This is a genomic window from Roseobacter denitrificans OCh 114 (assembly GCF_000014045.1).
GTDB lineage: Bacteria > Pseudomonadota > Alphaproteobacteria > Rhodobacterales > Rhodobacteraceae > Roseobacter > Roseobacter denitrificans.
Genome location: NC_008209.1, coordinates 2,652,918 through 3,113,009, shown reverse-complemented (window position 1 = coordinate 3,113,009; position 460,092 = coordinate 2,652,918). Strand labels below are relative to the sequence as shown.

The 460,092-nt window shown below is 59.7% G+C and carries 418 protein-coding genes, 6 tRNA genes and 4 pseudogenes (2 of these 428 running past the window's edge); 230 read left to right on the top strand and 198 right to left on the bottom strand.

Annotated features, from left to right (window positions below):
* The 9 genes from radA to pyrC all read right to left on the bottom strand — a co-directional run.
* Positions 1-309, bottom strand: the 5' portion of a protein-coding gene (gene radA / locus RD1_RS14895; protein WP_011569362.1) for a DNA repair protein RadA. The gene continues 1,053 nt to the left of window position 1, outside the view; only the first 309 of its 1,362 coding nucleotides appear in the window; its start codon is at positions 307-309; the stop codon falls past the left edge of the window.
* A gap of 152 nt (positions 310-461) precedes the next feature.
* Positions 462-1,115, bottom strand: coding sequence for a VPLPA-CTERM sorting domain-containing protein (locus RD1_RS14890; RefSeq protein WP_011569361.1), 654 nt, complete (start codon positions 1,113-1,115; stop codon positions 462-464).
* A 180-nt stretch (positions 1,116-1,295) separates the two neighbouring features.
* Complete coding sequence (locus tag RD1_RS14885; protein WP_011569360.1) at positions 1,296-2,042, bottom strand: ABC transporter ATP-binding protein; 747 nt, start codon at positions 2,040-2,042, stop codon at positions 1,296-1,298.
* Positions 2,039-2,812: an MlaE family ABC transporter permease gene (locus RD1_RS14880; RefSeq protein ID WP_011569359.1), complete on the bottom strand. Its 774-nt coding sequence runs from the start codon at positions 2,810-2,812 to the stop codon at positions 2,039-2,041. The genes RD1_RS14885 and RD1_RS14880 overlap by 4 nt, the downstream gene beginning before the upstream one ends.
* On the bottom strand, positions 2,809-3,843 hold the full coding sequence (gene alr / locus RD1_RS14875; RefSeq protein ID WP_011569358.1) for an alanine racemase: 1,035 nt from the start codon (positions 3,841-3,843) through the stop codon (positions 2,809-2,811). The genes RD1_RS14880 and alr overlap by 4 nt, the downstream gene beginning before the upstream one ends.
* A 234-nt stretch (positions 3,844-4,077) precedes the next feature.
* Positions 4,078-4,605 carry a hypothetical protein gene (locus tag RD1_RS14870; RefSeq protein ID WP_105880264.1) on the bottom strand — a complete coding sequence of 176 codons (528 nt, stop codon included), beginning with the start codon at positions 4,603-4,605 and terminating at the stop codon, positions 4,078-4,080.
* A 323-nt stretch (positions 4,606-4,928) separates the two neighbouring features.
* A complete protein-coding gene (locus tag RD1_RS14865) occupies positions 4,929-6,422 on the bottom strand; it encodes a replicative DNA helicase (protein WP_011569355.1) in 1,494 nt (497 codons plus the stop codon).
* A gap of 235 nt (positions 6,423-6,657) precedes the next feature.
* Positions 6,658-7,335 carry an orotate phosphoribosyltransferase gene (locus tag RD1_RS14860; RefSeq protein ID WP_011569354.1) on the bottom strand — a complete coding sequence of 226 codons (678 nt, stop codon included), beginning with the start codon at positions 7,333-7,335 and terminating at the stop codon, positions 6,658-6,660.
* Between the two features lie 52 nt (positions 7,336-7,387).
* A complete protein-coding gene (pyrC, locus tag RD1_RS14855) occupies positions 7,388-8,422 on the bottom strand; it encodes a dihydroorotase (RefSeq protein WP_011569353.1) in 1,035 nt (344 codons plus the stop codon).
* A gap of 238 nt (positions 8,423-8,660) precedes the next feature.
* On the opposite strand from pyrC, the gene RD1_RS14850 reads away from it, so the two are divergent.
* Together RD1_RS14850 and RD1_RS14845 are read left to right on the top strand one after the other, a co-directional pair.
* Complete coding sequence (locus tag RD1_RS14850; protein ID WP_011569352.1) at positions 8,661-9,569, top strand: AAA family ATPase; 909 nt, start codon at positions 8,661-8,663, stop codon at positions 9,567-9,569.
* Between the two features lie 48 nt (positions 9,570-9,617).
* The gene (locus RD1_RS14845; RefSeq protein WP_011569351.1) at positions 9,618-10,883 is read left to right on the top strand and encodes a vWA domain-containing protein; all 1,266 of its coding nucleotides are present in this window, start codon (positions 9,618-9,620) and stop codon (positions 10,881-10,883) included.
* An 83-nt stretch (positions 10,884-10,966) separates the two neighbouring features.
* Here the strand turns inward: RD1_RS14845 and purL are convergent, their stop codons facing one another.
* Both purL and RD1_RS14835 read right to left on the bottom strand, forming a co-directional pair.
* Positions 10,967-13,126 carry a phosphoribosylformylglycinamidine synthase subunit PurL gene (purL, locus tag RD1_RS14840; protein WP_011569350.1) on the bottom strand — a complete coding sequence of 720 codons (2,160 nt, stop codon included), beginning with the start codon at positions 13,124-13,126 and terminating at the stop codon, positions 10,967-10,969.
* 284 nt (positions 13,127-13,410) lie between these two features.
* Positions 13,411-14,316: a LysR family transcriptional regulator gene (locus tag RD1_RS14835; protein WP_011569349.1), complete on the bottom strand. Its 906-nt coding sequence runs from the start codon at positions 14,314-14,316 to the stop codon at positions 13,411-13,413.
* Positions 14,317-14,484: 168 nt separating this feature from the next.
* Here RD1_RS14835 and RD1_RS14830 point away from each other — a divergent pair, with 168 nt between their 5' ends.
* The 10 genes and pseudogenes from RD1_RS14830 to RD1_RS14785 all read left to right on the top strand — a co-directional run bounded on the left by RD1_RS14830 (position 14,485) and on the right by RD1_RS14785 (position 25,787).
* Entirely contained in the window at positions 14,485-17,883 is a 3,399-nt protein-coding gene (locus tag RD1_RS14830) for an indolepyruvate ferredoxin oxidoreductase family protein (RefSeq protein ID WP_011569348.1), read from the top strand.
* Positions 17,884-17,955: 72 nt separating this feature from the next.
* Positions 17,956-18,840, top strand: a complete 885-nt coding sequence (locus RD1_RS14825) for a lysophospholipid acyltransferase family protein (protein WP_011569347.1) — start codon at positions 17,956-17,958, stop codon at positions 18,838-18,840.
* A gap of 24 nt (positions 18,841-18,864) precedes the next feature.
* Complete coding sequence (locus tag RD1_RS14820; protein ID WP_011569346.1) at positions 18,865-19,674, top strand: glutamate racemase; 810 nt, start codon at positions 18,865-18,867, stop codon at positions 19,672-19,674.
* A 30-nt stretch (positions 19,675-19,704) separates the two neighbouring features.
* A complete protein-coding gene (argC, locus tag RD1_RS14815) occupies positions 19,705-20,733 on the top strand; it encodes an N-acetyl-gamma-glutamyl-phosphate reductase (protein ID WP_011569345.1) in 1,029 nt (342 codons plus the stop codon).
* Between the two features lie 7 nt (positions 20,734-20,740).
* Positions 20,741-21,184 carry a cytochrome c maturation protein CcmE gene (gene ccmE, locus RD1_RS14810; protein WP_011569344.1) on the top strand — a complete coding sequence of 148 codons (444 nt, stop codon included), beginning with the start codon at positions 20,741-20,743 and terminating at the stop codon, positions 21,182-21,184.
* 78 nt (positions 21,185-21,262) lie between these two features.
* Positions 21,263-21,875 (top strand): annotated as a pseudogene (locus tag RD1_RS14805) (holin-associated N-acetylmuramidase).
* On the top strand, positions 21,866-22,456 hold the full coding sequence (locus RD1_RS14800; protein WP_011569342.1) for a holin family protein: 591 nt from the start codon (positions 21,866-21,868) through the stop codon (positions 22,454-22,456). The pseudogene RD1_RS14805 and the gene RD1_RS14800 overlap by 10 nt, the downstream one beginning before the upstream one ends.
* Before the next feature lie 58 nt (positions 22,457-22,514).
* The gene (locus tag RD1_RS14795) at positions 22,515-24,488 is read left to right on the top strand and encodes a heme lyase CcmF/NrfE family subunit (RefSeq protein WP_011569341.1); all 1,974 of its coding nucleotides are present in this window, start codon (positions 22,515-22,517) and stop codon (positions 24,486-24,488) included.
* On the top strand, positions 24,485-24,940 hold the full coding sequence (locus RD1_RS14790; RefSeq protein WP_011569340.1) for a cytochrome c-type biogenesis protein: 456 nt from the start codon (positions 24,485-24,487) through the stop codon (positions 24,938-24,940). Before RD1_RS14795 ends, RD1_RS14790 begins: the two co-directional genes overlap by 4 nt.
* Before the next feature lie 70 nt (positions 24,941-25,010).
* Positions 25,011-25,787, top strand: a complete 777-nt coding sequence (locus RD1_RS14785) for an enoyl-CoA hydratase-related protein (protein WP_011569339.1) — start codon at positions 25,011-25,013, stop codon at positions 25,785-25,787.
* Positions 25,788-25,792: 5 nt separating this feature from the next.
* On the opposite strand, the gene RD1_RS14780 is transcribed toward RD1_RS14785, so the two are convergent.
* The 3 genes from RD1_RS14780 to gltX all read right to left on the bottom strand — a co-directional run bounded on the left by RD1_RS14780 (position 25,793) and on the right by gltX (position 29,200).
* Complete coding sequence (locus tag RD1_RS14780; protein ID WP_050759141.1) at positions 25,793-26,110, bottom strand: hypothetical protein; 318 nt, start codon at positions 26,108-26,110, stop codon at positions 25,793-25,795.
* 287 nt (positions 26,111-26,397) lie between these two features.
* Complete coding sequence (gene gltA / locus RD1_RS14775) at positions 26,398-27,693, bottom strand: citrate synthase (RefSeq protein ID WP_011569337.1); 1,296 nt, start codon at positions 27,691-27,693, stop codon at positions 26,398-26,400.
* Positions 27,694-27,799: 106 nt separating this feature from the next.
* Positions 27,800-29,200 carry a glutamate--tRNA ligase gene (gene gltX / locus RD1_RS14770; RefSeq protein WP_011569336.1) on the bottom strand — a complete coding sequence of 467 codons (1,401 nt, stop codon included), beginning with the start codon at positions 29,198-29,200 and terminating at the stop codon, positions 27,800-27,802.
* A gap of 24 nt (positions 29,201-29,224) precedes the next feature.
* Between gltX and RD1_RS14765 the strand changes: the two genes are divergently transcribed.
* Complete coding sequence (locus RD1_RS14765; protein ID WP_011569335.1) at positions 29,225-31,336, top strand: ComEC/Rec2 family competence protein; 2,112 nt, start codon at positions 29,225-29,227, stop codon at positions 31,334-31,336.
* Here the strand turns inward: RD1_RS14765 and lexA are convergent.
* The 7 genes from lexA to RD1_RS14730 form a co-directional block, all read right to left on the bottom strand.
* Positions 31,330-32,031, bottom strand: coding sequence for a transcriptional repressor LexA (lexA, locus tag RD1_RS14760; RefSeq protein ID WP_011569334.1), 702 nt, complete (start codon positions 32,029-32,031; stop codon positions 31,330-31,332). The genes RD1_RS14765 and lexA overlap by 7 nt on opposite strands.
* Positions 32,032-32,100: 69 nt before the next feature.
* On the bottom strand, positions 32,101-33,273 hold the full coding sequence (gene glp, locus RD1_RS14755; protein ID WP_011569333.1) for a molybdopterin molybdotransferase MoeA: 1,173 nt from the start codon (positions 33,271-33,273) through the stop codon (positions 32,101-32,103).
* Positions 33,270-33,749: a cyclic pyranopterin monophosphate synthase MoaC gene (moaC, locus tag RD1_RS14750; RefSeq protein ID WP_011569332.1), complete on the bottom strand. Its 480-nt coding sequence runs from the start codon at positions 33,747-33,749 to the stop codon at positions 33,270-33,272. Before moaC ends, glp begins: the two co-directional genes overlap by 4 nt.
* A 1-nt stretch (position 33,750) precedes the next feature.
* Positions 33,751-34,563 (bottom strand): indole-3-glycerol phosphate synthase TrpC, encoded by an 813-nt coding sequence (gene trpC / locus RD1_RS14745; protein WP_011569331.1) that lies wholly within the window; start codon positions 34,561-34,563, stop codon positions 33,751-33,753.
* On the bottom strand, positions 34,560-35,216 hold the full coding sequence (locus tag RD1_RS14740; protein ID WP_011569330.1) for a uracil-DNA glycosylase: 657 nt from the start codon (positions 35,214-35,216) through the stop codon (positions 34,560-34,562). Before RD1_RS14740 ends, trpC begins: the two co-directional genes overlap by 4 nt.
* A 2-nt stretch (positions 35,217-35,218) precedes the next feature.
* Entirely contained in the window at positions 35,219-36,238 is a 1,020-nt protein-coding gene (gene trpD / locus RD1_RS14735; RefSeq protein ID WP_044033177.1) for an anthranilate phosphoribosyltransferase, read from the bottom strand.
* Entirely contained in the window at positions 36,235-36,816 is a 582-nt protein-coding gene (locus RD1_RS14730; protein WP_011569328.1) for an anthranilate synthase component II, read from the bottom strand. The genes trpD and RD1_RS14730 overlap by 4 nt, the downstream gene beginning before the upstream one ends.
* Before the next feature lie 182 nt (positions 36,817-36,998).
* On the opposite strand from RD1_RS14730, the gene RD1_RS14725 reads away from it, so the two are divergent.
* A complete protein-coding gene (locus RD1_RS14725) occupies positions 36,999-38,897 on the top strand; it encodes a divergent polysaccharide deacetylase family protein (protein ID WP_044033176.1) in 1,899 nt (632 codons plus the stop codon).
* A 15-nt stretch (positions 38,898-38,912) separates the two neighbouring features.
* Here the strand turns inward: RD1_RS14725 and RD1_RS14720 are convergent, their stop codons facing one another.
* From RD1_RS14720 to fabI, 8 genes are all read right to left on the bottom strand, one after another.
* The gene (locus RD1_RS14720; RefSeq protein WP_105880263.1) at positions 38,913-40,979 is read right to left on the bottom strand and encodes a putative bifunctional diguanylate cyclase/phosphodiesterase; all 2,067 of its coding nucleotides are present in this window, start codon (positions 40,977-40,979) and stop codon (positions 38,913-38,915) included.
* A 213-nt stretch (positions 40,980-41,192) separates the two neighbouring features.
* Complete coding sequence (locus tag RD1_RS14715) at positions 41,193-42,230, bottom strand: succinylglutamate desuccinylase/aspartoacylase family protein (protein ID WP_011569325.1); 1,038 nt, start codon at positions 42,228-42,230, stop codon at positions 41,193-41,195.
* Positions 42,231-42,233: 3 nt separating this feature from the next.
* The gene (gene trpE / locus RD1_RS14710) at positions 42,234-43,745 is read right to left on the bottom strand and encodes an anthranilate synthase component I (RefSeq protein ID WP_011569324.1); all 1,512 of its coding nucleotides are present in this window, start codon (positions 43,743-43,745) and stop codon (positions 42,234-42,236) included.
* A gap of 6 nt (positions 43,746-43,751) precedes the next feature.
* Positions 43,752-45,590, bottom strand: coding sequence for a SurA N-terminal domain-containing protein (locus RD1_RS14705; RefSeq protein WP_011569323.1), 1,839 nt, complete (start codon positions 45,588-45,590; stop codon positions 43,752-43,754).
* 83 nt (positions 45,591-45,673) lie between these two features.
* Positions 45,674-46,849: an aminotransferase gene (locus tag RD1_RS14700; protein ID WP_011569322.1), complete on the bottom strand. Its 1,176-nt coding sequence runs from the start codon at positions 46,847-46,849 to the stop codon at positions 45,674-45,676.
* An 18-nt stretch (positions 46,850-46,867) separates the two neighbouring features.
* Entirely contained in the window at positions 46,868-47,398 is a 531-nt protein-coding gene (gpt, locus tag RD1_RS14695) for a xanthine phosphoribosyltransferase (RefSeq protein WP_011569321.1), read from the bottom strand.
* Positions 47,399-47,403: 5 nt separating this feature from the next.
* Positions 47,404-48,018 (bottom strand): LysE family translocator, encoded by a 615-nt coding sequence (locus tag RD1_RS14690; protein ID WP_011569320.1) that lies wholly within the window; start codon positions 48,016-48,018, stop codon positions 47,404-47,406.
* 4 nt (positions 48,019-48,022) lie between these two features.
* Positions 48,023-48,829, bottom strand: a complete 807-nt coding sequence (gene fabI / locus RD1_RS14685; protein ID WP_044033175.1) for an enoyl-ACP reductase FabI — start codon at positions 48,827-48,829, stop codon at positions 48,023-48,025.
* A 165-nt stretch (positions 48,830-48,994) separates the two neighbouring features.
* Here fabI and pdxH point away from each other — a divergent pair, with 165 nt between their 5' ends.
* From pdxH to RD1_RS14645, 7 genes are all read left to right on the top strand, one after another.
* A complete protein-coding gene (pdxH, locus tag RD1_RS14680) occupies positions 48,995-49,600 on the top strand; it encodes a pyridoxamine 5'-phosphate oxidase (protein ID WP_011569318.1) in 606 nt (201 codons plus the stop codon).
* Positions 49,601-49,881: 281 nt separating this feature from the next.
* Positions 49,882-50,418 carry a cold-shock protein gene (locus RD1_RS14675; RefSeq protein WP_011569317.1) on the top strand — a complete coding sequence of 179 codons (537 nt, stop codon included), beginning with the start codon at positions 49,882-49,884 and terminating at the stop codon, positions 50,416-50,418.
* Complete coding sequence (locus tag RD1_RS14670) at positions 50,415-50,876, top strand: DUF192 domain-containing protein (protein ID WP_044033174.1); 462 nt, start codon at positions 50,415-50,417, stop codon at positions 50,874-50,876. The genes RD1_RS14675 and RD1_RS14670 overlap by 4 nt, the downstream gene beginning before the upstream one ends.
* A gap of 42 nt (positions 50,877-50,918) precedes the next feature.
* Positions 50,919-50,995, top strand: a tRNA-Pro gene (locus RD1_RS14665).
* 746 nt (positions 50,996-51,741) lie between these two features.
* Positions 51,742-55,386 carry a vitamin B12-dependent ribonucleotide reductase gene (locus RD1_RS14660; RefSeq protein ID WP_011569314.1) on the top strand — a complete coding sequence of 1,215 codons (3,645 nt, stop codon included), beginning with the start codon at positions 51,742-51,744 and terminating at the stop codon, positions 55,384-55,386.
* 422 nt (positions 55,387-55,808) lie between these two features.
* Positions 55,809-56,267: a GNAT family N-acetyltransferase gene (locus RD1_RS14655; protein WP_011569313.1), complete on the top strand. Its 459-nt coding sequence runs from the start codon at positions 55,809-55,811 to the stop codon at positions 56,265-56,267.
* Between the two features lie 261 nt (positions 56,268-56,528).
* Positions 56,529-56,762: a hypothetical protein gene (locus tag RD1_RS14645; protein ID WP_011569311.1), complete on the top strand. Its 234-nt coding sequence runs from the start codon at positions 56,529-56,531 to the stop codon at positions 56,760-56,762.
* A 276-nt stretch (positions 56,763-57,038) separates the two neighbouring features.
* Here RD1_RS14645 and RD1_RS14640 read toward each other — a convergent pair whose 3' ends face one another.
* The gene (locus RD1_RS14640; protein ID WP_011569309.1) at positions 57,039-58,577 is read right to left on the bottom strand and encodes a trimethylamine methyltransferase family protein; all 1,539 of its coding nucleotides are present in this window, start codon (positions 58,575-58,577) and stop codon (positions 57,039-57,041) included.
* A 324-nt stretch (positions 58,578-58,901) separates the two neighbouring features.
* Positions 58,902-60,092 (bottom strand): pyridoxal phosphate-dependent aminotransferase, encoded by a 1,191-nt coding sequence (locus RD1_RS14635; RefSeq protein ID WP_011569307.1) that lies wholly within the window; start codon positions 60,090-60,092, stop codon positions 58,902-58,904.
* 221 nt (positions 60,093-60,313) lie between these two features.
* Between RD1_RS14635 and cysS the strand changes: the two genes are divergently transcribed.
* The 4 genes from cysS to RD1_RS14620 all read left to right on the top strand — a co-directional run bounded on the left by cysS (position 60,314) and on the right by RD1_RS14620 (position 64,548).
* Positions 60,314-61,735, top strand: coding sequence for a cysteine--tRNA ligase (gene cysS / locus RD1_RS14630; protein WP_011569305.1), 1,422 nt, complete (start codon positions 60,314-60,316; stop codon positions 61,733-61,735).
* Positions 61,736-61,997: 262 nt separating this feature from the next.
* Positions 61,998-63,617 (top strand): citramalate synthase, encoded by a 1,620-nt coding sequence (cimA, locus tag RD1_RS14625; RefSeq protein WP_011569304.1) that lies wholly within the window; start codon positions 61,998-62,000, stop codon positions 63,615-63,617.
* Complete coding sequence (locus tag RD1_RS21335) at positions 63,614-63,772, top strand: hypothetical protein (protein WP_011569303.1); 159 nt, start codon at positions 63,614-63,616, stop codon at positions 63,770-63,772. The genes cimA and RD1_RS21335 overlap by 4 nt, the downstream gene beginning before the upstream one ends.
* Entirely contained in the window at positions 63,769-64,548 is a 780-nt protein-coding gene (locus tag RD1_RS14620) for a squalene/phytoene synthase family protein (RefSeq protein WP_011569302.1), read from the top strand. The genes RD1_RS21335 and RD1_RS14620 overlap by 4 nt, the downstream gene beginning before the upstream one ends.
* 17 nt (positions 64,549-64,565) lie before the next feature.
* On the opposite strand, the gene RD1_RS14615 is transcribed toward RD1_RS14620, so the two are convergent.
* On the bottom strand, positions 64,566-65,777 hold the full coding sequence (locus RD1_RS14615; protein WP_011569301.1) for an MFS transporter: 1,212 nt from the start codon (positions 65,775-65,777) through the stop codon (positions 64,566-64,568).
* A gap of 76 nt (positions 65,778-65,853) precedes the next feature.
* Here RD1_RS14615 and RD1_RS14610 point away from each other — a divergent pair, with 76 nt between their 5' ends.
* The 3 genes from RD1_RS14610 to RD1_RS14600 are packed head-to-tail and all read left to right on the top strand — an operon-like array spanning position 65,854 to position 67,888.
* The gene (locus RD1_RS14610) at positions 65,854-66,600 is read left to right on the top strand and encodes a precorrin-6A/cobalt-precorrin-6A reductase (protein WP_011569300.1); all 747 of its coding nucleotides are present in this window, start codon (positions 65,854-65,856) and stop codon (positions 66,598-66,600) included.
* A complete protein-coding gene (locus RD1_RS14605; protein WP_011569299.1) occupies positions 66,597-67,226 on the top strand; it encodes a DNA-3-methyladenine glycosylase family protein in 630 nt (209 codons plus the stop codon). Before RD1_RS14610 ends, RD1_RS14605 begins: the two co-directional genes overlap by 4 nt.
* Positions 67,223-67,888 (top strand): alpha/beta hydrolase, encoded by a 666-nt coding sequence (locus RD1_RS14600; RefSeq protein ID WP_011569298.1) that lies wholly within the window; start codon positions 67,223-67,225, stop codon positions 67,886-67,888. Before RD1_RS14605 ends, RD1_RS14600 begins: the two co-directional genes overlap by 4 nt.
* Here the strand turns inward: RD1_RS14600 and RD1_RS14595 are convergent, their stop codons facing one another.
* Complete coding sequence (locus tag RD1_RS14595; protein ID WP_011569297.1) at positions 67,889-68,233, bottom strand: glyoxalase; 345 nt, start codon at positions 68,231-68,233, stop codon at positions 67,889-67,891.
* 263 nt (positions 68,234-68,496) lie between these two features.
* Between RD1_RS14595 and RD1_RS14590 the strand changes: the two genes are divergently transcribed.
* Both RD1_RS14590 and RD1_RS14585 read left to right on the top strand, forming a co-directional pair.
* Positions 68,497-69,081, top strand: a complete 585-nt coding sequence (locus tag RD1_RS14590) for an HNH endonuclease (protein WP_011569296.1) — start codon at positions 68,497-68,499, stop codon at positions 69,079-69,081.
* Between the two features lie 134 nt (positions 69,082-69,215).
* Positions 69,216-69,944 carry a DUF533 domain-containing protein gene (locus tag RD1_RS14585; protein WP_044033172.1) on the top strand — a complete coding sequence of 243 codons (729 nt, stop codon included), beginning with the start codon at positions 69,216-69,218 and terminating at the stop codon, positions 69,942-69,944.
* On the opposite strand, the gene xth is transcribed toward RD1_RS14585, so the two are convergent.
* A complete protein-coding gene (xth, locus tag RD1_RS14580) occupies positions 69,945-70,727 on the bottom strand; it encodes an exodeoxyribonuclease III (RefSeq protein WP_011569294.1) in 783 nt (260 codons plus the stop codon).
* 344 nt (positions 70,728-71,071) lie between these two features.
* Between xth and RD1_RS14575 the strand changes: the two genes are divergently transcribed.
* Positions 71,072-71,365: a DUF6749 family protein gene (locus RD1_RS14575; protein ID WP_044033485.1), complete on the top strand. Its 294-nt coding sequence runs from the start codon at positions 71,072-71,074 to the stop codon at positions 71,363-71,365.
* 76 nt (positions 71,366-71,441) lie between these two features.
* Positions 71,442-72,491, top strand: coding sequence for a DUF6902 family protein (locus RD1_RS14570; protein WP_011569292.1), 1,050 nt, complete (start codon positions 71,442-71,444; stop codon positions 72,489-72,491).
* Between the two features lie 36 nt (positions 72,492-72,527).
* On the opposite strand, the gene RD1_RS14565 is transcribed toward RD1_RS14570, so the two are convergent.
* The gene (locus RD1_RS14565; protein ID WP_011569291.1) at positions 72,528-72,851 is read right to left on the bottom strand and encodes a HesB/IscA family protein; all 324 of its coding nucleotides are present in this window, start codon (positions 72,849-72,851) and stop codon (positions 72,528-72,530) included.
* Positions 72,852-72,932: 81 nt separating this feature from the next.
* Here RD1_RS14565 and RD1_RS14560 point away from each other — a divergent pair, with 81 nt between their 5' ends.
* The 6 genes from RD1_RS14560 (at position 72,933) to scpB (ending at position 79,658) form a co-directional block, all read left to right on the top strand.
* The gene (locus RD1_RS14560; protein WP_011569290.1) at positions 72,933-74,096 is read left to right on the top strand and encodes a deoxyguanosinetriphosphate triphosphohydrolase; all 1,164 of its coding nucleotides are present in this window, start codon (positions 72,933-72,935) and stop codon (positions 74,094-74,096) included.
* 292 nt (positions 74,097-74,388) lie between these two features.
* On the top strand, positions 74,389-76,131 hold the full coding sequence (argS, locus tag RD1_RS14555; protein WP_011569288.1) for an arginine--tRNA ligase: 1,743 nt from the start codon (positions 74,389-74,391) through the stop codon (positions 76,129-76,131).
* Between the two features lie 81 nt (positions 76,132-76,212).
* On the top strand, positions 76,213-77,181 hold the full coding sequence (locus RD1_RS14550; RefSeq protein ID WP_011569287.1) for an SPOR domain-containing protein: 969 nt from the start codon (positions 76,213-76,215) through the stop codon (positions 77,179-77,181).
* 3 nt (positions 77,182-77,184) lie between these two features.
* On the top strand, positions 77,185-78,183 hold the full coding sequence (gene nagZ / locus RD1_RS14545; protein ID WP_011569286.1) for a beta-N-acetylhexosaminidase: 999 nt from the start codon (positions 77,185-77,187) through the stop codon (positions 78,181-78,183).
* A gap of 15 nt (positions 78,184-78,198) precedes the next feature.
* A complete protein-coding gene (locus RD1_RS14540) occupies positions 78,199-78,990 on the top strand; it encodes a segregation and condensation protein A (RefSeq protein ID WP_011569285.1) in 792 nt (263 codons plus the stop codon).
* Positions 78,987-79,658, top strand: coding sequence for an SMC-Scp complex subunit ScpB (scpB, locus tag RD1_RS14535; protein ID WP_044033171.1), 672 nt, complete (start codon positions 78,987-78,989; stop codon positions 79,656-79,658). The genes RD1_RS14540 and scpB overlap by 4 nt, the downstream gene beginning before the upstream one ends.
* 51 nt (positions 79,659-79,709) lie before the next feature.
* On the opposite strand, the gene RD1_RS14530 is transcribed toward scpB, so the two are convergent.
* The 8 genes from RD1_RS14530 to RD1_RS14495 form a co-directional block, all read right to left on the bottom strand.
* On the bottom strand, positions 79,710-80,786 hold the full coding sequence (locus RD1_RS14530; protein ID WP_011569283.1) for a 2'-deoxycytidine 5'-triphosphate deaminase: 1,077 nt from the start codon (positions 80,784-80,786) through the stop codon (positions 79,710-79,712).
* Between the two features lie 67 nt (positions 80,787-80,853).
* Positions 80,854-80,930: transfer RNA gene (locus RD1_RS14525), tRNA-Pro, on the bottom strand.
* A 56-nt stretch (positions 80,931-80,986) separates the two neighbouring features.
* Positions 80,987-82,204: a MerR family transcriptional regulator gene (locus tag RD1_RS14520; RefSeq protein ID WP_011569282.1), complete on the bottom strand. Its 1,218-nt coding sequence runs from the start codon at positions 82,202-82,204 to the stop codon at positions 80,987-80,989.
* Positions 82,205-82,208: 4 nt separating this feature from the next.
* Positions 82,209-82,511 carry an integration host factor subunit alpha gene (gene ihfA / locus RD1_RS14515; protein ID WP_044033484.1) on the bottom strand — a complete coding sequence of 101 codons (303 nt, stop codon included), beginning with the start codon at positions 82,509-82,511 and terminating at the stop codon, positions 82,209-82,211.
* A gap of 97 nt (positions 82,512-82,608) precedes the next feature.
* Complete coding sequence (locus tag RD1_RS14510; RefSeq protein WP_011569280.1) at positions 82,609-83,580, bottom strand: beta-ketoacyl-ACP synthase III; 972 nt, start codon at positions 83,578-83,580, stop codon at positions 82,609-82,611.
* Entirely contained in the window at positions 83,577-84,650 is a 1,074-nt protein-coding gene (gene plsX / locus RD1_RS14505) for a phosphate acyltransferase PlsX (RefSeq protein ID WP_011569279.1), read from the bottom strand. Before plsX ends, RD1_RS14510 begins: the two co-directional genes overlap by 4 nt.
* A gap of 49 nt (positions 84,651-84,699) precedes the next feature.
* Positions 84,700-84,906 carry a 50S ribosomal protein L32 gene (gene rpmF / locus RD1_RS14500; RefSeq protein ID WP_011569278.1) on the bottom strand — a complete coding sequence of 69 codons (207 nt, stop codon included), beginning with the start codon at positions 84,904-84,906 and terminating at the stop codon, positions 84,700-84,702.
* A 230-nt stretch (positions 84,907-85,136) separates the two neighbouring features.
* A complete protein-coding gene (locus RD1_RS14495; RefSeq protein WP_011569277.1) occupies positions 85,137-85,682 on the bottom strand; it encodes a YceD family protein in 546 nt (181 codons plus the stop codon).
* 87 nt (positions 85,683-85,769) lie between these two features.
* Between RD1_RS14495 and RD1_RS14490 the strand changes: the two genes are divergently transcribed.
* The 3 genes from RD1_RS14490 (at position 85,770) to RD1_RS14480 (ending at position 88,869) form a co-directional block, all read left to right on the top strand.
* Positions 85,770-86,246 (top strand): outer membrane protein assembly factor BamE, encoded by a 477-nt coding sequence (locus RD1_RS14490; RefSeq protein WP_011569275.1) that lies wholly within the window; start codon positions 85,770-85,772, stop codon positions 86,244-86,246.
* Positions 86,247-86,268: 22 nt separating this feature from the next.
* Positions 86,269-86,994 carry a GNAT family N-acetyltransferase gene (locus tag RD1_RS14485; protein ID WP_011569274.1) on the top strand — a complete coding sequence of 242 codons (726 nt, stop codon included), beginning with the start codon at positions 86,269-86,271 and terminating at the stop codon, positions 86,992-86,994.
* A gap of 66 nt (positions 86,995-87,060) precedes the next feature.
* Positions 87,061-88,869 carry an ABC-F family ATP-binding cassette domain-containing protein gene (locus tag RD1_RS14480; RefSeq protein WP_011569273.1) on the top strand — a complete coding sequence of 603 codons (1,809 nt, stop codon included), beginning with the start codon at positions 87,061-87,063 and terminating at the stop codon, positions 88,867-88,869.
* Here RD1_RS14480 and RD1_RS14475 read toward each other — a convergent pair.
* Genes RD1_RS14475 through tyrS form a run of 3 tightly spaced genes read right to left on the bottom strand, consistent with a single transcriptional unit; the run spans position 88,866 to position 91,490 of the window.
* Entirely contained in the window at positions 88,866-89,465 is a 600-nt protein-coding gene (locus tag RD1_RS14475; protein ID WP_011569272.1) for a hypothetical protein, read from the bottom strand. The two genes, RD1_RS14480 and RD1_RS14475, sit on opposite strands and share 4 nt — an antisense overlap.
* On the bottom strand, positions 89,465-90,220 hold the full coding sequence (locus RD1_RS14470; protein WP_011569271.1) for an SDR family NAD(P)-dependent oxidoreductase: 756 nt from the start codon (positions 90,218-90,220) through the stop codon (positions 89,465-89,467). The genes RD1_RS14475 and RD1_RS14470 overlap by 1 nt, the downstream gene beginning before the upstream one ends.
* Positions 90,221-90,239: 19 nt before the next feature.
* Positions 90,240-91,490 carry a tyrosine--tRNA ligase gene (gene tyrS, locus RD1_RS14465; RefSeq protein WP_011569270.1) on the bottom strand — a complete coding sequence of 417 codons (1,251 nt, stop codon included), beginning with the start codon at positions 91,488-91,490 and terminating at the stop codon, positions 90,240-90,242.
* A 64-nt stretch (positions 91,491-91,554) separates the two neighbouring features.
* Here tyrS and RD1_RS14460 point away from each other — a divergent pair, with 64 nt between their 5' ends.
* Both RD1_RS14460 and RD1_RS14455 read left to right on the top strand, forming a co-directional pair.
* On the top strand, positions 91,555-92,688 hold the full coding sequence (locus RD1_RS14460; protein WP_011569269.1) for an anhydro-N-acetylmuramic acid kinase: 1,134 nt from the start codon (positions 91,555-91,557) through the stop codon (positions 92,686-92,688).
* Positions 92,689-92,795: 107 nt separating this feature from the next.
* Positions 92,796-93,872 (top strand): NAD(P)/FAD-dependent oxidoreductase, encoded by a 1,077-nt coding sequence (locus RD1_RS14455; protein WP_011569268.1) that lies wholly within the window; start codon positions 92,796-92,798, stop codon positions 93,870-93,872.
* Here the strand turns inward: RD1_RS14455 and RD1_RS14450 are convergent.
* The 4 genes from RD1_RS14450 to RD1_RS14435 form a co-directional block, all read right to left on the bottom strand.
* A complete protein-coding gene (locus RD1_RS14450) occupies positions 93,862-94,377 on the bottom strand; it encodes a GNAT family N-acetyltransferase (RefSeq protein WP_011569267.1) in 516 nt (171 codons plus the stop codon). The two genes, RD1_RS14455 and RD1_RS14450, sit on opposite strands and share 11 nt — an antisense overlap.
* Positions 94,374-95,648, bottom strand: a complete 1,275-nt coding sequence (gene eno / locus RD1_RS14445) for a phosphopyruvate hydratase (protein WP_011569266.1) — start codon at positions 95,646-95,648, stop codon at positions 94,374-94,376. Before eno ends, RD1_RS14450 begins: the two co-directional genes overlap by 4 nt.
* Positions 95,649-95,712: 64 nt before the next feature.
* The gene (locus tag RD1_RS14440) at positions 95,713-96,585 is read right to left on the bottom strand and encodes a DMT family transporter (protein ID WP_011569265.1); all 873 of its coding nucleotides are present in this window, start codon (positions 96,583-96,585) and stop codon (positions 95,713-95,715) included.
* A 75-nt stretch (positions 96,586-96,660) separates the two neighbouring features.
* Positions 96,661-97,074 carry a Fur family transcriptional regulator gene (locus tag RD1_RS14435; RefSeq protein WP_011569264.1) on the bottom strand — a complete coding sequence of 138 codons (414 nt, stop codon included), beginning with the start codon at positions 97,072-97,074 and terminating at the stop codon, positions 96,661-96,663.
* A gap of 337 nt (positions 97,075-97,411) precedes the next feature.
* Here RD1_RS14435 and RD1_RS14430 point away from each other — a divergent pair, with 337 nt between their 5' ends.
* Entirely contained in the window at positions 97,412-98,713 is a 1,302-nt protein-coding gene (locus RD1_RS14430; protein ID WP_011569262.1) for a DEAD/DEAH box helicase, read from the top strand.
* A gap of 63 nt (positions 98,714-98,776) precedes the next feature.
* Positions 98,777-99,664 carry a DMT family transporter gene (locus RD1_RS14425; RefSeq protein WP_011569261.1) on the top strand — a complete coding sequence of 296 codons (888 nt, stop codon included), beginning with the start codon at positions 98,777-98,779 and terminating at the stop codon, positions 99,662-99,664.
* On the opposite strand, the gene RD1_RS14420 is transcribed toward RD1_RS14425, so the two are convergent.
* From RD1_RS14420 to mazG, 4 genes are all read right to left on the bottom strand, one after another.
* The gene (locus RD1_RS14420) at positions 99,661-101,073 is read right to left on the bottom strand and encodes a protein adenylyltransferase SelO (protein WP_011569260.1); all 1,413 of its coding nucleotides are present in this window, start codon (positions 101,071-101,073) and stop codon (positions 99,661-99,663) included. The genes RD1_RS14425 and RD1_RS14420 overlap by 4 nt on opposite strands.
* A gap of 44 nt (positions 101,074-101,117) precedes the next feature.
* Positions 101,118-101,567, bottom strand: a complete 450-nt coding sequence (locus RD1_RS14415; protein WP_011569259.1) for a GNAT family N-acetyltransferase — start codon at positions 101,565-101,567, stop codon at positions 101,118-101,120.
* Complete coding sequence (locus RD1_RS14410) at positions 101,564-102,505, bottom strand: nucleoside hydrolase (protein WP_011569258.1); 942 nt, start codon at positions 102,503-102,505, stop codon at positions 101,564-101,566. Before RD1_RS14410 ends, RD1_RS14415 begins: the two co-directional genes overlap by 4 nt.
* Positions 102,506-102,683: 178 nt before the next feature.
* Positions 102,684-103,499, bottom strand: coding sequence for a nucleoside triphosphate pyrophosphohydrolase (gene mazG / locus RD1_RS14405; RefSeq protein ID WP_011569257.1), 816 nt, complete (start codon positions 103,497-103,499; stop codon positions 102,684-102,686).
* Positions 103,500-103,562: 63 nt separating this feature from the next.
* On the opposite strand from mazG, the gene RD1_RS14400 reads away from it, so the two are divergent.
* Genes RD1_RS14400 through RD1_RS14385 form a run of 4 tightly spaced genes read left to right on the top strand, consistent with a single transcriptional unit; the run spans position 103,563 to position 107,095 of the window.
* A complete protein-coding gene (locus RD1_RS14400) occupies positions 103,563-104,732 on the top strand; it encodes a M20 aminoacylase family protein (RefSeq protein ID WP_011569256.1) in 1,170 nt (389 codons plus the stop codon).
* A 3-nt stretch (positions 104,733-104,735) separates the two neighbouring features.
* On the top strand, positions 104,736-105,704 hold the full coding sequence (gene speB, locus RD1_RS14395) for an agmatinase (RefSeq protein ID WP_011569255.1): 969 nt from the start codon (positions 104,736-104,738) through the stop codon (positions 105,702-105,704).
* Complete coding sequence (speB, locus tag RD1_RS14390) at positions 105,704-106,654, top strand: agmatinase (protein WP_011569254.1); 951 nt, start codon at positions 105,704-105,706, stop codon at positions 106,652-106,654. The genes speB (RD1_RS14395) and speB (RD1_RS14390) overlap by 1 nt, the downstream gene beginning before the upstream one ends.
* Positions 106,655-106,699: 45 nt before the next feature.
* Entirely contained in the window at positions 106,700-107,095 is a 396-nt protein-coding gene (locus RD1_RS14385; protein ID WP_245897297.1) for a DUF1499 domain-containing protein, read from the top strand.
* On the opposite strand, the gene RD1_RS14380 is transcribed toward RD1_RS14385, so the two are convergent.
* Complete coding sequence (locus RD1_RS14380; protein WP_011569252.1) at positions 107,039-107,326, bottom strand: hypothetical protein; 288 nt, start codon at positions 107,324-107,326, stop codon at positions 107,039-107,041. The two genes, RD1_RS14385 and RD1_RS14380, sit on opposite strands and share 57 nt — an antisense overlap.
* Positions 107,327-107,388: 62 nt before the next feature.
* Here RD1_RS14380 and prfA point away from each other — a divergent pair, with 62 nt between their 5' ends.
* The 3 genes from prfA (at position 107,389) to RD1_RS14365 (ending at position 110,061) form a co-directional block, all read left to right on the top strand.
* Positions 107,389-108,444: a peptide chain release factor 1 gene (prfA, locus tag RD1_RS14375; protein ID WP_011569251.1), complete on the top strand. Its 1,056-nt coding sequence runs from the start codon at positions 107,389-107,391 to the stop codon at positions 108,442-108,444.
* Complete coding sequence (prmC, locus tag RD1_RS14370) at positions 108,441-109,274, top strand: peptide chain release factor N(5)-glutamine methyltransferase (RefSeq protein ID WP_044033168.1); 834 nt, start codon at positions 108,441-108,443, stop codon at positions 109,272-109,274. The genes prfA and prmC overlap by 4 nt, the downstream gene beginning before the upstream one ends.
* A 223-nt stretch (positions 109,275-109,497) precedes the next feature.
* Complete coding sequence (locus tag RD1_RS14365) at positions 109,498-110,061, top strand: DUF4167 domain-containing protein (protein ID WP_011569249.1); 564 nt, start codon at positions 109,498-109,500, stop codon at positions 110,059-110,061.
* Between the two features lie 28 nt (positions 110,062-110,089).
* Here the strand turns inward: RD1_RS14365 and rsmA are convergent, their stop codons facing one another.
* Genes rsmA through lptF form a run of 6 tightly spaced genes read right to left on the bottom strand, consistent with a single transcriptional unit; the run spans position 110,090 to position 117,506 of the window.
* Positions 110,090-110,932 carry a 16S rRNA (adenine(1518)-N(6)/adenine(1519)-N(6))-dimethyltransferase RsmA gene (gene rsmA, locus RD1_RS14360; protein ID WP_011569248.1) on the bottom strand — a complete coding sequence of 281 codons (843 nt, stop codon included), beginning with the start codon at positions 110,930-110,932 and terminating at the stop codon, positions 110,090-110,092.
* A gap of 27 nt (positions 110,933-110,959) precedes the next feature.
* Positions 110,960-111,940: a 4-hydroxythreonine-4-phosphate dehydrogenase PdxA gene (gene pdxA / locus RD1_RS14355; protein ID WP_011569247.1), complete on the bottom strand. Its 981-nt coding sequence runs from the start codon at positions 111,938-111,940 to the stop codon at positions 110,960-110,962.
* Entirely contained in the window at positions 111,937-113,157 is a 1,221-nt protein-coding gene (locus RD1_RS14350; RefSeq protein ID WP_011569246.1) for a peptidylprolyl isomerase, read from the bottom strand. The genes pdxA and RD1_RS14350 overlap by 4 nt, the downstream gene beginning before the upstream one ends.
* Positions 113,158-113,164: 7 nt before the next feature.
* Positions 113,165-115,288, bottom strand: coding sequence for an LPS-assembly protein LptD (lptD, locus tag RD1_RS14345; RefSeq protein WP_011569245.1), 2,124 nt, complete (start codon positions 115,286-115,288; stop codon positions 113,165-113,167).
* The gene (gene lptG, locus RD1_RS14340) at positions 115,285-116,382 is read right to left on the bottom strand and encodes an LPS export ABC transporter permease LptG (protein WP_011569244.1); all 1,098 of its coding nucleotides are present in this window, start codon (positions 116,380-116,382) and stop codon (positions 115,285-115,287) included. The genes lptD and lptG overlap by 4 nt, the downstream gene beginning before the upstream one ends.
* The gene (gene lptF, locus RD1_RS14335) at positions 116,379-117,506 is read right to left on the bottom strand and encodes an LPS export ABC transporter permease LptF (protein ID WP_011569243.1); all 1,128 of its coding nucleotides are present in this window, start codon (positions 117,504-117,506) and stop codon (positions 116,379-116,381) included. Before lptF ends, lptG begins: the two co-directional genes overlap by 4 nt.
* A gap of 138 nt (positions 117,507-117,644) precedes the next feature.
* On the opposite strand from lptF, the gene RD1_RS14330 reads away from it, so the two are divergent.
* The gene (locus tag RD1_RS14330) at positions 117,645-119,117 is read left to right on the top strand and encodes a leucyl aminopeptidase (protein WP_044033481.1); all 1,473 of its coding nucleotides are present in this window, start codon (positions 117,645-117,647) and stop codon (positions 119,115-119,117) included.
* A 5-nt stretch (positions 119,118-119,122) separates the two neighbouring features.
* Entirely contained in the window at positions 119,123-119,590 is a 468-nt protein-coding gene (locus RD1_RS14325; protein WP_011569241.1) for a DNA polymerase III subunit chi, read from the top strand.
* On the opposite strand, the gene RD1_RS14320 is transcribed toward RD1_RS14325, so the two are convergent.
* Both RD1_RS14320 and RD1_RS14315 read right to left on the bottom strand, forming a co-directional pair.
* Positions 119,587-120,168: a retropepsin-like aspartic protease family protein gene (locus tag RD1_RS14320; RefSeq protein WP_011569240.1), complete on the bottom strand. Its 582-nt coding sequence runs from the start codon at positions 120,166-120,168 to the stop codon at positions 119,587-119,589. The two genes, RD1_RS14325 and RD1_RS14320, sit on opposite strands and share 4 nt — an antisense overlap.
* Positions 120,169-120,219: 51 nt before the next feature.
* Positions 120,220-120,849: a MarC family protein gene (locus RD1_RS14315; protein WP_044033480.1), complete on the bottom strand. Its 630-nt coding sequence runs from the start codon at positions 120,847-120,849 to the stop codon at positions 120,220-120,222.
* 237 nt (positions 120,850-121,086) lie between these two features.
* On the opposite strand from RD1_RS14315, the gene bchJ reads away from it, so the two are divergent.
* A complete protein-coding gene (gene bchJ, locus RD1_RS14310; RefSeq protein ID WP_011569238.1) occupies positions 121,087-121,728 on the top strand; it encodes a bacteriochlorophyll 4-vinyl reductase in 642 nt (213 codons plus the stop codon).
* Here bchJ and RD1_RS14305 read toward each other — a convergent pair.
* A complete protein-coding gene (locus RD1_RS14305; protein WP_011569237.1) occupies positions 121,725-123,587 on the bottom strand; it encodes an ABC-F family ATP-binding cassette domain-containing protein in 1,863 nt (620 codons plus the stop codon). The genes bchJ and RD1_RS14305 overlap by 4 nt on opposite strands.
* 140 nt (positions 123,588-123,727) lie before the next feature.
* Here RD1_RS14305 and ndk point away from each other — a divergent pair, with 140 nt between their 5' ends.
* A complete protein-coding gene (gene ndk / locus RD1_RS14300) occupies positions 123,728-124,150 on the top strand; it encodes a nucleoside-diphosphate kinase (RefSeq protein ID WP_011569236.1) in 423 nt (140 codons plus the stop codon).
* Between the two features lie 27 nt (positions 124,151-124,177).
* Here ndk and RD1_RS14295 read toward each other — a convergent pair whose 3' ends face one another.
* The 3 genes from RD1_RS14295 to RD1_RS14285 form a co-directional block, all read right to left on the bottom strand.
* Positions 124,178-124,528, bottom strand: a complete 351-nt coding sequence (locus RD1_RS14295; protein ID WP_011569235.1) for a TfoX/Sxy family DNA transformation protein — start codon at positions 124,526-124,528, stop codon at positions 124,178-124,180.
* Between the two features lie 231 nt (positions 124,529-124,759).
* Positions 124,760-125,728, bottom strand: coding sequence for an aldose epimerase family protein (locus tag RD1_RS14290; protein WP_011569234.1), 969 nt, complete (start codon positions 125,726-125,728; stop codon positions 124,760-124,762).
* Positions 125,729-125,806: 78 nt separating this feature from the next.
* Positions 125,807-126,412, bottom strand: coding sequence for a hypothetical protein (locus RD1_RS14285; RefSeq protein ID WP_245897296.1), 606 nt, complete (start codon positions 126,410-126,412; stop codon positions 125,807-125,809).
* A 311-nt stretch (positions 126,413-126,723) separates the two neighbouring features.
* On the opposite strand from RD1_RS14285, the gene RD1_RS14280 reads away from it, so the two are divergent.
* From RD1_RS14280 to preA, 3 genes are all read left to right on the top strand, one after another.
* On the top strand, positions 126,724-129,978 hold the full coding sequence (locus RD1_RS14280) for a chemotaxis protein CheB (RefSeq protein WP_011569232.1): 3,255 nt from the start codon (positions 126,724-126,726) through the stop codon (positions 129,976-129,978).
* 405 nt (positions 129,979-130,383) lie between these two features.
* Positions 130,384-131,718 carry an NAD(P)-dependent oxidoreductase gene (locus tag RD1_RS14270; protein ID WP_011569230.1) on the top strand — a complete coding sequence of 445 codons (1,335 nt, stop codon included), beginning with the start codon at positions 130,384-130,386 and terminating at the stop codon, positions 131,716-131,718.
* Complete coding sequence (gene preA / locus RD1_RS14265) at positions 131,718-133,022, top strand: NAD-dependent dihydropyrimidine dehydrogenase subunit PreA (RefSeq protein ID WP_011569229.1); 1,305 nt, start codon at positions 131,718-131,720, stop codon at positions 133,020-133,022. Before RD1_RS14270 ends, preA begins: the two co-directional genes overlap by 1 nt.
* Before the next feature lie 57 nt (positions 133,023-133,079).
* Here preA and RD1_RS14260 read toward each other — a convergent pair whose 3' ends face one another.
* On the bottom strand, positions 133,080-133,688 hold the full coding sequence (locus RD1_RS14260) for a TetR family transcriptional regulator C-terminal domain-containing protein (RefSeq protein ID WP_011569228.1): 609 nt from the start codon (positions 133,686-133,688) through the stop codon (positions 133,080-133,082).
* Between the two features lie 188 nt (positions 133,689-133,876).
* Here RD1_RS14260 and RD1_RS14255 point away from each other — a divergent pair, with 188 nt between their 5' ends.
* The 9 genes from RD1_RS14255 (at position 133,877) to RD1_RS14215 (ending at position 145,921) form a co-directional block, all read left to right on the top strand.
* On the top strand, positions 133,877-135,127 hold the full coding sequence (locus tag RD1_RS14255) for a Zn-dependent hydrolase (protein WP_011569227.1): 1,251 nt from the start codon (positions 133,877-133,879) through the stop codon (positions 135,125-135,127).
* A 25-nt stretch (positions 135,128-135,152) separates the two neighbouring features.
* Positions 135,153-136,607, top strand: coding sequence for a dihydropyrimidinase (hydA, locus tag RD1_RS14250; protein ID WP_011569226.1), 1,455 nt, complete (start codon positions 135,153-135,155; stop codon positions 136,605-136,607).
* 23 nt (positions 136,608-136,630) lie between these two features.
* Complete coding sequence (locus tag RD1_RS14245) at positions 136,631-137,413, top strand: ABC transporter ATP-binding protein (protein WP_011569225.1); 783 nt, start codon at positions 136,631-136,633, stop codon at positions 137,411-137,413.
* Position 137,414: 1 nt separating this feature from the next.
* Entirely contained in the window at positions 137,415-138,335 is a 921-nt protein-coding gene (locus tag RD1_RS14240) for an ABC transporter permease (protein WP_085978966.1), read from the top strand.
* The gene (locus RD1_RS14235) at positions 138,332-139,174 is read left to right on the top strand and encodes an ABC transporter permease (protein ID WP_044033164.1); all 843 of its coding nucleotides are present in this window, start codon (positions 138,332-138,334) and stop codon (positions 139,172-139,174) included. Before RD1_RS14240 ends, RD1_RS14235 begins: the two co-directional genes overlap by 4 nt.
* A 46-nt stretch (positions 139,175-139,220) precedes the next feature.
* Positions 139,221-140,210: an ABC transporter substrate-binding protein gene (locus tag RD1_RS14230; RefSeq protein ID WP_011569222.1), complete on the top strand. Its 990-nt coding sequence runs from the start codon at positions 139,221-139,223 to the stop codon at positions 140,208-140,210.
* Between the two features lie 353 nt (positions 140,211-140,563).
* The gene (locus RD1_RS14225; RefSeq protein ID WP_050759092.1) at positions 140,564-142,054 is read left to right on the top strand and encodes an alpha/beta hydrolase; all 1,491 of its coding nucleotides are present in this window, start codon (positions 140,564-140,566) and stop codon (positions 142,052-142,054) included.
* Between the two features lie 48 nt (positions 142,055-142,102).
* The gene (locus tag RD1_RS14220) at positions 142,103-143,392 is read left to right on the top strand and encodes a DUF2254 domain-containing protein (RefSeq protein ID WP_044033163.1); all 1,290 of its coding nucleotides are present in this window, start codon (positions 142,103-142,105) and stop codon (positions 143,390-143,392) included.
* A 105-nt stretch (positions 143,393-143,497) separates the two neighbouring features.
* Positions 143,498-145,921: a GcvT family protein gene (locus RD1_RS14215; protein ID WP_011569219.1), complete on the top strand. Its 2,424-nt coding sequence runs from the start codon at positions 143,498-143,500 to the stop codon at positions 145,919-145,921.
* Between the two features lie 47 nt (positions 145,922-145,968).
* Here the strand turns inward: RD1_RS14215 and RD1_RS14210 are convergent, their stop codons facing one another.
* The 4 genes from RD1_RS14210 to RD1_RS21170 form a co-directional block, all read right to left on the bottom strand.
* Complete coding sequence (locus tag RD1_RS14210) at positions 145,969-147,276, bottom strand: HlyC/CorC family transporter (protein WP_011569218.1); 1,308 nt, start codon at positions 147,274-147,276, stop codon at positions 145,969-145,971.
* Between the two features lie 158 nt (positions 147,277-147,434).
* Positions 147,435-148,406 (bottom strand): site-specific tyrosine recombinase XerD, encoded by a 972-nt coding sequence (locus tag RD1_RS14205; RefSeq protein WP_011569217.1) that lies wholly within the window; start codon positions 148,404-148,406, stop codon positions 147,435-147,437.
* Complete coding sequence (locus tag RD1_RS14200) at positions 148,406-149,944, bottom strand: hypothetical protein (RefSeq protein WP_011569216.1); 1,539 nt, start codon at positions 149,942-149,944, stop codon at positions 148,406-148,408. The genes RD1_RS14205 and RD1_RS14200 overlap by 1 nt, the downstream gene beginning before the upstream one ends.
* Entirely contained in the window at positions 149,934-150,083 is a 150-nt protein-coding gene (locus RD1_RS21170; protein WP_011569215.1) for a hypothetical protein, read from the bottom strand. The genes RD1_RS14200 and RD1_RS21170 overlap by 11 nt, the downstream gene beginning before the upstream one ends.
* 76 nt (positions 150,084-150,159) lie before the next feature.
* Between RD1_RS21170 and RD1_RS14195 the strand changes: the two genes are divergently transcribed.
* Together RD1_RS14195 and aroB are read left to right on the top strand one after the other, a co-directional pair.
* Complete coding sequence (locus RD1_RS14195; RefSeq protein WP_011569214.1) at positions 150,160-150,753, top strand: shikimate kinase; 594 nt, start codon at positions 150,160-150,162, stop codon at positions 150,751-150,753.
* Entirely contained in the window at positions 150,746-151,858 is a 1,113-nt protein-coding gene (gene aroB, locus RD1_RS14190) for a 3-dehydroquinate synthase (protein ID WP_011569213.1), read from the top strand. Before RD1_RS14195 ends, aroB begins: the two co-directional genes overlap by 8 nt.
* Before the next feature lie 397 nt (positions 151,859-152,255).
* Here the strand turns inward: aroB and RD1_RS14185 are convergent, their stop codons facing one another.
* The 4 genes from RD1_RS14185 to RD1_RS14170 all read right to left on the bottom strand — a co-directional run bounded on the left by RD1_RS14185 (position 152,256) and on the right by RD1_RS14170 (position 158,742).
* Entirely contained in the window at positions 152,256-152,897 is a 642-nt protein-coding gene (locus RD1_RS14185) for a response regulator transcription factor (RefSeq protein ID WP_011569212.1), read from the bottom strand.
* On the bottom strand, positions 152,881-155,226 hold the full coding sequence (locus tag RD1_RS14180; protein ID WP_011569211.1) for a sensor histidine kinase: 2,346 nt from the start codon (positions 155,224-155,226) through the stop codon (positions 152,881-152,883). Before RD1_RS14180 ends, RD1_RS14185 begins: the two co-directional genes overlap by 17 nt.
* Positions 155,227-155,351: 125 nt before the next feature.
* Positions 155,352-156,626 (bottom strand): L-rhamnose catabolism isomerase, encoded by a 1,275-nt coding sequence (rhaI, locus tag RD1_RS14175; RefSeq protein ID WP_011569210.1) that lies wholly within the window; start codon positions 156,624-156,626, stop codon positions 155,352-155,354.
* Between the two features lie 13 nt (positions 156,627-156,639).
* Positions 156,640-158,742 (bottom strand): bifunctional rhamnulose-1-phosphate aldolase/short-chain dehydrogenase, encoded by a 2,103-nt coding sequence (locus RD1_RS14170; RefSeq protein ID WP_011569209.1) that lies wholly within the window; start codon positions 158,740-158,742, stop codon positions 156,640-156,642.
* Between the two features lie 186 nt (positions 158,743-158,928).
* On the opposite strand from RD1_RS14170, the gene RD1_RS14165 reads away from it, so the two are divergent.
* Genes RD1_RS14165 through RD1_RS14135 form a run of 7 tightly spaced genes read left to right on the top strand, consistent with a single transcriptional unit; the run spans position 158,929 to position 165,999 of the window.
* A complete protein-coding gene (locus RD1_RS14165; RefSeq protein ID WP_011569208.1) occupies positions 158,929-159,741 on the top strand; it encodes a DeoR/GlpR family DNA-binding transcription regulator in 813 nt (270 codons plus the stop codon).
* Positions 159,742-159,765: 24 nt separating this feature from the next.
* The gene (gene rhaS / locus RD1_RS14160) at positions 159,766-160,758 is read left to right on the top strand and encodes a rhamnose ABC transporter substrate-binding protein (RefSeq protein ID WP_011569207.1); all 993 of its coding nucleotides are present in this window, start codon (positions 159,766-159,768) and stop codon (positions 160,756-160,758) included.
* A 49-nt stretch (positions 160,759-160,807) separates the two neighbouring features.
* Positions 160,808-162,343 (top strand): sugar ABC transporter ATP-binding protein, encoded by a 1,536-nt coding sequence (locus RD1_RS14155; protein WP_011569206.1) that lies wholly within the window; start codon positions 160,808-160,810, stop codon positions 162,341-162,343.
* Complete coding sequence (locus RD1_RS14150; RefSeq protein ID WP_044033162.1) at positions 162,340-163,320, top strand: ABC transporter permease; 981 nt, start codon at positions 162,340-162,342, stop codon at positions 163,318-163,320. The genes RD1_RS14155 and RD1_RS14150 overlap by 4 nt, the downstream gene beginning before the upstream one ends.
* Complete coding sequence (locus RD1_RS14145; protein WP_011569204.1) at positions 163,317-164,318, top strand: ABC transporter permease; 1,002 nt, start codon at positions 163,317-163,319, stop codon at positions 164,316-164,318. Before RD1_RS14150 ends, RD1_RS14145 begins: the two co-directional genes overlap by 4 nt.
* Positions 164,315-164,632, top strand: a complete 318-nt coding sequence (locus RD1_RS14140; RefSeq protein WP_011569203.1) for an L-rhamnose mutarotase — start codon at positions 164,315-164,317, stop codon at positions 164,630-164,632. The genes RD1_RS14145 and RD1_RS14140 overlap by 4 nt, the downstream gene beginning before the upstream one ends.
* Positions 164,629-165,999: an FGGY-family carbohydrate kinase gene (locus RD1_RS14135; protein WP_011569202.1), complete on the top strand. Its 1,371-nt coding sequence runs from the start codon at positions 164,629-164,631 to the stop codon at positions 165,997-165,999. The genes RD1_RS14140 and RD1_RS14135 overlap by 4 nt, the downstream gene beginning before the upstream one ends.
* Positions 166,000-167,040: 1,041 nt before the next feature.
* Here RD1_RS14135 and RD1_RS14130 read toward each other — a convergent pair.
* Both RD1_RS14130 and RD1_RS20990 read right to left on the bottom strand, forming a co-directional pair.
* Entirely contained in the window at positions 167,041-167,403 is a 363-nt protein-coding gene (locus RD1_RS14130) for a hypothetical protein (protein ID WP_011569199.1), read from the bottom strand.
* 9 nt (positions 167,404-167,412) lie between these two features.
* Complete coding sequence (locus RD1_RS20990) at positions 167,413-167,850, bottom strand: hypothetical protein (protein WP_074958666.1); 438 nt, start codon at positions 167,848-167,850, stop codon at positions 167,413-167,415.
* Between the two features lie 124 nt (positions 167,851-167,974).
* Here RD1_RS20990 and RD1_RS14125 point away from each other — a divergent pair, with 124 nt between their 5' ends.
* Positions 167,975-168,241 carry a helix-turn-helix domain-containing protein gene (locus RD1_RS14125; RefSeq protein ID WP_011569197.1) on the top strand — a complete coding sequence of 89 codons (267 nt, stop codon included), beginning with the start codon at positions 167,975-167,977 and terminating at the stop codon, positions 168,239-168,241.
* On the opposite strand, the gene RD1_RS14120 is transcribed toward RD1_RS14125, so the two are convergent.
* Positions 168,238-169,599 (bottom strand): site-specific integrase, encoded by a 1,362-nt coding sequence (locus RD1_RS14120; protein ID WP_245897294.1) that lies wholly within the window; start codon positions 169,597-169,599, stop codon positions 168,238-168,240. The two genes, RD1_RS14125 and RD1_RS14120, sit on opposite strands and share 4 nt — an antisense overlap.
* Positions 169,600-169,878: 279 nt before the next feature.
* Positions 169,879-169,968: transfer RNA gene (locus RD1_RS14115), tRNA-Ser, on the bottom strand.
* 734 nt (positions 169,969-170,702) lie between these two features.
* Here RD1_RS14115 and RD1_RS14110 point away from each other — a divergent pair.
* The 4 genes and pseudogenes from RD1_RS14110 to RD1_RS21330 all read left to right on the top strand — a co-directional run bounded on the left by RD1_RS14110 (position 170,703) and on the right by RD1_RS21330 (position 179,558).
* A complete protein-coding gene (locus RD1_RS14110; protein ID WP_011569194.1) occupies positions 170,703-178,703 on the top strand; it encodes an Ig-like domain-containing protein in 8,001 nt (2,666 codons plus the stop codon).
* 114 nt (positions 178,704-178,817) lie between these two features.
* On the top strand, positions 178,818-178,991 hold the full coding sequence (locus tag RD1_RS20860) for an IS3 family transposase (RefSeq protein ID WP_011569193.1): 174 nt from the start codon (positions 178,818-178,820) through the stop codon (positions 178,989-178,991).
* A gap of 74 nt (positions 178,992-179,065) precedes the next feature.
* Positions 179,066-179,218: pseudogene (locus RD1_RS21455) on the top strand (IS3 family transposase); the annotation flags it as partial.
* A gap of 193 nt (positions 179,219-179,411) precedes the next feature.
* On the top strand, positions 179,412-179,558 hold the full coding sequence (locus RD1_RS21330; protein WP_245897292.1) for a hypothetical protein: 147 nt from the start codon (positions 179,412-179,414) through the stop codon (positions 179,556-179,558).
* A 13-nt stretch (positions 179,559-179,571) separates the two neighbouring features.
* On the opposite strand, the pseudogene RD1_RS14095 reads toward RD1_RS21330, so the two are convergent.
* Positions 179,572-180,369 (bottom strand): annotated as a pseudogene (locus tag RD1_RS14095) (IS3 family transposase); the annotation flags it as partial.
* On the opposite strand from RD1_RS14095, the pseudogene RD1_RS14090 reads away from it, so the two are divergent.
* Positions 180,368-180,604 (top strand): annotated as a pseudogene (locus RD1_RS14090) (integrase core domain-containing protein); the annotation flags it as partial. The pseudogenes RD1_RS14095 and RD1_RS14090 overlap by 2 nt on opposite strands.
* 51 nt (positions 180,605-180,655) lie before the next feature.
* On the opposite strand, the gene RD1_RS20985 reads toward RD1_RS14090, so the two are convergent.
* The 10 genes from RD1_RS20985 to RD1_RS14040 all read right to left on the bottom strand — a co-directional run bounded on the left by RD1_RS20985 (position 180,656) and on the right by RD1_RS14040 (position 188,238).
* Complete coding sequence (locus RD1_RS20985; RefSeq protein ID WP_143090245.1) at positions 180,656-181,021, bottom strand: hypothetical protein; 366 nt, start codon at positions 181,019-181,021, stop codon at positions 180,656-180,658.
* Positions 181,022-181,408, bottom strand: coding sequence for a response regulator (locus tag RD1_RS14080; RefSeq protein WP_011569190.1), 387 nt, complete (start codon positions 181,406-181,408; stop codon positions 181,022-181,024). It lies immediately after the preceding gene.
* Positions 181,399-182,283, bottom strand: a complete 885-nt coding sequence (locus RD1_RS14075) for a CheR family methyltransferase (protein ID WP_011569189.1) — start codon at positions 182,281-182,283, stop codon at positions 181,399-181,401. Before RD1_RS14075 ends, RD1_RS14080 begins: the two co-directional genes overlap by 10 nt.
* Complete coding sequence (locus tag RD1_RS14070; protein ID WP_011569188.1) at positions 182,283-182,741, bottom strand: chemotaxis protein CheW; 459 nt, start codon at positions 182,739-182,741, stop codon at positions 182,283-182,285. The genes RD1_RS14075 and RD1_RS14070 overlap by 1 nt, the downstream gene beginning before the upstream one ends.
* On the bottom strand, positions 182,738-184,981 hold the full coding sequence (locus tag RD1_RS14065; RefSeq protein ID WP_050759091.1) for a chemotaxis protein CheA: 2,244 nt from the start codon (positions 184,979-184,981) through the stop codon (positions 182,738-182,740). The genes RD1_RS14070 and RD1_RS14065 overlap by 4 nt, the downstream gene beginning before the upstream one ends.
* Before the next feature lie 9 nt (positions 184,982-184,990).
* Complete coding sequence (locus tag RD1_RS14060) at positions 184,991-185,356, bottom strand: response regulator (protein WP_011569186.1); 366 nt, start codon at positions 185,354-185,356, stop codon at positions 184,991-184,993.
* Positions 185,353-185,628, bottom strand: coding sequence for an STAS domain-containing protein (locus tag RD1_RS14055; protein WP_044033158.1), 276 nt, complete (start codon positions 185,626-185,628; stop codon positions 185,353-185,355). Before RD1_RS14055 ends, RD1_RS14060 begins: the two co-directional genes overlap by 4 nt.
* Positions 185,629-185,866: 238 nt before the next feature.
* Positions 185,867-186,949 carry a methyltetrahydrofolate cobalamin methyltransferase gene (locus RD1_RS14050; RefSeq protein ID WP_011569185.1) on the bottom strand — a complete coding sequence of 361 codons (1,083 nt, stop codon included), beginning with the start codon at positions 186,947-186,949 and terminating at the stop codon, positions 185,867-185,869.
* 18 nt (positions 186,950-186,967) lie between these two features.
* Positions 186,968-187,894 carry a methylenetetrahydrofolate reductase gene (locus tag RD1_RS14045; RefSeq protein WP_044033157.1) on the bottom strand — a complete coding sequence of 309 codons (927 nt, stop codon included), beginning with the start codon at positions 187,892-187,894 and terminating at the stop codon, positions 186,968-186,970.
* Positions 187,895-187,941: 47 nt separating this feature from the next.
* Entirely contained in the window at positions 187,942-188,238 is a 297-nt protein-coding gene (locus RD1_RS14040) for a virulence factor (RefSeq protein ID WP_011569183.1), read from the bottom strand.
* A gap of 273 nt (positions 188,239-188,511) precedes the next feature.
* On the opposite strand from RD1_RS14040, the gene RD1_RS14035 reads away from it, so the two are divergent.
* From RD1_RS14035 to aqpZ, 6 genes are all read left to right on the top strand, one after another.
* Positions 188,512-189,627: a Ppx/GppA phosphatase family protein gene (locus RD1_RS14035; RefSeq protein WP_011569182.1), complete on the top strand. Its 1,116-nt coding sequence runs from the start codon at positions 188,512-188,514 to the stop codon at positions 189,625-189,627.
* Positions 189,627-190,349 (top strand): RlmE family RNA methyltransferase, encoded by a 723-nt coding sequence (locus RD1_RS14030; RefSeq protein ID WP_011569181.1) that lies wholly within the window; start codon positions 189,627-189,629, stop codon positions 190,347-190,349. The genes RD1_RS14035 and RD1_RS14030 overlap by 1 nt, the downstream gene beginning before the upstream one ends.
* A 93-nt stretch (positions 190,350-190,442) precedes the next feature.
* Positions 190,443-191,015: a hypothetical protein gene (locus RD1_RS14025; RefSeq protein WP_011569180.1), complete on the top strand. Its 573-nt coding sequence runs from the start codon at positions 190,443-190,445 to the stop codon at positions 191,013-191,015.
* Between the two features lie 733 nt (positions 191,016-191,748).
* Positions 191,749-194,694 carry a cyclic nucleotide-binding domain-containing protein gene (locus tag RD1_RS14015; protein WP_245897290.1) on the top strand — a complete coding sequence of 982 codons (2,946 nt, stop codon included), beginning with the start codon at positions 191,749-191,751 and terminating at the stop codon, positions 194,692-194,694.
* A gap of 235 nt (positions 194,695-194,929) precedes the next feature.
* Entirely contained in the window at positions 194,930-196,261 is a 1,332-nt protein-coding gene (gene tig / locus RD1_RS14010; RefSeq protein WP_011569178.1) for a trigger factor, read from the top strand.
* A gap of 135 nt (positions 196,262-196,396) precedes the next feature.
* The gene (gene aqpZ, locus RD1_RS14005; RefSeq protein ID WP_011569177.1) at positions 196,397-197,086 is read left to right on the top strand and encodes an aquaporin Z; all 690 of its coding nucleotides are present in this window, start codon (positions 196,397-196,399) and stop codon (positions 197,084-197,086) included.
* A 54-nt stretch (positions 197,087-197,140) separates the two neighbouring features.
* On the opposite strand, the gene RD1_RS14000 is transcribed toward aqpZ, so the two are convergent.
* The 4 genes from RD1_RS14000 to rpsF all read right to left on the bottom strand — a co-directional run bounded on the left by RD1_RS14000 (position 197,141) and on the right by rpsF (position 199,369).
* Positions 197,141-197,782 (bottom strand): alternative oxidase, encoded by a 642-nt coding sequence (locus RD1_RS14000; protein ID WP_011569176.1) that lies wholly within the window; start codon positions 197,780-197,782, stop codon positions 197,141-197,143.
* A 333-nt stretch (positions 197,783-198,115) separates the two neighbouring features.
* A complete protein-coding gene (gene rplI, locus RD1_RS13995; protein ID WP_011569174.1) occupies positions 198,116-198,751 on the bottom strand; it encodes a 50S ribosomal protein L9 in 636 nt (211 codons plus the stop codon).
* Between the two features lie 10 nt (positions 198,752-198,761).
* Complete coding sequence (gene rpsR, locus RD1_RS13990) at positions 198,762-198,989, bottom strand: 30S ribosomal protein S18 (protein WP_011569173.1); 228 nt, start codon at positions 198,987-198,989, stop codon at positions 198,762-198,764.
* A gap of 26 nt (positions 198,990-199,015) precedes the next feature.
* Positions 199,016-199,369, bottom strand: a complete 354-nt coding sequence (gene rpsF, locus RD1_RS13985) for a 30S ribosomal protein S6 (protein ID WP_011569172.1) — start codon at positions 199,367-199,369, stop codon at positions 199,016-199,018.
* Between the two features lie 333 nt (positions 199,370-199,702).
* Here rpsF and RD1_RS13980 point away from each other — a divergent pair, with 333 nt between their 5' ends.
* A complete protein-coding gene (locus RD1_RS13980) occupies positions 199,703-200,281 on the top strand; it encodes a YceI family protein (protein WP_011569171.1) in 579 nt (192 codons plus the stop codon).
* Positions 200,282-200,340: 59 nt separating this feature from the next.
* On the opposite strand, the gene RD1_RS13975 is transcribed toward RD1_RS13980, so the two are convergent.
* Positions 200,341-201,540 carry a cytochrome b/b6 domain-containing protein gene (locus RD1_RS13975; RefSeq protein WP_011569170.1) on the bottom strand — a complete coding sequence of 400 codons (1,200 nt, stop codon included), beginning with the start codon at positions 201,538-201,540 and terminating at the stop codon, positions 200,341-200,343.
* Positions 201,541-201,730: 190 nt separating this feature from the next.
* Here RD1_RS13975 and fabD point away from each other — a divergent pair, with 190 nt between their 5' ends.
* The 24 genes from fabD to cysE all read left to right on the top strand — a co-directional run bounded on the left by fabD (position 201,731) and on the right by cysE (position 222,349).
* A complete protein-coding gene (fabD, locus tag RD1_RS13970) occupies positions 201,731-202,663 on the top strand; it encodes an ACP S-malonyltransferase (protein ID WP_011569169.1) in 933 nt (310 codons plus the stop codon).
* Positions 202,664-202,677: 14 nt separating this feature from the next.
* On the top strand, positions 202,678-203,415 hold the full coding sequence (fabG, locus tag RD1_RS13965) for a 3-oxoacyl-[acyl-carrier-protein] reductase (protein WP_011569168.1): 738 nt from the start codon (positions 202,678-202,680) through the stop codon (positions 203,413-203,415).
* A 249-nt stretch (positions 203,416-203,664) separates the two neighbouring features.
* Positions 203,665-203,898: an acyl carrier protein gene (locus RD1_RS13960; protein WP_011569167.1), complete on the top strand. Its 234-nt coding sequence runs from the start codon at positions 203,665-203,667 to the stop codon at positions 203,896-203,898.
* A 172-nt stretch (positions 203,899-204,070) separates the two neighbouring features.
* Positions 204,071-204,604, top strand: coding sequence for a GNAT family N-acetyltransferase (locus tag RD1_RS13955; protein ID WP_011569166.1), 534 nt, complete (start codon positions 204,071-204,073; stop codon positions 204,602-204,604).
* 90 nt (positions 204,605-204,694) lie between these two features.
* Entirely contained in the window at positions 204,695-205,954 is a 1,260-nt protein-coding gene (fabF, locus tag RD1_RS13950; protein WP_011569165.1) for a beta-ketoacyl-ACP synthase II, read from the top strand.
* Positions 205,954-207,120: an endolytic transglycosylase MltG gene (gene mltG, locus RD1_RS13945; RefSeq protein ID WP_011569164.1), complete on the top strand. Its 1,167-nt coding sequence runs from the start codon at positions 205,954-205,956 to the stop codon at positions 207,118-207,120. Before fabF ends, mltG begins: the two co-directional genes overlap by 1 nt.
* A 351-nt stretch (positions 207,121-207,471) precedes the next feature.
* On the top strand, positions 207,472-207,732 hold the full coding sequence (locus RD1_RS21325; protein WP_050759090.1) for a hypothetical protein: 261 nt from the start codon (positions 207,472-207,474) through the stop codon (positions 207,730-207,732).
* A gap of 52 nt (positions 207,733-207,784) precedes the next feature.
* Positions 207,785-209,011: a DNA-packaging protein gene (locus RD1_RS13935; RefSeq protein ID WP_044033154.1), complete on the top strand. Its 1,227-nt coding sequence runs from the start codon at positions 207,785-207,787 to the stop codon at positions 209,009-209,011.
* Positions 209,012-209,159: 148 nt separating this feature from the next.
* Positions 209,160-210,338, top strand: a complete 1,179-nt coding sequence (locus RD1_RS13930; protein WP_011569162.1) for a phage portal protein — start codon at positions 209,160-209,162, stop codon at positions 210,336-210,338.
* Complete coding sequence (locus tag RD1_RS13925) at positions 210,331-210,552, top strand: GTA head formation protein, RCAP_rcc01685 family (RefSeq protein WP_044033153.1); 222 nt, start codon at positions 210,331-210,333, stop codon at positions 210,550-210,552. The genes RD1_RS13930 and RD1_RS13925 overlap by 8 nt, the downstream gene beginning before the upstream one ends.
* A 33-nt stretch (positions 210,553-210,585) precedes the next feature.
* Positions 210,586-211,143: an HK97 family phage prohead protease gene (locus RD1_RS13920; protein ID WP_011569160.1), complete on the top strand. Its 558-nt coding sequence runs from the start codon at positions 210,586-210,588 to the stop codon at positions 211,141-211,143.
* A gap of 67 nt (positions 211,144-211,210) precedes the next feature.
* Positions 211,211-212,389: a phage major capsid protein gene (locus RD1_RS13915; RefSeq protein WP_011569159.1), complete on the top strand. Its 1,179-nt coding sequence runs from the start codon at positions 211,211-211,213 to the stop codon at positions 212,387-212,389.
* 158 nt (positions 212,390-212,547) lie between these two features.
* Positions 212,548-213,141, top strand: coding sequence for a head-tail connector protein (locus RD1_RS13910; RefSeq protein ID WP_011569158.1), 594 nt, complete (start codon positions 212,548-212,550; stop codon positions 213,139-213,141).
* Positions 213,138-213,476, top strand: coding sequence for a phage head closure protein (locus tag RD1_RS13905; protein ID WP_011569157.1), 339 nt, complete (start codon positions 213,138-213,140; stop codon positions 213,474-213,476). The genes RD1_RS13910 and RD1_RS13905 overlap by 4 nt, the downstream gene beginning before the upstream one ends.
* Positions 213,473-213,883, top strand: coding sequence for a DUF3168 domain-containing protein (locus RD1_RS13900; RefSeq protein WP_011569156.1), 411 nt, complete (start codon positions 213,473-213,475; stop codon positions 213,881-213,883). Before RD1_RS13905 ends, RD1_RS13900 begins: the two co-directional genes overlap by 4 nt.
* A gap of 28 nt (positions 213,884-213,911) precedes the next feature.
* On the top strand, positions 213,912-214,325 hold the full coding sequence (locus RD1_RS13895; RefSeq protein ID WP_011569155.1) for a phage major tail protein, TP901-1 family: 414 nt from the start codon (positions 213,912-213,914) through the stop codon (positions 214,323-214,325).
* Between the two features lies 1 nt (position 214,326).
* Complete coding sequence (locus RD1_RS13890) at positions 214,327-214,644, top strand: gene transfer agent family protein (RefSeq protein ID WP_044033152.1); 318 nt, start codon at positions 214,327-214,329, stop codon at positions 214,642-214,644.
* Positions 214,641-214,826, top strand: coding sequence for a rcc01693 family protein (locus RD1_RS13885; protein ID WP_011569153.1), 186 nt, complete (start codon positions 214,641-214,643; stop codon positions 214,824-214,826). The genes RD1_RS13890 and RD1_RS13885 overlap by 4 nt, the downstream gene beginning before the upstream one ends.
* Before the next feature lie 12 nt (positions 214,827-214,838).
* Positions 214,839-215,501: a phage tail tape measure protein gene (locus RD1_RS13880; protein WP_011569152.1), complete on the top strand. Its 663-nt coding sequence runs from the start codon at positions 214,839-214,841 to the stop codon at positions 215,499-215,501.
* Between the two features lie 17 nt (positions 215,502-215,518).
* On the top strand, positions 215,519-216,151 hold the full coding sequence (locus tag RD1_RS13875; RefSeq protein ID WP_011569151.1) for a DUF2460 domain-containing protein: 633 nt from the start codon (positions 215,519-215,521) through the stop codon (positions 216,149-216,151).
* Positions 216,151-217,038, top strand: coding sequence for a DUF2163 domain-containing protein (locus RD1_RS13870; RefSeq protein WP_011569150.1), 888 nt, complete (start codon positions 216,151-216,153; stop codon positions 217,036-217,038). The genes RD1_RS13875 and RD1_RS13870 overlap by 1 nt, the downstream gene beginning before the upstream one ends.
* Positions 217,035-217,481, top strand: coding sequence for a peptidase (locus RD1_RS13865; protein WP_011569149.1), 447 nt, complete (start codon positions 217,035-217,037; stop codon positions 217,479-217,481). Before RD1_RS13870 ends, RD1_RS13865 begins: the two co-directional genes overlap by 4 nt.
* Positions 217,481-221,425 carry a baseplate multidomain protein megatron gene (locus RD1_RS13860; RefSeq protein WP_011569148.1) on the top strand — a complete coding sequence of 1,315 codons (3,945 nt, stop codon included), beginning with the start codon at positions 217,481-217,483 and terminating at the stop codon, positions 221,423-221,425. The genes RD1_RS13865 and RD1_RS13860 overlap by 1 nt, the downstream gene beginning before the upstream one ends.
* 111 nt (positions 221,426-221,536) lie before the next feature.
* Positions 221,537-222,349, top strand: coding sequence for a serine O-acetyltransferase (cysE, locus tag RD1_RS13855; RefSeq protein ID WP_044033151.1), 813 nt, complete (start codon positions 221,537-221,539; stop codon positions 222,347-222,349).
* 134 nt (positions 222,350-222,483) lie between these two features.
* Here the strand turns inward: cysE and RD1_RS13850 are convergent, their stop codons facing one another.
* The 5 genes from RD1_RS13850 to pgk all read right to left on the bottom strand — a co-directional run bounded on the left by RD1_RS13850 (position 222,484) and on the right by pgk (position 228,034).
* Entirely contained in the window at positions 222,484-223,779 is a 1,296-nt protein-coding gene (locus tag RD1_RS13850; RefSeq protein ID WP_011569146.1) for a pyruvate dehydrogenase complex dihydrolipoamide acetyltransferase, read from the bottom strand.
* A gap of 11 nt (positions 223,780-223,790) precedes the next feature.
* Complete coding sequence (locus RD1_RS13845) at positions 223,791-225,170, bottom strand: pyruvate dehydrogenase complex E1 component subunit beta (RefSeq protein WP_011569145.1); 1,380 nt, start codon at positions 225,168-225,170, stop codon at positions 223,791-223,793.
* Between the two features lie 3 nt (positions 225,171-225,173).
* Entirely contained in the window at positions 225,174-226,184 is a 1,011-nt protein-coding gene (gene pdhA / locus RD1_RS13840) for a pyruvate dehydrogenase (acetyl-transferring) E1 component subunit alpha (RefSeq protein ID WP_011569144.1), read from the bottom strand.
* A 135-nt stretch (positions 226,185-226,319) separates the two neighbouring features.
* Positions 226,320-226,619, bottom strand: a complete 300-nt coding sequence (locus RD1_RS13835) for an FtsB family cell division protein (protein WP_011569143.1) — start codon at positions 226,617-226,619, stop codon at positions 226,320-226,322.
* Between the two features lie 227 nt (positions 226,620-226,846).
* A complete protein-coding gene (gene pgk / locus RD1_RS13830; protein ID WP_011569142.1) occupies positions 226,847-228,034 on the bottom strand; it encodes a phosphoglycerate kinase in 1,188 nt (395 codons plus the stop codon).
* Positions 228,035-228,163: 129 nt separating this feature from the next.
* Here pgk and RD1_RS13825 point away from each other — a divergent pair, with 129 nt between their 5' ends.
* A complete protein-coding gene (locus RD1_RS13825; RefSeq protein ID WP_011569141.1) occupies positions 228,164-228,670 on the top strand; it encodes a peptidylprolyl isomerase in 507 nt (168 codons plus the stop codon).
* Positions 228,663-229,223: a peptidylprolyl isomerase gene (locus tag RD1_RS13820; protein ID WP_044033150.1), complete on the top strand. Its 561-nt coding sequence runs from the start codon at positions 228,663-228,665 to the stop codon at positions 229,221-229,223. The genes RD1_RS13825 and RD1_RS13820 overlap by 8 nt, the downstream gene beginning before the upstream one ends.
* Positions 229,224-229,663: 440 nt before the next feature.
* Here RD1_RS13820 and RD1_RS13815 read toward each other — a convergent pair whose 3' ends face one another.
* The 4 genes from RD1_RS13815 to RD1_RS13800 all read right to left on the bottom strand — a co-directional run bounded on the left by RD1_RS13815 (position 229,664) and on the right by RD1_RS13800 (position 232,917).
* The gene (locus tag RD1_RS13815) at positions 229,664-230,158 is read right to left on the bottom strand and encodes a bactofilin family protein (RefSeq protein WP_011569138.1); all 495 of its coding nucleotides are present in this window, start codon (positions 230,156-230,158) and stop codon (positions 229,664-229,666) included.
* Positions 230,148-231,482 carry a M23 family metallopeptidase gene (locus RD1_RS13810; protein ID WP_011569137.1) on the bottom strand — a complete coding sequence of 445 codons (1,335 nt, stop codon included), beginning with the start codon at positions 231,480-231,482 and terminating at the stop codon, positions 230,148-230,150. Before RD1_RS13810 ends, RD1_RS13815 begins: the two co-directional genes overlap by 11 nt.
* 167 nt (positions 231,483-231,649) lie before the next feature.
* The gene (locus RD1_RS13805) at positions 231,650-232,459 is read right to left on the bottom strand and encodes a ferritin-like domain-containing protein (protein WP_011569136.1); all 810 of its coding nucleotides are present in this window, start codon (positions 232,457-232,459) and stop codon (positions 231,650-231,652) included.
* Complete coding sequence (locus tag RD1_RS13800; RefSeq protein WP_011569135.1) at positions 232,456-232,917, bottom strand: peroxiredoxin; 462 nt, start codon at positions 232,915-232,917, stop codon at positions 232,456-232,458. The genes RD1_RS13805 and RD1_RS13800 overlap by 4 nt, the downstream gene beginning before the upstream one ends.
* A gap of 156 nt (positions 232,918-233,073) precedes the next feature.
* Between RD1_RS13800 and RD1_RS13795 the strand changes: the two genes are divergently transcribed.
* From RD1_RS13795 to lpdA, 5 genes are all read left to right on the top strand, one after another.
* Positions 233,074-236,403, top strand: coding sequence for a DUF3971 domain-containing protein (locus RD1_RS13795; protein WP_044033475.1), 3,330 nt, complete (start codon positions 233,074-233,076; stop codon positions 236,401-236,403).
* Between the two features lie 10 nt (positions 236,404-236,413).
* Entirely contained in the window at positions 236,414-237,469 is a 1,056-nt protein-coding gene (gene queA, locus RD1_RS13790) for a tRNA preQ1(34) S-adenosylmethionine ribosyltransferase-isomerase QueA (RefSeq protein ID WP_011569133.1), read from the top strand.
* Positions 237,470-237,572: 103 nt separating this feature from the next.
* Positions 237,573-238,838, top strand: coding sequence for an MFS transporter (locus tag RD1_RS13785; protein WP_011569132.1), 1,266 nt, complete (start codon positions 237,573-237,575; stop codon positions 238,836-238,838).
* 92 nt (positions 238,839-238,930) lie between these two features.
* A complete protein-coding gene (locus tag RD1_RS13780; protein WP_011569131.1) occupies positions 238,931-239,515 on the top strand; it encodes a DUF924 family protein in 585 nt (194 codons plus the stop codon).
* A gap of 119 nt (positions 239,516-239,634) precedes the next feature.
* Positions 239,635-241,029, top strand: coding sequence for a dihydrolipoyl dehydrogenase (gene lpdA, locus RD1_RS13775; protein WP_011569130.1), 1,395 nt, complete (start codon positions 239,635-239,637; stop codon positions 241,027-241,029).
* Positions 241,030-241,212: 183 nt separating this feature from the next.
* On the opposite strand, the gene RD1_RS13770 is transcribed toward lpdA, so the two are convergent.
* Positions 241,213-241,875, bottom strand: coding sequence for a VPLPA-CTERM sorting domain-containing protein (locus tag RD1_RS13770; protein WP_011569129.1), 663 nt, complete (start codon positions 241,873-241,875; stop codon positions 241,213-241,215).
* Positions 241,876-242,236: 361 nt separating this feature from the next.
* Here RD1_RS13770 and uvrA point away from each other — a divergent pair, with 361 nt between their 5' ends.
* On the top strand, positions 242,237-245,095 hold the full coding sequence (gene uvrA / locus RD1_RS13765; protein ID WP_011569128.1) for an excinuclease ABC subunit UvrA: 2,859 nt from the start codon (positions 242,237-242,239) through the stop codon (positions 245,093-245,095).
* Between the two features lie 201 nt (positions 245,096-245,296).
* Here uvrA and RD1_RS21165 read toward each other — a convergent pair whose 3' ends face one another.
* The 3 genes from RD1_RS21165 to RD1_RS13755 all read right to left on the bottom strand — a co-directional run bounded on the left by RD1_RS21165 (position 245,297) and on the right by RD1_RS13755 (position 249,182).
* Positions 245,297-245,440 carry a hypothetical protein gene (locus RD1_RS21165; RefSeq protein ID WP_011569127.1) on the bottom strand — a complete coding sequence of 48 codons (144 nt, stop codon included), beginning with the start codon at positions 245,438-245,440 and terminating at the stop codon, positions 245,297-245,299.
* 171 nt (positions 245,441-245,611) lie between these two features.
* On the bottom strand, positions 245,612-247,537 hold the full coding sequence (gene mmsB, locus RD1_RS13760) for a 3-hydroxyisobutyrate dehydrogenase (protein ID WP_011569126.1): 1,926 nt from the start codon (positions 247,535-247,537) through the stop codon (positions 245,612-245,614).
* Between the two features lie 145 nt (positions 247,538-247,682).
* Positions 247,683-249,182, bottom strand: a complete 1,500-nt coding sequence (locus RD1_RS13755) for a CoA-acylating methylmalonate-semialdehyde dehydrogenase (RefSeq protein WP_011569125.1) — start codon at positions 249,180-249,182, stop codon at positions 247,683-247,685.
* A gap of 131 nt (positions 249,183-249,313) precedes the next feature.
* Here RD1_RS13755 and RD1_RS13750 point away from each other — a divergent pair, with 131 nt between their 5' ends.
* The 3 genes from RD1_RS13750 (at position 249,314) to coaD (ending at position 251,292) form a co-directional block, all read left to right on the top strand.
* Positions 249,314-250,210: a LysR family transcriptional regulator gene (locus RD1_RS13750; protein WP_011569123.1), complete on the top strand. Its 897-nt coding sequence runs from the start codon at positions 249,314-249,316 to the stop codon at positions 250,208-250,210.
* Positions 250,211-250,270: 60 nt separating this feature from the next.
* The gene (locus RD1_RS13745; RefSeq protein ID WP_011569122.1) at positions 250,271-250,705 is read left to right on the top strand and encodes a CBS domain-containing protein; all 435 of its coding nucleotides are present in this window, start codon (positions 250,271-250,273) and stop codon (positions 250,703-250,705) included.
* A gap of 86 nt (positions 250,706-250,791) precedes the next feature.
* Positions 250,792-251,292, top strand: coding sequence for a pantetheine-phosphate adenylyltransferase (coaD, locus tag RD1_RS13740; protein ID WP_011569121.1), 501 nt, complete (start codon positions 250,792-250,794; stop codon positions 251,290-251,292).
* 175 nt (positions 251,293-251,467) lie between these two features.
* Here the strand turns inward: coaD and gap (RD1_RS13735) are convergent, their stop codons facing one another.
* Entirely contained in the window at positions 251,468-252,466 is a 999-nt protein-coding gene (gene gap / locus RD1_RS13735) for a type I glyceraldehyde-3-phosphate dehydrogenase (protein WP_011569120.1), read from the bottom strand.
* Between the two features lie 223 nt (positions 252,467-252,689).
* On the opposite strand from gap (RD1_RS13735), the gene RD1_RS13730 reads away from it, so the two are divergent.
* Positions 252,690-253,679: a DUF808 domain-containing protein gene (locus tag RD1_RS13730; protein WP_044033149.1), complete on the top strand. Its 990-nt coding sequence runs from the start codon at positions 252,690-252,692 to the stop codon at positions 253,677-253,679.
* A 246-nt stretch (positions 253,680-253,925) separates the two neighbouring features.
* Here the strand turns inward: RD1_RS13730 and tkt are convergent, their stop codons facing one another.
* Complete coding sequence (tkt, locus tag RD1_RS13725) at positions 253,926-255,971, bottom strand: transketolase (protein WP_011569118.1); 2,046 nt, start codon at positions 255,969-255,971, stop codon at positions 253,926-253,928.
* 275 nt (positions 255,972-256,246) lie between these two features.
* Between tkt and RD1_RS13720 the strand changes: the two genes are divergently transcribed.
* Both RD1_RS13720 and RD1_RS13715 read left to right on the top strand, forming a co-directional pair.
* Positions 256,247-256,738: a hypothetical protein gene (locus tag RD1_RS13720; protein WP_044033148.1), complete on the top strand. Its 492-nt coding sequence runs from the start codon at positions 256,247-256,249 to the stop codon at positions 256,736-256,738.
* On the top strand, positions 256,738-257,130 hold the full coding sequence (locus RD1_RS13715) for a cell division protein ZapA (protein WP_011569116.1): 393 nt from the start codon (positions 256,738-256,740) through the stop codon (positions 257,128-257,130). Before RD1_RS13720 ends, RD1_RS13715 begins: the two co-directional genes overlap by 1 nt.
* A gap of 54 nt (positions 257,131-257,184) precedes the next feature.
* On the opposite strand, the gene grxD is transcribed toward RD1_RS13715, so the two are convergent.
* From grxD to RD1_RS13700, 3 genes are read right to left on the bottom strand one after another with little or no spacing between them, the layout of a single operon-like run.
* A complete protein-coding gene (gene grxD, locus RD1_RS13710) occupies positions 257,185-257,547 on the bottom strand; it encodes a Grx4 family monothiol glutaredoxin (protein WP_011569115.1) in 363 nt (120 codons plus the stop codon).
* Positions 257,544-257,861 carry a hypothetical protein gene (locus RD1_RS13705; RefSeq protein ID WP_011569114.1) on the bottom strand — a complete coding sequence of 106 codons (318 nt, stop codon included), beginning with the start codon at positions 257,859-257,861 and terminating at the stop codon, positions 257,544-257,546. The genes grxD and RD1_RS13705 overlap by 4 nt, the downstream gene beginning before the upstream one ends.
* 3 nt (positions 257,862-257,864) lie before the next feature.
* Positions 257,865-258,101, bottom strand: coding sequence for a BolA/IbaG family iron-sulfur metabolism protein (locus tag RD1_RS13700; RefSeq protein WP_011569113.1), 237 nt, complete (start codon positions 258,099-258,101; stop codon positions 257,865-257,867).
* 139 nt (positions 258,102-258,240) lie between these two features.
* On the opposite strand from RD1_RS13700, the gene RD1_RS13695 reads away from it, so the two are divergent.
* From RD1_RS13695 to RD1_RS13675, 5 genes are all read left to right on the top strand, one after another.
* Positions 258,241-259,209 carry an XdhC family protein gene (locus RD1_RS13695; protein ID WP_011569112.1) on the top strand — a complete coding sequence of 323 codons (969 nt, stop codon included), beginning with the start codon at positions 258,241-258,243 and terminating at the stop codon, positions 259,207-259,209.
* Positions 259,206-260,219, top strand: coding sequence for a molybdopterin-binding protein (locus RD1_RS13690; RefSeq protein WP_011569111.1), 1,014 nt, complete (start codon positions 259,206-259,208; stop codon positions 260,217-260,219). Before RD1_RS13695 ends, RD1_RS13690 begins: the two co-directional genes overlap by 4 nt.
* Positions 260,220-260,326: 107 nt before the next feature.
* Positions 260,327-260,812 (top strand): (2Fe-2S)-binding protein, encoded by a 486-nt coding sequence (locus RD1_RS13685; RefSeq protein ID WP_011569110.1) that lies wholly within the window; start codon positions 260,327-260,329, stop codon positions 260,810-260,812.
* Between the two features lie 104 nt (positions 260,813-260,916).
* Positions 260,917-263,289 (top strand): xanthine dehydrogenase family protein molybdopterin-binding subunit, encoded by a 2,373-nt coding sequence (locus tag RD1_RS13680; RefSeq protein ID WP_011569109.1) that lies wholly within the window; start codon positions 260,917-260,919, stop codon positions 263,287-263,289.
* Positions 263,290-263,389: 100 nt separating this feature from the next.
* Positions 263,390-264,181: an FAD binding domain-containing protein gene (locus tag RD1_RS13675; RefSeq protein WP_011569108.1), complete on the top strand. Its 792-nt coding sequence runs from the start codon at positions 263,390-263,392 to the stop codon at positions 264,179-264,181.
* A gap of 50 nt (positions 264,182-264,231) precedes the next feature.
* On the opposite strand, the gene RD1_RS13670 is transcribed toward RD1_RS13675, so the two are convergent.
* From RD1_RS13670 to cysG, 8 genes are all read right to left on the bottom strand, one after another.
* Positions 264,232-265,254: a hypothetical protein gene (locus RD1_RS13670; RefSeq protein ID WP_011569107.1), complete on the bottom strand. Its 1,023-nt coding sequence runs from the start codon at positions 265,252-265,254 to the stop codon at positions 264,232-264,234.
* Between the two features lie 113 nt (positions 265,255-265,367).
* Complete coding sequence (infC, locus tag RD1_RS13665; RefSeq protein ID WP_050759089.1) at positions 265,368-265,913, bottom strand: translation initiation factor IF-3; 546 nt, start codon at positions 265,911-265,913, stop codon at positions 265,368-265,370.
* Positions 265,914-266,099: 186 nt separating this feature from the next.
* Positions 266,100-266,948 carry a ferredoxin--NADP reductase gene (locus RD1_RS13660; protein WP_011569105.1) on the bottom strand — a complete coding sequence of 283 codons (849 nt, stop codon included), beginning with the start codon at positions 266,946-266,948 and terminating at the stop codon, positions 266,100-266,102.
* Positions 266,949-267,029: 81 nt separating this feature from the next.
* Positions 267,030-267,443: a DUF934 domain-containing protein gene (locus tag RD1_RS13655; RefSeq protein ID WP_011569104.1), complete on the bottom strand. Its 414-nt coding sequence runs from the start codon at positions 267,441-267,443 to the stop codon at positions 267,030-267,032.
* On the bottom strand, positions 267,440-268,201 hold the full coding sequence (locus tag RD1_RS13650) for a phosphoadenylyl-sulfate reductase (protein ID WP_011569103.1): 762 nt from the start codon (positions 268,199-268,201) through the stop codon (positions 267,440-267,442). The genes RD1_RS13655 and RD1_RS13650 overlap by 4 nt, the downstream gene beginning before the upstream one ends.
* The gene (locus RD1_RS13645; protein WP_011569102.1) at positions 268,191-269,855 is read right to left on the bottom strand and encodes a nitrite/sulfite reductase; all 1,665 of its coding nucleotides are present in this window, start codon (positions 269,853-269,855) and stop codon (positions 268,191-268,193) included. The genes RD1_RS13650 and RD1_RS13645 overlap by 11 nt, the downstream gene beginning before the upstream one ends.
* The gene (locus RD1_RS13640) at positions 269,848-270,153 is read right to left on the bottom strand and encodes a DUF2849 domain-containing protein (protein WP_011569101.1); all 306 of its coding nucleotides are present in this window, start codon (positions 270,151-270,153) and stop codon (positions 269,848-269,850) included. The genes RD1_RS13645 and RD1_RS13640 overlap by 8 nt, the downstream gene beginning before the upstream one ends.
* Positions 270,153-271,580, bottom strand: coding sequence for a siroheme synthase CysG (cysG, locus tag RD1_RS13635; protein ID WP_011569100.1), 1,428 nt, complete (start codon positions 271,578-271,580; stop codon positions 270,153-270,155). Before cysG ends, RD1_RS13640 begins: the two co-directional genes overlap by 1 nt.
* Before the next feature lie 136 nt (positions 271,581-271,716).
* Between cysG and RD1_RS13630 the strand changes: the two genes are divergently transcribed.
* On the top strand, positions 271,717-272,187 hold the full coding sequence (locus RD1_RS13630; protein WP_011569099.1) for an Lrp/AsnC family transcriptional regulator: 471 nt from the start codon (positions 271,717-271,719) through the stop codon (positions 272,185-272,187).
* A 175-nt stretch (positions 272,188-272,362) separates the two neighbouring features.
* Here RD1_RS13630 and RD1_RS13625 read toward each other — a convergent pair whose 3' ends face one another.
* The 9 genes from RD1_RS13625 to RD1_RS20455 form a co-directional block, all read right to left on the bottom strand.
* Positions 272,363-273,544 carry a cytochrome P450 gene (locus RD1_RS13625; protein WP_044033147.1) on the bottom strand — a complete coding sequence of 394 codons (1,182 nt, stop codon included), beginning with the start codon at positions 273,542-273,544 and terminating at the stop codon, positions 272,363-272,365.
* Positions 273,545-273,632: 88 nt separating this feature from the next.
* Positions 273,633-274,379, bottom strand: coding sequence for a triose-phosphate isomerase (gene tpiA / locus RD1_RS13620; RefSeq protein ID WP_011569097.1), 747 nt, complete (start codon positions 274,377-274,379; stop codon positions 273,633-273,635).
* A gap of 124 nt (positions 274,380-274,503) precedes the next feature.
* Positions 274,504-274,848: a HesB/IscA family protein gene (locus RD1_RS13615; RefSeq protein ID WP_011569096.1), complete on the bottom strand. Its 345-nt coding sequence runs from the start codon at positions 274,846-274,848 to the stop codon at positions 274,504-274,506.
* A gap of 23 nt (positions 274,849-274,871) precedes the next feature.
* On the bottom strand, positions 274,872-275,438 hold the full coding sequence (locus RD1_RS13610; protein ID WP_011569095.1) for a sugar O-acetyltransferase: 567 nt from the start codon (positions 275,436-275,438) through the stop codon (positions 274,872-274,874).
* Between the two features lie 11 nt (positions 275,439-275,449).
* Positions 275,450-275,812: an SUF system Fe-S cluster assembly protein gene (locus tag RD1_RS13605; RefSeq protein ID WP_011569094.1), complete on the bottom strand. Its 363-nt coding sequence runs from the start codon at positions 275,810-275,812 to the stop codon at positions 275,450-275,452.
* Positions 275,813-275,898: 86 nt separating this feature from the next.
* Complete coding sequence (gene rimK, locus RD1_RS13600) at positions 275,899-277,278, bottom strand: 30S ribosomal protein S6--L-glutamate ligase (protein WP_011569093.1); 1,380 nt, start codon at positions 277,276-277,278, stop codon at positions 275,899-275,901.
* A gap of 77 nt (positions 277,279-277,355) precedes the next feature.
* Positions 277,356-277,631, bottom strand: a complete 276-nt coding sequence (locus tag RD1_RS13595) for an NfeD family protein (protein ID WP_105880260.1) — start codon at positions 277,629-277,631, stop codon at positions 277,356-277,358.
* The gene (locus RD1_RS13590; protein WP_011569091.1) at positions 277,628-278,524 is read right to left on the bottom strand and encodes an SPFH domain-containing protein; all 897 of its coding nucleotides are present in this window, start codon (positions 278,522-278,524) and stop codon (positions 277,628-277,630) included. Before RD1_RS13590 ends, RD1_RS13595 begins: the two co-directional genes overlap by 4 nt.
* 90 nt (positions 278,525-278,614) lie before the next feature.
* Positions 278,615-280,123, bottom strand: coding sequence for a pentapeptide repeat-containing protein (locus RD1_RS20455; RefSeq protein ID WP_011569090.1), 1,509 nt, complete (start codon positions 280,121-280,123; stop codon positions 278,615-278,617).
* Between the two features lie 96 nt (positions 280,124-280,219).
* Here RD1_RS20455 and tgt point away from each other — a divergent pair, with 96 nt between their 5' ends.
* From tgt to lon, 3 genes are all read left to right on the top strand, one after another.
* Positions 280,220-281,344, top strand: a complete 1,125-nt coding sequence (gene tgt / locus RD1_RS13580) for a tRNA guanosine(34) transglycosylase Tgt (RefSeq protein ID WP_044033472.1) — start codon at positions 280,220-280,222, stop codon at positions 281,342-281,344.
* 125 nt (positions 281,345-281,469) lie between these two features.
* Positions 281,470-282,153 (top strand): methyl-accepting chemotaxis protein, encoded by a 684-nt coding sequence (locus RD1_RS21400; RefSeq protein WP_011569088.1) that lies wholly within the window; start codon positions 281,470-281,472, stop codon positions 282,151-282,153.
* A gap of 198 nt (positions 282,154-282,351) precedes the next feature.
* Complete coding sequence (gene lon, locus RD1_RS13570; RefSeq protein WP_011569087.1) at positions 282,352-284,763, top strand: endopeptidase La; 2,412 nt, start codon at positions 282,352-282,354, stop codon at positions 284,761-284,763.
* 390 nt (positions 284,764-285,153) lie between these two features.
* Here lon and RD1_RS13565 read toward each other — a convergent pair whose 3' ends face one another.
* The 3 genes from RD1_RS13565 to RD1_RS13555 form a co-directional block, all read right to left on the bottom strand.
* Complete coding sequence (locus RD1_RS13565; protein WP_011569085.1) at positions 285,154-286,665, bottom strand: tripartite tricarboxylate transporter permease; 1,512 nt, start codon at positions 286,663-286,665, stop codon at positions 285,154-285,156.
* A 1-nt stretch (position 286,666) separates the two neighbouring features.
* A complete protein-coding gene (locus RD1_RS13560; RefSeq protein ID WP_011569084.1) occupies positions 286,667-287,152 on the bottom strand; it encodes a tripartite tricarboxylate transporter TctB family protein in 486 nt (161 codons plus the stop codon).
* 72 nt (positions 287,153-287,224) lie between these two features.
* Complete coding sequence (locus RD1_RS13555; RefSeq protein WP_011569083.1) at positions 287,225-288,211, bottom strand: Bug family tripartite tricarboxylate transporter substrate binding protein; 987 nt, start codon at positions 288,209-288,211, stop codon at positions 287,225-287,227.
* Positions 288,212-288,319: 108 nt separating this feature from the next.
* Between RD1_RS13555 and RD1_RS13550 the strand changes: the two genes are divergently transcribed.
* The 3 genes from RD1_RS13550 to RD1_RS13540 are packed head-to-tail and all read left to right on the top strand — an operon-like array spanning position 288,320 to position 291,325.
* Entirely contained in the window at positions 288,320-288,985 is a 666-nt protein-coding gene (locus RD1_RS13550) for a response regulator transcription factor (RefSeq protein ID WP_011569082.1), read from the top strand.
* Positions 288,978-290,342, top strand: coding sequence for a sensor histidine kinase (locus RD1_RS13545; RefSeq protein ID WP_011569081.1), 1,365 nt, complete (start codon positions 288,978-288,980; stop codon positions 290,340-290,342). The genes RD1_RS13550 and RD1_RS13545 overlap by 8 nt, the downstream gene beginning before the upstream one ends.
* A complete protein-coding gene (locus RD1_RS13540) occupies positions 290,321-291,325 on the top strand; it encodes an ABC transporter substrate-binding protein (RefSeq protein WP_011569080.1) in 1,005 nt (334 codons plus the stop codon). Before RD1_RS13545 ends, RD1_RS13540 begins: the two co-directional genes overlap by 22 nt.
* 33 nt (positions 291,326-291,358) lie before the next feature.
* Here the strand turns inward: RD1_RS13540 and RD1_RS13535 are convergent, their stop codons facing one another.
* Entirely contained in the window at positions 291,359-292,438 is a 1,080-nt protein-coding gene (locus RD1_RS13535; protein WP_011569079.1) for a PLP-dependent cysteine synthase family protein, read from the bottom strand.
* Between the two features lie 171 nt (positions 292,439-292,609).
* On the opposite strand from RD1_RS13535, the gene RD1_RS20450 reads away from it, so the two are divergent.
* The 8 genes from RD1_RS20450 (at position 292,610) to RD1_RS13500 (ending at position 301,245) form a co-directional block, all read left to right on the top strand.
* Positions 292,610-293,140 carry a 2'-5' RNA ligase family protein gene (locus tag RD1_RS20450; RefSeq protein WP_011569078.1) on the top strand — a complete coding sequence of 177 codons (531 nt, stop codon included), beginning with the start codon at positions 292,610-292,612 and terminating at the stop codon, positions 293,138-293,140.
* Positions 293,141-293,322: 182 nt separating this feature from the next.
* Complete coding sequence (locus tag RD1_RS13530) at positions 293,323-294,618, top strand: extracellular solute-binding protein (RefSeq protein ID WP_011569077.1); 1,296 nt, start codon at positions 293,323-293,325, stop codon at positions 294,616-294,618.
* A gap of 73 nt (positions 294,619-294,691) precedes the next feature.
* Positions 294,692-295,570 (top strand): ABC transporter permease subunit, encoded by an 879-nt coding sequence (locus tag RD1_RS13525; protein WP_011569076.1) that lies wholly within the window; start codon positions 294,692-294,694, stop codon positions 295,568-295,570.
* Positions 295,570-296,415 (top strand): ABC transporter permease subunit, encoded by an 846-nt coding sequence (locus RD1_RS13520; protein WP_011569075.1) that lies wholly within the window; start codon positions 295,570-295,572, stop codon positions 296,413-296,415. The genes RD1_RS13525 and RD1_RS13520 overlap by 1 nt, the downstream gene beginning before the upstream one ends.
* A complete protein-coding gene (locus RD1_RS13515) occupies positions 296,415-297,491 on the top strand; it encodes a sn-glycerol-3-phosphate import ATP-binding protein UgpC (RefSeq protein ID WP_011569074.1) in 1,077 nt (358 codons plus the stop codon). Before RD1_RS13520 ends, RD1_RS13515 begins: the two co-directional genes overlap by 1 nt.
* Positions 297,492-297,567: 76 nt before the next feature.
* Positions 297,568-298,338: an ABC transporter permease subunit gene (locus RD1_RS13510; RefSeq protein ID WP_245897288.1), complete on the top strand. Its 771-nt coding sequence runs from the start codon at positions 297,568-297,570 to the stop codon at positions 298,336-298,338.
* 52 nt (positions 298,339-298,390) lie between these two features.
* Positions 298,391-299,797 (top strand): glucuronate isomerase, encoded by a 1,407-nt coding sequence (uxaC, locus tag RD1_RS13505; protein ID WP_011569072.1) that lies wholly within the window; start codon positions 298,391-298,393, stop codon positions 299,795-299,797.
* Positions 299,794-301,245 (top strand): mannitol dehydrogenase family protein, encoded by a 1,452-nt coding sequence (locus RD1_RS13500; protein WP_011569071.1) that lies wholly within the window; start codon positions 299,794-299,796, stop codon positions 301,243-301,245. Before uxaC ends, RD1_RS13500 begins: the two co-directional genes overlap by 4 nt.
* Here the strand turns inward: RD1_RS13500 and RD1_RS13495 are convergent.
* The 3 genes from RD1_RS13495 to RD1_RS13485 all read right to left on the bottom strand — a co-directional run bounded on the left by RD1_RS13495 (position 301,237) and on the right by RD1_RS13485 (position 304,351).
* Positions 301,237-302,265, bottom strand: a complete 1,029-nt coding sequence (locus RD1_RS13495) for a quaternary amine ABC transporter ATP-binding protein (protein ID WP_011569070.1) — start codon at positions 302,263-302,265, stop codon at positions 301,237-301,239. The genes RD1_RS13500 and RD1_RS13495 overlap by 9 nt on opposite strands.
* 10 nt (positions 302,266-302,275) lie before the next feature.
* A complete protein-coding gene (locus RD1_RS13490; RefSeq protein WP_011569069.1) occupies positions 302,276-303,310 on the bottom strand; it encodes an ABC transporter permease in 1,035 nt (344 codons plus the stop codon).
* Positions 303,311-303,382: 72 nt separating this feature from the next.
* Positions 303,383-304,351 (bottom strand): glycine betaine ABC transporter substrate-binding protein, encoded by a 969-nt coding sequence (locus RD1_RS13485; RefSeq protein WP_011569068.1) that lies wholly within the window; start codon positions 304,349-304,351, stop codon positions 303,383-303,385.
* 318 nt (positions 304,352-304,669) lie between these two features.
* Between RD1_RS13485 and RD1_RS13480 the strand changes: the two genes are divergently transcribed.
* The 4 genes from RD1_RS13480 (at position 304,670) to RD1_RS13465 (ending at position 312,724) form a co-directional block, all read left to right on the top strand.
* Positions 304,670-305,938 (top strand): patatin-like phospholipase family protein, encoded by a 1,269-nt coding sequence (locus RD1_RS13480; RefSeq protein ID WP_011569066.1) that lies wholly within the window; start codon positions 304,670-304,672, stop codon positions 305,936-305,938.
* Positions 305,939-306,023: 85 nt separating this feature from the next.
* Positions 306,024-309,377: an adenylate/guanylate cyclase domain-containing protein gene (locus tag RD1_RS13475; protein WP_011569065.1), complete on the top strand. Its 3,354-nt coding sequence runs from the start codon at positions 306,024-306,026 to the stop codon at positions 309,375-309,377.
* A gap of 117 nt (positions 309,378-309,494) precedes the next feature.
* Positions 309,495-311,684 carry a thiamine pyrophosphate-dependent enzyme gene (locus RD1_RS13470; RefSeq protein ID WP_011569064.1) on the top strand — a complete coding sequence of 730 codons (2,190 nt, stop codon included), beginning with the start codon at positions 309,495-309,497 and terminating at the stop codon, positions 311,682-311,684.
* Positions 311,681-312,724: an acyl carrier protein gene (locus tag RD1_RS13465; RefSeq protein WP_011569063.1), complete on the top strand. Its 1,044-nt coding sequence runs from the start codon at positions 311,681-311,683 to the stop codon at positions 312,722-312,724. The genes RD1_RS13470 and RD1_RS13465 overlap by 4 nt, the downstream gene beginning before the upstream one ends.
* 7 nt (positions 312,725-312,731) lie before the next feature.
* Here RD1_RS13465 and RD1_RS13460 read toward each other — a convergent pair whose 3' ends face one another.
* Positions 312,732-313,760 carry a LacI family DNA-binding transcriptional regulator gene (locus tag RD1_RS13460; RefSeq protein ID WP_044033145.1) on the bottom strand — a complete coding sequence of 343 codons (1,029 nt, stop codon included), beginning with the start codon at positions 313,758-313,760 and terminating at the stop codon, positions 312,732-312,734.
* A 101-nt stretch (positions 313,761-313,861) separates the two neighbouring features.
* Between RD1_RS13460 and RD1_RS13455 the strand changes: the two genes are divergently transcribed.
* From RD1_RS13455 to RD1_RS13430, 6 genes are all read left to right on the top strand, one after another.
* A complete protein-coding gene (locus tag RD1_RS13455) occupies positions 313,862-315,373 on the top strand; it encodes a tripartite tricarboxylate transporter permease (RefSeq protein WP_011569061.1) in 1,512 nt (503 codons plus the stop codon).
* On the top strand, positions 315,370-315,840 hold the full coding sequence (locus RD1_RS13450) for a tripartite tricarboxylate transporter TctB family protein (RefSeq protein ID WP_011569060.1): 471 nt from the start codon (positions 315,370-315,372) through the stop codon (positions 315,838-315,840). Before RD1_RS13455 ends, RD1_RS13450 begins: the two co-directional genes overlap by 4 nt.
* A 45-nt stretch (positions 315,841-315,885) precedes the next feature.
* The gene (locus tag RD1_RS13445) at positions 315,886-316,854 is read left to right on the top strand and encodes a Bug family tripartite tricarboxylate transporter substrate binding protein (protein WP_011569059.1); all 969 of its coding nucleotides are present in this window, start codon (positions 315,886-315,888) and stop codon (positions 316,852-316,854) included.
* Between the two features lie 61 nt (positions 316,855-316,915).
* Positions 316,916-318,319 (top strand): acylating sulfoacetaldehyde dehydrogenase, encoded by a 1,404-nt coding sequence (locus RD1_RS13440; protein ID WP_011569058.1) that lies wholly within the window; start codon positions 316,916-316,918, stop codon positions 318,317-318,319.
* The gene (locus RD1_RS13435) at positions 318,316-319,812 is read left to right on the top strand and encodes an AMP-binding protein (RefSeq protein ID WP_044033144.1); all 1,497 of its coding nucleotides are present in this window, start codon (positions 318,316-318,318) and stop codon (positions 319,810-319,812) included. Before RD1_RS13440 ends, RD1_RS13435 begins: the two co-directional genes overlap by 4 nt.
* Before the next feature lie 77 nt (positions 319,813-319,889).
* Entirely contained in the window at positions 319,890-320,558 is a 669-nt protein-coding gene (locus RD1_RS13430; protein ID WP_011569056.1) for a D-lyxose/D-mannose family sugar isomerase, read from the top strand.
* Positions 320,559-320,565: 7 nt separating this feature from the next.
* Here RD1_RS13430 and modC read toward each other — a convergent pair whose 3' ends face one another.
* The 4 genes from modC to RD1_RS13410 form a co-directional block, all read right to left on the bottom strand.
* Positions 320,566-321,663 (bottom strand): molybdenum ABC transporter ATP-binding protein, encoded by a 1,098-nt coding sequence (gene modC / locus RD1_RS13425; protein WP_011569055.1) that lies wholly within the window; start codon positions 321,661-321,663, stop codon positions 320,566-320,568.
* Positions 321,660-322,352, bottom strand: a complete 693-nt coding sequence (modB, locus tag RD1_RS13420; protein ID WP_011569054.1) for a molybdate ABC transporter permease subunit — start codon at positions 322,350-322,352, stop codon at positions 321,660-321,662. The genes modC and modB overlap by 4 nt, the downstream gene beginning before the upstream one ends.
* 8 nt (positions 322,353-322,360) lie before the next feature.
* Positions 322,361-323,137, bottom strand: coding sequence for a molybdate ABC transporter substrate-binding protein (gene modA, locus RD1_RS13415; RefSeq protein WP_081432927.1), 777 nt, complete (start codon positions 323,135-323,137; stop codon positions 322,361-322,363).
* 88 nt (positions 323,138-323,225) lie between these two features.
* Positions 323,226-323,969: a sulfite exporter TauE/SafE family protein gene (locus RD1_RS13410; RefSeq protein ID WP_011569052.1), complete on the bottom strand. Its 744-nt coding sequence runs from the start codon at positions 323,967-323,969 to the stop codon at positions 323,226-323,228.
* 226 nt (positions 323,970-324,195) lie between these two features.
* Between RD1_RS13410 and RD1_RS13405 the strand changes: the two genes are divergently transcribed.
* Genes RD1_RS13405 through RD1_RS13395 form a run of 3 tightly spaced genes read left to right on the top strand, consistent with a single transcriptional unit; the run spans position 324,196 to position 326,413 of the window.
* Positions 324,196-324,900: an ABC transporter permease gene (locus RD1_RS13405; protein WP_044033469.1), complete on the top strand. Its 705-nt coding sequence runs from the start codon at positions 324,196-324,198 to the stop codon at positions 324,898-324,900.
* Positions 324,894-325,610: an ABC transporter ATP-binding protein gene (locus RD1_RS13400; RefSeq protein WP_081432926.1), complete on the top strand. Its 717-nt coding sequence runs from the start codon at positions 324,894-324,896 to the stop codon at positions 325,608-325,610. The genes RD1_RS13405 and RD1_RS13400 overlap by 7 nt, the downstream gene beginning before the upstream one ends.
* A complete protein-coding gene (locus RD1_RS13395) occupies positions 325,607-326,413 on the top strand; it encodes a substrate-binding domain-containing protein (RefSeq protein ID WP_011569049.1) in 807 nt (268 codons plus the stop codon). Before RD1_RS13400 ends, RD1_RS13395 begins: the two co-directional genes overlap by 4 nt.
* A 3-nt stretch (positions 326,414-326,416) precedes the next feature.
* Here RD1_RS13395 and RD1_RS13390 read toward each other — a convergent pair whose 3' ends face one another.
* From RD1_RS13390 to RD1_RS13375, 4 genes are read right to left on the bottom strand one after another with little or no spacing between them, the layout of a single operon-like run.
* A complete protein-coding gene (locus tag RD1_RS13390; protein WP_011569048.1) occupies positions 326,417-326,911 on the bottom strand; it encodes a DUF6505 family protein in 495 nt (164 codons plus the stop codon).
* Positions 326,908-327,612: a DUF4444 domain-containing protein gene (locus RD1_RS13385; RefSeq protein WP_011569047.1), complete on the bottom strand. Its 705-nt coding sequence runs from the start codon at positions 327,610-327,612 to the stop codon at positions 326,908-326,910. Before RD1_RS13385 ends, RD1_RS13390 begins: the two co-directional genes overlap by 4 nt.
* Positions 327,609-328,676, bottom strand: coding sequence for an Mrp/NBP35 family ATP-binding protein (locus RD1_RS13380; protein ID WP_011569046.1), 1,068 nt, complete (start codon positions 328,674-328,676; stop codon positions 327,609-327,611). The genes RD1_RS13385 and RD1_RS13380 overlap by 4 nt, the downstream gene beginning before the upstream one ends.
* Positions 328,676-328,873 (bottom strand): DUF6494 family protein, encoded by a 198-nt coding sequence (locus RD1_RS13375; RefSeq protein WP_011569045.1) that lies wholly within the window; start codon positions 328,871-328,873, stop codon positions 328,676-328,678. The genes RD1_RS13380 and RD1_RS13375 overlap by 1 nt, the downstream gene beginning before the upstream one ends.
* A gap of 92 nt (positions 328,874-328,965) precedes the next feature.
* Between RD1_RS13375 and RD1_RS13370 the strand changes: the two genes are divergently transcribed.
* Entirely contained in the window at positions 328,966-329,703 is a 738-nt protein-coding gene (locus tag RD1_RS13370; protein WP_044033143.1) for a hypothetical protein, read from the top strand.
* On the opposite strand, the gene RD1_RS13365 is transcribed toward RD1_RS13370, so the two are convergent.
* A complete protein-coding gene (locus RD1_RS13365) occupies positions 329,697-331,652 on the bottom strand; it encodes a 4Fe-4S binding protein (protein ID WP_011569042.1) in 1,956 nt (651 codons plus the stop codon). The two genes, RD1_RS13370 and RD1_RS13365, sit on opposite strands and share 7 nt — an antisense overlap.
* Positions 331,653-332,025: 373 nt before the next feature.
* Between RD1_RS13365 and RD1_RS13360 the strand changes: the two genes are divergently transcribed.
* From RD1_RS13360 to RD1_RS21395, 8 genes are all read left to right on the top strand, one after another.
* Positions 332,026-332,550: a DUF3305 domain-containing protein gene (locus RD1_RS13360; RefSeq protein ID WP_081432941.1), complete on the top strand. Its 525-nt coding sequence runs from the start codon at positions 332,026-332,028 to the stop codon at positions 332,548-332,550.
* Positions 332,547-333,152: a DUF3306 domain-containing protein gene (locus RD1_RS13355; protein WP_011569040.1), complete on the top strand. Its 606-nt coding sequence runs from the start codon at positions 332,547-332,549 to the stop codon at positions 333,150-333,152. The genes RD1_RS13360 and RD1_RS13355 overlap by 4 nt, the downstream gene beginning before the upstream one ends.
* Positions 333,149-333,757: a TorD/DmsD family molecular chaperone gene (locus RD1_RS13350; RefSeq protein ID WP_011569039.1), complete on the top strand. Its 609-nt coding sequence runs from the start codon at positions 333,149-333,151 to the stop codon at positions 333,755-333,757. Before RD1_RS13355 ends, RD1_RS13350 begins: the two co-directional genes overlap by 4 nt.
* A 51-nt stretch (positions 333,758-333,808) precedes the next feature.
* Positions 333,809-334,000, top strand: coding sequence for a hypothetical protein (locus RD1_RS13345; protein WP_011569038.1), 192 nt, complete (start codon positions 333,809-333,811; stop codon positions 333,998-334,000).
* Between the two features lie 94 nt (positions 334,001-334,094).
* Entirely contained in the window at positions 334,095-336,977 is a 2,883-nt protein-coding gene (locus tag RD1_RS13340) for a formate dehydrogenase subunit alpha (RefSeq protein WP_011569037.1), read from the top strand.
* Between the two features lie 15 nt (positions 336,978-336,992).
* Positions 336,993-337,589, top strand: a complete 597-nt coding sequence (gene fdh3B, locus RD1_RS13335) for a formate dehydrogenase FDH3 subunit beta (protein ID WP_011569036.1) — start codon at positions 336,993-336,995, stop codon at positions 337,587-337,589.
* Between the two features lie 79 nt (positions 337,590-337,668).
* Complete coding sequence (locus tag RD1_RS13330; protein ID WP_011569035.1) at positions 337,669-338,859, top strand: formate dehydrogenase subunit gamma; 1,191 nt, start codon at positions 337,669-337,671, stop codon at positions 338,857-338,859.
* Complete coding sequence (locus RD1_RS21395) at positions 338,856-338,981, top strand: hypothetical protein (RefSeq protein WP_281259781.1); 126 nt, start codon at positions 338,856-338,858, stop codon at positions 338,979-338,981. Before RD1_RS13330 ends, RD1_RS21395 begins: the two co-directional genes overlap by 4 nt.
* Before the next feature lie 114 nt (positions 338,982-339,095).
* Here the strand turns inward: RD1_RS21395 and RD1_RS13325 are convergent, their stop codons facing one another.
* Entirely contained in the window at positions 339,096-339,767 is a 672-nt protein-coding gene (locus RD1_RS13325; RefSeq protein WP_011569034.1) for a GntR family transcriptional regulator, read from the bottom strand.
* Between the two features lie 123 nt (positions 339,768-339,890).
* A complete protein-coding gene (locus RD1_RS13320; RefSeq protein ID WP_011569033.1) occupies positions 339,891-340,748 on the bottom strand; it encodes an IclR family transcriptional regulator in 858 nt (285 codons plus the stop codon).
* A gap of 205 nt (positions 340,749-340,953) precedes the next feature.
* On the opposite strand from RD1_RS13320, the gene bhcA reads away from it, so the two are divergent.
* The 6 genes from bhcA (at position 340,954) to RD1_RS13290 (ending at position 348,847) form a co-directional block, all read left to right on the top strand.
* Positions 340,954-342,144: an L-aspartate--glyoxylate aminotransferase BhcA gene (bhcA, locus tag RD1_RS13315; RefSeq protein ID WP_011569032.1), complete on the top strand. Its 1,191-nt coding sequence runs from the start codon at positions 340,954-340,956 to the stop codon at positions 342,142-342,144.
* 10 nt (positions 342,145-342,154) lie between these two features.
* On the top strand, positions 342,155-343,126 hold the full coding sequence (gene bhcB, locus RD1_RS13310) for a beta-hydroxyaspartate dehydratase BhcB (protein ID WP_011569031.1): 972 nt from the start codon (positions 342,155-342,157) through the stop codon (positions 343,124-343,126).
* Between the two features lie 12 nt (positions 343,127-343,138).
* Positions 343,139-344,302 carry a 3-hydroxy-D-aspartate aldolase BhcC gene (gene bhcC / locus RD1_RS13305; RefSeq protein ID WP_011569030.1) on the top strand — a complete coding sequence of 388 codons (1,164 nt, stop codon included), beginning with the start codon at positions 343,139-343,141 and terminating at the stop codon, positions 344,300-344,302.
* Between the two features lie 81 nt (positions 344,303-344,383).
* A complete protein-coding gene (bhcD, locus tag RD1_RS13300; RefSeq protein ID WP_011569029.1) occupies positions 344,384-345,361 on the top strand; it encodes an iminosuccinate reductase BhcD in 978 nt (325 codons plus the stop codon).
* Positions 345,362-345,887: 526 nt separating this feature from the next.
* On the top strand, positions 345,888-347,936 hold the full coding sequence (locus RD1_RS13295; protein ID WP_044033468.1) for a dynamin family protein: 2,049 nt from the start codon (positions 345,888-345,890) through the stop codon (positions 347,934-347,936).
* Positions 347,933-348,847, top strand: coding sequence for a dynamin family protein (locus tag RD1_RS13290; protein WP_011569027.1), 915 nt, complete (start codon positions 347,933-347,935; stop codon positions 348,845-348,847). The genes RD1_RS13295 and RD1_RS13290 overlap by 4 nt, the downstream gene beginning before the upstream one ends.
* 236 nt (positions 348,848-349,083) lie before the next feature.
* Here RD1_RS13290 and RD1_RS13285 read toward each other — a convergent pair whose 3' ends face one another.
* On the bottom strand, positions 349,084-349,845 hold the full coding sequence (locus RD1_RS13285; RefSeq protein WP_011569026.1) for a DeoR/GlpR family DNA-binding transcription regulator: 762 nt from the start codon (positions 349,843-349,845) through the stop codon (positions 349,084-349,086).
* Positions 349,846-350,012: 167 nt separating this feature from the next.
* On the opposite strand from RD1_RS13285, the gene glpD reads away from it, so the two are divergent.
* From glpD to RD1_RS13215, 14 genes are all read left to right on the top strand, one after another.
* Positions 350,013-351,635: a glycerol-3-phosphate dehydrogenase gene (gene glpD, locus RD1_RS13280; protein WP_245897286.1), complete on the top strand. Its 1,623-nt coding sequence runs from the start codon at positions 350,013-350,015 to the stop codon at positions 351,633-351,635.
* A 16-nt stretch (positions 351,636-351,651) separates the two neighbouring features.
* Positions 351,652-353,139 carry a glycerol kinase GlpK gene (gene glpK, locus RD1_RS13275; RefSeq protein ID WP_011569024.1) on the top strand — a complete coding sequence of 496 codons (1,488 nt, stop codon included), beginning with the start codon at positions 351,652-351,654 and terminating at the stop codon, positions 353,137-353,139.
* 7 nt (positions 353,140-353,146) lie between these two features.
* Entirely contained in the window at positions 353,147-354,298 is a 1,152-nt protein-coding gene (locus RD1_RS13270; protein WP_044033141.1) for an iron-containing alcohol dehydrogenase, read from the top strand.
* Positions 354,299-354,462: 164 nt separating this feature from the next.
* Positions 354,463-355,470, top strand: coding sequence for a type I glyceraldehyde-3-phosphate dehydrogenase (gap, locus tag RD1_RS13265; protein WP_011569022.1), 1,008 nt, complete (start codon positions 354,463-354,465; stop codon positions 355,468-355,470).
* Between the two features lie 45 nt (positions 355,471-355,515).
* Complete coding sequence (gene edd, locus RD1_RS13260; RefSeq protein ID WP_011569021.1) at positions 355,516-357,321, top strand: phosphogluconate dehydratase; 1,806 nt, start codon at positions 355,516-355,518, stop codon at positions 357,319-357,321.
* 15 nt (positions 357,322-357,336) lie between these two features.
* Positions 357,337-357,978 carry a bifunctional 4-hydroxy-2-oxoglutarate aldolase/2-dehydro-3-deoxy-phosphogluconate aldolase gene (gene eda / locus RD1_RS13255; RefSeq protein ID WP_011569020.1) on the top strand — a complete coding sequence of 214 codons (642 nt, stop codon included), beginning with the start codon at positions 357,337-357,339 and terminating at the stop codon, positions 357,976-357,978.
* A 31-nt stretch (positions 357,979-358,009) separates the two neighbouring features.
* Positions 358,010-358,942, top strand: a complete 933-nt coding sequence (locus RD1_RS13250) for a carbohydrate kinase family protein (protein WP_011569019.1) — start codon at positions 358,010-358,012, stop codon at positions 358,940-358,942.
* 91 nt (positions 358,943-359,033) lie between these two features.
* Positions 359,034-361,457, top strand: a complete 2,424-nt coding sequence (locus tag RD1_RS13245) for a glycogen/starch/alpha-glucan phosphorylase (protein WP_011569018.1) — start codon at positions 359,034-359,036, stop codon at positions 361,455-361,457.
* A 13-nt stretch (positions 361,458-361,470) separates the two neighbouring features.
* A complete protein-coding gene (gene glgB, locus RD1_RS13240) occupies positions 361,471-363,666 on the top strand; it encodes a 1,4-alpha-glucan branching protein GlgB (protein ID WP_011569017.1) in 2,196 nt (731 codons plus the stop codon).
* Between the two features lie 45 nt (positions 363,667-363,711).
* A complete protein-coding gene (gene glgC, locus RD1_RS13235; protein WP_011569016.1) occupies positions 363,712-364,971 on the top strand; it encodes a glucose-1-phosphate adenylyltransferase in 1,260 nt (419 codons plus the stop codon).
* 1 nt (position 364,972) lies between these two features.
* The gene (glgA, locus tag RD1_RS13230) at positions 364,973-366,412 is read left to right on the top strand and encodes a glycogen synthase GlgA (RefSeq protein WP_011569015.1); all 1,440 of its coding nucleotides are present in this window, start codon (positions 364,973-364,975) and stop codon (positions 366,410-366,412) included.
* Between the two features lie 9 nt (positions 366,413-366,421).
* Positions 366,422-368,518: a glycogen debranching protein GlgX gene (gene glgX / locus RD1_RS13225; protein WP_011569014.1), complete on the top strand. Its 2,097-nt coding sequence runs from the start codon at positions 366,422-366,424 to the stop codon at positions 368,516-368,518.
* Positions 368,508-370,505 (top strand): 4-alpha-glucanotransferase, encoded by a 1,998-nt coding sequence (gene malQ, locus RD1_RS13220; protein ID WP_011569013.1) that lies wholly within the window; start codon positions 368,508-368,510, stop codon positions 370,503-370,505. The genes glgX and malQ overlap by 11 nt, the downstream gene beginning before the upstream one ends.
* Complete coding sequence (locus RD1_RS13215) at positions 370,502-372,133, top strand: alpha-D-glucose phosphate-specific phosphoglucomutase (protein WP_011569012.1); 1,632 nt, start codon at positions 370,502-370,504, stop codon at positions 372,131-372,133. Before malQ ends, RD1_RS13215 begins: the two co-directional genes overlap by 4 nt.
* Positions 372,134-372,137: 4 nt before the next feature.
* On the opposite strand, the gene RD1_RS13210 is transcribed toward RD1_RS13215, so the two are convergent.
* The 8 genes from RD1_RS13210 to RD1_RS13175 form a co-directional block, all read right to left on the bottom strand.
* On the bottom strand, positions 372,138-374,048 hold the full coding sequence (locus RD1_RS13210) for a beta-galactosidase (protein WP_011569011.1): 1,911 nt from the start codon (positions 374,046-374,048) through the stop codon (positions 372,138-372,140).
* A gap of 139 nt (positions 374,049-374,187) precedes the next feature.
* On the bottom strand, positions 374,188-374,793 hold the full coding sequence (locus RD1_RS13205) for a 2-dehydro-3-deoxy-6-phosphogalactonate aldolase (RefSeq protein WP_011569010.1): 606 nt from the start codon (positions 374,791-374,793) through the stop codon (positions 374,188-374,190).
* Positions 374,790-375,695, bottom strand: coding sequence for a 2-dehydro-3-deoxygalactonokinase (locus RD1_RS13200; protein ID WP_011569009.1), 906 nt, complete (start codon positions 375,693-375,695; stop codon positions 374,790-374,792). Before RD1_RS13200 ends, RD1_RS13205 begins: the two co-directional genes overlap by 4 nt.
* Before the next feature lie 7 nt (positions 375,696-375,702).
* Positions 375,703-376,473, bottom strand: coding sequence for an SDR family NAD(P)-dependent oxidoreductase (locus RD1_RS13195; protein WP_011569008.1), 771 nt, complete (start codon positions 376,471-376,473; stop codon positions 375,703-375,705).
* Between the two features lie 100 nt (positions 376,474-376,573).
* Entirely contained in the window at positions 376,574-378,658 is a 2,085-nt protein-coding gene (locus tag RD1_RS13190) for an alpha-galactosidase (protein ID WP_011569007.1), read from the bottom strand.
* Positions 378,655-379,503: a carbohydrate ABC transporter permease gene (locus tag RD1_RS13185; RefSeq protein WP_011569006.1), complete on the bottom strand. Its 849-nt coding sequence runs from the start codon at positions 379,501-379,503 to the stop codon at positions 378,655-378,657. The genes RD1_RS13190 and RD1_RS13185 overlap by 4 nt, the downstream gene beginning before the upstream one ends.
* A gap of 68 nt (positions 379,504-379,571) precedes the next feature.
* A complete protein-coding gene (locus RD1_RS13180) occupies positions 379,572-380,498 on the bottom strand; it encodes a carbohydrate ABC transporter permease (RefSeq protein WP_011569005.1) in 927 nt (308 codons plus the stop codon).
* Positions 380,499-380,596: 98 nt separating this feature from the next.
* A complete protein-coding gene (locus tag RD1_RS13175; protein ID WP_011569004.1) occupies positions 380,597-381,856 on the bottom strand; it encodes an ABC transporter substrate-binding protein in 1,260 nt (419 codons plus the stop codon).
* A gap of 231 nt (positions 381,857-382,087) precedes the next feature.
* On the opposite strand from RD1_RS13175, the gene RD1_RS13170 reads away from it, so the two are divergent.
* Together RD1_RS13170 and RD1_RS13165 are read left to right on the top strand one after the other, a co-directional pair.
* The gene (locus RD1_RS13170; RefSeq protein ID WP_011569003.1) at positions 382,088-382,879 is read left to right on the top strand and encodes an IclR family transcriptional regulator; all 792 of its coding nucleotides are present in this window, start codon (positions 382,088-382,090) and stop codon (positions 382,877-382,879) included.
* Between the two features lie 4 nt (positions 382,880-382,883).
* Positions 382,884-383,942 (top strand): ABC transporter ATP-binding protein, encoded by a 1,059-nt coding sequence (locus tag RD1_RS13165; RefSeq protein ID WP_011569002.1) that lies wholly within the window; start codon positions 382,884-382,886, stop codon positions 383,940-383,942.
* Positions 383,943-384,191: 249 nt separating this feature from the next.
* Here RD1_RS13165 and RD1_RS13160 read toward each other — a convergent pair whose 3' ends face one another.
* Complete coding sequence (locus RD1_RS13160) at positions 384,192-385,394, bottom strand: FAD-binding domain-containing protein (RefSeq protein WP_044033139.1); 1,203 nt, start codon at positions 385,392-385,394, stop codon at positions 384,192-384,194.
* Positions 385,395-385,544: 150 nt separating this feature from the next.
* Here RD1_RS13160 and RD1_RS13155 point away from each other — a divergent pair, with 150 nt between their 5' ends.
* From RD1_RS13155 to RD1_RS13130, 6 genes are all read left to right on the top strand, one after another.
* A complete protein-coding gene (locus tag RD1_RS13155) occupies positions 385,545-386,171 on the top strand; it encodes an ATP-dependent Clp protease proteolytic subunit (protein WP_011569000.1) in 627 nt (208 codons plus the stop codon).
* Positions 386,172-386,309: 138 nt separating this feature from the next.
* Positions 386,310-387,575 carry an ATP-dependent Clp protease ATP-binding subunit ClpX gene (gene clpX, locus RD1_RS13150; RefSeq protein ID WP_011568999.1) on the top strand — a complete coding sequence of 422 codons (1,266 nt, stop codon included), beginning with the start codon at positions 386,310-386,312 and terminating at the stop codon, positions 387,573-387,575.
* A gap of 130 nt (positions 387,576-387,705) precedes the next feature.
* Positions 387,706-388,068, top strand: a complete 363-nt coding sequence (locus RD1_RS13145; protein WP_011568998.1) for a RidA family protein — start codon at positions 387,706-387,708, stop codon at positions 388,066-388,068.
* A gap of 81 nt (positions 388,069-388,149) precedes the next feature.
* Positions 388,150-388,533 (top strand): NADH:ubiquinone oxidoreductase subunit NDUFA12, encoded by a 384-nt coding sequence (locus RD1_RS13140; protein ID WP_011568997.1) that lies wholly within the window; start codon positions 388,150-388,152, stop codon positions 388,531-388,533.
* A 5-nt stretch (positions 388,534-388,538) separates the two neighbouring features.
* Positions 388,539-388,985 (top strand): outer membrane lipid asymmetry maintenance protein MlaD, encoded by a 447-nt coding sequence (mlaD, locus tag RD1_RS13135; protein ID WP_011568996.1) that lies wholly within the window; start codon positions 388,539-388,541, stop codon positions 388,983-388,985.
* Positions 388,982-389,341 carry a DUF2155 domain-containing protein gene (locus tag RD1_RS13130; protein WP_011568995.1) on the top strand — a complete coding sequence of 120 codons (360 nt, stop codon included), beginning with the start codon at positions 388,982-388,984 and terminating at the stop codon, positions 389,339-389,341. Before mlaD ends, RD1_RS13130 begins: the two co-directional genes overlap by 4 nt.
* Here RD1_RS13130 and aat read toward each other — a convergent pair.
* From aat to accB, 3 genes are read right to left on the bottom strand one after another with little or no spacing between them, the layout of a single operon-like run.
* Positions 389,305-389,937 (bottom strand): leucyl/phenylalanyl-tRNA--protein transferase, encoded by a 633-nt coding sequence (gene aat / locus RD1_RS13125; RefSeq protein WP_011568994.1) that lies wholly within the window; start codon positions 389,935-389,937, stop codon positions 389,305-389,307. The genes RD1_RS13130 and aat overlap by 37 nt on opposite strands.
* A gap of 12 nt (positions 389,938-389,949) precedes the next feature.
* On the bottom strand, positions 389,950-391,302 hold the full coding sequence (accC, locus tag RD1_RS13120; RefSeq protein ID WP_011568993.1) for an acetyl-CoA carboxylase biotin carboxylase subunit: 1,353 nt from the start codon (positions 391,300-391,302) through the stop codon (positions 389,950-389,952).
* A gap of 11 nt (positions 391,303-391,313) precedes the next feature.
* Positions 391,314-391,796, bottom strand: a complete 483-nt coding sequence (accB, locus tag RD1_RS13115) for an acetyl-CoA carboxylase biotin carboxyl carrier protein (RefSeq protein WP_011568992.1) — start codon at positions 391,794-391,796, stop codon at positions 391,314-391,316.
* Between the two features lie 151 nt (positions 391,797-391,947).
* On the opposite strand from accB, the gene RD1_RS13110 reads away from it, so the two are divergent.
* On the top strand, positions 391,948-393,453 hold the full coding sequence (locus RD1_RS13110; RefSeq protein WP_011568991.1) for a class I adenylate-forming enzyme family protein: 1,506 nt from the start codon (positions 391,948-391,950) through the stop codon (positions 393,451-393,453).
* A gap of 88 nt (positions 393,454-393,541) precedes the next feature.
* Positions 393,542-394,300 (top strand): NAD(P)-binding domain-containing protein, encoded by a 759-nt coding sequence (locus RD1_RS13105; protein WP_011568990.1) that lies wholly within the window; start codon positions 393,542-393,544, stop codon positions 394,298-394,300.
* 125 nt (positions 394,301-394,425) lie between these two features.
* Here RD1_RS13105 and RD1_RS13100 read toward each other — a convergent pair whose 3' ends face one another.
* The 5 genes from RD1_RS13100 to RD1_RS13080 all read right to left on the bottom strand — a co-directional run bounded on the left by RD1_RS13100 (position 394,426) and on the right by RD1_RS13080 (position 399,646).
* Positions 394,426-395,181, bottom strand: coding sequence for an ABC transporter ATP-binding protein (locus RD1_RS13100; RefSeq protein WP_011568989.1), 756 nt, complete (start codon positions 395,179-395,181; stop codon positions 394,426-394,428).
* Positions 395,182-395,193: 12 nt separating this feature from the next.
* The gene (locus RD1_RS13095; RefSeq protein WP_011568988.1) at positions 395,194-395,958 is read right to left on the bottom strand and encodes an ABC transporter ATP-binding protein; all 765 of its coding nucleotides are present in this window, start codon (positions 395,956-395,958) and stop codon (positions 395,194-395,196) included.
* A 12-nt stretch (positions 395,959-395,970) separates the two neighbouring features.
* Entirely contained in the window at positions 395,971-397,170 is a 1,200-nt protein-coding gene (locus RD1_RS13090) for a branched-chain amino acid ABC transporter permease (protein ID WP_011568987.1), read from the bottom strand.
* Between the two features lie 4 nt (positions 397,171-397,174).
* A complete protein-coding gene (locus RD1_RS13085; RefSeq protein WP_011568986.1) occupies positions 397,175-398,206 on the bottom strand; it encodes a branched-chain amino acid ABC transporter permease in 1,032 nt (343 codons plus the stop codon).
* Positions 398,207-398,293: 87 nt separating this feature from the next.
* Complete coding sequence (locus RD1_RS13080) at positions 398,294-399,646, bottom strand: substrate-binding protein (RefSeq protein ID WP_011568985.1); 1,353 nt, start codon at positions 399,644-399,646, stop codon at positions 398,294-398,296.
* Positions 399,647-399,885: 239 nt separating this feature from the next.
* On the opposite strand from RD1_RS13080, the gene RD1_RS13075 reads away from it, so the two are divergent.
* From RD1_RS13075 to RD1_RS13055, 5 genes are all read left to right on the top strand, one after another.
* Positions 399,886-401,175, top strand: coding sequence for a helix-turn-helix domain-containing protein (locus RD1_RS13075; protein ID WP_011568984.1), 1,290 nt, complete (start codon positions 399,886-399,888; stop codon positions 401,173-401,175).
* A gap of 180 nt (positions 401,176-401,355) precedes the next feature.
* Complete coding sequence (locus RD1_RS13070; RefSeq protein WP_011568983.1) at positions 401,356-401,739, top strand: response regulator transcription factor; 384 nt, start codon at positions 401,356-401,358, stop codon at positions 401,737-401,739.
* 4 nt (positions 401,740-401,743) lie between these two features.
* Positions 401,744-402,025: a hypothetical protein gene (locus tag RD1_RS13065; RefSeq protein WP_011568982.1), complete on the top strand. Its 282-nt coding sequence runs from the start codon at positions 401,744-401,746 to the stop codon at positions 402,023-402,025.
* Complete coding sequence (locus tag RD1_RS13060; RefSeq protein ID WP_044033138.1) at positions 402,022-404,715, top strand: ATP-binding protein; 2,694 nt, start codon at positions 402,022-402,024, stop codon at positions 404,713-404,715. The genes RD1_RS13065 and RD1_RS13060 overlap by 4 nt, the downstream gene beginning before the upstream one ends.
* Positions 404,716-404,840: 125 nt before the next feature.
* On the top strand, positions 404,841-405,989 hold the full coding sequence (locus tag RD1_RS13055) for a FliM/FliN family flagellar motor switch protein (protein WP_011568980.1): 1,149 nt from the start codon (positions 404,841-404,843) through the stop codon (positions 405,987-405,989).
* 16 nt (positions 405,990-406,005) lie between these two features.
* Here the strand turns inward: RD1_RS13055 and RD1_RS13050 are convergent, their stop codons facing one another.
* Positions 406,006-406,431, bottom strand: a complete 426-nt coding sequence (locus RD1_RS13050; protein WP_011568979.1) for a TIGR01244 family sulfur transferase — start codon at positions 406,429-406,431, stop codon at positions 406,006-406,008.
* Positions 406,432-406,577: 146 nt separating this feature from the next.
* Positions 406,578-406,802: a hypothetical protein gene (locus RD1_RS13045; protein WP_011568978.1), complete on the bottom strand. Its 225-nt coding sequence runs from the start codon at positions 406,800-406,802 to the stop codon at positions 406,578-406,580.
* Positions 406,803-407,284: 482 nt separating this feature from the next.
* Here RD1_RS13045 and RD1_RS13040 point away from each other — a divergent pair, with 482 nt between their 5' ends.
* From RD1_RS13040 to RD1_RS13015, 6 genes are all read left to right on the top strand, one after another.
* The gene (locus RD1_RS13040) at positions 407,285-407,545 is read left to right on the top strand and encodes a DUF2312 domain-containing protein (protein WP_044033466.1); all 261 of its coding nucleotides are present in this window, start codon (positions 407,285-407,287) and stop codon (positions 407,543-407,545) included.
* 208 nt (positions 407,546-407,753) lie between these two features.
* On the top strand, positions 407,754-408,323 hold the full coding sequence (locus RD1_RS13035; protein ID WP_011568976.1) for a histidine phosphatase family protein: 570 nt from the start codon (positions 407,754-407,756) through the stop codon (positions 408,321-408,323).
* 46 nt (positions 408,324-408,369) lie between these two features.
* A tRNA-Val gene (locus RD1_RS13030) sits at positions 408,370-408,445 on the top strand.
* A gap of 784 nt (positions 408,446-409,229) precedes the next feature.
* Positions 409,230-409,529 (top strand): hypothetical protein, encoded by a 300-nt coding sequence (locus RD1_RS13025; RefSeq protein WP_105880259.1) that lies wholly within the window; start codon positions 409,230-409,232, stop codon positions 409,527-409,529.
* Between the two features lie 152 nt (positions 409,530-409,681).
* The gene (locus RD1_RS13020) at positions 409,682-410,620 is read left to right on the top strand and encodes a pirin family protein (protein WP_011568974.1); all 939 of its coding nucleotides are present in this window, start codon (positions 409,682-409,684) and stop codon (positions 410,618-410,620) included.
* A 123-nt stretch (positions 410,621-410,743) separates the two neighbouring features.
* Positions 410,744-410,820, top strand: a tRNA-Asp gene (locus RD1_RS13015).
* A gap of 139 nt (positions 410,821-410,959) precedes the next feature.
* Here the strand turns inward: RD1_RS13015 and RD1_RS13010 are convergent.
* Positions 410,960-411,832: an alpha/beta fold hydrolase gene (locus RD1_RS13010; RefSeq protein WP_011568973.1), complete on the bottom strand. Its 873-nt coding sequence runs from the start codon at positions 411,830-411,832 to the stop codon at positions 410,960-410,962.
* Positions 411,832-413,202 (bottom strand): M20/M25/M40 family metallo-hydrolase, encoded by a 1,371-nt coding sequence (locus RD1_RS13005; RefSeq protein WP_011568972.1) that lies wholly within the window; start codon positions 413,200-413,202, stop codon positions 411,832-411,834. The genes RD1_RS13010 and RD1_RS13005 overlap by 1 nt, the downstream gene beginning before the upstream one ends.
* Positions 413,203-413,397: 195 nt before the next feature.
* On the opposite strand from RD1_RS13005, the gene hemA reads away from it, so the two are divergent.
* The 3 genes from hemA to ispG all read left to right on the top strand — a co-directional run bounded on the left by hemA (position 413,398) and on the right by ispG (position 417,218).
* Positions 413,398-414,621: a 5-aminolevulinate synthase gene (hemA, locus tag RD1_RS13000; RefSeq protein WP_011568971.1), complete on the top strand. Its 1,224-nt coding sequence runs from the start codon at positions 413,398-413,400 to the stop codon at positions 414,619-414,621.
* Between the two features lie 135 nt (positions 414,622-414,756).
* The gene (locus tag RD1_RS12995; protein WP_011568970.1) at positions 414,757-416,001 is read left to right on the top strand and encodes a helix-turn-helix domain-containing protein; all 1,245 of its coding nucleotides are present in this window, start codon (positions 414,757-414,759) and stop codon (positions 415,999-416,001) included.
* A gap of 86 nt (positions 416,002-416,087) precedes the next feature.
* Positions 416,088-417,218, top strand: a complete 1,131-nt coding sequence (gene ispG, locus RD1_RS12990; protein WP_044033137.1) for a flavodoxin-dependent (E)-4-hydroxy-3-methylbut-2-enyl-diphosphate synthase — start codon at positions 416,088-416,090, stop codon at positions 417,216-417,218.
* Positions 417,219-417,227: 9 nt separating this feature from the next.
* Here ispG and RD1_RS12985 read toward each other — a convergent pair whose 3' ends face one another.
* Entirely contained in the window at positions 417,228-417,977 is a 750-nt protein-coding gene (locus RD1_RS12985) for a DsbA family protein (protein WP_011568968.1), read from the bottom strand.
* Positions 417,978-417,980: 3 nt separating this feature from the next.
* A complete protein-coding gene (locus RD1_RS12980; RefSeq protein WP_011568967.1) occupies positions 417,981-419,336 on the bottom strand; it encodes a M48 family metalloprotease in 1,356 nt (451 codons plus the stop codon).
* Here RD1_RS12980 and RD1_RS12975 point away from each other — a divergent pair.
* The 5 genes from RD1_RS12975 (at position 419,335) to RD1_RS12955 (ending at position 426,471) form a co-directional block, all read left to right on the top strand.
* Entirely contained in the window at positions 419,335-420,477 is a 1,143-nt protein-coding gene (locus RD1_RS12975) for a pyridoxal phosphate-dependent aminotransferase (protein WP_011568966.1), read from the top strand. The genes RD1_RS12980 and RD1_RS12975 overlap by 2 nt on opposite strands.
* 61 nt (positions 420,478-420,538) lie before the next feature.
* The gene (locus RD1_RS12970) at positions 420,539-421,756 is read left to right on the top strand and encodes an N-acetylmuramoyl-L-alanine amidase (protein WP_011568965.1); all 1,218 of its coding nucleotides are present in this window, start codon (positions 420,539-420,541) and stop codon (positions 421,754-421,756) included.
* Positions 421,757-421,848: 92 nt separating this feature from the next.
* The gene (locus tag RD1_RS12965; protein WP_011568964.1) at positions 421,849-424,404 is read left to right on the top strand and encodes a penicillin-binding protein 1A; all 2,556 of its coding nucleotides are present in this window, start codon (positions 421,849-421,851) and stop codon (positions 424,402-424,404) included.
* Between the two features lie 85 nt (positions 424,405-424,489).
* Positions 424,490-425,614 carry a peptide chain release factor 2 gene (gene prfB / locus RD1_RS12960; RefSeq protein ID WP_011568963.1) on the top strand — a complete coding sequence of 375 codons (1,125 nt, stop codon included), beginning with the start codon at positions 424,490-424,492 and terminating at the stop codon, positions 425,612-425,614.
* 71 nt (positions 425,615-425,685) lie between these two features.
* Positions 425,686-426,471: a DUF2189 domain-containing protein gene (locus RD1_RS12955; RefSeq protein WP_044033136.1), complete on the top strand. Its 786-nt coding sequence runs from the start codon at positions 425,686-425,688 to the stop codon at positions 426,469-426,471.
* 95 nt (positions 426,472-426,566) lie between these two features.
* Here RD1_RS12955 and RD1_RS12950 read toward each other — a convergent pair whose 3' ends face one another.
* From RD1_RS12950 to RD1_RS12940, 3 genes are all read right to left on the bottom strand, one after another.
* Positions 426,567-426,782 (bottom strand): hypothetical protein, encoded by a 216-nt coding sequence (locus RD1_RS12950; RefSeq protein ID WP_011568961.1) that lies wholly within the window; start codon positions 426,780-426,782, stop codon positions 426,567-426,569.
* The gene (locus RD1_RS12945; protein ID WP_011568960.1) at positions 426,782-427,942 is read right to left on the bottom strand and encodes an aromatic ring-hydroxylating oxygenase subunit alpha; all 1,161 of its coding nucleotides are present in this window, start codon (positions 427,940-427,942) and stop codon (positions 426,782-426,784) included. Before RD1_RS12945 ends, RD1_RS12950 begins: the two co-directional genes overlap by 1 nt.
* Positions 427,943-428,047: 105 nt before the next feature.
* Positions 428,048-428,845 (bottom strand): helix-turn-helix domain-containing protein, encoded by a 798-nt coding sequence (locus RD1_RS12940; protein WP_011568959.1) that lies wholly within the window; start codon positions 428,843-428,845, stop codon positions 428,048-428,050.
* A 234-nt stretch (positions 428,846-429,079) separates the two neighbouring features.
* Here RD1_RS12940 and RD1_RS12935 point away from each other — a divergent pair, with 234 nt between their 5' ends.
* Entirely contained in the window at positions 429,080-429,412 is a 333-nt protein-coding gene (locus tag RD1_RS12935) for a hypothetical protein (protein WP_011568958.1), read from the top strand.
* 17 nt (positions 429,413-429,429) lie between these two features.
* Here RD1_RS12935 and ilvN read toward each other — a convergent pair whose 3' ends face one another.
* The 4 genes from ilvN to RD1_RS12905 all read right to left on the bottom strand — a co-directional run bounded on the left by ilvN (position 429,430) and on the right by RD1_RS12905 (position 434,575).
* Entirely contained in the window at positions 429,430-429,990 is a 561-nt protein-coding gene (gene ilvN / locus RD1_RS12930) for an acetolactate synthase small subunit (protein ID WP_011568957.1), read from the bottom strand.
* Positions 429,991-430,286: 296 nt separating this feature from the next.
* Entirely contained in the window at positions 430,287-432,038 is a 1,752-nt protein-coding gene (locus tag RD1_RS12920; RefSeq protein WP_011568956.1) for an acetolactate synthase 3 large subunit, read from the bottom strand.
* Between the two features lie 456 nt (positions 432,039-432,494).
* Complete coding sequence (locus RD1_RS12910; protein WP_011568955.1) at positions 432,495-433,145, bottom strand: response regulator transcription factor; 651 nt, start codon at positions 433,143-433,145, stop codon at positions 432,495-432,497.
* Positions 433,142-434,575 carry a cache domain-containing protein gene (locus tag RD1_RS12905; protein ID WP_011568954.1) on the bottom strand — a complete coding sequence of 478 codons (1,434 nt, stop codon included), beginning with the start codon at positions 434,573-434,575 and terminating at the stop codon, positions 433,142-433,144. The genes RD1_RS12910 and RD1_RS12905 overlap by 4 nt, the downstream gene beginning before the upstream one ends.
* A gap of 251 nt (positions 434,576-434,826) precedes the next feature.
* Between RD1_RS12905 and RD1_RS12900 the strand changes: the two genes are divergently transcribed.
* The 3 genes from RD1_RS12900 to RD1_RS12890 all read left to right on the top strand — a co-directional run bounded on the left by RD1_RS12900 (position 434,827) and on the right by RD1_RS12890 (position 439,388).
* The gene (locus tag RD1_RS12900) at positions 434,827-435,915 is read left to right on the top strand and encodes a TRAP transporter substrate-binding protein (protein WP_011568953.1); all 1,089 of its coding nucleotides are present in this window, start codon (positions 434,827-434,829) and stop codon (positions 435,913-435,915) included.
* A 126-nt stretch (positions 435,916-436,041) separates the two neighbouring features.
* Positions 436,042-436,971, top strand: a complete 930-nt coding sequence (locus RD1_RS12895) for a TRAP transporter small permease subunit (protein WP_044033133.1) — start codon at positions 436,042-436,044, stop codon at positions 436,969-436,971.
* A 62-nt stretch (positions 436,972-437,033) separates the two neighbouring features.
* Positions 437,034-439,388 (top strand): TRAP transporter large permease, encoded by a 2,355-nt coding sequence (locus RD1_RS12890; protein ID WP_011568951.1) that lies wholly within the window; start codon positions 437,034-437,036, stop codon positions 439,386-439,388.
* Between the two features lie 140 nt (positions 439,389-439,528).
* On the opposite strand, the gene RD1_RS12885 is transcribed toward RD1_RS12890, so the two are convergent.
* The 3 genes from RD1_RS12885 to RD1_RS12875 all read right to left on the bottom strand — a co-directional run bounded on the left by RD1_RS12885 (position 439,529) and on the right by RD1_RS12875 (position 441,341).
* Positions 439,529-440,347 (bottom strand): arginyltransferase, encoded by an 819-nt coding sequence (locus RD1_RS12885; protein ID WP_044033132.1) that lies wholly within the window; start codon positions 440,345-440,347, stop codon positions 439,529-439,531.
* Between the two features lie 67 nt (positions 440,348-440,414).
* Positions 440,415-440,855 carry an RDD family protein gene (locus RD1_RS12880; RefSeq protein ID WP_011568949.1) on the bottom strand — a complete coding sequence of 147 codons (441 nt, stop codon included), beginning with the start codon at positions 440,853-440,855 and terminating at the stop codon, positions 440,415-440,417.
* Between the two features lie 66 nt (positions 440,856-440,921).
* Entirely contained in the window at positions 440,922-441,341 is a 420-nt protein-coding gene (locus tag RD1_RS12875; protein WP_011568948.1) for a DUF2852 domain-containing protein, read from the bottom strand.
* A gap of 276 nt (positions 441,342-441,617) precedes the next feature.
* On the opposite strand from RD1_RS12875, the gene RD1_RS12870 reads away from it, so the two are divergent.
* From RD1_RS12870 to RD1_RS12855, 4 genes are all read left to right on the top strand, one after another.
* Entirely contained in the window at positions 441,618-444,410 is a 2,793-nt protein-coding gene (locus RD1_RS12870; RefSeq protein ID WP_011568947.1) for a [glutamate--ammonia-ligase] adenylyltransferase, read from the top strand.
* The gene (locus tag RD1_RS12865) at positions 444,407-444,676 is read left to right on the top strand and encodes a hypothetical protein (RefSeq protein WP_011568946.1); all 270 of its coding nucleotides are present in this window, start codon (positions 444,407-444,409) and stop codon (positions 444,674-444,676) included. The genes RD1_RS12870 and RD1_RS12865 overlap by 4 nt, the downstream gene beginning before the upstream one ends.
* 94 nt (positions 444,677-444,770) lie before the next feature.
* The gene (locus RD1_RS12860; protein WP_011568945.1) at positions 444,771-445,994 is read left to right on the top strand and encodes an RSP_2647 family RNA methyltransferase; all 1,224 of its coding nucleotides are present in this window, start codon (positions 444,771-444,773) and stop codon (positions 445,992-445,994) included.
* A 4-nt stretch (positions 445,995-445,998) separates the two neighbouring features.
* Positions 445,999-446,538 carry an RSP_2648 family PIN domain-containing protein gene (locus tag RD1_RS12855; protein WP_011568944.1) on the top strand — a complete coding sequence of 180 codons (540 nt, stop codon included), beginning with the start codon at positions 445,999-446,001 and terminating at the stop codon, positions 446,536-446,538.
* 180 nt (positions 446,539-446,718) lie between these two features.
* On the opposite strand, the gene RD1_RS12850 is transcribed toward RD1_RS12855, so the two are convergent.
* The 6 genes from RD1_RS12850 to RD1_RS12825 form a co-directional block, all read right to left on the bottom strand.
* Positions 446,719-447,414, bottom strand: a complete 696-nt coding sequence (locus RD1_RS12850) for a M48 family metalloprotease (protein WP_011568943.1) — start codon at positions 447,412-447,414, stop codon at positions 446,719-446,721.
* Positions 447,415-447,493: 79 nt separating this feature from the next.
* Positions 447,494-448,681 carry a vWA domain-containing protein gene (locus RD1_RS12845; protein WP_011568942.1) on the bottom strand — a complete coding sequence of 396 codons (1,188 nt, stop codon included), beginning with the start codon at positions 448,679-448,681 and terminating at the stop codon, positions 447,494-447,496.
* A gap of 14 nt (positions 448,682-448,695) precedes the next feature.
* Positions 448,696-448,863, bottom strand: a complete 168-nt coding sequence (locus RD1_RS12840; RefSeq protein ID WP_044033131.1) for a hypothetical protein — start codon at positions 448,861-448,863, stop codon at positions 448,696-448,698.
* Positions 448,864-448,915: 52 nt separating this feature from the next.
* Positions 448,916-450,280 carry a DUF2927 domain-containing protein gene (locus tag RD1_RS12835; protein WP_011568941.1) on the bottom strand — a complete coding sequence of 455 codons (1,365 nt, stop codon included), beginning with the start codon at positions 450,278-450,280 and terminating at the stop codon, positions 448,916-448,918.
* Positions 450,277-450,732 (bottom strand): GNAT family N-acetyltransferase, encoded by a 456-nt coding sequence (locus RD1_RS12830; protein ID WP_011568940.1) that lies wholly within the window; start codon positions 450,730-450,732, stop codon positions 450,277-450,279. The genes RD1_RS12835 and RD1_RS12830 overlap by 4 nt, the downstream gene beginning before the upstream one ends.
* Before the next feature lie 113 nt (positions 450,733-450,845).
* On the bottom strand, positions 450,846-451,685 hold the full coding sequence (locus RD1_RS12825; RefSeq protein WP_044033464.1) for an AAA family ATPase: 840 nt from the start codon (positions 451,683-451,685) through the stop codon (positions 450,846-450,848).
* Between the two features lie 167 nt (positions 451,686-451,852).
* Between RD1_RS12825 and dksA the strand changes: the two genes are divergently transcribed.
* Together dksA and RD1_RS12815 are read left to right on the top strand one after the other, a co-directional pair.
* Positions 451,853-452,275, top strand: coding sequence for an RNA polymerase-binding protein DksA (gene dksA, locus RD1_RS12820; protein ID WP_011568938.1), 423 nt, complete (start codon positions 451,853-451,855; stop codon positions 452,273-452,275).
* 70 nt (positions 452,276-452,345) lie between these two features.
* On the top strand, positions 452,346-453,506 hold the full coding sequence (locus RD1_RS12815) for an FAD-dependent monooxygenase (protein WP_011568937.1): 1,161 nt from the start codon (positions 452,346-452,348) through the stop codon (positions 453,504-453,506).
* 90 nt (positions 453,507-453,596) lie between these two features.
* Here RD1_RS12815 and RD1_RS12810 read toward each other — a convergent pair whose 3' ends face one another.
* Both RD1_RS12810 and RD1_RS12805 read right to left on the bottom strand, forming a co-directional pair.
* The gene (locus RD1_RS12810) at positions 453,597-454,052 is read right to left on the bottom strand and encodes a disulfide bond formation protein B (RefSeq protein ID WP_044033463.1); all 456 of its coding nucleotides are present in this window, start codon (positions 454,050-454,052) and stop codon (positions 453,597-453,599) included.
* Complete coding sequence (locus RD1_RS12805; RefSeq protein WP_011568935.1) at positions 454,049-454,663, bottom strand: exopolysaccharide biosynthesis protein; 615 nt, start codon at positions 454,661-454,663, stop codon at positions 454,049-454,051. Before RD1_RS12805 ends, RD1_RS12810 begins: the two co-directional genes overlap by 4 nt.
* 181 nt (positions 454,664-454,844) lie before the next feature.
* Here RD1_RS12805 and RD1_RS12800 point away from each other — a divergent pair.
* Positions 454,845-454,930 (top strand) — tRNA-Leu (locus RD1_RS12800).
* 123 nt (positions 454,931-455,053) lie between these two features.
* On the opposite strand, the gene RD1_RS12795 is transcribed toward RD1_RS12800, so the two are convergent.
* The 6 genes from RD1_RS12795 to RD1_RS12770 form a co-directional block, all read right to left on the bottom strand.
* Complete coding sequence (locus RD1_RS12795) at positions 455,054-455,677, bottom strand: TetR/AcrR family transcriptional regulator (protein ID WP_044033462.1); 624 nt, start codon at positions 455,675-455,677, stop codon at positions 455,054-455,056.
* Positions 455,670-456,539 (bottom strand): polyphosphate kinase 2, encoded by an 870-nt coding sequence (gene ppk2, locus RD1_RS12790; RefSeq protein WP_011568933.1) that lies wholly within the window; start codon positions 456,537-456,539, stop codon positions 455,670-455,672. Before ppk2 ends, RD1_RS12795 begins: the two co-directional genes overlap by 8 nt.
* Positions 456,540-456,587: 48 nt before the next feature.
* On the bottom strand, positions 456,588-457,568 hold the full coding sequence (locus RD1_RS12785; RefSeq protein ID WP_011568932.1) for an alpha/beta fold hydrolase: 981 nt from the start codon (positions 457,566-457,568) through the stop codon (positions 456,588-456,590).
* Entirely contained in the window at positions 457,552-458,469 is a 918-nt protein-coding gene (gene metA / locus RD1_RS12780; protein ID WP_011568931.1) for a homoserine O-acetyltransferase MetA, read from the bottom strand. Before metA ends, RD1_RS12785 begins: the two co-directional genes overlap by 17 nt.
* A gap of 91 nt (positions 458,470-458,560) precedes the next feature.
* Positions 458,561-459,409, bottom strand: coding sequence for a hypothetical protein (locus RD1_RS12775; protein ID WP_011568930.1), 849 nt, complete (start codon positions 459,407-459,409; stop codon positions 458,561-458,563).
* Positions 459,410-459,486: 77 nt separating this feature from the next.
* Positions 459,487-460,092, bottom strand: the 3' portion of a protein-coding gene (locus RD1_RS12770; RefSeq protein ID WP_011568929.1) for a DMT family transporter. Its footprint extends 306 nt past the window's final position; only the last 606 of its 912 coding nucleotides appear in the window; its start codon lies off the right edge, out of view; its stop codon occupies positions 459,487-459,489.

The following is a 460,092-nucleotide window of genomic DNA, read 5'->3' as shown; positions in this document are numbered from 1 at the left end:
CAACGTGGATTTCCCGATGCCGGGGTCCCCGCCCACGAGGATCGCCGAAGCCGCAACCAATCCGCCGCCCAGGACGCGGTCCAACTCCTTGATGCCGCAGGTGGTGCGGGGCGGGGGGGCTTCCTCGGTGGACAGGCTGGTGAGTTTGACCGATGCGCCGCGCTTGCCGCCAAGCGATTTGGCCGGGCCTTTCGAGATGCCTGCGTCCTCGGAAATCGTGTTCCACTCGCCGCAGGATTCACAGCGCCCGGCCCATTTGGTCGTGACGCTGCCGCAGGCAGAGCAGGAGAATGAGGGGGATTTGACCATGGCCTCTTGTGGCGCAGACGAGGATTGCCGTCAAAGAGATTTTGGGTCGATGGTTCTGTGCGACTGTCGCGCTGGCGCCGCAAAACAGGCCCCGGATTTCTCCGCGGCCTGTTTTGATATATTTTGCAGCAACCGCTGCGGGGACGGACCGGTCAGGCCGCGCGGCGTTTCATCCAGCCAAAGATACCAAGGCCTGCAAGCAGAAGTGGCAAACCGGCAGGCAATGGCACGGCGGAGATTTCATCCCCCGTCACTTCGATGGCATAGCCCGTGCCACCACCGTGATCTTCACGCAGAAGCTGCAGGAAGTTCGTACCCGCCTGAACGGTGCCGAGGTCGAGCGTGAATTCGCCCAGACGCGCGCCACCGGGCGCCATTGCACCGCCCTGAAACACACCGTTCAGCCAGACGAAAATCCCATTGTCCACGCCGATGCTGAGGTTGAGGTTTTCGATGCCGTTTGCGCCGCCGTCAAAGGCATAGATGACGGCCGTTTCGTCGTTGACCTTCCAGTTGCGCGGGATTGCCTGCTCGGTCGCCGACCAAGTGCCACCGGGGGTGGCAGGCGTTGTCAACCAGTCCCCCAAAGCAGAGGCCGCTGCGGACAGATCAGGCGCATCGCCGGGACCGAATGACTGCGTCGGGTCGCCATCACCGACACCCGGAAACGCGATGGAGGTGCTGTTCAGCACACTGCCGATGCCGGCGTTGTAAAACCCCTTGGTGGCGGAATCGATGATGGTGGCCGCGTGGCTTGTGGCTGCGGTTGCAAGCACGAGCGCTGCTGCGAGGGCGAGTTTTTTCATATCCGATTTCTCCACTGGAAAGGCTGAAACTTGTTAAAACGTTTAAAATTCTTGTTAAACGGAATGCCACGGGGGGATGCGTGCCGCAATCACAATGGCAGCCAATGGTTAACGCTTTGAGCAAAGCACGCGCGGCAATACCTGTCACGTTGGCGCGGTTTCGCGAGGTCCCAAACCCGTTTATCGCACAGATTCGATTGGTCCGTCGGCACTGCCGTTGATGAATTGGGTCAGGTAGGGATCACCGGAGGCATCCATCTGTGCCACGGGGCCGGTCCACTGAATGACACCCTCGTGCAGCATGGCGATATTATCCGCAATCGCGCGCACGCTTGTCATGTCATGCGTGATGGTCATGGCCGTTGCGCCCATTTCCACTACGATTTCGCGGATCAGATCGTTGATCACGCCGGACATGATGGGATCAAGACCGGTGGTGGGCTCATCGAAAAAGATGATCTCCGGCTCGGCGGCGATGGCGCGGGCAAGGCCGACACGTTTTTGCATGCCTCCCGACAGCTCCGCCGGGAAGCGGTCTGCCACATCGGGTTTCAGCCCCACGCGGCGCAGCTTGTCGATCGCGATGGCGCGCGCCTCGTCCTTGGGGCGTTTGAGCGAGCCGCGCAGCAATCGAAAGGCCACGTTTTGCCACACGGGCAGGCTGTCAAACAGGGCGGAGCCCTGAAACAGCATGCCAAAGCGCGCAAGGAAAGCATCCCGGTCGCCGGTTGTTGCGTCCTTGCCATCCACGAGGATCTTTCCGCTGTCCGGTGTCACAAGGCCCAATATGCATTTCAACGCAATTGATTTACCGGTGCCGGAGCCGCCGATGATGACCATGGACGACCCTTTTTCGATATTCAGGTCGATCCCGCGCAGCACGTGGTTTGAGCCAAAGGATTTATGTACGCCTTCCATCCGGATCATAGCGTGAAAAATACCCCCGTCAGCACGAAGTTCGCGGCCAGAATGAGAACGGCGGCACCTTCAACAGCGCCCTTCGTGGCGCGACCGACCCCCATGGCACCACGGCCTGAGTTCATGCCGTGATAACACCCCATGAGAGCGGCGCAAAAGCCAAAGACCGCCCCTTTGGTCAGCGATGAAATAACGTCCAGCGGTTCAAGAAAATTCACCGTGTTGTTGATGTAGGTTGCCGCATTGAACCCGAGCGTTCCGGTGGCAACCGCAAAACCGCCGAAGATGCCGATGATATCCCCGACAGCCACGAGCAACGGCACCACCAGCACGGCGGCAAGGACGCGCGGCACGGTGAGGTATTTCATCGGATGGGTGGACAGGGTGACGAGCGCGTCAATCTGCTCTGTCACCTTCATGGTCGCGATTTCGGCGGCGATGGAGGACGTCACCCGCGCGGCAATCATCAAGCCGACCAGCACAGGGCCCAGTTCGCGCACCATCCCGACGGCAACGATCTGGGGCACCACGGCTTCGGCATTGAACCGCGAGCCGCCTGCGTAGATCTGCAAGGCGAGCGCACCCCCGGTGAACACCGCCGTCAACCCGACGACCGGCAGGGACAGCCAACCGATATTGAGCAGTTGTGTCGCAAACTCGCGGGCGTAAAAGGGCGGTCGGGCAAGATGGCCGATCGTCTGGCCGCCAAAAATGGCGATCCGGCCAATGGCTGCCAATGCGCTCAGGACAACGCGGCCTATGACGGCGAAAAACTTCACTGCGTATAGACCCTTTTGTATCTGTCGCCGAGAGAGGTCAGTATTTCATATCCGATGGTATCTGCAAAGCCCGCAACCGTATCGACTGACTGGTGACGCCCGATAAGCTGCAGGCTGTCCGGGTCGCTGCCCAGTGCCGTCACATCGACACCGATCAGATCCATGGACACGCGGCCCACGACGGGTAGGGCAGTATCGCCAGCATGCAGCCGTGCCTTGGCCCCCATCGCGCGGATCAGACCATCGGCATAACCTGCCGAGATCGTGGCAATGCGCGCAGGCGCGGTGGCCGTCCATGTGTTGGCGTAGCCCACGGTTTCGCCGGGGTGAACGTCGCGCACCTGAATGACCGGCACATCAAGCTGCACCACCGGCAGCGCGTCGACAAAGGGCAGACCGCCGTAAAGGCCAATCCCCGGGCGCGTCAGGTCGAAATGATAGTCAGGCCCCATCAAAATCCCGCCTGTCGCCGCAAGCGAGCGTGGCGCGGTGATGTCCTGTGTCATCTCGACAAAGCAGTCCAACTGTTGGCGGTTCATCTGGTGGGACGGCTCATCCGCGCAGGCAAGGTGCGACATCACGAGGCTGGGAGGGCGCTGTGTGGCGACCTCGCGCACCGCGCGCCATTCGCCGTCTTCCATGCCGAGCCGGTTCATGCCGGTATCAAGCTGGATGCCAAAGTCATGCTCGGGCAGGGCCTCCACATGTCGGATCATCTGGTCGATGGAATTGATCATCGGCGTGAGGCCCGCGTCCCGGATCAAGGCGGTATCCCCCGCCATATGGCCGGAAAATACGCTGATCTGCGGCCCCGCGCCAAGCGCCTGCCGCAGTGCCACGCCCTCTTCGGCAACGGCGACAAAGAAATGACGCGCACCGGCCTCAGCAAGGGCCGATGCCGCAGTGCCTACGCCAAGGCCATAGGCGTTGGCTTTGACGACAGCGGCGGTTTCGACGTCTGATAGCGCGTTCAGACTGCGCCAGTTTGCAGCGAGCGCAGAAAGATCAATTGTCAGGACAGCGGTACTCATGGCGCGTTCATGACACGAATGCGCGCAAGGTCAAGCCTTTGGGCAAAGATGCGGTGCGACCTCCGCCGGAAATTGCCGGTTGAAGCTTTTATAACCTGAATAAGTCGCCTCGGCGTCCAGCCCCGGCAAGGCCGTGGTTAAAGCGCGACGTCGCAGACCGGATCACCGGGATATGACATCACGGGCCCGGCGCGCGATCCGGGCCTGAGACATCTCAGAAAAACGGGGAAACCCTTATTCCGGCGCCACGAATTGAACGTCAAGCTCCAGCCTGTAGGTCACATCAAAGGTTCCTTCGGGCACTTTCTTATCGCTGGTGCCAACCTCCATGATGTAGTCGGAAAGGGCGGGGACAGGCCCGACCGTCCCTGCGTCCAGAAATCCAACAAGACCGTCGCGCGTTTGGCCGTTGGGTGGAAAGGTGACACCCGTCAGAAACGGCGCGCGCTCTGTGGCGCCACGCAGGTCCTTGATGACGGCTTTCATCGCAAAGCCCTGCGGTCCGGTTCCGACAGCTGACACCCTGATTGCGGTAATCGCGGTGCCGTCGGCCACATCGAATTTGAATTCATCCCGGCCCGATGGGCGGGTCCGGCAGCCCATATCCGCGGCGCATGTGCCGCTGACCTGACCGACAAAGGTATTAGTGCCCAGCGTCAGGCCGCCCACATCCGCGCCATCATCGACCGAAACCGGTTCGATTTCGAGCCCGACACAGGCAGTAACGGCCAGCGGGGCAAGCAGGAATAGTAAATGTTTCAATGAAATTCTCCTTTTATGCACCTGACGAAATAGCAGAAACATCGCCTGTCACCTAGAGCGTCTGACGAAATACCTGAAGCATCGAGTATCACGTAACGCGTTGAAATCCTTGATTTCAGGCAGCGTTACGTGATTCAGGTTTTTCGCATGACGCTTTAGTGCCTTGAAATCTACGACATCATGTTGCGGCGGGTGCCGCAGGTTTTCCGCATGACGCTTTATGGCATCCGCCCTTACAGGACGCGGAACGCGCTGAAAGGGAGGCGTTTGCACAAAAGGCAACCGCACCGACGGGGTCCCGTTCTGTTTGAGCCGTTGGGCAATCAGAATTCGCGGTCGCTGCCCTGTTGCCAGGGCTGCACCAGATTGCCAAAGCGCGTGAAACGCCCCTCGAAACTGAGTTCAACCGTACCGATAGGGCCATGTCGCTGCTTGCCGATAACCACTTCGGCGCGGCCATGCAGGCGATCCATCTCTTCCTGCCATTTTGCCATGGCTTCAAGGTCGTGGTCGCCCGGTTTTTCGCGTTCCTTGTAATATTCTTCGCGGAACACGAACATGACCACATCGGCATCCTGTTCGATGGAGCCTGATTCGCGCAGATCGCTGAGCTGGGGGCGTTTGTCTTCGCGGCTTTCCACCTGACGTGACAACTGCGACAGGGCAACGACCGGGATATCCAGCTCTTTGGCGATGGCCTTGAGGCCCATTGTAATCTCGGAGATTTCATTCACGCGGTTCTCGGATTTACCCGTCCCGCGCACCAGTTGCAGATAATCCACCATCAGCACATCAAGCCCGTGGGTCCGTTTGAGCCGCCGCGCGCGGGCCGCAAGCTGCGCGATCGGCAGCGCGGGTGTGTCGTCTATGTAAAGCGGGCAGGCCTCCAGCGATTTCGCCGCATCCACGAAGCGTCGGAATTCGGTTTCTGTCATATCGCCCCGCCGGATCTGTTCCGAGGGCACTTCGGAGGCTTCAGACAAAATCCGCGCGGCGAGTTGTTCCGCGCTCATCTCAAGGGAGTAGAACCCGACCACACCACCATCAACGGCACCTTCGCTGCCGTCGGGCAACACGCCGCGCTTGTAGGCCTTGGCGATGTTGAAGGCGATGTTCGTCGCAAGAGAGGTCTTGCCCATGGATGGACGACCCGCGAGGATCAGCAAATCCGACCGGTGCAAACCGCCAAGCTTCTTGTCCATGTCGATCAGGCCGGTGGAGACACCTGACATGCCGCCGTCGCGCTGATAGGCGGCATTTGCAACATTAACAGCATCCGTTACTGCCTTGAGAAAGCTTTGAAAACCACTTTCGGACTGCCCCTGTTCCGCAAGCGCGTATAACGCCTGTTCCGCCTCGACAATCTGCTCGCGCGGTTCAGAGGCCACATCCACATGCGCCGCCTTGTCCGATATCGTGCGCCCAAGCTGGATCAGGTCCCGCCGCACCGCCAGATCATAGATCATCTGCGCGTAGTCCTTGACCGCAAATGCAGAAATCGCCGCCCCCGCAAGGCGCGCCAGATACGCCGGGCCGCCAAGCTCCTTGAGGCCCTCGTCGTCCTCCATGAAGGCTTTGAGCGTGACCGGGGAGGCCAGGCTGTTCTTGGCAATCCGCGCGGCGGCAATCTCGAAAATGCGCGCATGGACGGGGTCATAAAAATGCTGGGGTCCAATGATCGAAGCCACGCGGTCGTAGATGTCGTTGTTGGTCAGGATGGCACCGAGCAACTGCTGTTCCGCCTCGATGGAATGGGGCATGGTCTCAGGCGATTGCACATCAACGCCGGTCGGATTGAAGGTCGATATCTCGTTCATGACTGTCCTTGCCTGCGCGGCATTTGCTGCTGCTGATTTTTGTAACGCTTATGTGACAGATGTAGTCGAAAATTCCCCTGCCGCCTATCGGGGCAAAGCTGTGGATAACATCGGCTCAACCCTGTGCACATCCTCACGTATACGTGCATATAGTATCACGGTGCAAATTTGGCGCAACATCTTGGTGCGTGCCGCGATTCCCCGCGTGCTGAACTGCGCCCGGTGTGGAAAGAAATTATTTCTTGTTTGCTTCTTGCCACTTACGCGGATTGTGCAGAAATTTCTCCACTTCGCTGAGTGTTGCCTCATCGAAAACGCCTTGCTGTTTGGCTTCGGCGAGCACGTCCCACCAGGTGCAAAGTGAGTGCAATGCGACGCCGTGATCGCCCAGTGTTTTCGTGGTTTCGGGAAAGATATCATAGTAGAAAATCACGGCCGTATGCCCGCAGGTCGCACCCGTCTCGCGGATCGCATCCACGAACGACAGCTTCGAGCCGCCATCGGTGGTCAGATCCTCAACCAGCAGCACGCGTTCGCCCTCGCCCATCGCGCCTTCGATACGCGCATTGCGGCCATAGCCTTTGGGTTTTTTGCGCACATAGGTCATGGGCAGGGCCATGCGTTCGGCCACCAATGCAGCAAAGGGAATGCCTGCGGTTTCCCCGCCCGCGATGTTGTCAAAGGCCTCAAAACCCACATCGCGCATGACGGTGACGGTCAGGAAATCCATCAAGGTGGCGCGGATGCGCGGAAAGCTGATGAGTTTGCGACAATCAATATAGGTCGGGCTGGGCAGACCGGAGGAGAGCGTAAAGGGGTCTTTTGCGTTGAAATGTACCGCGTGGATTTCAAGCAGCATGCGGGCCGTGAGGCGTGCCATTTCTTTCGCATCGGGGTAGGCGGAGGGGATCATGTCGCTGTCCTTCGTGTTTGGATGGCTGAGCAGGGCGCTTTCGCGCAGACGATTACACCACCGTCCAATTCGGAACAAATCCGGGGTCAAATACGGTCACTGGCCCATCCTCTGTTTCGATATGGCTCGGGAAGGTGGCGGGTGTTTTTGTCAGGGTCAGGCGTGCTTCGTTGGCGGGCAGACGGTAGAACGCAGGCCCGTGCAGGGATGCAAATCCTTCCAGTCGCTCCAGTGCCTGTTCTTCCTCGAAAACATGCGCGAGGATGGACATGGTGTTGGTCGCGGTAAAGCACCCGGCGCAGCCACAGGGCAGCAGCTTGTTGGCGTCCGTATGCGGCGCGGAATCGGTGCCGAGGAAAAACCGCGCATCCCCCGAAGTTGCCGCAGCGCGCAACGCCAGCCTGTGTTCTTCGCGTTTGGCCACGGGCAGGCAATAGTAGTGAGGTTTGATCCCCCCGGCGAGGATATGGTTGCGGTTGATCACCAGATGGTGGGTCGTGATCGTCGCGCCGAGCGTGTCGTCCTGTGCCGTGGCATAATCCACCGCGTTGCGCGTCGTGATGTGTTCCATGACCACCCGCAGCCCCGGTGTCGCCTGCCGGATCGGGTCCAGAACGCGGTCGATGAAGACAGCCTCGCGGTCAAAGATGTCGATGTCATCATCGGTAACCTCGCCATGAACACAAAGCGGCAGTCCGATCTCTGCCATACGCTCCAGCACGGCGCGGATATTGTCAAAATTCGCCACACCGCTGGCTGAATTCGTCGTGGCCCCCGCAGGATAAAGCTTGACCGCATGGACCAACCCGTTGGCGTGCGCGGCGGCCACATCATCCGGATCGGTGTCTTCCGTCAGATAAAGCGTCATCAGCGGCGTAAACTCTGCACCTTCCGGCAATGCCGCGAGAATGCGCGCGTGATAGTCTTGCGCCTGCGCAAAGGTGACCACGGGCGGGACAAGGTTTGGCATGATGATCGCGCGGGCGAAATGCGCGGTGGTTTCGGGCAGGACGGCGCGCAGCATCGCGCCATCGCGCAGGTGCAGATGCCAGTCGTCGGGGCGGCGGATGGTCAGCGTTTTTGTCATGTTTCTGCGCTAGCATAGGCACGCGCGCGGCACCAGAGGCTGGCGTTTGTTTCGTCTTGGCGTGGCTGATTTTCCCGGCGTCTCAAGATGGCCCGATGGTTGTGCGGGCGACCATCCGGAACCGGTCTCGCGGAACCAATGACAGAAAAGATCGCCTGAAATCCGATATAGGACGGCGTGATTGCTTGACCCTCCGCGTGAAGGGTGCAGTGTAATGTCAGCAACAGCAGGAGCCAGCATGATCACGCCCAAAACCATCGACGCCGTTCAGGAAATGCTGGCAGATCAGGGCTATGTCTGCGACCGCGCCCTCGGCACCGTCGTGTTTCTGGCGTTGCAACTGGGGCGTCCGCTGTTTCTGGAGGGCGAAGCGGGGGTCGGCAAGACAGAGATCGCCAAGGCGCTTGCTGCCGGATTGAACCGCCGCCTGATCCGTCTGCAGTGCTATGAGGGGCTGGATGCGTCCAGCGCTGTGTATGAATGGAACTTTCCGGCGCAGATGGTTGCGATCCGCACCGCCGAGGCGACGGGTGCTGCATCGCGCGGCGCACTTCAGTCGGAGCTTTTCAGCGACGACTATCTGATCGAGCGACCGCTGCTGCAGGCCATGCGCCCGGATGAAAACGGCGCGCCGGTGCTGTTGATTGACGAGCTTGACCGTACCGATGAGCCGTTTGAGGCCTTTCTGCTCGAAGCGCTCAGCGATTTTCAGGTGACGATCCCGGAGCTTGGAACAATCAAGGCCCCGGAACCGCCCATCGTCATCCTGACCTCCAACCGCACGCGCGAGGTGCATGACGCCTTGAAACGACGCTGTCTCTATCACTGGGTGGATTACCCGGATTTCGAGCGCGAGATGGACATCCTGACCGCCCGCGCGCCTGACGCCGCCGCCGCGCTCAGCCGTGAGGTTGTGGCCTTCGTACAGGCGCTGCGCACGGAGGATTTGTTCAAGAAACCCGGTGTAGCGGAAACAATCGACTGGGCCAAATGCCTGTTGGCGCTGGATGTCATCAACCTCAGCCCGGACGTGATCGCCGATACACTGGGCGCGATCCTCAAATATCAGGATGACATCCAGAAACTGCACGGATCCGAAGCCAAACGCATTCTCGATGAGGTCAAGGCGACGCTGGAGCCGGTGTGATGCGCCGCGCCGCGCATGTTGCAGGGCCGGGCATAACAAGGTGGCTCAATGCCTGAATACGCCCCCCTCGAACTGCCCGAAGATCCGAAACTCGCGGGCAACATCACCCATTTCGCGCGCGCCTTGCGGCGTGCCGGGGTGCCGATTGGGCCGGGGCGGGTGATTGATGCGATCCGGGCGGTGGAGGCGGCGGGATTTACCGAGAAGCGCGATTTTTACTGGACGCTGCATGCCTGTTTCGTGAACCGGCCAGAGCATCGCGCGGTTTTCGCGCAGATCTTCCGGCTCTACTGGCGCGACCCGCGGTATCTTGAGCATATGATGTCCTACATGATCCCGGCGGTGCGCGGGGTGCAGGAGGAGCGCAAGGCCAGATCGGCCGAAAAACGTGCGGCAGAGGCCTTGCTTGACGGGGCCGAAGCACCGGATTTGTCGCAAGGCGAAGAGGGCGAGGAAACCGAGATCGAGATTGACGCAAGCCTCACCATGTCGTCCGAGGAACGGCTGCGCACGCTTGATTTCGAACAGATGAGCGTTGCCGAAATCGCCGAGGCCAAGCGCATGATCGCGCGCCTCAGCCTGCCGGTCAAACCCATCAAATCGCGGCGCGCGCAGGCGAGCCTGAGAGGGCAAAGGGTCGATGCCGCGCGCACGCTGCGCCAGTCCATGCGGCAGGGCGGGGATCTGCACAAGATCGCTCTGAAACAGCCACGCCCGCGCTGGCCAAACCTTGTGGTGCTCTGTGATATTTCGGGGTCCATGAGCCAATACAGCCGCATGGTGCTGCATTTCCTGCATGCTGTTGCGAATGAAAAAGGGGCCGGATGGGCCAAGGTGCATGCATTTACCTTTGGCACGCGGCTCACCAATATCACCCGTCATCTGCGCCAGCGCGATGTGGACGCCGCGCTTGCCGCCGCCGGGGCGGAGGCGCAGGATTGGGAAGGGGGCACGCGTATCGGCAGCTGCCTTGAAACCTTCAACCGCGACTGGTCACGCCGGGTGATGGGGCAGGGCGCGGTCGTACTGGTGATCACCGATGGTCTGGATCGCGATAGCCCGGACCGGCTGGCAAAACAGATGGAGCGGTTGCATCTGTCATCGCGCCGCCTGATCTGGCTCAACCCGCTGCTGCGCTGGGAAGGTTTCGCACCAAAGGCGCAAGGGATTGCCGCGATGCTGCCCCATGTGGACAGCTTTCGCGCAGGTCACTCGATTGCCTCGCTGCAAGACCTTGCCGCCGCGATTTCCCGCCCCGATGACATGGGCGAGAAAGACAGGTTGATGCGCCTGATCGGGGTGCAGGGCGTCTGACGAAACACATAAACTATCACGTAACGCGCTGAAATTATTGATTTCAGGCAACGTTACGTGGTTCAGGTTTTTCGCGTGATGCTTTAGGCTAGTGCCGCGCCAAAACTCTGGCGATAGACGTCGGATAGTTCGGCCAAGGGTGCGCTGGAGGCACCAAACCGCACCGCCTGGCCGGTGAATTTCCCGACCGATGTCAGGGTCAGACCCGCCTGACTTGCCGCGATCATCAGTGCTTCGGCTTGATCAAAGTTGCAGGCGATCAGGTATCTGCCCTGATCTTCGCCGAAAAGCGTTGCGGTATCACTGGCGTCAAGGCAGACACCCACCCCGGCATTTTCCGCCATTTCAAACGCGGCCAACGCCAACCCGCCGTCGGATAAATCCGTGCAGGCCTTGATGTAGGCGCGGTTTGCCCGGATGAAATCGCCGTGCGCCTTTTCCTGATCAAGGTCCACCGGCGGGGCGTCGCCCTCCGCACGGTTGTAGACCTCGGACAGGATCGCGGACTGACCAAGGTGGCCGTGCGTCTCGCCCAATACCAGGGCCACGTGTCCGTCGCGCACATCGCAACCGATCACGTCATCGAGGTGCGCGATCAGGCCAACGGCTCCAATCGTCGGTGTGGGCAGGATCGCGGTGCCATCGGTTTCATTATATAAGGACACATTGCCCGACACGATGGGCATATCCAGTGCCGCGACCGCTGCGGAGATGCCTTTGATCGCGCCGACGAACTGGCCCATGATCTCGGGCTTTTCGGGGTTGCCGAAATTCATGTTGTCGGTCGTCGCAAGGGGGGTGGCCCCGACCGCAGAGAGGTTGCGGTAGGCTTCTGCCACAGCCTGTTTGCCGCCCTCAACCGGGTTGGCCTGCACATAACGCGGCGTCACATCCGAGGTAAAGGCGAGCGCCTTGTCGGTGCCATGCACGCGCACAATGCCCGCGCCAATGCCGGGAATGCGCACCGTATCGGCCATGACCATCGTGTCATATTGGGTAAACACCCAGTCCTTGGAGGCGTAATTGGGGCTGCTGATCAAGGCGCGCAGACCGTCAATCGGGTCCACATCCGGTACATCACCAAGCGGATCTGCAGCGGGCGTCGCAACCCACGGCCGGTCATATTCCGGCGCAGTGCCTGCCAGCGTCTTGAGCGGCAGGTCCGCCTTGACCTCGCCGTTGTGGACGATGAGAAACCGATCCTCGGCAATGGTTTCACCGACGATGGCGAAATCAAGATCCCATTTGTCGAAGACTGCTTTGGCTTCCTGTTCCAACTCGGGGCGCAGCACCATCAGCATGCGTTCCTGACTTTCCGACAGCATCATTTCATAGGCGGTCATCGCCTCTTCGCGCACCGGTACTTTTTCCAGATCGAGTCGAACGCCCAGATTGCCCTTGTCGCCCATCTCAACCGCGGAACAGGTCAGCCCGGCGGCCCCCATATCCTGAATTGAGATAACGGCCCCGGTCTGCATCAATTCCAGCGTAGCTTCCATCAGGCGCTTTTCCGTGAACGGGTCACCGACCTGCACCGTGGGCCGCTTTTCCTCGATGGTGTCGTCGAATTCGGCGGAGGCCATGGTGGCACCACCGACCCCGTCGCGCCCCGTCTTGGCCCCCAGATAGACCACGGGCATGCCAACGCCTGATGCGGCGGAATAGAAAATCTTGTCCGCGTCGGCCAAACCGGCGGCAAAGGCATTCACAAGGCAGTTGCCGTTATAGGCCGGATCAAACCGCACCTCGCCCCCGACTGTCGGAACGCCAAAGCAATTGCCATATCCGCCCACGCCCGCAACCACGCCGTTGACCAGTTGCCGTGTCTTGGGGTGGCTGATTTCGCCGAAACTGAGAGAGTTCATCGCCGCGATCGGACGCGCACCCATGGTAAAGACATCGCGCAGAATGCCGCCGACACCGGTGGCGGCACCCTGATAGGGCTCGATATAGCTGGGGTGGTTGTGGCTCTCCATCTTGAAGACGACCGCCTGGCCATCGCCGATGTCCACAACGCCTGCGTTCTCTCCCGGTCCGCAAATCACCTGAGGTCCAGTCGTGGGCAATGTGCGCAGCCATTTTTTCGACGACTTGTAGGAACAGTGTTCGTTCCACATGGCTGAGAAAATGCCGAGTTCGGTAAAGGTCGGGGTGCGCCCGACGATATTGAGAATGCGGTCGTATTCATCCGGACTAAGCCCGTGGCTCGCGATCAGGTCTGGTGTGATGGCAGGCTCTTGCATAGGCCTTATTGTCCCCCGGCTGGCAAAACTTGGCGCTCTCTTACAGGTCTGCGCGCGCGGGGGAAAGGGGCGATCCTGTGGTGCGGATGCCCGCGCCGCACATAAATGCGCGAAAAAAAAGGCCGAGCGCGAAGCTCGGCCAAGTCCAACAGGGAGGTGTGAAGGGTGCGGGTATACCGCGCCCTGTCACAAACGTGAATTAATGGGCAACCTGCCTTCAATCAAGGCAGTTTGCCTACAAATGAAGACATGTCCGCTATGCATTTCGTGCATGTCTCGCGCCGTCAGCTATCGGAATTTGCCCGTAACCGTTTGCGATAGCTGATGATTTCATCCTGAACGAAGTCCTTGAAGGCCGAAACGCGTTGCGACTGGCGCAGTTCTTCGGGGTAGGCCAGGAACACAGGTACATCCGCTGAGGTGAGATCCGGCAGCACCTGCACCAGATCGGGGAAGTCCTCAGTGACGTAATCGGGCAAGACCCCGATGCCCAGATTCTGCAAGACGCCCTGCAAGACGCCATAGTAATTGTTTACCGTCAGCATCGAGCGGATGTTTTGTGTCATCAGGTGCTGCACCAGGCTGCGGCCTGCGCCAACCTGATCACTATCGGTGTTCTGGCAGATCAGGCGATGGTCCTTGATCTCTTCGAGGGTCCTCGGCGCGGCGTGGTCCGCCAGATAATCAGGCGTGGCGTAAAGGCACATGCGCACCATCATCAGTTTCTTGCGGATCAGATCGGCCTGGCTGGGCTCCTTCATGCGGATTGCCACATCGGCCTCGCGCATCGGCAGATCCAGAACGCGCTCTTCGAGCATCAAATCCACCTTGAGGTCGGGGTATCGTTCATAAAGCTTTGGCAGGCGCGGCGACAGCCACAAGGTGCCAAACCCGGTTGTTGTCGTCACGCGCAACTCGCCGAAAACTTCTTCTTCGCTGTCGCGAATGCGGGCAAAGGCCGTATCAAGACGCCGGGTCATGGCGGCGGTTGCATCGAACAACAATTCGCCCTGTTCGGTCAGAATCAACCCGCGCGCATGGCGGTGAAACAGGGTCGCGTTCAGCGATTCCTCAAGCCCGCGAATCTGACGGCTGACAGCGGATTGGGACAGGTTCAACTTGTCACCCGCATGCGTAAGCGATCCCGCATCCGCAACGGCATGAAATATTCTCAACTTGTCCCAGTCCATATCCACCCTCTCCGTCCGCATCAGTGTGGTAGCGCTATCTCGATACGAAAGACAGGGGCGCGGAGCGGGAAAGCGTGAATTCGCACAAATTTTCCTAGGCGTGTCAGCATGTGTGACCTATTATTGACCTGACGGGGCGATCTTACTCGCCCGATGAGGAGGTATCAGATGAGCTCCGAGAAAATATCGCTCAACGACCGCTATGATCTGGAAAAATCACCCATTCTGCTGAATGGCACGCAGGCGCTTGTGCGTTTGATGCTGATGCAGAGCGCGCGCGACAGGGCGCAGGGGCTCAACACCGCAGGGCTTGTGACGGGGTATCGCGGCTCGCCCTTGGGGGCTGTGGACATGCAGATGCAGCGCGCGGCGCAAGCCCTTGATGCGCACAACATCACCTTTCAGCCCGGCCTGAACGAAGACCTCGCCGCGACCGCCCTTTGGGGCAGCCAACAGGCGGAATTGCGCGGTGAGGGCAGGTATGATGGCGTTTTCGGGCTGTGGTACGGCAAGGGTCCGGGGGTAGATCGTTCGGGCGATGTGATGCGTCACGCGAATATGGCCGGGACGTCGAAATTCGGCGGTGTGCTGATGGCCATGGGGGATGATCATACCGGCGAAAGCTCGACCGTGCTGCACCAGTCAGAGATGGCGCTGGTCGATGCCTATATGCCGATTGTCAGCCCGGCGGGGGTGCAGGAAATTCTGGACTACGGGCTTTATGGCTTTGCGCTCAGCCGGTTTGCCGGCCTTTGGGTCGGTGTGAAAACCATGAAAGACACGGTCGAGGTCACCAGCGTCGTTGACGCGGAGATGGCGCGGTATGATTTCGTCACCCCTGCGTTTGAGATGCCGGATGGCGGCTTGAACATCCGCCTTGTGGACGAACGCATCGAACAGGAGGCCCGCCTGATCGACTACAAGCGTTTTGCTGCCGAAGCTTTCGCGCATGCCAACAAGATGGACAAACGGGTTTGGGGCAAGCCGGGGGCGAGAATCGGCTTCGCGGCCGCGGGCAAGAACTGGCTGGACCTTGAGCACGCGCTGAGCCTGCTGAACATCGACGCCGCGGAAGCCGAGAGAATCGGGGTGACGACCTATAAGGTCGCTCAAACGTGGCCTTTGGACATCAAGGGGTTCGAGGCTTGGGCAGACGGGCTTGATCTGATTGTCGTTGTTGAAGAAAAACGCAAACTGATCGAGGTGCAGATCAAGGAAGCGCTGTTTGACGACCGCGCGGGGCGGCGGGTGGTCGGGGGAACCCGCGATGGCGCACCGTTCTTTTCGGCCAAATGGGCGCTTGATCCCGTTGAGATCGCGCTGAAACTGGGTGGCTTGCTGCTGGATGAGGGGCGCAACACCGATGGGATCGTGGCGGGACTGGCCCTGTTGGAGGATGCGCAGCGGGCGGATAATGCCGAAGATATCGCGGCGCGTTTGCCCTATTTCTGTTCCGGATGCCCGCATAATTCATCCACCAAAGTGCCCGAGGGGTCACGCGCCTATGCCGGGATCGGCTGCCATTTCATGGCGCAGTGGATGGACCGTGAAACGCTGGGTTTTACGCATATGGGCGGCGAGGGGGCCAATTGGATCGGTGAGGCGCCGTTTTCCACCCGCACCCATGTCTTTCAGAACATCGGGGATGGGACCTACAACCACTCCGGCATTCAGGCGATCCGTGCCGCCGTCAGTGCCGGTACGAATATCACCTACAAGATCCTCTATAATGATGCTGTCGCGATGACGGGGGGGCAGGGCAATGATGGGGGTCTGACCGCCTCCCGGATCGTGCAAGAGGTGCGCGCGATGGGCGTTGAGGCGCTTGCGGTGGTCTATGATGACAAGGAAGACGTTGATTTCAAGGCGTTTAACGGCGTCGAATTGCATGAGCGCGCAGATTTGCAAACTGTACAGGAAAAGTTTGCAAAGATTTCCGGCGTGTCGGTCATCGTCTATATTCAGACCTGCGCGGCGGAAAAACGGCGACGCCGTAAACGCGGGCTGTTTCCGGACCCTGACAAGCGCCTGTTCATCAACACGGATGTGTGCGAGGGCTGTGGCGATTGCGGGATCCAATCGAATTGCGTCTCGATCGTCCCCAAGGAAACCGAACTGGGGCGCAAGCGCGCCATTGATCAATCCTCCTGCAACAAGGATTTCAGCTGCATCAAGGGGTTTTGCCCTTCCTTTGTGACCCTTGAAGGGGCGCGCATCCGCAAGGAACCGACAGCACAGTTCGAACTGCCGGATCTGCCGCCACCGGACCTGCCGCAGATTGAAAACACCTGGAATATCGTGATCACCGGGGTTGGTGGCACCGGGGTCGTCACGATCGGTGCGATCCTCGCACAGGCGGCATTCATCGACGGCAAAGGGGCCGGTGTCATGGAAATGGCAGGCCTCGCCCAAAAGGGCGGCGCGGTTCATATCCACTGCCGACTTGCAAGGAAGCCAAGTGACATCAAAGCGATCCGTGTCTCCACCGGTGAAGCGCATGCACTGATCGGCGGCGATCTGATGGTGTCGGCGGGTGCAAAAACCCTCGGGCTGACCGCTGCTGGTAAAACCGGGGCCGTGGTGAACAGCCATGAGATCATCACAGGTGATTTTACCCGCGATACCGAATTCCGACTGCCCAGTGAGCGGTTGACGTTGGCCCTTGAAGCACGCCTGCAGTCGCGGCTCGACCTCTTTGATGCATCGGAACTCGCGCGCGTCGTGTTGGGAGATTCGATCTTTTCGAACATGATGCTGCTGGGGGCTGCCTGGCAAAAAGGGCATGTCCCGCTGAGCGCGGCGGCGTTGCGACAGGCGATTGAACTGAATGGTGCCGCGGTCGACAAAAACCTGCGTGCGTTTGATATAGGGCGGTGGGCCGTTTTGCACGATGCTCAGGCGCGCGCCCTGACAACCTCCAACGTTGTGACTTTGCCCAAGACACAGGCGGAGAAAATCGCGGTCCGGGCCGCACACCTCAAGGCCTATCAAAGCGGGCGTCTGGCGCGGCGCTATCAAAAACTGCTCGACAGGATTGATGACGACAAGGTCAAGGATGCTACCTTACGAGGGTATCATAAGGTATTGTCTTACAAGGATGAATACGAAGTTGCACGGTTGTTGATCTCCAGCCGCGAAAAAGCAATGGCGGAGTTTGAAGGAGATTTCAAACTCAGCTTTAATCTTGCTCCGCCCATGCTGTCGCGGAACGGGCCGGACGGGCGGCCGCAAAAACGGGAGTTCGGGCCATGGCTCGAACGGCCACTGCGGCTGCTGGCGCGTCTGAAGTTTCTGCGCGCAACGCCGTTTGATCCTTTCGGCTATACTGCCGAACGTCGGATGGAGCGCGCCTTGATCAGACAATATGAGGCAGATATGGCCGAAGTGCTGCCCCTTGTTACAGATGCGACGCGCGATGCGGTTGCGGCGCTGGCGGAATTGCCCACGCAGATCAAAGGGTTCGGTCCGGTAAAGGCGGCAAATGAAGCAAAAGCCGCCAAACGGCGCGAAGAGCTTTTGTCGGTGATCCGGGCGGGCGGACCCGTTGTCGCCAATGCGGCCGAATGAGCGTTAACCCATTGTCATGAAAACGGGTCAACACTAGGGTTCGATATATGCCCGGTCACGTTGGAGATTTAAATGGGAGCGTTGGGACGCAACATAACGCGCGACATCAGCTACGCGCACAGCGCAGAAACCAAAAGTGGCCGTGCGCTGATCCGATTGATGGAAAACTCCACCGGGCGTCTTGGCCTTATCAAACGGGCGCGCGGATACGAAAGTGAAGTCGCGGCGGGCAAGGATTTCTTTGGCGTCATGGCCGCGCGGTACGGCCTCACACTGGATCTGAGCGCGGGCAGCCTGGATGACATTCCGCGCGATGGGCCGCTCGTCGTCATCGCCAACCATCCTTACGGCATTCTTGACGGGCTGATGATGGGGCACATCCTAGAACAGACGCGGGGTGATTTCCGAATTCTGGCGAATTCCCTGTTTCGAAAGGCAGAAGATATCAACCGCATTGTGTTGCCGATCAGTTTTGATGACACCAAAGAAGCCCGCATGCTGAACATCGCAACCCGCAAGCAATCGTTGCACTATCTTTCGCAAGGCGGGGCGATTGGCGTCTTTCCGGGCGGCACGGTCAGCACGGCCGCGCGGCCGTTTTCGAAACCCATGGACCCCGGCTGGCGCGGGTTTACGGCCCGAATGATCGCTAAATCCGGTGCCTCGGTGCTGCCGATTTACTTTGATGGACACACCAGTCGCTTGTTCCAGATCGCCAGCCACATGCACGTAACGCTGCGCATGGGGCTGTTGATCAATGAGTTTGGAAAACGTGTGGACACGCCTGTGCGGATGTCGATTGGCAAGCCGATTGGCCCCGAAACCCTCGCCCCTTTGGCAAAAGACAGCAAAGCGATGATGGATTTCCTGCGAAAAGCAACGTATGAGCTGTCACCGGACCCTGCAAAGAGCTTTGATCTGGGGTATGAATTCGAAGATCGGCACCGCGTTGGATAAGGTGCCCAAAAAGGCGCAACGCAGATGTCGGTTGGAATTTTTGATAGCGGGCTTGGTGGTTTAACAGTCCTTGATGCGGTTCAGACGCGGCTGCCGGATATGCCCTTTGCCTATCTGGCCGATAGCGCGCATGCACCCTACGGCGTGCGCACGGCGGATGATATTTACGATCTGACCTGTCAGTCGGTGGCGCGTTTGTTCGATGCGGGGTGCAATCTGGTGATTCTGGCCTGCAATACGGCCTCGGCTGCCGCATTGCGCAGGATGCAGGAATCCTGGGTGCCGGAGGACAAGCGTGTCCTCGGTGTCTTTGTGCCTTTGATTGAAGCCATGACAGAAAGGCAGTGGGGGGATAATTCGCCGCCCCGCGAGGTCGGTGTCAAACATGTCGCGCTGTTTGCAACGCCGGCAACTGTGGCCAGCCGGGCGTTTCAGCGCGAGCTCGCCTTTCGCGCCATTGGTGTGGACGTCGAAGCGCAGGCCTGCGGTGGCGTTGTGGATGCGATCGAAGACGGCGACATGATGCTGGCCGAGGCGCTGGTGCGCAGCCATGTCGAGGCGCTGCAAAGAAAAATGCCCACACCTGACGCCGCTATTCTGGGCTGCACGCATTACCCTTTGATGCAGGACATATTTCAAAAGGCGTTGGGGGAAAATGTGCGCGTCTTCAGCCAGGCCAATCTGGTGGCAGACAGTCTGGCCGATTATCTTGAGCGGCATCCGGGGATGCGTGGGACGGGCAGCCCGGTGTTCCTGACCACCGGCGATCCGGCACGCGTCAGTGACCGGGCGACGCAGTTCCTGCGACGACGTATCGAGTTCTCGGCCGCCTGACCTGACACTGCATATTTACGGACAATACAGATGACTTATTCAATCGCTATTCTCGGGGCCTCTGGGTATACCGGGGCCGAACTGATCCGCTTGATTGCCGGGCACTCTGCGCTGAAAATCACCGCGCTCGGTGCTTTTTCCAAAGCCGGGCAATCGGTCGCGCAGGTGTTCCCGCACTTGCGCCATCTTGACCTGCCAGCGCTTTTGCAAATTGATCAGATTGACTTTGCAAATATTGATCTGTGTTTTTGCGCCTTGCCGCACAAAACCAGTCAGGAGGTGATCGCCGCCCTCCCGTCCGATCTGAAGGTCGTCGATCTCAGCGCGGATTTTCGGCTGCGTGATCCGGATGCCTATGAGAAATGGTATGGCAACAAACACGCAGCGCTCAAACAGCAGGCGGAGGCGGTCTATGGTCTGACGGAATTTTACCGTGACGACATAAAAACCGCGCGGTTGGTTGCGGGCACAGGCTGTAACGCAGCCACCGGCCAATACATGCTGCGTCCGTTGATCACTGCCGGTGTCATCGACTTGGATGATATCATTCTGGATTTGAAATGTGCGGTGTCGGGGGCGGGGCGCAGCCTCAAGGAAAACCTGCTGCACGCGGAGTTGTCGGAAGGCTACCATGCCTATGCGACCGGCAGCACGCACCGGCATCTTGGCGAGTTTGATCAGGAGTTTTCAAAACTGGCCGGGCGGCCAGTGCAAATCCAGTTCACGCCCCATCTCATTCCGGCCAACAGGGGTATTCTGGGCACGGGATATCTGCGCGGCGAGGCCGCACAGATCCACGACACATTGTCGCAAGCCTATGCGAATGAGCCATTTATCGACGTATTGCCCTTTGGCGAAACGCCAAGTACGCGGCACGTAAGGGGTTCAAATTTCTGCCATATTGGTGTTGTGGCAGATCGCCAGCCCGGACGTGCCCTCGTCGTGGCAGCACTTGACAACCTGACCAAGGGCTCAAGCGGGCAAGCGTTGCAAAACGCGAACCTGATGTTAAATATAAAGGAGACCGAGGGGCTGATGATGCCCCCGCTGTTTCCGTGAGGCGGACATGAAAAACCTGAAGAAGCAAAGACGCATTCAAGTCATAGCGCTGGCAACGGTTGCGCTTGTTCTGTCGACGGCGCTGATCGGGTATGCGATGCGTGACGGTATCAACTTTTTTCGCGCGCCGACGCAAATTCTGGCCGAACCGCCTGCGCCCACCGAAGTGTTCCGGATCGGCGGCCTGGTCGAAGAGGGGTCCATCGTGCGCGGTCAGGGCGAGACCATCCGCTTCAGCGTGACAGATGGCAACGGTGTGGTCCCGGTGACTTACACCGGTGTTCTGCCTGATCTCTTTGAAGAGAATCAAGGGATGGTCGGGACCGGAAGTTACATTAACGGCGTCTTCGAAGCATCTGAGATACTTGCGAAACATGACGAGACCTACATGCCTGCGGAAGTGGTCGATATGCTGAAGGAGCAAGGCGTCTACAAGGGCACCGAGGGCTGACTGCGTACGCTGTGGTTAAGCGATTTTAACCAATAAACCCAACCTTTGCCCGGAGAAATCTGGGGCAAAGGTAGTTACATGCAGACAGTTCGTGAGATCGCAAGAGACATCGTGCGGCGAGAGGGCGGGTTCGTTGATGATTCCCGACGATCCCGGCGGTGCAACAAACTTTGGCGTCACAATACATACGATGCGCAGGCTTGGCCTTGACCTTGATCGGGACGGGTCGGTCACCGTGGCGGACGTGCGCGCGCTTACCGCCGACCAGGCGATTGAGATATTTGAAAAACACTATTTTCAAAAGCCGTTGATCGCCATGTTGCCGCAACCGTTGCATGCGACCGTTTTCGACATGTATGTAAATGCCGGGTCAAATGCGATCAAGATCCTGCAACGCTTGTTGCGCGATATGGGGCATGATCTGGTCGTCGATGGCGCGCTGGGACCCAAGAGCATCGGTGCCACGCAGGCCGCGTTTTCGCATGCGCCTGAACATCTGGTGGATGCCTACGGCATTGCGCGCCGGAACTACTATTTTCGAATTGGCGACCGTCGGGCGGCAAGCCGGAAGTTCGCAAGAACCCGCGCCGGTGGCAAAGGGGGGTGGATCAAGCGCGCGGAAGAATTCATCTCGGCGCGCTATCACCTCACAGATGAGCAGTTTCAAGAAAGGGTTGCGTCATGGGCTTGATCGGAGGGTTGTTGAACATTGTTTTTGGCAATGATCGTAACGTTGTAAAGGAAACCGTTGAAGTTTTCAGAGCCAACGCGGAGGAGGGTGCTGCGCGCGCGCAGGAGTTGCGCCTTCAGGCCCTGAACCAGCATGGGCGCGAGTTCGAAAGCGCTAATGACTCTGCATTCAACCGTCTGATGGATGGGGTGAACCGTATTCCGCGCCCTGCGCTGGCACTTGGAACGCTTGGGTTGTTCCTGGCGGCCATGGTTGATCCGATCTGGTTTGCAGCGCGCATGCAGGGAATCGCATTGGTGCCGGAACCCTTGTGGTGGTTGCTTGGGGTGGTCGTGTCCTTTTACTTTGGTGCGCGTCATCAGGTCAAAAGCCAGCAATTCCAGCAATCCATCGCCAAAAGCGTGGCCCTCGCCCCAAAAGTCGTCGAAAACATCGGCATGTTGCAAAGCCTGCGCGCCACGACACCCGGCTCGGCTGATACGGCTGGGGATGTGCGACTGAAAACCCTGGCGCTGCAGCCCGATGGCAATGCCGCGCTTGAGGAGTGGCAAAGTGCTGTGAAGACCCCCGCGACAAAGTGATCACCTGAAGGCTCCGATTATCATTGGATGAAAGCCCTGCCCGGATTATAGTCCGGGTATGATTACAGAACTCGGACACTTCGCCCTCATCCTCGCCTTCATGGTGGCCATCGTGCAAACGGTCGTCCCGCTGATTGGTGCCCACAAACGATGGCCATCCTGGATGGCCGTCGCAGAACCTGCCGCAAACGCACAGTTCTTGCTGACCGCGTTCTCCTTTGGCGCGTTGATGTGGGCGTTTATTGTTTCTGATTTCAGCCTGCAACTGGTCACGCTGAACAGCCATTCGGCGAAGCCGATGCTCTACAAGATCAGCGGCACATGGGGCAACCACGAAGGGTCCATGTTGCTTTGGGTGCTGATTGTGGCGCTGTTCGGGGCCATGGCAGCGTGGTTTGGCGGGAACCTGCCGCCGACATTGAAAGCGCGCGTGCTGAGTGTGCAGGCGGCGATTGGTGTCGCTTTCTTTGCCTTCATTATTTTTACGTCCAACCCCTTCATCCGCCTCGCGGTGCCGCCTTTTGACGGGCAGGATCTCAATCCGCTGTTGCAGGATCCGGGTTTGGCTTTCCATCCACCTTTCCTGTATCTGGGCTACGTTGGCCTCAGCATGGCGTTTAGCTTTGCGGTTGCCGCTCTGATTGAAGGGCGTGTCGATGCAGCATGGGGCCGCTGGGTGCGGCCCTGGACGCTGGCGGCCTGGGTCTTCCTGACAATTGGTATCGCGCTTGGCTCCTGGTGGGCCTATTACGAATTGGGTTGGGGTGGTTTCTGGTTCTGGGACCCGGTTGAAAACGCGTCCTTCATGCCGTGGTTGCTGGCTGCTGCTCTGCTGCATTCGGCCATCGTGGTGGAAAAGCGCGAAAGCCTGAAAAGCTGGACCATCCTGCTGGCCATTCTCGCCTTTGGCTTTTCGCTGATCGGCACATTCATCGTCCGTTCGGGGCTGTTGACGTCGGTCCATGCTTTCGCAAATGACCCCGAGCGCGGTGTGTTCATCCTGATGATCATGGGCTTTTTTATGGGCGGTGCGCTGATCCTCTTTGCCTTCCGGGCAGGCGCGATGGAGGCGCGGGGCGTCTTTGGTGTCGTCAGCCGTGAGAGCGCGCTGGTTGCGAACAATCTGTTGCTTGCTGTGTCGTGCTTCGTTGTCTTCGTGGGCACCATGTGGCCGCTCGTGGCCGAGATGTTCTTTGACCGCAAGCTCAGCGTGGGGCCGCCCTTCTTCAACATGGCCTTTTCACCCTTCATGCTTGTCCTTGGCATTCTGCTGCCCATCGGGTCGGCCATGCCGTGGAAACGGGCGCATATCGCGCGCGCGCTCAGGCCGCTGCGCTATGTGTTCGTCCTTGCTCTGGCCATTGGGGGTCTGGCCTATGCGATGCAATCGGGCCGCAGTCTGCTTGGACCGATTGGCCTGTTTCTTGCGGCGTGGATCGTGATGGGTACGATCATCGACTTCATCCAACGCGCGGGCCGCGGTCCGGATCGCTGGGCGCGTATTTTGCGCCTGCCGCGGGCGGACTGGGGCAAGATGGTCGCACATGCCGGTGTTGGCGTCACGATGATGGGCGTCTGTGGAATCATGGCGTGGCAATATGAAGACATCCGGGTCGCACAGTTCGGCGAGCCGTATGAGGTCGGCCGCTATACCATCACGCTGGATAAGGTCAGCAACTACGAAGGTCCGAATTTCCTGTCCACGACCGGCTATATCACGCTGGCGCAGGATGGTCGCGAGATTGCGCAACTGAAACCGGAAAAGCGTATCTATCCGGTGGCTCAGATGCCGACGACCGAAGCTGCGATTGACTATGATCTGTTCCGCGATGTGTATGTCGTCATCGGGGACGAGCAGGCTAACGGGGGCTGGGCGGTCCGGACCTATATCAAGCCGCTCACCAACTGGATCTGGATTGGCAGTGGCCTGATGTCACTGGGCGGTTTGCTCAGCCTGTCTGACCGTCGCTTCCGCGTTGCCGCTGGCGCGCGCAGAAAAGACAAATCCGCCGCACCGGTGCCTGCGGAATGATCCGGGTTTTGCTGATCATCCTGCTGCTTTTGCCCAGCTCGTTGCTTGCTGTACAGCCGGACGAGATACTGGCCGATCCGGTGATGGAGGAGCGCGCGCGCGAGATTTCCAAAGGGCTGCGGTGTCCGGTTTGTCAAAACGAGAGCATCGACGAAAGCCACGCGAATATCGCGCGTGACCTGCGGCTATTGGTGCGCGACAGGCTGGTCGAAGGGGACAGCGACGAGGAAGTCGTGGATTTCATCGTTGCGCGCTACGGTGAATTCGTGCTGCTGAAACCGACCATTGGCGGCTCGAACTGGATGCTCTGGGCGGCGGGGCCCTTCATGCTGCTGCTCGCGCTCACGGTTGGCTTTTTCTACCTGCGGGGCCGGGATACGGCGCGCGCGCCGCAAGAGGACGCACTGAGCAGTGATGAAGCTGCCCGCCTTAGGGAAATCCTGAAAGAATGACGTTTCGTTTCACTTCCCTATGTGGTCAAACGCGGTAAAGGTGCACCACAGGCGGAGTGAAGGAAGTCTCATGGAATATCAAACGCTGACCTATGCGCTGGATGACGGTGTGGCTGTGGTCACACTGAACCGTCCTGAAAAGATGAACGCCCTGAGCACACAGATGCGGGCCGAACTGTCTTACGCCATGACGCAGGCGGGCAGAACGGCGCGCGTTGTGGTCTTGACGGGCGCGGGGTCGGCGTTTTGCTCCGGGCAGGACCTTGGCGACGGGCCGGGGACCGCTGAGCTTGATCTAGAGCGGACCTTGCGCGATGAATACGCGCCCCTGATCCGTGCGATTGTCGAATGCCCGGTGCCCACCATTGCTGCTGTGAATGGCGCGGCAGCCGGTGCAGGTGCAAACCTCGCCCTTGCCGCCGATGTGGTGATCGCCACTCAAAGCGCGTTTTTCATGCAGGCGTTTTCACGCATTGCTCTTATTCCGGACGCCGGGGGCACCTATACGTTGCCCCGTACCATGGGCACGGCAAAGGCGATGGGCGCGGCCCTGTTTGCCGACCGGATCACAGCGCAGCAGGCGGATGATTGGGGCATGATCTGGGAAGCGGTGGCCGATGATACCTTTGATGCCCATTGGAGAGCGCGCGCGGCGCATCTGGCGCAAGGCCCGACCGCGACCTATGCTGCGCTCAAGTCAGTTTTGCGCGCAAGCTGGGACAATGGTTTTGAGGACCAGTTGTCACTGGAGGCGCGCCAGCAGGGCGTTTGTGGCAAATCCCGTGACTTCAAGGAAGGCGTTCTGGCCTTCACTGAAAAGCGCGCCGCGCGCTTTGAGGGGCGCTGAGCCACTTACCCGGATGCTGTGTAGCGCGCGATCAGAACCACATCTTCCTTGTGCAGGTCAGGCTCCTTCGCCCCTGCCACGATCGCCACAGCGATGCCATCTGCCAAAACGGTTTGTACCAGCCCGGCACTGCGCGAAATGGTGATTTCGGGCGGTGGGCTGGCGTGATCGTAGTAGACGGCAATCCGGCTGTGCGCTGCGCCCTGCGCCGCCGCGATCACGGCACCTTCAGGCCCGGGCGGGGGCGTCAGATTAAAGGGGAGGTGGCGCATGCGCTGTTCGGCTGATCTGTAATTGTGGTCGCGGTATTTTTGTATTCCCACCACGTATCCTTCGCGATTTTTACTGCTGTCCTCGTGGCGCGGACACGCCACATATCATGACGATAAAGGTGTCAAAGCGGCGGCGTCAAATTTGCGCCGAGATTGTGAAAGGTGCCGAAACAATTCCACAAAAGTGCCATATTCGACCGATGACGCCGTGAACAATCTCGCAAATTTAAGCGAAATTTTAGCGGTCGGGGCAGGCGTCGATTCGGGTGTAGAACAATGGAAAACGGGCCGGAACGCAAAACGCCCCAGCCCGTCTCATGCTTCCAATATCGCTGGCGTCAGCGGGTTTCGATGTCCGAGTAATCGCGGTTCACTTCGCCAAGGTAAAGCTGCCGTGGCCGCCCAATCTTGTGCTGAGGGTCGCTAAGCTGCTCTTTCCACTGAGAAATCCACCCTACTGTCCGCGCCACGGCAAAGATCGGCGTGAACATGGACGTCGGAAAGCCCATCGCTTCCAAAATGATGCCCGAATAGAAATCAACATTCGGGAAGAGCTTCTTGTCCGCAAAATATGGGTCAGCCAGTGCCGCCGCTTCGAGCTCTTTTGCGACCTGCAGGATCGGATTGTTATCCACCCCGAGGAGTTCGAGGACCTCATCCGCGCTTTGCTTCATCACCGTGGCGCGCGGGTCGTGGTTTTTATAGACCCGGTGGCCAAAACCCATCAGGCGATAGGGATCATTCTTGTCCTTGGCGCGCGCGATGAATTCCGGGATGCGGTCGGGCGTGCCAATCTCTTTCAGCATCTCCAGACAGGCTTGGTTGGCACCGCCATGGGCAGGCCCCCAAAGGCAGGCAATCCCGGCGGCGATACAGGCAAAGGGGTTGGCGCCGGAGGAAGAGGCCAGCCGCACGGTCGAGGTCGAAGCGTTCTGCTCATGATCCGCATGCAGCGTAAAGATGCGGTCCATCGCACGGCTCAGAATCGGGTTCACTTCGTAGTCTTCCGCAGGCACGGCAAAACACATGCGCAGGAAGTTCGATGCATAATCCAGATCGTTGCGCGGATAGATGAAGGGTTGCCCGATGGAATATTTATAGGCCCATGCGGCGATTGTCGGCATTTTGGCGATCAGGCGGTGACTGGCGATCTCGCGCTGGTCCGCGTCCGAAATATCGGTGCTGTCATGATAGAAAGCGGACATCGCGCCGACCACGCCGACCATGATGGCCATTGGATGCGCGTCGCGCCGGAACCCGCGAAAGAAGTTCTGCATCTGCTCATGCAGCATCGTGTGATGCGTGATCAGCCCTTCGAATTTCTCCAGTTCCGCGGCAGACGGCAGTTCGCCGTACAGAAGCAAATAGCAGACTTCGAGATAGTGCGATTTGCCCGCCAGCTGATCAATCGGATAGCCCCGGTGCAACAATTCGCCCTTGCCGCCGTCAATGAAGGTGATCGTGCTGTCGCAACTTGCGGTCGAAGTGAACCCCGGATCATATGTGAACACGCCCGCCCGTGCGTAAAGCTTGCCAATGTCGATCACATCGGGCCCCGCGGTCGGGCTGTAGATGGGCAGTTCGATTTCCTTGCCGTCGATGATCAGTGTTGCTGATTTTGTGCTCTCGGCCATAGGTGGTCCTTCCATTCATCATTGCAGGTCGCAGGTCGCGCCCCGGTGCCTGAAGCATTTGGATCAGGCCATTCTATCCACCGCTGAAACCGCACCTGTGGTGCAGTCAAACAGCAGCATCGTTGAGCCGTGCGCAGGTCTCTTCCGGACCCAAAACCAGCATCATATCAAATACAGAAGGCGTGACAGATCTCCCGGCCAGGGCAGCGCGCAAAGGGCCGGCCAGCTTACCAAACTTGGTGTCCTTGCTGTGGGCAAACGCGTTCAATATCGCCTCTAGATTTTCTCGCTCCCAGCTAGCATTTTGCAACTGCGGCGTCAATTCCTTCAGTATACCACGGGATACATTATCCAGCGACTTCGCCGCTTTCGCATCCGGCGTGACTGGCCGCTGTGTCAGCGCAAAGTGAGCCTTGTCAATGAGTTCCGGGAAGGTCTTCGCGCGTTCTTTGATGCAGTACATGGCTTTTCCAAGCATGTGTGATTGTGACGCGGTCAGCGCCGGCTGGCCTGAAACAGCGCGGAATGCCTCCGCTTCCTGCCGCAATGCAGCATCTTGCGAGGCCGCGATATGCTGCCCGCAGAGGTTCTCGAGCTTCTTGGTGTCAAATCGTGCGGGGCTTTTTCCGATTCCATCCAGATCAAACCATTCTCTGGCCTGCGCATCGGTGAAAAACTCATCATCCCCATGACTCCACCCAAGGCGCGCCAGATAATTGCGCATGCCCGCCGCAGGGTATCCCATGACCTGATACTCCTGCGCGCCAAGAGCGCCGTGCCGTTTGGAGAGTTTCTTGCCATCCGGGCCGTGGATCAGCGGGATATGCGCCCAGACCGGCACATCCCAGCCGAGGGCGTTGTAAATCATCATCTGGCGTGCGGCATTGTTAAGGTGATCATCGCCCCGGATCACATGCGTCACGCCCATGTCGTGATCATCGACGACAACGGCCAGCATGTAGACGGGCGTGCCATCGGAGCGCAACAGCACCATGTCGTCCAGCTGGTCGTTGCGGATCGTAACATCCCCCTGCACCTGATCACGGATGATGGTTTCACCCTCCTGCGGTGCCTTTATGCGGATCACGAAGGGGGCATCGGGATGCGCTTCCTGTGCCGCATCCCGCCAGGGCGAGCGATACAGCGTACTACGCCCGTCTGCGCGGGCCGCCTCGCGAAAGGCGCTGATCTCTTCTTGCGTGGCAAAGCACTTATAGGCCTTGCCCGCTGCCAGCAGCTCCATGGCCACGGCGGCATGACGCGCGGCGTTGTCGAACTGGCTGACGATATCGCCGTCGTGATCCAGCCCGAGCCATGCCATCCCATCCAGAATGGCCTGTGTCGCCTCGGGCGTTGAGCGCGCGCGGTCGGTGTCCTCGATGCGCAGCAGGAATTTACCCCCTCTGCCGCGCGCATAGAGCCAGTTGAACAGAGCCGTGCGCGCCCCGCCAATGTGTAAAAACCCAGTCGGGGAGGGCGCGAAACGAGTAACAACGGGCGCAGTCATGCTTGCGTTTACCTTTCAGTAACCATGGGGAGCGTATTTCTAAACCCGTGTCTATCCAGTGCGGTGAACGGGGGCAAGACGGTGCTGCTTGCAGCCATCAGATCACAATTGCTGCATCAGCGCGGGTATCTCTTTGAATGGGCACCGGTTTGTCTGGCCGTGGGTATCGGAATTTATTTTTCCCTGCGCTTTGAACCGGCGCAGGCGCATCTTGCAGGCCTTGCTGGTCTGGCGGTTCTGGTGTTGATCCTGTCGCGGTTTCTGGGGGAGGCGTTCAGCCCGCTGGCCATTGCGCTGACCCTCGTGGCCACGGGCTTTCTACTCGCCGCGCACCGCGCCCATGATATGTCCGGCCCGGTGATGGGCTGGCGCTACTACGGTCCGATCGAGGGGCGCGTGGTCAACCTTGACCGCAGCAGTTCAGACGCGCTGCGCATAACTCTTGATGAGGTCACGCTCGAAAACCTGCGCCCTGAACGCACACCGCTGCGCGTGCGCATCTCGCTGCACGGCGATCAAAGCCATAGCGTGACGCCTGCGCCGGGCATGCGCATCATGACGACGGGGCATTTGTCGCCCCCCGGTGGGCCGGTTGAACCGGGCGGTTTTGATTTTCAGCGGCATGCGTGGTTTATGCAACTCGGCGCGGTTGGCTACACGCGCGTGCCCATTCTGGCGATTGCCCCGGCGAGCGAGGGCAACGCCGGGCTGGCGGTTTTCCGGGTGCGCATGGCAGCGGCCGAACACATCCTGAACGTGCTGCCGGGCGATACCGGCGGCTTTGCGGTGGCGGTCACGACGGGCGCGCGATCCGCCATCAGCCAGCAGGCGCTTGATGATCTCAGGGCATCGAACCTTGCGCATCTGCTCGCAATTTCGGGTCTGCATATGGGTCTTTTGACGGCCTTCGTCTTTGGTCTCATCCGCAGCATTCTGGCCCTGATCCCGCCGATTGCCCTGCGCTGGCCGACGCGCAAGCTGGCCGCCGGAGGCGCGTTGATTGTTGCCAGCGGTTATCTCGCCCTGTCCGGGGGCAATGTCGCGACCGAGCGTGCCTTTGTCATGGTCGCCGTGGCGCTCTGTGCCATCATGGTGAACCGGCGCGCGATCAGCCTGCGTTCCGTCGCGATTGCGGCCATCATCGTACTCGTCCTGCGTCCCGAAGCTTTGCTCGGACCGGGGTTCCAGATGTCATTCGCCGCGACCACGGCGCTGGTGGCTGTCTTTGGCTTCATGCGGGATTACAAGATCATGATCGGGCCGAAATGGGTGCAGCCGGTTGTGGCCGTTCTGCTGGCATCGGGTATTTCCGGACTGGCCACGGCACCCGTTGGCGCGGCACATTTCAACACGATCTCACATTATGGTCTGATTGCGAACCTGCTGTCCGTCCCGGTGATGGGCAGCGTCGTGGTGCCGGCTGCGGTGCTGGCACTGTGTCTTGCACCGCTCGGGCTGGATTGGCTGGGGCTGTGGATCATGGGGGTCGGACTGCGCTGGATCCTTGAGGTCGGCAGCTTTGTGGCGGGCCTTGATGGCGCGCGGTCATACGTTGCGGGCCCCGGGGCCGCTGTGCTGCCCATGATTGCGCTGGGGTTCTTGTGGCTGGTGTTGTGGCAGGGGCGCGCGCGGCTGATCGGTGTTGTGCCGGTGCTGCTGGCGTTCTGGCTCTGGCAGGGGACCGTGCGCCCGATTGGGTTGATCGCGGAAAACGGCACCCTCGTGGGCCTCATGACCGAAGACGGTCGCGCGCTCAGCAAGGCAAAGGGGGCGGGGTTCATTGCACGCAATTGGCTCGAAAACGACGGCGAAGCGGTGGCGCAAGCGGAGGCTGCGGCGCGTTGGGATAAAAGCCTCGCCGGCGTGCTGCCGGAGGGCGGCCACCTCGTGCATCTGTCGGGCAAACGGGCAGCGGCGGGTTTTGACGGGTGTGACGCGCGGGACATCGTGGTCAGCTCGGTCGAACTGAACCCGACCGGGTTCGACTGCGATGTGTTTGATCCGATACGCCTGCGCGGCGTCGGGGCGGTCGCCATTCATCATGACAAGGCCGGACTTCGACTTGTCTCGGTCAAGGATTTGACGGGCACGCGCCTCTGGACCAGATGGCGCGCCCCAAAAGACCGCAGTCAATAGGTGCGGATCAGTCCTACCAATTTGCCCTGCACCTTGACCTTGTCTTCGGTAAATACCCGCGTTTCATAGGCCGGGTTGGCCGCCTCCAGCGCGATGGAGCTGCCCTTGCGCATATAGCGTTTCAGCGTCGCTTCGTGATCTTCGATGAGGGCCACGACAATATCGCCATTGTCGGCGACAGAGGTTTCGCGGATCACCACCACGTCGCCGTCGTTGATCCCCGCGTCGATCATGGAATCGCCTTTGACTTCAAGTGCATAGTGATCGCCCTTGCCAGACAGCATCTGCCCCGGCACCGCCACGCTGGCAGAATTCTGGTTGATCGCCTCGATCGGCAGACCTGCCGCGATACGACCTACCAGGGGCAGCGCAACCGCATCCGCACTGCTGACGGCCTGCGCACCGGCGGGCAATGGTGCGTCGGGTTTGTCGCCTTCAATCACGCGCGGCGTAAATCCGCCGCGCGCGGCACCGCCAAGCGTTTCGGGCAGTTTCACAATCTCGATCGCACGGGCGCGGTGGGCAAGGCGGCGGATAAAGCCGCGTTCCTCAAGCGCCGTGATCAGCCGGTGAATGCCGGATTTGGACCGCAGATCCAGCGCTTCTTTCATCTCGTCAAAACTTGGGGGGACGCCGTCCCGCTGCACGCGTTTATGAATGAATTCCAGCAAATCCAACTGCTTCTTGGTGAGCATCTTTTTGGTCCTCCGAGGCCTGATGTGCTTTTGTTCTATTCATGTTCCTGTTTTGTGTCAACAAAACCTTTACAGATCAATGTAATCGACCAGAGTCCCGATTGGTGCCGCGGGCGCGTGCGGCGGTCTGACGAGCAAGGCGTCCGCGTTCGACAGGATGCTTAACAAGGAGCTGTCCTGACGATCAAAGGCGACCAGCCCTTCCGCCGTCCGACATGCGCGCATGTAGTGTTCGCGCGGCCCGTTGGACGGTAGGGCTTGGGCGAGCGGCAGCTGACCGCGCGTTGCCGCCGCCCGTCCCAACCCGAGCATGGCGCGCAGCAGGGGCACAACAAAGATCGTCCCGCAAACCATTGCAGATACAGGGTTTCCGGGCAAGCCAACGAGGGCCGACGTCCCAAGCCGCCCCGCCATAAGGGGTTTGCCGGGGCGCATTGCCACTTTGTAGAACGCGCGCTCCATTCCCATTTTCTCGGCCACCGGCGCCACCAGATCATGATCGCCGACAGAGGCACCGCCAATGGTGATGATAAGATCGGCCGTTGACGCCAGTTCAAGCACCGCGGTCAGGCTCTCTTCGGTGTCGCGTGCGATGGGCAACAGGCGGCAGTGTGCGCCGTGTTTTTCCAGCAAAGCCGCCAGCCCGTAGCTGTTGGAGGCGATGATCTGATCCGGTCCGGGGTCTTCGCCGGGGGCGACCAGCTCATCGCCCGTTGCAACAATCGCGACCGTGGGCGCGCGCGCGACCGGCACCTCGGCGATGTTCATCGAAGCCAAAAGCGCAATATCAGACGGGGACAGAACGCGCGGCGCCTTCAGCGTGTCGCCGGCTTTAAAATCACCCCCCGCCGGTCGGATGTTCGATTTCGCCTCCACCCTGTGGCCCAGCGTGATCAGATCGCCGCGCCGGGTGACATCCTCTTGCAGCACCACCTGATCCGCCCCCTCGGGAACGGGCGCGCCGGTGAAAATGCGCGTGCATTGGCCGGGTCCGACAGGGCCATCAAACGCATGACCTGCCGCAGCCTCGCCGATGACCTTGAACATGGCGTCCGGTTCGACTTCGCTGGCGCGCAGGGCATAACCATCCATGGCGGAGGCGGCAAACGGCGGTTGCGTGCGCGCCGCGACGGCGTCCCTGGCCAGCACCCTGCCAGCGGCATTGCGCAGCGGTACGATCTCGCTGTCAACCTCTTCCACCAGCGCAAACAGCTGCGCCAGCGCCTCAGCGACAGAGATCATGGCGCTTCGTACCGGCCGGATTTGCCGCCATCTTTCAAAACGACATGCAAGCCACCGACCTCCATCCCCTTGTCGACGGCCTTGCACATGTCATAGACGGTGAGGGCGGCGATATTGGCCGCTGTCAGCGCCTCCATCTCGACACCGGTCTGGCCCGTTGTCTTGACCGTGGCCTCAATCCGCACGCCGGGCAATTGCGCATCAGGCGTAAGTTCCACGGCGACCTTGGTGATCGGCAGCGGATGACACAGCGGGATCAGATCGGACGTGCGCTTAGCCGCCATGATCCCTGCCAGCCGCGCCACACCAAGCACATCACCCTTTTTCGCGCGGCCGTGCGTAATGATTTCATGGGTTTCGGGTTTCATCCTGATGAAGCATGTGGCCACCGCGATCCGGTCCGTGATCGCTTTGTCCCCCACATTCACCATCTGGGCATCGCCCTTGCCATCAAAATGGGTCAGCTTGCCGCTCACGCTACATCCCCCCCGCCATGGCAGGTTTCTCAAGCAGCTTTTTCGTGGCCAGCGTCACATCATCCTGCCGCATCAGGCTTTCCCCGATCAGGAAGATACGCGCGCCATAGCGGGCGATATCGGCCAGTTCCTCGGGCGTGTTCAAGCCGGATTCAGACACGATCAGCCGATCCGCCGGCACGGATTTGGACAATTGCCGCGTCGTGTCCAGCGTGGTCTCAAAGGTCTTGAGGTTGCGATTGTTGATGCCCATCAGTCGACTCTTCAGCATGCTGGCGCGCTCAAGCTCTTCGGCGTCATGCACTTCGAGCAGGCAATCCATGCCCCATTCGGACGCGGCCTCTTCCAGTTCCTGCGCCTGCGCATCACTGACGGAGGCGAGGATGATCAGGATGCAATCGGCACCCAGACTGCGCGCCTCGGCCACCTGATAGGGGTCATACATGAAATCCTTGCGCAACACCGGCAGATCGCAAGCCGCACGCGCTGCCACGAGGTAGTCCTTGGCCCCCTGAAAACTGGGCGTGTCGGTCAGCACCGACAAACAGGTCGCACCGCCTTCCGCATAGGCCGCCGCCAGCACCGCGGGGTCAAAATCCGCGCGGATCAGACCCTTGGAAGGGCTGGCTTTCTTGATCTCGGCGATCAGCCCATAGCCTTCGGTCGAGGCCCGGAACAGAGCTTCGGCAAAGGGGCGCACGGGGCTGGCTTCTCGCGCCAAGGCCTCCACCGCCTCAAGCGGCGTTTCGGCTTTGTCGCGGGCAATCTCTTCGAGTTTGTAGGCTTTGATTTTATCAAGGATCGTCTGTGTCATGGGGCCTCCGGCGGATTGCTCCAGTTTATGGCCTGATGGCCCTGCGCCTGCAACCAGTCATTCACCCGGCTGAAGGGGCGGGAGCCGAAAAAGCCGCGCCGCGCCGACAGCGGCGAGGGATGCGCGGTTTCAATCTTCAGATGCCGGATGGGGTCGACGTCGCGCGCCGCCTTTTGCGCATGCGCCCCCCACAACAAAAAGGCGCGCGGATGGTCGTCAAGATGTGCCAGCACCTGTTGCGTCAGCGCATGCCATCCGAGTTTCGCGTGCGATCCGGCCTCATGGGCGCGCACCGTCAGGGCCGTGTTGAGCAACAGCACACCCTGATCCGCCCAAAACCGCAGATCCGCATGGCGCGGCGCAGCACCAAGGTCCGCATCCATCTCCTTGAAGATGTTGGACAATGACCGGGGCAGGGGCCGCGTTTGTGCTGCGGCGGAAAAGGCAAACCCATGGGCGTGACCGGGGGTCGGATAGGGGTCCTGACCGAGGATCACGACGCGCGTATGCTGGGGTTGTGTGCGCTCAAGGGCGGCGAAAATCTCCTCCCGGGGCGGCAGGACCGGCGCTATTTCGCGCGCCAGGACGTCACTGATGCCCGGCCAGGTTTTCGCGAAAAACGGCAGCGCGTGCCAACCACCGAGCGCAGGCACCCTCACGTGGCTTGCGTGATCTGTGCAACAGCCTCGATTTTACGCGCCGCCGCGCCGCTGTCGATGGATGTGGCGGCCATTTCCACACCGTCCTGCAGGGTGCTTGCTGCATCCGCCACCACAAGGGCCGCCGCTGCATTCAGCAGGACCGCATCGCGATAGGCAGAGGCCTCACCGGCCAGCAGTGCCTTGAAATCCGCCGCGTTCTGCGCAGGGGTACCGCCAACGATGGCTTCAAACGGATGGACAGGCAGGCCCGCGTCCTCGGGATGAATTTCCATGTCCGTCACACTGCCGTCCGGCCCCAGTGCCGCCACCCAGCTGACCCCCGTGATCGTCAATTCGTCGGTCCCGTCAGAGCCATGCACCAACCATGCCTTTTCTGATCCCAATGCGCCCAGCGTCTGCGCCATGGGGCGGATCAGATCGCGCGAAAACGCGCCCGTCAGCTGGCGTTTGACACCTGCCGGGTTGGTCAGGGGACCGAGGATATTAAAGATGGTGCGGGTGCCCAGTTCGGCGCGCGTGGGCATCACATGCGCGATGGCCGGGTGGTGCATCGGGGCCATCATAAAGCCGATACCGGCCTCTGCCAGCGCCCTTTCAACCACCTCCGGGCCGACCATGACGTTCAGACCCATCTGGCTCAGCGCATCCGCCGCGCCGGATTTTGAACTGAGGTTTCGATTGCCATGTTTGGCCACCACGACGCCCGCACCCGCTACAACAAAGGCGGTGGCGGTTGAAATATTGAGCGTCCCTTTGCCATCACCGCCCGTCCCGACGATGTCCATCGCCCCGGCGGGGGCCTTGACCGCGTTGCATTTCGCGCGCATCACAGAGGCCGCCGCAGCATATTCCGCGACCGTCTCGCCGCGCGTGCGCAGGGCCATCAGAAACCCGCCAATCTGGCTTGGCGTCGCCTCGCCCTCGAACAGGATCCGAAAGGCATCTTCCGCTTCCGCACGGCTCAACGCCCGGTCTGCCGCCGCCCCGATCAGCGGTTTCAACGCGTCGCTCATGCGGCAACCTTCATGTCGTTCAAAAAGTTCTGCAGCAGCGCATGCCCGTGTTCGGACCGAATGGATTCGGGGTGAAACTGAACACCGTGAATGGGCAGCGCGCGGTGCTGCAGCCCCATGATCGTGCCGTCGTCGAGCGCCGCCGTTACCGTCAGGCTGTCCGGCAGGCTGTCTTGGTCAACCACCAGCGAATGATACCGGGTCGCGGCAAAAGGCGTCGGCAGGCCTTCGAAGACGCCCGTTCCGGAATGGCGAATCTCGCCCAGTTTGCCGTGCACGATGTCTTTCGCCCGCACAACCTTGCCACCGAAGGCCTGCCCGATGGTCTGATGGCCGAGACACACGCCCATGAGCGGTGTTTTCGTTTCGGCTGCCGCAAGCGTCAGGGCAAGACAGATACCCGCCTGATCCGGGTCACATGGGCCCGGCGATAAGAGGATTCCCGCCGGATTCATGGCCATCGCATCCTGTACGGTGAGCGCATCATTGCGCCTGATCTCGACATCGGCGCCCAAACTGCCCAAATAGTGCAACAGGTTGTAGGTAAAACTGTCGTAGTTGTCGATCAGCAGTAACATGGTCAAAACTTTGCAATCAGGGCTGGAGACCTCGGCCTCCCGCGCGGTATATGTCGCGCATACTTGTTCAGGGTTGGCTGGCTGCGTCAAGAGGCAGTGACCGGGCCGATGACTGAGATAACCGTTTTGCCGGGATGACAGCCCGGGCCAAGGCGCGTTTTGTGGAGAGGGTGGGCGCTAGAGTGGCCAGAGGATTTATCAAAGGTGTGGTGTCGGGGGCCGGTGTGAGCCTCACCGCGGTAGCGGTGTTGTCGATCATGAGTGATCTGCCGGCCAACAGGGCGCAGGTGGAAGGCGCGGCGGCGGGCGATTCTGTCGCAGCGCCCGAGGTCATCGCCCCGGATGCGGGCGACGCATCGGCGGCTGCGGTCAGGCTGGTTGCGCCGGAACTGGCAGGGCCGACGCCGGATACATTGACAGACCTGCTGCCTGATACGCTCGCCCCGGCGGCCGTGCCCCAAACCGGGTCTATTGCCGATATGCAAGCGGCGCAGACCCCGGATGCAATGTCCGCGACCGGCCTTCAACCGCCCCGGGCCGCGACGCCCCGCACAACATTGGGGCAGGGTGGTGCGCTGCAAGCGCCCACGGCTGAAACCGGCGTTTCGCTGCGCACCGCGCCCGACCCGAACGCGTCTGCGGCAGAGGCGCAAGCCGCGCCCGTCGCACAAGATGCAACGACGGCACAGAGGCGTGATGGACCTGAGGTCACGACAGATATCCCGGCGTTGGACATGCCCGTGCTGGTCGGGCCGCAGGGGACAATTTCCAGTGACCCGGCGCAGCCGCCAATTCCGGATATCCCGGCAAGCACAGGCGCCTTTGACGCCGTTCCCGAGGCGGAGCGCGGATCAGGGGTGGTCGCGGCGCTGACGCCACCAGACCCTGCCGCGCCATCCCAGGACATCGCGCAACAGCCGCCCGAAGTCGCGCCCGCGCCGACCCAACCTGTTCCAGCACCTGTTGCGTCCGGCGAAATCGCTCTGGTCAACCCGCAGGCAGATGCCAATGTGCCCAAAGTCGGCGCAGAGGCTCTGCAAAAGCCAGCACCGCAACGCCGTGCAATACTGCCCGATGACAGCGCGGATGCGCAGGTGGAAGCGGATCAATCGGTTGCAGCACCCCTGGATGTCGCGGCGCCCGAAAACACTGTGGCCGCGCCGCTGTCCATCCAACCTGCGCCTGCCCCATCGACTGCACCGCCGCTGGATGCCGTGGCACTGGCGGATACTGCCGCGCTCTTGCCTGATACCGAGGACGCGCCGGTTGAGAGCCGTTCTGGTCAGGACGTGCGCGTGAACCAACTCCCGACACTCGGGGCAGCACCGCAACAGGAGGGGGCCGGTGGCCCTGAGCGCACCGCACAGGAACCGGAAACAGCAGGACCCGAGGCTGCGCTGACACCATTTGCCCGGTTCGCGACCGGTTTCGAGAACCCGGATGCAAAGCCGTTGATGGCGGTTGTCCTGATGGATACAGGCCGCGATCTGAGCTCTGCTACGGTTGGGCTTGCTGCTTTGAACGCGCTTCCCTTTCCGGTCACATTTGCCGTAGACGCGCTGCGCCCGGATGCTGCTGCGCGTATGAAAGCCTATCGCGATGCCGGTTTTGAAGTGCTCGCAACCGTTGATCTGCCCGCCGGGGCAACTGCCGCCGATGCCGAGGTGAACCTCTCCGTGGCGCTGCAAGCGGTGCCCGAGGCGCTCGGCGTTCTGGAAGGGGTCGAAACAGGCGTGCAGACGAGCGCGGATGCCGGGCGGCAAGTGGCCCGGATTCTGGCCCAGACGGGACATGGGTTTGTCACTCAGAACCGTGGCCTCAATTCGATACAGAAGCTGGCGGCGCGCGAGGGTGTGCCTTCGGGCGTGGTGTTTCGCGACCTGGATGCGGAGGGCCAGAGCTCTTTGCTGATCCGGCGCTTTCTGGATCAGGCTGCTTTTCGCGCGGCACAGGAAGGGGATGTGATCATGCTGGGCCGGGTCAGTGAGGAAACGCTCGCCGCTCTGATGAAATGGACGCTGCAAGACCGCGCATCGACCGTTGCAATGGCCCCGGTATCGGCGGTCCTCGCCATCAGGTGAGGCTCGGTTTGCCCGTCAACCGGTCCGGATCTGCTGCGCGCCGTAGGTATTGTACCATTGGATGAACGCCTCTTTAGGCATGGGCCTGCCGATCCCGAACCCCTGAACCACATCGCAGCCCAGTCGCCGGACGGTTTTGAAATGGGCAGGGGTTTCGACCCCTTCCGCGACCACTCTCATGTTCAGATTGCTCGACAATGTGACCAGCGCAGAGATAATGCTGTCGGCCCTGGGCTCGGGCACGGGCAAAACCAGGGACTGGTCAAGCTTGATCCCATCGAGGCGCAACCGCGACAGGTTCGACATCGAAGCATAGCCGGTGCCAAAATCATCCAGCACCACCGAAAACCCGGCCTTGGACAGATTCTCGATCGTGAGCAGCGCCATGTCGTCATCGTTTTCAATCAATGTGCTCTCCAGCACCTCGACCGTAAGAACGCTGGGGGGAAGATGCCGTGCGCGCACGGCCTGCAAGAGGCGGTCCGTCAGATGCGGGTCACGCAGCGTGGGCGGCGATGCATTGACAGAAATCGCCGGTACGTGCACGCCCATTTCCCTGAACACTTCAAGCGCGTCGAGCCCTTTTTCAACCATGATCTGATCAATCTGGTGGATCATGCCCGCTTCTTCGGCGGCGGCGATAAATGTAGCGGGCGGGACAATGCCGCGTTCGGGATGACGCCAGCGCGCAAGCACTTCGCACCCATAGATTTCACCTGTTTCCGTATACACCTGAGGCTGGAAATAGGGTTCGAACTGATCCCCCTCCAACGCGGCGTTAATCTCATTGAATAGAATTCGGCGCGTCTCGATTTCTTCTGCCAATGCGTTTGAATAGGCGCAGGCCCGGCTGCGTCCGCCGCGTTTGGCTTCATAAAGGGCGAGGTCCGCTTCTATCAGCAACTGGTCCGGCGTCGCATCTGATGAGGCGGCAATTGTGAAGCCGATGCTGGCGCCGATTTTCGTCTGGACCCTATCTAGGGTGATCGGTTTGCCCACGGCGCTGATGATCTGTTGGCACAGGTCCTGGATCATCTTCAGATCCTTCGGGTTGTCGATGAGGATCACGAATTCGTCGCCACCAATACGCCCGACGAAATCGCCGGGGCGGGACACGTCCTTGAGGATTCTGGCCACATGCACCAGAACGCGATCACCTGCATGATGTCCAAGACTGTCATTCACTTCTTTGAAGAGATCGAGGTCCATCTTGATGATGCATCGGGTGAAATCACCGCCTTGCGTTGAAGGGCCGGGCGCGCTCAGGTGTTCGTAAACCGCGCGACGGTTGAACAGCCCGGTAAGGGCGTCATGGTTTGCCGCGCGCATCAATTCCTGACGGGCGCTGATCAGCTCCGTATTCCTGTTGCGCAGCACTTCCATGGAGGATTTGAGCCGACGCTTGCTGCGCTCAAGGCGGTGAATCGCCCGGTTGACCGACAATTGCGCCGGCAGGAAAATCAAAAGCGCTTCGATGAACAACACGGTCAGGGCCGCAATAAGTGCGGTTTTCTGAATGAAATGGAGCCGTTTGATCCGTGCTTCGGAACTTTGCCTGAACAAATCGGATGCGGTTGCGAGGGATACCAGCAATTCATGGGTGCCCCAACGGGTCAGAACCGCGTGCAGTTCTTCGGCCTCTTCGCCCTCTGCACTCGCGGCAATCCCGACCAATTGCACAAAGCGGCGGGAGAAAGCATCCAGTGAAATCGGCTGCTTATCGAAGTAGAGCGCTTGCAGCTCCGGGGACAGGTCATCGCGCGAAACCAAGGCGTTATGCGACGTTTCAAACACATCCAGCGCATCTTCGAGACTGGTTTCGATGTTGGCCGTGTGGCCGTGTTTTGCTTCTGTCAGAAGGAACATGATGCGTTGGCTCATCATCTGCTGTCGGCTGCTGACAGAAAGCACCTCGGCATCGTCTTCAGCCGCCTTTATGGTGGCGAGCGTGGCCCAGTGCGACACGGAAATCGTGGCAAAAATAAACAGAAAGCCAAGAATATAGCGCTGCCACAGCGCCTGAGGGCTGCTGATGCAGAACCGATGCAATGCACGGCGCATGCGTTTTTTGAGTGCTCCCATAGGTGCGCGATCCACTTGGCGATGCAGGCCGAGGACGTTCGACCGTTCGAGCCGTGCAGACCGGAACCTGCACAGCGCAGGATGACGATGCACGAAAGAGTTTAAGAGAATATGTGAAAACCACCATTTCCCGTGTTCAGCGGTGTTTTTTTTACCAACAAGTTAGTTGCAAACCGCGTCAAATTAATCGGGCCGCAGTGCGGTAGCGCCGCCTCAGATGATTTCATCCTCATCAAACAGCGGATCGGTTTCCAGCTGCAGCGCAAGGCCTTCAACGGTGTCTTCGGCGGCTTCCGGGCTGAGTTGTGCGAGGTGAAAAACCGCATCCCCTTCGTTGACGACGGGCAAAATCGCCCTGCCGATCAGGATGCCCGAAGAGGGTGAGATGATGTCCGTCTCGACCTCGCCAAAGGGGTCGGAGACGCATGCAAGGGTTTCGCCTTTTTCGACGGTTTCCCCCTCGGCGCGGAAGGTCCTCAGCACCCCGCCCGCAGGCGCGCGCACCCATGACGACGATTTGCAGACATAAGGCGCGACCTTCGCTTTGGCGATCCCCTTGGCCGGCAGCATGCCTAGGCTGCGCATGACGCGCAGAATGCCCGCCACACCGGCGCGCACGGCAAGTTCGTCAAACCGCAGACCTTCACCCGCCTCATACAATAAAACAGAGGTGCCGCGTTCTGCGGCTTCGGCGCGCAGCGACCCTGCCCGCAGCGAGGATTGCAACACAACCGGCGCCCCGAACGCCATCGCCATGGCGCGCGTCGCGCTATCACCGGGAGAGATGCGGATCTGTGGCAGATTGGTGCGGTGAATGGCCGCTGAATGCAGGTCAATACCGGTATCACAGCGCAAGACCACATCTTGCAGAAAGATATGCGCAAGCCGCGCGCCCAACGACCCCGATGGATGCCCCGGAAAGCACCGGTTGAGATCCCGCCGGTCGGGCAGATACCGCGAGCGGTTCAGAAAGCCAAAGGCGTTGACGATCGGCACCACCAAAAGCGTCCCGCGCAGGGCCGACAGTTGCGGCGCGCGCAGCAGACGCCGCACGATCTCCACACCAATGACCTCATCCCCGTGCACGGCGGCCGAGACAAACATCGTAGGTCCGGCACGTTTGCCGTGATGGACCTGAACCGACAGGGTGACGGGCGTGTGATCAGGCAGGATCGAGACCGGCAAGTGAACGGTTTGCGAGGTCCCGGCAAGGATCGTTTTCCCCGCGATTTCAAATGGCGCGCGGGCCATGGCCTAACGGTTGCCTTCACCGCTGAAGCGTGCAGCATCTGCCGCCGCGCGTCGGATCGCGTTCGATTTGTGAACCGTTTCCTGATATTCCGCCTCGGGGTCGCTGTCATAGACAACGCCGCCACCGGCCTGAATGTATAGCTTTTGGTCCTGCACCACGGCGGTGCGCAGGGCGATGCACATGTCCATATCGCCACCGGCGCTGAAATAGCCGACGCCGCCGCCATAGACACCGCGTTTTTCAGGCTCCAACTCGTCAATGATCTCCATCGCGCGCACCTTGGGTGCCCCCGACACAGTGCCCGCGGGCATCCCTGCGAAGAACGCATCCAGCGCATCGGCGTCCTCCCGCAACTCACCCACCACATTGGACACAATATGCATCACGTGGCTGTAGCGCTCGACGATGAACTCTTCGGTGGGGCGGACGGTGCCGATCTTGGCCACGCGGCCCACGTCATTGCGGCCCAGATCAAGCAGCATCAGATGCTCCGCCAGCTCTTTCTTGTCTGCCAGCAGATCCGCTTCGAGCGCGTTGTCCTCTTGCGGTGTCTTGCCGCGCGGGCGGGTGCCTGCGATGGGGCGGATCGTGACCTCATTGCCAAAGACGCGCACGAGAATTTCGGGGCTGGCCCCGATCACCTGAAAGCCGCCAAAATTGAAATAGAACATGAAAGGCGAGGGGTTCGTGCGCCGCAAACTACGATAAAGCGCGAAAGGATCCTGCGCGAAATCCTGCGTCCAGCGCTGTGCCGGGACCACCTGAAAAATATCGCCCGCACAGATGTAGTCGCGCGCCTTTTCCACGGCGGCCTTGTAGCCTTCGTGGGTAAAGTTGCTGACCGGCGCGCCGGGGGCATCCGCGTCACCCAGATCGCGGGTGGCCATGGGCATCGCGCGCTCCAGATCGCGCACGGCGTCCATGACACGCTCGGCGGCCTGCGCATAAGCCGCGCGGGCGGTTTGTCCGTCAGACACCCAAGCAGGCGATACTACCGTGACCTCGCCCTTGACGCCGTCCAGCACCGCAATCACCGAAGGGCGCAGCATGATCGCGTCAGGCAGGCCCAGCGGGTCGGGGTTGATGTCGGGCAGATGTTCGACCAGCCGCACCATGTCATAGCCGAGATAGCCGAACAGACCCGCAGCAGCCTGCGGCAAATCAAGCGGCAGGTCGATCTTGCTCTCCGCGATCAGATCGCGCAGCCGGTCCAGCGGGTTGCCCTCCAGCGGCTCAAACGCATCGGCATCATAGCGCGCGGCGCGGTTGATTTCGCTGGTCTTGCCCTGACAGCGCCAGATCAGATCGGGTTTCATCCCGATGATCGAATAGCGCCCGCGCACCTCGCCCCCGGTCACGGATTCCAGCACAAAGGCATCTTTCTGCGCCCCCGTCAGCTTGAGCATCAGAGATACCGGCGTGTCGAGGTCGGCCGCCAGTCTGGTGTATACGATCTGGTTCAGCCCTGTGCTGTAGGCCTGCTCAAACGCATCGAAATCAGGTGTGAGTGCCATGGCGGATCAGGGGAAATTCACATGCACCGCTTGCAGCGCCTGTTGGTTTATCTGCGGGTCTGCGCGCAAGACGACATCATTTGCGAAAACCTCGAAGATGTCACGCGCCAATTGCTGGCTGGCCTGTTGCTCAAGCTGCGTGCGCAGGGCCGCCGCATCGCCATCGGCTGCGGGCGGGGCGACCGCATCGAGCCGCACAAGGATCACGGCGGCATCACTTTCGATGACCTGCGCCTTGCCCACTTCCATGGCGAACACGTCTTCCAAAAAGCCCGGCGGTGTGCGTGGCACAAAGTCAGAGCGGATCAGGTTTTCCTCAACGATGGCATCCAGACCAAGATCGGCAAAGCTGCTGCCGTTTTCCAGCAGACCGACCTGAGCGGCGACCTGTTCAGCCAGACGTTTCGCGGTCTCGGCGGCTTCCCAATGGGCAATGATCTCTTCGCGTATCTCGTCAAAGGGGGCGGGGCGGGGCGGCAGAACCGTATCGAGGCGCAGCGCGAACAACCCGCCATCATCCAGTGACGCGATCTCGGGGAAATCACGCGGCCCGACGGCAGCGGCCGCCTGACGGAAGGTGGGGTAGGCGGCGATCTCCTCCGTGCTCTGTGCGGTCCAGTCGATCTGTGCCACGACCATATCCGTCTCGGACGCCAGATCTTCGAGGGTGGCACCTGCAGCGAGCAGATCATCAAAACTCTCTGCCTGTGCTGCGACGAGACGGCTGGCGCGATCGGCAGCAAGTTGGGGGCGCAGCAGATCGATCGCGTCTTCAAACGGGGTTTCCTGGGCGGCAAGGACGGCGTTCACACGAAACAGCGCTGGGCCCAGCGTGCTCGGAAAGGGGCCGACAACCGCGCCCACATCCGCCGCAAAGACGCCCGCGCCGGCCTCGCCCAATTCGGCTTCGCTCACATCGCCCAGATCAATATCCTCAAGCGCAAGGCCGCGCCCGCGCACCAGATCGTCAAAGGAATCGCCCGCCGCCAGCGCATCCGCCGCCTGCTGCGCGCTCTGTCTGTCCAGAAACGCGAGGCGCTCGACAAGGCGGCGTTCGGGCTGGTTGAACTCGGCGGACTGCTGGGCATAGGCCTCGCGCAGCGCTTCCTCGTCGACCTCCACCGAGTCAAGCAGCATATCGGGCGTGAGCCAGGCATAGGTGATCTGCTTGGTTTCGGGCAGCGTGAAGACGTCGATGTTGTCATCATAATGCGCACGTAAAACCGCATCATCCGGCGCGCCCAGAGGCGTGGCAAGGTCACTCGCATCCAGCAGCGACCACGTGAAACTGCGCTGCTCGCCGATGTAATTCACCAAGGTGTCCACATATGTTTCGGGCATCGCGATCCCGCCCAGAACCGCGCCCTGAACGATGGTGCGCGCCACTTCTTCGCGCAGTTGCGTTTCGAATTCCGCTTCGCTCAGGCCGGTCTGCTCCAGCGCAAAGCGGTATCCCTCGCGGTCAAATTCGCCGTTGATCCCCTGAAAGGCGCTGATGTCCAGAATGCGCCTGCGCAATTCCTCATCGCCAATGGACAGGCCCAGTTGCGATGTTTCGTGATCCAGCGAGCGCGTCGCGACAAGCCGCTGCAGCACGGCGCGGTCCAGACCCATCTGCTGCGCCTGCTGGAAGGGCAGCACCTCGCGGGTTTGCTGTTCCACCGCGCGGATTTCCTGCTGCAACTGGCGGAAATAATCATCGACCGGGATCGGTTTGTCCCCGGCAGTCCCGATGGTGCGGATGTTGCCCGACATATTCGTGGCCCCGAACCCGGCGAGGCCAAGGATCAACAGACCCATCAAAATCCAGATTGCCGTCTTGGAGAGGCTGAAACCTTTGATCATGATCGTCCCTTGTATCGCGCGCTGTTAATTCGGTTTCCGCCTATCTATGCGGTGGCGCGCGCAGGAGCAAGAGCCAGCGCACCCTAGCCGGAGATCGCCGCGAGCCGCCTGAAAAGCACGCCAATCCCATCCGCGTCCAGATTGGCGAAAGCGATGCGCAACTGTCGCGCGCCCGAGGGGTCATCGTCGGGTGTGAACATCGTGCCGGGCAGGCATAAGATCCCGCTGCCTGCGACCATGCGCTTGGCCAGATCGGCCGAACTTTCGGCGAAAGGATGCTGGAAATAGGCGAAATAGGCCCCCAGCCCCAAAAGCTGCCAGCCCTTTGTTTCCAGCCCGGGAACGCCGGAAATGATTGCGTCGCGTCTGGCCAGAATTTCCGCGCGCTCCCCGGCAAGCCAGGTATCAAGGTTTTCCATCCCCCACAGCGCCCCGTGCTGGCCCAGCTGTCCGGGGCAGATCGCGACGGTGTCGAGGAATTTCTCAACCTCCGCCAGCCGCGCCGCAGAGGTGATGAGCGCGCCAACCCGGTGCCCCGTCAGACGGTAGGCCTTGGAAAAGGAATAAAGATGGATCAGCGTGTCCTGCCAGTCCGGGTCCTGAAACAGCACATGGGGCGGGCCGGGCTGGCTGTGAAAATCGCGGTAGGTCTCATCCACGATCAGCGCGATGCCATGCGCGCGCGCCAGCGCCATGAAGGCGGAAATCAACTCTGACGGATATTCCACACCGGCGGGGTTGTTCGGGGTGACCAGCACGATGGCGCGGGTGCGCGGGGTGATGCTTTGGCGTGCCATCTCCGGGTCGGGCAAGAGGTCCGGCCCCGTGGGCAGGGGCACGGCAGCGACCCCGGCCATGTCCAGCCACATCTTGTGATTGAAATACCACGGTGTGGGCAGGATCACCTCGTCCCCCTCAGCGCACAGTGTCGCAATGGCGGCAGCAAAGGCCTGATTGCAGCCCGAGGTGATCGCGACCTGATCGGGGCCAACCGTGCCGCCATAAATCTGCGAAGTGCGCCGCGCCAGTGCGGCGCGCAGGTCCGGCAGGCCCAGCACCGGCCCGTATAGATGCACGTCATCGCGGGTCAGTGCCGCATCCGCCAGCGCATGGCGCAACCCGTCTGGGGGCGGGTCCACCGGGGCCGCCTGACTGACGTTGATCAGGGGACGTTCGGGCGCAAAGGTCACGCCAGCCAGCCAGCGCCGCGCCTCCATCACCGGGGGCATGAAGGTTGTTTGCGTGCGTGTCGGAGTCATGCGCTTCGCGTCCTCATCTCAATCCGTGCCGCGATAGGGTTCCACATATTGCAGCGCCATATCCCAGGGAAAGAAAATCCACGTGTCCTGACTGACCCCGGTGATGAACGTGTTCACCTGCGGCTCGCCCTGCGGCTTGGCATAGACGGTGGCGAAATGCGCATTGGGGTATTGCGCGCGCACCAGTTCCAGCGTCTTGCCGCTGTCCACCAGATCATCGACGATCAGAATGCCCGTCCCGTCCCCCATCATGTCCGCATCCGGTGCCTTGAGCACCTTTGCGTCCCGGCGCTGGTCCGCCTTGCCGCCGCCCGAATGATAGGACATCACCGAAATCGTATCGACCACGCGAATGTCCAACTCCCGCGCGACGATCATCGCCGGGGCCATGCCGCCGCGCGTGATCGCAACAACCGCCCGCCATGCGCCCTCATCAGGGCCTTGCCCGTCCAGCCGCCACGCGAGCGCACGGCTGTCGCGGTGGATCTGGTCCCAACTGATATGAAACCCCTTTTCATGGGGCAGGCGGCTTTGGTCTTTGGAACTCATGTTCGTTACCTTTCGAAAAGCAGGCGCAGCCCAAGCGCGCCCATCACAGCAGCGGCAATACGATCCGCCCAGGACTTGATGCGCAGATAGGCCGCACGGGCAGGGGCGGTCGACAACCCGAAAGCCATGGCCGCATAGACGCATAGCTCCACGACCAGATGATTGGCCACAATCAGCGCGCTGTCCGTCAGCGACAGCCCCGCGGGAAAGATCACAACGATCACGGCACCGGCAAAGAGGACGGATTTCGGATTGGTCAGGTTGACCAGCAGCCCCGCGCGAAAGGCGCGCCGGCTGGCCCGTTCGGATGACGCCTTGAGCGGCTGCGCCGCCCCGCGCCACATGCCCCATGCCAGATAGATCAGGTAAAGCGCGCCGATGGCCTTCATCGTCGCATAGGCCCAGGGCACCATGTCAAACAGGGCCGCCAGCCCGGCAAGCGCCGCCGCCGTCCAGATCGCGGCCATCACACCCAGACCCACACCGGTCATGACCCCCGCGCGCCGCCCCTGCGCGATGCTGTTGCGCAACACCAGCAGAAACGCCGGACCCGGTGCCGCCATCGCCACCAACAGGGTGACGTTGAAAGCGGCAAGCTGGGCCCAGGACAGATCGCTCACTGCGTTATTCCTTGCTCATGTCGGGGGCGTCCACCGCCTTCATGCCCACCACATGATACCCCGCATCCACATGCAGGTTCTCCCCCGTGGTGCCTGAACCGAGGTCAGACAACAGGAACAGGGCCGCCTTGCCCACGTCATCAATCGTCACATTGCGCCGCAGGGGTGAGTTATACTCGTTCCACTTCATGATATAACGGAAATCGCCAATCCCGCTCGCGGCCAGCGTCTTGATCGGCCCGGCGGAGATCGCATTCACGCGGATGCCATCCTTGCCAAGGTCTTCGGCCAGATACTGCACCGATGCCTCAAGCGCCGCCTTGGCCACACCCATCACGTTATAATGCGGCATGACCTTTTCGGCACCATAATAGGTCATTGTCAGGCAGGACCCGCCCGGGTTCATCATCTTTTCCGCCCGTTGCACGACCGAGGTAAAGGAATAGACCGAAATATCCATCGTCATCGCGAAATTGTCGCGCGTGGTGTCCACATAGCGTCCGCGCAATTCGCCCTTGTCGGAGAACCCGATGGCATGGACGATGAAGTCCAGCGTGCCCCATTTGTCCTTGAGCGCGTCAAACAGCGCATCCATCGAGGCCTCATCGCTTACATCGCAGGGCAGGACGATATCGCTGCCCAGCTTTTCCGCCAGCGGCCCGACCCGCTTTTTCAGCGCCTCGCCCTGATAGGAAAAGGCAAGTTCCGCCCCGGCATCGGCGCAGGTCTTGGCAATACCCCAGGCGATGGACTTGTCATTTGCAAGGCCCATGATCAGGCCGCGTTTTCCCGCCAGAAGCTCGTTTCCCATGAAATTTCCCTTGGTAACTGAATGGTTGCTCTCTTGTCCTTGGTCTTTAGGCGATTGCGCGATGGCCATCAAGGCTGCTCGCGGCCCCAACTTGCGCGGCCCCTCTTGACCTTTGGCGTGTTTCGGCCACCTGTGCCACGGACGAGATAACGCGAAAGGTGCATCATGACCGAACGAACGGGTAAATTCGCAGGTGACAACCCCTTCACGATTGCCGAAAGCTGGCTGGCTGAGGCGCAGGAAAGCGAAGTGAACGACCCCAACGCCATCGCGCTGAGCACCGTGGACGCTGACGGGATGCCCAATGCGCGCATGGTGCTGCTCAAGGGCGTGGAGCCGGATGCTTTCGTGTTTTACACCAACTACGAAAGCGCGAAGGCGCGCGAACTGGATGGCGCGGGCAAGGCTGCCTTCGTGATGCATTGGAAGAGCCTGCGCCGCCAGATCCGGGTGCGCGGCCACGTCAGTCGCGAAGATGGCGACGCCGCCGATGCCTATTTCGCCTCGCGCTCGCTCAAAAGCCGCCTTGGGGCCTGGGCTTCAAAGCAATCGCGCCCGCTCAGCAGCCGCGCCGCGCTCATGGCCGAGGTGGCCAAGATGACAGCAACGCACGGAACGAATCCCAAGCGTCCACCATTCTGGGGCGGATTCCGGATCACACCTGTCGAGATCGAATTCTGGGCGGATGGCGACTTCAGGTTGCATGACCGATTTGTCTGGCGCCGCGAGACCCCGCAATCCGAGTGGCACGTGACCCGCCTTAACCCCTAAGCTGCAGAAAAGTGTAAAAAATAAGTTAAAATCTCGTGTTAATTCTTGCACAGGGTCTGTGCATCAGATATGTTTGCGCATATATTTCAACCGCTTAAAGCTGATATTGTTCAAGAACCGTGCCATTGTACTGCGCTCAATTCAACGTGATACTGCTCCAGTGCGCGCACTGCCGGATCAAAACGGGAAACACGGGATTTCCCAATCTTTTGGCTTGATTAGGCTTTGTAATATCGCGCAAGAGTGTTTAGGGACGTTTTGGGATCCGGGTAGCAAAGTACGTGAACGATACTTCTGAGAATACAGACCCAGTGATCGGGGTTGTAAAGTGGTTTGACCCTGTTAAGGGATTTGGTTTCGTGGTCGCGGATGCGGGCGGGCCTGATATACTGTTGCATGTCAACGTGTTGCGAAATTTTGGGCAAAGCTCGGTCGCAGACGGCGCGCGGGTCGAGCTGGAAGTGCAGCGCACGGAGCGGGGTGTTCAGGCAACGCAGGTCTTGTCATTGCTGCCCCCGGAAAGCGATGATTCCGTTGGCCTGTCAGACATTGCGGCACTGGACCCGAAGGTCGTCGCCGAGGCACCTCTGGAACCGGCGCGCGTGAAATGGTTCGACAAGGGCAAGGGATTTGGCTTTGCGAATGTGTTCGGGCGTCGGGACGACATTTTCCTGCATATGGAAGTGCTGCGCCGCTCGGGTCTGTCTGATCTGGCGCCGGGTGAGGCGCTGGCCTTGCGTGTGATCGAGGGAAAACGCGGCCATATGGCGGCGGAGGTCTTTGCATGGGAAGCCGCACTCGATCCTCAGGACGCATGAAGGCGCTGCTGGGCGTCGTTCTTGCCGTCTTCGCGCAGGGAGCTGTTGCCCAAAGCTGTGATGAAAACGCGGTCTACCTCAAGGGCGATTGGGGGCAGGCGCGGTTTTCAGTGGAAATCGCCGATGACGCCGACGAACGCGCGCGCGGCCTGATGCATCGCACCGAAATGGCCAGCTCAGCCGGAATGCTCTTTATCTACCCGCACCCGCAATCGCTGTCGTTCTGGATGCGCAACACCCTGATCGAATTGGACATGTTGTTCATAGATCCCCAGGGGGTCGTGCAACACATCCATCACCGTGCCCAGCCGCTGGATGAAACCCCTGTTTTTGGCGGGCGCGATCTGACGCATGTGCTGGAAATCAACGGTGGCCTGTCGGAAAAACTCGGAATTGACACCGGAACGGTGCTCAAACACTCAAGTTTTTCACAAGCTGAGGCCGCTTGGCCCTGTTAAGGGGTTTTCAAACCGAAAAAGGCGGTCTAAAGAGACGCCAGTCGGAGCGTGGCGCAGCCTGGTAGCGCACCTGTTTTGGGTACAGGGGGTCGGAGGTTCGAATCCTCTCGCTCCGACCACTTTCAACAAGTTCACCTTGATCACGTGCGGCCCGGCGGGTCGCATAGATTGTCTCATCAAAGCTGAGTCGCGCCCTACACCATCTTCTGTGTTTCGGTGCGCTCTATCACCCACTACATTTTGTGGCGCATTTGCCAGGTCGGGCCGCTTCCTCCCCATATATAGCGATGCTGTTGCACTCTTGGAGAGGCGTTACAGCCGCGCGGTATCCATCCTTTGAAAAATATTCACCACGCGGGCGGGCGGTTGATTTCAGGACCACGCAGTGGCGTTAATCTTTATGAATTCTCGCGTGGCACCTCAGGTCTGCTGCGTAAATTCCTCAATCCATTCATGTTTCAGGTATCGCGGCGGCGCAGCGCATTTCGCGCCCGCCTGTGGATATTAACGCTGCGTTAATCTCTTGAATCACCCAGCACAGGACGGCCTTGAAAAATCCCCATGCGTCAAGACGATCATCGGTAAAAAAAGAATAAAAACATCGTTGACCGGATAGGGGGAAATACGTCACTTTGTATGAGCCGACGATGACGCCACAAGATGTAGTGGACAAACACGCGAAAGGGCGTCGTGACGGGGCAAAGGCAAAAGACGGTCACACAGTAGGATCCGAATGCAGATGTGAAAGGCGCAAACGCGGTTTTCACATACGCATATTGCTCTTTGACCCAAGGCAAGTAGCGGGGGCGGTGCTGCACAGACAGTCTGCTTCAGAAGTGACAAAGCTGAATATGAGGCAGCGAAAATGAAAATTGAACGCAAATTCACCAAAGCCGGTCAGGACGCCTACGCCGACCTCGACTTTATCACCACCGTGTCGGAAATCCGCAACCCGGACGGCACTGTCGTGTTCAAGCTGGACAATGTCGAAGTGCCCAATTCATGGAGTCAGGTCGCCAGCGACGTCATCGCGCAGAAATATTTCCGCAAAGCCGGCGTGCCCACCAAGACCCGCAAGGTAAAAGAAAAGGGTGTCCCCGAATTCCTGTGGCGCTCCGTCCCGGCGGAAGGGGCAGAGATGATCGGCGAAACCTCCTCCAAACAGGTCTTTGACCGTCTGGCCGGTGCCTGGACCTACTGGGGCTGGAAGGGTGGCTATTTCTCAACCGAAGAAGACGCGAGCGCCTATTTCGACGAAATGCGCCACATGCTGGCCAGCCAGCGCGCCGCCCCCAACAGCCCGCAGTGGTTCAACACCGGTCTGCACTGGGCTTACGGCATTGACGGCCCGGCGCAGGGGCACCACTATGTGGATTACAAGACCGGCAAGCTGACGCGGTCGAAATCCTCCTACGAGCATCCGCAGCCGCACGCCTGCTTCATCCAGTCCGTCTCTGATGATCTGGTGAATGAGGGCGGCATCATGGACCTCTGGGTGCGTGAGGCGCGTCTGTTCAAATACGGCTCCGGCACGGGCACGAATTTCTCGTCCCTGCGCGGTGAGGGCGAGGGGCTTTCCGGTGGCGGCAGATCCTCGGGGCTCATGGGCTTTCTGAAAATCGGTGACCGCGCGGCCGGTGCGATCAAATCCGGCGGCACCACACGGCGTGCGGCCAAGATGGTGATCGTCGATGCGGACCACCCTGACATCGAGGATTTCATCAACTGGAAAGTGGTTGAAGAGCAGAAGGTGGCCAGCATCGTCGCAGGCTCCAAGATGCACGAACAGAAACTCAACCTGCTGTTTGAGGCGATCAAGACATGGGACGGCGCCGAGGAAGACGCCTACGACCCAAGCAAGAACGCTGCCCTCAAGCAGGCCATCCGCGAGGCCAAAAAGGTCGCGATCCCGGAAACCTACGTCAAACGCGTGCTCGATTACGCAAAACAGGGCCACACGTCGATCGAATTCCCGACCTATGACACCGACTGGGATTCGGAGGCCTATAGCTCCGTCTCCGGTCAGAACTCCAACAACTCCATTCGCGTCACCAACGCCTTCCTCAAGGCGGTCGAGGAAGACGCCGACTGGGACTTGATCAACCGCGTGGATGGCAAGGTCACCAAGACCATCAAGGCACGCGATCTGTGGGAAAAAGTCGGCCACGCGGCATGGGCCTGTGCCGATCCGGGCATCCAGTACCACGACACCGTCAACGACTGGCACACCTGCCCGGCGGATGGCGAAATTCGCGGCTCCAACCCGTGCTCGGAATATATGTTCCTTGATGATACGGCCTGTAACCTCGCGTCGATGAACCTGCTGACCTTCCTCAAGGACGGTGAGTTCCAGATCGAAGACTACATGCACGCCGCGCGGCTCTGGACCGTGACGCTGGAAATCTCGGTGATGATGGCGCAATTCCCCTCCAAGGAAATCGCACAGCGCTCCTATGACTTCCGCACGCTCGGTCTGGGCTATGCCAATATCGGCGGTTTGCTGATGAACATGGGTCACAGCTATGACAGCGCCGAGGGCCGGGCCATTTGCGGGGCGCTGACCGCGATCATGACCGGCGTGTCCTATGCGACCTCCGCCGAAATGGCGGGCGAGCTTGGACCTTTCCCGGGCTATGCGAAAAACGCCGACAACATGCTGCGGGTGATCCGCAATCACCGGCACGCGGCCTATGGCAAGGTCGGCGGTTACGAAGACCTGTCTGTCAACCCCGTGCCGCTGGATTACAAAAGCTGCCCGGATGCGCGGATGATCGAGGTCGCACGCGGGGCCTGGGATCAGGCGCTGGAACTGGGTCAACGGCACGGCTATCGCAACGCGCAGGCCACGGTGATTGCACCGACAGGCACCATCGGTCTGGTGATGGATTGCGATACCACCGGCATCGAGCCTGATTTCGCGCTGGTGAAATTCAAGAAACTCGCGGGCGGCGGATACTTCAAGATCATCAACCAATCCGTCCCCGGCGCGCTTGAAAAACTCGGCTACGGTTCAGCCCAGATCGAGGAAATCGTGTCCTATGCGGTCGGTCACGCCACCATCGGCAACGCACCCGGCATCAACCACACCTCGCTTGCGGGTCACGGGTTTGGTCCGAACGAGCTGGCCAAGATCGACGCGGCACTGGCCTCGGCCTTTGACATCCGCTTTGTCTTCAACCAGTGGACGCTGGGCGAGGAGTTCTGCACGCAGGTTCTGGGCATCCCGGCGGAAAAGCTGAATGATCCATCCTTTGATCTGCTTCGTCACCTCGGGTACTCGAAAAAGGACATCGAGGCGGCCAATGATCACGTCTGCGGCACCATGACCCTCGAAGGGGCGCCTTTCCTGAAGGACGAGCATCTGTCGATCTTCGACTGTGCCAACCCCTGCGGCAAGAAAGGCAAACGCTTCCTGTCGGTGGACAGCCACATCCACATGATGGCGGCGGCACAATCCTTCATCTCGGGTGCGATCTCCAAAACGATCAACATGCCCAATGATGCCACCATCGAGGACTGCCAGAAAGCCTACGAACTCAGCTGGTCGCTCGGGGTGAAAGCCAACGCGCTCTATCGTGACGGCTCGAAACTCAGCCAACCGCTGGCCGCATCGCTGGTCGAGGACGACGAGGACGCCGCCGAGACACTGGAAAGCGGCACGGCCCATGAAAAGGCGCAAGTGCTGGCGGAAAAGGTCGTCGAGAAGATCATCGTCAAGGAGATCGTCAAATCGCACCGGGAAAAGATGCCACAACGGCGCAAGGGCTATACCCAAAAGGCGACCGTAGGGGGCCACAAGGTCTATCTGCGCACCGGCGAGTACGAAGACGGCAAGATCGGCGAAATCTTCATCGACATGCACAAGGAAGGTGCGGGCTTCCGGGCGATGATGAACAACTTCGCCATCGCGGTGTCGGTCGGTCTGCAATATGGTGTCCCGCTGGAGGAATTCGTGGATGCCTTCACCTTCACCAAATTCGAACCCGCAGGCATGGTGCAGGGCAACGAGACGATCAAGAACGCAACCTCGATCCTTGATTATGTGTTCCGCGAGTTGGCCGTGTCCTATCTCGACCGCACGGACCTCGCACATGTCCAGCCGGCAGGTCACAGCTTTGACGATCTGGGCGCGGGCGAGAAGGAAGGCGTCGGCGATGTCTCTGAACTGAGCGAAACGGCGGCTTCCAAATCCCTCGAAGTGCTGAAACAAATCAGCTCCACCGGCTATCTGCGCAACCGCATGCCACAGGAACTGGTGGTGCTGCAGGGCGGTCAAACCTCGGCCATCGCCTATGACAACATCGCGCCCCTTGAAGGCGGCGGGAACGTCGCGGTGGCTATGGCCTCAACCTCCGTGACCTCCGGCACGGTCGAAATGGACGCGCGCACCAAGGCCAAGATGCAAGGCTACGAGGGCGAAGCCTGCGGCGAATGCGGCAACTACACCCTCGTGCGCAACGGCACCTGCATGAAATGCAACACCTGCGGCGGCACAAGCGGCTGTAGCTGAGGAAAACGCGCCCCCACGGGGCGTGTAGGGGTCGCGGTCTGCTCAGGCAGGCCGCACCCCGACGAGACAGCGAGCCGCCGGATGTACCGGCTTCTCAAAAACAAGCGGGTGAGACTCCGCAGAAAACAAAGATGTTTTCCGCTCTGTCTCACGCGTCGGAAATCCACAGGATTTCCAACGAAATTGGGGACGGGCAGGGTGGGACCTTGGCCTCTCTGATATCCGGGACGGATGCGTTCGTTCCAGACGACGTTCAGGCCGCAGGCAGAAAAATACCGAGCGGTTAACATACTGAGCCTGAACATCGAAACTCACAGGGGTCCTTCGGGGCCCCTTTTTTCTGTCGGCCTGCACGGTAACGCATGCGTTGACCATCGAAGTACAGCGGGACTACCCTCGCGCGGCCGGGCGGGGGAAAAACAGTGATCAGCCAGTTTGTCATCAGGAAAGCGCGCAAAGAAGATGAAACCGCTGTCCGACACTGTGCGCACCACGCTTATGCACAATATGTGGCGGCCATCGGAAAGAAGCCTGCGCCGATGGTTGCGGATTTTGCCTCTTTGATCACGTTGGGCCGGGTGCATGTTGCGATAGATGCCAAAGACCGCTTTTGCGGTTTCATTGTCTTTTATGAACAGGACGACTGTTTCTTTCTGGAAAATGTGGCCGTGCACCCGGACATGGCCGGCAAGGGTGCCGGAAAACAATTGATCCTGTTTTGTGAGCGCATGGCAAAACACGCAGGTATGACATCCGTCAGGCTTTACACAAACGCGAAAATGACGGCGAACCTGTCGCTCTACCCCCATCTGGGATATCGCGAAACAGAACGCAGACATGAAGACGGATTCGATCGTGTCTTTTTTGAAAAGCCCGTGTGAGAAAGCCACCTGTGGCCCGCATAAAATGCCGTGCGGCCAAGATCGGCGGTATCGTGCCTTATTCATCGGCGGATCGGTCGCGGATTGCCGAAATCGCCCTCGGCGGGATTTTGCCCGGCAGAGTTGAGCCGACGAAAACGCCCCTTTTGTGCGTTGAAACGCCCGTTTCGCGCCCTTGCTTTGATCGCTGATGGCTTTTGTTTGTTGCCATGTCATCCCTGTGATCGCGGAGATGTTCCGCTTTTACTTGGGAGTAAGAAAATGACGAAAGTAAGCCTACCAGCAATTCTCTTCACTGTTGCTTTTGCCGGTGCCGTCTCGGCCGCCACGGCTGCGGATTCGAACGGCGATGGCGTTCTGACCCTCGACGAGGTGCAGGCCGTGATGCCCGACATCACCGCCGAAGCCTTCAGCGCGATGGATCTGAACTCCGATGGCGCGCTGGATGAAGCGGAAGTGCAATCCGCCCAGGACGCAGGGCTGATGCCAGCCTAACGTCCCCCGCCTGAGCGGGGCAATGCCCTGGCGCCGCTCAGGCACAGCTGTCATTTGGGCGCATCCATACCTAGGGGATTTCGCACAAACCCAGCAACACCCAATACCAGCCGAAATCAGAGGATTCATCGCGTGCGTTGGCATGCGGTCTTCCCAAAGTGCGCGCGACGCTCTGACGCGTCACGCGAAAAACCGCGATCACCTAACGCTGTCTGACATCAAGGGTTTCAACGCCTCACGTGATGTTTGATGTTTCGGATATTTCGTCAGACGCTTTCAGGCGGGCAGGTGGATGGTAAAGCGCGCCCTGATCCGGGCGTCCAGTTCCGGGTCGAACCGTGCCGCCGAGCGTTGGGCAAGAATCTCTTCCTTGCGCGCGCGCGCCTTGGCGATCAGGTCCGGTTTCCCCTTCTCCTCCCACTCCTTGGGGGAACTGCGATCGCCAAGGGCGGGGTAGACGTGATCCGCCTCCATCCGGCCCAGCGTCTGCTCAGTGCCCAGATAGTGCCCCGGACCGCCCATGCAAACCGTGCGCATCTGATCCAGCGCCATGGTTTCGTCGGTGACCTCGATCCCGCGCACGCAGCGCATGGCCTGTCCCAGCAGATCATCCCCGAGGATCAGCGATTCGTGACAGAACCCCAGCAGCGAGGCATGCATGCCCGCCGCCTCATAGACCATGTTCAACCCCGCAAGCCCGGCCATCACGTTTGAGCACATCTGCTCCCAGCCCGCCTGCATGTCGGGCAGTTTGCTGTCCGCAATCCCCGCAGCGGCCCCGCCGGGCAGGTTGTAAAACCTGTGCATCTGCGCGCAGCCCGCCGTCAGCAGGGCCTGTTCCCCCGACCCGCCCGTCATCGCGCCACTGCGCAGATCAAGCCCGAAAGGCCATGTGCCAAAGACCACCGGATGACCCGGTTTGATCGCGTGCACATAGGCCAGACCGGCCAGACATTCCGCCGTGGCCTGAACGATCGCCCCCGCAATGGTTGATGGGGCCGTCGCCCCCGCCATCCCCGCAGAGAGCAGCAGGACCGGCATGCCGTGCTTGATGCATTCCTCCATCACCTGGCAGGATTCGGTCGCGAATTTCATCGGGGGGACGACAAAACAGTTCGAATTCAGCACGAAGGGGCGCGCGCGCCATGCCGCCTCGTCCCCGGCGATCATATGCAGCATTTCGATAGCCGGGGCCACATGCGCCGGATCGCTGAAAGACGTGCCGATATGTTTCGTCGTGCCCGAACAGGTGGCGTAGATCGTGTTGAGGTCCATCTCAAGGTTGTCGGCAATATCGCGGCACACCATGGGGCGTTGCAGGAAATGGATATTGGGCAATACATCCGTGATCCGTGCCGCGTCATGCAGGTCCTGCACACCGCATTCGCGGTAATTCCGCCCCTCTGCATCCACTAGATGCACCGCTGCGCCGGCCGTGCCGTAATGCACCCGCGTGCCTGTCAGATCCAGATCGTGCGCCGGGTCGCGCGCGCACAGCGTGACGCTCCGGTTCGCACCGGCAATCACGTCTTCGATCAGCGCGCGGGGAAAGCGGATGCGCCCATCCGCGCCCTGAACCGCGCCCGCCTTGCTCAGCACCTCAACCCCGCTCGCCGGGGCATCCGCAAGGCCGATGGTTTCCAGCGCCTCAAGGGCGGCATCGTGAATGCGCTCAACGTCCGCCGGGGTCAGCGGCGCATAGCGCCCGCCCTCCATACCGGGGCGTATGGGGCGCAGGTGATCGGCCAGCGGTGCCGCGCGTGCCGCACGCCGGGCAGAGCGGCCACCAGCACGGGTCTTTGTTGTCTGTGTCATGTTCCATGTCCTGAAAAAGCAATAATGAGGGGCCTATTGCCGTTCAGGTCGCCCGCGCGCCGCACGTCCACGCTCCGCACCGATTGTGCGAATTACCAGATTTATCTTGATCCGGTCTGCTTTCATGCGCCCTCCGTTACCTGCAATGCTGCGCAGGGCGGGCGCGCGCGTCTGTCCCGTTTGCGACGCAGGGTCGCTTTCGAACCAGAGCGTCTGGCGAAATACCTGAGATATCACGTATCACGTAACGCGTTGAAATCTCTGATGTCAGGCAGCGTTACGTGAGTCAGTTCCTCGCATGACGCTTTTACGCCGGTGTCGGGTCTACTGCGCCGCTGCCCGCGCGGTGCAACGCGCCACCGCATGATCCAGTACCGTTTGCAGCGCCTTGGCAAAGACATCATCCGCCACTGTCATCGCGACCCGGATATGTCCCGGGGCGCAGCCGCCAAAGCTCTCTCCGGGCATGACGGCGATATGATGGGCGTCCAGCAGGTCATTGGCAAACGCCTCGCCGGTCATCCCCGTGGCGCGCATATCCAGCATCAGATACATCGCCCCCTGCGCCGGGACGAGGCCCACGACATCCTGCCCCGCAAGGATCTGCTGCGCCAGCGCGCGGCGCCGCCGGAACGGGGCGGCAACCTCTTCCTCAAAGGCATCGCCCTGCGCCAGCGCAAAGCAGGCGGCGTCCTGAATGAACCCCGGCACACCATAGGTCGTATGGGTCGCCAGATTCGTGAGATGCGCAATCGCCTCTTCGGGGCCGATGATCCAGCCGCAGCGCGACCCGGTCATCGCATGGGATTTCGACATCGACCCGACCACCAGGGTCCGCCCGGCCATGCCGGGCAGGGCGCGCGGGCTCAGATGGGTGCCTTCCCAGACCTGCGTGTCATAAACCTCATCCGAAATCAGCCACATATCCTCTGCGATGCACAGATCGGCGATCCCCTGCAATGTGTCACGCCCATAGACCACACCGGTGGGATTATTGGGCGTGTTGATCAACAGCGACTGCGCCTTGCCCGCATGGGGTGCGATATCCTCAACGCGCGGCTGAAAGGCGTTTTCCGCGCGCGCGCCGATGGCCTGTGGCACCGCCCCCGCACCGCGCAGCGTCCCCGGATAAGTGGCATAATAGGGGTCAATATAAAGTGCCATATCCCCGGGATCACAGACCGCCGTATGGGCCGCAAACAGCGCCGCCTGACCGCCGGGCGTGATCAGCACATTCTCGCGGTGCGTCTCAACACCGGTGCGCGCGTGCACCCGCGCGGCAACACGATCGCGCAGCGCATCGGTGCCGGGCACGGCAGCATATCCGGTATGTCCCGCCAGCGCTGTGCGGTGCATCTCTTGCAGAACGGGGGCTGCGGTGCGGATGTCATGCTCGCCAATGGTCAGCTCCGTGACCGCGACCCCTTGCGCGATCATCCGCCGTGCCTTCAGGAATACGTCCCAGCCGTCTGAGCCGCCGCCCGTGATGCCCATGATCCGCTCGGAGAGTTGCATGATCTGTCCTTTGCTGCTGCGCCGCACAGAGGCCAGAGGGCACCTGATTCGTCAATCGCCCTTGACGCCACGCGCCACAACGGCGTAGGTCTGCCCCATGACCCATATATCGCCCCTTTGCTGTATTATCTGCTGATCCCCAACTGCGGGCGCACTTAGGTCGTTTTCATCCCTGATCGAGATTGCTATGCCCGCGCCATCCCCGCGCAAGGACGCCCGTCATGACGATCAAACTCTACAACACCAAGACCCGCCGCAAAGAGGACTTTGAGCCGATCAACAAGGACGACGTGCGCATGTATGTCTGCGGCCCCACGGTCTATGACCGCGCGCATCTGGGCAATGCGCGGCCCGTGATCGTCTTTGACGTGCTCTATCGGTTGCTGCGCCACACATATGGGCCGGATCACGTGACCTATGTGCGCAATTTCACGGATGTGGATGACAAGATCAACGCGCGCGCCGCCGAAAGCGGGCGTTCCATCGCCGAGATCACCGCCGAGACGACGCAGTGGTTTCTCGATGACATGGCGGCGGTCGGCGCGCTGGAACCCTCCATCAAGGACAGGGATCATCAACGCGCGATGCCCCGCGCCACGCAGTATATCGCGCAGATGGTCACGATGATCGAAGACCTGATCGCCAAGGGGCACGCCTATGCCGCCGAGGGTCATGTGCTCTTTGCGGTGGAGAGTTATTCGAAATATGGCGCGCTCTCGGGCCGGTCGATTGATGACATGATTGCCGGCGCGCGGGTCGAGGTCGCCCCCTACAAACGCAACCCCATGGATTTTGTGCTGTGGAAGCCCTCTGATGATGCGACACCGGGCTGGGCCGGGCCGGTCGTGGGAGGCAAAAGTATTGGCAGGGGCCGTCCCGGCTGGCACATCGAATGCTCCGCCATGGCGCATGATCTGCTGGGCGCAACGTTTGATATACACGGCGGCGGCAACGACCTGATGTTCCCCCATCACGAAAATGAAATCGCCCAAAGCACCTGCGCGGGCCATAATTTCGCCAACGTCTGGATGCACAACGAGATGCTGCAGGTCGAAGGCAAGAAGATGTCCAAGTCCTTGGGCAATTTCTTCACCGTCCGCGATCTGCTCGACCAAGGCGTGCCGGGAGAGGTGATCCGTTTCGTGATGCTCAGCACCCACTACCGCAAACCGATGGATTGGACCGAGAAGAAGCGGGAAGAGGCGGAGGAAACACTCTGGAAATGGAAGAAACTGACAGATGGGGCGGAAAGTTCGCGGCGTCCGCACTTGGAAATTATAGCGGCGCTGAAGGACGATTTGAACACCCCGTTGGCGATAAGCATTCTCCACAGAAAGTTTGCCGAAGCAAAATCAGACGACGACAAAAATAGGTTTCTCAGCACGCTGTTATTACTGGGTATCGGCGAAACGTGGCGTGACGGCGTTGATGTTGCCGTCGAGGAGGCCTTCCAAACCGTTTCACTCATCGAAGCACTCATCGAAAGCATAGAAAAGGCGCGCGCCCAAAAGGACTGGGCGACGTCGGATCGAACACGCGATGGGCTAGAATCTGCCGGTGTGAAGGTGCAGATATCAAAAGACGGTGTTTCTTGGGAAAGGGGCCCAAGTTTCGACCCAGCCAAACTGGAAGCCCTCAAATGACCCGGTTCCCAACACAGGACAGCGCCCGAGCCTGGGGGGGCGTGAAGCGCCCTCCCGGGGGGAGGGTCGGGCGCTGTCCGGGCCGCAAGCGACCCGGACCGGTGCAGACCGCACCGGGGCCGTTCAAAACCGTCACGACACCGCCTGATGCGCGATGCTGTGACGGTTACCACAGTGTCACCCGACCGCGCGCCGCGCACCGACGTGATACCGACACGATACCGACGCCCTGCCGACGTGCCAAAGCAGCGGAATTTCACCCATGACCCGTGAGCGCCTTTACCTCTATGACACCACCCTGCGCGACGGGCAGCAGACGCAGGGCGTGCAGTTCTCGACCGAGGAAAAACGCACCATCGCCGAAAGCCTCGACGCGCTGGGCGTGGATTATATCGAGGGCGGCTGGCCCGGTGCCAACCCCACCGACAGCGCGTTTTTCGACACCGCCCCCAAGACCCGCGCGACCATGACCGCCTTTGGCATGACCAAGCGCGCGGGCCTCTCGGCTGAAAACGACGACGTGCTCGCCGCCGTTTTGAACGCGGGCACATCCGCCGTCTGTCTGGTCGGCAAAACCCATGATTTCCACGTGCGCGCCGCCCTCGGGATCAGCCTTGAGGACAACCTCGACAATATCTCGAAATCCGTCAAACACCTTAGAAACATGGGTCGTGAGGCGCTGTTTGATGCCGAACACTACTTTGACGGCTACCGCGCCAACCCTGATTATGCGCTGCAGGCCGTGCGCGCGGCCTATGACGCTGGCGCGCGCTGGGTGGTGCTGTGTGACACCAATGGCGGGACGATGCCCGAAGAGGTGCGCCGCATCACGACCGAGACAATCGCGGCAGGCATTCCGGGGGATTACCTCGGCATTCACACCCATAACGACACCGAAAACGCCGTCGCCTGCAGTCTCGCCGCCGTGGATGCTGGCGCGCGGCAAATTCAGGGCACGCTGAACGGGCTGGGCGAACGCTGCGGCAACGCCAACCTGACCACGCTGATCCCGATCCTGCTGCTCAAGGAACCCTACGCCAGCACCTATGAAACGGGTATCACCCACACAGCCCTCAAGACGCTGACCCGCACCAGCCGGATGCTCGATGAAATCCTCAACCGCGTGCCGTTTCGGCAGGCCGCTTTCGTGGGTTCCTCGGCCTTTGCGCATAAGGCCGGGCTGCATGCTTCCGCCATCCTCAAGGACCCCTCCACCTACGAACATATCGACCCCGCAACCGTCGGAAATACAAGGATAATTCCGATGTCCAACCAAGCGGGGCAATCCAATCTGCGCGAACGGTTGCAAGGGGCCGGGCTAGTGGTGAAAAAGGGCGATCCGGCCTTGGGTCTGATCCTCGATCGCATCAAGGAACGTGAGGCTTTGGGCTATTCCTATGACACCGCGCAGGCCAGTTTCGAACTGCTGGCGCGCGACGCTCTGGGCCAGATGCCCGCCTTTTTCGAGGTCAAACGCTACCGGGTGACGGTCGAGCGGCGCAAGAACAAATACGACCAGATGGTCAGCCTCTCCGAGGCCGTCGTGGTCGTTAAAGTGGGGGGCACCAAAAAACTCTCCGTCTCTGAATCGATGGATGAAACGGGCAGCGATCGTGGCCCCGTCAACGCATTGGCCAAGGCGCTGTCCAAGGACCTTGGCCCGTATCAGGCGATCATTGATGACATGCGCCTCGTTGATTTCAAAGTCAGAATCACGCAGGGCGGCACCGAGGCTGTCACCCGCGTGATCATCGACAGCGAAGATGGCGAGGGGCGGCGTTGGTCCACGGTCGGTGTTTCGGCAAACATAGTGGATGCATCGTTCGAGGCCTTGCTGGATGCGATCCGCTGGAAACTGACGCGCGACTGGAAAGCCGCATGACGCGGGCCTGTTGGGATGCGTTCTTCGAATTGCACCGGGGCCTGCCCCGCGAAGGACCGGGTGAGGTGCTGGATGAAGCAGAGGCCGAAGCGGCGCTGTGGCGCGGGGCAAGACATGAATTTGGCTATTTGCTGTCAGTGGTGCGCCCGCGATGAGCTTTGATGCGGATGTGACCGCCTGCGCCGCAATCGTGGAAAAGGCAGACCCGGACCGGTTCGCCGCCGTCATGGCCAGCCCGGTTGCGGCGCGCCCTGTTCTCTTTGTGCTTTATGCCTTCAACGTGGAGGTTTCGCGTGCCCCTTGGCTCACACAAGAGACGATGATTGCCGAGATGCGCCTGCAATGGTGGCGCGATGCGCTTGAGGAAATCGGGCAGGGCGGGCAGGCCCGCCGCCACGAGGTCGTCACCCCGCTGAGCCGTTTTCTGTCAGAGCCGGCAACGCAGGTGCTTGACCGGCTCGTCGCGGCCCGGCGATGGGACATCTACAAGGATGCCTTTGAGGACGCTGCACATTTTGACAATTACCTCAATGAAACAGCCGCCGGTTTGATGTGGGTTGCGGCCTGCGCGCTCGACCCGGACCTGACCCCGCAGGGCACGGTGGAAGCCATGGTACGGGCCTGCGGTCGCGCAACGGGGCTTGCACGGTTTTTGCAGGCCGTGCCCGCGTTGGAAGCCCACAATCGCATTCCCTTGGTTGATGGCCGCGCGGAGGCCATCGCCGATCTTGCGCGCACGGCACTCAATGCGCTGCCTGCCCCAAAGCTGCTGAAACGCACCTTGGGGGAGGCGGCGAAACCGGCCATCACGGAGGCGTTTTTGACCCGGAGCCTTCTGAAACAGGTGGTACAGGATCCGCGCCGCGTGGCGTCCGGGCAATTGCAGGTCCACCCGATGCGGCGCGCGGCACTCTTATGGCGCTGGTCGTGATTTAACCAGAGGCGCGCTCAGGCGGTTTGGGCCTTGGGGCGCAGCATCAGCCAGATCAGGGATGCGCCCGCCAGCGCAATGAACGGGACCATCGCGATATTGACCGCCATCCAGCCTTCCTGTGGCGACCCGCCCGAGCAGTTCATCAACCCGCCCGAGGACAGCGACGCCAGGGTGACCCCGCCAAAGAGGATCAGGTCATTCAATCCCTGCATTCGGCCGCGCTCCTCCACGCTGTGCTCTTCAGAGAGCATCGTGGTCGCGCCGATAAAGCCGAAATTCCAGCCCAGCCCCAACAGGATGAGCGCGACAAAGAAGTTCTCAAGCGCCACACCCGCAAGGGCCACGCCACCGGCAACCGCCAGAATGAACAACCCGATCGCCATGATCCGCTGCGTGCCAAAACGCGCGATCAGGTGACCGGTAAAGAACGAGGGCACATACATCGCCAGCACATGCGCCGTGACCACATCGGCCGCATTGCCCGTCGTATACCCGCAGCCGACCACCGCAAGCGGCGTGGATGTCATCACAAGGTTCATCAGCGCATAGGTCACCGTGGCACAGATGACCGCCACCGCGATCCGCGGTGTTGTGATCAACTGCCATCTTGTGCGGCCCGCGGGGCTGTCTGCGCGCGGGGCAGGGGGTGTGGGGATATCAAGGGCGAAAAACAGCAGCGATCCGACCACGTTCAACACGATGATCGCGCCATAGGTGCCCATGAAGGGAATGACATAGGCGTCCGCTGTGAGTTTGACCAGTTGCGGCCCGATGACCGCTGCGGCCAACCCGCCCGCCATCACGTAGGAAATCGCCTTGGGGCGGTATTCATCCGAGGCCGTATCCGCCGCCGCAAAGCGGTAAAACCCATGTGCCGACATATAAAAACCGGTGACAAAACTGCCCAGCAGGAAAATCGGAAAGGACGCGGTGTAAAGGCCATAGGCCCCGATGGCACCGCCCGCCGCCCCTGCACAGGCCCCGACCATGAAACCGGCGCGCCGCCCGTATCGTTGCATGATGCCGGAAATCGGCGTCGCAGCGACCATCGAGCCGAGCACGATCAGCGTGATCGGCAAGGTTGCAAAACAGACGTTGGACGCCAGCGATTGCCCGGCCAGCCCACCGATGATGAACAGCATGGGCATCTGCGCACCAAGCACGGCTTGCGCCAGTACCAGCACAACGACATTGCGCTTTGCGCGGCTTTCCAATGTGGCTTCCATGACCCTTGCGTACTGCTAAATCATTGCCTTGGGCAAGCCCCTTGCTCACCTGCGCCATAGTCGTAAAGTCGCAGCCATGAGAGCTGAATCGACCACACTCGTGATGGCCGGTGCGCGTGAAGCGCACGTTGTTGTTAACGGCCTTTTGGCGCGCGGGCGGCGGGTGGTCGCAAGCCTGCCGGAAGAAGAACGCATGTTCGACGCCTTGCGCACGCCGACCCGGTTGGGCCGGTTCAAGAACGAGGATGCCATGTGGACATGGATGCAGGAGCAGGACGTTCGCACGGTCATTGACGCAAGCCATGCCTTTGATGATGACGTCACCGCCATGGTCAGTGGTCTGTGCACGGCCAAAGGGATCAGGTATCTGCGCCTCTTGCGCCCCCCCTGGCGCGCAACCCTGCGGGACCGCTGGCTGTCTTTCCCCTCCATTGAGGCGGCGGCGGCTTCTGTTCCGGCCACAGCAAGGGTCTTCAGCAACACCGGCTGGCTGAGCCTGCCTGACTATGCAAAGTTCAGCGGGCGCAGGCTTTACATGCGCCAGACGCATAGTGTTTCGGCACAGCCGCCCTTTGGGTTCGTGACGTTGGTTCCGGGCAGCCCGCCGTTTTCCCAGTTCGAAGAGGAAAACCAGTTTGCCGAGTTGCGCATCACGCATTTGATGTGTCGCAACGTCGGGGGCGCGGCCAGCATGTCCAAATTGCTGGCGGCCCGCGCCCGCAGCCTGCCGGTTCTGATGATCGAACGTCGCGCCTGCCCTGAACATCTCCCACAGGTCGAAACCGTCGTAGAGGCGCTGGCGTGGGAGGCGGATCAGGGATGACGGGCCGATTGATTGAAACCGACGGCGACGTGAGGGAGGGTGCCCAATGGCTGTCACAGACCTGCCCGCGTCTGGCCTATGCCTTTGATCAAACCGGCCCCTTGCCGCTGCGACGCCGCCCCGATGGGTTTGCGCAATTGCTCAGCGCGATTGTCAGCCAGCAGGTCAGCGTCGCCTCTGCCCGCGCGATCTGGGCAAAACTTGAGGCGGCGGGCATGGTTGATCCGGCCACGGTGCGGGCCGCTTGCGAAGATGATCTGCGCGCGCTTGGTCTCAGCCGCCAGAAAATCCGCTATGCCCATGCGCTGGTCGCTGCTGATATTGACTATGCCGGCCTGCGCAGCTTGCCCGACGGGGAGGTGATCAAGACGCTTGTGGCGGTGCCGGGCATCGGGAACTGGACGGCGGAAATCTACGCGATGTTCAGTCTTGGGCGCGCGGATGTCTTTGCGCCGGGCGATCTGGCCCTGCAGGAAGCGGCGCGCAGCCTGTATGCTCTGGATGCGCGCCCCAAGGAAAGCGCGCTGCGCGAGATGGCAGTTGCGTGGTCGCCCTGGCGGTCGGTTGCAGCGCGGCTCCTGTTTGCGTACTACCGCGTGGTCAAGCAACGTGAAGGGATCACATGACACGGGTTTTAAACGCAGAACGCCGCGCCGCCGCCTCGGGCGAGACACGCTCAATCGTGGTCTTCCTACACGGCTACGGGGCCAATGGCGCAGACCTTTTGGGGCTGGCCGATCCGCTGGGCGAGCACTTGCCAGATACGCTCTTTGTCGCGCCGGATGCGCCCGAGGCCTGCGCGGGTGCACCTTTCGGGTTTCAGTGGTTTCCGATTCCTTGGATCGATGGGTCTTCCGAAGAGGAATCGATGCGCGGGATGGCGCAGGCTGTCGAGGATTTGAACGCGTTTCTCGATGCGCTGATGGTGGATGAAGACGTGCTGCCTGAACAGGTGGTGCTGTTCGGATTTTCGCAAGGCACCATGATGGCGCTGCACGTGGCCCCGCGCAGGGAAGACGAGATCGCGGGCATTGTCGCCTTTTCCGGTCGCTTGCTGGCCCCTGAGACACTCGCAGACGAGGCGCTGGTGCGCCCGCCGGTGCTGTTGGTGCATGGCGATGCGGATGACGTTGTGCCGCCGCAATCCCTGCCACAGGCTGCCGAAGCCCTTCAGGAGGCCGGGTGGAAAGATGTCTTCGCCCATATCATGAAAGGCACAGGCCATGGCATCGCGCCGGATGGTCTGTCGGTGGCCTTGGCGTTCATGCGCGACAAGCTGAACCTCTAGCTAGGACTCGCTCCAGATCGCCATTTCGCTGCCGCCGGGTTCAATGAACTGAAATCGGCGTCCGCCGGGAAAAGCGAAAATATCGGCGGTGATTTGAGCACCCGCCTTTCTGACCACCGCCAACATACCCTCAAGGTCATCGGTCTTGAGCACCGGCAGAGGCGCGCGCAAAGCGCCCCGCTCAAGGCCGCCGCCGATCCCGGCCCCTTGGATATCGCGGTAATCATCACCGTAATCCACAAACTGCCACCCGAAGGCATCCGCGAAAAACGCCTGCGTCTTTTCCAACTCGGGCGATGTGAATTCAATGTAATCCAGCGTCACGCGCGCGTCGTTTTCCATCATATCCTGCCGCTTTGTTTACGTCTCGGGATCAAGCGTACCCGATACAGGACCTGACCCAAGGGCACGCTGGACCGCCCCCTTGGGTGCAAGCCATGCGAAAACCTGTGCGCGCAGCTTTTGCCCAAGCTCCGGGCATCTGCGAACTCTGCGACATCTTGTGGTGATAACAGGGCTTGTCAGACTAAAACCACGAGATATAGTCAGCCTATCGGTGGGACTGGACCTGCCGGACCGGACGCGGAACGGCAAAGGTACAGTTAAATATGGACGGCGATTTCAGAGTAGAATTCACACGTAACCCGGCGAGCCTCAAACACAGGCCAGCATTGGTGCTCAATGCGGATTACCGACCGCTCAGCTATTATCCGCTGTCGCTCTGGCCTTGGCAGGATGCTGTGAAAGCGGCGTGGCTGGATCGCGTCGATATCGTGGCCGAATACGAAGACATCGTCAGATCGCCGAGTACCGAAATACGCATTCCCTCCGTCGTGGTCCTCAAAGACTATGTGAAACCTCAAAAGCGCGTGGCCTTCACGCGCTTTAATTTATTTTTGAGGGATGAATTCAGGTGCCAGTATTGCGGTGCGCGTGGCGATCTGACCTTTGATCACGTGGTGCCGCGCGCCTCCGGTGGGGTGACAAGCTGGCAGAATGTGGTGGCCGCCTGCAGCCCGTGCAACCTGAAAAAAGGGGCGAAACCGCTGCATCGCACGGGGCTGTCCCTGCGCAAACCACCGCGCCAGCCCGGCGCCGAAGAGTTGCGCAACATGGGCCGCAAATTCCCACCGAACCACCTGCATGAAAGCTGGATGGATTTCCTCTATTGGGATGCCGAATTGCAGGCCTGACGCGCTTTCCAAACTGCGATGAAATAGATGTGCCATGCTCCGCCGGGCCGGTTGGGCGATGCCAGTGGACGCAGGAAGGCGTTCTCTGCATGATGGTTTTATTGCAAATGCAGTAATCAAGGTGGGAGTATCTAATGTCTTTGATGAACACGGTCATGAAAATAGCCATCGGCTTTGCCGTCGCGAAGGGGATGGAAGCGGTGCAAAAACAAGGCGGTATCGGATCCGTTATGAAAAACCTTGGCGGCGGTGGCGCGCATAATGCGGGCGGTTTGGGGGACCTGTTGGGCCAACTGGGCGGTCGCGGTGCATCGGGCAGCGCAGCGGGCGGCCTTGGGGATATTCTGGGTCAACTGACGGGAGGTGGTGGCGCGTCGGCCGCTGGTGCTGCCGGTGGGTTAGGGGGCTTGGGTGGTCTGCTGGGCAGTCTGGCGGGCGCGCGCGGCGGTGATGCGGCTGGTGGCTTCGAAAACCTGATCAATCAGGACAACCCCGCAACGGAGCCGGACGAAGAAGAGGTCGCGCGCCTGATGTTGCGGGCCATGACGCAGGCGGCCCGCGCCGATGGGGATATTGACGCCGAGGAAAAAGCCAAGCTGCTGGACGCGCTGCAAGATGGTGATCCGTCTGACATGGAAGTGGTGCAGAAAATTCTGGCAGAACCGGTCAGTGCGCAGGCGCTCGCGGCTGACACGCCACGGGGCCTTGAAACCCAAGTGTACACAATGTCGCTCAACGCGATCAGCCCAGACAATCAGGCGGAGGGGCAGTACCTCCATGCCCTGGCGCAGGGTCTGAGCATGAAGCCGGACACCGTCAATCAAATACACGACAGCCTTGGGATGCCGCGTCTTTACAATTGATCAGGCGGCCAGATCGACCCAAACGGGCACGTGGTCCGAAGGCTTGTCCCGTCCGCGCACCTCCTTGTCGATCTGGCAATCCACCAGCATGTCCGCCGCTTGCGGGCTCAGCAGCAAATGGTCGATGCGGATGCCGTTGTTGCGGTTCCACGCCCCCGCCTGATAGTCCCAGAAACTGTAGTGACCCGGGCCCTGCGTCCTTGCGCGGAAGGCTTCGGTCAGCCCGAGGTTGAGCAGCCTGCGAAACGCCGTCCGGCTTTCCAGACGAAACAGCGCATCCTCGCGCCAGCTCTCCGGTTTGGCCGCATCTTCGGCTTGCGGGATGATGTTGTAATCCCCCGCCATCACAAAGGTGGTCTCATCGGCCAATAGCGCTTTGGCACGGTCATATAGCCGCGCCATCCAGTCCAGTTTGTAATCGTATTTCGGTCCGGGTGCCGGGTTGCCGTTGGGCAGATACAAACCGCAGACCCGCACCGGCGCCGTATCCCCCATGACTGTCGCCTCAATGTAGCGCGCCTGTTCATCAGTTTCATCGCCGGGCAGGCCCCGTGTGACATCCTCCAGCGGCAGTTTGGACAGGATCGCAACCCCGTTGAAACTCTTCTGACCATGGGTTTCCAGATTGTAGCCCATGTCCTCGAACACCGTGCGTGGAAAGGCCTCGTCGACGGATTTGATCTCCTGCAAGAGGGCCACGTCGGGCTGGGCTTCTTTCAACCAGGCGGGCAGGGCGTCGATGCGTGCCTTGATGCCGTTGATGTTGAATGTTGCAATTTTCATGAAGGCCCCCGCGTGCTGAACGCCTCTGATATCCCTGATGTGACGTCCCGGGGCAAGGGCGTTGTGGCGCTGTGCCCGTCGCTACGGGCGTGTGATTCTCGTTAACCCTTTTTCCGGAAAGGGGCGTGAATGGTTAATATCCACAGAGTTATCCTTTGTGGATAAATGTTTTTTTAAGAAAGATTACCGATTGGCTGCAGATTGTATCGACGCGAAATTTACCGCGGACACCCTGTGGATAATCCATGGTTAAAGCATTATTAACATGAATTTTTCTTTAAAATTCTACCTGAAAGGGTGAGCGTTTGAGGGTGAACAAAATTTCCAAATGGACGGGATACACCATGAAAACGACTACGCAAATTTCCACCCAGACCGCAGCCGATGAACATCAGGACTTCGCCGACATTCACGGCGGTGATGCAACCGGGCTGTTTACCACGTCGATGACTTCGCAGCGCGGCGACATGCTCACGGGGGAACAGACGGCGCTCTTTACGACGTCGATGGCGCCCGAAGGCTCCACGCTGTCAGGGGGCCACACGGGTCTTTACACCACGAGCATGACGACTGGCAAAAATGCCCATTCCGGTGAAGCGACAGGCCTCTTCACCACCAGCATGTCGCCCAAAGTCTGATCCTCGGCGCGATGGCCCGCCAGCTTTCGCATGGTGGGCCATCCGTGCACCCTTCGCATTCATAAACGGCTCCATCATGTCAAATGTCATCTCACTCGGCGCGCCTAAACGGCCAAACCTGTCCCAACGCCAAGCGTTGTTGTTGAACAGTTTCGCCACGCAGCGGCGCGCGACGGATGACGTGTTCTGGCTCAAGGAAAATGCTGAGCTTCTGAATATTCTGGCAAACAGTGGCGCACTGCTGCCCCCCCATGCGCTGGATGTGTATAGCGGCTTCTACGAAAGTCTGGAAGAACGGATGCGGTTTTTTCCGCAGTATTACCGCTTCCTTTTGTCGATATGTCTTGATCTTGAAGACCTCGGACTCGGCGGCGATACGGGCCGAAAGCTCTGCGAAGCGGTGCAATTGGGCGATCTTGCGGCGTGTGAGTTGTCCGATCTGCAGCGTGCCGAAGCGCAATACCTTCTGGCGCGTCGTGGTGTTGGCACGCTCTGCCCAGCGGTGCGGGGTCGTTTGCTGGATTTCACGGCTGAGCCGCACATCTTTTCGGTGCCGAACAAGAAAGCGGCCTATGAGCTGACGCACATCGTCTTTTACCTCACAAGCTACGGCAGGATGCAGGCAGAACTGCCGCAAACCACCGTGATCAGCCTCGAATACGCAGGACTTATGGCGTTTCTGGATCAGGACGTGGACCTGCTGGCAGAGGTTTGCGTCGCCCTGCGTTTTGCCGGCCAAAGCCCGAGCGAGATCTGGGAGGACTGGCTGGCCCGCGAGATCGGATCATTTACGCTGGTGCCGGCCCAGAACGGACCGGTGAGTGACGCCTATCACGAATATCTGGTCACCAGTTGGTGGGCAGGGGTTGCCGGCATGGCCGGGTTTACCGGGCGCCCGCCGGCGGGGAATATCGAAATCCTCAGATCGCCTGCGGGGCCGGGTCCGTTGCGGGCGATATCCTCGCTCCTCTATCAACTTGGGCCTGCGCGCAGCGGCGACTGGTCCCATATGCGCGCCATTTTTGCGCGGTCACTGGAGCACGATCAAAATGCAATCCTTGAGGGGGCAGCGCAGTCCTGCCCGCATTTCGACCGTTTTTTCGAACGGTTCTCCAGATCGAATTAGTTTTTTAAAACAGAACGCTAAAGTGCGATGCTCATCCTACATCGAGAATGACGTCCCACAGCCGCAGGAACTGGAGGCGTTCGGATTGTTGATGACAAAACGTGCGCCGATCAACTCTTCGGTAAAGTCGATGACAGCGTCTGCCAGAAACGGCAGCGACACCGTGTCGATCACCACTTTTTGCCCGGCACCTTCCAGAACGAGGTCGTCCTCCTTTGGCTCGTCCAGATCGATCTCGTATTGAAACCCTGAACATCCCCCGCCCTCAACCGCAACGCGCAGGGCCTTACCGTCATCAGATGCACCGATCTCTGCGAGTCGTTCAAAAGCGCGCGGGGTGACTTTGGGTGGAAGTTGCATCGCAGTACTCCGTCAAACGGGTTTATTAATCTGTTGGGATGAATATATAACTTCTCATGACAGGCGACAAGGACCGGCGACATGACAGCACCCTATGCCTCCGATCCACAACGCGCCCGAGGGCGGCGCGTAAAGGAGGAGGAAAGCACCTTTCGCTCGTCATTTCAGCGCGACCGCGACAGGATCATTCACGCCAGTGCGTTTCGCCGCCTCAAACACAAGACGCAGGTTTTTATTGAGCATGAGGGCGATTATTACCGCACGCGGCTGACGCATTCCATAGAGGTCGCGCAGGTGGCGCGGACAATCGCGGGCGCGCTCAACCTCAATCAGGAACTGACCGAAGCGGTGGCCCTTGCACATGACTTGGGTCACACACCATTCGGCCACACCGGCGAGGATGCGCTGTCGGATATGATGGCGCCCTATGGCGGCTTTGATCACAACGCGCAGGCGATCCGCATCGTGACGCATCTGGAACGGCATTATGCGGATTTCGACGGGCTGAACCTGACGTGGGAAACCCTTGAGGGGCTGGCCAAGCACAACGGCCCTGTCACTGGCGACATTCCCTGGGCGCTCAAGGCCTATAACGACACGCATGACCTTGAACTCGGCACTTTCGCCAGTGCCGAGGCGCAGGTTGCGGCCATCGCGGATGACGTGGCCTATAACCACCATGATTTGCATGATGGTCTGCGTGCGGAGTTGTTTTCCACCGATGAACTGGCCGAATTGCCCATTCTGAACATGTGCTTTGCCGAGGTCGACCGGCTCTATCCCGGGCTGAACTACTACCGGCGGCGGCATGAGGCCTTGCGGCGGTTCTTTGGCGTTCTGGTCGAAGATGTCATCCAACTCGCGCAGGCGCGGCTGATGACGTTGCAGCCGAAAACCGTGACGGATATCCGCGCGGCAGACCGTGCGATTATCCGGTTTTCAGACGATGTTTTCGATGATCTTAAAGTGATCCGCAGCTTTCTGTTTGATCGCATGTACCGCGCGCCCAGCGTGGTTGTGATGCGCGCGCAGGTCACCCGGGTCGTCGAAGAACTTTTCCCCCATTTCATGGCCCACCCGGACCAATTGCCCAAGCAGTGGCGCAAGGACGTCGAGGCGATCAGCTCTGAAACGGAACTGGCGCGGATCGTGTCCGATTATATTTCCGGCATGACGGATCGCTTTGCGCTGCAGGAACATGCGCGCCTGATCCATGGCACCACGCCAACAGAAACGGAACGCTAAAGCGTCATGCGAAAAACCTGAATCACTTAATGCTGCCTGAAATCAGAGACTTCAACGCGTTACGTGATACTTGATGTTTCAGGTGTTTCGTCAGACGCGTTAGGCGATTTCTATTTTGACGCGGGCCTTTTCCTGATCTCGCTTATATTCCTCTTTCGTCTGGTGTATCGCGGCGTGTTGTTTGTCTTTCTGCGGTAGCACGCGGGTCGTTCTGCCCCTTGACAGTGGGCAAAGGTTGACCCGGCTTTCGGGCGTGATACACCCCGCCTATGCTCTGAGATAGGACCGCCTGATGAACCTTTTTGCCGAAATGCGCGCGCTTGTGCTTGAGTGTGTTGACCAGATGGTGACTGCCGGGCAGTTGCCTGCTGACCTGAACATGACCAACGTGACGGTTGAGCCGCCGCGTGATGCGGCGCATGGCGATATGGCGACCAATGCTGCGATGGTTCTGGCCAAGCCTGCAGGCAAGAAACCGCGCGATATCGCCGAGGCGCTTGCGCAACTGCTGGCCGCCGACGCGCGCATTGCATCTGCTGAGGTGGCGGGGCCGGGGTTTCTGAACCTGCGGATCGCGCCAACGGCCTGGCGCGCGGTGTTGCTCTCGGTGCTCGACAAGGGCACGGATTTTGGCCGTGCGGACATCGGGGCCGGTCAGAAGGTTAACGTGGAGTACGTATCGGCCAACCCGACGGGACCATTGCATGTCGGCCATACCCGGGGCGCGGTCTTCGGGGATGCTTTGGCCTCCTTGCTTGATTACGCTGGCTTTGATGTGACGCGCGAATACTACATCAACGACGGCGGTGCGCAGGTCGATGTGCTCGCGCGGTCCGTGTACCTGCGCTACCTCGAAGCGCACGGGCAGGAGGTGGCCTTCCCTGATGGCACCTATCCCGGCGACTATCTCATCCCGGTGGGGCAACAGCTGAAAGACCTCAAGGGCGACAGCTATGTGGGCCAGCCCGAAGAGGCATGGCTGCAGGACATTCGCACATTTGCCACCGATGCGATGATGGATTTGATCCGGGCTGATCTGAAATCGCTCGGTGTCGAGATGGATGTGTTCTACTCGGAAAAATCGCTCTATGGCACGGGGCGGATCGAAGCCGCGATCGAGGACCTCAAAAGCAAGGGGTTGATCTATGACGGTGTGCTGGAGCCGCCGAAGGGCAAAAAGCCCGAAGATTGGGAGCCGCGCGAACAAACGCTGTTCAAATCGACTGAACATGGTGATGACGTCGACCGTCCGGTGATGAAATCCGACGGCAGCTGGACCTATTTCGCACCCGATATCGCCTATCACTACGACAAGGTCAGTCGGGGGTATGACGCGTTGATTGACGTCTTTGGTGCAGACCACGGCGGCTATGTCAAACGGATGAAGGCGGCGGTCTCCGCGCTGTCGGACGGCAAGGTGCCGCTCGATATCAAGCTGACGCAGCTGGTGAAACTGTTCAAGAACGGTGAGCCTTTCAAGATGTCCAAGCGGGCAGGGACTTTTGTGACCCTGCGCGATGTGGTGGATCAGGTCGGACCGGATGTGGCGCGCTTTGTCATGCTGACACGTAAAAACGACGCCATGCTCGACTTCGATTTCGACAAGGTGATGGAGCAGAGCCGCGAAAACCCGGTGTTTTACGTGCAATACGCCCATGCGAGGGTCGCCTCAGTCATGCGCAAGGCCGAAGCGGCCGGTATTGCTGTGGACATGGACACGTTGAAGGCGGCGGATTTGTCGCTGCTGAACCATGAGGCTGAACTGGGTCTCATTGCCAAACTGTCCGAATGGCCGCGTCTGGTGGAAACAGCGGCGCGCAGCAATGAACCGCACCGCGTGGCCTTCTACCTTTATGAGCTGTCGGGCGTGTTTCACGGGCTGTGGAACCGGGGCAATGATGTGCCGGAATTGCGTTTCGTGCAGGATGATCCAAAAGTCACACAAGCGAAAATTGCCCTCGCGCGTGCCTGCAGCGTTGTAATTGCGGCCGGTCTTGGTATTCTCGGCGTCACACCGGCACAGGAAATGCGTTGATATAAAACGCGCCCCGTGCCTGAGCAGTAATTCGTAAGACAGACTTTTGGGGCAACGTATCCCAAAGGCGGTGAGGCACAAATGGCGGATTTTCAACGCTCCTATCATGGGGGCGACTATGGTCATGGCGCGCAGGGGCAAGACCCCGCAGGCGCACAATCGGTTTCAATTGCAACGCTCACAAACCTCGCGGGCGCGGTTGTTTCAATCGCGTTGATCGCTGGCATCGGTGTCTGGGGCTATAAGCTCATGGTGCGCGATGTCAGTGGCATCCCTGTTGTGCGCGCGGCAGAGGGTGAGATGCGCGTGCGCCCCGAAGACCCCGGCGGGCAACTGGCCCGCCATCAGGGCCTTGCGGTCAATGAAATTGCCGCGCGCGGTTCTGCATCGGGTCCGGTGGACCGCGTGGTGCTTGCACCACCAGCAACAGAACTGACCGATGAGGATCAGCCCGTCATCACTCAACGGCACGCACCCGTGGTACAGCCCGAACCGCTTGTTGCGGCGGATAAATCGCTCGACACGGCCGCGGCTGGTGATGTGCCGGCCACGGATCGTGCGCAGCAGGTTGCCATCGACGCGGTTGTGGCGGAGTTGACCGGGGAAAGTTCCAAAGTCACGCAGGCCCCGGACGCGCTGACGCCGCAACCTGCGGTGCTGGTGACCGAGGCGATTGATGCCCCCGGTGCACGGGCCTCCCTGCGCCCCCGCATTCGCCCGGCGGACATTCAAAACACCGTGCAGCGCGTCGCCTATACGCCTGCGCAAAGTGTTGAGGTTGCCGCCGCCGATATTCCGTCCGGAACACGTCTCGCCCAGCTTGGCGCTTTTGACAGCCCCCAAGTGGCGCGCGCGGAATGGACCCGTATTCAGGCCAAATTCGGCGAGATGCTCGCGGGTAAATCGCGCGTGGTGCAGGAAGTGCAATCGAGCGGGCGCACGTTCTATCGTCTGCGCGCCATGGGGTTCGTGGGCCTGAGTGATACGCGGCGCTTTTGCGCGGCCATCAAGGCCGAGGGTGTCGATTGCATCCCGGTACAGGTCAAATAGGCGGTGGCGCGGTTCGGAGCCACTATTCTTGACGCTGAAGGGCTACGCCTGACGGCGGATGAAAAGGCGTTCTTTCGGGCCGCCAACCCTTATGGATTTATCCTCTTTGCCCGCAACATTGACACGCCGGATCAGGTGCGCGCGCTTTGTGCGGAGATGCGCGCCTGCGTCGGGCGCGATGCCCCTATCACCATTGATCAGGAAGGCGGGCGCGTGCAGCGGTTGCGCGGCCCGGTCTGGACAGAATGGCTGCCCCCGCTGGATTTCGTAGCGAGGGCGGGTTCGCGCGCCAAAGAGGCGATGTATCTGCGCTATCGCCTGATCGCGGCGGAGTTGCATGATCTTGGCATCGACTGCAATTGCGCCCCAATGGTCGATATCGCGAGTGCCGATACCCATGAATTCCTGCGCAACCGGTGTTATGGCACGGATGCCGACAGTGTGGCGATGCTGGGCCGCGCGGCGGCGGATGGGATGCTGGCAGGCGGGGTTATCCCGGTGCTCAAACACATCCCCGGACACGGGCGTGCAACCTTGGACAGTCACTATGATCTGCCGCGGGTCACGGCCTCGGCGGCTGATTTGCATGCACATGATTTTGCCCCCTTCAAAGCGCTGAACGATCTGCCCATGGGGATGACCGCGCATCTGGTCTATGAGGCGCTTGACGGCGCGCCCGCGACGCTCTCGCCCAAGGTCATGCAAACCATCCGTGAGGACATCGGGTTTGACAACCTGATCATGACGGATGACATCTCGATGAAGGCGCTGTCGGGGTCGCTACCTGACATCGCAAAATCCGCGCTCGCTGCCGGGTGCGATGTGGTGTTGCATTGCAACGGAACGCTTGCGCAGCGCCACGCCGTCGCCGATGCGGCAGGCGAGATGCGTTTTGCCGCCCAGACCCGTGCGTTGCGCGCCCTGAATGCGCGGATCGCCCCTGACGATATTGACATTCCCGCCGCGCAGGCTCAGCTTGAGACGCTGTTGAACCAGGCGTGAAAGTCAGGAACGGGCATGGCTGAAATTCCCTTTGAAGAGGACAAGCTGTCTGTTGCCGATCGCATGGCCGCCGAAGCGCTGATCGTGGATGTTGATGGGTTTGAGGGCCCGCTGGACGTTTTGTTGACGCTCAGCCGCACACAAAAGGTCGATCTGCGCAAAATATCCGTTCTGGCATTGGCCAAACAGTATCTGGCCTTTGTGGAGCGGGCAAAGGCTCTGCGCCTCGAACTGGCGGCGGATTATCTGGTGATGGCGGCGTGGCTTGCCTTCCTCAAATCGCGCCTGCTGCTGCCCCCTGACCCCACGGAAGAGGGGCCAAGCGGCGAGGAGCTTGCAGCGCATCTGGCCTTCCAGCTTGAGCGGTTGCAGGCGATGCGTGATGCGGCGGCCCGGCTGATGGGGCGCGACCGGCTTGGGCGTGATTTCTTTGCGCGCGGCCAGACACAGGAGGTCACGCGCACCCGCAACATCCGATACACGGCCACCTTGCTGGACCTGATGCAGGGCTATGCGCGCATCCGAACGCGCGATGAATTCCGCCCCTTTGTCATGGACCGCGACGCCGTTTTCACCATGGAACAGGCGTTGGAACGGATGCGTGGTCTGATTGGCTATGCGGGCGAGTGGACGAATATATCAAGCTATCTGCCCGAAGGTTGGGAGCTTGACCCGGTGCGCCGCAGATCCGCAACGGCAGCGACCTTTGCCGCGTCGCTGGAGCTTGTGAAAGAGGGGCACCTTGAGATACGTCAATCCGACACATTCGCGCCGATCGAATTGCGCAAAAGGGACAGACCCCAGTGAATGATCAGACCGACCCCACCGCGCCCGACGAGGGTGAACAAAGCCTGTTCGAGGCCCCGCCCATGGGAGAGCAGGAGCGTATGGTCGAAGCGATCCTCTTTGCTTCGGCAGAGCCTGTGTCGGTCAAGGAGTTGAGCGCGCGCATGCCGCATGGTTCCGACCCGTCGGAGGCTTTGGTTCACCTGCGCAAGAGATACGAGGGCAGGGGGGTCAGACTGTGCCGTATCGGTGATGCCTGGGCGATGCGCACAGCACCGGATCTTGGCTTTCTGATGCAGCGCGAAACCATCGAGACGCGCAAACTCAGCCGCGCCGCTGTCGAAACGCTGGCGATCATCGCCTACCACCAGCCTGTGACCCGCGCCGAGATCGAAGAGATCCGCGGCGTGTCGGTGTCGCGTGGTACGGTGGATCAACTGCTTGAAATGGAATGGATTCGCTTCGGGCGTCGCAAGATGACACCGGGTCGTCCCGTGACCTTTGTCGTGACGGCTGAGTTTCTGGACCATTTCGGACTTGAGAACGCGCGTGATCTGCCGGGCCTGAAGGAGCTGCGCGCCGCTGGATTGCTTGAAAACCGGGCTCCGCCGGGAGCCTTGGCTCTGACCTCGGACGAAGACGAGCCCGAAGAGAGCACCGAAGGGCAAAGCGAGCTTTTCGAAGACTAAGCAGCGGATGCAAACGGGCTGGCGTTTCCTGCAGAGCCCTGGATGCAGCGATTATGGCGTTTTGAAGTGTTTGGACAGTTTCAGACCTTGTCCCTGATAGTTGGAAGCGATGCCCGCCCCATAAAGCTGCGTCGGGGCCTCTTCCATGCGCTCATAGACAAGCCGGCCAACAACCTGTCCATGTTCAAGCACGAAGGGTGCTTCGTGGCAGCGCACCTCAAGCACCCCGCGTGACCCGGCCCCGCCTGCCGCTGCATAGCCGAACCCGGGATCGAAAAAGCCGGCATAATGCACACGGAATTCTCCCACCATCGCCAGATAAGGAGCCATTTCAGCGGCGTAATTGGGCGGGATCGTCACCGCTTCGCGGCTGACGAGGATATAGAAGGCGCCGGGGTCCAGAATGATCTGCCCGTTCTGGGTGTGGACTTCTTCCCAATACTCGGACGCGTCGTATCGGTTGATCTGTTCCAGATCAATCACGCCCGTATGCGGTTTGGCGCGGAAGCCGACCAGCGTGGTGTCTTTCAGCTTCAGATCGACCGAAAACCCCAGCCCGTCGTCGATGACCGCATCGCCGTCCACCAGCGGGATATCGTGGTGCAGGCGCTTCAGCGCCGTATCATCCAGCACCGCATGACCGGCGCGAAAACGGATCTGGTTGAGCCGCATGCCGGGCCGCACCAGAACGGAAAAAGAGCGAGGGCATATCTCGGCATAAAGCGGGCCGTGATACCCTGCCGCCACCCGGTCAAATTCGGTGCCGCCATCGGTGATCGTCCGGGTCAGCAGGTCAAGACGCCCGGTGGAGCTTTTGGCATTCGCCACCGCCTGAACCTCGTCGGGCAGGGCGAGCGATTCCATCAGCGGGACGACATAAACGCAGCCCTTTTCCAGAACGGCCCCCGGCGAGAGGTCCACGCGGTGCATCTCAAATTCGCGCAACCGATCCATGACCCGCGCGCCGTGACCGGCCAGAAAGGAGGCGCGCACCCGATAGGCGACGCTGCCAAGGCGCAAATCGAGGCTTGCTGGCTGGATTTGCCCGTCCACGAGGGTACGCGTTGCGGCGATCTGGTTTTGCGCGACCATCCGTTCGATGGTCTGGTTTGGCAGCACACCGCTCATCTATCCGCTCCCTCAAACACAAAGGCCCGCACTGCAACAGTACGGGCGCTTGGTGTCGGCTGTATTTTGGTCGGGCTAGCAGGACTCGAACCTGCGACCTTCCGTCCCCCAGACGGACGCGCTACCAGGCTGCGCCATAGCCCGACTTGACGCGCTACATACCCGATCTGGGCGTCGTGGCAAGAGAGAAATACCACCGCTTAGTCTTTGTGCATGTCTTTGAGCGGGTTTGCCATGCTCGCGTGCAATCGGGTCAGTCGCGCGACAAGCGGTTTGATCTCTTGCGCCTGTGCCGGGGTCAGCGCCTTGACCTTCGTCAGCGCGGCCAGCGCTGAGGGGTCGACCGCGATCTGCGAAAGCAGCGGTATGGGCGGCAGATCGACGACCTTCGGTTTACGCGCCACCGGGGCCTCAGGCGTGGGCGCGGGCGCGGTGGTGTCGGCAGGCGCCGGTTCGGCTTCGCCGCTGTCCTGGGGCGCGGCGGGGGTGGGGTCTGTGGGTGGTACATTTTCCGCAGCCGCCGGGGTTGGTGCAACAGCGCTCGGTTCTGGCGTGGCGGGCGGCGTGGCTTCGGCTGTACGTGGGCGTGCGCGAAAGCTCGGCATGGCCGGCGCTGTTTCCTGCGGCTCCTCTGTTGGCTGCTCGGGTTCCGCGTTGACCGCGTCGCTTTGCGGTGTCGCTGCCTCCGGGATGGTTTCCATCGGCGCAGGCGTGGGATCCTGCGGTGCGGGGGCTTCAACCGGTTCGGCAGGCTGCATCGTTGGTGCCGGATCAGGAGCGGGGGCAGGTGCGGCCTCTGGTTCGGCGTGCTGCACCGCGGGTTCAGGGTCAGACGCCTCAGGCGGGATGGCTTCGGGCGTCTCGGGCGGCAGATCGGGTTGCGACAGGCCGGCCATATCCTGCGGCTCAGGCGGTGTCACATCACGCACCTCTGGTTCCGGCAGCGGCGTCGCGTCGGGCGCGGCGGGGGGGTCATCAAATACTTCGGCAGTTTGCGCAGCAGGCGGGGCATCAAACGCCTCGGCTTCTTGCGGCGCAGCAGCTTCTTCGTGGGCTGCACTTTCGATCGCTGGCTCTGTCAGATCGACCGTGTCGTCTTCGGGTCCGGCGGCATTCCCTTCGATCACGGCAATGGTCAGATCATCCAGCGGTTGCGACATATCCGCGACGTAGGACACCCCGTGTTCGCGCAGCATTTTCTGCGCGCCCTTGATGGTCAGGCCATCCTCATGCAGCAATTGTTTGATCCCACCAAGCAGCAGCATGTCCGCGGGTCTGTAATAGCGCCTGCCGCCCGCACGTTTGACCGGTTTGACCTGGCTGAATTTGCTTTCCCAGAACCGCAGAACATGGGCCTGAACGCCCAACCAGTCTGCGACCTCTGAGATCGTGCGGAACGCGTCAGGCGATTTTGGCATGTTGTCAGGACTTGTTGCCGTTGGCTACGCGGTCTTTCATCAGGTGAGAGGGCCTGAACGTTAGCACGCGGCGCGGGTTGATCGGAACCTCTTCGCCGGTCTTGGGATTGCGCCCGACACGGGCTGATTTATCGCGCACCGAAAAGGTGCCGAAGGATGAAATCTTGACCTGTTCGCCATTCACCAGCGCATCGGAGAGGTGCTCCAACACTGATTCCACCAACTGCGCGCTTTCGTTTCGAGACAACCCGACCTCGCGAAAAACCGCCTCACTCAAGTCCATTCTGGTCAGTGTTTTCTCGGCCATCTCCGTCCCTTTCTTTTTCAGCGACTGTACGTCCATGCATTTTTACGAGTCAATATCAATGACTTGCTCAAAGGCGGATGAGCGAAAATAACCCGCTTTACCAGCGCAGGACAACCGCACCCCAGGCCAATCCTCCGCCAATGGCTTCGGTGACCACCAGATCGCCCTGTTTGATCTGCCCGCGTGCATGGCCCACCGACAGGGCAAGGGGAATCGATGCGGCAGAGGTATTACCGTGATCCTGCACGGTGACCACGACCCGATCCATGGACACGCCAAGTTTTTTGGCGGTGCCCTGAATGATGCGGATGTTCGCCTGATGCGGCACGACCCAGTCCACATCTGACGCGCTCACGCCTGCGCGCTCAAGCGCTGTGGTCGCGGTGGCGGCCAGTTTTTCAACCGCATGGCGGAACACCTGATTGCCCTGCATGCGCAGATATCCGGTCGTGCCCGTCGAGACACCGCCATCCACATAGAGCAAATCCTTGTGTCGCCCGTCGGAATTCAGATCGGTAGACAGAATACCACGATCCGCAGAGGTGCCCGTGCCGTCCTGCGCTTCGAGCAGCACAGCGCCCGCGCCGTCGCCAAAGAGCACGCAGGTCGAGCGATCCGTCCAGTCCATGATGCGGCTGAAGGCCTCGGCACCAATTACCAGCACCCGTCTGGCCTGACCGGAGAGGATCAGCGCATTGGCATTGCTCAGCGCGAAGACAAAGCCTGCGCAGACGGCCTGCACGTCAAAGGCAAACCCGCGCGTCATGCCAAGCTCGGCCTGCACCATGGTTGCCGCGGAGGGAAAGGTCAGATCCGCCGTCGAGGTTGCGACGATGATCGCATCCACATCCTGCGCCTCTGCCCCTGCCATGCTGAGTGCGGCGCGGCTGGCGGCGGCGGCCATGCTCGCGGTTGTCTCACCCTCGGCGGCGAAATGCCGACGTTCAATGCCGGAGCGTGCGCGAATCCATTCGTCATTGGTATCCAGCGTCTTTTCGAACTCGGAATTGGGCACGATACGGTCGGGCAGGTAATGTCCGACACCCGTTACAACGGCACGCAGCGTCACTGGGTTTTCTCCTCTGCGGGCAGACCGGCAACGCGGGCCGCAAGTTTGTCGGTGAACTGGATATGCGCCAGTTGTGCCGCGAGTTTGATTGCGGATGACACGCCGGTAGCATCGGCGGCCCCGTGGGATTTCACGACCGTGCCGTTCAGCCCCAGAAAAACGCCGCCATTCACACGGCGGGGGTCGATCTTTTTCTTCAGACGGCGCAGCGACGGATAGGCCAGCAGCGAGGCCAGTCGCGACAGGGGCGTGTAGCGGAAAGCCTCGCGCAGACGGTTGCCCACAAGGTTCGCCGTGCCTTCGCCGGTCTTGATCGCGACGTTGCCGGTGAAACCGTCTGTCACGATCACATCACACAGATCACCCGAAATATCGCCGCCTTCCACGAAGCCGACAAAATCAAATCCCGCCGGCTCCTGCTGTTCCTTGATCAGGTCAAAGGCTTCCTTGAGTTCGGTGCGGCCCTTGTGTTCCTCTGTTCCCACATTGAGCAATCCAACCCGGGGGCGGGGCAGGTCCAGACCGTTGCGCGCATAGGACATACCCATCAGCGCATAGCGCAGCAAATCATCGGCATCCGCCTTGATGTCCGCACCCACGTCAAGCAGCACATTGAAGCCCTGTTGATTGGAAGAAGGATAAAGCACGGCAATCGCGGGACGGTTCACACCGGGCAGTTTGCGCAGCCGGATCATGGACAGCGCCATGAGCGCGCCGGTATTCCCGCAGGAAACGGCGACTGACGCACTGCCATCGCGCACGGCCTCTATGGCGGACCACATGGAGGTGCCCTTGCTGTTGCGCACAACCTGACTGGGCTTGTCGTCCATCGTGACGACACCGGTTGCATCGCGGACTTCGCATCGGCCTTGCAATGATTTGCGGCGGTTCACGAGTGCCGTGATCTCCGCCTCTGGCCCGTGCAGGATGAAAAACACATCCGGATTCTTGCGCGCTGACACATCGCAGCCCGCAATAACGGCGGCGGGACCTTCATCCCCCCCCATCGCATCTACCGAGATGATGATGCGCGCGTCCTGTGATTGCGTCTGACCGGTCTGCGCCGTCATAAAGCGACTGCCCCCAAACCCTGCTGCCCGTATTCGTTAAGGCACAGGTTTAGGCTGCGTCGTCTTCCAGATCAATCTCTTCTGTCAGCGCCACGACTTCTTTATCGTCATAGTGTCCGCAGGCGGCACAGATATGGTGGGGGCGTTTCAGCTCGCCACAGTTGGTGCATTCATTCGGGTTTGCTGCGACCAGCGAATCGTGCGCGCGACGGTTGTTGCGGCGCGATTTGGAGACTTTGTTCTGTTGAACAGCCATTGTCTTGGGCCTTTTGTCGTTCGGGGCTTTGCGCCGGAGGTATCGCGCAAGAAGCCGAGTTTCGTGAATAGATGTCCCAATCAAGGGTGTGACGTGCGTTTAGGCGCAAGCCGTCGCTTTGTCCAACCCTATTTGGAAGAGCCACGGAAAATACTGTGATCCGCCGCGCGTGCAAGCTCTTTTTGGCCCGGCTCGGGTGCGGGGTGCGCGCGTGCAGCCTTTGCAGCGCGTCAGTCGTCTTTAAGTTGTTCCTTGAGCCCTGCCAGACCGGCAAAGGGGCGTGCATCCTCATCCGTCATTGGGCGCACGCCGGGTTCACTCACGCTGAGCGCGCCGAGTTCCGCACCGGGCGCGCGCGGGTAAAGCGGCAGGTTCAGCAGGAGCGCCTCGATCATGACCTCTGCCGGGTCGATCCACATTGATAGCGGCTCTACGGTGTCATCTTCCAGAATTTCCGCCTCGGGCGCGTCTACCTCGACAAAGTCCTTTTGATAGGCGCGCCGGACGGGCACATCGATTCGCGTTGTCACCGGTTCAACCGTAACGGCGCATGGCTGCACAACCGTTGCCCCCAGAGTTGCATCAAGCTGCCAGTCTGCAGTCCCAAGTGCCGAAATTTGCCCGACAAACGACAATTTGCGCAGGCCCAGCAGGTCCAGTTCCGTGGCCAATTCAGCCAGCCGGGCCTTGGGCGGGCGCAGCTCAAAGGGTGTGGGCGCGTTCTGTGACAAGCCACTGACGCGCAAAGCGGTCGGCGAGGGCGGTGATTGCGTCATTGATCATGCTTTCGTTTCTTGAACCATAGCACGTGCATGGTGTAAGCGAGATAGAAGCCACAGAGCACAAGGGCAAGGGCCAGCGTTATGAGTATGCGAATACCGCAGGGATACCGGTTTTCCAAAACGGCGCGTTGCGTCGCCTTGGCGGGTGTTCTGGTCGCGCTTGTGGCCTGCGGTCCGACCTATCGCAATCATGGATATGTGCCCCCGCAGGAAGACCTGGATCAGATCGTGGTGGGCATCGACACGCGCTCGTCCGTGGAAGAGACGCTTGGCACATCCGGATCAACATCGGTGCTGGAAGATGACGCACTCTACTTTGTGCGCAGCCGCATGCGCACGGTCGCCATGCTGGACCCGGAAGTCGTCGAACGGCAGGTGGTCGCGGTGAGTTTCGATGACAATGGCATCGTCGAAAACGTGGAGAGTTTCGGGCTGGAGCGGGGACAGATCGTCAGTCTGACCCGCCGCGTGACTGATTCCAGTGTCGCAGGCAAATCCTTCCTGCGTCAGCTTGTGGGGAATATCGGCAGTTTTACACCGAGTGGTCTCGGCCTGTAGATCACGACATGAGGGCGTGCTGATGGAACGCGGTCGGTACCGGGCTACGCTGGTGCATGATGGAGCTGTGGTTGCGCGTGCGCAGATCTTTCGCGCCGCGTGTTTTGGCGTGCAGGCGACGCATGACCGCGATGCCTATGACCCACGCTGCATTCACGTCCTGATCACAGAGACAGACAGCGGCGCGGCGGTGTGCTGTTTTCGCATGTTGCACCTGACCCCGTCGGACATAACGCAGAGCTATTCCGCGCAGTTTTATGACCTGTCACCGCTTGAACGTTACTGTGGAGATATGCTGGAGGTCGGGCGGTTTTGCCTGCGGCCCGGCTGCGTTGATCCGGATGTGCTGCGCCTTGCATGGGCGGTGTTGACGGCGCGGGTGGATGCTCTTGGGGTTGCGTTTCTGTTTGGCTGTTCGTCTTTTCAGGGGACGGTTCCGGCACTTTATGACGCCTGCTTTGCGCTGCTGGCCCATCGCCATATCGCGCCGTGCCAATGGTTGCCCGGCGTCAAAGTGGCCGAGCATGTGGCGCTGGCGTGCAATGATAGTGCAGGCCCGGATCACAAACGGGCCATGACGCAGACGCCGCCCCTGTTGCGCAGCTATCTCGGCCTTGGTGCCTGGGTCAGCGATCACGCGGTGATCGACCGGCAGATGGACACGATGCATGTCTTTACCGGGGTTGAGGTGGCGCTGATCCCACCCGCGCGCAAAAGGGCGCTGCGCTATCTGGTGGGGACGCAGTGAGCGCAATCTGCATCTCCTGCCGCTTTCAGCATTGACGTGATCGGGTGGGCAGCATAGCTGCGCGTCATGGCCCGTGTTCCTCTTTTACAACTCAATGAAATCTCGCTGACCTTTGGGGGCGATCCAGTTTTTGACGGGCTGAGCCTTGTGACGCAGCCCGGTGACCGTGTGGCGTTGGTGGGGCGCAATGGGTCGGGCAAATCGACCCTGATGAAGGTCATGGCCGGCACTGTTGACGTCGACCGGGGTGATGTGATCACCGGTCCCGGCATATCCGTGGGGTATATGGAGCAGGACCCCGACCTGAGCGGTTTTGACACTTTGGGTGAGTTTGCGTCCCACGGTCTTGATCCATCCGAGATGTATAAGGTGGAACGTGCGGGGGCGGGGCTCAAGTTTGATCCCGCGCGCCCGGTTGCCACCGCCAGCGGGGGGGAGCGGCGGCGCGCGGCTTTGGCGCGCATCATGGCGGATGAACCGGACCTGATGCTGCTCGACGAGCCCACGAACCACCTTGATATCGAGGCGATTGCATGGCTCGAAGAGGAACTGCGGCAGAGCCGTAAAAGTTACATCATCATAAGCCACGACCGCGCCTTTCTGCGCGCGCTGACGCGGGCCACGCTCTGGATTGATCGCGGCGTGGTGCGGCGGCAGGAAAAGGGTTTTGATGCCTTTGAGGCATGGCGCGACACCGTCTGGGAAGAAGAAGACACGCAGCGCCACAAGCTCAACCGCAAGATCAAGGCCGAGGCCCGTTGGGCGGTCGAGGGGATATCCGCGCGGCGCAAGCGCAATCAGGGCCGTGTGCGCGCCCTGCAGGACCTGCGCGCGCAGCGCGCCGCGCAGATCAAGCGCCAGGGCACCGCCGCCATGGCCTTTGAGGCCGGTCCGAAGTCCGGGCGCAAGGTCATCGAGGCGACCAATATCACCAAGGCCTTCGGGGACAGAACCATTCTGACGCCTTTCTCGCTGACCATCCAGCGGGGGGACCGTATCGCCTTTGTCGGGCCGAACGGCGTGGGCAAGACGACCTTGCTCAATATGCTGATCGGGCGCGAGACCCCGGATGCGGGCGATGTCAAACTGGGCACCAATCTGGACATTGCGCTGTTTGATCAGGCGCGCGCGCAGCTTGATGGGGATATGAGCCTGTGGGACAGTCTGACGGGCGATCCGGAGATGCGCGTTTCAGGCAAGGCGGATCAGGTCATGGTGCGCGGGCAGCCCAAACATGTGGTCGGGTATCTCAAGGAATTCCTTTTTGACGAGGCACAGGCGCGCGCACCGGTCCGCTCACTGTCTGGCGGTGAAAAGGCGCGTCTGCTGCTGGCCAAGCTGATGGCGCGCCCGAGCAACCTTTTGGTGCTGGATGAGCCGACGAACGATCTGGATGTGGAAAGCCTCGATCTGTTGCAGGAACTGCTGGAAACTTATGACGGCACGGTTCTTCTCGTCAGTCACGACCGCGATTTTCTCGACCGGGTCGCCGCCACGACAATCGCGATGGAAGGCGATGGCCGTGCTACGGTCTATGCTGGCGGGTGGAGCGACTATGTCTCGCAACGTCGCACCGACGGCGCCCCGGAGGCTGCAAAACCCAAGACAAGCGAAACGCCCGCCGCCAAGGGTAAACCCAAGCCCAAGACGGGGCTGAGTTTCACGGAACAACACAGGCTCGATGCCCTGCCGGAGGAGATGGCGCGCCTTGAAGCAGAGATTGCAAAACTGGTTGAGCTTCTCAGCGACGCGACCCTTTTCACGGAGAACCCCGTCAAATTTCAGAAAGCAACGGATGCTCTGGTTGCGCGGCAAGCACTGCTGGAAGAAGCCGAAGAAGAATGGCTGATGCTTGAGGAAAAGGCGCAAGTCTAGGGCTGCGCCACCTGCAGGGCATATCCCGCATGCAGGACGTCCACGAGGGGCTTAGGTGTCAGGACAGTGACGCTCCCTTGCGCGGGCCGGCGGATTGGCGGGCCATATCCCGAGGGGCTATAGGGCAACAGAGCATCGCCCCAGGCCAGATGCGCAGCACCGGATTCGGACAGGATAAACGCGCCATCCGGTAACTCCGCGATGTCAGCGGTGTAGCGCAGGTGTTCATAGCGGCGTGGCACGACGCGTTGGGCGTGCAGCATACTGTCATAAGCAGCAATGGGTGTCGTTATTCCCGCAGCTGTACGGAACCGGTTGTAATCCGCACGGCGACATTCCCCACAGGGGCGGTGCCCGGCGGCAAAGGCGACGGCCTCGTCCAGAAAGAACAGCTCGGTATAGCGGCGGGGGCTCATCAATGCGCGCCGGCGGTTTTTGAAAGACAGCACGCAAGTCACCCATGCCTTGTGCCGCCAGCGCGCTTTGCCCAGACGCTGGTCTGAGTCATGTAAAACGCCGCGATTGCCCATGAATTGACCCCGCGCCGGGTGAGCGATGATCTCTCCTGTGGGTTGCACGCGGTTTTGCAGCGGCATCAGCGCATCCGCAGCGCGCCATCAATGCGGATGACTTCGCCGTTCAGATACCCGGCCTCGACGATAAAACCCGCCAGTTGCGCGAATTCTGCGGGCTCGCCCAGCCTGCGGGGGCATGGCACATCCGCAGCAAGCTCGGCCTGGATCTCGTCGCTGAGCCCGGCCAGCATCGGCGTCATGAAGATACCCGGGGCAATTGTCATGACACGCACGCCAACCTGCGCCAGATCGCGCGCCATCGGCAAACACATCCCCACCACGCCGCCCTTGGACGCGGCATAGGCAGCCTGACCCTTCTGCCCGTCAAATGCGGCAATCGAGGCGGTGTTGATGATGACACCGCGTGCGCCATCCAGTTCAGGGTCGTTTTCGGCCATCGCCTCAGCGGCCAGCCGAGCCACGTTGAAGGTCCCGACAAGGTTCACATCGAGCGTGCGCGAAAACGGCGCAAGCGGGTGGGGGCCATCCCGGCCCACGGTCTTGATTCCATAGACGATCCCGGCACAGTTCACCGCTGCCGTGATGCCGTTCATCTGTTCCTTGGCGGTGGCGATGGCGGCCTTGACCGAAGCCTCATCTGTCACATCCGTTTCAACAAAATGCATACCGATCTCACGCGCGACGGCCTGTCCCCGGTCCGCATCGCGGTCCAGCAGGGTCACCTGTGCGCCGTGCTGTGCAAAGTGGCGTGCCGTCGCTTCGCCAAGGCCAGAGGCGGCACCGGTAATCACCGCATTGGTTGTAGCGAGTTTCATTGCTGCGGGTTCCTCGTCCTTAGCCCAGTTGCACCATCGCGTGACGCTTTTTGCCAGCACTCAGCTTGATCGGTGACTGTAACGCGGCGGCGTCGATCATCAACCCCGCGTTGGTCAAGGGTGCATCATCCATCTTGGCACCATTCTCCGCGATTAGACGCTTGGCTTCCTTGCCCGAATTGGCCAGACCCGATTTGACGATCAGCTGAACGATGGAAATGCCCTGTGCGACGTCTTCGGCACTTAGCGTCAGGGTGGGCAGGTCATCCCCAACCCCGCCTTTTTCAAAGACGTCACGCGCGGTCTGTGCAGCCGTCGCCGCCGCCTCTGCGCCGTGCAAAAGCGTTGTGACTTCGTTGGCCAGCGTGATCTTGGCGGCATTGATCTCGGAGCCTGCGAGCGCGCCCAGACGCTCACATTCATCCAAGGGCAACTCGGTATAGAGTTTCAGAAACCGCCCGACATCCGCATCCGTCGTATTGCGCCAGAACTGCCAGAATTCATAAGGGGAGAACATATCGGCATTCAGCCAAACCGCGCCGGATTGGGATTTACCCATCTTCTTGCCGTCCGATGTCGTCAGCAGGGGCGAAGTCAGCCCATAGACCTCGCCATCAATGACACGGCGGGTCAGATCAATACCGTTGACGATATTGCCCCATTGATCCGATCCGCCAAGTTGCAGGATGCAACCGTAGCGGCGATACAGTTCCATGAAATCATAGGCCTGCAGGATCATGTAGTTGAATTCCAGAAACGACAGCGATTGTTCCCGGTCGAGCCGCGATTTAACGCTCTCAAAACTGAGCATCCGGTTGATCGAGAAATGCCGCCCGATGTCGCGCAGGAAGTCGAGGTAGTTGAGATTGTCCAGCCATTCGGCATTGTTCAGCATCAAGGCCCCGGTGGGCGCATCCGAATAATCAATATAGGCGGAGAACACCTGTTTGATTCCGGCGATGTTGTCGTCAATCGCCTCTGGCCCCAACAGCGGGCGTTCGTCCGCGCGAAAACTCGGATCGCCCACTTTGGTGGTCCCACCCCCCATGAGCGTCAGCGGTTTGTGCCCGGTTTTCTGGAACCAGCGCAGCATCATGATCTGGATCAGCGATCCCACATGCAGGGATTTGGCCGTCGCATCAAAACCGATGTAGGCAGGTTGAACACCCTTCAGCAGGGCTTCATCCAGCCCTTGATAATCGGTGCAATCGGCCATGAAGCCGCGCGCCATCATCACTGCCATGAAATCGGATTTCGGGATGTAGGTCATTGGTCTTGCTCTCTGCTTGCAATGCGCCCACTCTATAGGTGCTGTGCAGACAAAGGAAAAGGCTTTGGAAAGCGCCATCGCAAAAACGGGACCGATCACTGCGCTGGGGGCGATGAGTGGCACATCGCTCGACGGTGTGGATGCCGCGATCGTTGTCACGGATGGTGTGGCGATAGATGGTTTCGGCGCGTCAGCCTATGAACCCTATAGCGACGCCCAACGCGCGGTCCTGGCCAAAGCGCTGGGTCAATGGCAAGGCGCTGATGTCGAGGCTGCGACAGGGGTGATCGAACAGGTGCACCGCACCGTCCTCGCGCGGTTTCAGCAGGCGCGGTTGATCGGCTTTCACGGCCAGACTCTGGCACATGCCCCCCACACCCAAGGCACCTTGCAGGTGGGCGACGGGGCGTGGCTTGCAACCGCTTTGGATCGGCCCGTGATCTGGGATTTCCGCACCAGGGATGTGGAAATGGGCGGAGAGGGCGCGCCGCTCGCCCCGTTTTTCCATTTCGCCTGTGCGAAGTACATCGGTGCGACGCAGCCGCTCGCGTTTCTGAACCTCGGCGGGGTGGGCAATCTGACCTATGTCGATCCGTCCTTTGCGCGCCCCGAAGAGGTTGGCGCACTGCTGGCCTTTGATACCGGCCCGGCGAATGCGCCCGTGAATGATCTGGTGCAGGCGCGCCTTGGGCTGGCCTATGACCGGGACGGGCAGGTCGCGCGCGAGGGCACTGTTTGTCAACGCGTGCTTGAGCGGGCTCTGACGGCGCCTTACTTTGCGCGTATCCCGCCCAAATCACTGGACAGGAATGACTTTTCCCAGATCGTCGATCTGGTCGACACCTTGCCGGACGCAGATGCTGTGGCCACTTTGACGGCCCTGTCAGCGGCAGCCGTATCGCAGGGGGTGCGTCACTGCCCGCAAGTGCCGCAACAGGTTCTGGTGACGGGGGGTGGGCGCAAGAACCCTGTCTTGATGGAGATGTTGCAGAGCATGCTCGCATGCCCGGTCAAGCCGGTGGAAGACGTCGGCCTTGATGGCGACATGCTTGAGGCGCAGGCGTTTGCCTATCTTGGCGTGCGTGTGGCGCGCGGTCTGCCCACATCCTGTCCGGGCACGACTGGGGTGCGGGCACCGGTCGGGGGCGGGCGGATCAGCTATCCGGGCACCGCCGCCATGGCTGCGCAAACCGGCTAGGCTTTCGCGATCTGGAGGCACCCCAAGCTGCGCGCGCCGCTCATCTCTTGCGCTGCCCCCGCAGCAAGGTAATCTGCCCCCAAACATCCGCGAGAGGGAGAGAGCCGGTGAAAGTCGTTATCGTCGGGGCAGGCATCATCGGCGCGCTGAGCGCCTTCCACCTTGCGCGGCGCGGCGCGGATGTCACGGTGATCGAGGCGGGGCAACCGGCGAATGCCGCCTCCGGGGCTTCTTTCGGGTGGATCAACGCCAGTTTCTTCCATGACCGCAACCATTTCGATCTGCGCTTTGCGGCCATGTCCGCGCATCGGCGTCTGGCGGATATCCTCGCCTCACGGGCTACGGTCTGGCAGGGCTGCCTGTCCTGGGAAGACGACGCGGGCATCGCGGCTCAGTATGATATGCTCAAAAGCTATGGCTATGCGGTGTCGATCCTTGAACAGAAAGAAATCGCGGCGTTGGAGCCGTCTATCGCCGCTCCCCCACGCGCCTTGCATATGCACCGCGAAGGCGCAGTGGATCTGGCGACACTTGCCCATGACGCTCTGACAGCGGCCACAGCGCTTGGCGCGCGCGTCATCGCCGGCGTTGCCGTCACGAGGCTTGAGCACAAGGGCGAGCATGTGCAGGGCGTGCGTTGGTCAGGGGGCACGATCCCCGCTGACGCGGTTCTTTTGGCGACGGGCGTGGCGACGCAGGGCTTGTTGGCGGATGTGGGGCAGTCCTTGCCGATGCTGACGCGTCCGGCACTTATTGTCAGGTCCGCGCCGATCGCGCTGGTCATTTCGCATATTCTGGTCACGCCGGGGCAGGAGGTGCGTCAGGATACGTCCGGGCGGATACTGGCACCTACCTCGGCGTCGCATCAAAGCGACAGTGCCGAAGCGATTGATGAAAACCCGCAAGTGCTCGCCGACCGGGCGGTCGCGCGGGTATCTGACCTGCTGGGTCAGTCGCTGACGTGGGAGCAGGTCACGCTGGCGCATCGCCCCGTGCCTCAGGACGGGCTGCCGGTGGTCGGGGCAAGTGATTTGGCGGGCCTTTACGTCAGCACGATGCACTCCGGCGCGACACTTGCGCCTCTGGTGTCTGAAATCGCGGCGAAAGAGGTCTTGGCGCAGGCGCTCAGCAATGAAGAAGCCTCGCTGATTGCACCCTACAGGCCGCAGCGCTTTACAGCTTGAGTTCGTAAAACACCAGCATGGGCAGGGCTACCTCGGGGATTTCACTGTAGGGGCCGCGCTGCGTAAACCCCAGCTTTTCATAAAGACGCCGTGCCCCTGTGAAACTGGCATTGGTGTCGAGCAAGATGCGTTTTGCACCGTCGCTGCGCGCCTGTTCGATCAAGGCTTGCGACAGTTGTGCGCCCGCGCCAGTGCCACGCGCCTGCGCCTGGACGAACACGCGCTTGATTTCGACGTCCTGATCATTCAGCGCGTGCATCATGGCACAGCCGACGGAATGCTCGTCACGCTTGGCAAGCAGAATTTCGCCACGCGGGCGCGCATGTTTCCCTGCCAGGTCCTGCATGAGCGCGGTATAAGCGTCCACGGGATAGAAGACATCGACGATGTTCTTCATGCTGGCGTCAAAACCCAGCAGATAGTCGCGATACTCCCAGCAGAGCCGCCGAACATCGTCAAGTTCATCGGACGTTCGCGCGGGCCTGATCGTGATCACCGGGCTCATCGCAAGATTGAACGACCGGCATATTCCGCTGTTTCGCCCAAGGCTTCCTCGATCCGGATCAACTGGTTGTATTTTGCCAGCCTGTCAGAGCGGGCAAGCGAGCCGGTCTTGATCTGACCGCAGTTCGTGGCGACCGCAAGATCCGCGATTGTGGCGTCTTCGGTCTCTCCGGAGCGGTGCGACATCACATTGGTGAAGCCGGCGCGATGGGCCATATCCACGGCCTTGAGCGTTTCGGTCAGGGTGCCGATCTGGTTGACCTTGACCAGCATCGAGTTGGCCGATCCACGTTCGATGCCTGTGGCGAGACGCTCAGGGTTGGTGACGAACAGATCATCCCCGACCAGTTGAACCTTGTGGCCCAAGGCGTCCGTCAGCGCCTTCCAGCCGTCCCAGTCATCTTCGGACATCGCATCCTCGATGGAGATGATCGGGTAATCCGCGACCAATGCCGCCAGATAGGCCACGTTTTCCTCAGACGTCAGCGATTTGCCTTCACCTGACAACTCGTATTTGCCATTCTTGAAATATTCTGTCGCCGCGCAATCCAGAGCGAGGTAAATCTCCTCCCCCGGTTTGTACCCTGCCTTTTCGATGGATTTCAAAATGAAATCAAGTGCGTCGCGGGTGGAGTTGATGTTGGGTGCAAAGCCACCTTCATCACCGATGCCCGTGGAGAGGCCCGCGGCGGAGAGCTCTTTTTTCAGTGTATGGAAGACTTCTGATCCCATGCGCACGGCGTCACGGATGTTGTCGGCGGCCACCGGCATGATCATGAATTCCTGAATGTCGATCGGGTTGTCCGCATGCTCGCCACCGTTGATGATGTTCATCATGGGAACGGGCAGGACACGCGCCGATGTACCCCCGACATAGCGGTAGAGGGGCTGCGTGCAGTAATCCGCAGCAGCCTTTGCGGCGGCCAGTGACACGCCCAGAATGGCGTTCGCGCCAAGGCGGGATTTGTTCGCCGTGCCGTCCAGTTCGATCATGCTTGCATCAATGTCGACCTGCTCAGTGGCGTCCAGACCCACCAGCGCATCCGCGATCTCACCGTTGACAGCGGCGCACGCCTCCAGCACGCCCTTGCCCATATAGCGGGTCTTGTCCCCGTCGCGGCGTTCCACCGCCTCGTAGGCGCCTGTCGAGGCACCGGAGGGCACGGCGGCGCGCCCCATCGTGCCATCTTCGAGGATCACATCAACTTCGACCGTTGGATTGCCACGGCTGTCCAGAATTTCGCGGGCGTGAATGTCGATGATCGTGCTCATGAGTGTGGGCTCCTGCATATGAATTTGCCGAGGTGATAGCCCGACGGCTCAAGGATGGAAAGGCCTAGTGCGCCCCGCCCCGGACCCGGCGTTCGCGCCACAACGTATAAAGACCGGAGGCGACGATGATCGCAGCCCCCAGCAAGGTCAGCGCATCAGGGCGCTCGCCAAAGATACTGATGCCGATGACCAGCGCAAAGAGAATGCGGGAATAGCGAAAAGGTGTGACGAAGCTGATTTCGCCCACGCGCATGGCTGCGACAATGCAGTAATAAGCGAAAATTCCGATCAACAGCGCGGCAATAAAATAGAGCAGCGTAGAGGGCGGTGGCGTGATCGGGCTGGTCTGGTTGAACCACATCATCAACCCCGCCGCCGGGATCAGCACGAGGAAAGCCCAGAAGCTGAGCTGCAGCGAGGATGTCTCTGGCGGTACGCGCCGGGTTGCCAGATCGCGAATGCCAAGGCCAATGACCCCCTGCACCGCAAAGAGCGACAGCCAGCTGAACCCCTCAAGCCCGGGCCGGATGATCAGCATTACCCCGAAAAAGCCCACGATAATCGCCGTCCAGCGCCGCCATCCAACGGATTCCTGCAAAAACAGCGCCGCTCCCAGCGTAACAAACAGTGGCGTCGCCTGCAGGATCGCCGAAGCCGTCGACAGCGGAGTAAGGGCGATGGCCGTTACAAACCCGATGGTGCCGACCAACTCGCCAAAAGCGCGCAGCATGATCGCGGGGGTGAGCAGGGCGGCGGTAAACAGCGCCTGACGCTGCGTCTTGAGCACGATGGCCAGCAGCAGCGCACTGCCCAGACCCAGCATGCCCACGATCTGGCCGATGGGCAGATCAACGGCCAGCAGTTTGATCAGCATATCTTCCAGCGCGAAAAGAAGCATCGCCAGAACCATGAGGGCCGCGCCGCGCAAATTATCCATCGGGGGTTTTCCTGCCAAAAGGGATGCCAGTCCCTTAGGCCGCGCCGTTGCAGATGTCCACGCCGCGCGCTTGCATCACTCTTTTTTCAGCGGCACACCATAGAGTTCCAGACGGTGCCCGCGTAACTCATATCCCAGCTTGTTGGCGATCCGCTCCTGCAAGGCTTCGATTTCGGCGTCTACGAATTCAATAACCTCGCCTGAATTCATATCAATCAGATGATCATGATGGTCGCGTTCGGCGTCCTCGTAGCGCGCGCGCCCGTCGCCGAATTCGAGCTTGTCCAGAATGCCCGCTTCCTCGAAAAGCTTGACCGTTCGGTACACCGTCGCGATGGAAATGCCGCCGTCGATGGTCACGGCACGCGCATAAAGCTCCTCGACATCCGGGTGATCCGCGCTGTCTTCGAGGACCTGCGCGATGACACGCCTCTGGCCGGTCATGCGCAGCCCCTTCGCCTCGCAGCGTTTGATGATTGGTTTGCTCATGCGATGGCCCCCGTGACGTAGGCCGAGTTTTTAGCCGCCTTTGCGCAGGGGTTCCAGCCAAGTTTTTGTGTTTCGGTTGACTTCTGCACCAGCAAGGCGCATGTGAGTGTCTGGTGATGCCTTCTGCCGCGTGAGCAGAGTTGCCGCGGGACGTCGTTCAGGGCGCGCGCTGTGACCGATAAGGCCCACCTATGTTCCCAAAATCACGCGTGGGTGCGAGCGCAAAGGACAGTGGCAGGTATGTTGCCTGCGCCTGTGATCCCGAGTGCATCCTGCGATGGCCGTCTTGTTGGGCGGCTGCGATTTTGCGTAGGCAAGAGCCTGCGAGAGGGTAAGAATGAGCGATTTCGAAATGATGAACCTGCCACCGGAACTGGTGGCACGACTGGGCCGCATGGGTCTGAAGGATCCGACTCCGATCCAGAAACAGGCGATACCGCATGCGATGAACGGGCGCGATGTGATGGGCCTTGCGCAAACGGGCACCGGTAAAACGGCCGCCTTTGGCGTGCCGCTGGTGGCGCAGATGCTGGAACTCGACGGGCGGCCCGCGCCCAAATCCGTGCGCGGGCTGGTTCTGGCGCCGACGCGTGAATTGGCCACGCAGATCAGCGTCAATCTGCGCTCCTTTGCCGAAAACACCAAGGTGAAGGTTGCGATGGTGGTTGGTGGCCAGTCGATAAACAACCAAATCAAACGGTTAGAGCGCGGTGTTGATCTATTGGTTGCAACGCCCGGGCGGTTGCTGGACCTGATGGACCGCCGCGCCGTGCGGCTGGATGAGGCGGTTTTTCTGGTGCTGGATGAAGCGGACCAGATGCTGGACATGGGGTTCATCCATGATCTGCGCAAGATCGCCAGCGTGATCCCCAAAGAGCGTCAGACGATGCTGTTTTCCGCCACGATGCCGAAACAGATGAACGAACTGGCCAATAGCTATCTGCGCAGCCCCATCCGGGTTGAGGTCTCCCCGCCGGGCAAGGCCGCCGACAAGGTCACGCAGGAAGTCCATTTCATCGCCAAATCCGAAAAACCCGGCCTGTTGATCGAGATGCTGGACAAACACCGCGACGAACGCGCACTGGTTTTCGGCCGTACGAAACACGGCTCTGAAAAGCTGATGAAATCGCTGGTCAAGGCGGGCTACGCGGCAGGCTCCATTCACGGCAACAAAAGTCAGGGCCAGCGCGACCGCGCCATCGCAGCCTTCAAATCCGGGGAGATCAAGGTTCTGGTGGCGACGGATGTGGCCGCGCGGGGTCTCGACATTCCGGACGTGAAACATGTCTACAACTATGATCTGCCGAATGTGCCTGACAATTACGTTCACCGCATCGGGCGCACAGCGCGGGCGGGCAAGGATGGTGCGGCCATCGCGTTTTGTGCGCCCGATGAGATGGGCGAGTTGAAGGCGATCCAGAAAACCATGGGGATCTCGATCCCGGTCGGCTCCGGCAGGCCTTGGGAGGCTGCGGATATTCCGCCCGGCGACAAGACAAAGGGCCGGGGTCGCGGACGCGGCGGTCGCCCGCCGCAGGCAGGTAAACCCGCAGGCGGCAGACCCGGGGGGCCACGCAAGCGCGCCGGCGCACGCAACCGCCGTGGCAAACCCGCGGCTTCGGGTGGCGCAAACCGCTGAACTCCCTCAGGCTTACTTAAACGTCAGATTGACATCCGCTGATCCGCGCGGCTTTGTGCGCGGATGGACCGTAAATCAAACATGGATGCGATTGGGGCTGCGGCGCTGATCGCTTTTGCGCTGCATCTGGCCTTCAATCAGGTCGTGATCAAGGTCACGGTCGATGGTTTTGGCCCGGTTTTTGCGGCGGGTCTCAGGTCGGCCGGTGCTGTGGTGGTGCTGCTGATCTGGATGCGGTGGCGGGCGATCCCGTTGAGCGTGCCACGCGCGGCCATTCCGGCGGGTATCGTTTGCGGTCTGTTGTTCGCGCTGGAGTTCATGGTGCTTTTCACCGCGCTCGATTTCACCACGGTGAGCCGGGCGTCGGTCATTTTCTATTCCATGCCCGTCTGGTTGGCAATTGCGAGCCACTTTCTGCTGCCCGGTGATCCGATGACACGGCTCAAGGCAGTGGGGCTGGTGCTGGCCATGTCGGGCGTGGCGCTGGCGCTGCTTGATCGCAGTGATGCTACCGCCAGTCTGGTGGGGGATCTGATGGCGCTGACATCGGCGATTTGTTGGGCCGGGATCGCGCTTTGCGTCAAGATCACACCGCTGAGTGCAGTAAAACCTGCCCAGCAGTTGATGTTTCAGGTGGCGATCTCCGCACCGATCCTGTTGTTTGTGGCGCTGCTGACAGGGGATCTGATGCGCGACCCGCAGCCGATCCACTACGCCGGGCTGCTGTTTCAGATCGTCGCCGTGGCGAGCCTCGGGTTTCTGGCGTGGTTCTGGCTGCTTACGATTTATCCGGCGTCTTCTGTCGCCTCCTTCAGCTTTTTGTCGCCGGTTTTTGCCGTCATCCTTGGCTGGCTTTTGCTGAATGAAGACGTCGGGCTTCAGGTCTGGGCAGCTTTGGTTCTGGTCTCGCTTGGCATCTATCTCATCAACCGAAAACCGCGCGCAGCTTAGGTGCCACAGAAAGTGGCGGGTACGATTTCGTCCTTGGTCGGCGGCCGCATCAGGTCCGTGTCATCGGTGTTGAACGGGTCTGTGCAAGCCTTCAGCAGGCGTTCAAAAGGCGCGTAATCACCCTGCACGGCAGCGGCAATCATCTCTTCGACCCGATGGTTGCGCGGGATGACGCGGGGCGATGCGGCCTGCATCACAGCGCTTGGGTTGCTTTGCGTTGAAAGGCGCGCGCGCCACTGCGCGCACCATTCGTCAAAGGCATCCCGATCCAGAAACTGATCGCGCGCGTCAGACCGCGCCAGCGCATCGAATGTATTGGTGAAATCGGCCTTTTGCTCCTGCATGAGCTTCAACAGACCCTCGATCAGGGGGGTGTCTTCGGGCGTGGCCTTGGCTATGCCGATCTTTTTGCCCATGCGATCCAGCCATGCGGCCTCGATCTGCGTGGGCATGGCGTGCACGATCTGCGTGGCTTCTTCAACGGCTGCTTCCGGGTCGTCCATCTGCTGCAAAAGGGCGGTTGCCAGCTGCGCCATGTTCCATACCGCGATCCGCGGTTGGTTGGAATAGGCATAGCGCCCGGTCTGATCAATAGAACTGAACACCGTGTCGGGATGATAGACATCCATAAAGGCGCAGGGGCCATAGTCGATGGTCTCCCCCGATATTGCGCTGTTGTCGGTATTCATCACGCCGTGAATAAAGCCGAGCGACATCCAGCCGGCCACGAGTTCAGCCTGCGCGGCACAGACCGCGCGCAAGAGTCCGAGCGGTCCGTCCGCATCCGGTGCGTGGCGCGCGATCGCGTAATCTGTCAGTTCTTTCAGCGCATCAATCTGCCGCCGGTGGGCAAAGATCTGAAAGGTACCAACCCGCAGGTGGCTGGCGGCCACGCGCGTCAGCACCGCGCCGGGCAGAACCGTTTCGCGCAGGACGTCTTCACCCGTCAGCGTTGCCGCCAGCGCGCGCGTGGTGGGTACGCCAAGCGCATGCATCGCCTCGGACACAACGTATTCTCGCAGCACCGGACCGAGCCATGCGCGCCCGTCGCCCATGCGCGAATAGGGCGTGGGGCCGGACCCTTTCAGTTGCACGTCATAGCGCTTGCCGTCCGTGCCGATGACCTCGCCCAGCAGAATGGCCCGGCCATCGCCCAGTTGCGGATTGAAATTGCCGAACTGATGCCCCGCATAAAGCTGTGCCAAGGGTGCCGCGCCCTCGGGCAGTTTCGCACCCGAAAAGACGGCGGCGCGTTCGGCCGCATCCGCTGCGGAGATACCCAAGATATCCCCTAGCGGTTCATTATATGCAATCAGCGACGGGTCGCGTACGGGCGTCGGCTTGAGGCGCGTGTAGAACACAGCCGGCAGCCGCGCATAGCTGTTATCAAAGGGGGCGGTAATTGTCATGACTGGCATATAAGCGGCTTTGTGCGCCTGTGCCACCCGCCCGGTCAGAAGGTTTTGGTCATCAGCATGTAATTCTCGCGCGGTTTGAACCCGGCGCGCTGATAAAGACGGTGTCTGTCCTCGGCGCTGCGGTCAACTTCGAGGTGCAGCACCTTGAGGCCAGCACTGGCCAGCGCGCGGGGCAGGGCCAGAAGGGTTTCCGACGCGATCCCGCGCCCGCGCACACCGGGGCGCACGAAGATTTCGTCAATGAAACCGTCAAGCCCGCCAAATTCCAGCGACCAGCCAAAAGTCACCACCAGATAGCCGATCGGCGCGCGGGGTGGTCCGATCAGATAGGCCGCGCCATGCGGACTGCCCTCAAGCAGCGGCACAATGCCCTTGCGCCGCGCCTCCGCTGCGAGGGTGATCCCGGCCTCCTGATGAAACGCCGCCACCAGCGCATCGAGTTTCTCAAGATGATCGGGGGCTGCAAGGGTCAGGGCCGCGCTCATAGCCGGGCGAGCCGTTCTGTCAGCAATTCAAAGAACCCATCCGCATCCAGATCGCCGATGAACAGCGCGTTTTTTGGCCGATCCGTCACGCCCCACCAGTCCGCGACGGTCATGCCCATGGTCAACTCAGACGTGGTTTCGATTTCCACATTGATGTGCCGCCCGGTGAACAGATCAGGGCGCAGCAAATAGGCGGTCACACAAGGATCATGCAGCGGTGCCCCGGCGGAGCCGTATTTTTCCTTGTCAAAACGCTCAAAGAAATCGGTCATCTCGGCCACGGCGATGCCAACGGGCGTGTTCAGCGCGCGAAAGGCGTCGTTGCGCGGGGCAGTGACAAGCGCCTTGTGGGTGACATCCAGTGGCAGCACGACGATATCCACGCCGGATTTAAACGTGATTTCAGCGGCTTGTGGGTCGACGTAAATGTTGAATTCCGCGGTCGGGGTGATATTCCCAACCTCGAAATACGCCCCGCCCATCAAGACGATCTGTTGCACGCGCTGCACGATATCCGGCGCTTTTTCAAAGGCGGTGGCGATGTTGGTCAGCGGTCCCAGCGGGCAGAGCGTTACGGTGCCGGGTGGTGTGTTGCGCAGGGTGTTGATGATGAAATCAACGGCGTGTTGGTCCTGCAGAGCCATCACCGGCTCCGGCAGGTCAGGCCCATCGAGCCCGGTTTTGCCATGCACATGCTCTGCGGTGACGAGGTCGCGGCCAAGGGGGCGGTCGCAGCCTGCAAAAACCGGCACATCGGTCTTTTTGGCCAGTTCACAGACAATGCGCGCGTTGCGCGCCGTCAGGTCAAGCGGGACGTTGCCGGCGACACAGGTAATGCCGAGAACATCAAGCTCTTCCGGGCTGGCGAGCGCCAGAAGGATCGCCACCGCGTCGTCCTGGCCGGGGTCGGTATCAATGATGATTTTACGTGCTGTCATGTGCTCTCTTTGACGCTGTGGCGGTTGAGAGTCCAGCGGGGATGCGTGACAAATGTGCTGCCATGGCGTGATGGCGCCGATGCACCGACATACACATGCGCCGCCCCGCGTCCGTCACGCCGGCGGGCGCAACTGTGCGCGCCGAATTGCGAGCAGGCGCTGCAAGACCGGCGCGGACCTAGCGCTTCCGGCTCTCCGCCTTGACCTGATCCCAAAGCGCATCCATCTCAGCCAGATCGCTGTCGGCGGGGGTCTTACCCATGGCGGCCAGCTTGGCTTCGACCCCTTCGAAACGACGGGTGAATTTCGCGTTGGCAGCGCGCAGGGCGGCTTCGGGATCAAGTCCGAGGTGACGGCCCAGATTGGCCATCACGAACAGCAGATCGCCGAACTCCTCTTCGATTTCTGCTTGCGTGAGACGATCGCGCGCCTCGACCAACTCGGCAGCCTCTTCGGTGATTTTGTCCAGGACTTCATCGGTGGAGGGCCAGTCAAATCCGACCCGTGCGGCGCGTTTTTGCAGCTTGAGCGCGCGCAGCAGCGCGGGCAGGCCAATGGCCACACCATCCAGCGTGCCCTGTTGCGCGTTTTCTGCACGTTCGCGGGCCTTTATCTTTTCCCAATCGGCGGTTTGCTGGTCCGCTGACTTGTCGCGGCTCTCATCGCCAAAAACATGCGGGTGGCGGGCGACCATCTTGTCGCTGATCTTGCGCACCACCGACTGAAAGGTGAAGTGACCGCCTTCGGCACCCATGGCCGTATGATAAACGGTTTGCAGCAGCAGATCGCCCAACTCCCCCTCAAGATCGCGCCAGTCCTTGCGTGCGATGGCGTCTGCGACCTCATAGGCCTCTTCGATTGTGTAGGGGGCGATGCTGTCGAAATCCTGCTCGATGTCCCACGGGCAGCCCGTTTCCGGGTCACGCAGGCGGCGCATGATCGCAAGCAGGCGTTCAATTCCCCCATCAGGGTCGTGGATCAGGTCATCTGCCATTGCAGCCGCTCCCGCTTCGGTGTCAGATGCACCTGACAAAACATTCGACAAGGAGTCCAGAGCATGCCCGTCGTAAACCGGATCGCTGACATGAGCGCGGATATGACTGCCTGGCGGCGTCACCTGCACACCATTCCCGAACTGGGGCTGGAATGCCATAAAACCTCCGCCTTTGTGGCGGAGCGGCTGCGCGAATTCGGGATGGATGAAATCCACGAAGGGATCGCCAAGACGGGTATTGTCGCCATCATCAACGGGCAGGGCGAAGGCCCCACGATCGGGTTGCGCGCCGACATGGATGCGCTGCCGATCGAGGAGGAAACCGGCGTTGATTATGCCTCGACCCATGCGGGTAAAATGCACGCCTGCGGTCACGACGGGCATACGGCCATGCTGTTGGGGGCGGCGAAATATCTCGCCGAGACACGGAATTTTTCCGGACGTGTCGCGCTGATCTTTCAGCCTGCCGAGGAATTTGGCGGCGGCGGTGAGGTGATGGTCGAAGAGGGCATCATGACGACTTTCGACATCGCGCAAGTTTATGCGATCCACAACGCGCCGGGCAAGGATTTCGGCAGTTTTAACACCTGCGCGGGGCCGATCATGGCGGCGGCTGATACCTTCTCGATCCATATCGAGGGCAAGGGCGGACATGCCGCGCGCCCGCATGACTCCGTTGATCCTGTCGTGGCGGCCTGTTCCATCGTGCAGGCCCTGCAGACCATCGTCAGCCGGAACCGCAACCCGCGCGATTCGCTGGTGATTTCCACGACGCAGATTCACACGGGCACCACGGATAACGTGATCCCCGAGACGTGTTACATAAACGGGACGGTGCGCACCTTTGACAAAGCGGTGCAGGCCATGGTCGTGCAGCGTATGGAGGAGATCGTGCAGGGGCAGGCGGCCAGTTTCGGGGTCACGGCACGGCTTGTGTTTGAATATGGCTATCCTCCCACGGTCAATGACGCGGATAAGGCTGCCTTTGCCGCGCATGTGGCGCGTGAAATTGCAAGGGATGGGGCGGTGAATGACGCGACAGAGCCGGTGATGGGGGCGGAGGATTTCTCCTACATGCTGGAAAAACGGCCCGGTGCCTACCTCATGCTGGGTCAGGGGGAGGGCGCGGGCGTGCATCACCCCAAGTACAATTTCAACGACGAGATCGCCCCGATTGGCGCGTCGTTCTTTGCGCGCCTTGTCGAGCATGCGCAGCCGGTTTCAGGTGCCTGACACATGGGACTGGAAGACGCCAAGACCGAAGTAGACCAAGCATTTACGCGCGCCGATCTCAAGGGGCCAAGTTTTGAAAACACGTTCGGCGGGGCCACGTCATTTCTGCGCCGCAAATACACCAAGGATCTGTCGCTCGCCGATATTGCAATAACGGGCGTGCCCTTTGATCAGGCGGTCACAAATCGCCCAGGCACCCGTCTGGGGCCACGCGCCATCCGTGAGGCGAGCGCGCTGCAACCCTACGATCCGCCCTATGGGTGGCCGTTTGATGTACTGAGCGAATTTGCGATCATTGATTACGGTGACTTGGCGTTTGACTATGGGAATGTCGCGGCCTTTCCCGAAACGCTGAAGGCGCATATCAGCACCATTCTTGCAGCAGATGTGCCAACGGTCACGCTGGGGGGGGATCACTATGTGACCTATCCGATCCTCAAGGCCTATGCAGAGAAATACGGCCCCATCAGCCTGTTGCAGTTTGATGCCCATTCAGACAGCTGGCCGGATGACGAGGAAAGTCGCGTTGACCACGGCACCTTCGTCTACAAGGCCATCAAGCAGGGCATCGTCGATGCGGCCACGTCGGTGCAGGTGGGGATCCGCACCACCAATGAAGACACGCTTGGGGTCACGACGATTGACGCGCGCGAAGTTCACCGCATCGGACCGGAAGCGACCGTTGCGAAAATCAAGGCGGTGCTGGGGGACAACCCTGTCTATCTGACGTTCGATATCGACGCGCTGGATCCGGCCTTTGCGCCGGGCACGGGCACGCCTGTCTGGGGGGGGCTGACCTCGGCGCAGGCGGCCGCCATTCTGCGTGATCTGGCGGGGATCAACATCGTGGGCGGCGATATTGTCGAGGTCTCCCCCCCCTTTGACACCACAGGGGCAACCGCTATAGCAGGCGCGCATGTGGCAACAGAAATACTGTGCCTACTGGGCTGGAAGATGCGAGGGGGTGCGTGATGGCAGGCAAAAACCAACCGATCAGCGGGAATGATCTGGCGCGTTTTTCGGGGCCGAACAGTTTCATGCGTTTGCCCATGGTCAATGACCTCAAGGGGCTGGATGTGGCTATTGTTGGTATTCCGATGGATATTGGCACGTCCTGGCGGTCAGGCACGCGGTTCGGCCCCAAAGAGGTACGCGCCGAAAGCGCGATGATACGGCCCTATAACATGGGAACGGGTGCGGCCCCCTTTGACAGCCTGCAGGTGGCAGATATCGGCGATCTGGCCATCAATACGTTTTCCTTGGCCAAGAGCCTCAAGATCATCGAGGAAAGCTATCACGCCATCCTGAATTATGATGCGATGCCGCTGGCCATCGGCGGGGATCATTCGATCACGCTGCCGATCTTGCGCGCCATGCACAAACGTCACGGCCCTGTTGCGCTGGTGCATGTGGATGCGCATGCGGATGTAAACGATGAGATGTTCGGCGAGAAGGAAACCCACGGCACCGTCTTTCGCCGCGCCTATGAGGAAGGGCTGATCCTGCCTGACAAAACCTATCAGGTGGGCTTGCGGGGCACGGGCTACACGGCAGACGACTTTGCCGAGGCGCGTGCATGGGGCTTTCAGCAGTTTCCGGCGCAAGAGCTTTGGCATCGCAGCCTGACCGGGCTGGGGGGTGAAATCCGCCGCGATATCGGGTCCAAAACGCCTGTCTATGTCAGCTATGACATCGACAGCCTCGACCCGGCCTTTGCGCCCGGCACCGGCACGCCCGAGATCGGCGGCCTCACGACGCCTCAGGCGATGGAACTGATCCGCGCCCTCAAGGGATTGAATATCGTTGGCGCTGATCTTGTGGAGGTGTCGCCGCCCTATGACGCCAGCGGCAATACCGCGCTGGTGGGCGCAAATATCCTGTTCGAGCTTATATGTGCTCTGCCGGGTGTTGCCTATCGCTGAGCCGGCACCGCGTTAACCGACACAGGAGAGAGGGAAATCATGCGCATGTTCCTTGGTATTGGATTGATCATCGTTATCAGCGCGCTGGCCTATGTGCGCCTGTCGCCGGGAGAGATCAGCCAATGGCATGTCCCCGTGGCTGGCAGCGAGGATGCTGACGGGGCGGGGGATGCACTGCGTGTGATCGCCGCGACGCCCGACGTGTTTGCCGCCGCAGATGCCTATATGACGTCGCTGCCGCGCACCAGGGTGATCGCCGGATCACTGGACGAAGGGCGCATCACCTATATCACGCGCTCGCGGGTCTTTGGCTTTCCGGATTACACCACGCTTGACTACGCGGATGGCACGCTCAAGGCCTATGCGCGCTTGCGGTTCGGGCAGTCAGATCTCGGCGTCAATCGCGACCGACTGGAGGGGTTGATCGCCGCCCTCCAGTGAAGAAGACAAACAACCCTGTTCAACCTCGCGCCACATCGGCACATTCAGCGACATCTGGCATTGCGCCATGAACATGCGGCCATCGACCTGCATGCAGATCGTCTCGCCCAGTTCAATGCGTGAACCACCACGATCCGTGCAATAACAGTCCACTGTTTTGCCGCTGGGATAGGTGATATCAGCGGCGGCGGGCAGGGCCAAAAAGGCAAGTGTGAAGGCAAATCTGAACATGGCAATAATCTAACACGGAATCGGGCCTTGACCAATACCATTCAATATCGGATTCCAACACGATGATCCCGCTTGACAGACTTCGCCAGATTACTGAACGCTTCCAATATCTGGAAGCTGCCATGGCCGCCGGGGATGGGGCCGCTGACATCGCGGCGCTGGCCAAGGAATATTCCGATCTGCGCCCTGTCGTCGAACAGATCAGCGCCTATCAGCAGTTGCTGAGCGATCTTGAAGACGCGGCCGAAATGCTGGGCGATCCCGATATGGCGCCGCTGGCCGAAGAGGAAATTCCGCGGCTCAAATCCGCCCTGCCGCAGGCGGAGGCGGCGTTGCAACTGGCGCTTTTGCCCAAGGACAAGGCGGATGCAAAACCCGCGATGCTTGAAATCCGGCCGGGCACCGGCGGGGATGAGGCGGCCTTGTTCGCCGGTGATCTGTTTCGCATGTACCAACGCTATGCCGAGACGCAGGGCTGGAAGGTCGATTTGATCGAATTGCAGGAAACCGAGCTTGGCGGTATCAAGGAGGTGGTTGCCCATATCAAGGGGGCGGATGTTTTTGCCCGGCTCAAATATGAAAGCGGGGTGCACCGGGTGCAACGGGTGCCCAGCACGGAAAGCGGCGGGCGTATCCACACCTCGGCGGCAACCGTCGCTGTCCTGCCCGAGGCCGAAGATGTCGATATCCATATCGATGCCAATGATCTGCGGATCGACACGATGCGCTCCTCCGGTGCGGGGGGGCAGCATGTGAACACCACGGATTCTGCCGTGCGCATTACGCACCTGCCCACGGGGCTGGTTGTGACCAGTTCCGAAAAATCCCAGCACCGCAACCGCGAGATCGCGATGCAGGTGCTCAAGGCGCGGCTCTATGATCTTGAACGCAGCCGCGTGGATGATGAACGCTCCGCGGACCGGGCCGCACAGGTCGGTTCGGGGGATCGTTCGGAACGCATCCGGACCTATAATTTTCCGCAGGGGCGCATGACGGATCATCGGATCAATCTGACGCTCTATCGGCTCGATGCGGTTCTGCAGGGCGACCTCGATGAAATCATCGACGCGTTGACAGCCCATGCGCAGGCGCAGCTGATGGCGGATATGGGACAATGACCGCCGCCGAGGCGATGGTGGCTGCGATGGCGCGTTTGCGGGCGGCGGGCGTGCCCGATCCGGCCCGGGATGCGCGCATACTGCTGGCCCATGCCGCACAGGTCGACGCCGCGCGCGTGACGCTGATCGCACCGGAAGACATGGCGTCGGATATCATTGAGCGCTATAATCATCTGGTATCCCTGCGGGCCGTGCGCGTGCCCGTGTCGCAATTGATCGGCGGGCGCGAATTTTATGGGCGCCGCTTTGAGATAACCCGCGAAGTGCTTGACCCAAGGCCCGAAACCGAGAGCCTGATCGAAGTGGCGCTGTCGGCGCCTTTCAACACCGTGCTGGATCTTGGCGTCGGATCGGGCTGCCTGATCGTGACGCTTCTGGCCGAACGGCCAGATGCCACGGGCGTGGCCGTCGACCTCAGCGAGGCGGCGTGCCTGCAGGCCAGCGCGAATGCGGTGCTGCATGAGGTCGCGGATCGTGTTCAGGTGCTGAAATCCGACTGGTTTGACGCTGTTGAAGGGCGGTTTGACCTGATCGTTTCCAATCCGCCCTATCTTGCGGCCAGCGAAATGGCGCAGGTCCAGCCCGAACTGCGTGACCACGAACCGCGTCTGGCCCTGACCGACGAGGCAGACGGGTTGACGGCATACCGTGTGATCGCCGCCGAGGCGCAAGGTTACCTGAGTGCTGATGGCCGCGTGCTGGTGGAAACCGGGTGGCGACAAGCCTCTGATGTGCGCGACATTTTCGAGGCACAGGGGTGGGGAGAGCTGTCGATTCTGCCTGACCTCGGGGGGCGTGACCGGATCGTCAGCGCGTCAAAACCCGGATAATGATGGCTGGAAACGCCGCAAAACTGACGAAATTTTAGCTTTTTCGGGTTTTACTCTTGCAGGGACGCGCGTGGCATGGTTATTCAAGGGCGTTGCAGCGGTGGATGCTTTGTCATGGCGGTCCCGCGCGGCATTATGCCCAACATGTCGAATTCCCGGATTTGAGACACGCCAACAGCATATCCGGCCCTACGATTAACAGCACGAAGGCTGAGCCAGCTTCATGAAATCATCGCGATCACGCTCCCGTTCAAAGGGCAACCGCAACAGGTCCAATAATCAGGGCGGAAACGTCGTGAACCGGGTCTTTGACAGCTCTGGTCCGGAGGGTAAGGTGCGCGGCACACCGCAGCAGATCATCGAAAAATACAATCAGCTGACGCGGGATGCACAATTGAGCAATGACCGTGTTGCCGCGGAGAACTTTCAACAGCACGCGGAACACTACACCCGCATGCTGAGCGAAGCACAGCGCGAGATTGACGCGCGCCGCGAGGAACAGGAACGTCAGAACAGGGAACGGCAGGCCGAACGGGACCGAGAACGCGCGGAACGTCAGGAACGCGAGGCGGCAAATGCGGCCGCAGCGGCGGAGCAACAGCAAGCGACTGAGACCCCCGAACAGGAAGCGGACAGCGGTCTGGTTGAAACACCGGAAAGCCAGCCCAAACCAAAACGCGCACCGCGCCGCAAACCACGTGCAAAACCCGCACCAGCCGCAGAAGAGAGCGGCGAGGCGGCGTCTTCTTCCTCCGACGGGGATGACGCACCAAAGGCGGCGGAATAGGCGATTACGTCTGGTCGGCTCGCGCGTGCTATGTCGCGGCAACGGCCCGCGCCAAAGCACAAAACCCTTCGAGGCTGACACGTTCCGCGCGTTCGGTGGGTTCTATACCGGCTGCCAAAAGCCGATCCTCGATATCCGGGCCAAGGCCCTTCAGGGCCGCGCGCAGCATCTTGCGGCGCTGATTGAACGCCATCGCAACCACTTTGCTCAGCACATACGGGTCGGCCGGATACCGCGGTGCGGGCAGGGCGGTGATCTGCACCACGCTGCTTGAAACTTTGGGCGGCGGCGTGAAGGCGTCTGGCGGCAATTGCATCACAATCCGTGCATCTGCACGCCATTGCGCCAGAATGGCAAGGCGTCCATAGGCTTTGCTGCCCGGTCTGGCCACGATACGTTCTGCCACTTCGCGCTGGAACATGAGCGTCAAGCTTTGCCAGTAGGGTGGCCATATCTGCGGCGTCAACCAGCGCACCAAAAGCTCGGTCCCCACGTTATAGGGCAGGTTGGCAGCGACCCGGATGGGCGGTGTCAGGGCGCTCAGCGGGTCGATCTCCAGCGCGTCGCCGTTCATGACCTCCAGCCGTCCGGGATAGACCGCTGCAATCTCGGCAAGAGCGGGCAGGCAACGGGCGTCTTTTTCAATGGCCAGAACGCGCCGCGCGCCTTGCGCCAGAAGCCCACGGGTCAGACCACCGGGCCCCGGGCCGATCTCCAACACATCACAGGCGGACAGATCCCCGGCCTGACGTGCAATCTTGGCCGTCAGGTTCAAATCCAGCAGAAAGTTCTGTCCCATGGATTTACGCGCCGACAGATCATGATCCCGGATGACGCTGCGCAAGGGGGGCAGGTGGTCGATCGTGCTCATGGGCGCCTGCACCCGCAGGGCGTCCCGTCAGACATGCCGGGCCGCCATATGCGCGGCCAGCTTGATCGCCTCGATCATGCTGGTCGGATTGGCGATGCCCTTGCCCGCAATATCAAAGGCCGTGCCGTGATCGGGGGATGTGCGGATAAAGGGCAGGCCCAGCGTCACATTGACCCCGCGATCAAAATCCAGCGTCTTGATCGGGATGAGCGCCTGATCATGATACATGGCAATCGCGGCGTCATATCCCTCGCGGGCGCGGGCGTGAAACATGGTATCGGCGGGCAGGGGGCCGCGCAGGTTCATGCCGCTCGCCGCCAGCGCAGAAATCACATCCGCAATCCAGTCCTGTTCCTCCAGCCCCATCGCACCCCCTTCACCAGCGTGAGGGTTCAGGCCGGCAACGACGATCCTCGGGGCCTGGATGCCGAATTGCCGCTGCAAGGCAGCGTGGGTGATCGTGATCGTCTCCCTCAGCAACGCTGGTGTCAGCACCCGGGGGACGTCTTCAAGGGCAATATGGATCGTTGTGGGCACCACACGCAGCGCATCGCTGGCCAGCATCATGACCGCCCGTGACCTGCCACCCGCCAGGGCTTGCAGGTATTCGGTATGCCCGGGATGTTTGAAATCAGCGCCATCAATCAGTGCCTTTTTGTGAATGGGCGCTGTGCACAGGGCTGCGGCGGCGCCCTCCTGAACCCAAGCGACGCAAGCCGCGATCACGTCGATCACGCCTTGTGCGTTGGCAGGGTCGGGGTGGCCCGGCGTGCTGGGCGCGGCAAAGTCATGGACCAGAACGGGCAGCGAACCTGTCGGCACATCGGCAACCGCGCGCGGGTGGGTGATTGCCGTAAACGTCGTACTGGCAGGCAAATGGCGCGGATCCCCCACCCAGGCCAGCGGGATTGTCCCTTGGAGCGCATCCCACGCGGCGACGGCGATTTCGGGGCCGATCCCGGCAGGTTCACCGCAACTGATCAGGACGGGGGCCGTTGCAGGGCTCATTGGATGCGAATTCTGGCATCCGCGCGCAGTTGTTCCAGAAAGCTCTCTGCAATCGCGTTCAGCCTGCTGCTGCGCAAAGCCCGTGCGGCCTCATCCCGGCCCACATCTTCGTTGGCGGCTGCCGTGCGCCCACACATCATCAGGAACAGCAGCGTTTGCCCCTCGGCCCGTGTCAGGGCAATCGAGGTTTCGCCGGGATCCAGCTTGCTGAGTTCAACAGCGATGTCGGTGGGTATTTCGGAGGGTGGCTTGCTGCCCCGCTCAAGGACCTCGGGCGGCTGGCCCTGCGCCACACCGTAGAGGTCGTCACAGACATCAACCTGCGCCTCGACCCGGGCCGCCTGTTGCAGGCCCGCCGGGCTGCGCCCGCCCGGAATATAATAGACCGCATAGTCAATCGCTGCGAATTCAGGCGTTGACGCACCGGTTTCGCGAATGTCACGCAGCTGGAACAACGCCACGGCTTCGGGAATGTTCAGCGGTTCCGTCACTTCTCCCGGTGCCAGACCCAAGAGCAGCGGACGCAGGCTTGGCGGCAGGTTGCTCAGCGGCTGCCAGTCCAGTCGCCCGCCCTGATCGCGAGTGGCCGTGGCCGAAAAGCGGCGCGCATACTCAGAGAACTCTTCCGTTGAAGTTGTCACGGCGATTTGTTCGGCCACTTCCTGTACTTCCACCGCGCGTGAGGGCGGCGCGGGGATGATGATCTCGGAGACGAGCACCTGAATATTGCTCGCCCCGTTGGTGCTGCCAAGCGCCTGATCAATTTCCTCTTCGGAGACCTGCAGGCGCGGGCCAAAGCGGGCCGCGATGAAATCACGCCAGGATACGCCCACGCGCACGAAATCCTCAAATGTTTCGGCGGCGATCCCGTTTTCCTCAAGCACCGTCTTGAATTCGTCAACGCCAAGGTTCACCCGACCGGCAAATTCGGTCATGCCCTCCTGCAAGGCGGCGTCTGACAGTTCGAGACCTGCGTTTGCAACCGCCTGCGCGCGCAGGCGCTCGTTGATCAATTCCTCAACCACGGCCTGACGGCTTGAGCCGGGCGCGTTCAGCAAGGTCAGGAATTGCTGACGTTGTTCGATCTCGAATTCTGTGATCACCGCATCATTGACCTGAATGGCCGGGCTGAACAGGTTTTGCGCGCCAAGGGGCGGGGCAAGGCTGCATGCAGCACAAAGCGCAAGGACGCTGCAAAACTGTTTAATTCGGATCATCTGTCTGTCACCCGCATGTTTTGGCATAAGTGTCCGTTCCCCGTTTGGCCGAAAAGCCCGACAGCCCGATGGATAAGCCGAAACTGGTGGAAGGCTCAATACTTGTTGAAGAGGTATATCGGCGGCGCACGGAAAAATCGACTTCCACGCATTCGTTAAAGTACGTCAGGCTAAGACCCGCGTTCGACGCCCGATCCGCAATCAGGTCATAGCGCCAGTCCGCTGTCGCGCGCCAGTTGCGATCCACGATGTAGGAGCCGTCCAGAAACAGTTCGGAGGTATTGATGAAGCGGCTTTCCTGCGCGTCACGCGTGAGCCACAGATAACTGCCGCTGAGATCGCCAAGCCTGTGATCAAAGGACCCGCGCACCTCGGCCTTGCTGAAGCTGAAACTGTCATCGAACAGCGTGCGCGCCGTCACGGCCCAGCCGTTGAGCGTTTTGATCTGCCCAGCCACCAGATAATCCGACCGCAGCCCGGACAGGCCCGAGGCCTCGGTGAAATTCTCGTCTTCGTCGTTGCGTATCACCTGACCCATCGTCAGCGCGCTTTCCCATCCGGACAGTGCAAAGCGGGACCAGTTCACGCCAAAGGCTCCCACGCCGCCACGCTCGCGCCGGTCCGGGCTGGGGAAACGGGACAGCGCCAGCAGGTTGCCGTCGTCAAAATCCACCAGCGTGCTTTCTTCGTTCGGGATGTCCAGCTGTGTGGAGCCTGTCCATGCAAGTTGCGCAATCGGTTCGAGGAACTGCGTCGCCCCGCTGTCCTCCACGCGGGTCATCGGATACCGCAGCGCCACGGTGCTGAAGGGTGAAATCTGCGACTGGTTCTGATTGGTGCTGCTGTCTTGCGTGATGTTGAAGATATCTGCGGCAACGCCCAACCGGGTTTCGGCGCGCAGGCCGCCGGGCAGGGTCCAGCCCCGCAGCCATTCGGCCTCGGTGTTCACGCGGGACACGTCCCGCCCGACGATGTCTCTGTCCGAATATCGGATGTGATTGTGCCCATTGACGGTAAAGCGCAGCTCCCCGCCGCTGGCGGCCGGGAAAAAACGGCGCTGGTAGAAGATATCGCCGACAATGGTGGGGATGGTCGAATTTTGTTCGTTGTCACGCAGTGATTTGTACCCAATCAGGCTTCCTGCGGTGTATTCGTCTTTTCGCGCGCGGCTGATGGTGATCTGACTGTCCAGCCGATCCTTGCCGGAAAAGGAATAGTCCTGCAGATAATCGTCATCGGATGTCAGTTCGACATCGAACCTCAGCTTGAAATCATTCTGCAGATCGAATGACCCGTTGCCGAACAGATATCCGCGCGTTTCTCCGGGGCGTTCATCATCGCGGCTGATGGCCCAGTCGAATTCGATGTCACCGTTTACAAAGGCCTGCCTGTAGCGCATCTCAACAGTTCGCGTGCTGCTTGAATAATAGGGCGTGACCGTTAGGTCGCGGTCATCGCCAATCGCAATGAAATAGGGCACTTTGATGCCCAGCCCGAATTCGGATGTGCTGACCAGCGACGGGATCAGGAAACCGGTGGCGCGTTCCACTGTCGGGTCCGGCAGGCGCAGGCGCGGAAAATAGAACACGGGCACGTTGCGGATGCGAAACTGTGCGTCCTCAAAATAGATCTGGCGTTCCTGACGGTCATGGATGACGCGCCGCGCCCTGATCTGCCACAGCGGCGGTTTGCCATCGTCGCAGACGTCGCAGGAGGTGACCGCACTGCGATAGAGCTGGCTGTAACGCTCGCTCACGCGCTCCATTTGCGCGCTTGCCAGTTGAAGTTGCTGGTTGATCACCATGCGCGCCCCGCTCAGAAGCCCGGTCTGAAGCGTTGCATCCAATTCGGCGGCGCTGGCCAGAACCGTGATGCTGTCGCCATCCTGTATCCGAATGGGCCCAACGATGGTCAGCGCACCGGTGACACGATCATAGCGGATTTCTTCTGCCCGCAGGCGGGTTTGGCCCTGAAGCGCTTCGACGTTGCCACGCGCGACCAATTCGCGGTCGGCGGCAATGAAAATCTCATCGGCGATCAATGTGGCTGGGCGCGGTGGTTCGCCTTGCTGCGCGGTCGCAAGGCAGGGGACAAGCGCCAGAACGAGAATGAGTAAGCCGCGCAACATCATCCGTCCTCTGCATGTAGCAGCGGGCCGAAAGCCAGCAAGACCGACGCGATTGGTGGTGCCCATGCGGCGAGGTAAACAGGCAACTGGCCGTTTTCCCCGAGGATCAGCCCGAAACTGCGCACGAAATAGAGTGCAAAACCCAGCAGCACCGCCGCAAGAACCGCGACCCCGGTGCCGCCAAATCTGGTGTGGCGCATGGTGAATGCGCTGGCGATCAGTACCATCGCAACGAGAAACAAGGGCCGTGCCAGTTCTGATTGCAGCCAGACGCGGTGTTGCAGGGATGAAAATCCGGCCTGGTTCAACTGTTTGATGAAGTCGGTCATCTCCCAGATGGAAATCGTGCTGGGGTGCCCGAAGCTTTCGCGAATGCGCTCCACCGTCAGGCTGGACGGGATCGTGAGGCTCCGGTGTTCTGTTGCATTGCCTTCCGAATTGATGCCGCGCGCCAGTGGCCAATCCTTGACGTTGCGCAAGAGCCATGCGCCGTCCTTGAGTTCGGCGCTGTCGGCGTGAATGCGGCGCACCGGGGTGCCGATCACCTCATAGGCCAGAAATGTGACGTCAAACAGCACCGAGGCATCCGGGTTGGACCGCCATGCCCGGATCACCATCTGCCCGTCATCCGTGGCCTGACGCAGCCACAGCCCTTCGGTGGAAATGGACAGGGTCGACACGCCGCCCGTCCGGTAAATCTGCGACAGCTCGTTGTATTTTTTCGAGGTCGCAGCCACAATCGGGTTCAGCGTCGTTGTCGCAAGCGTGCCCAGCAGGATCACAACACTCACCGGTGCGACCAAAGCCCCCATCGCGGAGCGGCCCGAGGCCCGCGTGGCGATCAGTTCAGAGGACCGCGCAAGGCTCAGGAAAAACGCGACAGTGGCGAGCAGAACGATCAGCGGCAAAATCTGGCTGATCGTCTGCGGCGTATTCAGGATGACGAGTTCGAAAATACCCGTGGCACTGACGCCCCGATCCGCAAAGCGCCGCGTTTGATCTACCAGATCGACCAAAGCGATCAGCGCGGAAAGCGCGATGAAGGCGATCAGCAGCCAGGATGCAAAGCGGCGCGCGAAATACAAATGCAGGATCATCCACTTCTCCGCAGCAGGCCGAAGAAGGATCCCCTTGGCCGCGCAGCAACCCAGAGCATGGCAATCACGAGCAACGCGCTGATGAAGGTCGGCAGATACAGCAGAGGCCAAAGCTCAGGGTCCCGCCGCACAGGGCTTTGCAGGGTGCTGCGCAGACCATCAATCGCAACCAGCAGGACAAAGGCAACGCCGACTTCGCGCCAGACGCCGAAACGTGAAAAACCGCCGATCATCAGGGTTGAAAATCCGATCAACGCGGCGACGATACAGAACAGCGGATCCGCAATGCGCGCATGAAAGCTCTGGGTGATCTTGCCGATGCTGCGCCCTGTTTCGCGTGACAATTCATCCCACGGGGTGAGCAGCTGAAAGGTGGTCATTTTGTCGGGATCAAGCCGCTGACTGACATCATTTTGCACCAGCGCCGAGATATCAAAGGAAAAATCGCGGAAGTTCGCTGTGGCCAGCCGATCGGTCGCCGTCGTCAACCGTTGTGCAAGCCCATCCACCATGATCAACGACGTGCGCTCGTCGTCACGGATCAGATAGGCATGTGCGGCGGTGTAGATGACGCCTTCCTCGACACTGCGCCGGTCAGACAGGAAAACGTCGCGCAAAACACCGTCATCATCAATCTCCTGCGTGTAAAACGTCACGCCTTCCGAAGGGTGCAGAAACCGTCCCTCCGTCAACAACCGGGAGGTCGCGTTCTGAGCGATCTCGTTTTGCCTGTGCCCCAGTTGCTGCTGGGCAAGCGGCATCAGAACATGGTGCAACATCGACGCCATCAAAAACACGATCAGCCCGAAAACAAGAACCGGGCGGGCCAGCCGCACAGGGCCGGAACCCGTGGCCTGCAACACCGTCAACTCGCTTTCGTTGTTCATGCGGTTGGTGACGTAAACCGCGGCGGCAAATGTCGCGATGGGCAGCACCGTGGTGATCAGTTTCGGCAAGCCCAACGCGGTAAATTCGAGGAAAACAAGGGCGGATTGCCCGTCGCTGATCAATTCGTCAAACAGGGAAACGCCGCGATTGATCCAGAGAATGGCAACCAGCACCAGCGCGAAGAAGCCAAATAGAACCAGAAGTTGCGACAGCATGTATCTGTCGAGTCTGACCACTCCGATTCCCTCTTACGCCGTTTCTCATTCTTGCGGCCACGTTAGACCAAAGCGCGCTGTGGTAAAACTGCTATCTGGTCTTTGCGCATCAGGCGCGCTACGTCCATGGGCGTAATTCATGAAAAGAAGGCTAATGATATGACGACGCCCACCCCTGTGACCTTTCTTGAAACTGATATCGAGCGTCTTGCCGATCATGTCGGGCGTGTTTGCATTGTTGTCGATGACGCCGGGCGGACGGATGTGGCCGGGCGCCGGGTCAATCGCCTGACGAAAGGGGCGCTCAAACGCGCGCTGGAGGCAAAGGCCGAGGCCGGGCTGAAGGCAGGCAGTGTGTTCACGCTGGCCTATCCTGCGGGCATGGCGGCGGAGGCCGTGGATGTGATCTGTGTTCCGCGTGCCACCACGGTGCACAAGGCGCGCGCGGCCGGTGCGGCGCTGGGGCGCAACCGGGGTAAGGCTGACCTGTTGCTGGCGGTCGGAAATTCCAAGTGGGCGGCGCAGATCATGCTGGGCGCTGTGCTGCGGGATTACAAGTTTCAGGACCACAAGACGGGTGCGGATGCCAAGACCGGCAGCATCCATGTGATGTGCAATGACCCCGACGCGATCTCGGCCAAGGCGCAGCCGTTGCTGGCGATTGCGGAGGGGACCTTCTTTACCCGCGATCTGGTGAGCGAGCCGGCCAATGTGCTGACCACGAAAGAATTTGCGGACCGGCTTGCAGCAATGGAAAGCATCGGCCTCAAGGTCGAAGTGCTTGAAGAGGACGAGCTGGCGAAACTCGGCATGCGCACGCTGCTTGCCGTTGGCCAAGGCTCGGACAGTCCCTCCAAGGTCGTGGTCATGCAATGGAACGGCGGGGCCAAGGGCGAGGCCCCGCTGGCACTGGTCGGCAAGGGCGTGGTGTTTGACACCGGTGGCATCAGCCTCAAGCCGGCGGCAGGCATGGAAGACATGACCATGGACATGGGCGGTGCGGGGACCGTGGCAGGTGTGATGCGCGCGCTGGCCCTGCGCAAGGCCAAGGCCAATGTCGTGGGCATCGTCGGTCTTGTAGAAAACATGCCGTCGGGCAATGCGATCCGGCCGGGGGATGTCGTGACCTCGATGAAGGGCGATACCGTTGAAATCCTCAACACCGATGCCGAGGGGCGCTTGGTGCTGTGCGATGCGATCTGGTACACGCAGGAACGGTTTGAACCTGCCGCAGTGATTGATCTGGCCACCCTGACCGGGGCCATCATCGTCGGGCTCGGTCACGAGAATGCGGGGGTCTTTTCCAATGACGACACCCTGTGCAACGCGTTCCTGAAATCCGCCGAGGCAGAGGGCGAGGGCGCTTGGCGCATGCCTTTGGGTCAGGCCTATGACGATATGTTGAAATCGCCCATTGCGGACATGAAAAACATCGGGGGCCGCGCGGCGGGGTCGGTAACAGCGGCGCAGTTCATCCAGCGGTTCGTCAAAGACGGTGTGCCGTGGATTCACCTTGATATTGCCGGTGTCGCCTCCGTCAAATCCGAAACGGATTATGCGCCCAAAGGGGCCACGGGCTGGGGCGTGCGCGCGCTCGACCGTCTGGTCGCGGATCGTTTCGAAGGAGAATAGCGCCAATGGGCAAGGCCATGTTCTATCATTTGACGCGGCGTCCCATGGAAGACACGCTGATGATGCTGCTTGGCAAGGCGACGGGTGCAGGCTGGCGCGTGGTCGTGCGCGGCACGCGGCCTGACCGGATGGCATGGCTGGATGAAAAACTGTGGCAGGGGGCGGATGACAGCTTCCTGCCGCATGGTCTGGCGGGTGGTGCGCATGATGCGCGTCAGCCAATTCTGCTGAGCACCACGTCGGACATTCCGAATGCGGCCACCTGCGTCATGTCGGTTGACGGAGCAGATGTGGCAGCGGATGAGGTCGCACAATTGGACCGCGTTTGCGTGCTGTTTGATGGCAACGACGCGCAGGCGCTGGATGTGGCGCGCGGTCAGTGGAGCGCACTCAAAAAGGCCGGGGCCGCTGCGGAATACTGGTCCGAAGACAGCGGCTCCTGGCAGAAAAAAGCTGAAACCAAAGCAGGTTAGCGCATCAGCGTCAGCGTGTTGTCCGCAATCTGGATTTTGCCCCATTTCTGCAAATAGGTCATGCCGAGCAGCGAGTTGTTCATCTCGCCCTCATTTACTACCGCCACGACATCCCGGTCGGTGACATGCCCCAGCTTCATGGTGTCGAGCCGGACAGGGGCGGTGCGCACTTCGCCGTTGGCGGTCATGGCGCGGCCGTAATAGGTCAGCTCATCGCGCAGCAGGCCAGCAGCCTCGGCATCTTTCTGGGTCAGCACCAGTGATGTCGCGCCGGTATCCAGAACGAAACGCACAGGGGCGCCGTTGACCTCTGCCTCGATGTAGTAATGCCCGTTCGGGCTGCGCGGCACGACGATCCGGTTTTCATCTGCAAAGACCGATTGCTGCGGCAGGACGGTGCGCGAGATATCATCCCACAGACCATAGGCGACGACGGCACCGCCGAAAATAAACGCCCATGCGGCGGCCTGTTGGAGGGTTTTATTCCACGACCCCCGGCCTTGCATGAAAAACCATCCACTGACCATCAGGCCCAGCAGGATCAGGTAGATAAGCTGCCCGGTGTCGAAACTGTCCACTGAAACTCTCCCATCACTTACGGGTTAGATATATGGTGCAATTCGGAATTGTCAGCCCATGCCGGGCGCAAAACCAAAGGCTGCCAGCCCGTCCAGCACGAATTGAACCGACAACGCCGCCAGCAACATGCCCAGCAGTCGCGTGACAACCGTGATGCCCGTTTTGCCCAAAGCGCGCCCGACGGGGCCGCTGATCAGGAAAAATGCCAGCACAATCAGCATCACCAAGCCGGTTGCCCCAAGGACCATCACCGCGCCTTCCAGCCCCGGGCGCTGGCCCATCAACAGGATGACCGAAGCAATGGAACCCGGCCCCGCGATCAGCGGAATCGCCAGTGGGAAAACGGAAGGGTCATCGCTGTCATCTTCTTCGGAGCGATCCTCGCGTCGCTTGGTGCGCCGCTCGAACAACATGTCGAGCGCGGTCAGGAACAACAACACCCCGCCCGCAACCCGGAAGGCGGGCATGGAGATGCCGATGAAGGTCAGGAGCGCTTCCCCAAAGGTGGCAAAGGCCAGCAGAATGATCACCGCGATCAGCGTCGCCCGCAGCGCAATGCGCCGCCGCGCCTCGTCCGACATGCCATGTGTCAGCGCAACGAACAGAGGCGCAAGGCCAATGGGATCAATGACTACGAACATGGTGACAAAAGCGGTGATGAGAAAAGCCGTATCAACGATCATGGCGAGGGTCCTGAAAGCGTCGTCGCCGGGACATCTATGGGAGTTGTGCGGCAAAAGCAAAGAAACATGCGACGCGAAACCGGAATTCGAGGATCAAAGGCAGCGACTTGATCCATGTCATTCAGGCTGTGCGGGGACGGTGTAGAATAGGACCCATGCATCAGGTGGCAGACCGATGTGCATCGCTTGCGGTGGGATTTGGCCGTCTGTCACTGCGCAAACCGGAGGATATCCATGGCTGACACATCTGCTAGCGAGCCGCTGACAAAGTCGCCGCGCATCGGACCCAATGCGATCCTGCAATTGGAGGAACCGCTGGACCGCATGCTGGGGCAGGGCGCTTTGGCACAGATTCTAAAGATATCCCGCGTGGCGATGCCGTCCGGTCAGGAAATGGTCCCGCAAGAGGATGTGGGCCAGGTGCATCACACGATGTGGCGGCTGTTTCCTCAGCAGGCCGAAATCCTGTCGGAACATGCCGGGGCTGGCACGGCGCGCTATATTGCGGCCAACCGTATCCCGAAGGCCGCGCGTGTGCTGCTGCGCGTGTTGCCGCGTGGACTGGCGGAAAGACTGCTGACCAAAGCCATCTCGGATCATGCATGGACGTTTTGCGGCTCAGGCGTGCTGGATACCAGACGCGAGGGCGGGGAAATCCACTTCATGCTGCGTGAAAACCCGCTGGCGGACAAACTCACACAGCCGCCGCATCGCTGCATCTGGCATGCTGCGGTTTTCGCCGAATTGTTCAGTCTGGTCCTTGGGCGCGCCTACTTTTGCAAAGAGATCTCGTGCTGCGCGCTTGGGGCGGATCTGTGCCACTTTGTGGTCAGTCGCACGAGGCCCACGGGACATTTCAAAGGGTTGCAGCTTTAGGCCGCGCCGGTCTTTTCCAGTTTTTCCAGGGCGGTCATCCACATAGCTTCGGCGCGCTCCAGCGCATCCATCACCTCGGCGTATTTCTTGTTCCACACGTCAAGCTCACCGCGTTTTGCATCATCATAAAGCGCCGGGTCCGCGAGTTTCTTGGCCAGTTTGTCGCGCATGTCATTCAGCTTTTCGACGCGGGCTTCGGATTTGCGCGCCTCGGCGCGCAGCGCCAGGATTTCGTCGCGCGAGGGGCCTTTGACGACCGGCGGTGTGGCGGGTTTCTTTGTGCTCTTGCTCACCGGTTTGGTGGGGGTCAGCAGCATCTTGCGATAGCTGTCCAGATCATCCTCATAGGGCGTCACCGTGCCATCGGACACAAGCCACAGCCGATCCGCGACCATGGACAGCAAATGCATGTCGTGGCTCACCAGAATGACGGCACCGGAATAGGCGGTCAGCGCCTCCACCAGCGCTTCGCGGCTTTCGATGTCGAGGTGGTTCGTCGGCTCATCGAGGATCAGCAGATGCGGCGCATCCAGCGTTGCCAGCAATAGGGACAGCCGTGCCTTTTGCCCCCCCGACAGCCGTCCGACTTCGGTTTCCGCCTGCTCGGGCCCGAGGCCAAAACCCGCCAGTTGCGCCCGCAGCTTTGAATGCAGCACACCGGGACGCGCAGAGATCATATGTTGCAGGGGCGTCTCATTGACGTGCAATTCATCGACCTGATGCTGGGCAAAGAACCCAATGCGCAGCTTGTTGGCCTTGACCGCCTTGCCCTGCATCAGGACCAACCGATCAGACAGCAGTTTGGACAGTGTCGATTTGCCTTGCCCGTTGCGCCCCAGCAACGCGATGCGGTCATCCTGATCAATGCGCAGGTTCAACCGGTTCAGCACCGGCGTGTCTGTATAGCCCACGGCACCGCCTTCGATGGAAATGATGGGCGGCGACAATTCTTCGGGTTCGGGGAAGGTAAAGACGCGTTTGGCTACCTGTTCGGGGCTGGCGATCATATCCATCTTTTCGATCATTTTCAGGCGGGACTGGGCCTGTTTGGCCTTGGAGGCCTTGGCTTTGAACCGGTCCACAAAAGCCTGCATATGATCGCGGCGGGCCTGTTGTTTCTTGGCCATTGCCGCTTGCAGCGCGCGCTGTTCGGCACGTTGGCGGGCGAATTGATCGTAGGGTCCCTGATAAAACGTCAGCTTGCGTTCATCCAGATGCAGGATCGCACCGACCGCGCGATTCAGCAGACCCCGGTCGTGGCTGATGATGATGACGGTATGCGGGTATTTGGCGAGGTAAGCCTCCAGCCAAAGCGCCCCCTCAAGGTCGAGGTAGTTCGTCGGCTCATCCAGCAGCAACAAATCAGGTTGGGCAAACAAAACCGCTGCCAGTGCCACACGCATCCGCCAGCCACCAGAAAAATCGGAACAGGGCTTGAGTTGTTCGTCGTCATCAAAACCCAACCCCTTGAGGATCGTTGCCGCGCGTCCTTCGGCGGACCATGCGTCAATATCGGCAAGCCGCGTCTGGATTTCCGCGATGCGGGTGGGGTCACTGGCCGCTTCGGCTTCCTGCAGCAGGGCCGCGCGTTCGGTATCCGCTGCGAGCACCGTGTCCAGAAGGGATGTCTCAGACGACGGCACCTCCTGGGCGACGCCGCCGATCTTGGCACGTGTGGGCAGGGACAGATCACCACCATCCAGCGTAAGCTCCCCGCGGATGAGTTTGAACAAGGTTGTCTTGCCCGCGCCGTTGCGCCCCACAAGGCCGACCTTGTGACCATTGGGAATAACGGCGCTGGCCCCTTCAAACAGTGGGCGGCCTTCGATGGAAAAGCTGATGTCATTTATACGCAACATAGCCCTTGCACTGAACGACTGTCGCGCGCATGTCAATGTGCCTCCTGCATTCGGGTGGCGCAGACTGAATTAGGGTCTTTTCGGCAAGCAGGGCGCGTGATAGATGCGCCGCAAATCAAACCCCTTGCAGGAGACCAACCATGGCCCTAGAGCGCACATTTTCCATAATCAAACCGGATGCGACACGCCGCAACCTGACCGGTAAGATCAACGCAAAATTCGAAGAAGCGGGACTGCGCATTGTTGCACAAAAACGCATCCACATGACCAAGGCGCAAGCCGGTGTGTTCTATGCCGTGCATGCTGAACGCCCGTTTTACGACGAGCTGTGTGAATTCATGGCCTCCGCGCCGGTCGTGGTGCAGGTTTTGGAAGGCGAAGGGGCCATCGCAAAAAACCGCGAAGTCATGGGCGCGACAAACCCGGCAGATGCTGCACCTGGCACCATCCGTGCAGAATTCGCCGAAAGCGTCGGTGAAAACTCGGTCCACGGCTCAGACGCACCCGAAACCGCGGCTGAAGAGATCGCGTATTTCTTTTCGGGCATGGAACTGGTCGGCTAAGTTACCTGTCTCAAACAGATATAAGGGTCAGCGGCTGCGCTGGCCCTTTTTTGTTGGCTGCAGCACGCCAATCTGGTTCATCAGACGTTCGAATTCGGAATGTCCCTGGTCAAAAGCTTCGGCCTTGATGGCGTCAAACCGGGCGCGCAGGGCTATTTTCTCGGCCCCCTTGCAGTCATTCCACGGCCGATCCTGAAGCCCCATGACCAGCACATAGTATCCGATGAAATGCGGCTGCGTCCCGGCGCGCAACAGGGCCGCGTAGGTGGCATCTGCCCCAATGGCGCGCACCTGTTCGGCGGTGTGAATACCCGCCTTGGCGCAGGCCGCCTCAAAGGCGGGCCCCAGATTTCTGATGGAGGAGATCGCGGACATCATTGCCCGATGATACCGTCACACGGGCGCAAAGGCCACGGCCTCCTGCCGCTCAGATACTCGCGTAATCGGTAATCGGCGGCGGCGGTGTTGGTGGTGCAGTTCCCGTGGTGGGGGGCGGTGTTTGCGGCTGTTTCGGTTCGGTTGGCATGAAACTGATTCCCATCGTTAACGCAATAAAGATACCTGTGTAGGCTTAACGTCAGGTTTGCCGGTGACGCGTCATCTCCGTGTTCAGAATGTGGCGGGTTCGCTCAATTCGTGCCAAATCCGATAGATCGTTTTTTGCCGGTATGTCTGACCCGGGCGTAAAACAATGCTGGGAAAAGCGCGGTTGTGTGGCGCGTCAGGCCAGCCTTGCGGCTCTAATGCGATACCTGAAAAGGGCCTCAGAACACGTTGATCATGAAGTGAAATAGGCACATCGTGTAAACTGCTGCCATTGTAGATTTGCAGTCCCGGTTCCGTGGTGTCGATTTGCAGGGTCACACCTGACGGACCGCGCAAGCGCGCAGCCGGTTCGGGGCGCGCGCGCCGTATTTTGGCAAGGCATAAGTTCGCATCCAGTGTTCGGTCGATTGGGATCGCCCGCAGGGTTTGAAAATCATAGGCTGTTTGCGCAACAGGCGCGATTTCACCTGTCGGCAGGATTTGTTGGTCGACCGGCAGGTAGGTATCCGCGTAAACCATCAGATGGTGGTTCTGTATGGTGTCTGCGTTGCCAAGGTTCCAATAGGGGTGATGCGCGAGATTGATGGCCGTTGCGCGGTCGCTTTGCGCCGTCAGTTCGAGCACCAACTGGCCATCATCCGTCAGCTCGTAATGTGCCTCAACTCTCCGATTGCCGGGCAGCCCATTTGCGCCATCTGGCAACTCGCATCGCAAGGAGACGGCCGCCGCTGAACACCGCAAGACTGTCCACATGCGTGCGTGCAGCCCGCTGGCCCCGCTGTGCAGGCAGGCGCTGCCTTCATTCGCTTCCATACTGAACGCAGCGCCCCCAATCTGGAGCGCCGCACCGGAAATCCGGTTTGCAATCGGGCCGATGACGGCACCAAAATAGCGCAGGTGGTCCGTGTAAGCCTCTGCATCGGATGAGCCGATCACGAGGCTGTCGGGATGCCCGTCAAGCCAAAGCCCTGCCAAGGTCGCGCCAAAAGGCAGAATCTGAGCGGTCAGCGATGCGGAGCGCAGCGAAATCATGTGGCGAACCCTTTGTGCGATCTCGCACGCAGTCTAGACCTTGCGCGCGTCAGATACCACGCCGCATGCGCCGCACCCTCAGCGGAGCATCCAGCCCTGATCCATCTCGGATAAATATACGCGATCTCTTCGGGCGGTGCCACGGTCCACAGTTGAATTTGAAATGAACCGTTTGAGCAATTCCGTCTGAAACTCGAACTCCATCGCCTTGTCGCTGATGGCCTTGGCAAACGCACGGTCCTGCGTGAGGTTGAGCATATCAAACGCGCGACACAGGTTCAGGATCGGCAGGCAGATCTCTTCCAGAATGTTGACCGCCAGCTTGTCACTATGTGTCGCATAGGGTTCACTGAACCCGACATCGAGTTTGAACGCATTATTCACTGTGCCCATGAACTCGGTGAAGCGAAAGATCGCATTGCGCGCGCCATCTTTGGCTTCCATGACCATGACATGCGCGCCTGCCAGCACAAGACCCGGCAGTTCCACAAGAAAGTCGGGAAGCGACAAAACTTGTGCCCCCTCGGACAGGGTTTTCAGGCTCGCGCGGATCGCATCGGTGAGGCGGGGTGCGAGAATGGTGTTCAGATCGCAGGACTCCTGAAACGAGACGCGGTTGCGAAAGTTCCGGCCAATCACCTCGCAGGACCGGACGGACACTTCCTCGGTATTTTTTAAAGTCAAATTCAGTGTTAACGTTCGATCTGACAAACCAGACCGCAGTGATTGAATCTCAGGTAAAGTTTCCATGAACTTGCACCTCTCTTTTTATAACTTTATCCGGTAAATATGCGTGTCTGACGTGCAGAGAGGGTAAACGGAGCGTACGGTGCCTGTTGCGCGACGGCCAAGGTTCTGAATTTACGCGGTTAAAAATACCCTGTAGTGGTTTGATGGCAGTGTTTCGCAACTGCAAGTTGCCGATTGCAGGGCGGCATCCGTTAACATATGACTAAATGGCCTGACGGCCAAAAGGACTTGCGGGGACACGGAACGTGAAAGACGAGAACAAAGATATCACCATCATCGGCATCGGGTCTTCGGCTGGTGGTCTTGAGGCAATCCGCGAACTCGTCGCGACCTTGCCGACGAATATGAACGTGGCATATGTGGTCGTTCAACACATGTCGCCTCATCACAAAAGCCTGATGACCGAACTGGTTGCGCGCCAAACCAGCCTGAGTGTAAAGGATGTCAAGGACGGCATTCTGCCAGAGCCGAATGTCATATACGTTACCCCCCCGAACACCGATATCATCTATGATGATGGCAAGCTGCGTCTGATCGAGCCCAGTCATGAGGTGGCATCGCCCAAACCCTCCGTCGACCGGTTCTTGTTGAGTCTCGCTGATCAGCATGGTGAGAGCGCCATGGCAATCATCTTGTCCGGCACAGGGACAGACGGTGCCTATGGTGTGCAGGCGATCCGCGAGGCAGGCGGGATCACCATTGCGCAGGATACGGAAAGCGCCAAATACGACGGCATGCCGATGTCAGCGATGCAAACGGGTTGCGTTGATCTGGTCTTGCGGCCCTTCGAAATCGGGACGCACTTACAGAAGATACTCTCCTCTGCCCGTGACTTTGATGCCTTTCGTCAGGAAACGTCCGACACCAGCCCGGCATTGGATCTGTTGCAAATCCTTCTTGCCCGCACGCGCGTGGACTTTCGCGAGTACAAGCAAACCACGATCAACCGGCGCATCGAGCGCCGTATGGTGGCCCTGGGGATCGAAACGCATGCGGAATACACGCAATTCTGTCGTGAGAATCCGAATGCCGTGGATGCGCTCTTCAAGGATCTGTTGATATCGGTCACCCGGTTTTTCCGCGACAAGTCCGAGTTTGAGCAACTCAAGGAGATGTTGCCCGCACTGCTCAAGAAAAAGGAAACCCGCCCGTTTCGGGTCTGGATCGCCGGATGTGCAACGGGGGAAGAGGCCTATTCGATCGCGATGCTGCTCTCGGAAGCGCTTGGGGGGCCAACGGTAAACCTCAAGGACCACGTGCAGATATTTGCAACTGACATCGATAAAGAGGCTTTGGACGTCGCACGCAAGGGCGTCTACGGGATGGCCGCGCTGAACGACATCCCCAAAACCCTGTCGGATCGCTATTTCATGACGCAGAACGATGGCATCCGGGTGATCGATTCCCTGCGTTCGGCCATCCTGTTTTCCGATCACAACGTCTGTCAGGATCCGCCCTTTCAGAAGGTGGATTTGCTCTGCTGCCGTAACCTTTTAATTTATTTTGGAAATGCCCTGCAGCACAAGGTCATGTCGCGGTTCCACTACGCCATGACTGACAACTCCCTGATGTTCTTGGGGACGGCGGAAACAGTCGCGGGGTCCGACGAGATGTTCGTTCAGGACAGTCATTCTGCCCATATATACCGGCGCCGCTCGATCCGGCGGTCCGATCAGAACGTGTTTTCCAATCCGCGAAACCTGCCACAATCGCGCAGTAAGGTGCCCGCACCGGCCAAACAGGGTCAGGAGCAGGGCCAATCCACGGACCGCCAAATGTTCGAGGCGCTGGCGCTCGCTCTGGGCAAGAATTCGGTTTTGGTAACGGATGATTACGGGATCATCCGGGTCTACGGGAACGTCAGCCCCTTCATCGAGATGAACGAGACCAGCAACCTCAAGATGCATATCGACCTGTTGCGCCGGCCATTTCGTGAAGAAGCACGCAGCCTTGTGACACTGGCCCTCAAACACGGCGAGCATCGCAGTGGCGTGCGCCATCTGTTGGCGGAAGACGACGATGCCGAAATCCGGCTGGATGTTTATCCGATCGTGGCGCGCGACATCAACGAACGTGCGGCGCTGGTGGTGTTCTCCGAGATGAAGGTCGACCGCTCGAAGGCGGCCGGTACGTCGGAGGTCGACGAGGATACGGTCTTTGAAAGCGACAGGATCCGTTTGCTCGAAGATGAAGTGGCAACAACCCGCGAGGCCCTGCAGCAGACCATTGAGGAGTTGGAAACCTCCAACGAGGAACTGCAATCCCTGAACGAGGAATTGCAATCCACCAATGAGGAATTGCAGGCCACCAACGAGGAATTGGAAACCTCCAACGAAGAGCTGCAATCCACCAACGAGGAGTTGATTACGGTCAACGAAGAGCTTCAGGTCACGGCGGCGGAACTGAGCGGGCGCACGGGCGAATTGATGTCGGTCCTTGAAACCGCGCCGCTGTCGATCATGGTGCTGGATACTGCCTTGCAGATATCGCAAGCGACCAACGCGGCCTGCGATATGTTCAGTCTGGCGCGTCCGGTGTCCAATCCGCATGTCAGCCAATGTGTGCTGCCCAACAACTTCCCGCCGCTGGCCCCGATCTGCAACGAAACCCTCAAACTGGGCGAACCGATCTCAAAGGAATTTAATTCCGGCGGCTCGCGCTACAAGCTGACCAGTTCGCCTTTCTTTGACATGCGGGGCCAGATGAAGGGGGTCACGATCGTGATCTCTGCATTTCCGGGCCTGGCGCAGGAGTTGGAGCTTATTCTGGACCATGGTGAACTCTATATGCTGAACCGGGCCCAGGATGGCACCATCCTGCGGATCAGCGAAAAGTCGGCACGTTTTTTCGGCACGACACGGAACAAGGCAGAAGGCGCCAATTTCTACAATCTGGTGTCAAGGAGCATTTCGAACACCATACGCGAACATGATGCGCGGCTGATGAAGGCCGAGGGTGGGCATCTGCGCGATATGCTGCGTCTCAGATCTGTCGAAGACAACACGGAAATCTGTCTGAATTCAGAAAACTTCCTCTTTGATAACCTGGCAGGGGGGGAGGCGTCGATTTATACCATCGGGCAGGATATCTCTGAGGTGATCGAGACACGTGACAAGGCAGAAGAATCTCTGGCTCAGTTGATCCTGTTGCAGGAAATCGCACGTATCGGCTTCTGGTCGCTGGATCTGGAGAATGATAAAGTCTTCTGGTCCGAAGAGGTGTATCGCATCCACGGCAAAGATCCCGATACATTTTCTCCGAAACTGGAGGATGGATTGTCTTTCTATCACCCTGATGACCGCAAAACGGTGCAAGCTGAAGTGGAAAAAGTGCGCACACTGGGCGGAGAGTTTCATTTCAAAATGCGCATCATCAATGCAGACGGGGAAACGGTTCCGGTTGAGTCCTTCGGTCTGGCCCGTCAGGACATGCACGGCAACATCGGCAAGATCATTGGCGTCTTTCGTGTCTGTGAGGACGAAGGGCCCACAACTCACTAGCGCATGTGCACTGCCTGTGCCCGTATATGCGCAGGCATGGGGGCACGCTGGCAGAGGGGACATCCCGGACACATCGATGCGCGCCTGCGCTTGGAATCAAAACGACTGGCGCAGTCGCGTCATGGTCTGAAAGTGCAGATATCCTGAAACTGCTGCCGGCGCGCTTCTGCGGGCGGCTGGCACTCCTTGCAGGTGTCACGCCGCGAGAATGACTGTTTCAGCGCGTCACACCGCCCCCAAAACCAAAATCTCCCGAGCCAGCCTTCATGCTACGCAGCCTTTTGATGAAAGCTTGGGCAGTCGATCCTGCGATTGAAAAAACCTTGCCAAAAAAAATTTTTTACCGTTTGATAAAATTTTAAACCATGTAATGCTGATGACATAGCAAAACCCGACGGAGTAGCCATGATTAGCCAACGTACACCGGGCATCGTCGCCGAAAGGCTGAGCGCAGAAGAACTGGCCCGTAATTTTGCCGACCTTCACGCACCTCTGGAGCCACATGAAGCAGCAGTTGCTGCGGATCGCTGTTATTTCTGCCATGACGCGCCCTGCGTGACGGCCTGTCCCACGGAAATCGACATCCCGCTCTTCATCCGCCAGATCAGCACAGGCACCCCCGAAGCAGCAGCCAAAACGATTTTTGACCAGAACATTCTGGGCGGCATGTGCGCGCGGGTCTGTCCGACCGAAGATCTGTGCGAGCAGGCCTGCGTGCGTGAAATGGCAGAGGGCAAACCGGTCGAGATCGGGCGCCTGCAACGCTATGCGACCGATACGCTGATGCAGCGCGACATTCACCCCTATACCCGTGCGGCGGCCACGGGAAAGCGGATCGCGGTTGTGGGCGCGGGGCCTGCTGGTCTTTCTTGCGCGCACAGGTTGGCGCTGCTTGGCAATGATGTTGTAGTCTATGATGGCCACGCCAAACCGGGCGGTCTGAATGAATATGGGATCGCAGCCTACAAATCCACGGATGATTTTGCCGCGCGCGAGGTCGCGTGGCTGTTGGACATCGGTGGCATCACGGTTGAAACGGGCAAGGTGTTGGGCGGTGATCTGGCGCTGGATGCTTTGGCGGCGCAATATGACGCTGTGTTTCTGGCCGTGGGTCTGGGCGGGGTGAACGCGCTCAATCTTGAGGGGGATGACAAATCCGGCGTCACGGACGCGGTGTCTTTCATCGAAACGCTGCGCCAGTCGCGCGATCTGACCAAGCTGCCCGTGGGCCGCAATGTGGTGGTCATCGGCGGGGGCATGACGGCCGTGGACGCTGCGGTTCAGTCCAAATTGCTGGGCGCGGAGAATGTCACGATCGCCTATCGGCGCGACCGCGCCGCGATGAGTGCCAGCCGCTACGAACAGGACCTTGCCGCCTCCCATGGCGTCAAGCTGATGTTCAATGTGCAGCCCGTCGCCATTCATGGCAACGGGGCAGCGGCGGAGATCGAACTGGAATATACCGCATCGGTTGATGGCCGACTTGTCGGGACAGGCGAAAAGACGCGCCTGACGGCGGATCAGGTATTCCGTGCCATCGGGCAGACGCTGACCATGGAAGGGGGGCTTGAAACAAGGAACGGCAAGATCGCTGTGTCTGGTGCAGGGCGGACCAGTCTGGACCGGGTCTGGGCCGGGGGCGATTGCGCCCTTGGCGGCGATGATCTGACCGTGACAGCCGTGGCCGAAGGGCGCGACGCGGCAATGGATATTCATGCAGCACTGAACGGGAGCGTATAATGGCTGATCTGACGTCGGAATTTCTGGGCATTACCTCACCAAATCCGTTTTGGCTGGCCTCTGCGCCGCCAACTGACAAGGAATACAACGTGCGCCGCGCCTTTGAGGCGGGGTGGGGCGGTGTCGTGTGGAAGACACTCGGAGCAGAAGGGCCACCGGTGGTGAACGTCAACGGCCCGCGCTACGGTGTGATCCATGGTGCGGACCGGCGGGTGCTGGGCATGAACAACATCGAGTTGATCACCGACCGCTCGCTTGAGATCAACCTCGAAGAGATCACCCGCGTGAAAAAGGACTATCCTGATCGCGCCATGATCGTCTCCATCATGGTGCCTTGCGAGGAGCAGGCGTGGAAAGACATCTTGCCAAGGGTCGAAGCGACCGGCGCGGATGGCATCGAGCTGAACTTCGGCTGCCCGCATGGCATGTCAGAGCGCGGCATGGGGGCCGCCGTCGGTCAGGTGCCCGAATACATCGAAATGGTCACGCGCTGGTGCAAGCAGTATTACAGCAAACCCGTGATCGTGAAACTCACGCCCAATATCACCGATATCCGCAAACCCGCAGCTGCCGCCAAACGCGGTGGGGCGGATGCGGTGTCGCTGATCAACACGATCAATTCCATCGTGTCGGTTGATCTCGATACGATGAGCCCATATCCGTCGATTGACGGCAAGGGCACCCACGGCGGCTATTGCGGGCCGGCGGTCAAACCCATCGCGCTCAGCATGGTGTCCGAGATCGCGCGGGACCCCGAAACGCACGGCTTACCGATTTCCGGCATCGGGGGGGTCACCACATGGCGCGATGCGGCCGAATACATCACCATGGGCTGTGGCAATGTGCAGGTCTGCACGGCGGCCATGACCTATGGGTTCAAGGTGGTGCAGGAAATGATTTCCGGCCTGTCGCAATGGATGGATGAAAAGGGGCATACGAACATTCGCGACTTCATGGGCGCAGCGATACCGAACACAACCGATTGGCAGTATCTCAACCTCAACTATGTCGCCAAGGCGCAGATCAATCAGGCTGATTGCATCAGTTGCGGGCGGTGCTATGCGGCCTGCGAGGATACATCCCACCAGGCCATCGCCATGTCCGAAGACAGGGTGTTCAGCGTCATCGACGAGGAATGCGTCGCCTGCAACCTCTGCGTTGAGGTTTGCCCGGTGGAAAACTGCATCACCATGGTCCCGATGGAGCAGGGCAAGGTCGATCCGCGCACCGGCAAGGTGGTTGAAAAGGACTATGCCAACTGGACCACGCACCCCAACAACCCCGGCGCGGTTGCCGCCGAGTAATCCACGACAACCGTTTCTCCCCGGCTGCCGGAGTACTCATCCTGAGTGCTTCGGCAGTTAGGTTTGAGGGGTCAGCATCCGCCGCAGCATGTCTTCGAGGTGTTGCTCGGCGCCGGGAAAAGGGTCCTGATCCAGCAGGATGGCGCGCACCTGAACGTCAAAATCTGCGTAGTGCTGGGTCACGGACCAGATGGAAAAGATCAGGTGATGCGGGTCCACCGGCTGAATGCGACCCTCGCGGATCCAGCCGTCGATGATCGCGGCGATCTTGTTCACGACCCGGCGCAACTCACCGCTGAGGGCGTCGCCGATACGCGGCGCACCCTGTATCACCTCATTGGCAAAAAGGCGGCTTTCGCGGGGATAATCCCGGCTCATCTCTAGTTTGCGCCGCGCATAGGAAAGCAGCTCTTCGACCGGGTCGCCACTGGCATCAATCTCATAGATGGGCTGTAGCCACTCATCCAGCAACTGGGTCAAAAGGGCGCGATAGATCGCATCCTTGGAGGCGAAGTAATACAGGATGTTCGGCTTTGACAGTCCCGCCTCGGCAGCGATCTGATCCAGAGTGGAGCCGCGAAATCCAAATTGCGAAAAGACCTGCAACCCGGCGCTGAGAATGGCCGCCTGGTTCTTTTTCTGTATGCGGGTTTCAGTCTTTGTCATCTGCCGCGCCCGTATTGGTGGAATATCTTTGATTGTGGTGCCTGCCGGTTGTGCGACAGCACGATGATCCCCTTGATATGTCAAGCATACGTCTTGACTCACCCGACCCCTCTGGTAGCGTTGCTTTTACCAGTTGGTCAAATAAAAACTGACCGGCCAGCGAGCCAGATTGCCAGGGAGAGCGCGCAATGCCAGCCATCGGGGAAAACCTGCGGATTAACGGCGAACGCCTGTGGGAAAGCCTGATGCAAATGGCAGAGGTCGGACCCGGCGTGGCGGGCGGGAACAACCGCCAGACGCTTACCGATGCAGACAGCGAAGGGCGGCACCTGTTTCAAAAATGGTGTGAGGCAGCAGGCTGCACCATGGGGCTGGACCAGATGGGCAATATGTTTGCGACCCGCGCAGGCACGGATCCCGACGCGCTGCCGGTCTATGTGGGATCACATCTCGATACGCAGCCGACGGGCGGTAGATACGATGGCGTATTGGGGGTGCTGAGCGGTTTGGAACTGCTGCGCACGCTCAATGATCTGGATATTAAAACCAAACATCCCATCGTGGTCACGAACTGGACGAATGAAGAGGGCACACGCTATGCCCCCGCGATGCTGTCCTCGGGTGTGTTCGCGGGGCTGCACACGCAAGACTGGGCGTATGCGCGCGTCGATGCGGAGGGCAAGACATTTGGCGATGAGTTGCAACGCATCGGCTGGCGGGGTGACGAAGAAGTTGGCGCACGCAAGATGCACGCCTTTTTCGAGTTGCATATCGAACAGGGTCCGATCCTCGAAGCCGAAGGCAAAGACATCGGTGTCGTGACCCATGGTCAGGGCCTGTCGTGGACGCAGATCACCATCACCGGCAAGGAGGCTCATACCGGCTCGACCCCGATGCCGATGCGCAAGAACGCGGGGCTTGCCATGGCGCGGGTGCTCGAAAAGGTGGATGAAATCGCGCTGTCCCATGCGCCCCATGCGGTGGGCGCGGCGGGGCATATCGACGTCTATCCGAATTCCCGCAACGTGATCCCCGGCAAGGTGGTATTCACGGTCGATCTGCGCTCGCCTGACCTGGATGTGATGACCGACATGGAAACACGTCTCAGGACCCAAGCGCAGGCGATTGTCGATGCCATGGGGCTTGAGATCGAATTTGAAAAGGTAGGCGGGTTTGATCCCGTCACTTTTGACGAGGGCTGTGTGAACGCCGTGCGCACCGCCGCAGAGCGTCTGGGATACAGCCACATGAACCTGATTTCCGGCGCGGGTCACGATGCCTGCTGGATCAACCGCGTGGCGCCGACGGCCATGATCATGTGTCCTTGCGTAGATGGTCTCAGCCACAATGAGGCCGAAGAAATCACGCCCGAATGGGCCGCTGCGGGCACGGATGTGCTGCTGCATGCGGTCTTGGAAACGGCCGAAGTGGTATCATGATCCCACCCTTTCAAGGAGTTCACTTATGTCTACTGTGATCAAAAACGGCACCGTGGTGACGCATGATCTGACTTACAAGGCCGATGTGTTGGTCGACGCGGGCACCATCATCGAGATTGGCCCGAACCTTAGTGGGGATCAGAAACTGGATGCAACCGGGTGCTATGTCATGCCGGGCGGTATTGATCCGCACACGCATCTGGAAATGCCCTTTATGGGCACCTATTCCTCGGATGATTTCGAAAGCGGGACGCGTGCGGCTTTGGCGGGCGGCACCACGATGGTCATTGATTTCGCGCTGCCATCGCCGGGGCAGGGGCTGCATGATGCGCTCAAGATGTGGGACAATAAATCGACACGCGCCAATTGCGACTATTCCTTCCACATGGCGGTCACGTGGTGGGGGGAGCAGGTTTTTGACGAGATGAAATCCGTCATCGAGGATCGCGGCATCAACACCTTCAAGCACTTCCTCGCCTATAAGGGCGCGCTCATGGTCAATGATGATGAGCTTTATGCCTCCTTCAACCGCTTGGCTGAACTGGGCGGCATCGCCATGGTGCATGCGGAAAACGGCGATGTAGTCGCGGAACTCTCAGCCAAATTGCTGGCCGAGGGCAACACCGGCCCCGAGGCGCATGCCTATTCCCGACCGCCGCAGGTCGAGGGGGAGGCGACAAACCGTGCCATCATGATCGCCGATATGGCGGGCGTGCCGCTCTATGTGGTGCACACCTCCTGCGAGGAGGCACATGAAGCCATCCGTCGCGCGCGCCAGCAGGGCAAACGCGTCTGGGGCGAGCCGCTGATCCAGCACCTGACGCTGGATGAAAGCGAGTATTTCAACAAGGACTGGGACCACGCCGCGCGTCGTGTGATGTCGCCGCCCTTCCGCAACAAACAGCATCAGGACAGCCTCTGGGCCGGGTTGCAGGCCGGGTCCCTGTCTGTCGTGGCGACCGATCACTGTGCCTTTACAACGGAGCAGAAACGCTTTGGCGTGGGTGATTTCACCAAGATCCCCAATGGCACCGGAGGTCTGGAAGACCGCATGCCCATGCTCTGGACACATGGGGTCGCGACGGGACGGCTGACGCCGAATGAGTTTGTGGCAGTCACATCGACCAACATTGCCAAAATCCTGAATTGTTATCCCAAAAAGGGCGCCGTCCTTGTCGGGGCAGATGCGGATCTGGTCGTGTGGGATCCGCAGAAGGAAAAGACGATTGCAGCGAGCACCCAGCAGTCTGCCATTGATTACAACGTCTTCGAGGGTCAAACGGTCAAGGGTCTGCCGCGCTTTACCCTGACGCGGGGGCATGTCGCTGTGCATGACGGCGAAATCCGCACGCAGGAAGGACATGGCAAATTCGTCAAGCGCGCCGGCAACGGCGTGACCAACAAGGCGTTGTCGACGTGGAAAGAACTGACCGCCCCGCGCCCGGTTGAGCGCAGCGGCATCCCCGCCACCGGCGTCTGATCCATGATTCAGAAAGCCCGAGCGTGACCCAAGACATGACGATCCATGCGCAGGGTCTTGATCTGACCTTTGACACCAATGATGGCCCGGTCCATGCGCTCAAGGATGTGAACCTTGAGATCAAGAAGGGCGAATTCGTCAGTTTCATCGGCCCCTCGGGCTGCGGTAAGACGACCTTTCTGCGCTGCATTGCCGGGCTGGAAACCCCCACATCCGGCGAAATCAGCGTGAATGGCATGACACCGGATCAAGCGCGTCAGGCGCGCGCCTATGGCTATGTCTTTCAGGCGGCAGGGCTCTACCCGTGGCGCACGATCGGCGGCAATATCCGCCTGCCGCTTGAGATCATGGGTTTTTCAAAGTCTGAACAGGCGGAACGTGTCGCGCGTGTTCTGGACCTTGTGGACCTCAACGGGTTTGACCGCAAATTTCCATGGCAATTGTCGGGCGGCATGCAGCAGCGTGCCTCCATCGCGCGCGCATTGGCCTTTGATGCCGATATCTTGCTGATGGATGAACCGTTTGGCGCGCTGGATGAGATCGTGCGCGACCACCTCAATGAACAGCTTTTGCAGCTTTGGGCGCGTACCGAAAAGACAATCGGTTTCGTGACCCACTCCATCCCCGAGGCTGTGTACCTATCGACTAAGATCGTCGTCATGAGTCCGCGCCCGGGCCGTATTTCCGATGTGATCGACAGCCCGCTGCCCAGAGAGCGCCCGCTGGACATTCGCGACAGCGTGGAGTTCATCGAGATTGCCCATCGCGTGCGCGACGGGCTGCGCGCGGGTCACATTGATGAATAGACTGGCCGGTATCGTGCCGGCCCTCGTGGTGGTCGCGGTGATCATTGCCGTCTGGACGCTGGCCGTCGTGCCGATGAACGCGCATCTGACCGCAGATCAGGCGCAGCGCGACGGGCTGGTCATGACACCCGAGGCCCCGGCGGAACGGCAGGAATACTCGGGTCTCGTGCTGGCGTTCAAGAACCCGCAGATCATCCCGCTGACCTACACGCAGACACGCCCGCGGCTGCCCTCGCCGCATCAGGTCACCGCCGAGCTTTATGACAGTGTCTTTACCAAGAAGATCACCTCCAAACGCAGTCTTGTCTATCATGGCTGGGTCACGCTGTCGGCGACGCTGTTGGGGTTTGCCATCGGGACGGGTCTGGGCATTCTGCTGGCGATTGGCATCGTGTATAGCCGCACGATGGACAAATCCGTGATGCCCTGGGCCATCACGTCGCAGACCATTCCCATACTGGCGCTGGCCCCGATGATCATCGTCATGCTGGGCGCCATTGGCATTCAGGGGCTTTTGCCCAAATCGGTCATATCCGCATACCTGAGCTTTTTCCCGGTGGTCGTGGGCATGGTCAAGGGGCTGCGCAGCCCCGATGCGATGCAGCTTGATCTGTTGCGCACCTATAGCGCCAGCCCGTCGCAGGGGTTCTGGAAGCTGCGCCTGCCCGCTTCTGTGCCCTATCTGTTTGCATCGCTCAAGATTGGTATCTCCGCCGCGTTGGTCGGTGCCATCGTGGGCGAATTGCCGACCGGCGCGCGGGCGGGCTTTGGCGCGCGCATGTTGGTGGGGGATCAATACGGCCAGCCGATGGTGACGTGGGCGGCTCTGTTTGCAGCGGCGATTACGGCGGCGGCACTGGTCGCCATTCTGACGCTGATCGAGCGGCAGACGCTCAGGCGCATGGGGATGGAGGCAGCATGATGGCCTACGTACTGGCGTTGATCGTCTGGGGTTTTGGGTGGTGGCTCAATATCAGGCTGTCGCATTCCCCGCGGGCGGACACCCGACTGTTCAGCTTGCTGATCCCGATCATATTCGGGCTTACAATTGTGGTGATGTGGGAAATCCTTGTGCAGATGCTGGACATCAGCGCGGTGATCCTGCCCGCGCCCTCTGCGATTGCGGCGCGTTTCGCGGTCTCGACCCATCTGTTGTGGGCAGATTTTGAACAGACGATCCTAAAGGGCGCGATGACTGGGTATGTCTTGGGGGCAATTGCGGCTTTTGCTGTGGCTATCCTTGCGGATCGCTCGCCGTTTCTGACCAAGGGCATCCTGCCTGTGGGGGCGTTCATGGCCGCGCTTCCGATTGTCGGCACCGCACCGATCTTTGTGCGGTGGCTGGGCAGTGACTGGCATTCCAAGGCAGCGGTGGTGGGGGTTATGGTTTTCTTTCCGATCCTCGTGAACACGGTCGCGGGGCTCAAGGACAGCACCGCAATGCAGCGCGACCTCATGCGGACCTATGGTGCCGGCTACTGGACCACGCTGTTCAAGCTGCGCCTGCCTGCCGCGATGCCCTTCGTGTTCAACGGGTTGAAAATCGCCACGACACTTGCGCTGATCGGCGCGATTGTTGCTGAATTTTTCGGCTCTCCGACCGTGGGCATGGGCTTTCGCATCTCCACCTCGGTGGGTCAGCTTGCCATGGATATGGTCTGGGCAGAGATTATCGTTGCAGCCCTCGCGGGCTCGGCGTTTTACGGGCTGATCGCCCTCATGGAGAAGCGGGTGACCTTCTGGCACCCGTCACAACGATAAAGCGGGCGAAAGACCCGCTTTCAATACTGACAAGGAGATATGGAAGATGAAAAAACTGATGATATCCGCGGCCTTTGCGGCCGGTCTGGGATCGGCGGCCCATGCCGATGATGCCAATTCGGTGACACTGCAATTGCAGTGGGTCACGCAGGCGCAGTTTGCGGGATACTATGTGGCGCTGGACAAGGGCTTTTACGAAGAAGAGGGGCTGGATGTGACAATCCTGCCGGGGGGGCCGGATATTGCTCCCCCGCAGGTTCTGGCGGGCGGTGGCGCGGATGTGATGCTCAACTGGATGCCATCGGCGCTGGCCGCGCGCGAAAAGGGCCTGCCGGTGGTGAACATCGCGCAGCCGTTCAAGTCTTCGGGTCTGATGCTGACCTGCTGGAAGGACACAGGCATCACCTCTGTTGAGGATTTCCGGGGCAAGACCATCGGCGTTTGGTTCTTTGGCAATGAATATCCGTTCCTGAGCTGGATGTCGCAGGCGGGCATTCCCACGGACGGGGGCGAGGACGGTGTAACGGTGCTGAAACAGGGGTTCAATGTGGACCCGTTGTTGCAGCGCGAGGCCGATTGCATCTCCACCATGACCTACAACGAATATGGTCAGGTGCTGGATGCGGGCGTCTCACCGGATGAGCTTGTGACCTTCAAATACGAAGATCAGGGCGTCGCCACGCTCGAAGACGGCATCTATGCGCTTGAAGAGAACCTGAGCGATCCGGTCTTTCAGGACAAGATGGTCCGCTTCGTGCGCGCCTCCATGAAGGGCTGGGAATATGCCGGGGCCAACCCGGAAGAGGCCGCAGGCATCGTGCTCGACAATGATGAAACCGGCGCACAGACCGAGGCGCATCAGGTGCGCATGATGGGGGAGATCGCCAAGCTGATCGAAGGTTCGGACGGATCGCTGGATGTGGCCGATTACGAACGCACGGTGGCGACTCTGCTGGCGGGTGGCTCTGATCCTGTGATCTCCAAAGCACCTGAAGGGGCGTGGACCAGCGCCATCACAGATGCTGCGCTGAAATAAGCCTGACAAACACCCGGTCGTGCGGCGCTTCGTTGATCCGCGCGGCCATGATGTCCCCGCTGGCATGTCTGCGGGGGCTTGGCGATCGTGGGACCGTTTTGCCCCGGACCTCTTGGCGCTCTTGCGTTCTGCGCCCATGCGCCCGGATGGGTTCACAGGTTTGATACGCGCGCGAAGCGGAGACCATCCGCACCCGGATAAACGCGCCGCTGCGACGTCGTTCTTGCCATAGGCACTGCGAAGTTTCGGTGGGCCATGGACTACGCAAAATCTGACCTATCATTTAGATACCGGCACGTCGAAAGCCGTGAGAGAGAGGATACCTGAATGCGTTGCGGTCAAGACGTAAGCCAATGATTTCAAGATCGTTTTTCTTCCGTATTTTGCGCGGGCTGCTGTGGGTTCTGGCGGCCCTGTCGGTTGTGGCCGCCATCATCAGCCTTGAGGCCGAGCGCGCGACAGTCAGTGAACGTACCCTCGACACGGATGTGGGCGAGGTGTCGCTTTATTCCAACCCAACCGGCGCACCCGGTCCCCTGGTCGTGGTAACCCATGGGTTTGCCGGATCGCGCCAGATGATGCAGTATATCTCGCGTGATCTGGCGCGGTCGGGCTTGACGGTCGCAGCTTTCGATTTCTACGGCCATGGGCGCAACCCCGAACGCATGTCCTCCGATGTCACCCGGATCGAAGGGACAACGCAGCAACTGGTGGCGCAGACACGCGCAGTGCTGGAGGCCGTGCAGAGCGAAATCGCGATCGTGGGCCCGGTCGGCATGCTGGGCCACTCCATGGCGACGGATATCGTCATTCGCGCGGCCAAGGCAGCCTCCGATGTGTCGGCCATCGTTGCCATTTCCATGTATTCGGAGGCGGTGACGGCGGATTTCCCGCAGAAACTGCTGGTGATTTCCGGTGAATATGAGGGGCGTCTGCGCGATGTGGCACGCGAGACCGTGGCATTGGTCGCAGGTGCATCGCTTGAGGGGGAAACCGTATCCAATGGGCCGGTCACCCGGCGCGCGGTGGCCATCCCCAACACGGAACATGTCGCTGTCCTGTTCGCCGCGCAAACCAAGCGCGAGGCGCGCGACTGGTTCCGGGCGGCCTTTGATCTGCGCGGGCAGGGGCAGGCGATGCCACAGGGCCTTGCGATCACGGGTGTTCTGCTGGGCCTGATCGTGCTGTTCTGGCCGCTTGCCCGGATCCTGCCCACCTCCCGGACAGCTGCCGCGCCGGTGCGTGCACGGGTATTCTGGCTCGCGCTGCTGGCGCCCATTGTGCCTGCCGTTGGTTTGTCGCTGCTTCTTGGGGGCGCGCTGTTTCAATCGGCGGGATTTGGCGCTCTGGCCGTGTTCTTTGCCACATGGGGGGCTGTTGTGCTTGCCATTCTCTGGGCGGCAGGCCATCGCCCGGGCATGCCGAAACCCTCCGGTGTGTTGCTGCTGACCTTTTGGTCTCTGGTCATCTTTGCGGTGGCGCTTGATCGTTACGCGGCGGCCTTTCTGCCTACGGGTCCGCGCGTGTCCCTGATGGCTGTGCTTTTGCTCGGCACGGTGCCTTTCATGCTTGCGGACCGGGTCCTGCTGGACGGTGCCGCGCTTTGGCAGCGGGTGGTGGCGCGCATCGTCCCGGTTGCCGCATTATCGGCAAGCATGATCCTGTTTTCTCAAAAACTGGGGCTTCTGTTCACTGTCCTGCCCGTCATGGTCCTGTTTTACCTTGTCTATGGCACGATGGCGCGCGCGGTCGCACTCCGGCAGGGGGCAGAGACGGCGGGGGTTGGCTCCGGCATCGTTCTGGCGTGGTCCATCGCGGCAAGTTCACCCCTCTTTCTCGCCTGATGGCCAATCATATCTCGCGCTTGTGATCTGAGGTGCTAAGAACAGCACATGGATAACGCCAGTTCTTTCACGATGACCCTGTTTCGCAAAGCGCGCCACTATGCGCGCAAGCTTTGGGTGCGGGTGGTGCTGATCGGTTTGCTCGCGGTGCTGGCTGTGGCGCTCAGCCAATGGGTTGAGCTTTATGTGCCCGATACCCTGTCGCGCAGCCTCGATGGCGCGGCGGCAGACCGCCTGTTGCAACTGATTGCGAGCGCGATGCTGGCGGTGACGATCTTTTCGATCACGGTCATGGTGTCGGTCTATCAATCCTCCTCCACCCAGTGGACGCCGCGCGTGCACCGCCTGATCATGCAGGACAAGACCACCCAGAACACGCTGGCCGTCTTTATCGGGGCCTATGTCTATGCCTTGCTGGGGATCATCCTGCGCGAACTTGGCGTTTACGATGACGATCGTGCCTTCGTGCTGTTCTGGATGACGGTCTTTGTGCTGGCGGTCATCGTTGTCTATCTGATCCGCTGGGTGCTGCATCTGCAGGATTTCGGTCAATTGACCAAGACGACCCGTCAGGTAGAAGCCGTGACCCGCGCGCGGTTCAAGGAGCGTCTGGAGACGCCCTGTCTGGGTGCCATGCCGCTGGTGGGCGATGTGCCAGAAGGTGCGAAACCGGTAAAGGCATGGGACAGCGGGTATATCCAATGCATCTATCCCGAAGCCATGAATGCGCTGGCAAAGGAATGCGATGTCACGCTCTATCTGGTGCGTGATATTGGCAGCTATGTGTTTTCCGGTGATCCGCTGCTTTGCGTGGAGGGGGCGGAAAAAATCCGCAACTGGGACGCGTTTTCTGCGCGGCTGGGTGAGATGCTCGTGCTGTCCGACCTGCGCAGCTATGATCAGGACCCGCGCTTTGGTCTGCTCGTCCTCGGAGAGATCGGCTCAAAGGCCCTGTCGCCCGGCATCAATGACCCCGGCACGGCGATTGAAGTCATCACCCGGATCGGCCGTATCTTGACCGGATACGAGGATGAAAACTACGCCACGCCCGCCACCCCGCTGGAGCATCTCCATGTCGCGCCGCTGGACCCGGTTGATCTGCTGCGTGATGGTTTTGCGACCCTTGCGCGTGACGGTGCCGAGGTCGTCGAGGTGCAACAGGCGCTGCAGCAAACATTGGCCCATCTGGTGGGGCATGATGATCCTAAACTATCCGCTGCCGCATGTGATTTCGCGCAGGAGAGTCTGGCGCGCGCGTTGAACGCCTGCGGCTTTGATCCGGACCGGGACCGCATAACTGCGAGCGCGCACCCCGAAGTGCGCGGGGACAACAAATAGACCCGCCTTGTATGCGCGCGACGCGCAATGTCGCAAACCGGCCAACAGCGCGCGCCCCGGCAGGTCAGGGTGGGCCTGTTACACGCCATCACCGGGGTTTTCAACATGCGTACTCATGCCCAAGCCGTTGTCATCGGAGGCGGTGTCATCGGCTGCTCGATCCTCTATCATCTGACCAAATTGGGCTGGACAGATGTGGTGCTGCTGGAGCGTGACGAACTGACCAGCGGGTCGACCTGGCATGCGGCGGCAAACATCCACGGGCTGCATGACAACAACAATATCACGCGCATTCAGAACTATACGATGGACCTCTATAACGCGCTGGAAGCCGAAACCGGGCAGTCCTGCGGCGTGTTCCAGCCCGGCTCGCTTTATCTCGCGCAGACCGAGGCGCGCGAACACCAGTTGCGCCTGCAGGCGGCGAAGGCGAAATACTACGGGCTGCACTTTCACGAGGTCAGCCGGGACGAGGCCGAACGCCTGCATCCGCTGGTCGATTTTGACGGTATCCGCTGCATCATGTTCGAACCCTCCGGCGGGAATGTGGACCCATCCGGTGTCACCAACGCCTATGCCACCGGCGCACGCCAGAATGGTGCCGAAATCATCCGCTTTTGCCCGGTGACGGCCACGGAGCAGCGGCCGGATGGCACATGGATCGTGCGCACGACCAAAGGTGATATTGCCACCGAATGGGTCGTGAATGCGGCTGGCCTCTGGGGGCGCGAGGTGGCGGCATTGGCCGGGTTAGCACTGCCTTTGCAGCCGACCGAGCATCAGTATTTTGTCACCGAAACCATCGCCGAGATCGCAGCACTGGATCGCCGTTTGCCATCGGTGGCCGACCGGGACGGCGAATACTATCTGCGTCAGGAGGGCAAAGGGTTGCTTGTCGGTGCCTATGAAAAGGACCTGCGCTTCTGGGCCGAGGACGGCACGCCGCAGGGCTTTGGGCACGAGTTGTTCGCCGATGATCTGGAGCGGATCGAAGACAATATGATGCGCGCCATCGACCGCGTCCCCGCCGTCGGAGAGGCGGGGATCAAACGCGTGATCAACGGGCCGATGATCTGGTCGCCCGATGCCAATGTCCTGTTCGGCCCTGCGCCGGAACTGTCGAACTACTTCTGCTGCAACGGGATCATTCCGGGGTTTTCGCAGTCGGGTGGCATGGGGCTGTTGGCGGCGGATTGGATCGTCACGGGTGAGACGCGCTATGACATGTTCGCATGGGACATGGCGCGGTTCGGGACATGGGCGGATAAGGCCTTCACCAAGGCGCGTGTTGGCGATCAATACGCAAACCGGTTCAAAATCCACTTCCCGAATGAAGAACGCAGTGCGGGTCGCCCCCTGCGCCGTCGTCCCGTCTACGACATGCAACGGCAACGTGGGGCGGTCTTCGGGCTGAACTACGGATGGGAACACCCGCTGTATTTCGGCTATCCCGAAGGGGCCGAAGACCACACCGAAGGGTTCACGCGGCAGGATTGGTGGCATCAGGTCGGTGCGGAATGCCGGATGCTGCGCGAGAACGCAGGGGTCATTGATATCTCGAATTTCGCGACATACCGCTGCGCCGGGCCGGGGGCCGAAGGCTGGCTGAATAGTGTTTTCGCCAATACCATGCCCAGGGTGGTGGGGCGGTCCTGTCTCACGCCGCTGATTGGCAAGCGGGGCGGTATCGCGGGGGATTTCACCGTCACGCGTCTGGGGGAAGAGGAATTCTGGGTAATCGGCTCGGGCATGGCCGAACGCTATCACCAGCGGTTTTTCAAGGCTGTGCCCTTGCCCCGCGACACCACATTTGAAAGCCACACCGATGCGATGTGCGGTTTCAACGTCGCCGGACCGAAGTCGCGCGACATGCTGCAACCGCTCACCAAGACGTCACTGTCTACCGAGGACTTTCCGTTCATGCGTTCGCGATGGATTGAACTGGGCGGTGTCAGGGTCCTGGCCTTGCGCGTCAGCTTTACCGGCGATCTGGGGTGGGAATTACACTGTGCGCGCGAGGATCAGGCGCAGCTTTACGCGGCCTTGCTTGCAGCGGGCAAAGAGGTGGGCGCGGGTCCGGTGGGCAGCCGCGCCTTGATGAGCCTGCGTGTTGAAAAAGGGTACGGGTCATGGGGGCGCGAATACAGCCCCGAATACTGGCCGCAGGAGGTCGGCCTTGATCGGTTGTGCAGGATGGACAAGGCATTCCTGAACAAGGACGCCGTTGCGCAAACACTTGGCAACCCCGCGCGCGAACATCTTGTCATGCTGGCATTGGACAGCGGGCAAATCGATGCATCAAACGCGGACGCCACAGGGGGCGAGCCGATTTTCAAAGACGGGCGGGGCATCGGGCGCGTCACCTCCGGTGCGTATGGATACAGCGTCGGGATGAGCCTCGCGCTTGGCTTTGTGAGCGGTGCGCAACCGGGCGACGTGGTTGAGGTCATGGTGCTGGGTCAGCCGCATCAAGCGCGCATTCTGGCTGACCCCCCGTTTGATCCAAAAGGGTTGCGGCTGCGCGCGTGATGCGTGGCGCGCGCGTCGCGTCTTGGAAACAGCCGCCCGCGCGCCGTTCAAAGCGCGCGGATCTTGAGCTCCGTAATACGGTTGCCCTCGCGCGCGCAGACCTCGAAGCGGAACCCGTGGAACGAGAACACCTGACCGGTGGTCGGGATCATCTGCGCCTCGTGGATGACTAGCCCGGCGACGGTGTTGGCTTCGTCATCCGGCAGATTCCAGTCGGCGGCGCGGTTCAGGTCGCGGATCGTCATCGCGCCATCAATCACGAACTGGCCGTCTTCGGTCTGCTGGATCGGTGCCATATCCGTCGGGTCGTGCTCATCCGTGATTTCGCCCACGATCTCTTCGAGGATATCCTCCAGCGTGATCAGACCCTGCAGTGAGCCGTATTCGTCGACCACCAGCGCAAAATGCGTCCGGCGGCGCAGGAACTGGCGCATCTGCTCGTCCAGTGTCGAGGTTTCGGGCACGAAATAGGGCTTCATCGCCACGTCAGACAGTTTGAAGCTGCGCAGTTTCGAGGCATCCCCCTCGGGTCCGCCGATAATCTTGTACATGGCCCGCAACAGGTCCTTGGCATGGATGACGCCGATGATGTTTTCGGGGTGTTCCTGAAATACGGGGAGGCGGGTGTGGTTGGATTGCAGGCACTGGTGCAGAATATCCTGCGGGTCGTCATCCGCGTTGATCATCTCGATGCCGGAGCGATGCAGCATGATCTCTTCCACGGCGCGTTCGTTCAGATCAAGCGCGCCCAGAATGCGGTCGCGGTGCTCCTTTTCCACAACGCCCTCGGAATGACCCAGCGTCAGCGCGCCCTCGATTTCAGCATGTACATCTAGGATATTGCTGTCGGGATCAATGGTGACCCCGAAAAGGCGCAGCACACCGCGCACAAGCAGCCTGACAGCCGCGACAATGGGCGCAAAAACGGTCACGACAATCGAAATCGGGCGCGACACGACGCTGGCCACGGTTTCAGAATAGGTGATCGCATAGGTTTTGGGCAGCACTTCGGCAAAGATCAGCACGAGCAAGGTCATGACCAACGTGGCCACGGCCACACCGCTTTCGCCAAAGGCGCGCGTAAAGATGGAGGTCGCCAGAGAGGCGGCGAGAATGTTCACCAGATTGTTGCCCAGCAGTACGGAACCGATCAGGCGCTCGTTGTCTTCTGTGATCTTCAAGGCCCGCTCGGCACCCTTGTTGCCCTTGTCGGACAGCGAATGCAGCTTTCCGCGCGATGCGGCTGTGAGGGCCGTTTCGGAGCCGGAAAAGAAGCCCGAGAGCACGAGCAGAAACAGAATGACGCCCGCAGTCATCCAGAATGTGGCGTCGAGGGTGGCGGTGGACATGTCCATTTTCGAGAATACCTTTGAGAAGTGTGCATTGGTTATGGGGGCGATGGTGCTCGCAATCAAGGGAGGCGCCCGCAATGCCTGCGCATCCGGGCGGGTCTGCGACAGTCTACCGCCGGGATGATCACCCGTTCATGGCGCGATATGTCGGAGAGAACGGGTTATGATCCATCCAGCGCGGTTTTGTCACCCGGTGCGCGCGTATCGTCTTGCGCCAGCGGGTGGTGCGTGAGCACCAATTCGGACAGTCTGGCCTCCAGCACATGGGTGTAGATTTCTGTCGTGGCCACATCCGCGTGACCCAACAGCGTCTGAATCGAGCGTAAATCCGCGCCATTTGCCAGCAGATGCGTGGCGAAAGCATGACGCAGCGTGTGGGGGGTGACCTTGGACGGGCTGACGCCCGCATTGACTGCCAACTCCTTGATCAGCAGATAGAAACGATGCCGCGTCAGATGCCCGGACACACCGCGTGATGCGAACAGAAACCGGGAGGGCGGATGCCCTTCGGTCTTTTTCTGGGCCTCTTTCTCGTCGCGCAGCTGCAACCACTCTGATGTGGCATCGCGGGCAGGGGGCGACAGGGGCACCATCCGCTCCTTGCCACCCTTGCCGCGGATCAACAACATGCGCGGATCGCCCCGCGCCGCAGAGACGGGCAGGCTGACCAACTCGCTGACGCGCATGCCAGTCGCATAGAGCAGTTCCATCAGGCAGGTGTTGCGCGCCCGGTCTGCCGCGTTGCGCCCCGAGGTGCGGGCGGCCTCAAGCAGCCTGTCCACTTCTGCTTCGGACAGGGTTTTGGGCAGTTTGCGGTCGCGTCCCGGGCCTGTGATCTGCAAGGCCGGGTTGTCGCTGCGCCAGCCTTCCTCGAAGGCAAAACGATAAAGCTGCTTGACCGCCGAAAGCCTGCGCGCCCGCGTCGCCTTTGAAAGCCCCTGCGCGTCACAGGCGATCAGATAGGCCTCGACATCGCCCTGCGTCGCGGTGGCAAAGTCCAGAGTGCGGTGATGCAGGTAGCCCTCGAAATCCTTGAGGTCACGACCATAGGCCAAAAGCGTGTTGCGCGCGGCGCCAAGTTCCGCAGCCTGCGCCTCAAGGAAAGCGGAAATCCACGTACCGTGCGCCGCCATCAGCTGTATCTGTCCAGCAGCAGGACCTGCAGGGCGGCGCGGCGCACCGTGTCCTCAAGACCGAACGACCGCAAAGTCGCAAGCGCCTGCGTCAGGGCAACCGGATCACCCGCCGCCCCGTCATCAAGCAGGATCAGGGCGCGCAGTATCGCCTCGCCCCGCCGCCCGTTCTGCGCCATCTGCGTCAGGTCGCGCCGGGCGTTGGCAGGGTCAAAGCCCCGGCTGATCGCGCTGTGGCGCAGATCAGCACTGTCGGAGGTTTCAGGCGTTCCACGTGCCAATGCAACCAGAAACGGGTCCGTGTCTCCGGGCAGTTTCGCCGCCGCATAATCCGGTGACAAAAGCGCCATGGTGGTCGCGATTTCCTGCGCCCGCCCGCCCAATTCATACCGGGTCAGCGTATCCGCGAACAGGTCGGCAAAGATCATCTCCAGACCCACCGCCTGCATGGCGTTCCACGCAACCGGCAGGCTTTTCGAAATCGCATCGGTCGAGCGGGTGCGCAGCGCCGTTTCAAACCGTTGCACGGCGCGCACACGGTCCCAGACACCGCCTGAGGCTGCCGCCTGACGTGCCGTGTAAAGACCGAGCAGGCGGTTGGGCGACAGCGCCCCCGTGACCGCCAGCCGTTCAGCGGCTTCCAACTGCGGCTTCCAGCCCGCCAGATCACGCAGGTCGGCCACGGCGTAGGGGCGGGGCAAGGCGCCGGTTGGCAAGGGCTCTCCGATGGCTTCATGCAGCCGGAACAAGAGCGGTGTTATCTCAGCGGGCCGCGGCAGGGGGGGCGCGTCTTCAAACGCCTCAGGGTGCAGGAACCTCTCAAGAGCGACGGTCTCGGCATCGGAAAACGCCGTCAGCGTGTTGCCTGTATCAAAGAGCAGGGCGGCCGTGGGCCAATCCCCCTGCCGGGCAGCACAAAAGACGCGGTGCGACAGGGAGGGCGCAAGGTGGGGCATTGTGCTGAGGATGGCGCAGCCGGTGTCTTCCTGACCCGTCAGCAGCGCGAGATCCATATAGGCCCTGAAATGCGCCGCATCGCGTGTGATCCCGGCCTGATCAAGCAAGGACAACGCGGCATCATGTGCCCCGAAGCGCATCAATGCGTCCACGCGGGCAAGGGTCAGCAGATCTTCACCCGCCGTGTCATCACCGGGCCCTTTGGCTTCGGTCAAAAGCACCGTGTAGAGCAGGGTCTGCGCGGCAGGCAGTCGCAAAACAGGAATGTCGGTGAGCTGTGCCTGCAACGCGCGCGCATCGCTGCCCGACCAGATGTCTTCGGACAGGCCCGTCACCGATGCAGGCACCAATCCGATAATGCGCCGCGCCTTTTGATCCAGTGGCGCAACAGTGACGGGCGGCACATGCGCACCGGGTGAAACGGGGGGTTCAAATCGTTGAGGGGGGATGGCGGATGTCATCGCCGGCTGGTCAGGGTTGCGTTTGACCCAGTCAATGACCGACAGCGGCTGATCCTGCGCCAAAGCAGGCGGGCACAGGCATAATCCCAAGAGCGCGTATGAGAGATATCTATTCGGCATCCAATGTCACGGGCACACGTGTTTCTTCGGAGGGGGCTGAAAAATCAGCGCCGAAAAACGGACCGATATAGGTATAGCCCGCCAGTGCAATAAAGCCGATCACGGCCAGATAGATCAGGAATTTGAAGAATCGGAGCATTATACTGCCTTTATGCCTGCCGTTTTCTTTAAGTTATATATGGCCTTTTTCATAATATCACGTCATTCAATCGAATATGAGCGAAATTGAGCAAACCGGAAGTGAAACGGGTCAAACACATCGATTTGTGTTGAAAAAGACAGTTGTGATGATCGGAATGATGGGGGCGGGCAAGACGGCTGTTGGTCGTGCGCTTGCGCAATTGCTGGATGTGCCTTTTCTTGATTCGGATCATGAAATCGAAGCAGCGGCCAATATGACCGTGCCTGAAATATTTGCGCGCGATGGCGAGGCTTTCTTTCGGGCGCGCGAGAGCGAGGTGATCAACCGACTACTGGGTGGGCAGGCTTGTGTGTTGTCAACCGGTGGCGGGGCCTTTCTGGCAGAGGCGAACCGCGCGGCCATTTCGGCGCGCGGTGTGTCGGTCTGGCTAGATGCGGATATCGACCTGTTGTGGAGCAGGGTCAAACACCGCGACACCCGACCGCTGTTGCGCACCGCTGACCCCAAGGCGACGCTTACCGCGCTTTTTGAAACGCGGGTGCCGGAATATGCCAAGGCGGATATCACCGTGCCTTGTGCGCCACCCGTGGCGATTGAACAGATGGCCCGGCGCGTAGCCGATGTGCTGGTGTCACGTCCGGATGTGCTGGAGGTTGCAGATGCTTGACACGGTGCGTGTTGATCTGCCCGGGCGCGCTTATGATGTGCGGATCGGGTCGGGGCTGCTCCCGGAGGCGGGCGGGCATGTCCTGCCGCTGCTCAAGCGGCCACGGGTTGCCGTGGTAACGGATGAAACCGTCGCGGGGCTGCATCTTGAGGCTTTGCGCGCGGGGCTTGCGCGTGACGGCATCGAGATGAGCGCGCTGGCGCTGCCTGCGGGGGAGGCCACGAAGTCCTGGGCGCCGCTGGAGCGTACCGTCGGCTGGCTGCTGGATCAGAAGGTCGAGCGCGGCGATGTCGTGGTGGCTTTCGGCGGCGGTGTCATTGGTGATCTTGTCGGATTTGCGGCCGCCATTCTGCGCCGGGGCGTGCGGTTTGTGCAAATCCCCACGTCACTGTTGGCGCAGGTGGACAGTTCTGTCGGCGGCAAGACCGGGATCAACGCGGCGCAGGGCAAGAACCTGATCGGCGCGTTTCATCAACCCAGTCTGGTGCTGGCGGATATCGACGTGCTCGGGTCACTGACGGCGCGCGATTTTCTGGCGGGTTACGGCGAAGTGGTCAAATACGGCCTGCTGGGTGATCTGACGTTCTTCGAGTGGCTGGAGCAGAACGGACCTGCTCTGGCAGCAGGTGACAAGGGCGCGCGTTGCGAAGCCGTACGCCGCTCGGTGCAGATGAAGGCCGATATCGTGATCCGCGATGAGACAGAGCAGGGCGATCGCGCGCTGCTCAATCTGGGTCATACCTTTGGGCATGCGCTTGAGGCCGCAACGGGCTATTCGGACCGGCTGTTGCACGGCGAGGGGGTCGCGATTGGCTGTGCCCTGGCGTTTGAGTTATCCGCGCGCATGGGCTTGTGTTCGCAGGAAAGTCCAAGCCGGGTGCGCGCGCATCTCAAGGCGATGGGGATGAAGACCGATTTGCATGACATCCCCGGCGATCTGCCCGATGCCGCCTGTTTGCTGGACCTGATGGGGCAGGACAAGAAAGTCACGCAAGGAAAGCTGCATTTCATCCTTGCGCGTGGGTTGGGTGAAGCCTTCGTCACCTCTGACGTTGCGGCCTCGGACGTGCTGATGGTTCTGGAGGATGCGCTGCGCTCAAAATAAACCGCGACGTGCATCCGAATTGGATGCCGTGGGAAGTGGTGCGCTGCGATCCATCGGTGCAAGACAGATCGCAGCGCTATTCCAGTCATTCGCGCAACAGGGCGCGAAATCTTATTCTGGACGGGAAGATAGGCCAACCGAGAACCAGCTAATTCCGTTTCTCAATCACTCGTTAACCCATTGCACCTGCAGCGCACAAAATTTCCAAAATACGCACTGCCCGGACATATTCGTTCAAATACCGGGGAAGGTACATTCGCGTAGTTACCTAGGTAATTTTGCCTATAGCGCGCTTTGGGCCGTCTGACGCAATGCCTGACACATCGGGTATCACGTAACGCGTTGAAATCTTTGATGTCAGGCAGCGTTCCGTAAGTCAGGTTTGTCGCATGACGCTTCAGGGGTCGGGCTTTGTAAAAAGCTGATAAGTCAGGGCGAGATCAACAAGCTCGGCGACGGATTGGACATTCATCTTTTCCAGAATGCGCGCGCGGTGGTGATCGACCGTGCGGGGGCTGATGTCCAGATGACGCGCCACATCCTTGCTGGAACTGTTGGACGGATTCATCACCAGAAACTCTGCGATTTCCCTTTCGCGCTGCGTCAGGCTTGCCAGCTTGTCGCGGGTCAGCTTTAGCGCGGTATCGACATCGCGTGCCTTTGCATCCATTTCCAATGCCGTTTCAATTCGGGCCAGCAATGTCTCCTGACGAAACGGTTTTTCCAGAAAATCCACCGCGCCATGTTTCATTGCCCGCACGGCTTCGGATACGCCCCCGTGCCCGGTGATGAAAATGATGGGCAAGGGTCGGCCCCGCTTCACAAGCACCTGCTGCAGGTCCAGACCGTTCATCTGCGGTAGCCCGTAATCAAGGATAAGGCACCCCGATCGCGCAGCATCATAGCCCGCCAGAAAAGCCTGTGCAGAGTCAAAGACCTCGGTTGTGTACCCGCGTGTCCGCAAGGCGCGCGACAGCGAGGTGCGAATGTCTTCGTCGTCGTCCACGATGAAAACGCAAGGTTCACTGGCTGTATTCATACGCCTTCCCCGCTTCGGTCTTTGGTTTCAAGGCAGGCAGCGTAAAGCAGAATTCCGGGTTTCCATCGGCGTCCTGCTGATGCCAGATCTCCCCGCGATGCGATTCCACTATGGTGCGGCAGATCGAAAGACCCATGCCCATGCCATCTTTCTTGGTTGTTTTGAAGTGTTCGAAAATGTCCACATTTTCCTGCAAACCGGGTCCTGTGTCTGTGACGCGGACGAGGATCCCGGAAGGAGTATTCTCTGCCTTCAGGGTCACCGTGCGCTCGGCCGCGTCATTCTGGGAAATGGATTCGATCGCATTGCGCAACATGTTCACGATCACCTGCGCGATCTGCACGCGGGATCCGTACACAGGTTCGAGGTCCGCGCCGACAGCGGTGATCTTGATGCCGTGGTCCTTTGCCTCGGCACGCATCAGGTGCAAGGATTGCTCCATCAGTTCGGCGAAATCAAACTCCGCCTTTTCGGCGCCCTCCTTTTTGACGAAAGCCCGCAGTGCCTTGATGATATCCCCGGCGCGATGGGCGTGTCGGTCGGTTTCCAAAAGCAACTCCTGCAACTCACCCGCCTCCTGACCGGCGTCTTTGAGCAGGAAAACAGCCGTGTCCATATTCTGGGATATCGCAAGCAACGGCTGGTTCAATTCATGGGCAAGCCCGGTTGCCATCTGCCCCATCATGTTGATGCGCGCAGAATGGGACAGATCCGTGTTCAACTGCTGGATCTTCAGATCTGCGGCGATCCTTTCTGAGATGTCATCGACCGCAACCACGGCATAGACGGGCACGTCATTGTCGTCGCGGATGACAATGACGTTTTCGCTGACCCAAATGGTGGAGCCATCTTTGTGCCGATACCGTTTTTCGTTGAAATATTCGGACCGGCCCCCGCCACTTGATGCGGTAAACACCTTGGCCACCGGGTCATTGGGGTGTGAGATGTCCTGAATGGTCAACTCGAGCGCTTCGGCTTCGCCATAGCCCAGCATATCGGCAAGCCGTCGGTTGATACGCAGAATCCGGCCCGTATGCGCCTGTATCCGCGCCATGCCCCGCGCGGCGAGATCAAAGGTGCGGTCGTATTCCGCCTCTGACTTCTTGCGCTCTGCAATGGCCTGAACCAGCGTTTCATTTGCCCGTTCAAGCTCCTTGTAGGTCTTGGGCAATGGCTCCTCCGCAGAGGCCTCCCCTTGCGAGATCAGCGAGGAGCGCACCGCAAAGGCGCGCACAGGTTTGTGGATATAGCTGGCGAGCATCAACCCGACCACTCCCGATGCCAGCGCAATTGCCGCCGCGATCCAGACGTTCTGTGTGCGGTTGCCGGTGATCTCTCCGGTGAAATCCGCTTCGGGCGCATAGACCGCAATCGTCCAGGGCAACTCGTCGCTGATGGCGGGCATCACGGTTGAGACATAGGTCGAGCCGTCAAACTCAAACCGGGATGCAAGCTCACGATCCACATTGACCTCAGAACCACGGATCACCTCGGCAAAAGCCGCATGGGCCACCGGATCGTCGATCTCGTTGATGTTCACGAAGCGAAACGTCCCATCGGCATTTTCCTTGCGGATCAGGTCCTGATCAGGGTGTGCAATGACATCGCCGTTCTGGTTCAGGATCAGCGCAACGCCCGAGTCTCCGATATTGAGCCGACTGAGGAATTCGGAAATCGCGCCAATTTCAATGTCCACGCCCACCACGCCGCGCAATTCGCCATCGGTGTTGAAAACGGGTGAGGCGGCGGTGATGCCCGGACGTTGAGAGGTGAAGAAAATATAGGGGTCGGTCCAGATCCCGGTCAGATTTTCCCGTGATGACTGATACCACGGGCGCGTGCGCGGATCATATGTATCCGCCTCGTCTTCCTCCCGGTCCAGCACCTGATAATTTGTGTCACGCCAGATCAGCTCGGTTTCGCGCGCCTCGCCATCGCGCCGAACGATCTTGGTGCGGAAAGGTCCGGGCCCTTCGCTGCGCATCACATAGACGAAATTTCCCGCCTCATCGCCGTAAAAGACCCCGGCGAACTGTGGCGATATCTGAAGCTGCTGAAACAGCAGATTTTCCAACTGGTTGAAGTCATCGCTGGCGATCACCTCGTTCTCGGCAAGCCGCGTGGCCAGTTCGGCAGCCCCCTTGGCGGGCTTCAGGAACCCTTTGGAGTGCTCGATCGTATTGGTTCCCACATCGCTGAGCAGATCGCGCGCGTGCTCAAGCAGCACCTTTTCCGATGTCAGGAAGGATGAAAACACCACAATGGTGACGGCAACAAATTGCAATCCCGCGAGGCAAAGGGCCAGTATCAAACCCAGAGAGAACTTCATCACTCCGCAGTTTCACCGAAAACCAAGGGATTGTTAAGACCCAACAAAACCTGCTGAGCCTTTTATCGCCCATGCCATGACGGCGGGCGCGAGGGTATGTGCTTCAACTTGGTCTTGCTGCTAGCCTACACAATTCCGCCGCCCGCACCGGACACGGCGGGCCGATCGGCGCTGACTTTGGCGCGATAGCCGGATGCGCGATAGGTCGCAACCGGGTCAATGGCACCGTTCTGCTCAAGACGTGCCATTGCGAGGATGGGTTCGACATCCGTGCGAAACCCCTGTTTCAGGGTCGTTGTGGCCATGAGCGCATCGTTGTCTTCCTGAAAGCCCAGCAAGGCGGTGCGATCCACCAACAGCGCCTGCGCATAGGCGCGCTGCACCTCTGTTGCCGACACCATCAGGCTTTCGATCGGATCGGTCACGTTGTGGCTTTGATCCAGCATATGCATCGGGTCGAAATCAGCCTGCGCCTCCGCCTCAACCAACTCGTTGAACACGAGAAACAGGCGGTAGGGGTCGATGCTGGCCGTGTCGAGGTCATCGTCGCCGTATTTGCTGTCATTGAAATGAAATCCGCCAAGCTTTCCAAACTGGATCAGCCGCGCGACGATCATCTCGATGTTCGTGTTGGGCGCATGATGGCCCAGATCCACAAGGCATTTCGCCTTGTCGCCCATCTGCTGCGCGATCAGCAGGTTTGTGCCCCAGTCCTGCACCACCGTGGAATAGAAGGCGGGTTCATACATCTTGTGTTCGCTCAGCAGCGTCCAGTCGTCGGGCAAGGCGTTGTAGACCTGTTTTGCCGCCTCGAGGTAGCGTTCAAACTGCCTGGTAAAGTTGGTCTGTCCCGGAAAGTTCGACCCATCGCCGACCCAGATTGTCAGCGCCTTCGATCCGATGGCGATCCCCAGTTCGATACATGCAATGTTGTGATCAACGGCTTGCTGGCGCGTGGCCGCGTTCGTGTGGGAAAGGGAGCCGAATTTGTAACTGTGCTGCTGTTGCGGCTGATCCTGAAAGGTGTTGGAGTTCATCGCGTCAAAGCGCAGACCGACTTCTTCCGCCTTGCTGTTGAGATCGGCGGCAGGTTGTGCATCCCACGGGATATGCAACGACACGGAAGGTGTCGCGCGCGTCAATTGATGGATCAGCCCGCAATCATCTAGCTTGTCGAAAATGTCGTGCGGCTCGCCGGGGCCGGGAAAGCGCGCGAAACGCGTGCCGCCGGTGCCAACGCCCCAACTGGGCACCGCCACGCCATAGTTTGCCACCCGGTCCTTGATCGCCGCGATGTCGATCCCGCGCCTCTCAAGCTGCGCGCCCAGAGCGTCATAATCTGCCAGCAATTTTGCCATCGCAGTTTCATTGGTCTGCGCGATGATGTCTGAATGGATCATGATGCTGCCCTCCCTATCGCGTGAACGCCTGAACGTTGCCTGCGTCCACGTTGATGATGTTTCCGGTTGATTTCGAGGACAGGTCAGAGGCAAGAAAATAGGCGGCCTCCGCAATGTCTTGCGGCAGGACGGAGCGTTTGAGCATCGAGCGGTCGCGATACATCGCCTCCAACCCGCTTTTATCCGTGCCGTAGGTGCCCGCCCGCTGGTCGAGCCACTCCCCTTCCCAGATCTTGCTGCCCTGCAAAACCGCATCCGGATTGACCACATTGACCCTGACACCCATCTCGGCCCCTTCCAGAGCAAGGCAGCGGGCGAGGTGGATTTCGGATGCCTTTGCCGTGCAATAGGCCGAGGCATTGGGCGAAGCGGCCAGACCGTTCTTGGAGGCGACGAAAACAACCGATCCGCCCATGTCTTGCGCCTTGAACACCTTGAACGCTTCGCGGCTGACGAGGAAATATCCGGTCGACAGGATCGCCATGTTTTTGTTCCAAAGCGCCAGCGTCGTGTCCTCGACCGGGGCAGAGCTGGCGATACCGGCGTTTGACACAAGGATATCAATGCCGCCAAACTCCGCAGCGGTCTCGGCATAACAAGCAATGACCGCCGCCTCATCCGTTACGTCCATATTGATCGTGCGCACCACATCCGTGGAATACCGCGCCGACAGCTTTGCCGCCGTTTGCGCCAGGGCGTTGTCGTCAATATCGGCCAGCATCACACAGGCACCTTCGCGCAGGTATCGTTCCGCCGTGGCAGAGCCGATCCCGCCTGCGCCGCCCGTCACAAGTGCCACACGTCCTGCCAGTGCCTTGGGCGCTGGCATGCGTTGCAGCTTGGCCTCTTCCAGCAGCCAGTATTCGATGTCGAACGCCTCCTGCTCGGGCAGGCCCTGATATTCGGACACGGCATCCGCACCGCGCATCACGTTGATCGCATTGACATAGAATTCGCCGGAAATCCGAGCAGTCGCTTTGTCCTTGGCAAAGGTGATCATCCCCACACCGGGCACCAGATAGACAACCGCATTCGGGTCGCGCATTGGCGGGCTGTCGGCGCGTTTGCAGCGTTCATAATAGGACTGATACCCCTGCCGATAGGCCGACACCGCGTCGCTGAGCCCCGCAAGTGTTGCCGCCACATCAGGGTTGGCCGGATCAAAATCCACCACAAGCGGGCAGATTTTCGTGCGCAAGAAGTGATCGGGGCAGGATGTGCCCATGCTTGCGAGCCGTGTCATGTCTTTGGCATTCACAAATTCCAGCACCGCATCGCTGTCCTCAAAATGCCCGACCATTTGCTGCTGGTCCGATACCATCCCGCGCAGAACCGGCATGAGACGCGCCGCCGTGGCACGGCGGGCCGCGGCTGACAGGCTGTGATGGAGTGCGCCGCCAAAAGCGGGCTTGCCCGCTGTTTGCTCTGCAAACCAATCCATCGCGGTCTGAATGATCTCCAGCGTCCGTTCATAGCACTCCCGCGCGTCATCGGCCCAGGTAAAGAGCCCATGGCTTTCCAGCACAACACCCTTGGCGTCGGGGTTCTTTTCGCAGAAATCCGACAGCCATAGCCCCAGTTCGTAGCCCGGTCTTTTCCAAGGCAGCCACCCGATGCGATCCCCGAAAATCTCTTGGGTGAGTTTCTTGCTGTCCTTCGCGGCGGCGATGGCAATAATCGCATCCGGGTGCATGTGATCGACGTGTTTTGCCGGCACATAGGCATGCAGCGGCGTGTCGATGCTGGCCGCGCGCGGGTTCAGGTTGAACGTGCAATGGCGCAGGAAGGCCACCATCTCATCCTCATGCTCGCCGCCGCGATAGATGCCGCGTAATGCGTTCAGCTTGTCCATGTAGAGCGTCGCGAACCCGTCCATCCTGATCGACCCGACATCGCCGCCTGACCCCTTGACCCAGAGCACCTCGGCAGGCTCACCCGTCAACGGATCCGTTTCGATCACCTTGGCCGATGTATTGCCGCCGCCGTAATTTGTGATTCTCTTGTCCGATCCCAGAAGGTTGGAGCGATATAGCAACTTCTCGGATTCGCTCATAGGGGCGGCAAGATCAACATCCCACTTGTTTTCAAGGCGTTGCGTTGCGGATGGGTGGGTCATTGCAGTCTCCATGGACGCCGGACGTCAGTGTGTTTCTGCGCCTTACGGTGGCCGAGCGCAGAAATTATGTCAATCAGTTTCAATCACAATCAATCATGCTGCGGTGCAGAGTGATTGATTATGACAAATATTGATTGACACATCGCTGCGATTCGCGTCAGCTTGACGGCGAGCAAAGGGGCATCCATGCACGAAAAAGACCGTCATCGCGTAATCCTATCAGCCGTTCAGGACCGGTCTCTTGTGACGGTCGTGGATTTGTGCACGCTGACCGGCGCATCCGAGGCAACGGTGCGGCGCGATATCAACACGCTGGATGCGCAAGGGCGCTTGCGTCGTGTGCGCGGCGGGGCCGAGGCGCTGGCGACAAAGCCGTTTGTGGGCCTTGCGGGGCGTCCGTTTTCGGTGAACGAAACCTTGAACAGCGCTGAAAAGCAGGCCATCGCGGCGGCGGCGGTTGATCTGTGTGAGGATGGTGAGCCGATCATCATCAACGGTGGGACGACCACCTTCCAGATGGTCCACCCGCTGGCCTCGCGTCGGATGCAGGTGTTCACCAACTCCTTTCCCATCGCCGAGCATCTGTTGAAGAATTCCACCAATACTGTGATGCTGTCTGGCGGGATCATCTACCGCGAACAGAACATCATCCTGTCGCCTTTTGAGAACGATGTGACGCGCAACTTCTATGCCAAACGGATGTTTATGGGGGCCGCCGGCATCGGCCCGCTGGGCTTGATGGAGCAGGACCCACTGCTCATTCAGGCCGAGCAGAAACTGATCGGGCAGGCGGATGAATTGATCGTTCTGGTGGACAGTACGAAGTTTGAAAACCGCTCCAGCCTCGTGCTGTGTCCGTTGGAGCGGATCGATACGCTTATCACCGATGACCGCATGGATGATCGCACGGCAAACATGCTGGACGCGGCGGATGTCACATTGATCGTTGTTCCGTCCGGGATCGCGCAGAAAGACGGTGTGGCGCAGTTGCCCGCCTGATGTAACCACTCCAGGGAGGAAACCATGAGTGTACTTAAGAAACTAGCAGCATCCGTTGCATTGGCAGGAACGATGGTCGCAAGCCCCGCGCTGGCAGAGGACGTGCGCATCGCGCTGGTCGTCAAGGCGCTGGGTATCGGCTTTTTCGAAGCGGCTGCGGAAGGTGCGCAGGAGGCTGCGGAAGAACTTGGCAATGTCGAAATCATCTACACAGGGCCCACTGACACGACCGCCGAAGGGCAGATCGAAGTCATCAATTCGCTCATTGCCCAGCAGGTCGACGCCATTGCCGTGTCTTCAAATGACACGGACGCTTTGGTGCCCGCCCTTCAGCGCGCGATGCAGCGCGGGATCACGGTGATCAGCTGGGATTCCGGTGTGGCGCCAGAGGGGCGTCAGTTGCATCTCAACCCATCGTCCAACGCGCTGATTGGCAATATGATCATCAAACTGGCTGCGGATCATTTGCCAGAGGGCGGCGAGGTTGCCTTGCTCTCTGCGACCACAACATCCACCAACCAGAACATCTGGATGGAGGAGATGAACAAGGTGATGGGCAACTATCCGGATATCGAAGTTGTCGCGACGGTATACGGGGATGATCTTGCCGATAAATCCTACCGCGAGGCGACCGGCCTGATGCAATCCTATCCGGATCTGGACGCCATCATCGCGCCGACATCCGTCGGGATCGTGGCTGCGGCGCAAGCCGTTGTGGATGCGGGCAAGGTCGGTCAGGTGAATGTCACGGGCCTTGGCCTGCCATCCGAAATGGCCGGCGCGATTGAATCGGGTGCCTCGCAATCTTTCGCCATTTGGAACCCGATTGATCTGGGGTATTCCGCGACCATGCTTGCCTATGAACTCAGCCAGAACGGCGTTGAGGCCGCGCCCGGTGCCGAAATCCCCATGGGGCGCATGGGCAGCCTGACGCTTGATGAAAACAACGAAGGCGCCATGGCCGATCCCTTCGTCTATGACGCCAGCAACATCGAGCAGTTCAAGTCGATTTTCTAATTTGCGCCGGACCAGCCCCTTTTATCAACGCCCCCAAAAGAGTGTCGTCATGTCAAAGCACACCCTATCTGCAGATGTGCCCGTGGTATCCATGGATGCCATCACCAAGACGTTTCCGGGGGTCAAAGCGCTGGATCAGGTCAGGCTTGATCTTTACCCCGGGCAGGTCACGGCCCTTGTGGGCGAAAACGGGGCGGGGAAATCCACGACCGTCAAAATCCTGACCGGAATTTATCAGCCGGACGGGGGCACCATCCGGATCGCGGGCGCGCCGGTTATTCTGAACACTCCGAATGACGCCTCCGCCGCAGGGATCACGGCCATCCATCAGGAAACGGTGTTGTTTGATGAGCTTACGGTTGCTGAAAACATCTTCATCGGTCACGCGCCGCGCACAAAATGGGGTTTGATCGACAAGGCAGCGATGCACCGCAAGGCGCGCGGACTGCTGGACGAGATCGGTGCGCCTTTCGACACGGGTGCCTATCTGCGCGAACTGGGCATTGCGAATAAACATCTGGTGGCCATCGCCCGCGCCTTGTCGGTGGATGCCCGCGTTGTGATCATGGACGAGCCGACGGCAGCGCTGTCCCACAAGGAAATCGAAGAGCTTTATGAACTGGTCGAAACCCTGAAAGCGCAGGGAAAGGCGATCCTGTTCATCAGCCATAAATTCGACGAGATTTTCCGCATTGCTGACCGCTACACGGTGTTTCGCGACGGGGCCTTTGTCAGCGATGGCCTGATCAGTGACATTGATCAGGACGCGCTGGTTAAAATGATGGTGGGGCGGGCGGTCGATCACATCTTTCCCGAACGTCAGGCAGCGCTTGGCGAGGAGGTGCTGCAAGTTGCAGGCTATGCGCATCCCACGGAATTTGCCGGTATCGGGTTCACGCTGAAACGCGGTGAAATCCTCGGGTTTTACGGGCTTGTCGGGGCAGGGCGCTCCGAATTGATGCAAGCGCTCTTTGGCATCACCCGGCCCAGCAAAGGGGTGACAAAGATCAATGGGGACATTCGCGTGATCCGCTCTCCTGCGGATGCCGTAAACAACGGGATTGTCTATGTCCCCGAGGATCGCGGCAAGCAGGGTGTGGTGATCGGGTTGCCGATTTTTCAGAACATCACCTTGCCCTCACTTGGCCGCACGTCGCAATCGGGCTTTTTGCGCATGGCCGAAGAATTCAAACTGGCGCGCGACTATGCCGAGCGGCTGGATCTGCGCGCCGCCGCCCTTGATCAGGATGTGGGCAACCTGTCGGGGGGCAACCAGCAAAAAGTCGTCATTGCCAAGTGGCTGGCCACGCAGCCGCAGGTCATCATTCTGGATGAACCGACCAAGGGCATCGACATCGGCTCCAAGGCGGCGGTGCACGAGTTCATGGCCGAGCTTGCAGGCCAAGGCCTCGCGGTCATCATGGTCAGTTCCGAGATACCCGAAGTCATCGGCATGTCCGATCGTGTGATCGTGATGCGCGAGGGTCGCATCGCCGCCGAGGTGCAGGGCGAAGATCTGACGCCAGAAACCCTTGTCCGCCACGCCGCGGGCATTGCACCCGCTCCAGAAAGCATCCCCGCATGAGCCGTTTCATCCCTGTGCGCGAAACCATTCTTGCCGCGGCGATTGTCGTGTTGCTGATCCTGATCGCCTCGCGGTTTTCAGGTTTTGTCGCCCCCTCCAACCTTGTGAACGTGTTCAACGATACGGCACCGCTGATCATCCTTGCGCTGGGTCAGATGGTGGTCATCCTCACCCGCTGTATTGATCTGTCGGTCGCTGCGAACCTCGCCCTCACGGGGATGGCCGTCGCCATGATCAACGTCGCGTTTCCCGGCCTGCCGATCCCTTTCATCATTGCCATCGCGATCTGCCTTGGCGGTGCGATGGGGGCGATCAATGGTCTGCTGGTGTGGAAACTGGCGATCCCGCCCATCGTCGTGACGCTGGGCACGATGACCATCTTTCGCGGTATCATTTTCCTGATTTCGGACGGAAAATGGGTCAACGCCCATGAGATGAGCGAAGGGTTCACGGGTTTTCCACGCGCCGCTGTGCTTGGTTTGCCCATTCTGTCATGGTGTGCCGTTCTGAGCGTCATCGTCTTTGCGGTAATGATGTCGCGCACTGCTCTGGGCCGGTCGATCTTTGCGGTCGGTGGTAACCCCCACGCGGCGGTCTATACAGGGATTGATGTCGGCAAAACGCAGTTCAAGGCCTTTGTGATATCCGGCGCACTTGCGGGTCTTACGGGGTATCTTTGGGTGGCGCGGTATGCCGTGGCCTATGTCGATATCGCAGGCGGATTCGAGCTGGAAGTTGTGGCCGCCTGTGTCATTGGCGGTATTTCCATCGCCGGTGGCATAGGGTCCGTTGGTGGTGCGGTTCTGGGCGCGCTGTTTCTGGGGGTCGTCAAGAATGCCTTGCCCGTCGTCAATATCTCACCCTTCTGGCAACTGGCCATTTCCGGCAGCGCGATCCTGATTGCGGTCGCTTTCAACGCCCAATCCGGCCGCAAGAAAGGCCGTCTCATCCTCAAGGACGCGGAGGCGACCCGATGACCGATATCGCAGCACAACGCCACATCCCCGATCGCCTGCACAGCCGCGCGTACCGCACAATGCGCAGTTGGGAATCCCTTTTGCTCGCCGTCGCCATCGCGATTTTCATCGTGAACAGTTTTGCCTCGCCCTACTTTCTGAACGCATGGAACCTCAGCGACGCGACCTTCAACTTCACCGAGAAAGCGATGATTGCCTTTGCCATGGCCTTGCTGATCATCGCGGGCGAAATTGACCTTTCCGTGGCCTCGATCATCGCGCTGGCCAGCACCGCCATGGGGCTTGCGACCCAATATGGCGCAGGCACCCCGGAACTGGTCGTCATCGGCCTGTCGGTCGGTTTGCTCTGTGGGGCTTTTAACGGGTTTTTCGTCACGATCCTTGGCCTGCCCTCCATCGTCGTCACCATCGGCACGATGAGCCTGTTTCGCGGTATCAGCTTCATCATTCTGGGCGATGATGCGTTCCGCGGCTACCCGGCAAGCTTTTCGTGGTTCGGGCAGGGGTACATCTATTGGGTCTTTACAGTCGAGATGATGCTGTTCGTCATCATCGCGGTGATCTATGGCGTGCTGCTTCACAAGACGAACTTTGGCCGCGCGGTCTATGCCATCGGCAACAACCCCACGGCGGCCCTGTTCAGCGGCATCCGCGTGCAGCGCGTGAAATTCATTCTGTTTCTGCTCACTGGCCTGATGTCGGGTGTCGCCGCGATCTGCCTGACGTCGCGGCTTGGCTCGACCCGCCCCAGTATTGCCACGGGCATGGAGCTTGAGGTCGTCACGATGGTTGTGCTGGGTGGTGTCAACATTCTGGGGGGCTCGGGGTCGATCCCGGGTGTGGTGATCGCGGCCTTCGTGATGGGGCTTGTCACCTTCGGGCTTGGTTTGTTGAACGTGCCGGGTATCGTGATGTCCATCTTTATCGGTCTGCTGTTGATTGGCGTTATTGCCTTGCCGCGCCTTTGGACCATGCTCGCATCGCGGGGCAAATCATGAGCGAACGCTATGTGTTCAGGATGCGGCTCAACCCCGGCAAGCAGGCGGAATACCAGCGCCGCCATGATGAGATCTGGCCCGAGTTGGTCGATCTGCTGCGGGCCGCCAAGATCTCTGACTACTCCATTCATCTGGACCCGGATACGCATGTGCTGATCGGCGTGCTGATCCGCCCGCAGGACCATGGGATGGCGGCGCTTCCCGATCACCCGATCATGCGGAAATGGTGGGCGCATATGGCCGATATCATGGAGACGGGGCCGGATGATGCACCCATTGCGGTCCCGCTGACGCCTGTGTTTCACATGCCATGAAAAACCCGCGCCACATTGCCGTAATTGACATCGGGAAAACGAACGCAAAACTCGCGCTTGTTGATCTGCAGAACCATCGGGAAATTGCCGTGCTGACGCGCCCCAACACGGTATTGCCCGGCCCGCCCTGGCGTCATTTCGATACAGATGGGCACTGGGATTTTCTGCTGGCTGCGCTCAAAGTGCTGCACGGTGAACATGGCATTGATGCGATTTCCATCTCCACCCACGGCGCCAGCGTCGTTCTGCTTGACGCACAAGGGGACCTTGCGGCACCGGTGCTGGATTATGAGCACCCGATCCCGGCTGACATCGCGCAGGCCTATGACGCGATCCGTCCGCCTTTTGCGCAAACCGGGTCGGCGCGACTTGCCAACGGGCTGAATGTGGGGGCGCAGTTGTTTTATCAATTCGCTCAAGACCCGGGCTTGCGTGATCGCACGCGCCATATCGTGGGCTATCCGCAGTACTGGGGCCACCGTCTCACGGGGGAATTCGCCTGGGATGTGACCTCGATCGGGTGCCATACAGACCTGTGGGAACCAGTCACGGGTCGGTTTTCTTCGCTGGTCGACAGGCTTGGTATTGCGGAAAAGCTAGCTCCGGTGCGGCATTGCGCTGATGTTCTCGGGTCCATCTTGCCGGAAGTCGCCGCCGCCACCGGGCTGTCCGCGGATACGCCCGTCACCGTGGGTATTCACGATTCCAACGCGTCGCTGTACCCGCATCTGTTGACCCAAGAGGCCCCGTTTTCGGTTGTCTCAACGGGCACCTGGGTGGTCGCCATGGCCGTCGGAAGCAAGGTGCCGGGCCTTGACCCGACGCGCGATACGCTCGTCAACGTGAATGCGATGGGCCAACCCGTTCCCTCCGCGCGCTTCATGGGAGGGCGGGAGCATGAAGTCATTCAGGCGGGTCAGCCCTGCCCACCAACACCGCAGGACGTGGCGCAGGTTCTGGCCGACTCCGTCATGATCCTGCCCGCCGTGGAACCCGCGTCGGGGCCATTTCAGGGGCGCAAAATGCGCTGGAGCGGGCCTGAACCCGCACCCGGCACCGGGCCGCGTTCAGCGGCATTGTCATTTTACCTTGCACTGATGACGAGCACCTGCCTTGCGCTGATAGCGGCCAGGGGCGTGACCATCGTCGAAGGCCCATTTGCCCAGAACCGGGAATTCAAATCCATGCTGTCAGTCGCAACAGGTCGCGCGGTTCTGCATAGCCAATCCGCGACAGGAACAAGCATGGGTGCATCACTCCTTTTCAGCTCTGACCGAACACCGCCGCTGCCACAAACGAACGTCTCTGAGGAGGATGCACAAGCCTACCGAACCTACGCCAAAGAGTGGCACCAGCAGATCACCTAAAGCGTCTTGCGAAAAACCTGAACCGCATGACGCTGCCTGCAATCGACGACTTCAGTGCGGTACCGGATGTTTGATAGCGTGGGCATTTCGTCAGACGCTCTGGAGGAATACGAAAAGCGGGAACAACCCACACGCTCCCGCCCCACACAAGTTTTGTGGTTTGCCGGGGCGATGCTTTTTTAATCGCGTAAAGTAAACGGTGCTTTGGCAACAACCGGTCTTCAATACACAAGCATGGTGGCGGAGACGAAGGGAGGCTCCACCACAAATCTAAGTCGTTGACTTGACTGGACATACAAGAGCGAAGGTTGCTTGTGTGTCTCACTTTGTGTTCCACTGTTTAGCCCGGATGTTTGGGAGAAGTCAAAGGTATCTTTTTGGGTAGCCGGATAAGGTTTTGTCCATGGTATCATCTTAAGTATCAGAAATATATAAATATTTTTGGATGTAGGTGGATATCATATTGGTTTTGGATTGTTTGTTTATAAGCTGGATACATCGAAGATTGAGATGAGGCAGGAAGGCAATCGGTTTTGAATATGTATTATAAGTTATTGATTATAAATGATTTAATATAGAAGAAGATTGATTATCTGGCCAGACAGATACTGGGTTGCATCTTGTCCTATGGTGAGGGCGAGTGATTTATCCCACGATATCAGGGGGATATCCTCGAACGGGTAGGATCGCCCGACGACCTTCTATCCTATAGGTGGCGCGATAGGGCGCGTCTCTTCGAGTGGAGCCGTTCGGCTCGCGGGGTTCACGCCCTCTGTCCTATAGTGTCGCCCAGTGATGGCCGAGTATGACGCATCCCTGCCTACATGTGAGGAACGGCCCCCCCTATCGCTGCGCTGCAATCTGGGCGGGACAGAGAAGCGCATGGAAAACAGACAGATACCGCGTGAAAGAAGCCATCAATGCTTCGCAAAGCAGGAGGGGCAGCCCCTTGGGTAGGAGGGCCATGGGGGAAGTCATAACCTTGTTAGTATTCGGATGGCCGCTCGGAAAAATGTGCCGCGCAATCTTGTCCCGTGCAGTTTATTCGGGCGCGCGCAACTCAAGGGCTTGCAATCGTTCTTCCAGCATCTCAACCTTTGCCACGAGTTCTGCATTGGTTGTGCCAAGTTCAACATACATCGAGAGAAGCTGTTTGAGCGCTTCATCCGACCGGTCCGAGACAGTTGCGATTTCAGATCGCATCGAACTCTGCTGTATGGAAAGTTCGTTGAGTGTTCCCACCTGTCCATTGTGTAGGCACAGCAAGTATTCGAGATAACTCTCGACTTGTGTTTCGAAGGAAATGCCGCGCCAATAGCTGGGTTCAGGGCAGTAGGCTTGCGCTTTGCCTGTCAAGCCAAACACCAGAAGCGCCGCCAACGACATGTGAATGGTGATATTCATCGCTTCGCCTTAGAACAGCATTTTGTAAACATTGCCATTTGTGTCCTTAGCTATTCCATAGCCATTGGCTGTACCGCTGCCTGTGAAAAACTCCACGTCAAACCTTGTATTGTCTGAACATGTCGCGAACGCTTGCCCTTTGTTGACACCCGGAACATTTCCGACTGTGGTTGAATAGCCAGCTACTGAACCGAACTGCGAGAAAAGCGACCCTGTTGTTACGCTCGCAGACTGAGGTGCAACGGATGACCACTTGCCGGTGCAGACTGCCCCAGTTGGCATAGAAAAGGAAAAGCCCCCGGTATTTCCGGTGATGCCATCAACCGTGGCAACCAGCGTCGGCACAGGGCTTTGTTGGCTCATCGGCCCTGACACGGGATAGAGGTTCGCAGTTGTCGAGCAGGCTGCCTGCCCTAGCAAGGACAAGCATAGCAGTCGTTTCAGCATAGGTCTTCCTTTCCACAAAAATCCAAACAAAACGGCGACCTGAGTGACGCCACGATTATCCTGAAATGGTATTATCCTGACTTGGGATTACCCGACTGCCTGCATTCGATCAACAGGCAGTCACTTGACCAAGACACTTCGCACACCTGAACATGTTTACCTGTGCCAGCGGCTCAGGCAGGTGCGCCTTGATGCAGGTCTGACCCAAGCTGACTTGGCAGAGCGATTGGACAAGCCACAGTCCTTTGTTGCCAAGGTCGAGACGCAGGAACGAAGGCTGGACGTGATCGAGTTCGCCAAGTGGATGATGGCTTGCGATAGTATTGACGTGGCACACCAGACTATCACCGCACTTGCAGGCGGCTTGCACGGCGAAGGACAACGCCCCTAAACCTTAAACTTCTCAAGGGCTTCTTGTTTCTGCACCAGCGTGTGCCCTTCCTTGAAATAGACCTGTTGCGCCACGCCTTGGCGCTCGTGGCCGACAATCTCCTGAAACAGTGGTTCTGGCACACCCGCCTGTGCAAGCCGCGTGACCATCGTGTGTCGCAAGCTGTGGAACACCAGACCGCCCTCCTTCATGCCCAGTCCCGGCAAGAGCACGTTGTTGAACCGGCGACCCAAGTTGCGGCCATAACCTTCCTTGGCATTGTAGCTAAAGGACAGGAACAGGCGTTGTCCTTCGGGCTTTGCCGCGACCCAATCGAGGAAGCCAAGTTGGATCAAATCCGAGTGGACAGGAACACGGCGCTTGGCGGCAGGGGTCTTGAGGCTCTTGTTTGGCCCGTCATCATTGATGTCGATAAACCAGATGTCGCCTTCTTGTCGGATGTCGGTGACGTCAAGCTGGGCAATCTCACGCAGTCTTGCACCCGTATAGAGACCCAGAAGCGCACCCCACTTGTGATCGTCTTCCTTCACAAACCCGGACGTGTTCTCAGTCAGTTCTTGAAACAATCGCTTGGTTTGGGCTGGCGAGAATGCCTTGCGTCCATCATCCGGCTTTTTCCGCGCAGTGATTTTCATCTCTTCAAACAACTTTTCAGTCGCCTTTCCATGCGTAACCGCCCATTTCCAGAAGCGATAGAACATGGCCATATGGTTATTCACCGTCTCAACAGATACCTTCTTCATTCCCGGCACTTCTATCGCCTCAAGCAGCGGTAAGTCTTTCGTTTCAGTCTTGGTTTTCCGATTGATCGGCAAGGACTGCACCACCTTTTTGACTTCGGCAGCGTCATGGCGCGTTATGTCCGCCATCCTGCGATCAGGCCCGAAATACTCCAAAAGCACAGACAAGAAGGCTCTTGCTTTTGCGGCCATATGGTCGGACCATTGCGGCTCAGCCATGAAGTCTTCGATTGCCTCTCCCAGAGACGCGGAGCGGGCCTGTGGTGGCCTTGGCGCAGTCTGGCATGGTTTGGTGAAGGAATAGCCTTCAAGGCTCTCAGCGGCGCTTAGAATGGCTTTGATCTGATCCCGGCGGGCCTTGCGCATTTCTTGGCGCAGGGCTGGCTCATTTTCGGCCCACTGAGCCTCTGTAAGGCCCGCTGAGGCCCGGAAGCTGTCCAAGGTGCCTGTGTCAAGGTAAAGGTCCGACAGGTCGTCAAAACCGCCTATGGCGTCCTCGTGGACGTCTAGCTCTTGGCGCAGGGCATCAAGGGACCGCTCAGGCAACCCGGTGTCGTTCAAACGCTCCACATAACGATCCAGCGAAGCTGCAAAGTAACTCCGCACGATGTCCCGCATCTCATCTTGTCTGAGCCTAGCCAAAGTTTTGTTCTCGCGTATCAATCTGCCACAGGATGCAAGATGACGGGCAAGATCGCCAGCCCGATCTGGGCACTTGGTGCGCAAGGATATTCTGACAGTGCGGCGCTTTTGTTCCTCAGCCTGAGGGAGTGGCCAGCGGAAGTAGTAGACCCCGTGGCGCGACGGCGAGAGGTAGGCGGACAGTTTCATGGGCATATGCTCCACTCTGTGTCGCACTTGCCTGTCCAAGACCTAAGTCATTGTTTTAGCGTATTATGGCGGAGACGAAGGGATTCGAACCCTCGAGACCCTTCCGGGCCTACTCCCTTAGCAGGGGAGCGCCTTCGACCACTCGGCCACGTCTCCGCTGACGGGTATAGCCGCGTGGCTACCTGTAACACAAGGTGAAATTGGCACTTTTTCCTTGTGTCGCGCCTGATAACACAACCTTATGATAAAAAACGACTTATCTCTTTCGGGGGGCGGTTCGGGCAGTGTCTCGCTCGGGTGTGGGTTTCAGTGCTCTTGGATGAAGAAGCCTGCACCGTCTGCTGCCGCTTGCTCCGATCAACCGCAAAATAACGCCTATGGGTCTCTTTTGGCCGTGCGGCAGGTGTCCAGATCCACGTTTGCAGGGCGGGTTTTGCGGCATTGTTTGCGATGACGGAGAACTTTGGATCTCCTTACGTTGGCACCGTTCATGGTGAAATTGCGCTTGGTTTCGTCTCGCTTGCACAGAGCCGCTTTGTGGTGAAGACCCAAGGCGGGGTCCTGAGTTGAAGGTTTTTCAACCGGGCCATCTGGCACGGGATCAACGACGCGGTTTATACGTCGCTAATGCCCTTGCGCGACTTGGCGGTTCAGGGTTCGCGCAGGGCTAGAATATGACCCTCAAAGCCGCTATTTCGGGCCTAACGGCCGCTGAAAACAGGCTAAATCAGTTGACGCAGTGTCAGCGTCTAAATACCGTAAAGCCCAAATTAAAATAAAATTTATCGTGATGATCCACCTTGGTGGTTCATGCATAGCCTTTTAAAAACCCGGGCTGGTCTTTCCGAGAAACCGTTCTCGGACTGGAACACCCGGATGGAGACAGATTAATGGCCATTTCGTATTTCGGCAGCAATTACAACGTCGTCGCCACCACCGTAACTTTCACACCCAAGGACAGCCAGTTTGGCCCCGGCGCGGGGGGGGACCCGATTGAACCGATGTTCTTTGGCATTGGCGGGGACGAGTTGCGCACAACCCCCTTCAGCGTGGGCGGCCCTGTGGTCATGGATTTGCCGTTTCTTGGCGAGACGGAGGTGCTCACAGCCCGTCTGTTTGGTGAGCTTGGCGCACGCATGGGGCTTGAGATTACTGCAGGGCTTGAAAAAGGCGCGGATGACCCGGAGGATCCGGACCTGATCACACCGGGCCAGATCGCGGCGGTTCTGCCCTATGACCTTGTCGTGGCCTATCCGACACTCGCGCCAGATATCGCCTCGGGTGATCTGATTGATCTGTTTTTCGACACAACTTTCAATCCCGGTGCCAGTGCTGAGACAGGGTTTCAGACCCGGTTTCCCAGCCTGATCTTCGAGATGAACCTCATTAACGAACTGGATGTGGTCCTCGGGGCGGAGGTTGGTATTCTGGGGTCGAACACGACCTTCACGCCGGTTGATTTCAATGCCTCCACGTCGATTCCGCTGATTTCCGTGGACACGGCGCGTTTGGATGATGAAGGGGGCGCTGATCCGCTCAATGTGCTGGGCGTCGGCACACAGAACATCATCAGCCTGCTGGGGCTGGAGCCGATTGAAAATGCGAATGGTGAGTTCCGGGGCATTTCGGTGCCGCTGAACGCCTTTTTCGACACGACGCTGCCGGAGGACCGTGCCGATGCCAGTACCGGCGTCACGGGCGATCAGCCGACAGGCCGCGTGCCCGAACGCCCCGAGATCGACATCGGCCGGATCGAATTGTTTGTCCCCAACATCAATGTTGCGTCCAAGGAAGTTGACGGGGTCTATGTGGCGGATCCCGGCAAACGCGTCGTCAACGGCGTGATCGAGGATGACGCCACGGGCAGGGGCAACAAGGATGATCTGGCGGCGCTCGTTCTCGATCTGGATGGGCTGACGACACTTGCGACCGGCGGTGCCTTTCCGCCGCTTGAACTGGGCTGGGAGCTTTTCAACAGCAACAACGGCGAGACCGATGAGGACGCCAGCCCCTTCGAACTGGCCATTGATTTCTACTACAACTTGCTCGATGTGGAACTGCGCGCTGCCTTCCCGCTGGCGCAGGAATTCGAGCTGACGCCCGAGATCGCCACCAAAGTGTCGTTCTTCGAAGCCACGCCAGAGGGCGAGAAGGGCGATGCGGTCGCGGTGCAGGTCGCGCAGACGAAAAAGCAGCTTCTGTTTGATGCCTCCGGCTCCTTCACCAGCGACGCGGTGGCACAGCGGCTATCGGAACTGGCGGCGCAATCCACACAGGTGGCCCGCGATATCGAATTGTTTGTGGACCTTGAACGCGCGATCCCCGGGGCCTTTACCGGGGATGTGGGCGGTGTATCGGCTGTGCTTGGCATCAGTCGTGACGGCGGGCCATTCGAGCCGTTGGATGCCCTGGGCAACGCCCCGATCATCGAATCCGCGCCGCAACTGGGCGCAAATCAGAACGTCGACCTTGATCTGACGGGCGTGCAATTCGGCTATATCATCAGCAGCCAGATCAACGGGCCGGAGACAACCGAAGTCATTCCGGTGGCATTTGATCCGGATTCGACCGTCTTTCGCCTGGTGGATGTCGAAGCGCCCGCCGGGCTGACGGAAACGGATTTCCTGAGCGATCTGTCGGCGCTCAATGTGATCTATGGTGGCGAGCAGATATTCGTGGAGGTCGAGACCGAGGCGCGCCCGATTGTGCGCAGCACCACGGGGCTGGAATTCGATCTGTCGCTGCTGCTGTCGGGGCTGGAATTCGAGGCCGGGTTCAACGCCAGCGTCGATCTGGGGCCGTTTTCGGTCGGCGTGGGTCTGGATCTGGGCGTGGGGCCGCTCTTTGACGAGACGATCCCACTGTTTAACGCGGATCTGATCACGCTGTTTGACGAGACATTCTCGATCACCGACAGCCGCACAACGTCATTTCTGCTGGGCGGAGACGAGGCACAGGGCGAACTGGCGCCCGGGGCCATCGTCGGCACCGAAGACGACGATAATGTTGACGCTGTGGCCGTCGCTGCCGCGCAGCAGCAAGCCGATGCGGCGCAGGTGGTCATTGATGACACCACACCGTTGTTGGCCGCCGCTGTCGCGGCAATTCCCCCCGCCCAGGAAGCGGCAAATCTGGCAGGTGCCCAGTTTGCTGCCGCTCAGGCAACACTTTCGCAGTTTCAGGTTCTTTTCAATCGCGGCCTCGTTTCAGCGGCCGACCTTCAGGAGGCTACCGACAACCGCAACCAGGCGCAAGCCAATGTGGCGCAGGCCAATGCCTTGCTCAACGCGCGTGTTGCCGAACGTGATGCGCTGCAACAGACACTTGATCAGGCAAATGCCGATCTGGCAGCGGCCAACGTGATCCTCGCCAGTGCGGGTAACCCCGAACTGCGCGGCACGGCGCAGGCCGATGTCATCGTCGGTCTCGCGGGCGACGACAGGCTTCTGGGGCTTGAGGGCGATGATACCCTTTTCCCCGGTGAAGGTGCCGATACCGTCGACGGCGGCGATGGCATTGACACGGTTGATTTCAGCGACCTGACCGGGGCGGTGCTGACGAGCGCGCATCAGGGCCTGCTGCCTGCGGGCGCGCGCGCAGGTATCAACGTGCTGTTGAACGATGGTGTCGAAACCGCCGCCGAGATCAACAGCGATGGCACGCTGGGCGCCGTGACAGAGGTCAGCAACGTCGAGCGCTGGCGGTTGACCGATTTTGCGGATGTCCTGCGGTTGGATCTGGCAAGCCCCGGCGATTTGGCCGAATTGCGCGACGTCTCTACGCTCGGAGGTGATGATGTGGTCGAGGCGACCGGGCTGTTCCGGCGCGAGGTGACGGCACCGGCGCTCAACATTGACCTTGGGGACGGCGATGACCGATTCATCGTTGGTGATCAAAACGGCAGCGATCTTGCCCAACTTGCACCCGGCATGACCCTGCTGGGCGGAGCGGGGACGGACACACTTGTTGCAAGCGGTGTGGTTGATCTGCAAGCTGGCACCGGGCCGGATGGTGTGACGTTTTCAGGCTTTGAGAACATCACCCGCGTATCAGGGACATTCGGGACACTGTTGGGCGATGACGGGGCCAACAGGTTGCAGGATAGTGCAGGCGACGGTTTTCTTGCCGGGCGTGGTGGCGCGGATATCTTGCTCGGCGAGGCGGGCAATGACGTTTTGATCGGCGGGCTGGGTGCGGATGTTCTGGACGGCGGGGCAGGGCTCGACACGGCCAGCTACGCCGATAGCACCACCTCCATTTTCATCCGCGAAGTGCCCGGTGCCCAGATGCTCGGCTTTCGGGGCGAGGCGCAGGGCGACGTGCTGATCGACATCGAGCGGATCGAGGGTTCGGCGTTCAACGATCTGTTCCGGGGCGGCGAGCGCAGCATGATCATTGAAGGCGGCGCAGGTGATGACCGCATCGTTGCGGGCGGCGGAAATGACACGATATTCGGGCAGGACGGCAACGACCTGCTCTTGCGCGCCGAAGAGGGGCGCGTGTCAGGCACCAATACTTTTGACGGTGGCGACGGATTTGACCTGCTGGGCGGTTTTGAGGGCGGCGTGCGCCTTGCATCCGGGTCGGTTTCGGGCACGGTGCGTTTTGTCAATCGTGACCCACGCGGTATTCTGCCCTTCCGGGATGAAAATGTGGACCGCACGGGCACGTTCACCTATCAGGCTGTGGTGGAGCAATTCCTGCGTGTGCGCATGGCCGATGGTGTGGCTGAAATCATCGAAGAGGACGTCAACAGCAACGCGATCTTCACCAGTGTGAGTGTCAACGGTCGCTACAACTATACTGAACGTGGCCTTTTCAACATCGAAACGGACTGGCGCAACGTCAACATCCAGACCGTTGAACAGTTCGGGTTCACGCGCTCGGCCTTGCTGGCCTCCAGCAATGATTTCGTGGATGGAACAGGCCGGGACTCTCTGCGGACGTTTATTGCCGATAACGTCAGCGGCGTTTCTTCCAGCGATATTGTTTCGACCTTCTATTCCTCCGACATCCGCTCCATCGGCAGTCTGTCCTCCACCGACCGCGTGCTGTCGCGCGACACTTTCACCAATGTTGAAGGCATCATCGGCACCGACCGCGATGATGAGATGTTTGGGTCTGCCGCGGATGAAGCGTTTTACGGCAATGGCGGGGACGACTACGTCGAGGCCGCGGCGGGCGACGACATTTTGGGCTTTGGCGAGGGGCAGGCGCTGAAGAACCTGACCAACCCGCCGGGAGACACGGCTGTGCCGGTCTTCGGGCGTCAGGGGGGCACGATCGAGCCGCAGAACAACCCGACCATTCTGGAACGTCTGCGGACACTGGACCCGGATGACGCGGTTGCCGGTGCATCGCGCGCGACCGTCACGGGCGATGTGGATGGGGCCGGGAATACGCGCGTCGACTGGGGCTCGTTCCTGTGGGGCGGTGCGGGCATCGACACGCTTGACCTGCGGTTTGACCGGGGCCTGAACTTTTTGCCGACAGACGGGCCGGAGGCGCGCGCCATCGTCGATCTGGATGCAGCACCCACCAACACCACGATCAACACCTTTACCGGGGAGCGCGTCGTTTATGGCACGGCGGTGTTCACCAATCCGGGCGAAGATGAGACCGCACCCGGTTCCTACGTCAATGCAACGCTTTTTGGCATCGAGAACGTATTGGGCACCGCGAACAACGACATCATCAGCGGTGATGCGCGTGACAACCGGATCGAAGGCGGCGGCGGCGCCGACACCATGGACGGGCGTGGCGGCACGGATACGGCCAGCTATGCGCTGGCCTCCGAAGGCGTCGAACTGAACCTTGTGCGCGACGGCGCAGGCGTGCGTCTGGACAACAGCGGCGGCGGCACTGGCGATGCGGCGGGCGACACGGCGGTCGGTTTCGAACGCTTTGAAGGGTCGGGCTTCGCAGATACGGTGACACTGACAGGGGTGGTGACGACAGGCACGAAAAACATTTCGTTTGACGTCGCGCATTTCTTTCCCGAGGTGACGGTACCGAGTGGTATCCCGGGCAACGACGAAACATTTCAGGCAGAAACGCGGGTCTTTACCGAAACCGTCCCGATGCACGACACGCTGCTGACACCTGCGACACCCTTGGTTACTCTCGCGCTGGGGGATGGCGACGATGTGCTGACAGCGGGCGCCGGAACGCCGGTTGTGGCCGATCTGGGCGACGGGGCCGACACGGTGCATCTGACCGGTGTTGTGCATGATATCGATCTGGGCGCGGGCGACGACATGGTAAGCGTCGCGGCACTTCCCGACGGGGCCCTGACCGGGCGTTCTGCGGCGCAGCGCACCACCTTCATCGACGGGGGTGACGGTGTTGACACGGTGCGCTTTGCCTCAGATGCCTTCGTCAGCCTGCAATCTGACGGGGCAGGCCGGGCCATTGTGACCGTGGCCGCTGAACCCGCTGCGACCGAGACGACCGCGTTCATCAATAGCCGCACGTTCACGGATTTCATCTTTCCATTCACCTCTGTCCAGCGGACCTCCGATCTGATCGGAGAGATCGACATCACCGGGCAGGCCAGCTTTACGGACGCGCTGGATGCGATCGACGCATCCCCCGCCATTTACGATCTGACGAATGTGGAGTTCATCGAGATTGATGGCGCGCGCATTCGCCTGAACGCCGCCGATCCGGTGGTGGATGCCGATACCACGCTGACAATCACCGAGGACGCGCGCGATCCATTCGATCTGGGCATCATCGTACCTGCGGCAGAGCGCAGTGCCGGGGCAACCTACAGGATCGATACGCTGCCGGAGACGGCGCAAATCGCGCTGCCGGAAGGCTTCCCGGGGTCAGGTCCCGTCGCCGAGGGCGATGTCCTGACCGCAGAGGAGCTGGCCGCCTTGCAGGTCATCCCGGGACAGCTCTTTGGCGGCGTGGTGGATCAACTGGTCTTTGAACGCGTCAATCCACCTGAACCGGAGGATGCGCGCATTGCGACCCTGCCCAGTGTCGCGCCGCTGGACGGTGTATCGCTGAACATCACAGCCCCGGTCAGCCCGGATGGGGATCCGCTGACCGTCACGCTTACCCAGGCGCCTGACAGCGGCACTTTGTTTGTCATGCGGCCTGATCCGGGTTTTCTTGCCCTCGGGGTGACGATGCCCATGCCCGTTGCGGTGACGGTGGGCGACACGCTGACGGTGGAGGAACTTGCCGGCCTGTCCTACCGACCTGCGGAAAATGCGACAGGGTCGGTCGGTGCGGTCGCCTATGAGGTTGATACGGGCCTTGGTCTGCGCGAATTGAGCCAGACCACCGGGACCGACGACGCGCCGGCAGAGCGTGATGGCCGCGCGAGCCAAACGATCACCATCGAGATCACGCCGGTAGACGACGCGCCCGAAGTTGCGCGCCTGTTGTATCCGATCTCGCCCAATGGTGTGCTGGAGGCAACACTGAATGTGGCCGATGCGGAGGATGATCCCTTTACCCTGAGCGTCGAACAGGCGCCGACCCTCGGCGCGCTGACCCTGAACGCCGATGGCTCTTTCGTATACCGTCAGGATGGCGTGGTTGATTTTGCCGGGGCGGATTTCGTCGAGGACCGCTTCAGCGTGCGTGCAACGCAGGACGGCAGCAGCCTCGCATCGCCCGCGGTCACGCAGGTGGTGCGCATCATAAACCCCGCCAGTCAGGCGGCCATCGTGTTTGACACCACACGGCCGGATGTCTTCTTTGACGATCAGGGCGACCCGATTGCACTGGGCGGTTTGGGCACCGACGACACGGTGATTGGCCATGATGGCAATGACCAGCTCTTTGGCTTTGGGGGCAAGGACCGTATCCTCGGCCTTGAGGGGGATGACACCCTGTCGGGCGGCTCTGGCAACGACAGGCTGAATGGCGGCGACGGCAACGATGCGATCGAAGGTGGTGCGGGCGATGACATCCTCTTCGGCAAGGCCGGGGATGACACGCTGGATGGCGGCGCGGGCGATGACGAGTTGATCGGAAGCGATGGCAACGACGAGATCAACGGTGAGGCTGGCAATGACATTTTGCGCGGTGGTGCGGGCAATGATGTGATCGAAGGCGGCGCGGGCGACGACACGGTCTTTGGTGGCAATGACGAAGACATCATCAACGGCGGTGTCGGTGACGATATGCTCGGCGGTAACGGCGGCAGTGACATCATCAACGGCGGCAGCGGAGACGATATGCTGATCGGTGGTCTGGACGGCGATGTTCTGGACGGCGGTGACGGTGCAGATGAACTGCGCGGCGGCGGCGGTGATGACACCCTGTGGGGTGGTGACGGCGACGATCTGATGTTTGGCTCGTTCAATGACGATGTGCTCTATGGTGGTGCGGGCGATGACGTGTTGAACGGCAACACGCAGGTGGATGCGCTCTTCGGCGAGGCGGGGAATGACATTCTGCGCGGCGGCGATGGTTTTGACAGCCTTGATGGTGGCACGGGCAATGACACGCTCGAAGGGGGTAACGGCAAGGACGTGCTGAACGGTGGCAGCGGGCAGGACATCCTGCGCGGTCAGGCCCAGAACGATACGTTTGTCTTTGCAGAGGCGTCGGATTCCGCCTTTGGCAGTGCCGATCTGATCGACGGTTTTGAGGGTGTCGGCGTGCGGGGCGGTGATCTGATCGACGTGTCGATGATTGACGCCAACATCGCAGTGGCGGGGATGCAGTCCTTTGTCTTCCTCGGGGCGCTGAGCACGGCAGAGGGCTTTGCTGCAGGTGCAGGCGCGTTGTGGGTGGAGGACTTCGGCACCCAAACGCGGCTCTACGGCCTTGTGGATGATGACAATAGCATCGACCTGGCCGTCCGTATAAACGACGGCGCCACGACGACAGCCAGTGACTACTTTGCGGGTGATTTTATTGTCTAGAGGCGGCAGTGACCTGAGGCCTTAAGGCTCGTTCACTTTTGAGTAGGATCCGTCCCGATGGGCGAGGTTTGCCGCGAACATGGCACCCTTTGACCGGCAGGTTATCGCCCAGCAATGACCGAGAGTGGAACAGCGACGTTCTACAAGTCGGAGTTCGGCGGGATGGATGTGTCGGAGGCCCGTAAGCTGAAGTCGCTTGAGGATGAGAACACCAGGTGGAAGAAGCTGCTCGCAGAGCAGATGCCCGACAACGCGATGCTGAAAAATGTCGCCTCGCGAAAGTGGTGACGCCCGCCGAAAGACGCAAAGCTGTGGTTCATCTGTGTGATCAGTCTGGGGTCAGCCAACGGCGGGCATGCGATATGCGGGAGGCAGATCGCTCGAGTGTGCGACATCGCATTCCACCCTATGATGCTGACCTGCGCAAAGCGATGAAGGAGGTTGCCGCGGAACGTCGGCGTGTCGGTTATCGGCGCATTGATATTATGCTGGAGCGTCAAGGCATCCACATGAACCAGAAGAAGCTGCGGCGACTACATCGCGAAGCAGGGCTTCAGGTGCGCAAAAGGGGCGCGCGCCGCCCGATGGGTCTGCCAGAGACGATCCATCAGCGGTGGAGGCCGGGCTTCGTTTCAGCCGCCTTCAGACCGTCTCATCCTTTGCGACGCAAACGACTGCCGGGCAATGGATGGCCGGAGGTTCCGTGTTGTGGCCATCATGGACGATTGCAGCCGGGAGTGTTTGGTGCTTGTGCCCGACACGTCACTGTCTGGCGCGCGGCAGACACGCGAGCTGGATCAGATTATTCAGGTACGCCGGATGCCCACGGTAAATGTCAGTGACCTGCCCCCCTGAGAGTTCGCGTTTTTTAGTTAGCTCTGTTCAGGTTTTGGTCCTCTCTTGACCGTTGGTGGTACTCCCACGGGGTGAGCCCGTCGAGGCTTGAATGTGGGCGTTGGTGATTGTAGCCGGCGCGCCTTGCCGCAATCATGTGGCGGGCATGGCGCAGAGACGGGAACAGGTGCTCGTTCAGGCACTCCTCGCTCATCCGTGCGTTGAAGCTTTCCACCAGGCCGTTCTGCATGGGCTTTCCGGGTGCGATATAGTGCCAGTCGACCTTGCGATCCTCTTGCCATTTGAGCATCACGTTCGAGGTCAGCTCCGCCCCGTTGTCGCTGACCACAAGGCATGGATAGCCTCGCAACTCGGCGATCCGGTCCAGCTCACGGGCGACATGCGCACCGTCAATGGATGTGTCGACTACGGCGGCCAGGCATTCCTGGCTGAAGTCGTCGATGACATTCAGCACCCTGTACCGCCGCCCGTCTTCATGCGCGTCCAACATGAAGTCGAGCGACCACCGTTGGTTTGGGCCCTGCGGGATTGCCATGAGCGCCCGCGTCCCGACAGCACGCTTGCGACCGCCCCATTTACGAACGGTTAACCCTTCTTCGCGGTGGAGCAGGTACAGCTTCTTCCAGTTCACCTCCCCGCCCTCTCGCTTTAGCAGGATGTGCAGCCGTCGATAGCCGAACCGGCGCCGCTCAGAAGCAAGTTGCTTCACCCTTGTACGCAGCGCTATGTCCACTGGACGCTTCGACGTCCGTCGGTACAAACGCGGATCAATCCCCGCCAACGTACAAGCGCGACGTCGATTGTAGCCTTTGAACGAACACATCTTCGGCAATCTCGCCGAAGCCCGGAAAATCATCGAAAACTGGAGGACCGGCTACAACACAGAACGACCATACACATTACTCGGCGGGCTGGCCCCGGCCGTCTACGCCAATCTCAACCGTGCAAGCAAGCCTGCCTCGCTTGAGCTCCGCAAAAGCTCCGCTCAGCAGTCCTTGACCACAACCAAATCAACAGAAAGAAACATGAACGCATTCTACACCTAAACGGCCCGGATCAGGGGGCTGGGTCAGTCCAAACACCGGGAGGCAGCTCAATCAAAAAATATCCACATTACCGCTAGTATCGATCTCGGTGGCTTTACGAGAAGTTCCTAATATCGACTTGGTCGAACTCAACTTCAGATTTGTTGAGGCGACCGCATCATTGGAAATTTGGATCGGTGCATGAGTTGTTTGCTGCGCGAGCAGTTGGAGGAGAATAGCGCAATCCTCCAGAGACTGGCGTGTGAAGTCCAGCGACTGAATCCTAGTTATGGATACTCCTTCGCTGTTTTCTTTATCGATCAGCATGTTTCCAAGTTCTTCTTCTACTTCAAAAACCCTGGCTGCCAAGAAATCCAGATGATTGCATAGTCTTCGTAAAACTGTTGATACCTCTATTGGGTGCGGTGTGTACTCCATTTACAGTCTCCCGACGACTGCCTCGATACAGTTTCGTAAACCGCTTGGTTCAAAAGGTTTTTTAAGATAATTGTTCATCCCGAGTTTTTTCCCGTGATCGATGATTTGTTGTTCCGCGCGACCTGTAATAAGTATGAAGCCCACACCTTTTGTTTTTGGAGAGCCGCGCAGTTGATGCAATAACTGCAGTCCGTCCATTTCAGGCATGTTGTAATCAGATATGACCAAGTGGACAGGATGTGTCGTTATAGACTTCAGGGCATCGCGACCATTTTCGGCCGTGGTTACGTTTCGCACGCCAAAAGCATCCAAAGCTTGCGTAATAAGCCCGCGACTGGTCGACATATCATCCACAACCAAAATTCGAATCTGATCCCTTAGAGACATTTGTTTTCCTCACGCGCTAACTCTTCGTGTGCTTTTTTGTGTCGATAGGTTGTTGGGCCTTGGTTCGCGAAACCTGCTAAGTCCGGGTCTGAAATGCGCTCGGAATGACCTAAAAAGAGATATCCGTCTGGCTTTAGTTGATTTTTGAACCGCGGCCAAAGCGAGTTTTGCGTGACTGCATCAAAATAGATGATCACGTTTCGACAGAAAATAACATCCATTTGCCGCTTCATGGGCCAATCAGACAACAAGTTGAGTTCCTTAAAAGTCACTCTTGATTTGATCGAGCTCTTGGCCTGAAAAGATGGTTCACTGTCGTTTTTACACTCAGTGAAGTACTTTTTTAATCTGTCCGGGCTCACTCCAGACAACAGCCTTTGCGGGTATACTCCTTTAGATGCGAAGTCCACGACCTTTTGATCAATGTCTGTTGCAAGTACTCTAAAGTCGAGCTCCGCTATTTCTGGATAACGATCAAGAGTAGCCATAACAATTGAATACGCTTCCTGCCCGTTTGAGCATCCGGCAGACCAAACTCTAAAACGACCACCCTGACGTAGATAATCGATCTTTGCTGGTAAAATCTTATCTTGCAGGATGTCAAAGTGATGCTGTTCACGGAAAAAGTGTGAAACGTTTGTTGTTAAGGCGGAAATCATCTCGCGCCGCTCCGAAACGCCACTTTCTGAACAAACAAATTGTGCATAACTTGGGAAGGTGTCGATGCCAACTGCCTTAAGGCGATGTCGTAGCCGCGACTGTATCATCGACATTTTTTCCGCGACAAGCTGCAGGCCACTCTCCTTGTAAGCAAGTTCTGCGATAGACTTGAAACTGGCCTCATCTAAACCAGCGCTTTCCATCTTTTCGACCATTATGCAGCACTGCTTTGTTCTTTTGAAACGATTGTGGACAAGTCCAAGACACGTATCATTCTCTCGTTTATCAAAGTGAGCGCGCTGACCACATTTTGGCTCGCGCTCGGTTGCATTTCCGGGGGAGGCTGTAAGTCATCAACCGTCAACGCAATGATGTCAGAAACGGCGTCAACAAGCAGTCCGGTCATGCTTTCCTCGTGGTTCACGACGATAATGACGTTTCGATCAGTGTGCTCCCTCGGGCTTAGGCCCAATCGTTGCGCTAAATCCATGACAGGTAGTACTGTACCACGCAGGTTTATCACTCCCTTCATATAGCTGGGAGCATGAGGTAAGGGTGTTGTTCTGGTCCAACCGCGAATTTCTCTTACAGACATGATATCCAGGGAGTATTCTTGGTCTGCGAGCTGGAACGTCAGGAGTTCCAGAGTCTCCGGCGTATCTTTTTCACTCATGATGTTGCTCCTGATACAGTAGAACTATGCCCAGATATGTTTGAGCCGATTGCGTTTGTGATAATGTCTGACGTGTCCAAAATCAGAGCGATCTGGCCATCTCCGAGAATAGTAGCGGCGGCTATCCCAGGGGCGCGATAGAAGCTGTCATCCAAACCCTTGATGACGACTTGTCTCTGGTCCTGTATGCTATCGATTATGAGAGCAGCGCGGCTTTCGTCTTCATGTGCGATCAAAAGGACGACTGACCCTTCGTAGTCATCAATGGGGCCCCGGTATCCCAGTTCTTCGCCTAGATCGAAAAGAGGCACAAAGCCACTTCTTACCCTGACAACGTTTGCGCCGGGGCGGACCATCTCAACATCATCATTACTGAGTGTTAGCGTTTCAATCACCACATTCAGGGGGAGGACAAGGGTCTCATCTGCAACCTGAACAACCATTCCGTCCAAGACGGCCAGAGTAAGTGGCAAAGATATTGAAAAAGTAGTGCCTGAACCCGGTGTCGACGAAATCGTGATGCGGCCGCCCAGAGCTTGAATCGCGGTTCGTACAACGTCCATCCCCACGCCACGACCTGAAAGGTCTGACACAACTGACGCCGTCGAAAACCCCGGCAGGAACAGCAAGTTGTCAATTTCACTTTCAGACAACGATGCGTCTTTGGGGATCAACCCTTTGTCGATAGCAATTTGCAAAACCTTTGGGCGGTTAATGCCAGCCCCATCATCGGCAACTTCTATCACCACCCGTCCGGATCTGTGTGCAGCCGTAAGTTTAACCTGGCCTTGGGCTGGTTTGCCAGCCGCAAGCCTCGCGTCTGTTGTCTCCAGGCCATGATCAACTGCATTCCTGATCATATGCGTAAGAGGATCGGCCAGACGCTCGATAACTGTCTTATCGACTTCGGTTCCCTCGCCATTGGTGACAAGGCGGACGTCTTTATCAACGGCGGCCGATGACTCTCGAACGATTCTCGACATGCGTTGAAAGAGGGATTTAACCGGCTGCGCGCGGATCATCATCACGCTGTCCTGGATGTCACGGGTCAGTCGCTGAAACTCTTCCAGCCCGTTCATTGCGTCTGAGTGCGGAGATAACCCCGAGCTTTCAAGGCTCTGCGAGAGCATCGCCTGATTGATTACCAATTCGCCAACAAGGTTCACCAAACGTTCAATTCTGTCGAGATCCACTCGAACGACTGATTTCGCCGGTGCAGCCGGGGTGGGTGTTTTCTGTTCGGCTTTCTGTGGTGCCACGACCTTTTCTGTTGCTTCTGGGGCTGGTTTGGAGAGTTCCGCAATGGGGTCGGGTTCCGAAACTTCTTCCACCTTGGCAGCCGGTGTGGTCAATTCACTGATCGGGTCCGCGTCGGCGGTGCTGTCTTCAGAGCCGTTCTGTTCTTCCTGCGTGTCTTCATCGTCGACACTCTTGATGTCCAAGAGACAAAGTCCCTCTACAAATTCAAATGCTGCCGAGATTTCAGCTTCTTCAACATCCGTTGTAAGCTCAATGTGCCATGACAGATATGCATTTTCGGGGGCGAGGCTCGCCAGTTCAGGTACCTGATCCGTTTTGCACGTAACTTTACACTCACCCATTTCATCCAGTGCGCGCAGGATTTGAAAAGGTTCGTTTCCTGTTTCGTAAAGCTCATTCTCCGGTTTAAATGTAATCTCATATCTGGAGCTTCTTGGGCCTTCGTCTTCATCAAAAGTCAACGGCGGCAACAGGTCGAGAGCATCCCCCTCATCGGCATCACCCAAATCGAGATCAAACGATAAAGCGGCAGGTTGAAAGTCAATTTCCTCTTCGACTTCCTCTTCTTCGGGTATCGCGCCGTTTTCGCCTAGCAACTCATCCAACAGTGCAAGGAGCTTGGAGGTTTCATCCTCCGGAAGCGTGCCGGCGTCACGGCTGATGCGCACGAGATCAGAGAGATGATCCGAGCATTGAAAAAACAATTTGAGCGCATTCGCATCCGCGACCATGCGCCCAGCTCGGATTTCATCAAGCACCGTCTCGAACCGATGCGCAAATCGGACAAGCGCTTCCAGACCAAATGCCCCGGCACCGCCTTTGATGGAGTGAACCGCTCTGAACACAACGTTGATGGTTTCAGGATCACCCGCGCCGTCATTGAGAGCTTCGAGACCATCCTGCAGCGCTTCCAGTAGTTCTTCGCATTCAATGAAGAAAGACGCTCGGATTTCCGCCATAGGATCATTTGAATCAGTCATTTCAGCCTCTTACCCGGCAACCATTTGGAGCGCTTTGACCAGCTTGTTGGGGTCAAACGGCTTCACGATCCATCCGGTGGCACCAGCACCGCGCGCGCGCGCCTTCAGCTCAGGTGCAGCCTCAGTCGTCAGCACGAGGATGGGCGTGGCGCGGTGTTTGTCTTGTTCGCGTACGGCGTCAATGAAACCGAAACCGTCCATGCGCGGCATGTTGATGTCGGTGATAATCGCATCGGGCTCAAGCCCTTCGAGCACCTCAATGCCGTGGATGCCGTCGTCAGCGGTATGGACAGTGAAGCCCGCGGGTACGAGGGCCAAACGGATCATGTCACGCATCGTGCGACTGTCGTCTACGGCAAGAATTTCGAGTGTCATGGACGCCCCCTTGTGATGGATTCTGGTGTCATACCCATCACGCGCATCTGATCGAGCACCCGATCTGACGCGTTGGTGATGGTAATTTTGCGATCTTCAGATTGCGCAGTCACGGCGGCGGATATCATCGCCTGCATGCATAGAGCCCCAAAGTGCTTAACCTCGGTGAGGTCGAGGACGACCTCCTTGTCCTTGCAATCGCGTAGGGTTGCGGTCAGACCGGATGCTGCGGCCAGATCCAATTTGGGACCTAAAACAATTGGTTCGCTCATTCTATCCCCGCAATCGTGCTGGTTTTCGACATGTACATACCGGTCTCCAAATTAGCGCATTTCTGATATGTCCTTCGTTTTAGAGGCCAGTCCGTTAAAACGGCGTTACTAGCGGGAATTTTAGGTGTGAAATAAGCGAAATTGGTTCGCCGGACATGACAGATCTTTGTTTTTAAACAAAAAAACCCCCGGCGATGTCATCGACGGGGGTTCCAGAATTGTCTGCTCAAAAAGCCAATCACGCGCGACGGCGCCGCCCACCCGTGCGCGCCGCACGTCCGCGACCTTCCTGGCCCGGCTTGGGGGCTTCCTTGTTAAACGCGATCCAGGCGCCCCCGTGCGGGTCATTGTTGGTCAGGAAATTCGCCGCACGGATGGCCTCCATCTCTTTTCCGGGCCGCGGTCGGGTCGAACCCAAACCGGTCAGTTGGCAAAAGGTCTCAAGGTCCATGTCTTCGGGAAACACAACACCTGCCGCGGCCAGTTCCATCTTCTTGGCTTCGATTCGGGCTGCGGAAACGGGCAGGGCGACGGGATTCATAATGGCAGAGGTCATGCCAGCACCCATCGCCATTGGCAAAAACGCGTTGTTGATGCCGTGACGGTTGGGCAAGCCAAAGCTGATGTTGGATGCGCCGCAGGTCGTGTTGACACCCAATTCCTCGCGCAGCCGACGCACCAGCGTGAATACCTGATGCCCTGCGGTGGCCATCGCTCCGATTGGCATCACGAGGGGGTCAACCACGATGTCATGCGCCGGGATGCCGAAATCAGCGGCACGTTCGACGATCTTTTTGGCGACGGCAAATCGTACGTCCGGATCCTCCGAAATGCCGGTATCGTCGTTCGAAATAGCTACGACAGGCACATTATACTTCTTGACCAGCGGCAAGACCACTTCCAGCCGTTCTTCCTCGCCGGTGACCGAATTTAGCAAGGGGCGACCCTCGGCCGCTTCGAGACCTGATTCGAGCGCACCGGGTACGGAACTGTCGATGCAAAGCGGCACATCAACGATGGCCTGCACGCGCAGGACCAACTCGCGCATCAAGGGCGGTTCGACAAAGTTGTTGTCCGCATAGCGGGTATCTTCGGCCATCTTGTTGGAAAAGACAGCGCCCGAATTGATGTCCAGCACCGTCGCCCCGGCCGCGACCTGCGCCATGGCATCGGCCTCGACAGTGGAAAAGTCGCCTGCTTCCAGTTCAAGCGCGAGTTTCTTGCGCCCTGTCGGGTTGATGCGTTCCCCGATCACGCAAAAGGGCTGATCGAACCCGATGATCGCAGTCTTGGTTTTTGATTCGACGATGGTCTTTGTCATCAGGAATAAGTCCTTGGATCAGGCGTTTGCCGGTTTTGCGGAGGAGCCGCCGTTTTCGATGGCCCAGTTGGCGTTCGTCTTGATCCCGCCGAGTGGAAAGAAATGAACGTTCGTGATGTTGAAGTCAGGATTCGCGGCCTTGTGGGCGGCCAATTGCGCAACGACATCCGTCGGCTCATAAGGCAGCAAGAGTTTTGTGACATCCATCGCGCGCTTCTGCAGCACCTTCAGCGAGGGGCCAACGCCGCAGGCAATCGCAAACTTGATCAGCGTTTGCAGCTTGGCCGGACCGGCAATGCCAATGTGAACGGGCAGGGTGATCCCTTCGGCGGCGATGGTGTCGGCCCATGCGATGATGGGTTTGGCGTCAAAGGCAAATTGCGTCGCGATGGCCAACTGCGCATCCGTGCGGGATTGAAAATCGTTTTTCCAGCGCAGCGCGGCGGATACGTTTTTCATCGACCCATCGGTGTCAATATCGCGGTTGCCCTCGGGGTGGCCCGCAACATGCAGGCGTTTGAACCCGGCCTCATCAAACAGACCCGTTTCCATCAACTGCATGGAGCTGTCAAAGTCCCCGAGCGGCTTCTCGACACCGCCTGCCAGCAGCAGCGCCTGATGTACATTCGCCTCGCCCTGATACCGGGCAATCCAGTCCTTGAGGGTGGCGCGGTCCCTGATGATGCGGGCCGGGAAATGTGGCATTACTGCGAACCCGTCGTCATTCAGACGTTTCGCGGTTGCGACCATCTCCTCAATGGGCGTTCCTTCGATATGGGCGATATATACGCGGGTGCCTTCGGGCAGCAGGGCGCGGAAATCATCCACTTTCTCGGCGGTGCGCGGCATGACTTCGATCGAGTAATCCTGCAAAAACGCCTCGACATCCGGATTGACGGAAGGCGAGGCTGGCGCAACTTTGCGCTTGAAATTCAACAAGGCCACGAGGCGTTCCTTTCGGGACAAGAGTGTGTCTATCAGGCGTGGCAGGCTCAGGCCCAACCATCGTTATCAATCAGCGCCTTGAGGCGCGCACGGTCAAATTCAGCATCTAGTCGGGCAGCTTCTGCATCTGCGATTTCATCCGGTGTTCCCGGCATCTCCACAGGTGCAGCTTTGCGCCACTGTGCAAGATAGGCATCCGTATCGCCCGCGCCAACCTTCATGGCCGCACGATCAATCGCCTGCTCGAAACGTTCTGGCAGCGGTCGTTTTGACCCGCGACGTCCCTTTCCCACAATCACCTGAGCGGGGATGTCGCGCCAATATACAATCGTGACTTCGGGCATCGTGATTCCTACCTGTTGTGCACCCTGTCTAACGGGGCGGTTTGCGCGGATAGGGGTGAATTTCGACAAAATAGGCCCTGTCCGCGACGCGGGCGGTGGTATCAATGCCAATTCAACCGATGACAGGCTCCTGCGCTGCTCTGCCCCCACGGTAAACATCCGACCTTCTCGGCGACGCTCGGCGCGAAAACCACATGAAAGCGCGCGCCCGTGCTTGCGCAGCAGACGCACAGCCGTTAGCGTAAACCCAACTCGAAATGAAAGGCGCAACCCATGGCGCCACAGCGTCACAAAGGTGCGGGCGCGCTCAAAAGTAAGACGGCTCTGAGCCCCGCGCCAGTTCCGCCCCGGTCAAGTGAGCTTTTCGCAGCCCTTGATCTGGGTACAAATAGTTGCCGCATGCTGATTGCGCAGCCGGAAGGCAGCGGCTTTCATGTGGTCGACAGTTTTTCCAAATCGGTGCAACTGGGCGCCGGTCTGGAGAAAACCGGGCGGTTGTCGCGCGGATCCATGACGCGCACCATTCAGGCATTGCGCGTGTGTCAGCAGAAACTGAAGCGCAACAAGGTGCGGTACATGCGTCTGGTCGCGACCGAAGCCTGTCGCCGCGCGCAAAACGCGGATGAATTCATCCGCCGTGTGCAGCGCGAAACGGGGCTGCGGCTGGATATCATCAAGGCGCAGGAAGAGGCGCAACTGGCCGTGATCTCCTGTGCGCCGCTGGTCAGTCGCTCGACCGAGAACCTGCTGGTGGTGGATATTGGCGGTGGGTCGACGGAACTGGTCTGGATTGACCTCAAGGACGTGCCCAAGAACGAGCGGGCGCGCTCGATCATGCATCTCAATGCAGGCTTTGCCCGTGGGCTGGGGGATGTGCCCGCAGCGCGTGTGGTTGACTGGATTTCTGTGCCTTTGGGCGTTGCGACCCTGCGCGATCAATTCAGTGATGTGGATGATGATGCGGCGCGCTTTGCGCTGATGAGCTGGTTTTTCGAGGAAAACCTGTCAGATTTCGCACCCTATCACGACACGCAGCCGCAGGAGAAATTCCAGATCGTCGGCACCTCGGGCACGGTGACGACCGTTGCAGCGAGCCACCTCGGGCTGAAACGCTATGACCGCAAGAAAGTGGATGGTCTGCATATGACAACGGATCAGATTGACCGTGTCATCCGATCCTATCTGGCGCTGGGGCCGGACGGGCGGCGTGCCGATCCGCGCATCGGTGCGGATCGCCATGCGCTGATCATGTCGGGGGCGGCGATCCTTCAGGCTTTGATGCGCTGCTGGCCAACGGATCGGTTGTCGGTGGCGGATCGTGGCCTGCGCGAAGGGCTGCTTTATGCGCAGATGAGTGCGCAGGGTGTGTTGGAAGACGGGGCGTTCTGATGGCGAAAAAACCGGGCAGTCAAAATACATCGGGGCGCGGGCAGCGTGATCTGAAGGTCAAGGTCAAGACCGCGCGCGGGCGCAAGCTGAGTTCAACGCGCTGGCTTCAGCGTCAGTTGAACGACCCATATGTAAAACGCGCCCGCAGTGAGGGGTATCGCGGGCGGGCGGCCTATAAGATACTGGAGTTGGATGACAGGTTCCGGTTTCTGGTGCCGGGTGCGCGTGTGGTGGATCTGGGCTGTGCGCCCGGTGGCTGGTGTCAGGTGGCGGTCAAGCGCGTGAATGCGCTGGGAGAGCGGACAAGCAAGGCGCAGGGCAGCGTTCTGGGGGTTGATCTGCAGGAGATGGAGCCGATCGCGGGCGCGACGCTCTATCAGCTGGATTTCATGGCCGATGACGCGGATGAACAGGTGCGCGTCTGGTTGGGTGGCAAGGCCGATGTGGTGATGTCCGATATGGCCGCGTCAAGCTCGGGGCACAAGCAGACGGACCATTTGCGCATCATAGCGCTATGCGAAGCGGCGGCATATTTTGCATTTGATGTTCTGGAGGAGGGCGGCACCTTTGTCGCGAAAGTGCTCGCAGGTGGGGCGGAAGGTGAGTTGCAAAAGCTGCTGAAGCAACGGTTTGCAAAGGTTGCCAACATCAAACCCCCGGCCTCCCGGCAGGACAGTTCGGAGAAATTTGTCGTCGCAACTGGCTTTCGCGCTAAAGCCTGAGCAATTTTTACCTCGTATTAAAGTCAAGCTGCTTAGCATGTGCCAGAAGCCGTGCCATTTCGGCCGGTCGTATCTTAATGAGGGAACCCGAACATGTTTCGTACCATTTTGCTGTCCGCCCCCATGGTTGTCGCAGCCAGTCTTGCTCACGCAGTTGACGCACCGCCCGCCATGCGCGCCTTTGTAGAGGCTGATATCATGAGCTGGGCACAATCCGCGCAGGTCATCAGCGCAATCCAATCTCAGAATGCCGAAACAGCTGGCAGTTCAGAAGCGCAGATCATCGAATGGGACACCGCCTGGCGCGCTGAGGTCGGGCAAGCAGACCAGCCCCTGATCAGCAGTGTCATGGGCCGTGATCTCTCCGCCTTTCTTGGGGAGCAGGTTGCAGCGTCGGGCGGCCGCATCACCGAAATATTCGTCATGGATGCTTTGGGCCTGAACGTCGCCGCGAGTGATATCACTTCTGATTACTGGCAGGGTGATGAGGCAAAGTTCACCGAGACATATGGCGTCGGGTCCGGCGCAGTCTTTGTGGATGCGATTGAATTTGACGAGAGCACACAAAGCTATCAAGGCCAGATCTCCGTGACGATTTCCGATCCGGCGACCGGCGAAGCCGTTGGTGCCATGACGATTGGCCTGAACGCGGAAGCCTTTTTCTAAAAAACTTCGTTGCAGGCTCCCACAACGCGGCGGGTCTGCAACACAATCGCTGCGAACGCGCATCGTGGACGCATGCCGTATCGCGAAACACGAGAAGCATCGGATGTCACCTGTCGCGTTCAACCTCAGATTGAAATGGCGAGCAAGCGCTGCATGAGTAACTTGGAACGCTGTAGTGCGACTGACGAATTACCCGAAACATCACGTAGCGCGTTGCAGTCTCTCAGGCAGAGTTATGTGATCGAAGTTATTCGCATGACGCCTTGACGCATTAAATCTTGGATTGCAGGCATCAGTGTGTGGTTGAGTTTTCTCGCATCACGCTTTGGCGGAATTGTTTTCGCGCTGACGTTCTGAATGCTTGCCCGGCGCAGAGCTGGCATGCCGGCGTCTTGTCAGGGGCATCGTCTTTTGCTGCCGGCGTGCATTCGGCCTGCGATTTTTGAAGGGGGCAGCCAGAAGCCTGTCAGGCAGCCGCGATGCGGCACCCGGACCTTTCAATTTTCAATAGCAGGGAAACAGCGCCAAGGCGGGCTGGTTTTACGACTCGGTGATTTAGCTGCGAAACGGGCTAAACAACGGCAATAAATGATTTGCTGTATCGCGCTTCTGCCCGTTAAGCTGGCGCGCATAGATATTTACAGACGTGCGCACGGGGGTGCGTTCTATCGAAAAGACATTGTTCAAGTTTATTTGGCGCCACTCGAAACGCGACCAGTTTGTTCTTTTGGCAGTGACACTGACACTGTTTCCGTTCCTGTATCTGACATTGGAATTGCCCAAGCGGATCATAAACGACGCCATTGGGTCTCAGACATCGGTGATTTCCGTTGCTGGTCTCGAACTCAGTCAGATCCAGTTTCTTTGGCTGTTATGCGCGGCATTCCTGTTGTCAGTGCTGCTGCATGGCTTGCTGAAAATGCGGATCAACACCATGAAAGGTGTGCTGTCCGAGCGGATGCTGCGTCGGCTGCGATACGGGTTGATCGCGCGCATGCTGCGCTTTCCCAAACCATATTTTCGACGCACATCGCAAGGCGAATTGGTCGCGATGATCACCGGCGAGACCGAACCCATGGGCGGGCTGATGGGGGACGCCTTGGCGCAACCGGTTTTACAGGCCGGGCAAATGCTGACCATTCTGGCGTTTCTGTTTTTGCAAAGCGTGTGGTTTGGTTTGGCCGCGGTCGCTTTGATCCCGCTACAGGCTTGGATCATCCCGAAACTGCAGCGCCAGATCAACTTGATGAACAAGGCCCGGATCAAGGAGGTGCGCGCGCTTGCCGCGTTGATTGGTGAGACGGCAAATGGTGCGGGTGATCTGCGTGAGAACGGCGGGTGGCGGTATCGTCTGGCGCTGGTCACGCAGCGCTTGGGGGTCGTCTATGCGATCCGCTTCCGTATCTACCAGAAGAAGTTTTTCATGAAGTTCATCAATAACTTCATCACGCAACTCACGCCTTTCTTCTTTTTTGCAGTCGGTGGGTATCTGGTTATTCAGGGGGCCGTATCGCTTGGTGCTCTGGTCGCGGCTTTGGCGGCGTATAAAGACCTCAGCTCTCCCTGGAAGGAGCTTCTGGCCTACTACAACCAGACGCAGGATATGAGCCTGCGGTGGGAAACCGTCATCGACAAGTTCTCACCCACCGGCGTCATTGATGAATCGTTGCTAGGCGAACAGCCCGCCACCGATGTGCGTCTGAACGGCAATCTGGCCTTGAAAGACGTAAGTGTGATGGATGTGGACGGAAATATGGTTCTGGAAGCCATTACACTGCATGCCCCTGCCGGCGCATTGGTGGGAATCGAGGCGCAAAGTGAGGAAGACCGCCAAGCCCTTGCGGATGTGCTGACCAGAGAGGTCGTGCCCCTTTCCGGCACCATCCATGTCAACAGTCATGAGATGCGCAAGCTCCATCAGGCGACGCTCGCACGACGGATCGGGCATGCAACGTCTGATCCTGCATTGTTCCGTGGCTCATTTGGCGACAACGTGATGATGTCCCTGTTCCAGCCCGGATCGCAAAAGCCGACGGACGCGCAAAATCATGCAATCACCGAAGCCGTCGCCTCCGGGAACAGTGCGGATTTGGCCGATACCGATTGGATTGATCCCGTTCAGGCGGGGGAGGCCGACCAAGACGCGTTGCGTGGCTGGTGGCTCACGCTGATTGACGCAATTGGATCTGATGGGCCGATATATCGCAAATCCCTCGACCAGATTGTTACAGCTGAGGTTTCTGCGGATTTACAGCAAAAACTGATCACATGCCGCCCAAGGGTCTGGGCCGCCCTGCAGGAAGCCGCTTTGGACAAATACGTCCACCGCTTTGATCCACAGACCTACAACCCGGCCCTACCTGTAACCAACAACCTGATTTTTGCCACGCTCAGACAGGCGATGACGCAAGATCAGATGGCACAGCAGACTGTTTTCTTTGACTTGCTGCGCCGTCTTGATCTGGAAAGCGGTCTTTTGTCGCTTGCCAGGGACGTCATCGAATTGCTGGCCCAGATTTTCGGTCAGGACGGAACCGAGCACCCTTTGTTTCGCAAACTTGGCCTTGAGCCTGCGTTTTTTGACAAGGCTGTCCAAGTCATCGCAGTGGCCAAGGACAAACCGCTGGACCGTTTGCCCGCCGCAGACAAAGCCGTTCTGATGACCATTCCGGCACAGATAACGGCCGAACAGATCGGGCCTGCTTTTACCGATGAGATGAAGCGGCAGATCGTGGCACAACGGGTGGAAAATCGCGAAAAATTCATGGCGACGCTGGGGGATCTTTATGCGCCCCTTGATCCGTCGCGCGTGGCAGAGGGCGTATCCGTCCTTGAGAACGCGCTTTTTGGAAAGCTGTCTGAGGGTGCCGGCGCACGGGCGGATGATGTGCGGCGGCGCGTGTCCGAGGTGCTGGAGGAAGAGGGGCTGAAACCGGCGGTCATTGATCTCATCTATGACATGCCGCTTGATTTGAACGGGTCGAACCTGCCTGCGGTATTTGCGGAGGCGCTGGCGGTGATGCGTGCCGCGATCAAGCGCCCCGATATCCTGATCATGGAACAGACACTTGCCAGCTATGATATGGAGTTGCGCGTCGCGGCGCATAAAAACCTGCGCAGACTGCTGCCTGACACCACGATGATCTATATTTCGGATCGTTTTGAAGATGCAGAGAAATTTGATGTTCATCTCAAGGTCGTGCAAGGGCGTATGCAGGCGGCTGACCCTGTCGATAACACGCCCGAGGATTCCGCCGCTCGCGCCGATTTGCAACGTAAACTGCGGGCGCTCGAAGCGACCGATCTGTTTTCGGGCCTTGACCGTCGCCAGTTGCGCCTGCTTGCCTTCGGAGCCAAGTGGTTTGAGGCCGATGCAGGGGATACGATTTTCAATAAAGGCGACGAGCCTACGGATGGTGCCTATATGGTTCTGTCTGGCGAAGCCGTTCTGGTGAAACCCGATGATGATGGGCCTGAGGCGATGATTGCGACGGTCGTGCCGGGCAAGCTGGTGGGGGAATTGGGCCTCATCCGCAATGAGCCGCGCGCGCTCACGATGCGGGCAAAAACCGACGTATTGGCGTTGCGCATTGGTGCAGAAGAGTTTCTGGCGGTTGTGGAAAATGACGCGGCCACCGCATTCAGGCTTCTGCAGGTCGTGGCGGGATACGCAGGATAAGCGCTTTCCTGAAGCGCTGCGGTGTTTCTGTTGGTTCTCGGGGCCTCGCGAGCGCGGTGTCTGGCTACGTGGCATACCTTTGAATGAAGCATTGGCACCAGGATGTTTTCTCAGGCCGATCAGCCTTTGGACTTTATCGGTGCGCAGCCTCTTGCACCTTGGCTGCGACGCACATAGAACAGCGGAAATTTTGATATCCGCGTCTGTCTGGCGCGCCTTACCCTATGGAGCACATATGCAGGTCACCGAGACGCTGAATGAAGGTTTGAAACGCGGCTATGCCATCAAGGTCACCGCGGCTGAACTGGATGCCAAGGTCAACGAGAAGCTGGCAGAAGCCCAGCCCGAAGTCGAAATGAAGGGCTTTCGCAAAGGCAAGGTGCCGATGGCGCTGCTGAAAAAGCAGTTTGGCCAAAAGGTCATGGGCGAAGCAATGCAGGAAAGCATTGATGGTGCGATGAACGACCATTTCACGTCGTCCGGGGATCGCCCTGCCATGCAGCCCGAGGTCAAGATGACCAACGAGAACTGGAAAGAGGGTGACGACATCGAGGTGTCGATGTCCTACGAGGCGCTTCCCGATATCCCCGATGTTGATTTTTCAGCGATTGAGCTTGAGAGAATGACCGTCAAGGCGGATGACGCCGCGATTGACGAAGCGCTGGGCAGTCTCGCAGAAACCGCACAGAATTTCGAGAACCGCAAGAAGGGTTCGAAGGCGAAAGACGGCGACCAGATCGTCATGGACTTCCTCGGCAAGGTCGACGGTGAGGCCTTTGACGGCGGTGCGGCGGAGGATTACCCGCTGGTGCTCGGGTCAAATTCCTTCATTCCGGGTTTCGAGGAGCAGCTTGTGGGCGTCAAGGCCGGGGAAGAGAAAGCGGTCACCGTGACCTTCCCCGAGAATTACCAGGCGGAAAACCTTGCCGGCAAAGAAGCCGTGTTCGAATGCACTGTCAAAGAGGTCAAGAAACCCGTTCCGGCGGAAATCGATGACGAGTTGGCCAAGAAGTTCGGCGCCGAAGACCTCGCGGCCCTGAAGGGTCAGATCGCAGAGCGTCTGGAGGCGGAATATGCCGGTGCCGCACGCGCGATCATGAAGCGTTCCCTGCTGGATGCCCTTGATGACATCGTCGACTTTGACTTGCCGCCATCACTGGTCAGCGCAGAAGCCGGCCAAATTGCGCACCAACTCTGGCATGAGGAAAACCCGGATGTGCAGGGACACGATCATCCGGAAATCACGCCGACCGAAGAACACACCAAGCTCGCGGAGCGCCGCGTGCGTCTTGGGTTGTTGCTGGCCGATATCGGCCAGAAGGCCAAGGTCGAAGTGACGGATGCGGAGATGAGCCAGGCGATCATGAACCAGGCGCGCCAGTACCCCGGTCAGGAGCGTCAGTTCTTTGAGTTCGTGCAGCAAAACCAGCAGATGCAGCAGCAGATGCGTGCCCCGATCTTCGAAGACAAGGTCGTCGATCACGTGTTCGCAGGTGCAAAAGTCACCGAAAAGGAAGTGTCCAAGGACGATCTGCAGAAAGCTGTCGAAGCGCTTGAAGAAGAGTAAAACACGCGATTTGCGTTGATTGATGAGACCGGTGTCAGAAATGACGCCGGTTTTTTCAATTTTACCGTCGTGATTTGAAATTCATTCAGTTTAAGGTTGAACGCACCAATCATTTGATTTGAACAGAGGTGCGCAATGACAAAGAAACTGATGGCCGAATTTTTCGGCACGTTTTGGCTGGTGTTCGGTGGTTGCGGCAGTGCCGTTCTGGCCGCCGGTGTGGCTGATGTGGGTATTGGCTGGCTCGGGGTGAGCCTCGCATTTGGCCTGACGGTGATGACGATGGCCTATACGGTGGGTCATATTTCGGGCGGTCATTTCAATCCGGCGGTGTCGCTCGGTCTGCTGATCGGGGGACGATTTGATGGCAAGGATCTCTTGCCTTATTGGGCAGCCCAGGTGGCCGGTGCTGCCCTCGCAGCCGCGGTCTTGTTCATGATCGTATCTGGCGGCGCCAGGTTTGAAGGGGTTGGTGGCTTTGCCTCAAACGGGTATGCCGAGGCCTCGCCGCAGGGGTATTCACTGATCTCTGTTTTGGTTGTCGAGATTGTGCTGACCGCATTTTTCCTGATTATCATCCTCGGTTCCACGTCTTCAGGTGCACCGGCTGGCTTTGCGCCCATTGCCATTGGTCTGGGATTGACCTTGATCCACCTGATTTCGATCCCGGTCTCCAATACATCGGTCAACCCGGCCCGCTCAACAGGTGTTGCGCTGTTTGCCGAAGGTCCCGCCGTGACGCAGCTTTGGCTGTTTTGGGTGGCTCCCTTGATCGGCGCAGCGATCGGCGCGGCGATCTGGAAGCTCATGACCACCGACGATTGACACCCGCGCAGAGGATCACGGCCTCCGCCGATCGCAGGGGAGGCCGTGCAACAGTCAGGCGGATGACGCCAGTTCGTTCGCCATTTCGTGGTTCCGGTCCCGGTGGCCCGCTTCGTCAGCGCGCACGGCCACGATGACTTCCCGCAGGCGTGCGTCGGCGGGCAGCTTCCAGTAGTCAATGGCGATCTGCGGGGCTTCTATGTTTGGAACCCGGCCTGCATCGACTTCTTCGAGGTATTGCGTGTAGCTGATGACCGCTTCTTCTTCGAGGTAGGCGACGACCCGGTGGGCCGTGCGGGGCGCAAAGAGATAGAGCAGAAAATAGAGGTTAAAGAACACCCCTTGCCCTGCGATGATCAGATAGCGCTCCAACCTGCTGGGTTCTGCGACCTTGATGAATGTCATCAGATGCATACGCTCATTTTCCGCTTCATCCAGCAGTTCGCGCACCCATCCTTCGTCATCGCGCAGTCGGCGCAGGGCTTTGAGATGCTGCAACATACCGCCGACCATACCCGGAACCGCCGCGACCGTTTCCAGCACGACAGCGCGGTGCCCGTAGCGTTTCGCAAAGAACTTATCTGCAAAAATCCGCATGAATTTGACCAGCCGCAGCGCAAAGCGATCGCGCAAGTCGGTGGGTGGTGTGTGGTGGATCAAGGCGTCTGGGTCTTCAGCCGTTGATATGTTGTGCATCAATTCCTCCTGTTTCTGTCAGAAAAGATGATGTCGTCGGAAGGCGAAACAAGGTATTGCGTCATTTTGCGCAAATACATGGTGTTTCTGGTGTTTTCAGTGCCGGGATTTCGGCGCGGGCTTGGGCGCAAAAAACGCGCCATGCGCAAGGCCGCATGGAAGGGCTAAAGCGTCATGCGAAAAACCTCGATCACGCAACGCGGCCTGAAATCAAGGATTGCAACGCGTTAAGTGATGTTTCGGGTATTTCGCCAGACGCTCTGGTTCTGTCGTTGCCCCAAGAAAAAAGGCCGGGAGCGGTTCCCGGCCTTTCAATGTCGATAGGATGACGGGTTACGCCTTGGCGCTGTCGTCTTCCTCGCTTGGCTCTGCAGGTGCCACACCGGCAGTTTCTGCGAGTTCTTCGTCTTCGGAAGCTGCGGCGCCGATATCGTCAAACAGTTCCTGAATTTCGAATTCAGCGGCTGCTTCTTCCTCGGCGGCGAGTTCCTGAATGGACTTGCCGGATGCCTGCAGTTCGGCTTCTTCGACGGAACGCGCGACATTCAAGTGGATCGTTGCGTCCACTTCAGGGTGCAGAACAACCTGAACGGCGTGCAGACCCAGTTCCTTGATCGGGGAGAGCACGACCTGCTTGCGGTCCACGGTAAAGCCCGCTTCGGTTGCAGCCTCGGCTGCGTCACGGGTGGTGACCGACCCGTAAAGTGCGCCAGAATCGGACGCCGAGCGAATCACGATGAACTGTTGTCCATCAAGCTTGGCCGCGAGCGCCTCGGCTTCTTTCCTGGTCTCAAGGTTACGGGCCTCAAGCTGCGCTTTCTGCTGCTCGAAAGCCTCGATGTTGGCTTTGGACGCCGACAGCGCCTTGCCCTGCGGCAACAGAAAGTTGCGTGCATAACCGGGTTTGACGTCTACGACTTCGCCCATCTGGCCGAGCTTTGCGACACGTTCGAGAAGGATAACTTGCATGATGTTCTCCTTACTTCACGGCGTAGGGCAGAAGGGCCAGAAAGCGGGCGCGTTTGATGGCACGGGCCAGCTCACGTTGCTTTTTGGCGGAAACTGCGGTGATACGGGAAGGGACGATCTTGCCCCGCTCAGAGATGTAGCGCTGCAACAGACGGGTGTCTTTGTAGTCGATCTTCGGCGCGTTGTCGCCCGAGAAGGGGCAGACCTTGCGGCGGCGGAAAAATGGTTTGCTGGCCATGGTTTATGTCCTTATCCTAATGTCGATCAACGACGTTCGCGGCGGTCGCCACGTTCTTCGCGCTTTTGCATCTGAACCGATGGCAGTTCCGCGTGTTCATCAACCTTGATCGTCAAAACGCGCATCACATCATCATGCAGACGCATCAAGCGCTCCATCTCGTGGACAGCCGGTGCAGGCGCATCAGAGCGCAGGAATGCATAGTGACCCTTGCGGTTCTTGTTGATCTTGTAGGCCATCGTTTTGACGCCCCAGTACTCGTGATCCACGAGTTTGCCGCCGTTGTCGGACAGGACGGTTCCAAAATGTTCGATCAACCCTTCGGCCTGTGTGTTGGACAGGTCCTGACGTGCGATCATAACATGCTCGTATAAAGGCATGTGTCTTCCTTATTTGTATCAGGGCGCATTTCAAAGGCAGGGCGTTTCCCCTTTTGCGGCCCCACCACGAGAGACTGCGCGGTTCAAGTGTTTTGCAAAAGGAAGTGCTGCGTATACACGGTTTTCGGTATGACGCAAGGCTGCGCATGCGCTTGGGATAAGGGGGCGCGGGCGATCCGTTCGTGCCATGCGGCAGGGTGGTTATTTTTGCACGATTTGCGCCGCTTGGGGGTGTTATGTTCGCAGATGCGCATAACCTGTTCGTGAACGGCATTTGTTTTTGGTGCCATCTGCCCCATCTTTTAGGTTCACATCAACACGGAGATATCGGCGATGAAAACTCTCGTTCTTGCGGCGGCGCTTGCTGCTACAGCTTCCTTTGCGTCTGCAGCGGATAAATATGTGCTGGATGCCAGCCACAGCCAGGTTCTGTTCAGCTACAACCACCTCGGGTTCTCGACAACCTTTGGCATGTTCTCTGGTTTCGAAGGGGAAATCATGTTCGACGCGGAAAACCCAGCCGGGTCCAGCGTTTCAGTCTCCATGCCAACGATGAGCATGTTTACCGGTTGGGAAGACCGCGAAGCGCATTTCATGTCGGAGGACTTCTTCGGCGCAACCGAGGATGACATGATTTCCTTCACATCGTCATCCATCGAAGTCACCGGAGAGAACACGGCGAAGATTACAGGTGATCTGACCATGAACGACGTGACCAAGCCTGTGGTGCTGGATGCGGTGTTGAACAAGTCCGGCCCTTACCCTTTCGGCCCCCAGCAAGGGACGCCCACACTGGGCTTTGACGCCACGACCACGCTGCTGCGGTCTGATTTCGAACTCGGTGCTTTTGCGCCTGCGGTGAGCGATGAGGTTACCGTTCAAATCTCGATCGAGGCGCTTCAGGCGGAGTAATCGACCCGTTCGTCCAATCGATCCAAGAGGCCGCGCCATGACAGCGCGGCCTTTTTCATTCAGCCGCCTTCGCTGGCGGTAAGGCTGACGGCGACATCCACGGCAAAGCCCACGGCGCTTTCGTCCTTTTGCGATTCGCCAATTTTGAAATCGCGGCGGTCGATCTGCAACCCCCCCTGCATTGTTGCAACACCGTCGGACACATCGAGCGTGAAGGGCAGGGTGGCGGGCAGCGTGGTGCCCTTGATGGTCAGCGCGCCGATGGCCGCATAGCCCTGTTCGCCCCGCTCGATTGTGGCGTTGAAACTGGCGGTCGGGAACCCTTCGGCGTTGAAGAAATCGCTGCCCATGGCATCGGATGTGACCGACCCCAGCGTCAGGGAGCCGATGGAGACGATCACATCCACCGATCCCGCAGGGCCGCTTTGCACGGTTTCGTCAAAGCTGATCGCCGCTGTCCAGTCGGCAAAGCTGCCGGTCACAGCGGAGCCGAGCTGCTGCACGGTGATTTCAAGGGTGCCATCCTGCACGACCCAGTCCGATTGCACCGCTTCGAGGGCGGCGGCCTGAACACTGCCGTCGTGTTTTTCATATAGACCCAAGCTCGCCCCGGTCGCGACCGCACCACCCCAGATGACCAAGGCAACGGCCAGCGGCAGAACCGTGGCGTGGCCTGCGTTGACTGCGGGCACCTGCGGGGTGCCGGGCAGCATCCGCCGAAGCGTGCTGTCACGGTCGATGAAGTGGTGTTTCAGCGCGCCTGCGGCATGCAGGAAGATCGACACGACCAGCACGCGTTCGAAGACGATGTGCAAGCCTGCCGTAAACCCGGCGAGCGCCTCTGACTTCGGGATCAGCGGCAGGTTCTGGCCCAGGGGCCACCAGATCGGCGCAAACCCGGAGGTCGCGGCGTGGTGCACCCAGCCCGACAGGGGAACCAGCAGCAGTGAGCCATAAAGCAGCCAGTGCACCGATTGCGCTGCAAGACTTTCCACTTTGCGATCAGCGTGCAGCAGGGCGGGTTTGGGTTGGCTGATGGCCCAGATGATGCGCGCCAGCGCCACAAAGAACACTGTCACGCCGAGCGTTTTGTGCAGCGAAAAGTACCATGCCTTGCGCGTGAGTTGTTCCGAAGTCTCATAGGGCAGGTCATTGGCAAAGATGCCAAGCGGTATCAGCGTCAGGATCAGCAGGGCAGTGAGCCAGTGAAATGTCTTGGCTACGCTTCCGTAATGCTGTGTCGTGTTGGAAAGGGTCATCCTGCGTCTCCGGTCGGTGTGCAATTATGAGGAGTGTAGGCGCTTGAGCGGGCAGGGCAATCTGTGGTGATGCACAGGGTTTGCGCAAAGATGTGGCGCAGGCACTGTGCGCGCGGTGCGACTGGCCGTTGCTCTTGGGGTGCGGGCAGGCTAATCGGGAGGCAGTAAAGAAAACCGAAGGGCAGATTTCATGAGCATTGCATTTGTTTTCCCCGGACAGGGCGCGCAGACGGTTGGCATGGGGCGGGCACTGGCCGAAGCCTACCCGGACGCGCAGGCCGTGTTTGATGAGGTGGATGATGCCTTGGGCGAAAAGCTGAGCGCGTTGATCTGGGAGGGCGATATCGAAACGCTGACGCTGACGCAGAATGCGCAACCAGCGTTGATGGCTACGTCCATGGCCGCGATCCGTGCGCTGGCTGCTGAGGGCGTGGGTATGGAGCGCCTTTCATTCGTGGCGGGTCACAGCCTTGGGGAATATTCCGCTTTGGCCGCTGCGGGGACGTTCTCGATTGCGGATACGGCGCGGTTGTTGCGCACACGCGGGCTGGCGATGCAGCGTGCGGTGCCCGTTGGAGAAGGGGCGATGGCGGCTGTGCTGGGGTTGGATTTCGACACGGCGACGGATGTTGCCGCGCGCGCTGCACAAGGGCAGGTATGCCAGATCGCAAATGAGAACGATCCGGCGCAGAACGTGGTGTCGGGGGAAAAGGGCGCCGTTGAACGCGCCATCGTGCTGGCCAAGGAGGCAGGTGCGAAACGCGCGCTTATGCTGCCGGTGTCGGCACCGTTCCACTGTGCCTTGATGGCACCGGCGGCGAAAGAAATGGCGCAGGCGCTGGAAGAGGTCGAGATGTCAGCGCCACAGGTGCCTTTGGTGGCGAATGTGCTGGGAACGGCTGTGGAGGATCCTGCCCGCATCAAGGAATTGCTGATTGATCAGGTGACAGGGCAGGTGCGCTGGAAAACCTCGGTCGAATGGATGGCCGCGCAGGGCGTGACAGAGTTCTGGGAGATCGGCGCGGGCAAGGCCCTCAGCGGGATGATCCGGCGCATCGCAAAAGACAGCGTGTCACGTGCGATTGGCACCCCCGAGGATATCAAAGCGGCAGTGAATGCCTGAAGGGAGAAGAATAGATGTTTGATCTGACAGGAAAGACGGCCCTGATCACCGGCGCCTCGGGCGGTATTGGCGCGGATATCGCGCGCGCGCTTCATGGTGCGGGGGCAACGGTGGGGTTGTCCGGCACGCGCGTGGCACCCCTTGAGGCACTGGCGGCGGAGTTGGGCGAACGAGCGCATGTGCTGCCCTGCAACCTGAGCGATATGGCAGCGGTCGAGGCCTTGCCCAAAGAAGCGGCGGCGGCGATGGGATCGGTGGATATTCTGGTCAATAACGCGGGCATCACGCGCGACAATCTGTTCATGCGGATGTCGGATGAGGAATGGAATTCCGTGATTGATGTCAATCTGACGGCCACCTTCAAGCTGTGCAAAGGCGTCATGCGGGGCATGATGAAGGCGCGCTGGGGCCGCATCATCAACATCTCCAGCATCGTGGGGGCGACGGGAAATCCCGGGCAGGCGAATTATGCAGCCTCCAAGGCGGGTATGGTCGGCATGTCCAAGAGCCTCGCCTATGAGGTCGCAAGCCGTGGCATCACGGTGAACGCCGTGGCACCGGGGTTCATTGAAACGGCGATGACCGACAAGCTGACGGAGGATCAAAAAGCTGCGATCATGGGGCAAATCCCTGCTGGCCGCATGGGGTCTGCGGGCGAGATCGCATCCGGTGTTTTGTATCTGGCCAGCCCCGAAGCCGGCTATGTCACAGGAACGACCTTGCACGTGAACGGCGGTATGGCCATGTTGTAGCACGCGCAGGCGCGCAACCAGAACAAGATGCACAATGCGTTTGCCATCTATGCAGCTTGTGATAAAGGGGGCGCAGAAATCGACGTGATGGTAGCAGTGTTACCGCGTGAAGGCCCGTTCCAGACAGGCATCTTGATGCAGGAACGGGGATCGAGCCGCCCTTTGGGGCATGCGCTTGCGTAACCGGTCAAACCGGAGAGTAAGCAACCGAAAGGGGCCAGTGCTGGCCCGAATGAATGAGGGACTATTATGAGCGACATCGCAGATCGCGTGAAGAAAATCGTTGTGGAGCACCTTGGTGTCGAAGAAGACAAGGTGGTCGAAAGTGCGTCTTTTATTGACGATCTGGGCGCAGACAGCCTTGATACCGTCGAGCTGGTAATGGCCTTCGAAGAAGAGTTCGGCATCGAAATTCCGGATGATGCGGCAGAAACGATCCAGACTTTTGGCGATGCGGTAAAGTTCATCTCCGACGCGTCCTGAGCGATCGGACGGGCGTTTGCCCTGTTTCGCAGCATTAAAAAGCGTCTCTCTTTCGCGGGGAGGCGCTTTTTTCATGGTCGGATTCGCCAGAGGGTTGAAATCTGCGTCATAAATGGGTCTGTTGTAGGGGAGAGGGCGCAAAGCTCCGCACCGCGAACAGAGGCAGATTACCATGTCGCGCACGATTCCGACGATCAATACGCACCGCCTGACGTTGCGCGGTATGCGGGCCGAGGATTTCAACCGCTTTGCCGAGATATGGGCGATGCCCGAGGTCGTGAGGTATATCGACGGGGAGCCTTGGCCGCGTGGCAAAGCATGGGATGCGTTCCTCAAACATGCGGGCCATTGGCAGATTACCGGTTTCGGGCAATGGGCGATCCTGCGGCATCGTGCGCCGGACATGTCCGGGCAGGTCGGGTTTTTCTATGGCAAACGCGGCCTTGGCCCCGATTTTGATGATACGCCGGAAGCCGGGTGGGCATTGGCGCCTGATGCCCATGGGCAAGGCTATGCAAAGGAAGCGGTACGTGCCGCGCATGACTGGTTTGACCGGGTGGTGACAGGGCGTCTTGTCTGCATGATTGATCCGCGCAACGAGCGGGCGCTGAGGCTTGCTGCAGCGATGGGTTACACGCTGATGCGGGAGGCACGTTATCAGGGCAATCCGGTGCGCCTTTTTGAGCGCAAGACTCCGCCACAATAACGGGTATGACCGGGGGCGGGGTGCCAAGAGCCCTTGCACAGAAACAACTGCTCAAGGTAAGGGGGAGCAGATTTACACGGGGGTATTGCCATGCGCAGAGTAGTTGTCACAGGCTTGGGTTTGGTCACACCATTGGCTGATGGTGTCGAGGAGAGCTGGTCGAGAATTCTTGCGGGGAAATCCGGCGCGGGTCCCATTACGGGATTTGATGCGAGCCGGTTGGTCACGCAATACGCCTGCGAAGTACCCCTTGGCGACGGTTCGGACGGGACATTCAACGCGGATACCTATCTGCCCGCGAAAGAGCAGCGCAAGGTTGATACCTTTATTCTTTTCGGGCTGGCAGCGGCGGAGCAGGCGGTCAGGGATGCCGGTTGGGCACCTGAGGATCAAGAAAGCTTGGAGCGTACCGGCGTGCTGATCGGATCGGGGATCGGCGGATTGAATTCCATCGCCAATACCGCGGTGATGATGGCGGAAAAAGGCCCGCGCCGGGTGTCGCCGTTCTTTGTGCCGGGGGCGCTGATCAACCTGATTTCCGGTCAGGTCAGCATCAAATACGGCTTCAAGGGGCCGAACCATTCGGTCGTAACGGCCTGTTCGACCGGTGCCCATGCGATTGGCGACGCGAGCCGTTTGATCCAGCACGGAGATGCGGATGTGATGATTGCGGGTGGTGCGGAAGCGGCGATCTGCGAGATTGGTATTGCCGGTTTCAATGCCTGCAAGGCACTGAGCACCAAACGCGGCGATGATCCGCAAAAGGCAAGCCGGCCTTATGACAAGGACCGCGACGGTTTCGTGATGGGCGAGGGAGCCGGTATCGTTGTGCTGGAAGAGTATGAGCATGCCAAGGCGCGTGGTGCGAGGATCTATGCCGAAGTTCTGGGCTATGGGTTGTCTGGTGATGCCTATCACATTACCGCCCCGTCAGAAGATGGGGAAGGCGGCGAGCGGTCGATGCGCAACGCGCTGCGGGGGGCGGGTCTGGCGCCCAAGGATATTGACTACATCAACGCGCATGGGACGTCGACCATGGCCGATACGATCGAGTTGGGCGCGGTGGAACGGATGATGGGGGAACATGCCGGGAAGGTGACGATGTCGTCGACGAAATCGGCAACCGGGCATCTTTTGGGCGCGGCCGGCGCGATCGAGGCGATCTTTTCGATCCTTGCCATTCGTGATCAGGTGGCACCGCCGACGATCAATCTGGACAACCCGGCGGTTGAGACGGCGATTGACCTTGCGCCCAATGCCAAGCGCCCGCGTGAAATCAACGTCGCCCTCAGCAACTCATTCGGGTTTGGGGGCACGAATGCGAGTGTTCTGTTCGGGAAGACCGACTGATGTGGCGGCATATCGCTTCTAATGCAGTGACGATGTTGATTGTGCTGCTGTTTCTGGTGGGCGGCGTCATTCTGTGGGGCAAATCCCAATACGATGGTGCGGGCCCACTGAGCGAAGCGATGTGTGTGGAAGTGCCCAGTGGCTCAACGATGCGCCGCATAAGCGAGACGCTGGAAGACAGCGGAGCCGTGACGTCCAGCGCGATTTTCCGGATGGGCGCGGAATACGCCGATAAAGCCGACCAGTTGAAGGCGGGCAGCTATCTGGTGCCCCCCGGTGCGTCCATGGCGCAGATCGTGGATACCGTGACCCGGGGCGGGGCGAGCACCTGCGGAACGGAAGTCGTGTATCGCATAGGCGTAAATCGCGTGAGTGTTCAGTTGCGCGAGTTGAACCCGCAAACCAATCAGTTCGAAGAAATGGCGAATTTCAATCCCGCCGTGGATGAGACGCCTGACATCTATACAGACCGCAAGGCATCTGTGGGGACGCGGTTTCGTGTGGCGCTCGCGGAAGGTGTGACGTCCTGGCAGATCGTTGAGGGGCTGAAGGCGATGGATGTGCTGGAGGGGAGTGTCGAGGCGCTGCCGCCTGAAGGGTCGCTGGCACCCGACAGCTATGAGGTGCGCCCGGGCGATCAGCGCGCAAATGTGGTGGAACGCATGCGCGCCGCACAGGAACGGCGTGTGGCGCGCGTCTGGGAAAACCGGCAGCCGGGTTTGCCGATCGAGACACCGGAAGAATTGTTGATCCTTGCGTCGATTATTGAAAAGGAAACGGCCGTTGCCGAAGAGCGTCGGCAGGTGGCGAGCGTCTTTGTGAACCGTCTGAACCGTGGCATGCGTCTGCAGACCGACCCCACCGTGATTTATGGTGTGACCGAAGGGAGAGGCGTGCTGGGACGCGGGTTGCGCCAGAGTGAACTGCGCGCCGCCACCCCGTGGAACACCTATGTGATCGAGGGGCTGCCGCCGACGCCGATCGCCAATCCGGGTCTTGCAAGTCTGGAAGCGGCAGCGGCGCCGCTGGAGACGCCCTATATCTTTTTCGTAGCGGACGGGACGGGCGGTCACGCCTTTGCCGAAACGCTTGCGGAGCATAACCGAAACGTCGCACAATGGCGCCGGATCGAAGCGGAACGGGCCAATCAGAGTTCTGGCAACTAGGGCCATCATTCCGGCGCTTTATCGGGGCATGGGACAGCATGTTTTGGCGCAGACCCGCAGTGTTTGCGCAGTCCTGCAGGGGTCAAAGGTTAACGGCACCGTACGGTGCCATGCTGTAACCAGCTGATTTAGCTTGACTTTGCGAACGGTTACACGTATAGATTGTGACATGCTAGAAGAAGTGGGCAGGCGACCCCGGCGCAGTCCGGTGGGTCGCCTTTCTGTTTCTCTCGTGCGGAGACTACGCGCATGAGAGGTAAAACCTGAATGACTTTACTAACCCCAGAGCACGTAGCGTCCGAGACTGAGAACTTATTAAGTTCCGTTATCGGATCTATCAAAGACCTGCGTATGGAAATCGAAGACCTCAAAGAACGGGTCCGCGCAGGTGAAGGTTTGGAAAAAACGCAAAACAGCAGGACGGTGGCTTCGGCAACGACGCTGCTGAAAACCTGTCAAGAAGTGGAGAACCGTCTTGTCGAATGTCGCAGCAAATCAGCCGGAATCGCACGAGGGGGCTATGCCCTCGACCTCGAGCGGGCACGCGCTGAGATTGGGTGCAAGCTGGATCGTCTCCGCTGCACCGCACGTCCAAGACCAATTTCTGAATGAACTGAGTGAGGGAGAGCTTCTGGCTCTCCCTTATCTCTTTGAGTTTTGGGCCATGGAACATCAGTTGCCGCCAGAGGGAGACTGGCGCACCTGGGTGATCATGGGCGGACGGGGTGCCGGTAAGACACGTGCTGGTGCCGAATGGGTGCGTGCACAGGTCGAAGGCGCACGGCCTTTGGATGAGGGCCGTTCCCGGCGCGTTGCTTTGGTTGGGGAGACCATTGAGCAAGTGCGAGAAGTCATGATTTTTGGCGACAGTGGCATACTGGCCTGTTCGCCACCCGACAGACGCCCGGTTTGGGAAGCAGGACGCAAGCGTCTTGTCTGGCCAAACGGGGCGATTGCCACCATTCACTCCGCCTTTGATCCGGAAGGATTGCGGGGGCCGCAATTTGATGCGGCCTGGGTCGATGAATTGGCCAAATGGAAAAAAGCACAAGATACGTGGGATATGTTGCAGTTTGCGCTGCGCCTTGGCGACAAGCCACAGGTGTGTGTCACCACAACACCGCGCAATGTAGGCGTTCTCAAAACGCTGATGAAATCACCATCGACCGTATCCAGCCATGCGCCGACAGAGGCGAATGCGGCCAATCTTGCGCGGTCGTTCCTTGAGGAAGTGCGCGCGCGCTATGCCGGCACCCGGCTGGGGCGTCAGGAACTGGATGGCGTTTTGTTGGAAGATGCAGAAGGCGCGCTTTGGACGACGGCGGGCATTGAAGGTATCAGGTGCGAACAGGCACCCGAGCTTGACCGTATCGTCGTGGCAGTTGACCCCTCGACCACGTCTGGCGCGAATTCGGACGAATGCGGGATCATCGTTGCAGGGGTCAAAATGGCAGGTGCACCGCAAGACTGGCGCGCCTATGTTCTGGCCGATTGCACGGTACAAGGTGCAAGCCCCGCAGGATGGGCGCAGGCCGCCATTGCGGCGATGGAGCGTTTCGGCGCGGATAGGCTGGTCGCAGAGGTCAATCAGGGGGGGCAGATGGTGGCAGAAGTGCTGCGTCAGGTCGACCCTTTGGTGCCCTACAAGGGCGTGCATGCCAGTCGCGGAAAAGTTGCCCGGGCAGAGCCTGTTGCAGCTCTGTATGAACAGGGGCGTGTGCGTCATTTACGAGACTTGGGCGCGCTGGAAGATCAAATGTGCCGCATGACGGTGCAGGGATACGAAGGGCAGGGTTCACCGGACCGGGTTGATGCCTTGGTTTGGGCTTTGCACGAACTGATGATTGAGCCCGTCGCCAAATGGCGCGCGCCCCGTGTCCGGTCGCTTTGAGCGCCTTACCAAACAGTTAATGCCGCGGGCGTCTAGCTGACGTTTTTGACAGCATTTTAAACGATATTGATCCCAACAAATCCGAACAGATTTGAAACCGGATTGAGCGGTCAGATGATGCTGCGCGCACAGATGAGGAGTGAACAAAATGGGTTTTAATTTTCTACGGCGCGGGGCGCAGGCTGAAGTGCCTGAGAAGAAGGCCAGCGCGACCGGCCCTGTTGTGGCCTATCAGACGACGGGCCGGGTTGCGTGGAGCCCGCGTGATGCTGTTTCACTGACGCGCACGGGTTTTTCAAGCAACCCTGTTGGGTTTCGCTCTGTGAAACTCATTGCCGAGGCTGCCGCTGCATTGCCGCTTGTGCTGCAAGACGCAGAACAGCGTTTTGAAGCGCATCCGCTGGTCGATCTGGTGGCGCGCCCGAACCCGATGCAAGGGCGGGCCGAGCTGCTTGAGGCGCTTTATGCGCAACTGCTGTTGACCGGCAATGCCTATGTGGAAGCGGTATCTGATCTCGATGGCGCGCCGGAGGAGTTACATGTCTTGCGCTCGGATCGCATGAGTGTCGTGCCTGGCCCGGATGGGTGGCCTGTCGCCTATGAATATGCCGTGGGCGGTCGCAAACACCGCTTTGATGCAAGTGGCCCCGTGGTGCCGGTGTGTCATATCAAGAGCTTTCACCCGCAGGATGATCATTACGGTTTTAGCCCGATGCAGGCGGCGGCCATGGCGGTCGATGTCCATAACTCGGCAAGCCGTTGGTCCAAGGCCCTGCTGGATAATGCGGCGCGCCCGTCCGGTGCGATCGTCTATCGCGGAGCCGAGGGGCAGGGGTCGATGAACAGTGATCAGTATGACCGCCTTGTGAGTGAAATGGAGAGCCATCATCAGGGTGCGCGCAATGCCGGGCGACCCATGTTGCTGGAGGGTGGTCTGGATTGGAAGCCGATGGGGTTTTCCCCGTCCGACATGGAGTTTCAGAAAACCAAGGAATCCGCGGCGCGTGAGATTGCACTGGCCTTCGGGGTGCCGCCCATGTTGCTGGGTATTCAGGGCGATGCCACATATTCGAATTATCAGGAGGCGCACCGTGCGTTCTATCGTTTGACGGTTTTGCCGCTTGCGACACGGGTGACGGCAGCGCTGGCCCATTGGTTGGCGCGCCACACGGGCGAAGCCGTCGAGATCAAACCCGATCTTGATCAGGTGCCTGCGCTGGCGGCGGAGCGGGATGCGCAATGGAGCCGGGTTGCGGGGGCGGATTTCCTGACACAGGCAGAAAAGCGCGCTTTGCTTGGCTTGCCGGCGGTCAGTGCAGATGAGTGATCCTGCGTTTGAGCGCTTTGAATGTGCGCCCGGGCTGCGATTGCAGGCCCATGAGCGCGTTGCACAGATCCAGCATGATAACCTCATCCGGCGCCTGGATCGTGTGGAAGAGATGATGGAGCGGTTGGAAAAACGGCTCTGGTTTACGGTCTACGGCATCGTCGCGGTGATCTTGAGTCAGGGGCTGCAGTCGATCCTCGCGGCTGTGCCCTAGGGTATTGGTGCCAGAAATTTAAGGAGACTTTCGATGGATACAGAGACCGGACTAGAACGGAAGTTCGCACGTTTTGGCGATGGGCTGGAAGTGCAGGACGGCAGTGTCATTGCTGGCTACGCAAGCCTTTTTGGGGCGGTGGATCAGGGGAATGACGTGGTTGAGCCTGGTGCATATGCCGCATCCCTTGCTGCTCTGGGTGAGAAAGGCGCGCGGGTCAAGATGCTGTGGCAACATGATCCGACGCAGCCGATCGGGACCTGGGATGAGGTGCGCGAAGACGGCAAGGGCCTTTGGGTAAAGGGTCGTTTGTTGGACAGTGTTGCAAAGGGGCGCGAAGCCATGGCCCTGATTGAAGCCGGTGCGATTGACGGGTTGTCGATCGGATACCGTACCCGCAAAGCCACAAAGAATTCCAAGGGCCAGCGGCTCTTGACCGAACTGGAACTTTGGGAGGTGTCGCTTGTGACGTTTCCAATGTTACCCAGCGCGCGAATTACGGCCAAGTCCGAAGAGACGGATCTGGATCGTTCTTTGCGTGACATGGCGGCCGCCTTTGAAGGCGCGCGCGCTGAATTGGCGCGCCGCTGATGCGCTCCTGTCGTTGCGGTCTGGCGAGAACGTCTGACCTGAACACTTAAATCTAAGGGAAATTGCCATGCGCAAGACCGAAGCAAAAGCGGCGGGCGGGATAGGTTTGTCCCCCGCTGAGGATGTCAAGCGAGCCGTTACCGGCTTTGTGAGTGACTTCAAAGAGTTCCAAACCGAAATGAATGAAAAACTTCAACAAACAGAAGAGCGACTGACCATGCTGGACCGTAAATCAAATATCCTTCAACGTACACCTCTGGGCGGCGCGGCAGATGCCGGTGCGCCGCATCAAAAGGCCTTTAACGCCTATCTTCGCTCCGGCGATGACGACGGGCTGCGCGGGCTGGAGATGGATGTGAAATCGCTCTCCACGAATGTGAATTCGGATGGCGGATATCTTGTTGATCCCCAAACCTCTGACACGGTGCAATCGGTTCTGAAATCTGCGGCGTCAGTCCGTTCGATTGCTTCGGTCGTGAACATCGAGGCGTCTTCCTACGAGGTTCTGGTAGATCACACCGATGTTGGCGCTGGCTGGGCCACGGAGACCGACAGCACGGCAGAAACCGATACACCGCAGATCGGCAAGATCACGATTGCATTGCATGAGCTGAGCGCGCTGCCAAAGGCTTCGCAGCGTTTGCTGGACGACAGCGCCTTTGACATCGAAGGGTGGCTTGCGGGACGCATCGCGGACAAATTTGCGCGTGCCGAAGCGGCGGCCTTTATCTCCGGAAACGGGCAGGACAAACCGCGCGGATTTCTGAGCCATTCCTTTGTTGATAACGATATCTGGACCTGGGAAAATATCGGCTATGTCCCGACCGGCGTGGCAGGCGATGCGACACCGGATTCCATTGTTGATGTGGTTTATGCGCTCGGGGCGCAGTACCGCGCGAATGCGACATTCGTGATGAATTCGAAAACGGCCGGTCTGATCCGGAAGCTCAAGGACGCAGATGGCCGTTTCTTGTGGTCAGATGGTTTGGCTGCGGCGGAACCTGCGCGGTTGATGGGGTATCCCGTGTTGATTGCGGAAGACATGCCCGACCCGGATGCGGGTGAGCACGCGATTGCCTTTGGCGACTTTTCGGCAGGTTATACAATCGCCGAACGTCCCGATCTGCGCGTTCTGCGCGATCCTTTCAGCGCCAAGCCGCATGTCTTGTTCTATGCGACCAAGCGTGTTGGCGGTGATGTCAGTGATTTTGCCGCGATCAAAACCCTGAGATTCGCGGCCTCCTAAGAGGCTGCGAGACCGGCGGCGGGCCTTTGGCCCTGCTTGCCGGGCCGGGTGCGCGCCTGTGCCATCTCATGTTGTCTAGCTGCTCCCCTCCGACCGAGCAACATGGATTGGCGCGCCCCGGTGGTTCACAACGAGGGGACGAATTTTGGAGACTTTCCATGATGTTGATCGAAGAGACGACGGTGCCCGATACGGCACTCCCGGTCGAAGACTTCAAAGCACACCTCCGACTTGGCACCGGCTTCGGTCAGGACACGGCGCAAGATGAAGTTCTATTAGGTTTTTTGAGAGCCGCGGTTTCAGCAATTGAAGCGCGTACGGGCAAGGTTCTGATGTCACGCAGTTTTTCCTGGACGCTGGGGTTCTGGCGCGACCGCGATGCGCAGGGGTTGCCTGTCGCACCGGTGACAGCGATCACGCGCGTTGCCACGATGGAGCGTAGCGGCGCGCAAACCGAAGTGCCGGTCACGAGTTACTGGCTTGAACGCGACAGCCAGCGCCCCCGACTGCGTGCAAGTGGAGCAAGCCTGCCCCTGATCCCGTCGGGTGGTTCGGCCATTATCGGATTTGACGCAGGTTTCGGTGCGGTCTGGGCGGATGTACCTGCCGACCTGCGCCAGGCTGTGTTCCTGCTGGCGGCGCATTACTACGAATATCGCAATGAGACCAGTCTGAGCGGGGGGTGCATGCCATTTGGCGTGACAAGTCTGATCGAGCGCTACAAGGTCGTGCGTCTGGGTGGCTTGAGATGAGTATGCCGCGCCTGAACAGACGTTTGCTTTTGGAAACCCCCATTCGCCAAGGTGACAATGCCGGTGGTTTCACAACCATATGGCAGCCGTTGGGGTCACTGTGGGCGCAGGTTATTGCGCGCAGTGGACGCGAGGCGACCCAACTGGGCGCACCGGTGTCGGCGGTGAGCTATCGCATTATCGTGCGGGGTGCCCCGCACAATACGCTCCAGCGCCCAAAGCCGGAACAGCGGTTTCGCGATGGGGACCGGGTTTTTCTTATTCAGGCGGTGGCGGAAGCCGATGACGATGGCCGCCATCTGACCTGCTTTGCGACGGAGGAAACAGCGATATGAGTTATGCAGTTTCCGGTCCTTTGCAAAGCGCGATCTACGAAGCGCTGATCAGCGATACCGCGCTCAATGCGTTGGTTGGCGGTGCCGTCTATGACGCCTTGCCCACGGGCGTCTTGCCTGCCACCTACATCAACCTCGGGCTGGAGCGTGTACGGGATGCGTCTGATCAAACCGGGCACGGTGCGCTGCATACCCTTCAAATCGCGGTGGTGACATCACAGCCGGGGTTCGCCAGCGCCAAGGCCGTGGCAGCGGCCATTTCTGACGTTCTTCATGATGCGGACCTTTCGTTGAGCCGAGGCCGGCTGGTCTATCTGCGCTTTGAGCGCGCCGATGCGCGACGCATTGACCAGGGTTCTGCGCGAGAGATCCAGCTGCGCTTCAGAGCGCGCGTCGAAGACGAATAACTCTAGACACTTTTACAGGAGAAAACCCATGGGTGCTCAGAACGGAAAGGACCTTTTGATTAAGGTCGATATGGCGGCCGACGGTCAGTTCACGACACTTGCAGGACTGCGGGCCACGCGTGTCAGTTTCAATGCCGAAACCATTGATGTGACCAGTCTGGAAAGTCAGGGCGGGTGGCGCGAATTACTGTCGGGTGCGGGCGTGAAATCAGTGTCCATCAGCGGATCGGGCGTATTTCGCGATTCAGCAACGGACGAGCGCGCGCGTCAGCTGTTTTTTGACGGAGAGGCACCTGGTTTTCAGGTTGTGATCCCGGATTTCGGCATCGTTGAAGGCCCGTTTCAGGTGACAGCGATCGAGTATGGCGGCAGCCACAATGGTGAAGCCACATACGAGTTGTCGCTGGCCAGCGCGGGCAGCCTGACCTTTACGGCCATTTGAGATGGCTAATCCGTGGAGGGGCGATGTGCCTTTGACCATCAACGGGAAGACGTATGTGATGCGGCTTACCTTGGGGGCACTGGCGGAACTGGAAGCCGGGTTGAACGAAAAATCGATTGTGTCTCTGGTCGAGCGATTTGAGGGACAGGCTTTTTCCAGCCGGGATGTTCTGGCCTTGCTGGAGGCGGGGCTGAAGGGTGGGCGCTGCGATCTGCCTGAGGGCACATTGCAGCATGCAGAGATTGCCGGCGGCCCGATGGCTGCGGCCAAGGCGGCGGCGGAGTTGTTGGCGCGCGCCTTTGTGGTGCCGCAGACGTGAGCCAGATCGAATGGCCCGTCTTGATGCGGGCGGGCATACAGAACCTGGGGCTTCAACCGGATGTTTTCTGGTCGCTGACACCGGCAGAGTTTCGACTGCTGCTGGGCGACGCGACGACGTCCGGGCCGCTGCTGAGCGATGGGCTGGAGGCGTTGATGGATGCCTTCCCTGACAAGACATAAAGGACAGCCAAGATGACAGATGACAATAGCTTTGAGGACCTTGAGGCGGGTGCGGAAGGTCTGAACGATACGTTGGGACAAACAAGCACGCTGGTCAGCGGTTTCGATGGTGAATTGCGGCGCATGCAAAACGCGCTGGATGCCACAAGCAAGGGACTTGCGACCGTGGAGCGTGGCATCAGTCGCGGCCTGCGCGGTGCCTTTGACGGTGTCATTCTGGACGGGGTGAAGTTGTCGGATGCCCTGAAGTCCGTGCGCGACAGTATGGTTCAGACGGCTTACAACGCCGCGATCAAACCCGTGACCAACGGCCTTGGGAGCGCGCTGGCGCAGGGCGTGGGCGGGCTGGTGCAGGGTGTTTTGCCTTTCGCCAATGGCGCGCCGTTCAGTCAGGGGCGGGTCATGCCCTTTGCAAATGGCGGAATCGTCAGCAGCACCACGCCTTTCGGAATGCGCGGCGGTATGGGCATCATGGGCGAGGCGGGACCCGAGGCGATCATGCCTCTGGCGCGCGGCCCTGATGGGAAGCTTGGCGTGCGCGGGGCAGGTGGTGGCGGTGGGCAAACCATCGTCATGAACATCAGCACGCCGGATGTTCAGAATTTCCAGAGATCTCAGGCGCAGATCGCGGCACAGATGAGTCGTGCTCTGGGACGTGGTCAGCGCAACCGGTAACTTGAAGGGACCAAGAAATGCAATTTCATGATGTCAGATTTCCGGCAAAACTGAGCTTTGGCTCCGTTGGCGGACCCGAGCGGCGCACAGACGTTGTCGCGATTTCAAACGGCTTTGAAGAGCGCAACGCGCCCTGGGCCCATTCGCGCCGCCGCTATGATGCCGGTGTAGGTATCCGGTCGCTCGATGATGTGGATGTTATGATTGCGTTTTTCGAAGCCCGGTTTGGACAGCTCTATGCCTTTCGCTGGAAAGACTGGTCAGACTATCGATCCTGCAAGCCATCCGTGGATATCACGGCATTTGATCAACACCTTGGTGAGGGGGACGGCGACCAAGTCGCGTTTCAGATTACGAAAACCTACCAGTCGGGGAACCACAGCTACGTCAGGCCGATCTCGAAACCGGTCATTTCAACCCTGAGGGTGGCGGTTGGAGCCGTTGAGGTGCAGGAGGGTGTCGATTACGTCGTGGACGCGGCAACCGGCGTGATCAATTTTACGGTGGCACCGCAAACAGGCGCATCCGTCACGGCGGGATTTGAGTTTGATGTGCCCGTGCGATTTGACACCAGTAGCATTCAGACCAGCGTGGCGAGCTTTCAGGCCGGCGAAATACCGACTGTTCCCATTATCGAGGTGCGTTTGTGATGACGGGTATGAATGAAGGTTTGAAAGCGCATCTGGCAACGGGTCTGACCACCTTGGCGCATGCCTGGGCCATAGAGCGCACGGATGGCGTGATTCTGGGATTTACAGACCACGATCGGGACCTGAGATTCGAAGGCATCACGTTCCGTGCGGATACGGGGTTGAGTGCGCTGGCGCTGTCACAGAGTACCGGTCTTTCGGTCGACAACACTGAGGCCATTGGTGCGTTGAACGATCTGTCGATCCGTGAAGACGAGATTGAACAGGGTCGTTTCGATGGTGCCGAGGTGCGCGCATGGCTGGTAAACTGGACCGATGTTGATCAGCGCTGGTTGCAGTTTCGAGGCACGATTGGTGAATTGCGCCGGACCGATGGCGGATTTCAGGCTGAGTTGAGGGGGTTGACGGAGTCTTTGAACCGGCCTTTGGGGCGCGTGTTTCAAAAGCCCTGTACCGCTGTTCTTGGGGATCAGGAGTGTGGGTTTGATACATCCGCGCCCGGCTACTCGATTGATCTGGCACTTGAGACGATTGATCGCGCGCGGATTTTCCAGTGGGTCGGGTTCAATGGATTTGAGGCCAATTGGTTCACGCGCGGCAGGCTTGAAGTTCTGGACGGACCCGCCGCAGGGTTATGGGGCATGGTCAAACATGACCGTCTTGATGGGAACACGCGAACAATAGAATTGTGGGAACCCATTCGTGCTCCGATCACGCCCGGCACACAAGTCAGGATCAGTGCGGGATGCGACAAGCGCAGCGAGACCTGCCGTCTGAAATTCAGCAACCTTGCGAATTTTCGCGGATTTCCCGACCTGCCCGGCGATGACTGGCTGATGGCAGTGCCGAAGAAGTCCGGCGCCAACCGTGGGGGCAGCTTGAGATGACTCTGAATACAAACGCAATTGTGCATGAAGCGCGTCGATGGATTGGCACGCCTTATGTGCATCAAGCATCAGCGTTTCACGCGGGTGCAGATTGTCTGGGATTACTGCGCGGCATATGGCGAAGCCTTTACGGAGATGAGCCGGAGGTCGCGCCCCCCTATTCCTATGACTGGTCCGAACCGCAGGGAGAGGAACGCCTGTGGGATGCAGCAATCAGGCATTTGGTGCCAAAACCTGTCGCGCAGGAAGATCCGGGTGACGTCTTGTTGTTCCGCATGCGCGCTGGTGCGGTGGCCAAGCACTTGGGTATCGCGACACACACCGGGCAAAACGCCAGTTTCGTGCACGCCTATTCCAAGTTCGGCGTTGTTGAAAGCCCGCTGAGTGCGCCATGGCGGCGTCGGATTGTGGCACGTTTTACCTTTCCTGAGGAGTTTAAATAATGGCGACGCTTGTATTATCCGCAGCAGGGGCCGCGGCAGGGGGCGCTTTGGGCGGCAGTGTGGCCGGGCTCTCTACGGCTGTCATTGGGCGCGCGGTTGGCGCGACGGTTGGCCGGGTCATCGACCAGAGTGTCATGGGGGCGGGCTCCGAGGTGATTGAAACGGGCCGCGTTGATCGTTTTCGTCTGTCAAGCGCGGGAGAAGGCGAGCCGGTGTCGCAGGTCTATGGCCGGATGCGTCTAGGGGGCCAGATCATCTGGGCCTCGGATTTCATCGAGAACGTCAGCGTGACCAGCAGTGGCGGTGGGGGCGGCAAAGGGTCCCCCAGCCAGCCCAAAACCAAGACACGCAGCTACAATTACTCCGTCAATCTGGCTGTCGCAATTTGCGAAGGCGAGATTACCCGCATTGGTCGTATCTGGGCCGATGGTGAGGAGGTTGCGGCGGATGATCTGAACATTCGCTTATATAAAGGACACAAAGACCAGCTGCCCGATCCCGTGATCGAGGCGGTCGAAGGTGCAGGTAATGTTCCGGCATATCGCGGCACGGCATATGTCGTTTTTGAAAACCTTGGACTGGAACGGTTTGGTAACCGCGTTCCGCAGTTTTCTTTCGAGATTTCCCGCCCTGAACAGGCGGATGAACAGGATGCAGATTTTGCACCGACCTATGGCATAAGATCTGTGGCCGTCATCCCTGGTACGGGTGAGTATTCCCTCGCCACGAGACCGGTTTATTACTCCAGCGGTCCGGGGGGCCGCTGGAGTGCCAATGTCAATTCGCCCACGGATAAAACCGACTTTCTCGTTTCCCTGGAAACCCTTGGGGAGGAATTGCCAAATTGCGAGGCGGCGTCTCTTGTGGTGTCCTGGTTTGGGAATGACCTTCGCTGTGGGAGTTGTGAGGTTCGCCCAAAAGTCGAAAAGAAGGCCTATGAGGGCGAAAACATGCGCTGGTCCGTGTCCGGCCTGAACCGCACAACGGCGGATGAAATGGTACTGCAGGATGGCAGGCCCATCTATGGGGGCACGCCCACCGATCTATCTGTCATACAGGCCATTCGAGCGGCCCATGACGCGGGCAAGGAGGTCATGTTCTACCCCTTCATTCTGATGGACCAGCTGGCGGATAACACGCTGAGCAATCCCTATGATCCATCGTCCTTTCAGCCGCGTTTACCCTGGCGTGGTCGCATCACGTTGTCGGCGGCACCCGGTGTTCCCGGTTCCCCGGATGGAACGTCGCAAGCCGAAAGCGAGGTTGCAGCTTTCTTTGGCGCAGCCAGGGCTTCGGATTTCGCTGTTTCCGGCAATTCAGTCGTTTACTCGGGACCAAATGAATGGGGATTGAACAGGTTCGTGTTGCACTATGCCGCCCTGTGCAAGGCGGCGGGCGGTGTGGAGGCCTTTTGCATCGGGTCCGAGATGCGCGGCCTTACGCAAATTCGCGGCGAAAACAACCGTTTCGTTGCGGTCGAGCGCTTTCGTACTCTGGCGGCACAGGTGCGCCAGATACTGGGTGCAGAGACGAAAATCAGCTATGCGTCCGATTGGAGCGAGTATTTCGGGTATCAACCGCAGGATGGATCAAACGATCGCTTTTTCCATCTGGACCCGCTCTGGGCAGATGAAAACATCGATTTTATCGGCATAGACAATTACATGCCTTTGTCGGACTGGCGGGATGGCGACAGTCATGCAGATGCAGGTTTTGAAACGGTTTATGATCTGGACTACCTGCGTGGCAACATCATGGGGGGTGAGGGCTATGATTGGTTTTACGCATCTCAAGCGGATCGCGAACGGCAGATACGCACGCCGATCAATGACGGTGCACATGATGAGCCGTGGGTGTTTCGCTACAAGGACTTACGTAACTGGTGGGAAAACGCCCATTTTGAGCGGATCGGCGGGGTGCGCGCGGCGACGCCAACCGCATGGGTCCCGCAGTCAAAACCTTTCTGGTTCACCGAGTTGGGATGCGCTGCTGTAGACAAGGGCACCAATCAACCCAACAAATTTGTTGATGCCAAGTCATCCGAAAGCAGTCTGCCGCATTTTTCCAATGGTGCGCGGGACGATCTCATTCAGGCGCAATACCTGCGCGCGATGGTATCTTTTTGGGACGATCCTGCAAATAACCCCACATCCGCTTTGGACGGATTGAAAATGGTCAATATGGATCGCGCCTTTGTCTGGGCGTGGGACGCGCGACCCTATCCGTATTTTCCGAACAATCTGGAATTATGGAGCGATTCTGAAAACTATGGGCGGGGCCATTGGATCAATGGACGTACATCCGCGCGTTCACTGTCATCTGTGGTATCGGAGATTTGCCTGAAGGCAGGCGTCACATCTTTCGATGCATCCCGCCTATATGGCACGGTGCGCGGATATGTCGTGAGCGATGTTTCCGAGGCCCGTGCGTCGTTGCAGCCGCTGATGCTGCGCTATTCGTTCGATGCGGTGGAACGGGATGGTGTCTTGGTTTTCCGCATGCGCAACGGGCGCGGTGCCATTGCGCTTGAGCGCGAGAAACTCGCCTTGGCGACGGATCTGGATGCGACGGTTGAGCAAACGCGCAAGGCCGATGCCGAGGTATCCGGTCGTGTACGGTTGCGTTTCATGCAGGCGGATGCGAATTTTGATGCCCTCGCCGAAGAGGCGGTTCTGGCGGATGAAAAAACGCATGCCGTTGCCACATCCGAGGTGCCCATCGCCCTGACACGGGTTGAAGGCCGGCAGGTTGTGGAGCGTTGGTTGACCGAATCCCGTGTGGCCCGGGATACCATCAGATTTGCTTTGCCGCCGTCCATGCTGTCGCTCGGGGCGGGCGATGTGATCGCTCTGGATGGGGAGCAGGAGGAAGGTCAGGCGCTCTATCGGATTGACCGTGTGGAACAGGGCGCTTTGCAAATTGCAGAGGCCGTGCGCATTGACCCGGAGGTGTATACGCCGTCCGATCTTGTGGACGAAGTGGAAAGTCCCAAGCCGTTTGTGCCCTCGGTCCCGGTATTTCCGTTGTTTCTGGATTTGCCTTTGATCACCGGAGACGAAGTCCCGCATGCACCCCATATTGCAATCACTGCGCAGCCATGGCCCGGGTCAGTCGCTGTCTATCAGTCACCGAGCGAGAGTGATTATCAGTTGCTGGATATCATCGATGCGCGTTCGGTCATCGGGCAAACCGAAACGGCGCTGGGGCTGGCCCCATCCGGGCAATACGATCTGGGTGCGCCTTTGCGCGTCAAGCTGTTGAGCGGTGCTCTCAGCTCTGTTGAAGAGACTGCACTCCTATCAGGAGCCAACCTTGCAGCGATTGGCGATGGCAGTTCCGGCAAATGGGAGCTTTTCCAGTTTGCTGACGCGAATCTGGTGGATGTTGACACCTATGAACTCAGCACGAGACTGCGCGGGCAGTTTGGCAGCGACGGTGTCACGGACAGCGCATGGCCCGCGGGATCGTGGTTCGTTTTGCTGAACGGCTTGCCCGAGCAGATTGATTTGTCACGCAACCTTCGGCTTGTGGGGCAGAGCTACCGCATTGGGCCTGCGCGCCGTGCGGTGAATGATCCGTCCTTCATCGATCGGACCGAAGCCTTTGCCGGCAATGGTTTACGCCCCTATGCGCCGGTGCATTTGAGCGCAAGAACGACGCAGTCGGGCGCCACGGAATTTGGGTGGATACGCAGAACACGTGTCGATGGCGACGGGTGGGATGCGCCTGATGTGCCGTTGGGCGAGGAGAGCGAAAGCTATTTGATACAAATCGTCAAGGATGATGTCATCCTGCGCGAAGCGACGACGGAGCAACCGGTCTGGATATACCCGCTTTCTGAACAGGCATCCGATGGGCTGACAGGTGGCTATGACGTCAGGGTGTCGCAGGTATCGGCAACATTCGGACCGGGACCAGCCGCCATTCTGAACCTTACCGCCTGAACATGTTCAACCTGTGATAGGGTCATTCCAAGATGGAATTGACCCCATCACAGCTTTGCGTTTGGCCTTCCTGACCTGAACCTGTACTATGGGGGTGAAAGGATGCTCTTTATGGCTGAACCCAAAGCGAAACTCACTACCGTTGATCCGGTCTGGAATCAGATCACCGCAGAAGCGCGTCAAGCGGCGCAGGATGAACCTCTGATCGGAGGCTTTCTGCATGCCTGTATCCTCCATCACAAGAGCATCGAAAAGGCGTTGTCCTATCGCGTCGCAGCGAAGCTGGCGTCCAATGAAATGTCGATGGTTGTGGTGCGCGAGATGGTCGAAGACGCATATGCGGCTGACAAGACACTGATCGAGGCTGCGCGCGCGGATCTGGTTGCGATTTACGAACGCGACCCGGCGTGTCACCGACTATTGCAACCGATCCTCTACTTTAAAGGCTATCAGGCCATGCAATCCTACCGCGTTGGCCACCACCTTTGGAAAACGGGGCGTCGCGATCTGGCGTATTTCGTTCAGATGCGCGTTTCTGAAATATTTGGTGTCGACATCCATCCCGCAGCGCGGATGGGCAAGGGCATCATGATTGATCATGCGCATTCCATCGTCATCGGTGAAACAGCCGTCGTTGGCGACAATGTGTCGATGCTGCATTCCGTAACGCTCGGCGGGACGGGTAAAGAAGAGGAAGACCGTCATCCAAAGATCGGCAACGGTGTTCTGATTGGTGCAGGCGCCAAGGTGCTGGGCAATATCAAGGTCGGGAACTGTAGCCGCATCGCTGCCGGGTCCGTCGTTCTGGAAGAGGTTCCCGAGTGCAAGACGGTCGCCGGAATTCCCGCCCGCATCGTTGGTGAAGCGGGCTGCGATCAACCGTCGGTTTCCATGAACCACATGCTGGGACCGGACGCGGTTTAAAAGCGTCAGACGAAAAAACCGCATACCGTCAGATGATACTGTATTAACCAACATGGCCCGCGATTTTGAGAATCGCGGGCCATGTCGTGTCTGGCGATATGGAATGCGTCAGATATGCGCGCAGATTATCCGTGCTACGCCAGCATTGTCATCGGGTTTTCAAGGTTCTCCTTGATGGCCGATATGAGTTGCGCGCCCAGAGCGCCATCAATCACCCTGTGGTCTACGGACAGAGTGACGGACATCACGGTCGCAACGGCCAATTCACCGTCCTTGCCGACGACAGGTTTTTTCACGCCTGCACCAACCGCCAGAATAGCACCGTGGGGCGGGTTGATGACCGCATCGAAGTTGTCGATCCCGAACATGCCAAGATTGGAAATCGCAAAGCTACCGCCCTGATATTCGTGCGGGGCGAGCTTGCGGTCGCGCGCGCGCGCCGCGAGGTCCTTCATCTCGGCAGAGAGCGCCGAGAGCGATTTCATCTCGGCGTCCCTGAGAACCGGCGTGAACAATCCACCCTCAATCGCGACGGCAACAGCCACGTCAGACGGTGTGAGTTTCAGCATGCGGTCCCCGGCCCAAACGGCGTTCGCGTCCGGCACGGTTTGCAGGGCCAGCGCACAGGCCTTGATGATGAAATCATTCACCGACAGCTTCACGCCCCGGCTTTCCAGCTGCTTGTTCAATTGCCCCCGGAAGGCCAACAGCGCATCAAGCTCGATGTCGCGCCGCAGGTAGAAATGGGGAATCGACTGCTTGGCTTCGGTCAGGCGCGCAGCGATCGTCTTGCGCATCCCGTTGAGGCTGATTTCATCGTAGGCGCGCCCTTCATACATCGCCATCACCGCTTCAGCGGCGGGACCTGATGCAACTGGCGCGCTCGGCGCTGGAGCCGCAGGTCCGGGCGCAGCCGGGGCAGGGGCCGCAGCGCTTGCGCTGAGCCCCTCGACATCTGCCTTGACGATCCGCCCATGCGGGCCGGACCCTTTGACCGTGGCCAGATCAACGCCATTGCTGGCCGCGATCCTGCGTGCAAGAGGGGATGCAAATATCCGTGATCCATCCGAGGACTGCGGCGCGGCCGGCGCGGGCGTCGCTGTTGGTTCAGGGGTGGGTGCGGGTGCGTCCTCTTTGGTTGCTGCGGCAGCCGGCTCAGGTTCGGCAGAGATGTCATCCGCACTTTCCCCGTCTTCCAGAAGCACCGCGATCGGAGTGTTCACTTTCACCCCTTCGGTGCCTTCTTCGACCAGGATCTTGCCGATGGTGCCTTCATCAACGGCTTCGAATTCCATCGTTGCCTTGTCGGTTTCGATCTCGGCCATAATATCGCCAGAGGCCACGGTGTCCCCCTCCTTCACCAGCCATTTGGCCAGTGTGCCTTCTTCCATGGTCGGGCTCAGGGCGGGCATGAGAATTTCTGTAGGCATCTGCGCGCTCCTTACTTGTAGGTGACTTGTTTCACGGCAGCGATCACTTCATCGGTGGTGACCAGCGCGTGTTTTTCAAGATTGGCCGCATAGGGCATTGGCACGTCTTTACCGGTGCAATTGATGACCGGCGCATCCAGATAGTCAAATGCCTCCTGCATGATCACCGAACTGATGTAGCTGCCTACGGAGCCTTGCGGCCATCCTTCTTCGACGGTCACGCAACGATTGGTTTTCATCACGGATTTGATGATGCTGGCCGTATCCATGGGGCGCAGGGTACGCAGATCGACAACCTCGGCCGAGATGCCTTCGTCGGCAAGCTTTTCAGCGGCTTCAAGGGCATATTGCATGCCGATACCAAAGCTGACGATGGTCACATCGGACCCTTCGCGCCAGATGCGGGCCTTGCCAAAGGGCACGGTGTAATCCTCGATGTCAGGCACATCAAAGGTGCGCCCGTAAACGATTTCATTCTCAAGGAAAATTACCGGGTTCGGATCGCGGATCGCAGTTTTCATCAACCCCTTGTAATCAGAGGCAGCATAGGGCATCGCGACCTTCAGACCCGGCACCTGCATGTACCATGCCGCGTAATCCTGACTGTGTTGCGCCCCTACACGGGCCGCCGCACCATTGGGCCCACGGAAGACCATTGGCGCGCCCATCTGACCCCCCGACATGTAAAGCGTTTTGGCTGCGGAGTTGATGATGTGGTCAATTGCCTGCATTGCGAAGTTGAATGTCATGAATTCCACAATCGGGCGCAGACCGCCAAAGGCGGCGCCGGTCGCAATCCCGGCAAAGCCATGTTCCGTGATCGGCGTATCAATCACGCGTTTGGACCCGAATTCATCCAGCATCCCCTGGGAAATCTTGTAGGCCCCCTGATATTCGGCGACCTCTTCTCCCATCAGGAACACCGTTTCGTCGCGGCGCATTTCTTCGGACATGCCATCGCGCAGCGCTTCGCGCACGGTCTGTTGTTTCAGGGGGGTGCCTTCGGGCCAGTCGGGCGTTGTATCCGTTTCAGGTGCTGCCGGCGTGGCGGCGGTTGGTGTCGTGGCAGGTGGCTTGCCTTCCTCAGCCTTCAGTGCCGCAGGCATGGGGGCTTCTGCTGCGTCAGCGCCGGCTTGAGGCACATCTTCGCCTTCCTCGACAAGAATGGCGATGGCTGTGTTCACTTTCACGCCTTCGGTGCCTTCTTCGATCAGGATCTTGCCGATGATACCTTCGTCGACGGCTTCGAATTCCATCGTCGCCTTGTCGGTCTCAATCTCGGCCATGATGTCACCGGAGGAAACCGTGTCTCCTTCCTTGACCAGCCATTTGGCGAGTGTGCCTTCTTCCATGGTGGGCGATAGGGCGGGCATGAGTATTTCAGTAGCCATTGATCAAGCCTCCTGCGGAACTTCTGTGGCGTAGATGTCGGTCCAAAGCTCTTTCAGGTCCGGCTCGGGGGATGTTTTTGCAAACTCCGCGCTCTCGTTCACGATGGCTTTGATTTCCTTGTCGATGGCTTTCAAATCGTCTTCGGTTGCGTGCTTGCCTGTCAGCAGCATCGAGCGCACCTGTTCGATCGGATCGCGCTCGTCGCGCATTTTCTGCACCTCTTCGCGGGTCCGGTATTTCGCCGGATCGGACATGGAGTGGCCGCGATAGCGATAGGTTTTGATCTCAAGAATATAGGGCCCCTTGCCAGACCGGCAGTGCGCGACGGCGGTGTCACCGGCGGCCTTGACCGCAATGACATCCATGCCGTCAACAGCTTCGCCCGGAATGCCAAAGGCGCGTCCGCGCTCATATATCTCATCCGATGAGGTGGAGCGCTGCTGCGAGGTGCCCATGGCGTATTGGTTGTTTTCAATCACAAAGATACACGGCAGGTCCCACAGGGCAGCCATGTTGAAAGCCTCGTAGACCTGCCCCTGATTGGCCGCACCATCGCCGAAATAGGTGAAGGTCACGCGCTTGTTGTCGAGGTATTTGTCCGCGAAAGCCAGACCCGCGCCCAGCGGAACCTGAGCGGCCACGATTCCGTGGCCCCCGTAGAAATGCTTCTCCTTGGAGAACATATGCATGGAGCCGCCTTTGCCTTTGGAATAGCCACCCTCGCGTCCGGTCAATTCGGCCATCACGCCGTTGGGGTCCATCCCACAGGCCAGCATGTGGCCGTGATCACGGTAGGACGTGATGCGTTTGTCGCCCTCTTCGGCGGCGGCCTCAAGGCCGACAACAACCGCTTCCTGACCGATGTAGAGATGGCAAAAGCCGCCGATCAGGCCCATGCCGTACAGCTGGCCTGCTTTTTCCTCGAACCGTCTGATCAGGAGCATATCCTTGTAATATGCCGTGAGTTCTTCGGCTGAGACGTTTGGTTTTTTTGCCGCTTTTCGCGCTGCCATCGGTCACACTTCCTTTCCGCAACCCGCCGTGGGGTAGATAGTTTAGCATTAAACTATCTATTATCGGATTCGGTGGCGTATTGCGAGACTGAATACAAACTCTGGCCATTTTGCCGCAAAAGGGCAGCCTGAACGCTAGCGGATGACGATTTCGTCGGCGCGGATCATGCCTAACACGCGTCGCACTTGCTCATCCAGCAGATCAAGATCGAGGTAGTCATCCGACAGGCGCAGGGTGAGGTTCTCCATCTCCTGCACATCCGCCTGCACAGCACTCAACTGCTGGCGCAGCACATTTGCCTCCGCCGTGATCTCGGCCCGTTTGAACACACCGAAATCGCCCTGCACAGCGGCAAAGGTGAAATAGGTCGCAAGGCCCAATGCGAGCGTGAAGAAAATGAATGTACCAAATGCGGGACGGGTGCTGCGGTTCATGTGTATTGCCTCTGGGCCGCCTCTTGATGGGCGTGCGCATAGTATGACACAGGGCGGTGCACCTGTGAATCCCATTTCATCCGAAAATACCGAAATCCTGTTGTTTTTTGCCTGTTAACGCCGGTTTTGGCGTTTTGTGAGCGACTTGAGGCATCGCATCTCATGTTAAGCGTTGAAATCGATGATTTCAGGCAGCGGTATATGGTTTAGGGTTTTCGAATAACGCTTCAGCCTTGCAGTGCCGCGACCCCGGGAAGGGTTTTGCCCTCCATCCATTCCAGAAACGCGCCACCGGCGGTTGAAATATACGTGAAATCCGCGGCGGCACCCGCCTGATTGAGTGCGGCAACCGTATCACCGCCGCCCGCAACTGAGATCAGCGCGCCTGATTTGGTCAGCCGCGCCGCCTCCAAAGCGGTGGCATTTGTGGCCTGATTGAAGGGGGTAATTTCAAATGCGCCCAGCGGGCCGTTCCAGATCAGTGTCTTGAGCGTTCTGAACGCAGCCATGACGGCCGCCACGCTTTGGGGGCCGGCATCCAGAACCATCTGGTCCTCGGCCAGAACCGTGTCCTTACCCAGGGCGACAACCTCAAAGTCTGCACCCGCCTTGAATTCGCGCGCGACGACCCCGTCGACCGGCAGCAGCAGCTTGCACCCCGCACGCTCGGCAGACTGCATGATCGTCCGAGCGGTTTCCATGTAATCCGGCTCCATCAGCGACGCGCCCAGTTTCGCGCCCTGTGCGGCGAGGAAAGTGTTGGCCATGCCGCCCCCGATCACGAGCACATCGAGGCGGGCAACCAGATTTTCAAGCAGTGCGATTTTCGTCGAAACCTTGGCCCCGCCCACCACCGCGCCGACGGGGCGTTGTGGCGTCGACAGGGCCGCTTCCAAGGCCGAAAGCTCCGCCTGCATCAAGCGGCCCGCGCAGGACGGCAACAGATGCGCAACCCCCGTGGTGGAGGCATGCGCACGGTGGGCGGCTGAAAAGGCGTCATTGCAAAAGACATCGCCGAGCGTGGCCAGAAACCGCGCCATTTCCGGGTCATTGGCCTCTTCGCCCACTGCAAAGCGCGTGTTTTCCAGCAGAACAACGATGCCTTCCGGCAAATCAGACAGGCGCTCCGCGTTGGGCTCTTCGATGAATGTGACCTTGCGCCCCAAAGCGGCCTCAAGCGCGGGCAGGGTCACGCGCAGCGACATTTCCGGCACAACCTTGCCTTTGGGACGCCCGAAATGCGCCAGCATGATCGGCGTGCCGCCCTTGGCCAGAATATCCTGCAGCGTCGGAATGATGCGATCAATCCGCGTTCGGTCCGTGACCTGACCCTCCTCGACCGGCACGTTGATATCCACACGCAGCAGCACCCGCTTGCCCGCCACATCCATATCATCCAATGTCTTCCAACTCATGCCGGACCCTCCGTCTGCCTCGCCTGCGTCCGTGTTTTGCGCTTATCGTCGCTGAGGTCAACCGAGCGGCTTGGCATTCCTGATCGCAGCGCGTAGGTAATTCGCAAAGTTTTCAACAGGAGTGCCCAGATGGCCGAAATTACCGACCCCGAAAACACGATCTTGATGGAGCTCAAAGGCGGGACCGTCACCATCCAGCTGCTGCCGGATGTCGCGCCCCAGCATGTCGCACGGATGAAAGAGCTGGCGCGTGCGGGCCATTATGACAACGTCGCCTTTCACCGGGTGATCGACGGTTTCATGGCGCAAACCGGCGATGTGCAGCATGGTGACATGGAAGATGGCTTCAATCTGCGCATGGCGGGCACCGGCGGGTCCGATCTGCCGAATGTACCTGCGGAGTTTTCCAAAGTGCCCCATGCGCGCGGGTCGCTGGGCGCGGCGCGTTCCTCCAACCCGGACAGCGCGAACAGCCAGTTCTTCATCAACTTCAAGGACAATGATTTCCTGAACGGTCAATACACGGTCTATGGTCAGGTGATCGAGGGGATGGAACATGTGGACGCCATTACCCGGGGCGAGCCGCCTGCGGAGCCGGATCGCATGATCTCGGTGAAGGTTGCTGCCGATGTTTAAGGCAGCGGTATTCATGGCCACATTGGCCGCTGGACCTGCCATGGCGACGGGCATCGCGATCGAGGTCGCGGGCGAGGCCAACGGAACGATCACGATTGATCTGCTGGAGGATCTTGCCCCCGGCCATGTCGAGCGGATCACCATGCTCGCGGCCAGCGGTGCCTATGATGGTGTGGTTTTTCACCGTGTCATTGACGGCTTCATGGCGCAGACCGGGGATGTCGAATTCGGCAAGATGGGCGGTGACATGCGGCGCGCCGGCATGGGGGGGTCTGATCAGCCGGACCTGCCGCAGGAGTTTTCCGATGTGCCGTTTGACCGCGGTGTCGTGGGCATGGCCCGGTCGCAAAATCCCAACAGCGCCAACAGTCAGTTTTTCATCATGTTCAGCGAAGGCTATTTTCTCAATGGCCAATATACCGTGGTGGGTCGTGTGACTGACGGGCTTGAAGTGCTGGATGCAATCAAGCGCGGGCAGGGGCGCAACGGTGCCGTGACCGGCCAGCCCGATGTGATGCAATCGGTACGCGTGATCGACGCGCCCACTGATTAAGTGACCATCGGTCACATCATGTGGCCGATCTGGAACGCAATTCGAGGGTCTCAACTGAGCAGTTTGCTCGGTTGAGACCCTCAATAACCTGCCGCAGCTGTCGGGTCTGAAGCGCAGGGGGCACCTTTAACGTGTGTTCCGTGGCGCATGAGCGACGCCATCGTAAACCGGGGGCGGTTGCAATTGCCCATGACCTCGCCCGCACATTATGGAGGTGTGAACCTGCGCCCTGGCGCGTCTGACGAAATATCTGAAACATCAAGCACTACGCGTAACGCGTTGAAATCTTTGATTTCAGGCAGCGTTTCGAGATTCGGGTTTTTCGCATGACACCTTAGGTGAGATAGGTCTTTCGCATCACGCTTGAGGAACCTCGCACGCATAGAAAAAGGCGCCACAGTTTTCTGCGGCACCTTGTGTCTTTTGTTGAAATCCTGTGCTCAGGATGCGGGGTTTGGCTTGCTCACCGGTGCGGTTTTTGCGCCGGGGTTCAGCGGGTCGTCCTGACGTTGCACGGACCCCTCGAAATGCGCGCCACTTTCGATCGCGATGGTCTTGTGGATAATGTCGCCTTCAACACGTGCGGTTGAGGTCAGACGCACCTTGAGGCCGCGCACACGACCAACGATGCGACCGTTGATCACCACGTCATCCGCAACCACTTCGCCCTTGATCGTCGCGCTTTCACCGATGGTGAGCAAATGGGCGCGGATATCACCTTCGACGGTGCCTTCCACCTGAATGTCGCCCGTCGTTTTCATGTTGCCGGTCACATGCAGGTCAGCGGACAACACAGACGCGGGCGGCTTGGCCTTGGGTGCCGCCGCCTTGAAGTCGGATTGTTTTGGCGTAGCAGGCGCAGACGTCGCCGCCGCAGGCGTTTCCGTCGCGGTTGGTTTGCTCGCCGGTTCGTTCATTTTGCTTTTAGAAAACATCTTGTGCAGCCTTGATAAAGATCATTGGGTTTACAGCTTTACCGCCAACGCGCACCTCATAGTGCAGATGCACGCCGGTCACCCGTCCGGATGCTCCCATATCACCAATATGATCGCCACGCGAGACCCTTTGCCCTACTTTGACGCGAATTTTTGACAAATGCGCATAGCGGGTCTCAATTCCGAACTCATGTTGTATTTTAATAAGACGTCCATAGCCTGATGACCAGCCTGCTTCGGTCACGACGCCATCGGCGGTCGCATGCAGGTCGGTGCCCAGCGACGCGGCGAAATCGACACCTTTGTGCATCCGCCGTCCCCCGGTTTTCGGATCGCGCCGATAGCCATAATCGCTGGTAAAGCGGAACGCCTGTTTGACCGGTAATGCAAAAGGCGCCTTTTCAGCCGCGATCCGGTAGAGGTTGAGCGTGTCCATATGCCCGAGCAGACGGTTCGCGCGTTCCATATCGGCGCTCGGTTCCTCGCCGCGACTGGAAAAGGACAGCGGGGTCAGGGGGCCGCCCTGACCGGAATAGCCGCGACGGATCTGATCCAGTATGCGTTCCGTCGGCAGGCCAGCCTCGCGAAACATCTTGTCCAGCGGCGCGACCGAGATGGTCATGGCCTCTTCCAACTGGCGGAATATCTGGTCGTTGTCCTCTTTCATCAGCGCGATCTCAAGCGCCAGACGGTCGGCCTGTTCCAGTGCGTCCTGCGCGTCTTCGACGACTTCGTCACGCTCCTGCGCTGTCCGGGCCAGCGCGTCGGCAAGGATGTCAACCGGCGCCGTTTCCCCGATCTGCGCCATCATCGTACCCTTGTCACTGCCCTGCGTGCCAAGATCCTTGAGTGCTGCAAGCTCCGTGCGGGCCGCCTCGCGCTCCCCGATGGCCCGCCTCAGGTTGCCCTGAATGACCTCGATACCGGTTTCCAACTCGTGCCGCCGGGTCTCAGAGCGCAGCAACTCGGATTGCATGGTCGATATCTGTTCGAGCGCCGCATTGAATCGCTGTTGCGCCGCCAGCGCTTCTGCTGCGCGACGGTCACGCTGTTCTGCCAGATCATTCAGGCGCGCCTGATAGGTGGTTTGATCGCGTTTGGCCTGTTCGCGGAAATTCCCCGCCCCGATGCTGTTCATGAACAGCATGGATGTCACCACGATGGACCAGCCGACCACGATTGCAACACCACCGACCGCAATCAACTGCGTTCCGGGGCGCAACCGGATAAAGCGGGTATCGGTGTCTGATTTCAGGAAAACACGTCGCTCCGGGAACAGGCGTTCCAGAAAATTGTGGATGCTGATGCCCAGACGTGTCCGCACTCAAAGCCTCTTGTGTTGCCTCTGCTCCTGCGTTTCTGCGCAGCGATTGGCCTCGTGATTAGACAGTGGGTTTCAAAGGGGCAACCCTCTTTCCTGCATTGTGTGCTACTTAAGGTTGAGTTGTTGTAAATGGGCAAAAAACCGCCTGTTTCCGGCGGTTTCGCGCTCTAGGCCTTGGCTGTGAGTGGCCAATAGAAGTCCGGCGGTATCCCGGCCTCGGCACGTTTCTCTTCGTTGAAGGGCGGTTTCAGGGGGCCGTGGAAATATTTGCGCACCAGCGCGTGGAACCGTTCCTTGGGGTCTTCATCGTTGCGCCCGCACAGAAAATGAAACCATTTTGACCCATAGGCGACATGGGCGACTTCCTCGCTGTAAATCAACTCCAGCGCCTCGACGGCGCTGGTGGCCTTGGCACGGCGAAACACCTCGATCATCCCCGGGGTGACATCCAGGCCGCGCGCCTCAAGCACCATGGGCACGACCGCAAGGCGGCCCATGAAATCATACACCGTGTCCTCGGCCGCCCGCCACATCCCGGCATGCGCGGGCAAGGCGCCATAATGGCTGCCGAACTCTTCAAGGCAGTCGCACATCAGGTTGAAATGCTTGGATTCCTCATCCGCCGCCTTGACCCAATCGTCATAAAATCCCATCGGCATTTTCACATGCGCAAAACGCGCGATGATATCCCAGTGCAGATCGACCGCATTGAGTTCGATATGGGCCACCGCATGCAGCAGCGCGACGCGCCCTTCGGGCGAGCCGGGTTTGCGGTGCGGCACGTCGCGCGGATTGAGCAACTGCGGGCTTGGCGGTCGCGCCGGGTGCATTGGCGGATCTGCGCGGCCAATGTCCGGTGTCTCCCCGGCTTCGCGCGCGGCTTGCCATGCGCTGGCGTATTCGCGCGACAGGGCCGTCTTTGCGCGCCCATCCGCCGTGCGCAAAACCGCCTCTGCCATCTGGGCCAGAGGGATCACAGGGCGCGCACTTCCTCAAGAACGGCCTCGACATGTCCGGGGACTTTGACCTTGTTCCAGATCTTGGCAATCGTGCCGTCCGCCGCAATCAGAAAGGTCGTGCGTTCAATGCCCATGTATTTCTTGCCATACATGTTCTTTTCTTTCCACACGCCATAGTCTTCGCAGGTGGTGCCATGTTCATCGGACAACAGCGGGATGTCCAATTCGCGTTTCTTGGCGAATTTTTCATGGCTGGCGATGCTGTCCTTTGAAATGCCAAAGACGCGCGCGCCCGCCGCGGCAAAGGCCTCGCGGTTTTCCGAAAAACCAATGCTTTCCTTGGTGCATCCGGGCGTGTCATCGCGCGGGTAGAAAAACAGCACCACCGGCGCGCCGGCGAGGGCGCTCAGCGTGACGTCGGTGCCGCCTGTGCTTGGTAGGGTAAAATCAGGCGCTTTTTCGGATATTTCTGGCATAACACTCTCGTGGCTTTTCAGGATTGAACTGGAGTGACATAGTAGCGCTGCGGCGCGCAGTGCCAAGGGGTCTTCCCGCAGTGTCGCGCCCAATCCAGCCAATCGCCGACAAGGCCTGATTTCGTTTTGCAAGTTGACGACAAAGAAACACTGAAAATGCGGCGGGCGCGACGTCGCAAGCGGACTCTGATTTGGACAGGTGTCATTTTCGCACTGCTCCTTGTCGGGGCCTCTGTCAGTGCGCTTTGGCTGCAGGGGCGCGAGTTGCTGGCGCCGCCGTGGCTGCGCGACAGGATCGAGGCGCAACTGGGCCAGGCGGTCCCGGATGTTGACATTTCCTTCGGCGAGGTGGTCGTTGTGATTGACGACGACTGGCGGCCCCGGTTTTCGGTGCGTGATGTGCATCTGGCCGATGCGCAGGGCGCGGAAATCGTCAGCTTTTCGGATGTGAGCGGCGCGCTCAGCCTGTCGGCCCTGATGGAGCGCCGGCTCAGCCTCGGAACTTTGTTTGTGAACGGAGTTTTCGTCACGCTGCACCGGTCGCCGGACGGCCCCTTGTCGCTGTCCACAACCGCGAACGCGGAAGTCGTCAGCATGCAGGCGCCCACGCTGGTCGAGTTGGTCAGCGAGTTGGACAAATTGCTGCTGCGCCCGGTTTTGCGGGATCTGTCGCTGTTTGAGATGCGCGCGATTACCCTGCGCTATGAGGATGCGCGTGCCGACCGTGCCTGGACGGTCGACGGGGGTACGATGCGCCTGCGCCGCGCGGGCGATGCACTGGGCATAAACGTGGATCTTGCGGTTCTGGGCGGTGGTGCGGATGTGGCCACGCTTTCGGCGGATTATACCGGCACAATTGGCGCGGCGCAGGCCAGTTTCGGTCTGGCGCTTGAAAACATAGATGCCGGTGACGTGGCCTCGCAGGGGGCCGCCGTTTCATGGCTCAGTGTTCTGCAAGCGCCCATCTCCGCAACCCTGCGCGGGTCCACGCAGGAGGATGGCGCGCTGGCGCCGCTCAATGTCGCGCTCCAGATCGGGGCGGGCGTGATCCAGCCCACGCCACAGGCACAACCCATCCCGATTGACGGGGCGCGCAGCTATTTCAGCTATCTGCCGCAGGAACAGATGCTGCGTTTTGATGCCTTTGGCATTGACAGCAAATGGGGCCGGGGCAGTCTTGAAGGGCAGGCGGTTCTTGAATCGGTTGAAAACGGACGCATCGGGTCGCTTGTCGGGCAGTTTCGCCTGTCGGAATTGCTGGTCAATCCGGCGGGGTTTTACGATGCGCCGGTGCGGATTGAAGCCACCGAGCTTGACTTTCGCCTCAAGCTCGCGCCATTTTCGTTGACGCTGGGCCGGTTGGATATCCGTGATCAGGGCAACAACCTGTCGGCGCGCGGTGAACTCTCGGCCGGGGAGCAGGGCTGGGATGTGTCGGTGGATGCCAATCTGGACGCGCTGTCCTCCGAGCGGCTCCTGACGCTTTGGCCGGAAGCGGTGGTGCCCAAGACGCGCAACTGGATCAGCGAAAACATCAAGACGGCGCATATCAGTGACGCAGTCGCATCGCTCCGGATTACCCAAGGGGGCGCGCCTGAAACCTATCTCGGGTTTGATTTTCACGATGCGGATTTCACCTTCATCGACGAGATGCCACCGATCACAGGTGGCACAGGCCATGCATCGCTTTTCAAAAACCGCTTTGCCATTGCCATTGATGAGGGTGCCGTGACCGCCCCGCAGGGGGGGCGGGTCGAGGTCGCAGGGTCCTCGTTCATCGTTCCGGACGTCAAGGCCAAACCCGACCCACCCGGTGTCGTGCGCCTGAACGGGCAGTCCAGCGTGACCGCGGCCCTGTCGTTGTTGGACCAGCCGCCGCTGGAGGTGATGCAAAAGGCGGATGTGCCCGTGGATGTGGCCGACGGGCAGTTAGATTTCGCGGGCACGCTGTCCTTGCCGCTCAAGAAGGGCACGAAAGTCGATGATGTGGAATTTGACGTCTCTGGTGTCGTGACGCAGGCGCGCAGCGACAGGCTGTTGAAAGACCGCAGGTTGGCGGCGGACACCCTTGGACTGACCGCCTCCGAGGCAGGGATCGAGGTGGCAGGCAGGGGCACCATCGACGACGTCCCCGTGGATGTCGTCTGGAGCCAGGCCATCGGCACACCGGATCAGCCAACACCGGGCCGCGTGGAAGGGCGTGCCCGGATCGACCGTGCTGCACTGGAAACCTTTGGCATTGATCTGCCCGGCGACATGGTGCGCGGCAGCGGCACAGCGGACATCGCGATTGATTTGCTGAAAGGGACACCGCCGCAGTTTTCCCTGACATCTGATCTGGTTGGCCTCGATATGGCGCTGCCACCTCTGGGCTGGTCCAAACCGGCGTCCACTGCGGGAACCCTCGCGGTCGATATGACCTTGGGTGAAGCGCCAAAGGTGGATCGGATTTTGCTGGAGGCCCCCGGTCTCTTTGCCGAGGGCGATGTTACCCTGACACCGCAGCAACAGTTGGAGCGGATGCGCTTGCGCGAGGTGCGCCTTGGCAACTGGCTCAACGCACCGGTGGATATCGTCGGGCGGGGCGCGGATCTGCCGCCGGGTATCGTGCTGCGCGGGGGCACTGTCGATCTGCGGCGGGCGGATTTGCCATCCGGGCTGGAGCCGCGCGCAAACAGCGGGCCGCTCACGGTGACGCTGGACAGGCTGACCGTCAGCGACACGATTGCCATCACCGACATGCGCGGCGCGTTTCAGACATCGGGCGGGCTGGCGGGCAATTTCGACGGGCAGATAAACGGGGCTGCACGCGTTGTCGGGCAGGTGTCGCCGCAAAACGGCCGCCCCGCGCTGCAACTGAGCGCGCAGGATGCCGGGCGCGCCCTTGCAGCCTCGGGGCTGGTCCAGCAGGTACGCGGTGGCGCATTGCAGCTGTCATTGGTGCCGGTGGGCACGGGCGGGGCGTTTGATGGAAAGCTGAGCGTGCAGAACATCACCGTCAGGGATGCACCAACCATGGCCGCGCTGCTCAATTCGATCAGCATCGTGGGGCTGATCAACGAGTTGAACGGCGATGGCATTTACTTTTCGGATGTGAACGCTGACTTCCGGCTTGCCCCGTCACAAATCACGGTGCGCGAGGCCAGTGCGACCGGGGCCTCGATCGGCCTTTCCATGGACGGAGTGTTCGAGCCGGCCTCGGGCCGTCTGAACATGGAGGGGGTGATCTCTCCCGTCTATATGCTCAACGCCATCGGCAGCGTGTTGACCCGTCCCGGCGAAGGGCTCTTTGGGTTCAACTATTCGATCACGGGCACGGCACAGTCACCGGAAGTCTTCGTCAATCCGCTGACGGCGCTGGCCCCCGGCATGTTGCGCAACCTGTTTCGCGGATCCCGCGCCAAGGCACCGCTGGAGGCGGGCGAACCCGTACCGGTGCCTGAACCGCGCCGCACCCCGGTTGTGACGCGGGGCGAAGACCGCTAAACGGGCGCACATGAAGCTCAGTGATTTTGATTTCGACCTGCCCGAAGACCTGATTGCGACCCGCCCCGCCGTGCCGCGCACCTCTGCGCGCCTGCTTGTGGCGAAAGGGCGGCAGATCAGCGATTCGATCGTTTCCGACCTGCCAAACTGGCTGTCTCCGGGCGACCGGCTGGTGTTGAATGACACGCGGGTGATCCCGGCGCGACTGACCGGTGCGCGGCACCGCGACACCGCACAGGGACCGATGCAGGCCCGCATTGAGGTCACATTGCTTGAACCGGATGCGCAGGGCAATTGGTCCGCACTGATCAAGCCGCTCAAGAAGGTGAAAATCGCAGAGGAGATCATCTTTTCCGACCGGTTGCGCGCGACCCTTCGCGCAGTCAAAGACGGGCAGGGTGTGTTGCAGTTCAACCTTGAAGGCGATGATTTCGACGCAGCGCTCAACGCCGCCGGTGCCATGCCGCTGCCACCCTATATCGCCACACGTCGTCCGGCGGATGAGCGGGACAAATCGGATTACCAGACCGTATTCGCCCAAAACAGTGGGGCCGTGGCTGCGCCGACGGCCTCGCTGCATTTTGACAAAGCGCTTCTGTCCGAACTGGCGGCGCGCGGGGTGCTGTTCAGCTATGTGACCCTGCACGTGGGGGCGGGCACATTCCTGCCGGTGAAGGTCGAGGATGTGACAACCCACAAGATGCACGCGGAATGGGGGCAGGTGAGTGCTGCGGCTGCGGCAGAGATCAACGCGACGAAACAGGCCGGCAAACGGGTGATCCCGGTGGGCACCACGGCGCTGCGTTTGATTGAAACCGCCGGGCGCGAGGGTCAGATCAAGGCCTGGGAAGGCGATACCGATATCTTCATCTACCCCGGCTTCCGCTTCAACGTCGCGGATGCCCTGATGACGAATTTCCATCTGCCCAAATCCACCCTCATGATGCTGGTCTCTGCGCTGATGGGATATGACGAGGTGCGTGCGATCTACGATCACGCGGTCGCCGAAAAATACCGGTTTTTTTCCTACGGCGACGCGTCACTTTTAATCCCGCAGCGCGACTGACGTCACATTACGACGCAATAGAGTCGTAGCTGAGCGGTTTTCGCAGGATGCGATACTGCAAGACGCCGCCAAGAGAGTTTTTGCCGCGCGCTTTGGAGTCGTCATGTTTCAGGTATTAACCAGCGCTTGGGCGCTTTTGTTGGGCATGTGCCTGTTGATGGTCGGCAATGGCATGCAAGGCACGCTTCTGGGTATCCGGGGCGAGATCGAAGGGTTTTCGACCCTTGAGATGTCCATCGTCATGTCCGCCTATTTCGTCGGGTTCCTGGGCGGGTCACGCATGGCACCGGGGATGATCCGGCGCGTTGGTCACGTGCGGGTCTTTGCGGCATTGGCCTCGCTTATATCCGCAGTGATGATCCTTTATCCGACCTTTGCCGAAGTGTGGCTCTGGACGCTGGGGCGTGTGTTGATCGGGTTTTGCTTTTCAGCCGTCTACGTCACGGCTGAAAGCTGGCTGAACAATGCGGCCACCAATGAAAACAGGGGCCAGACGCTGTCTCTCTACATGATCGTGCAGACTGCGGGCATCGTGATCAGCCAGGCGCTGCTCCTGACGGCGGACCCGTCGGGCTACGTGCTGTTCGTGATCCCGTCGGTACTGGTGTCGATTGCCGTGACGCCGATCTTGCTGTCGATCAGCCCGACGCCCGCCTTTGATATGACCAAACCGATGAGCCTCAAAGAACTGGCGGGCGTGTCACCTTTGGGCTGCGTGGGCATGTTCCTGCTGGGTGGTATTTTCTCGGCCCAGTTCGGCATGGCTTCGGTTTACGGGGCCAAGGCCGGGTTGTCTGTCGCCCAGATATCTACCTTCGTGGCGATGTTTTTCGTCGGCTCCGTATTGTTGCAATACCCCATCGGGTGGATTTCGGACCGGATGGACCGGCGTTTCCTGATCCTGATCGTTGCAGCCATCGGGGCGGGTGGTTCGGCGCTTGGCATGGTTCTGGGGCATAACTTCGCATTTCTGCTGGCCTCCGCCTTTATCGTGGGTGGCATGTCCAACCCGCTTTATTCGTTGCTGATCGCCCACACGAATGACTTTCTTCAGCACGAGGACATGGCCGCCGCGTCGGGTGGGTTGATTTTCATCAACGGGCTTGGCGCGATTGCGGGGCCGCTGATTACGGGCTCGCTGATGGATGTGGTGGGGCCGTCAGGTTTCTACCTCTTTACCGCGATATTGTTCGTGGCATTGGTTGCCTATGCCGCCTACCGCTCGACAAGGCGCAGCGCCATTGCCGTGGAAGACACCGGTGCCTATGTGGCCGTGACGCCAAGCTATACGTCCGTTGCGCTGGAATATGCTCAAGAATACGCCATCGAGACCGAAAAAGAAGACGATCTTGTCGCAAAAGACAGATGATTGTGTCGCGGTGACGTAAAATGTGAATAGGTTAATCTTGTAAAACGTGTCTAACATCAACAGGTGGCACTTGATGAGTAGAGAGAGATGGTATGACTGGCCCTGAAGAAATTCTCAAGTTCTGGCTGGACGATGTGGGTCCGCAGAAATGGTTCGAAGCGTCTGATGAACTGGATGCTGAAATATATGATCGGTTCTCACCGGCCCTGACGGGGGCGAGTGAAGGGCGGTTTTCGCTCTGGCTGACATACCCATCCGGCGCGCTGGCCTACATCATTCTGACAGATCAGTTTTCGCGCAATATGTATCGCGGGTCGGGCAAGTCATTTGCGACCGACCGCATCGCACTTGCCGCGGCGAAATCGGCCATTGGCAAGGGCTGGGACCTCAAGATTGACGAACCGGCGCGACAATTCTTTTATCTGCCGCTGATGCATTCTGAAAACCTCTGTGATCAGGACCGCTGCGTGCGCCTGATCTGTGAGCGGATGCCCGAACATGGGGCGAGCAACCTGTTGCATGCGCGCGCGCACCGCGCCGTGATCCGTCAGTTCGGTCGCTTCCCGGCACGCAATGCGGCACTGCAACGCCCCTCGACACAAGCCGAAGCGGATTACGTCAGGAATGGCGGATATGGTACGACAGTCCGGGACCTGCAAGCAGCGAAAGCCGCATAGGGCAAGGCAGCCATGCGCATCCGACAGTGCGCATTTGTCGCGCGACTGACCGTGTTGCTGTGAAACTCGATATAGTTTAACGGTAAACTATATTTGACTCACAGGCGCGAGGGCACAGCATGGCATCCAAATCCTTTGATCTTATCGTGATCGGAGCCGGTCCGGGCGGCTATGTCGCGGCGATACGCGGCGCGCAACTGGGCATGTCAGTGGCTATCGTTGAACGCGAGCATCTGGGCGGCATCTGTCTGAACTGGGGATGCATCCCGACCAAGGCGATGCTGCGGTCCTCCGAAGTGTTCCACCTGATGCAACGGGCCAAGGAATTCGGGCTCAAGGCGGAAAAGGTGGATTATGACCTCGACGCGGTTGTCAAACGCTCCCGCAAGGTGGCGGGGCAATTGTCCGGCGGCATTGGCCATCTGATGAAGAAAAACAAGGTCACCGTTTTCATGGGTGAGGCCAAACTTGCCGGTAAAGGCAAGGTGAGCGTCAAGACCGACAAGGGGGCGGAAGACCTCACTGCCAAGAACATCGTGCTCGCCACCGGCGCGCGCGCCCGCACCCTGCCGGGGCTTGAGGCGGATGGCGATCTGGTCTGGACCTACAAACACGCGCTTGAACCGAAGCACATGCCCAAAAAGCTGCTGGTCATCGGATCGGGAGCCATCGGTATCGAATTCGCCAGTTTTTACAACACTCTGGGCGCGGATACGACAGTCGTCGAAGTCATGGACCGCGTGCTGCCGGTCGAGGATGAAGAGATTTCCGCCTTTGCCAAGAAAGCCTTTGAAAAGCAGGGCATGAAGATCATGCAGAAAGCCATGGTCAAGCAATTGGACCGGGCAAAAGGCAAGGTCACCGCGCATATTGAAGTGGGCGGTAAGGTTGAAAAACATGAATTCGACACTGTCATCTCGGCGGTCGGGATCGTCGGAAATGTCGAAGGGCTGGGCCTTGAGGAATTGGGCGTCAAGATCGACCGCAGCCATGTGGTCACGGATGAATTCTGCCGCACCGGGATCGAGGGGCTCTATGCCATCGGTGATGTGGCCGGCGCGCCGTGGCTTGCGCATAAGGCCAGCCATGAAGGGGTCATGGTCGCGGATCTGATCGCGGGCAAACACGCCCATCCCGTCAAGCCGGAAACCATTGCCGGCTGCACCTATTGCCATCCGCAGGTCGCCTCCGTGGGCTACAGTGAGGCAAAGGCCAAGGAGCTGGGCTATACAGTCAAGGTCGGACGTTTCCCGTTTATCGGCAACGGCAAAGCCATCGCACTTGGCGAGCCGGAAGGCATGATCAAGACCGTCTTCGATGCCAAGACAGGCGAACTGCTCGGCGCGCATATGGTGGGTGCCGAAGTCACCGAACTGATCCAAGGCTATGTGGTCGGGCGTCAGCTGGAAACAACCGAAGAAGACCTGATGAACACCGTCTTCCCGCATCCGACGCTGTCAGAAATGATGCATGAAAGCGTGCTGGACGCGTACGATCGCGTGATACACATGTAGGATCGCATCGACACAAAAAAGCGGGGATCAAACCCCGCTTTTGTCGTGTTTATGACGCTGTTGAAAGGTTGAAGTCCTAATTAGAGCGTCTGACGAAATACCTGAGACACCAAGTATCACGTAACGCGTTGAAATCTCTGATTTCAAGTAGCGTTACGTGATTCAGGTTTTTCGCATGACGCTTTAACCTTTGCGACGTGCGCGCAACGCACCCAAACCGCCGACACCAGCCAGCAGCAAAAGCGCAGATGCAGGCAGGGGCACAGGTGCGACCGAAACCGCGTCTATGTCAAATCCATCGGTTGATTGCGAGTTTGCGAATGTGCTCTGCGTCACGTCGCGAAAGCCAAGGAAAGCATAGGTTCCGGTGAAGGTCACGGTGCTCTTGGTACCGCGCGTGCCGTCATTCGTACCAGTCTGGTTGCTTGCGAACCCCAGTGAGGTGAACACCAGACCGTCGTTGGATCCAAGGATTTCCACGGCTTCCTTGTGGCTGGACGATGCGCGATTATTGGTGATCTCGATCACCATTGTAGGGCCTGTGTAGACCGGGTTGAACTCAATCACCAGCGCTCCGCCGAGGCCCAGCGAATAGAAGTCGTTATCGCCGTTGATGGGCGTGCCATCGTCCGAAACCTCGATGTTGCCGAGGTTCGAGCGGGACGCGTCACCGCAGATCGCCGTCAGACCGGACAAATCGCCGGCCGTGATGGCTGAATTGGTGTTGCCATACAACGCGCTCGTGCCGCCACAAGAGGATTGGACGCCAACAACGGCTGCGAATGCAGACCCGGCGGTCAAAATGGTTGCGGTTGCGGCGCTCAGCGCCAGAAGTTTCAGTTTCATACTATTTCCTCGTACTCGTGAAAGACAGAAAAACAAAAGCGCCTGACTGTCAAAGCCTGCCGATGCGTAAAACTATATTTACCATTTGGAAAGCACTTTCGCGGTGTTAACCACGTTTTCCGGGTGTTTTCCCGTGGCAGTTGCGATCATCCCGTTAACGTTCTGTTCACGGGTGTAAATTCCGCGTCTTTACGGTCTTGCGCGATTCCCTTGGTGACATCGGCAACGGCAAACACGCACCGGGCACTTTGAACGCAACCGATCCAAGCGCATTACGGCTTGTTCCTCATTCGTTCTCTTTTTTTGATTGGCGAAGCGGCGTCAAACGCCTATGTCGTTTAGTAGGAAATGGGGGCTCATGATGGCTGAATTGAAAAACATCGAAGTGCGCGGGGCGCGTGAGCATAATCTCAAGAACATCGACGTGGATATTCCGCGCGACCAACTGGTTGTTATCACGGGTCTTTCAGGGTCAGGAAAATCGTCGCTCGCCTTTGATACGGTCTATGCCGAAGGGCAGCGCCGCTATGTCGAATCGCTGTCCGCCTACGCGCGCCAATTCCTCGATATGATGCAGAAACCGGATGTGGATCACATCTCCGGCCTCAGCCCTGCGATTTCCATCGAACAGAAGACCACGTCGAAGAACCCGCGCTCGACCGTGGGCACCGTCACCGAAATCTATGACTATATGCGCCTGCTGTTCGCGCGCGTCGGCACGCCCTACAGCCCCGCGACGGGTAAACCGATTGAAGCGCAGCAGGTGCAGGACATGGTGGACCGTGTGATGACCATGGAGGAGGGGACGCGCGCCTATCTGCTGGCCCCGATCATCCGGGACCGCAAGGGCGAATACCGCAAAGAGTTTCTGGAACTGCGCAAGCAGGGATTTCAGCGGGTCAAGGTGGATGGCGCGTTTTACGAATTGGACGAACCGCCAACGCTGGACAAGAAATTCCGCCATGACATTGATGTGGTGGTGGATCGGATCGTGGTGCGCGAGGGTTTGGAAACGCGGCTTGCCGACAGCCTGCGCACCGCACTTGACCTTGCCGATGGTATCGCAATCCTTGAAACGGCCCCCGCCGAAGGCGAGCCGGAACGCACGACGTTTTCGGAGAAATTTGCCTGTCCGGTCAGCGGCTTCACCATTCCCGAAATCGAGCCGCGGCTGTTTTCGTTCAACGCGCCTTTCGGGGCCTGTCCGGACTGTGACGGGTTGGGGGTCGAGCTGTTTTTTGACGAGCGGCTCGTGGTGCCCGATCAGAACCTCAAGATTGCCGATGGGGCCCTCGCGCCCTGGCGCAAGGGCAAGTCGCCCTACTTCTTGCAAACCATCGAGGCGATTGCGAAACACTATCAGTTCAAACAGTCGACCAAGTGGAAGGATCTGCCGAACAAGGTGCAGCAGGTATTCCTCTATGGCTCGGGCGAGGAGGAGATCCAGTTCCGCTACGACGAAGGGGGCCGGGTCTATCAGGTCACGCGCGTGTTTGAAGGCGTCATTCCGAATATGGAACGGCGCTACCGCGAGACAGACAGCAACTGGATTCGCGAAGAGTTCGAGCGCTATCAGAACAACCGGCCTTGCGGGGCCTGCGGTGGTTTCCGTCTGCGCCCCGAAGCCCTGGCTGTCAAGATCGCCGGGTTGCACGCTGGTGAAGTGGTCCAGATGTCGATCCGGGATGCTTTTGAGTGGTGCGAGACTGTGCCGGACCATCTGACGGCGCAGAAGAACGAAATCGCGCGCGCGATCCTGAAGGAAATCCGCGAACGTCTGGGATTTCTGAACAATGTGGGGCTTGAGTATCTGACGCTGAGCCGCAATGCGGGCACGCTGTCGGGCGGCGAAAGCCAGCGCATCCGTCTGGCCAGCCAGATAGGCTCCGGCCTGACCGGTGTTCTTTACGTTCTGGATGAGCCGTCAATTGGCCTGCATCAGCGCGACAATGATCGCCTGCTGTTGACCCTCAAGAATCTGCGGGATCAAGGCAATACCGTCATCGTGGTGGAGCATGACGAGGAAGCGATCCGCGAGGCGGATTACGTCTTTGACCTTGGTCCGGGGGCGGGCGTGCATGGTGGAACGGTTGTCAGCCACGGCACACCGGCGCGCGTTGCGGCGGATGAAAATTCGATCACCGGGCAGTACCTGATGGGGACGCGTGAAATCGCCGTTCCGACGACGCGGCGCAAGGGCAACAAGAAAAAGCTGCAGGTGGTCAAAGCGACGGGCAACAACCTGAAAAATGTCACGGTGGATTATCCGCTGGGCAAATTCGTCTGTGTGACGGGCGTGTCGGGCGGCGGGAAATCGACGCTGACGATTGAGACGCTGTTCAAAACGGCCTCCATGCGGCTGAACGGGGCGCGCCAGACGCCAGCGCCTTGCGAGACGATCAAGGGGCTGGAACATCTGGACAAGGTCATCGACATTGATCAACGCCCCATTGGGCGCACGCCGCGTTCGAATCCGGCGACCTATACCGGTGCCTTCACACCGATCCGCGACTGGTTTGCCGGGCTGCCCGAGGCAAAAACCCGGGGCTACAAACCCGGACGGTTCAGTTTCAACGTCAAGGGCGGGCGCTGCGAGGCCTGTCAGGGCGACGGCGTGATCAAGATCGAGATGCATTTCCTGCCCGACGTCTATGTGGAGTGCGAAACCTGCAAGGGCAAACGCTACAACCGCGAAACACTTGAGGTCACGTTCAAGGGCAAGAGCATTGCGGATGTTCTTGATATGACGGTGGAAGACGCGCAGGAATTCTTCAAGGCGGTGCCGTCCATCCGCGAGAAGATGGATGCGTTGATGCGCGTGGGCCTAGGCTATATCAAGGTTGGCCAACAGGCGACGACCCTGTCGGGGGGCGAGGCGCAACGCGTCAAGCTTTCCAAGGAACTCAGCAAGCGCTCAACCGGGCGCACGCTTTACATTCTGGATGAACCCACCACCGGATTGCATTTCGAAGATGTGCGCAAGCTGTTGGATGTATTGCATGAATTGGTCGATCAGGGCAATTCGGTGATCGTGATCGAGCATAATCTCGACGTGGTCAAAACCGCCGACCACATCATCGACATCGGACCGGAAGGTGGCGACGGGGGGGGCGAGGTCGTGGCGACCGGCACGCCTGAACAGGTCGCCGAGGCGCCGGGCAGTTACACCGGGAAATACCTCAAACCGATGCTGGCACAGAAGAAAGTGGCCGCCGAATAAGTGTTTGAACAGGGCGGTGGCGCTGCGCGCTCACAGCCCTGCGCTGGTTTCAAATGTACCGGTTGGATCGTTGTGGCAAATGCGACCGGATCATCCGTGAGGTCCTGCGGCTTTCACAGAACGGCGCGCCACAGGCCTGTGGCGGTCGCCATCGGACCGCCAAAGATAAGAACGGTTACGGGAGGACCGGCCCTGATGTCGTCAGTCCAATGCGACGCCGATCAAGACAAGCACGGCGAAACCGCCAAGCGCAAAAACCCATGCAGGCGCGGTCAGTGTCACGTCAGATCTGAGGCGCTGCGCGAGGGTTCTGACATTCACTTCGGTTGTTTCTTGCTGTTCCATGATTGCTCCCATTGTTTATTTTCGTGCCTTTGACATGGGGACCACCACGGCCATTGCAAGATGTGCAACATCGGTTTTCGCCTTAATGGCTTGTTTCTGCCTGTTGGGCCGTCGTTGCCCCTCGGGGTTCGAAGCCCGGCGAGGAACGGGGGCGCATGCCATCACCCGATGTCATTCTGTGCGCGAGCGCTGCGTGAAGCGTGGCAGCATGGCGGAGAAATCCTTGCCGCGCCCGTCTTCCTCCTCGACAAAGGCGCGATAGAGCGCGAGTGCGCGCGCGCCCATCGGGGTATCCGCATCCACCGCCTCAGCCGCCTGTTGCGACAGGCCGAGGTCCTTGAGCATCAACTCAGCGGCGAAACCGGGGGTGTAATCATTGTCGGCCGGGCTTTGCGGGCCGACGCCGGGTGCCGGGCAATAGGCGTTCATCGACCAGCTGTAGCCCGATGAGGTGCTGACAACATCGAACATCTTCTGACGGTCCAGCCCCAGTTTATCAGCCAGCGCGAAGGCTTCGCAGGTGGCGATCATGGTGGCCCCGAGGATCATGTTATTGCAGATTTTCGCCGCCTGACCGGCACCCGGCGCGCCGCAATGAACGGCCTTCTGGCCCATGATGTCGAACAAGGGGCGGGCGGTTTCGAAGGCCTCGGCACTGCCCCCCGCCATGAACGTCAGCGTGCCTGCCGCGGCGCCGCCGACCCCGCCGGAAACAGGCGCATCAACGAATTGCACACTTGCGTCCCGCGCCGCCTGCGCCACGGCGCGTGCGCTGTCCACATCAACTGTGGAGCAGTCGAGAAACAAGGCCCCCGGCTTCATCACCGGCAACACCGTGCTGGCCACATCGCGCAGAATAGCACCATTGGGCAGCATGCTCAAAACGATGTCGGCCCCTTGTGCGGCTTCAATCGCGCTTTGTGCTTGTGTGACGCCTTCTGCCGTCGTGCCAGCCGTGTCATAGCCGATCACATGCAGGCCCGCCTTGGCGAGATTCGCCGCCATTGGTGCGCCCATGTTCCCCAGCCCGATAAAGCCAACGTTCGTTTTTGTCATCGCGACATCCTCCAAGGTGAGTGCGTTTTTTCCCAGCGGCATCAACATCTTGCTGACAGCAATCGCAGGGACGCGCATATCGGCATATTGCCATTTTGGCGTGCGGTCCTTGTCGATGATAGCGGCGCGAATGCCTTCCAGCAAATCGCCATGCTGCATCGCGCGATAGGTAAAGCGGTATTCGTGATCCAGCGCCTTGGCCATGCTCAGCGTTGGACCGCGTAGCCGGTGCAGCACCTCGACCGTGCACGCCATTGCCAGTGGGCTGTTGCGGTGAAGCAGCTTGAGCGTGTCCTTTGCAAAGTCACTGTCATCGGTTTGCAAAGTGGTGAGAATATCGCTCAGCCCTTCGCCCGCGAAGTGTCGCTCGATTTCAGGCTGCAGGTCCGCCAATGCGCTCGCGTCCGGGTCCTGTGCGGCGTGCTTGATGATGTCCACAGATGCGCCGTCTTCGAGCTGCGCAATCAGGCCGGGCCATGCGTCTTGGGGAATGAAATGATCTGCGAACCCGGCAAAGAGCGCATCCGCAGGGCCCATCCGATATCCGGTCGTGCCGAGGTATTCGCCAACACGCCCTGGTGCGAGCGCAAGGATCAAAGTGCCGCCCACATCCGGGATCAGCCCGATGCCGCATTCCGGCATGGCGATCCTGCTGCTCTCTCCCACGATGCGATGCGTGCCGTGACACCCCAGACCAACGCCGCCGCCCATGGTGAAGCCTTGCAAAAACGAGATCACCGGCTTGGGGTAGTTGAAAATCTTTGCATTCAGGCGGTATTCGTCGGCCCAGAACCGCTGCCCGAACGCATAATCCCCGGCCATGCCTGTTTCGTAGAGCTGCGCGATATCCCCGCCTGCGCAAAAGGCTTTGTCCCCCTCGGCGTCCAGAACAACCAGAGCAATCCTCTCATCCCTGGCCCATCTGTCCAGCGCCGCTTCGATCTGCAGGCACATCTCATAGGTCATCGCATTGAGCGCTTCGGGGCGGGCGAGGGTGATGCGCCCGGCATGTGCTGTTTGGCGGATTACGATATCTGACATGGGGGCACTCTCCGGCTCAGGTTTACGCTGTTTATTGCGCGCGCGCAGGGGGGAGGCAAGCCACGGCGCAGCCTGTGCCCGTTGCATGGGGTATCTGCCCGCAAAACCCATGCTGCGCCGGGCAAACCCCGGCGCAGCCTAATAGTTATTCCATTACGGGGATGGAGAATTCGCCGCCCTCTTTGATGCCCGAGGGCCAGCGCGATGTGACGGTCTTGGTCCGTGTATAGAACTTGAATGCGTCCGGCCCGTGTTGATTCAAATCGCCAAATACCGATTTCTTCCACCCGCCAAAGGTGTGATAGGCCAGCGGCACCGGGATCGGCACGTTGATCCCGACCATCCCGACATTGACTCGGTTTGCAAAATCCCGTGCGGCGTCACCGTCGCGCGTAAAGATCGCGGTTCCATTGCCGTATTCATGATCCATCGCAAGGCTCAACGCCTCTTCGTAAGACTGCGCGCGGACCGTGGACAGCACGGGGCCAAAGATTTCGTGCTTATAGATGTCCATGTCTCTGGTCACATGATCAAACAGGTGCGGCCCGATGAAAAACCCGTTTTCATAGCCCTGCAGGTTGAAGTTCCGGCCATCCACAACCAGTTTCGCGCCTTGTGCCACGCCGGTTTCGACCAGACGTTCGATGTTGGCCTTCGCTGCTGCGGTTACCACGGGGCCGTAATCCACATCATTGCCCGCCGTGTAGGGGCCGACCTTGAGCTTTTCGATCCGGGGCACCAGCTTTTCGATCAACCGATCCGCCGTTTCATCTCCCACAGGAACGGCCACGGAAATCGCCATGCAGCGCTCACCCGCCGCCCCGTAGCCTGCGCCAACAAGTGCGTCGGCAGCCTGATCCATATCGGCGTCGGGCATGATGATCATGTGGTTTTTGGCGCCGCCAAAACACTGCACGCGCTTGCCGTTCGCACAGCCCGTGCCATAGATATATTCGGCGATGGGGGTCGAGCCGACAAAGCCGATGGACTGGATCACATCGTGGTGCAAAATCGCATCGACCGCTTCCTTGTCACCATTGACGACCTGCAAAACGCCCTTGGGCAGACCGGCCTCTTCGAACAGTTCCGCCAGCATCAGCGGTACCGACGGGTCGCGCTCGGATGGTTTGAGGATAAAGGCGTTGCCGCAGGCGATGGCCGGGGCAAACATCCACATCGGAATCATGGCCGGGAAATTGAACGGCGTGATACCCGCCGAAACCCCAAGCGGCTGACGCATGGAATACATGTCGATGCCGGGACCGGCGCTGTCGGTGTATTCACCCTTGAGCAGATGAGGCGCACCGATGCAGTATTCGACGACCTCAAGGCCGCGCTGCACATCGCCTGCGGCATCGGGCAGCGTCTTGCCGTGCTCGCGGCTGAGCGCCTCGGCCAGTTTGTCCATGTCGCGGTTCAACAGGTCGACGAATTTCATCAAGACCCGCGCGCGCCGCTGTGGGTTGATGGCGGCCCAGGCCGGTTGAACGGATGCAGCGATCTCCACAGCGCGGTCGATTTCAGCGCTTGAGGCCAGCGGAACCCGTGCCTGCACCTCGCCCGTCGCCGGGTTCATCACATCGGCAAAGCGCCCCGACGTGCCCGCGACATGTTCCCCGTTCAAGTAATGTGTCAGGTCCTGCATCGATCTCTCCCTCATGGTCTGTGTCTGCGCCGGTCGCTGCGCGATGCTGGCAGATATAGCCTTGCAAAAATCATCCATAAAGGGCCTTTATGGCAAATTCATTTTGCATAAATGCAAGACAGGTGGCGGCATTGCAAACCAATTGGGACGATTTGAGGATATTCCTCGCGGTCGCACGCGACAATAGCCTGTCCGGGGCAGGAAAGCGGTTGCGTCTGGATCCGGCGACGGTCGGCAGGCGTATTCAAAAGCTGGAAGCCGCTTTGCAAACCGTTCTGTTTACCAAATCCCCGCAGGGCTATGCCTTGAGCGAAACCGGACAGGCCCTTCTGGTGCGCGCCGAACAGGCCGAGACCGCGATGCGTGCGGCAGTGGCCGTGCTGCAGGAACAGTCGGACCGTCTGAGCGGGCAAATTCGCATCGGTGCGCCGGATGGGGCGGCGAATTATCTGTTGCCCCAGGTCTGTGCCGCGATTCTGAAGGAAAACCCGGATCTGGAAATTCAGATCGTCGCCCTGCCGCGGGTCTTTAACCTGTCGCGCCGGGAAGCCGATATGGCGATTGCCGTCAGCGCGCCGACCGCCGGGCGGCTGATCGTGCAGAAAATCACTGATTACAAGCTGCATCTGGCAGTGTCGCGGGACTACATCCGTGACAACGGGGCGATCCGGTCGGTTGCGGATCTGGCCCGCCACAATGTGGTGGGCTACATCGCGGATATGATCTTTGACCGCGAACTCGACTATCTCGAAGAGATTGGCCTGACCAAGGTGCCGCTGGCGTCAAATTCTGTCTCGGTTCAACTCAACCTCATCCGGCAGGGTGGGGGCGTCGGGGTCGTGCATGATTTCGCCCTGTCCGCAGCCCCCGAGGTTGCGCGCATTTTGACAGATGAAGTCAGCCTGACGCGGGTATTTTACCTGATCCGACACGAAGACGACCGGCGCAATGCGCGGCTGCGTCGGTTCGCCGACAGGTTGTGTAACGGTCTGAGGGCCGAAGTTGCGCGCCTTGAAGCGCTGACTTGACTTGTTTGCGCTTTGCGGTGACTTTTGAGGGAGCACAACCAGCCAGCCAAGGGGTACATCATGCTTGTTTCTCAAATCCTGAAAACCAAACAACAGCATGATGTGGTCACCGTGCCCCCGACGATGAATATCTCGGAAGCGGCGCGCATTCTGTCGGACAAGGGCATCGGCACGGTCGTGGTGTCCAGCGATGGCAAGGCAGTGGATGGGATTCTATCGGAACGCGATATCGTGCGCGAAATCGGCGCGCGCGGGGCGGGGTGTTTGTCGCATACGGTTGCAAGCCTGATGACGTCGAAAATCGTGACCTGCAAAAGCAATGACGAGGCCGACGCCATCCTCAAGCAAATGACCGAAGGCCGGTTTCGCCATATGCCCGTTGTCGAAGAGGGCGCGTTACAGGGGCTGATCTCGCTCGGGGATGTGGTCAAGGCGCGGCTGATGGAACTGGCCATGGAAAAAGATGCGCTTGAAGGCATGATCATGGGCCATTGAGCCCTTTGCAAACTCACCTGCAAACTCTTGCAAATATTCGCTGACAGTGGTCGTTTGGCCCCAATTTAAAACGACAGGAGGGTCTGATGCGCGTTGGCCTTTATCCCGGCACTTTTGATCCCATCACCCTCGGGCATCTCGACATTATTCGGCGCGCAAGCGCGCTGCTCGACAAACTGGTGATCGGGGTTGCGATCAACCGGGACAAGGGCCCGCTGTTTTGTCTCGAAGAGCGCGTGGCGATGGTGGAGGCTGAATCCATCAAGATCGCCGCCATGACCGGGCTGGAGATTGTGACCCATCCTTTTGAAAACCTGTTGATTGATTGTGCGCGCGATGTTGGCGCGACAGTTATCGTGCGCGGATTGCGCGCGGTGGCGGATTTTGAATACGAATATCAGATGGTAGGCATGAACCGGCAGTTGGATGATACGATCGAGACCGTGTTCCTGATGGCCGAGGCCGAACATCAGGCCATCGCAAGCAAACTGGTCAAGGAGATCGCCCGTCTTGGCGGCGACATCGAAAAGTTTGTCACGCCCGAAGTGAACGCGGCCCTTTTGAACAAAATCGGCAGGGCGGGTTAATCCATCACTTTAGAAGTGTTCGATTATATGTTGTTTTTATTGTGAAAATATAATAGAGTAGCCGACTTTGCCTTGCGTAGCATGCGCAGAGTTCTCGTCATTCAACGAAAAACTGCCGCGCCTGAGGAGGCACGGCAGTCCGCCGAAACTGTGCTGGGTGCAGGGCCGTTGCGCGTTACAGGCGACCCATCGCGACCGCGACATCAGCCATCCGCGCAGAGAACGCCCATTCGTTGTCATACCACGCCAGGACACGCACGGTGCGCCCGCCCACCACCTTGGTCTGATCCGGTGCGAAGATGCAGCTGTGCTCCGTGTGGTTGAAGTCCACCGACACTTTGGCCTCATCATCATAGGCAAGCACGCGGGACATATGGCCCAAGGCGGCTTCCTGCAATGCGGCGTTGACGTCTTCGACCGTGACGTCGCGCCCCGCTTCGAATGTCAGATCAACGGCGGACACGTTTGGGGTCGGCACGCGCAGGGCGGTGCCATCCAGCTTGCCGGCGAGGTTGGGCAGGACTTCTCCGAGCGCCTTCGCGGCACCGGTTGAGGTCGGGATGATGGACATGGCCGCCGCACGTGCGCGGTATAGATCATTGTGGCGTCGATCCAGCGTCGGTTGATCCCCGGTATAGGAGTGGATGGTGGTCATCACGCCGCGTTCAATGCCAAAGGCTTCATCAAGCACCTTCGCCAGCGGGGCAAGACAGTTCGTTGTGCAGGACCCGTTCGAGACGACCGCATCCTTTGAGATCATGTCGCGGTGGTTCACGCCAAAGACGACCGTGCGGTCAACATTCTTGGCCGGGGCGGAAATCAGAACCCGTTCGGCACCCCGTTCGATATGTGTTTTGGCCTTGTTGCCATCATTGTGCTGCCCGGTGCATTCCAACACCACGTCAACACCTTCCCAGTTCAGATCGTTCATATCGTAGCTGGACATCATGCGAATGGGCCCGCGCCCCAGGTCCATCGTATTGGCCCCGGTCACGATCTCGCCCGGAAAACGGCCATGCACGCTGTCGTATTTCAGAAGATGCGCCGCTGTGGCCAGCGGCCCGGTGGCGTTGACGGCGACCACGTCGATGTCGTTGCGCCCGGAGCTTACAATGTGGGCCAGCGTACAGCGACCGATACGGCCAAACCCATTGATACCTACTTTGATCGTCATTTCACCTGTCTCCACATCACGCCTCATCTGGGGGCTGTATAACGCCCCTGTGGCCTTCGGGGAATGACTAAATCGACGTGTTTTCCGTGTGTTAGCGTTAAACCTGCTGTCGCCTCACCCCATGTTTGCGCCAACGAAAAGCGAAGGTGGTAAATTGTCTTTGAACCAGCGACAATCCAACACAGCGTTGGAAACAGGGAGTCGCACCCGTGCGGGCATATCAATGAGCGGACTTTTGGCACTGCTGGACGATGTGGCGGGCATTGCAAAAGTCGCCGCCGCCTCGGTGGATGACGTGATCGGACAGGCGGCCAAGGCGGGTTCAAAGGCGGCGGGTGCGGTGATTGATGATGCGGCCGTTTCGCCTAAATACGTGCAGGGGTTTTCTGCTGAGCGTGAGCTGCCGATCATCTGGCGCATTGCCAAAGGGTCGATGATCAACAAGCTGGTCTATCTGTTGCCTGTCGGTCTGGCGCTCAATCATTTTGCGCCGTGGGCGATTGTGCCGCTGCTGATGCTGGGTGGGGGCTATCTGTGTTTTGAGGGGGCTGAAAAGGTCGCCCATGCCCTTGGGATCGGCGGGCATGGGCATCTCGATTACCCGCAGGCCGCTGACGAGGTCGAAGACATGGCGCACCTCGAAGAGGAGAAAGCCAAAGGAGCCATCAAGACCGATTTCATCCTCTCGGCGGAAATCATGACCATCTCGCTGGCCGCGATCCCCGAAAGCAATTTCTGGATGGAGGCGGCGACACTCGCCACGGTGGCGGTCATGATCACAGTGGCGGTTTACGGGGCCGTTGCCATCATCGTAAAGGCGGATGACGTGGGGCTGGCAATGGCCGCCAGAGGGCGCAATGCCGTGTTGCAGGTTCTGGGGCGCGGGATCGTGCGCGCCATGCCGCATGTGATGAAGGCGCTCACGGTGATCGGGACGGCTGCGATGCTCTGGGTCGGCGGAAACATCGTTGTGCACGGGCTGGAGGCGTTGGGGGCAGGGTGGCCCTATCACGCCATTCACGATCTGGCCCATGCGGTCGGGCACAGCCTGCCGGACAGGTTTGTCGGCTTCGGTGAATGGGCCACGACGGCGCTGTTGGATGGTATTCTGGGGCTGATGCTGGGTCTTGCGCTGATCCCTGTGGGGGAAAGACTCGTCACGCCACTGTGGCGCGCGGTGTTCGGCAAGGGTAAGGCAGGCACATCTCATTGACGGTCATGCCGTTGCGGTTCAGAGCCGCGATACTGGGCATCCGCCCTGCGTTGTTTTGCGCAGGGACTCCATTCTGCACACCCTGCGCAGACGAAAAACGCCGCGATGGGATATCGCGGCGTTTTGATCATGGTCCCGGAACGTAACCGGCTGAAGCGGCATGCGATAAACCTTAGTCACGCAACGCTGCCTGAAATCAAGGGTTTCAACGCGTTACGTGATGTTTCAGATATTTCGTCAGAGGCTCTAGACGCGCGTATCGGGTTTCCATTTGCCCGCCAGAAGATCGCGCACTTTCTGCGCTGCGGCCTCGGCGGTGATGCCCAGTTCCTTGAACAGAACATCCGCAGGCGCGGAGGCCCCGAAGTCATGCATGCCGATGAAGCCTGATTTCTCGCGCTTGCCCCGTTCGCCAAAGAGCCAGCGGTCCCAGCCCATGCGGATGCCTGCTTCAATTGCCACGCGGACCGGGCCGCCGGGCAGGACACGTTTGCGCAGGGCCTCGTCCTGCTCTTCAAAGAGCTCCCAGCAGGGCATGGACACGACCCGCGTGCCGATCCCTTCGGCGTGCAGAATATCGCGCGCTGCCATGGCCAGTGATACTTCCGAACCCGTCGCCATCAGGATCGCCTGTCGTTTGCCAACCGCATCTGCCAGCACATAAGCGCCTTGCGCGACCATATTGCGGGTCTTGTGCTCGGTGCGGACTGTCGGCAGGCCCTGCCGTGTCAGCGAGAGCACCGAAGGCGTGGTTTTGCTCGACAGGGCCAGCTCCCAGCTTTCTGCGGTTTCAATCGTATCGGCGGGCCGGAAGACATAGGTGTTGGGGGTCGCCCGGCTGATCGCCAGATGCTCCACCGGTTGGTGGGTGGGGCCGTCCTCGCCCAGACCGATGCTGTCGTGGGTCATCACAAAGACCGTCGGGATTTTCATCAGCGCGGCCAGACGCATGGCGGGGCGTGCGTAATCCGTGAAACACATGAACGTACCGCCATAGGGCCGCAAACCGCCATGCAGGGCCATGCCGTTCATGGCCGCCGCCATACCGTGTTCGCGAATGCCCCAGTAAACGTAGCGCCCGCCGCGATTATCGGTGTCAAAGACGCCGAGATCGCTGGTCTTGGTGTTGTTGGACCCGGTCAGGTCAGCCGATCCACCAACGGTTTCGGGCATGATCGGATTGATGACTTCCAAGACTTTCTCGGAGCTTGCGCGGGTGGCCAGTTTGGGCGCGCCCTCTGACATCTGCTTTTTAAACGCCTTGACGGTCGCGCTCAGCTTTTTGGGCACCTCCAGCGCATAGGCGCGGTTGAACGTCTCGCGCTTGCCGCGGGGCAGGCTGTCAAAGCGGGCTTCCCACGCCTCGCGCGCGGCTTTGCCCCGCGCACCGATGGCGTGCCAGCTTTGCAGAACGGCATCGGGCACTTCAAACGGGCCGGTTGTCCAGCCCCATGCGGCCTTGGCGGCGGTGTTCTGCTCTGCATTGGTCAGCGCGCCGTGCCCTTTCGAGGTATCCTGCGCTGCGTGCCCCAGCGCGATATGCGTCTTGCAGGCAATCATCGTCGGTTTCTGGTTCTTCTTGGCGCGCGTGAGGGCGGCGTCGATTTCCACGGGGTCATGGCCGTCAATTTCGATCACATCCCAGCCGGCAGAAACGAAACGTCCGACCTGATCCGTGCGGTCCGACAGGCTGACGGGGCCGTCGATGGTGATGTTGTTGTTGTCCCAGAGCACAACCAGCTTGGACAGTTGATGGCGCCCGGCAAGGGTGATCGCCTCCTGGCTCACACCTTCCATCAGGCAGCCGTCCCCCGCGATGACATAGGTATAGTGATCCACGACCTTCTTGCCATAGTGCGCGCGCTGGATCTCTTCGGCCATGGCAAAGCCCACGGCGTTGGAGATGCCCTGTCCCAAGGGCCCGGTTGTCGTCTCGATGCCGGTGGCATGGCCATATTCCGGATGGCCGGCCGTGATCGCGCCCCACTGGCGGAAATTCTTGATCTGCTCCAGCGTCATGTCTTCGTAGCCCGTCAGGTGCAGCAGCGCGTAAAGCAGCATGGAACCATGGCCAGCCGACAGGATGAACCTGTCACGATCGGGCCAGTTCGGGGCGGTAGGATCGAAATTCAGGTGTTTTTCGAACAGAACCGTGGCTGCATCCGCCATCCCGATGGGCATGCCCGAGTGGCCCGAATTCGCAGCGGCGACGGCGTCCAGGGCCAGTGCGCGAATTGCATTGGCTTTGGACCAGTGGTCCGGGTGCGCAGCGGCGCGTGCTTTGAGATCCACGAGGAGCTTCCTTTGTCGGCTGTAACCCCGCGATGCGGGACGTTTTTATTCCAGTCAGTGTTGGGCGTTGCATATCAGTCCGCCCGTAAAGATCAAGGGCCGGACAGGCCAAAACCAGCCGCGCACTTGAAGACAAAGGCGCAACCCGTTGAAGCGATTGAAAAGCGCATTTGTTGTGTCGTCACGATAGGGGTACGATTGCCCGAGCAGGTGTCGATTCGCCAAAACCGGGCAGGGTGATGGGGCGGGCGCGTAGAAATACAGATGAGGTGGGTATGAGTGATATCGAAGAGTTGAATGGCCGAATTCTGGCCGCCATGGACCGTGTCGCGAAGGGCGTTGATGCGCTGGCCAAGAACGACAGCGGCGAGGTCGAGGGGCTGCAGCAGGCGCTGGCGGAGGAAAAACAGGTCAACGCTCAGCTGACCGAGCGCGTCCGGGTGCTGGCAGAGCGTCAGGATCAGGCGATTGCCGCCTTGGAAACCAAAGCCGAAGAGGCCACGTCACGGGTGGCCGCGTTGGACGAAGAATTGCAGAAACTCAAGAAAGCGAACGGGCTTTTGTCGGAGGCGTGCGGGGCCTTGCGCGAGGCCAATGCCGAAGGGGTTGGCGATGCGAGCCTGATCAACAAGGCGATGGAGGCAGAGTTGGACGCCATCCGCGCGATGCGCCGTGCCGAGGTTCTGGAGGCCGATCAGATACTGTCAGCCCTGACGCCGCTACTGGCCGCAAGTGCCACATCACAAGACACAGAGGAGGCGCACTGATGCCTGAGGTTCAAGTTTCCATCGGCGGGCGTGAATTCGAGGTCGCCTGTCAGGAGGGCGAGGAGCATTACCTGCATACCGCCGCCAAGATGCTGGATGACGAAGCGCAGGTGCTGGCCCAGCAGGTCGGACGTTTGCCCGAAGCGCGCATGTTGTTGATGGCCGGTCTGATGCTGGCCGATAAGACCGCCAGCGTCGAAGACCGTGCCGCTGAAATCCAGGCGCAGCTGGATGAAACGGAGGCCGAGCTTTCCGCCCTGAAACAGCAGCGCGCCGAACCCGAAAAGATCGAGGTGCCGGTGGTGCCGCAATCGGTGTCGGACACGCTGGCCGAACTGGCGGCACGGGCCGAGGCACTGGCCGCATCGGTCGATGAAAAGGTCGCGGGGTAAACGAAAAAGCGCTGCCCGAACGGACAGCGCTTGATCAGCAGTGAGGGGCGGTGCTTAGCCGTTGGCTTCGCGGATCTTATCCGCCGCGTCCTTGTCGAACGATATACCGTTTTCCGCAAACAGCGTGTCCAACTCGCCCGATAGCGTCATTTCGGTGATGATGTCGCAGCCGCCGACGAATTCACCTTTGACATAGAGTTGCGGGATCGTGGGCCAGTCGGAAAAATCCTTGATCCCCTGACGGATCGACTCATCCGAGAGCACGTTCACATCGGAAAAATCCACCCCCATGTAGTTCAACACGCCCGCTACTCGGCTGGAAAACCCGCATTGCGGCATCTCTTTCGTGCCTTTCATGAAAAGCACAACATCGTTGGCGGTGATTGTTTCCTGGATCCTGGTTGTTGTCTCGGTCATTTTGAGGTGCCTTTTTTCTGGTTGTACGCGCGATGGTATCGCGCAGCGTAGGTTTCATCATCTTTCAGCGGAACCACCGGGGTGTCCGTGATCTTGAAAAATCCCGATGTGCCCTTGGAGCGAACGATCGGTGCATTCGCCCGTTCCAGCGATGCATTCCGCCGGTTTACGGAATCGATCACAGACATATCAATCGCTTCAAGACCCAAAGGTGTTTCGCCCGTCTGATCGCCAATCGGTTGCGGTTGACGATAGGACAGCGGCCGCCGCTGGCCGGGTCTGAACGGATATGTCAGCCAGTGCCAGAGGGACATCACTCAGTCCGGTGCCTTTGTTGTCAGCGCAAGCGCATGCAACTCACCTTGCGAGCCATCCATTTTCCCTTTGAGGGCCGCATAAACCGCGCGCTGCTGCTGCACGCGGTTCTTGCCGCGAAAGCTTTCGTCCACGACCATCGCGGCCATATGCACGCCGTCATCCCCGTGCACCTGAATGGTGGCGTCAGGAAAGCTTTGGCGCAAAAGGTCTTCGATCTCGTGGGCTTGCATGGGCATGGTCTGGCTCCCTTTCGTTTTGCACGTTAGATGTAGTCGGAGGCGCGCGTCGGAACAAGATGTCAATTTGACAGGGTTGATGCATATTTCGAAAGCGGGGCGTCTTGGGCGACACCGCTGCGGTCGGGGGAGGAACGAGATGGATGTTTTTGAAAACGCACCGGAACAGGCGCTGGACTGGCACACGTCAGGGCGCGGGGCGGTTCTGGCGACGGTGGTTGAGACATGGGGGTCTGCCCCCCGGCGCACCGGCGCGCAGTTGGTGATCGCGGGGGATGGCGAAATGCAGGGCTCCGTCTCTGGCGGCTGCGTCGAGGGGGCGGTTGTGCTTGAGGCCATGGAAGCGCTGGAAAAGGGCGAACAGCGCCTGCTCGAATATGGCGTGAGCGATGGGGATGCCTTTGCGGTCGGGCTGGCCTGCGGGGGAACGATCCGCGTGCTGGTCGAACCCGTTGGCGCGGTCATTCCGGCGGATACTCTGAAAGCACTGGTCACAGCACGCGCCGCACGGCAGTCCGTCGCCTTTGAGGTCAACCTCGACACCGGAGCGCGCCGTCTGGTGCAGGACGCCTACCCGGAGCGGTTCGCGCGCGACCAGTCCGGTTTTGAATCGGATGGCGCGGTCTTTGTGGCCATTCACAACCCGCCTTTGCGCCTTGCAATTGTGGGGGCGGTGCATATTGCGCAGGCGCTGGTGCCGATGGCGCGTATTGCCGGATATGACCCGGTGATCATCGACCCGCGCGGCGCATTCGGCTCGCAAGCGCGCTTTCCCGGTGAAAAGATCCTCGCCGATTGGCCGGATGAAGCGCTGGCCGAGGTCGGGCTTGATGCGCGCACAGCACTGGTTTTGCTGACCCATGATCCGAAACTGGACGATCCCGCCTTGCATCTGGCGCTGAAATCCCCGTGTTTCTACATCGGGGCGCTCGGATCAAAACGCACGCATGCAGCACGGGTCGCACGGCTTCAGGATGCCGGGTTTGGCCCTGCGGAAATCGCACGCATTCATGGCCCTGTCGGGCTGGATATCGGCGCATCGGGTCCACCGGAAATTGCCGTGTCGATCCTCGCTGAAATGACGCAAAGCCTGAGGCGCGGGGCATGAAGTTCGGTCCTGTGCCTTTATCTGACGCCGAAGGGGCCGTTCTGGCGCATTCGGTTGGGCTGAATGGCAAAAGGCGTCTGCGCAAAGGGCGAAGCCTTGATGAAAACGACATCAAGGCGCTTGAGGCGGCCGGTCTTTCCGAGGTGATCGTTGCGAAGCTGGACCCGGAGGACGTGCATGAAAACCCGGCAGCACAGGCGCTCGCCGAGGCTTTCGCGCCCGACCCGGCGGCGCAGGGGCTCGAACTTACCCAGGCCTTCACCGGGCGCGTGAATCTGTTGGCGGTGGGGCCGGGCATCGTGCAGCTTGACGTGGCCGCGATTGAGGCGGTGAACCGTGTTCACCCGATGATCACCATCGCGACCGTGCCGCCCTTTCAGCAGATGCAGCGCGGCGGGATGGTGGCGACCATCAAAATCATATCCTACGCGGTGCCGAGCGCGGCGCTTGATGCGGCCTGCGCGCAGGCAAGGGCTGCGATCCGTCTGCTTGCGCCGCAGGTGCGAAATGTCCGCCTCGTGGTGAGCGATATCGAAGGCGGGGCCGGGGATAAGGGCTGGCGTGCCATCGCGCAGCGTGTCGCGGCTTTCGATCTGGAATTGCCGCGCCCGGTTGTCGTCGCGCATACCGTGTGGGATCTGGCGGATGCGCTGACCGCCGGCGAAAGCGATCTGACCCTGATCCTGACAGGGTCGGCCACCTCAGACATTGATGATGTCGCCCCGCAGGCGGTGCGCGCGGCGGGCGGGACGGTTGCGCGGTTCGGGATGCCGGTGGATCCGGGCAACCTTTTGTTCATTGGATCCTTGGGCAAAGGCGGGGTCATCGGCCTGCCGGGATGCGCGCGTTCCCCGGCACTGAACGGGGCGGATTGGGTCATGGCACGGATGATCTGCGGCGTTGCGCTGAGCGATGATGATATATCAGGCATGGGTGTTGGCGGTCTGCTCAAGGAAATCCCCACACGCCCGCAACCGCGCCGCGCCGCCGCTTCGAAACAGGCGGAATGAAAATTTTCGCCCATGCGACTTAAGTCGATGAAATTAGTGGTTCTCAAGGGGCCATCGTCGTGCTTAACTCAGGCCAAACAAATAACCAAGCTACTAGGGAGGAAGCCATGGCACAGGTCTCAATGACTGTGAACGGCAAAGCCGCGTCCGGCGAAATCGAAGGGCGCACGCTGCTGTCATCGTTTTTACGCGATCAACTCAATCTCACCGGCACGCATGTGGGCTGCGACACAAGCCAATGCGGCGCCTGCGTCGTCCATGTGAACGGTGAGGCGGTCAAGGCCTGCACGATGCTGGCCGCCGAAGCGCAGGGCGCAGAGGTTGCCACCATCGAAGGTGCGGCGAACGCCGATGGGTCTTTGAATGTGCTGCAACAGGCATTTCAGGATCACCACGGCTTGCAGTGCGGGTTTTGCACGCCGGGCATGGTCATGTCAGCGGCGGCCCTGCTCAAAGAAAACCCCAAGCCGACCGAGGCCGAGGTGCGCGATTACCTTGAGGGCAACATCTGCCGCTGCACGGGCTATCATAACATCGTCAAGGCGATCATGGCAGCATCCGGGCAAAGCGTCGACAGCATCGCTGCAGAATAAGCATTCATGCGCGTGCCCTGCGTCGGTGGCCTAAGTGCCCCCGCGTATTGCAGCCGCGCCAGCCGGGTGAGGGCAAGCTTACCGCAAGTTAAGGGAGAAGTAATATGCCAAAAGATGGAGGCATTGGTGCCAGTTCAAAGCGCCGCGAAGACGTCCGGTTCCTGACCGGAGCAGGGAATTACACAGATGACATCAACATCCGGGGGCAGGCACATGTGTTTTTCCTGCGCTCTGATGTGGCGCATGGCACGCTGAACAAGGTCGATACCACCGCCGCCGAAGGGATGCCGGGCGTGGTGCGGGTGTTTACCGGCGCGGATTTCGAAGCCGTGGGCGGCATGCCCTGTGGCTGGCAGATCACCGACAAGCACGGCCAACCGATGCTGGAGCCAAAGCACCCGGTGCTGGCCCATGGCAAGGTGCGCCATGTGGGCGAGCCGATCGCCGCGGTGGTTGCCGACACGCTGGAGCAGGCGCGCGATGCCGCCGAGGCGATCGAACTCGACATCTCCGAACTGCCCGCGGTTGTGGATATGAAGGCGGCGGTGACGGATGCCTCGCCCAAAGTGCATGATGATCTGCCCTCAAACCTTTGTTATGACTGGGGTTTTGTCGAGGAAAACAAGGCCGCAACGGATGAAGCCTTTGAAAAGGCTGCGCATGTCACGACGCTGGAACTGGTCAACAACCGGCTGGTCGCCAACCCGATGGAGCCGCGCGTCGCCGTTGGTGATTACTCAAGGGCCACGGATGACCACACACTCTATACCACATCGCAGAACCCGCATGTGATCCGGCTTTTGATGGGTGCGTTCGTGCTGGGCATACCGGAGCATAAACTGCGTGTTGTCGCGCCGGATGTGGGCGGTGGTTTTGGCACCAAGATCTTCCATTATCAGGAGGAGGCGTTCTGCACCTTCGCCGCCAAGGCCTGCAACCGTCCGGTCAAATGGACCTCCAGCCGCTCCGAAGCCTTCATGTCCGACGCCCATGGGCGTGACCATGTGACCAAGATCGAACTGGCGCTGGATGCGGACAACAACTTCACGGCACTGCGCACCGAAACATTCGCCAATATGGGGGCCTATCTGTCGACTTTTGCGCCCTCTATCCCGACGTGGCTGCATGGCACGTTGATGGCGGGCAATTACAAGACCCCGCTGGTCTATGTGAACGTCAAGGCTGTCTTCACCAACACCGTGCCGGTGGATGCCTATCGCGGCGCTGGCCGCCCCGAGGCGACGTTCCAGCTGGAGCGGGTCATCGACAAGGCAGCACTTGAACTTAAGGTCGATCCGGTGGAATTGCGGCGTCAGAACTTCATCACCGAATTCCCCTACGCCACGCCGGTTGCCGTTGAATATGACACCGGTGATTACCACGCCACGATGGACAAGGTGCTGGAGATGTCAGACCGCGCCGGGTTCGAGGCACGCCGCAAGGAGAGCGAGGCACGAGGCAAGCTGCGCGGCTTTGGCATCAACTGCTTTATCGAGGCCTGCGGCATTGCGCCCTCGAACCTTGTGGGGCAATTGGGCGCCCGCGCGGGCCTCTATGAAAGCGCGACGGTGCGGGTCAATGCAACTGGCGGTCTCGTGGTGATGACGGGCAGCCACAGTCACGGGCAGGGCCATGAAACGTCCTTTGCGCAGGTGGTGGCCGATATGATCGGCATTGACGAAAACATGGTCGAGATCGTCCATGGTGATACGGCCAATACGCCTATGGGCATGGGCACATATGGCTCACGCTCCATCGCGGTTGGTGGGTCTGCCATGGTGCGCGCGACCGAAAAGATCATCGCCAAGGCTAAGAAGATCGCCAGCCACCTGCTCGAAGCCTCCGAAGGGGATATCGAGCTTAAGGATGGCGCGTTCTCTGTGGCTGGTACGGATAAATCCGTGGCCTGGGGGGATGTGACGCTGGCCGCCTATGTGCCGCATAACTACCCGCTGGAGGACATCGAACCGGGCCTTGAAGAGACGGCGTTTTACGATCCGTCAAACTTCACCTATCCGGCCGGGGCCTATACCTGCGAAGTGGAAGTGGACCCGCAAACCGGTGTCGTCACCATCGAGCGGTTTGCCTCTGCGGATGATTTCGGCAATGTGATCAACCCGATGATCGTCGAAGGTCAGGTGCATGGCGGGATCGCGCAGGGCATTGGTCAGGCGCTTTTGGAAAACTGCGCCTATGACGAAAACGGCCAGCTGCTGACGGCATCCTACATGGATTACACGATGCCGCGCGCGGATGATCTGCCGGATATGACCCACTATATCGTGGATCATTCCTGTCAGACGCCCTGCACGCATAACCCACTGGGGGTGAAAGGCTGCGGCGAGGCGGGGGCGATCGGCTCACCGCCGACCGTGATCAATGCCATCGTGGATGCGCTGCGCTCGGGTGGCCATGACGTCACACATATCGACATGCCGGCGACACCGGCGCGGGTATGGGCGGCCATGCAGGGCTGATCCCGCTGAACGGGGCGAGGGGCGTTTGCCTCTTGCCCCCAACAGGGAGTTTTAGGCCGAGGAAACGACGTGCTGTTCCCGGCTTTGGAAAGGAAAGACAATGTATAACTTCGATGTGGAAATGCCCACCAGTATCGCCGATGCGGTTGCTGCCATGGGCAAGGAAGATGCGCAGGCTCTGGGGGGCGGTCAGACGCTGATCCCAACGCTGAAACAACGCCTGGCAAGCCCGAGCGTTCTCGTGAGTCTGAGCGGTATCCCCGAGATGAAGGGCGTGTGCAAAAATGATGATGGGTTGCTGTGTGTCGGTGGCGCGACCACCCACGCGACCGTCGCCCGCGATGCGGCGGCCAGCTTCCCCGGCCTTGCGGGGCTGGCCAGCCATATCGGCGATCCTGCCGTGCGCAATCGCGGCACCATCGGGGGCAGCCTTGCCAACAACGACCCGGCCGCCTGCTATCCTGCGGCAGCTTTGGGCGCAGGGGCGACCATCGTGACAAACAACCGCGAGATCGCAGCGGATGATTATTTTCAGGGCATGTTCACGACCGACCTTGAAGAGGGCGAAATCATCACCGAGGTCCGCTTCCCGATCCCCGAGGCATCAAGCTATCAGAAGTTCCTGCAACCGGCCTCGCGTTTTGCGCTTGTCGGTGTCTTTGTCGCCAAGTTCGCGGATGGTGTGCGTGTGGCCGTAACAGGGGCGAGCAACGATGGCGTGTTCCGCTGGGCCGAGGCCGAAGCAGCCCTCTCGGCGAATTTTGCGCCAGAAGCGTTGGACGGACTGAGTGCGGACAGCGAGGATATGATCAACGACCTGCACGGCACCGCCGCTTACCGGGCGCATATCGTGGGTGTCATGACCAAACGTGCGGTTGCTGCAGCAGGCTAAATGCTGCGCGCATGGCACAAATGATAAACCCGGGACCACGGCGACCGGGTTTATCCAAACCGGAAAACCAGCGCCGAACGATCCCCATCCACATCGACACCTGCGTGGTTCGGGTTATCCATTTCGTGGAAATGGTCATTCAGCAGGTAGCCGACCGCGCGCCCGTTCGGTGTGCCCAACAGGGCCGCGAATTCCTCCTGATCCGGTCCGAAAGTGACGGCGTAGCCAGCGTCAAAATACACCCCGTTCGGCAACGCGTAATGCACGGTCAGACCGGTATCCCCATTTGAGATATAGGTCCGCGCCACCTGCGCAAGCGCTCGGGACTTTGCCTTGCGCTTGCTGGCCCGTTTGCGCACCGGTTTGACGCCCTTTTTGACCGCGGTGTTCCACTGGTTCCAGAAGATCTCAGAGTTGTTCAGAAAAGCGCCATCGGCGCGATTGGGATCGCGCGAAGCATAATTTGTTGCAGTTTCAATTGCGTTGTTTTCCAGAGAATACATGTTGGTATACGCTGCCTCATGCGCGCCTTTTCCACGGGTGGCGATATTGTAATCCATGTCAGGTCTGCTGTTTTCGGTACCGATACGGGAGTCGTAGCGTTCGCTGAACATCTTTGCGCTTTCTCGACTTTGCGCCGCTTGCGCCTCGGCGCTCATGGTGCCCTCATCTCCCGGGACCGGTTCAAAGTCGTTGTCCGGATCAACCTGGCGTTCTGCCAACGTCGCAAGCAGAGCCCTTCCTCGTGCCAGATTCACCTGATAACTCGCGCGGGCCGTCGCGAGTATGGCGGCGGGCGTGGCATTCGCAGAACCGCCCAATGCGAGGCGCGCACCTTGTTTGACCGGGTTTTTGAGGGTGGTGAGGGGCACTTCTTCGGTCTTTACGCGCTGCACGACCGGGATTTGCCCGGCGTTTGACTGAAGAGCCTTCATCTGCTGCACCACGGGGGACGCATCCGCCAGAGCGGCAAGTTGACAGAGGGCCGCCGGGGCTTTTTGCCAATCCTTTGGCGCCGTTGCCGATTGAACGGCTGTCAAAGCCTGCGCGGTTTCAGGGGCTGTGGTTTTCACATGTTCAGACTAGCGGGGTATGCAGTATCTGCATAGGACCATTCCGCAAAGAAAAAACGCGCTTGCAACCGGCAAACGCGTTTGATGGTATCGGTTTAATGTCGGAAAACTGCCTACCTTGGAAGCGGCCCGATCAACATCACCATCTGGCGGCCTTCCATCTTGGGGAAGTTTTCGACGCGCCCGGCTTCCTTGGTGTCTTCTGCGACCCGCTCCAGCAACTCACGACCGAGGTTCTGGTGCGCCATTTCGCGCCCGCGGAACCGCAATGTGATTTTCACCTTGTCGCCGTTTTCGAGGAACCGGAAAACATTGCGCATCTTGACGTCATAGTCGTTCGTATCGGTATTTGGCCGGAACTTGACCTCTTTGATCTCGATGATCTTCTGCTTTTTCCGGGCTTCGCTCTCACGTTTTTGCTGTTCGTATTTGAACTTGCCAAAATCCATGATCTTGCACACCGGAGGGTTGGCGTTCGGCGAAATTTCAACCAGATCCAGCCCGGCATCCATCGCCATTTCCATGGCGCGTTCGGGTGACACAACGCCGACGTTCTCGCCTTCAGCGCCGATCAGTCTGATATCTGACCCTCGGATTTTCTCGTTCACGCGTGGCCCGGTTTCCCGTTGCGGCGGCGCGTTGTGTGGTCTGCGAGCGATGATGTTCTTCCTTCAATTGTTCAACAAAACTGCGTGCGTAAATTAAACGCAGGCCGGTGCTACTTCAAGCTGCAAATGCAGGGTAAGCGGATGAAAAGCAGCCATAACTCGCTTAGCACCTCGCTGTGATGTTGCAAACCCACTTTTTGAAAGGCCGCGCCGCACCGGCCCGGCCACATGGCAGCTTCAGTCAAGAAAGGCTTTTTCCACCACATATTGCGCCGGTTTCGAGTTGGCCCCTTCTTCAAGGCCGTAGCCTTCGAGCAGGTCCTTGATCTCAAGGTTGAACGCAAGGTTGCCGCAGACCATGGCGCGGTCTGTCTCAGGCGACATGGGTGCGACACCAAGATCGGCAAAAACATCGCCTGACCGCATCAGGTCCGTGATCCGCCCCATCTTTGGGCTCTCTTCGCGCGTCGTCGTCGGATAATAGCGCAGTTTCTTGAGGTTATCCTCGCCGATCAGCTCGTTCAGCAGTTCATCGGCCTTGATGCTCTCGATCAGATCAGCACCATATTTCAACTCGCCGACTTCGCGGCAGGTGTGGGTGATGATGACCTCGTCATAATCTTCATAGGTTTGCGGGTCGCGCAAGAGCGAGGCAAAGGGTGCAAATCCGGTGCCGGTGGCAAAGAACCAGATCCGTTTGCCGGGCAGCAAGGCATCATGCACCAGCGTGCCGACAGGTTTGGGGCGCAGGATGATCTCGTCACCCACCTGAATGTGCTGGAGCCGCGAGGTCAGCGGGCCGTCCGGCACCTTGATGGAATAGAATTCCAACTCATCGTCCCAGGAGGGGGAGGCGATCGAATAGGCCCGCAGCAGCGGTTTCTGTTTGCCGGTCTTGGGGTCAGGGTCGCCCATCAGGCCGATCATCACAAACTCGCCGGAACGAAACCGCAATGACGCAGGGCGCGTGACGCGAAACGAAAACAGACGGTCAGTATAGTGCTGCACGGCGGTCACGGTTTGCGCGTCGGGCAGGGTGGGGACTTTGGTGGCGGCTTCTTTGTTCACGGGTGCATGCTCGGTCATGGATATGTCAAGGCAGGCTTACACCTGCCACGCCTTTTTAGAAAGTGTTTTTGGAATTTGAAAGCAGGACGCTTTGCCGCGCTACCCTGTGGCCGCGCCGCGCAGGCGGTTCTGATAGTCATGTGCCTGCCAGTTGGCACGGAACTGCCACTGCTCTGCGGGCTGGCGTTTGGCGAGGCTTGCGTCAATCTCGACCTCATCAAAGCCGCAGCGCCGCGCCATCGCATATTGATCCGCAAGCACATGTCCGCGCGCCCGCAGCCGCCCGGTGTAGCCGCGCAGGCGCAAGGCCCGCGCAATCGTAAAGCCGCGCCCGTCCGCGGAGGATGGAAAATCAATGCGCACCATATGAAGCCCGTCACAGATCGGGATCTGGTTCGGGTCTGCATCCGAGGGCACATCCAGCGCTTCGGCGTCATTGGCAGCGCCGAGGGCCACAAAACCCTCGGTCCAGTCGTCCGGGGCAAAGCCCGTATCGGTTACGATGACAGTCATTTCATATCTCCTTGGCGGACCACTTTGCCGTTCACAAAATGGATGCCGCATTCGTCTTTTTCAGTGTTGCGCCAGCGTCCGGCGCGCGCGTCTTCGCCGCTTTGCACTGGCGAGGTACAGGGCGCACAGCCGATGGATGGGTAGCCTTGTGCGACCAGCGGGTGCCGGGGCAGGCGGTTTTCAGTGATGTAGTCGGCCACGTCTCCGGCTTGCCAATAGGCGAGCGGGTTCACCTTGATGCGGCCGGTCTGCGCTTCGATCTCGAAGTGTTCAAGTGCTGCGCGTTGGCCGGATTGATAGCGTTTGCGCCCGGTGATCCAGCCATTGCTGCCGACAAGCGCCTTTTGCAGCGGTTCGGTTTTGCGCAAGGCACAGCATCCGTCCGGGTCGTGCCGGTGCATTGTGCCAGTTGGGTCGCGGTGCGCGATATCACCGCTGCGCACGATCCGCAGGTTGCGCAGGCCCAGACGCTCCGCAAGTTCCTGTTGATAGACCAGCGTCTGCGTGAACAGCATTTCGGTATCCACAAAGATCACCGGTATGTTGCGATCCACCATGGAGGCCAGATGCAGCAAGGCCACCGATTCCGCCCCAAAGCTGGACACGAGGCTCAGCGGGGTGATTTCGGCCAGAGCGACTTGCAGCACATCCACCGCCCCATGATGGCGCAGGCGCGTGTTCAGCTCCTGCACCAGCGCCTGCAACTCATCTGTGCGCCTGCCGCTCTGGTCCACAGGCTGCGCCTCATCAAGCGGCATCGGCCTGCACCTCCGGATAAAGGGCCGCCTTGAAGGGGGCCAGACCGATGCGGCGATAGGTTTCGAGGAACGTTTCTTCGGGTGCGTCGCGCAATTCAAGATAGGCCATCACGATCCGTTCCACCGCTGGGATGATTTCGTCGGCAGAAAAACCCGGACCCGCCCGCTCACCGATGGTCGCGTCCTCTGATCCGTCGCCCCCCAGCGTGATCTGATAGTTTTCGACCCCTGCGCGATCAAGGCCCAGAATGCCGATGTGGCCGACGTGGTGATGACCGCAGGCATTGATGCAGCCCGATATCTTGATCTTGAGCGGCCCAATGTCATGCTCAAGCTTGAGGTCGTCAAACCGGGTCGCGATCTCTTGCGCTATGGGGATCGAACGGGCCGTGGCCAGCGCGCAGTAATCCATCCCGGGGCAGGCGATGATGTCCGAAATCAGCCCGATGTTCGCCGTGGCCAACTGCGCCTCTTTTAGCCGTGCATGCAGCGCGGGCAGGTCGGATTTATGCACATGCGGCAGAATGACGTTTTGTTCGTGGCTGATGCGCAATTCATCATGCCCGTAGTCGCGCGCAAGGTCTGCCATCACGCGCATCTGCGCTGAGGTGGCATCGCCGGGGGTGGCGGCATGCGCCTTGAGGCTGATCGAAACAATCGCATAGCCCGGGGCGCGGTGGTCCGTCAGGTTGGTGTCGGCCCAGGACCGGAAGACCGGATCATTGGTATAGGCAGCCTCGAAATCCGCCACTGGCTTTGTTTTGAAATCGGGGGCTGCGAAATCCGCCTCGATGCCGGCCAGAAGCTGTTGATCAATGCCGCCGAACTGCGGACGGATCAGCGCAAAGCGTTCCTCTACCCGCGCGCGGAAATCGTCGATGCCGTTTTCATGCACGGTGATCTTGATGCGGGCCTTGTACTTGTTGTCACGCCGTCCCAGCAGGTTGTAGACGCTCACGATGGCTTCGAGATAGGGCAGCAGGTCTTCGCGCGGCAGGAAATCCCTGAGCACCTTGCCGATCATGGGGGTGCGCCCGAGGCCACCGCCCACGATAACCTCGAACCCGGCCACGCCATCGCGTTCCAGCATGCGCAACCCGATGTCATGTGCCTTGGTCACGGCGCGGTCATTGGGCGATCCGGTCACGGCGACTTTGAACTTGCGGGGCAGGAACTGGAACTCCGGATGGTCGGTGGACCATTGCCGGATCAGCTCCGCCACCGGGCGCGGATCGGCGATCTCATCGGCGGCGGCCCCGGCGAAATGATCCGCAGTCACGTTGCGAATGGTGTTGCCTGACGTCTGGATCGCATGCATCTGCACCTCCGCGAGCGCGTCCAGCATATCAGGGATGTCCCGCAATTCAGGCCAGTTGAACTGGATGTTCTGCCGCGTGGTGAAATGGCCATAGCCCTTGTCCCAGCGATCGGCGATATCGGCCAGCTTGTCCATTTGACGCCCGTTCAGCGTCCCATAGGGAATGGCGACCCGCAGCATGTAAGCATGCAGTTGCAGATACAGCCCGTTCATCAGGCGCAGGGGCTTGAATTCATCTTCGGTAAGCGAGCCGTCAATGCGCCGCTCGACCTGGCTGCGGAACTGGGCGTTGCGCTCCTTGATGAAAGCCGCGTCGAAATCGGTGTACTTATACATTGCTCAGGTCCTCTTGTTTGCCATGGGCGTAGTTGGACGGGCCGCGCGCGCGGAAGTCTTCGCGAAAATGGGTGGGTTTTGGCACGCCACCGGCGGTGTCGACGTCCGCGAGATACGCGCCGACCACCAAGGAAACCTGCTGTGCGGCATCAATCAGGCGCAGGTCCGCGTCCGCCTCATCGGTCAATACCTCAGCCTCGGCCAGATCGCGGGTCCATCCAGTGGCGGTCTGATAAATGACGTCACCTTTGAGCAAATGGTTTGCGGTGACGACTTTGGGCGTGAATGCTTTGGGCATCAGAAAGCCTCCTGTGCATGTGTGGGGCGCGTGGCCGTGTTGAGCGCGGGCGCGAGGTCCGCAGCGGCGCGTGCTGCTTTGCGTTTGGGTAATCCGTAAAATGTCAGGGCAGGGCCGGACATTTCTGCCGCCGACAGCGCTGCGGGAAGCGCATCGAGCGTTGTTTCGATGATCCTCTGTTCTGGGCGGGAGGCGTTTTCGACAAGGGTCACGGGGGTGTGCCGATCCGCACCATGCATGATCAGCCGCCCTTGCATGAAACGCGCGGATTTCTTGCCCATGTAGATCGCGGCGACTTCGCCCGGACGGGCAAGTGCAGCCCAGTCATGATCGGCAAAGCCGGCGATGTTATGTCCGGTCAGTAAGCGCACCGAGGAATTGCGCCCCCGCTTGGTGAGGCTCTGGCCGATGGCGGCCACGGCTGCCGAGGCAGCGGTGATTCCGGGCACGATCTCCCAACTGATCTGATGCGCGTCAACTGCGTCGATCTCTTCGTCCAACCGCCCGAAGACGGTGGCATCGCCGGATTTGAGCCGGACGACCTGCGCCCCGCTGCGCGCGTGTTGCACCAGCAGCGCGTTGATGTCCTCTTGCGGGGTGGAGGGGCCGAAGCCTTCCTTGCCAGCGTCGATCATGATGGCTTCCCGGCGGGCCAGTTCAAGTATGGGCTGGCTGATCAGGCGGTCATGGATCACCACATCCGCCTCATCGAGGGCGCGCCGCGCCTTCAGCGTCAGCAGATCCGGATCGCCCGGACCCGCCCCGATGAAATGCACGTGACCCGGGCGCGCCTTGCGGTTCAGGTGATCGTCAAGCAGGCCGTCCAGCCCTTGGCGCACGGCGGCTTCGCCCTGTTTGATCGCTTTGGGACCGGTTTCAAAGTAAAACGCGCGCCAGAAGTCGCGCCGTGCGCGGCCAAAGGGCAGCGCATCGGCGGCCTTGCGAAAGGTTTTGCCGATCCTTGCCAGTGGCCCCAGCGCAACCGGAAGGCGGCTTTCCAGATCAGCCTTGATCGAACGGGCCAGAACCGGGGCCGCGCCTTCTGTCCCGATTGCAACGGTGACCGGGTCGCGGTCCACAATGGCGGGGGTGATGAATTGACTGTCCTGCAGATTGTCCACGATGTTCACCAGCGCGCCATCGGCCCGCGCAATTGCTGAGGTGCGGGCGTCCTCGGCGTCATCCTCATCCGCGGCGTAAAACAAGGCGGCACAGAGCGCATCACCCGGTGCCATGGCCCGGTTGAACAGCGTCAGCTTGCCCTCTGCCGCCCATTTCTGAATTTCGGGCGCTGGGTTTTGGGCAAAGACGTTGATATGCCCGGTGGTCTTGAGCAGCAGGCGCAGTTTTGCCAACGCGGCCTCTCCGCCGCCTGACACCACAATGCGGCGCCCGTGCACACGCAGGAAAACAGGGAAATGATCCATGGGGGTACCTCAAACTTCTTGAGGACAATATAGAATATAATTCTGAATTTTTACCATATGCGCCGCTTGATAAGAACAAATGTTCTATTTATGCAGGGAGGTAGAACAACGAAACGCAATGAGGCGGTTATTTGGAATGTCAGTTCGAATTGATGAAACAGATCGGAAAATTCTTGGGGTGCTGCAACAGGATGCCAGCCAGTCCCTCGATGAGATTGCGGCGAAAATCGGTTCCTCCAAGACCCCTGTATGGAACCGGATTCGCAAGTTGCGGGAAGCCGGTATCATCGGTCAGCAAACCGTTGTGCTTGATGCCGAAGCGCTGGGTTTTGAGGCGTGCTTTTTCGTTTTGATCCGAACCTCGGAGCATGAGGCCGACTGGCAGGCGGCGTTTTTGAAGGCACTGCGTGCGCGCCCGGAAGTGCAGGAGGCGCATCGCCTCGCCGGAGATATCGATTATATCCTCAAGGTCAGGGTGAAGAATGCGCGCGCCTATGATGCGTTTTATCAGGCACTGATTTCGGAGGTGCGCGTGCACAATGTCACCGCGCTCCTGTCCATGGAGGAGATCAAATCAACCACCATGCTGCCCCTCTCAAGCGTCTGACGAAATATCTGAAACACCACGTATCAAGTAACGCGTTGAAATCCTTGATGTCAGGCAGCGTAACGTGATTGATGTTTTTCGCATGACGCTCTCGCGTGATCCAAATGCGCGGCTGCGCCGCATTCCATGCTTGGGATTTGTTGCACCCTGAGCCCTTCAGGCGCGATGGGTCGGGTCAGGTGGTGACGTCGAGGCGTTCGAGGCCGTGAAAGTGGTACGCATTGGCAAATCGAGGCGGGCTGCTGAGGGTGAGGTTCGGGCGGGCGGCAAAGAGCCTTTGCAAGCCGATTTGCAACTCAAGCCGGGCGAGTGGCGCGCCGACGCAAAAATGCAACCCACCGCCAAAAGCGGCATGTGGGACGGGTGCGCGAAACGGATCAAAAACGTCCGGATCCTTGCATAGGGCCGGATCACGGCCAGCGGCACCGAGCATCAAGGCGACCTGCTGACCGCTGCGGATCGTGTGGTCGCCGATTTCGGTGTCCTCGTAACTGTAGCGGGTGAACATGTGCAACGGCGGGTCGAACCTGAGCACCTCTTCGACTGTTGCGGCGATATTCTGATCGGTGAAGGCCTGTGGCGGCGTTTGATGTTCCAGCAGCGCTTTGACCGCGTTGCCCATTGTGTGCACCGTCGCCTCGTGCCCGGCATTGAGCAGCAGGATACAGGTGCCGATCAACTCTTGCCGGGTGAGTTTTTGGCCGTTTTCCTCGGCCAGCAGCAGGTGGCTGATCAGGTCGTCCTGCGGGGCGCGCCGTTTGATGTCGATGTAATCAGACAGGAAGGCAGTGAACTCGCTTGCGGCCGCGTTGGCGGCGTGTTCGATCTCGAGCGTACGCCCGGCCTGATACATCGCCACCATTGCATTGGACCAGCGCAACAGATCACCGCAGCGTTCCGCAGGCACACCCAGCAGCCGGGCAATGATGCGCACCGGGAGTGCCGTGCAAAATGCGGGGATCAGGTTGCACCCGCCCTTTGGCAGGTCCGCGATCAGCCGGTCGCAGATGTCGTGAATGTCAGGCGCCAGCGCCTTGATTCGGCGCGAGGTAAAGGCGCGCAGCACCAGGCCGCGCAACCGGGTGTGATCAGGCGGCTCCAGATCAAGCATGGAGACTGCTTCGACGGCATCAAAGGCGGCGAGGTGGGGGCGCGGTGGACCGATCCGATCCGCCGGCAGTGCGCGCCCGAAGCGACGATTGCGCAGGACCGCCTGTACGTTGGCGGCATCAAAAATTGCGGGCATGTCGTAGTCTTGCCAGTAGCGAATGGTGTCGCCGGTAAAAACCTCAGCGTAAAATGCATAGGGGTTTTGCACGAAAGCCGGGTCCAGCGGGGATTGGATAAGTCGTTGCATGGCCGCCTTTAAGTCCGCTTGAGAAAGTAGAGGCATGGGCGCGCGGCGCATGTATCACAGGGCGTTGGCGCCCATACATGCCGCGCCATCAACTGTCGGACAGTGCTTCGATGATGGGAGAGAAATCCTGCGCGGTCAGGCTCGCGCCCCCTACGAGCGCCCCGTTCACATGATCCAGCGCGAAAATTCCGGCCGCATTGCCCGGTTTGACGGACCCGCCATAGAGCAGGGGAACCGTGGCACCGGTTGTCCCCAGTGCGTCGATCAGATCTGCACGCAGGACCGCGTGTACCTGTGCGATCTCTTCCATGGTCGGGATTTTGCCGGTGCCGATCGCCCATATGGGTTCATAGGCGACGACGAGCGTCTCGGCGGTGTTGTTGCCGGGTACTGAACCTGCCAGTTGCGCCCGTATGACGTCCAGCGCAGCGCCTGCCTCGCGCTGCTCAAGGCTTTCGCCGATGCATAGGATCGGGGTCAGACCCGCTGCTTGCGCGGCTGCAGCCTTGTCCTTCACATCTGCATCGGTTTCGCCATATCCTTCGCGGCGCTCGGAGTGGCCGACGATGACATGGCTTGCGCCGACGTCCGCAAGCATGGGGGCCGAGATATCGCCCGTGTAAGCGCCGGTGTCAGCAGAATGGCAATTCTGCGCACCAATCCGGACGGGTCCTGTGCGGGCTTGCGCGACCGCTTGCGACAACAGATGCGCAGGGGGGCAGAGCAGAATTTCACAGCCGGGATTTGGATGCGCGCTGTTCAGGCTGTCAATCATGGACAGGTCCGCGACGGTGCCGTTCATTTTCCAGTTTCCCGCCGCGAGTTTACGCTGCATCTTGTTCTCCTGCTGTGTGATGCTTCTTGCTAACAGCCGCCGTGCAACGGTGCAAATGCTGTTGTGCCGTCGTGTTGCCTAGCTGATCCTGCAACTGCCCGCCTTGCGCGATAAGGACAGCGCGTTAGCCGAATTTGATGGATTCACCGCAACCGCATGCTTCGGTCACGTTCGGGTTTCTGAACTTAAAGCCGGATTCCAGAAGACTGGTTTCGTAGTCGATTTCAGTGCCGAAGAGGAACATCTGCGCCATCGGGGCAATCATGACACGCGCGCCGTCCTGCTCGACCACCTCGTCATTGGGATCGGCGTCTTCGACGTATTCCATCGTGTATTCCATGCCCGCACAGCCGCCCTTCTTGATGCCGATGCGCAAGCCTGCGTGGCCTGCGGATGCCATGAGCTTTGCAACCTGGGCGCAGGCTTTCGGTGTCAGTGTGACCGGGGGTTTGCCGGGAATACCAAACATGGGACGACTCCTTTGCCTTTAATCTAATGACTTGATGCCTGTGGAACAAGCGGTCGCGCGGGATTTCCCGCAACCGTGACACCCTGGGCAACATCGCGCGTCACAACCGCACCGGCACCAATTATCGCATCATCTGCGATTTGAACGCCGGGCAGGATCAACGCACCGCCGCCGATCCAGACATTTCGACCGATGCTGATCGCCCGCCCGAACTCAAGACCCGCATCGCGACTGGCCGCATCCCTCGGGTGATCCGCCGTCAGGATCTGCACATAGGGGCCGATCTGCGCCATGTCTCCGATATGTACCTCGCAGACATCCAGAACGACACAGCCGTAGTTGAAGAACACATTGTCGCCCAGATGGATGTTATACCCGTAATCCGCATAAAAGGGCGTGCGCAATGCGCAACCTGTGCCGCGACTGCCGAGCCATTCGTCGAGAACGGTCGTGCGCAGGTCCTGATCGGACACGATCGTGGCGTTATATCGGCGTTGCAATTCCTGATTGCGCGCCCGGTCGCGCACGAGTTGCGGATCTCCGAGCTGGTAAAGCGCACCGGCAATCATCTTGTCCTTTTCACATGTCATGGTGATGCGGTCTACATGAACCCGAGTTCGAGGCGCGCCTCGTCAGACATCATGTCCATGCCCCATGGGGGTTCCCAGACCAGTTCGACGTCGACCTGTTTGACCCCGGGAATAGGTTCCACCGCGTCGGCCACCCATCCGGGCATTTCGCCTGCAACCGGGCAGCCCGGAGCAGTCAGGGACATCTTGATCGCAACGGCATTCTCAGGGCTGATGTCAATGGTGTAGATCAATCCAAGCTCATAGATGTTCACCGGAATCTCCGGGTCATAAACCGACCGGCACGCTTCGACCACCTGCTCGTACAACGGATGATCGGTCGTTGACGGCGCAATCAGGGGCGCTCCCTCGAGCGGTTCTGGTACGTTGTTCATCTCAGGCCTCGATTTTGTTCCTGATCATTTATATAGGGATTGTCGGTGGAGCCGTAAAGAGGCTGCGCGCCGGCCTTTGTGCCAGTTCAGGATCTCCGCTTGCGCGCAGGCTGCGGGCGCACGCGGGTTTCGATCTCATCATAGAGCTTGCCCACAATATCTTTGCCAGTCGCTTTTTCGATGCCCTCAAAACCGGGGGAGGAGTTGACCTCAAGCACCTTGGGGCCTGCGGTGGCGCGCAGCAAATCCACACCGGCCTTGCCGAGTCCAAAGGCACGGGCGGCGCGCACGGCGGTGTCGCGCTCCTGCTTGGTGATGCGCACGACTTTCGCCGATCCGCCCCGATGCAGGTTGGAACGAAAATCCCCCTCCGCCCCGGTGCGCTTCATGGCCGCAACGACCTTGCCGGCGATCACAAGGCAGCGGATGTCCTCTCCGGCTGCTTCCTTGACGAAATCCTGCACCAGAAAATTGGCCTTGAGACCCCGGAATGCATCTATGACGGACTCGGCTGCTTTTTTTGTCTCGGCCAGAACCACGCCTTTGCCTTGCGTGCTTTCGAGCAATTTGACAATCAGCGGTGCGGTGCCGACCAATGCCATCAGGTTCGATGTGTCCTTGGGTGAGGCGGCAAAGGCCGTCGATGGCATGCCGATCCGTTTTGTGGCCAGCACCTGATGGGCGTGCAGTTTGTCCCGGCTGGCGGTGATCCCGGCGGAACCGTTCACGCAATAGGTCCCAATTGCTTCGAACTGGCGGATCACCGCGGTGCCATAGGGCGTGATCGAAGCCCCGATGCGGGGAATGACCGCATCATAGCGCGGCAGGCGTTTCCCGTCATAATGCACTTCTGGCGCCATGGTATTAATCGCCATATAACAACGGGTTGTGTCGATGACTTCAACCACGTGACCGCGGGCTTCTCCCACCTCGACAAGGCGCCGCGTGGAGTAGTTATCCTCCCGGCTGAGAACCGCGATGCGCAGCGCGCGTTTGGGTGCGCCCTTTTTCAGCGATGCGCTGTGATAGTCCTCATAACTGAGTTCGGGTTGCAGATGACGTTCCGTCGGCGAGATCGAGATGTGATCGCTGAGCGCCTGTCGCCCCAGCAGCATGCGCGAATTCATCGAGGCGCGGTTTGTGAGCGTAATCTCGATTGGCCAGTTCTGTCCGCCAACATGCAATTCCGAAGAGATCACGAACCGCTGTTCGGCCTCGCCATTTGAGGAGGTAACCTCCCTGCGGTCCACAAGTGGCGCCGAGCAGGTGATGGAAATATCATCACGACCCGACACCGGATGCACGTTGAAGCGCACTTTTGGCGTTTTGGCTGGGCCGAAGACTTCGATGTCATGGGCATGCAGCGCCGAGGTGCGCGCGCCTGTGTCCACCTTGGCCTTGATTGCGGGCAAGCCGAGGTCGGGCAGAGATACCCATTCCTCCCATCCGAACGTGAGCTTTTCCATCGCCAGTCCCCCAAACCGCAAAAATGACCCTTTGGGTAGCAGGTGGTTGCCCTGACCTCAACCGAAAGGCGCTGAGATTAATTGTCGTTGATATCCCTGGTGACGATGCGCGCCCCGCTGGATTGTTTTTTGAACACCACGCGCAGGCCAATCCAGCAGAGCAATGCGCTGCCCGCATAGACCGCAAGCACAGCGGGCGCCCCAAGCTCGGGTGCAATCAGAACCAGAGCAGACATGAACACGGCCGCGATGGCAAAGCCGAGGAAGATGAACCCGGGCAGTAGCACTTCAGCCAGACCCAAGACCAAGGCCGCAGCCAGCCAGACCCACCACATACCCAAGGCACCGATCACGCGCCGCGCCCCTTGAGCAGTTTGAACGCATCTCCAAAGGCTTCAATCGCCTGCGCAGGCACCACTATGGTCTGCTTTCCGGAGCCTGACCCCAGCGCGGTCAGGGATTCCACCTGTTTCAACGCGATCTGATATTGCGCCGCTTCAAGTCCATTTTCGTTGATCGCATCCGCCACGACCTGCGTTGCATAGGCTTCGGCATCCGCGAGGATTCTGCGCGCTTTTGCGGTTTGTTCAGATGCGTAGAGTTCGGCATCTGCGGCCAATTCAACGGCGCGTTTTGAACCTTCGGCCTCGGTGACCTGTGCGCGTCGTGCCCGTTCGGCGTTCAGCTGTTGCAGCATCGCGTCCCGGGTTGCCTGATCGAGGTTCACATCAAGGATTTCAGCGCGGGTGACCTGAATGCCCCAGTCGTTCACGGAATCCTCCACAAGTGCCTTGATCGTGGTGATCAGCTGGGCGCGATTGGCCTGCACGTCATCGAGATCCATCTTGCCAATCTCTGCGCGGACAATACCGGCCACGGTTGTCGCGATTGCGCCGTCCACATCCCGGATGCGGTAGACCGTGCGTTCAGGTTCGGTAATGCGATAAAAGACAGAGGTTTCCACCTGCAAAAGCACGTTATCCTTGGTAATCGCATCCTGGCTGGCATTGGGTAATTGCCGTTCAAGAATGGAAATCTCATGCGCAACCCGGTCGATGAAAGGGACGATCAGGTTGATACCCGGCCCGAGCACGGCCCGCAGCCTGCCAAACCGCTCGACCACATATTGTTCGGACTGCGGAACGATCTTGACGCCCTTGAACACAACCGTGATCAGAAGTGCTGCCAGCAAAAGCAAGACAATATTGCCGGATAGAAGATCAACGATCAGGGTTTCGATATCCATGCCGGCTGTCCTTTTTTAAAACGCTCCTCAGATGTGCGCATCGCCGGAGTTAAATGCAAGAATTGAAATATTTTTTAACGCCGCTGCTGATTATTCCGAAGTTTCGTATTGCCATTCGCAGCCCTCGGGGGGCGCAATCGCGGTAATGTCCCTGAAGGCGTCGGGGGCAATCTCATCCCATTGCACCTTTATCATCCATTCCGGCATTGCCTCTATCCAGCCACGCCAGCGGCCATAGAATTCAAGGTCATCCAACCGACCTTTCACCCATTGACACGGATCGCCCATATGGGTGCGGAACTCTTGTGTCACAAGAACGCTGCCATCCAGAAAACTATTCCTGAAATCTGTCGCCGCATTGAACAGCACGCCCCGCATGTCAACGGACCTGAGCATGCCTCCGTGGTTTGCGGTACTTCTGAGATCAGTGCCAAACAGGCTGCCGGACAGCGGGTTGGCACCGCTGGCCATTTGGGAAAAACTCAGATTCGCGCCGTAAAGCTGCATATATCTCATATCGGCGCCCGCAAAATTGGCCTCGGCCAGATACGCGCGCTCCAGATCTGACCAAAGGAGAGAAGCCTCCTGCAGATTTGCCTGCCATAGGTGCGCGCCCACCAGAAAGCTGTAGCTCAGTTCCGCTCTTCTGAGATTGAGGCCGGTTGTATTGAACCGTATCCAGCCAGCGCGCCGCAGGTCCGCGATCTCTGACCCGCGACGGCGGTCAAACTCGGCGGCAAACTCAGCCTCGCGCGGCCCCAGATCACTGCAGTTCCCGACGGATTCCCGACGACACCACATGGCGCGAAATTCAGCGCGCGCATCGTCATAGGACAGCCATCCCGCCGGGCGTTCGACGATTTCCTCACCCAGCAAATTCAGGGGTGCAAGGTGATCTGACGATCCTTGTGTTTTCTGGTGGCTGAACCACAGCAGCGCTGCGACGCCGATCGCCAGCCCGAACGCCTGAACCCAAGTGGCCCATAGGGTTGGTGGGTCTGCGTCGGGTGGTTTGCGCATGCGGCGCGCCATCATGGCCATGCTTGAGGCGCCCGCGATGATCGACACGCCGAAGGCTGCCGCCGCGATGCCCGTCATCCAAAAACTGCGCGCGGGCATGGAGAGTTGCCAGGTGAAAAAGAGGATGATCAAACCGAACCCCCATGCGAGCAGGAAGTTCAGCAGCATCGCACCGCCTTCAAGTGCTCTGGGGGTCGCGGCGTTGTCCCGCCGCAGCCGACAGCGGAAATGCAAGGCGGCGTCGCTGACCAGCCAAGGCGTGATGGCATCGCCAAGGCGAATACCGTTGAGCCGGGCAGGGGCAGCCCCCAGCGCGTCCCAGAGGCGGATCAGGTAGAGGTGGAAGTAGCCATAGATGGCGGTCACCAGAATGGGGGCTGCGACAAAGAAAAAGCGTGTGGGCACTTCGACATTGACCACCGGCAAGGCGGTGGCGCGGTCGGCACCGTAAAAGTCGATGTGTTTGACGCCCATCAGCGTAATGCCCACAAAGGCGAGGGCTGCAAGCAGCGCAAACCAGGTGGTGCGCGCGTTGGCCGTAAGCGCGTTGATGCGGTCGAGGTGATCCTGATCTGTCACGGTCTGACCTTTGGCTTTTTATAAGGCGACTGTGGAATGGGTGCAGCCATTAATCAAGGGCTTGGAACGAAGGGAAATTTGCGGCAAACGGACCGGATGAGATTCAGTTTTGACCTACAGGCCACGGATGGCCGCGCGCGCACAGGCGTGATTTCGACGCCGCGGGGCGACATTCGCACGCCGGCCTTCATGCCCGTGGGCACCGCCGCGACCGTCAAGGCAATGCTGCCGGCGTCGGTGCGCCAGACCGGTGCTGATATCCTGCTGGGAAATACCTACCATTTGATGCTGCGCCCGACGGCGGAGCGCATCGACCGGCTTGGCGGTTTGCACAGGTTCATGGACTGGGACGGCCCGATCCTGACGGATTCGGGCGGGTTTCAGGTCATGAGCCTCGCCGCGTTGCGCAAGCTGACCGAAGAGGGCGTGAGTTTCAAAAGTCATATCGACGGATCACGGCACATGCTGACGCCCGAGCGATCCATGGAAATCCAGCGCCTGCTCGGCTCTGACATCGTCATGTGTTTTGACGAGTGTCCCGCACTGCCTGCTGATCGCGCGGCCATCGAAAAGAGCATGCAATTGTCGATGCGGTGGGCAGCGCGGTCCAAGGACGCTTTTGGTGACCGGCCTGGCCACGCGCTTTTCGGTATTCAGCAGGGAGGGCTGGAAGAAGACCTGCGCGCAGAAAGTGCGGCAGCCCTGCGCGAGATTGAATTTGATGGCTACGCCGTGGGCGGGCTTGCGGTTGGCGAGGGCCAGGCGGCGATGTTTGGCTGTCTGGACTATGCGCCGGAACAGTTGCCCCGCGACAAGCCGCGATACCTGATGGGGGTGGGCAAACCGGATGACATTGTCGGGGCCGTGGCGCGTGGCATTGATATGATGGATTGTGTTCTGCCCAGCCGCTCCGGGCGCACAGGGCAGGTCTTCACCCGTCGCGGTGTTGTGAACATCAAGAATGCGCGCCATGCGGATGATCCAAGGCCGCTGGATGAGCAGTGCAGCTGCCCCGCGTGCCGCAGCTATAGCCGCGCCTATCTGCATCATGTGTTCCGGTCGCAGGAAATCATCAGTTCAATGCTTTTGACATGGCATAACCTGCATTATTATCAGGAGCTTATGGCGGGCATGCGGTCTGCGATCGCGCAAGGTACATTTGATCAATGGACCAGCGGTTTCATGGCTGAGCGTGCTTTGGGCGATATCGAACCAATTTAGCTTATACTGACATTATTTTTTATCCGCGAAGTTCTCCCCGCGATGCTGGATTTCAGCGGGGATTAACCTGTGCTTAAACCAAATGCCTTTACACAGGCGCGTATAATTGCATCGGGAGAGAGCAGATGAACGCGGTTACCGCTCAATTTAACGCAGACGAATCTGTATCGCTGGAAAAATCGCTGCATGAAATCCGCGACAGTGTCGCTGCCGCGCGCGTGGCCGCGATGCAGGTGCTCGTCTTCCACATGCAGGGTGATACGACGGATGCGCAGGTGGTGGCGCCCGAGGAGTTGATGCAGGCGCTCAGCGATGTGAAAAAGGCCCATCAAAGCCTCGGAAGGATGGAGGTTGACCACCTCCAGCCGCTGCAGATCGAGTTGCCGGGACAGTTATCGGAACGGGTCAAACATGTGACGAGGGACCTCGCCGAACTGTCGCGTATGCTTGAGCGGTGCACGCCGTGTGAAACAGATGGTATTCGCGGGTTCAACCCGTCACCGGACATGTATGATTTGTGTTGTACGCGGGTGGCGAAGGGCCTCAACAAACTGACCAGTGAACTGGCCGGTTTCTTTCTTGAACTGACAGAAGCCGATAAATCGAGAGCGTTGGAAAAGACAAACAAAATCGCGCTGGAAATCGGGAAAATCGGGCGAGTGATCAATATGGTTGCCACCAATGCATCCATCGAAGCGGCGCGTGCCGGGGATGCCGGCAAGGGGTTCACGGTAATTGCGGACGAGGTGAAAACCCTATCCTCTCGTGTCTCATCGCTTTCGGTCTCACTCACGGACCATCTGTCCTGATTTGTTATACGGCTCATGCCTAAAACTGCGCTGAGCACCTTGTGATTTGGGATTTCTGAAGCCATTCTGGTCACCAGATCGGCACTTAGGTTGATTTCAGGGGATATGCGCCCCATTTTAACTTTCGTGAAACGGAGATGGACAAGCGTTGCTGCACGGGCAGGACCAGTTCCATCTTGCCAAAAACAAGGAAAGAGCATGCAAGAGCCTCTTAACGCCTCATATCCAGTATTACCGCTGCGCGACATCGTGGTTTTCCCACATATGATCGTCCCCCTTTTCGTAGGGCGTGATAAATCAGTGCGCGCACTTGAAGAGGTGATGTCAGACGATAAGCAGATACTTCTGTCGAGCCAGATCGACCCGGGCGAAGACGATCCCGACAGCGACGGTATTTTCAAGGCCGGCGTTCTCGCCAACGTGCTGCAACTGCTGAAATTACCCGATGGCACGGTGAAAGTGCTGGTCGAAGGACAGGCGCGGGTCCGGATCTCTGAATACATCGAAAACGACAGCTTTTTTGAAGCTCGGGCGGAGTATCTCACTGAAATGCCCGGCGATTTAGCCACGACAGAGGCGCTACTGCGCACGGTTACGGATGAGTTTGAGCGCTATGCCAAGGTCAAAAAGAACGTGCCCGAGGAGGCGCTTGCAGCGGTTGGCGAATCGACAGAGCCGGCCAAACTTGCAGACCTCGTGGCAGGGCACCTTGGCATAGAAGTCGCACAAAAGCAGGATCTGCTCGAGACGCTCAGCGTGTCTGAGCGGCTTGAGAAAGTCTATGGTTTGATGCAGGGCGAGATGTCCGTGCTTCAGGTCGAAAAGAAGATCAAGACGCGCGTCAAGTCGCAGATGGAGCGAACGCAGCGCGAATATTATCTGAATGAACAGATGAAGGCGATCCAGCAGGAGCTTGGCGATGGTGAGGACGGCAAGAATGAAGTGGCCGAACTTGAGGCAAAGATTGCCGACACCAAGCTGAGCAAAGAGGCGCGTGAAAAGGCCGAAGCGGAGATCAAGAAACTCAAGAACATGAGCCCGATGTCTGCCGAGGCGACCGTCGTGCGCAATTATCTCGACTGGATGCTGTCGATCCCCTGGGGCACCAAATCGCGCGTCAAAAAAGACCTGAGCCGTGCGCAAAAGATTTTGGATGATGATCACTTTGGCCTCGAAAAAGTCAAAGAACGGATCGTGGAATATCTGGCGGTGCAGCAACGCTCGACCAAGATAAAGGGGCCGATCATGTGTCTCGTCGGGCCTCCCGGCGTGGGTAAGACGTCTTTGGGCAAATCCGTGGCGCGTGCGACGGGCCGAGAGTTCATACGCATCAGCCTCGGTGGTGTGCGGGACGAATCCGAGATTCGCGGGCATCGCCGCACGTATATCGGTTCCATGCCTGGCAAGATCATCCAGGCTCTGAAGAAAGCGAAAACAACCAACCCGCTGATCCTTCTCGATGAAATCGACAAGATGGGGCAGGATTTCCGCGGCGATCCGGCTTCCGCCATGCTCGAGGTTCTGGATCCGGAACAGAACGCCACCTTTGTGGATCATTATCTGGAGGTCGAGTACGACCTGTCGAATGTGATGTTCCTGACCACATCCAACAGTTACAACATGCCAGGCCCATTGCTTGACCGCATGGAGATCATTCCGCTTGCTGGGTACACGGAAGATGAAAAGCGTGAGATTGCCAAGCAGCACCTTATCCCCAAGCAAATCAAGAACCATGGCCTCAAGGCCAAGGAATTTGAGTTGCAGGACAGTGCGTTAAGCGAAATGATCCGCACCTATACGCGGGAAGCGGGCGTGCGGAATCTGGAACGCGAAATCGCCAAGGTGGCGCGAAAATCCCTGACCAAGATTATCAAGAAAGAGGCCGAAACGGTATCCGTCACTGATGAGAACCTCGACGAATTTCTTGGGGTGAAGAAGTACCGCTATGGTCTGGCCGAGAAGGAAGACCAGATCGGTGTTGTGACCGGGCTTGCCTATACGTCGGTCGGCGGGGAGCTTTTGAGCATTGAAGCGCTGCGCTTGCCGGGCAAAGGTCGGATGAAGACCACGGGCAAACTGGGCGATGTCATGAAGGAATCCATTGATGCGGCATCAAGCTATGTGCGTTCGGTCAGCCCACAGATTGGGGTGAAGCCGCCACAGTTCGACCGCATTGATATTCACGTGCATGTTCCCGACGGCGCGACGCCCAAGGATGGTCCGTCTGCCGGTCTTGCCATGGTGACTTCCATCGTGTCTGTGCTTACGCAGATTCCGGTGCGCAAGGATATCGCCATGACCGGTGAGGTATCGCTGCGGGGCAATGCCATGCCGATCGGCGGTTTGAAAGAAAAGCTTCTTGCGGCGCTGCGCGGGGGGATCACGACCGTGCTGATCCCCGAGGAAAATGCCAAGGACCTGCCGGAGATACCCGACAACGTAAAAGAAGGGTTGAACATTATCCCCGTGTCCCATGTGTCCGAGGTTCTTGAACATGCGCTGATCAGCAAGCCCGAGGGGATTGAATGGGATCAGGAAGCCGAAGATGCCGCTGCGGCGGCGGCTTTGGCGCGTTCGAGCGATACAAGTGACAGCGCCACAGCGCACTGATCTGTTTCGCAGATACCGGTAAATAAAGGCGCGCCGTCATGGTGCGCCTTTTTTCTTCGCGAAAGAACTATGCCCTTGCCGCTGGGTGAACAGATAGGCGAGGGCACACAGCCCGGGCTTGACCCCGCCGGTCCAATACGGGTGCCGTGCGACACAACGGGCCGCAGTCAAAGGACACGCACAGGCCCGGCGCGTTGAACGCCGATGTGACCCAGCTGCAATCGAAAGACGGCATCGCGCGGGCCGGTGGTCTTGCCGCGTTGTAGCCCTATTCCGCCTGCAAGCCCGGCATCGCCTATCATAGACGGACACATAGCGGTGGCAGACCCCAATCATTGCCGCAACAGCCTGAGCACGTGAGGTCAGGCAAGGGGGAGAGACCGCGTCGCTTCAATCCCCGTCTGCAATCCCGCTCGCACGTAGTCTTGCCCGGCGCGCGCGGTAGCTCGGCAGGATGATGAGGATGGCCGCAATGATCAGAAGGCCCAGAGTCATCGGGCGTTCCCAGACAAAGGAAATGCCATCATAAAGCTGCATGGAGCGGGCAAAGTTATCCTCCAGCATGCCGCCGAGGATGAACCCGATCAGGAGGGGCGCAAGCGGGTAGTCGGCAAATCGCAAGATGGTGGCACAGATGCCAAACCCTACCAGCAACAACAGTTCGGTCGCGTTGTTCTGGCCGATATACGCCCCCATCAGCGTGAAAAACAAAATGAACGGGATCAGGAAATTGCGCGGGATCGACAAGACCTTGGCAATGTAAGGAATGAGGGGCAGGTTCAGGACCAGCAAGACCAGATTACCGATGAACATTGACATGATGACGGCCCAGAAAACCTCCGGTGCGTCCAGCATCAAGCGGGGACCGGGCGTCACATTCAGCGCAATCAAGGCACCCAGCAGGATCGCTGTTGTGCCCGAGCCCGGAATGCCGAGGGTGAGCAGGGGAACAAATGACCCGGTGCAGGCGGCGTTATTTGCTGTTTCCGGCGCGGCGAGACCCTTTACCGATCCTTTGCCGAATTGCTCCTGTTCTTCCTTGCTCGCGATGTTGCGTTCCACAGCGTAGCCCAGAAAGGACGCGATTGTGGCCCCGGCACCGGGTAAAACACCGATGAAGAAGCCCTGCACGGATTGGCGCCCGATCACGGGCGCGATGGCACGTGCCTCTTGACGGGTGATGCGCAAATCCTTGATATCGCCGTCACTTTCCTTGCTTTGGCGGGGTTTGAGGACCAGAAACAGCGCCTCTGGCAGGGCGAACATCGCCATGGCCAGCGTGATGAACCCAAAGCCCGATTGCAGGTCCATCAACCCCATGGTGAAGCGGGGCATGTTGAACAGCGCACCTTCGCCAACGGTTGCCATGATCAGGCCGAGCACGGTCATCATGATCGCCTTGGCCACTTGACCCGTGCCTGCAAAGGCGGCGATGGCCGACAGGCCCACGACCATCAGGGCAAAATATTCAGCCGAATGGAACAGCAGCGCAACGGATGACAGCATTGGTGCGAACACCATCAAGAGGATCGCACCGATTGTCCCGCCTGCGAAACTCGCGATGGCCGCGATGGTCAGGGCCTTGCCCGCCTTGCCTTGTCGCGCCATCGGGAAGCCGTCAAAGCTGCTGGCGACCGTGCCTGCCACGCCCGGCGCATTCAGCAGGATCGACGAGGTCGAGCCGCCAAAGATCGCACCATAGTAAACGCCCGCCAGCAGAATGAGCGCCGCAGAGGGATCGCCCAGTGAAATGGCAACCGGAATCATGATCGCGATGATGGACATCGGACCCAAACCCGGCAGCATGCCGATGAACGTGCCAATGAGACACCCACCAATCACCATTGCGAGATTTTGGATCGACAGGGCCGTTTGCAGGCCGATCAGCAGTCCTTCGAGCATGTCATGTGGCTCCCAGAAATAGCGGCAGTGGACGCAGGAAAATCCCCAGGATGACCTGCACCAGATACCACACGATACCTGTGGCGATGGCCGCGATGATCACGGTCAGAATGATCCTGCGCTCCCCCAGAATGACGGAGCCGAGGATGAGAAAGCCCGAGGTCGAGAGCAGAAAACCGGCAGGGCGCAACAACAGTGCGTAGGCGGCCATCAGCGCCAGAAGCAGCAAGGCCTGACCGAGATTATACTCCCAGAGCTTCCTGTAATCGATATCGCCGACCTTCGCCTCGCCCTTCTCAAAGCCCAGCACGATGAATAGGGAAGCAAGGATGCCCAGAACCGACAGCACCTTTGGAAAGGTCGAGGGCCATATCGGGTTGCGCTGCATGAAGGGGGCGAGGCTGTCGTCCATGGTGAACCAGGCCGCATAGCCATAAATCAGGCACACACCAAGCAAGACAAGTCCGATCCAGCGATCCAGCGCCATAGTACCCCCCAGAGCAGTCAAAGCGTAAAACGACCGGGGCGCGATCAGCTGCGCGCCCCGGTCAACCGGGCTTTACAAAAAGCCCAGTTTTTTCATCAGGTCCCCGATGACTTTCTCTTGCTCTTCAAGGAAGGCTTTGAAGTCATCGCCGGGGTTGTGAATGTTGACCCATCCGTTGCGGGCGCGCACTTCTTCCCACTCGGGCGTGTCGTACATCTTGGCGATCGCATCCTGATAGGCGGCGACTTTCTCTGCGGGCAGGCCCGGCGCACCAAAGAAACCACGCCAGTTGATGAAGGTTGTGTCGATACCCTGTTCCTTCATCGTCATGGCATCGGGTGCGGCACTGACGCGCTCGTCTGATGTCACGCCAATGATCTTGACTTCGCCGGCTTCAGCCAAGTCGACGGCCTCGGAAAACCCGGTCGACAGAGCGGCGATCTCACCTGACAGCAGGGCCGCCATCGCTTTGCCACCCGCGTCATAGGGGATGTATTTTACGCCAAGCGCATCCTTGCCCGCGGCTTCCATGACCATGGCCGCCACGAGGTGGTCCATGCCGCCCGGCACCGACCCGCCACCGATGGCTGTGCCATTCGGGTCCGCGTCATAGGCTGCCAGCAGGTCGGCCATGTTGTTGACGGGGCTGTCCTTGCCCACCACGATGGCGGCATAGTCACCGATGGTGCCCGCCACCAGCGTCAGATCCCGGAAGTTGTGCGGAAACACTCCTGTCAGGGACCGGATCACGATGGGTGTGGAATTCACCATCAGGGTGCCGTGATTGCTGTCTGCGTTCTCGATCAGATAGCCAATGGCCTTGCCGCCGCCGCCGCCTGACATGTTTTCGTATGAGGCTGTGCCGACCAGACCTGCGGCGGTGAGCGCTTCGCCCGTGCCGCGCGCCGTGCCATCCCAGCCTCCGCCGGCACCGCCCGGGATCAGGAAGTGGATGCTCTCAACCGCCTGATGACCATCCGAAAAGGCTGGTGCGCCAAGGCTCATTGCGGCCACAGCCGCGCCAATCAGGGCCCGACGGCCCAGTTTCAATGTACTCATGTGTTCCTCCCATTTGACAACTGTAGCTGTTCCGGCTCAGTTGATTGCACTCAAACATGGCAACCTGACATGGACCTGTCACGCGGCCGCTTCATGCGAAATGCAACGATGAAATTTCTTTTGGTGGAAGACAACATTGAATTGGCGCAGGCGGTGTTGGCGCGTTTGCGTCTGGATGGCCATGTGATTGATCATGCTGAGAAAATTGAAGACGCCATGGCCTATGCGCAGGTGGGCGATTATGATCTGATCCTGCTTGACATCATGTTGCCGGATGGGGATGGGCGCGACTTTCTGCAACAGCATCGTCAAAGCCAGAAGGACACGCCGGTCATCGTTCTGACGGCGCGCTCGCAGGTTTCAGACAGAATCACCCTGCTGGATCTGGGGGCGGATGACTATGTCACCAAACCGTTTGACCACGCGGAACTTGAGGCGCGCTGCCGTGCGGTGCTGCGCCGTCGGGCGGGGTCTGCGCAAACCGTCACGCAGCTGCGCGATGTGATCTTTGATCCGGTCCGGGGCAGTCTGAGCGTCGCGGGCCAATCCGTTAAGCTGCGAAACCGGGAGCTGCGGCTGCTTGAGTTGTTCATCAACGCCCCGGGGCAGCTTTTTTCGAAACAGAAGCTGGTGGATCGGCTGTTTTCCTACGACGAAGATGTCTCCGACAATGCGATCGAGGTGTATGTCGGTCGCCTTCGTAAACATCTTGAGCCGTCGCAATTGCGGATCAAAACCTCGCGCGGTTTGGGGTATAGTCTGGAACATGTCTGAGGCGGTCCGCTCTTCGGCATCTCTGCGCCGCCGCCTGACGCTTGGCCTGATCGGCGGTGCGGCGGTGCTGGCGGTTCTGATTTACCTGTTCACGCGCGCCTATGCGACACAGATTGCCCAGCAAGGTCAGGACAGCATCCTGAGTGCATCGGTTTCTTCGATTCTGGATTCGGCGGTCATTCGCAATGGAAGTCTTGAGATTGACTTTCCTTATGCTGCGCTCGCCATGCTCAACACCGATCTGGATGACCGGGTTTTCTACGCCATTTACCGCGATGACGTGCTGTTGTCGGGCTATCCGCTGCTGCCGCGTCCTGCGCGCGCCGGTTTTGACGCCATATCCTGGACGGATGAGTTCAACGGCGCGCCGGTGCGGATCACGTCAGATGCGCGCAGGCTTTTTGCGACCGACAGCGCGACGGTGATTTCGGTTTCGGTTGCGCAAACGCAGGATGCTCTGTCGGGCACTTTGCGGGATATTTCCAATACCGTCGCACTGTTTGGGCTGGGGTTTTTTGCGATGGCGGCCGCCTTGTCCTTTTGGGTGACCTCGGCCACCATCGGGCCGCTGAACCGGGTGACTTCATCCATCACACGGCGCGGCCCGCAAGACCTGAGCCCGGTTGAAAAGCCGGTGCCCAAGGAAATGGTGCCTCTGGTGTCTTCGCTGAACAACCTGATGAGCCGACTGGATCAGTCGCTGCAACGCTCTGAGGATTTCATCGCTGAGGCTGCGCACCGGGTCCGCACGCCGCTGGCCACCGTGCGCTCGCACGCCGAAGCAACCCTGCAGCGCGTCGAAAAGGAAGAAAACCGCAAGGCGTTGCGCGCCATGGTGCGGGCGATTGACGAAAGCTCGCGCGCGGCGGGGCAATTGCTGGATCATGCAATGATCACCTTTCGCGCCGACCATCTGGAACGGCAAAGCCTTGATCTGACAGCGCTTGTGGCCGAACTGGTCAGCCGGCTGGAACCCGTGGCAGAGATGAAAGATATTACATTTCACGTGCAGGCGGAGCGTCAGGTGATTGTTTTGGCGGATGCCATTCTGGTGCAAAACGCCATGCGCAACCTCATCGACAACGCGTTGAAATATGCCCCCGCCGAGAGCGAGATCACCATCCGCGTTGATCAGGAATCTGCCGGTCGGGTGACGATCTGTGATCAGGGGCCGGGCTTTCCCTGCGATCAGATGGCGGGCCTTGTGGATCGCTTTGCACGTGGACGCAATGCGGTGGGGATCACCGGCTCCGGGCTGGGCCTGACCATCGCGCAGGACGTCGCACAGGCCCACGGCGGGGCCTTGACCCTCAGCAACCGAAAGGAGGGGGGCGCATGCGTCACGCTCTCGTTCTGACCCTGTGTTTGATCCTGTTTGGCACGGTCGCGCCCGCACGGGAATGGGAAGACAGACAGCGGTTTGGCGTAAGCGATGCGCCGATCACGCTGCGAATTTTATCCAGCACGGATACTGCGTTATTCGCTCCGGTTCTTGCCGCATTTGTCGCGCGCCGCAGCGATGTGGCAATTGACTATTTCGTAGCCGGGACAGCGGATTTGAACACCCTCTTTCGCCAGTCCCCGCACGCCTATGACATCGTGATTTCCAGCGCGATGGATTTGCAGTTCAAACTGGCCAATGACGGGTTTGCGCAGCCCATGGATATGCCGGGATACCCCGACTGGGCGCATTGGCGGTACACGCTGTTTGCCTTTACGTCCGAACCGGCAGCGATTGTGCTCAATCGGCAGGCGTTTGAGGGGCGGGATCTGCCGCGGACCCGGCAAGAGGTGATCCGGGTGCTGCGCGACAATCCGGAGCAGTTCAGCGCGCGTGTGGGCACTTATGACGTGCGTCAATCGGGGCTTGGATATCTGTTTGCCACGCAGGATGCGCGCACGTCTGAAACATATTGGCGCCTGATGGAGGTGATGGGCAACCTTGACGCGCAGCTCTATTGCTGTTCCGGCGCGATGATCGAGGATGTGGCAGCGGGTAGAATCCTTTTGGCCTATAATGTGCTGGGCAGCTACGCCGCCGCGCGCGCCGATCTGGCGGATCAGCTAGAGATCATCCTGCCCAGTGATTTTCAGACGATCATGATGCGCTCCGCCTTGATTTCCGGGCAGACCCCGAACCCGGAGATCTCAAGGGACTTCATGCGGCACCTGTTGCCCGCGTCCGGGTCGGGATCAAACGCGCTCTTGCCGATGTTGGAATTGAACAGCGACGCAGCGGGGCAGGGCATGATTGAACTCAGCCCCGCGCTATTGACCTATCTCGACGCCCTGAAAAGCAAGGGGTTTCTGGCCGAATGGGTGGATGCGATGATACAATAGCCTTCCCGCAAACATCCCTGTGCGCAGCCCCCCTTATCCCATTTGATACCCGGGTGTGGAGCGTGAGATTGCTTGCTCTTCGGCGTCCATATCCTCAACGATGCCTTCAAACAGCGGGGTCGAAAGATACCGCTCGCCGGTATCGGGCAGCATGCACAGGATCACCGAGCCGGGTGGTGCAGTTTTGGCGATTTCCAGTGACACCGAAAAGGTCGACCCGCCCGAAATGCCGGTGAAAATACCCTCTTTCTGCGCCAGAAGCCGCGCGCATTTGACACCATCCGCACCGGCGATGGGCAGCAGTTCGTCATAATAGGCACCATCCACAGCCTCCTGCAGAACGGCCGGGATGAAATCCGGTGTCCAGCCCTGAATGGGGTGCGGCTCAAACGCGGGGTGGCTGACGGCTGGCGAGTGGTCTGCGTTGCGCTCCTGCGCATGGCCACTGCCCAGAAGCTGCGCGTTACTTGGTTCGGTCAGGATGATTTTTGTCTCTGGCCGCTCCTTGCGGATCACGCGCCCAAGGCCGGACACCGTGCCCCCGGTGCCATAGCCCGTGACGATGTAATCCAGCCGCTCACCCGCGAAATCCGCCACGATTTCAGGCCCTGTCGTGTTTTCATGGATCGCCGCATTGGCGCCCGTTTCAAACTGATGCGCCAGAAACCAGCCGTTTTGTTCTGCAAGCTCCACCGCTTTTCGATACATCCCAAAACCTTTTTCCGCTTTGGGGGTCAGGATGACCTTGGCCCCGAGCATCCGCATCAGCCGCCGCCGTTCCACCGAAAAGCTCTCCGCCATGGTCACAACCAGCGGATAGCCCTTTTGCGCACAGACCATGGCAAGGCCGATGCCGGTGTTGCCACTTGTGGCCTCCACCACGGTCTGTCCCGGTTTCAATGTGCCTGCACGCTCTGCCGCTTCTATGATGTTCACCGCCAGACGATCCTTGACGGAGCCGGCGGGGTTGAAAAACTCGGCCTTCACATAAATCGTCACGTGATCGGGGGCGAGGTGATTGATCCGGATGGCCGGCGTGTTCCCGATCGTGTCAAGGACGCTGTCATAAAGCCTGCCCCGGCCTTTCGTCTGTCGGATGTGATCTGCTGACATTTTACGTGTTCTCCCATGATATGCGTCCAGCCAAGCGGCGCGTGTTCAGACAAGATTGCTCTGGTGGTGACTTTGCGACGCCGTGTTACTATGCCACAGGCCGGGCCGGGTTTCACGCCTTGATGAAAACCGATCGACTTTGGCCACGCGGCAGCCTTGGGGAAACGGGAATTGGACCACAACAAACCAGTGCCACATTCGGTCTGGCTCTGCCCGCAGATCGGGCAGGGGCCACCCCTAACGGAAGAGATCGCAGCTTATGCTCAGCGGTTTGGCACGGCCGTCTTTGAACCGCATGTGACGCTTTTGGGGGATCTGCGCACCGCCCCGCAGCTTACTGTTGCGGCCTGCCGGTCGCTGTCGGGGCGTTTGCCCAAGACAACGGCGTGCATCAGCCGCGTGTCGCAAACGGCGGATTTTTTCATGTCGCTGTTTCTGGATCTGGATATCACGGAGGCGGTGACATCGGCGCGGGCGGAACTGGCGTCAGCGCTCGGCATGGCGTTGCCGCAGCCTTTTCGGCCACATCTGAGCCTTGCCTATGGTCTGCCTGCGGGTGAACCGGGGCAACAGGCCCTGCAGGAATTGTCTGACCGCCTTGTCGGTCAGACCCTGACACTGCATGAGTTGAAAGTCGTCTTTTCCGCCAAGGAGATCGCCATCGAGGATTGGCGCGCCATTCATGTTGAGCATCTGAATTAGCGCGAGGCCTTTGGCGCAGGAACGTGGCGAAGTTTGAGCGTTTTGGTTGACAGTCACGTCTTTTGGGTCATTCTCTGCGCGGTGACTGGGATCGTTTCGTGGTGGCGTCCTGTCATGGAAACGTCACCATCTGATCATAAGAACCAAAGCTGTATGAAACAGTTTCAATTAGGGAGTATCCGATGAAATCTATCACCTTGCTTACTGCGGGATTCGCCACCTTTGCATCCGGCGCATGGGCACAGACAGAAATCCAGTTCTGGCACGCCATGGGCGGCCGTCTTGGCGAAGTCGTTGAAGAAGTTGCGGAAAAGTATAACGCCAGCCAAACGGATTATGTTCTCGTACCAACCTACAAGGGCGGGTATGAGGATACGATGACAGCCGGTATCGCGGCTTTCCGTGCCAGCCAGCAACCAAACCTCATTCAGATTTTTGACGCCGGGGCGGCAACCATCATCAATGCCCCCGGTGCCACGATCCCGGTCGCTGATTTGCTGGAGCAATACGAGGGCGGTTTCGACGCGAGCGATTATATCGAAGGCGTGCGCAACTTCTATGCTGACAGCGAAGGCAAGATGATCGGCATGCCGTTCAACTCCTCCACGCCGCTGCTGTATTACAACAAGGAAATCCTTGCCAAGGCCGGTATCGACACCCCACCCACCACATGGGAAGAGTTCGAAGCGATGGCACCTGCCATCAAGGAAGCCGGGTATCAGGCGCTGGCACAAAGCCACAGCCCTTGGATCTTTTCCGAGAACTTTCACAGCCGTCACAATCTGCAGCTGGCTACCGGCAACAACGGCTATGACAGCACGGATGTGAAAATCCTGTACAACAACGATGCGATGAAAACCCATTGGACCAAGGTCAAGGAATGGCTGGATGCCGGGTATTACGGGTTTTACGGACGGGGCTGGGGCGACAACCAGGACGCATTCGTGCAACAGAAAGTTGCCATGTGGCTTGGGTCGTCCGGTTCATTTGGCGGTTTGAAAGCCAGCGCCGAATTTGATTTCGGCACGACCTATCTGCCCTATTGGGAAGCCATCATTGACGAGCCCAAAGCCACCTTCATCGGCGGTGCGGCGCTCTTTGCGATGGCCGGCAAGAGCGATGAAGAGAATGAAGCGACCGCTGATTTCCTGAACTTCCTTGCCAGCCCCGAAGTGCAGTACTTCTGGCACAAGGAAACAGGCTATGTGCCGATCACCAATGCGGCCTATGAGCTGGCCAAATCGGATGGCTACTACGAGTCCACGCCAGATGCCGAGGTCGGTGTCCTGCAACTGAACCAGCCTGCGGGTGAATGGACCAAGGGCTACCGTCTGGGCTTTTACGTTCAGATTCGCGAAGCGATGTACAACGCCTATGAAGACATCTTTTCGGGAACAGCCACGGTTGATGAAGCCTTTGCAACCATGGAAGAAGAAGCCAACGCCCTGCTTGCCCGGTTCCACGCAACCGTCAACTAAGCGTTCGTAACGACAGGCCAGCGGGTGAGATCGCCCGCTGGCCCAATCATAAAAACCAAAGGGGTCGGAATGTATGAAGCGCGTTCAATTTGAGCACAGCGCCATTCCATATCTGTTTATTGCGCCGCAGATCATTATCATCAGCATCTTCTTTCTCTGGCCGTCCGCACAGGCGATTTACCAGTCGTTTCTGCTTGAGGACGCTTTCGGGCTGTCTTCGCAATTTGTCTGGTTCAAGAACTACAGCGACACGATCCTGAATGCCTCATGGCTACAGGCGGCGGGTTTCACGCTCGTTTTCTCGTCACTGGTGACGTTTCTGTCCCTTGCGCTGGCCTTGTTGCTGGCGGTCAAGGCAAACGAAGTGATCCATGGCGCAAGCACCTACAAAACGATGCTGATGTGGGCCTATGCCATTGCGCCCCCTGTCGCGGGGCTGATGGGCAACCTGATGTTCAACCCGATCATCGGGGATCTTTACAGCTTCATGAACGTCATCGGGTTTGATTTCGATCACAAGCTGGACCCTGTGGACGCCAGTTTCGTTGTCATCCTGATTTCGGTCTGGAAACAGATCAGCATCAACTTCATCTTTTTCCTTGCAGGTCTGCAGGGCATCCCGAAATCGGTGCAGGAAGCGGCCAAGATGGATTGCAACAGTTCCACCCGGCGGTTCTGGACGATCACCTTTCCGCTGCTCGCGCCGACGACCTTCTTTCTGGTGGTCATCAACATCACCTATGCTTTCTTTGAAACCTTCGGGATCATCGACACGACAACGCAGGGCGCACCCGGTGGCTCCACCGCGACGCTGGTTTACAAGGTCTATCAGGACGGTTTCCGCGGGGCAGATATTGGCGGGTCATCCGCGCAATCTGTTGTTTTGATGATCATGGTTCTGGCGCTCACCGTGGTGCAGTTCCGATATATCGAGCGAAAGGTGCATTACTGATGGACCGTACACCGATTTCCACCCACATCATCCTGATCATCGGTGCGCTTTTCATGACGCTGCCGGTCTGGGTCGCCTTTGCGACCTCGACCCATGCGCCCGAAACGATCCTGCGCGAGGGGCTGCAATTCTGGCCCGGGCCCCATCTGGTCGAGACCTACAACGAAGTGCTCTTTGTCGAAGGCGGCGTGATGAAACAGGTCACCGCCACGACAATGCTGCAAAACTCGATGATCCTGGGTATCGGCTTTGCCATCGGCAAGGTCATCATTTCGATGCTGGCAGCCTATGCGATCGTCTATTTCCGGTTTCGCCTCGGTGTGCCGCTGTTCTGGGTCATCTTCATGACGCTGCTGTTGCCGCTGGAGGTGCGGATCATCCCGTCCTATGAGGTCGTCGCGAATATGGGGCTGTTGGACACGCAGACGGGGCTGATCCTGCCGCTGATCGCCTCGGCGACGGGGACGTTCTTCTTCCGTCAGTTCTTCCGGTCTGTCCCGGATGAATTACTGGAGGCTGCGCGGCTGGATGGCGCCACGGCCTGGGGGTTCTTCAAGGACATTCTCGTCCCGCTCAGCCGCACGATGATCGCGGCGATCCTAATCATCATGTTCGTGGTGGGGTGGAACCAGTACCTCTGGCCGCTGATCATGACAACGAAAGAGGAAAACTACACGCTGGTGATCGGCATCAAGCAGATTTATCAGGTCCTCAATGAGGGGGGGGAGTTGCCTCAATTCCAAAAAGCATTTGCACTGACCATTCTGGCGACACTGCCACCGGTGTTGGTTGTGCTGATTTTCCAAAGATGGTTCGTGAAGGGCCTCGTCGAGAGTGAGAAATAATGGCTCAGGTTGAACTGAAACAAGTCCGCAAAACCTATCCCAATGGTGCCGAGGCGATCTTTGGCGTCGATATGAAAATTGACGATGGCGAATTGATCGTTTTCGTTGGACCATCGGGGTGTGGTAAATCCACCCTGCTGCGGATGGTGGCGGGGCTTGAGAGCATATCGTCGGGGGAGATCCTGATTGGGGATCGGGTCATAAACGATGTCTCCCCATCCGAACGTGACGTGGCGATGGTGTTCCAGAACTACGCGCTTTACCCGCATATGTCGGTGCGCGGAAACATGTCTTATGGGTTGAAAAACCGCAAGATGGACAAGGAGGAGATTGAACGGCGCATTACCGACGCTGCGACAATGCTCAAGATTGATCAGTTTCTGGACCGCCAGCCCAACCAGCTGTCGGGCGGGCAACGCCAGCGTGTGGCCATGGGGCGTGCGATTGTGCGCCACCCTCAGGTGTTCCTCTTTGATGAACCACTGTCAAACCTCGATGCAAAGCTGCGGGTTCAGATGCGGATCGAGATCAAGAAACTGCAACGGCGCATGAATGTGACCTCTATCTATGTGACCCACGATCAGACCGAAGCGATGACCCTCGCAGACCGGCTGGCCGTCATCAACGAGGGGCAGATCGAACAGATGGGCGCGCCGATGGAGCTTTATTCCAATCCGGCGACGCTTTTTGTGGCCTCTTTCATCGGGGCGCCGCAGATCAACCTGATCCCGGTGGCATTTGATGGCAGTGCGATTGTGAATGGTGATTTGCGCATCGGCGGTTTTTCCGATCTGCCCATGGGCGTGGATCTCAAGCTTGGCGTGCGTCCGGACGTCATGACCATCGACCCCGAAGGGCAGGTCATGATGAACGTTGACATTGTCGAACAACATGGCGGCGAAAACCTGATCTACGGGACCATTGACGGTGTGTTTTCGGGTGAGGGGGAGCCGCAGGAAGTCTGCCTCAAGGGGTCACAGACCCTGCTGCCCAACCCGGATGACAAACTGAGGCTGCGCTTTGATCCGGATGCGGCGTTTATCTTCCGCACGGACACGGGTGAGCGGCTTAAATGACCATCTGATGGTTTCCGGGACCAGCGCGCGGCGGACGGCTGTCGATCATCTTTTACTGATCACGGGAACAGGCTTAATGATCCTGCCCGTGTTCTTGTTGCTGATCGCATCGACGCACAGCAGCGGCGCGCTGAATATCGACGGTTTGCAGATCACACCGGGCGGCGATGCGCTGCAAAACTACAGCGACGTCATCAGCCTCAAGGCCGGGTTCACCGATCAGATCAGCGCGTTTGCCATGCTCCGGAACTCGCTGATCGTGGCGACGGGGCTGGCCAGCCTGACGACGGTGTTTTCGCTTTGCGCGGCTTATGCGCTGGTCTATTTCCGTCTGCCGCTGGCGGGTTTCATGTTCTGGCTGACGATGGCAACACTGCTCTTACCCTTGGAGAGCCGGTTCGTGACAACTTTTCAGGTGGCCGCAACACTGGGCTTGGTCAACACGCAGTTGGGTATGATCCTGCCGGCTCTTGCGCTGGCTTTGGGCACGCTGTTCTTTCGCCAATTGCTGCTGTCTTTTCCGAATGAATACCTTGAAGCGGCCAAGCTGGATGGCGCCGGGCCTGTGATGTTTTTCCGCGATTTCATCCTGCCGTTGGCACGGCGTCGCGGTGGGGCGATCTTCGTTGTTTCTTTCATGATCGGCTGGCACCAATACCTCTGGCCGTTGATGCTGAGCACGGATGAAACCACCTATACGGTCGTGCGTGGCATCCGCCTCATTGGTCTGGAGAGCGGCCCCGGCATGGCGCTGGCGGTGCTGACGCTTCTGCCACCGCTCATTCTGATCATCATTTTCCAGCGTTATTTTTTCCATGCCCTTGCCGACAGCAAGGACTCTTTCTAAAGCCTGATTACTGACCTATCACTGCGGTGACGCACTATTTGAGGACAAGCATATGGGCCTGACTGATCCCGAACGATTGTTTCCGATTGAGCCATCGGCAAGAGCCTTGGCGCGTGGCCTTTACGCCTCTGTTTGTGATCTGCCGATCATCAGCCCGCATGGCCATTGTGACCCGCGCTGGTTCGCCGAAAATCAACGGTTTGAAAACCCGGCGGCCCTGTTCGTGATCCCTGATCACTATGTGTTTCGCATGTTGATCAGTCAGGGCGTCGCGCCTGAGGATCTGGGCATACCGCGTGTTGACGGGGGCGAGGTCGAAACCGACCCGCGCAAGATATGGCGTTTGTTTGCGCAGCACTTCCATCTCTTTCGCGGCACGCCTTCGGCGATGTGGCTGAACCATTCCTTTGAGCATGTCTTTGATCTCACCACACCGCTGAGCGGCGAAACAGCGGATGCATGCTATGATCATATCGAGGCCAAGCTGCAAACGGATGCGTTCCGCCCTCGCGCGCTGTTCGAGCGTTTCAATGTTGAGGTGCTTGCCACCACCGAAGGGGCGCTGGACGATCTGCGCTGGCACCGCGAAATCCGGGACAGCGGCTGGTCGGGCCGGGTGGTGACCACCTACAGGCCGGACGCGGTGGTGGATCCGGCGTTTGAGGGCTTCGCGGAAAACGTCGCGCAGCTGGGGGCGCTGACCGGCGAGGACACAAGCACCTGGCAGGGGTATCTGAATGCACATGCGGCGCGTCGGGCGTTTTTCAAATCACTCGGCGCCACGGCCTCGGATCACGGTCATCCTTCGGCACGCACCGCCGATCTGCCACAGGCAGAGGCGGCTGCGCTGTTCCAAAAGGCGCTGAGCGGGCAGTGTTCCCCCGAGGAGCAAGATGTGTTTCGCGGCCATATGTTGACCGAAATGGCGCGGATGAGCCTTGAGGACGGGCTTGTGCTGCAAATCCATCCCGGGTCGCGCCGCAACCACAGTGCGCAGATGTTCGCGCGCTTTGGCCGGGACAAGGGGTTCGATATCCCCGGTCGCACGGATTACGTGCAGGATCTGCGCCCTCTGCTGGATGCGGTCGGCATGGAACCTGCGCTGAACATCATTCTGTTCACGCTGGATGAGACCACATACAGCCGCGAACTGGCACCACTCGCGGGGGCTTATCCGGCGCTGAAACTAGGGCCGCCCTGGTGGTTTTTTGACAGCTATGAGGGGATCAAGCGCTTCCGCGAAACCACGACCGAAACCTGCGGGTTTTACAACACGGCCGGGTTCAATGACGATACGCGTGCGTTCTGTTCCATTCCCGCACGTCACGATGTGGCGCGCCGCTCGGACTGTGCCTATCTGGCGACGCTGGTCAGGACGGGTCGGCTGACAGAGGCCGAAGCCTTGGATCTGGCCTATGATCTGACCTACCGTCTGGCAAAGGAGGCCTATCGGTTATGACCATGCCACCCCGCTTGCAACGCCAGAACAAAGCGCCAGGGATCGGCATGGTCCACCTTGGCCCGGGTGCGTTCTTCCGCGCGTTTAACGCCGTCTATACGGATGAGGCGATGGCCCTCAACGGGGGCGATTGGGGGATCCTTGCCGTCAGCCTGCAAAGCGCGCGCGCGCGGGAGGAACTTGCGCCGCAAGGCTGCGTTTACACATCCGTCTCGATGGGGCCGGAAGGGGAGGAAACGCGCCTTGTTAACGCGATTTCAGACGTGATGGTCGCCCCTCAAAATCCCGATGCTGTGCTGCGCGCCATGGCGCGGGCAGATGTCAAAATCGTCTCGCTCACCATCACGGAAAAAGGGTATTGTCGTGATCCCTCGACCGGCGGGCTGGATGTGCAACATCCGGACGTGCAGCATGATCTGAGCACCCCGGCCATGCCCAAAACCGCACCCGGCCTGATCGTTAAGGCGCTCGCACGGCGCAGGGCAGTCGATGAAAGACCCTTTAGCGTGCTGAGTTGTGACAACCTGCCAGACAACGGGGCCACAACACGGCGCATCATTCTGGAGTTTGCCCGCAAGCGCGACCCGGAACTGGCCGCATGGATCGCGCAGCAGGCCCGTTTTCCATCCACCATGGTGGATCGCATCACGCCTGCCACGACACCGGCGGATATCGACGCGCTGGCCCAGCGCAGCGGCTATCATGATGCGGCCCTCGTGCGTCATGAAGCGTTTCGCCAATGGGTGATCGAAGATGACTTTGTCGATGGTCTGCGACCGGCCTGGGACAAGGTGGGTGCGCAATTCGTCACTTCCGTTACCGCGCATGAAAAGATGAAGCTGCGATGCCTCAATGGCACCCATTCAACGCTGGCCTATCTCGGCTATCTCGCGGGCTACGAAACGATTGCCGAAACCGTGGCGGATGCCTCCTTTGCGGCGCTGTGTACCACGCTTTGGCATCGTGAAATCCTGCCGACCATTCCTGCGCCAGAAGGTGAGGATCTACAGGCCTATGTGGCCGCCTTGCTGGCGCGGTATCAAAACCCGGCCATTCGGCATCTGACATGGCAGATCGCGATGGATGGGTCGCAAAAACTGCCGCAGCGTATTCTGGGCACAATTGCCGATGGGTATGCGGCCGGGCGCGCACCGGACGGTCTCTGCCTCGCGGTGGCGGGATGGATGCGCTACGTGGGAGGCGTGGATGAAAACGGTGCGGCGATAGATGTGCGCGACCCGCTGGCGGCAAGGCTCAGGGCGGCCTCGGACAGTGCGCAGAGTGCTGCGGGCAAGGTCGATGCGCTTTTGGACATCCGTGACGTTTTTGACGAAGCGCTCGCGTCCAATCCGGATTTCAGGCGGGCGGTGCACGGTGCTTACGAAACGCTGGTATCCAAGGGGGCAGGGGGCGCCGTGGCGGATTACGTGGCGCGCGGCTCAGCTTGAGACACGCGGGACCAGCGCGCGGACGAGTTCTTTCATGTCCAGAATGCCGACGGGCACATCGTCCTGCATCACGCGGTAGGTAAGGGTCGTATCCCCCCCGGAAAGCGCGATCAACTGCTCCAGCGTGTCATGCGCGGCGACATCACCGGCAAAGGGCACATCGGCGAGCGGTTTCATCACCGAGCGGACACGCAGGACGCGGGCGCGGTTGATGTCGCTGACAAAGTCCTCGATGTAAGGATCGGCGGGATTGAGCAGGATGCCCTGCGGCTCCCCCTGTTGGATGACCGCGCCATCCTTGAGGATCACCAGATGATCCGCCAGTTTCAGCGCTTCATCAAGGTCGTGCGTGATGAAGACGACTGTCTTTTTCAGTTCAACCTGAAGTTCGAGCAGCAAATCCTGCATGTCCGTTCGGATCAGCGGATCCAGCGCTGAAAACGCCTCGTCCATCAGCATGATGTCTGTTCCGGCGGTCAGCGCGCGCGCGATGCCCACCCGTTGTTGCATGCCGCCCGAGAGCTGTGCGGGATAGCGATCTTCATACCCAGCCAAACCGACACGGGTGAGCCAGCGTTGCGCTTCCTGTTCCTGCGTCGCACGGTCCGCGCCCTGAACGGCCAGTGCGGTGGCTGCGTTCTGCAATACCGTCCGATGTGGCAGCAGGGCGAATTTCTGAAAGACCATCGCCATTTTCGTCTGGCGCAAGGCCCGCAAATCTTGCGCGCTTAGCTTGGTGACGTCCTGACCGTCCACGAGGATTTCACCCGCTGTCGGGTCGATCAGACGATTGAGATGTCGGATCAGCGTGCTTTTCCCCGACCCTGAGAGCCCCATCACGACCGTGATCTCACCGGCCTGCATATCGACGTTGATATCCTGCAACCCCAGCACATGCCCGTGATCGTTCAGCAGGCTTTCCTTGTTCAGACCGTTTTGCACCCGTTCCACCATCTGCTTGTCGCGCGGGCCGAAAATCTTGTAGACGCCGCGCAATCTGACTTTGGGTTCAGGCTTCATGCTTCGGGTCTCAATGTGCATTCTTGTTCTTGTCGATGCGCCCCAAGGCCGCCTTGGAGGCGCGGTCAAGGATGACGGCCAGCAAGACGATGCCAAAACCCGCGACAATCCCGACGCCAAGTTCCAGATTGCGGATGCCGCGCAGCACCAGCACCCCAAGGCCCGGGGCAGAGACAAGCGACGCAATCACCACCATCGCGAGGCTCATCATGATGGTCTGATTGACGCCCGCCATGATATTGGGAAGCGCCAGTGGCAACTGCACCCCCCAGAGTTTCTGGCGTTTTGTCATGCCAAAGGCGTCTGCGGCCTCGATCACATCCGGGTCGACCAGCCGGATGCCTAGGTCGGTCAGGCGGATTACCGGGACAATGGCGTAAAGGATGATCGCGATCCCGTAGAGCTTGGATTCCGTGACCGAAAACAAAAAGATCAGCGGGATGAGATAGACGAAGGTGGGCAGGGTCTGCAACAGGTCAAGGATGGGCACGATCATGCGTTGCAGGGTGTTGGAGCGTGACATGGCGATACCAATCGGCACGCCTAGGGCAACCGACAAACCGGTGCAGACAAAGATGATCGACAGGGTTTCCAACGCCACATCCAGATGGTCAATGAACCCCAGAAACAGGAAAGAGACGGCAACGAACAGGGTCACGCCGATGGATCGCGCCACATACCATGTCAGGGCCACAAGCAGGGGCACGATGATGAACCACGGCGTGGTGGTAAATAGCCACAAGGCGCCATCCAGCATCCATGAAAGCGGTTGCGTGATCGGGTCCAGCACCAGTTTGAGGCTTTCGCGGGCGGCCAGAAACGTATTCTCCACCCCGGCGGTCATATCGCGGGTCTGCGGGATCTGGGCGCAGGAGTCATGCAGCGTATCAAGGGAGGGGAAGGGGATACGCGCTATCGTCTGTTCCGTGTCACCCCCGCCCAATTGGCCGAGCAAAGCCTGCATCGACGTGGGCGCGGTTTCAACGCTTTGATCGCACCAGTCACGCAGTCCCAACCTATCAAACAGACCGTCGTAATACGCCATGCAAATCCCTTTTGATGTCCTGTGCAGCGCCCGTTCGTGAGGCGCTGCACGGTTGTTCGTACCGCTGCGGGGTTATTGCAGCAGGGCGCTCAGCCTGGCGCGGGCATCGTCGTTGAGCCATGCCGCCCAGGTGTCTTTGTAATTGGTGAGGAAATAGACTGCGGCCTCTTCGTTCGAGGCGTTGTTGGTTTCCTGCCATGCCAGAACTTCGCCCATCTGTGCGTTGGTAAAGCTCATCTTGGCAAGCATCTGCGCCACATCAGGTTCGCGCTCCGAGAAGTCTGTCGTTACGGCAGTTACCACATTCGACCTCGGGTAGGCAGACAGGCCGGGTGTGGCGCAATCCTCAAGGCCGTTACAGGTGTGTGTGGCCTCATCATAGGGGGGCATTTCAACTTGCACCATCGGGTATTTGCCCAGTACGGAGGTGGGTGCCCAGTAATATCCGAACCACGGCTCCTGCGCTTCATAGGCGGCGGCGATTGCAGTGGCGAGCGTCTCACCAGAGCCGTGCTGGAAGCGTTCGACGCCGGCTTCGGCCAGACCGGACGCCTTGAAATTGTTGTTGTTCGTGATGTCACAGCCCCAGCCTGACGGGCAGTCATGAAACAGCCCCCCGACGAGGTCAGGGTTGGCCTTGATCCCCTCCAGCGTCGTCAGTTCGGGATGTGCATCCGCAAGGTATTGCGGGATCCACCACGCCTCGACACCGCCATCCGAGAGCACCTTGGACAGTTCGACCAGTTTCCCGTCGGCCACCAGCTCTTCGTAGACTTCGGTGTAGCTTGTCCATAGTTCGGTGAGAATATCGGGCTGACCGGTTTCTGCGACCGATGTCATGGCCGGGACAGTCGTTGTGGGCACGACGGTGACATCGCAGCTATAGCCTTGCGTCATCAGGAAGCTCGCGACCGAGGTAACAACAGATGCAGATGCCCAGTCCATTTCCGTGATCGAAACGGACCCGCAGTCGGCATAGGCGGCCCCTGCTGTCAAACCCGCTGAAAGGCACAACCCGGCTGTGAATGTCTTGAATTTCATCGATATCTCCCGTTTGTATGATCAAAGCGCCTCTTTTTTGGGCGCTGATCAGTTTATTTTCTGCTTCAGCCAATCGCCCGCCACGCTGATCATGCCGATGGAACGTCGTTTCCCTCGGCGGGGGGCAAAAAAACACACCTGAATGAGTAGGTAGCTGCGTCAGCATGGTCAAGTATGGAACGCCGCACCGCGCCGGCCTGCGCCTTTTGCCCGGTCGGTGATGGTTGTTTGGGCACGTATCGTCAAACGGTTGCGCAGGCTTGACAGAAAGCCACGCATGACGGAACGATTGCGCGCAGCATATTAGGGATATTTTAGATGGCTATTGGACTTGTCTTGGGGGGCGGTGCACCCAACCTTCCGTTGATGTCGGGCGCGCTTTTGGCGCTGGATGACGCGGGCATTGAATTCGAAGTGGTTTCGACGACCGGCGCAGGCATGCTGATCGGATTGATGTATGCCGCGCCGCGCAACGGCACGCGCAAGGAGACGTTGCAGGCGACCCGTGAAATGGGGGTACACGACAGCATCTACAATGTGTTCCCGGTCAATTACAAAATCTTTCACAAGGCCGGCCCCATGGCCGAAGTCTATACCAAATTTCACCAGACATGGCTCGCGGCGATGCCCCGCGAGAACGAAGCGCAGCGTTTCATGTCGGATATCACGCAATTCTGGGTCGCGGCCTTCTGCCCCAGCGATTTAAATCCCAAGCAAAACGGAATGTGCCAGCCGCCACCATGGATTGATCTGGTGGTGGATTTCGACAAGCTGCGCGACTTTGATGGCGAGTTTCTGATGTCGGCCTATTGCATTGAGGACGAAGCAGAGGTGAGCTTTTCCAAGGAGGAAATCACCTCCGATCATTTCAAGGCGGCCCTCGCGATGCCCTTGATTTATGCCCCCTACAAGATGGACGGCAAGACATATCTTGAGGGATCGGCCTTTGACACGCTGGCCTTCAGTCCGGGCAATGTGATGAGCCGCAATCTGGTCGATACGGTCATCTATTTCGACATCCTCGGCCAGCGAAAGCTGATCGCCGAGCCGGAAAACCTCTATGATGCCTGGGTGCATTCCATCATCAACCCGTTGACGCGCATCGCTGAGATGGATTCGGCAAACTATGAAAGCACGGGCGCGCAGCTTGAAGGTGTCGATGTTTTGCGCATGCCGTTTCGCGACAACATCTCGGATGAACAATGGCCCAAGGTTCTGGACTGGTCCTATTCGAACATGTCCACCCTGTTTGACATCGGTTATAAAACCGGGACCGAATTTGCGCAGAAGCATAAGGCCAAGCTCAAGGCGACCAACGATAAAACTCCCAAGAAGACGATTGAGACGATCGCGCAGAAGGGCATGGACAAGGAGATGATGGACGTCGTCAAAACGGCCACCAAGAGCGCGGCCCCGACCAAAGGGGCGGTGCTGAAAAAGGAATTCGAGAAACTGGCCAAGGCCAAGGGCAAGGAAAACGACAAGGATCTGATCACCGCCTTTGCCTATGCGGCGCAGATGTTCGAACAATCCTACGGGCCGGAAAAAAGCGCCAAAAAACAATCGACGGCAAGCAAAGACAAATAGAGCGCGCTTTGCTACCCTAAGGGATATAGGGGAAAACCGTTGAGTATAAAAAGGCGCAGCCAAGTGCCGACAGGGGAACGGACGCATGAGTATTGAATGTCTGAATTGCGACACCGCAAATCGTGCGGGACGGCGTTTTTGCAGCAGTTGCGGAGCGGCGCTTCCGGTTGCCTGTGCGTCATGCGGTTTTTCGAATGAGCCGGAGGATGCGTTTTGTGGCGGCTGCGGGGTCGCGATCTCGCACAGCAAATCCGCGCCCGTTCCGGCACCCCGGCCAGCCCCGGCTGATCCGGCAAAACCATACGCCTTCGAAGGGGACCGCCGCCAGCTTACGGTGATGTTCTGTGATCTTGTCGGCTCGACTGTGATCTCCGAGCAGTTGGACCCCGAAGAGATGACCGGCTTGCTGACAGCCTACCGGGTGGCCTGTGCCGAGGTGGTCGAACAATTCGGCGGTTTCATCGGGAATTTCATGGGCGACGGGCTGCTGATCTATTTCGGATACCCACAGGCGCATGAAGACGATCCGCAACGGGCGATCCGCGCAGGTCTTGCGATTATCTCGGCGGTTGAGGCGCTGAACAAGGATTTCTCCGCACCGGACGTCTGCCTGAATGTGCGCATCGGCGTGAACACGGGTCTTGTTGTTGCGGCAGATATCGGCGCGGGCGAGCAGCGCGAAAAGATGGCGATCGTGGGGGATACGCCCAACATCGCCGCGCGGCTGCAGTCTCTTGCGGAGCCGGGCACGGTTGTCATCGGCCGGCGGACCCATCGTCTGGTTGAAGGGCTGTTTATCTGCGAGCCGTTGGGTGCGCAGACCCTCAAAGGCATTTCTGACCCGATCGAAGTGTTCCGGGTGTGCGAAAGCACCGAGGCGCGCAGCAGTTTTGAAGCTAAACTGCAACGTGGCCTGACCCCCATGGCGGGGCGCAAGGAGGAACTGAGCCTCCTCGTAAACAGATGGGATCAGGCCAAGGGCGGGGATGGGCAGATCGTGCTTGTGTCCGGTGAACCCGGTGTTGGCAAGTCACGCGTCCTGCAGCATTTCCAGACCCAGGTTCTGGCGCAGAATTGCACGGCGATCAGTTTCGTATGTTCGAGTTATCGGCAAGACACGCCGTTTCACCCGCTGATTGATTTCTTTGAACGTACCCTGCAGGCGGAGGCGGACAACACGCCATCGGCCATGCTCGACAAGCTTGATGCCTATCTGTCCGGGCTTGGGTTTGATGTGGCGGAATACGGCTCCTTGCTGGCCGCGATGCTGAGTTTGCCCGCCGCAGGGCGCTACAACGCACCGGTTCTGACGCTGGAAGATCAGAAAAAACAAACACTCAAGGCGCTTGTGTCGATCATTCAGGCGCTGTCCGATCAGACCCCCTTGCTGATCTTGGTGGAAGACTTGCAGTGGGCCGACCATTCGACCCGCGAGTTTCTGGGGCTTCTGGTCGAGCATGTGCGCACATCGCGCATTCTCGTTGTGCCTGCGTTCCGCGCTGATTTCGACCCCCCCTGGAGCAAGCAGCCGCATTTGACGATGCTGCGTCTGCGCCACCTCAGCCGACCTGAAAGCATCGAGTTGATCGAGGGGGTGACCGGGGGGCGACCGCTGCCCGATGAGGTGCTGGATCATATCTGGTCCAAGACGGATGGCGTGCCGCTGTTTATCGAGGAGTTGACCAAGCTGGTGCTTGAGATGGACCTGCTGAAGCTTGTGAACGGGCGCTACGAGTTGACCGGGCCGCTCGGCGCGACGGCCATTCCGGATTCGTTGCAGGATTCCCTGATGGCCCGGCTCGACCACCTTGGATCGGCGAAAGAGGCAGCACAGCTTGCCTCGGTGCTGGGGCGCACCTTTGGGCACGCGCTGCTGCTGGCTGTTACCCAGAAGAGCGAGGATGCATTGGATGGCGCCCTGACGCGCCTTGTGGATGCGGAACTGCTCTACCGGCGCGGGTTGGCCCCCGAGGTCGTCTATGAGTTCAAACATGCGCTGATCAAGGATGCGGCCTATCAAGGCCTGCTGCACAGCAAGCGGCGCCAGCTTCATCTGGACATCGCGGAGATTCTGGAGCAACGCTTCCCGCAGGTCAGCGAGCGCAGCCCGGAAGTTTTGTCCTATCACTACAAGGCGGCGGGGGACGTGGAAAAGGCGATCCCCTTCAGTTTTCACGCCGGGGATGCGGCCGCGGCGCGATATGCTTCCACCGAAGCATCCGCGCATTACCAGTCTGCGCTGGACATGGCCAAATCCGTGCCCTCCGATGAAGCTTCCGCAAAGCTGCAAATCCGTGCGATCCTGAAGCTTGCCAATGTCGCCTCATCGCGCGACCAGTTCGAACGCAACCTCGGCAATCTTGGCATGGCGCGCGCGCTTGCCGAAAAAATCGATCACAAGATTCGCCTGTGTCAGATTCAATACTGGACGGGGCGCACATATTACGTGCTGGGCCGGTTTGCGCTGGCCGCGGATCTGGCGCGCCAGGCGCTGGAACTGGCCGAAAAGCTGGGGGATAGCGACGAACGGATGAAGACCGGGCCGGTGAACCTGCTGGCCCGGGTGCACTGCCTGCTTGGCGAACCTGTCGCGGCGATCAACTATGCCTCGCAAAGCGTGCGCCAGATGCATGATGTGGGTGATCACATCGAAGAGGCTGCCGTAGCGGGCGTGCTCGCCTTTGCGCTGGCGCAACATGGGGAGTACCAAAAGGCGATGGATGCGGCCAATCACGGTGTTGAACTGGCCCATGAACTTGGACATCTGCCGACCGAAGCCGCCTGTCTGATGTTTCGCGGGCTTGTCAACGGGTGGTTCGGGCGTCTGTCTGATGCGACGCCCGATTTCGAACAAAGCCTGTATATCTGCGAGCAGTCCGGTGATGTGTTCCGCAAATACCTGACGTTGGGATGGCGTGGGGAGGCCTGTCTTGTCGCCGGAGAGATCGTCGCAGCGCGCAACCATCTTGAGCAATGCCTTGAGCTTGGCAGCACGCTCGGGACATCCTTTCACCGTGGTGCTTTCGAGGCGTTTCTGGCCAAGGCCCTGTTGTCCAAGGGGGATACGAATACAGCCCTGCGGCTGAGCGAGGCGGCGGTCGTGACAGCGACGGAAAGTGGTGAAACCTGGCCGCGCTCCATCGCCTTGCGCGTGGCCACCGAGGTGCAGATCGCAAGCAGTGCGCCGGATATTTCTGCCGCGCAGGCGTCGATTGCCTCGGCCATTCAGATTCAGACCGAACGACAGTGCAAATGCGATCTGGCATGGTCCAATCTGGTCAACGGGCACGTCCTCGCTGCCAAGGGCGACCATCAGGACGCAGCCGAGGCCTATGCCGTCACACAGCGCATGTTCGAGGACCTGAACATCGACCGTGGGGTTGAACTGGCCAAAACGGCGCTGGTTGCACTGAAAGGTGTGGGGGCCACCGCCCATTGATGCGTTGGCCTGCTCAAAGCGCTGTTTTCAGAACCTGCCATGCATGGACAATCGCCTCGAATCCCAGCAGGGTCTGCGCGGCAAAAACCGCCTGAAGCCCGAACTGAGGATCAAAAGATGGATCGTGCTGGGATCGTTCACGAGACCTTTCTGAAACGCGTCGCAGCGCATGATTTCCCGCAAGGACCCGCCGCGCGGCGCGATGTGTCACCGGAAAAGATGGTCGAGATTTTCCGCGCGCAATGCCTGTCGCGCCAGCTCGACAGGACCAGCCGCGCGATGCAAAAGGCCGGGCAGGGGTATTACACCATCGGCTCCAGCGGGCACGAGGGCATGGCGGCGGTTGCTGAAAGCCTGCGCCCCACGGACATGGCTTTTCTGCACTACCGTGACGCCGCTTTTCAGATCCAGCGCGCGGCACAGGTGCCGGGGCAGACACCCGCATGGGACATCCTGCTGAGCTTTGCCGCATCGCGCGATGATCCGATCTCTGGCGGGCGGCACAAGGTCTTGGGCTCCAAGACGCTCAACATCCCGCCGCAGACCTCGACGATTGCAAGCCACCTGCCCAAGGCGATGGGGGTCGCCTATTCGATTGGTCTGGCGCGTCGTCTGAAACCTGACCATTCCACGCTGCCCTATGATGCGGTGGTCATGTGTTCATTTGGCGATGCATCGGCCAATCATTCCACGGCGCAGGGCGCAATCAACGCCGCCTGCTGGAGCAGTTATCAATCCGTACCCATGCCGCTGCTGCTGGTCTGCGAAGACAATGGCATCGGCATTTCCACCCCAACACCCGAGGGGTGGATCGCGGCCAATTTTGCGCACCGTCCGGGCCTGCGCTATTTCGCCTGCAATGGTCTGGATATGACCGAGACCCTCGCTGTTGCGGGGGCTGCGGCGGCATATGTGCGGCGCCACCGCAAGCCTGCGTTTCTGCATCTGCGCACCGTGCGTCTTTATGGGCACGCCGGGTCAGATGTGGAGGCGACCTATCGCAGCCCGCAGGCGATTGCGGCGGATGAAGCCAATGACCCCCTGTTGCACAGCGTCCGCCTGATGCACGAGCGCGCGGCCTGCGCACCGCAAGACGCGCTCGCCATCTATAATGAGGCAGACGCCGCCTGCACACGTATCGCGGCGCAAGCGGTGACGCGGCCGCGCCTGAAAACCCGCGAAGACGTCGCCGCCAGCCTGATCCCGCCCGCGCGGCAGGTCGTGCCAAGCAACGGGCCGGATGCCAGCGAACGCCAGACATTGTTTGGCAGCGACATGCGCGCCATGACAGAGCCGCAGCCCATGGGGCGGCTGATCAGCTGGGCGCTTGCGGATCTGATGCATGCACATAAGGAAATCATCGTCGCGGGAGAGGACGTCGGGCGCAAGGGCGGCGTTTACGGTGCGACGCAAAAGCTGCAAGCGCGATTTGGCCCGGATCGGGTCATTGATACGCTGCTGGACGAACAGTCCATTCTGGGCCTCGCATTGGGGCTGGCGCATAACGGTTTCATCCCGATCCCGGAAATCCAGTTCCTTGCCTATCTGCACAATGCAGAGGATCAACTGCGCGGTGAGGCAGCGACGCTCAGCTTCTTTTCAAATGGGCAGTTTACCAACCCGATGGTGCTGCGGATCGCGGGGCTTGGGTATCAAAAAGGCTTTGGAGGGCATTTCCACAACGACAACAGCCTTGCCGTTCTGCGCGACATTCCGGGGCTTGTGATCGCATGTCCGTCCAATGGGGCGGATGCCGCGATGATGCTGCGCGAGGCGGTGCGGCTGGCGCGCGAAGAACAGCGCGTGGTGGTCTTTATCGAGCCGATCGCACTTTACCCGATGCGCGACCTGCACGTGGCGGGTGACGGCGGATGGCTGCACCACTACCCGGCACCGGATCAGCGGATCGCCCTTGGCGATGTGGGCGTGGCGGGGGATGGCACGGATATCGCGCTGGTTTCCTATGGCAACGGGCGGTATCTGTCTGAACAGGCAGCCGCAATATTGGTAGATCAAGGCATTGCGGCCCGGGTCGTGGACATCCGCTGGCTGGCCCCGCAGCCCGATGCGGCGATCCTTGCGGCCACGCAGGATTGTGCGTCGGTGCTTATCGTTGATGAGTGCCGCCGCACGGGCAGTCAGTCCGAGGCCTTGCTGAGCCTCTTTGCCGAATCGGGGCGGACCCGGGTGGCGCGGCTCACAGCAGAGGATTGTTTTATCGCAACCGGGCCTGCCTATGCGGCGACGCTGCCTTCGGTCGAGGGGATCGTGTCTGCGGCACTCGAACTGGCGCAGGGTGCATCATGAGCAAAACCGCCGTTGTGATTTGCCCCGGTCGCGGCACCTATACGAAATCCGAACTGGGATACCTTGCGCGCCATCACGGTGACGCCATGGCGCACCTCGCGGCCTTTGACCGCGAAAGGGCCGCGCTCGGTCAGCAGACGCTGGCTGATCTCGATGGTGCCGCGCGCTATCAGACGGCCGTTCACACGCGGGGTGACAATGCCTCGGCGCTGATCTATGCCGCATCGTTTCTCGACGCGCAGAAGATACCGGAGCAGATCGAAGTGGTCGGTGTGACCGGCAATTCGATGGGGTGGTATTCGGCGCTTGCTGTTTCCGGGGCGGCGACCCCTGAAAATGCCTTCAGGATCGTCAACACCATGGGCACGCTGATGCAGGACAGCATGATCGGCGGGCAAAGCCTTTATCCATTTGTGGATGAGAACTGGCGGCAGATACCGGGATTGCGGGACAGATTGCTGGCGCAGGTCGCAGAGATCGACCATCGTCCCGATCACCGCCTTGCGGTCTCCATCCATCTGGGCGGCATGCTGGTCGTCGCGGGGAATGACGCCGGTCTGTCCGCGTTTGAACAAAGTGTTACACCGGTGCAGGGGCGCTTTCCGATGCGGCTTGCAAACCACGCCGCCTTTCACACCGCCCTGCAGGAACCTGTCGCGGCGCAGGGGCGTGCTGTTCTCGGCGCGGCACTGTTCCAGCCGCCGCGGCGTCCCCTGATCGACGGGCGCGGGGCCGTGTGGTATCCCAAGGCCTGCACGATTGAAGCCCTGCGCGCCTATACCCTCGGCCATCAGGTGGTTGCCCCTTACGATTTCACCAGTGCCATCACGGTTGCCGCGCGCACATTCGCGCCGGATTTGTTCATCATTACAGGTCCGGGCACCACGCTCGGCGGGGCGGTTGCGCAGGCGCTGATCTCGATCGAGTGGCAGGGGATGACGAGCAAGGAAGACTTCCAGAGCCGCCAGCGCAGCGCCCCGGTGCTTCTGTCCATGGGACTGGATGCGGATCGTGCGCGCCTGATGTGCGCGGATTTTTGAAACGCTGCTAGGTCGTACAGACCTGACATGTGTCACGCTTTGCCAGCGAAATGGCGCAGTCCGTGCGGCGGATCTGGTGGTCTTCCTGCACAATGGACTGGGCCAGCTGCTCCCCGGCGATTTCACCGATGGCGCGCGCGGGCAGGCTGATGGTGGTCAGCGCCGGTTCCATTTCCTTCGACCCTTTGAAATCGCCGATGCCGATGATCGACAAATCCTCTGGCACCCCGAGATCGAGGCGGCGTGCTGCATGAATCGCCCCCACGGCCAGAACGTCATTGCCGCATAAAATGGCCGTTGGGCGCCGGTCTGCGCGCAGCAGGTTGATCACCGCCTCTTTGCCATCGGCAATGCTGTAGCGCGCCTGCTGTGTCCAGGCGGGGGGCAGGTCGCAGCAGTGTCGGGACAAAACGGACATCGCCCCGTCATGTCTGGCGCGCGCCCGGTCGTTACCCGCAACAGGAGGAAAAACCACCGCGATTTCGCGATGTCCCAGATCAATGAGATGCTGTGCGGCCAAACGGCCCGCCTGCCAGTTGTCCGCCCCCACACAAGAGAGCCGCGAGGCCGCGTCATAGTTCCATATGGTGATGGCCGGAATGGCCTGACTGTCAATCAGCTGATAGGTTTCTTCGCTGTGATCCAGCCCGATCAGCGCCACGCCATCCACGCGGTGTTCCAGAAACTTGCGCAGCACCGCATATTCGCGTTCGAGGTCATAGCCATGCGAGGCCACAAGGATTGTAAACCCATGCGCATCCACGCTTTCGGAAAAGGCCTGTATCACTTCTGCGAAAATCACATTGTCGATGGTCGGCAGCACAAGCCCGATCGTACCACTGCGAATGCCATGCATGGTTTGCGCGGCCCGGTTGCGGATATAGCCCAGTTTGCGCACCGCGCGGTCGATCTTTTTGCGAGTCGCAGGGTTCACCAACTCGGGGTGATTGAAACTGCGGGACACGGTGGAAATTGAGACCTTCGCGGCATTTGCAACAGCAACGATATCGGCATTTTTCGTATTTTTATCAGCCATATAGAACACCCGAACGTCACGGTTTATGAAAACATTTGCAATACTATTTTCATCCCCTAACCTCGAAGGTCAAGATCATCCTGACGGGAGGGGAGGCCTGAATGGAGTTCATCTTCTATTTCGGTGACGTGTTCACGCCGGTCAACTTTGCGTTGTTGCTGCTGGGCACGATTGGGGGGCTTGTGCTTGGCGCGACGCCGGGCCTGTCCCCGACCATGGCCGTTGCCTTGCTGATCCCCTTCACCTTTCAACTGGATGCGACGCAGGGTCTGATCCTACTGGGTGCCGCCTATACATCAACGGTTGCGGGGGGCGCGGTTTCGGCCATTCTGCTCAAGATTCCCGGGGCACCGGCCAATATCGCAACCACGCTGGACGGCCACACGATGGCGCAGAATGGCGAGGGCACCAAGGCCTTGCAGCTTAGTTTCCTCTCCTCTGCCGTGGGGGGCATTTTCGGGGTCCTGCTGTTGATCTTTCTCACGCCGGTTCTGGCCAAATGGGCCCTGGCCTTCGGGCCGTCACATCTGTTCTGGCTGGCCATTCTGGGGGTCACTGTCATCGGAACGCTCGACAGTAAATCGGTGGTCAAGGGATTGTTGTCGGGCTGTATCGGTCTGTGGCTGGCCACCATCGGGTTTGACGATATCATGGGGGCGCAGCGGTTCATCTTTCATGATGCGCTTGGCGGCGGGATCAACATCATCGCAGCCCTGATCGGGCTGTTTGCGATCCCGCAGGTGATTACCATGTTTGCACAGGGTCGCCGGGATGCGGGCACCGAAGTCATGCAGGTGCAAAAACACGCCGTGCTCGCGGCCCTGCGCGCCTTGCTGAAATACCCGCGCGCGATGTTTATCGGCATGTCTACAGGATCGATCATCGGCCTTATCCCCGGTGTCGGCGGGCAGATCGCCGGGTTGGTGTCCTATGATCAGGCCAAGAAGTTTTCGCCGGAGCGCGAGAGGTTCGGCAAGGGTCACCCCGAAGGCGTGATTGCGGCTGAGTCTGCCAATAATGCAATGGTCGGCCCCTCGCTTGTCCCGCTGCTGACCCTGTCCATTCCCGGATCACCTACCGCTGCGGTGCTTTTGGGCGGGCTTTTGATCCATGGAATTTTCCCCGGATCGGACCTTGTTGACAATCACCCGGATGTCGCGTGGACGTTCATCAATTCGATGCTGATCGGGCAGGTGCTGATGTGCATCTTTGGCCTTTATGTGGCAGGGCTTGCGGCACGTGTCGCTCAGGTGCCGCAGTCGCTGATGGCGGCGGTCGTTCTGGGGCTTGCGCTCTTTGGCAGCTATTCGGTGCAGTCCAGCATGGGCGATGTCTATGTCATGGCGGCCTTGGGCATCATGATGTATTTCCTGGAACGGTTCGGCTTTTCGGCGGCCCCGCTGGTGCTGGGCCTGATCCTCGGTCCGATTGCTGAATCCAACTTTATCCAAGGGTCGATGATTGCCAATGCTACCGATGGGCTGGGGCCTTATTTCCTGGGTGGTCCGCTGAACCTGTTCCTGATCGCCACCGTGATCGCGTCCATCGCTTATTCCGCATGGATGGAGATCCGCAATCGGCGATACGTCTCGAAAGAGGAGATCATGGTATGAGCGACATCAATCTGCCGCGTGTCCAGCATATTGTCGCTTCAGGCTGCGTTGTGGGTGTGGGGCTGTGGGTCACATACCTCAGCTACACCCAGCAGCCGGCGGAGGCGTTTCTTTTCCCACGGCTGATTTCAACCGTCTTTGCCGTGCTGGCCATTTGGACATTCGTCAAGGCCTGCCTTGGGTGGACCAAGGTCGGGGCGGGTGTCTCGGGGGATGCCTTTATCCGCATGCTGCCGGGCCTCATCGTCGCGATCGTCTATATCTTCTGGGCGGCGAAAACGCTGGGGTTCTACACGGCCACGGCCATCGCCTTTTTCCTGCTGTTCAGCCTTTATGATCCGGCACCGCATGCGCAGGTCAAGTCATGGGTCAAGCGCGTTTTCGCCACCGGCTGTTTCATTGCAGTCATGTACGGTCTCTTTGCCGTTCTTTTGAAAGTCTACACACCGCGCGAGGTCTTTTTCTGAAAGGCAGATCAAGCGGGTCACACAACCTTTAGGGAGGATTGGAAAATGAAAAAACTACTGGCAGGTGCGGCAATCGCGCTGATGGGACTGACGGGGGCCGCGCTTGCGGATGGGCATGAAAACTACCCTGACCGTCCGGTGATGATGATGGTGAGCTACGGTGCTGGCGGTGCGACCGATTTTCAGGCCCGCATCGTGACCATGACATCCGGGAACGAGGACGCGCTGGGGATGCCCATTGCGATCCTGAACAAGCCGGGTGCCGGGGGACGCGTGGGCTGGAACTGGCTGGCAACGCAGGCGGATGCGGATGGCTACACCTTGGGCGCCTATAACGTGCCGCATTTCATCGCGCAGTCCATCAAGGGCGGTGTCTCCTACAGCGTGGACAGCTTTGAACCGATTGCAAATTGGGGCGCAGACCCGGCGGTGCTGGTGGTTGGTGCTGACAGTGAATTCAATACCTTGCAGGACGTTGTTGATTTTGCCAGGGCCAATCCCGGCAAGCTGACAACCTCCGGGGCCGGGCTCTTTGTCGGGCATCACATCGCCGCGTTGCAGATGGAAAAGGCGGGTGACATGAAACTGGCCTATATCCCGACAAAGGGTGGTGGTGCTGCCGCGATGAAGGCCGTGATCGCAGGCGAAGTCATGGCGGGCATCAACAACCTGTCCGATGCTTTCCGCGCACGTGAAGCGGGCAATGTCAAAATCCTTGCGGTCGCCGATCTGGAGCGCAACGCGTTTCTGCCCGATGTACCAACGATGATGGAAGCGGGCCTTGATGTGGACAATGCCTCCGTCAACTTCCGTGGTGTGATGGTGCCGAAGGGGACCCCCCAGCCGATCATCGACAAGCTGGCGGCGACCGTTCCCGCCATGTTCGAAAACAGCCGTGTGCAGGGCAAGATGAAGGCGGGTGGATCGCCCATGAACATCATGACACGTGACGAAGTGCTGGAGATGTGGGCACAGCGGCAGGAAACCCTGACGGATTTGCTCGCCGGGCTTTGATAACCAACGTCCGCGCCCCAGGGCTGAGGCGCGGACCCTCCACTTTTGCAGGATGGCGACGATGAATGCGCAGGACGACATGGGCGAGGTCGAAACAACGGTGGCGCGCGCGCGCGCAGCCCAACAGGAATATGAGGCGCAGGGCTCGCAAGCGCGTTATGACCTTGCAGCGCAAGCCGCCGCCTGGGCCATTATGGAGCCTGCGCGCAACCGCCACCTTGCTGAACTCTCCGTCAAAACCACGGGCCTTGGGAATGTGGCCGACAAGATCACCAAGAACCACCGCAAAACGCTCGGCCTGATGCGCGACATCGCGGGCGTAAAGACGTTCGGTGCCATCACCCATACCCCCGAAACAGGAATCACCGAAATCGCCCGTCCGATTGGCGTTATCGGGGCCGTCGTGCCATCCACCAACCCGGCGGCGACACCGGCCAACAACATCATCAATGCGCTGAAATGCGGCAACGCGATTGTCCTGTCCCCATCGCCCAAAGGCGTGCCCGCCTGCGAAACACTGCTGGAATATGTCCATGCGGAATTCGCAAAAATCGGTGAAAACCCGGATCTGGTGCAAATGGTTCCGGCACCGGGATCCAAGGAAAAAACCCAACGGTTGCTGGAAATCAGCGACATGATCGTGGTGACGGGATCGCAAAACAATGTCCGGCGCGCGTATACCAGCGGCACACCCGCCCTGGCCGTGGGGGCGGGAAATGTGCCCGTGATCGTGGATGAAACCGCGGATTTGGCAGCGGCGGCACGCAAGATCGCGGCATCCAAGACCTTTGACAACGCCACCTCCTGCAGTTCTGAAAACGCATTGGTGGTCGTTGATGCGATTTATGACGCCTTCATGGATGAACTCGCACAGATCGGCGGCGCGCTCATCCGCGATGAGAACCGCATCGTGCAGGCGCTTTGGCCGGAGGGGCATCTCAACCGCGCTGTGATTGCGCAGGATGCCGCAGAGACCATCGCCGCCCTTGGCCTTGAAGGGGACGTGCCAGCCGAGACGCAATTCATTCTGGTCGAAACCACAGGCATCGGCCCCCAGCATCCGCTGTCCGGCGAAAAGCTGTCGCGCGTTGCCGCAGTTTACCGGGCGGATGATTTCGCCTCTGCCGGTGAGATCACGGCGCGCATTCTGGCGCATCAGGGGGCAGGGCATTCGGTTGGGCTGCATTCCACGCAGGATGCGCGTGCGGTTGAACTGGCGACTTGCCTGCCGACCTGTCGGGTCATCGTCAATCAGGCGCATTGTTTCGCGACCGGAGGGGCCTTCAACAACGGGATGCCGTTTTCCCTTTCGATGGGCTGTGGGTCGTGGGGCGGCAATTCCATTGATGACAACCTGCACTGGAAACACTTCATGCAGAGGGCAAAGGTGATCCGCGAAATCCCCGCGCGTGAACCCAGCGTGGAAGAGATTTTCGGCGATTACTGGAAAGCTGCTGGCGCATGACGGGGGATATCGCAGCGCCACCGACCGGCACGGTGCGCGACTGGCTTGATCAGCGTGCCGCAGGTACTGCAACAGCATATCTGTTCCCGCAGGAGGGCACGGTTCTGTCCTGGCGCGCGCTGCGGGCCGAAGCACTGCGCGTTGCATGGACCTTGACGCGCAAGGGCGCGCGCAAGGGAGAGAGCATCGCGATCCTGCAACCCAACGGGCGCGACGGGCTGATCGCGCTTTATGGGGCTTTATACGGCGGGTTCCGCGCGACCATGATCAATCTGGTCGCAGGCCGCGAGGCCATTGCCTATGCGCTTGAGCATTCCGAGGCGCGCTTCGCTCTGGTGCATCAAGAGGCCCAAGCACTTTTTGAGCGCGCCCGGACGGGGGGGATCGCGCAGGTGGATTTGCATGAGGAACCGCCCGGCACGCAACTTCATCCGCTTGCGTCCAGTGACCATGCGCTGTTGATGTATACTTCCGGGACGACGGGGCGGCCCAAGGGTGTCGTGCACACCCACGCGAGCCTCTTGGCGGGCGGCTGGACGGCCACGGTGGCCCATGAACTGACCGCTGATGACCGGGGGCTGTGTGTTCTGCCGATCTATCACATCAACGGATTATGCGTCAGCGTGATGGGCAGTCTGGTGTCGGGGGGATCCCTCGCGGTCTGCCCGCGGTTTTCGGCGCGCAGCTTCTGGGCGGATGCGGCTGCGTCAAAGGCGACGTGGTTTTCCGTCGTGCCCACGATCATCAGCCATCTGTTGCACAGCGCCGAAGGGCCGGATACGGAGACGAAAACGCGCCTCAGGTTCGGGCGCTCTGCCTCCTCCGCGCTGGCGCCGGATGTGCAGCGGGCGTTCGAGCGGCGTTTTGACGTCCCGATCATCGAGACGATGGGATTGACCGAAACCGCGGCGCAAATCCTGTCAAACCCCTTGCCGCCGGGCCTGCGCAAAATCGGATCACCCGGACGGGCCTATGGCAATGAGGTGGCTGTTCTGGACGCGGCGCAGGTCCCCTGCGACCCCGGCATCGAAGGCGAGATCGTCGTGCGGGGCCCGAATGTCATGCGGGAATACCTGAAAAACCCGCAGGCGACCCGTGACACATTTGCGGGCGATTGGCTGCGCACGGGCGATCTGGGCCGCATGGATGCGGATGGATATTTTTTCGTGACGGGCCGCCTCAAGGAACTGATCATCAAGGGGGGCGAAAACATTGCCCCGCGCGAAATCGACGAAGCGCTTTATGCCCATGGCGATGTGATCGAGGCTGCCGCCTTTGGCCGCCCCTGCCAGCGGTACGGCGAAACGGTGGAGGCTGCCGTCAAGCTACGCGCCGGATCGGCACTTTCGCCACTGGATTTGATCCAGCTTTGCAAGGAACGCCTTGGCGTGTTCAAATCCCCGGATCACGTCCATTTTCTGGAGGATCTGCCCAAAGGCCCGTCCGGCAAAATTCAGCGGCGCAAGCTGCTCGCGCTGATTGATAGGGACTGAAGGCAGCTTTTGCTGGAAACCCGTCCGATGCCGGGTGTATGACGCGGCCTATGCACGCCTGAACGGAGATCCCGGTGATGAAACGCTCTGATGTCAATGAAATCGTGAAACGCAGTGATGCTTTCATCCGCAGCTTTGGCTATATCCTGCCCCCCTTTGCCTATTGGACACCGGATCAGATGCGCAGTGACGCAGCCCAAACCCTGCGCGCGCGTGGCCTTGGTTGGGACATCACGGATTACGGGCAGGGCCGGTTTGATGAATTGGGGTTGTTTCTGTTTACCACCCGCAACGGGACGGCAGCGGATCTGGCGCAGGGCAGTGGCATGCTTTACGCCGAAAAGATCATGATTTCGCGCGACAGGCAGCTGTCACCGATGCACCGCCATAACATCAAGGCCGAGGATATCATCAACCGGGGCGGCGGTGATCTGGTGATCGAACTTTTCCAATCCGACCCAGAGGGCGGCATTGACCGTGATACCCCCTTTGAGGTGCCCTGTGATGGGCTGGCGCGCCGCTTTTTGCCCGGCGCGCATTTGCGCCTCAAACCGGGAGAGAGCGTGACGCTGATGCCCGGGATATGGCACGCCTTCTGGGCGGAAAAAGGTGATTGTCTGATCGGGGAGGTTTCAACCGTGAATGATGACCGCACCGATAATGTTTTCGAGATGCCGATTGGCCGCTTTTCCGATGTGGTGGAGGACGAAGAACCGCTGCACCTGCTGGTGTCGGATTACCTTTAGGGGGGCCTTACTGGCGCGGATGTTGATCCCCAATGGCACCGCGCGGGATCGAGACGGCCTTCAGAACTGCATAGACGGGCGTGCCCACCTTCAGGTTCAGCGCCTCAACCGAGCGGCGCGTGATCCGTGCCAGAAGCAGGTTCTCGCCCGCCTTGATCTGCACGAGCGCGCCCGGACCATCGCCAAGCCGCAGGGTGGCGACGGTCGCTGGCAGAACGTTGAGGGCGGATATGGACCGGGGTTTTTCGGTGGCCAGCATCACGTCCTGCGCTTCGACCCTGAGGCGCAGGGTGCTGCCGACGGGATAGGCGGCGGCGGGCAAAAGCCAGGAAAGGCCGCCGGATTGCACTTCTGTCAACCCATCGGGATGCTGTGCCGCGACGCGCCCCTGCACCATGACACCCGCCGCCGTCGCGCCGAGCGGGGTGACGTCCGGGTCGCTGAGCACCGCGCCGGCAGGGCCCTGACGCACCACGCGCCCGTCCTGCAGCACGACGATCGTTGTGGCGAGCCGCGCGATTTCGGTGCCGGAATGACTGACGTAAAGGATCGGGATGCCCAATGCATCGCGCAGACGCTCGAAATAGGGGATGATTTCCTCCTTTCTGGCGTGATCCAATGCGGCCAAAGGTTCATCTGCGAGGATCATCTGCGGGCTGGACAGCAGCGCGCGGCCGATTGCGACACGTTGTTTCTCACCCCCGGAAAGCCGGGTGGGCCGCCGTTCCAGCAGAGGGGCGATGCCCAGCATGTCGACGATCTGCTCAAAATCGCTGCGCGGGGCGGATCTGGGCGCAAACCACTGGCCATATTTGAGGTTCTGGCGCACGGAGAGATGCGGAAACAACCGCCCTTCTTGAAAGATATAGCCGATGCGCCGCTTGCTGGCGGGCAAATGCTGCCGCGTCTTGCTGTCAAACAGGGTTTGCGAACCGATGGAAATATGGCCTTGATCCGGATGAAGAAGGCCCGCCAACGCGTTGACAATGGTCGTTTTTCCCGAACCCGAGCGCCCGTATAACATGGTGATCCCGTTGGGTGCTTCGAAGGACGCATCCAGATCAAACCCCGCAAACCCGTGTTTCAGAGAGACAGACAGGCTCATGCGGCACCAATCCGAGCGGCGACCCGGCGCGACAGGATTTCCGACAGCAAAAGCGCACTCATCGCGATGACAATTGAAATCACGACCAGCCGCAGGGCGGACCCTTCGGCCCCCGGCACCTGCAAGAAGGCATAGACCGCAGAGGGCAGCGTCTGCGTCTGGCCGGGAATGTTGGACACAAAGGTAATGGTCGCGCCGAACTCACCGATGGCCTTGGCAAAGGCGAGGATGCTGCCCGCCAGAACACCGGGCAGGATCAACGGCAGCGTGACCGTCAGATAGACCCACACCCGCGAGGCCCCGAGGGTGGCGGCGGCTTCTTCGAGTTTGGGGTCCACCGCCTCGATGGACAGGCGGATGGCGCGCACCATCAGCGGAAAGGCCATAATGGCCGCCGCCAGCGCAGCACCCGTCCAGCGAAAGGCAAAGACGATGCCGATCTGGGACAGCGCATAGCCCACGGGAGCCTGAATGCTGAAGGTCAGCAGCAAAATGTACCCGGTCACCACAGGCGGCAGGATCAGGGGCAGATGCACGATGCCGTTGAAGAGTTGCTTGCCGGGAAAACGACCCCGCGCCAGAAGATGTGCGGTGACCAGCGCAAAGGGCAGGCTGCACAGCGTGGCCCAGAACGCGACGCGCAGCGACAGTGCGACGGCGTTCCACTCTTGCGGGCTTAACCAGTCCATCGCACGCTTTATTCTGCCCCCACCAGAAACCCGAGATCTGCGAACACCTTATCTGCCGCGTCACCGGTGAGATAGTCAAGAAACGCCTGCGCCTGTGGAGATTTTGCGCCTTTGACCAAGGCAACCGGATAGATGATGGGCGGGTGTGTGTGGGGCGGAAAGGTGGCGCGCAGGCTGACGTTCTGATCCGCCTGCGCATCCGTGGCATAGACGATGCCCAAGGGCGCGGCACCCAGCGACACCAGCGACAGGGCCGCGCGCACGTTGTCGGTTTGCGCGACCATCGGGGCGACGCCCTCCCACAGGCCGAGCCGCTGCAAGGCCGTTTTTCCGTAGATTCCCGCAGGGACGGCATCGGTCAAGGCCATCGCGAGGCGACCGCCTGCCAGCATGTGCAAAAGGTTCGTATTGGCAGAAATCTCGAAAGCTGCCGTCTGCGCGGCGGGGCCGATCAGAACAAGCCGGTTGCCCACAAGGTCAAAGCGGGTGGTTGGTTCGATCCGGTTGTTGTGCTCAAGGTGGTCCATCCACTCCGTGCTGGCGGAGAGAAAAACATCGGCCGGGGCACCAAATTCGATCTGGCGCGCCAGTGCGGAGGATCCGGCATAGGACGCCGCAACCTCAACGCCGGTGGCGCGAGTGAAATCGGCTGATATCTCGTCAATCGCTTCCTTCAGGCTCGCGGCGGCAAAAACCGTGATCTGCCCTGCGGCCGCAGGCAGGCAGGCGGTGGCGCACAGAACGCTCGCCAGGATGAACAGGATGCGCCGCAAAACGTCAGACATAGGGCCGTTGTCCCGCAGCGACAGGCGCGGCGCAAGAGGCTTCCCGCGTTGTGGTGGCACAATCGGCGTCAAATGGCTGCGCCAGACGCTAGAGGATTTCACGAATCAACAGGGCGCATCCGGACACAAGCGTCAGGCTGATCAGCAGTTTGCGAAAGAACACATCGCTTATGCGGCGAAAAACCATCATGCCGGTCTGGGCTGCCAGGATCGAAACGGGGATCGCCAGAGCCAGGAACCCAAGGGTTTGCGATGTGTAGGCGCCGCGCAGACCCAGCATGACGGCAGCGCATGTGAGGATGACCATATTATAGGGTTGCAGCACCGCGCGGGTTTCCATTTTCGGCCAACCCCGGATGGAACACCACATGGTGGGCAAGGCACCCGACAGCGATGCGGCCCCGCCAAGCACACCGCCCGAAAACCCGACTGTTGCATCAATAACGGGCGTTTTTGCGCGGATTTTCGGCAGGTTGCTGCGCCATGTGAAGTATCCGCCGTAGAGGATCAGAAAGAAGGCAATGACCAGTTTGAGCAGGCTCACATCAATCAGGTGCAGGGACCAGACACCCAATGGCACCCCGAGGCAGCCCGGTATGATGAACCGCGCCAGACGGGCGGTGTTGTCCAGCATGGCATGGCGGACGACCCAGAGACCCTGCAGCCCGCTGAAAATGCTCAGGGTGACGGTCAGGGTCACGGCCTGAACCGGCGTCATCACGCTCAAAAAGAACCCCAGTGCGAAAAGGGCTGTGCCAAAGGCGGCAAGCCCGTTGATGAAGCCGCCGGCAGCGGCGCCCAGAACGATGAAAAGGATCTGTTCACCGGTCATGGTGTTGGTGCGCGCGAAATTGGCGCAGCGGCGCGAAGGCGAAAGGTGATGCAGGGTTCAAAGGACATTCCAGCGCGGTGAACGGCACGCCCTCCTTGGCAGAACTGTGGAGGCTGTGAAAGCGCATATGAAAAAACTGCCCGGCGGGTGGGGGCGAATGATTGCAGTCTCGCGGCGCATATCTTAGTCTCGCCGGACCGAAGCGAGCATGGGCTTTCCGCATCTGATGAACGATATTTTCGAAGGCCTGTCCGCCGCTTTCTGGCTTGTAGTGACGCTTGACCCGGACCTTGTTGAAATCAGCCTGCGCTCTCTGGAGGTCACGTTGACCGCTCTGGTGATCGGGTCGGCTATTGCGCTGCCGCTGGGGACGTTTCTGGCCATCCGTCGATTTCGTTACCGGCGTCTGGTGATTTCGCTGCTCAATGCGCTGATGGGCCTGCCGCCGGTGGTGGTCGGGCTGGTCGTTTACATCCTGCTGTCGCGGTCCGGGCCTTTCGGGGTGTTGGGTCTGTTGTTCACACCCACGGCCATGATCATTGCACAGGTGATAATCATCACGCCGCTGATCGCCTCGATCACCCATCAGGCGATGCGCGAGTTATGGGCGCAGTACCATGATTTGCTGATTTCGCTCGACACATCGCAGTGGCAGCGGGTCAAGACGCTGATCTGGGATGGACGGCGCAATCTGCTCACGGCGTCGCTGGCCGGTTTCGGGCGCGGCATCGGCGAGGTCGGTGCGATCATGATCGTCGGCGGGAACATCGATCACGCCACGCGGGTGCTGACCACGGCCATCGCTCTCGAGACCGGCAAGGGGGATTTTGCCCTCGCGCTGGCGCTTGGATTTGTGCTGATCGCGCTGGCCATCGGGGTCAATATCGCCATTCACTGGTTGTCGCGGACGGAGCGTGAGGGGCGATGGTGATGTCTATCCTGCCACTGGTGCTGAAAGACGTCTTTGTGCGACGGCGTGGAAAGCGGTTGCTCGGGCCGGTCAGCCTGTCGCTCGCGCCGGGCGGTTGCACGATCATTCTGGGGCCGAACGGAAGTGGCAAGACAACGCTGTTGAAAGTCATGCACGGGGTGGAGCGGATCAGCAGCGGTCGCGTGGCGTGGGCGGTGCCTGACCGCGAAGCGCGGCATCATCAGGGGTATGTGTTTCAGACGCCGATCATGCTGCGTCGATCCGTCGGGGATAATCTGCGCTATCCGCTGCAGCTGCGTAAAACACCAAAGGCCCTTGTGGAGGCACAGGTGCGCGATTGGGCGCATCGGATCGGGTTGCAGGACCGCATGACGCTGCCCGCGACGCGCTTGTCGGGCGGGGAGAAGCAACGTCTGGCCTTGGGGCGGGCCTTGATCCGCCGCCCCGAAGTGCTGTTTCTCGATGAGCCCTGCGCCAACCTTGATGGCCCCTCCACCCGCGCGATCGAGGCGCTGTTGCAGGAGGCACAGGATGCCGGCACACGCGTCATCATGACCACGCATAACTTCGGTCAGGCAAAGCGGCTTGCAACCGATGCGATTTTTATGCTGGATGGCGCTGTGAGAGAATCCGGGCCTGCGCAGGCTTTCTTTGCGACGCCGCAGACACCTGAATTACAAGCATTTTTCAGAGGAGATATCATCGGATGATACATCGGTTCCTATGCGCGCTCAGCGCAGTTTTCATGGCCAGTGCAAGCCTGGCAGATGAGATGAAGCTGGCCGTGACGACCTCGTTTGAAAACTCGGGTCTGTCGGATGTGTTGTTGCCCGCGATCAAGGAGGATCTTGATCTGGATGTCCAGTTGCTGGTGGTCGGCACCGGGCAGGCATTGCGGCTGGGGCAGGCCGGGGATGTGGATGCGATACTGGTGCATTCGCGCACCGCGGAAGAAGCCTTTGTTGCCGATGGCTATGGCACGCATCGCCGCGAAATCATGTATAATGACTTTGTGATTATTGGTCCCTCGGACGATCCGGCGGCGATCAGCAATGTGGCTTCGGCCGTTGAGGCCTTGCAGAACATCGCCACCGCCGAACCTGCCTTTGTCAGCCGTGGCGATGACAGCGGGACGCATAAAAAAGAACTCAGCCTGTGGTCAGAGGCGGGATTTGATGCAGCAGCCTTTGGCCCATGGTATCGCGAAGTCGGTGCCGGTATGGGGGCGAGCCTGAATACTTCCGCAGGACTTGGTGCGTATATTCTGGCGGATCGCGCCAGTTGGCTGAATTTTGGCAACAAGGCGGATCTGGCGCTGCTTTATGCGGGCGATCCGGTGTTGTTCAACCAATATGCCTATCTGCCTGCGAACCCTGAGAAACACGCCCACATACGCAACGATCTTGCTTTGGCGCTTGAGGCTTGGCTGACCAGCCCGCGCGCGGCGGAATTGATCAACAGCTACATGATCAATGGCGAGACGCTGTTCACCTTCAACGCGCAGCCGCAATAGACCTCAGTGCTGGTGCGGCTCGTCGTCCAGTGAGCCGTGCACGGCAAACTGGTCGATGCCCGCATCCTGCGGCTCGATCATCCCATAGCTTTCCTTGACCCCCGCGGGGGTCAATTCGCGCGTGATGGTCAGCAGTGTATTGGGCGGGTGATCTTCACAAAGGTCGATCATCTGGTCGATTTCATCAAGGGCGGTGCCCATTGCGGCCTCGACCGAGGGCGCACCGTAAATGCTGACGAAATGCTGCGCCAGTGATTTGGCCAGCGCTTCGCGTTCAAAGGGTTCGAGCTGCGCGACCGCCACAAAGGTCGTGCGGCCGAAGGTTTCCAACCCCATCCAGCCATTGGTGAAGGCCTGTTTGGCCTTGCCGACCAGATCGCCATCAGACCAGTTGGAAAACTCGAAACCACCCGACAGGCACCATTCACCGGTTCGGGCCGGGCTGTGGAAGACGCGGGTGTCGCTTTCGTCGAAATGGATGGCGCGGGCAAGTTTCATGGAACCTCCGTCAGGATATCGGTGATGGGGATAATCCTGGTGTCATCGTCGCTTTGCAAGATCATCCCGAAGTCTTCGTCGACGCCTTTGAACACGCCCGTAAGACCGTGCATCTGGGTGGCTTCCCCAAGACCGTGCACCAGCCCGGACCATTCGGTGTGGACAGGGCGCGGGCCATCCTCGCTCCAGCGGCTGATCCAGACCAGGGTGTGGCGCACCCATGCTTCGAGCAGGGCAGGGGCTTCTACATCGCCGCAGCCTTCAGAGATCAGCGCGGTGACATCGGGCGTATTGCCCGTCTCGGCACTGGCGGGCCACAGCGCCAGTTCAAGGCCGACCACCATCCAGTCCGGTATCTGGTCAGGGCTGGGCGGTGAGGCGACCATTTTGAGCCCTCCCGCCGTGCCGCCGTTGATCCTGATGCCGCCCGCCCAGTCCAGATGCACCGCGATCTCGGGCGGGGCCAGGGCGCCAAGCGCATTCTGAAATCCGATACCGCAGATCGGCAGCATGATCGCGGCCTTTTGCAACGGCACCTCGGGGGCGAACACGAGGGATGCGCGCAGGACATCGGCGCGTAAATCATGGCACACCAGCCCCGCATCGCACCCGGAAGCGGCACGCGCACAGGCAAACCGCAGCGGATCCTCACCGCGCGTGTCCTGCCCTTGAAACAGGGGCGGAAACGACAAAGCCGTCATGCTTTTCCATCTGCGATGAGCTGCCGGGCAACACCCCGAAAGGCGGCGGCCTGCGGGCTGTCGGGTTTGGACACAACAATCGGCGCACCGCCATCTGCCGCGAGGCGAATGTCGAGATGCAGCGGGATTTCCGCCAGGAGCGGCACCTCGATCTTTTCGGCCTCCTTTGCGACGCCGCCGTGGCCGAACACATGTTCTTCGTGACCGCAGTTCGAACAGATGTGGGTCGACATGTTTTCGATCATGCCGAGGATCGGCGTGCCCAACTGGTTGAACATATCAATCCCCTTGCGCGCATCCAGCAAGGCCACATCCTGCGGGGTCGAGACGACGATCGCGCCATCCACCTGAAACTTCTGCGTCAGGGTCATCTGTACATCACCGGTGCCCGGCGGCAGGTCCACGATCAGCACATCAAGCGCACCCCACTGCACCTGGTTCATCATCTGCTGGAGCGCGCCCATCAACATCGGACCGCGCCAGACGACCGCCTGATCTTCGTTCTGCATCAGGCCGATGGACATCATCGTGACGCCATAGTTGCGCATGGGCAGGATGATCTTGCCATCAGGTGAGGCCGGTCTGCCCGACACACCCAGCATGCGCGGTTGGGAGGGCCCATAAACATCGGCATCCAACAGGCCGACGCGGCGCCCCTCTGCCGCCAGCGCGCAGGCGATATTGGCCGAAAGCGTGGATTTGCCCACGCCGCCCTTGCCCGAAGCGACGGCGATGATGCGGTCGATCCCGGGGACTTTCTGCGGTCCGGCCGGTCCGGCAGAGCGCTGCGGCTTGAGGTCCGGCGGTGCCGCGGGCGCGCTGTGCGCGGTCATCAGCACCTGAACGGCGGTTGCGCCCAGATCCTGAACCGCCTTTTCGGCGGCGTCCTTGACAGCTTCATAGGTTTTCACTTGCGACGGAGACACCTCCATCACAAAGCGCACGGCGCCCTTTTCATCAACGGTCAGGGCCTTGACCAGACCCGCGGCCACGATGTCGCTGTCGGATATGGGGTCCGACACTGTTTTCAAAGCGGCCAGAACCGCATCACGTGTCAGGCTCATCAGTCTGCGGAACCGGTGATCTGGCCAGTGACCACATGTTCGATGTCCAGACCATCCACGGTCAGAACGACCTTGGCTTCAAAGGTCTTGCCGCCCGTGTCCGCGGCATTGCGCATGCCTTCTTCGATGGCCTGCTGGGATGTGACGCCAACCTGCTTGAGGAATTTGCGCATGGACATGTTGAAGTCTTCGTTCATTCTATCTCTCCTTGGGTGGATGTGTAGTGCTTGACGCTTGTGTGAGGGGGCTTTTAGATGGACCCTACGGAAAAAGCCAAAGGATCAGCCATTTGAAAGCCATTCTTGGGGCGTTTTGTGTCAGTGTGATGCTGGCGAACGGGGCCGCTGCGCAGGATGACACCCTGCGTCTGGCAGTGCCGGAGGTGTTGGAAACCTCTGGTTTCATGCAATTTCTTGTGCCGCGTTTTTCGCTCAAGACCGGCGTGCGCATTGACCGCGATGCTGCGGTGAGCGATGCGGATATGGCGTTTGGTGCGCAAGGCACGGCGGTTTTCGAGGGGCTGGGGCAAGTCTGGCACCTGTCGCACGTGGGTGATGCGCGCGCCGAGCGGTTTCTCACGTGGCTGCAATCTGATGTCGGAATCCGCACCATCGAAAGCTACGCCAGCCCGCAGGGGGACGTCTTCAGCGTACCGACCGAAGAGGTGGCGGCGGTGGAGGCGGTTGTGCTCGACGGGGATGCGATGGCCGGGGAAACCTTGTCGCTGGCGCTCTGTGGGCGGTGCCATGTGGTCAATGAGAGCAACCGGATGAAGGGTATGGGGTCGACCCCGTCCTTTGCGCTGATGCGCTCGTTCGAGGATTGGCACACCCGTTTCGCCACCTTTCACCTGCTCAAACCGCACCCCAGCTTTACCCAGATCGAAGGTGTTACCGCACCCTTCGACGAAAGCCGCCCGTCGCCCATGGTGCCGATGACGATGACCCCGGATGAACTGGACGCAATCCTCGCCTATGTGTCCGGCATTGCGCCGGCTGATCTTGGGGCCCCGCTGAAGCATCAGTGATCCTTGCGCTTGCTCAGATAGTCCTCAGAGGTGCGCACGCGCGGGCGCTCCTTGCCGGCAAAGGGGTTGTCCGTTGCGTGAAACTGCGCCTGAATGCGGCAGTTATCGCACATCTGGATCATCCGGATCGTCTCGGGGCTGGAAAACATCGCGTGATTGCCCGCCAGTTTTTCGGTGATCCGTTCCACCGTTGATTTAACACCAAAGAGGGCGCCGCAATCAACGCAGGCAAAGGGTTCTTCCTCGTGCATCACTTTTTGAGTGAAAGCCGCGTCCGTCAGATCAAGCTGCGGTTTGAGGGTGATCGCCTGTTCGGGACAGATGTTGCTGCACAGCCCGCATTGCAGGCAGGCATCCTCCTGAAAGCGCAGTTGCGGATTGTCGGGATTGTCGCCCAGAGCGCCAGAGGGGCAAAGGGACACACAGGACAGACACAGCGTGCAGGCGTCGGTATCCACCAGTATCGCGCCATAGGGGGAGGCGTCGGGTAATTCCAGCACCTCTGCGCCCGGTTGCAGCGCCTTGGCCGCCAGCCGCGCGACCTGACGGCGGCTGCCCATCGGCAGGATGGGGTCGGATACCGCATCACTCGTTTCAGCGTCATAAAGCGCATCTGACAGGGCGTCGGGGTCTGCCAGATCAAGGACGCGCACGCTGTCTTGTCCGGCAATCGCATTCGCCAGTGTTGCCTCGCTGGCGATCACGTCGCCTTCGGTCGTGGGGGCCAGCAGGACGCTCACGGATGCAAAGCCCGTGGCAAGGGCCGCAAGCATTTCCGCATGCCCGAAACCGGCCAGCGCCGAGACGCTGAGCGGGATCACATCGCCCGGCAGCCCGCGTCCATGGCGCGCGCTGAGGGATATCATCTCGGTGCCGAAAGGATCATCATGCACCAGCAGGCGCGGGGCCTGACCCCCGGCATTGCGATAGGTGCTGGCCAGCAGGTGAAGCCTGCTGAACACCGACCCGACAGGTGGCGCATCATATGTGATCGCTCCAGAAGGACAAAGCGCGGAACAGGCGCCGCAGCCTGCACAGATCAACGGATCAATCGCCACATGCTCCCCCGCAGATGTGATGGCCCCGGTCGGGCACACATCCAGACATTTGCTGCAGGCGGATTGCCCGGCGCGCGAATGGGCGCAGATCGGTTCTTCCAACCGCACGTAAAGCGGCTTTTCGAAGGTGCCGATCAACTGCGCCGCGGCGAAAACGACCTTGGCCACGGCAGGGGCACTGCCGGGGTCGGCGCGCAGGTAGCCATCCCGCTTGGCTGGCGCGGGAAACAGCGACGTGCCGCCTGACAAATCCACAATGATATCGCAAGACGACCGCGCGGCGTCTTTCGGTTCTGTCCAGGTGGCGCTGCCCCGGCCTCCGGCGATCATCTGCTGAAAACCGTCGATCCGCAGATCAAACTGGCCAAGGCTGCCCTGCGCGCGGGCCAATCGCCCCGACACGATTTCAAAGGCGCTTTCTTGTTCTGCGTCACCCGGCGTCGACGTCAGCAAAGTAACGGCCAGCGTGTCGCTCAGATCACGCGCCGCATTCAGTGCCGCATCAGTATCCCCGATCACCAGACAGGTCCCGTGGGAGATGATATCCACTGTCTTTTCGGAGGGCACCGGCACCAGCGCCTCTGCCACGAGGGCCGCCAACTTGGGGGTCGGGTCCTGTCCCGCTGCGGTCCATCCGGCGCGATCGCGGATGTCGACAAAACCCGGTGTTTCTGCCTCAATCTCTTCGGCCAGTTCGGTAAAGAGCCGTGCCTGCTGCTGGCAGGCCACCACGGTATCGCCCGCAGCGATCAGCTTTGCCGTCTGTTCGATCTGACTGCCACATGCATCGGAAAAAACCTTGGAGCAGGCAAAGCCGGTGCCCGCCTCCAATGCGTCGACGTCAATGGACTGGCTGCCAAGGCAGTCGCATACGACAAGCGTTTTGGTCATATCTTCCTCCGCATGGCGCTGATTTTTGATGTTTTGGATGCGCGCACCCGGGCATGATTACTCAGGATTACCAGCGCGCGCAAACCGGAATTCCACGTCATTTGACGATCTTATGCGGCATGCAGCATGATGCAGGGGTGCGTCAAAAATACTTTCTCGAATGCAAGGTTTGTAAATCTTAATGTTTTCAATTTGTTGCATGAAAACAAAAAATTGCCGCATTCAGTAAATCACGCTTTGTGTACCCGCGTATGCAAAATTTTCCTAGGAACAGCGGCATGATTTGGTAAAGTGTCTAGGCAAGGGAACAGTGCGAGGAACCCTTTTGTCTGTGATTTACCCGAACGCTCAGTCCATGCGGCTGGGGGTTGTCATGAGAAAAGCGCCCGGTGTCACCCGGTGGGCGAAGTGGTCCTGGAAAGCCATTGCGGTCCTGCCCGGTGCTGCAGAGGCCGATTGGAAGCTTCTGCGCTCCGACGGCGAGGCCGCCGAGTATCATGCGGCAACCAAGGATCTGTGGCTTTACGTGTCCGACACGGAGGCCTATGCGCATGAGTTCGGCACGCAGTCGCCTTCGGTATATATCGTTCTTCGCCCCACGAAGGGGTCCAGCGATGGCCAGCTTGATGTGGTGCATGTCACCGTGTCGCCCTACGAGGCGCAAGACTACTGTGATTCCGGCGAGGAGATCGTCGAGAAGGTGGCGATGCCACCGGCGGTCTATGCATGGGTGCGGGACTTCATCGAGGCCTACCATGTTGAAGAGCCCTTCGTGAAGCGGCGGCGCAACAAGCAGCGGGTGGATCGCAAAGATGACGGCATTGGTGATCGCCGCATCTCACAGGCAACGGATGTGTATCGTGCGCCTGTCTCACACCCCCGCGAGGCGGCAGAGTGAGCGGCAAAACGACTTTCTGGGCGCGCAGGCGCGCCGCCGTTCAGGCCGAAGCAGACGCGGAATTGCGCGCAACAGAAGAAGCACAAGCCCAGGCACGCGCTGAGGCCCTCGCCGAAAAAGATGATGCCGAGGTCCTGCAGGAAATGGGCCTGCCGGATCCTGCACTATTGCAGCAGGGCGATGATTTTTCCGCCTTCATGGCGCGTGACGTGCCCGAGCGCCTGCGTCGTCAGGCGCTGCGCACACTTTGGCGCAGCAATCCCGTGCTGGCATGCGTGGATGGCCTGAATGAGTATGACGATGACTACCGCGCTGCGATGCTGCTGAGCGAGCCGGTCAAGACCGCCTATCAGGTGGGCAAGGGCATGACGAAGCATATCGAGGAAATGCAAAGACAAGCCGAAGCCGCCGAAGCCACCGAAGAAGAAAGCGTTGCCGAGGTGGAAGACGACGCGGTCATCGCACAGGTGCAGGAATCCGACGTGCCCGCAGTTGAGCAGGAAGAACCCGCGCCAGCACGGAGCGAACACTCCGCTGAAGCCGAAGAGGCGGCCCCATCGCCGCGGCGCATGCGGTTCCAGTTTGAGGAGGCAAGCGCATGACCGCGTCAGCCCAGACCATCGAGGTCGACCCCGAAGACCGCCTGCGCGCGGATCTCTACAACTACCTTGGCCTGCTGCTGGCGCGTCCCGCAGGGGAGATGCTGCTGGAACAGACGGCGGGTCTGAGCGGTGATGACAGCCTGCTGGGCGAAGCGATCGAAGGTCTGGCGCGCGTCGCCAAGGCGAGCAAACCAAAGAGTGTCGAGCGTGAATTCAACGCGTTGTTCATCGGCCTGGGGCGCGGCGAACTGCTGCCCTATGCCAGCTATTACCTGACCGGTTTCCTGAATGAAAAGCCACTGGCCAAGTTGCGTCAGGACATGGCGTCTCTGCAGGTCACGCGCGCGGACAATGTCTTTGAGCCCGAGGACAGCATCGCTTCACTGATGGAAACTATGGGCGGTCTGATCGTGGGCCGTTTTGGCACCAAAGTGTCTCTGGACCAGCAAAAGACGTTTTACAACAACCATCTGGGCCCTTGGGCGACGCATTTCTTTACCGATCTGGAGGCCGCCAAGTCGTCGGTGTTCTATGCGTCTGTCGGCGCGGTCGGGCGTGAATTCATGAGTATTGAACGCGAAGCATTTCGCATGACGGCAGGATAACCTGCACCACAGGGCAGGACGCTGCCCGACACAAACGAAAGGACGTGAAACATGGCTAAGAAAACGGAAGGCGAGGCAAGTCGTCGCGATTTTCTGAAACTGGCTGGGACAGCAGCACCGGCAGCAGTCGCTGCGGCTGCGGTCGGCGCAACATCCGCCGAGGCCGCCGAGCCCGATCTTGACCTGAACAGAATTCAGGACACCGCACATACGCGCGCCTATTTGGACAGCACGCGCTTTTAAGGTCGCGCATTCCGGTCTGTGCCTGAAACAGATCGGGATGTAGCGGAAATTCCAGGAACCCAGCCACCTTTTCGGGGCAGCAAGGGAGAAAAAAATGCTAAGGAAAAAGACCAATTCGGTCGGACAGCGGGCGGGACGCACAAGCATCCTCGCCGAGGGAAAATCAACATCAGTAGATCGTCGCGCGTTCCTGCGTGGATCCGGCCTCGCCATCGGTGGTCTGGCTGCCATATCCGCGACCGGCGGATCTGTCACTCAGGCCTCTGCGGCAGCAAGTGTCACGGGCGCGGTTGAGCTGAAGAAATCGGTATGCACGCACTGCTCTGTCGGATGCACGGTGATCGCCGAAGTCGCAAATGGTGTCTGGACAGGGCAGGAGCCCGGCTGGGACAGCCCGTTCAACCTGGGTGCCCATTGCGCCAAGGGGGCCGCGGTTCGCGAGCACGCCCATGGTGAGCGTCGCCTGAAGTATCCGATGAAGAAAGAGAATGGCGAGTGGGTCAAGATCTCCTGGGATCAGGCGATCAACGAGATCGGCGATGGCATGTTGAAAATCCGCGAGGAAAGCGGACCGGATTCTGTCTATTGGCTGGGCTCTGCCAAGCACAACAACGAACAGGCCTATCTGTTCCGCAAGTTTGCCGCCTATTGGGGTACCAATAACGTCGACCATCAGGCGCGGATCTGTCACTCGACCACCGTTGCGGGTGTGGCGAACACATGGGGCTACGGTGCCATGACCAACAGCTACAACGACATGCATAACTCGCGCGCGATGTTCCTTATTGGGGGCAACCCTGCCGAAGCGCACCCGGTGTCGCTGCTGCACATGCTGAAAGCCAAAGAGCAGAACAACGCGCCGTTGATCGTGTGCGATCCCCGCTTTACGCGCACGGCGGCCCATGCGGATGAATATGTCCGCTTCCGTCCGGGATCGGACGTGGCGCTGGTCTGGGGTATCCTCTACCACATCTTTGAAAACGGTTGGGAGGACAAGGAATTCATCCGCACCCGCGTCTGGGGCATGGATGAGATCAAGAAAGAAGTCGCCAAGTGGAACCCCGAAGAGGTTGAGCGCGTCACCGGTGCGCCCGGCAGCCAGCTCAAGCGGGTTGCGCGGACGCTCGCGAACAACCGCCCCGGCACCGTGATCTGGTGCATGGGTGGCACGCAGCACACAAACGGCAATAACAATACGCGGGCGTATTGCATCCTCCAGTTGGCGCTTGGCAACATGGGCACAGCGGGTGGTGGTACGAACATCTTCCGCGGCCACGACAACGTTCAGGGTGCCACGGACCTCGGTGTTCTCGCGAATACACTGCCGGGCTACTATGGTTTGTCCGATGGGGCCTGGGCGCATTGGGCGCGGGTCTGGAATGAGGATCTGGACTGGCTCAAGGGTCGTTTCTCGGATGCCGAGTTCGACGGCAAGAAGATGATGAACCAGACCGGTATCCCTGTGTCACGCTGGATTGATGGCGTGCTTGAGGATCCCGAGAACATGGATCAGCCGGACAACACCCGCGCCATGGTTCTTTGGGGCCATGCGCCGAACTCCCAGACCCGTATGAAAGAGATGAAGACGGCGATGGAGAAGCTCGACATGCTGGTCGTGGTCGATCCATTCCCGACCGTGTCTGCGGTTTTGCAGGACCGTCAGGATGGCGTCTATCTGCTGCCTGCGGCCACGCAGTTTGAAACGCGCGGCTCTGTCACAGCCTCCAACCGCTCCATCCAGTGGCGCGAGAAGATCATGGAGCCACTGTTTGAATCCAAGACGGATCACGAGATCATCGCGATGTTCTCGGAGAAGTTCGGGTTCAAGGACCGCATCTTCCGCAACATCGGTTTTGAAGGCAGTGAACCGGTCATCGAGGACATCACCCGCGAGTTCAACAGCGGCATGTGGACCATCGGCTATACCGGTCAAAGCCCGGAACGCCTCAAACTGCATATGGCGAACCAGCATACCTTTGATCGCACAACGCTGCGCGCGGTTGGTGGGCCGGCAGATGGTGATTTCTACGGCATGCCATGGCCTTGCTGGGGCACGCCCGAGATGAACCACCCGGGGACGGCGAACCTCTATGATATGTCCATCCCGGTGGCTGAAGGCGGTCTTGCCTTCCGCGCGCGCTTTGGCGTGGAGCGGGACGGGGACAACCTGCTGGCGGAAGGGGTGTCCAACCCCGGCGCGGAAATTCAGGATGGCTATCCCGAGTTCACCATGCAGATGCTGATGGACCTCGGCTGGGACGGTGATCTGACGGCAGACGAACGTGCCGCAATTGATGCCGTGGCAGGGCCCAAGACCAACTGGAAAACCGACCTTTCGGGCGGCATCCAGCGGGTTGCGATCAAGCATGGCTGTGCGCCCTTCGGGAACGCCAAGGCCCGTGCGGTCGTCTGGACCTTCCCGGATCCGGTGCCAATCCACCGCGAGGCGCTTTATACGAACCGTCGCGATCTGGTGGCTGATTATCCGACCTATGAGGATAAGAAGTTCTGGCGCCTGCCGACCATGTACAAGTCCATTCAGGATCAGGATTTCTCCAAGGAGTATCCAATGGTGCTGACCTCCGGTCGATTGGTCGAATACGAAGGGGGCGGTGATGAGACACGGTCGAACCCATGGCTGGCTGAGCTTCAGCAGGACATGTTCGTCGAGGTCAACACGCGCGACGCCAACAACCTTGGCATTCGCGACGGCGCTGACGTTTGGGTCGAAGGGCCCGAAGGCGGCAAGGTCAAGGTCAAGGCCCTGATCACTGAGCGTGTCGAATCCGGCGTGGCATTCATGCCATTCCACTTTGGCGGGCATCTGGAAGGTGTCGATCTGAGGGACAAATACCCCGAAGGTGCCGATCCTTACGTGTTGGGTGAATCCACCAACACCGCACAGACCTATGGCTATGACAGCGTAACCCAGATGCAAGAGACGAAAGCCACTCTTTGCAAAATCTGGGCAGCATAAGGGAGGACATGAACAATGGCCGCTAGAGCAAAATTTCTCGTCGACGCTGAACGCTGCATTGAGTGCAACGCCTGTGTCACCGCCTGTAAGAACGAGCACGAAGTGCCGTGGGGCATCAACCGCCGGAAGGTCGTCACCCTGAATGACGGCAAGCCGGGTGAACGGTCGATCTCCGTCGCCTGCATGCACTGTTCAGACGCGCCTTGCATGGCCGTCTGTCCGGTGGATTGTTTCTACCAGAACGAAGAGGGCGTGGTCCTGCACTCCAAGGACCTGTGCATCGGCTGCGGGTACTGCTTTTATGCATGCCCCTTCGGCGCACCCCAGTTCCCGCAGGCGGGCAACTTCGGATCCCGTGGCAAGATGGACAAATGTACCTTCTGCGCAGGCGGTCCCGAAGAAAACCACTCCACCGCCGAATTCCAGAAGTATGGCCGCAACCGGATCGCGGAAGGCAAGCTGCCGATCTGCGCCGAGATGTGCGCCACCAAGGCGCTTCTGGCCGGTGATGGCGACGTTGTCGCGGGCATCTACCGCGAGCGCGTCGTGGCGCGTGGCTTTGGCTCCGGCGCATGGGGCTGGGGCACGGCATACGACCAAAAAGGCGGCTGACAGGCCCCTTTGTCGCAATACCTAACTGGGGGCGGTTCTGCTGAGGGCCGCCCCTCGCTATCTTGGATAGGATAAAAACATGCTGCGTCAGATCTACGCTTTGTTGATTACTTTTTCCCTGTGCTTTCCTGCCTTTGCACAGGAAGCACCTGTTGGCGAAACCGACCGCTCCGCGACCGGGGGGGCGACAACGCTCGAAGACATCATGAAGCGCCAGGAAGGTCTCAAGGTCGGGAATGAATTCCGAAGCGGCCTGACCGGGAACCCCGCCGCGGCAAAACCAACGACAGAGCAACTGGGCACGCTTGGCGGCGCGTCTGACCCGGACCTGTGGCGCGCGCTGCGCTTTGACAGCGCGGATATTACCACGCAGATACAACACCCCGCAGCAACGGTTCTCATCCAGGATACGGGCATGTGGTGGTTGCAGTTCCGCGAAGGGCCGCTGACGACCTATGGCTTCGGCCTGATCCTGGTTACGATGGGCGCGCTGGTGCTGTTCTACCTGATCCGCGGGCGCATCCGCATTGACGGGGAAAGAACCGGCAGGACGATCCTGCGCTTCAAATCCATTGAACGCTTCGCCCATTGGCTCTTGGCCGGGTCGTTTATTCTGCTGGGTCTTACAGGGGTCATATCGCTATTGGGTCGCCAATTCCTGATCCCTGCCTTGGGGCCGGAGGCGTTCTCGACCATCGCGATTGGCGCCAAGTGGATACATAACAACGTGTCATGGGCGTTCATGCTGGCCATCGTCATGATTTTTTTCCTCTGGGTCGTGCACAACCTGCCGCACCGCTCTGACATCTACTGGCTGCGCAAGGGGGGCGGTATCTTCGGCGGGGGGCACCCGCCGGCCAAGAAGTTCAACGCCGGTCAGAAGTTCATCTTCTGGTCCGTGATCGTTCTGGGGGGCTCTATCTCGGCCTCTGGTTTGTCTTTGTTGTTCCCGTTCGAACTGCCCATGTTTGCCGCGACATTTGCCAAGCTGAACGATTTTGGCATCCCCCAGTTGATCGGGTTGGGCGAATTGAACACAGACCTCGCGCCGCATACGGAAATGCAATATGCGCAGCTCTGGCATTCGATCGTCAGCTTCATCCTCTTTGCGATTGTGATTGCGCATATCTATATCGGGTCGGTCGGCATGGAGGGTGCCTATGACGCCATGGGATCGGGCGAAGTCGAAGAGCAATGGGCGCGCGAGCACCACAGCCTTTGGGTCGAAGAGGTCAAAGCCAAGGAAGCGCAAGCGGGGAGGCCATCATGAGAGAGATTTTCCTCGCCTTTGCAACGATGGGTGTGATCGCGGTCACGGCCAGCTACGTCTTGCCGGAATTGGGGTTTTCTTCGCAGGCCCAGACAACGGGCGACTCCGTCCGGCTGGATTGAGGCGTAGCGCCTTAAGGCGTCATGCGATAAACCTGAACCGCGTAACGCTGACCGAAATCAAAGACTTCAACGCGTTACATGCTTCGTGATGTCTCAGATATGTCGTCAGACGCACTAGCTCGCGATCCGGATGTCCGGGTTGCGACGCAGTTGCGCCATCTGGTGAAAAAACCGCTCGCCCTGGCTTCCGACGTGGGAGCGCAGAATGTCGCAGGCGCGCTCCGCATTCCCGCTGGCGAAGGCCTCGATCAGCGCTTCGTGTTCCTGAACCGAGTCCTGCATACGCCCGCGCAACTGGAACTGTACCCGTCTGAACGGCTTTAGACGGCGATAAAGCCGCAGTGCTTCACCTTCCAGAAAGGAGTTTCCGGCGGAACGGTAAATCAGATGGTGAAAGCTCTCGTTGTGGTGTGAATAGCTGTCCGCGTCGTCCCGTTCGATGGCGTCAAGACATAGGCCATTCAGGGTCTCAAGCGTGGCAAGGCCCTCGGCGGTCATGCGCTGCGCAGCAAGCCGCCCGCACACGCCTTCGACCTCGGCCATGGTTTCAAACATTTCGATCAGCGTGATCGAATTGGGTTGGCGCACAAAGACACCGCGTCGGGGTAATTGTGCTGCCAGATCCGTTGCGACAAGGCGCTGCAATGCCTCGCGCACAGGGGTGCGGGATACGCCGAATTTCTTCGCCAGACGCATCTCGTCCAACCGCTCGCCTTCGCGGAACTGGCCGGTGAAAACCATTTCTTCCAAAGCATCGGCAATCCGGTTGGCTTGCTTGGTTCCCATGTTGCGCCCTGACTTGTGTTTGATTTTTGATGACAGGTTTATATGAGAATAATTTAGGTATTCGTTGTGTGCAAACAAGAGGTTGCACGTCGCAAATCGGTGATTACACCGCGCGGTTGTGGGTCACGCCGTGGGGGTGTTTGAGGCAGGCAGGCTTGATGCAGGCTCCCGGCCGCGCCCGCCGATGAGTTGCGAAATCTGCCCTGCAGCCTCGGCCACGATGGCCCCCAGTTCAGGAACACGCAGGCTGTCAAACCGCGTGCTTGGCCCTGAGATGGATACGCCCCCACAGGCCTCACCGCGCTCGTCGAAAATCGCACTGCCGATGCAGGACATGCCGAGGTAACGTTCTTCGCGATCATAGGAATAGCCGCGCGCCCGCGTCTCGGTGAGGTCGGCAAAGAGCGATGCCGGGGATGTGAGCGTATTGTCCGTAAAAGCCTGCAAGCCTGACGAGATAAGCAGTCGCCTGACGTGTTCTTCGCTCATCGTGGACAGAATGGCCTTGCCAATGCCAGAAGCGTGCATCGACGTGCGTGCGCCCCGTGCGAAAAACGCGCGGATCGGGTGGAGCGTTTCGATCTGTTCAACAAAGACGACTTCAGCTCCGTCCGGGATGGCAAGGTTGGCGGTCTCCCCCGTCTTTTCCATCAGCAAGCGCATGATCGGGCGGCTCACTTCGGTCAGGCTGGTCCGGTTCATGAAGGAGGCACCGGTACGGTAGGCTTCGATCCCGATGCTCCAGCTTTGGTGTTCTTCGTTGAAGGCAACAAAACGGTGTTTTTGCAGCGTCGTCAGAATGCGGTGCGTGGTGGCCGTCGGCACACCGAGCGAAAGCGACAGGTCGGTCAGCGTCGCCTGTTCCGACTTGGCCACCGCCACCAGAACACCCAAGGCACGATCCAGCGATTGCATCGTACCGGCGGTGCTTTCCTTGAACTGCGATTTCGGGCGACCGCGCGGCCTTTTCTGTGTGTTCATGGGGATACCCTGGCTGTTTGCCCTAATATCGTATCAGAAATAAAAATAATTTCCAAATTGCGAAAATGGAAAATAATGAAAAGAAAATATCCAAATAAATACAGGTAATTGGGAAATTCATTCCTATAATGAAAAACTATTTCGAGAAAATTGAAAAACATGGATATGTGGTGTATCCATTGCCGCAGATCAGGAGGAGTTCGCCATGTCAGACCAAAATCCAGTGTTTATTCCGGGGCCTACAAATATTCCGGATCGTTTGCGGGCCGCGATGCAGGTTCAGACCCGCGACCACCGCGCACCTGATTTTGTGGACACATTTGCGCCTGTCCTGCAGGACACGAAGAAAGTCTTCGGCACGACCTCCGGTCGCGTCATTACCTTTCCCGCCAGTGGGACAGGGGGCTGGGAGGCGGCGCTGTGCAACACGCTCAGCCCGGGCGACAAGGTTCTTGTGGCGCGTTATGGCATGTTCAGCCACCGCTGGATTGACATGTGCGAACGGCATGGGCTGGATGTTCAGGTCATCGAGTGCCCTTGGGGCACGGGCGCGCCTGCCGATAAATTCGAAGCGTCACTGAGCGACGATAAATCACATGCGATCAAGGCCGTATTGGTGACGCACAACGAAACCGCGACCGGCGTCAAATCCGACGTCGCCGGAGTGCGCGCCGCGATGGATGCGTCCGCGCATCCGGCGCTGCTTTTCGTGGATTGCGTCAGCTCGCTTGCTTCCATGCCGTTTGAGATGGATGCTTGGGGCGTCGATATCGCCGTGTCGGGTTCGCAAAAAGGCTTCATGCTGGCGACGGGCATGGCCATTCTCGGCGTCAGTGAAAAGGCACTGGCCGCGATGCAGACCGCAAGCCTGCCGCGTACCTTCTTTGATTTCAGGGACATGATGGGGGCCAATGCATCGGGTGGTTTCCCGTATACGCCGCCGCTGCAATTGATCTACGGGATGCGCGAAAGCCTCAAGATGTTGTTCGAGGAAGGATTGGACAACGTCTATGCCCGTCATACACGCCTTGCCGAGGGTGTACGCTGCGCAGTCAAGGCATGGGGTCTTGAGCTTGTCGCGCAAAACCCGTCGCTCTATTCCGACACGGTAAGTGCGATCTACGTGCCCGAGGGTTTTGACAGTAATGCGCTGACGGATCAGGCGTTCAACCAATACGGCGTGTCTTTCGGCGTGGGGCTTGGGGAGATGAATGGCAAGGCCTTCCGCATCGGACATCTTGGCAGCCTGACGGATGTGATGGTGCTTTCAGGTCTGGCGACGATCGAGATGGCGATGGCAGACCTTGATTACCCGATTGAATTGGGCAGTGGTGTGGCGGCGGCGCAAGAGCATTTCCGCTCCAAATCCGGTGCTGCCATCAAATCTGCTGCATAGGGAGGGCGAGATGCTGGATGCTATGACCGGGTCGGATCTGACACTTGAGGACGTGCGCACCGCGCATGACCGGATCAAACCCTATATCCACGAAACACCCATTCTGACGTCGTCGTATTTCAATGCGCTGACCGGGGCGGAGTTGTTTTTCAAATGCGAAAACTTCCAAAAGGCCGGTGCCTTCAAGGTGCGGGGGGCGTCCAACGCCGTCTTTGGCCTCAGCGACGAGATGGCTGAAAAAGGTGTGGCGACGCATTCATCGGGCAACCACGCCTTGTCCTTGTCCTATGCGGCAGGGCGGCGCGGTATTCCGTGTCATGTGGTGATGCCGCGTACCGCCCCCGAAGCGAAAAAGGCAGCCGTGCGGGGCTATGGCGGGATCATCACCGAATGCGAACCCTCAACCACCAGCCGCGAAGCGGTTTTTGCCGAAGTGCAGGCGGCGACGGGCGCGAATTTTGTGCATCCCTATAACGATCCGCGCGTGATCGCTGGGCAGGCGACCTGTTCGCTTGAAATGTTGTCGCAGGTTGAGAATATGGATGCGGTTATCGCGCCGATTGGCGGAGGTGGCATGATTTCGGGCACCTGTCTGACCCTGTCAAACCGCGCGCCCGAGATCGAGATATACGCAGCGGAGCCGGATCAGGCCGATGACGCGGCGCGTTCGTTCCGGGCCGGGCATATCATTGCCGATGACGCGCCTGTGACCGTCGCTGACGGGCTTAAGGTGCCCCTGAAGGAGAACACGTGGCACTTTGTGTCCAGTTTTGTGACGGATGTGCTGACCGCGTCTGAGCAAGAGATTATCGACGCGATGAAGCTGACATGGGAACGGATGAAAATCGTGATTGAGCCAAGCTGTGCCGTGCCGATGGCCACAATCCTGCGCAACCCGGAGGTTTTCCGGGGCAAGCGCGTGGGGGTGATCATCACCGGTGGCAATGTGGATTTGGATAAACTGCCCTGGACGCTGGGCTAAGGAGGATGCACCATGAACAAGCAAGTGAACTTTGAAGACTATGAAGTCGGCTATGATATCCCTGCCGCGATTGGTATGGATGAGGCCGATATCCAGACGCCCTGCCTTGTGCTGGACCTCGACGCGCTGGAGCGTAACATCAAGAAGATGGGCGATTTTGCCAAGGCGCACGGCATGCGCCACCGGGTACATGGCAAGATGCACAAATCCGTCGATGTGGCGCTCTTGCAGGAAGAACTTGGCGGCTCTGTCGGTGTGTGCTGTCAGAAGGTCTCAGAGGCTGAGGTCTTTGCCCGCGGTGGGATCAAGGATGTGCTGGTCTCCAACCAGGTGCGCCAGCCCGAAAAGATCGACCGTCTTGCGCGTCTGCCGAAACTGGGTGCGCGCGCCATCTGCTGTGTCGATGACATCGACAATGTGGCCGATCTGTCGCAGGCGGCGTTGCGCCACGGTACGCAAATCGAATGCCTCGTGGAAATCGACGTGGGCGCGGGCCGGTGCGGTGTGCAATATGGCCAGCCGGTCGTTGATCTCGCACTCGCGATTGACGCGGCGGAGGGTCTGAAGTTTGCCGGTATCCAGGCCTATCAGGGCGCGATGCAGCACATGGACAGCTACGAAGACCGCAAGCGCAAGACACAGATCGCCATTGATCAGGTGCGCGAAAGCCTTGATCTGCTCAAGGTGGCGGGTCTGGAGTGTGACATCGTAGGAGGTGGCGGCACGGGCTCCTATTATTTTGAAAGCGCTTCGGGCGTGTTCAACGAATTGCAGTGTGGGTCCTACGCCTTCATGGATGCAGATTACGGGCGTATTCTCGACAAGAATGGCAACCGGATTGATCAGGGGGAGTGGGAAAACGCGTTGTTTATCCTGACCTCCGTGATGAGCCACGCCAAGGCAGACAAGGCCATCGTGGATGCGGGCCTCAAGGCGCAATCTGTGGACAGTGGTCTGCCGACGATCTATGGCCGCACGGATGTGGAATATGTCAAATGCTCGGATGAGCATGGGGTTGTTGCCGACCCGCATGGGGCGCTCAAGGTCAATGACAAGTTGAAACTGGTCCCGGGTCACTGTGATCCGACCTGCAATGTGCACGACTGGTATGTCGGCGTGCGCGGCGGCAAGGTTGAAACGCTCTGGCCGGTATCGGCGCGTGGCAAGGCCTACTGAGCCGCACCCGGCATCAGAAGTGACACCGCGCCCGGCACGCCCGGGCGCGACTTACAAAAAAGACAAAGACAGGAATACCCGATGTCCAAAGGACTTTTGATCGTAGGCGAAGATATCTGTGCCGAGGTCGTCAGCAGTGCCGATGCCTTCACCGCCGTCGAGGCCGTTTTCGGGGCCATGGCAAAGGGAGACGCCTATAACTTCCCGGTCATCCGCGAGGCGATCGGATATGCCGATGCGCTTTATGGGTTCAAATCCGGGTTCGACAAGGCGGGCAAAACGCTGGGTGTGAAATCCGGCGGATACTGGCCGGGCAATATGGACAAGGGTCTGACCAACCACCAGTCCACGATTTTTCTGTTTGATCCGGACACAGGTATGCTGGAGGCGCTCGTTGGGGGCAATTACCTGACGGCTGTGCGCACGGCGGCATCTTCGTCCGTTTCCATCGCGCATCTGGCGCGCAAGGATGCCAAAGTGCTGGGCATGGTCGGGGCAGGGCATCAGTCGACCTTTCAGTTGCGCGCAGCCGCAGAGCAACGGGATTTCGAGAAAGTCGTCGCATGGAATCCGCATCCCGATATGCTACCACGCCTCGGCGCTGTGGCAGAAGAGCTTGGGCTGGCCTTTGAAGCCGTCACGCAGGAAGAGCTTGGCGCGCAGGCGGATGTGATCATCACCATCACCTCGGCCTTTGAGCCCTTGTTGATGAAAGACTGGATCAAGCCGGGCACGCATATCGCCTGCATGGGCACGGATACCAAGGGCAAGCAGGAGGTTGACCCCGAACTGCTCGTGTCCGCGACTGTCTTTGCCGATGAAATCGCACAGTCTGTGACGATTGGCGAAGCGCAGCATGCGGTGGCATCGGGCCGCTTGTCTGATGCCGAAATCACGCCCATCGGCGCGGTGATCAACGGCACCCATGCCGGACGCAGCAGTGATCAGCAGATCACCTTGTTCGATGGCACTGGCGTCGGGCTTCAGGATCTTGCGGTGGCATCCGTGGCCGCGCGCGAAGCGGAAAGCCGCGGCAAGGCGACGCGTATCGCTTTGTGACGCGCGTCGGGTTCTGTTCTGGCTGCCAGGCACTGCCTTGCCGAGCAATCCTTAGTTTTGCCGGGGCGTTGGCGATGAGAGCGTTTTTCCCAAACCAACCCCGTGCGGCCACGGCGCGCAGGATGTCAAAACGCGGCGCACGATCAGAGCGATCCGCATAAACAGCCACCGGACACCACCGCCACGGTGCAGCGCAAAAGACCCGCCGCGGCTTCTGCGTTTCAACGGTTGGTAACGGCGGCACGTCTTTGCCGATGCGGCCAACGTGCAAAATCAGGGGCGGTGCAGCTGCCGGAACCCGGTTATGATCCTTGCGCCGCAATGCTGTGCGCGCACCTGCGGCCATTTCCTAAATTTTTAAAGACGCGCAGCCGTTGCGTCGGGATCAAGCCATACTCGTGGCACAATTTGCAAGCATGCTGTCGCGAGGATGATGGATCCCTGGGCAGAAAATGACACAACACGTCAACAGATATGGCTACGAGAAACGGGTTCGACGAAGTGTCCGGGCGACTGGATGGTTCAAATGAATGCGCTGAATGGCGGCAACAAGGCGGGGTTTATCAAGGCAAGACAGGGCGACCTCCTCGGCTGCGGCCTTGAGGCGTTACGCAGTTTCGCCGCATCCCGTGACCGGGTTCAAGCGAAGCTGCGAGACTTGGCCGAACTTGGTGATCCAGCCACCGCGCGCCGTGTTGAGCGCTTGGTGCGCCAGCTTGAGACATTCGAACCATCCGTCACGCTGATCGGGCAGGTCAAATCCGGCAAGACGTCGCTGGTCAACGCGCTGATCGGTGCGCCGGACCTGTTGCCTGCGGATGTCAATCCATGGACGTCGGTTATCACCTCGCTGCATCTACGCCCCGAAACATCGGGGTTCAAAAACCGCGCTACGTTCAGGTTTTTCGACAAGGAAGAATGGGACCGGCTGATCCGTGGTGGCGGGCGTATCGGAGAACTCGCCCGCAGGGCGGGTGCCGAAGCGGAGCTGGAAAAGATCAAGCAACAGGCCCTGCAGATGCGCGAGACATCGCGGCGGCGGCTCGGGGACAGGTTCGAGAAGTTGTTGGGTCAGCAGCGCGCGTATGACCACGTCGATAAAGAGTTGGTCGAACGCTACGTCTGCCTTGGTGACGCATTGGATCAGGCCGACAGCGACATGATAGGGCGCTTTGCTGACATCACCAAATCCGCCGATCTGTACATGACGCGCGCGGCGCTGCCGATGCCGCTTTGTCTTCGCGATACGCCGGGGGTGAATGATACCTTCATGATGCGCGAGCAAATCACGATCCGTGCGATCCGGGACAGCCAGATCTGCGTCGTTGTCCTGTCGGCGCATCAAGCGTTGTCTTCAACGGATATGGCGCTGATCCGGTTGATTTCACTGGTGAAATCACGCGATGTCGTCATCTTTGTCAACCGCGTGGACGAGTTGTCCGATCCGGCGGCCCAGATCCCGCAGATCCGCGAGAGTATCGCCGCAACTTTGAAAAAGCACCAGGGGCCCAGACGGGCCGAAGTTCTCTTTGGCAGCGCGCTCTGGGCCGGATATGCCTTGCAGATGCGGCTGGCGGATATGCCTGCTTCAAGTGCGGCCTCCTTGGCCAGTTGGGCGGCAGACGCTGACACAGGCGCGCCGGATGAGCGCATCGCCTGGCGTTTGTCCGGGCTGCCCGCCTTGCAGGACGCCATCGCGCAGCGCGTCGCAGACGGTGTTGGCGCGGCAATGTTGCAGCGGGTCGCGGCCAGCGCGCTCAACCTGACCTCCGGTCTCGCAGTCGCGCGTGAAATCAGCAACGCCACCGAAGAAACACGCGCCATCGCGCGGGTTCAAGGCAGCGAGTCGCAGGAACGCTTCACACGGATGATCAGCGCCCGGAAATCGGACATACGCTCAGAATTCGACGCCATCCTGTCGCGTTTTGCCGCGCGGATGGAGCGGGTGCAGAACAGCTTTCTGGAGCGTGCAACCGTGGCGCTGATCGAGCATCTTGCGCGTCATGGCAGTCAGACCACCTGGCGCTATGACCCGGCAGGGCTTCGTGCGCTGCTGAGGGCGTCACACAAAGTGTTGGCGCGCAACTGCCAATCAGCGTTTGACAGGGCGACAGAGGCGGCGGCGGCGGAGGTGATGGACATCTATGCGCAAGCCTTTGCTCTGGGTGGCAATACGCTGGACATCGCCCGCCCGCGTGCGCCGCAGGTGCCGCCGCCAGTCTCTTTGGGCAGCACGATTGCGCTTGATCTGAATGACCGCTGGTGGAAGCAGTGGTGGCGGCGGCGGCGCGGCACCACTGCCCATGCGGCGCATTTTCACAAGCTGCTCAAATCGGAAATCAGCCCTGTTCTCAAGGCCATGCATGACGATCTGGCGCAATCGGTTCGGGGTGAGGCCATCGCGATCTTTGACGACTTCCTGTCCGAACAACTGGATGTTTTCGAACGGTTGACCCATATGCACCGGGCAAGCCCGGAAGAGCTAGCAGCCTATATTGCCCGCCACGCCCCGCAGCACAGGCGCGCGGTGCTGAAACAGGCGATGGCGACCTTGAATGAATACGCACGAAGATGACGGATGAACGCCTGGCAGACAGCGCTGATTTCTGGCCGCCCATGCGCGGCCCGCGCTTGCCGCGCTTTGCGCTGATGGGTGAATTCAGTGCGGGCAAAAGCACGCTGGCGAACCTGATGCTTGGCGTCACCGCCTTGCCGGTTCAGGTCGTTGCAACACAACTGCCACCGGTCTGGATAATTCATGGATCACAACCGTCTGTGATCGTCGATCTGGCGGGGAATGAAACATCGTGCAGTCTAGAGGATCTCGCGGGGACGTCGTTTGATGAAGTGGCGTTCATCAAGCTTCACTGCGAGGCGGAAATCCTCAGACACTGCGAGTTGATTGATATGCCGGGAACATCCGATCCCAATATGTCGAGCCGTGTCTGGGAACGCATGATGTCCTGCGCAGACGGTGTCCTGTGGTGCAGCCCCGCGACGCAGGCCTGGCGTCAGAGCGAAGCGGCGGTATGGGAGGATGTTGATCCACAGGTTCAGGCAAACTCCATGCTCGTTTTGACGCGGGCGGATATGCTGCAAAACGAAGCTGACAAGGCCAAGGTTCTTCGCCGCATCAGATCTGAGGCTGCTGCGGTTTTTGCGGATGTCAGGATGGTGTCTTTGGCTCAAGCGCCTGACGCCAGAGAGGATGTAGCCCCGTGGCGCGACAGCGCTGCGGCGCATGTTGTTGAAAGGTTTCTGGTGCTGGCAGCGCGGGTTGCAGGCGCCCTTGAGGCTTCGGCGCATGATCCGCTGGAGGTGAGCACGATGTCGGCATGCAGCCTCGGTGCGGATCATGCGTGCACCGCGCCACCTGAAGCGGCAAGCACGATTGTGCCCAGACGCCCACAAGCGCGCCGCGACGCACCGCGCAACCGCCCGACACGCGACGCATCAGAGGTAAGTTCGCGCGCCGTCATGCCCTGATTGACCTGATCCGGAAAATACGAAGATCACCTTTGCGACCTGGGGCAGGCGATCTGTGAAAACGGCGATGCGCGGTGTCCGTACCGTTGGATCACCTGAGTGATAATTGATGAAAACTGCACTGCATTGCGCCGTACTGCGGTTTGCCGTGGAGATGCCGCAGCGCTCGCGCAGGACCAACGCAGGGGCTTGCTTGCGACATCGCAACGGCTGGGTGCTGATCTGTGCGGTCGTGTTCAATCGGTCAGGATCACCTCAACCCCCCAATCGGCGCAGCGCTGCGCGAGCACGGGCGGGAAGGGCGCATCCGTGAAAACACCTGTCAGCGAGTGCAGCGCGGCAATTCGCACAGGGGCGGAGCGGCTGAGTTTCGAATGGTCAGCGACCAGATAGCATTTGCGCGATTGCGCTATGATGGCACGGCTGACGCTGACTTCTTCGACATCGAAATCCAGCAGGTCGCCGGACACATCCAGCGCCGAGCATCCGATCACCGAGATGTCGAATTTGAACTGGCGTATGGTTTCAACCGCCACATGGCCGATCAGGCCACCATCGCTGCGTCGCAGTGCGCCACCGGTCACAATCGTCCGGCTGTTGGCGTTGTGTCCCATGATGCTGGCCACGTTCATGTTGTTGGTCACAACCATCAGGTTCCGGTGATCCAGCAGGTGCTGGGCCACGGCTTCGGTGGTGGTGCCGATGTTCAGAAACACCGAACTGCCATCGTCGATACGTGCCGCACAGGCGCGGGCGATTGATGTCTTGGCATCGGCGTTCAGGCGGCGTCTTTCATCATATTCGATGTTCGTGGTGCCCGAGGGCAAGACCGCGCCGCCATGCACGCGTTCCAGCTTTCTGTCTGCTGCCAGTTCGGTCAGATCCCGGCGGATGGTCTGGAGGGTGACGCCGAACCGGTCTGCAAGGTCATCTACGGTTACTTTGCCTTCTTTTTGCGCGATGTTCAGGATGTCGGCGTGCCGGAAGTTTTGTGTCATCGGTGCTGTTCTGTGCCTTTGCTGGCCTCAATCGCGGATCGTCGTGCCGATTATGCGCCAAGGACGATGGATCGAAATTGTTCGTTTTCTCTCTTTTGTACATTAAACGAAAAATTTCGAAGATAAATGCTTGAATGCGCAGGATGGCTGCGTTAGGCGAAATGCACTTGGATGACGAGAAAGACCGCGCAGTGCCCAATGATCAAGAGAAGCCCTACGATCTGTTCATCATCGGTGGTGGCATAAACGGCTGCGGTATCGCGCGCGATGCGGCCGGGCGGGGCCTGCATGTTGCGCTGGCAGAAATGAACGATCTGGCCTCGGCCACATCTTCTGCATCGACCAAGCTGTTTCATGGCGGTCTGCGCTATCTTGAGTATTTCGAGATCAATCTGGTCAAACATGCTCTGGCAGAGCGTGAAGTGCTGTTGAAAGCCATGCCGCATATCAGTTGGCCCATGCGCTTTGTGTTGCCCTATCACCGCGACATGAGGTTCGAGGGCAGCACGCCAACCTCGCGCATCCTCAATACCGTAATGCCCTGGATGAAGGGGCGGCGGCCTGCATGGCTGATCCGGTTTGGTCTTTTCCTGTATGACAATCTGGGTGGTCGCGACATCCTGCCGGGGACAAAAACGCTGGATTTGCGCGGGGGGCCTGAGGGCGCACCACTGGTGAAAAAGTTCGAAAAGGCTTTTGAATATTCAGATTGCTGGGTTGAGGATTCGCGCCTTGTCGTTCTGAACGCGCGTGATGCTGCCGCGCGGGGAGCATCCGTGATGGTGCGCACCAAAGTCGTGTCTGCCGCGCGCGTCGACGATCTGTGGGAGGTGAGCCTGCAGGACGTGACCACAGGGCAGATGCGCAAGCTGCGGGCGCGCATGCTGGTCAATGCAGGCGGGCCGTGGGTCGGGGATATCATCCAGCAAAAGGTGCGGATAAACTCGACCGAAGGCGTGCGATTGGTGCGCGGCAGCCACATCGTGACGCGCAAACTCTATGATCATGACAAATGTTACTTTTTTCAGGGCATGGACGGGCGCATCATCTTTGCCATTCCCTATGAGACGGATTTCACGTTGATCGGGACGACGGATGCAGAGCATCCCGACCCGTCGGTGTCGCCTGAATGCACGCCTCAGGAGCGTGATTATCTGATTGATTTCGCCAACCAGTATTTCGACCATGACATAAGCCGCGACGATGTGGTCTGGACCTATTCCGGGGTGCGCCCGCTTTACGATGATGGGGCAAGCAGTGCGACGGCGGCGACGCGGGACTATACGCTCAAGGTGGATGAGGCAGGTGGCGCGCCGATCCTGAATGTCTTTGGCGGCAAGATCACGACCTACCGCAAGCTGGCAGAGGATGCGATGGAGCGGATCGTGCCGTTCTTTCCCGGCACCTCGGGGCATTGGACGGCGGGTGTGCCCTTGCCGGGCGGCGATTTCGCGGTCGGGGATTTCGACACGCTTGTCGCGCGGCTGCGTGATGATTTTCCTTTTCTTTCGCATTTTTGCGCACGCAGGCTGGTGCGCGCCTATGGCACCGAAAGCTGGGACATCATGGCGGGTGCACAGAAGGTTGAAGAATTGGGCGAACACTTCGGTCATGGGTTACGCGCGCGCGAGGTGCTCTGGCTGATGACCCATGAATATGCGCAAACAGCCGAAGATATCCTGTGGCGGCGCAACAAATTGGGCTTGCGCATGAGTCCGCAGGAAGTTTCTGTTCTGGATGACTTTATGCAGGCACACAGGCTAAAAGAAGGCTCTGACGCTGCACAATAACTTGGGGGAGGGGTGCATGACCCATATCTTGGCCATTGATCAGGGAACCACGTCGTCACGCGCGATCATATTTGATGCGTCGATGAACATCACCGCATCCGCGCAGGAGGAGTTCGCGCAACACTATCCCGACAGCGGCTGGGTTGAGCATGATCCCGGCGATTTATGGGCAACCACCGCAGGGACCTGCCGCGCGGCCATCGAAAAAGCAGGCTTGAAGCCTGAGGACATCGCCGCCATCGGGATCACAAATCAACGCGAAACCGTGGTGGTCTGGGATAAAACATCAGGTCAGCCGGTTTACAACGCGATCGTTTGGCAGGACCGGCGCACGGCGGCCTATTGCAAGACGCTGCGCGATGAAGGTCATGACAAGATGATCACCGCGCGCACTGGGCTTCTGGCGGATCCGTATTTCTCGGCGACCAAGCTGAAGTGGATATTGGACAATGTGGAAGGTGCAAGGGACCGCGCAACGCGCGGTGAATTGCTCTTTGGCACGGTTGATACCTTTCTGATCTGGAAACTGACCGGCGGGGCGGCCCATGTCACGGATGCCACGAATGCCGCGCGCACGTCCCTTTATGACATCCACAAAGGGCGCTGGAGCCAGACGATCTGCGCGCTGTTTGATATTCCGCAACAGATGTTGCCGGAGGTAAAAGACTGCGCGGCGGATTTTGGCGTGACGCGCTCTGATCTGTTTGGCCGCCCCGTGCCAATCCTTGGGGTGGCGGGCGATCAGCAGGCGGCGACAATCGGGCAGGCGTGTTTTGAACCGGGCATGTTGAAATCGACCTATGGCACGGGGTGTTTCGCCTTGCTGAATACAGGCGACACGGCAGTGGCTTCGAGCAATCGGTTGCTGACCACGATCGCCTATCAGTTTGATGGCAAACCGACCTATGCGCTTGAGGGGTCGATTTTCGTCGCCGGGGCTGTGGTGCAATGGCTGCGTGATGGGCTGCAAACCATCCGCAAGGCCAGCGAAACCCAAGCGATGGCAGAACGCGCGGACCCGAACCAGAATGTGGTGCTGGTGCCTGCATTTGTGGGCTTGGGCGCGCCCTATTGGGATGCCGAGTGTCGGGGCGCTGTGTTCGGGCTGACGCGAAATTCAGGGCCGGACGAATTTGCCAGGGCCGCGCTGGAGAGCGTCGGATACCAAACCCGCGATCTGTTGGATGCGATGACAGCGGATTGGCAGGGCAGTGACGTGCGTGCAACGCTGCGGGTGGATGGGGGCATGTCAGCCTCGGACTGGGCGATGCAGTTCCTGTCTGACATTATCGATGCGCCGGTGGATCGCCCCAAAGTGCTTGAAACAACCGCCTTGGGGGCGGCGTGGCTGGCGGGGCAACGTGCGGGCCTATATCCTGATCAGGCCGGATTTGCCGCAAGCTGGGCTCTTGAAAAGACCTTTGCGCCGCAGATGGACGCGGCTCTGCGCGACAGGAAATACGCAGCCTGGAAGCGGGCGGTGGATGCCACCCTGCGCTTTTGAGAACGGCATGGGGTCAGCCACATTCACTTTTCAAACCGCGGGCCGGGTCACTTTTGGGCGCGGTGCGCGCGTATCAGCGGCGCAGGCGGTTGCGGCGTTCGGCACCGGGGTCTGTCTGGTGCGCGGGCACTCCGTGGTTTGGGTGGACGCGCTTGAGGCGGAATTGAGCGCCGCGGGATGCAGCATCCAATCCATTCGCTGTCGGGCGGAGCCGGATATCGACATGCTGCAAGAGGCTTTGGCGCAGATCAAGGCGGGCCCTGTGGATGTTGTCGTGGCGGTCGGGGGTGGTTCTGTCATGGATCTGGGCAAGGCGCTTGCGGCGCTGGCGCCGGGGGATGCGCCGGTACTTGATCATCTGGAGGGTGTTGGGAAAGGCCTGCCGCTGCGTGCTGCGCCCCTGCCGTTTGTGGCGATCCCAACCACGGCTGGCACGGGCTCGGAAGTCACCAAGAATGCCGTGATCGGTGTCCCCGGTTCGGGCCGCAAGGTCAGTCTGCGGGATGACAGGATGCTGGCGCGTCTGGCGATTGTCGATCCTGAGTTGATGGACGATGCCCCGAAAGACGTGACCCTTGCATCCGGTCTTGATGCGCTGGTGCAGGTGATCGAACCCTACCTCAGCAAACGCAGCAACCCGGTCACGGATGCCCTGTGCCGGGAGGCGATTCCCAAGGCGGCCCATGCGCTGGCGCGACTTCTGGAAGGCGAAGATGCTCAGGCAAGAGACGACATGGCCTTCGCGAGCCTGTGCGGGGGCATGGCGCTTGCGAACGCGGGTCTGGGGGCTGTGCACGGCCTTGCTGGTGCCATTGGCGGGCGCAGCGGTGCGCCGCATGGGTTGATCTGCGGCAGGCTTCTGGGCGGTGTTTTGCAGGCGAACCGGGCGGCCTTGTCAGGATTGAACCAACAGGCAGCCCGCTTTGATGAGGTAGCGGCGCATCTGTCGCAAGCCTTTGGAATCCGGACGCCAATTGATGCGGCAGCCTGGGCGGACATGCTGGACAGTTGGGGTCTGGCGCGGCTGGGGCGTTGGATGACCCCCGATGTGTGCCTCAGCACGGTTGCGCAGGATGCAGCCGTCAGTTCGTCGATGCAGGCCAATCCCTGCACCCTGTCAGAGGCGGATTTGGTCCGTCTGATCAAGGCCGTATTATAGCAACGTCCGGGCTGCGTGACACCGGGCCGGCAAGCTATGTTCACAGAGCAAGGCAGGCCCGGTAAAATCAGGCATTGAAATCTCTGGCGATTTGTGATCGTTAGCGCTAACAGATCAACGGCGCTGGTTGCCAGCACATGCATATGCAGTCTCAGGAGGATAGGATGTCCCATCAGGTAGGTATCAACGGCTTTGGACGAATTGGGCGGGGTGTCCTGCGCGCATTGGTCGAAAACAGAATTTCCGATGTGGAAGTTGTCGCCATCAACGACCTGTCCAGCCCTGAAACGCTGGCGCATCTGTTGAAATACGACAGTGTGCACGGACGCTTTCAGGGGGATGTTGAAGTGCAGGGCGATGCGCTCATCGTCAATGGCAAGCCGATCCGGGTGAGTGCGTTGCGCGACCCGGCGGAACTGCCGTGGGGCGACGTGGATGTCGCGATGGAATGCACGGGGTTTTTCACGGCGCGCGATAAGGCCGCGTTGCATCTCAAGAACGGCTCTGGCCGGGTTCTGATCTCGGCACCCGGGGCGGATGCGGATCGCACCGTTGTGTTTGGCGTCAATGATCACGAATTGACCAAGGATGATGCGATCGTCTCCAACGCGTCCTGCACGACGAATTGTCTGGCTCCGGTGGCGGCGGTTCTGGACAAGGCGGTCGGTATCAAAACCGGCTACATGACCACCATCCATGCCTATACCGGCGATCAGCCATCGCATGACGCCGCGCACAAAGACCCCTACCGTGGGCGGGCAGCAGCCCTGTCGATGGTACCGACCTCAACAGGGGCCGCCAAGGCCATCGCGCTGGTTCTGCCGCGCCTTGAGGGGCGTCTTGAAGGGTCCGCAGTGCGGGTCCCGACACCGAATGTATCCCTCGTGGACCTCAGCTTTGTGCCGGAGAAAGACACGAGCGCCGATGAGATCAACGCCGCGATCAAAGCCGCCGCCGAGGGGCCGATGCGGGGGGTTCTGTCCTATGAAACGGACCCGATGGTATCCATTGATTTCAACCACGATTCGCATTCGTCCTGCTTTGCCGCGCCGCAAACCAAAGTGACGCGCGACGGGCTGGTGCGTGTCGTGACGTGGTATGACAATGAGTGGGGTTTTGCCAATCGCATGATCGATACTGGACGCAAACTGGCGACACTGGCCAAAAGCTGACCTGAGCCGGTCCGTTTGAACGTCACAGCCATTGGAGAAAGCGACATGCCCCTGAACGAGACGATTGATCGCGTCACCCGGCGCATTATCGAACGCAGCAAAGGCCCCCGTGGAGAGTATCTGGACCGTATGAACGCCGCACGGGTCAAGGGCCCGGCGCGCGCACATCTGAGCTGTAGCGGTCAGGCGCATGCCTATGCGGGCGCGGGACAGGATCAGGCCAAGCTGGCCCATGAAACGGCGGGCAATCTGGGGATCGTCACCACCTATAATGACATGCTTTCCGCGCATCAGCCTTTCGAGCGTTTTCCCGATCTGATCCGCGAAGCCGCGCGCGAGGCAGGCGGGACCGCACAGGTGGCAGGCGGTGTTCCGGCCATGTGTGACGGCGTGACACAGGGCGAGCCGGGCATGGAACTCAGCCTGTTTTCGCGCGATGTTATTGCCATGGCGACCTCTGTCGCGATGAGCCACAACACCTTTGATGCGGCGGTCTATCTGGGTGTCTGTGACAAAATCGTGCCCGGTCTTGTGATCGCGGCGCAGACCTTCGGTCACGTGCCCACCGTGTTCCTGCCAGCGGGTCCCATGACCTCGGGTCTGTCCAATGACGAAAAAAGCACCGTGCGTCAGAAATTTGCTGCCGGGGAAGTGGGCCGCGCGGAATTAATGAAAGCCGAGATGGGCGCCTATCACGGGCCGGGCACCTGCACATTCTACGGCACGGCCAATACCAACCAGATGCTGATGGAATTCATGGGGCTGCATTTGCCGGGCACCAGCTTTGTGACACCGAATACAGGCCTGCGCGATGCGCTGACCAAAGCGGGTGCACAGCGTGCGCTGGCTCTGTCTGATCTGGGCGACAGCTACACGCCGGTCTGCGATATCCTGACGGAAAAGGCCTTCGTCAATGGTATCGTCGGGTTGAATGCAACCGGCGGTTCGACCAATCTGCTGATCCACCTGGTGGCGATGGCCCGGGCCGGTGGGATCATTCTGGACTGGCAGGATTTTTCGGATATTTCGGATGTGACGCCGCTGCTGGCACGGGTGTATCCCAACGGTCTGGCGGATGTGAACCATTTCCATGCGGCGGGGGGGCTCGGCTACATGATCCGCGAACTACTCGGGGCCGGATTGCTGCACGGCGATACAAAAACCGTCGCGGGCGGCGGGCTGGAGCTTTACACGCAGGAGCCAAAGCTGATCGAGGGCGAGGTCGTCTGGGAACAGGGAACCACCGAAAGCCTGAACATGAAGATCGTGCGCCCTGCAGCGGACCCGTTTCAGGCGACAGGAGGTCTCAAACGGCTGTCCGGCTCCTTGGGCAATGCGGTGATCAAGGCGTCGGCGGTCAAACCGGAACACCAGATTGTCGAGGCACCGGTGCGCGTCTTCCATGATCAGGAGACGGTCAAGAATGCCTGCCGGGCGGGTGAAATCACGCAGGATACCGTGATTGTCGTGCGCTTTCAGGGACCCAAGGCCAATGGCATGCCCGAATTGCACAGCCTGACGCCCGCCTTGAAAAACCTGCAGGCCAAAGGGCTGAACGTGGCTCTTGTTACGGATGGGCGGATGTCCGGTGCCTCGGGCTCCGTGCCTGCGGCGATCCACGTCAGCCCCGAGGCGCTGGATGGCGGCGCGATTGCGAAGCTGCGCGACGGGGATATTGTGCGCGTGGATGCGATTGCCGGAGTGCTTGAAATCCTGACGGATGGCGTGTTGGATCGGGCGGTTGCACAGGCTGATCTGTCGGCGAATGAATTCGGTCTCGGGCGCGAGTTGTTTGCCAATTTCCGCCGCCAGGTGGGATCGGCAGATACCGGTGCCTGCGCGCTGTTCTAGGAAAGGAAAACACAGATGACCCCTCAAGACGCAAGCAGACGCGCCCGCGACATCTGCGGCATGGCACCAATTGTCCCGGTATTGGTCGTGGAAGATGCCAGCAAGGCAAGGCCGCTGGCCGAAGCCCTGATCGCCGGTGGCTTGCCCGCCCTCGAGGTCACGCTGAGGACGCCCGCGGCGCTTGAGGTGATCGCGCACATGGCACAGGTCAAGGGCGGCGTGGTCGGGGCAGGCACGCTCGTGACGCCCGATGATGTGCGCGCCGCGAAAGAGGCCGGGGCAACCTTTGGCGTTTCACCCGGCGCGACGGACGACCTGATTGATGCCTGCGAAGCGCTGGAATTACCACTTCTGGCAGGGGCCGCTACCGCGAGCGAAGCGATGCGTCTGCTGGCGCGCGGCTATGACATGCTCAAGTTCTTCCCGGCGGAGGCCTCGGGCGGTGCGCCCGCCCTGAAGGCCATCGGCGGACCCCTGCCGCAGATTTCATTCTGCCCGACCGGGGGCGTCAGCCCGGCAAACGCGCAAAGCTATTTGGCCTTGCCGAATGTGCTCTGTGCCGGGGGCAGTTGGGTGGCCCCTGCAGATCTGGTTGCACAGAATGACTGGGCCGCCATCGAGAGCCTCGCGAAAGCGGCCAGCGCCCTGGGCCAGTGACGCGCGCGGTTCACAACATGGGAAAAGCGGAATGATACTGTGCTGCGGCGAAGCGCTGATTGACATGATCCCGACGCCCACCGGCGCGGGCGCGGAAGGATTTGTGCCGCACTCCGGCGGGGCGATTTTCAACACCGCCATCGGTCTGGGCCGTCTTGGGGTGCCGACGGGGTTCCTTTCCGGGCTGTCGACCGACCTCTTTGGGCAGCAATTAGTGTCGGACCTCGCGGCGAGCCATGTGAGCGCGGATTATGCCGTGCGATCAGACCTGCCAACGACGCTGGCCTTCGTGCGGCTGAGCGGTGGGCAGGCGAGCTATACGTTTTATGATGAAAACACCGCCGGGCGCATGTTGGAGCCCGAACAACTGCCGCACCTATCGCCAGATGTCACGGCGCTTTACTTCGGCGGCATCAGCCTGATCAGTGAGCCTTGCGCCGAATTCTATGCGGCACTGGCCCTGCGGGACGGCGCGCAGCGCGTGATCATGCTGGATCCGAACATCCGCCCGGGGTTTATCCGGGACGAGGCACGGTATCGCGCCCGGCTGGACCGCATGATGGTCGGGGCCGATATCCTGAAAGTGTCGGATGAGGATCTCGACTGGATACTGCCGGGTTCTGGCACGACAGAGGATAAGGCGATGTCCATAACCGAAAAGGGCGTGCGCATCGTCATCGTCACCCGTGGCAGCGCCGGTGCGTCGGCCCATTTCACGGATGGGCGCGCGGTTTCTGTGCCCGCACAAAAGGCAGTTGTCGTTGATACGGTTGGTGCCGGGGACACGTTCAACTCCGGCGTGCTGGCGCATCTGTCCAGAGCGGGTTTTCTGAGCAAGGCCCGCATAAAGGACATCGGCCCGGCTGATATGGAAGATGCGCTGGCCCTTGGCGCGCGTGTGGCGGCAGTCACGGTCGCCCGCGCAGGTGCAAACCCGCCTTGGGCGCAGGAACTGAACCTATGATGAGTGGCGGTGGCGCCGTGAAACCTGTACCACCATCCAAAATGAGCTAAGGTGCACGCGTTTGCGCCGCAACCGAGAGTATATGATAACGATGACCACACCCCGTATTTCTGCCCCATCCGTTGAAGCGTTCAGCGCGGCCATCCTGCGCCATCTGAAATTGTCGCTGGGCAAGGACCCGGAGCATGCGTCGCTCTATGACTGGCGCATGTCACTGGCGTTGAGCCTGCGCGATCATGTGGTGGAACCGTGGTTCGAGAGCACCCGCAAGACCTATGAAGCACGCGGCAAGCGCGTTTATTATTTGTCGATGGAGTTTCTGATCGGGCGTCTTGTGGAGGACGTGGCCGTGAACCTCGGCTTTGAGGACATCGCAGAAGAGGCGATCACGGCGCTGGGTCAAAACTACGGCGATGTCGTGGCCAACGAGCCCGACGCAGCGCTTGGCAACGGCGGGCTGGGGCGATTGGCGGCGTGTTTCATGGATTCGCTCTCGACGCTTGGAATCCCGGCCTACGGATATGGCATCCGCTATGAACACGGGTTGTTTGAACAACATTTTGAAGAGGGTGCGCAGATCGAGACGGCAGAGACATGGCTCTCACAAGCGCATGTCTGGGAGTTTGAGCGCCCCGAAGTGACCTATCCCATCCATTTCGGCGGACATGTGGCAGTTGAAGACGGCAAAACCGTCTGGCACGCGGGCGAAACGGTTATGGCATCGGCCTATGACACGCCCGTGCTGGGCTGGCAGGGACGGTGGGCGAATACGCTGCGGTTATGGGCGGCCAAACCGACCACCAATTTCGACCTCGAAAGCTTCAACCGTGGCGATTACATCGCGGCCAGCGCGCCCGAAGCGCTCGCGCGGACCATCAGCCGTGTGCTCTATCCCGACGATACCACCGATGTGGGCAAGGAGCTGCGCCTGAAACAGGAGTACTTCTTTACTTCCGCCTCCCTGCAGGACCTGCTGCGCCGCTTTCTCAGCGAGGGCGGGGCGCTCAAGGACCTGCCGGATCATGTTGCGATCCAGCTGAACGATACGCACCCGGCGATTGCCGGTCCGGAACTGGTGCGTTTGCTCATGGATGAGCACCAGTTCGAAGTGGCGCAGGCCATCACCACCGCCCGCGCTTGCCTTGCCTATACGAACCACACGCTGCTGCCGGAAGCGCTGGAGCGCTGGCCCGAAGACCTGTTTGCGCGTGTGCTGCCGCGCCATTACCGCATCATCCAGCTGATCGAGGCGGCACATTTCGCCACGGCGGGCGAAACCGTGCGCATCTTTGAGCATGGCGAGGTCAAGATGGGCGAACTGGCCTTTGTCATGGCCCATCACGTCAATGGCGTTTCTGCGCTGCACTCCGAACTGGTCAAGGAAACGGTGTTTTCGGACCTCAACGCGGCCTATCCGGGCCGCATCATCAACCAGACCAACGGCATTACTCCGCGCCGCTGGCTTTACACCTGCAACCGGCCGCTGCGCGGGCTGATCAATGACACGATCGGAACCGCCTGGCCGGATAATCTTGATCAGCTCTCGGGCTTGACGGCGCATGTGGAGGACAGCGCGTTCCTCGACCGGTTTCAGGCGGCCAAGGACGCCAACAAGGCGCGGCTTGCCGATTGGCTCAAGGCGCGCGATGGCGTCAGCGTCGATCCCGCCGCCATGTTTGATGTGCAAATCAAACGCATCCATGAATACAAACGCCAGCTGATGAACCTGCTGGAAACGGTTGCGCTCTGGAATGACATCCGCGCCAATCCGAATGGCGCTTGGACACCGCGCGTCAAACTGTTCGGGGGCAAGGCGGCCCCGGGCTATGTGGTCGCAAAAGAGATCATCCACCTGATCAACGACGCCGCACGCGTCATCAATGCGGACCCGGTCACGCGTGAATTCCTGCAAATCGTCTATCCGGAAAACTACAATGTTTCCATGGCCGAGATGTTGATCCCGGCGGCGGACCTCTCGGAACAGATCTCGACCGCCGGAAAGGAAGCATCCGGTACCGGCAACATGAAATTCGCCCTGAACGGCGCGCCCACCATCGGCACGCTCGATGGCGCCAACGTGGAAATCCGCGACTGCGTCGGGGCCGAGAATTTCTTTCTGTTTGGCTTGACGGCGGCGGAGGTGACGGCGCGCCGGGCAGAGCCTGATTATGCCCGTACCGCAATTGCCGCGAGCCCCCGGTTGAGCGAAGTGCTGGACCAGATCAGATCAGGCCTGTTTTCCGGTGGCGACAGGGATCGCTATGTGAACCTTGTGAATGGCCTTTATGATCACGACTACTTCCTTGTGACCTGTGATTTTGACGCCTATTTCGCCGCGCAACGCCAGGTCGATACGGCCTTTGCCGACAGTCGCACCTGGACCCGGATGGCCGCGTTGAACACCGCGCGCGTGGGGTGGTTCTCCTCTGACAGAACGATCAGCGGCTATGCCAAGGACATCTGGCAAGCGCAAAGCCTGCTGGAACAACGCGACGCAGACCAGAACGTCGCCTGAAGGAACACGTGGTGTGAATATCTCACAAACAGATGCCGAAAAGCTCGCCGCGGGGTGTCACGGCAATCCGTTTTCCGTGCTCGGCCTGCATGAGGTTGCGGGAAAGCTGAGCCTGCGCGTCTTTCTGCCCGGTGCCGAGACTGTGGAGGCGCTGGACCCCAAGACCGGGCGCGTGATCGTCACGCTCAACCAGACGGAAACGCCGGGGCTTTTCGAGGGCACCGCGGCGCGGCGCAAGAAGCGTTTTGCCTATCATCTGCGCATCACCCAAGGCGCGCATCAGTGGCAGATGGATGATCCTTATCGCTTTGGCCCCGTGATCGGGGATATCGACGAATATCTTCTGGGAGAGGGCTCACATCGTCGCCTATGGAGTGTGTTGGGCGCCCATGTCATTACGCATGAAGGTGTTGCAGGCACGCATTTCGCCGTCTGGGCCCCCAATGCGCAGCGCGTGTCGGTGGTTGGCGAATTCAACGTCTGGGATGGTCGGCGCATGATGATGCGCCAGCGGGGGGCGACCGGTGTTTGGGAAATCTTCGTGCCCGGCATTGGCGAGGGCGAGATTTACAAATACGAAATCATCGCGCCGGATGGATCACTGCTGCCGCAAAAGGCGGACCCGGTCGGTTTCGGGGCCGAGCACCCGCCGCGCACCGGATCGGTTGTGCGCAAGATCGACGGCTACGCGTGGGATGATGCGCAGTGGATGACGCGGCGCGCGGATGTGCAGCGCATTGATCAGCCCGTGTCGATCTATGAGGTGCATCTCGGCTCATGGCGGCGCGTGCCGGAAGATGGCAATCGCCCGCTCAGCTATGTGGAACTGGCCGATCAACTGGTGGCTTACGTCAAGGACATGGGGTTCACCCATATGGAAGTGATGCCGGTCTCTGAATTTCCTTTTGACGGGTCATGGGGCTATCAGCCCATCGGGCTCTTTGCACCGACGATCCGCCATGGCACGTTGGACGAATTCCGCGCGCTGGTCGCTGCGTGCCACCGGGAAAACATCGGCGTGATCCTCGACTGGGTGCCGGGGCATTTTCCGGAGGATGCGCATGGGCTGGGCCGGTTTGACGGCACGGCCCTTTACGAACATGCCGACCGCAAGGAAGGGTTTCACCCCGATTGGAACACGCTGGTCTACAACTACGGGCGGGCGGAGGTCGCAAATTACCTTGCGGCGAATGCGCTTTACTGGCTGCAGGAACACCATGTCGATGGGCTGCGTGTGGATGCGGTCGCCTCGATGCTCTACCGCGACTATTCGCGCAAGGATGGCGAGTGGATCCCGAACAGGGACGGCGGGCGCGAGAACTACGAAGCCATTTCATTCTTGCAGAAAGTGAACACCGAAAGTTACGGCGAGGTGCCGGGCATCATGACCATTGCCGAGGAATCCACCGCCTTTCCGGGTGTGAGCGCGCCAGTGGACGCAGGGGGGCTGGGCTTTGGCTTCAAGTGGAACATGGGTTGGATGAACGATACGCTGCAATACATGCAGCAGGATCCGATCCATCGCAAATACCACCACCACGAGATGACCTTTGGCCTGCACTATGCCTTTTCGGAAAACTTCATCCTGCCGCTCAGCCATGATGAGGTGGTGCATGGCAAGGGGTCATTGCTCGATAAGATGCCGGGGCAGGGGGATGACAAATTCGCAAACCTACGCGCCTATTACGGCTTCATGTGGGGGCATCCGGGCAAAAAGCTGCTGTTCATGGGCTGCGAGTTTGCACAGGGCGTTGAGTGGAACCACGACAGCAGTCTTGACTGGCACCTGTTGGATCACCCGCAACACCGCGGCATGCAGAACCTTGTGCGTGATCTGAACGCGCTCTACCGGGAAAATGCGGCGCTTCATGGTCTGGACTGCGCAGCGCAAGGTTTTGAATGGATTGACGAAAACAACGCCGAGGCGTCGGTCCTTGCCTGGCTGCGACATGGGCCGGATGGCGGCGCACCGATGCTTGTGGTGAGTAATTTCACGCCGGTCGAGCGATCACATTATCGCCTCGGCGTGCCGCAGGCCGGGCGATGGGTGGAGCGGCTGAATACCAATGCGGATTGCTATGGCGGGACCGGTTTGGGCAACTTGGGCGGTGTGCAAAGCGCCGATATCGCGGCCGCCGGTCGGCCCTTTTCGATCGACGTGGTTTTGCCGCCGCTCACCACGCTGTTTTTTCAGCTGGATGACGGGTGAAGGCAGCCGCGCGGCGCTGGACGGATTTAAGGGGAGGATGAGAGGATGAACAGAGAAGAACAACGATTGGCGCAACAGACCATGGCCTTTGTTCTGGCCGGGGGGCGGGGCAGCCGCCTTTATGAGCTCACGGACCGTCGCGCCAAACCTGCGATGTATTTTGGTGGCAAGAGCAGGATCATTGATTTTCCCCTGTCCAATGCCGTGAATTCGGGGATCCGGCGGATCGGGGTCGCAACGCAATACAAGGCGCATTCACTGATCCGACACTTGCAGCGGGGCTGGAGTTTCTTTCGGGCCGAGCGCAATGAATCACTCGATATTCTGCCCGCTTCACAACAGATGAATGATGAGAACTGGTATAAGGGCACAGCCGATGCGGTGGCCCAGAACAAGGACATCATCGAAGGCTACGGGCCCAAGTACATCATCATTCTGGCAGGCGATCACATCTACAAGCAGGACTACGCGGAAATGATCCGCCATCACGTGGAAAGTGGTGCGGATGTCACTGTCGGCTGTATCGAAGTGCCGCGCATGGAAGCCAGCGGTTTTGGCGTGATGAAAGTGGATACCGAAGACCGCATTCTCGATTTCATCGAAAAACCCGGCGATCCGCCTGCGATGCCGGGACATCCGGATCAGGCTTTGGCGAGTATGGGGATCTATGTTTTTGAAACGGAATACCTTTTCAAGATCATGGAAGAATGCGCGGCGGTCCCGGGGTATTCCCATGATTTTGGCGGCGATATCATTCCGACCATCGTGCGAGGCGGAAAGGCCGTGGCGCATCCGTTCAGCCGCTCCTGCGTGCGCACCGTTAATGAGGAAGCGCCCTATTGGCGCGATGTCGGCACGGTTGATGCGTTCTGGCAGGCCAACCTTGACCTGACGGATTTCAAACCGGCGCTGGATCTATACGATACCGAATGGCCGATCTGGACCTATTCGGAGCTCACGGCGCCCGCCAAATTCATCCACAACGAAGAAGGGCGGCGCGGGTCTGCGGTGTCCTCCATGGTGTCGGGCGGGTGCATTATTTCAGGCTCCAGTCTTGAGCGTTGTCTGCTGTTTACCGGCGTGCGCACCCATTCATTCTCGCAGTTGAACGGGGTGGTTTCGATGCCCTATGCCATCATCAACCGAAATGCGCGGCTGACCAATGTGGTGGTAGATCGCGGCGTGGTCATTCCGCAGGGCCTCGTCGTCGGAGAAGACCCGGCCCTTGATGCGCAGCGCTTTCGGCGCACGGACAGCGGGGTCTGCCTGATAACGCAACCGATGATCGACAAGCTGGATATGTAACGTGAAAGTTCTTTTTGTGGCATCCGAATGCGCACCCTTTGTCAAAACGGGTGGTCTGGCGGATGTGATCGGCGCGGTCCCCAAGGCGCTTGCGCCGCTGGGGGTTGAGGCGCGTGTCATGCTGCCGCTTTATCCGGCATTGCGCGTGCTCTCCGAGGGGGGGAAGACGGTCTGGTCGTCGGATAATCTGCACGGGGGTGCGGCGCGCCTGCTGGACGTCAGGGCGGAGGGGCTTGATCTGCTGTTGCTGGATGCGCCGCATCTCTTTGATCGGGGCGGAAACATCTATCTGGATGCGGATGGCACCGACTGGCCTGACAATCCGCTGCGCTTCGGGGCGCTGTCATGGGTCGCTGCTGACATCGCGGCAAACGGTGCCGCCGGTTGGCAACCCGAGATCGTGCATGCGCATGACTGGCAGGCGGGGTTGGTGCCGGCCTATCTGCATCAGATGGACGCGCCCAAACCGCCCTGCGTCCTGACCATCCACAACATCGCCTTTCAGGGGCTGTTTTCGCCTGACCTGATGGCACCCTTGGGCCTTGATGCCGCGCTCTACACGCAGGATGGGATGGAGTTTTACGGCAACCTCGGATTCCTGAAGGCGGGTCTGGCCTTTGCCGATAAAATCACCACCGTCAGCCCAACCTATGCGCGCGAGATCATGCAACCGGAATTTGGCATGGGGCTTGAGGGGTTGCTGCGCGCGCGGGCACGTGATGTCAGCGGTATTCTCAATGGCATTGATACTGACGTCTGGAACCCCGAAACTGACCCGGCTCTGCCCAAGTCCTATTCACTCAAGGGGTTGAAAGCCAAGCAACAATCCCGACAGGCCGTGCTGGAGCGGTTCGGCCTGACACCACCGGATAACGCGCCGCTGTTTTGCGTGATCAGCCGGTTGACCACGCAAAAAGGCGTTGATGTGCTGCTGGATGTGGTGCCGGACCTTGTGGCGCGCGGTGCGGGGCTGGCTGTGCTGGGCAGCGGGGATCGCGACCTTGAGGCGGCATTTGTTGCCGCAGCACATCGCTTTCCCGGCGCGGTGGGTGTGATCATCGGATATGACGAGGACCTGTCCCATTTGATGCAGGGGGGCAGTGATGCAATCCTGATCCCGTCGCGGTTTGAACCCTGCGGCCTGACGCAGCTTTATGGGTTGCGCTATGGCACCATACCGGTGGTTGCGCGCACCGGGGGGCTGGCCGATACGATCATCGATGCCAACGAAGCCGCCCTTGCCGCCACCTGCGCCACGGGTGTGCAATTTGCCCCTGTGACGCCGGATGCGCTGTCCCATGCGATTGATCGTTGTTGCGATCTTTTCGCCGAGCGCAAGACGTGGTCGGGGATGATGCGCTGCGCCATGCGTCACCCCGTGGGTTGGGAGACGTCCTCCAAAGCCTATCTTGAGGTTTACGATCGTCTTCTGGGCGGATAACCGGGGCGGATGGATTATCACTTCACATCCGGCAACCCGACACAGTTGGGCGCGCATCATGATGGGCAGGGCGTCAATTTCGCGGTCTTTTCTGCGCATGCCAGTGCGATCGAACTGTGCCTTTTTACCCCAGACGGGCACACAGAAACGGCGCGCCTTGCCTTGCCGGAACGCAGCGGTGATATCTGGCACGGCTATCTGCCGGGGCTGGCGGTGGGCACGGTTTATGGCTACCGCGCCCATGGGCCGTATGCGCCGGAGCAGGGACACCGGTTTAACCCCAACAAACTTTTGCTCGACCCCTATACCCGGCAGCTTTGCGGTGCGTTTAAAGATGACCCCGCGCTGCTTGGCTATGTAGAGGGCGACGCGGAAGAGGATCTGTCCTTTGATCCGCGCGACTCTGCCCCCTACGTGGCCAAATCCGTGGTCCGCGACCCCGCGATTTTCCCCAAGGCGGGCACAGGTCCTCAAATCCCATGGGAAGAAACGTTGATCTATGAGGCGCATGTCAAAGGTCTGACCGCGCAAAATGACCGTGTTCCGGCCGATCTGCGCGGCACTTATGACGCCCTCGCCAGCGACGCGATGCTGGCGCATTTCAAACGGCTCGGCATCACGGCGGTTGAACTGCTGCCCGTCCATGCCTTTGTGAATGACAGTTTTTTACTTAAGAAAGGTCTCACAAACTATTGGGGTTACAATACAATCGGGTTTTTTGCGCCCGAGCCGCGCTATGTCGGCCCTGCAGGTATCGCTGGTTTTCAAAAGATGGTACAGCGCCTGCATGCAGCCGGGATCGAGGTCATTCTGGATGTGGTCTACAACCACACGGCCGAGGGCGATCAGCGCGGCCCGACGCTCAGTTTTCGCGGCCTCGACAATGCCTCATACTATCGGCTGACCGATGCGGACCCGCGGTTTTACGTGAATGATACAGGCACGGGCAACACGCTGAACGTAGCGCACCCGCAGGTGCTGCGCATGGTGCTCGACAGCCTGCGGTTCTGGGTGGAGCATATGGGTGTCGACGGCTTTCGTTTCGATCTGGCCACGACGCTGGCGCGCGAGCCGGATGGGTTTGACCCGCAGGGAGGGTTCATGGATGCACTGCGTCAGGACCCGGTGCTGGGCGGGGTCAAACTGATTGCGGAACCTTGGGACATTGGACCCGGCGGCTACCAGTTGGGGGCTTACCCGCCCGAATTCGCCGAGTGGAACGACGCCTATCGCGATACGGTGCGCCGCTTCTGGAAGGGCGACAGTCACAGCGCGCAGGACCTTGCCGCGCGGCTGTTGGGATCGGCTGAGATCTTTGATCATCGGGGTCGGCGGGCGTGGTCCTCGCTCAACTTTCTGGCCGCGCATGACGGGTTCACGCTGGCGGATACGACAAGTTATGCAAGGCGGCACAATCAGGCGAACGGGGAGGGCAACCGCGACGGGCATCACGGCAATCACTCTGATTCTTGCGGTGTCGAAGGCCCCACAACGGATCCGGATATTCTGGCCCGCCGCGCCCGTCGTCAGCGCAACATGCTGGCGACACTGTTCCTGTCGCAGGGCACGCCGATGCTGCTGGCCGGGGATGAGATGGGCAATTCGCAGGCTGGCAACAACAATGCCTATTGTCAGGACAATGCCATCGGCTGGGTCGATTGGCAGGCGGATCAGGCGGGTCTTTTCGATTTTGTGCAACAGCTTTCAGCCTTCAGGGCTGCGCATCCGGTCCTGCGTCAATCACGTTTCCTGCATGGGGCTGCGCGCGTGGCCGATGGCCGCCCGGATGTGGAATGGTCAGATGCCACCGGGGCTGCGCCGGATTGGCATGACCCGGATTTGTCGACCTTTTGTCTGATGCTGCGCGGATCAGCCGAAGCATCGGTCGATACCGTTGGCGATGATGCGGTGCTGGTGGTCATCAACCGCGCGCCTGATCCTGTGAAGATCGCACTGCCGCCGCCGCCCACCGGGCAGTGCTGGCAGATTGGCATGCGCACCGGGGCTGCAGCGCGCGGCAAATTGGAAGCGGGGGAACTGGTGGTTGAAGCCGAAGAGGTCATGGCGCTGATCCTGTCGCCCATGGATGCGCCCGATGCGTGGTGATGCCGCCTTGTCCCGCCTTGCGCAAGAGGTCGGCGTTGTGGCCGAATATCAGGACATGCAGGGCATCACGCATGTAACGCCCCCCGAGACGCAGTGGGCGATGTTGCGCGCCAATGGCTATCCTGCCCAAACCCATGCCGAAATCCGCGAAACACTGGCGGCGTTGCACGCGGCGAGGCAAACCGCCTATCTGCAGCAGGAGATTGTTCTGCGGTGTGATCAGCCGTGTGACATTACCTGCGCGGCACCGGTCACATGGCATGTGCTGTGCGAAGGGTCGCAAGAGGTTCTCGCAGAGGGGCGCGCACAATCCCGGATTGCACTGCCCGGCTTGCGGATGGGGGTGCATACCCTTGTGCTGGAGGGCGCAAAGGGGGTTCAGGAAACCTGGCTGATCACGGCACCTGCGGGCGCGCCATCGCTGGAACAGATTGCCGGAACACCGCGGTGCTGGGGTGTGATGGCCGCCCTTTACGGGCTGGGTCCCGCTGCATCGCAGATCGGCAGCTTTGATGATCTGGCGCAGGCCGCGGCGGTTTGCGGTCAAGCAGGCGCGGCGTTTCTGGGGATCAACCCGGTGCATGCATTGGGCATGGCGGCGGGGGACACGATCAGCCCTTATTCCCCCACACATCGCGGGTTTCTCAATACCGATCATATCACGATGAGCAGTCGCACGCCCACGCCAGGCGACGCGGGCGATCTGCTGGACTATGCGCAGCACCGCCACGCGCAACGGCCCGCCCTGAGGCGTGAATTCGAGGCATTTCTGGGCATGTCGCCCGCCCCTGAGCGCAGCGCTTTCGATGCGTTTTGTGATGTCGAAGGGGCGCGTCTGATTGAATTCGCCATTTTCGAACAGGTCAGCCAGCAACACGGACCCGATTGGCGGGTCTGGCCGCACAGGCTGCACGATCCGAAAAACGCGCTGCATGAGATATCCAACAGGGATCTGATGTTTCACAAATGGCTGCAGTGGCGCGCGGATACACAGCTTGCCAGCGCACAGAAAGCCGCGCGTGACGCAGGGATGGCGCTGGGGCTCTATCTTGATCTGGCCGTGGGCGCGCGTGTTGGCGGGGCCGAGACATGGGGCACAGACACGGCCACAGCCGATGGCGTCTCGCTTGGCGCACCGCCGGATCACCTCAGCCCGGCAGGGCAGAACTGGCAGCTTGCAGCGCTCTCCCCGGTCAGGCTCAAGGCGACGCGCTACGCCGCCCTGCGCGCCATTCTGGCGAAGAACATGCGACATGCAGGGCTGATGCGGATCGACCATGCCCTGGGGCTGAGCCGCAGCTTCTGGATCCCGCAGGATGGCAGCCCGGGGGCCTATATGCGCCAGCCACTGAAATCACTGGTGGCGCTGATTGCCATTGAGGCGCATCGCGCAGGCACGGTGATCGTGGGCGAAGACCTTGGCCTTGTCCCGGACGGGTTTCGTGCCGAGATGGCGCGCCACGGGTTTTACGGCTATTGCGTGCTGCAATATGAAAAAGACGCCGAGGGGGTGCTTCTGCCACCGGAGCATTTGCGCGCGCAGTCTCTGGCCTGCTTTGGCACGCATGACACGCCGACGCTGGCGGGGTTCTGGCAGGGGCGTGACATTGACTGGTGGCATCGCTTGGGTTGGATCGACGCAAGCGACGCCGCACGGGCGCGACGCGCAAGGGTGCAGGAAAAACGCCAGCTGGTTGCGACCCCGGCGCCCAAACGCTTGCCCAGAAAGGTCACAGCAGCCGTCAGGGACAAGGTGTACGCGGATCTGGCGGCATCCCCGGCTGCCTTGGTGGCGGTGCAGCTTGACGATATGTTGTCTTTGACAGAGGCTCAGAACCTGCCGGGGACCGTTGACGCGCATCCAAACTGGCGTCGGCGCTACCCGGTGCGCGGGCAGGCTCTGGCCAAGGACAAGGCACTGCAGGCCACAAGCCTGATCATGGCGCGCGCCGCGCGAAATACCGCAGAACGAAAGGACGAGCGATGACCCTGTCGACCATCAAAAAAGGCCCTTTTGAGGGTCAGAAGCCCGGCACCTCGGGGCTGCGCAAGAAAACGCGGGTGTTTATGGAGCCGGGGTATCTGGAGTGTTTCGTCCAGTCGACGTTCAACGCGATCGGCGGTGTTGCGGGCAAATCACTGGTCATCGGGGGCGATGGCCGATTTTACAATGACAAGGCGATCCAGATCATCCTGAAAATGGCCGCCGCCAATGGCGCGGCATTGGCGGTTGTCGGGCAGGGTGGGTTGCTGTCGACACCTGCGGTGTCGCACCTGATCCGCAAGCGGAAAACCGACGGCGGTCTGATCCTGTCGGCCAGCCACAACCCCGGCGGCATCGATGAGGATTTCGGGATCAAGTATAACGTCGCCAATGGTGGCCCCGCTCCTGAATCCGTAACGGCGCGCATGTTTGACGAAACGCTCAAGATCACGGAATACAGAACAATCGACGCGCCGGACATTGCGCTTGGCGATCTGGGCCTGCACCAGATCGGCGAGATGCAGGTGGAGATCATTGACCCGGTTGCAGATTATGCTGCGCTGATGGAAACCCTGTTTGATTTTGGCAAGATCAAAGCGCTGTTTGCGGGCGGGTTCATGATGCGCTTTGATGCGATGCACGCCGTCACCGGCCCCTATGCCAAGGCCATTCTGGAGGACCGGCTTGGCGCGCCTGCCGGAACGGTCATCAACGCGGTCCCGAGCGAGGATTTTGGCGGCGGGCATCCTGATCCCAATCCGGTCTGGGCCAAGGCGCTGATGGAGGAGATGATGTCGCCCACAGCCCCCGATTTCGGCGCGGCTTCGGACGGGGACGGGGATCGCAACATGATTGTCGGGCGCGGCAGCTATGTGACGCCCTCGGACAGTCTTGCGGTTCTGGCGGCCAATGCGCATCTGGCTCCGGCCTATGAGGCAGGGCTTGCGGGGGTTGCCCGTTCCATGCCCACCAGTGCCGCCAGTGATCTTGTGGCGCAAAAGTTGGGGATCAACAGTTTCGAGACACCCACCGGGTGGAAATTCTTTGGCAACCTGTTGGATGCGGGCAAGGTGACGCTCTGCGGTGAAGAGAGCGCGGGCACCGGATCAGATCACGTGCGCGAAAAGGATGGCCTATGGGCGGTGTTGCTCTGGCTGAATATTCTTGCGCAGCGCAAGCAATCGGTGGCGGATATTCTCGTGGATCACTGGGCGGAATACGGCCGCAACTATTATTCACGCCATGATTATGAGGCCGTTCCGACAGAGGCGGCCAACGCCCTGATGGCGCATCTTGAAGCACAGTTTGACAGCTTGCCGGGCACGCAGTGGTCGGGGCTGAGCGTGCGTGCGGCGGATAGCTTCTCCTATCATGACCCGGTCGATGGGTCGGTCAGTGAAAATCAGGGGTTGCGGATCAGCTTTGAGGGCGGCGCGCGCGCCGTTTTGCGCCTGTCGGGCACGGGCACGGAAGGTGCGACACTGCGCGTCTATCTGGAGCAATACGCAGGCCCGGATGCCGATAATTCCCTCACCGCCGAGGCTGCGCTGGCCTCGGTACGCGCGGCGGTGATCGAGATCACGGCCATGCAATCCCACATCGGTCGCACAGCACCGGATGTGCGCACCTGATGCGTCAGCGCCGGGCCCAAGCCACGCCAGCAGCGGGCAGGCTCAGCCCGTCAAACGCACAGGGCGTGGCGGCGTAGTTGAAATAGAACCGGTGCGTTTTGGTATCCCGGCAGCGCAGACCGTCGGGCAGGGGCTGCGTGTCGATGCCGCAACGCGCCGCCGCATCGGCGATCAGATGATCCCAAAGCGCTGAATCCGGCCAGCCGCCCAGATAAGACAGCGCACCGTTTGACACCATCACCGCTGCGCCATCCGCATCCCGCAGAGTTACCTGCGCGGACCCTTCAAGCGTTTCAGTCCAGTGTTGCACCGCGCCAATGCCGGGCACGCTCCGCTCGACGCCGGGCGGCAGGCTCTCCACCCGCGTGACCGTCACATCGAGGTCCGGCAAATCCGGGCCCATGGGCGTCGGTATCGTCAATTCCTCTGTTACGGCGTTGCAACGCGGCCCCACGATGGCCGTTGTCTGGCCAAGCGCGCGTTTCAGGCTTTCGGGCAGGGTGGCCACACCGGGCGCGAGCACCAGCTTGTACCCCGTCACATCGGATGTGGTCGAGGGCAGGATATCAATCGACAGCCCGCGTTTGCGCAAGGCCCGGTAGGCATCCAGCATCAGGGCAAAATAGCGGAACCCCGCCCCCTGCGGCAACGTCGCCCAGGCCCATTCCGAGGCGTAGTCAAAGACCAATGCCACCTGCGCCTGCTGCACGCACACCTCAGGCATGCTGCGCAGTTCTGCAGCAACCTTTTCGGCCTCGGCCAGCCCGGGGGCCGGAGCATCATCAGGGCGCAGCAGGCCCGAATGCATCTGTTCCTGCGCAAAAGGGGCCTGCCGCCATCGAAAATAGCTCACGACCTCTGCCCCATGGGCAAAGGCCTCCCACGTCCAGAGCCGCACCATGCCGGGCAATGGGGCCGGATTATAGGGCGCCCAGTTGACCGGCCCGGGTTGTTGTTCCATCACCCACCAGCGGCCATCCCTGCCCACCGCCCGGTAAAGGTCGTGGTGAAAGGCCTGCATATCGGGATCGCCCTGCTGCAAATAGTGCGATTTATGCGCGGGCGTTGCCTCCAGCCGGTCAGAGAGGAACCCGATCGGGTAGCTGTCCCAGCTTGCGATCTCGATGGAGCGGCCGACCTCGAAATGGTCAAAATCCAGCACCCGGCCCATGTAGTTGTGGATCAGCGGCGCATCCGTGTGGGCGCGCAGGGCCTCTACCTGTGCCGTGTGATAGGCGACGACCTGATCGGAACTGAATCGTCGAAAGGCCAGCGCATGGCTGGGGTTGGGCTCTGTGACCGTCAGGTTTGGCAAATCCACCTGCGCAAAACTGTCGTATTCCATCGACCAGAACACATTGCCCCAGGCGGTGTTCAGCGCGTCGATGGTGTCGTAGCGTGTCGCGAGCCAGTCCTGAAACGCGTGGCGCGCGGCCTCGGAATAGGACAGCACGGTGTCATGGCAGCCGTATTCGTTATCCAATTGCCATGCGTGGATGCGCGGGTCCTGTCCGTACCGTTGCCCCAGCACATCGGCAATCGCCGCCGAGGCAGCGCGATAGCCTGCATGGCTAAAGCAATAGTGCCGCCGGGAGCCGAATTTGCGCACGCGCCCCATGGCATCCACCGCCAGCATGTCGGGAAACCGATCCAGCATCCAGCGCGGGGGGGTGCAGGTGGGCGTGCCCAGAACGATCCTGAGGCCCGCGCTGGCCAGAACGTCAATCGCCCGGTCCAGCCAGTCAAAGGTGAAACGCCCCGGTTCCGGTTCCATCCGGCTCCATGCGAATTCGCCGATGCGCACCCATGTGATGCCTGCTGAAACCATGCGCGCGGCGTCCCTGGCCCAGATCTCTTCGGGCCAGTGTTCGGGATAGTAGCAGACGCCGAGCGCGCGTTGGAGGCCGGAACTCATGACGGAACCTGCGGGCCCCATGCGGATATGCGCGGCAGTCGATCCCACACACCGGCAACCCGAAGCAAGCGCTGGCGCAGTGGGGGCGCAGGCGGGCCTTCCCCGGCTGTGCAGACGCCGGCGTCATGGACCGGCGTCATCATGGTGCGGCATCTCGATAGGCCGCGACAATGGCGCGGGCGTTTTGCGCAACCTCCTGCACGCTCATGCCGGGTTTGAACAGGGCAGAGCCCAGCCCGAACCCATCCGCGCTGGCATCAATCCAGGTCTGGAAATTGTCGGGCCCGGCACCGCCCACGGCATAGACGCGCGTGCCCGCTGGCAGGATGGCACGCATAGCCGACAGACCCGAGGGCCCCGCCATCGAGCCGGGAAAGAGTTTCAACCCATCCGCCCCGGCCTGCAGGGCCGCAAAGGCTTCGGTCGGGGTGAACACGCCGGGCCAGCTTTGCATATCGCGCACCTTGGTCGCGCGGATCACGGCCGTGTCACAGTTGGGCGAGACGACCCGCCTGCCACCCGCGTCAGCCACTGCGGCGACCTCATCCGTGCTCAGCACCGTGCCGGCCCCGATCAGTGCCGCGTCGCCCATTTGTCGTGCAAGGCGGGCAATGCTCTCCAGCGGGTCGGGGGAGTTCAGCGGCACCTCGATCTGGGTGATCCCGGCGTCGAGCAGGCAGTGCGCGACAGCGCAGACCTCATCCGGGGTCACACCGCGCAGAATAGCGATCAGGGGCAAGGTCATATGCAGGCTTTCAATTGACGGTGGACGGCGGTTAACCCCGCCAGAGTGGCGCGTTCGGTATCGACCATGGTGGCAGGCACGCCCTGCGCGCTCAGCGCGCCCTGATAGGCCTGCGCCTGCGCGCCCATGCCCAGAATGGCGAGGTTTTGCCCCAGCCAATAGGGGCGTGTGGCGGCAATTTCCATACCGATGAGATAACCCGACAGTGCTGCGCGGGCGCTGCCTTGGTCGTTCAGCTTCAGCAAATCCCCCGCCCGCAGCGCAAAGAGCTTTGCCGCCATGCGTTCGGGGTGGCTCAGGCTGTCGGCAACAGCGTCCTGAAACGCGGAGCCGTCCCAGGTGTCTGGCACAACCGAATGGCGCAGAACCGAAGACTCGCTGAGCAGCGCAAAGATCTCCCCGGTCATAAAGGTCTGAAAACTCACGACTTCACCCGCGCTCAGATGCACCCACTTGGTATGGGTGCCCGGCATGCACAACACACCGTCCCATTTCGGGTTGAGGCTGAGAAAGCCCGCGATCTGCGTTTCTTCTCCGCGCATCACATCGGGGGGGGCGGTCTGCGACAGGCCTGACACAATATGCACGCGGTGCCCGCTCTGCATGGTGATCTGCGTCAGCCCCTCCGCGACCGGAGCACAAGGCACCGCGCGGTAAGGGGCTTCCGCCCAGCCTTGCCGCGCGCCGACCATGCCGCAGGCGATGAGCGCGCCCAGCCCTTCGTGCAACCAGGGGTCGATCAGGTCCTGCAACACGGGTTCGAACTGGGCGGGTTCAAGTTTGCGCATGCCGGCGTTTGACTCTGCGCGCTCCAGAACCGTGGCCCCCTGCATCGCGAAAGCGCGCAGGTTTGACGTGCCCCAATCCAGCGCGATCCACTCTGGTGTGCATGTCCCGGTCATTGCCTGCTCACCCTGTTGTCACCACACCGCCATCCACGACCATGCATTGCCCGGTCATCATACGGCTGGTTTTCGAGGCGAGAAAAAGCACGGCATCGACGATGTCGCGCGGCTCCAGATGGGTTTTCAGGCATTGCCGCTCCAGATGCGCGGCCAACCCGTCGGGGGTGGCCCATTTGTCCAGCTGTTTCTGTGTCAGCACCCACCCCGGTGCGAGCGCATTCACCCGAATGCCATCGGGGCCCAACTCGCGTGCAAGGCTGCGGGTCAGCGCAGTGATGCCGCCATTTGCCGCCGTGTAGGCCGGATAGCCTGCGTTGCCCATCATATAGCTGATAGAGCTGAAATTGATGATGGACCCGGCCCCCCGTTTGATCATCGACCCCGCAACCGCTTGCGCTGCGAAGAAGTAGGCTTTGAGGTTGATGTCCAGATAGGCATCCCATTCCTCGGGTGTGGTTTCGAGCCAGTTGTGGCGCTGGTCGTTGGCGGCGTTGGACACCAGTGCGTGAATGGGGCCATGGGCCTTTTCGGCGGCGGCAATCGTTTCGCGCAGCCGGTGCGTCTCCGTGATATCGCCCTGCAGGAACAGCGGCGCACGCCCGTGCTTCTCTTCCATCTGCGCCACAAAAGCACTGGCATCGGAGCGCCCGATAAAGGCGACCTTGGCCCCCTGCGCCAGAAACCCGTCCGTGAGGTCCGCACCGATGCCCGAACCGCCCCCGGTGATGTAGATCGAAGCGCCCTTGAGGTCATGAAAAGTTGCGGTCTGGGTCATCGGGGTCTCTCCGAAGTTGGGGGTGTCAGGGGCTGCGTCCTCCCGTGCAAGGGGTACATGGGCAGACGCCGCAGGGCCAGTTTGGTTTTGGCGAATTTGGTCACAGGCGGCGGCCCTCCAGCACCCAGATGAAATCGGGAAAGCTCCATGGCAGTGTCACGCCATGCTGCATCAGCGCCGCACCGGATAGTGTCACAGGGCCGTCCTTGAGCGCCAAAGACCCGCGCGACAGATGCGGGGCATCGGCGCGGTTGCGCAGGCTGACCGCGTAGCGCGCATCGGGGTCCAGCCGCGTAAGGCGCAAGGGACGTGGGGCGATCTGATCCGAGGTGCCGGATTTGCCCACAAAGGCTACGAACTGGCGCCCGTCGCGCGCCAGTTGTTGTTCTGCGATGACCGCAGGGTCCGAACTGTCCAGCCGCAGGATGTCCGCGTGTTCCATCCAGTCGCGGTTGTCTTTCCACCACCCGGTGACATCGCGCAGCACTTCCGCCTCGCGCTCGGTCAATTCGCGCGGGTCCATCTCGAAACCCATGTGGCGCTGTGCGGCGACCCATGCGCGCAATGCAATGTCGAGGACACGGCCCGAGGTATGGCATCTGCGCGGGCCCACATGGCTGCCCGTGACGCAGGCGGGCAGGAACAGCGCGGCGTTGTGCTGAATTCTGAGGCGTTCCAACGCGTCGTTGCTGTCAGACAACCAGACCCTTTGGCTGCGCTGCAGGATGCCGAAATCAATCCGCCCACCGCCCGAGGCGCAGCTTTCGATTTCCACCTGCGGGAAATCGGCGCGCAGCCGGTCGATCAACGCATAGCTCCCGTCGGTCTGCGCCGCATCGGGCATGGGCAGGACGCGGTTGTGGTCCCATTTGATGTAGTCGATCGGATGGGCGGTCAGCAGCGCGGCGATGCGGTCATAGAGATAATCGCGCACCTGTGGCAGGGCCATGTTCAGCAGTTTTTGCTGGCGTCCAAGGATCTGGTCCGCAGGCCCCAGCGCCCAGTCGGGATGTGCGCGGTAGGTGTCTGAGTCCGGGTTGATCATTTCCGGTTCAAACCAGATGCCGAAACCCATGCCCTGTGCCCGCACATGCGCGATCAGCGGGTCGAGGCCTTCGGGGTATTTGCGTGTATCCACCGCCCAATCGCCCAGCGAAGAGGTGTCATCGTCGCGCTGCCCGAACCATCCGTCATCCAGCACGAAACGCTCCGCACCAAGGGCGGCGGCGCGGCTGGCGATATCCTTGAGCACGGCGAGGTCGTGGTTGAAATAGACCGCTTCCCAGCAGTTGTAATGCACCGGGCGCGGACGGCCCGTGTCGGTCCACGCGACGATCCGGTCGCGCACATGGCGTTGAAACGGGACGGCGCAGCCGTTCAGGCCCTCGCAGGAATAGACCGCATAGATAGGCGCGGTCTGAAACTCGGTGGCTGGCGTCATGTGCGTGCCTGCGGCGTGCCCGAATTGAATTTGACGGCGCCCATCGGGCAGTTCTTCGGCGATCATCCGATGCCCGCCGGACCAGCCATAGTGAAAGGCATAGGCCTCGCCTGCGGTATTGCGCGCCCCCTTGCAGGGCACGATCAGACCGGGGAAATGTTCGTGGCCCGTGCGCCCCGTGCGGTTTTCGCGCATGCGGATGCCCGGCGACCATGGCGTGCGGTTCATCTGAAACTCACCACACCAGCGGCCTGCGAAATCAATCATCGCCTCGCTGTGCTGCGGGGCGGGCAGGACGGGGGCCGCCAGCCAGTCCAGATGCAGCGGGCGGTCAGCAGATAACCGTGCTGTCATGGCAATCACATGGGTGTCGGCATCCAGCGTGAATTCGGCCACATAGGTCAGCCCGTGGGGCGCATCGACGCAGGTAACGGTCAAGGTCAGCTCGGACTGTGTCACGTGATCCAGCCGGAATTTCGGCAGGAAAGGCGTGCCGTCCCGGTCACGCACAATGAGACCGGGCTGGCCCGGGAAGCTGCGTGCAGCCTCAGGGCAGAGCGACAGATCCGGGTTCTGATCCAGCATGCCACCCGTCACATCGAGCGTGCTGACATCGCTGAGCGCGCACAGGTCTTCGCCCGGTGGCAGGGGCGCGCCCCAGTAAATGACCTGCGGGCACCGCCCATTTGTCGAGGCAAGCGCCAGCGTCTGGCGCGCGTCATCCAGCCGCCAGCACTCTGTCACTTGACGGCGCCCAGCGTCAAACCTGCGATAAAGTGCTTTTGCATCAGAAAGAACATCAGAACCGGGGGCAGGGCGGCGACAATGCTGCCCGCGCTCATCAGGTGATAGGCCGCACGGAACTGCGCGTTGAACGAGGTGATGCCCGCCGTGACAGGCTGGCTTTCCGGTCCTTGTGTCAGGACCACCGCCCAGAAATAATCGTTCCAGATAAAGGTAAAGATCAGCACCGACAACGCCGCAATCGCGGGTTTCATCAGGGGGATCACGACGTACCAGAAAATCTTCCACTCGGCGATGCCTTCAACACGCGCGGCTTCGATCAACTCGAACGGCAGGGCGCGGATGAAATTGCGCATGAAGAGCGTACAGAACCCGGTTTGAAACGCGATGTGAAACAGTACCAACCCGGTTTTGGTATTATAGAGCCCCATATCGAGTGTCAGATCACGCACCGGCACCATCAGGATCTGGAAGGGCACGAAGTTGCCCGCCACGAACATGAAGAATATCCAGATGTTCGATTTGAATTTGTAAATCCCCAGCGCAAAGCCCGCGAGGCAGGACAGCGCGACGGCACCGACGACAGTTGGGACAGTAATCAGGACCGAATTCAGCATGTAGCGCGGCATGTCAGAGTTGAAGAACACCTGCCCGTAGTTGTTGAACAATTCGAAAGACGACGGCATGCCCCAGTAATTCCCTTGGGTGAAGTCTTCGGCGGGTTTGACGGAGAACACGGCAACCGCGATAAGCGGCAGCAACCACATGATCAGCGCCAGCGGCAGCAGGGACTGATAGGTCAGCTGTGCAGGGCGGGATCGCTTTTCAATGGGGGTGGGGAACATCTCTTAACCCTCCGTGCGGGCTGGCAGGACCGCGTGTTTTGCCTCAGGAAAGGGGGTGCGCAAATGGGTCATCGGCCACGCTCCTCTTTCCACATGGACCACAGGAAATAGGCGATAAAGACCAGCATGATCAGAAACAGCACCACCGCGATGGCAGCACCATAGCCCATACGGAACCCGTATTCGGACAACGCTTTTTCAAACATGTAAAATGACAACACCCGGGTCTGCCCGAACGGTCCACCGTTGGTCATGATCGAGATCAGATCGAACGAGCGCAGTGCGCCGATGATCGTGACCACAAAGGCGATGAAGGTGGCGGGTTTGAGCTGCGGGATGATGATGTACCACAGCATTTTCCAGCCCTTGGCCCCATCCAGTCGACCCGCCTCGATCTGCTCGGGGTCCACGGCGTTCAGCCCTGTGAGGTAGAGGATCATGCAATAGGCCGTCTGCGGCCAGAGGCCAGCCGCGATAATGCCATAGGTCGCCCATGACGGATCGCCCAGCACATTGACGGGACCAAGCCCCACAAGGCCCAGCATTCCATTGAGCAGCCCCTCATTGGGCAGGTAGAACCATGAAAAAACGAGGCCGACCACCACTTGGCTGATCACGAAGGGAAAGAAAAACAATGATTTATAAAGGCGTATGCCGGTGACTGTCTGATTGAGAAACAGCGCGATAAATAAACCGCCGGGAATGGCCAGCAGATAAAACAGCAGCCACTTGAGGTTGTTCCAGAGCGACACCTCGAACGCGCCGTCGTCCATCAGTTCGACGTAGTTGCCCATGCCTATAAAGCGCGCCTCGCCCAGCCCGTCCCAGTCGTAAAACGAGATCACGATGGATTGGTAGATCGGCCAGATCACATAAAAGGCAAAGAACAGGATTGCAGGGGCCAGAAACAGCCAGGGCGTCACGGCGATTTCGTTGCGCTTGTACCAACTGCGGCTTGTGGTGCCGGGCGGGAGGGTTGGATCAACTGAGGACATGAAGCATCTCCTGCGGCGTGCGGACCCTCTTTGGCCAGCATGCCAACCTGCGAGGCGACATCAGGCCGGGCGCGTGAGCATCCGGCCTGACATTGGATTTACTTGGCGTAAACGCGCTCGGCCACCTTGTCGAGACGGTTAAGGATGTCATCGAGGTTGTCGGGAATCACCATGAATTCCTGCAAACCCTGCATGGCTTCGGCAGCCATTTCCGCCGGGTAGTCGCGGTCAAAGAACTGCGCGACACCGCCCGGAGAGTTGGATGACAGCATCGCAAATCCCTCGTTCAGGAATTTATCATCATCCACCGACGCGCTGGCGTTGATCGGCAGCTGACCAAGGTTTGCGCCATTGTTGATCTCGGTCTGGACATCCGCAGAGACCACGTAGCGCAGGAATTCGCGCGCGGCTTCCTTGTTCTGGGCGCCGGATGGGATGTGGAACGTATCCGTCGGCGCGTCCTCGGCCAATGCGACATCTGGGTTGATCACGGGGAACTGGTAGAAATCCAGCTGATCATCGGTCAAACCCGCCTCGCGCAGCGGAGCCACGGCAAAGTTGCCCATGAGGTAGGCGGCAGCCTCGCCCTTGACCATGAAGGGCAGCGCTTCCTGCCAGGAATAGTTCTGATGGTTCTCGACAAAGGCGCCCATGTCGATCAATTCGCGCCAGTTCGCAAAGGTGGCGCGGACCCGGTCATCGGTCCATTTCACCTCACCGGCGGCCAGCGCCATGTGGAAATCAAAGCCATTGGTGCGCATGTTGAGATAGTCAAACCAGCCCCCCGCCGTCCACAGGAATTTGGACCCGATGGTATAGCAGGCACGACCTGAATCGATAATGACCTGACAATTCGATTTCATTTCATCGAACGTTGCGGGTTCGGACAGGCCAAGTTCTTCGTAGATGTCTTTGCGGTAATAGATGCCCCACTGATAATAGGTGTAGGGCACGCCCCATTGCTTGCCGTCGATCGTCATTGCGCCCTTGGTGGACGCGAGGTTCTCGGCGATCTCAGGCTCCGCCCAGAGGTCGGAGACATCCTCGAACAACCCTGCGGTGACGTAGGGTGTCATGCGGTTGGCGGCATACCATGTCGCCACATCCGGCGCATCGGCGGTCAGGAAATTGCGGATCTGTGTTTTGTAAGCCTCGCGGTCAATCACCGTCGTCTCGATGTTGAGATCGGGGTGCAGGGCCGCGAAATCACCGATCATCTTTTCCATCGTCGCGCGTGGTGCCGGATTGGAGGTGTCGAGGAATATCTTCAGATCCCCCGTCAGCTCGGCCTGTGCGGCCCCTGCGATCATGGTTGATCCGGCCAATGCCAAAGCCATGGATGTGGTGGTAAAGCGCATGGTGTCCTCCCTAAGGTACGATTGCGTCATATGATCATATGAGTTTCATTATTTGAAACTTGGTTTTATATATTGAAAACTACAGCGCAATCTGCCTAGACTGTCAACAGTGTTCTTTTCCCGGTGGGCGGGAACATGCGGCATAGTATGGGGCAGATGCCCCTGCGCCAATCAGGTGGCACAGCGATTTTGCCTTGTGCCACAGACAGATGAGGGGGGGACCGGCTGGGCATGTCCGGGGATGGAACGGTAGGCAAGGCACTTGATGTGCTGGATCAGGTGGCAGAGTTTGGCCAGCCTGTGCGCTTTGCCACCTTGCTGGCGCAGAGCCAGTTTCCCAAGGCCACGCTTTATCGGTTTTTGCAAACGCTCACATCGCAAGGCATGCTGGCTTATGACCCTGAGCGTCAGACCTACAGCCTGGGCGTGCGTCTGGTGCGGCTTGCCCATGCGGCATGGGCGCAGAGTTCACTGGCACCGATTGCGCGCCCCCATCTTGACCGGCTGAGCGCCGAGATTGACCAGACGGTGCATCTGGCACAACTGGACAATGCGCAGGTGCTCTACGTGGACAAGCGCAATGCGGCCCAACCGGTCGAGATGTTCAGCGATGCAGGCAAGGTCGGGCCGGCCTATTGCACGGGCGTGGGCAAGGCGATGCTGGCCTTCCTGCCGTCTGCGGATCTGGACAGGGTGATCGCGCAGCAGTCGTTTCACCGTTTTACCCCCAATACATATACCTGCGCTGAAACACTTTGCGCGGAATTGGGTCGCATCCGGGCGCGCGGCTATGCCTTTGATCGCGAAGAGCATGAACCCGGCATTATTTGCATCGCGCATCCGATCCTTGCGCCGGGGGGGCGGGTGTTGGGCGCTTTGTCGATCACGGGGTCCACGCGGATCATCTCACTGGATCAGTTGGAGGCGCTCGCGCCATGTCTTGCGCGGACTGCCACTGCCATTGCAGCGGATGTGCAGGACTGGCGCTTTCCCGATGCAAAGCCACAAATGACAGGGACGTAACCATATGACAGGTGTCACGCTTCAGAAAACGATCAAACGCTATGGTGAAACGCAGGTGATCCATGGGATTGATCTGGAAATCAAGGACGGTGAATTCTGCGTGTTCGTTGGGCCGTCCGGGTGCGGCAAGTCCACCTTGCTGCGCATGATCGCCGGGCTGGAAGAGACCAGCGAAGGGCATATTCATATCGGTGCGCGCGATGTGACGCGCATGGACCCTTCGGAACGCGGTGTCGCCATGGTGTTCCAGACATATGCGCTTTATCCGCATATGACGGTCGAGGAAAACATGGGATTCGGCCTGAAGATGAACGGTGTGCCCAAGGCGGAGATCGCCAGGAAGGTGCATGCCGCTTCTGACATCCTCAAGCTGGATAATTACCTCAAGCGCAAGCCAAAGGCCCTGTCAGGCGGGCAGCGACAGCGGGTGGCCATTGGGCGCGCCATCGTGCGCGGGCCGGAGGTGTTTCTGTTTGATGAACCGCTCTCCAATCTCGATGCGGAGTTGCGTGTGGAAATGCGGGTCGAGATCGCGCGCCTGCACAAGGAAATCGGTGCGACGATGATCTATGTCACCCATGATCAGGTCGAAGCGATGACGCTGGCTGACAAGATCGTCGTGCTGCGCGCAGGTCATATCGAACAGGTGGGTGCGCCGCTTGAGCTTTACCGTGATCCCGACAACCGCTTCGTGGCCGGGTTTATCGGATCGCCCGCAATGAATTTTCTCAACGGCACCGTGGTCGAGGGCGGCATTGATGTGCCCGGTCTGGGTCGCAGGGTCACAACGCAGGTCAAACTGCCCGCCCTTGGCAGCGCAGTGGTCCTTGGCGTCCGGCCGGAACATCTGGTGGTGCAGATGGGGCAGGGCGGGTTAAAGGCGGAACTCTCCGAAGCTTTGGGCGGTGTGTCCTATCTGCATCTGGACACGCCAACCGGCGAACGCATCATCGTGGAAGAACGCGGCGATGACCGTGCAGCGGCGGGCGATATCGTAGATGTCACTTTCGAAGAGCGCCGCGCGATGGTGTTTGAACGCGACAGCGGTTTGCGGCTTCGCTAACCATGGCGCAGCTGGCCTGCGCATGATCCGCTCCCATGATGCGTCTATGGCTTCACGGCCCGAAGTTTGTGAATATATCGCGTTTTGGAAACTTCTACGCGTCTTTTGCACAGATAAAGCTCCGAAATGAGCAGGAAATATCAAGTGAAAATCCGCAAAAGTGATTGACCACGGCGCTGTTCAGGCCCGCATGATGCCGAGAGAAAACGGCGCGCCTGGTGTAATGCGACTGTGCATCCTCTTTGGCACTCACGCGGCCTGAATATCGGCGATGAAGGTTGGCAGTTTCTTTTTGAACGGAAAAAACCCACGGGTTGCATGGGGCCAGGTCATTCGGTCATAGGGGCGCATCAGTTGGATGATCGGCGGTGTGTGATCGGATTTTGACGCCTGCGCCAGCAGTGTGGCAACGGGTCCGACCGGCGCATAGGGCGTCACGATCTGCTCAAGGTTTTGCGCCTTGGCCCAGGCCTCAACATCGCTGTGCGAAGTCAACGGTGCCTGCGGGCCCAGACGCTCGCTCCAGCGGGTCGTCACATCATCCAGTGCCGCGCTGCGAAAAGCGGCGATGTGGGGCGCGCTTTCCAGGGGGCCGAGTTTGGTTTGAGGCTGCAGGACACCGCAGGCATGCGGGTCAACCATGTTGAGGAAAAAGCCGGGGCTGAGGTCTTCTTCATGCAGCAGGAAACCGGTGCGCAGTGCAGGATCAAACGCATCCCCTGCCGGTAAACTGCGGGGTTCCGGGGGCAGGGGGGCATGGCGCGGAATGGCTTCGCCAGCCAGTTGCCACTTGGGGTGAAACCGATTTTCGGTAAATTTCGATATATTGCTCGTACGGGCCAGATAGGTTTTGCCTTGGGTCTGGATGCCAGCCACCCACCGCCAGCCCAATGTGTTTGACGCCGGATCCCCGTCGAGCAGATGCCGCAGAAAGAAATCCGCGCCCAGTTCCCATGGCAATTCAAGCGTGAAAATCCAGATGGATGCAAACCACATCCGGGCGTGATTGTGCAGGTATCCCGTCTCGACCAACTCGCGCGCCCATGCATCGAAACAGTGGATCCCCGTCTCGCCACGACAGGCGTTTTCCCAGCGCGCACGCAGACCTGCCTGTGTCTGGACATCATTCCACGCCTGATCGAGGGCCATCTGATACTGCGTCCAGACCGCCGGGCGCAGTTCAAGCCAGCCTTTCCAATAGGTACGCCAGAAAACCTCCTGCACGAATTTTTCCGCAGCCGCCGGGCTGTGGCGGTGCAAGACGGCATTGACGACTTCACTTTCAGTGATCAGCCGACAGCGCAGGTAGGGTGATAGGGTCGACACATGCGTGTGATTTCCCGGGCCAAGGTCATAGTTTCTGCGCGCCGCGTAATCGCGCCCCGCTTTGGGAACGAAAGCCGTGAGCCGCTCAAGCGCAGCACGATGCGAGGGGGGAAATAGCTGTGACATCTGGCGCGACTTAGGCTTGCGGGAACGCAGGTCAACAGCGGAACCCAAAGTTGTGCAGCCCCCCTTGCGGCTCCTGCGCGCCAACACTAATGTTCTGTCAACCGTTCGCAGGTATGGTCCTGACAACGACGCAGCAGACAGGCATTCCACATGAAAGATCCGATTGAAACCTACATGAACCTTGTTCCCATGGTCGTGGAGCAAACCAGCAGGGGCGAGCGTGCATATGACATTTTCTCACGCCTCCTGAAGGAGCGGATCATCTTTCTGAACGGCCCTGTGCATGACGGCATGTCGTCGCTGATCGTGGCGCAGCTTTTGCATCTTGAGGCAGAAAACCCGGCCAAAGAGATATCCATGTATATCAACAGCCCCGGCGGTGTCGTGACCTCTGGGTTGTCGATCTATGACACGATGCAATACATCAAACCCAAGGTGTCGACCCTTGTGATCGGACAGGCGGCCTCGATGGGGTCCCTGCTGCTGACTGCGGGCGAGGCGGGCATGCGCTTTTCTCTGCCCAACAGCCGTGTGATGGTCCACCAGCCATCGGGCGGATATCAGGGGCAGGCGACCGACATCATGATCCACGCGGCCGAGACGCAGAAACTCAAGGACCGCCTGAACGAAATTTATGTCAAGCACACGGGTCAGACCATGAAGAAGGTCGTCGACGCGTTGGAGCGGGACAATTTCATGTCCCCGGAAGAGGCGAAAGAGTTTGGCCTGATCGACGAGATTGTTGAAAATCGCAGCAAAGATGATGCCGAAACGTAACGAGGCATTTGCCTGACGGCCCGTTTACCATTTAGCGATTGTGGACGGGCTGGGGCTGGCCTAAACTGATACTAAGGATGGAGGGCGCACCAGATCGCTGGTGGCTCACCAAAGGATGCGGCACCGGAAAGGTTTCAAATGGCGACGAATTCAAGCGGAGACGGCAAAAACACGCTATATTGCAGCTTTTGTGGGAAAAGTCAGCATGAAGTGCGCAAACTGATCGCCGGCCCGACCGTCTTCATCTGCGATGAATGCGTTGAGTTGTGCATGGATATCATCCGTGAGGAAACCAAGGCTTCGGGGCTCAAGGCCACTGATGGCGTGCCGACCCCGAAAGACATCTGTGCAGTGCTGGATGATTACGTGATTGGTCAGGCCATGGCGAAACGCGTTCTGTCGGTGGCGGTGCACAATCACTACAAGCGGCTCAATCACGCGCAAAAAGGCGGCGATATTGAACTGGCCAAATCCAACATTCTTTTGATTGGCCCGACTGGTTGCGGTAAAACGCTTCTGGCCCAGACACTTGCGCGCATTCTGGACGTTCCTTTCACCATGGCGGATGCCACAACGCTGACCGAAGCGGGCTATGTCGGTGAGGATGTGGAGAATATCATTCTCAAGCTCCTGCAATCCTCCGAGTATAATGTCGAACGGGCGCAGCGCGGCATCGTCTATATTGATGAGGTCGACAAGATCACCCGTAAATCCGAGAACCCCTCGATCACGCGGGATGTATCGGGTGAGGGGGTGCAGCAAGCCTTGCTCAAGCTGATGGAAGGCACAGTTGCATCCGTGCCGCCACAGGGCGGTCGCAAACACCCGCAGCAGGAATTCCTGCAGGTCGACACGACGAACATCCTGTTTATCTGTGGGGGCGCTTTCGCGGGGCTCGACAAGATCATCGCGGCACGCGGCAAGGGTTCGGCGATGGGATTCGGTGCTGATGTGCGCGGGAATGATGATCGGGGTGTCGGCGAGATCTTTACCGACCTCGAACCGGAGGACCTGCTGAAATTTGGGCTGATCCCGGAGTTCGTCGGTCGTCTGCCGGTGCTTGCGACACTCGAAGACCTGGACGAGGACGCGTTGGTCACAATCCTGACGCAACCCAAGAACGCGTTGGTGAAGCAATACCAACGCCTGTTCGAACTGGAAGATACCGAACTAACGTTCACGGATGACGCTCTTTCCGCCATTGCCAAACGGGCGATTGAGCGCAAGACAGGCGCGCGCGGGCTGCGTTCCATCCTTGAGGACATCCTGCTCGATACCATGTTTGACCTGCCGGGCTTGGAAAGCGTGACAGAGGTCGTGGTGAACGAAGAGGCTGTAAATTCGGATGCAGCACCTTTGATGATCCATGCCGACGCCAGCAAGGAACCGGCAAGCGCGGGCTAACGCGTGCTTTGCGCCCCATCATGAAAACGGGGCACTGAGCCCTGTTTTTCCGTAAGATCGCAATCCCGCTCGACTGATGCGACCGCCCCGAGCTGTGCTTGCGCCAACCATACCAAACGAGAACAAGAGCATGTCGTTCAAGCGTATCTCCTCCGGTGGCGCCTTTGAAACTAAGGTTGGGTATTGCCGCGCTGTAGTCGCGGGGGGGTGGGTGCATGTCTCGGGCACCGTTGGTCAGGGCGATACGGTGACCGAGCAATGCGCCTCAGCGCTTTCTGTCATCGAGGGGGCCCTTGAAAAGGCCGGCTGTGGCTTTGCGGATGTGGTGCGGGTGACATATATGCTGCCCCGCGCCGCTGATTTCGAATCCTGTTGGCCCCTCTTGCGCGCCGCTTTTGGCGCTAACCCGCCCGCTGCGACCATGATCGAATGCAATCTGATTGACCCACACTTCAGGATCGAGATCGAAGTCACCGCTTTGCTGCCCGAATAGACGCGGCAAACCGCGCATCCATCTGGACGTTTTCGGTACAATCCGCCATAGGTGTTGTAACGGTTTGATCGGAGAAAACCCATGGGCCTTTTGACTTCTATTTTGCGCTCCGTCACGTGGTGGAACGGGCAAACACTGAACACGCAACTCTGGACATGGCGCAATGGCGTCAAAGTGGGCGAAGACAGCCAGGGCAATGTCTTTTACGAGAACAAGGACAAAAAGCGTCGTTGGGTCATTTACAACGGTGAAGCCGAGGCGAGCCGCGTTGACCCTGACTGGCATGGCTGGCTGCACCACACGTGGGACACCACGCCCAGTGAAGCGCCGCTGAACCATAAACCGTGGCAAAAGCCGCATCAGGAAAACCTCACAGGCACGGCGCTGGCCTATGCGCCAAAAGGCTCCATTCGCCGCGCAGAGCCCGAACCGCGCCGTGATTACGAGGCCTGGACGCCGGAGTAGAATAGATGGCTGAACACACAACAGAAGTTCTTGTCGGGGCGGGCGTTCTTGCAGCCGCCATCGGATTCGTGGTCTACGCTGGCCAGATTTCGGGCTATGCGGGCGGGGCGTCAACCTACCCGCTGGAGGCGAGCTTTCGCAGTCTTGAAGGTGTGAATGTGGGCAGCGATGTGCGCCTCGCAGGTGTCAAAATCGGCACCGTTTCCGAGGTTATGCTGAACGCCGAAACATATCGCGCCGATACTACCGTTTCGCTGAATGCAGGGATCGAAATCCCGGATGACAGCGCGATCATCATTTCGTCCGAAGGACTTCTGGGCGGGAACTTCGTCGAAATCGTGCCAGGTGGGTCGCCATATTTTTATGCGGCAGGCGACCAGATCGAGGATACACAGGGCGCAGTCAGTCTTGTGTCACTGTTGTTGAAATTCGTGGGCGGTTCCTCTGAATGATCCTGCGATGCGGTTTGGCGCTTGTGCTCATGGCCTCAGCCGCATTTGCGCAGCAGGCGGCAACGGAAGCAACGGGTGCACAGCTGCGCGGGGTGGACCGGATAAACGGCGAAACCTTTGAAATTATCGTGCCAAAGGGTCAGACAGCGAAACTGGACCGGATCAGCATCCGGTTGAACGCCTGCCGCTATCCCGTCGGAAACCCGTCCGGCGATGCCTTTGCCTCGCTTGAGGTGCGCGACATTGATTCCGGCGCTTTCATTTTTTCCGGCTGGATGATCGCATCTTCACCGGCGCTTTCTGCGATGGATCATCCGCGCTATGACATCTGGGTGATGCGCTGCACGACCTCCTGAGGGCTGCGCAGAGGCGGATTGAGAAAACTGGCCGGGCGGGCGCAGGCTTCCTGAAGCCGCTTTTGGTATTGCGCCCGGCTTATTTCGATTGCACCGAGAGAGGCGAGATGCTCGGTCAGGAATTGCGTGTCAAACAGCGCAAAGCCACCATCAAGCAGCCGGTCCACCAGACAGGCCAGCGCAATTTTCGACGCGTTGCTGCGGCGTGAAAACATGCTTTCGCCAAAAAACGCAGCCCCCAGCGTAACCCCGTAGACCCCGCCGACCAGCGTGTCGCCTTCCCAGACTTCAAGCGAATGGGCCCGGTCCTGCGCGTGCAAGATGTTGTAAAGACGGCGGATTTCGTCATTAATCCAGGTGTCGGCGCGATCCGCGCACCCGTCCACGACGCCGGCGAAATCCTGGTCAATCCGTATATCAAACGCCGTGCGCAGCATCTGACGGCGCAAGGAACGGGACATATGAAACCCGCGCAGCGGCATGATGCCCCGGCGCAGGGGATCAACCCAGAAAATGTCCGGATCATCGCGATGCTCTGCCATCGGGAAAATGCCCGTGGCATAGGCCTGCATCAGCACATCCGGGGTCAATCGCATGACGACAAACCCTTAAGTTGCGCTGAGGTTTGCGTCCAGCCACTGCTCCAGCCAGTGAATGTTGTAGCCACCCGACAGAACGGCTTCTTCTTCCAGCAGGGCATGAAAGAGCGGCACCGTCGTATCAACGCCATCAACGATCAACTCCCCCAGCGCGCGATGCAGCCGTGCGAGCGCCTCGGGTCGATCACGGCCATGCACGATCAGCTTGCCGATCAGGCTGTCGTAGTAAGGCGGGATCGAATAGCCGTCATAAAGCGCGGAATCCATCCGCACGCCAAGACCGCCGGGCGCGTGATACTGCGTGATGCGGCCGGGGCAGGGTGAGAAATTCGGCAGTTTCTCCGCATTGATGCGCACTTCGATGGCATGTCCGTTGATTGTCAGGTCTTCCTGCCGGAAGGACATCTCCATACCGCTGGCCACGCGAATCTGTTCGCGCACAAGGTCTACGCCGAAAATCGCTTCGGTCACCGGATGCTCAACCTGCAGCCGCGTGTTCATCTCGATGAAGTAGAACTCACCGTTTTCGTAGAGAAATTCGATCGTGCCCGCGCCGATGTAGTTGATCCGCGCCACCGCATCCGCGCAGACCTTGCCGATGGCCATGCGCTCTTCGGCAGAAATGGATGGGCCAGGAGCCTCTTCAAAGACTTTCTGGTGGCGGCGCTGCAATGAACAATCCCGCTCGCCCAGATGCACCGCGCGGCCCTTGCCATCGCCAAACACCTGTATCTCGATGTGGCGGGGTGTGGTGAGGTATTTCTCGATATAGACCTCATCATTGCCGAAATTCGATTTGCCCTCGGCGCGCGCGGTCAGAAAGGCTTTTTCCATCTCTTCCGCGTTCTGGGCAACTTTCATGCCGCGCCCACCCCCGCCCGCGGTTGCCTTGATGATGACGGGATAGCCGATTTCCGCACCGATGCGCTGCGCTTCCTCCAGCGTTGCAACGCCGCCGTCAGAGCCGGGCACGCAGGGCACGCCGAGGTTTTTCATCGTCTCCTTGGCGGTGATCTTATCGCCCATGATGCGAATATGCTCGGCGGTCGGCCCGATAAAGCTGATCCCGTGATCTTCGACGATCTGCACGAAGCCCGCGTTTTCGGACAAGAACCCGTATCCCGGATGTATCGCCTCTGCGCCGGTAATTTCGCAGGCAGAAATGATGGCGGGAAAGGACAGATAGCTTTGCTGGCTCGCCGGTGGACCGATGCAGATGCTTTCATCGGCCATGCGCACATGCATCGCGTCGCTGTCCGCAGTCGAGTGTACCGCAACTGAGGCAATGCCCATCTCGCGCGCGGCCCGCACAACGCGCAGCGCGATCTCGCCCCGGTTGGCAATCAAAATCTTGTTGAACATGCTGGTCGCTCCTATTCGAGGATAACGAGCGGGGTGCCGAATTCGACTGCGGCGCCATCTTCGACGACAATGCGTTTTACGATGCCGGATCTTGGGGACGGGATGTGGTTCATGGTCTTCATGGCTTCGACGATCAGCAAGGTGTCACCCTCGGCCACCTGGGCACCAACCGATATGAACGCGGGAGCGCCGGGTTCGGCCTGCATATAGACCGTGCCGACCATGGGCGAGGTTACGGCACCCGGCAGATCGGCGGGATCGTCCACGGTTTCCGCAGGGGTGGCAGCAGCAGGTGCTGCCGCGGCCGCCGGAGCCGGGTTGGGGGAGGCAACCTGCGTGAACACCTGTTGCTGGTGTCGGCTGACCCGCACGTTCAGGCTGTCATCCGCGCCATAATCCCTTTTGACCTGAAGCTCGGTCAGGTCATTCTCGCGCAGCAATTCTGCAAGGGCCTGAATAAATGCCACATCTGCGTCATGGTTCTTTTTTGTCATTGAATTCCTCGACCATATTCTGGGCAGGCCGTATCGGCGTCGGCCCTTGTTCTTGCGCGCTCGTTATATGCGAAGGGTGACGCCATGGAAACCCGCCTATTGCAGCGCCGCGCAGAGCAGGTAAACTCCAATCCCGCAAAAGGAGCAAGGGATGAACCTCGCACATTGGCTTGAGCGACAGGCGCAGATCACGCCCGGGCGACCCGCGCTTTTTCTCGGTACAGAGTGTGTGGCGGACTACGGCCAGTTCTGGCGCGATGCCCGCGCCGTGGCGGGCTGGCTTTTGGCGCAGGGTGTGGGGTCGGGTGACCGCGTGGCGCTGTTCATGACGAATGTACCGGATTATCTGACCGTCTTTTACGGGATCTGGGCGGTCGGGGCGGCGGCGGTGCCGATCAATGCCAAGTTACACGGCCGTGAAGCGGCGTTCATTCTTGAGAACAGCGGTGCCAAACATGTGTTCACCTCGCCGGAGTTGAGCGCATCGCTCATTGAGGCCGGTGTCAGCACAACTCAGACCGAGGTGCCCGGCACCGCGTTCGAGGCCATCCGGGCGCACGAGCCGATAGATGTAATTGTGCCACGCGACCCGGATGATCTGGCCTGGCTGTTTTATACGTCCGGGACAACGGGCAAGCCCAAAGGGGTGATGATCACCCATCGCATGCTCAGCGTGATGAGCCTGTGTTACGTCACGGATATCGACCCGGTTTCCCCGGAGGATGCCACGATCTACGCTGCGCCGATGAGCCATGGCGCAGGTATCTACAACATGATCCACGTCCGCGCCGGGGCGCGCCACGTTTGCCCGCCCTCGGGGGGCTTTGATCCCGATGAAATCCTGACGCTGGCGCAGCATTTCGGGAATGCGCATCTTTTTGCGGCCCCCACGATGGTCAACCGCCTGACCCAATATGCCTCAGGCGCAGGCCAGCGGGGCGAGGGGCTGCGCACGATCATCTACGCGGGTGGGCCGATGTATAACGCGGATATCATCGCGGCCGTGGATCACTTCGGGCCTGTCTTCATACAGATCTATGGTCAGGGCGAATGCCCGATGGGTATCACCGCCCTGTCCCGCGCGGATGTGACAGACAGGACGCATGCCGATTGGGCGCGTCGCCTGCAATCGGTCGGGCGTGCGCAATCCGCGGTCGAGGTCGCGATTGGGGACGAAAACGGCAAGCCGCTCACCGTCGGAGAACACGGAGAAATCATGGTGCGCGGCGACACGGTCATGCCCGGATATTGGACCAACCCGGAGGCGACGGCCAAGACCCTGCTGAACGGCTGGCTGATGACGGGCGACATGGGGTTCATGTCAGCAGATGGATACCTGACCCTGCAGGACCGGTCCAAAGACATGATCATCACGGGGGGATCGAACGTCTACCCGCGCGAAGTCGAAGAGGTTTTGCTGCGCGACAGCGGCGTCACCGAAGTGTCGGTCGTGGGACGCCCCCATGCGGAGTGGGGTGAGGAGGTCGTCGCATTCGTCGTTGGCGACGTGGACCCTGCGCGGCTGGATCAGCTGTGCCTTGATCATATGGCGCGCTTCAAGCGGCCGAAGGAATACGTCAAGCTAGAGGCCTTGCCGAAAAACAATTACGGTAAAATCCTGAAAACGGAGTTGCGCGCGCTTTTGACCCGGTCGTGACGGGCGGGATCTGGGAACAGATTCGAGGGATTGAGACAGAGGCGGTTCGGTGCATTCCGCCAGTCTGCCCAGTGGGGAGTACGTCAGGATGACTAAAATTGGTTTCATCGGCACCGGCCATATTGCGGCGCCTATGGTCCGCTTTCTGGCATCGCGCGGGCACGCCGTGACCGTGTCTGAGCGCAACGCCGAAACCGCACAAAGCCTGAAGGCCTCGCATGGTGTTGAGGTGGCGACAAATCAGGTGGTACTTGATTGCTCGCAGATCGTTTTCTTATGTCTGCGCCCGCATATCGCTGCCGATGTGATTTCCGGTTTGCGATTCTCGGCGGATCACAAGGTGGTGTCGGTCATGGCGGGGCTGCCTTTGCGTGAACTGGCCGAGATCTGCGCACCCGCGCGCGATATTTCCATGACGATCCCCCTTGGCTATGTCGAGCAGGGCGGTTGCCCCTTGCCTGCGTGCCCTGACGACAGGGTTTTGCGCGCGTTGTTCGAGCCGGAAAACCCGGTTCTGAAAGTGGCAGATGAAGCGGCGTTCAATCAACACTTTGCCGTCTGCGCATTTGTACCCGGCGTGCTGGACCTGATGGTGACAGCCTCTGATTGGCTGGCGCAGCAGACCGGGGATGCGGATCAGGCGGCGCGATACACCCACCAGTTGCTGGCGGGGTTTCTGGCGGCGCTGCCCCGGACAGGCGGGGCGTCTTTGCTTGCGGATGAACGGGATGCGCTTGCGACGCCGGGCACACTGAGCCTGCAAATGACAGACGGGCTGCGTTCGGGTGGGGCGCATGAGGCGCTGATCGAGGCGCTTTCTGCCATTGGAAAACGCCTCGAACCGTGATGCCGTACATGGGCTTCATCGACGGCAGGGCGTCGATCCATAAGCGCCAGAACCGTTGGAAAGACTGGCGCGGGGATAAACCCCAGCCCATTCGGTCATGCGCTATGCGCGCCGTTCGGCAAGCATCAGATGGCGAGGTATTCTTCGCGCAGTTCCTTGTTTTCGAGCACTTCGGCGGCGGAGCCGTCAAAGACGATCCCACCGGTGTCTAGGATCACCGCGCGGTCGGCGAGTTCAAGTGCCCGGACCGCATTCTGTTCCACGAGGATCGTGGTCATACCCTGTTCCTTGATCACGCGCAGGGTCTTTTCGATCTCATCCACGATCACCGGGGCAAGGCCCTCATAGGGTTCATCCAACAACAGAACCTTGATGTCGCGACACAGGGCGCGGGCAATCGCCAGCATCTGCTGCTCCCCGCCTGAGAGCGTGACACCTTCCTGGGTGCGCCGCTCGCGCAGGCGCGGAAACAGGTCATAGACGCGGTCCAGCGACCAGCCAACGGGCGGTGCGATCTGTGCCAGTTTGAGGTTCTCCTCAACGGTGAGGCCCGCGATGATGCGGCGATCTTCGGGGACGAGACCAAGGCCGACCTGGCTCGCCTCATAGCTTTTCATCGTGTGCAGCGGTTGGTGATCGAGCCAGATTTCACCGTGACGTACCTCCGGATCACCGAGCCGCGCAATGGCGCGCAGGGTCGAGGTCTTGCCCGCGCCGTTGCGCCCCAAAAGGGCAAGGATCTCGCCCTCATGGACGTTAAAGCTGATGCCCTGCACGATATAGCTTTCACCGTAATAGGCATGCATGTCCCAGACCGACAGAAAGGCCGGGGCGGTTGCGGCCATATTGGCGTTCTTGGAGAAATCGGGTTTGACGTTCATCTCAGTATCTCCTTATGCCGCAGTCTGGGTTTCGCCGAGGTATGCTTCGCGCACCTTCGGGTGACCCTTGATGTTATCGGGCGTGTCTTCGACCAGCGGCGTGCCCTGCGCCAGAACCGTGATACGCTGCGCGAGGCTGAAGACCACATGCATGTCGTGTTCGATGATGGCGATGGTGATGTCACGCTCGTCGCTGATCTGTTTCAGCAGGTCAATGGTGTTGTTCGTGTCGGCGCGCGCCATGCCGGCTGTTGGTTCATCCAGCAGCAACAGGCGGGGTTGCTGGCTGAGGCACATGCCAATCTCAAGGCGTCGTTTGTCGCCGCGCGACAGGGAACTCGCCTGCATCTCACGCTTGTCGATCATGTTCATGTCTTCGAGCATATGTTCCGCTTCGCCGACCACGTCCTTTTGCGACATCACATTGCTGATCGCGTTCAGCTCGAATGCGCCGTCGCGTTTGGCGAAACAGGGGATCATCATGTTCTCCATGACGGACAGATCGCCAAAGATTTCGGGGGTCTGAAACACCCGGCTGATGCCCATCTGACAAATCTGATGCGGCTTGCGCCCCAGCACGGATTGCCCGTCAAACATGACCGATCCGGTATCAGGGATCAGCTTGCCGACCAGACAGTTGAGCAGCGTGGATTTGCCCGCGCCATTCGGCCCGATGATCGCATGCACCGACCGCTCTGCGATGGAGAGGTTCACGTCGCCGAGGGCTTGCAGGCCCCCGAACCGCTTGTTGACGTTTTTGACTTCGAGAATTCCCATAACGTCGTCTCCTTATTCCGCAGGTGTTGTTTTGCCATCAGGCTTGTCATCGGCGGGTTTCTTGCGCCGGAACAGACCCGCGACTTTCTGACCGCCCTGAACAAGACCACCGGGCAGGAAGATCACCACCATCATGAAGAGCAGCCCAAGCGTGAGGTGCCAGCCTTTGCCCACAAAGGGGTAGACGATCGTGATGATGAAATCCTCGATCCCGTCAGGCATGAAGGCAAACCACTGCTCCAGAACGGTCTTGTTGATCTTGGAGACGATGTTTTCCATATATTTGATGAACCCTGCACCAAGGACCGGCCCGATCAACGTCCCGGCACCGCCGAGAATGGTCATCAGAACCACCTCGCCGGAAGCTGTCCAGAACATGCGTTCCGCGCCCACCTGCGTATCCATCGCCACCAGCAATCCGCCCGCCAGCCCCGCATACATGCCGGAGATGACAAAAGCCGCCAGCGTGTAGGGTTTTGCGTTCAGGCCGGTGTAGTTCAGCCGTTGCTGGTTGGATTTGACCGCCCGCAGCATCATCCCGAAAGGCGAGCGGAAGATGCGGATCGACAGGTAGAACGCCAGCAGCATGACAAGGGCCGCGATGTAATACCCGGCGTTGAAGGTAAAGACCCAGCCGCCCATCGCCAGTTCATAGCTTTGGTTCATTTCCAGACCGAAGAGGTTGGCGCGCGGGTTCTGACCGGGCTCCAGCGCGCTATCAAGGATGCGCGGGTCGTTGACCTTGGGCTGCAGCCCGGTTTCACCACCGGTGATCGGCGTCAGCACCGAATAGGCCAGCGAATAGGACATCTGCGCGAAGGCCAGCGTCAGGATCGAAAAGTAGATGCCGGAGCGGCGCAGCGATATCCACCCCACCAGCAGCGAAAACAGACCGGCGATCAGCACAGAGACCATGATCGCCGGGATCACGTTCATGGTCAGCAGCTTCATCATCCAGATCGCCGCATAGGAGCCGACACCGAGAAACGCCGCATGGCCAAAGCTGAGGTAGCCCGTGAGGCCAAAGAGGATATTGAACCCGATGGCAAAGATGCCAAAGATCACCAGCCGTTGCATCAGGTCCGGATAGCCCGCGTTGAACTGCGCCATCGCGGAGCCTTCGGGGAAGGGGTTCAGAATGAAGGGGGCGAACATGGTGAGACAGGCGACGATCAACAGCAGCGTCGTGTCTTTCTTTGTAAGTCCGAACATGTGATTATTCCTCCATCACGCCCTTGCGCCCCATGAGTCCGCGTGGACGGGTAAGCAAGATGATGATTGCGACCAGATAGATGATGATTTGGTTGATGCCGGGCAGCGTCTCGAGCACGATGGCCATGGAGGCAAAGCTCTCCAGTATGCCGAGCAGGAAGCCGGCGAGCACCGCACCGGACAGCGACCCCATACCGCCCACAACGACGACCACGAAGCTGAGCACCAGAAAGTCCATGCCCATATGGTAATTGGGCGAGTTGATCGGGGCATACATCACACCTGCAAGCCCCGCGACGGCGGCTGCAATCCCGAACATGATGGTGAACCGCTTGTCGATGTTGATGCCCAGAAGGCCCACGGTTTCGCGGTCCGCCATGCCGGCTCGCACGACCATGCCGAAGGTGGTAAATTGCAGGAATGCAAAGACGGCACCGATGATGACGGCGGAGAAGGCAAAGTAAACCAGACGCCAATAGGGGTAGATGATCGTGTTGGGGTCAAAGCCCAGCATGGCACCGAAATCAAACGACCCCGTGAAGGCCGCAGGGGCAGGGGTGGGGATCGGGTTCGCACCGTAGAAGTACTTGATGATCTCCTGCAGAACGATGGCAAGACCGAAGGTGACGAGGATCTGATCCGCGTGGGGGCGTTTGTAGAAATGCTTGATCAGCCCGCGCTCCATGGCAAAGCCGATGCCAACCATGATCGGGATCGCAAAGAGGATCGACAGCGGCACCGACCAGTCGATGATGCTGGCGCCCATCGTCTCTCCGAAGATGTCATAGATATAGGGCACATCGCGCATCATCGGGTTGCCGAGGAAGTCAACCTCTCCCGGTACCGCGACCTCATGGCTGAGGTTCAAAAGACGGCTGAGTGTCACCGCGCAGAATGCGCCGATCATGAACAGGGCGCCATGCGCGAAGTTCACGACACCAAGCGTGCCGAAGATCAATGTCAGACCCAGTGCGATCAGCGCATAGGCAGACCCTTTGTCCAGGCCGTTGAGGATTTGCAGGAGTAATGCGTCCATGGTCCCACCTTCATGAAGCGAATTGGTCCCGTATCACGGGAAGGCCGGACGGCGAGTGCCGCCGCCCGGTATGTGTTTTGGTTGCGCTTATGCGCCGGGATTGCATGTGCCCATGTTGCCGCCCGCGAATTGCGGGTGATCGGGGGCATATGTGACCTGCTCGACCGGTGTGACTTCGACGATCTCCAGAAGGTCGAATTCGGAGGAGGGGTTTTCCTTCCCCTTCACGACCAGCACGTCCTTGAAGCACTGATGGTCCTCGCCGCGATAGAGCGTCGGGCCGTTGCCCATGCCGTCGAATTCGAAGTCGCGCAGCGCTTCCACAACCGAACATGGGTTGAACGAGCCACCGCGCTCCACCGCATCCGCATAAAGCAGTGTCTGCACATAGCAGGTATGTGCCGCCTGTGAGGGTGGGAAGCCGTATTTCGTGCCGAAGGATTTGACAAATGCCTTGGAGCCTTCGTCCTGCAGGGACCAGTGCCAGTTTGTCGAGCCAAAGATGCCCTTGACGTTGGCACCCGCACCTTTCGCCATCAGGCGGGAATAGAGCGGTACGACGATTTCGAACTGTTTGCCGTTGACCATCTTGTCACGCAGGCCGAACTGAACCGCGTTGGTCAGCGAGTTGACCATGTTGCCGCCGTAGTGGTTCAGAACCAGCACGTCCGCGCCCGATTGCAGCACCGGCGCGATATAGGAGGAGAAGTCCGTCTGCGTCAGCGGTGTCAGAACCGTGTTGACGGTTTCCCAGCCCATGGCCTCGGTCGAGGATTTCACCGCTTCTTCTGTGGTGTAGCCCCAGTTGTAGTCGGCGGTCAGGTGATAGGCCTTGCGGTCTGTGCCGTAGTTGGCCGCCAGAACAGGGGCCAGCGCCGCACCGGACATGTAGGAGTTGAAGAAATGGCGGAAGCCATTTGCCTTGCGGTCCTTGCCGGTCGTGTCGTTGGAATGCGTGAGGCCCGCCATGAAGATGATGCCAGCTTCCTGACACAGAGCCTGTACCGCTACGGCCACACCGGAGGACGAGCCACCCGTGATCATGACAGCGCCGTCTTTTTCGATCATCGAGCGGGCAGAAGCGCGCGCCGCGTCGGATTTTGTCTGCGTGTCGCCTGTGACATATTCGACTTTCTTGCCGAGAATACCGTTTCCGGTCAGCGCCTTTGAGCTGAAGGTTTCCAGCATGCCGTTGTCAGCACCGGTGCCATTCAGATGTTCGACGGCCAGCTCATAGGCGCGCAACTCGTCCGCACCCTCATCCGCATAGGGGCCGGATTGTGGCACGTTGAAGCCCAGCGTGACGGTGTCGCCTTGAGGCGCATTCGTAAAACCGGAATGGCCGTCTGCGCGCAGATATGTCGGCAGTGTCAGGCCAGCGGCCCCGGCCACGGCGCTGGTCTTGAGCAAACCACGACGTGTAAAGTTCGATTTGGACATGAAGATCCTCCCAATAGGTTTATCACACGCTGGGCGGGAATAATTGCAGACTGCCCGCGTATAGAGCACTTAAGTGCAGTGTTTACCGTGCCAAGCAAGAGAAAATTGCGCAACAAGTGCCTTGAAATGAACAATTATTTTGTAAATAACTGCACAAATAGTGCAGGGTGTTTGTAAATTTTATAATGTTGCGGTGCAGAAAGCCATTGAATTGACCCAGCTTTAGCCAGAGGAGCCATATGCCACGCGAGGGACTGACAGGAAGCCGGATCCGAGAACGGCGCTCCGTCGCCGGATTGAAACAGGCGGATCTTGCACGTGCGCTTGGAATCTCGCCCTCATATCTCAACTTAATCGAGCATAACCGGCGCAGAATCGGCGGCAAGCTGCTGTTGGATATCGCGCGCGTCCTTGGGGTCGAGCCGTCGATGCTGACGGAAGGTGCCGAAGCTGCGCTCATCGCCACATTGCGCGAAGCGGCCAAGGCGGCCAACCTGACCGCCGCCGAGGTGGCGCGCGCGGATGAATTGACGGGCCGCTTTCCGGGCTGGGCTGAAATCCTCGCCTCCGGGCATCGGCGGATCACCACGCTGGAGCGGACCGTCGAAGCGCTCAGTGACCGGTTGACCCATGACCCCAAGCTCGCAGCGTCGGTGCATGAGTTGCTCTCCACTGCCGCGGCGATCCGTTCCACCGCCTCGATCCTGGCCGAGGAAAAGGACATTGAGGCGGAGTGGCGCGACCGCTTTCATTCGAACCTCAATGAGGACAGCAAGCGACTGGCAGACAGCTCCAAGGCCTTGGTGAATTACTTCGAAGCCGGGCAGGACGAAGCAACCGTCGCCAACAGCCCGCAGGAAGAAGTCGATGCCTTTCTGGCCCATCACAACTATCATTTCAAAGCGCTGGAAACGGGGGAGCATTCCGTTGACGATGTGATTGCAAGGGCGGACAATCTGCGCAGTTCGACCGCGCGGGCCCTTGCGCGCGGGATGCTGGTCAGAATGCAGGCGGATGCCGCGAAAGTGCCCATGCCCGCCCTTGATGCGGCGCTGGAAAAGGTTGGCCTTGAGCCGCTTGCATTGGCCGCACGCCTTGATGCACCAGTGGCGGTTGTCTTGCGCCGCATCGCGGCCAGCGCTGCTTTTGAAACCGGGCTGGTCATCTGTGACCGAGCGGGCAGTATTTTGCTGCGCAAATCCGTCGGTCAGATGGTGATGCCGCGTTTTGGTGCAGCCTGCGCGCTCTGGCCGTTGTTTTCCGCGCTGTGCCAGCCCGGTCAAGTGATCCGGACACCATTGGTGCAACTGGGACGGGGCCGGGCGCATTTTGACTGCTTTGCCGTGGCAGAGGTTGTCGGAGAGACACAGTATAACGCGCCGCCGCTGATTGAGGCCAATATGTTGCTGATCGCCAATTCCGCCCCGGCGGATGACGGTGCTCTTGAGGTTGGTTCAACCTGCGGTGTGTGTCCCAAGGCAGAGTGCCCGGGCAGGCGCGAGCCGTCCATTCTGATGGCGGGGCTTTAGCTTGAAATCCGGGTTCAAAGCGCGCGCGATCGCCGTTGCGCACCCCATGCCGGAACGCGATGCCAAAGGTTGGGCAAAGCGGTTTTGACATGGCCACAAAAACCTAGAATAACTGGTTCATCCCCTTGGGCAGATTTGATTGCGAAGGATCTGGCGCGGGGACCCTTGGAGGAGGGACGCATGAGCAAACACGTACTTTTGGTCGAGGATGAGTTGAACATCATCGAGGCGATCCGCTTTTTGCTCACGCGCGAAGGATTTCAGGTGGATACCCATAGCAACGGTGCGGATGCATCCGAGACCATACGGGCATTGCAACCGGATCTGGTTGTGCTGGACGTGATGCTTCCGGGCAAGAGCGGGTTTGATATTCTCGAGGAATTGCGCGCAGATGACGCAACCGCCGATCTGCCGGTTCTGATGCTCACCGCCCGTGGCCAGAGCCGGGACAGGGAGATGGCCGAGAAAGCGGGTGTAAGCCGCTTCATGACCAAGCCGTTCTCCAATGCCGAGGTGCTCACCGCTGTGCGGGATCTGCTCTACGTTCATCAACAGAAAGGCTGACGCCATGGCGCGCGACCCGCTGCCACTGTTTCTGGAGCGAGGTGTTTACCGGCGACGTCGGATGATGGATGCACTGCGGCTCTTGACGGTGCTCGGGGTGGTGCTCTGGCTGATCCCGGCGCTCTGGCCCAATGATCCGTCCGCAGGGGCGCAGACGCTGGCCATGTCCCGCGCGCTCTTTTACATCTTCGGGGTCTGGGCGGCGCTGATCGCGATTTCTGCGGTTCTGGCGTTTCGCCTGCGCCGACCAGAAGGCAGCGATACCGGCGCGGAGGACGTGCATTGACCTCTGTGAACCTGCTGATTGCGGTGTGTCTGGCCTATGTGGCGATCCTGTTTTTCGTCGCCTTCATTGCGGAACGGGCAGGGACGCAAGGGCGGGGCGACTGGCTGCTGCGCTCCCCGTTGGTCTATACGCTCTCGCTTTCGATCTATTGCACGGCCTGGACCTTTTATGGCGCGGTCGGAAATGCGGCGCGCTCGGGGCTTGAATATGTGACCATCTACCTGGGGCCCAGCCTCGTGATCCTCGGCTGGTGGTGGATTTTGCGCAGGCTGGTGCGCATCGGGCGCAGCCACAAAGTGACCTCCATCGCCGATCTGATCTCTTCCCGGTTTGGCAAGTCCAACACCCTCGCCATCGTGGTCACGATCATGGCCGTGATCACCGTGACACCCTATATTGCGCTGCAACTGCAGTCAGTGACCCTGTCGCTGTCGTTTTTCGCCGCCGCCGAACAGGGTGTGGATGTCAGCACCATTGATGCCAAGGACGCTGCCTTCTGGATTGCGGTCGGGCTGGCGGTTTTCACGGTACTTTTCGGAACGCGCAACCTGAATGTGAACGAGAGGCACCACGGCGTTGTGATCGCCGTCGCTGTGGAGGCTGTGGTCAAGCTGCTGGCCCTGCTTGCGGTGGGCGTCTTTGTGGTCTGGGGACTGGCCGGGGGTATCTCCGAGACACTCGCACGGATCGACGCTTCTGATCTGGGCAGCTGGCAAACCGACAGCAGTCGCTGGGCCACGCTGACCTTCCTGTCTGCGGCAGCGTTCCTTTGTCTGCCGCGCATGTTTCAGGTGATGATCGTGGAAAACGACGATGAGCGGCACCTGCAGATCGCGAGCTGGGCTTTCCCGCTCTACCTGATGCTGATGAGCCTTTTTGTCGTGCCGATTGCCGTCATCGGTCTTGATATGCTGCCCGAAGGCTCCAACCCGGACCTCTTCGTGCTGAGCCTTCCTTTGAGTGAGGGGCGCGAAGGTCTGGCCATGCTCAGTTTTCTGGGCGGCTTTTCGTCGGCGACGTCCATGGTCATCGTGGCCACGCTGGCGCTTTCCACGATGGTGTCGAATCATCTGGTCATGCCGATTTTCCTCTACCGCCACCGCGGCGGGGCAAGCCAGTCCGGCGACGTGCGCGAAACGGTGATCCTGTCCCGACGCCTGTCGATCATGGGCATCATCAGCCTTGGCTATATCTATTACAAACTGTCGGGCGGCTCGGGCGCGCTGACGGCCATTGGCTTGATTTCCTTTGCCGGCGTTGCGCAGTTCCTTCCGGCGATGATCGGCGGGATTCTCTGGCGGGGGGCCACGCGGTACGGTGCGCTGTCCGGCCTGCTGATCGGCTTTTCGCTATGGGTGTTTACCATGCTTTTGCCCAGTTTTGGGCCCGATGCCGTGCTCAGTGCTGAAACCTTTGAATTCGGGCTGCTGGGGCTTGGATTGCTCCGCCCGCAAGCGCTTTTCGGGATCGAGGGACTTGACCCGATGGTGCATGCGGTGTTCTGGAGCCTGCTGTTCAACCTGTCGGCCTTTGTCGCCGTTTCGCTGTTCACCTTTCCCAATCCGATGGAGCGCCTGCAGGGTGCGCAGTTTGTAAATGTGTTCGAACACTCGGGTCAGGCGCGCGGATGGAATGCATCCGTTGCCGAAAGCGAAGACCTGATGATTATGGCGCAACGGATTTTGGGCGCGCAGGAGGCGCGTCAGCTTTTTGCCGCTCAGGCGCGTGCGCAGGGGCTGACAGGGTCCTTGCCTGAGCCGACACCGGATTTCCTGCAGCGTCTGGAGCGCGAGTTGGCAGGTTCGGTGGGGGCTGCGACCGCGCATGCGATGATCAGTCAGATCGTGGGGGGCACCTCTGTGTCGGTCCATGATTTGATGGCGGTTGCGGACGAATCTGCGCAGATGCTGGAATATTCCAGCAGGCTCGAAGCGAAATCACGTGAATTGAGCCAGACGGCGGCGCAATTGCGCGAGGCAAACACCAAGCTGGTGCAGTTGAGTGCCCAAAAGGATGAGTTTCTCAGCCAGATCAGCCATGAATTGCGCACGCCCATGACCTCGATCCGGTCGTTTTCCGAAATTCTGCGTGATGCCAAGGGCATAGGGCCCATTGAGAAGGCCAAATATGCAAACATCATCCATGTTGAAGCCATTCGCCTGACCCGGCTGTTGAACGACCTTCTGGACCTGAGTGTGCTGGAAAACGGGCAGGTGACGCTGAACCGGCAAACCGGCTCCCTGTCAGACCTGTTGGACCGCGCCTTGGCCACGGCACAGGCCAGTTCTTCGCGGCGCATCAAAATTAACCGGCGACGCATTGATGAAACGATCACGCTTGACACGGATCTCGACCGGCTCAGCCAGGTGTTCATAAATCTCATTACAAATGCACAGAAATACTGTGCGGCGCAGCACCCGGAATTGACAATCGAAGTGAATGATCGCGACGGTGCGATCACCATAGACTTTGTTGATAACGGGTCGGGGATACCCAAACAGGCGCGTGAGTTGTTGTTTGAAAAATTCAGCCGTATCGGCGCGCAGGACAGCAATGGTGCCGGGCTGGGGCTGGCCATCTGCCGCGAGATCATGTCACGTCTGGGCGGCGATATCAGCTATCTGGCAAAGGCGAATGGCACCGGTTTCCGTGTGGTGCTGCCGCATGCGCAGGCTGTTGCAGCACAATAAGTGCTTTGTCGAAAATCAACTCGTTTTCCAATACATAAAGGCATTGGTAACCATTCTTGCGTATCTCTTCAAAGCTGAAGAGCGTTCATCTGTGCAGGTGCGCGCGATCCGTATGGGAACGATTGATGTCAGTTTTGCAGCGCAAAGCGCAGGTTGGAAAACACGAACATCAGGCACGGGCGATGACCGTGCCGAAGGCATTGCGCGTGGGGCTGGCAAAAGTTGCGGATGATGCCTTTCACATGGCGCTCGCGGTCATTGGTGTCACGCAAGAGCGTTGCGCGGCCGAAAACCTCTCCGATAAAATCGAAGATGACAGTTTGCTGGTACTGCTGGATGGTCCGGCGGGCGTCACCGGCGGGGCCGTTATCGGTGCAAATCTGGTCAATGCGCTGGTGCAGCAACAGACGATGGGGCGTGTGCTGCCGCCGACGTCTGCGTCGCGCCCCTTGACCGAGACGGATGCGGCCCTTTGCGCGCCGGTACTGGATGCATTGTTCATCCGCGCCAACGGGCTTTTGGAAACGCCGGAGGACAAGCGCGTACTGCCCGCCTTCAAGTTCGGTGCGCGCGCCGACAGCCAACGACTGTTCGCCCTCGCTCTTGAAGAGCCGGAGTATACCGTCTTGAAACTCACCATTGATGTATCCGGCGGCATCACACAATCGACGCTTTCGCTGATTCTGCCCCTGCCCAAGGCAGTGCCGGAGCGGCAAAGCAGTGAAAGTGAAACAGCAGACCCCGGCAGCCCCGCGACACTTGAGAAATCGGTGATGGCTGTTACGGCCGAACTGTCCGCGGTCTTGTGCCGTGTGCGGGTGTCCCTATCCGAAATGAGCAGGCTCAGGCCGGGGCACACGCTCTCCATTCCTGCAAACGCTTTTGAGTCGGTGGAGCTTTTGTCCATTGAGGGCGCACGCGTTGCGCGCGGATCAATGGGCCAGATAGATGGCAAGCGTGCATTGATGTTGGGTCAACTGCAAACCCCTGCCTCCGGTGGCGATCTTGCAGAGGACAGCGACGAAGGGCTTGACGCAGAGGCATCCGACTATGGCAATCTCAACCTTCCCGAGCTTGAGCTTCCGCAAAAGGAGGCGTTGTTTGAACCGGGCGACGAAACCAACCTGACGGATCTGCCCGAACTGCCGGACCTGCCTGACTTGCCCGATCTGCCGGACCTCGAAGGTTTTGACGATACCGCCCTGCCGGACCTCCCCGATCTTGACGGTGATCTACCCGATCTCGGCGACTTGCCAAAGTTGAACATCGCCTGACGGATCGCGAGGCACCTTAGCGATTTGCCGCCGCTTCGAGCGTTGGTCGCAGGTTGTCAATCTCGTACCCGGCAGCCCGCGCCGCTGACACGACGTCGTCGACCGACGAATATTGAACCGCCGCCAGCGCCCATGCGATCGTCGACCTGGTGCCGGAGGCGCAGTAGGCAAGCACTGGCCCGTCGCACTCCGCGATCAATTCATGATTGTGGGCAATGACGTCCGGCGTCATGGTCAGATGTGTCAAAGGGCAGAAGAAAAACTCCAGACCGGCTTCCCTAGCGGCAGCTTCCATCGACGCCGCCTGATGGCTCACGGGCACTTCGGCATCGGGCCGGTTGCACAAAATCCGCTTGAACCCGGCGGCGACAAGATCGTGCATGTCATCCGGTGAAATCTGCGGAGCGACAGAAAATTTCGGGGTAATTTCACGTGTATCCATGCCCATTGAGTAGGCCGGGCAGACGCGCTTGTCCAGATGAACAAAGCCGCAAAATGCAGGGTCTGATAGCTGCGGCAAGCGATAATCCTGTTTCAGCTTCGGCGCGCGTCAGCGACGCGTCTTCCGGGCCGGGTGCGCCCACAGGTTCAGGGCAGGAAGATGCCGACAATGATGAGCATCAGACCGATGATGGACAGGAAAAGAGAGCCGAGGTTCAGAGGGAGCGCCGATTTCAGGCGTTGGCGCAGATCTTCTTCGCTCAGCTTCGCGCGACGGGCTTTCGCGACGTAAAAGATGCACCATATCAACCCGCATAATCCCAGCAGTGACAAAAGCGCACCGCCCCAAATCAAGAGATCGAAAATGGTCACTTATGAAGTCCCTTCGTCAGTCTGTGCGCTACCTAATGGGAAGTGGCCTGGCAGGCAAGCGCTGAGATCCGGATGCGCCGTCCGAGACCGTAGATGAACCGTCCGGCCCGCCGTGCGCGCAGCTTCGCAGATTCAGCGCAACGTAGAGCGAGACAGCATAACGCAGAGCGGCTCAAAGCGCGGGACCCGTTCAAACGGCACCGGGGGCCGCGCCGCAGAGCAAAACCACATGGCGCTTTGAGTGCGCGGCAAGATGAAACTCAATCTCAATGCGATCGTTTCAAATCACATGGCTTTGCGCCGTTTCAAGTGTAAAGCCGCTTGCGATGGCGAAGACAGGTCGCTAGGAACCACAGGACTTTTCTGCGCGCACGACACCCACGATACTTGATGTCACGGAGCAAGCCGCGCCAGACAAAGGTCATGTTTTTCCAAAGCGTATGTTTGGGCATGAGACGTTGCAAAACACAAATGAGGCGAAGATGACTGACCCAATTGAAGCGAATGAAACCTACAAGGTGACGGCGGGTGAGCTGCGACAATTCGTTGAGCGGATAGAGCGTTTGGAAAGCGAGAAAAAAGACATCGCCGAACAGATTCGCGAGGTCTATGCAGAGACAAAATCCAGAGGATATGACACCAAGTGTCTGCGCCAGATCGTGAACATGCGCAAGCGTGACAAAGACGACATCGCCGAAGAGGAAGCCGTGTTGGAAATGTACAAGGAAGCCTTGGGCATGTGATTGAGTGGCGCGTGCGGGCCTTTCACAAAGCTCGATTCCCGGGCGTCGCCTTTGTTTCGAACTTGGTCGGGTCGGGCGGGTTGCATAGAGGGGTCTGCGCTTGGGCTGGACTTGTCTGGCGTGCAATTGGCGGGCCGCAGGCTCTTTGCATGTGCCGCTGTTTTCGCATGGCGCTTTAACTCCTCAGCCGGTCATGCAACACGGGACCATGATGTATCCACCGCTCTATATTTTGCGACACGGTCAGACCGAATGGAACGCCCAACTTCGCATTCAGGGCAGTCTGGATTCGCCGTTGAGCGACCTTGGTCGCGCACAGGCAAAGCAGCAGCATGAGATTCTCAGGTCCCGTGATCTTTCAGGATACCGCGCCTTTTGCAGCCCGCAGGGTCGGGCTTTCCACACGGCCTCGATTGCGCTTGACGGGCTTTGCCCACGCATTGATACGGACCCGCGGCTGGTCGAGATTGGGGTGGGCGCATGGGAGGGGCTGCGCCGGGATCAGCTGGGGACGGATCCGCACATGGATGAGACCGAAGAAGGCGCGCTGGATCTTTATGAGCGTGCGCCTGGTGGCGAGGGGTTCGACGCGCTGAGGAACCGATGCACGGCATTTCTCCGTGATCTCACCGGACCAGCTGTGTTGGTGACCCATGGCATCACATCCCGGATGTTGAGACTGATCGTTCTGGATATGGAGACGCATGAGATCGCCGACCTGCCCGGCGGGCAGGGCGTTGTTTTCCATCTTTCCGACGGTTTGCAAACCAAACTGTAGAATGGGGCTTGAAGCCTGCTCTGTCTTTGGCTAAACGCACCGCATCGGGTCGTTAGCTCAGTTGGTAGAGCGCTTCGTTTACACCGAAGATGTCGGGAGTTCGAGCCTCTCACGACCCACCACTTCACAACCATTGGCGTGCTGGTAGATGCCCTTGTGTTCAATTGCTTGGGCTCTTCGAAGCCTCATGAATCGTTCGCCGCGCCGACGTTGATATTCAAAAATGTCGTCAGGCTGGGAGGAACCCGGCAATGGCCGGGGTACATATACTGTCCGGTGCGAAGTGTCAGGGCGCAATTCAGCGAGGTGGCTTTGCGCAGTTGTCGGGCTTGGCGGTCTGCGACCGGGCGCGAACCTCTTCAATAGGGTCATGTGCAAAGACGTGTCGCGTTTGCCCAATTCAGATTTGTGCTCGTAAGGTCCACTAATTTTGCCCGACCCGAAACGGCCAGGTATCATCGGACCCGTGAATATGGCAGAAGCGGTGTGTCTGGATAGATCAAACGGTGCCATGGTTGACGGGGCACAAACACGCAATTGCGTGCCGTGTCGGGTCGATTGCCTGAAACCGACCCGGCTACTGTGCAGTCGGTGACGCGCTATTCCTTCAGAAGCGATCAAGTCGCTTAGGGTCACATAGCGCATCCAGAACTGCGCATCTTCAAACCCGGTGACGAATTAAGGGCGGATTGGCCTTGATCAAAGGTCAGGGTCATAGAAGCAAACAACCCTTCGCGCAGGGCGTTGCACTGCGACACTACTAACGTGCACATTGGGTTTAAATGCAGCCAGCGCGGCATAAACCCGCTGATTTCCGGTTGAATAATCTTTTTGACTGTTTTCCTTGGATTGCATATGGCACCGATAAGCTGTTGGTATTGGTATAATTTAAAAAGGACCGGCGATATGCACTATGGCAAAGCCATTGCAGCCCAAGTTATGTTACGTGAAGACGCAAGTTGTGGCGACCAGTTTGAAAAGCTCGTTTCGCAGATCGAAGCACTCCCCGATGACCTGCGCGGTGCCAGAGCGCTGCAACTCTCTTCGCGATTGTTGGAACTGGCGGCATTCGAACTTGCAGGTTCCTTGGACAGCACGCGCATCGGCGCGCTAATCGAATGTGCGGCGGAACTCGCGCGGCAATCTTCTGACTGTGCGGACAGCGAATTGGCGGCAATGACGGTGCAAAGCAGGGTCTATCAGTAGCCGCCAGCGGGTTCCTCACGGTTTCGGGCGCTGGTTCGCAGCGTCGAAATACCCCCTCGGGGTCCGACGTCATGTGCTTGATCACTTAAAATCAGTCGGTTGCTCCCGTGGTGCGCAGAGCTATTCTGTTTCAGACAGAACAGGAGAGCAAGATGAGTTGGAACCCCGCCCTTGACCCCGATTGTCCGATTGGGGACGCCGTTGATGCCATCGAAACGGTGATCGTCCCGAGAGCGCGCGACCTTGGCGGGTTCGAAGTGCGCCGGGCCTTGCCCGCGCCACGGCGGCAGATGGTCGGGCCGTTTATCTTTTTCGACCAGATGGGCCCGGCAGAATTCCTCACAGGCAAGGGGATTGATGTACGTCCGCATCCGCACATCGGACTTGCCACGGTGACATATCTTTACAAGGGTAAAATCCATCACCGCGACAGTCTGGGAACAGACCAGTGGATCGAACCGGGGGCGGTCAACTGGATGGTTGCCGGGCACGGCATTACCCATTCCGAGCGTACCGACGGCGAGGTGCGTGCGCATCCACATGCGTTGTTCGGCATTCAGACATGGGTTGCATTGCCCGAAGCGGCAGAAGACTCGCCAGCGCTTTTTGAACATGCGCCCAAGGCGTCGCTGCCCCTGCTGGACGGTGAGGGCAAGCAGGTGCGCTTGATCCTCGGCACCGCCTATGGAGAGACAGCACCCGTGCAGGTGTTTTCCGAAACCTTTTATGCAGATGCGCTGCTGGAAGCGGGCGCGCGCATCCCGCTGCCGGATGATCATGAAGACCGCGGTGTTTACGTGATTTCGGGTGACGTGACCGTGGCCGGTGATCGCTTCGAGGCCGGGCAGATGCTGGTGTTTCGATCCGGTGACAAGGTATCCCTGACGGCGGGTGCGCAGGGTGCGCGTTTGATGTTGCTTGGCGGGGCAACGCTGGAAGGGCCGCGCCACATCTGGTGGAATTTTGTCGCCTCCTCCAAAGATCGCATTGATGCCGCAAAAGAAGCCTGGCGTGCGGGTGACTGGGCGCACGGGCGTTTTCAATTACCGCCGGGAGATGATGCGGACTTCATCCCTCTGCCGGATAAATGAGGCGTCGGCAGTCGAGGAAAATGCGCAAAAGGGAAAAATATTTCAAACGGGCGCTTGACGCGGTAACAGGGTCACAATACTACGTCCAAACGCACGGTGCAGCGACGCAGCGTGTTGCAGTGGGCGGTTGTAGCTCAGTTGGTTAGAGTACCGGCCTGTCACGCCGGGGGTCGCGGGTTCGAGCCCCGTCAACCGCGCCATCACTGCTCGAAAGGCCCCCTCGTGGGGCCTTTTTCATGTGCACTGTCTCGTTTTTCACTGACCGGGTTCTGTCGGGCGGTCGACGCTTTGGAAGCGCAGGAATGTCAAAGACCCCCCGGCATCCTGCGGCAATAGGGATCAGGTGATTTCGGACAGGAACGTCTCCAGCACATGGTGCGTTTCATCCGGTGACTGGTCGATGAAGAAATGCCCCCCCGGAATCGCCAGGGCTTTCATCTGGGACAGCTTTTCGCGCCATGTGTCAGCGACGTTGTAGGATTGTGCCATGGCGCCCTCGGCCCCAAAGAGGACAAGGGCGGGCACATCTATGCGGCGACCGTGATCCTGCGAATCATGGGTGAAATCAACGTGCAGCGCTGCACGGTAATCCGCACACATCGCGCGGATCGTCTCGGGGTTACGCCATGCCGCACGATAGGCCTCCAGCGCATCTGCATCAAAATCCGACAGCTGTGCCGCCCCAAAGCCGAGCAGGCACCGTTCGAAAAACGCATCCGGATCATGTCCGATCATCGTTTCCGGGAAGGGGGCAGGCTGGGCCAGAAAGAACCAGTGATAATAGGCCTCCGCCACTTCTTTGGACAAATCATCCAGCAGGAGATGGGTCGGGACGATGTCCATCACCGTCAGGCTTTGTATGGCCTTTGGATGATCCAGTGCCATACGATGTGCGACACGTCCCCCTCGATCATGGCCGACCACATGAAACCTGTCATGTCCCAGCGCATGCATCAGGGCGATCTGATCGCTGGCCATATTGCGAAAGCTGTAGGCCTCCGTGCCCGTCGGCTTGCTGCTGTGCCCATAGCCCCGGAGGTCGGATGCGACGACGGAGAAGTTTTTGGCAAGCCGCGTGGCGACCGCATGCCACATCACATGGGTTTGGGGGAACCCATGCAACAACAGCACCGGAGCGCCTTGCCCACCAGCGCGATAGTGGACGGACTGTCCGTTGACCAAGGCGTCGCCCACCTCGAACCCGGCAAACATCAGGTCAGCGCCGCGAGGATTCGCGCCCAGCTGCGCGCACCTTTGTGAAAGCTCTCAAGGTCATATTTCTCGTTCGGTGAATGTATCGCATCATCATCCTTGCCGAATCCGATCAGCAGGGGTTTTGTGTTCAGGATGTCCTGAAAATGCCCGGCAATCGGTATCGAGCCGCCCCCGCCGATATAGGCCGCGGGCACGCCCCATTCTTCGCTCAGCGCCGCGAGCGCTTTGTCAAACCGGGGGTCTTCGGCGTCAATGACGCAGGCCTTACTGGCCCCGTGATCCTTGAAGCTGGCGGTGCAATCGGGCGGCAGGAGGTTTTGGACCATGGCGCGAAAGTTCTCGCGGATCGCGTGCGGGTCCTGATCCCCGACCAGCCGAAAGCTGATTTTCGCATGCGCTTGCGAGGGCAGGACGGTCTTGAACCCTTCACCGATATAGCCACCCCAGATGCCGTTGACCTCGCAGGTGGGGCGGGACCACGTCATCTCAAGCGGTGTCACACCTGCCTCACCGGCAGGGACAGAAAGATCGACGTCACCCAGAAACTGGGTATGATCAAAGCCCAACCCGGCCCATTGCGCCTGCATGTCTGCGCTCAGATCGGGGACACCGTCATAAAATCCGGGGATGGTGACGCGACCCGTGTCATCATGCAAGGCGGCGATGACACGCGACAGCACGCGGATGGGGTTCATCGCGATGCCGCCGTAATAGCCCGAATGCAGGTCCTTGTCCGGCCCGGTGATGGTGATCTCATCCGACATCATCCCGCGCAGCATCGTGACGATCGCGGGCGTTTTGCTTTCAAACATCGCCGTGTCACAGATCAGCGCCAGATCGGCGCGCAACGTGTCGCTGTTTTCCTTCATGAAGGGCACGAGCGAGGGCGAGCCGCTTTCCTCCTCGCCTTCAAAAAAGAAGGTGATCTTGCAGGGCAAACTGCCGTGTTCCGCCTTCCACGCGCGGCAGGCCTCAAGAAAGGTCATCAACTGGCCCTTGTCATCCGCCGTGCCGCGCCCGCGCAGCACCGGGCCTTTGTCGGTTTGTTCAAGTTTCGGATCGAATGGGTCATTGTCCCAAAGTTCAATCGGATCAACCGGTTGCACGTCGTAATGCCCGTAAAACAGCAGATGCGGGCCGGGTCCGTCCGCGTGGCCAACCACCATCGGATGCCCCGGTGTGCTGCGTTTTTCGGCCGCGACACCCATGCTTTGCAGGTCATTCACCAGCCAGTCCGCGGCGCGCTCACAGTCGTGCTTGTAAGCGGGATCGGTTGAAATTGACGCAATGCGCAGCAGTTCGAAAAGCCGTTCCGTGGCTTTGGGCATTTCCGCATCGAGACGGGACAAGACATCGTCCAACGACATGAGGTGTTCTCCTGAATTGACTGATGCGCACCCTAGCAGGCAGGCGGATGCTGTCCAGATCGCGGCGCTGCGCAAAGGGTGCTCCTGCGACATGGCGTCCTGCCATGCGTTATTGAAAAATTGTCACCTGTTCTATAGTGAACTCGGAACAGTTGCGTGCCAACTGACCAAGGGTGAGCGATACAGGAGATGCGCGTGGAGTATAACGATAAGCTGGACGAAGCGCTTGCGCGTCTGCACGACGAAGGCCGCTATCGCACGTTCATCGATATTGAACGGCGCAACGGCCAGTTCCCCCATGCGGTCTGGACGCAACCCGACGGGCAACAGCGTGACATCACGGTGTGGTGTGGCAATGACTACCTCGGCATGGGCCAGCACCCGGTCGTTCTGGACGCCATGCATGAGGCACTGGATGCAACCGGGGCAGGGTCGGGCGGTACGCGCAACATCTCCGGCACAACGGTCTATCACAAGCGGCTGGAGGCGGAGCTTGCCGATCTGCATGGCAAGGAAACGGCGCTGCTCTTTACCTCTGCCTATATTGCCAATGATGCGACGCTGTCCACTTTGCCGAAACTATTCCCCGGCCTCATTATCTATTCGGATGCGCTGAACCACGCGTCGATGATCGAGGGCGTGCGCCGGAATGGGGGCGCGAAACGCATTTTCCGCCATAATGACGTGTCACATTTGCGCGAACTCCTGGCGGCGGATGATCCTGCGGCGCCGAAGTTGATTGCATTTGAGTCAATTTATTCGATGGACGGCGATTTCGGCCCGATCGAGGCGATTTGTGATCTCGCGGATGAATTCAACGCACTGACCTACATCGACGAAGTGCACGCCGTTGGCATGTACGGGCCTCGGGGTGCCGGTGTGGCCGAGCGGGACGGGTTGATGCACCGCATCGACATCATCAACGGCACGCTGGCGAAAGCCTATGGCGTTTTGGGTGGCTATATCGCCGCATCCGAGAAAATGTGTGACGCCATAAGGTCTTACGCGCCGGGCTTCATCTTTACCACGTCCTTGCCGCCTGCCATTGCGGCGGGGGCTGCTGCCTCTGTTGCGTTTCTCAAACGCAGCCCTGAATTGCGCGAGGCACATCAGTTGCAGGCGCGCATTCTGAAAATGCGGCTCAAGGGGTTGGGCCTGCCCATCATAGATCATGGCAGCCATATCGTGCCCGTGATGGTCGGCGATCCGGTTCACACGAAGAAACTGAGCGACATGTTGCTGGCGGATCACGGGATTTATGTGCAGCCGATCAACTATCCAACCGTTCCGCGTGGAACAGAACGGCTGCGCTTCACGCCGTCGCCGGTGCATGGACCACGTGAGCTGGACGCGCTGGTGCGTGCGATGGACGGGCTGTGGTCACATTGTGCGCTAAATCGCGCCGAGGCGGCAGGTTAACCTGAGGTCTGGTGAAATTCGAGTTGCCTTGTGTTAACCTAACCTAAACAACAAGTCAGATACGAATCGTGGGGACGATTCTTTTTCACTGACGACGGCAGGTTGGCAGGCTGGAGCAAGACGGGGCGGTACGCTATGATTGGACGCAGGAAAGCTGCGAGTGAGGAAGACCCTGTTGAACGCAAGGCGTTTGACGATTTCGAACTGAGACTTGGCGATGTGATGCGCGGTGAGCGGGCCACAATGGGCAAGTCTCTCCTGGATGTGCAGCGTGAACTGAGGATCAAGGCCTCCTACATCGCGGCAATCGAAGATTGCGATCCGGACGCCTTCGACACGCCCGGGTTTATCGCAGGCTACGTGCGCTCCTACGCGCGCTATCTCGGCATGAACCCCGATGACGTTTTTGAAACCTTCTGCGAGGAAAGTGGGTTCACCGTCGCGCACGGCATGTCCGCCGAAGCCTCCGTTATCAAAAAGACAAAGCAAACGCCGAAAACCGGGCGGTCCTTGGAACACGATATGTTCAAGCGTCCCGGTACGCCTTTCATCCCTGCGGGGGAGAGTTTCTGGTCGCGGATTGAACCCGGTGCTGTCGGCTCGTCGCTGGTGCTGATCGCGCTGATTTCGGCAATCGGTTTTGGTGGCTATACCGTGCTTCAGGAGGTGCAGCGCGTTCAGGTCGCGCCTGCAGATCAAACCCCGATCGTTCTGTCAGACCTTGATCCGCTGGATGGTGTTTTGGCGGCGGCTCCTGATGCGGCCGCGTCCGGCGCCTTGCCGGCGGGCGGGGATGCGGTGCGCATCGACCCGTTGGACCAGCTTTTCCGGCCCGATGCTCTGGATGTACCGGTTATGATCGCGCGCGATGCGCCGATTGCAACGTTGGATCCGCGCACCGTCGGCAGTTTTGCACAGTCCGCACAGCCTGAGCCCGAGCGCTTGTCAGACAGCCTGCTGCTGGAATCTGAACTGGCGGCGGCGGAACAGGACCAGGTTGTCGACCCGCAGGTCCCGATTGTTGTCAAGGCGCCCGGTCCCGCGCTGCGTATGGTTGCCGTGCGTCCGGCCTGGGTACGGGTCAGCGCGCCGGATGGGACGGTCATACTGGAAACGATTATGGAGCCCGGTGAGACATGGGACGCACCCGTTGGTGGCGAACCTCCGCTTCTGCGGACCGGTGAAAGCGGTGCGATTTATTTCGCTTTGAACGGCGAATACTACGGGCCGGTGGGCAAGACCGGGACAATCACTTCCAATATTCCACTGGAGGTGGCCGCGCTCAAGGCAACCTACCAGGTTGCTGATCTTGCGGCCGATGAGGCGCTGGCAACAACCGTGGTTGAACTGCAGACCCCTATCGAACCTGCGTCAGAATAACAGCACATGAAATTGAAAACGGTGATTGCGGGTTCGGGCCTGAGTGTCTAATTTAAGTGACAGGCACAGTAATAAAGGTCCCTTCGATGTCGCTAAATCATGTACGCCCCTGGCGCAACATATACCGCAGAGCATCACGCCAGATCATGGTCGGCAACGTGCCGGTCGGGGGCGACGCGCCGATCACTGTGCAGACGATGACCAACACGCTGACCACCGATGTCAAAGCCACGATTGATCAAATCAACGCGGCAACCGACGCCGGGGCGGATATCGTTCGTGTCTCCGTTCCTGATGAAGCCTCTTCCAAGGCGCTGAAACAGATCGTGCCAGAAGTTTCGGTGCCGATCGTGGCGGACATTCATTTTCATTACAAAAGAGGGATCGAAGCGGCTGAGGCGGGGGCGGCATGCCTGCGGATTAACCCTGGCAACATCGGCGACGAAAAACGTGTAAAAGAAGTGATCAAGGCCGCGCGCGATCATAATTGTTCGATCCGGATCGGCGTGAATGCGGGCAGCCTCGAAAAACATCTTTTGGATAAATACGGTGAACCCTGTCCTGATGCCATGGTGGAAAGTGGGCTCGACCACATCAAAATCCTGCAGGACAATGATTTTCACGAATTCAAGATCAGCTGCAAGGCCTCCGATGTATTCATGGCGGCGGCGGCCTATCAGCAACTGGCTGATGCAACAGATGCCCCCATTCATCTTGGCATTACCGAAGCGGGCGGCCTCGTGTCTGGAACGATCAAATCCGCGATCGGGCTGGGTAATCTGCTGTGGATGGGTATTGGCGATACCATCCGTGTCAGCCTGTCGGCGGACCCTGTCGAAGAGGTTAAGGTTGGTTACGAAATCCTGAAATCACTGGGCTTGCGTCATCGCGGTGTGAACATCATCAGCTGCCCCAGTTGCGCGCGGCAGGGTTTTGACGTGATCAAAACGGTTGAGACACTCGAAAAACGTCTGGAGCATATCAGAACGCCGATGAGCCTGAGCATCATCGGCTGTGTGGTTAACGGCCCGGGCGAGGCGCTGATGACCGATGTCGGCTTTACGGGCGGCGGTGCCGGGTCGGGGATGGTCTATCTGGCAGGCAGCCAGAGCCACAAACTCAACAATGACCAGATGATCGAGCATATCGTGGAGCAGGTCGAAAAAAAGGCCGCCGAGCTTGAGGCTGCGGCAGCCCATGCGGATGCGGCCGAATAACGCGGTCGATCAACCGCGTTTTTCTTCAACGATCATTTGCAGCTGGTCCATCGGCAGGAACCCACGCAACATCTCATCTTCGAGCACGAAAGTCGGTGTGCCGCTGATCTGCAGCCGCTGCGCGAGCGCGCGCGTTTCCATCAGTTCTTGGGTGACCTCGTCGGCATCCATACGCGCTTCGATCTGATCCGCGTTCAGGCCGAAGGTATCCGCAAGGCGCCTCAGGGCCGTGATGGTGATGTCGCCGTTGTAGGACATCAGGGCATCATGCATCTGTTTGTAAGCGTCGCGGCCTTCCTCCAGTTTGGTGGCAATGGCAAATCGGGACGCAATCAGGGACTGTTCTCCGAGGATCGGGAACTCCTTGACGACAAAGCGAATGTTGCCATCCGCAGCGAGCAGTTTTTCCACCTCGCCAAAGGCACGTTTGCAAAAGCCGCAACGATAATCCATGAACTCCACGAGGGTCACATCACCCTGCGGATTGCCGCCGACATAGGAAAACCCGTCGTTGAAAATCGCTTCGGCATTCTGGCGGACCAGATCGACATCAGCCTGCGCCTGCGCTGCGGCTTGCCGTTCTTCCAATGCGTTGACGGCCTCCATGATCACCTGCGGATTTTCCATCAGATAGGCGCGCACCTGTTCGCCGAACTGTGCGCGTTCTTCATCTGACATGGCATTCAGGTCGAGCGCCATCGCCGGAGCGGTTGCACTCATCAGGCTCAGGGTACAAGCCATCAGTAGTTTTTTCAGCATAGTCTATCTCCGTTTTGCGGCGCGTTCGGATGCAATCAACACATCTTGTGCCCGTTGCCAAGGGCCGGACCCTTCCGGCAACAGATCGACGGCCCGTTTGGCGTGAATGGCGGCGTCTTTCAGCCGCCCCGTCAAAGCGTAACGTTCGGCAGTCACCACCGACGCCATGCCCCGTTGACCGGATTTTGCATATGCGACCGACAGATCGCGCAGCATCGTCCCGTCTCTGAAGTCTATTGTGCGTGCCTTTTCAAGGACCTGTCGGGCCTTGCTGATGTTGTCTTCGACCAACAGCGCACGCCCGTAACCAGACAGGATCAGCGCATCATTGGGGGCCAGTTGCACTGCCCGCCCGTAGGCCGCGGCGGCGGCGGAAAAGTTGCGCGTCTCAAAAAGGATTTGCCCGCGCTGGTCGTGATAAAACGGATCGTTGGGCCGCAGCGCGATGGCCTTGTCAATCGCGGCAAGCGCCTGTTTCGTGCGCGATTGACGATGCTCTGCAATGGCTTCGCGCAGCAGTCGCACGTCTTGATAGGGGCTTTCGTTCAGCCGGCGCAGCGTCCATTTGGGCGCACGGGTATAGGCGCTGAGCTTTCCCTTGACCCGTTCAAACCAGTAGTCGGCGGCGGAGTTATCGACCGGCGCATCCCCATAGGCTGCGACATAGCCCTCGAGCGCGCGTATGCGATCCCGCGACAAGGGGTGCGAGCGGGTGTAGGGGTCTTGTCGCGTTTCGGCCAGCAGTTCCTGACCCCGGAAGAGTTGCAGAACCTGCGACATGCCCGCCGGGTTGATTCCCGCAGAGCGCATGAACCGCACGGCGGATTGATCGGCTGAGGCCTCTTCGGCGCGGGTATGGCGCAAAAAGCGATTAATGGCGGAGCTTTGGGTGCCCAGCAAGACGCCCGCACCAGCCTCGCCGCCACCCGCTGCTGCAGCAACAGCGGCAAGGGCTATGCCAAACCCGGCGGCCGTGCGCGCGCTGGCAAGGTTGTTCATCCGCCGGGTGAGGTGCCCATTGGCGATATGCGCCGCTTCATGCGCGATCACACCCTGCAGCATCGCGGCGTTGCTCATGCGGTTGATCAGCCCGTAGTGCAGGAAAATCGCGTCTGTGCTGATGACAAATGCGTTCAGCGAACTGTCATCGACAACCAGAATCTTGACGCGCGACGGGCTGAGGCCGGCAGCAGTCAGCACCGGGGCCGCGAGTTGTTTCAGCCCGTATTCAAGATCCGCATCGCGCAAAAGCCCCTGCGCTGACACTGTCTGTGCAAACAGACAAAAGATCAGCATCGGGATTGACGCCCGCCGGAATACGCGATGAAAGCACATGTCACCATAAGGAGCGGTTTTCATGCGGGTTTCAAGGCGTTCTTCAGTCGATCCCTTCATTGTGATGGACGTGATGGAGGCAGCGCATCGGGCAGAGGCGGCGGGACGCCACATAATTCACATGGAAGTGGGCCAGCCCGGCACCGGTGCGCCAAAGGCTGCGGTATCCGCATTGGCTGATGCGATGGGGCGGGAAGCGCTGGGGTATACGGTGGCGTTGGGCTTGCCCGCGCTGCGCGACCGTATCGCGCGTCTGTACGGGGAATGGTATGACGTGGATCTTGATCCGCGCCGGGTGATCATCACGCCGGGGTCTTCGGGTGGATTCATTCTGGCTTTTACCGCCCTGTTTGACACCGGCGACCGGGTTGGAATCGGCGCACCGGGATATCCCAGTTATCGCCAGATTTTGCGCGCACTGGACCTGTGCCCCGTTGATATCGCCACAGCGCCCGAAAACCGGTTTCAACCTGTGGCCAGTGACCTTGAGGGGCGCGACCTGGCGGGGCTCATGGTCGCCTCACCGGCAAACCCGACGGGAACGATGCTGGACAAGGCAGCGCTTGGCAGTCTGATCGACGCAGCCGCCGGTCAGGGTGCGTCTTTCATTTCCGACGAAATCTATCATGGCATCGAATATGAGGCCAAGGCGGTCACCGCGCTGCAGGTGACGGATGAGGCCTATGTGATCAATTCGTTTTCCAAGTATTTCTCCATGACAGGCTGGCGGGTGGGCTGGCTGGTTGTCCCGGAGGATCATGTGCGCGTTGTTGAGCGGATTGCGCAGAACATGTTCATCTGCGCGCCTCATGCCAGTCAGATTGCCGCCCTTGCCGCGATGGATGCCGAAGAGGAATTGCAAGCCAACATGGATGTGTACCGGGTTAACCGCAAACTGATGCTTGAAGGCTTGCCAGAGGCCGGGTTCACGAAGATCGCGCCGCCCGATGGAGCGTTTTATGTCTATGCGGATGTATCGGATATGACCGATGACAGCCGCGCCTTTGCGGCGGAAATCCTCGAACAGGCAGGTGTGGCCGTCACGCCCGGGCTTGATTTTGACCCGGTGCGCGGGCATCAGACGCTGCGGTTTTCCTATGCCCGCTCGACTGCGGATATTGCCGAAGGGCTCGCGCGGCTCAAGGCGTTCTTGCAGGCGCGCTGAGCCATTCCCTCAAGGCGCAAGGTGGTGTAGGGTCGGGCAAAACAAATCGGCCGAGCAGCCCATGATCCGATACGTGAGACTTTGCGCCCTTGTCCTGGGCGTATTGGCAGCACCGCTTACTGCGCAGGACCTGTCCGGCGTTGCGCGGGTGGATGTGGCCAACAGCCACATCAAACAGAACTGGTTCGGCCGGTTGGAAATGCATCTGGCCCTGTCGCAGGGCGTGCCATATCGCGTTTTTACCCTTGATCAACCCCCGCGTCTGGTCGTGGACTTCCGGGAAGTGGATTGGTCCGGCGTGTCGGCGCAGGCGCTGCTGGACACAAAGACCAGCATCAACGCGCTGCGTTTCGGCGTTTTTCAGCCCGGCTGGTCGCGGCTGGTGGCGGATCTGGCGCAGCCGATGCTGCCCGAAGAGGTCGCGATGACTGTAAAGGAGGGCACCGGTGCGGCAAACCTGACACTGGTGATGCAGCCTGCCGATCCCGATACCTTTGCCAGCACATCAGGTGTGCCGCAAAATTCCGTCTGGCCGGTGGAGCAGCCCAATGAGGCGCAAGCAACCGGCTCTGATGATCGCTTTGTCGTTGTGATTGATCCGGGTCACGGCGGTATTGATCCCGGCGCTGAGCGCGAAGGGCTGTCGGAAAAGACGCTGATGCTGGATGTGGCCTTTGAATTGCGCGCGGCCCTGATGCGCGCGGGCGATGTGGATGTGGTGCTGACCCGTGACCGGGATGTTTTCGTCTCGCTGCAAAACCGTGTGGCGCAAGCGCATCGCGCCGGCGCGGATGTCTTCCTGTCCCTTCATGCGGATGCGCTGAGCGAGGGCGGCGCGCAGGGTGCCACGGTCTACACCCTGTCGGAGGAGGCCAGCGATACCGCAACCGCCCATCTGGCGGTGCGCCACAACCGCGCGGACATCATCGCCGGTGCCGATCTGACCGGGTCGGATAACGCCGTGACGACCGTTCTGCTGGATCTGGCGCGCGTGGAAACGGAACCGCGATCAAAAGCGCTGGCGCATGTGCTGGTCGATACCATGGGGGCAGCGGGTGGTCCGATGAACACCAGACCCCTCCGGCAGGCAGGTTTTTCGGTGCTGAAATCCGCCGATATCCCGTCGGTTCTGGTCGAGGTCGGATTTCTTTCCAGCGCGCGCGATCTTGAAAACCTGCGCAACCCTGAGTGGCGCAGCAAGATGGTGGAGGCCATGGCGCGCGCCATTCTGCAGTGGCGGGTAGAAGACGCGGAGATGCGCGCGCTGATAAGGCAGTAGCGATCACGTGCTTATGACGTCGCGCTCTTTTGACCACGGCCAAAGAAACACATATACCATCCCTGTAGCGTCAACAAAGGTGCGTGCTTTTCGTGTTTCGGTTCATTCTGTCTTTTCTGGGTGGTATTTTTACGACCATAACCATGGGCTTGGGCATGGTTGTGCTGAGCATTGGTGCGGTTTTCTGGGTCTATGGCAAGGATTTGCCCAGCCACGAATCACTCGCGCAATACGCCCCGCCCACCATCAGCCGGATTTATTCAGGCCAGGGGCAGATCATTGATGAATTCGCCAAGGAGAGGCGGCTGTTTACCCCGGCCGAGGACATCCCCGATCTGGTCAAACAGGCTTTCATCTCGGCAGAGGACAAGAATTTTTACCAGCACGACGGTTATGATCTGCGCGGTATCGGGGCGGCAGCGATTGATGCGGTGAAATCGCGCGGACAGGATGTGCGCGGCGCCTCGACGATCACGCAGCAGGTGATGAAGAACTTCCTGCTCTCAGGTGACAGGCGTGCAGAACGCAAGATCAAGGAGATTATTCTGGCGTCCCGGCTGGAGGAAACGCTTGAGAAAGATCAGATCCTTGAGCTTTACCTGAACGAGATTTTTCTCGGCCAGAATTCTTACGGTGTCACCGCTGCGGCGCAGACATATTTCAACAAACCGCTGAGCGATCTGACGGCGCATGAGGCGGCGTTCCTCGCCTCCTTGCCCAAGGCGCCCAGCGATTATCACCCCGTGCGCCAGAGGGAGCGGCTGCAGGCGCGTCGTGATTTCGTGCTCAAGGAGATGATGGAAAACGGCTATATCTCGCAGGCCGAATATGAAACCGAAGTCGCCGCGCCCCTGCGGTCGGTTCAAAACGGAGACTTCGAAAGCTTCCGCGCCGAGTTGCCACCGCGTGATTACTTCACGGATGAGATTCGCAGACAGTTGAGCGAAGATTTTGGTGAGGGCGAGTTCTTTACCGGTGGGCTGAGCGTCCGCGCGACGATTGATCAGGATTTGCAACCGATCGCCGCCGAATCCCTGCGCCGCGCGTTGGAAGAATACGACCGCCGTCAGGGCATCTGGCGCGCACCGAAAACCCGGATAGACCCGGAACAGCTGGGCGATGAAACAGCATGGCGCACGGCCCTCGCGGCCGTTGAGATTGCGCGTGACATTGATCTGGACGGCCCGTGGTATCCGGCGGTGGTGTTATCCGTCGGCGAGACTTCGGCGCGCATTGGCATCGAAGGCGTTGTGGAGGACGAAGACGGGCATTTCATTCCCGCGCAAGACGTCACCTGGGCGCGCAAGAAGCGCCGCGATGGCTCCCTGAGTGGCAAGGCGCAGCGTGCCGGTGATCTGCTTGAGGTGGGCGATGTGGTCCATGTTCGCGCCATGACCTCGGATGAGGATGACAGTTTCATCCGCTGGACGCTGCGGCAGGTGCCCGAAGTGCAGGGCGGTTTTGTCGCCATGGACGTCAATTCAGGGCGCGTGATCTCGATGCAGGGCGGGTTTTCCTATCAGGACAGTGTGTTCAACCGCGCCACGCAGGCGCGCCGTCAACCGGGATCCAGTTTCAAACCCTTTGTCTATGCTTCCGCGCTCGACAGCGGCTATTCCCCGGCCACCATCGTCATTGACGCCCCGATCGAGATCAACACACCGCAAGGCCTGTGGCGTCCGCGCAATGCGTCGCGCGAATTTTATGGGCCAACTCCTTTGCGCACCGGCATCGAACGTTCCAGAAACCTGATGACCGTGCGACTGGCACAAGAGGTCGGCATGGATGTTGTGGCCGATTATGCCGAACGGTTTGGCGTTTATGACAACATGGGCACCTTTCTGGCCAATGCGCTGGGGTCCGAGGAAACCACGCTTTACCGGATGGTTGCCGCCTATGCGATGTTTGCCAACGGCGGCGAACGGGTGCAGCCGACGCTGGTGGACCGGGTTCAGGACCGCTACGGGCGCACGATTTACCGCCATGACGAACGCTATTGTTTCGATTGTGAACTGGCCAGCCTTGATCCCGGCCTTGGCCCACGGATCATCTCGAACCGGGAACGCGTGATGGACCCGATCACCGCCTATCAGCTGACCTCGATGATGAAAGGGGTTGTGGACCGCGGGACCGCTGCGCGCACGGTCAACCTTCCTGTGCCCACCGCCGGAAAAACCGGCACAACCAATGACGCCAAAGACGTCTGGTTCGTCGGGTTCACCAGCAACATCGTTGCGGGCTGCTACATCGGGTATGATCAACCACGCTCGCTGGGGCGCGGCGCGTCGGGGGGCGGCATGTGCGGCCCGGTGTTCCAGCGGTTCATGGAAGAAGCCACGCAAAAATATGGCGGCGGCCCGTTTGAGGTGCCAAGCGGCGGGCGGTTTATCAAGATCGACCGTTTTACCGGTGCGCGCCTGAGCGATGACGCCACCGGCGATGCGGTTGTGGCAGAGTATTTCCGCAGTGGCGAAGAGCCGTTGTTCGGCGTCATGTTCGACGGTGGCTTTGCCATGGGTCAGGATTTGCCGCTGGTTCAGGAAGCGCAGCCCGCACAACGCCAGCAGGTGACGACCTCGACCGGGGAAACGGTTGAGGTTGGCCCCAATGCCAATTTCGGCACGCTCAGTTCCGGCGGTCTATACTGAACACGGGTGTGTAATCGCCCCGGGTGCCTTGCCGCTGCTGTGGTGCTGGTCTATCAGGATGTAACACTTTTTTGCCGAGGCTGACATGCGCGCAGACGTCCAGAACACCATTGAAAAAATACAGAAATCGCTGGACCTTCTGGCCCAGCGGCTGGATGTGGAAACCGCCCCCTACAGGCTTGAGGAATTCAATGCGCGGGTGGAAGACCCGACCCTTTGGGATGATCCGGATGCGGCGCAGAAACTGATGCGGGAGCGTCAGATGCTGGTGGATGCCATGGCGACCCACGACAGCATTAAGCAGGAGATGGCCGACAACATCGAACTGATCGAACTTGGTGAGATGGAAGACGACGCAGATGTGGTCTCTGACGCTGAAAACGCATTGCGCGCTTTGGAAGAGACCGCGGCGAAGAAGGAACTCGAAGCGCTGCTGGACGGTGAAGCGGACAGCAACGACACCTTTCTGGAGGTCAACGCCGGAGCAGGGGGCACCGAAAGCTGTGACTGGGCGTCGATGCTGGCGCGCATGTATGTCCGCTGGGCGGAGAAGAAAGGCTACAAGGTCGAATTGCAGTCCATGAGCGACGGCGACGAGGCGGGGATCAAATCCGCGACCTACAAGATCACCGGGTTGAATGCCTATGGGTGGCTCAAATCGGAAAGCGGCGTGCACCGCCTCGTGCGTATCTCGCCTTTTGACAGTGCGGCCAAGCGGCATACGTCCTTCAGCTCGGTCTGGGTGTATCCGGTGGTGGATGACAATATCGACATCGAGGTGAATCCGGCAGACATCCGCATTGACACCTACCGCTCCTCAGGCGCGGGGGGGCAACACGTCAACACGACGGATTCCGCCGTTCGGATCACGCACCACCCGACGGGCATCGTGGTGACCAGTTCGGAAAAGTCCCAGCACCAGAACCGCGACATCGCGATGAAGGCGCTGAAGTCGCGCCTGTATCAACTGGAACTGGACCGGCGCAACGCGGCCATCAACGAAGCGCATGAAAACAAGGGTGATGCCGGATGGGGCAATCAGATCCGGTCCTACGTTTTGCAGCCCTATCAGATGGTCAAAGACCTGCGCACCAATTTTGAAACCTCCGACACCAAGGGCGTTCTGGATGGTGATCTGGACGGGTTCATGGCGGCAACCCTTGCATTGGATGCATCCGGCAAAACACGCGCCGAAGCGCAAAACGGCTGATCAATTCCATTTTGACATGCGACCGCAACTCGGGCACGTTTTAGTCGGTTGAGTACGAAGAGGAGACTTCCGTGGCGGCGATTGCAGAGGGAGAATTGAAACCGGGTGCGCCGGAGTTGCGCGATGCCAATTTCGACATGCTGCGTGCCGCTTTGAAAAAGGGCGCGTCCGATTTCCGGGCAAAACCGCTTTATGGAATTCTCTTTGCCGCGTTTTACGTGCTTGCAGGCTGGGTTATGGCGGTCATCACGGCTCAGACCGGGCATACGTTCTGGTTGGTGCTGGCGGCGATTGGCTTTCCGCTGCTGGGGCCTTTTGCGGCTGTCGGACTCTATGAGGTGTCGCGCAGGCTCGAAGCGGGTCTGCCTGTGCCCGCCGGAGAAATCTTTGGCGTGATCCTGAACCAGCGCCATCGGCAGTTGCCTTCCATGTGCACGATGATGGTGGTGATTTTCATGTTCTGGTTTTTTCTGGGTCACATGATCTTTGCCCTGTTTCTCGGGCTGTCCACAATGACCAACGTGTCGACGTCCTTTGAGGTCTTTCTGACCACAAATGGGTTGATGATGCTCGCATTCGGTACGGCAGTTGGCGCAGGTTTTGCGGTGTTGATTTTCTCGATTGCCGTGATCGGGTTGCCGTTGTTGCTGGACCGGGAAATCGATTTTGTCACCGCCATGATCACCAGCATTCAGGCGGTCCGATCCTCGCCCTTCGTTTTCATGGTCTGGGCCGCCTTTATTGCTGTTGTGGTGTTCGCCTCCATGCTGCCGGGCTTCTTTGGTCTTTTCATCACGCTGCCCTTGCTGGGGCACAGTTCATGGCATCTCTATCGCGAGATGATCGTAAGCCCCTGAAGATGTGTAAAACCTCGATCACCTAACGCTGCCTGAAATCAGGGAGCTGAACGTGTTAGGTGATACTTGCTGTGTCAGGTATTCTGTCAGCCGCTCTAAAGCGGCTCTTCGCGTCCCGTCTCAATCAGTTGCGCGCGCAAATCAGCCGCTTGCGGTAAACCAGCCTCTAGGGCGAAAACATAGGCGTGGGTGAGATAAAATCCGGCGGTATCGGGATCGTCCGCGCTGGCCGCCGCCTGCGCATAGAGGGTAACCAGACGATCCGTGTCGCCCTCCGCATGTGCGGCGAGCAGCTGTGCGTCAAGCGACATTACTCCGCTGCTTGCTTTTGCGCGCGGGCGTGTTCGATCTTGCCCGCGACCCAGGCATGAAACAGATGCGTTGGCCCATCCATGGCTGGCGAAAATCGCCCGCCGTCAAAGGATACCGCATGGCGTCCGCGCTGCATGCCCTCGACCACGAAGACGTCTTCTTCGAAAACTGTCTTCCACTGCGCGGCGTTCTGGATGCGCAAGGCTTCGCTGGTATCTGGTTGTGCATAAAACAGATACACATGTTCCAGCGTTTTCTCAGGCCCGACCGGTTGCAGGATGATGGCGAATGTATGATCGCGGTGAACCCCCAGTAGCACGTTGGGAAACCCGGTGATGTATTCCGCCGCCGTATCCCATTTGTCGCTCAACGCGTCGAAATCCGGAAAACTGTTTCCCGCCGCGTCCCTGATCTGGCGGTAGACCAGCGTGCCTTGTCCTGAAAACGCGTCATCCTCTTCGATGTGGTAGTGATCTTCCAGACGCGAATAGCTGTTGAGGCCGGGATGCACCCAGGGCAGATGGTAGCTTTCGCAATAGTTTTCGACGGCCAGCTTCCAGTTGCACTTTACCTCGAGGGTAAAGCGGCTCTCGCTGCCGCCGTGGTAGAGAGGTTTGTCAAATTCCTGCCAGCGGGCCATCATCTTTGCGTTCGCAACGTCGAAATCCGCCGCCGTGCCGGACAGGTTGATCCAGACAACGCCCATCCAGATATGGCTGCGCACCTCGATCAGCCCGAGCAGCGCGCGGTCGATGCCTTCATGCCTGTTCTGGCCCGGCCCGCCCACATGCGGTGTGCTGACAAGGTGTCCTTCGGTCGAATAGCACCAGCTGTGGTAGGGGCATCTGATGGCCCCTTCGATCCTGCGCGGCGCATCCACCAGGATCATCCCGCGATGACGGCAGATGTTCTGGAACACCCGCACCTTATCCTGACGGTCCCGGATCAGCAAAAGCGGCACGCCGAGAAAGTCGAGCGGCACCGCGTCACCGACCTGTGGCACATCAGCGGCCACCGCAAGCCCGGACCAGCCCGCGAAGAGCAACGCCTGCTTTTCTTCGTCAAATACGGCGGCATCCGTGTAATGCGCGTTTGGCAAACCATTGGCCTGCGCAATCGGGCGGCGAACGGAAGATAAATCCGTAGCACGACTTTCCATGTCAGAACTCCTGATGATCGTTGTTTGCATCAGAATACTGAAGGTCGATGTGTTGGCTGTCGCTGCAGCGACCTCGTTGGCTGCGGGGCGACATGCTCTATGGAGTTAGCGCATCGGGTCTTTGTGCTGCAACAGATTCTGGTGGAAAGGCACCAGTTCCTCAAGCGGACAAAATCCGGCACAGCGGGCGATCGGCATCACGCGTTCAAGATTATTCCCCAGATGTTCGTAGACGAGGCGCGTAACGCGGGTTGAGGCTGAATTCTCACGCGCGGTGCGCGTTGCATAGCCGACCCAGAAGTTGTTTTCAAAAGACGTGACACGGTTCAGAAAGTTTAGCGAAGCCGTCAGACCGTTGCGCCTCGATGTCACGATTGCGACACCGTCCTCCACCTTGAGCACGAAACCACGATATTCGCGCGCCTGCGGGGCCGGCGGGATGCCTTGCATCGCCATGGCGAGTTTGGGCTCATAGCCCTTGATATGCGTGTCGTTGCCCTGACGCAGAACATAGATCAGACCGCGCACGAACTGGTTGTCCTTCACGAAACTGCGGCGTGAGAACTGGTAAAATCCGCTGGGAAAATCGACTTCGGGGACCTGTTGCACTTTCTCGCCCATGAAGTCCTTGAGGAACCCGCTCATCACCGGTCCTGAACTGGGGCCAATCTGGTCGACAGGTTCCAGCAGGACGCGGGCATCTACGCCGAAAAAATCGCAAATGCGGGCGAGGACGTCTGGTCTGGGAAAGCTCTCGCCGCTGAGATAACGGTTGAACTGTGTTCGATTGATACCGAGTTGGCGCGCCAATGCGGAAACCGACGGGTATTCTTCGGCCAGATGACGCAGGTTTGCTCCGAACATATTGCGCAACTGGGCGGGGGATCGGGCAGCGGTGGGCATTGTCGTCCTTCGGTGTGGTTTACATGCTAATATTGCATCACTAATCGCTTTGCACGTAATAGTTGCTTTTGGCCACCCGAAACTGACGCTAATTTGCGTCATTGCCGTCTAGAATTGTGTCTAGTGTACTGCATGTGGACACAAAAACCAAGCGTGCGGTGGCACTTTTTTGGTGTCATCACGTCTTAACTTCTTGGTATGGTTGAAAAAAGACCACAAGAATTGGGATAGTTAATGTTAGGTGTAGTGCTGTGGAGCGACGCATCAGACCGCAAGGCAGTGATCTGGTGCGAAGATCAGGGTGACCTCGCATATGTGAAGCCGTCCGATGACGTCCTGCGCACGGGTGATTTCTTTGATGCCGGTGATCTGGTGCAGTTTGAAATGGAAGTGTCGCAATCCACCCGGGTGGCACACAATCCGCGCCTCGTCATTGAAAAGGTCGGGCCTGCCTTGCCCGATGTGCTGCGCGATGCAGCCCAGACCAAAACGCCGAGCGCGCGCAGAAGAGGGCAGGTGGTGAGTTTTTCACCGTGGACAGAACAGGCCAAGGTGGCCTGTTCATAAGGTATCGGGTTTCGACCCTATTCCCCGCGGGACAAGGCCGCGACCCCGGTGCGCGCGACCTCTGCCAAGCCCAGCGGGCGCATCAGATCAGCAAATGCATCAATTTTCTCGGGCGCACCGGTGATTTCAAACACGAAACTTTCGAGGGTGCTGTCGACCACATTGGCGCGGAAGATATCGGCAAGACGTAAGGCCTCGACCCGTTTGTCGCCCTGGCCTACGACTTTGAACATGGCCAACTCGCGTTCCACGCTTTTCCCCTCGACCGTCAGATCATGCACGTCGTGCACCGAGACAATGCGTCCAAGCTGCGCCTTGATCTGCTCGATCACCTGTGGCGTGCCGGAGGTCACGATGGTGATGCGGCTGAGGTGCCCGGTGTGATCCACTTCCGCGACCGTCAGGCTGTCGATGTTGTAGCCACGGCCAGAGAAAAGCCCGATGACGCGCGCCAGCACACCCGGTTCGTTTTCCACCAGAACGGCCAGCGTGTGCCGTTCGACCACATCCGAGAATGTGGGGCGCAGGTTATAGGCGGAATGGCTGTTGGAGCCTTTTTTGATTTTTAGGGGGGACATTGTCGATCCTGAACTTTGTTAGACATCATCATCATTGTTTTCGTTCATCAACTCGCTAACTCTTCGCCGGGTTGCAGTGACTTCAATCCAATTGACCACTGCCCTAGCTATATACTGAAAGCCGACTACTGCGGCAAACAATGCCAGTGCGCTAGGTAGCCCTATATCATGCGTAAAAAACAGAATTACTGGAGCAACCCAAAGCAAGCTGCACAACGAAAAGAATACCATCACGAATAGCTGCCACCACTTTGGCATTAGCATAGTGTGGCCCAGCGAGTGACGTTTATCTGAATTCACACCAACACACTCCCCTTGGCGTCGATCACGCCCTGTGTATCCGCTTCGCCGAGCAGCATCTCGTTATGCGCTTTGCCCGACGGGATCATGGGGAAGCAGTTTTCGTGCTTTGTCACCAGACAGTCAAAGATGACAGGGCCGTCATGGGTCAGCATCTCCATGATCGCATCGTCCAGATCATCGGGGTCGGAACACAGGATGCCTTTGGCTCCGAAGGCTTCGGCGAGTTTTACGAAATCGGGCAGGGCGTCGGACCAGCTGTGTGAATAGCGCTCCCCGTGCAGCAGTTCCTGCCACTGGCGCACCATACCGAGGCGTTCGTTGTTGAGGATGAACTGTTTGACGGGCAGGCGGTATTGCACGGCGGTGCCCATCTCCTGCATGTTCATCAGCCACGACGCTTCGCCCGCCACGTTGATCACCAGCGCATCCGGATGGGCGATCTGAACGCCGATCGAGGCCGGGAAGCCATAGCCCATCGTGCCCAGACCACCGGAGGTCATCCAGCGGTTCGGATCCTCAAAGCCCAGATATTGCGCGGCCCACATCTGGTGCTGCCCGACTTCGGTGCAGATGTAGCGGTCGTATTTCTTGGTCAGCGCTTCGAGGCGGGCCAGAGCGTGTTGCGGTTTGATGACCTTGCCCTCTTGCGTAAAGCGCAGACAATCCACCGTTTTCCATTGCTCGATCTGCGCCCACCATTTGGCGACCGCCTCCGAATTCGTTTTACGCCCGCGGGATTTCCAGACCTTGAGGACATCCTCAAGCACATGGGCGATGTCCCCGACAACGGGGATGTCGGTCTTGATGACCTTGTTGATCGACGAGGGGTCGATATCAATATGCGCCTTGATGGATTTCGGGCTGAAGGCATCGAGCCGCCCGGTGATCCGGTCATCAAAGCGCGCGCCGATGTTGATCATCAGGTCGCAATCATGCATCGCCATATTGGCTTCATAAAGGCCATGCATGCCCAACATGCCGATCCAGTTTTCCCCCGAGGCCGGATAGGCACCAAGCCCCATTAGCGTGGAGGTGATCGGAAAGCCTGTGGCCTGCACCAGTTCACGCAGCAACTGGCTGGCGGCCGGGCCGGAATTGATCACACCACCGCCGGTGTAGAAAATCGGCTTCTTTGCCTTTTCGAGCGCGGCCACCAGTTCGGTGATCGCCTCCATGTCACCCTTCAGCTTGGGCTGGTAATGCGAGGTGGAAGGTTTGGGCGGCGTATAGGTGCCGGTGGCAAATTGCACATCCTTGGGAATGTCGACCAGCACGGGGCCGGGGCGCCCGCTGGTTGCGACGTGAAACGCTTCGTGGATGACGCCGGAGAGCCGTTCGGTTTCCTTGACCAGCCAGTTGTGCTTGGTGCAGGGGCGGGTGATGCCCACGGTATCGGCCTCCTGAAACGCGTCAGAGCCGATCATGAAAGTCGGCACCTGTCCGGTCAGAACCACCAGCGGAATGGAATCCATCAGCGCATCCGTCAGGCCGGTCACGGCATTGGTTGCCCCCGGACCAGATGTCACCAGAACAACGCCTGGCTTGCCCGTGGCGCGCGCATAGCCTTCGGCGGCGTGTACCGCACCCTGTTCGTGGCGCACCAGAATGTGGCGGATCGCATTTTGTTGAAAGACCTCGTCATAAATCGGCAGCACAGCCCCGCCGGGATATCCAAAGACGGTATCCACGCCCTGATCAATCAGGGCCTGAACAATCATTTTCGCGCCGGACATTTGACGTGTCATAGTTTTCTCTCCGTGTTGACCCCGATGGGCCCGTTATCTTTTGCGCACAAAAAAGCCCCCGGTCTTGGCGGGGGCGCATGGGTCAGACTATGGTCTACCGTTACCGGCCCATGCGCGTGTTTCTCACAATGACGACTAGTTCGGTCATGGCCGAGGCTCCTTCGTGTTGGGCGGGACATTATGGGGGGGAATGGGGGGCGTCAACACCCAATCGGGCAAAAATAATGTCTCTGGGTGCGACATTCTTGTTATTTACTTTCGCAATCGGCGTATCTGGCGCAAGATTACAAAAAAAGAGGCGGGTTACAGCTTCGTCTTTTTGGTTGCGGAGCCTTGGACGCGGCGGGGCCGCGGCAAAACGATGTGGCACAGGCGGGCGGCGCGGGCTTTGGACGCGGCAGCACCCCCGGGTTGATTTGTGCGCGTCAAGCCGCGCCAACAGCCAATGGCACCGCGTCAGATGCCGGTGCCCTGCAGCACGCCATGCTCCATCGCATATCGGGTCAGACCGGCGGTGCTGGAAATGCCCAGTTTGCGTTTGATGTTCTTGCGGTGTGTCTCGACCGTGCGGACGGAAATATCCAGCGCTGTGGCGACATCCTTGTTGGATTTACCCTGTGCAAGTTGCAGCAGGATCGTCTGCTCGCGCCCGGTCAACGCTTCGCGCGCCTCGCCTTCCTTGGGTTGCAGCGACCCGCGCGCGCCGGTGCAGAGGTATTGATCACCTGCCATGACGGCGTCTATGGCCTGTTTGATTTCGTCGGTCGGTACATCCTTGAGGATATAGCCCATGGCCCCATGGCTCAGCGCGGATGATATATATTCGGCGCTGTCATGCATCGACAGGATCAGGATGCGCGTGCCGGGGCGGCGTTCCAGCACGATCTCGGTCGCGGTCAGCCCACCCATATCCGGCATGTTCAGATCCATCAGGATCACATCCGGATCAAAATGGTCGAGCCGCGCGATCGCGTCACGCGCGGAATTGCAACTGCCCACGACGCTCAGATCCTCGTAGCTTTCCAGAATCGACTGGATTCCTTCGGCGACCATCGGATGGTCATCAATGATCAATACCTTGATCGGGTCCGGGGATGTCTGTGTCATGCGGTCTGCTTTTGCTGATTGGGCTGTGGGGGTTCGGGTTCGGGGGGCAGCAGATGGGACAGCGGAACGCTCACCTCAACAACCGTGCCCGTGCCCGAGCGGGTGGTGTAGACGTTGAGCTCACCTTCCAGTTGCTCAACTCTTTCCTGCATGTTGCGCAGGCCAAGGCCTTGAGAGGGGTGCGTTGATCCGTTTTTCAACCCGCATCCGTTGTCCTCAATCCGCAGCGTCGCACCGCGCGCGTGACCGCGCAGATCAACGCTGACCCGCGTGGCGCGCGCATGGCGTTCGATATTCGTGAGTGCTTCCTGCGCGATACGGTAGAGCGCAATCTTCGCGTCGGAATCGAGCCTGTTGCGGAAAACCACTGTCGTGAACTCAGTGGCCAGACCCGTGCGTTCGCCAAAGGCATCCGTCAGGTTCTTTATCGCCGGCCCAAGGCCGAGATCATCCAACATGCCGGGACGCAGATCGCGGCTGATGCGGCGCACCTCGGAGATCGCCTCGCCCAGTGTTTCGATGCCCTTGCCCAAAGGCTCCGCCGCGGTGGGATCACCGCGTTCCAGCTTGCGCCGGGCCGTGTCCAGCGCATAGCGGACGCCGACGAGGATCTGGCTGATGCCATCGTGCAATTCACGCGCCACGCGTCCGCGTTCTTCTTCCTGTGCGTCCAGAACCCGCTGGGTCAGCCGTTTCAGCTTGGCATCCGCAAGGCGGCGTTCGCGGATGTTCAGCACCATGCCGGTCAGGAAAACGACCAGCAGGGCGGCCAGTGTGATCGCCCCGATGTAGATGAACGTCTGCTGCACGCGCGCCTCAACCTCGGCACGCGCGATGGCCACCGTGGCCAATACGTCGTCAATGAACACGCCCGTGCCGACCGCCCATCGCCAACTGGGAAAGCTGGTGACATAGGTGATCATCCGCGCGTCTTCCCCGGTCGAGGGTTTGGGCCATTGATGGGTCAGATATCCATCCCCTTGCCGCGCGATTTCGATCAGACGGGCCACGACGGGTGTGCCTTCGGTATCGGTCTCATCCATCCAGTTTTTATTGATCCGGTCGGTCTGGCGCGGGCTGACCAGACTGTTGCCGTCATAATCATAGACGAAAAAGAAACCATCGGTGCCATAGATCATGGCCGACAGGATCTGTGCGACCTGGTTCTTGGCATCGGAATCGTCGGGTGCCGCATTGCCGTAGATAAAGTAGAATCCGTTGCGCGCCTGCGTGATGTAATTGCGCAATTCGGCTTTCTTTGCCTGGATCAGCTGGGTTTCCAGCGCGCGGACTTCCCGTTCGGCGAGGGCGCGCGACTGAAACGCCACAAGAGCAGCAATGGCCGCCACCGCCGCAATCAGGGGCACCGTGGCCAAAAGCGACAGCTTTTGCGCGTAGCTTGGCCGGAAAACAGGCAGGAACCGCATCATCCGTTATTGCTACGTTGAAAGTTGCGCGAATCAAAGACCCGCAAGGCGCGCTTTGGCCAGAATCACTGCGCGTCTGTGGTGTGTGATGCAGAATAACTCGCCCAAAACGTGAGCAAACAGTCGATTTGGTTCGAAATCTACGCAGTAGTAGGTATTCCCTTCTGCGCTCACCACGCTACTTTCGCGATCACTTCACAAGCCGTGTGCGCCACAAGGAGCGGACAGGCGTTACAATCGGGAGGAGTATCTTTATGGATCGTCGATCATTTCTGAAGACATCTGCACTTGGCGGCTCTGCCGCTGCGGCCACGACCCTGGCTGCACCAGCCTACGCACAGGGCAACCGCACCCTGACAATGGTCACATCCTGGCCCCGCGGTTTTGCCGTGCTGGACGACGCGGCAACCTATTTCAATGAGATGGTCGATGCGATGTCCGATGGGCAACTGACAATCGACAAGAAAGCGCCGGGCGAGCTGGTTGGCGCCTTTGAGGTGTTTGACGCGGTGTCCTCCGGACAGGCGGACCTTTACCACTCGGCGGATTACTATTTCATCGGTCAGCACCCGGGCTATGCCTATTTCACCGCCGTGCCATTCGGTGGCACCGCGCAGGAAGTCACAAACTGGTATCACCACGGTGGCGGACATGAACTGCACACCGAACTGGGCGAGATCTTCAACCTGAAATCCTTCATCGCGGGCAACTCCGGGTCGCAGTCGGGTGGCTGGTTCCGCAACGAGATCAACTCGGCGGATGATTTCAACGGTCTGAAGTTCCGTATGCCGGGTCTTGGCGGCAAGGTGCTCGGCGAGTTGGGTGCTTCGGTTCAGAACATTCCCGGTGGTGAGCTTTATCAGGCGCTGTCCTCCGGCGCGCTTGACGGTCTTGAGTGGGTTGGCCCCTTCGCCGATGAACGCGCAGGCTTCCAGGAAGTCGCCAAAGTCTACTACACCGCTGGTTTCCACGAGCCGGGCTCCGCTTTGGCGGCAGGTGTGAACCTTGACGTCTGGAACGACCTCAAGCCAGCGCATCAGGCGATCATCTCGAACGCGGCGATGGCGACAACACATACACAGCTGGCCGAAACGCTGGCAAACAACGGTGCCGCTCTGGCGCGTCTGCAATCGCAGGGCGTGAAAACGCTGCAGTTCCCGGATGATGTCTGGGATGCATTCGGGGCCGCGTCCAAAACCGTCATGGATGAGAACATGGGCGATGAGCTCTTTGCAACAATCCGTGGCTCGTTCGAAGAATCGCTCGCGCAAAGCTCGGACTGGCTTCTGAAGTCGGACAGCTTCTATGTCGAGCAGCGTAACCGCGTGCTGTCCGCCGGGTAAGGCGCGCCACTGACACCGCAGGGGGCAGGCTTCACCTTGCCCCTTGCATGATCGACATCTCAGGTTAACACTGAGCCAAAACATATTTTGACCCGCGCGGGACACGGGATCAAACGAGGGGGGAAGATGGAAGAAGAAGTGGCGACGACAGGCGGGTTTGCAATCCTGCTGGACGGCGTGCTGTGGTTTTTGACCAACATCGCACTTTCATTTTACAACTTTTTCTACGCCCTCGCGCATCCCTCGCTCTGGTTGGATTGGTCGGACAAGCAAGCGATCATGCGGTTTGTCTACTACGGCGGTTCGGTCGAATTCTTCTTTGTCGTGTTTACCGCTTTCCTCGTGATGCTCAGTATCGGGATATGGCGCGCCAACATCATGTGGGGCTACGTGCGCGTGCTCGAAGGCTTCGCCAATACGGTGGGGCGCTTTTTTGCCTGGGCCGGGCTCTTGATGGTGATCCAGCAGATCATCATCGTCTTCATGCAGCGGATTTTCACGCGCCCGGATATTTCCTTTGGCTTTGGTATCCCGCTGCAGTTCGACATCAGCTGGTTTGCCGAAGAACTCAAGCTTTACAACGCGATGGTCGTGTGTCTGTGCATGGCCTACACCTTCGTTCAGGGCGGTCATGTGCGCGTCGATCTGATCTATTCCTCGGTGCGTTTCCGCACCAAGAAAGTCATCGACATGTTCGGGGCGCTCTTTTTCATGATGCCCGTCGCGGTGATCATCTGGCTTTACGGCTGGTTCTTCATGTGGCGTCACCTGATCGTGCCCAACCCTTCTGCATCTGACACGCTGGACCGTTTGCTGAACAAGTCCCGCGCGCTGCGCTGGAATGTCGAAACCATCGGCTTCAGCCCGAACGGGTTCAACGGATATTTCCTCTTCAAGGTGCTTTTGTGCATGTTCACCGCGATGGTGTTCCTGCAGGCGATGGCCATGTTCTTCCGCTCCTTCCAGGAGTGGCGCGAAGGCGAGGAGAGCGCGGGCAAATACCTCGACAAGGACACCCTTGGCGATGGTGAAGAAGCCTATGAGGGCACGCACTGACAAGGCGCGCAACAACGCAAGAACAAGCGCCTCAAGCGCGTGACGTATAAGGGACAAAGCCCATGTTTTTCGGTCTAGACGGCGTAGAAGTTGGCCTGATCATCGTAGCCATCTGCCTTTTTGGTGGCATTCTTTCCGGGTTCCCGGTGGCTTTTGCCATTGCAGGGGCAGGGGTGATATCCTTCGGGATCATCGCAGCGCTCGACAGCGCCGGCTTGCTGATCCACCAAGCCATCGACACAAGCAGCCAGGTCTACCGGGATCTGGTAAACTCGGGCGTCAAGGCTGATACCATATCGATCTTCCGATACCCCGAATTACCGCGCATCGCCGAGCCGGTTTTCCCAAGCGGATGGGAAGTGGCGCTGGATCGCAACGTGTCCTTTGTGGTCAACCGGATGAACGAACGCGTGCTTGCCGGTCAGTCGATCGAAACGCTTCTGGCTGTTTTGATGTTCGTCCTGATGGGCATCACGCTGGAACGCTCCAAGATCGCGAATGACCTGTTGACTTCCATGGCGCGGGTTTTTGGTCCGTTGCCCGGCGGTCTTGCGGTGTCCATCGTCGTTGTGGGGGCGTTTCTGGCGGCGTCCACGGGGATCGTGGGAGCGACTGTCGTCACCATGGGCCTGCTGGCCCTGCCCACGATGTTGCGCAACGGCTATTCGCCTGAGTTGTCCACCGGCGTGATTGCGGCCTCGGGGACCCTTGGACAGATCATTCCACCTTCCATCGTGATCGTTCTGCTCGGCACCTTGGCGGGGGATTTGTATTCCGCGGCACAGGAACGACGCGCCAGCCTTGCGGGATGCACGGACGCGCTGACCTACCTCGGTGAACCTGCGGTTCTGTCTGTCGGGACACTCTTTCAGGCCGCTTTGCTGCCGGGTATCATGCTTGCGCTGCTCTATGCGCTTTATGCCTTTGGCTACGCCCTGTTGAACCCGGACAAGGCCCCGGCGGTCGAGCTGGGCAGCACCAACGCTGAACCCATCACCCGCAATGAAGCCTTCACATGGTTTTTGGGCGCACCTGTCCTGATCATCGTTGGTACGATTTTGCTGGGCAACCTTGGCGTAGTCGGCAGCCAATCAACCGATGTGTCCCGCTTTTCGGACATAGGGGAGGGCGCATCGCTGCGCACGACGGTCAGCGAACAGTGTCAGGCCTCGATGATTGAATTGCATGGTCAGGAAGCCTGGGATGCGGCGGTGGCACAGCAGGTTGAAATTGACGCCGCCGGCGGCATTCAGGCGTCTGCCGCTCTGAGCGAGGAAGAACTCGCCACAGCGCTGCAGAACAAGATCGACAACGCGGCACCCATCGGCACCGGGATTGCGATCATCCTGATCCTGACCGGTCTGTTCCTGACAACTGCGCGGGGCGTATCGCCCTCCTCACCGACCCGGCCGCTGCTCATCGGGGCCATGGGCGCGGTGGTGATCCTGCTGCTTGACATCATCGCCATTTCGCCCACTACGTCTTCGGGCGCGACGGTGATCATTCTCGCCCTGCCATTTGCAGCGCTGATGTATGGCGTCGTCTATGCAACGAAAATCTGCGCGCGCAACGAGCTTATCCGCGTCGTCTTTCCGCCGCTTATCCTGATCGTTGCCGTGCTCGGCTCGATCCTTGGTGGCATCACCAACCCGACGCCCGCGGCGGCGCTCGGGGCGGGTGGCGCGATCATGCTGGCGGCTTATCGCAAACTGCGGGATCAGGATAAAACACCCAAGATCATCATCTGGTCCACGCTGGCGATCATTATCTGCATACTGGTCGGCATCAATTTCGATTTGCGTGTCAACACCGACGAGGTGGGCTTTGAAAGCTGGTTTGCCTTCTTCGTGGCATATGGTGCCTATCTCTACGCGATCTTCGGGCTGCTGTTTTCCTGCTGGGTTCTTTACACCTCGGGTATCCTGTCGCCGGTAGTGCGCGAGACGGCGAAGGTCACGAGCATGGTCTTTACCATCCTCATCGGCTCGCAACTGCTGAACCTCGTGGTGATCTCCTTTGGTGGGGAGCACTATATCCAGCAGTTCCTGAAGTCCTTTGACAATGAATTCACGGTGTTCCTGATCGTGATGCTCGTGCTCTTCGTGCTCGGCTTCGTGCTCGATTTCCTTGAGATTATCTACATCGTCATACCCATCGTCGGGCCGGTCATCTATGGCGGCACGTTCGATCCCAAATGGGTGACGATCATGATCGCGGTGAACCTGCAAACGTCCTTCCTGACGCCGCCCTTTGGCTTTGCCCTGTTCTATCTGCGCGGGGTTGCTCCGAAAGAGGTCACCACCGGGCATATCTATCGCGGCATCATTCCTTTCGTACTGATCCAAGTGGTGGGCCTTGCCCTGCTGTGGACCTTCCCTGGCATTGTAACGATCATCCCGGATCTGATCCCGAACTGATCAGGGCGGGACAGCCATCAAAAGGGGGCCTTGGCCCCCTTTTTATTGGGGCAGTTGTTAAAGGCAAATGGCTTCTGCGCTCCCATACAGCGCAGGTTTGATACTGAAGAGCTATTCGAACGCAGATATGGCGGTTCCCGCTAACGGGTTGGGCGCGTGTCCGGCAGTTGTATATTCGCGACCTGCTCCGCGATGGGATCGGTGGAAAGCGGATGCGTTTCGGCGGTGAACTCCGAAGGATTCCTGACCTTCTGCCAATTGCCGCCGATGTAGACTTCAAGACCGGAAAACTTGGATTTATACCCCATCTTCTGACTGCCCGGCACCCAATATCCCAGATAGACGTAAGGCAACCCGGCTTCACGCGCGATTTCTATGTGATCAAGGATCATATAGGTGCCCATGGAGCGCTTTGTCATATCCGGGGCATAGAAGGAATAGACCATGCTCAGCCCGTCCGACAGCACATCTGTCAGGCTCACGCCGATCAATGCGCCGCTGTCCTGGTTCTTGTATTCGACCACGCGGCTTCGGATCGGCGTTTCCTCGATCATCGCGGCGAATTCGAAAACATCCATATCCGCCATGCCCCCATCCGCGTGGCGGCTGTCCAGATAGGAGCGGAAGAGTTCGTATTGCTCTTCCGACGCCCAGGGAGAGGTCGCGCGCCGCGCCAGATCGTGGTTGCGTTTGATGGTGCGTTTCTGGCTGCGGGACGGTGCGAATTCCGACACATCAATGCGCGCCGAAAGGCACGCCGAACACTCCGCACAGGAGGGTCGGTACAGCACGTTTTGCGATCGGCGAAACCCTTGCTGGGAGAGGCTGTCATTCAGCTTGTCCGCGCTTTCCCCCTGCAGTGCCGTGAACAGTTTGCGTTCCATACGGCCGTCAAGATACGGGCACGGCTGTGGGGCCGTGACGTAAAACTGAGGCGCTATCGGTAACGTATGACGCATGTAATTCCTTGCCGAACTTCCCCGGCAGACTAGCAAGGACATCGGCCAGATGGCAAGATATCAAAGGTTAACTTATTACCGCACGCCTGTTGATCATCACGGTCCCCAAAACATGATCGGACAAACCTTGTCCACGCTCTGTCGCGGCCATCATGATAATTGAAATCAACTGAAAAACGGGTACCGTCCAGCTCAGCGTATACCCGAGGGTATGGGCAAAGGCCGCGGCCGGGCTCATTCGGGAGCCATCGGACTGGCGCAATTCAATCGCGAAAACCCGCATGCCCCATGTCGCGGAGCTGTTTGCGATGGTGACAAACCGATAGGCGAACCCCACCACCAGAAACAGGAAGGGAAAGAAGAAGATACCGGTAAAAGCCGTGAAGGGCAGGATGATTATACAGGCCAGCAGCGTGATGAGCGCGTCAACGACCCATGCAAGCAGCCGCTTAAGGGGGACATCTTTGTAAAAATCGGGATGGGCCTGTGGGTCGGGGGTCGCGGACATCTTCGTGCTTTCTCTTGGTGTGCGGGCCCCCGGATCGCTCTCCGGAAGCCACTTGCTGTGCGGGTATTATGCCTCTGTGGCGCGTTCTTCGCTTTTCTTGGCACGCTCGTCCATGAACTGGTCGAACTCCGCTTTATCTTTAGCGTCGCGCAGCCGTTCAAGGAAGGCTTCGAATTTGCCTTGCTCTTCTTCCAGCCGGCGCAGGGTGTCAGCCTTATAGGCATCAAAGGCGCTGTTGCCCGACGGCTGTGTCACGGACCGCATGGGGCCAAGCTGCGTTTTCATCTGGCGGCAGGATTTGCTGAACATGCGTTTGCTCCATAACATATAAGCTAAGAGGGCAAGGCCGACCGGCCAGAACAGGATAAAGCCGAGGACCATGGCGGCGATCCACGCGCCTTTGCCTTTCGAATCGAGCCAGAGTTCGGCGCGCGCAAACCAGCCCAGCTGATGAGCGGTCGGTGAAGTCGGCGTGAGGGTCGTCATAAGAGTGCCTTTCGTTTTGTGTTGAACCAACCGGGTGGACCGGTATGTGAATGCCTTTCACATTAAATACATTGTGGTTTTTGACTGCCGACACAAGAGGAAATGTGAATGTTTTTTACATTACGTGGACTTATTACTTTAAAACAATGGTATAAGGGAAATTATTTTTGCGATTCTCGCCGGTCAGCCCCTTAAAAACCATCGGCGCAGATAAATTTTCGGCAGTTTTATCGCCATTCGATTGACCTTCGCCTCTCCCAAAGCGAAACCTGTAATATGAATTTATCTGATGCCATTCGCCGCGTGCCAACGCTCTTTGACGCTCAGAAAGGGCGGGAACTGGCGGCGCTGTTTTCGGACTTCAGCCCTGATGTCAGCGCGTTGATCGCGGGGGCGGCGGGGTGCAGCCCCTATCTTGCCGGGTTGATCGAAAAGGAGCAGGAGTGGCTGAGATCCGCGTTCGAGGATGTGGACAAGGCCGTGGCGGATGAGATCGCAAGTGCCGCGTTCCACGCGCCGGACGGATTGGCGGATGGGTTGCGTCGTGCAAAGCGTCGGGTCGCTGTGATCTCGGCTTTGGCGGACCTTGGCGGGGCATGGCCGCTGGAGCGGGTAACAGCTGCGTTGACCGACCTTGCCGATGCGGCCTGTCAGTCAGCGCTGCGCGCGGCCGTGGGCCACCAGATCCAGCGCGGCAAACTACCCGGCATGGATGCAGACGATGTCGAGGACGCGGCAGGTATGGTGGTTCTGGCGATGGGCAAGATGGGCGCGCATGAGCTGAATTATTCGTCAGACATTGACCTGATCTGTCTCTTTGACGAAACCCGTTTCGACGCAGACGGCTTTCAGCAGGCGCGCGCGGCCTTTTCCCGCGCCACCCGCGCCATGGCCGCCACGCTGAGCGAAATCACTGCGCAGGGCTACGTGTTTCGCACCGACCTGCGGTTGCGCCCCGATCCGTCGGTCACGCCGGTCTGCATCGCCATGGAAGCCGCGGAACAGTATTACGAGAGTCTGGGCCGCACATGGGAGCGTGCGGCCTATATCAAGGCGCGCGTCGCGGCGGGTGATGCGGCGGCCGGGAACAGGTTCCTCAAGACACTCACACCCTTCGTGTGGCGGCGGCATCTGGATTTCGCAGCGATCCAGGATGCGCATGACATGCGGCTGGCCATTCGCGAACACAAGGGGCTTGGCGGGCCGATCACATTGCCCGGGCACAATATGAAACTGGGGCGCGGCGGTATCCGCGAGATCGAGTTTTTCACCCAGACCCGACAATTGATCGCGGGCGGGCGTGATCCGGACCTGCGGTGCCGGGAAACGCGCAAGGGGCTTGCGGTTCTGGCACAGAAGAAATGGGTCGAAACCGATGTTGCCGAAGCGCTGAGCGATCACTACGTCGCGCATAGGACGGTCGAGCATCGCTTGCAGATGGTGCAGGATGCGCAAACGCATAATCTGCCAAGGTCGGAGGAGAACTTTGCGCGTCTCGCTGCCATGATGGCCACCGATGTGGCGAGTTTGCAAGCAGACCTGAAGCAACGGCTGGAAGCGGTACATGAGTTGACTGAAGGGTTCTTCGCACCGTCAAAGCCACAGCCGCCGGTGCCGCAGGTCGATCTCGATGAATCCATCCTGAACCGCTGGATCAGCTACCCCGCGCTGCGCAGCACACGCAGCAGGCAGATTTTCGACCGGGTCAAGCCGGATTTGCTGGCGCGTCTGTCCGGCACGGCGCGCCCGCAGGATGCGTTGATTGCTTTTGACGGGTTTCTGGCTGGCCTGCCTGCGGGGGTGCAGTTGTTTTCCCTGCTGGAGGCCAATCCCCAGCTGACCGATCTGATCATCGACATTACAGGCACATCGCCCGCGCTGGCACAGTATCTGTCGCGCAATGCGGGTGTGTTTGATGCGGTGATCGGTGGCGGCTTCTTTTCCGACTGGCCCCATCAGGCAGGGCTGGAGCGCGCGCTTGAGGAGGCGTTGGCCCGTGAAACCGACTATGAGCTGCGATTGGATACGACGCGCCGGTGGCACAAGGAATGGAACTTTCGCATCGGCGTACACCTGTTGCGCGGGTTGATCTCGGCGCAGGAGGCCAGCGCGCAATATGCCGATCTGGCGCGCACTGTTCTGGCGGTCATCTGGCCGATTGTGATTGACAATTTTGCGCTCAAACACGGGCCAGCGCCCGGGCGGGGGGCGGTGGTTCTGGGGATGGGGTCGCTCGGGGCCGGGACGCTGAATGCGGGGTCTGACCTGGATCTGATCGTCATCTATGACCCGCTCGATATGGATGCTTCGGATGGAAGAAAACCCCTTGCATCAAGGGTTTATTACGCGCGCTTAACGCAGGCGTTGATCACGGCGCTGAGCGCCCCCATGGCGCAGGGCAAACTGTTCGAGGTGGATATGCGGCTGCGCCCCTCGGGCAATCAGGGGCCGGTGGCCACCAGTTGGCCCGCGTTTCAGAGCTATCAGCGCGATGAGGCCTGGACATGGGAGCATCTGGCGCTCACGCGTGCGGCTGTCATCGCGGGGCCTGAGGCGCTGGTGCGTGACGTGGCGGTTTTTACGCGCAGCGTTCTGTCCATGCCGCGCAAGACCGAGGACGTGTTGAAAGAGGTCGCAGATATGCGCCACCGCCTGCAGCAGGCCAAATCCCCACCCGGCCTTTTTGAAGCGAAAACCGGGGCCGGGCGCTTGCAGGAGATTGAGCTACTCGCGCAGGCCGGTGCGCTTTTGACCGGCAAGCCAATGGATCAAACAGCCGATGGCATTAGCTATCTGTCCACATTGGGGGTTCTATCTGCCGAACAGGCCGCGGATTTATCGGCAGGAGCGACGCTTTTTGCCAACCTGCACACCGCCGTGCGGCTTTTGTCTGATCAGCCGCTGGACAGCGCATTGCTGGCACCTGCGGCGCAGGGGTTCCTGAGCGATGTGCTTGACTGCGCCTCTTTTGACGTTCTTGAAACAAAACTGACGCAAAGCTACCAGCGCTGCGATCAGATACTGTCGATGGTGCTCGCACCTTACGTAGCACGTGGAGAGAGCCTGTGAAGGGCGATGCAAATGACCCGAAGGCGCTGATCTTTGAAGCCTATCAGATCGCGGATATCACCAAGCCGGAATGCCGCACGATCTTCCTCGACTGGGCTTTGAGCCTGCCGGTGGAGCAGGACACGGGACAAACCTTGCGCGTGCTGATCGCGCGATATGTCGATGCCAATCCGGGCCATCCCATGAATGATGTGATGAACGAGGGCCTCGCGGGCATGGCGACGCCCCGACGGCGGGGCGGCTGGCGATCCCGCCCGCGCAACTGAATTCCAACGCAGCGCTGGTGGCACCGGCGCCGTGGCCGCATCCTTTCCATTCGCAGCTTCCCTCTGGCGCGCGAAGGCAGTAGAGCAGGGCAGTATGACAGCATCCATTCCTGAAAAAGCAGCCCCCGCCGGTGATCTGCCCACCGTCCGGCTGAAACCGAAAGCCAATGCGCGCGCGATCCGCCATGGGTTCCCTTGGGTCTATGCCAATGAGTTGGTCACCGACCGGCGGACCCGCTCGAAACCCGCCGGAACCCTCGCGGTTCTGGAGGATGACGGGCGTGTTCCTCTGGGTCTTGTGGCGCTTAATCCGGACTCCAAGATCATCTGCCGGATGCTGGACCGCGACCCGCAGGCCAGCATTGACGCGGCATGGTTCGAGGCACGGTTGCGCAAGGCGCTTCACTTGCGTGAACGGGTGTTTGACACCCCCTATTACAGACTCGCCCATGCAGAGGCGGACGGGCTGCCGGGCGTGGTGATTGATCGCTTTGGCGACGCTTGTGTCGTGCAGCCGAATGCCGCATGGGCCGAGGCTTTTTTGCCTGCGCTGACGGATGCTCTCGTCGCCGTGACCGGGGTGCGCGACGTTCTGAAAAATGCCAGCGGGCGTACAAGGTCGCTGGAAGGGCTGGACGATGTGAATGCTGTTCTGCATGGCAGCGCCCCCGACGCGCCGATCCCGGTGTCGATGAATGGCGCGGTTTATATGGCCGATGTGACGGGCGGGCAGAAAACCGGTCTTTATTTTGATCAACGGCCAAATCATGCTTTTGCCGCGTCGCTGGCGCGGGATGCGCGGGTCTTGGATGTCTTCAGCCACGTTGGTGGTTTTTCGCTGGCCGCACTCGCCGGGGGTGCGCAAAGCGCGCTGGCCGTGGATGGATCCGCCGCCGCATTGACGCTGGCCGAAGCGGGGGCCAAGGCGTCGGGGTGCGCGGATCGGTTCCAGACCCGTCAGGGCGATGCCTTTGAGGTGCTCGCCGCATTGGCGCAGGAGGGCGCGCAGTTTGATCTGGTGATTTGCGATCCGCCTGCCTTTGCCCCGTCCAAGCAAGCGTTGGATGCGGGGCTGCGCGCCTATGAACGTGTCGCGCGACTGGCAGCGACGCTGGTGGCGGAAGATGGCATTCTTGGCCTGTGTTCCTGTTCGCATGCGGCTGATCTGTCGGCGTTTCGTGCGGCCTGCGCGCGCGGGATCGGCCGTTCGGGCCGGCGCGGTTCGCTGATATACACGGGATTTGCAGGACCGGATCATCCGCAGCTGCCACAGCTGGCCGAAAGCGGATATCTGAAGTCCGTGTTCTTTCAACTGTGATGTGATGAAAATCCTTATTGATACCTGCGTGCTTTATCCCACGGTGATGCGCGAAATGGTGTTGCAAACGGCGTGCGCGGGGGCCTTCACCCCGCTCTGGTCCGCCCGTATTCTCGAAGAATGGGCGCGCGCGGCGCGTAAACTTGGCCCCGATGGGGAGATGCAGGCGCGTTCGGAAATTGCGCTTGTGCAAAGGGATTTTCCCGCGGCTTGTGTGACCGTGCCTGAAGGGCTGCGCGCGCGGCTCTGGCTGCCTGATGAAAACGATATCCATGTTCTGGCCGCTGCCGTGGCCTCATCAGCGGATGCGATCTTGACATTGAACGCAAAGGACTTCCCGCGCGCCACGCTGGCGGAGGAGGGGGTGCAGCGCCTCGACCCTGACCGGTTTTTGTATGATCTCTGGCTGAAGGATCCCGCCGTGGTCGAGGCTGCTGGAAAGCGCGTTCTGGACACAGCCCGTGCGCTGTCCGAGACGGATTGGACCATCCGCGCCCTGCTCAAGAAAGCACGCTTGCCTAAAACGGCGAAGGCGCTGTCCTAGGGCGTTTGACGCGCCGCCACACCCGACCTAGAGCGTCTGACGAAATACCTGAAACATCGAGTATCACGTAACGCGTTGAAACCCTTGATTTCAGGCAGCGTTATGTGATCCAGAGTTTTCGCACGACGCTTTAATCCATTGAATTCCCTGATGTCAGGCGCGGGTACTTCGCATGACACCTCAGGTCAGTTGTGGCGCTTCCCATTGCAGGCGCAAGGCTTCCAGTGCCTTGATCCGTTCTTCGGTCTTGGGGTGGCTCAGCAGCCAAGCCGGGGCCGCGCCGCCCTTTGAGGCTGTCAGCTTGTCCAGCTTGCGAAACAGAGAAATCTGCGGATCAACCCCGATGCCTGCTTTGGTCAGCAGGGCAGCGGCATAGGCGTCTGCCTCATATTCGTCAGAACGCGACAGCCGCGCCGCCACGAGGGATGTCAAAGCCCCCGCAATCAGCGGCCCAACGCCGGGGATGAACCGACCGATGACCATGGCAAGGGCCGTGCGCAGCGCATTCTGGCCGGAAAAGTCGATCATCCGGCGACGGGAATGCCCCAACGCCACGTGGCCCAGTTCATGCGCAATGACGCTGGCCATTTCATCCGCCGTGACGTCGCCTGCGCGAAACTTGTTGTAAAACCCGCGCGTGATAAAGATACGACCGTCCGGTGCGGCCAGCCCGTTGACCGGGTCAATCTCGTAAATATGAACCTTGATGCGGTCGACCCCAAGGGCTGCGGCCATGCGGTCGGTCATGACCTTCAGCATCGGGTCAGCCAGTTCGGTGGACTGCGTGTCCAGCGCTTTGGCCGTGCGCCACGCGGAAAAGCGATACATCACAAGGCCGTACATGATGGCGAGCAGGATGGGTGTCAGTTTCAACATGGATTGAATATGGGGCGTGCGCAGGGGTTGGACAAGCTTTTGCCCGATCAATCGTGACAGAATTTCGCACGTGCCCCGTTCAGCGACCCAGCACTTTCATCCCGCGCTCGATACCGGCCAGCGTCATGGGCACCATTGCATCCGGGCCGATGACCTCCTGCACCATGCCGATGGATTGTGTGTAGGGCCAGTATCTTTCGGGCACCGGGTTGATCCACAACAGGCTGGGCCATTGATCACGCGTGCGCGCCAGCCAGGTTGCCCCGCTTTCCGCGTTCCAATGCTCTGATGCGCCGCCGGGATAGGCGACCTCGTAGGGGGACATGGAGGCATCACCGACAAATATGCATTTGTAATCAGGCCCATAGGTGCGCAACACCTCATGGGTGTCGATCTGCGCATCCCAGCGGCGCCGGTTGTCGCGCCACACGCCTTCATAAAGGCAGTTATGGAAATAATAGTATTCCATATGTTTGAATTCCGCGCGCGCCGCCGAAAACAATTCCTCGACGACACGAACATGGGGGTCCATTGATCCGCCCACATCCAGAAACAGCAAAACCTTGACCGCATTGCGCCGCTCGGGGCGGGTTTTGACATCCAGATAGCCGTGTTCGGCTGTGGCGCGAATTGTGCCGTTGAGGTCGAGCTCTTCATGCGCGCCATCGCGCGCCCAACGGCGCAGGCGTTTCAGCGCGACCTTGATGTTGCGCGTGCCGATCTCCACCGTGTCGTCCAGATTGCGAAACTCGCGCTTGTCCCAGACCTTGACCGCGCGCTGATGGCGCGAGCCATCCTGACCGATGCGCACGCCCTCCGGGTTGTAGCCATAAGCGCCAAAGGGCGAGGTGCCCGCCGTGCCGACCCATTTGTTGCCCCCCTGATGGCGTCCCTTTTGTTCCTCCAGACGTTTTTTCAGCGTTTCCATGAGCTTGTCAAAGCCACCTAAAGCATCAATTTCAGCTTTCTCTTCGTCTGAAAGATGCTTTTCCGCCATCTTTTCGAGCCAGGCGCGCGGGATATCAACCGCCTCAAGGACCGCGTCATCGGGGATATTCTCCAGCCCGGAAAAGGCGGCGGCAAAGGCGCGGTCGAATTTGTCGATGTTGCGTTCATCTTTGACGAGCGTGAGGCGTGCAAGGTAATAAAATGCCTCGACGTCATAGGTGGCAAGGCCCGCTTTCATCGCTTCGAGAAAGGACAGGAATTCGCGCAAGGACACCGGCACCCCGTTTTTGCGCAGCGCATCAAAGAAGGGCAGAAACATCGCACGTGCCTCGGTTAGATGACGGTCCGGTCCAATATGACGGTTATGATCATACTGACAATCAGAAAAGCCATGCCGTATCCCGCTGCATATTGGGCGATGTCCAATCGGTTGCCGTTGCGGCGGCGGGCGGTGTTTCCGCCGATGATGGCGCCAAGGATCGTGCCACAAATAATGATCATCTCTACTCTCTCATATCCCGGTCGGGTCTTTCGTGCCGCGCGGCTCGGGGTGTCAGGAAGGGGGTGTTTGCGCGCGCAGTGTTGCGATTTCGCGCAGTTTGCCCTGAACGGCCCAATCCGCCCCAAACCCGTAGCGTGCCCATCCCAGACTGTCCAGTCGCAGCGCATCTGCCTGCGGAACGCGCCCCTCGGCGCGCAGGGCTTCGGCGCGCAACAGTTGTAGGGTCGCAAGAAGCGCGGCGTTTTGCGCGGTTTTCGCGAGGGGGATATAGGGTGTCACAAGGGCGCGGGCGCGCGCAGGTTCCCCCGCGGCCAGCGCATAGGATGCAAGTTGACTGGCCACAAAGGCTCTGTGCAAACGGGTCTGGTTGGAGATCGCGTAAAACCGGTCTGCGAGGCGAAATTCGCCCGGTGCCGCGCGCGGATCCGTCACCTGCAGGATGCGGCCGCGCGTGTAATGCGCCAAGCCGCGTCGCGTGTCGTTCCAGCCCGCCTGCGTTGCGATCTGCACGGCCCTGTCTGCTGCTGTCTGCCGGTTGGCAAGACCTGTGCCGGGGCCCAATGCGGTTTGAATGGCCTGGGTAAAGGGGATCGGCGTGCGCGCACTTTGCGCTCTGGCAGGGGCGGCGCTATTTGGATTGATGCGCGCAAAGATCGCGGGCAGTTTTGCCGCCACATCCTCGCGTCCCATGCCGGAGGTCAGTTCCGGCGCGTAGGTGGCGCGCAGGATCAACATGTCAAAATCGGTTAGGATCGTGTGGACATTATCATCATTGAAGACCGAGTTCGGCAATCGGTACAGATCATTGAGCGGCCCCAACGCCTGCGCGACCTCTTCATGCAGGCAATCCCGCACCTCTTGCGGGCTTGCATCATTTGGCACCACAACGGTGACGCGGGTGCGGGTTGTCAGAAGTGCCCAATCGGTTTTCGGACTGCGCCGCAGGCTGCGAAACTCCGACAGTGACGAGACGTTGGGCACAACAAAACAGGCGGCTTGCGGCAGCACTTTTTGCAATGTGCGGCGCGAGACGGCTTCGATGGTGATCTGCGCGTCAGGGTTTTGGGTCACGGTAATGGCAATGCCCGCCTCGCGTTGCAATCGGTCAAGCAGCAAGCGCAGATCACGCGCAAGCGTGGCCGGTGGTGCGCCCGTCACCCGCAGGCTTATCGGCCCTTCAAAGCGGGTCAGGACGGGCAATTGCTTGCCACTTTCCATCTCAAAGGAAAGGTCCAGAAAATCCGCGACGAGATCACGGTTGGCAATGGGCTGGGGCTGCGGCGTGATGGGGGCGAAGAGCTTCATCGGGGGCAGGGTGGTCTCGGCGATCATCCGGCGCGAGGTCGCATCATCACGCAGGCTCGGCGCACAGGCGGCAAGCAGCAAAACCAACGTCAGGAAGGCGCGTGTTTTCACGTGCGGGCGTATTTGATGAAGGGGGTTTTCACCCCAATGCGATCATAAAGCTGGCGCGCCGGTGCATTGAAATCCTGCGTCAGCCAGTAAACGCACGGTACGCCTGCTGCGTCAGCCTCTGCATAAACCGCTTCGATCAGCGCGCGACCCACGCCCATGCCACGCGCCTCAGGGACCGCGTAGAGGTCCTGCAGATAACATGTGTTTTCAATCGACCAGCCGTGGCGGTGAAACAGATAATGCGCAAGGCCAACCAGTCTGCCATCCGAGTCAGCGACCAGCGCGTTGAAATCCTGTGGATCAGTGCCGATCAGCCTGTCGAAATAGAGATCATAAATCTCCTGTGGCCGTGTTGCCTCGTAAAACGCGAGATAATCGCACCACAGCTGCGCCCATTGAGGTTTGTCTTTGGGGCGCAAAGCGCGCACAGTTATCGGTGGGGTGTTCGACATCTTTGTGATGGTCCGCTGCCTATTGCTCGGGTGCAGCGGCCCTTGCGCCGCCGGCTGCGCACAGGCTAACCGGAAGGAATTGCCGTTTCGAGCGGAATTTCAGGGGTTACGGGCTAGCGCCCACTGCGGGCCATGAAGGCAAGCCGTTCAAACAGATGGACGTCCTGTTCATTCTTCAACAGAGCGCCATGCAGTTTGGGCAGGGCGCTTGTGCCTGAAGATTTGAGGTCGGCGGCTGTCATATCCTCTGCCAGCAGCAGTTTCAGCCAATCCAGCACTTCGGAGGTCGAGGGTTTTTTCTTGAGCCCCGCCTGTTCGCGGATGTCATAAAACTGCGTCAGTGCGGCGGTCAGCAAGGCATCCTTGATGCCGGGGTGATGGACTTCGACGATCTTGCGCAGTGTTTCGGGGTCTGGAAACCGGATATAGTGGAAAAAGCAGCGGCGCAGAAACGCGTCCGGCAGCTCTTTTTCATTGTTGGAGGTGATGATCACAATCGGGCGATGGCGCGCCGAAATGGTCTCGCCTGTCTCGTAGACAAAGAATTCCATCTTGTCGAGTTCCTGCAACAAATCGTTCGGGAATTCGATGTCGGCCTTGTCCACTTCGTCGATCAGCAGAACGACTTTTTCCTCGGCCTCAAAGGCCTGCCACAGCTTGCCCTTGCGGATGTAGTTCTTGACATCATGTACGCGCGCATCACCCAGCTGGCTGTCGCGCAGACGGCTGACCGCATCATATTCATAGAGACCCTGCTGCGCGCGCGTTGTCGATTTGACGTTCCATTCAATCATCCGCAGGCCCAGTGACTGGCTCACCTGACGGGCCAGTTCGGTCTTGCCGGTGCCGGGTTCGCCTTTAACGAGCAAGGGGCGTTCGAGCGTGACAGCCGCATTGACCGCAACGGTCAGATCATCGGTTGCAACGTAATCATCCGTGCTTTGGAATTTCATGCTCTTGTCAACCTCTTGCCGCATTTTTCTCAGGTCCTTTTAGACAGATATCCAAGCGATTGTGTAGTGACAATTCGCAGTCTGTGGGGTAGATGCTCGCGTGAGGGGCATCTCGGCCAAAGGACTAGTTAGGTATGGACGACTTGAACCACGTTGAGGGGAAGCAAATGAAACAAGAAGTGTTTTTACCGGATGATTACCGTCCGGCCGAAGACGAGCCATTCATGAATGAACGGCAGGTTGAGTATTTCAGACGTAAACTGCTGAACTGGCGGGCCGAGCTTTTGGCGGGCAGCAAGGACACGATTGAAGGGCTTCAGGACGGCACGCGTAACATTCCCGATGTTGCCGACCGCGCGTCCGAAGAAACAGACCGCGCGCTGGAATTGCGCACACGCGACCGCCAGCGCAAATTGGTCAGCAAGATCGATGGCGCGCTGCGTCGCATTGATGAGGGCGAGTTCGGATACTGCTCAGTCACGGGCGAGCCGATCTCTTTGAAGCGGTTGGATGCGCGTCCGATTGCGACCATGAGCCTTGAGGCGCAGGAACGTCATGAGCGCCGCGAGAAAGTGCATCGCGACGATTGATCATCTGAACGTCGTTTTGTTTTAAATATGCCGGAGCACATGCTTCGGCATTTTTTTTGGAGAAGCTTGCATGACGGGCACGGCACTTGTGATCGGGGGCGGTATTGGTGGCTTGGCTGCGGCCACTGCATTGGCGCAGCGCGGCGTCGCGGTCACGCTGGTTGAACAAGCGCCTGAGATCAGCGAAGTGGGCGCAGGTTTGCAGATCAGTCCGAACGGGCTGGCTGTGTTGCGCGCGCTCGGCGTCGAAGCTGACCTGGATCAGGCGGGTGCGGTGCAGGCACGGGAAGTGGTCCTTGAAAACCATCTGGGCGGTCGGCAAGTTGCGCGGCTCGATCTGACACGGCTGGAGGGGCAGCGGTATCTTTTTGTCCACCGGGCGGATCTGGTGGCCTGTCTTCTGGCGGCGGCACAGTGGGCCGGTGTTGCGATCGAACTGGGCCGCAGGGTCGCCCGCATCCAACCCGGTGTCATGTCCGAGGTGCATTTTGCGGATGGCAGCCAGCAGCGGGCGCACTTGCTGGTCTGCGCAGACGGGTTGCATTCAGTAGGCCGCGCGGCCCTTCAGGGGTCATCGGAGCCGTTTTTCACCGGGCAGGTGGCGTGGCGGGCCACGGTGCCGGCCTCAGGTTTGCCCGCTACGCCAAGGGCGACAGTGACAATGGGGCCGGGGCGGCACATCGTGCGCTATCCGCTGCGCGAAAGCGGATTGATCAATATCGTGGCCGTTCAGGAGCGACAGGCATGGGCAGCGGAAGGGTGGGATCACACCGATGATCCGCAAAACCTGCGCGATGCATTTTGTGACTTTGATGGACCGGTGAAGGACGCTTTAAGCCGTGTCGAAAAAGTCAATCTTTGGGGGCTGTTTCGCCATCCTGTGGCGCAGACCTGGCATGCAGGGGGAACCGTTTTGCTGGGCGATGCCGCACATCCGACGCTGCCGTTTCTGGCGCAGGGGGCCAATATGGCGTTGGAGGATGCCTGGGTGCTGGTCGAGGTTGCAACGCAGGGTGCGGATTGGGCGCGCTATCAGGCGCGGCGCAAACCGCGCGTGGAGAAGGTGGTTGCTGCAGCGACGGGCAACGCATGGAAGTACCACCTGCGACCCGGCCCGTTTCGCTGGGCCGCACATCGTGCGCTGACGTTGGGATCAACATTGGCGCCGGGTCTGATGATGTCGCAGTTTGAGTGGCTTTATGGGTACGATGTGACCAAGGCGCCGGAATGATCCAGCGGCGCGCCGGCACGCCGGCGCATTCCATGCTGGGAGTCCGGGCGCTGCCCGGACTGGCGTGCATCGGGCGTCAGCGCTTAGGGGTCAGGCGCGCCGATAGGCGGTGAGCCAGAGGGCCGCAAGGGCAAGGGACAGGACACCATTCCATCCAGCCATACTCAACCCCAACATCTCCCACGGGATGTCATCGCAGCGCACAAGGGGTGCGTTCATGATCTGATCGAGCAAGGCGTCGGCGCTGATGTTGCCAATCGGCGCTGAGCTGCAGGTTGTCGGGCCTTGCCACCACCTCTGTTCGACCCCGGCGTGATAAAAGCCGATGGCGGATGTTGTAAGTGCCGCTGCCGCCCCGACGAGGCGAAGCCATTTCTGATGCACTGCAAGTGCGATAAGGCCGATCGCCATGGCCACCCCATGCGGATAGCGTTGCCAGATGCACATCTGACAGGGGGCATAGCCAAGCGCCTGAAACAGGAAGGCCCCTGCAAGCAGCGCCGCAGAGCCGAATGCGGCGAGGCTGGCGAGCCGGGCGCCGTTCAAAACCCCATCCACGTTTTTATCAGGCTCGCCAGTGTTGCGCCCGCAAAGATGAGGGTCGCGATCCATGCAGTGCCAAGGATCAGGCCAAAGATCACGAGGATGCCATCGCGTTGCAACAGACCCATCGAGATCAGGACGACCGCAAAGCCAGGCACAGTGTTAGTACCCGGCAGCGGAACCAGAATTGAGGCGCTGAACAGCACCAGGGCCAGACCCACGATCCGGTCAAGGGGCGCGCGCGTCAACTGGGCTTGTCTTGGGCGGCTGATGGCTTCGATCCGGCGCAGGGAGGGGCCGGCGCGGCGTGACAGGTTGTGCAGGCCTTCGACCGAGACGCAGCGCGTGGCCAGCCGTTCAGGCAGCCACGGGGCCTGGCGCCCGAACAGGATCTGCGCGGAGACAAACATCAAGGGCAATGCGACAATCTGCGGAATCCCATAGAGAAAAGGGATGCAACAGGGCAGCGCCAGCACCAGCAGGAACAGACCAAAGGCGCGTTCGTGCAGCTGGCTCAGGATCCAGTCGAGCGACACCGCATCGCCCTGCGCGCTATCCGCCAATTGGCTGAGCCGGTCCGAAATCGCTGTTTCGTTCATGGCGTGCGCCGTCATGTGTTTCTCCTGGCATTGTGGACAATACCGATTCCACTGGTTTTCCGGCTCCGCCTAGCAAATCGCGCAGCGCTGCGCCAGCGCGGGAAAGGACATCGACCTGATTGCGGTGATGATTGGCGCTGTGAAAACGCGCTTTGGGCTGGACGTCCTGCGCAGGCTTGGGTAAAGAAATCTGCGTGCCCAAGTGGCGGAATGGTAGACGCAGGGGATTCAAAATCCCCCGACCTTACGGTTGTGCCGGTTCGAGTCCGGCCTTGGGTACCAGCCTGACCCCTCTGAATGACTGCGAAGCTGTGGTTTAGAGGGGGTGGCGGGCCGCAGTCCGCGGCAATTGACACGGATCGCAACTGCGCAGCAGCGTTTGGGGCAGGCGCAAACACCCACTATCTAGTCAGATTGGTCCGGCTTGATCAGGCCAAGGCCGCGCAGGTAAATGCCGATGCCGGTTTCCAAAAGCTCATCGGCGGGAAAGGGTGAGGCGCGCCCGGGCGAGTTGCGGGCAAAAAGTTCAACAACCCCGTGGCTCATCGCCCAGATATGGGCCGAAAACATGGAAGCAGGCGGGCGTTTGTCCAGTGGGATATGTTGGCTGAGGTCTGATGCCGCCTTTTCCATCACCGCATTGGCGCGCGCGGAAACGGCGGCCAGTTCTACCGTGCGGTTGACCGAGATACCGCTTTCGAACATCGCGATGTAGTGGCCGGGATGTTTTCGTGCAAAAGCCAGATAGGCCCGACCCGTCGCTGAAAAGGCGGCAAGCGCTGATGGTTGCCCTTTCTGATAGGCAAACTCCATCAGATCAGCAAAGATTTCATAACCCTGTCGGGCGGCCTCCGCGATCAGATCATCGCGCCCCTCGAAATGGCGGTAGACGGCGGCGGGAGTGACGCCCGCCTGTTTCGCGGCCTCTGACAGGGTGAAGCCGGTAGGGCCTTTCGCCTCGATCAACTGCAGGGCTGCATCCACCAGTGCCTGACGCAGATTGCCGTGATGGTACCCGCGTTTAGGCATGCCAAACGTCCAGACCGCCGCAAATTGATGCATCCAGCGCGCCAAGTGCTGCGGTGTCTTTATGGGTATAGTCCAGCGCCATCAAAACCCGGCGGATCACGTTGAGCCGTGCGCGGCGCTTGTCATCCGACCGCACAACGGTCCATGGCACATCCGGATGATCGGTGCGCTCCAGCGTTTCCGATATGGCGTTTGAATAAGCGTCCCAGCGGTGCAGCCCCTCAACGTCGATCCTGCTGAGTTTCCACTGCTTGAGGGGATCCCGCTCGCGTTTGAGCATACGGCGCAATTGCTCCGCGCGCCCCACGTTGAGCCAGAATTTGAACAGATGGACGTTGTCCTCGACGAGCATCTGTTCAAAGGGCGTCACCTGCGCAAAGAAATGCGCGCGCTGCTCATCCGTACAAAAATCAAACACATGCTCAACGACACCGCGGTTGTACCAGCTGCGGTCGAAAAAGGTGATCTCGCCCGCGGCTGGCAGGTGTTGGACATAGCGCTGAAAATACCATTGCGTTTTTTCGGTCTCCGTCGGGGTGGACAAGGCCACGATCCGCGCGCCCCTTGGGTTCAGGTTGGTGCGAAAACGGCTGATCGTGCCGCCTTTTCCTGCACCATCGCGCCCCTCAAAGACACAGGCGATCCGCGCACCACTGGCCCTCGCCCAGGCCTGCATCTTGACCAGTTCGATTTGCAGCGCTGCGAGTTCACGTTCATAGGGCTTGCGCGCCATGCGTTCAGAATGAGGATAGGTGGTCGACAGAATGTCGCCCCGATCTGCCCGGCGGATCGCATCGCGCACCGTCGCGGGCGCGTCGTTCTCGAAATAAGCGCTGATGGCACCGTCAAAAGGCAGATCCATGAATCCTCCGCAGGTCAGTCATGCTGTCTATATGGAATGTTAATCGGCTTAACGCAAACCGGCACGCGCTGCTGCGCGCTCAATCGCGGCGACGGCAGCCTGCGGATCAGCGTGATGAGGCATGTGGCCGATGCCTTCCATCTTGGTCAGGACTGCGCCGCTGATTTGACGCGCCAGTGGCGTTGCATGTGTGGTGAGCGGCACGATCGTGTCCTCTGTCCCGTGCAGGCTTTCCACAGGCAGCGTCAGCGTGTGATAGCGTTTGGACATCTCGGTGACATAGGGTTTCAGCGCGTTGACCTGTTGCGCATTGGCGCGCAGGGTCGCGCGGCGCAGCGTCATGTCGGCCCCGAAATGCTGCATATAGTCGGGCGGAGGGGCTTGCGGTGCGAAAATCTCACTCAGCGTGTTTTCGATGACGGCATGCGGTGTAAAGGCCGTGATCAGCGGGATGACAAAGGCACTGCCCAATCGCGTCGAATTGATCTGGTAGAGCCAGCCCAATTCGCCCTCCCATGGGTTTGACGCAGCGGCCAGCAACACCAGCGCGGCGGTCTCCTCGGGCCGCTCCAGCGCCCAGGCCAGCGCGATGGCACCTCCATAGGAATGCCCGACGACGATGGGGTTTTTGACGCCAAGCTGATCCGTTGCGCGTTGCAACAATTGTGCTTGTAGCGCGGGGGGTTCGGCTGCGATGTTCCACACCCCGCCATACCCCGGCGGGCGTTCGGAGCGGCCAAGACCGGGGCGGTCAACAGCGATCACGCGGTAGCGGGTTTCAAGCCGTTGAGCCAGATCAAAGGTGAAATCGCGCAGGCTCCCGCTGGCCCCATGAATCAGAACAATATCAGGGCCTTGTCCGGATACCTTAAGGTGAATTCTGGTCCCGTCCACATCAATGAACTGACCGGAGGGTGGATATTGCGCCTCCACCGCAGTTTCACGCGCACTTGCCCGCCATTGCACAAGGACGGCGAGCCCAAGGCACAGCAGGGTGAGGATGATGAGCGATTTAACGGCCAATGGCATCAATGTCATAGGGCGTGTCTTGGTAGATCTCCGTCAACCAGTTGCCATAAAGCAGATGGGCATGGCTGCGCCAGCGGTTCAGCGGCGCGCGCGACGGGTCATCATCCGGGTAATAATTCAGCGGCACGTTGATCTGGTTCCCTGCCGCCACATCACGGTCGTACTCCTGCTTGAGCGTTTCGCTGTCGTATTCAAAGTGATTGAAGATATAGAGCGCACGGTGCGCCTTGTCCTGCACGAGGCAGGGCCCGACCTGATCACTGCCCAACAGCGTCTTCAGCCCCTCGGCGGCGTCGATTTCACTTTGTCGCATCTCGGTCCAGCGGGAGACGGGGATCACGCATTCATCCGAAAATCCGCGCAGGTAGGGGGATGCCGGTGCAAGGTTGCGATGTCTGAAGCAACCGAAGGCCTTGGCCTCCAGCATGTGTTTGCGCACGCCGTGAAAGTGATTGATCATGGCCATGCCGCCCCAGCACACGCCAAAGGTGGAATGCACGTTGGTTTGTGTCCAGTCCATGACCTCTCGCAGCTCATCCCAATAGGTAACATCTTGAAAATCCAGATGTTCAATGGGTGCACCAGTGATGATCAACCCGTCGAACTTTTCCGACTTGATGTCCTGAAAGGGGCGGTAGAAGCTTTCCATATGTTCTGCAGCGGTGTTTTTCGTCTGATGCTCGGACATACGGATCAGGCTCAGTTCGATCTGCAGGGGGGTTGCGCCGATCAGGCGGGCAAACTGGTTCTCGGTCTGAATTTTCTTGGGCATCAGGTTCAACAGCCCGATGCGCAGCGGGCGGATATCCTGACGCGCCGCCTGATCCGGATCCATGACCATCACGCCTTCGCGCGTCAGCACGTCATAGGCAGGAAGGTCGGCAGGTATCTTGATCGGCATTTGGGTTTTTCCGCTGTCTGGATGAGGAAGTGCACTTAGCCCTTGTGCGTCAAACTCTCAAGGGGGGCCATGTCACGAGGCGGTGAAACGCTCAGAGGCAACTGGCAACGAGGGCATAGAAATCGTCGTGGGTTTTCAACGCGCTGACCTGACTGGCGGTGACGGTGATGCCCCAGCGCGACATGGCCCGATATCGCGGCTGGCGGTGCGCGAGGGCCTTGGCATAGGTGAAACGGATGAAATCATCGGGATCCACTTCGGTTTCGGTGCAGTTCTTTTCGTTCAGGTAGTCGTGCCAAACGCGGGTCAGAAACGCCGGTTGGTAGGCCATGGGTTTGGGCGCGCGATCAAAGCGCCGGATCAATTCCTGCGTGTGGGCTTCATCGCCCTTGATCCAGATCATCAGGCAATGCTGCGCCAGCTCCTGCATCAGCGGGTCGGCATCATCCTCCGGGTCGATCCATTCACAGATGGACCCGCCCGTGTCGCAGATGAAATTGGGGTAGCCATAAAGGTCTTCGGCGCGTTTTGCGAAATGCGCGGTGTCGCGCAGGGCGGCGATTTCAGCGCGCCGGAACTGGTCCTGACGGCGTTCGTATTCCGCGAAAGGCAGCCCTGATTTTGCCGGATCGCCGGGCTTGCCCAGATAGGTGGCGACAGGGGACAGGTTGTCAAAGGTGATATTGGAGCCGATGTAGATACTGTCGCTCATCAGAAGATCGCGCAGGAAGGGGACCTTCATCGCCTCAAGTTTGGCATTATCCGCGATGTATTCGCCCATGTAGCGCGTGCCGATGCGGTAATCGATGGAGTAGTGAAACCATGAACCACTGGCGCGCAGCAGGTTGGACATATGCGTTTTGCCAAGCCCGGACATGCCAAAAACCAGAACGGATTTACGAGGGGCTGCGTGCCAGTCGGCGGCGGATGAATAGAGCATGAGAGGCCCCTTTGGGACTTGGGAATGTTGCGCCCGTGGTAGCCGTGCGGCGCGGAGGCGTCAATCAATCGGCAGGGCTATGCTGCGGGGCGCAGCCATGACCACACCCGCCCATCCAGAACCGCCAGCCCAATCGCCAGGAGCGCAAAACCCGCGTAGGCATTGGGGGCCAGCGATTCACTCAGCAACAGCGCGCCCAAGGTGATGGCAACCGGAGGAATAAGCAGGGTGACAAGCATCAAATTCCCGCTGCCTGCGCGCTTGAGGACGAAATAGTAAAGCAGATAGGCCCCCGCGGTGCCGATCAGCGCATAATACCCGATGGCGAGCCATGTCGCGGGCTGCAGGGTCAGAGATATCGGGCCCTCGAACAGCATGGCGAGGGGCAGGGTGATGATACTCGATCCTGTCAGCATGCCGGCGGCGGCCAGTTGCGGGGGCAGGGCGGACAGCGTGCTGCGCGCCCAGGCACTTGCCAGCGCATAAGAGATCGTTCCGGCAATCACGGCAATCCGCGCCAGCGAGCGCAGATCGAAGGCGGCAAGGTTCTCAAGCCCGATTGCCGTCGCCACCCCCAGAAACCCCAGACCCACACCGAAGGCCTTGCGCAGCGTCAGGCGTTCATCCGAAAAGCAAAGCGCTGCCACAAGCACGCCGAAAATGGCCGTCGCGGCATTCAGGAT

Excerpts from the sequence above, each read along its gene's own strand:
- RD1_RS14205 (WP_011569217.1), bottom strand. The coding sequence starts at position 148,406 with ATGGCGGCGCACGGTACGTGGATTTCCGCTTTCCTTGAGGCGCAGGCT.
- pdxH (WP_011569318.1), top strand. The coding sequence starts at position 48,995 with ATGACCGAACGAACGGGTAAATTCGCAGGTGACAACCCCTTCACGATT.
- RD1_RS13880 (WP_011569152.1), top strand. The coding sequence starts at position 214,839 with ATGACAGATGACAATAGCTTTGAGGACCTTGAGGCGGGTGCGGAAGGT.
- RD1_RS12980 (WP_011568967.1), bottom strand. The coding sequence starts at position 419,336 with ATGAAAACCGCTCCTTATGGTGACATGTGCTTTCATCGCGTATTCCGG.
- RD1_RS13890 (WP_044033152.1), top strand. The coding sequence starts at position 214,327 with ATGGCTAATCCGTGGAGGGGCGATGTGCCTTTGACCATCAACGGGAAG.
- rplI (WP_011569174.1), bottom strand. The coding sequence starts at position 198,751 with ATGCAAGTTATCCTTCTCGAACGTGTCGCAAAGCTCGGCCAGATGGGC.
- speB (WP_011569255.1), top strand. The coding sequence starts at position 104,736 with ATGGGACTGGAAGACGCCAAGACCGAAGTAGACCAAGCATTTACGCGC.
- RD1_RS14330 (WP_044033481.1), top strand. The coding sequence starts at position 117,645 with ATGACGACGCCCACCCCTGTGACCTTTCTTGAAACTGATATCGAGCGT.
- RD1_RS13360 (WP_081432941.1), top strand. The coding sequence starts at position 332,026 with ATGAGAAAAGCGCCCGGTGTCACCCGGTGGGCGAAGTGGTCCTGGAAA.
- gap (WP_011569022.1), top strand. The coding sequence starts at position 354,463 with ATGTCCCATCAGGTAGGTATCAACGGCTTTGGACGAATTGGGCGGGGT.
- RD1_RS13070 (WP_011568983.1), top strand. The coding sequence starts at position 401,356 with ATGAGCAAACACGTACTTTTGGTCGAGGATGAGTTGAACATCATCGAG.
- RD1_RS14200 (WP_011569216.1), bottom strand. The coding sequence starts at position 149,944 with ATGCCGAATAGATATCTCTCATACGCGCTCTTGGGATTATGCCTGTGC.
- lpdA (WP_011569130.1), top strand. The coding sequence starts at position 239,635 with ATGGCATCCAAATCCTTTGATCTTATCGTGATCGGAGCCGGTCCGGGC.
- RD1_RS14585 (WP_044033172.1), top strand. The coding sequence starts at position 69,216 with ATGTCTTTGATGAACACGGTCATGAAAATAGCCATCGGCTTTGCCGTC.
- RD1_RS14885 (WP_011569360.1), bottom strand. The coding sequence starts at position 2,042 with ATGATCCGGATGGAAGGCGTACATAAATCCTTTGGCTCAAACCACGTG.
- RD1_RS14135 (WP_011569202.1), top strand. The coding sequence starts at position 164,629 with ATGAAAAACCCGCGCCACATTGCCGTAATTGACATCGGGAAAACGAAC.
- ppk2 (WP_011568933.1), bottom strand. The coding sequence starts at position 456,539 with ATGGATCTGCCTTTTGACGGTGCCATCAGCGCTTATTTCGAGAACGAC.
- RD1_RS13440 (WP_011569058.1), top strand. The coding sequence starts at position 316,916 with ATGAATGCGCAGGACGACATGGGCGAGGTCGAAACAACGGTGGCGCGC.
- RD1_RS14140 (WP_011569203.1), top strand. The coding sequence starts at position 164,315 with ATGAGCGAACGCTATGTGTTCAGGATGCGGCTCAACCCCGGCAAGCAG.
- RD1_RS12825 (WP_044033464.1), bottom strand. The coding sequence starts at position 451,685 with ATGAAATTCCAAAGCACGGATGATTACGTTGCAACCGATGATCTGACC.
- ihfA (WP_044033484.1), bottom strand. The coding sequence starts at position 82,511 with ATGGCCGAGAAAACACTGACCAGAATGGACTTGAGTGAGGCGGTTTTT.
- RD1_RS14590 (WP_011569296.1), top strand. The coding sequence starts at position 68,497 with ATGGACGGCGATTTCAGAGTAGAATTCACACGTAACCCGGCGAGCCTC.
- RD1_RS14540 (WP_011569285.1), top strand. The coding sequence starts at position 78,199 with ATGGCTGAAATTCCCTTTGAAGAGGACAAGCTGTCTGTTGCCGATCGC.
- mazG (WP_011569257.1), bottom strand. The coding sequence starts at position 103,499 with ATGGCAGATGACCTGATCCACGACCCTGATGGGGGAATTGAACGCCTG.
- RD1_RS12975 (WP_011568966.1), top strand. The coding sequence starts at position 419,335 with ATGCGGGTTTCAAGGCGTTCTTCAGTCGATCCCTTCATTGTGATGGAC.
- RD1_RS14600 (WP_011569298.1), top strand. The coding sequence starts at position 67,223 with ATGACACGGGTTTTAAACGCAGAACGCCGCGCCGCCGCCTCGGGCGAG.
- bhcA (WP_011569032.1), top strand. The coding sequence starts at position 340,954 with ATGTCAGACCAAAATCCAGTGTTTATTCCGGGGCCTACAAATATTCCG.
- RD1_RS13210 (WP_011569011.1), bottom strand. The coding sequence starts at position 374,048 with ATGAGTTCCGGCCTCCAACGCGCGCTCGGCGTCTGCTACTATCCCGAA.
- prfB (WP_011568963.1), top strand. The coding sequence starts at position 424,490 with ATGCGCGCAGACGTCCAGAACACCATTGAAAAAATACAGAAATCGCTG.
- RD1_RS14800 (WP_011569342.1), top strand. The coding sequence starts at position 21,866 with ATGGGCTTGATCGGAGGGTTGTTGAACATTGTTTTTGGCAATGATCGT.
- RD1_RS13730 (WP_044033149.1), top strand. The coding sequence starts at position 252,690 with ATGAGCGGACTTTTGGCACTGCTGGACGATGTGGCGGGCATTGCAAAA.
- RD1_RS13680 (WP_011569109.1), top strand. The coding sequence starts at position 260,917 with ATGCCAAAAGATGGAGGCATTGGTGCCAGTTCAAAGCGCCGCGAAGAC.
- RD1_RS13010 (WP_011568973.1), bottom strand. The coding sequence starts at position 411,832 with ATGTTTGCCGGGTTCGAGGTGGGCGACGCCTTGGTCAACGGACAGTCC.
- prmC (WP_044033168.1), top strand. The coding sequence starts at position 108,441 with ATGACCGCCGCCGAGGCGATGGTGGCTGCGATGGCGCGTTTGCGGGCG.
- RD1_RS14410 (WP_011569258.1), bottom strand. The coding sequence starts at position 102,505 with ATGACAGCACGTAAAATCATCATTGATACCGACCCCGGCCAGGACGAC.
- RD1_RS13590 (WP_011569091.1), bottom strand. The coding sequence starts at position 278,524 with ATGGATATCGAAACCCTGATCGTTGATCTTCTATCCGGCAATATTGTC.
- RD1_RS13455 (WP_011569061.1), top strand. The coding sequence starts at position 313,862 with ATGGAGTTCATCTTCTATTTCGGTGACGTGTTCACGCCGGTCAACTTT.
- RD1_RS13960 (WP_011569167.1), top strand. The coding sequence starts at position 203,665 with ATGAGCGACATCGCAGATCGCGTGAAGAAAATCGTTGTGGAGCACCTT.
- RD1_RS14720 (WP_105880263.1), bottom strand. The coding sequence starts at position 40,979 with ATGGGAGCACTCAAAAAACGCATGCGCCGTGCATTGCATCGGTTCTGC.
- RD1_RS13685 (WP_011569110.1), top strand. The coding sequence starts at position 260,327 with ATGGCACAGGTCTCAATGACTGTGAACGGCAAAGCCGCGTCCGGCGAA.
- RD1_RS14145 (WP_011569204.1), top strand. The coding sequence starts at position 163,317 with ATGACCGATATCGCAGCACAACGCCACATCCCCGATCGCCTGCACAGC.
- RD1_RS13520 (WP_011569075.1), top strand. The coding sequence starts at position 295,570 with ATGGACCGTACACCGATTTCCACCCACATCATCCTGATCATCGGTGCG.
- RD1_RS14155 (WP_011569206.1), top strand. The coding sequence starts at position 160,808 with ATGTCAAAGCACACCCTATCTGCAGATGTGCCCGTGGTATCCATGGAT.
- RD1_RS14120 (WP_245897294.1), bottom strand. The coding sequence starts at position 169,599 with ATGCGGGACATCGTGCGGAGTTACTTTGCAGCTTCGCTGGATCGTTAT.
- clpX (WP_011568999.1), top strand. The coding sequence starts at position 386,310 with ATGGCGACGAATTCAAGCGGAGACGGCAAAAACACGCTATATTGCAGC.
- RD1_RS13930 (WP_011569162.1), top strand. The coding sequence starts at position 209,160 with ATGGGTTTTAATTTTCTACGGCGCGGGGCGCAGGCTGAAGTGCCTGAG.
- rhaI (WP_011569210.1), bottom strand. The coding sequence starts at position 156,626 with ATGATCCATTCAGACATCATCGCGCAGACCAATGAAACTGCGATGGCA.
- cimA (WP_011569304.1), top strand. The coding sequence starts at position 61,998 with ATGACCCGTGAGCGCCTTTACCTCTATGACACCACCCTGCGCGACGGG.
- RD1_RS13715 (WP_011569116.1), top strand. The coding sequence starts at position 256,738 with ATGCCTGAGGTTCAAGTTTCCATCGGCGGGCGTGAATTCGAGGTCGCC.
- RD1_RS14890 (WP_011569361.1), bottom strand. The coding sequence starts at position 1,115 with ATGAAAAAACTCGCCCTCGCAGCAGCGCTCGTGCTTGCAACCGCAGCC.
- RD1_RS14055 (WP_044033158.1), bottom strand. The coding sequence starts at position 185,628 with ATGAGCGAACCAATTGTTTTAGGTCCCAAATTGGATCTGGCCGCAGCA.
- RD1_RS12890 (WP_011568951.1), top strand. The coding sequence starts at position 437,034 with ATGTTTTTCGGTCTAGACGGCGTAGAAGTTGGCCTGATCATCGTAGCC.
- RD1_RS13820 (WP_044033150.1), top strand. The coding sequence starts at position 228,663 with ATGTTTAAGGCAGCGGTATTCATGGCCACATTGGCCGCTGGACCTGCC.
- RD1_RS13055 (WP_011568980.1), top strand. The coding sequence starts at position 404,841 with ATGTCAGTTTTGCAGCGCAAAGCGCAGGTTGGAAAACACGAACATCAG.
- RD1_RS14440 (WP_011569265.1), bottom strand. The coding sequence starts at position 96,585 with ATGGATAATTTGCGCGGCGCGGCCCTCATGGTTCTGGCGATGCTTCTT.
- argS (WP_011569288.1), top strand. The coding sequence starts at position 74,389 with ATGAACCTTTTTGCCGAAATGCGCGCGCTTGTGCTTGAGTGTGTTGAC.
- RD1_RS12950 (WP_011568961.1), bottom strand. The coding sequence starts at position 426,782 with ATGTCGCTTGACGCACAGCTGCTCGCCGCACATGCGGAGGGCGACACG.
- RD1_RS13955 (WP_011569166.1), top strand. The coding sequence starts at position 204,071 with ATGTCGCGCACGATTCCGACGATCAATACGCACCGCCTGACGTTGCGC.
- RD1_RS14605 (WP_011569299.1), top strand. The coding sequence starts at position 66,597 with ATGACGGGCCGATTGATTGAAACCGACGGCGACGTGAGGGAGGGTGCC.
- RD1_RS21325 (WP_050759090.1), top strand. The coding sequence starts at position 207,472 with ATGGAAATCGAAGACCTCAAAGAACGGGTCCGCGCAGGTGAAGGTTTG.
- RD1_RS14025 (WP_011569180.1), top strand. The coding sequence starts at position 190,443 with ATGTTTCGTACCATTTTGCTGTCCGCCCCCATGGTTGTCGCAGCCAGT.
- RD1_RS13385 (WP_011569047.1), bottom strand. The coding sequence starts at position 327,612 with ATGACGGCTTTGTCGTTTCCGCCCCTGTTTCAAGGGCAGGACACGCGC.
- RD1_RS12880 (WP_011568949.1), bottom strand. The coding sequence starts at position 440,855 with ATGTCCGCGACCCCCGACCCACAGGCCCATCCCGATTTTTACAAAGAT.
- RD1_RS13320 (WP_011569033.1), bottom strand. The coding sequence starts at position 340,748 with ATGAACACACAGAAAAGGCCGCGCGGTCGCCCGAAATCGCAGTTCAAG.
- RD1_RS13770 (WP_011569129.1), bottom strand. The coding sequence starts at position 241,875 with ATGAAACTGAAACTTCTGGCGCTGAGCGCCGCAACCGCAACCATTTTG.
- RD1_RS13035 (WP_011568976.1), top strand. The coding sequence starts at position 407,754 with ATGATGTATCCACCGCTCTATATTTTGCGACACGGTCAGACCGAATGG.
- RD1_RS13005 (WP_011568972.1), bottom strand. The coding sequence starts at position 413,202 with ATGTCGTTGGACGATGTCTTGTCCCGTCTCGATGCGGAAATGCCCAAA.
- mlaD (WP_011568996.1), top strand. The coding sequence starts at position 388,539 with ATGGCTGAACACACAACAGAAGTTCTTGTCGGGGCGGGCGTTCTTGCA.
- RD1_RS13845 (WP_011569145.1), bottom strand. The coding sequence starts at position 225,170 with ATGGCTACTGAAATACTCATGCCCGCCCTATCGCCCACCATGGAAGAA.
- RD1_RS12920 (WP_011568956.1), bottom strand. The coding sequence starts at position 432,038 with ATGACACGTCAAATGTCCGGCGCGAAAATGATTGTTCAGGCCCTGATT.
- RD1_RS14365 (WP_011569249.1), top strand. The coding sequence starts at position 109,498 with ATGAAATCATCGCGATCACGCTCCCGTTCAAAGGGCAACCGCAACAGG.
- RD1_RS13525 (WP_011569076.1), top strand. The coding sequence starts at position 294,692 with ATGAAGCGCGTTCAATTTGAGCACAGCGCCATTCCATATCTGTTTATT.
- RD1_RS13195 (WP_011569008.1), bottom strand. The coding sequence starts at position 376,473 with ATGACCCAGACCGCAACTTTTCATGACCTCAAGGGCGCTTCGATCTAC.
- RD1_RS13500 (WP_011569071.1), top strand. The coding sequence starts at position 299,794 with ATGACCATGCCACCCCGCTTGCAACGCCAGAACAAAGCGCCAGGGATC.
- RD1_RS13900 (WP_011569156.1), top strand. The coding sequence starts at position 213,473 with ATGAGTTATGCAGTTTCCGGTCCTTTGCAAAGCGCGATCTACGAAGCG.
- RD1_RS12805 (WP_011568935.1), bottom strand. The coding sequence starts at position 454,663 with ATGACGGCGCACGCCATGAACGAAACAGCGATTTCGGACCGGCTCAGC.
- RD1_RS13650 (WP_011569103.1), bottom strand. The coding sequence starts at position 268,201 with ATGCCGCTTGATGAGGCGCAGCCTGTGGACCAGAGCGGCAGGCGCACA.
- RD1_RS13540 (WP_011569080.1), top strand. The coding sequence starts at position 290,321 with ATGCGTCACGCTCTCGTTCTGACCCTGTGTTTGATCCTGTTTGGCACG.
- RD1_RS14705 (WP_011569323.1), bottom strand. The coding sequence starts at position 45,590 with ATGATCAAAGGTTTCAGCCTCTCCAAGACGGCAATCTGGATTTTGATG.
- queA (WP_011569133.1), top strand. The coding sequence starts at position 236,414 with ATGAAGCTCAGTGATTTTGATTTCGACCTGCCCGAAGACCTGATTGCG.
- aroB (WP_011569213.1), top strand. The coding sequence starts at position 150,746 with ATGCTTGACACGGTGCGTGTTGATCTGCCCGGGCGCGCTTATGATGTG.
- glpK (WP_011569024.1), top strand. The coding sequence starts at position 351,652 with ATGACCCATATCTTGGCCATTGATCAGGGAACCACGTCGTCACGCGCG.
- fabD (WP_011569169.1), top strand. The coding sequence starts at position 201,731 with ATGAGCATTGCATTTGTTTTCCCCGGACAGGGCGCGCAGACGGTTGGC.
- RD1_RS14350 (WP_011569246.1), bottom strand. The coding sequence starts at position 113,157 with ATGATCCGAATTAAACAGTTTTGCAGCGTCCTTGCGCTTTGTGCTGCA.
- accC (WP_011568993.1), bottom strand. The coding sequence starts at position 391,302 with ATGTTCAACAAGATTTTGATTGCCAACCGGGGCGAGATCGCGCTGCGC.
- RD1_RS13140 (WP_011568997.1), top strand. The coding sequence starts at position 388,150 with ATGGGCCTTTTGACTTCTATTTTGCGCTCCGTCACGTGGTGGAACGGG.
- RD1_RS13835 (WP_011569143.1), bottom strand. The coding sequence starts at position 226,619 with ATGAACCGCAGCACCCGTCCCGCATTTGGTACATTCATTTTCTTCACG.
- RD1_RS13925 (WP_044033153.1), top strand. The coding sequence starts at position 210,331 with ATGAGTGATCCTGCGTTTGAGCGCTTTGAATGTGCGCCCGGGCTGCGA.
- RD1_RS13780 (WP_011569131.1), top strand. The coding sequence starts at position 238,931 with ATGACTGGCCCTGAAGAAATTCTCAAGTTCTGGCTGGACGATGTGGGT.
- RD1_RS13165 (WP_011569002.1), top strand. The coding sequence starts at position 382,884 with ATGACAGGTGTCACGCTTCAGAAAACGATCAAACGCTATGGTGAAACG.
- RD1_RS12815 (WP_011568937.1), top strand. The coding sequence starts at position 452,346 with ATGACGGGCACGGCACTTGTGATCGGGGGCGGTATTGGTGGCTTGGCT.
- RD1_RS12840 (WP_044033131.1), bottom strand. The coding sequence starts at position 448,863 with ATGATCATTATTTGTGGCACGATCCTTGGCGCCATCATCGGCGGAAAC.
- RD1_RS14380 (WP_011569252.1), bottom strand. The coding sequence starts at position 107,326 with ATGTTCAGATTTGCCTTCACACTTGCCTTTTTGGCCCTGCCCGCCGCC.
- RD1_RS14785 (WP_011569339.1), top strand. The coding sequence starts at position 25,011 with ATGGAATATCAAACGCTGACCTATGCGCTGGATGACGGTGTGGCTGTG.
- eda (WP_011569020.1), top strand. The coding sequence starts at position 357,337 with ATGACCCCTCAAGACGCAAGCAGACGCGCCCGCGACATCTGCGGCATG.
- RD1_RS13460 (WP_044033145.1), bottom strand. The coding sequence starts at position 313,760 with ATGGCTGATAAAAATACGAAAAATGCCGATATCGTTGCTGTTGCAAAT.
- RD1_RS14235 (WP_044033164.1), top strand. The coding sequence starts at position 138,332 with ATGATGGCCTACGTACTGGCGTTGATCGTCTGGGGTTTTGGGTGGTGG.
- RD1_RS13470 (WP_011569064.1), top strand. The coding sequence starts at position 309,495 with ATGGATCGTGCTGGGATCGTTCACGAGACCTTTCTGAAACGCGTCGCA.
- RD1_RS13330 (WP_011569035.1), top strand. The coding sequence starts at position 337,669 with ATGCTGCGTCAGATCTACGCTTTGTTGATTACTTTTTCCCTGTGCTTT.
- RD1_RS13465 (WP_011569063.1), top strand. The coding sequence starts at position 311,681 with ATGAGCAAAACCGCCGTTGTGATTTGCCCCGGTCGCGGCACCTATACG.
- RD1_RS13405 (WP_044033469.1), top strand. The coding sequence starts at position 324,196 with ATGAACGATATTTTCGAAGGCCTGTCCGCCGCTTTCTGGCTTGTAGTG.
- RD1_RS14530 (WP_011569283.1), bottom strand. The coding sequence starts at position 80,786 with ATGAGCGGTGTGCTGCCAAACCAGACCATCGAACGGATGGTCGCGCAA.
- RD1_RS13155 (WP_011569000.1), top strand. The coding sequence starts at position 385,545 with ATGAAAGATCCGATTGAAACCTACATGAACCTTGTTCCCATGGTCGTG.
- RD1_RS13915 (WP_011569159.1), top strand. The coding sequence starts at position 211,211 with ATGCGCAAGACCGAAGCAAAAGCGGCGGGCGGGATAGGTTTGTCCCCC.
- RD1_RS14035 (WP_011569182.1), top strand. The coding sequence starts at position 188,512 with ATGGCGCCACAGCGTCACAAAGGTGCGGGCGCGCTCAAAAGTAAGACG.
- RD1_RS13695 (WP_011569112.1), top strand. The coding sequence starts at position 258,241 with ATGGATGTTTTTGAAAACGCACCGGAACAGGCGCTGGACTGGCACACG.
- RD1_RS13565 (WP_011569085.1), bottom strand. The coding sequence starts at position 286,665 with ATGCTCGAAGGACTGCTGATCGGCCTGCAAACGGCCCTGTCGATCCAA.
- RD1_RS14290 (WP_011569234.1), bottom strand. The coding sequence starts at position 125,728 with ATGATTTCGCTGCGCTCCGCATCGCTGACCGCTCAGATTCTGCCTTTT.
- RD1_RS12850 (WP_011568943.1), bottom strand. The coding sequence starts at position 447,414 with ATGTTGAAACTGACACCCATCCTGCTCGCCATCATGTACGGCCTTGTG.
- aat (WP_011568994.1), bottom strand. The coding sequence starts at position 389,937 with ATGCGATTGACCCCGGATGTGCTGATGCAGGCCTATGCCACGGGCATT.
- fabG (WP_011569168.1), top strand. The coding sequence starts at position 202,678 with ATGTTTGATCTGACAGGAAAGACGGCCCTGATCACCGGCGCCTCGGGC.
- RD1_RS14845 (WP_011569351.1), top strand. The coding sequence starts at position 9,618 with ATGCCTGAATACGCCCCCCTCGAACTGCCCGAAGATCCGAAACTCGCG.
- lptG (WP_011569244.1), bottom strand. The coding sequence starts at position 116,382 with ATGATCCTGCATTTGTATTTCGCGCGCCGCTTTGCATCCTGGCTGCTG.
- RD1_RS13445 (WP_011569059.1), top strand. The coding sequence starts at position 315,886 with ATGAAAAAACTACTGGCAGGTGCGGCAATCGCGCTGATGGGACTGACG.
- RD1_RS13605 (WP_011569094.1), bottom strand. The coding sequence starts at position 275,812 with ATGAACAACGTACCAGAACCGCTCGAGGGAGCGCCCCTGATTGCGCCG.
- RD1_RS13375 (WP_011569045.1), bottom strand. The coding sequence starts at position 328,873 with ATGAACGAAGACTTCAACATGTCCATGCGCAAATTCCTCAAGCAGGTT.
- RD1_RS14385 (WP_245897297.1), top strand. The coding sequence starts at position 106,700 with ATGTTCCTTGGTATTGGATTGATCATCGTTATCAGCGCGCTGGCCTAT.
- glp (WP_011569333.1), bottom strand. The coding sequence starts at position 33,273 with ATGATCTCTGTCGCTGAGGCGCTGGCGCAGCTGTTTGCGCTGGTGGAA.
- RD1_RS14225 (WP_050759092.1), top strand. The coding sequence starts at position 140,564 with ATGATTTCAAGATCGTTTTTCTTCCGTATTTTGCGCGGGCTGCTGTGG.
- RD1_RS14595 (WP_011569297.1), bottom strand. The coding sequence starts at position 68,233 with ATGATGGAAAACGACGCGCGCGTGACGCTGGATTACATTGAATTCACA.
- RD1_RS12885 (WP_044033132.1), bottom strand. The coding sequence starts at position 440,347 with ATGCGTCATACGTTACCGATAGCGCCTCAGTTTTACGTCACGGCCCCA.
- RD1_RS14060 (WP_011569186.1), bottom strand. The coding sequence starts at position 185,356 with ATGACACTCGAAATTCTTGCCGTAGACGACAGTCGCACGATGCGTGAC.
- RD1_RS14830 (WP_011569348.1), top strand. The coding sequence starts at position 14,485 with ATGAGCTCCGAGAAAATATCGCTCAACGACCGCTATGATCTGGAAAAA.
- RD1_RS13345 (WP_011569038.1), top strand. The coding sequence starts at position 333,809 with ATGGCTAAGAAAACGGAAGGCGAGGCAAGTCGTCGCGATTTTCTGAAA.
- RD1_RS14610 (WP_011569300.1), top strand. The coding sequence starts at position 65,854 with ATGAGAGCTGAATCGACCACACTCGTGATGGCCGGTGCGCGTGAAGCG.
- RD1_RS13705 (WP_011569114.1), bottom strand. The coding sequence starts at position 257,861 with ATGTCCCTCTGGCACTGGCTGACATATCCGTTCAGACCCGGCCAGCGG.
- RD1_RS14865 (WP_011569355.1), bottom strand. The coding sequence starts at position 6,422 with ATGAACGAGATATCGACCTTCAATCCGACCGGCGTTGATGTGCAATCG.
- dksA (WP_011568938.1), top strand. The coding sequence starts at position 451,853 with ATGAAACAAGAAGTGTTTTTACCGGATGATTACCGTCCGGCCGAAGAC.
- RD1_RS12935 (WP_011568958.1), top strand. The coding sequence starts at position 429,080 with ATGTTAGGTGTAGTGCTGTGGAGCGACGCATCAGACCGCAAGGCAGTG.
- RD1_RS12985 (WP_011568968.1), bottom strand. The coding sequence starts at position 417,977 with ATGCTGAAAAAACTACTGATGGCTTGTACCCTGAGCCTGATGAGTGCA.
- RD1_RS14470 (WP_011569271.1), bottom strand. The coding sequence starts at position 90,220 with ATGAAACTCGCTACAACCAATGCGGTGATTACCGGTGCCGCCTCTGGC.
- cysG (WP_011569100.1), bottom strand. The coding sequence starts at position 271,580 with ATGGATCATTTCCCTGTTTTCCTGCGTGTGCACGGGCGCCGCATTGTG.
- RD1_RS13905 (WP_011569157.1), top strand. The coding sequence starts at position 213,138 with ATGAGTATGCCGCGCCTGAACAGACGTTTGCTTTTGGAAACCCCCATT.
- aqpZ (WP_011569177.1), top strand. The coding sequence starts at position 196,397 with ATGACAAAGAAACTGATGGCCGAATTTTTCGGCACGTTTTGGCTGGTG.
- RD1_RS13185 (WP_011569006.1), bottom strand. The coding sequence starts at position 379,503 with ATGTTCCCCACCCCCATTGAAAAGCGATCCCGCCCTGCACAGCTGACC.
- RD1_RS13475 (WP_011569065.1), top strand. The coding sequence starts at position 306,024 with ATGAGTATTGAATGTCTGAATTGCGACACCGCAAATCGTGCGGGACGG.
- RD1_RS13085 (WP_011568986.1), bottom strand. The coding sequence starts at position 398,206 with ATGGACGCATTACTCCTGCAAATCCTCAACGGCCTGGACAAAGGGTCT.
- RD1_RS14270 (WP_011569230.1), top strand. The coding sequence starts at position 130,384 with ATGATTAGCCAACGTACACCGGGCATCGTCGCCGAAAGGCTGAGCGCA.
- modA (WP_081432927.1), bottom strand. The coding sequence starts at position 323,137 with ATGTCTGACGTTTTGCGGCGCATCCTGTTCATCCTGGCGAGCGTTCTG.
- rpsF (WP_011569172.1), bottom strand. The coding sequence starts at position 199,369 with ATGCCTTTATACGAGCATGTTATGATCGCACGTCAGGACCTGTCCAAC.
- RD1_RS14565 (WP_011569291.1), bottom strand. The coding sequence starts at position 72,851 with ATGCAACTTCCACCCAAAGTCACCCCGCGCGCTTTTGAACGACTCGCA.
- eno (WP_011569266.1), bottom strand. The coding sequence starts at position 95,648 with ATGAGCACGATCATCGACATTCACGCCCGCGAAATTCTGGACAGCCGT.
- gltA (WP_011569337.1), bottom strand. The coding sequence starts at position 27,693 with ATGGCCGAGAGCACAAAATCAGCAACACTGATCATCGACGGCAAGGAA.
- RD1_RS14255 (WP_011569227.1), top strand. The coding sequence starts at position 133,877 with ATGCCAGCCATCGGGGAAAACCTGCGGATTAACGGCGAACGCCTGTGG.
- fabI (WP_044033175.1), bottom strand. The coding sequence starts at position 48,829 with ATGGGAAACGAGCTTCTGGCGGGAAAACGCGGCCTGATCATGGGCCTT.
- preA (WP_011569229.1), top strand. The coding sequence starts at position 131,718 with ATGGCTGATCTGACGTCGGAATTTCTGGGCATTACCTCACCAAATCCG.
- RD1_RS14150 (WP_044033162.1), top strand. The coding sequence starts at position 162,340 with ATGAGCCGTTTCATCCCTGTGCGCGAAACCATTCTTGCCGCGGCGATT.
- RD1_RS14165 (WP_011569208.1), top strand. The coding sequence starts at position 158,929 with ATGCACGAAAAAGACCGTCATCGCGTAATCCTATCAGCCGTTCAGGAC.
- gap (WP_011569120.1), bottom strand. The coding sequence starts at position 252,466 with ATGACGATCAAAGTAGGTATCAATGGGTTTGGCCGTATCGGTCGCTGT.
- RD1_RS14700 (WP_011569322.1), bottom strand. The coding sequence starts at position 46,849 with ATGACTCCGACACGCACGCAAACAACCTTCATGCCCCCGGTGATGGAG.
- RD1_RS14230 (WP_011569222.1), top strand. The coding sequence starts at position 139,221 with ATGAAAAAACTGATGATATCCGCGGCCTTTGCGGCCGGTCTGGGATCG.
- RD1_RS13290 (WP_011569027.1), top strand. The coding sequence starts at position 347,933 with ATGACGGATGAACGCCTGGCAGACAGCGCTGATTTCTGGCCGCCCATG.
- plsX (WP_011569279.1), bottom strand. The coding sequence starts at position 84,650 with ATGACGGCGCAGACCGGTCAGACGCAATCACAGGACGCGCGCATCATC.
- tig (WP_011569178.1), top strand. The coding sequence starts at position 194,930 with ATGCAGGTCACCGAGACGCTGAATGAAGGTTTGAAACGCGGCTATGCC.
- RD1_RS13700 (WP_011569113.1), bottom strand. The coding sequence starts at position 258,101 with ATGCCCATGCAAGCCCACGAGATCGAAGACCTTTTGCGCCAAAGCTTT.
- RD1_RS12970 (WP_011568965.1), top strand. The coding sequence starts at position 420,539 with ATGATCCGATACGTGAGACTTTGCGCCCTTGTCCTGGGCGTATTGGCA.
- RD1_RS14520 (WP_011569282.1), bottom strand. The coding sequence starts at position 82,204 with ATGCCAAAATCGCCTGACGCGTTCCGCACGATCTCAGAGGTCGCAGAC.
- RD1_RS13690 (WP_011569111.1), top strand. The coding sequence starts at position 259,206 with ATGAAGTTCGGTCCTGTGCCTTTATCTGACGCCGAAGGGGCCGTTCTG.
- RD1_RS13480 (WP_011569066.1), top strand. The coding sequence starts at position 304,670 with ATGGCTATTGGACTTGTCTTGGGGGGCGGTGCACCCAACCTTCCGTTG.
- RD1_RS13380 (WP_011569046.1), bottom strand. The coding sequence starts at position 328,676 with ATGAGCCTGACACGTGATGCGGTTCTGGCCGCTTTGAAAACAGTGTCG.
- pdxA (WP_011569247.1), bottom strand. The coding sequence starts at position 111,940 with ATGAGCCCTGCAACGGCCCCCGTCCTGATCAGTTGCGGTGAACCTGCC.
- RD1_RS12860 (WP_011568945.1), top strand. The coding sequence starts at position 444,771 with ATGACAGCATCCATTCCTGAAAAAGCAGCCCCCGCCGGTGATCTGCCC.
- RD1_RS13270 (WP_044033141.1), top strand. The coding sequence starts at position 353,147 with ATGGGGTCAGCCACATTCACTTTTCAAACCGCGGGCCGGGTCACTTTT.
- RD1_RS21395 (WP_281259781.1), top strand. The coding sequence starts at position 338,856 with ATGAGAGAGATTTTCCTCGCCTTTGCAACGATGGGTGTGATCGCGGTC.
- tyrS (WP_011569270.1), bottom strand. The coding sequence starts at position 91,490 with ATGACCTACATCCCGAAATCCGATTTCATGGCAGTGATGATGGCGCGC.
- RD1_RS14430 (WP_011569262.1), top strand. The coding sequence starts at position 97,412 with ATGAGCGATTTCGAAATGATGAACCTGCCACCGGAACTGGTGGCACGA.
- RD1_RS14730 (WP_011569328.1), bottom strand. The coding sequence starts at position 36,816 with ATGTTACTGCTGATCGACAACTACGACAGTTTTACCTACAACCTGTTG.
- hydA (WP_011569226.1), top strand. The coding sequence starts at position 135,153 with ATGTCTACTGTGATCAAAAACGGCACCGTGGTGACGCATGATCTGACT.
- RD1_RS13250 (WP_011569019.1), top strand. The coding sequence starts at position 358,010 with ATGATACTGTGCTGCGGCGAAGCGCTGATTGACATGATCCCGACGCCC.
- RD1_RS13090 (WP_011568987.1), bottom strand. The coding sequence starts at position 397,170 with ATGTTCGGACTTACAAAGAAAGACACGACGCTGCTGTTGATCGTCGCC.
- RD1_RS13530 (WP_011569077.1), top strand. The coding sequence starts at position 293,323 with ATGAAATCTATCACCTTGCTTACTGCGGGATTCGCCACCTTTGCATCC.
- glgC (WP_011569016.1), top strand. The coding sequence starts at position 363,712 with ATGAACAGAGAAGAACAACGATTGGCGCAACAGACCATGGCCTTTGTT.
- RD1_RS14215 (WP_011569219.1), top strand. The coding sequence starts at position 143,498 with ATGCGTACTCATGCCCAAGCCGTTGTCATCGGAGGCGGTGTCATCGGC.
- glgX (WP_011569014.1), top strand. The coding sequence starts at position 366,422 with ATGGATTATCACTTCACATCCGGCAACCCGACACAGTTGGGCGCGCAT.
- gpt (WP_011569321.1), bottom strand. The coding sequence starts at position 47,398 with ATGAGTTCCAAAGACCAAAGCCGCCTGCCCCATGAAAAGGGGTTTCAT.
- RD1_RS13610 (WP_011569095.1), bottom strand. The coding sequence starts at position 275,438 with ATGACATGTGAAAAGGACAAGATGATTGCCGGTGCGCTTTACCAGCTC.
- RD1_RS14620 (WP_011569302.1), top strand. The coding sequence starts at position 63,769 with ATGAGCTTTGATGCGGATGTGACCGCCTGCGCCGCAATCGTGGAAAAG.
- RD1_RS14130 (WP_011569199.1), bottom strand. The coding sequence starts at position 167,403 with ATGAATATCACCATTCACATGTCGTTGGCGGCGCTTCTGGTGTTTGGC.
- RD1_RS13200 (WP_011569009.1), bottom strand. The coding sequence starts at position 375,695 with ATGACCGGGACATGCACACCAGAGTGGATCGCGCTGGATTGGGGCACG.
- RD1_RS13285 (WP_011569026.1), bottom strand. The coding sequence starts at position 349,845 with ATGACACAAAACTTCCGGCACGCCGACATCCTGAACATCGCGCAAAAA.
- rhaS (WP_011569207.1), top strand. The coding sequence starts at position 159,766 with ATGAGTGTACTTAAGAAACTAGCAGCATCCGTTGCATTGGCAGGAACG.
- RD1_RS14220 (WP_044033163.1), top strand. The coding sequence starts at position 142,103 with ATGGATAACGCCAGTTCTTTCACGATGACCCTGTTTCGCAAAGCGCGC.
- pdhA (WP_011569144.1), bottom strand. The coding sequence starts at position 226,184 with ATGGCAGCGCGAAAAGCGGCAAAAAAACCAAACGTCTCAGCCGAAGAA.
- uxaC (WP_011569072.1), top strand. The coding sequence starts at position 298,391 with ATGGGCCTGACTGATCCCGAACGATTGTTTCCGATTGAGCCATCGGCA.
- RD1_RS13450 (WP_011569060.1), top strand. The coding sequence starts at position 315,370 with ATGAGCGACATCAATCTGCCGCGTGTCCAGCATATTGTCGCTTCAGGC.
- fabF (WP_011569165.1), top strand. The coding sequence starts at position 204,695 with ATGCGCAGAGTAGTTGTCACAGGCTTGGGTTTGGTCACACCATTGGCT.
- RD1_RS13795 (WP_044033475.1), top strand. The coding sequence starts at position 233,074 with ATGCGGCGGGCGCGACGTCGCAAGCGGACTCTGATTTGGACAGGTGTC.
- tpiA (WP_011569097.1), bottom strand. The coding sequence starts at position 274,379 with ATGCAGCGTAAACTCGCGGCGGGAAACTGGAAAATGAACGGCACCGTC.
- RD1_RS12845 (WP_011568942.1), bottom strand. The coding sequence starts at position 448,681 with ATGTTTCTGCCCTTCTTTGATGCGCTGCGCAAAAACGGGGTGCCGGTG.
- RD1_RS13865 (WP_011569149.1), top strand. The coding sequence starts at position 217,035 with ATGACTCTGAATACAAACGCAATTGTGCATGAAGCGCGTCGATGGATT.
- RD1_RS13245 (WP_011569018.1), top strand. The coding sequence starts at position 359,034 with ATGACCACACCCCGTATTTCTGCCCCATCCGTTGAAGCGTTCAGCGCG.
- RD1_RS13545 (WP_011569081.1), top strand. The coding sequence starts at position 288,978 with ATGTCTGAGGCGGTCCGCTCTTCGGCATCTCTGCGCCGCCGCCTGACG.
- RD1_RS14570 (WP_011569292.1), top strand. The coding sequence starts at position 71,442 with ATGTCAAATGTCATCTCACTCGGCGCGCCTAAACGGCCAAACCTGTCC.
- bhcB (WP_011569031.1), top strand. The coding sequence starts at position 342,155 with ATGCTGGATGCTATGACCGGGTCGGATCTGACACTTGAGGACGTGCGC.
- RD1_RS14030 (WP_011569181.1), top strand. The coding sequence starts at position 189,627 with ATGGCGAAAAAACCGGGCAGTCAAAATACATCGGGGCGCGGGCAGCGT.
- modC (WP_011569055.1), bottom strand. The coding sequence starts at position 321,663 with ATGAGCCTGTCTGTCTCTCTGAAACACGGGTTTGCGGGGTTTGATCTG.
- trpE (WP_011569324.1), bottom strand. The coding sequence starts at position 43,745 with ATGGCACTCACACCTGATTTCGATGCGTTTGAGCAGGCCTACAGCACA.
- RD1_RS12775 (WP_011568930.1), bottom strand. The coding sequence starts at position 459,409 with ATGCTCTATTCATCCGCCGCCGACTGGCACGCAGCCCCTCGTAAATCC.
- cysS (WP_011569305.1), top strand. The coding sequence starts at position 60,314 with ATGACGATCAAACTCTACAACACCAAGACCCGCCGCAAAGAGGACTTT.
- RD1_RS12855 (WP_011568944.1), top strand. The coding sequence starts at position 445,999 with ATGAAAATCCTTATTGATACCTGCGTGCTTTATCCCACGGTGATGCGC.
- RD1_RS14000 (WP_011569176.1), bottom strand. The coding sequence starts at position 197,782 with ATGCACAACATATCAACGGCTGAAGACCCAGACGCCTTGATCCACCAC.
- RD1_RS14185 (WP_011569212.1), bottom strand. The coding sequence starts at position 152,897 with ATGAATACAGCCAGTGAACCTTGCGTTTTCATCGTGGACGACGACGAA.
- RD1_RS13145 (WP_011568998.1), top strand. The coding sequence starts at position 387,706 with ATGTCGTTCAAGCGTATCTCCTCCGGTGGCGCCTTTGAAACTAAGGTT.
- RD1_RS14615 (WP_011569301.1), bottom strand. The coding sequence starts at position 65,777 with ATGGAAGCCACATTGGAAAGCCGCGCAAAGCGCAATGTCGTTGTGCTG.
- RD1_RS14560 (WP_011569290.1), top strand. The coding sequence starts at position 72,933 with ATGACAGCACCCTATGCCTCCGATCCACAACGCGCCCGAGGGCGGCGC.
- RD1_RS13655 (WP_011569104.1), bottom strand. The coding sequence starts at position 267,443 with ATGACTGTCATCGTAACCGATACGGGCTTTGCCCCGGACGACTGGACC.
- lptD (WP_011569245.1), bottom strand. The coding sequence starts at position 115,288 with ATGATGTTGCGCGGCTTACTCATTCTCGTTCTGGCGCTTGTCCCCTGC.
- RD1_RS14485 (WP_011569274.1), top strand. The coding sequence starts at position 86,269 with ATGGAACGCGGTCGGTACCGGGCTACGCTGGTGCATGATGGAGCTGTG.
- RD1_RS14180 (WP_011569211.1), bottom strand. The coding sequence starts at position 155,226 with ATGAAGTTCTCTCTGGGTTTGATACTGGCCCTTTGCCTCGCGGGATTG.
- pgk (WP_011569142.1), bottom strand. The coding sequence starts at position 228,034 with ATGAGTTGGAAGACATTGGATGATATGGATGTGGCGGGCAAGCGGGTG.
- RD1_RS14860 (WP_011569354.1), bottom strand. The coding sequence starts at position 7,335 with ATGATCCCCTCCGCCTACCCCGATGCGAAAGAAATGGCACGCCTCACG.
- RD1_RS14475 (WP_011569272.1), bottom strand. The coding sequence starts at position 89,465 with ATGCCGCTGCAAAACCGCGTGCAACCCACAGGAGAGATCATCGCTCAC.
- RD1_RS14295 (WP_011569235.1), bottom strand. The coding sequence starts at position 124,528 with ATGATGTCCGCGATCTCCTCCATCAGAAATCTGGGGCCCGCCTTTGAG.
- RD1_RS13615 (WP_011569096.1), bottom strand. The coding sequence starts at position 274,848 with ATGTTTGGTATTCCCGGCAAACCCCCGGTCACACTGACACCGAAAGCC.
- RD1_RS14170 (WP_011569209.1), bottom strand. The coding sequence starts at position 158,742 with ATGACCCACCCATCCGCAACGCAACGCCTTGAAAACAAGTGGGATGTT.
- gltX (WP_011569336.1), bottom strand. The coding sequence starts at position 29,200 with ATGACTGCGCCCGTTGTTACTCGTTTCGCGCCCTCCCCGACTGGGTTT.
- RD1_RS14450 (WP_011569267.1), bottom strand. The coding sequence starts at position 94,377 with ATGAGCCCGGTGATCACGATCAGGCCCGCGCGAACGTCCGATGAACTT.
- rpmF (WP_011569278.1), bottom strand. The coding sequence starts at position 84,906 with ATGGCTGTTCAACAGAACAAAGTCTCCAAATCGCGCCGCAACAACCGT.
- RD1_RS12900 (WP_011568953.1), top strand. The coding sequence starts at position 434,827 with ATGGATCGTCGATCATTTCTGAAGACATCTGCACTTGGCGGCTCTGCC.
- RD1_RS14425 (WP_011569261.1), top strand. The coding sequence starts at position 98,777 with ATGGACCGTAAATCAAACATGGATGCGATTGGGGCTGCGGCGCTGATC.
- RD1_RS14715 (WP_011569325.1), bottom strand. The coding sequence starts at position 42,230 with ATGGCCCGCGCGCCATTTGAAATCGCGGGGAAAACGATCCTTGCCGGG.
- RD1_RS13400 (WP_081432926.1), top strand. The coding sequence starts at position 324,894 with ATGGTGATGTCTATCCTGCCACTGGTGCTGAAAGACGTCTTTGTGCGA.
- RD1_RS13645 (WP_011569102.1), bottom strand. The coding sequence starts at position 269,855 with ATGTATAAGTACACCGATTTCGACGCGGCTTTCATCAAGGAGCGCAAC.
- RD1_RS14635 (WP_011569307.1), bottom strand. The coding sequence starts at position 60,092 with ATGCAACTCTCCGAGCGGATCATGGGCATCACGGGCGGCGGCTCAGAC.
- RD1_RS13515 (WP_011569074.1), top strand. The coding sequence starts at position 296,415 with ATGGCTCAGGTTGAACTGAAACAAGTCCGCAAAACCTATCCCAATGGT.
- RD1_RS12875 (WP_011568948.1), bottom strand. The coding sequence starts at position 441,341 with ATGACGACCCTCACGCCGACTTCACCGACCGCTCATCAGCTGGGCTGG.
- RD1_RS13485 (WP_011569068.1), bottom strand. The coding sequence starts at position 304,351 with ATGAAATTCAAGACATTCACAGCCGGGTTGTGCCTTTCAGCGGGTTTG.
- prfA (WP_011569251.1), top strand. The coding sequence starts at position 107,389 with ATGATCCCGCTTGACAGACTTCGCCAGATTACTGAACGCTTCCAATAT.
- RD1_RS12795 (WP_044033462.1), bottom strand. The coding sequence starts at position 455,677 with ATGCCTAAACGCGGGTACCATCACGGCAATCTGCGTCAGGCACTGGTG.
- mltG (WP_011569164.1), top strand. The coding sequence starts at position 205,954 with ATGTGGCGGCATATCGCTTCTAATGCAGTGACGATGTTGATTGTGCTG.
- RD1_RS13980 (WP_011569171.1), top strand. The coding sequence starts at position 199,703 with ATGAAAACTCTCGTTCTTGCGGCGGCGCTTGCTGCTACAGCTTCCTTT.
- RD1_RS14065 (WP_050759091.1), bottom strand. The coding sequence starts at position 184,981 with ATGACTGATTCAAATGATCCTATGGCGGAAATCCGAGCGTCTTTCTTC.
- RD1_RS13535 (WP_011569079.1), bottom strand. The coding sequence starts at position 292,438 with ATGTCAGCAGATCACATCCGACAGACGAAAGGCCGGGGCAGGCTTTAT.
- RD1_RS12830 (WP_011568940.1), bottom strand. The coding sequence starts at position 450,732 with ATGTCGAACACCCCACCGATAACTGTGCGCGCTTTGCGCCCCAAAGAC.
- RD1_RS14415 (WP_011569259.1), bottom strand. The coding sequence starts at position 101,567 with ATGAGCGCGGCCCTGACCCTTGCAGCCCCCGATCATCTTGAGAAACTC.
- RD1_RS14435 (WP_011569264.1), bottom strand. The coding sequence starts at position 97,074 with ATGAGCAAACCAATCATCAAACGCTGCGAGGCGAAGGGGCTGCGCATG.
- alr (WP_011569358.1), bottom strand. The coding sequence starts at position 3,843 with ATGAGTACCGCTGTCCTGACAATTGATCTTTCTGCGCTCGCTGCAAAC.
- argC (WP_011569345.1), top strand. The coding sequence starts at position 19,705 with ATGACTTATTCAATCGCTATTCTCGGGGCCTCTGGGTATACCGGGGCC.
- RD1_RS13175 (WP_011569004.1), bottom strand. The coding sequence starts at position 381,856 with ATGCGCTTTACCACCACATCCATGGCTTTGGCATTGGCCGGATCAACC.
- RD1_RS13625 (WP_044033147.1), bottom strand. The coding sequence starts at position 273,544 with ATGCAACGACTTATCCAATCCCCGCTGGACCCGGCTTTCGTGCAAAAC.
- RD1_RS13215 (WP_011569012.1), top strand. The coding sequence starts at position 370,502 with ATGACCCTGTCGACCATCAAAAAAGGCCCTTTTGAGGGTCAGAAGCCC.
- RD1_RS13430 (WP_011569056.1), top strand. The coding sequence starts at position 319,890 with ATGAAACGCTCTGATGTCAATGAAATCGTGAAACGCAGTGATGCTTTC.
- RD1_RS13675 (WP_011569108.1), top strand. The coding sequence starts at position 263,390 with ATGTATAACTTCGATGTGGAAATGCCCACCAGTATCGCCGATGCGGTT.
- RD1_RS14820 (WP_011569346.1), top strand. The coding sequence starts at position 18,865 with ATGTCGGTTGGAATTTTTGATAGCGGGCTTGGTGGTTTAACAGTCCTT.
- uvrA (WP_011569128.1), top strand. The coding sequence starts at position 242,237 with ATGGCTGAATTGAAAAACATCGAAGTGCGCGGGGCGCGTGAGCATAAT.
- xth (WP_011569294.1), bottom strand. The coding sequence starts at position 70,727 with ATGAAAATTGCAACATTCAACATCAACGGCATCAAGGCACGCATCGAC.
- RD1_RS13025 (WP_105880259.1), top strand. The coding sequence starts at position 409,230 with ATGCACTATGGCAAAGCCATTGCAGCCCAAGTTATGTTACGTGAAGAC.
- rsmA (WP_011569248.1), bottom strand. The coding sequence starts at position 110,932 with ATGAGCACGATCGACCACCTGCCCCCCTTGCGCAGCGTCATCCGGGAT.
- RD1_RS13105 (WP_011568990.1), top strand. The coding sequence starts at position 393,542 with ATGACTAAAATTGGTTTCATCGGCACCGGCCATATTGCGGCGCCTATG.
- RD1_RS14490 (WP_011569275.1), top strand. The coding sequence starts at position 85,770 with ATGAGTATGCGAATACCGCAGGGATACCGGTTTTCCAAAACGGCGCGT.
- ispG (WP_044033137.1), top strand. The coding sequence starts at position 416,088 with ATGTCGCTAAATCATGTACGCCCCTGGCGCAACATATACCGCAGAGCA.
- RD1_RS14210 (WP_011569218.1), bottom strand. The coding sequence starts at position 147,276 with ATGGACATGTCCACCGCCACCCTCGACGCCACATTCTGGATGACTGCG.
- RD1_RS21400 (WP_011569088.1), top strand. The coding sequence starts at position 281,470 with ATGAACGCGGTTACCGCTCAATTTAACGCAGACGAATCTGTATCGCTG.
- RD1_RS14325 (WP_011569241.1), top strand. The coding sequence starts at position 119,123 with ATGGGCAAGGCCATGTTCTATCATTTGACGCGGCGTCCCATGGAAGAC.
- RD1_RS13340 (WP_011569037.1), top strand. The coding sequence starts at position 334,095 with ATGCTAAGGAAAAAGACCAATTCGGTCGGACAGCGGGCGGGACGCACA.
- ndk (WP_011569236.1), top strand. The coding sequence starts at position 123,728 with ATGGCCCTAGAGCGCACATTTTCCATAATCAAACCGGATGCGACACGC.
- RD1_RS14420 (WP_011569260.1), bottom strand. The coding sequence starts at position 101,073 with ATGACAATTACCGCCCCCTTTGATAACAGCTATGCGCGGCTGCCGGCT.
- RD1_RS13555 (WP_011569083.1), bottom strand. The coding sequence starts at position 288,211 with ATGAGTACATTGAAACTGGGCCGTCGGGCCCTGATTGGCGCGGCTGTG.
- RD1_RS13100 (WP_011568989.1), bottom strand. The coding sequence starts at position 395,181 with ATGAACGTCAAACCCGATTTCTCCAAGAACGCCAATATGGCCGCAACC.
- RD1_RS14080 (WP_011569190.1), bottom strand. The coding sequence starts at position 181,408 with ATGTCTCTAAGGGATCAGATTCGAATTTTGGTTGTGGATGATATGTCG.
- RD1_RS13365 (WP_011569042.1), bottom strand. The coding sequence starts at position 331,652 with ATGACCAAAACGCTTGTCGTATGCGACTGCCTTGGCAGCCAGTCCATT.
- RD1_RS14790 (WP_011569340.1), top strand. The coding sequence starts at position 24,485 with ATGATCCGGGTTTTGCTGATCATCCTGCTGCTTTTGCCCAGCTCGTTG.
- RD1_RS13325 (WP_011569034.1), bottom strand. The coding sequence starts at position 339,767 with ATGGGAACCAAGCAAGCCAACCGGATTGCCGATGCTTTGGAAGAAATG.
- RD1_RS20985 (WP_143090245.1), bottom strand. The coding sequence starts at position 181,021 with ATGGAGTACACACCGCACCCAATAGAGGTATCAACAGTTTTACGAAGA.
- RD1_RS13720 (WP_044033148.1), top strand. The coding sequence starts at position 256,247 with ATGAGTGATATCGAAGAGTTGAATGGCCGAATTCTGGCCGCCATGGAC.
- RD1_RS12895 (WP_044033133.1), top strand. The coding sequence starts at position 436,042 with ATGGAAGAAGAAGTGGCGACGACAGGCGGGTTTGCAATCCTGCTGGAC.
- fdh3B (WP_011569036.1), top strand. The coding sequence starts at position 336,993 with ATGGCCGCTAGAGCAAAATTTCTCGTCGACGCTGAACGCTGCATTGAG.
- RD1_RS13745 (WP_011569122.1), top strand. The coding sequence starts at position 250,271 with ATGCTTGTTTCTCAAATCCTGAAAACCAAACAACAGCATGATGTGGTC.
- RD1_RS13205 (WP_011569010.1), bottom strand. The coding sequence starts at position 374,793 with ATGACCTTGCCCCTGATCGCTATTCTGCGCGGTGTGACCCCGGATGAG.
- RD1_RS21170 (WP_011569215.1), bottom strand. The coding sequence starts at position 150,083 with ATGCTCCGATTCTTCAAATTCCTGATCTATCTGGCCGTGATCGGCTTT.
- RD1_RS14550 (WP_011569287.1), top strand. The coding sequence starts at position 76,213 with ATGGCGGATTTTCAACGCTCCTATCATGGGGGCGACTATGGTCATGGC.
- RD1_RS20860 (WP_011569193.1), top strand. The coding sequence starts at position 178,818 with ATGACCGAGAGTGGAACAGCGACGTTCTACAAGTCGGAGTTCGGCGGG.
- RD1_RS13850 (WP_011569146.1), bottom strand. The coding sequence starts at position 223,779 with ATGCCTACAGAAATTCTCATGCCCGCCCTGAGCCCGACCATGGAAGAA.
- RD1_RS13065 (WP_011568982.1), top strand. The coding sequence starts at position 401,744 with ATGGCGCGCGACCCGCTGCCACTGTTTCTGGAGCGAGGTGTTTACCGG.
- RD1_RS13350 (WP_011569039.1), top strand. The coding sequence starts at position 333,149 with ATGACCGCGTCAGCCCAGACCATCGAGGTCGACCCCGAAGACCGCCTG.
- RD1_RS13550 (WP_011569082.1), top strand. The coding sequence starts at position 288,320 with ATGAAATTTCTTTTGGTGGAAGACAACATTGAATTGGCGCAGGCGGTG.
- RD1_RS13560 (WP_011569084.1), bottom strand. The coding sequence starts at position 287,152 with ATGGCGCTGGATCGCTGGATCGGACTTGTCTTGCTTGGTGTGTGCCTG.
- RD1_RS14260 (WP_011569228.1), bottom strand. The coding sequence starts at position 133,688 with ATGACAAAGACTGAAACCCGCATACAGAAAAAGAACCAGGCGGCCATT.
- RD1_RS13910 (WP_011569158.1), top strand. The coding sequence starts at position 212,548 with ATGATGTTGATCGAAGAGACGACGGTGCCCGATACGGCACTCCCGGTC.
- RD1_RS13495 (WP_011569070.1), bottom strand. The coding sequence starts at position 302,265 with ATGAAGCCTGAACCCAAAGTCAGATTGCGCGGCGTCTACAAGATTTTC.
- RD1_RS13390 (WP_011569048.1), bottom strand. The coding sequence starts at position 326,911 with ATGAAACTTGCCCGCGCCATCCATTTCGACGAAAGCGACACCCGCGTC.
- RD1_RS13800 (WP_011569135.1), bottom strand. The coding sequence starts at position 232,917 with ATGCCAGAAATATCCGAAAAAGCGCCTGATTTTACCCTACCAAGCACA.
- malQ (WP_011569013.1), top strand. The coding sequence starts at position 368,508 with ATGCGTGGTGATGCCGCCTTGTCCCGCCTTGCGCAAGAGGTCGGCGTT.
- speB (WP_011569254.1), top strand. The coding sequence starts at position 105,704 with ATGGCAGGCAAAAACCAACCGATCAGCGGGAATGATCTGGCGCGTTTT.
- RD1_RS13435 (WP_044033144.1), top strand. The coding sequence starts at position 318,316 with ATGACGGGGGATATCGCAGCGCCACCGACCGGCACGGTGCGCGACTGG.
- RD1_RS14075 (WP_011569189.1), bottom strand. The coding sequence starts at position 182,283 with ATGGTCGAAAAGATGGAAAGCGCTGGTTTAGATGAGGCCAGTTTCAAG.
- RD1_RS13080 (WP_011568985.1), bottom strand. The coding sequence starts at position 399,646 with ATGTCCAAATCGAACTTTACACGTCGTGGTTTGCTCAAGACCAGCGCC.
- RD1_RS13895 (WP_011569155.1), top strand. The coding sequence starts at position 213,912 with ATGGGTGCTCAGAACGGAAAGGACCTTTTGATTAAGGTCGATATGGCG.
- mmsB (WP_011569126.1), bottom strand. The coding sequence starts at position 247,537 with ATGTCAGATATCGTAATCCGCCAAACAGCACATGCCGGGCGCATCACC.
- tgt (WP_044033472.1), top strand. The coding sequence starts at position 280,220 with ATGAGATTCAGTTTTGACCTACAGGCCACGGATGGCCGCGCGCGCACA.
- RD1_RS13075 (WP_011568984.1), top strand. The coding sequence starts at position 399,886 with ATGCCACGCGAGGGACTGACAGGAAGCCGGATCCGAGAACGGCGCTCC.
- RD1_RS14305 (WP_011569237.1), bottom strand. The coding sequence starts at position 123,587 with ATGTTGCGTATAAATGACATCAGCTTTTCCATCGAAGGCCGCCCACTG.
- RD1_RS13935 (WP_044033154.1), top strand. The coding sequence starts at position 207,785 with ATGGAACATCAGTTGCCGCCAGAGGGAGACTGGCGCACCTGGGTGATC.
- RD1_RS12910 (WP_011568955.1), bottom strand. The coding sequence starts at position 433,145 with ATGACACAGACATCCCCGGACCCGATCAAGGTATTGATCATTGATGAC.
- RD1_RS14795 (WP_011569341.1), top strand. The coding sequence starts at position 22,515 with ATGATTACAGAACTCGGACACTTCGCCCTCATCCTCGCCTTCATGGTG.
- RD1_RS13410 (WP_011569052.1), bottom strand. The coding sequence starts at position 323,969 with ATGACCGGTGAACAGATCCTTTTCATCGTTCTGGGCGCCGCTGCCGGC.
- RD1_RS12785 (WP_011568932.1), bottom strand. The coding sequence starts at position 457,568 with ATGCCATTGGCCGTTAAATCGCTCATCATCCTCACCCTGCTGTGCCTT.
- RD1_RS13755 (WP_011569125.1), bottom strand. The coding sequence starts at position 249,182 with ATGCAGGACCTGACACATTACTTGAACGGGGAACATGTCGCGGGCACG.
- RD1_RS14640 (WP_011569309.1), bottom strand. The coding sequence starts at position 58,577 with ATGACACAGACAACAAAGACCCGTGCTGGTGGCCGCTCTGCCCGGCGT.
- RD1_RS14825 (WP_011569347.1), top strand. The coding sequence starts at position 17,956 with ATGGGAGCGTTGGGACGCAACATAACGCGCGACATCAGCTACGCGCAC.
- grxD (WP_011569115.1), bottom strand. The coding sequence starts at position 257,547 with ATGACCGAGACAACAACCAGGATCCAGGAAACAATCACCGCCAACGAT.
- edd (WP_011569021.1), top strand. The coding sequence starts at position 355,516 with ATGCCCCTGAACGAGACGATTGATCGCGTCACCCGGCGCATTATCGAA.
- RD1_RS21165 (WP_011569127.1), bottom strand. The coding sequence starts at position 245,440 with ATGGAACAGCAAGAAACAACCGAAGTGAATGTCAGAACCCTCGCGCAG.
- modB (WP_011569054.1), bottom strand. The coding sequence starts at position 322,352 with ATGGACTGGTTAAGCCCGCAAGAGTGGAACGCCGTCGCACTGTCGCTG.
- RD1_RS14495 (WP_011569277.1), bottom strand. The coding sequence starts at position 85,682 with ATGACGCAATCACCGCCCTCGCCGACCGCTTTGCGCGTCAGTGGCTTG.
- RD1_RS21335 (WP_011569303.1), top strand. The coding sequence starts at position 63,614 with ATGACGCGGGCCTGTTGGGATGCGTTCTTCGAATTGCACCGGGGCCTG.
- RD1_RS13870 (WP_011569150.1), top strand. The coding sequence starts at position 216,151 with ATGACGGGTATGAATGAAGGTTTGAAAGCGCATCTGGCAACGGGTCTG.
- RD1_RS13860 (WP_011569148.1), top strand. The coding sequence starts at position 217,481 with ATGGCGACGCTTGTATTATCCGCAGCAGGGGCCGCGGCAGGGGGCGCT.
- RD1_RS12945 (WP_011568960.1), bottom strand. The coding sequence starts at position 427,942 with ATGGAAAGTCGTGCTACGGATTTATCTTCCGTTCGCCGCCCGATTGCG.
- ilvN (WP_011568957.1), bottom strand. The coding sequence starts at position 429,990 with ATGTCCCCCCTAAAAATCAAAAAAGGCTCCAACAGCCATTCCGCCTAT.
- bhcD (WP_011569029.1), top strand. The coding sequence starts at position 344,384 with ATGTCCAAAGGACTTTTGATCGTAGGCGAAGATATCTGTGCCGAGGTC.
- RD1_RS13395 (WP_011569049.1), top strand. The coding sequence starts at position 325,607 with ATGATACATCGGTTCCTATGCGCGCTCAGCGCAGTTTTCATGGCCAGT.
- RD1_RS12905 (WP_011568954.1), bottom strand. The coding sequence starts at position 434,575 with ATGATGCGGTTCCTGCCTGTTTTCCGGCCAAGCTACGCGCAAAAGCTG.
- RD1_RS14575 (WP_044033485.1), top strand. The coding sequence starts at position 71,072 with ATGAAAACGACTACGCAAATTTCCACCCAGACCGCAGCCGATGAACAT.
- RD1_RS14195 (WP_011569214.1), top strand. The coding sequence starts at position 150,160 with ATGAGCGAAATTGAGCAAACCGGAAGTGAAACGGGTCAAACACATCGA.
- RD1_RS14480 (WP_011569273.1), top strand. The coding sequence starts at position 87,061 with ATGGCCCGTGTTCCTCTTTTACAACTCAATGAAATCTCGCTGACCTTT.
- RD1_RS14645 (WP_011569311.1), top strand. The coding sequence starts at position 56,529 with ATGACGAAAGTAAGCCTACCAGCAATTCTCTTCACTGTTGCTTTTGCC.
- RD1_RS13630 (WP_011569099.1), top strand. The coding sequence starts at position 271,717 with ATGTCAGTTCGAATTGATGAAACAGATCGGAAAATTCTTGGGGTGCTG.
- RD1_RS12995 (WP_011568970.1), top strand. The coding sequence starts at position 414,757 with ATGATTGGACGCAGGAAAGCTGCGAGTGAGGAAGACCCTGTTGAACGC.
- RD1_RS14400 (WP_011569256.1), top strand. The coding sequence starts at position 103,563 with ATGCCCGTCGTAAACCGGATCGCTGACATGAGCGCGGATATGACTGCC.
- RD1_RS14040 (WP_011569183.1), bottom strand. The coding sequence starts at position 188,238 with ATGCCCGAAGTCACGATTGTATATTGGCGCGACATCCCCGCTCAGGTG.
- metA (WP_011568931.1), bottom strand. The coding sequence starts at position 458,469 with ATGCCGATCAAGATACCTGCCGACCTTCCTGCCTATGACGTGCTGACG.
- RD1_RS13295 (WP_044033468.1), top strand. The coding sequence starts at position 345,888 with ATGAATGCGCTGAATGGCGGCAACAAGGCGGGGTTTATCAAGGCAAGA.
- RD1_RS14070 (WP_011569188.1), bottom strand. The coding sequence starts at position 182,741 with ATGAGTGAAAAAGATACGCCGGAGACTCTGGAACTCCTGACGTTCCAG.
- lon (WP_011569087.1), top strand. The coding sequence starts at position 282,352 with ATGCAAGAGCCTCTTAACGCCTCATATCCAGTATTACCGCTGCGCGAC.
- accB (WP_011568992.1), bottom strand. The coding sequence starts at position 391,796 with ATGACAAAAAAGAACCATGACGCAGATGTGGCATTTATTCAGGCCCTT.
- RD1_RS13095 (WP_011568988.1), bottom strand. The coding sequence starts at position 395,958 with ATGGGAATTCTCGAAGTCAAAAACGTCAACAAGCGGTTCGGGGGCCTG.
- cysE (WP_044033151.1), top strand. The coding sequence starts at position 221,537 with ATGGCTGAACCCAAAGCGAAACTCACTACCGTTGATCCGGTCTGGAAT.
- coaD (WP_011569121.1), top strand. The coding sequence starts at position 250,792 with ATGCGCGTTGGCCTTTATCCCGGCACTTTTGATCCCATCACCCTCGGG.
- RD1_RS14670 (WP_044033174.1), top strand. The coding sequence starts at position 50,415 with ATGAAGGCGCTGCTGGGCGTCGTTCTTGCCGTCTTCGCGCAGGGAGCT.
- RD1_RS13785 (WP_011569132.1), top strand. The coding sequence starts at position 237,573 with ATGTTTCAGGTATTAACCAGCGCTTGGGCGCTTTTGTTGGGCATGTGC.
- RD1_RS13130 (WP_011568995.1), top strand. The coding sequence starts at position 388,982 with ATGATCCTGCGATGCGGTTTGGCGCTTGTGCTCATGGCCTCAGCCGCA.
- RD1_RS13920 (WP_011569160.1), top strand. The coding sequence starts at position 210,586 with ATGGATACAGAGACCGGACTAGAACGGAAGTTCGCACGTTTTGGCGAT.
- RD1_RS14050 (WP_011569185.1), bottom strand. The coding sequence starts at position 186,949 with ATGACAAAGACCATCGTCGAATCAAAAACCAAGACTGCGATCATCGGG.
- bhcC (WP_011569030.1), top strand. The coding sequence starts at position 343,139 with ATGAACAAGCAAGTGAACTTTGAAGACTATGAAGTCGGCTATGATATC.
- RD1_RS13825 (WP_011569141.1), top strand. The coding sequence starts at position 228,164 with ATGGCCGAAATTACCGACCCCGAAAACACGATCTTGATGGAGCTCAAA.
- RD1_RS13815 (WP_011569138.1), bottom strand. The coding sequence starts at position 230,158 with ATGTTTTCTAAAAGCAAAATGAACGAACCGGCGAGCAAACCAACCGCG.
- RD1_RS12940 (WP_011568959.1), bottom strand. The coding sequence starts at position 428,845 with ATGCCCACCGCTGCCCGATCCCCCGCCCAGTTGCGCAATATGTTCGGA.
- RD1_RS13160 (WP_044033139.1), bottom strand. The coding sequence starts at position 385,394 with ATGTCACAGCTATTTCCCCCCTCGCATCGTGCTGCGCTTGAGCGGCTC.
- RD1_RS13050 (WP_011568979.1), bottom strand. The coding sequence starts at position 406,431 with ATGGATACACGTGAAATTACCCCGAAATTTTCTGTCGCTCCGCAGATT.
- trpC (WP_011569331.1), bottom strand. The coding sequence starts at position 34,563 with ATGACACAGACGATCCTTGATAAAATCAAAGCCTACAAACTCGAAGAG.
- RD1_RS13975 (WP_011569170.1), bottom strand. The coding sequence starts at position 201,540 with ATGACCCTTTCCAACACGACACAGCATTACGGAAGCGTAGCCAAGACA.
- pyrC (WP_011569353.1), bottom strand. The coding sequence starts at position 8,422 with ATGACAAAAACGCTGACCATCCGCCGCCCCGACGACTGGCATCTGCAC.
- RD1_RS13490 (WP_011569069.1), bottom strand. The coding sequence starts at position 303,310 with ATGGCGTATTACGACGGTCTGTTTGATAGGTTGGGACTGCGTGACTGG.
- RD1_RS14660 (WP_011569314.1), top strand. The coding sequence starts at position 51,742 with ATGAAAATTGAACGCAAATTCACCAAAGCCGGTCAGGACGCCTACGCC.
- RD1_RS13875 (WP_011569151.1), top strand. The coding sequence starts at position 215,519 with ATGCAATTTCATGATGTCAGATTTCCGGCAAAACTGAGCTTTGGCTCC.
- RD1_RS13040 (WP_044033466.1), top strand. The coding sequence starts at position 407,285 with ATGACTGACCCAATTGAAGCGAATGAAACCTACAAGGTGACGGCGGGT.
- rimK (WP_011569093.1), bottom strand. The coding sequence starts at position 277,278 with ATGGAAAAGCTCACGTTCGGATGGGAGGAATGGGTATCTCTGCCCGAC.
- RD1_RS20990 (WP_074958666.1), bottom strand. The coding sequence starts at position 167,850 with ATGCTGAAACGACTGCTATGCTTGTCCTTGCTAGGGCAGGCAGCCTGC.
- RD1_RS14850 (WP_011569352.1), top strand. The coding sequence starts at position 8,661 with ATGATCACGCCCAAAACCATCGACGCCGTTCAGGAAATGCTGGCAGAT.
- RD1_RS13660 (WP_011569105.1), bottom strand. The coding sequence starts at position 266,948 with ATGACCGAGCATGCACCCGTGAACAAAGAAGCCGCCACCAAAGTCCCC.
- purL (WP_011569350.1), bottom strand. The coding sequence starts at position 13,126 with ATGCAAGAGCCTGCCATCACACCAGACCTGATCGCGAGCCACGGGCTT.
- RD1_RS14110 (WP_011569194.1), top strand. The coding sequence starts at position 170,703 with ATGGCCATTTCGTATTTCGGCAGCAATTACAACGTCGTCGCCACCACC.
- RD1_RS13170 (WP_011569003.1), top strand. The coding sequence starts at position 382,088 with ATGTCCGGGGATGGAACGGTAGGCAAGGCACTTGATGTGCTGGATCAG.
- RD1_RS14835 (WP_011569349.1), bottom strand. The coding sequence starts at position 14,316 with ATGGACTGGGACAAGTTGAGAATATTTCATGCCGTTGCGGATGCGGGA.
- RD1_RS13510 (WP_245897288.1), top strand. The coding sequence starts at position 297,568 with ATGATCCTGCCCGTGTTCTTGTTGCTGATCGCATCGACGCACAGCAGC.
- RD1_RS13180 (WP_011569005.1), bottom strand. The coding sequence starts at position 380,498 with ATGTCCTCAGTTGATCCAACCCTCCCGCCCGGCACCACAAGCCGCAGT.
- RD1_RS13640 (WP_011569101.1), bottom strand. The coding sequence starts at position 270,153 with ATGCCCAAAGCATTCACGCCCAAAGTCGTCACCGCAAACCATTTGCTC.
- RD1_RS14765 (WP_011569335.1), top strand. The coding sequence starts at position 29,225 with ATGGGGAGCGTATTTCTAAACCCGTGTCTATCCAGTGCGGTGAACGGG.
- trpD (WP_044033177.1), bottom strand. The coding sequence starts at position 36,238 with ATGAGCGACGCGTTGAAACCGCTGATCGGGGCGGCGGCAGACCGGGCG.
- bchJ (WP_011569238.1), top strand. The coding sequence starts at position 121,087 with ATGGCTGACACATCTGCTAGCGAGCCGCTGACAAAGTCGCCGCGCATC.
- RD1_RS13020 (WP_011568974.1), top strand. The coding sequence starts at position 409,682 with ATGAGTTGGAACCCCGCCCTTGACCCCGATTGTCCGATTGGGGACGCC.
- ccmE (WP_011569344.1), top strand. The coding sequence starts at position 20,741 with ATGAAAAACCTGAAGAAGCAAAGACGCATTCAAGTCATAGCGCTGGCA.
- RD1_RS12870 (WP_011568947.1), top strand. The coding sequence starts at position 441,618 with ATGAATTTATCTGATGCCATTCGCCGCGTGCCAACGCTCTTTGACGCT.
- lexA (WP_011569334.1), bottom strand. The coding sequence starts at position 32,031 with ATGCTCACCAAGAAGCAGTTGGATTTGCTGGAATTCATTCATAAACGC.
- rpsR (WP_011569173.1), bottom strand. The coding sequence starts at position 198,989 with ATGGCCAGCAAACCATTTTTCCGCCGCCGCAAGGTCTGCCCCTTCTCG.
- RD1_RS13110 (WP_011568991.1), top strand. The coding sequence starts at position 391,948 with ATGAACCTCGCACATTGGCTTGAGCGACAGGCGCAGATCACGCCCGGG.